Source organism: Enterobacter sp. MGH 33, from assembly GCF_000534535.1.
In the GTDB taxonomy this organism is placed as follows: Bacteria; Pseudomonadota; Gammaproteobacteria; order Enterobacterales; family Enterobacteriaceae; genus Enterobacter; species Enterobacter hormaechei_C.
The window spans coordinates 972,879-1,434,251 of the sequence record NZ_KI973212.1 but is presented as its reverse complement, the minus strand read 5'-3'; the positions used below and the strand labels follow the sequence as shown (position 1 = coordinate 1,434,251).

405 protein-coding genes, 5 tRNA genes, 3 rRNA genes, 1 other RNA gene, 8 pseudogenes, 1 riboswitch and 2 other annotated features (1 of these 425 cut by a window edge) are annotated in these 461,373 nt (G+C 55.4%); of the genes and pseudogenes, 172 read left to right on the top strand and 250 right to left on the bottom strand.

Annotated elements, in window-relative coordinates; all coding sequences use genetic code 11:
• The first annotated feature begins 57 nt into the window (after window positions 1-57).
• Window positions 58-1,074 (top strand): Mal regulon transcriptional regulator MalI, encoded by a 1,017-nt coding sequence (gene malI, locus L379_RS17215; protein ID WP_032652757.1) that lies wholly within the window; start codon window positions 58-60, stop codon window positions 1,072-1,074.
• Between the two features lie 73 nt (window positions 1,075-1,147).
• Entirely contained in the window at window positions 1,148-1,669 is a 522-nt protein-coding gene (locus L379_RS17220; RefSeq protein ID WP_032103901.1) for a metal-dependent hydrolase, read from the top strand.
• 84 nt (window positions 1,670-1,753) lie between these two features.
• On the opposite strand, the gene cysS is transcribed toward L379_RS17220, so the two are convergent.
• Window positions 1,754-3,139, bottom strand: a complete 1,386-nt coding sequence (gene cysS / locus L379_RS17225; protein ID WP_032103903.1) for a cysteine--tRNA ligase — start codon at window positions 3,137-3,139, stop codon at window positions 1,754-1,756.
• A gap of 175 nt (window positions 3,140-3,314) precedes the next feature.
• On the opposite strand from cysS, the gene ppiB reads away from it, so the two are divergent.
• The 5 genes from ppiB (at window position 3,315) to mnmH (ending at window position 7,383) form a co-directional block, all read left to right on the top strand.
• Window positions 3,315-3,809 (top strand): peptidylprolyl isomerase B, encoded by a 495-nt coding sequence (ppiB, locus tag L379_RS17230; RefSeq protein WP_000256009.1) that lies wholly within the window; start codon window positions 3,315-3,317, stop codon window positions 3,807-3,809.
• Window positions 3,810-3,812: 3 nt separating this feature from the next.
• Window positions 3,813-4,535, top strand: a complete 723-nt coding sequence (gene lpxH, locus L379_RS17235) for a UDP-2,3-diacylglucosamine diphosphatase (protein ID WP_023303214.1) — start codon at window positions 3,813-3,815, stop codon at window positions 4,533-4,535.
• A 119-nt stretch (window positions 4,536-4,654) separates the two neighbouring features.
• A complete protein-coding gene (gene purE, locus L379_RS17240) occupies window positions 4,655-5,164 on the top strand; it encodes a 5-(carboxyamino)imidazole ribonucleotide mutase (protein WP_023303213.1) in 510 nt (169 codons plus the stop codon).
• Entirely contained in the window at window positions 5,161-6,228 is a 1,068-nt protein-coding gene (gene purK, locus L379_RS17245; protein WP_023303212.1) for a 5-(carboxyamino)imidazole ribonucleotide synthase, read from the top strand. Before purE ends, purK begins: the two co-directional genes overlap by 4 nt.
• An 84-nt stretch (window positions 6,229-6,312) precedes the next feature.
• Complete coding sequence (mnmH, locus tag L379_RS17250) at window positions 6,313-7,383, top strand: tRNA 2-selenouridine(34) synthase MnmH (RefSeq protein WP_032652756.1); 1,071 nt, start codon at window positions 6,313-6,315, stop codon at window positions 7,381-7,383.
• An 87-nt stretch (window positions 7,384-7,470) separates the two neighbouring features.
• On the opposite strand, the pseudogene L379_RS0123875 reads toward mnmH, so the two are convergent.
• From L379_RS0123875 to ybbA, 3 genes and pseudogenes are all read right to left on the bottom strand, one after another.
• Window positions 7,471-8,615 (bottom strand): annotated as a pseudogene (locus L379_RS0123875) (porin).
• Between the two features lie 182 nt (window positions 8,616-8,797).
• Window positions 8,798-11,212 carry a putative ABC transporter permease subunit YbbP gene (gene ybbP, locus L379_RS17255; RefSeq protein ID WP_032652754.1) on the bottom strand — a complete coding sequence of 805 codons (2,415 nt, stop codon included), beginning with the start codon at window positions 11,210-11,212 and terminating at the stop codon, window positions 8,798-8,800.
• On the bottom strand, window positions 11,209-11,895 hold the full coding sequence (gene ybbA / locus L379_RS17260; protein ID WP_032652752.1) for a putative ABC transporter ATP-binding protein YbbA: 687 nt from the start codon (window positions 11,893-11,895) through the stop codon (window positions 11,209-11,211). Before ybbA ends, ybbP begins: the two co-directional genes overlap by 4 nt.
• On the opposite strand from ybbA, the gene tesA reads away from it, so the two are divergent.
• Genes tesA through L379_RS17275 form a run of 3 tightly spaced genes read left to right on the top strand, consistent with a single transcriptional unit; the run spans window position 11,866 to window position 14,201 of the window.
• Window positions 11,866-12,498 (top strand): multifunctional acyl-CoA thioesterase I/protease I/lysophospholipase L1, encoded by a 633-nt coding sequence (gene tesA, locus L379_RS17265; RefSeq protein ID WP_003858933.1) that lies wholly within the window; start codon window positions 11,866-11,868, stop codon window positions 12,496-12,498. The genes ybbA and tesA overlap by 30 nt on opposite strands.
• Window positions 12,479-13,288 carry an SDR family oxidoreductase gene (locus tag L379_RS17270; protein ID WP_006809829.1) on the top strand — a complete coding sequence of 270 codons (810 nt, stop codon included), beginning with the start codon at window positions 12,479-12,481 and terminating at the stop codon, window positions 13,286-13,288. Before tesA ends, L379_RS17270 begins: the two co-directional genes overlap by 20 nt.
• Window positions 13,289-13,346: 58 nt before the next feature.
• Complete coding sequence (locus tag L379_RS17275; protein WP_032652750.1) at window positions 13,347-14,201, top strand: co-chaperone YbbN; 855 nt, start codon at window positions 13,347-13,349, stop codon at window positions 14,199-14,201.
• Window positions 14,202-14,252: 51 nt separating this feature from the next.
• Here the strand turns inward: L379_RS17275 and fetB are convergent, their stop codons facing one another.
• Both fetB and fetA read right to left on the bottom strand, forming a co-directional pair.
• Window positions 14,253-15,035: an iron efflux ABC transporter permease subunit FetB gene (gene fetB, locus L379_RS17280; protein WP_017383223.1), complete on the bottom strand. Its 783-nt coding sequence runs from the start codon at window positions 15,033-15,035 to the stop codon at window positions 14,253-14,255.
• Window positions 15,028-15,699, bottom strand: a complete 672-nt coding sequence (fetA, locus tag L379_RS17285; RefSeq protein ID WP_032652747.1) for an iron efflux ABC transporter ATP-binding subunit FetA — start codon at window positions 15,697-15,699, stop codon at window positions 15,028-15,030. The genes fetB and fetA overlap by 8 nt, the downstream gene beginning before the upstream one ends.
• Before the next feature lie 142 nt (window positions 15,700-15,841).
• On the opposite strand from fetA, the gene L379_RS17290 reads away from it, so the two are divergent.
• The 3 genes from L379_RS17290 to L379_RS17300 all read left to right on the top strand — a co-directional run bounded on the left by L379_RS17290 (window position 15,842) and on the right by L379_RS17300 (window position 18,214).
• The gene (locus L379_RS17290; protein ID WP_015571236.1) at window positions 15,842-16,696 is read left to right on the top strand and encodes a hypothetical protein; all 855 of its coding nucleotides are present in this window, start codon (window positions 15,842-15,844) and stop codon (window positions 16,694-16,696) included.
• A gap of 154 nt (window positions 16,697-16,850) precedes the next feature.
• Window positions 16,851-17,765: an SPFH domain-containing protein gene (locus tag L379_RS17295; protein WP_003858941.1), complete on the top strand. Its 915-nt coding sequence runs from the start codon at window positions 16,851-16,853 to the stop codon at window positions 17,763-17,765.
• A complete protein-coding gene (locus tag L379_RS17300; protein WP_015571238.1) occupies window positions 17,762-18,214 on the top strand; it encodes an NfeD family protein in 453 nt (150 codons plus the stop codon). Before L379_RS17295 ends, L379_RS17300 begins: the two co-directional genes overlap by 4 nt.
• Here the strand turns inward: L379_RS17300 and cueR are convergent.
• Window positions 18,211-18,621 carry a Cu(I)-responsive transcriptional regulator gene (cueR, locus tag L379_RS17305; RefSeq protein ID WP_017383222.1) on the bottom strand — a complete coding sequence of 137 codons (411 nt, stop codon included), beginning with the start codon at window positions 18,619-18,621 and terminating at the stop codon, window positions 18,211-18,213. The two genes, L379_RS17300 and cueR, sit on opposite strands and share 4 nt — an antisense overlap.
• A 108-nt stretch (window positions 18,622-18,729) precedes the next feature.
• Between cueR and copA the strand changes: the two genes are divergently transcribed.
• The 3 genes from copA (at window position 18,730) to ybaK (ending at window position 22,751) form a co-directional block, all read left to right on the top strand.
• On the top strand, window positions 18,730-21,228 hold the full coding sequence (copA, locus tag L379_RS17310) for a copper-exporting P-type ATPase CopA (protein WP_003858946.1): 2,499 nt from the start codon (window positions 18,730-18,732) through the stop codon (window positions 21,226-21,228).
• Window positions 21,229-21,278: 50 nt separating this feature from the next.
• A complete protein-coding gene (locus tag L379_RS17315; protein ID WP_017383220.1) occupies window positions 21,279-22,073 on the top strand; it encodes a TraB/GumN family protein in 795 nt (264 codons plus the stop codon).
• Between the two features lie 198 nt (window positions 22,074-22,271).
• Complete coding sequence (gene ybaK / locus L379_RS17320) at window positions 22,272-22,751, top strand: Cys-tRNA(Pro)/Cys-tRNA(Cys) deacylase YbaK (RefSeq protein WP_032652744.1); 480 nt, start codon at window positions 22,272-22,274, stop codon at window positions 22,749-22,751.
• Window positions 22,752-22,846: 95 nt separating this feature from the next.
• Here ybaK and ushA read toward each other — a convergent pair whose 3' ends face one another.
• A complete protein-coding gene (ushA, locus tag L379_RS17325; protein WP_017383219.1) occupies window positions 22,847-24,499 on the bottom strand; it encodes a bifunctional UDP-sugar hydrolase/5'-nucleotidase UshA in 1,653 nt (550 codons plus the stop codon).
• Window positions 24,500-24,663: 164 nt separating this feature from the next.
• Between ushA and L379_RS17330 the strand changes: the two genes are divergently transcribed.
• Window positions 24,664-25,884, top strand: coding sequence for an MFS transporter (locus L379_RS17330; protein ID WP_015571242.1), 1,221 nt, complete (start codon window positions 24,664-24,666; stop codon window positions 25,882-25,884).
• 232 nt (window positions 25,885-26,116) lie between these two features.
• The gene (ybaL, locus tag L379_RS17335; protein ID WP_017383218.1) at window positions 26,117-27,793 is read left to right on the top strand and encodes a YbaL family putative K(+) efflux transporter; all 1,677 of its coding nucleotides are present in this window, start codon (window positions 26,117-26,119) and stop codon (window positions 27,791-27,793) included.
• 93 nt (window positions 27,794-27,886) lie between these two features.
• Here ybaL and L379_RS17340 read toward each other — a convergent pair whose 3' ends face one another.
• The 9 genes from L379_RS17340 to L379_RS17380 form a co-directional block, all read right to left on the bottom strand.
• Complete coding sequence (locus L379_RS17340; protein ID WP_023303206.1) at window positions 27,887-29,191, bottom strand: inosine/guanosine kinase; 1,305 nt, start codon at window positions 29,189-29,191, stop codon at window positions 27,887-27,889.
• A gap of 62 nt (window positions 29,192-29,253) precedes the next feature.
• Window positions 29,254-30,216, bottom strand: coding sequence for a ferrochelatase (gene hemH / locus L379_RS17345; RefSeq protein WP_017383216.1), 963 nt, complete (start codon window positions 30,214-30,216; stop codon window positions 29,254-29,256).
• A gap of 124 nt (window positions 30,217-30,340) precedes the next feature.
• Window positions 30,341-30,985 carry an adenylate kinase gene (gene adk / locus L379_RS17350; RefSeq protein ID WP_006809841.1) on the bottom strand — a complete coding sequence of 215 codons (645 nt, stop codon included), beginning with the start codon at window positions 30,983-30,985 and terminating at the stop codon, window positions 30,341-30,343.
• A 218-nt stretch (window positions 30,986-31,203) separates the two neighbouring features.
• Complete coding sequence (gene htpG, locus L379_RS17355; RefSeq protein ID WP_017383215.1) at window positions 31,204-33,078, bottom strand: molecular chaperone HtpG; 1,875 nt, start codon at window positions 33,076-33,078, stop codon at window positions 31,204-31,206.
• 110 nt (window positions 33,079-33,188) lie between these two features.
• The gene (gene recR, locus L379_RS17360; RefSeq protein WP_006809843.1) at window positions 33,189-33,794 is read right to left on the bottom strand and encodes a recombination mediator RecR; all 606 of its coding nucleotides are present in this window, start codon (window positions 33,792-33,794) and stop codon (window positions 33,189-33,191) included.
• Entirely contained in the window at window positions 33,794-34,126 is a 333-nt protein-coding gene (locus L379_RS17365; protein ID WP_003858972.1) for a YbaB/EbfC family nucleoid-associated protein, read from the bottom strand. The genes recR and L379_RS17365 overlap by 1 nt, the downstream gene beginning before the upstream one ends.
• Before the next feature lie 53 nt (window positions 34,127-34,179).
• The gene (dnaX, locus tag L379_RS17370; RefSeq protein ID WP_032652742.1) at window positions 34,180-36,108 is read right to left on the bottom strand and encodes a DNA polymerase III subunit gamma/tau; all 1,929 of its coding nucleotides are present in this window, start codon (window positions 36,106-36,108) and stop codon (window positions 34,180-34,182) included.
• Window positions 34,786-34,850: a sequence feature (DnaX frameshifting element), on the bottom strand. (Overlaps the previous gene by 65 nt.)
• An 88-nt stretch (window positions 36,109-36,196) precedes the next feature.
• Window positions 36,197-36,748 carry an adenine phosphoribosyltransferase gene (apt, locus tag L379_RS17375; RefSeq protein WP_006176947.1) on the bottom strand — a complete coding sequence of 184 codons (552 nt, stop codon included), beginning with the start codon at window positions 36,746-36,748 and terminating at the stop codon, window positions 36,197-36,199.
• A gap of 151 nt (window positions 36,749-36,899) precedes the next feature.
• Window positions 36,900-37,277, bottom strand: coding sequence for a DUF454 family protein (locus tag L379_RS17380; protein WP_015571246.1), 378 nt, complete (start codon window positions 37,275-37,277; stop codon window positions 36,900-36,902).
• Between the two features lie 50 nt (window positions 37,278-37,327).
• Here L379_RS17380 and priC point away from each other — a divergent pair, with 50 nt between their 5' ends.
• Both priC and rsmS read left to right on the top strand, forming a co-directional pair.
• Window positions 37,328-37,855, top strand: coding sequence for a primosomal replication protein N'' (gene priC / locus L379_RS17385; protein WP_017383213.1), 528 nt, complete (start codon window positions 37,328-37,330; stop codon window positions 37,853-37,855).
• Between the two features lie 12 nt (window positions 37,856-37,867).
• Window positions 37,868-38,041 (top strand): pleiotropic regulatory protein RsmS, encoded by a 174-nt coding sequence (rsmS, locus tag L379_RS17390; protein WP_032652740.1) that lies wholly within the window; start codon window positions 37,868-37,870, stop codon window positions 38,039-38,041.
• Window positions 38,042-38,045: 4 nt separating this feature from the next.
• On the opposite strand, the gene mscK is transcribed toward rsmS, so the two are convergent.
• The 4 genes and pseudogenes from mscK to L379_RS0123870 form a co-directional block, all read right to left on the bottom strand.
• Window positions 38,046-41,393 carry a mechanosensitive channel MscK gene (gene mscK, locus L379_RS17395; RefSeq protein ID WP_032652738.1) on the bottom strand — a complete coding sequence of 1,116 codons (3,348 nt, stop codon included), beginning with the start codon at window positions 41,391-41,393 and terminating at the stop codon, window positions 38,046-38,048.
• 113 nt (window positions 41,394-41,506) lie between these two features.
• A pseudogene (locus L379_RS17400) lies at window positions 41,507-41,884 on the bottom strand (DNA-binding transcriptional repressor AcrR); the annotation flags it as partial.
• A gap of 146 nt (window positions 41,885-42,030) precedes the next feature.
• Window positions 42,031-43,011: an IS5-like element IS5 family transposase gene (locus tag L379_RS17405; protein ID WP_001575870.1), complete on the bottom strand. Its 981-nt coding sequence runs from the start codon at window positions 43,009-43,011 to the stop codon at window positions 42,031-42,033.
• 69 nt (window positions 43,012-43,080) lie between these two features.
• Window positions 43,081-43,359, bottom strand: a pseudogene (locus L379_RS0123870) (TetR family transcriptional regulator); the annotation flags it as partial.
• 141 nt (window positions 43,360-43,500) lie between these two features.
• Between L379_RS0123870 and acrA the strand changes: the two are divergent.
• The 6 genes from acrA to L379_RS17435 all read left to right on the top strand — a co-directional run bounded on the left by acrA (window position 43,501) and on the right by L379_RS17435 (window position 50,338).
• Window positions 43,501-44,694: a multidrug efflux RND transporter periplasmic adaptor subunit AcrA gene (gene acrA / locus L379_RS17410; protein WP_017694395.1), complete on the top strand. Its 1,194-nt coding sequence runs from the start codon at window positions 43,501-43,503 to the stop codon at window positions 44,692-44,694.
• Window positions 44,695-44,716: 22 nt separating this feature from the next.
• Window positions 44,717-47,863, top strand: coding sequence for a multidrug efflux RND transporter permease subunit AcrB (gene acrB / locus L379_RS17415; protein WP_032652736.1), 3,147 nt, complete (start codon window positions 44,717-44,719; stop codon window positions 47,861-47,863).
• 510 nt (window positions 47,864-48,373) lie between these two features.
• The gene (gene tomB, locus L379_RS17420; RefSeq protein ID WP_006809850.1) at window positions 48,374-48,748 is read left to right on the top strand and encodes an Hha toxicity modulator TomB; all 375 of its coding nucleotides are present in this window, start codon (window positions 48,374-48,376) and stop codon (window positions 48,746-48,748) included.
• A 27-nt stretch (window positions 48,749-48,775) separates the two neighbouring features.
• Window positions 48,776-48,994 carry an HHA domain-containing protein gene (locus L379_RS17425; protein WP_015571250.1) on the top strand — a complete coding sequence of 73 codons (219 nt, stop codon included), beginning with the start codon at window positions 48,776-48,778 and terminating at the stop codon, window positions 48,992-48,994.
• 208 nt (window positions 48,995-49,202) lie between these two features.
• Window positions 49,203-49,754: a maltose O-acetyltransferase gene (gene maa, locus L379_RS17430; protein WP_015571251.1), complete on the top strand. Its 552-nt coding sequence runs from the start codon at window positions 49,203-49,205 to the stop codon at window positions 49,752-49,754.
• A gap of 116 nt (window positions 49,755-49,870) precedes the next feature.
• Window positions 49,871-50,338 (top strand): YlaC family protein, encoded by a 468-nt coding sequence (locus tag L379_RS17435; protein ID WP_023296041.1) that lies wholly within the window; start codon window positions 49,871-49,873, stop codon window positions 50,336-50,338.
• On the opposite strand, the gene L379_RS17440 is transcribed toward L379_RS17435, so the two are convergent.
• Window positions 50,310-51,770 carry a MocR-like pyridoxine biosynthesis transcription factor PdxR gene (locus L379_RS17440; RefSeq protein WP_032652734.1) on the bottom strand — a complete coding sequence of 487 codons (1,461 nt, stop codon included), beginning with the start codon at window positions 51,768-51,770 and terminating at the stop codon, window positions 50,310-50,312. The genes L379_RS17435 and L379_RS17440 overlap by 29 nt on opposite strands.
• A 101-nt stretch (window positions 51,771-51,871) precedes the next feature.
• Between L379_RS17440 and L379_RS17445 the strand changes: the two genes are divergently transcribed.
• A complete protein-coding gene (locus L379_RS17445; protein WP_032652732.1) occupies window positions 51,872-52,582 on the top strand; it encodes a GNAT family N-acetyltransferase in 711 nt (236 codons plus the stop codon).
• On the opposite strand, the gene ykgO is transcribed toward L379_RS17445, so the two are convergent.
• Together ykgO and L379_RS17455 are read right to left on the bottom strand one after the other, a co-directional pair.
• Window positions 52,579-52,719, bottom strand: coding sequence for a type B 50S ribosomal protein L36 (gene ykgO / locus L379_RS17450; protein WP_003859006.1), 141 nt, complete (start codon window positions 52,717-52,719; stop codon window positions 52,579-52,581). The two genes, L379_RS17445 and ykgO, sit on opposite strands and share 4 nt — an antisense overlap.
• A gap of 2 nt (window positions 52,720-52,721) precedes the next feature.
• Complete coding sequence (locus L379_RS17455; protein ID WP_015571255.1) at window positions 52,722-52,982, bottom strand: type B 50S ribosomal protein L31; 261 nt, start codon at window positions 52,980-52,982, stop codon at window positions 52,722-52,724.
• A gap of 217 nt (window positions 52,983-53,199) precedes the next feature.
• Between L379_RS17455 and L379_RS17460 the strand changes: the two genes are divergently transcribed.
• Window positions 53,200-54,768: an EAL domain-containing protein gene (locus L379_RS17460; RefSeq protein ID WP_032652730.1), complete on the top strand. Its 1,569-nt coding sequence runs from the start codon at window positions 53,200-53,202 to the stop codon at window positions 54,766-54,768.
• On the opposite strand, the gene L379_RS17465 is transcribed toward L379_RS17460, so the two are convergent.
• Window positions 54,761-55,033, bottom strand: a complete 273-nt coding sequence (locus tag L379_RS17465) for a metal-sensing transcriptional repressor (protein ID WP_015571258.1) — start codon at window positions 55,031-55,033, stop codon at window positions 54,761-54,763. The two genes, L379_RS17460 and L379_RS17465, sit on opposite strands and share 8 nt — an antisense overlap.
• A 134-nt stretch (window positions 55,034-55,167) precedes the next feature.
• Here L379_RS17465 and L379_RS17470 point away from each other — a divergent pair, with 134 nt between their 5' ends.
• On the top strand, window positions 55,168-55,983 hold the full coding sequence (locus L379_RS17470; protein WP_032652728.1) for a nickel/cobalt efflux protein RcnA: 816 nt from the start codon (window positions 55,168-55,170) through the stop codon (window positions 55,981-55,983).
• A gap of 35 nt (window positions 55,984-56,018) precedes the next feature.
• On the opposite strand, the gene L379_RS17475 is transcribed toward L379_RS17470, so the two are convergent.
• From L379_RS17475 to L379_RS17485, 3 genes are all read right to left on the bottom strand, one after another.
• The gene (locus tag L379_RS17475; RefSeq protein ID WP_032652727.1) at window positions 56,019-59,108 is read right to left on the bottom strand and encodes a beta-galactosidase; all 3,090 of its coding nucleotides are present in this window, start codon (window positions 59,106-59,108) and stop codon (window positions 56,019-56,021) included.
• A gap of 103 nt (window positions 59,109-59,211) precedes the next feature.
• A complete protein-coding gene (locus tag L379_RS17480; RefSeq protein WP_015571260.1) occupies window positions 59,212-60,282 on the bottom strand; it encodes a LacI family DNA-binding transcriptional regulator in 1,071 nt (356 codons plus the stop codon).
• 77 nt (window positions 60,283-60,359) lie between these two features.
• Window positions 60,360-60,971 carry a membrane protein YczE gene (locus L379_RS17485; RefSeq protein ID WP_032652725.1) on the bottom strand — a complete coding sequence of 204 codons (612 nt, stop codon included), beginning with the start codon at window positions 60,969-60,971 and terminating at the stop codon, window positions 60,360-60,362.
• 84 nt (window positions 60,972-61,055) lie between these two features.
• Here L379_RS17485 and L379_RS17490 point away from each other — a divergent pair, with 84 nt between their 5' ends.
• Window positions 61,056-62,477, top strand: a complete 1,422-nt coding sequence (locus L379_RS17490; RefSeq protein ID WP_032652723.1) for a MocR-like transcription factor YczR — start codon at window positions 61,056-61,058, stop codon at window positions 62,475-62,477.
• A 70-nt stretch (window positions 62,478-62,547) separates the two neighbouring features.
• On the opposite strand, the gene L379_RS17495 is transcribed toward L379_RS17490, so the two are convergent.
• The 3 genes from L379_RS17495 to ffs all read right to left on the bottom strand — a co-directional run bounded on the left by L379_RS17495 (window position 62,548) and on the right by ffs (window position 63,355).
• Entirely contained in the window at window positions 62,548-62,763 is a 216-nt protein-coding gene (locus L379_RS17495) for a hypothetical protein (protein WP_032652721.1), read from the bottom strand.
• The gene (locus L379_RS17500; protein WP_032652719.1) at window positions 62,760-63,011 is read right to left on the bottom strand and encodes a hypothetical protein; all 252 of its coding nucleotides are present in this window, start codon (window positions 63,009-63,011) and stop codon (window positions 62,760-62,762) included. The genes L379_RS17495 and L379_RS17500 overlap by 4 nt, the downstream gene beginning before the upstream one ends.
• Window positions 63,012-63,258: 247 nt before the next feature.
• An RNA gene (ffs, locus tag L379_RS24850) (signal recognition particle sRNA small type) lies at window positions 63,259-63,355 on the bottom strand.
• 170 nt (window positions 63,356-63,525) lie between these two features.
• Here ffs and L379_RS17505 point away from each other — a divergent pair.
• Window positions 63,526-63,837, top strand: coding sequence for an MGMT family protein (locus tag L379_RS17505; protein ID WP_003859016.1), 312 nt, complete (start codon window positions 63,526-63,528; stop codon window positions 63,835-63,837).
• A gap of 37 nt (window positions 63,838-63,874) precedes the next feature.
• Here L379_RS17505 and L379_RS17510 read toward each other — a convergent pair whose 3' ends face one another.
• The gene (locus tag L379_RS17510) at window positions 63,875-64,402 is read right to left on the bottom strand and encodes a YbaY family lipoprotein (RefSeq protein ID WP_017383199.1); all 528 of its coding nucleotides are present in this window, start codon (window positions 64,400-64,402) and stop codon (window positions 63,875-63,877) included.
• A gap of 203 nt (window positions 64,403-64,605) precedes the next feature.
• On the opposite strand from L379_RS17510, the gene tesB reads away from it, so the two are divergent.
• Complete coding sequence (gene tesB / locus L379_RS17515; RefSeq protein ID WP_032652717.1) at window positions 64,606-65,466, top strand: acyl-CoA thioesterase II; 861 nt, start codon at window positions 64,606-64,608, stop codon at window positions 65,464-65,466.
• A gap of 95 nt (window positions 65,467-65,561) precedes the next feature.
• Here tesB and amtB read toward each other — a convergent pair whose 3' ends face one another.
• From amtB to L379_RS17540, 5 genes are all read right to left on the bottom strand, one after another.
• Window positions 65,562-66,848, bottom strand: coding sequence for an ammonium transporter AmtB (gene amtB / locus L379_RS17520; protein ID WP_015571265.1), 1,287 nt, complete (start codon window positions 66,846-66,848; stop codon window positions 65,562-65,564).
• 35 nt (window positions 66,849-66,883) lie between these two features.
• The gene (gene glnK / locus L379_RS17525) at window positions 66,884-67,222 is read right to left on the bottom strand and encodes a P-II family nitrogen regulator (RefSeq protein WP_006809867.1); all 339 of its coding nucleotides are present in this window, start codon (window positions 67,220-67,222) and stop codon (window positions 66,884-66,886) included.
• Between the two features lie 211 nt (window positions 67,223-67,433).
• Window positions 67,434-69,215 (bottom strand): SmdB family multidrug efflux ABC transporter permease/ATP-binding protein, encoded by a 1,782-nt coding sequence (locus tag L379_RS17530; RefSeq protein ID WP_032652715.1) that lies wholly within the window; start codon window positions 69,213-69,215, stop codon window positions 67,434-67,436.
• Window positions 69,208-70,962 carry a SmdA family multidrug ABC transporter permease/ATP-binding protein gene (locus L379_RS17535; RefSeq protein WP_017383197.1) on the bottom strand — a complete coding sequence of 585 codons (1,755 nt, stop codon included), beginning with the start codon at window positions 70,960-70,962 and terminating at the stop codon, window positions 69,208-69,210. The genes L379_RS17530 and L379_RS17535 overlap by 8 nt, the downstream gene beginning before the upstream one ends.
• A 30-nt stretch (window positions 70,963-70,992) precedes the next feature.
• Window positions 70,993-71,451, bottom strand: a complete 459-nt coding sequence (locus tag L379_RS17540) for an Lrp/AsnC family transcriptional regulator (RefSeq protein ID WP_015571267.1) — start codon at window positions 71,449-71,451, stop codon at window positions 70,993-70,995.
• A gap of 115 nt (window positions 71,452-71,566) precedes the next feature.
• Here L379_RS17540 and L379_RS17545 point away from each other — a divergent pair, with 115 nt between their 5' ends.
• Complete coding sequence (locus tag L379_RS17545; protein WP_017383196.1) at window positions 71,567-72,613, top strand: PLP-dependent cysteine synthase family protein; 1,047 nt, start codon at window positions 71,567-71,569, stop codon at window positions 72,611-72,613.
• 41 nt (window positions 72,614-72,654) lie between these two features.
• On the opposite strand, the gene cof is transcribed toward L379_RS17545, so the two are convergent.
• On the bottom strand, window positions 72,655-73,473 hold the full coding sequence (cof, locus tag L379_RS17550) for an HMP-PP phosphatase (RefSeq protein ID WP_032652713.1): 819 nt from the start codon (window positions 73,471-73,473) through the stop codon (window positions 72,655-72,657).
• Window positions 73,474-73,574: 101 nt separating this feature from the next.
• Here cof and L379_RS17555 point away from each other — a divergent pair, with 101 nt between their 5' ends.
• Both L379_RS17555 and queC read left to right on the top strand, forming a co-directional pair.
• A complete protein-coding gene (locus tag L379_RS17555) occupies window positions 73,575-75,275 on the top strand; it encodes an SgrR family transcriptional regulator (protein ID WP_032652712.1) in 1,701 nt (566 codons plus the stop codon).
• Between the two features lie 66 nt (window positions 75,276-75,341).
• Window positions 75,342-76,037: a 7-cyano-7-deazaguanine synthase QueC gene (queC, locus tag L379_RS17560; RefSeq protein ID WP_015571271.1), complete on the top strand. Its 696-nt coding sequence runs from the start codon at window positions 75,342-75,344 to the stop codon at window positions 76,035-76,037.
• A 62-nt stretch (window positions 76,038-76,099) separates the two neighbouring features.
• On the opposite strand, the gene L379_RS17565 is transcribed toward queC, so the two are convergent.
• From L379_RS17565 to bolA, 9 genes are all read right to left on the bottom strand, one after another.
• Window positions 76,100-76,498 (bottom strand): YbgC/FadM family acyl-CoA thioesterase, encoded by a 399-nt coding sequence (locus tag L379_RS17565; protein ID WP_017694410.1) that lies wholly within the window; start codon window positions 76,496-76,498, stop codon window positions 76,100-76,102.
• 97 nt (window positions 76,499-76,595) lie between these two features.
• Window positions 76,596-76,976, bottom strand: coding sequence for a helix-hairpin-helix domain-containing protein (locus tag L379_RS17570; protein WP_023296027.1), 381 nt, complete (start codon window positions 76,974-76,976; stop codon window positions 76,596-76,598).
• Between the two features lie 148 nt (window positions 76,977-77,124).
• A complete protein-coding gene (ppiD, locus tag L379_RS17575) occupies window positions 77,125-78,996 on the bottom strand; it encodes a peptidylprolyl isomerase (protein ID WP_017383192.1) in 1,872 nt (623 codons plus the stop codon).
• Between the two features lie 212 nt (window positions 78,997-79,208).
• Window positions 79,209-79,481 (bottom strand): nucleoid-associated protein HU-beta, encoded by a 273-nt coding sequence (hupB, locus tag L379_RS17580; RefSeq protein ID WP_002444653.1) that lies wholly within the window; start codon window positions 79,479-79,481, stop codon window positions 79,209-79,211.
• 210 nt (window positions 79,482-79,691) lie between these two features.
• A complete protein-coding gene (lon, locus tag L379_RS17585; protein ID WP_014882775.1) occupies window positions 79,692-82,046 on the bottom strand; it encodes an endopeptidase La in 2,355 nt (784 codons plus the stop codon).
• A 184-nt stretch (window positions 82,047-82,230) separates the two neighbouring features.
• Window positions 82,231-83,505 carry an ATP-dependent protease ATP-binding subunit ClpX gene (gene clpX / locus L379_RS17590; protein WP_015571275.1) on the bottom strand — a complete coding sequence of 425 codons (1,275 nt, stop codon included), beginning with the start codon at window positions 83,503-83,505 and terminating at the stop codon, window positions 82,231-82,233.
• A gap of 127 nt (window positions 83,506-83,632) precedes the next feature.
• Complete coding sequence (gene clpP, locus L379_RS17595; protein ID WP_006809880.1) at window positions 83,633-84,256, bottom strand: ATP-dependent Clp endopeptidase proteolytic subunit ClpP; 624 nt, start codon at window positions 84,254-84,256, stop codon at window positions 83,633-83,635.
• 260 nt (window positions 84,257-84,516) lie between these two features.
• Complete coding sequence (tig, locus tag L379_RS17600; RefSeq protein ID WP_032652710.1) at window positions 84,517-85,815, bottom strand: trigger factor; 1,299 nt, start codon at window positions 85,813-85,815, stop codon at window positions 84,517-84,519.
• Between the two features lie 331 nt (window positions 85,816-86,146).
• Complete coding sequence (gene bolA / locus L379_RS17605; protein ID WP_003859051.1) at window positions 86,147-86,464, bottom strand: transcriptional regulator BolA; 318 nt, start codon at window positions 86,462-86,464, stop codon at window positions 86,147-86,149.
• Window positions 86,465-86,767: 303 nt separating this feature from the next.
• Between bolA and L379_RS17610 the strand changes: the two genes are divergently transcribed.
• The 7 genes from L379_RS17610 (at window position 86,768) to cyoE (ending at window position 94,130) form a co-directional block, all read left to right on the top strand.
• Window positions 86,768-87,346 (top strand): lipoprotein, encoded by a 579-nt coding sequence (locus L379_RS17610; RefSeq protein ID WP_003859052.1) that lies wholly within the window; start codon window positions 86,768-86,770, stop codon window positions 87,344-87,346.
• A gap of 45 nt (window positions 87,347-87,391) precedes the next feature.
• Window positions 87,392-88,867, top strand: coding sequence for a muropeptide MFS transporter AmpG (gene ampG / locus L379_RS17615; RefSeq protein WP_017383190.1), 1,476 nt, complete (start codon window positions 87,392-87,394; stop codon window positions 88,865-88,867).
• A 478-nt stretch (window positions 88,868-89,345) separates the two neighbouring features.
• On the top strand, window positions 89,346-90,293 hold the full coding sequence (cyoA, locus tag L379_RS17620) for a cytochrome o ubiquinol oxidase subunit II (protein WP_006809886.1): 948 nt from the start codon (window positions 89,346-89,348) through the stop codon (window positions 90,291-90,293).
• A 16-nt stretch (window positions 90,294-90,309) separates the two neighbouring features.
• Window positions 90,310-92,301: a cytochrome o ubiquinol oxidase subunit I gene (cyoB, locus tag L379_RS17625; protein WP_017383189.1), complete on the top strand. Its 1,992-nt coding sequence runs from the start codon at window positions 90,310-90,312 to the stop codon at window positions 92,299-92,301.
• Window positions 92,291-92,905 (top strand): cytochrome o ubiquinol oxidase subunit III, encoded by a 615-nt coding sequence (locus L379_RS17630; protein WP_003859057.1) that lies wholly within the window; start codon window positions 92,291-92,293, stop codon window positions 92,903-92,905. The genes cyoB and L379_RS17630 overlap by 11 nt, the downstream gene beginning before the upstream one ends.
• Window positions 92,905-93,231: a cytochrome o ubiquinol oxidase subunit IV gene (locus L379_RS17635; protein WP_032652708.1), complete on the top strand. Its 327-nt coding sequence runs from the start codon at window positions 92,905-92,907 to the stop codon at window positions 93,229-93,231. The genes L379_RS17630 and L379_RS17635 overlap by 1 nt, the downstream gene beginning before the upstream one ends.
• Window positions 93,232-93,242: 11 nt before the next feature.
• Window positions 93,243-94,130, top strand: a complete 888-nt coding sequence (gene cyoE, locus L379_RS17640) for a heme o synthase (RefSeq protein ID WP_017383188.1) — start codon at window positions 93,243-93,245, stop codon at window positions 94,128-94,130.
• A gap of 40 nt (window positions 94,131-94,170) precedes the next feature.
• Here the strand turns inward: cyoE and fucU are convergent, their stop codons facing one another.
• From fucU to fucI, 3 genes are read right to left on the bottom strand one after another with little or no spacing between them, the layout of a single operon-like run.
• Window positions 94,171-94,599, bottom strand: a complete 429-nt coding sequence (gene fucU, locus L379_RS17645) for an L-fucose mutarotase (RefSeq protein WP_022647241.1) — start codon at window positions 94,597-94,599, stop codon at window positions 94,171-94,173.
• Window positions 94,592-95,995, bottom strand: a complete 1,404-nt coding sequence (gene fucK / locus L379_RS17650; protein ID WP_032620378.1) for an L-fuculokinase — start codon at window positions 95,993-95,995, stop codon at window positions 94,592-94,594. Before fucK ends, fucU begins: the two co-directional genes overlap by 8 nt.
• A gap of 49 nt (window positions 95,996-96,044) precedes the next feature.
• Window positions 96,045-97,823 (bottom strand): L-fucose isomerase, encoded by a 1,779-nt coding sequence (fucI, locus tag L379_RS17655; protein WP_017383185.1) that lies wholly within the window; start codon window positions 97,821-97,823, stop codon window positions 96,045-96,047.
• Between the two features lie 407 nt (window positions 97,824-98,230).
• Between fucI and L379_RS17660 the strand changes: the two genes are divergently transcribed.
• From L379_RS17660 to L379_RS17690, 7 genes are all read left to right on the top strand, one after another.
• Complete coding sequence (locus tag L379_RS17660; protein ID WP_032652706.1) at window positions 98,231-99,730, top strand: sugar ABC transporter ATP-binding protein; 1,500 nt, start codon at window positions 98,231-98,233, stop codon at window positions 99,728-99,730.
• 2 nt (window positions 99,731-99,732) lie between these two features.
• Window positions 99,733-100,716 (top strand): ABC transporter permease, encoded by a 984-nt coding sequence (locus L379_RS17665; protein ID WP_017383183.1) that lies wholly within the window; start codon window positions 99,733-99,735, stop codon window positions 100,714-100,716.
• A gap of 46 nt (window positions 100,717-100,762) precedes the next feature.
• Entirely contained in the window at window positions 100,763-101,713 is a 951-nt protein-coding gene (locus L379_RS17670; RefSeq protein WP_000858088.1) for an ABC transporter substrate-binding protein, read from the top strand.
• Window positions 101,714-101,724: 11 nt separating this feature from the next.
• Window positions 101,725-103,314 carry an FGGY-family carbohydrate kinase gene (locus tag L379_RS17675; protein WP_032652705.1) on the top strand — a complete coding sequence of 530 codons (1,590 nt, stop codon included), beginning with the start codon at window positions 101,725-101,727 and terminating at the stop codon, window positions 103,312-103,314.
• Between the two features lie 61 nt (window positions 103,315-103,375).
• Window positions 103,376-104,371, top strand: a complete 996-nt coding sequence (locus L379_RS17680; RefSeq protein ID WP_032652703.1) for a LacI family DNA-binding transcriptional regulator — start codon at window positions 103,376-103,378, stop codon at window positions 104,369-104,371.
• A 28-nt stretch (window positions 104,372-104,399) separates the two neighbouring features.
• The gene (gene fucA, locus L379_RS17685; protein ID WP_032652701.1) at window positions 104,400-105,047 is read left to right on the top strand and encodes an L-fuculose-phosphate aldolase; all 648 of its coding nucleotides are present in this window, start codon (window positions 104,400-104,402) and stop codon (window positions 105,045-105,047) included.
• A gap of 114 nt (window positions 105,048-105,161) precedes the next feature.
• Window positions 105,162-106,523 (top strand): MFS transporter, encoded by a 1,362-nt coding sequence (locus L379_RS17690; RefSeq protein ID WP_017694418.1) that lies wholly within the window; start codon window positions 105,162-105,164, stop codon window positions 106,521-106,523.
• A 32-nt stretch (window positions 106,524-106,555) separates the two neighbouring features.
• Here L379_RS17690 and L379_RS17695 read toward each other — a convergent pair whose 3' ends face one another.
• Window positions 106,556-107,047, bottom strand: coding sequence for a YajQ family cyclic di-GMP-binding protein (locus tag L379_RS17695; protein WP_017383179.1), 492 nt, complete (start codon window positions 107,045-107,047; stop codon window positions 106,556-106,558).
• Window positions 107,048-107,172: 125 nt separating this feature from the next.
• Between L379_RS17695 and panE the strand changes: the two genes are divergently transcribed.
• The 5 genes from panE (at window position 107,173) to L379_RS17720 (ending at window position 112,266) form a co-directional block, all read left to right on the top strand.
• A complete protein-coding gene (gene panE / locus L379_RS17700; RefSeq protein ID WP_017383178.1) occupies window positions 107,173-108,084 on the top strand; it encodes a 2-dehydropantoate 2-reductase in 912 nt (303 codons plus the stop codon).
• Window positions 108,047-108,640 carry a protein deglycase YajL gene (gene yajL, locus L379_RS17705; protein WP_015571288.1) on the top strand — a complete coding sequence of 198 codons (594 nt, stop codon included), beginning with the start codon at window positions 108,047-108,049 and terminating at the stop codon, window positions 108,638-108,640. The genes panE and yajL overlap by 38 nt, the downstream gene beginning before the upstream one ends.
• Window positions 108,641-108,940: 300 nt before the next feature.
• Entirely contained in the window at window positions 108,941-110,209 is a 1,269-nt protein-coding gene (locus L379_RS17710) for a PTS sugar transporter subunit IIC (RefSeq protein WP_017694419.1), read from the top strand.
• 12 nt (window positions 110,210-110,221) lie between these two features.
• Complete coding sequence (locus L379_RS17715; RefSeq protein WP_015571289.1) at window positions 110,222-111,547, top strand: 6-phospho-beta-glucosidase; 1,326 nt, start codon at window positions 110,222-110,224, stop codon at window positions 111,545-111,547.
• A complete protein-coding gene (locus L379_RS17720) occupies window positions 111,544-112,266 on the top strand; it encodes a glucosamine-6-phosphate deaminase (protein ID WP_032652699.1) in 723 nt (240 codons plus the stop codon). Before L379_RS17715 ends, L379_RS17720 begins: the two co-directional genes overlap by 4 nt.
• Before the next feature lie 26 nt (window positions 112,267-112,292).
• On the opposite strand, the gene L379_RS17725 is transcribed toward L379_RS17720, so the two are convergent.
• Both L379_RS17725 and thiI read right to left on the bottom strand, forming a co-directional pair.
• Complete coding sequence (locus tag L379_RS17725) at window positions 112,293-113,027, bottom strand: GntR family transcriptional regulator (protein ID WP_023296016.1); 735 nt, start codon at window positions 113,025-113,027, stop codon at window positions 112,293-112,295.
• Between the two features lie 69 nt (window positions 113,028-113,096).
• A complete protein-coding gene (gene thiI, locus L379_RS17730; protein ID WP_006809903.1) occupies window positions 113,097-114,545 on the bottom strand; it encodes a tRNA uracil 4-sulfurtransferase ThiI in 1,449 nt (482 codons plus the stop codon).
• Between the two features lie 178 nt (window positions 114,546-114,723).
• On the opposite strand from thiI, the gene xseB reads away from it, so the two are divergent.
• The 4 genes from xseB (at window position 114,724) to L379_RS17750 (ending at window position 118,790) form a co-directional block, all read left to right on the top strand.
• A complete protein-coding gene (gene xseB / locus L379_RS17735) occupies window positions 114,724-114,966 on the top strand; it encodes an exodeoxyribonuclease VII small subunit (RefSeq protein ID WP_003859094.1) in 243 nt (80 codons plus the stop codon).
• Window positions 114,967-115,866 carry a (2E,6E)-farnesyl diphosphate synthase gene (gene ispA / locus L379_RS17740; protein ID WP_015571293.1) on the top strand — a complete coding sequence of 300 codons (900 nt, stop codon included), beginning with the start codon at window positions 114,967-114,969 and terminating at the stop codon, window positions 115,864-115,866. It abuts the gene before it with no gap.
• A 24-nt stretch (window positions 115,867-115,890) separates the two neighbouring features.
• The gene (gene dxs, locus L379_RS17745; protein WP_015571294.1) at window positions 115,891-117,753 is read left to right on the top strand and encodes a 1-deoxy-D-xylulose-5-phosphate synthase; all 1,863 of its coding nucleotides are present in this window, start codon (window positions 115,891-115,893) and stop codon (window positions 117,751-117,753) included.
• 62 nt (window positions 117,754-117,815) lie between these two features.
• Window positions 117,816-118,790 carry an aldo/keto reductase gene (locus L379_RS17750; protein WP_017383171.1) on the top strand — a complete coding sequence of 325 codons (975 nt, stop codon included), beginning with the start codon at window positions 117,816-117,818 and terminating at the stop codon, window positions 118,788-118,790.
• A 90-nt stretch (window positions 118,791-118,880) separates the two neighbouring features.
• Here the strand turns inward: L379_RS17750 and thiL are convergent, their stop codons facing one another.
• The 5 genes from thiL to nrdR form a co-directional block, all read right to left on the bottom strand.
• Window positions 118,881-119,852, bottom strand: a complete 972-nt coding sequence (thiL, locus tag L379_RS17755; protein WP_017383170.1) for a thiamine-phosphate kinase — start codon at window positions 119,850-119,852, stop codon at window positions 118,881-118,883.
• Between the two features lie 78 nt (window positions 119,853-119,930).
• Complete coding sequence (gene nusB, locus L379_RS17760; protein ID WP_006809908.1) at window positions 119,931-120,350, bottom strand: transcription antitermination factor NusB; 420 nt, start codon at window positions 120,348-120,350, stop codon at window positions 119,931-119,933.
• A gap of 21 nt (window positions 120,351-120,371) precedes the next feature.
• On the bottom strand, window positions 120,372-120,842 hold the full coding sequence (gene ribE, locus L379_RS17765) for a 6,7-dimethyl-8-ribityllumazine synthase (RefSeq protein ID WP_003859098.1): 471 nt from the start codon (window positions 120,840-120,842) through the stop codon (window positions 120,372-120,374).
• 87 nt (window positions 120,843-120,929) lie between these two features.
• Complete coding sequence (ribD, locus tag L379_RS17770; protein WP_032652697.1) at window positions 120,930-122,033, bottom strand: bifunctional diaminohydroxyphosphoribosylaminopyrimidine deaminase/5-amino-6-(5-phosphoribosylamino)uracil reductase RibD; 1,104 nt, start codon at window positions 122,031-122,033, stop codon at window positions 120,930-120,932.
• A gap of 4 nt (window positions 122,034-122,037) precedes the next feature.
• Complete coding sequence (gene nrdR / locus L379_RS17775; protein ID WP_003859099.1) at window positions 122,038-122,487, bottom strand: transcriptional regulator NrdR; 450 nt, start codon at window positions 122,485-122,487, stop codon at window positions 122,038-122,040.
• 152 nt (window positions 122,488-122,639) lie between these two features.
• Between nrdR and L379_RS17780 the strand changes: the two genes are divergently transcribed.
• Together L379_RS17780 and L379_RS17785 are read left to right on the top strand one after the other, a co-directional pair.
• Complete coding sequence (locus L379_RS17780; RefSeq protein WP_032649957.1) at window positions 122,640-123,179, top strand: SadB/YajI family lipoprotein; 540 nt, start codon at window positions 122,640-122,642, stop codon at window positions 123,177-123,179.
• Between the two features lie 268 nt (window positions 123,180-123,447).
• Complete coding sequence (locus L379_RS17785) at window positions 123,448-124,332, top strand: nucleoside-specific channel-forming protein Tsx (RefSeq protein ID WP_026080602.1); 885 nt, start codon at window positions 123,448-123,450, stop codon at window positions 124,330-124,332.
• Window positions 124,333-124,420: 88 nt separating this feature from the next.
• On the opposite strand, the gene L379_RS17790 is transcribed toward L379_RS17785, so the two are convergent.
• The 7 genes from L379_RS17790 to queA all read right to left on the bottom strand — a co-directional run bounded on the left by L379_RS17790 (window position 124,421) and on the right by queA (window position 131,079).
• Window positions 124,421-125,101: a helix-turn-helix transcriptional regulator gene (locus tag L379_RS17790; protein ID WP_017383166.1), complete on the bottom strand. Its 681-nt coding sequence runs from the start codon at window positions 125,099-125,101 to the stop codon at window positions 124,421-124,423.
• Between the two features lie 10 nt (window positions 125,102-125,111).
• A complete protein-coding gene (locus tag L379_RS17795) occupies window positions 125,112-125,477 on the bottom strand; it encodes a VOC family protein (RefSeq protein ID WP_032652695.1) in 366 nt (121 codons plus the stop codon).
• 138 nt (window positions 125,478-125,615) lie between these two features.
• Window positions 125,616-126,587 carry a protein translocase subunit SecF gene (gene secF, locus L379_RS17800; protein WP_003859105.1) on the bottom strand — a complete coding sequence of 324 codons (972 nt, stop codon included), beginning with the start codon at window positions 126,585-126,587 and terminating at the stop codon, window positions 125,616-125,618.
• 10 nt (window positions 126,588-126,597) lie between these two features.
• Window positions 126,598-128,445 carry a protein translocase subunit SecD gene (gene secD, locus L379_RS17805; RefSeq protein ID WP_017383164.1) on the bottom strand — a complete coding sequence of 616 codons (1,848 nt, stop codon included), beginning with the start codon at window positions 128,443-128,445 and terminating at the stop codon, window positions 126,598-126,600.
• Between the two features lie 27 nt (window positions 128,446-128,472).
• Complete coding sequence (gene yajC / locus L379_RS17810; RefSeq protein ID WP_003859109.1) at window positions 128,473-128,805, bottom strand: preprotein translocase subunit YajC; 333 nt, start codon at window positions 128,803-128,805, stop codon at window positions 128,473-128,475.
• Window positions 128,806-128,827: 22 nt separating this feature from the next.
• Window positions 128,828-129,955: a tRNA guanosine(34) transglycosylase Tgt gene (gene tgt / locus L379_RS17815; protein WP_015571303.1), complete on the bottom strand. Its 1,128-nt coding sequence runs from the start codon at window positions 129,953-129,955 to the stop codon at window positions 128,828-128,830.
• A 53-nt stretch (window positions 129,956-130,008) separates the two neighbouring features.
• Entirely contained in the window at window positions 130,009-131,079 is a 1,071-nt protein-coding gene (queA, locus tag L379_RS17820) for a tRNA preQ1(34) S-adenosylmethionine ribosyltransferase-isomerase QueA (protein ID WP_015571304.1), read from the bottom strand.
• 92 nt (window positions 131,080-131,171) lie between these two features.
• On the opposite strand from queA, the gene acpH reads away from it, so the two are divergent.
• Window positions 131,172-131,753 carry an ACP phosphodiesterase gene (gene acpH / locus L379_RS17825; protein ID WP_015571305.1) on the top strand — a complete coding sequence of 194 codons (582 nt, stop codon included), beginning with the start codon at window positions 131,172-131,174 and terminating at the stop codon, window positions 131,751-131,753.
• 127 nt (window positions 131,754-131,880) lie between these two features.
• Window positions 131,881-132,483: a peroxiredoxin C gene (locus tag L379_RS17830; RefSeq protein ID WP_003859113.1), complete on the top strand. Its 603-nt coding sequence runs from the start codon at window positions 131,881-131,883 to the stop codon at window positions 132,481-132,483.
• A gap of 48 nt (window positions 132,484-132,531) precedes the next feature.
• Here L379_RS17830 and L379_RS17835 read toward each other — a convergent pair whose 3' ends face one another.
• The 7 genes from L379_RS17835 to phoB form a co-directional block, all read right to left on the bottom strand.
• Entirely contained in the window at window positions 132,532-133,911 is a 1,380-nt protein-coding gene (locus tag L379_RS17835) for a DUF3999 domain-containing protein (protein WP_032652693.1), read from the bottom strand.
• Window positions 133,908-136,499, bottom strand: a complete 2,592-nt coding sequence (locus L379_RS17840) for a DUF2339 domain-containing protein (RefSeq protein WP_032652691.1) — start codon at window positions 136,497-136,499, stop codon at window positions 133,908-133,910. The genes L379_RS17835 and L379_RS17840 overlap by 4 nt, the downstream gene beginning before the upstream one ends.
• A 91-nt stretch (window positions 136,500-136,590) precedes the next feature.
• Window positions 136,591-138,408 carry a maltodextrin glucosidase gene (gene malZ, locus L379_RS17845; protein ID WP_032652690.1) on the bottom strand — a complete coding sequence of 606 codons (1,818 nt, stop codon included), beginning with the start codon at window positions 138,406-138,408 and terminating at the stop codon, window positions 136,591-136,593.
• Window positions 138,409-138,571: 163 nt separating this feature from the next.
• A complete protein-coding gene (gene proY / locus L379_RS17850) occupies window positions 138,572-139,945 on the bottom strand; it encodes a proline-specific permease ProY (RefSeq protein WP_017383160.1) in 1,374 nt (457 codons plus the stop codon).
• Window positions 139,946-140,026: 81 nt separating this feature from the next.
• Complete coding sequence (gene brnQ / locus L379_RS17855) at window positions 140,027-141,346, bottom strand: branched-chain amino acid transporter carrier protein BrnQ (protein ID WP_003859118.1); 1,320 nt, start codon at window positions 141,344-141,346, stop codon at window positions 140,027-140,029.
• Window positions 141,347-141,755: 409 nt separating this feature from the next.
• Entirely contained in the window at window positions 141,756-143,051 is a 1,296-nt protein-coding gene (gene phoR / locus L379_RS17860; protein WP_023303180.1) for a phosphate regulon sensor histidine kinase PhoR, read from the bottom strand.
• 21 nt (window positions 143,052-143,072) lie between these two features.
• Window positions 143,073-143,762: a phosphate response regulator transcription factor PhoB gene (gene phoB, locus L379_RS17865; RefSeq protein ID WP_003859122.1), complete on the bottom strand. Its 690-nt coding sequence runs from the start codon at window positions 143,760-143,762 to the stop codon at window positions 143,073-143,075.
• Between the two features lie 187 nt (window positions 143,763-143,949).
• Here phoB and sbcD point away from each other — a divergent pair, with 187 nt between their 5' ends.
• Both sbcD and sbcC read left to right on the top strand, forming a co-directional pair.
• The gene (gene sbcD / locus L379_RS17870; RefSeq protein WP_017694432.1) at window positions 143,950-145,155 is read left to right on the top strand and encodes an exonuclease subunit SbcD; all 1,206 of its coding nucleotides are present in this window, start codon (window positions 143,950-143,952) and stop codon (window positions 145,153-145,155) included.
• Window positions 145,152-148,283: an exonuclease subunit SbcC gene (sbcC, locus tag L379_RS17875; RefSeq protein WP_032652687.1), complete on the top strand. Its 3,132-nt coding sequence runs from the start codon at window positions 145,152-145,154 to the stop codon at window positions 148,281-148,283. The genes sbcD and sbcC overlap by 4 nt, the downstream gene beginning before the upstream one ends.
• 83 nt (window positions 148,284-148,366) lie before the next feature.
• Here sbcC and mak read toward each other — a convergent pair whose 3' ends face one another.
• On the bottom strand, window positions 148,367-149,272 hold the full coding sequence (gene mak / locus L379_RS17880; RefSeq protein WP_017694434.1) for a fructokinase: 906 nt from the start codon (window positions 149,270-149,272) through the stop codon (window positions 148,367-148,369).
• Window positions 149,273-149,395: 123 nt separating this feature from the next.
• On the opposite strand from mak, the gene rdgC reads away from it, so the two are divergent.
• Window positions 149,396-150,310, top strand: a complete 915-nt coding sequence (gene rdgC, locus L379_RS17885; protein WP_006809928.1) for a recombination-associated protein RdgC — start codon at window positions 149,396-149,398, stop codon at window positions 150,308-150,310.
• A gap of 47 nt (window positions 150,311-150,357) precedes the next feature.
• Here rdgC and ppnP read toward each other — a convergent pair whose 3' ends face one another.
• The 5 genes from ppnP to L379_RS17910 all read right to left on the bottom strand — a co-directional run bounded on the left by ppnP (window position 150,358) and on the right by L379_RS17910 (window position 152,994).
• The gene (gene ppnP / locus L379_RS17890) at window positions 150,358-150,645 is read right to left on the bottom strand and encodes a pyrimidine/purine nucleoside phosphorylase (RefSeq protein ID WP_003859131.1); all 288 of its coding nucleotides are present in this window, start codon (window positions 150,643-150,645) and stop codon (window positions 150,358-150,360) included.
• Between the two features lie 71 nt (window positions 150,646-150,716).
• A complete protein-coding gene (locus L379_RS17895; protein WP_003859133.1) occupies window positions 150,717-151,394 on the bottom strand; it encodes an AroM family protein in 678 nt (225 codons plus the stop codon).
• A 236-nt stretch (window positions 151,395-151,630) separates the two neighbouring features.
• Window positions 151,631-151,822 carry a protein YaiA gene (gene yaiA, locus L379_RS17900; protein WP_003859135.1) on the bottom strand — a complete coding sequence of 64 codons (192 nt, stop codon included), beginning with the start codon at window positions 151,820-151,822 and terminating at the stop codon, window positions 151,631-151,633.
• Between the two features lie 44 nt (window positions 151,823-151,866).
• The gene (aroL, locus tag L379_RS17905; protein ID WP_017383154.1) at window positions 151,867-152,391 is read right to left on the bottom strand and encodes a shikimate kinase AroL; all 525 of its coding nucleotides are present in this window, start codon (window positions 152,389-152,391) and stop codon (window positions 151,867-151,869) included.
• A gap of 144 nt (window positions 152,392-152,535) precedes the next feature.
• Window positions 152,536-152,994 carry a YaiI/YqxD family protein gene (locus L379_RS17910; RefSeq protein WP_003859141.1) on the bottom strand — a complete coding sequence of 153 codons (459 nt, stop codon included), beginning with the start codon at window positions 152,992-152,994 and terminating at the stop codon, window positions 152,536-152,538.
• Window positions 152,995-153,091: 97 nt separating this feature from the next.
• Between L379_RS17910 and proC the strand changes: the two genes are divergently transcribed.
• Window positions 153,092-153,901 carry a pyrroline-5-carboxylate reductase gene (proC, locus tag L379_RS17915; protein WP_032652685.1) on the top strand — a complete coding sequence of 270 codons (810 nt, stop codon included), beginning with the start codon at window positions 153,092-153,094 and terminating at the stop codon, window positions 153,899-153,901.
• Window positions 153,902-153,917: 16 nt separating this feature from the next.
• Here proC and adrA read toward each other — a convergent pair whose 3' ends face one another.
• The 5 genes from adrA to L379_RS17940 form a co-directional block, all read right to left on the bottom strand.
• Window positions 153,918-155,021: a diguanylate cyclase AdrA gene (adrA, locus tag L379_RS17920; protein WP_015571315.1), complete on the bottom strand. Its 1,104-nt coding sequence runs from the start codon at window positions 155,019-155,021 to the stop codon at window positions 153,918-153,920.
• A gap of 102 nt (window positions 155,022-155,123) precedes the next feature.
• The gene (gene psiF, locus L379_RS17925) at window positions 155,124-155,444 is read right to left on the bottom strand and encodes a phosphate starvation-inducible protein PsiF (RefSeq protein ID WP_015571316.1); all 321 of its coding nucleotides are present in this window, start codon (window positions 155,442-155,444) and stop codon (window positions 155,124-155,126) included.
• Window positions 155,445-155,738: 294 nt separating this feature from the next.
• Window positions 155,739-155,999 (bottom strand): anti-adapter protein IraP, encoded by a 261-nt coding sequence (gene iraP, locus L379_RS17930; RefSeq protein WP_003859148.1) that lies wholly within the window; start codon window positions 155,997-155,999, stop codon window positions 155,739-155,741.
• Window positions 156,000-156,207: 208 nt separating this feature from the next.
• A complete protein-coding gene (locus L379_RS17935) occupies window positions 156,208-157,422 on the bottom strand; it encodes a multidrug efflux MFS transporter (protein WP_015571317.1) in 1,215 nt (404 codons plus the stop codon).
• Window positions 157,423-157,591: 169 nt separating this feature from the next.
• Entirely contained in the window at window positions 157,592-158,275 is a 684-nt protein-coding gene (locus L379_RS17940; protein WP_032647385.1) for an extensin-like domain-containing protein, read from the bottom strand.
• Window positions 158,276-158,378: 103 nt separating this feature from the next.
• Here L379_RS17940 and ddlA point away from each other — a divergent pair, with 103 nt between their 5' ends.
• Window positions 158,379-159,476, top strand: coding sequence for a D-alanine--D-alanine ligase (gene ddlA / locus L379_RS17945; RefSeq protein WP_017383150.1), 1,098 nt, complete (start codon window positions 158,379-158,381; stop codon window positions 159,474-159,476).
• 3 nt (window positions 159,477-159,479) lie between these two features.
• Here the strand turns inward: ddlA and L379_RS17950 are convergent, their stop codons facing one another.
• On the bottom strand, window positions 159,480-159,701 hold the full coding sequence (locus L379_RS17950; protein ID WP_015571318.1) for a DUF2754 domain-containing protein: 222 nt from the start codon (window positions 159,699-159,701) through the stop codon (window positions 159,480-159,482).
• A 247-nt stretch (window positions 159,702-159,948) separates the two neighbouring features.
• On the opposite strand from L379_RS17950, the gene L379_RS17955 reads away from it, so the two are divergent.
• Complete coding sequence (locus L379_RS17955) at window positions 159,949-160,251, top strand: DUF2755 family protein (protein WP_003859159.1); 303 nt, start codon at window positions 159,949-159,951, stop codon at window positions 160,249-160,251.
• Here the strand turns inward: L379_RS17955 and L379_RS17960 are convergent, their stop codons facing one another.
• On the bottom strand, window positions 160,252-161,349 hold the full coding sequence (locus L379_RS17960) for a DUF1615 domain-containing protein (protein WP_017383149.1): 1,098 nt from the start codon (window positions 161,347-161,349) through the stop codon (window positions 160,252-160,254).
• 12 nt (window positions 161,350-161,361) lie between these two features.
• Entirely contained in the window at window positions 161,362-162,582 is a 1,221-nt protein-coding gene (gene sbmA / locus L379_RS17965) for a peptide antibiotic transporter SbmA (RefSeq protein ID WP_032652682.1), read from the bottom strand.
• 351 nt (window positions 162,583-162,933) lie between these two features.
• Here sbmA and ampH point away from each other — a divergent pair, with 351 nt between their 5' ends.
• A complete protein-coding gene (gene ampH / locus L379_RS17970) occupies window positions 162,934-164,094 on the top strand; it encodes a D-alanyl-D-alanine-carboxypeptidase/endopeptidase AmpH (RefSeq protein ID WP_032652680.1) in 1,161 nt (386 codons plus the stop codon).
• 2 nt (window positions 164,095-164,096) lie between these two features.
• On the opposite strand, the gene L379_RS17975 is transcribed toward ampH, so the two are convergent.
• On the bottom strand, window positions 164,097-164,723 hold the full coding sequence (locus L379_RS17975; protein WP_032652678.1) for a helix-turn-helix domain-containing protein: 627 nt from the start codon (window positions 164,721-164,723) through the stop codon (window positions 164,097-164,099).
• 89 nt (window positions 164,724-164,812) lie between these two features.
• Entirely contained in the window at window positions 164,813-167,587 is a 2,775-nt protein-coding gene (locus tag L379_RS17980; protein WP_032652677.1) for an autotransporter outer membrane beta-barrel domain-containing protein, read from the bottom strand.
• A 452-nt stretch (window positions 167,588-168,039) separates the two neighbouring features.
• On the opposite strand from L379_RS17980, the gene hemB reads away from it, so the two are divergent.
• Entirely contained in the window at window positions 168,040-169,014 is a 975-nt protein-coding gene (gene hemB, locus L379_RS17985; protein WP_015571323.1) for a porphobilinogen synthase, read from the top strand.
• Between the two features lie 128 nt (window positions 169,015-169,142).
• Entirely contained in the window at window positions 169,143-170,843 is a 1,701-nt protein-coding gene (locus L379_RS17990) for a bifunctional ornithine lipid synthase OlsF (RefSeq protein ID WP_032652673.1), read from the top strand.
• Between the two features lie 79 nt (window positions 170,844-170,922).
• Here the strand turns inward: L379_RS17990 and tauD are convergent, their stop codons facing one another.
• From tauD to mmuP, 6 genes are all read right to left on the bottom strand, one after another.
• The gene (tauD, locus tag L379_RS17995; protein WP_017694443.1) at window positions 170,923-171,774 is read right to left on the bottom strand and encodes a taurine dioxygenase; all 852 of its coding nucleotides are present in this window, start codon (window positions 171,772-171,774) and stop codon (window positions 170,923-170,925) included.
• Complete coding sequence (tauC, locus tag L379_RS18000; RefSeq protein ID WP_017383144.1) at window positions 171,771-172,598, bottom strand: taurine ABC transporter permease TauC; 828 nt, start codon at window positions 172,596-172,598, stop codon at window positions 171,771-171,773. The genes tauD and tauC overlap by 4 nt, the downstream gene beginning before the upstream one ends.
• A complete protein-coding gene (gene tauB / locus L379_RS18005) occupies window positions 172,595-173,362 on the bottom strand; it encodes a taurine ABC transporter ATP-binding subunit (RefSeq protein ID WP_017383143.1) in 768 nt (255 codons plus the stop codon). Before tauB ends, tauC begins: the two co-directional genes overlap by 4 nt.
• A gap of 10 nt (window positions 173,363-173,372) precedes the next feature.
• Window positions 173,373-174,335 (bottom strand): taurine ABC transporter substrate-binding protein, encoded by a 963-nt coding sequence (gene tauA, locus L379_RS18010; protein ID WP_032652671.1) that lies wholly within the window; start codon window positions 174,333-174,335, stop codon window positions 173,373-173,375.
• A gap of 172 nt (window positions 174,336-174,507) precedes the next feature.
• Entirely contained in the window at window positions 174,508-175,440 is a 933-nt protein-coding gene (mmuM, locus tag L379_RS18015) for a homocysteine S-methyltransferase (RefSeq protein WP_032652669.1), read from the bottom strand.
• Window positions 175,427-176,827, bottom strand: coding sequence for an S-methylmethionine permease (gene mmuP, locus L379_RS18020; protein WP_023303171.1), 1,401 nt, complete (start codon window positions 176,825-176,827; stop codon window positions 175,427-175,429). Before mmuP ends, mmuM begins: the two co-directional genes overlap by 14 nt.
• A gap of 157 nt (window positions 176,828-176,984) precedes the next feature.
• Here mmuP and L379_RS18025 point away from each other — a divergent pair, with 157 nt between their 5' ends.
• The 4 genes and pseudogenes from L379_RS18025 to L379_RS18040 form a co-directional block, all read left to right on the top strand.
• Window positions 176,985-178,094 (top strand): AI-2E family transporter, encoded by a 1,110-nt coding sequence (locus tag L379_RS18025; RefSeq protein WP_017383139.1) that lies wholly within the window; start codon window positions 176,985-176,987, stop codon window positions 178,092-178,094.
• A gap of 114 nt (window positions 178,095-178,208) precedes the next feature.
• The gene (locus L379_RS18030) at window positions 178,209-179,993 is read left to right on the top strand and encodes a diguanylate cyclase (RefSeq protein ID WP_032652668.1); all 1,785 of its coding nucleotides are present in this window, start codon (window positions 178,209-178,211) and stop codon (window positions 179,991-179,993) included.
• Window positions 179,994-180,376: 383 nt separating this feature from the next.
• The gene (locus L379_RS18035) at window positions 180,377-180,871 is read left to right on the top strand and encodes a putative pterin-binding protein (protein WP_032652666.1); all 495 of its coding nucleotides are present in this window, start codon (window positions 180,377-180,379) and stop codon (window positions 180,869-180,871) included.
• Window positions 180,872-180,888: 17 nt separating this feature from the next.
• Window positions 180,889-182,604: pseudogene (locus L379_RS18040) on the top strand (putative bifunctional diguanylate cyclase/phosphodiesterase); the annotation flags it as partial.
• Between the two features lie 18 nt (window positions 182,605-182,622).
• Here the strand turns inward: L379_RS18040 and L379_RS0123855 are convergent.
• Window positions 182,623-183,770, bottom strand: a protein-coding gene (locus tag L379_RS0123855; RefSeq protein ID WP_085949497.1) for an IS3 family transposase whose coding sequence is annotated in 2 segments (ribosomal slippage) — window positions 182,623-183,533 and window positions 183,533-183,770 — 1,149 coding nt in all. Because the reading frame shifts where the segments join, the coding sequence is not laid out codon by codon here.
• Between the two features lie 63 nt (window positions 183,771-183,833).
• On the opposite strand from L379_RS0123855, the pseudogene L379_RS24835 reads away from it, so the two are divergent.
• The 3 genes and pseudogenes from L379_RS24835 to L379_RS18055 all read left to right on the top strand — a co-directional run.
• Window positions 183,834-184,058 (top strand): annotated as a pseudogene (locus tag L379_RS24835) (EAL domain-containing protein); the annotation flags it as partial.
• Between the two features lie 259 nt (window positions 184,059-184,317).
• Entirely contained in the window at window positions 184,318-184,575 is a 258-nt protein-coding gene (locus L379_RS18050) for a YjhX family toxin (RefSeq protein ID WP_003863178.1), read from the top strand.
• Between the two features lie 10 nt (window positions 184,576-184,585).
• Entirely contained in the window at window positions 184,586-185,332 is a 747-nt protein-coding gene (locus L379_RS18055; RefSeq protein ID WP_032652664.1) for an SAM-dependent methyltransferase, read from the top strand.
• A gap of 143 nt (window positions 185,333-185,475) precedes the next feature.
• Here the strand turns inward: L379_RS18055 and L379_RS18060 are convergent.
• The 3 genes from L379_RS18060 to proB all read right to left on the bottom strand — a co-directional run bounded on the left by L379_RS18060 (window position 185,476) and on the right by proB (window position 188,031).
• Window positions 185,476-185,551, bottom strand: a tRNA-Thr gene (locus L379_RS18060).
• Window positions 185,552-185,662: 111 nt separating this feature from the next.
• Window positions 185,663-186,916, bottom strand: a complete 1,254-nt coding sequence (proA, locus tag L379_RS18065; protein WP_032652662.1) for a glutamate-5-semialdehyde dehydrogenase — start codon at window positions 186,914-186,916, stop codon at window positions 185,663-185,665.
• An 11-nt stretch (window positions 186,917-186,927) separates the two neighbouring features.
• The gene (gene proB, locus L379_RS18070; protein WP_032652660.1) at window positions 186,928-188,031 is read right to left on the bottom strand and encodes a glutamate 5-kinase; all 1,104 of its coding nucleotides are present in this window, start codon (window positions 188,029-188,031) and stop codon (window positions 186,928-186,930) included.
• 305 nt (window positions 188,032-188,336) lie between these two features.
• Between proB and phoE the strand changes: the two genes are divergently transcribed.
• Window positions 188,337-189,389: a phosphoporin PhoE gene (gene phoE / locus L379_RS18075; RefSeq protein WP_017383128.1), complete on the top strand. Its 1,053-nt coding sequence runs from the start codon at window positions 188,337-188,339 to the stop codon at window positions 189,387-189,389.
• Between the two features lie 132 nt (window positions 189,390-189,521).
• Here the strand turns inward: phoE and crl are convergent, their stop codons facing one another.
• The 3 genes from crl to gpt all read right to left on the bottom strand — a co-directional run bounded on the left by crl (window position 189,522) and on the right by gpt (window position 191,787).
• Window positions 189,522-189,923, bottom strand: coding sequence for a sigma factor-binding protein Crl (crl, locus tag L379_RS18080; protein WP_006809999.1), 402 nt, complete (start codon window positions 189,921-189,923; stop codon window positions 189,522-189,524).
• Between the two features lie 56 nt (window positions 189,924-189,979).
• Complete coding sequence (gene frsA, locus L379_RS18085) at window positions 189,980-191,224, bottom strand: esterase FrsA (protein WP_032652658.1); 1,245 nt, start codon at window positions 191,222-191,224, stop codon at window positions 189,980-189,982.
• A gap of 104 nt (window positions 191,225-191,328) precedes the next feature.
• A complete protein-coding gene (gpt, locus tag L379_RS18090) occupies window positions 191,329-191,787 on the bottom strand; it encodes a xanthine phosphoribosyltransferase (RefSeq protein ID WP_003863205.1) in 459 nt (152 codons plus the stop codon).
• 258 nt (window positions 191,788-192,045) lie between these two features.
• Here gpt and pepD point away from each other — a divergent pair, with 258 nt between their 5' ends.
• Window positions 192,046-193,503: a cytosol nonspecific dipeptidase gene (pepD, locus tag L379_RS18095; RefSeq protein WP_032652656.1), complete on the top strand. Its 1,458-nt coding sequence runs from the start codon at window positions 192,046-192,048 to the stop codon at window positions 193,501-193,503.
• Window positions 193,504-193,558: 55 nt separating this feature from the next.
• On the opposite strand, the gene dinB is transcribed toward pepD, so the two are convergent.
• The 8 genes from dinB to L379_RS18135 all read right to left on the bottom strand — a co-directional run bounded on the left by dinB (window position 193,559) and on the right by L379_RS18135 (window position 200,764).
• A complete protein-coding gene (dinB, locus tag L379_RS18100) occupies window positions 193,559-194,617 on the bottom strand; it encodes a DNA polymerase IV (RefSeq protein WP_032652654.1) in 1,059 nt (352 codons plus the stop codon).
• A gap of 107 nt (window positions 194,618-194,724) precedes the next feature.
• A complete protein-coding gene (nqrM, locus tag L379_RS18105) occupies window positions 194,725-194,925 on the bottom strand; it encodes a (Na+)-NQR maturation NqrM (protein ID WP_003863212.1) in 201 nt (66 codons plus the stop codon).
• A 2-nt stretch (window positions 194,926-194,927) separates the two neighbouring features.
• A complete protein-coding gene (gene nqrF / locus L379_RS18110) occupies window positions 194,928-196,151 on the bottom strand; it encodes an NADH:ubiquinone reductase (Na(+)-transporting) subunit F (protein ID WP_015571374.1) in 1,224 nt (407 codons plus the stop codon).
• A 10-nt stretch (window positions 196,152-196,161) separates the two neighbouring features.
• Window positions 196,162-196,758 carry an NADH:ubiquinone reductase (Na(+)-transporting) subunit E gene (nqrE, locus tag L379_RS18115; protein WP_003863217.1) on the bottom strand — a complete coding sequence of 199 codons (597 nt, stop codon included), beginning with the start codon at window positions 196,756-196,758 and terminating at the stop codon, window positions 196,162-196,164.
• A 6-nt stretch (window positions 196,759-196,764) separates the two neighbouring features.
• Window positions 196,765-197,403 carry an NADH:ubiquinone reductase (Na(+)-transporting) subunit D gene (locus tag L379_RS18120; protein ID WP_003863219.1) on the bottom strand — a complete coding sequence of 213 codons (639 nt, stop codon included), beginning with the start codon at window positions 197,401-197,403 and terminating at the stop codon, window positions 196,765-196,767.
• A complete protein-coding gene (locus L379_RS18125; RefSeq protein WP_017383124.1) occupies window positions 197,396-198,190 on the bottom strand; it encodes a Na(+)-translocating NADH-quinone reductase subunit C in 795 nt (264 codons plus the stop codon). The genes L379_RS18120 and L379_RS18125 overlap by 8 nt, the downstream gene beginning before the upstream one ends.
• Window positions 198,183-199,418: an NADH:ubiquinone reductase (Na(+)-transporting) subunit B gene (locus L379_RS18130; protein ID WP_015571375.1), complete on the bottom strand. Its 1,236-nt coding sequence runs from the start codon at window positions 199,416-199,418 to the stop codon at window positions 198,183-198,185. The genes L379_RS18125 and L379_RS18130 overlap by 8 nt, the downstream gene beginning before the upstream one ends.
• 2 nt (window positions 199,419-199,420) lie before the next feature.
• On the bottom strand, window positions 199,421-200,764 hold the full coding sequence (locus L379_RS18135) for a Na(+)-translocating NADH-quinone reductase subunit A (RefSeq protein WP_032652651.1): 1,344 nt from the start codon (window positions 200,762-200,764) through the stop codon (window positions 199,421-199,423).
• A 300-nt stretch (window positions 200,765-201,064) separates the two neighbouring features.
• Between L379_RS18135 and dpaA the strand changes: the two genes are divergently transcribed.
• On the top strand, window positions 201,065-201,805 hold the full coding sequence (gene dpaA, locus L379_RS18140) for a peptidoglycan meso-diaminopimelic acid protein amidase (protein ID WP_006810008.1): 741 nt from the start codon (window positions 201,065-201,067) through the stop codon (window positions 201,803-201,805).
• Here dpaA and L379_RS18145 read toward each other — a convergent pair.
• Window positions 201,776-202,543, bottom strand: a complete 768-nt coding sequence (locus tag L379_RS18145; protein ID WP_017383120.1) for a class II glutamine amidotransferase — start codon at window positions 202,541-202,543, stop codon at window positions 201,776-201,778. The two genes, dpaA and L379_RS18145, sit on opposite strands and share 30 nt — an antisense overlap.
• A gap of 48 nt (window positions 202,544-202,591) precedes the next feature.
• On the bottom strand, window positions 202,592-203,170 hold the full coding sequence (gene lpcA / locus L379_RS18150) for a D-sedoheptulose 7-phosphate isomerase (RefSeq protein ID WP_003863232.1): 579 nt from the start codon (window positions 203,168-203,170) through the stop codon (window positions 202,592-202,594).
• 239 nt (window positions 203,171-203,409) lie between these two features.
• On the opposite strand from lpcA, the gene fadE reads away from it, so the two are divergent.
• Both fadE and L379_RS18160 read left to right on the top strand, forming a co-directional pair.
• Window positions 203,410-205,854, top strand: a complete 2,445-nt coding sequence (gene fadE / locus L379_RS18155) for an acyl-CoA dehydrogenase FadE (RefSeq protein ID WP_032647334.1) — start codon at window positions 203,410-203,412, stop codon at window positions 205,852-205,854.
• Between the two features lie 107 nt (window positions 205,855-205,961).
• Window positions 205,962-206,732 (top strand): amidohydrolase, encoded by a 771-nt coding sequence (locus L379_RS18160; protein WP_032652649.1) that lies wholly within the window; start codon window positions 205,962-205,964, stop codon window positions 206,730-206,732.
• Window positions 206,733-206,817: 85 nt separating this feature from the next.
• Here L379_RS18160 and L379_RS18165 read toward each other — a convergent pair whose 3' ends face one another.
• The 9 genes from L379_RS18165 to dnaQ form a co-directional block, all read right to left on the bottom strand.
• Window positions 206,818-208,419 (bottom strand): gamma-glutamyltransferase family protein, encoded by a 1,602-nt coding sequence (locus tag L379_RS18165; RefSeq protein ID WP_023303117.1) that lies wholly within the window; start codon window positions 208,417-208,419, stop codon window positions 206,818-206,820.
• A gap of 9 nt (window positions 208,420-208,428) precedes the next feature.
• On the bottom strand, window positions 208,429-209,304 hold the full coding sequence (locus L379_RS18170) for an ABC transporter permease (RefSeq protein ID WP_015571381.1): 876 nt from the start codon (window positions 209,302-209,304) through the stop codon (window positions 208,429-208,431).
• 2 nt (window positions 209,305-209,306) lie between these two features.
• A complete protein-coding gene (locus L379_RS18175; RefSeq protein WP_015571382.1) occupies window positions 209,307-210,248 on the bottom strand; it encodes an ABC transporter permease in 942 nt (313 codons plus the stop codon).
• Window positions 210,249-210,266: 18 nt separating this feature from the next.
• Window positions 210,267-211,781, bottom strand: a complete 1,515-nt coding sequence (locus L379_RS18180; RefSeq protein ID WP_170949735.1) for an ABC transporter substrate-binding protein — start codon at window positions 211,779-211,781, stop codon at window positions 210,267-210,269.
• A gap of 2 nt (window positions 211,782-211,783) precedes the next feature.
• The gene (locus tag L379_RS18185) at window positions 211,784-212,866 is read right to left on the bottom strand and encodes an ABC transporter ATP-binding protein (protein ID WP_032652644.1); all 1,083 of its coding nucleotides are present in this window, start codon (window positions 212,864-212,866) and stop codon (window positions 211,784-211,786) included.
• Window positions 212,863-213,876: an ABC transporter ATP-binding protein gene (locus L379_RS18190; RefSeq protein ID WP_032652642.1), complete on the bottom strand. Its 1,014-nt coding sequence runs from the start codon at window positions 213,874-213,876 to the stop codon at window positions 212,863-212,865. Before L379_RS18190 ends, L379_RS18185 begins: the two co-directional genes overlap by 4 nt.
• Entirely contained in the window at window positions 213,873-214,592 is a 720-nt protein-coding gene (locus tag L379_RS18195) for a FadR/GntR family transcriptional regulator (protein ID WP_015571386.1), read from the bottom strand. The genes L379_RS18190 and L379_RS18195 overlap by 4 nt, the downstream gene beginning before the upstream one ends.
• A 387-nt stretch (window positions 214,593-214,979) precedes the next feature.
• Window positions 214,980-215,056: transfer RNA gene (locus L379_RS18200), tRNA-Asp, on the bottom strand.
• A 132-nt stretch (window positions 215,057-215,188) separates the two neighbouring features.
• Window positions 215,189-215,920 (bottom strand): DNA polymerase III subunit epsilon, encoded by a 732-nt coding sequence (dnaQ, locus tag L379_RS18205; RefSeq protein ID WP_072208197.1) that lies wholly within the window; start codon window positions 215,918-215,920, stop codon window positions 215,189-215,191.
• Here dnaQ and rnhA point away from each other — a divergent pair.
• Window positions 215,874-216,452 (top strand): ribonuclease HI, encoded by a 579-nt coding sequence (gene rnhA, locus L379_RS18210; protein WP_160840538.1) that lies wholly within the window; start codon window positions 215,874-215,876, stop codon window positions 216,450-216,452. The two genes, dnaQ and rnhA, sit on opposite strands and share 47 nt — an antisense overlap.
• Here the strand turns inward: rnhA and L379_RS18215 are convergent, their stop codons facing one another.
• Window positions 216,453-217,169, bottom strand: a complete 717-nt coding sequence (locus L379_RS18215; RefSeq protein WP_017383714.1) for a class I SAM-dependent methyltransferase — start codon at window positions 217,167-217,169, stop codon at window positions 216,453-216,455.
• Between the two features lie 32 nt (window positions 217,170-217,201).
• On the opposite strand from L379_RS18215, the gene gloB reads away from it, so the two are divergent.
• Both gloB and mltD read left to right on the top strand, forming a co-directional pair.
• Window positions 217,202-217,960 (top strand): hydroxyacylglutathione hydrolase, encoded by a 759-nt coding sequence (gene gloB, locus L379_RS18220; protein ID WP_032652637.1) that lies wholly within the window; start codon window positions 217,202-217,204, stop codon window positions 217,958-217,960.
• 68 nt (window positions 217,961-218,028) lie between these two features.
• Window positions 218,029-219,393 (top strand): murein transglycosylase D, encoded by a 1,365-nt coding sequence (gene mltD, locus L379_RS18225; protein ID WP_032652635.1) that lies wholly within the window; start codon window positions 218,029-218,031, stop codon window positions 219,391-219,393.
• 52 nt (window positions 219,394-219,445) lie between these two features.
• Here the strand turns inward: mltD and L379_RS18230 are convergent, their stop codons facing one another.
• From L379_RS18230 to L379_RS18240, 3 genes are all read right to left on the bottom strand, one after another.
• A complete protein-coding gene (locus L379_RS18230) occupies window positions 219,446-220,219 on the bottom strand; it encodes a class I SAM-dependent methyltransferase (RefSeq protein WP_015571390.1) in 774 nt (257 codons plus the stop codon).
• A gap of 77 nt (window positions 220,220-220,296) precedes the next feature.
• Window positions 220,297-221,097, bottom strand: a complete 801-nt coding sequence (locus L379_RS18235; RefSeq protein WP_026080641.1) for an endonuclease/exonuclease/phosphatase family protein — start codon at window positions 221,095-221,097, stop codon at window positions 220,297-220,299.
• Between the two features lie 137 nt (window positions 221,098-221,234).
• The gene (locus L379_RS18240; protein WP_015571392.1) at window positions 221,235-222,410 is read right to left on the bottom strand and encodes an MFS transporter; all 1,176 of its coding nucleotides are present in this window, start codon (window positions 222,408-222,410) and stop codon (window positions 221,235-221,237) included.
• Window positions 222,411-222,513: 103 nt separating this feature from the next.
• Between L379_RS18240 and yafC the strand changes: the two genes are divergently transcribed.
• Window positions 222,514-223,419 carry a DNA-binding transcriptional regulator YafC gene (gene yafC / locus L379_RS18245; RefSeq protein WP_015571393.1) on the top strand — a complete coding sequence of 302 codons (906 nt, stop codon included), beginning with the start codon at window positions 222,514-222,516 and terminating at the stop codon, window positions 223,417-223,419.
• A 30-nt stretch (window positions 223,420-223,449) separates the two neighbouring features.
• Here the strand turns inward: yafC and dkgB are convergent, their stop codons facing one another.
• From dkgB to gmhB, 8 genes are all read right to left on the bottom strand, one after another.
• Window positions 223,450-224,253: a 2,5-didehydrogluconate reductase DkgB gene (dkgB, locus tag L379_RS18250; RefSeq protein ID WP_032652633.1), complete on the bottom strand. Its 804-nt coding sequence runs from the start codon at window positions 224,251-224,253 to the stop codon at window positions 223,450-223,452.
• A 160-nt stretch (window positions 224,254-224,413) separates the two neighbouring features.
• Window positions 224,414-224,490: transfer RNA gene (locus L379_RS18255), tRNA-Asp, on the bottom strand.
• Window positions 224,491-224,545: 55 nt separating this feature from the next.
• Window positions 224,546-224,661 (bottom strand): 5S ribosomal RNA (rrf, locus tag L379_RS18260).
• Between the two features lie 69 nt (window positions 224,662-224,730).
• Window positions 224,731-227,636, bottom strand: a 23S ribosomal RNA gene (locus L379_RS18265).
• A gap of 180 nt (window positions 227,637-227,816) precedes the next feature.
• Window positions 227,817-227,892, bottom strand: a tRNA-Ala gene (locus L379_RS18270).
• 105 nt (window positions 227,893-227,997) lie between these two features.
• Window positions 227,998-228,074 (bottom strand) — tRNA-Ile (locus L379_RS18275).
• Window positions 228,075-228,144: 70 nt separating this feature from the next.
• Window positions 228,145-229,686 (bottom strand): 16S ribosomal RNA (locus L379_RS18280).
• Together the 16S, 23S and 5S rRNA genes with 3 tRNA genes alongside form the textbook arrangement of a ribosomal RNA operon.
• 388 nt (window positions 229,687-230,074) lie before the next feature.
• Entirely contained in the window at window positions 230,075-230,641 is a 567-nt protein-coding gene (gmhB, locus tag L379_RS18285) for a D-glycero-beta-D-manno-heptose 1,7-bisphosphate 7-phosphatase (RefSeq protein ID WP_032652632.1), read from the bottom strand.
• A 188-nt stretch (window positions 230,642-230,829) separates the two neighbouring features.
• Between gmhB and metN the strand changes: the two genes are divergently transcribed.
• From metN to proS, 6 genes are all read left to right on the top strand, one after another.
• Window positions 230,830-231,861 carry a methionine ABC transporter ATP-binding protein MetN gene (gene metN / locus L379_RS18290; protein WP_032652631.1) on the top strand — a complete coding sequence of 344 codons (1,032 nt, stop codon included), beginning with the start codon at window positions 230,830-230,832 and terminating at the stop codon, window positions 231,859-231,861.
• On the top strand, window positions 231,854-232,507 hold the full coding sequence (locus L379_RS18295) for a methionine ABC transporter permease MetI (protein ID WP_003856130.1): 654 nt from the start codon (window positions 231,854-231,856) through the stop codon (window positions 232,505-232,507). Before metN ends, L379_RS18295 begins: the two co-directional genes overlap by 8 nt.
• 40 nt (window positions 232,508-232,547) lie before the next feature.
• Window positions 232,548-233,363, top strand: coding sequence for a methionine ABC transporter substrate-binding lipoprotein MetQ (gene metQ, locus L379_RS18300; protein WP_003856132.1), 816 nt, complete (start codon window positions 232,548-232,550; stop codon window positions 233,361-233,363).
• A gap of 106 nt (window positions 233,364-233,469) precedes the next feature.
• On the top strand, window positions 233,470-233,874 hold the full coding sequence (gene rcsF / locus L379_RS18305) for an Rcs stress response system protein RcsF (RefSeq protein WP_015572735.1): 405 nt from the start codon (window positions 233,470-233,472) through the stop codon (window positions 233,872-233,874).
• On the top strand, window positions 233,871-234,578 hold the full coding sequence (tsaA, locus tag L379_RS18310; protein ID WP_015572734.1) for a tRNA (N6-threonylcarbamoyladenosine(37)-N6)-methyltransferase TrmO: 708 nt from the start codon (window positions 233,871-233,873) through the stop codon (window positions 234,576-234,578). Before rcsF ends, tsaA begins: the two co-directional genes overlap by 4 nt.
• Window positions 234,579-234,690: 112 nt before the next feature.
• A complete protein-coding gene (proS, locus tag L379_RS18315; protein ID WP_032652630.1) occupies window positions 234,691-236,409 on the top strand; it encodes a proline--tRNA ligase in 1,719 nt (572 codons plus the stop codon).
• 45 nt (window positions 236,410-236,454) lie between these two features.
• Here the strand turns inward: proS and nlpE are convergent, their stop codons facing one another.
• From nlpE to L379_RS18325, 3 genes and pseudogenes are all read right to left on the bottom strand, one after another.
• Window positions 236,455-237,153 (bottom strand): envelope stress response activation lipoprotein NlpE, encoded by a 699-nt coding sequence (gene nlpE, locus L379_RS18320; protein ID WP_017383734.1) that lies wholly within the window; start codon window positions 237,151-237,153, stop codon window positions 236,455-236,457.
• A gap of 39 nt (window positions 237,154-237,192) precedes the next feature.
• Window positions 237,193-237,609, bottom strand: a pseudogene (arfB, locus tag L379_RS0123850) (alternative ribosome rescue aminoacyl-tRNA hydrolase ArfB).
• Entirely contained in the window at window positions 237,606-238,151 is a 546-nt protein-coding gene (locus L379_RS18325) for a YaeQ family protein (RefSeq protein WP_003856144.1), read from the bottom strand. Before L379_RS18325 ends, arfB begins: the two are co-directional and overlap by 4 nt.
• A 195-nt stretch (window positions 238,152-238,346) precedes the next feature.
• On the opposite strand from L379_RS18325, the gene L379_RS18330 reads away from it, so the two are divergent.
• A complete protein-coding gene (locus L379_RS18330) occupies window positions 238,347-238,547 on the top strand; it encodes a YaeP family protein (protein WP_003856146.1) in 201 nt (66 codons plus the stop codon).
• A complete protein-coding gene (gene rof, locus L379_RS18335) occupies window positions 238,534-238,794 on the top strand; it encodes a Rho-binding antiterminator (protein WP_003856148.1) in 261 nt (86 codons plus the stop codon). Before L379_RS18330 ends, rof begins: the two co-directional genes overlap by 14 nt.
• Before the next feature lie 26 nt (window positions 238,795-238,820).
• On the opposite strand, the gene tilS is transcribed toward rof, so the two are convergent.
• The 20 genes from tilS to rpsB all read right to left on the bottom strand — a co-directional run bounded on the left by tilS (window position 238,821) and on the right by rpsB (window position 262,301).
• On the bottom strand, window positions 238,821-240,107 hold the full coding sequence (tilS, locus tag L379_RS18340; protein WP_032652629.1) for a tRNA lysidine(34) synthetase TilS: 1,287 nt from the start codon (window positions 240,105-240,107) through the stop codon (window positions 238,821-238,823).
• A gap of 58 nt (window positions 240,108-240,165) precedes the next feature.
• Window positions 240,166-240,555 (bottom strand): VOC family protein, encoded by a 390-nt coding sequence (locus L379_RS18345; protein ID WP_003856151.1) that lies wholly within the window; start codon window positions 240,553-240,555, stop codon window positions 240,166-240,168.
• A gap of 66 nt (window positions 240,556-240,621) precedes the next feature.
• Complete coding sequence (locus L379_RS18350; protein ID WP_015572729.1) at window positions 240,622-242,754, bottom strand: lysine decarboxylase LdcC; 2,133 nt, start codon at window positions 242,752-242,754, stop codon at window positions 240,622-240,624.
• 100 nt (window positions 242,755-242,854) lie between these two features.
• Window positions 242,855-243,814: an acetyl-CoA carboxylase carboxyl transferase subunit alpha gene (gene accA / locus L379_RS18355; RefSeq protein WP_003856154.1), complete on the bottom strand. Its 960-nt coding sequence runs from the start codon at window positions 243,812-243,814 to the stop codon at window positions 242,855-242,857.
• 12 nt (window positions 243,815-243,826) lie between these two features.
• A complete protein-coding gene (gene dnaE, locus L379_RS18360) occupies window positions 243,827-247,309 on the bottom strand; it encodes a DNA polymerase III subunit alpha (protein ID WP_017694479.1) in 3,483 nt (1,160 codons plus the stop codon).
• A gap of 38 nt (window positions 247,310-247,347) precedes the next feature.
• Window positions 247,348-247,944: a ribonuclease HII gene (gene rnhB, locus L379_RS18365; RefSeq protein ID WP_015572727.1), complete on the bottom strand. Its 597-nt coding sequence runs from the start codon at window positions 247,942-247,944 to the stop codon at window positions 247,348-247,350.
• Complete coding sequence (lpxB, locus tag L379_RS18370) at window positions 247,941-249,089, bottom strand: lipid-A-disaccharide synthase (RefSeq protein ID WP_003856161.1); 1,149 nt, start codon at window positions 249,087-249,089, stop codon at window positions 247,941-247,943. The genes rnhB and lpxB overlap by 4 nt, the downstream gene beginning before the upstream one ends.
• Window positions 249,089-249,877, bottom strand: coding sequence for an acyl-ACP--UDP-N-acetylglucosamine O-acyltransferase (gene lpxA / locus L379_RS18375; RefSeq protein ID WP_003856164.1), 789 nt, complete (start codon window positions 249,875-249,877; stop codon window positions 249,089-249,091). The genes lpxB and lpxA overlap by 1 nt, the downstream gene beginning before the upstream one ends.
• Window positions 249,878-249,880: 3 nt before the next feature.
• Window positions 249,881-250,336: a 3-hydroxyacyl-ACP dehydratase FabZ gene (gene fabZ / locus L379_RS18380; protein WP_003856165.1), complete on the bottom strand. Its 456-nt coding sequence runs from the start codon at window positions 250,334-250,336 to the stop codon at window positions 249,881-249,883.
• Window positions 250,337-250,440: 104 nt separating this feature from the next.
• On the bottom strand, window positions 250,441-251,466 hold the full coding sequence (gene lpxD, locus L379_RS18385) for a UDP-3-O-(3-hydroxymyristoyl)glucosamine N-acyltransferase (protein WP_003856168.1): 1,026 nt from the start codon (window positions 251,464-251,466) through the stop codon (window positions 250,441-250,443).
• Between the two features lie 3 nt (window positions 251,467-251,469).
• Window positions 251,470-251,964 (bottom strand): molecular chaperone Skp, encoded by a 495-nt coding sequence (gene skp / locus L379_RS18390; protein WP_006810039.1) that lies wholly within the window; start codon window positions 251,962-251,964, stop codon window positions 251,470-251,472.
• 123 nt (window positions 251,965-252,087) lie between these two features.
• A complete protein-coding gene (gene bamA, locus L379_RS18395; RefSeq protein WP_003856172.1) occupies window positions 252,088-254,505 on the bottom strand; it encodes an outer membrane protein assembly factor BamA in 2,418 nt (805 codons plus the stop codon).
• 31 nt (window positions 254,506-254,536) lie between these two features.
• Entirely contained in the window at window positions 254,537-255,889 is a 1,353-nt protein-coding gene (gene rseP, locus L379_RS18400; protein ID WP_003856174.1) for a sigma E protease regulator RseP, read from the bottom strand.
• A gap of 11 nt (window positions 255,890-255,900) precedes the next feature.
• Entirely contained in the window at window positions 255,901-256,758 is an 858-nt protein-coding gene (gene cdsA, locus L379_RS18405) for a phosphatidate cytidylyltransferase (RefSeq protein WP_003856175.1), read from the bottom strand.
• Between the two features lie 12 nt (window positions 256,759-256,770).
• The gene (ispU, locus tag L379_RS18410; protein ID WP_003856176.1) at window positions 256,771-257,529 is read right to left on the bottom strand and encodes a (2E,6E)-farnesyl-diphosphate-specific ditrans,polycis-undecaprenyl-diphosphate synthase; all 759 of its coding nucleotides are present in this window, start codon (window positions 257,527-257,529) and stop codon (window positions 256,771-256,773) included.
• A gap of 185 nt (window positions 257,530-257,714) precedes the next feature.
• Window positions 257,715-258,914, bottom strand: a complete 1,200-nt coding sequence (ispC, locus tag L379_RS18415; protein ID WP_023303107.1) for a 1-deoxy-D-xylulose-5-phosphate reductoisomerase — start codon at window positions 258,912-258,914, stop codon at window positions 257,715-257,717.
• Between the two features lie 92 nt (window positions 258,915-259,006).
• Window positions 259,007-259,564, bottom strand: coding sequence for a ribosome recycling factor (frr, locus tag L379_RS18420; RefSeq protein ID WP_017383739.1), 558 nt, complete (start codon window positions 259,562-259,564; stop codon window positions 259,007-259,009).
• Window positions 259,565-259,731: 167 nt separating this feature from the next.
• The gene (gene pyrH, locus L379_RS18425) at window positions 259,732-260,457 is read right to left on the bottom strand and encodes a UMP kinase (protein ID WP_002889306.1); all 726 of its coding nucleotides are present in this window, start codon (window positions 260,455-260,457) and stop codon (window positions 259,732-259,734) included.
• Window positions 260,458-260,606: 149 nt separating this feature from the next.
• Window positions 260,607-261,458 carry a translation elongation factor Ts gene (gene tsf / locus L379_RS18430; protein ID WP_015572722.1) on the bottom strand — a complete coding sequence of 284 codons (852 nt, stop codon included), beginning with the start codon at window positions 261,456-261,458 and terminating at the stop codon, window positions 260,607-260,609.
• Between the two features lie 117 nt (window positions 261,459-261,575).
• Window positions 261,576-262,301 (bottom strand): 30S ribosomal protein S2, encoded by a 726-nt coding sequence (rpsB, locus tag L379_RS18435; protein WP_003856207.1) that lies wholly within the window; start codon window positions 262,299-262,301, stop codon window positions 261,576-261,578.
• A 321-nt stretch (window positions 262,302-262,622) separates the two neighbouring features.
• On the opposite strand from rpsB, the gene map reads away from it, so the two are divergent.
• The 4 genes from map to L379_RS18455 all read left to right on the top strand — a co-directional run bounded on the left by map (window position 262,623) and on the right by L379_RS18455 (window position 267,513).
• A complete protein-coding gene (gene map, locus L379_RS18440; RefSeq protein ID WP_032652626.1) occupies window positions 262,623-263,417 on the top strand; it encodes a type I methionyl aminopeptidase in 795 nt (264 codons plus the stop codon).
• Between the two features lie 62 nt (window positions 263,418-263,479).
• Window positions 263,480-266,155, top strand: coding sequence for a bifunctional uridylyltransferase/uridylyl-removing protein GlnD (glnD, locus tag L379_RS18445; protein WP_032655534.1), 2,676 nt, complete (start codon window positions 263,480-263,482; stop codon window positions 266,153-266,155).
• Between the two features lie 32 nt (window positions 266,156-266,187).
• A complete protein-coding gene (gene dapD / locus L379_RS18450) occupies window positions 266,188-267,012 on the top strand; it encodes a 2,3,4,5-tetrahydropyridine-2,6-dicarboxylate N-succinyltransferase (RefSeq protein WP_003856214.1) in 825 nt (274 codons plus the stop codon).
• Window positions 267,013-267,123: 111 nt separating this feature from the next.
• Window positions 267,124-267,513 (top strand): DUF3461 family protein, encoded by a 390-nt coding sequence (locus tag L379_RS18455; protein WP_015572719.1) that lies wholly within the window; start codon window positions 267,124-267,126, stop codon window positions 267,511-267,513.
• An 89-nt stretch (window positions 267,514-267,602) separates the two neighbouring features.
• Here L379_RS18455 and L379_RS18460 read toward each other — a convergent pair whose 3' ends face one another.
• From L379_RS18460 to dgt, 3 genes are all read right to left on the bottom strand, one after another.
• On the bottom strand, window positions 267,603-268,760 hold the full coding sequence (locus L379_RS18460; RefSeq protein ID WP_003856217.1) for a CdaR family transcriptional regulator: 1,158 nt from the start codon (window positions 268,758-268,760) through the stop codon (window positions 267,603-267,605).
• Window positions 268,761-268,906: 146 nt separating this feature from the next.
• On the bottom strand, window positions 268,907-270,340 hold the full coding sequence (gene degP / locus L379_RS18465; protein ID WP_015572718.1) for a serine endoprotease DegP: 1,434 nt from the start codon (window positions 270,338-270,340) through the stop codon (window positions 268,907-268,909).
• Window positions 270,341-270,472: 132 nt separating this feature from the next.
• The gene (gene dgt / locus L379_RS18470) at window positions 270,473-271,987 is read right to left on the bottom strand and encodes a dGTPase (RefSeq protein WP_015572717.1); all 1,515 of its coding nucleotides are present in this window, start codon (window positions 271,985-271,987) and stop codon (window positions 270,473-270,475) included.
• An 82-nt stretch (window positions 271,988-272,069) separates the two neighbouring features.
• On the opposite strand from dgt, the gene mtnN reads away from it, so the two are divergent.
• Genes mtnN through L379_RS18485 form a run of 3 tightly spaced genes read left to right on the top strand, consistent with a single transcriptional unit; the run spans window position 272,070 to window position 274,217 of the window.
• Window positions 272,070-272,768 (top strand): 5'-methylthioadenosine/S-adenosylhomocysteine nucleosidase, encoded by a 699-nt coding sequence (gene mtnN / locus L379_RS18475; protein WP_003856223.1) that lies wholly within the window; start codon window positions 272,070-272,072, stop codon window positions 272,766-272,768.
• The gene (btuF, locus tag L379_RS18480; protein ID WP_032652624.1) at window positions 272,761-273,570 is read left to right on the top strand and encodes a vitamin B12 ABC transporter substrate-binding protein BtuF; all 810 of its coding nucleotides are present in this window, start codon (window positions 272,761-272,763) and stop codon (window positions 273,568-273,570) included. Before mtnN ends, btuF begins: the two co-directional genes overlap by 8 nt.
• Before the next feature lie 23 nt (window positions 273,571-273,593).
• A complete protein-coding gene (locus L379_RS18485; RefSeq protein ID WP_003856227.1) occupies window positions 273,594-274,217 on the top strand; it encodes a TRIC cation channel family protein in 624 nt (207 codons plus the stop codon).
• Between the two features lie 58 nt (window positions 274,218-274,275).
• On the opposite strand, the gene erpA is transcribed toward L379_RS18485, so the two are convergent.
• The gene (gene erpA, locus L379_RS18490; protein ID WP_003856230.1) at window positions 274,276-274,620 is read right to left on the bottom strand and encodes an iron-sulfur cluster insertion protein ErpA; all 345 of its coding nucleotides are present in this window, start codon (window positions 274,618-274,620) and stop codon (window positions 274,276-274,278) included.
• Window positions 274,621-274,705: 85 nt separating this feature from the next.
• On the bottom strand, window positions 274,706-276,106 hold the full coding sequence (gene clcA, locus L379_RS18495; RefSeq protein WP_017383743.1) for a H(+)/Cl(-) exchange transporter ClcA: 1,401 nt from the start codon (window positions 276,104-276,106) through the stop codon (window positions 274,706-274,708).
• 177 nt (window positions 276,107-276,283) lie between these two features.
• Here clcA and hemL point away from each other — a divergent pair, with 177 nt between their 5' ends.
• Window positions 276,284-277,564, top strand: coding sequence for a glutamate-1-semialdehyde 2,1-aminomutase (hemL, locus tag L379_RS18500; protein WP_032652622.1), 1,281 nt, complete (start codon window positions 276,284-276,286; stop codon window positions 277,562-277,564).
• Between the two features lie 527 nt (window positions 277,565-278,091).
• On the opposite strand, the gene fhuB is transcribed toward hemL, so the two are convergent.
• The 10 genes from fhuB to hrpB form a co-directional block, all read right to left on the bottom strand.
• Window positions 278,092-280,074 (bottom strand): Fe(3+)-hydroxamate ABC transporter permease FhuB, encoded by a 1,983-nt coding sequence (gene fhuB, locus L379_RS18505; protein ID WP_017383744.1) that lies wholly within the window; start codon window positions 280,072-280,074, stop codon window positions 278,092-278,094.
• A complete protein-coding gene (fhuD, locus tag L379_RS18510; RefSeq protein ID WP_003856240.1) occupies window positions 280,071-280,961 on the bottom strand; it encodes a Fe(3+)-hydroxamate ABC transporter substrate-binding protein FhuD in 891 nt (296 codons plus the stop codon). Before fhuD ends, fhuB begins: the two co-directional genes overlap by 4 nt.
• Window positions 280,961-281,758: a Fe3+-hydroxamate ABC transporter ATP-binding protein FhuC gene (gene fhuC / locus L379_RS18515; protein ID WP_032652619.1), complete on the bottom strand. Its 798-nt coding sequence runs from the start codon at window positions 281,756-281,758 to the stop codon at window positions 280,961-280,963. The genes fhuD and fhuC overlap by 1 nt, the downstream gene beginning before the upstream one ends.
• Window positions 281,759-281,808: 50 nt before the next feature.
• Window positions 281,809-284,019, bottom strand: coding sequence for a ferrichrome porin FhuA (gene fhuA, locus L379_RS18520; protein ID WP_015572711.1), 2,211 nt, complete (start codon window positions 284,017-284,019; stop codon window positions 281,809-281,811).
• A gap of 204 nt (window positions 284,020-284,223) precedes the next feature.
• Entirely contained in the window at window positions 284,224-285,171 is a 948-nt protein-coding gene (locus tag L379_RS18525; RefSeq protein WP_228100618.1) for a fimbrial protein, read from the bottom strand.
• 44 nt (window positions 285,172-285,215) lie between these two features.
• Complete coding sequence (locus L379_RS18530) at window positions 285,216-287,693, bottom strand: fimbria/pilus outer membrane usher protein (protein ID WP_032652617.1); 2,478 nt, start codon at window positions 287,691-287,693, stop codon at window positions 285,216-285,218.
• A 20-nt stretch (window positions 287,694-287,713) separates the two neighbouring features.
• A complete protein-coding gene (locus L379_RS18535) occupies window positions 287,714-288,427 on the bottom strand; it encodes a fimbrial biogenesis chaperone (RefSeq protein ID WP_032103211.1) in 714 nt (237 codons plus the stop codon).
• A 43-nt stretch (window positions 288,428-288,470) separates the two neighbouring features.
• Window positions 288,471-289,079, bottom strand: coding sequence for a fimbrial protein (locus tag L379_RS18540; protein WP_015572710.1), 609 nt, complete (start codon window positions 289,077-289,079; stop codon window positions 288,471-288,473).
• Between the two features lie 272 nt (window positions 289,080-289,351).
• Window positions 289,352-291,877 carry a bifunctional glycosyl transferase/transpeptidase gene (mrcB, locus tag L379_RS18545; RefSeq protein ID WP_015572709.1) on the bottom strand — a complete coding sequence of 842 codons (2,526 nt, stop codon included), beginning with the start codon at window positions 291,875-291,877 and terminating at the stop codon, window positions 289,352-289,354.
• 152 nt (window positions 291,878-292,029) lie between these two features.
• The gene (gene hrpB, locus L379_RS18550) at window positions 292,030-294,459 is read right to left on the bottom strand and encodes an ATP-dependent helicase HrpB (protein WP_032652615.1); all 2,430 of its coding nucleotides are present in this window, start codon (window positions 294,457-294,459) and stop codon (window positions 292,030-292,032) included.
• A 73-nt stretch (window positions 294,460-294,532) separates the two neighbouring features.
• Between hrpB and thpR the strand changes: the two genes are divergently transcribed.
• The 16 genes from thpR (at window position 294,533) to L379_RS18630 (ending at window position 308,759) form a co-directional block, all read left to right on the top strand.
• Entirely contained in the window at window positions 294,533-295,087 is a 555-nt protein-coding gene (thpR, locus tag L379_RS18555) for an RNA 2',3'-cyclic phosphodiesterase (RefSeq protein ID WP_032652612.1), read from the top strand.
• Window positions 295,077-295,781: a DNA/RNA nuclease SfsA gene (sfsA, locus tag L379_RS18560; RefSeq protein WP_017694492.1), complete on the top strand. Its 705-nt coding sequence runs from the start codon at window positions 295,077-295,079 to the stop codon at window positions 295,779-295,781. Before thpR ends, sfsA begins: the two co-directional genes overlap by 11 nt.
• Before the next feature lie 176 nt (window positions 295,782-295,957).
• Window positions 295,958-296,413 (top strand): RNA polymerase-binding protein DksA, encoded by a 456-nt coding sequence (dksA, locus tag L379_RS18565; RefSeq protein ID WP_001155232.1) that lies wholly within the window; start codon window positions 295,958-295,960, stop codon window positions 296,411-296,413.
• Between the two features lie 59 nt (window positions 296,414-296,472).
• Window positions 296,473-297,363 (top strand): tRNA glutamyl-Q(34) synthetase GluQRS, encoded by an 891-nt coding sequence (gene gluQRS / locus L379_RS18570; RefSeq protein WP_032652609.1) that lies wholly within the window; start codon window positions 296,473-296,475, stop codon window positions 297,361-297,363.
• Between the two features lie 42 nt (window positions 297,364-297,405).
• On the top strand, window positions 297,406-298,803 hold the full coding sequence (gene pcnB, locus L379_RS18575) for a polynucleotide adenylyltransferase PcnB (protein ID WP_026080645.1): 1,398 nt from the start codon (window positions 297,406-297,408) through the stop codon (window positions 298,801-298,803).
• A complete protein-coding gene (gene folK / locus L379_RS18580; protein ID WP_015572706.1) occupies window positions 298,800-299,279 on the top strand; it encodes a 2-amino-4-hydroxy-6-hydroxymethyldihydropteridine diphosphokinase in 480 nt (159 codons plus the stop codon). Before pcnB ends, folK begins: the two co-directional genes overlap by 4 nt.
• Before the next feature lie 123 nt (window positions 299,280-299,402).
• A complete protein-coding gene (gene panB / locus L379_RS18585) occupies window positions 299,403-300,194 on the top strand; it encodes a 3-methyl-2-oxobutanoate hydroxymethyltransferase (RefSeq protein ID WP_015572705.1) in 792 nt (263 codons plus the stop codon).
• An 11-nt stretch (window positions 300,195-300,205) separates the two neighbouring features.
• Window positions 300,206-301,057, top strand: coding sequence for a pantoate--beta-alanine ligase (gene panC, locus L379_RS18590; RefSeq protein WP_017694494.1), 852 nt, complete (start codon window positions 300,206-300,208; stop codon window positions 301,055-301,057).
• Between the two features lie 32 nt (window positions 301,058-301,089).
• Window positions 301,090-301,470: an aspartate 1-decarboxylase gene (panD, locus tag L379_RS18595; protein WP_003856284.1), complete on the top strand. Its 381-nt coding sequence runs from the start codon at window positions 301,090-301,092 to the stop codon at window positions 301,468-301,470.
• 277 nt (window positions 301,471-301,747) lie between these two features.
• On the top strand, window positions 301,748-302,356 hold the full coding sequence (locus L379_RS18600; protein WP_032647291.1) for a fimbrial protein: 609 nt from the start codon (window positions 301,748-301,750) through the stop codon (window positions 302,354-302,356).
• 81 nt (window positions 302,357-302,437) lie between these two features.
• Entirely contained in the window at window positions 302,438-303,181 is a 744-nt protein-coding gene (locus L379_RS18605; protein ID WP_015572704.1) for a fimbrial chaperone, read from the top strand.
• An 81-nt stretch (window positions 303,182-303,262) separates the two neighbouring features.
• A complete protein-coding gene (locus L379_RS18610; RefSeq protein WP_032652605.1) occupies window positions 303,263-305,854 on the top strand; it encodes an outer membrane usher protein in 2,592 nt (863 codons plus the stop codon).
• A gap of 28 nt (window positions 305,855-305,882) precedes the next feature.
• A complete protein-coding gene (locus L379_RS18615; protein ID WP_032652603.1) occupies window positions 305,883-306,458 on the top strand; it encodes a fimbrial protein in 576 nt (191 codons plus the stop codon).
• A 26-nt stretch (window positions 306,459-306,484) separates the two neighbouring features.
• Window positions 306,485-307,048, top strand: coding sequence for a fimbrial protein (locus L379_RS18620; protein ID WP_032652600.1), 564 nt, complete (start codon window positions 306,485-306,487; stop codon window positions 307,046-307,048).
• Window positions 307,049-307,062: 14 nt separating this feature from the next.
• Window positions 307,063-307,671 carry a fimbrial-like protein gene (locus L379_RS18625; RefSeq protein WP_032652598.1) on the top strand — a complete coding sequence of 203 codons (609 nt, stop codon included), beginning with the start codon at window positions 307,063-307,065 and terminating at the stop codon, window positions 307,669-307,671.
• A gap of 11 nt (window positions 307,672-307,682) precedes the next feature.
• Window positions 307,683-308,759 (top strand): fimbrial protein StkG, encoded by a 1,077-nt coding sequence (locus tag L379_RS18630; protein WP_032652596.1) that lies wholly within the window; start codon window positions 307,683-307,685, stop codon window positions 308,757-308,759.
• Window position 308,760: 1 nt separating this feature from the next.
• Here L379_RS18630 and L379_RS18635 read toward each other — a convergent pair whose 3' ends face one another.
• The 4 genes from L379_RS18635 to L379_RS18650 all read right to left on the bottom strand — a co-directional run bounded on the left by L379_RS18635 (window position 308,761) and on the right by L379_RS18650 (window position 312,311).
• The gene (locus L379_RS18635; protein WP_032652593.1) at window positions 308,761-310,008 is read right to left on the bottom strand and encodes a polysaccharide deacetylase family protein; all 1,248 of its coding nucleotides are present in this window, start codon (window positions 310,006-310,008) and stop codon (window positions 308,761-308,763) included.
• A 63-nt stretch (window positions 310,009-310,071) separates the two neighbouring features.
• Window positions 310,072-310,512 (bottom strand): PTS sugar transporter subunit IIA, encoded by a 441-nt coding sequence (locus L379_RS18640; protein WP_032652592.1) that lies wholly within the window; start codon window positions 310,510-310,512, stop codon window positions 310,072-310,074.
• Window positions 310,513-310,617: 105 nt separating this feature from the next.
• Window positions 310,618-311,388 carry an ABC transporter permease gene (locus tag L379_RS18645; protein ID WP_032652590.1) on the bottom strand — a complete coding sequence of 257 codons (771 nt, stop codon included), beginning with the start codon at window positions 311,386-311,388 and terminating at the stop codon, window positions 310,618-310,620.
• Window positions 311,385-312,311, bottom strand: a complete 927-nt coding sequence (locus L379_RS18650; protein ID WP_017383763.1) for an ABC transporter ATP-binding protein — start codon at window positions 312,309-312,311, stop codon at window positions 311,385-311,387. The genes L379_RS18645 and L379_RS18650 overlap by 4 nt, the downstream gene beginning before the upstream one ends.
• Before the next feature lie 107 nt (window positions 312,312-312,418).
• On the opposite strand from L379_RS18650, the gene can reads away from it, so the two are divergent.
• On the top strand, window positions 312,419-313,081 hold the full coding sequence (can, locus tag L379_RS18655; RefSeq protein ID WP_003856301.1) for a carbonate dehydratase: 663 nt from the start codon (window positions 312,419-312,421) through the stop codon (window positions 313,079-313,081).
• 64 nt (window positions 313,082-313,145) lie between these two features.
• Here the strand turns inward: can and hpt are convergent, their stop codons facing one another.
• On the bottom strand, window positions 313,146-313,682 hold the full coding sequence (gene hpt, locus L379_RS18660) for a hypoxanthine phosphoribosyltransferase (protein ID WP_003856303.1): 537 nt from the start codon (window positions 313,680-313,682) through the stop codon (window positions 313,146-313,148).
• Between the two features lie 206 nt (window positions 313,683-313,888).
• Here hpt and L379_RS18665 point away from each other — a divergent pair, with 206 nt between their 5' ends.
• Window positions 313,889-316,279: a glucose/quinate/shikimate family membrane-bound PQQ-dependent dehydrogenase gene (locus L379_RS18665; protein ID WP_003856304.1), complete on the top strand. Its 2,391-nt coding sequence runs from the start codon at window positions 313,889-313,891 to the stop codon at window positions 316,277-316,279.
• A gap of 87 nt (window positions 316,280-316,366) precedes the next feature.
• Here L379_RS18665 and cueO read toward each other — a convergent pair whose 3' ends face one another.
• Window positions 316,367-317,926, bottom strand: a complete 1,560-nt coding sequence (gene cueO / locus L379_RS18670) for a multicopper oxidase CueO (protein WP_032652587.1) — start codon at window positions 317,924-317,926, stop codon at window positions 316,367-316,369.
• Window positions 317,927-318,071: 145 nt separating this feature from the next.
• Between cueO and L379_RS18675 the strand changes: the two genes are divergently transcribed.
• The 3 genes from L379_RS18675 to speD all read left to right on the top strand — a co-directional run bounded on the left by L379_RS18675 (window position 318,072) and on the right by speD (window position 320,185).
• Complete coding sequence (locus tag L379_RS18675) at window positions 318,072-318,419, top strand: YacC family pilotin-like protein (protein ID WP_003856306.1); 348 nt, start codon at window positions 318,072-318,074, stop codon at window positions 318,417-318,419.
• Between the two features lie 101 nt (window positions 318,420-318,520).
• Window positions 318,521-319,390, top strand: a complete 870-nt coding sequence (gene speE / locus L379_RS18680; protein WP_032652585.1) for a polyamine aminopropyltransferase — start codon at window positions 318,521-318,523, stop codon at window positions 319,388-319,390.
• Entirely contained in the window at window positions 319,391-320,185 is a 795-nt protein-coding gene (speD, locus tag L379_RS18685; protein WP_017694500.1) for an adenosylmethionine decarboxylase, read from the top strand.
• Between the two features lie 31 nt (window positions 320,186-320,216).
• Here the strand turns inward: speD and yacL are convergent, their stop codons facing one another.
• Window positions 320,217-320,579 (bottom strand): protein YacL, encoded by a 363-nt coding sequence (gene yacL / locus L379_RS18690; RefSeq protein WP_017694501.1) that lies wholly within the window; start codon window positions 320,577-320,579, stop codon window positions 320,217-320,219.
• Between the two features lie 211 nt (window positions 320,580-320,790).
• Entirely contained in the window at window positions 320,791-323,388 is a 2,598-nt protein-coding gene (acnB, locus tag L379_RS18695) for a bifunctional aconitate hydratase 2/2-methylisocitrate dehydratase (protein WP_032103189.1), read from the bottom strand.
• 445 nt (window positions 323,389-323,833) lie between these two features.
• Between acnB and L379_RS18700 the strand changes: the two genes are divergently transcribed.
• Together L379_RS18700 and L379_RS18705 are read left to right on the top strand one after the other, a co-directional pair.
• Window positions 323,834-325,303 (top strand): DUF3300 domain-containing protein, encoded by a 1,470-nt coding sequence (locus L379_RS18700; protein ID WP_032652583.1) that lies wholly within the window; start codon window positions 323,834-323,836, stop codon window positions 325,301-325,303.
• Window positions 325,304-325,313: 10 nt separating this feature from the next.
• Window positions 325,314-326,105 carry a DUF2950 family protein gene (locus L379_RS18705; protein WP_032652581.1) on the top strand — a complete coding sequence of 264 codons (792 nt, stop codon included), beginning with the start codon at window positions 325,314-325,316 and terminating at the stop codon, window positions 326,103-326,105.
• Between the two features lie 52 nt (window positions 326,106-326,157).
• Here L379_RS18705 and lpdA read toward each other — a convergent pair whose 3' ends face one another.
• The 4 genes from lpdA to pdhR form a co-directional block, all read right to left on the bottom strand.
• Window positions 326,158-327,582: a dihydrolipoyl dehydrogenase gene (lpdA, locus tag L379_RS18710; RefSeq protein WP_003856313.1), complete on the bottom strand. Its 1,425-nt coding sequence runs from the start codon at window positions 327,580-327,582 to the stop codon at window positions 326,158-326,160.
• Window positions 327,583-327,757: 175 nt separating this feature from the next.
• Window positions 327,758-329,641 (bottom strand): pyruvate dehydrogenase complex dihydrolipoyllysine-residue acetyltransferase, encoded by a 1,884-nt coding sequence (aceF, locus tag L379_RS18715; protein ID WP_032652580.1) that lies wholly within the window; start codon window positions 329,639-329,641, stop codon window positions 327,758-327,760.
• Window positions 329,642-329,655: 14 nt separating this feature from the next.
• On the bottom strand, window positions 329,656-332,319 hold the full coding sequence (gene aceE / locus L379_RS18720) for a pyruvate dehydrogenase (acetyl-transferring), homodimeric type (RefSeq protein WP_003856315.1): 2,664 nt from the start codon (window positions 332,317-332,319) through the stop codon (window positions 329,656-329,658).
• A 123-nt stretch (window positions 332,320-332,442) separates the two neighbouring features.
• Window positions 332,443-333,207, bottom strand: a complete 765-nt coding sequence (gene pdhR, locus L379_RS18725) for a pyruvate dehydrogenase complex transcriptional repressor PdhR (RefSeq protein WP_015572686.1) — start codon at window positions 333,205-333,207, stop codon at window positions 332,443-332,445.
• Between the two features lie 537 nt (window positions 333,208-333,744).
• Here pdhR and aroP point away from each other — a divergent pair.
• From aroP to L379_RS18740, 3 genes are all read left to right on the top strand, one after another.
• On the top strand, window positions 333,745-335,115 hold the full coding sequence (gene aroP, locus L379_RS18730; protein ID WP_015572685.1) for an aromatic amino acid transporter AroP: 1,371 nt from the start codon (window positions 333,745-333,747) through the stop codon (window positions 335,113-335,115).
• A 164-nt stretch (window positions 335,116-335,279) separates the two neighbouring features.
• Entirely contained in the window at window positions 335,280-336,677 is a 1,398-nt protein-coding gene (locus L379_RS18735; RefSeq protein ID WP_023303083.1) for a glycoside-pentoside-hexuronide (GPH):cation symporter, read from the top strand.
• A 10-nt stretch (window positions 336,678-336,687) separates the two neighbouring features.
• The gene (locus L379_RS18740) at window positions 336,688-337,638 is read left to right on the top strand and encodes a glycoside hydrolase family 43 protein (RefSeq protein WP_017694506.1); all 951 of its coding nucleotides are present in this window, start codon (window positions 336,688-336,690) and stop codon (window positions 337,636-337,638) included.
• 18 nt (window positions 337,639-337,656) lie between these two features.
• On the opposite strand, the gene ampE is transcribed toward L379_RS18740, so the two are convergent.
• Window positions 337,657-338,511 (bottom strand): beta-lactamase regulator AmpE, encoded by an 855-nt coding sequence (gene ampE, locus L379_RS18745; protein WP_003856320.1) that lies wholly within the window; start codon window positions 338,509-338,511, stop codon window positions 337,657-337,659.
• Window positions 338,508-339,071 (bottom strand): 1,6-anhydro-N-acetylmuramyl-L-alanine amidase AmpD, encoded by a 564-nt coding sequence (ampD, locus tag L379_RS18750; protein WP_032652578.1) that lies wholly within the window; start codon window positions 339,069-339,071, stop codon window positions 338,508-338,510. The genes ampE and ampD overlap by 4 nt, the downstream gene beginning before the upstream one ends.
• An 87-nt stretch (window positions 339,072-339,158) precedes the next feature.
• Between ampD and nadC the strand changes: the two genes are divergently transcribed.
• The 4 genes from nadC (at window position 339,159) to hofC (ending at window position 343,230) form a co-directional block, all read left to right on the top strand.
• Window positions 339,159-340,052 carry a carboxylating nicotinate-nucleotide diphosphorylase gene (gene nadC / locus L379_RS18755; RefSeq protein WP_015572681.1) on the top strand — a complete coding sequence of 298 codons (894 nt, stop codon included), beginning with the start codon at window positions 339,159-339,161 and terminating at the stop codon, window positions 340,050-340,052.
• 174 nt (window positions 340,053-340,226) lie between these two features.
• Window positions 340,227-340,664 (top strand): prepilin peptidase-dependent pilin, encoded by a 438-nt coding sequence (gene ppdD / locus L379_RS18760; RefSeq protein WP_032652577.1) that lies wholly within the window; start codon window positions 340,227-340,229, stop codon window positions 340,662-340,664.
• 12 nt (window positions 340,665-340,676) lie between these two features.
• Window positions 340,677-342,056, top strand: a complete 1,380-nt coding sequence (gene gspE, locus L379_RS18765) for a type II secretion system protein GspE (protein ID WP_032652575.1) — start codon at window positions 340,677-340,679, stop codon at window positions 342,054-342,056.
• A complete protein-coding gene (gene hofC / locus L379_RS18770; RefSeq protein ID WP_017694511.1) occupies window positions 342,046-343,230 on the top strand; it encodes a protein transport protein HofC in 1,185 nt (394 codons plus the stop codon). The genes gspE and hofC overlap by 11 nt, the downstream gene beginning before the upstream one ends.
• 33 nt (window positions 343,231-343,263) lie before the next feature.
• Here hofC and L379_RS18775 read toward each other — a convergent pair whose 3' ends face one another.
• Window positions 343,264-344,307 (bottom strand): GMP reductase, encoded by a 1,044-nt coding sequence (locus L379_RS18775; protein WP_017383777.1) that lies wholly within the window; start codon window positions 344,305-344,307, stop codon window positions 343,264-343,266.
• Window positions 344,308-344,535: 228 nt separating this feature from the next.
• Here L379_RS18775 and coaE point away from each other — a divergent pair, with 228 nt between their 5' ends.
• The 3 genes from coaE to yacG are packed head-to-tail and all read left to right on the top strand — an operon-like array spanning window position 344,536 to window position 346,103.
• Window positions 344,536-345,156, top strand: a complete 621-nt coding sequence (gene coaE / locus L379_RS18780) for a dephospho-CoA kinase (protein ID WP_015572677.1) — start codon at window positions 344,536-344,538, stop codon at window positions 345,154-345,156.
• Window positions 345,156-345,899 (top strand): cell division protein ZapD, encoded by a 744-nt coding sequence (gene zapD, locus L379_RS18785; protein ID WP_015572676.1) that lies wholly within the window; start codon window positions 345,156-345,158, stop codon window positions 345,897-345,899. Before coaE ends, zapD begins: the two co-directional genes overlap by 1 nt.
• Before the next feature lie 9 nt (window positions 345,900-345,908).
• The gene (gene yacG, locus L379_RS18790) at window positions 345,909-346,103 is read left to right on the top strand and encodes a DNA gyrase inhibitor YacG (protein ID WP_015572675.1); all 195 of its coding nucleotides are present in this window, start codon (window positions 345,909-345,911) and stop codon (window positions 346,101-346,103) included.
• A gap of 34 nt (window positions 346,104-346,137) precedes the next feature.
• Here the strand turns inward: yacG and mutT are convergent, their stop codons facing one another.
• The 23 genes from mutT to leuO form a co-directional block, all read right to left on the bottom strand.
• Complete coding sequence (mutT, locus tag L379_RS18795) at window positions 346,138-346,530, bottom strand: 8-oxo-dGTP diphosphatase MutT (RefSeq protein WP_026080649.1); 393 nt, start codon at window positions 346,528-346,530, stop codon at window positions 346,138-346,140.
• A gap of 57 nt (window positions 346,531-346,587) precedes the next feature.
• Window positions 346,588-349,293 (bottom strand): preprotein translocase subunit SecA, encoded by a 2,706-nt coding sequence (gene secA / locus L379_RS18800; protein WP_015572673.1) that lies wholly within the window; start codon window positions 349,291-349,293, stop codon window positions 346,588-346,590.
• Window positions 349,294-349,351: 58 nt separating this feature from the next.
• Window positions 349,352-349,855, bottom strand: a complete 504-nt coding sequence (gene secM, locus L379_RS18805; RefSeq protein ID WP_032103219.1) for a secA translation cis-regulator SecM — start codon at window positions 349,853-349,855, stop codon at window positions 349,352-349,354.
• A gap of 280 nt (window positions 349,856-350,135) precedes the next feature.
• Complete coding sequence (gene lpxC, locus L379_RS18810; protein ID WP_003856337.1) at window positions 350,136-351,053, bottom strand: UDP-3-O-acyl-N-acetylglucosamine deacetylase; 918 nt, start codon at window positions 351,051-351,053, stop codon at window positions 350,136-350,138.
• A gap of 101 nt (window positions 351,054-351,154) precedes the next feature.
• Entirely contained in the window at window positions 351,155-352,306 is a 1,152-nt protein-coding gene (gene ftsZ, locus L379_RS18815) for a cell division protein FtsZ (protein WP_003856338.1), read from the bottom strand.
• Window positions 352,307-352,369: 63 nt separating this feature from the next.
• Window positions 352,370-353,626 carry a cell division protein FtsA gene (gene ftsA, locus L379_RS18820; protein WP_003856340.1) on the bottom strand — a complete coding sequence of 419 codons (1,257 nt, stop codon included), beginning with the start codon at window positions 353,624-353,626 and terminating at the stop codon, window positions 352,370-352,372.
• Window positions 353,623-354,465 carry a cell division protein FtsQ gene (gene ftsQ / locus L379_RS18825; RefSeq protein ID WP_003856342.1) on the bottom strand — a complete coding sequence of 281 codons (843 nt, stop codon included), beginning with the start codon at window positions 354,463-354,465 and terminating at the stop codon, window positions 353,623-353,625. The genes ftsA and ftsQ overlap by 4 nt, the downstream gene beginning before the upstream one ends.
• Window position 354,466: 1 nt before the next feature.
• Window positions 354,467-355,387, bottom strand: coding sequence for a D-alanine--D-alanine ligase (locus L379_RS18830; protein WP_032652572.1), 921 nt, complete (start codon window positions 355,385-355,387; stop codon window positions 354,467-354,469).
• Window positions 355,380-356,855, bottom strand: coding sequence for a UDP-N-acetylmuramate--L-alanine ligase (gene murC, locus L379_RS18835; protein WP_003856345.1), 1,476 nt, complete (start codon window positions 356,853-356,855; stop codon window positions 355,380-355,382). The genes L379_RS18830 and murC overlap by 8 nt, the downstream gene beginning before the upstream one ends.
• A 59-nt stretch (window positions 356,856-356,914) precedes the next feature.
• Window positions 356,915-357,979 (bottom strand): undecaprenyldiphospho-muramoylpentapeptide beta-N-acetylglucosaminyltransferase, encoded by a 1,065-nt coding sequence (gene murG / locus L379_RS18840; protein ID WP_017383783.1) that lies wholly within the window; start codon window positions 357,977-357,979, stop codon window positions 356,915-356,917.
• The gene (gene ftsW, locus L379_RS18845; protein WP_006810115.1) at window positions 357,976-359,220 is read right to left on the bottom strand and encodes a cell division protein FtsW; all 1,245 of its coding nucleotides are present in this window, start codon (window positions 359,218-359,220) and stop codon (window positions 357,976-357,978) included. Before ftsW ends, murG begins: the two co-directional genes overlap by 4 nt.
• Window positions 359,220-360,536, bottom strand: a complete 1,317-nt coding sequence (gene murD, locus L379_RS18850; protein WP_032647246.1) for a UDP-N-acetylmuramoyl-L-alanine--D-glutamate ligase — start codon at window positions 360,534-360,536, stop codon at window positions 359,220-359,222. Before murD ends, ftsW begins: the two co-directional genes overlap by 1 nt.
• A 2-nt stretch (window positions 360,537-360,538) precedes the next feature.
• Complete coding sequence (mraY, locus tag L379_RS18855) at window positions 360,539-361,621, bottom strand: phospho-N-acetylmuramoyl-pentapeptide-transferase (protein WP_003856353.1); 1,083 nt, start codon at window positions 361,619-361,621, stop codon at window positions 360,539-360,541.
• Window positions 361,615-362,973: a UDP-N-acetylmuramoyl-tripeptide--D-alanyl-D-alanine ligase gene (murF, locus tag L379_RS18860; RefSeq protein ID WP_017383785.1), complete on the bottom strand. Its 1,359-nt coding sequence runs from the start codon at window positions 362,971-362,973 to the stop codon at window positions 361,615-361,617. The genes mraY and murF overlap by 7 nt, the downstream gene beginning before the upstream one ends.
• On the bottom strand, window positions 362,970-364,463 hold the full coding sequence (gene murE, locus L379_RS18865) for a UDP-N-acetylmuramoyl-L-alanyl-D-glutamate--2,6-diaminopimelate ligase (RefSeq protein WP_032652570.1): 1,494 nt from the start codon (window positions 364,461-364,463) through the stop codon (window positions 362,970-362,972). The genes murF and murE overlap by 4 nt, the downstream gene beginning before the upstream one ends.
• The gene (locus tag L379_RS18870) at window positions 364,450-366,216 is read right to left on the bottom strand and encodes a peptidoglycan glycosyltransferase FtsI (RefSeq protein WP_032652568.1); all 1,767 of its coding nucleotides are present in this window, start codon (window positions 366,214-366,216) and stop codon (window positions 364,450-364,452) included. Before L379_RS18870 ends, murE begins: the two co-directional genes overlap by 14 nt.
• A gap of 15 nt (window positions 366,217-366,231) precedes the next feature.
• Window positions 366,232-366,597 carry a cell division protein FtsL gene (gene ftsL, locus L379_RS18875; protein WP_003856363.1) on the bottom strand — a complete coding sequence of 122 codons (366 nt, stop codon included), beginning with the start codon at window positions 366,595-366,597 and terminating at the stop codon, window positions 366,232-366,234.
• A complete protein-coding gene (rsmH, locus tag L379_RS18880; RefSeq protein ID WP_003856366.1) occupies window positions 366,594-367,535 on the bottom strand; it encodes a 16S rRNA (cytosine(1402)-N(4))-methyltransferase RsmH in 942 nt (313 codons plus the stop codon). Before rsmH ends, ftsL begins: the two co-directional genes overlap by 4 nt.
• A gap of 2 nt (window positions 367,536-367,537) precedes the next feature.
• On the bottom strand, window positions 367,538-367,996 hold the full coding sequence (gene mraZ, locus L379_RS18885) for a division/cell wall cluster transcriptional repressor MraZ (RefSeq protein WP_006810119.1): 459 nt from the start codon (window positions 367,994-367,996) through the stop codon (window positions 367,538-367,540).
• A gap of 591 nt (window positions 367,997-368,587) precedes the next feature.
• On the bottom strand, window positions 368,588-369,592 hold the full coding sequence (cra, locus tag L379_RS18890) for a catabolite repressor/activator (RefSeq protein ID WP_032652565.1): 1,005 nt from the start codon (window positions 369,590-369,592) through the stop codon (window positions 368,588-368,590).
• 179 nt (window positions 369,593-369,771) lie between these two features.
• Window positions 369,772-370,263 carry an acetolactate synthase small subunit gene (ilvN, locus tag L379_RS18895; RefSeq protein ID WP_003856371.1) on the bottom strand — a complete coding sequence of 164 codons (492 nt, stop codon included), beginning with the start codon at window positions 370,261-370,263 and terminating at the stop codon, window positions 369,772-369,774.
• 1 nt (window position 370,264) lies between these two features.
• Entirely contained in the window at window positions 370,265-371,989 is a 1,725-nt protein-coding gene (ilvI, locus tag L379_RS18900) for an acetolactate synthase 3 large subunit (protein WP_015572665.1), read from the bottom strand.
• A 376-nt stretch (window positions 371,990-372,365) separates the two neighbouring features.
• Window positions 372,366-373,310, bottom strand: a complete 945-nt coding sequence (leuO, locus tag L379_RS18905; protein WP_017383788.1) for a transcriptional regulator LeuO — start codon at window positions 373,308-373,310, stop codon at window positions 372,366-372,368.
• A 628-nt stretch (window positions 373,311-373,938) separates the two neighbouring features.
• On the opposite strand from leuO, the gene leuL reads away from it, so the two are divergent.
• From leuL to leuD, 5 genes are all read left to right on the top strand, one after another.
• Complete coding sequence (gene leuL, locus L379_RS26415) at window positions 373,939-374,025, top strand: leu operon leader peptide (protein ID WP_057979999.1); 87 nt, start codon at window positions 373,939-373,941, stop codon at window positions 374,023-374,025.
• Window positions 374,026-374,116: 91 nt separating this feature from the next.
• The gene (gene leuA, locus L379_RS18910) at window positions 374,117-375,688 is read left to right on the top strand and encodes a 2-isopropylmalate synthase (protein ID WP_017383789.1); all 1,572 of its coding nucleotides are present in this window, start codon (window positions 374,117-374,119) and stop codon (window positions 375,686-375,688) included.
• On the top strand, window positions 375,688-376,779 hold the full coding sequence (gene leuB / locus L379_RS18915) for a 3-isopropylmalate dehydrogenase (protein ID WP_032652563.1): 1,092 nt from the start codon (window positions 375,688-375,690) through the stop codon (window positions 376,777-376,779). The genes leuA and leuB overlap by 1 nt, the downstream gene beginning before the upstream one ends.
• Window positions 376,780-376,781: 2 nt before the next feature.
• Window positions 376,782-378,182: a 3-isopropylmalate dehydratase large subunit gene (leuC, locus tag L379_RS18920; RefSeq protein WP_003856382.1), complete on the top strand. Its 1,401-nt coding sequence runs from the start codon at window positions 376,782-376,784 to the stop codon at window positions 378,180-378,182.
• 10 nt (window positions 378,183-378,192) lie between these two features.
• Window positions 378,193-378,798, top strand: a complete 606-nt coding sequence (gene leuD, locus L379_RS18925; protein WP_032652561.1) for a 3-isopropylmalate dehydratase small subunit — start codon at window positions 378,193-378,195, stop codon at window positions 378,796-378,798.
• 90 nt (window positions 378,799-378,888) lie between these two features.
• Here leuD and L379_RS18930 read toward each other — a convergent pair whose 3' ends face one another.
• The 3 genes from L379_RS18930 to sgrT all read right to left on the bottom strand — a co-directional run bounded on the left by L379_RS18930 (window position 378,889) and on the right by sgrT (window position 380,710).
• Window positions 378,889-379,041 (bottom strand): Hok/Gef family protein, encoded by a 153-nt coding sequence (locus L379_RS18930; RefSeq protein WP_010427008.1) that lies wholly within the window; start codon window positions 379,039-379,041, stop codon window positions 378,889-378,891.
• A 216-nt stretch (window positions 379,042-379,257) separates the two neighbouring features.
• On the bottom strand, window positions 379,258-380,436 hold the full coding sequence (locus L379_RS18935) for a sugar efflux transporter (protein ID WP_015572661.1): 1,179 nt from the start codon (window positions 380,434-380,436) through the stop codon (window positions 379,258-379,260).
• A 121-nt stretch (window positions 380,437-380,557) separates the two neighbouring features.
• Entirely contained in the window at window positions 380,558-380,710 is a 153-nt protein-coding gene (gene sgrT / locus L379_RS18940; RefSeq protein WP_003856388.1) for a glucose uptake inhibitor SgrT, read from the bottom strand.
• 88 nt (window positions 380,711-380,798) lie between these two features.
• On the opposite strand from sgrT, the gene sgrR reads away from it, so the two are divergent.
• From sgrR to thiQ, 4 genes are all read left to right on the top strand, one after another.
• Window positions 380,799-382,454 (top strand): HTH-type transcriptional regulator SgrR, encoded by a 1,656-nt coding sequence (gene sgrR, locus L379_RS18945; protein WP_032652559.1) that lies wholly within the window; start codon window positions 380,799-380,801, stop codon window positions 382,452-382,454.
• Between the two features lie 36 nt (window positions 382,455-382,490).
• A riboswitch (TPP riboswitch) is annotated at window positions 382,491-382,591 on the top strand.
• 31 nt (window positions 382,592-382,622) lie between these two features.
• Window positions 382,623-383,606, top strand: a complete 984-nt coding sequence (thiB, locus tag L379_RS18950; protein WP_032647227.1) for a thiamine ABC transporter substrate binding subunit — start codon at window positions 382,623-382,625, stop codon at window positions 383,604-383,606.
• The gene (thiP, locus tag L379_RS18955) at window positions 383,582-385,192 is read left to right on the top strand and encodes a thiamine/thiamine pyrophosphate ABC transporter permease ThiP (protein ID WP_032652557.1); all 1,611 of its coding nucleotides are present in this window, start codon (window positions 383,582-383,584) and stop codon (window positions 385,190-385,192) included. The genes thiB and thiP overlap by 25 nt, the downstream gene beginning before the upstream one ends.
• The gene (gene thiQ / locus L379_RS18960) at window positions 385,176-385,874 is read left to right on the top strand and encodes a thiamine ABC transporter ATP-binding protein ThiQ (protein ID WP_032652554.1); all 699 of its coding nucleotides are present in this window, start codon (window positions 385,176-385,178) and stop codon (window positions 385,872-385,874) included. Before thiP ends, thiQ begins: the two co-directional genes overlap by 17 nt.
• 28 nt (window positions 385,875-385,902) lie before the next feature.
• On the opposite strand, the gene L379_RS18965 is transcribed toward thiQ, so the two are convergent.
• Both L379_RS18965 and araC read right to left on the bottom strand, forming a co-directional pair.
• Window positions 385,903-386,670, bottom strand: coding sequence for a DedA family protein (locus tag L379_RS18965; RefSeq protein ID WP_017383796.1), 768 nt, complete (start codon window positions 386,668-386,670; stop codon window positions 385,903-385,905).
• 118 nt (window positions 386,671-386,788) lie between these two features.
• Window positions 386,789-387,634, bottom strand: a complete 846-nt coding sequence (gene araC / locus L379_RS18970; RefSeq protein ID WP_003856402.1) for an arabinose operon transcriptional regulator AraC — start codon at window positions 387,632-387,634, stop codon at window positions 386,789-386,791.
• Window positions 387,635-387,971: 337 nt separating this feature from the next.
• On the opposite strand from araC, the gene araB reads away from it, so the two are divergent.
• From araB to rluA, 6 genes are all read left to right on the top strand, one after another.
• Window positions 387,972-389,681: a ribulokinase gene (araB, locus tag L379_RS18975; protein WP_032652552.1), complete on the top strand. Its 1,710-nt coding sequence runs from the start codon at window positions 387,972-387,974 to the stop codon at window positions 389,679-389,681.
• 10 nt (window positions 389,682-389,691) lie between these two features.
• Window positions 389,692-391,194, top strand: a complete 1,503-nt coding sequence (araA, locus tag L379_RS18980) for an L-arabinose isomerase (protein WP_032652551.1) — start codon at window positions 389,692-389,694, stop codon at window positions 391,192-391,194.
• 86 nt (window positions 391,195-391,280) lie between these two features.
• Window positions 391,281-391,976: an L-ribulose-5-phosphate 4-epimerase gene (araD, locus tag L379_RS18985; protein WP_015572655.1), complete on the top strand. Its 696-nt coding sequence runs from the start codon at window positions 391,281-391,283 to the stop codon at window positions 391,974-391,976.
• 156 nt (window positions 391,977-392,132) lie between these two features.
• A complete protein-coding gene (polB, locus tag L379_RS18990; RefSeq protein ID WP_032652549.1) occupies window positions 392,133-394,490 on the top strand; it encodes a DNA polymerase II in 2,358 nt (785 codons plus the stop codon).
• 127 nt (window positions 394,491-394,617) lie between these two features.
• Window positions 394,618-397,524 (top strand): RNA polymerase-associated protein RapA, encoded by a 2,907-nt coding sequence (gene rapA, locus L379_RS18995; RefSeq protein WP_032652548.1) that lies wholly within the window; start codon window positions 394,618-394,620, stop codon window positions 397,522-397,524.
• Between the two features lie 12 nt (window positions 397,525-397,536).
• Window positions 397,537-398,196, top strand: coding sequence for a bifunctional tRNA pseudouridine(32) synthase/23S rRNA pseudouridine(746) synthase RluA (gene rluA / locus L379_RS19000; protein ID WP_003856412.1), 660 nt, complete (start codon window positions 397,537-397,539; stop codon window positions 398,194-398,196).
• A gap of 31 nt (window positions 398,197-398,227) precedes the next feature.
• Here the strand turns inward: rluA and djlA are convergent, their stop codons facing one another.
• Window positions 398,228-399,043 (bottom strand): co-chaperone DjlA, encoded by an 816-nt coding sequence (djlA, locus tag L379_RS19005; RefSeq protein ID WP_015572652.1) that lies wholly within the window; start codon window positions 399,041-399,043, stop codon window positions 398,228-398,230.
• A gap of 239 nt (window positions 399,044-399,282) precedes the next feature.
• On the opposite strand from djlA, the gene lptD reads away from it, so the two are divergent.
• From lptD to apaH, 6 genes are read left to right on the top strand one after another with little or no spacing between them, the layout of a single operon-like run.
• Window positions 399,283-401,634 (top strand): LPS assembly protein LptD, encoded by a 2,352-nt coding sequence (gene lptD, locus L379_RS19010; RefSeq protein ID WP_017383802.1) that lies wholly within the window; start codon window positions 399,283-399,285, stop codon window positions 401,632-401,634.
• A 53-nt stretch (window positions 401,635-401,687) separates the two neighbouring features.
• Window positions 401,688-402,974: a peptidylprolyl isomerase SurA gene (surA, locus tag L379_RS19015; RefSeq protein ID WP_017383803.1), complete on the top strand. Its 1,287-nt coding sequence runs from the start codon at window positions 401,688-401,690 to the stop codon at window positions 402,972-402,974.
• Entirely contained in the window at window positions 402,974-403,960 is a 987-nt protein-coding gene (gene pdxA, locus L379_RS19020) for a 4-hydroxythreonine-4-phosphate dehydrogenase PdxA (RefSeq protein WP_017694531.1), read from the top strand. The genes surA and pdxA overlap by 1 nt, the downstream gene beginning before the upstream one ends.
• A complete protein-coding gene (rsmA, locus tag L379_RS19025) occupies window positions 403,957-404,778 on the top strand; it encodes a 16S rRNA (adenine(1518)-N(6)/adenine(1519)-N(6))-dimethyltransferase RsmA (protein WP_003856423.1) in 822 nt (273 codons plus the stop codon). The genes pdxA and rsmA overlap by 4 nt, the downstream gene beginning before the upstream one ends.
• A gap of 3 nt (window positions 404,779-404,781) precedes the next feature.
• Complete coding sequence (gene apaG, locus L379_RS19030) at window positions 404,782-405,159, top strand: Co2+/Mg2+ efflux protein ApaG (RefSeq protein WP_003856425.1); 378 nt, start codon at window positions 404,782-404,784, stop codon at window positions 405,157-405,159.
• Window positions 405,160-405,163: 4 nt separating this feature from the next.
• Window positions 405,164-406,012, top strand: coding sequence for a bis(5'-nucleosyl)-tetraphosphatase (symmetrical) ApaH (gene apaH, locus L379_RS19035; RefSeq protein WP_015572649.1), 849 nt, complete (start codon window positions 405,164-405,166; stop codon window positions 406,010-406,012).
• A gap of 39 nt (window positions 406,013-406,051) precedes the next feature.
• Here apaH and folA read toward each other — a convergent pair whose 3' ends face one another.
• The 3 genes from folA to kefF form a co-directional block, all read right to left on the bottom strand.
• Window positions 406,052-406,531, bottom strand: a complete 480-nt coding sequence (gene folA, locus L379_RS19040) for a type 3 dihydrofolate reductase (protein ID WP_003856431.1) — start codon at window positions 406,529-406,531, stop codon at window positions 406,052-406,054.
• 114 nt (window positions 406,532-406,645) lie between these two features.
• On the bottom strand, window positions 406,646-408,511 hold the full coding sequence (kefC, locus tag L379_RS19045; protein ID WP_023295908.1) for a glutathione-regulated potassium-efflux system protein KefC: 1,866 nt from the start codon (window positions 408,509-408,511) through the stop codon (window positions 406,646-406,648).
• Entirely contained in the window at window positions 408,504-409,034 is a 531-nt protein-coding gene (gene kefF, locus L379_RS19050) for a glutathione-regulated potassium-efflux system oxidoreductase KefF (protein ID WP_032652546.1), read from the bottom strand. The genes kefC and kefF overlap by 8 nt, the downstream gene beginning before the upstream one ends.
• A gap of 371 nt (window positions 409,035-409,405) precedes the next feature.
• On the opposite strand from kefF, the gene L379_RS19055 reads away from it, so the two are divergent.
• Window positions 409,406-412,381 (top strand): autotransporter family protein, encoded by a 2,976-nt coding sequence (locus tag L379_RS19055; protein WP_032652544.1) that lies wholly within the window; start codon window positions 409,406-409,408, stop codon window positions 412,379-412,381.
• Between the two features lie 48 nt (window positions 412,382-412,429).
• Here L379_RS19055 and L379_RS19060 read toward each other — a convergent pair whose 3' ends face one another.
• From L379_RS19060 to L379_RS19080, 5 genes are all read right to left on the bottom strand, one after another.
• The gene (locus L379_RS19060) at window positions 412,430-412,663 is read right to left on the bottom strand and encodes a YgdI/YgdR family lipoprotein (RefSeq protein ID WP_003856439.1); all 234 of its coding nucleotides are present in this window, start codon (window positions 412,661-412,663) and stop codon (window positions 412,430-412,432) included.
• Between the two features lie 140 nt (window positions 412,664-412,803).
• Complete coding sequence (gene carB / locus L379_RS19065; protein WP_023295906.1) at window positions 412,804-416,028, bottom strand: carbamoyl-phosphate synthase large subunit; 3,225 nt, start codon at window positions 416,026-416,028, stop codon at window positions 412,804-412,806.
• 18 nt (window positions 416,029-416,046) lie between these two features.
• On the bottom strand, window positions 416,047-417,195 hold the full coding sequence (carA, locus tag L379_RS19070) for a glutamine-hydrolyzing carbamoyl-phosphate synthase small subunit (RefSeq protein ID WP_032652541.1): 1,149 nt from the start codon (window positions 417,193-417,195) through the stop codon (window positions 416,047-416,049).
• A gap of 454 nt (window positions 417,196-417,649) precedes the next feature.
• Window positions 417,650-418,471, bottom strand: a complete 822-nt coding sequence (dapB, locus tag L379_RS19075; RefSeq protein WP_015572643.1) for a 4-hydroxy-tetrahydrodipicolinate reductase — start codon at window positions 418,469-418,471, stop codon at window positions 417,650-417,652.
• Window positions 418,472-418,603: 132 nt separating this feature from the next.
• Window positions 418,604-419,611: a LacI family DNA-binding transcriptional regulator gene (locus L379_RS19080; protein WP_017694536.1), complete on the bottom strand. Its 1,008-nt coding sequence runs from the start codon at window positions 419,609-419,611 to the stop codon at window positions 418,604-418,606.
• Between the two features lie 187 nt (window positions 419,612-419,798).
• Between L379_RS19080 and L379_RS0123840 the strand changes: the two are divergent.
• The 5 genes and pseudogenes from L379_RS0123840 to L379_RS19100 all read left to right on the top strand — a co-directional run bounded on the left by L379_RS0123840 (window position 419,799) and on the right by L379_RS19100 (window position 424,090).
• Window positions 419,799-421,528: pseudogene (locus L379_RS0123840) on the top strand (class I mannose-6-phosphate isomerase).
• Window positions 421,529-421,530: 2 nt separating this feature from the next.
• Complete coding sequence (locus tag L379_RS19085; protein WP_032652539.1) at window positions 421,531-421,959, top strand: PTS sugar transporter subunit IIA; 429 nt, start codon at window positions 421,531-421,533, stop codon at window positions 421,957-421,959.
• 10 nt (window positions 421,960-421,969) lie between these two features.
• Window positions 421,970-422,464 carry a PTS sugar transporter subunit IIB gene (locus L379_RS19090; RefSeq protein ID WP_015572639.1) on the top strand — a complete coding sequence of 165 codons (495 nt, stop codon included), beginning with the start codon at window positions 421,970-421,972 and terminating at the stop codon, window positions 422,462-422,464.
• Between the two features lie 10 nt (window positions 422,465-422,474).
• The gene (locus tag L379_RS19095) at window positions 422,475-423,272 is read left to right on the top strand and encodes a PTS mannose/fructose/sorbose/N-acetylgalactosamine transporter subunit IIC (protein ID WP_032652537.1); all 798 of its coding nucleotides are present in this window, start codon (window positions 422,475-422,477) and stop codon (window positions 423,270-423,272) included.
• On the top strand, window positions 423,272-424,090 hold the full coding sequence (locus tag L379_RS19100; RefSeq protein ID WP_032647200.1) for a PTS system mannose/fructose/sorbose family transporter subunit IID: 819 nt from the start codon (window positions 423,272-423,274) through the stop codon (window positions 424,088-424,090). Before L379_RS19095 ends, L379_RS19100 begins: the two co-directional genes overlap by 1 nt.
• Window positions 424,091-424,117: 27 nt before the next feature.
• On the opposite strand, the gene L379_RS19105 is transcribed toward L379_RS19100, so the two are convergent.
• The 8 genes and pseudogenes from L379_RS19105 to L379_RS26240 all read right to left on the bottom strand — a co-directional run.
• Window positions 424,118-424,888 carry a glucose-6-phosphate isomerase family protein gene (locus L379_RS19105; protein WP_015572636.1) on the bottom strand — a complete coding sequence of 257 codons (771 nt, stop codon included), beginning with the start codon at window positions 424,886-424,888 and terminating at the stop codon, window positions 424,118-424,120.
• Complete coding sequence (locus L379_RS19110) at window positions 424,881-425,435, bottom strand: glucose-6-phosphate isomerase family protein (RefSeq protein ID WP_032652534.1); 555 nt, start codon at window positions 425,433-425,435, stop codon at window positions 424,881-424,883. The genes L379_RS19105 and L379_RS19110 overlap by 8 nt, the downstream gene beginning before the upstream one ends.
• A gap of 156 nt (window positions 425,436-425,591) precedes the next feature.
• The gene (gene ispH / locus L379_RS19115; protein WP_017383814.1) at window positions 425,592-426,542 is read right to left on the bottom strand and encodes a 4-hydroxy-3-methylbut-2-enyl diphosphate reductase; all 951 of its coding nucleotides are present in this window, start codon (window positions 426,540-426,542) and stop codon (window positions 425,592-425,594) included.
• 1 nt (window position 426,543) lies between these two features.
• The gene (fkpB, locus tag L379_RS19120) at window positions 426,544-426,993 is read right to left on the bottom strand and encodes an FKBP-type peptidyl-prolyl cis-trans isomerase (RefSeq protein ID WP_015572634.1); all 450 of its coding nucleotides are present in this window, start codon (window positions 426,991-426,993) and stop codon (window positions 426,544-426,546) included.
• Window positions 426,994-427,109: 116 nt separating this feature from the next.
• Entirely contained in the window at window positions 427,110-427,610 is a 501-nt protein-coding gene (gene lspA / locus L379_RS19125) for a signal peptidase II (protein ID WP_003856452.1), read from the bottom strand.
• Window positions 427,610-430,426, bottom strand: a complete 2,817-nt coding sequence (gene ileS, locus L379_RS19130) for an isoleucine--tRNA ligase (RefSeq protein ID WP_032652531.1) — start codon at window positions 430,424-430,426, stop codon at window positions 427,610-427,612. The genes lspA and ileS overlap by 1 nt, the downstream gene beginning before the upstream one ends.
• A 45-nt stretch (window positions 430,427-430,471) precedes the next feature.
• A complete protein-coding gene (gene ribF, locus L379_RS19135) occupies window positions 430,472-431,398 on the bottom strand; it encodes a bifunctional riboflavin kinase/FAD synthetase (protein WP_003856456.1) in 927 nt (308 codons plus the stop codon).
• Between the two features lie 7 nt (window positions 431,399-431,405).
• Window positions 431,406-431,611 (bottom strand): annotated as a pseudogene (locus tag L379_RS26240) (DUF2575 domain-containing protein); the annotation flags it as partial.
• 115 nt (window positions 431,612-431,726) lie between these two features.
• On the opposite strand from L379_RS26240, the gene rpsT reads away from it, so the two are divergent.
• Window positions 431,727-431,990: a 30S ribosomal protein S20 gene (gene rpsT / locus L379_RS19140; RefSeq protein ID WP_003856458.1), complete on the top strand. Its 264-nt coding sequence runs from the start codon at window positions 431,727-431,729 to the stop codon at window positions 431,988-431,990.
• A gap of 58 nt (window positions 431,991-432,048) precedes the next feature.
• Here the strand turns inward: rpsT and nhaR are convergent, their stop codons facing one another.
• The 4 genes from nhaR to dnaK all read right to left on the bottom strand — a co-directional run bounded on the left by nhaR (window position 432,049) and on the right by dnaK (window position 437,502).
• Window positions 432,049-432,948, bottom strand: a complete 900-nt coding sequence (gene nhaR, locus L379_RS19145; RefSeq protein WP_017694543.1) for a transcriptional activator NhaR — start codon at window positions 432,946-432,948, stop codon at window positions 432,049-432,051.
• Between the two features lie 59 nt (window positions 432,949-433,007).
• On the bottom strand, window positions 433,008-434,183 hold the full coding sequence (nhaA, locus tag L379_RS19150) for a Na+/H+ antiporter NhaA (RefSeq protein WP_017383817.1): 1,176 nt from the start codon (window positions 434,181-434,183) through the stop codon (window positions 433,008-433,010).
• Window positions 434,184-434,355: 172 nt separating this feature from the next.
• A complete protein-coding gene (gene dnaJ / locus L379_RS19155) occupies window positions 434,356-435,501 on the bottom strand; it encodes a molecular chaperone DnaJ (RefSeq protein WP_014830600.1) in 1,146 nt (381 codons plus the stop codon).
• An 87-nt stretch (window positions 435,502-435,588) separates the two neighbouring features.
• The gene (dnaK, locus tag L379_RS19160; protein WP_006810169.1) at window positions 435,589-437,502 is read right to left on the bottom strand and encodes a molecular chaperone DnaK; all 1,914 of its coding nucleotides are present in this window, start codon (window positions 437,500-437,502) and stop codon (window positions 435,589-435,591) included.
• Window positions 437,503-437,798: 296 nt separating this feature from the next.
• On the opposite strand from dnaK, the gene satP reads away from it, so the two are divergent.
• On the top strand, window positions 437,799-438,365 hold the full coding sequence (gene satP, locus L379_RS19165) for an acetate uptake transporter (protein ID WP_032652525.1): 567 nt from the start codon (window positions 437,799-437,801) through the stop codon (window positions 438,363-438,365).
• Here the strand turns inward: satP and L379_RS19170 are convergent.
• From L379_RS19170 to tal, 3 genes are all read right to left on the bottom strand, one after another.
• The gene (locus L379_RS19170; protein WP_032652522.1) at window positions 438,342-439,664 is read right to left on the bottom strand and encodes an MFS transporter; all 1,323 of its coding nucleotides are present in this window, start codon (window positions 439,662-439,664) and stop codon (window positions 438,342-438,344) included. The two genes, satP and L379_RS19170, sit on opposite strands and share 24 nt — an antisense overlap.
• A 122-nt stretch (window positions 439,665-439,786) precedes the next feature.
• Window positions 439,787-440,374, bottom strand: a complete 588-nt coding sequence (gene mog / locus L379_RS19175; protein ID WP_003856479.1) for a molybdopterin adenylyltransferase — start codon at window positions 440,372-440,374, stop codon at window positions 439,787-439,789.
• 110 nt (window positions 440,375-440,484) lie between these two features.
• Window positions 440,485-441,438 (bottom strand): transaldolase, encoded by a 954-nt coding sequence (gene tal / locus L379_RS19180; protein ID WP_003856481.1) that lies wholly within the window; start codon window positions 441,436-441,438, stop codon window positions 440,485-440,487.
• Between the two features lie 262 nt (window positions 441,439-441,700).
• Here tal and L379_RS19185 point away from each other — a divergent pair, with 262 nt between their 5' ends.
• Window positions 441,701-443,134, top strand: a complete 1,434-nt coding sequence (locus L379_RS19185) for an alanine/glycine:cation symporter family protein (RefSeq protein ID WP_032652520.1) — start codon at window positions 441,701-441,703, stop codon at window positions 443,132-443,134.
• Between the two features lie 66 nt (window positions 443,135-443,200).
• Window positions 443,201-443,974, top strand: coding sequence for a peroxide stress protein YaaA (gene yaaA / locus L379_RS19190; protein ID WP_015572628.1), 774 nt, complete (start codon window positions 443,201-443,203; stop codon window positions 443,972-443,974).
• Window positions 443,975-444,006: 32 nt separating this feature from the next.
• On the opposite strand, the gene L379_RS19195 is transcribed toward yaaA, so the two are convergent.
• From L379_RS19195 to yjjY, 7 genes are all read right to left on the bottom strand, one after another.
• Window positions 444,007-444,294 carry a DUF2502 domain-containing protein gene (locus L379_RS19195; protein WP_015572627.1) on the bottom strand — a complete coding sequence of 96 codons (288 nt, stop codon included), beginning with the start codon at window positions 444,292-444,294 and terminating at the stop codon, window positions 444,007-444,009.
• A gap of 248 nt (window positions 444,295-444,542) precedes the next feature.
• Window positions 444,543-445,829: a threonine synthase gene (gene thrC, locus L379_RS19200; RefSeq protein WP_032652518.1), complete on the bottom strand. Its 1,287-nt coding sequence runs from the start codon at window positions 445,827-445,829 to the stop codon at window positions 444,543-444,545.
• Window positions 445,830-445,832: 3 nt separating this feature from the next.
• Window positions 445,833-446,762, bottom strand: a complete 930-nt coding sequence (gene thrB, locus L379_RS19205) for a homoserine kinase (protein WP_022650380.1) — start codon at window positions 446,760-446,762, stop codon at window positions 445,833-445,835.
• Window position 446,763: 1 nt separating this feature from the next.
• A complete protein-coding gene (gene thrA, locus L379_RS19210) occupies window positions 446,764-449,226 on the bottom strand; it encodes a bifunctional aspartate kinase/homoserine dehydrogenase I (protein ID WP_023295899.1) in 2,463 nt (820 codons plus the stop codon).
• Window positions 449,227-449,250: 24 nt separating this feature from the next.
• Window positions 449,251-449,368 (bottom strand) — a sequence feature (Thr leader region).
• Entirely contained in the window at window positions 449,307-449,375 is a 69-nt protein-coding gene (thrL, locus tag L379_RS24805; protein ID WP_015572623.1) for a thr operon leader peptide, read from the bottom strand. (Overlaps the previous feature by 62 nt.)
• A 211-nt stretch (window positions 449,376-449,586) precedes the next feature.
• Window positions 449,587-450,273 (bottom strand): tRNA/rRNA methyltransferase, encoded by a 687-nt coding sequence (locus L379_RS19215; RefSeq protein WP_023295898.1) that lies wholly within the window; start codon window positions 450,271-450,273, stop codon window positions 449,587-449,589.
• A 399-nt stretch (window positions 450,274-450,672) separates the two neighbouring features.
• A complete protein-coding gene (yjjY, locus tag L379_RS25770; RefSeq protein WP_001541509.1) occupies window positions 450,673-450,813 on the bottom strand; it encodes a YjjY family protein in 141 nt (46 codons plus the stop codon).
• Between the two features lie 95 nt (window positions 450,814-450,908).
• Between yjjY and arcA the strand changes: the two genes are divergently transcribed.
• Window positions 450,909-451,625 (top strand): two-component system response regulator ArcA, encoded by a 717-nt coding sequence (gene arcA, locus L379_RS19220; RefSeq protein ID WP_003856501.1) that lies wholly within the window; start codon window positions 450,909-450,911, stop codon window positions 451,623-451,625.
• A gap of 48 nt (window positions 451,626-451,673) precedes the next feature.
• Here arcA and creA read toward each other — a convergent pair whose 3' ends face one another.
• Window positions 451,674-452,144: a protein CreA gene (creA, locus tag L379_RS19225; RefSeq protein WP_017383825.1), complete on the bottom strand. Its 471-nt coding sequence runs from the start codon at window positions 452,142-452,144 to the stop codon at window positions 451,674-451,676.
• A 214-nt stretch (window positions 452,145-452,358) separates the two neighbouring features.
• Here creA and robA point away from each other — a divergent pair, with 214 nt between their 5' ends.
• The gene (gene robA / locus L379_RS19230; RefSeq protein WP_015572620.1) at window positions 452,359-453,228 is read left to right on the top strand and encodes an MDR efflux pump AcrAB transcriptional activator RobA; all 870 of its coding nucleotides are present in this window, start codon (window positions 452,359-452,361) and stop codon (window positions 453,226-453,228) included.
• Here robA and gpmB read toward each other — a convergent pair.
• Window positions 453,225-453,872, bottom strand: a complete 648-nt coding sequence (gene gpmB, locus L379_RS19235) for a 2,3-diphosphoglycerate-dependent phosphoglycerate mutase GpmB (protein ID WP_006810187.1) — start codon at window positions 453,870-453,872, stop codon at window positions 453,225-453,227. The genes robA and gpmB overlap by 4 nt on opposite strands.
• Window positions 453,873-453,920: 48 nt before the next feature.
• On the opposite strand from gpmB, the gene yjjX reads away from it, so the two are divergent.
• On the top strand, window positions 453,921-454,436 hold the full coding sequence (yjjX, locus tag L379_RS19240; RefSeq protein ID WP_015572619.1) for an inosine/xanthosine triphosphatase: 516 nt from the start codon (window positions 453,921-453,923) through the stop codon (window positions 454,434-454,436).
• 27 nt (window positions 454,437-454,463) lie between these two features.
• On the opposite strand, the gene trpR is transcribed toward yjjX, so the two are convergent.
• The gene (gene trpR / locus L379_RS19245) at window positions 454,464-454,793 is read right to left on the bottom strand and encodes a trp operon repressor (RefSeq protein WP_003856511.1); all 330 of its coding nucleotides are present in this window, start codon (window positions 454,791-454,793) and stop codon (window positions 454,464-454,466) included.
• A gap of 55 nt (window positions 454,794-454,848) precedes the next feature.
• The gene (gene sltY, locus L379_RS19250) at window positions 454,849-456,786 is read right to left on the bottom strand and encodes a murein transglycosylase (RefSeq protein WP_032652516.1); all 1,938 of its coding nucleotides are present in this window, start codon (window positions 456,784-456,786) and stop codon (window positions 454,849-454,851) included.
• A 226-nt stretch (window positions 456,787-457,012) separates the two neighbouring features.
• Here sltY and ettA point away from each other — a divergent pair, with 226 nt between their 5' ends.
• Window positions 457,013-458,680: an energy-dependent translational throttle protein EttA gene (ettA, locus tag L379_RS19255; protein WP_006810191.1), complete on the top strand. Its 1,668-nt coding sequence runs from the start codon at window positions 457,013-457,015 to the stop codon at window positions 458,678-458,680.
• Between the two features lie 128 nt (window positions 458,681-458,808).
• Here the strand turns inward: ettA and L379_RS19260 are convergent, their stop codons facing one another.
• Window positions 458,809-459,708, bottom strand: a complete 900-nt coding sequence (locus L379_RS19260) for a LysR family transcriptional regulator (protein WP_032652514.1) — start codon at window positions 459,706-459,708, stop codon at window positions 458,809-458,811.
• A 108-nt stretch (window positions 459,709-459,816) separates the two neighbouring features.
• Between L379_RS19260 and L379_RS19265 the strand changes: the two genes are divergently transcribed.
• On the top strand, window positions 459,817-460,818 hold the full coding sequence (locus tag L379_RS19265) for a zinc-binding alcohol dehydrogenase family protein (protein WP_032652513.1): 1,002 nt from the start codon (window positions 459,817-459,819) through the stop codon (window positions 460,816-460,818).
• 85 nt (window positions 460,819-460,903) lie between these two features.
• On the opposite strand, the gene nadR is transcribed toward L379_RS19265, so the two are convergent.
• A protein-coding gene (gene nadR / locus L379_RS19270) for a multifunctional transcriptional regulator/nicotinamide-nucleotide adenylyltransferase/ribosylnicotinamide kinase NadR (RefSeq protein WP_015572616.1) crosses the window boundary here: on the bottom strand, window positions 460,904-461,373 show its 3' portion. 763 nt of this gene lie beyond the right edge of the window; 470 of the gene's 1,233 nt are visible here — the last part of the coding sequence; the start codon falls outside the window, past its right edge; the stop codon is at window positions 460,904-460,906.

Here is a 461,373-nt window from a genome sequence, read left to right as displayed (position 1 = left end):
GTACGCTGGGGAACGCCTCTTATCTGGCTGATAATCGGGAAATTTCAGGGAGCGGTTTTGAAGAAAGTCAGCATTATTGATGTCGCAAAGCATGCGGGCGTGTCGGTTTCTACCGTTTCGCTGGTGCTGCGCCAGAAAGGGAAGATCTCAGAGGCGACGATCGGGAAGGTCAATGCCGCCATCACAATGCTGGGCTATGTTCATAACGTCGCCGCTGCCAACCTTCGCGCCAACACCTCCAACCTAATCGGCCTGATCCTGCGCGACTTCAGCGACAGCTTTTCCATCAAGGTGATGGCGAGCATCGTTCAGGAGCTGGAGAAGCAGGGTTATATGGTTTTTCTCGGTCAGCCGCTGAACGACGGCGAACATCTTGAACGGACCCTGCTCTCGTTTAAGCAGCAGGGCGTGGCGGGCGTCATCTACCTGGCGTCGGACACCCGCGCCGCCTCTCTTCCGGAGCACATTCGTCACTGCCCGCTGCCGCTTGTGGCGGTTTCGCAGTCGTTGCTGGAAGAGAAATGCAACCTGGTAATGCGCGATAACCGCCAGGCGGCGAACCTGGCCGCGCGTTATCTTATCGAGCGCGGGCACCGCAACATCGCCTACATCGGCGGGCGCGACGGGTGCCGTATCCGCGAGCAGCGCCTGCTCGGTTTTCGCAGCGCGATGACGCAGAACGGCCTGGTCTGGCGTGAGGAATATTCACCCGCCTGCACCGATGACACGCAGGCGGCGGCCATGGCGACTCGTCAGCTGCTGGAGAAGAACAACACGATTACCGCCCTGCTCTGCCATTCACCGGACGCGATGATCGGTTCGATCTCCGGTATTCACCAGGTGGGGCGCACGGTGGGTAAAGACGTGTTTTTAACCCAGCAGGTGGCGCTGATCGGTTTTGAAGATATGCTCCACGTTAATCTCACGTCGCCGTCGCTGACTTACGTTTCGTCTGCCAGCGAAGAGACCGGCCGCCAGGCGGCAGGGCTGATGATCCGCAGGCTGAAAGAGCCGGATCTGCAAACGCAGCGCATTACCCTCTCCGGGCAGCTTATCGCGCGGGAATCGGCGTAAAATCAGAATTTAGCACAGGTTTGCTGCGGCGGATCTGCTGCTATATTCCCATGATTTGCCATGGATAAATGCAATGCCTACCGTTATCACCCACGCTGCCGTACCTCTGTGTCTGGGCTTAGGGCTCGGAACTAAAGTCGTCCCACCCCGCCTGCTGTTTGCCGGGATCGTCCTCGCCATGCTGCCCGATGCCGACGTACTGGCGTTTAAATTCGGTGTCGCCTACGGGAATATTTTCGGCCATCGCGGTTTCACTCATTCGCTACTGTTTGCCCTGGTGGTGCCGATACTCTGCGTGCTGGCAGGCCGACGATGGTTCAGGGCCAGCGTGATGCGCTGCTGGCTGTTTTTAACCGTGTCATTGCTGTCGCACAGCCTGCTGGATTCGATCACCACCGGCGGGAAAGGCGTCGGCTGGCTGTGGCCGTGGTCAGATGAGCGCTTCTTTGCGCCGTGGCAGGTGATTAAGGTCGCGCCGTTTGCGCTGTCGCGCTATACCACGCCGTACGGGCATCAGGTAATCATTTCAGAACTGCTGTGGGTGTGGCTGCCGGGGATGGTGCTGATGGGGTTGCTGTGGTGGCGACGGAGGTAAAAAAGCCGGGTGGCGGCTGCGCCTGACCCGGCCTACTTTCATCTGTAGGCCCGGTAAGCGTTAGCGCCACCGGGCGTTACGGACTTACTTACGACGCCAGGTGGTTCCCTGCGGGCCATCTTCCAGAATAATGCCCATCTCGGTCAGACGGTTACGCGCCGCATCCGCCGCCGCCCAGTCTTTCGCCTGACGCGCTTCGAAACGTGCTTTAATCAGTGCTTCAATTTCCGCCACTTCACCGTCGTCAGCCTGCGCGCCGCTTTGCAGGAACAGGTCCGGCTCCTGCTCCAGCAGGCCGAGCACGGAAGAGAGCTTACGCAGGTGAGATGCCAGCGCATTGGCCGCCGCCATATCTTCTGACTTCAGGCGGTTCACCTCACGCGCCATGTCGAACAGCACGGAGTAGGCTTCCGGGGTGTTGAAGTCGTCGTTCATCACCTCAACAAAGCGGGCTTCGAACGCATCGCCGCCTGCGGCCGGAACAGACTTGTCGGTGCCGCGCAGTGCGGTATACAGACGCTCCAGCGCAGCGCGCGCCTGCTTCAGGTTCTCTTCGCTGTAGTTCAGCTGGCTGCGATAGTGGCCAGACATCAGGAAGTAGCGCACGGTTTCCGCGTCGTAATACTTCAGCACGTCGCGCACGGTAAAGAAGTTGCCCAGCGATTTCGACATCTTCTCGCGGTCAACCATCACCATCCCGGAGTGCATCCAGTAGTTCACGTACTCGCCGCCGTGAGCACAGGTGGACTGCGCGATTTCGTTTTCGTGGTGCGGGAACATCAGATCCGAACCGCCGCCGTGGATGTCGAAATGGTTGCCCAGCTGTTTGCAGTTCATCGCGGAACATTCAATGTGCCAGCCCGGACGCCCTTCGCCCCACGGGGATGGCCAGCTCGGTTCGCCCGCTTTGGACATCTTCCACAGCACGAAGTCCATCGGATTACGCTTCACGTCAACCACGTCCACGCGCGCACCGGCCTGGAGCTGGTCCAGATCCTGGCGGGAAAGCGCACCGTAGGTTGGGTCCGTCGGCACCGAGAACATCACGTCGCCGTTGTCCGCCACATAGGCGTGACCACGCTCGATCAGCTTTTGGGTGATATCAATGATTTCATGGATATGGTGGGTCGCACGCGGCTCACTGTCCGGGCGCAGAATATTTAAGGCATCAAAATCCTTGTGCATTTCGGCGATCATGCGATCCACCAGCGCGACAAAGCTTTCGCCATTTTCATTAGCACGTTTAATGATTTTGTCGTCGATGTCGGTGATATTGCGCACGTACTTCAGGTTATAGCCCAGGAAGCGCAGGTAGCGTGACACCACGTCGAACGCGACAAAGGTACGGCCATGGCCGATATGACAGAGATCGTAAACCGTAATACCACACACGTACATGCCGACTTCCCCGGCATGGATAGGTTTAAATTCCTCTTTTTGGCGCGTCATTGTATTAAAGATTTTTAACATCGAAGATTCCATGTAAACACGTGTGTGGATTGTTTGTTCCTTATAATACCCATAATTCGGAGTACGGTCAGCACACAATGCAAGGTGATCGTGTCCTGTGGTTATGCTATAACAAGCCCCTATATGTGACCCGAGCACGGGTCGACGCACCACAATAACGGAACAGGATGCAAAAATGGTTACTTTCCACACTAATCATGGCGATATCGTAATCAAAACCTTTGATGACAAAGCGCCTGAAACAGTTAAAAACTTCCTGGACTACTGCCGCGAAGGTTTCTACAACAACACTATTTTCCACCGTGTGATCAACGGCTTTATGATCCAGGGCGGCGGTTTCGAGCCTGGCATGCGCCAGAAAGAGACGAAAGAAGCGATCAAAAACGAAGCGAACAACGGCCTGAAAAACACCCGTGGTACGCTGGCAATGGCCCGTACTCAGGCGCCACACTCTGCGACCGCACAGTTCTTCATCAACGTAGCGGACAACGACTTCCTGAACTTCTCTGGCGAAAGTCTGCAAGGCTGGGGCTACTGCGTATTCGCAGAAGTGGTTGAAGGGATGGACGTGGTCGACAAGATCAAAGCCGTTTCTACTGGCCGCAGCGGTATGCACCAGGACGTTCCTAAAGAAGACGTTGTGATCACAAGCGTGACCGTCAGCGAGTAATTCGTGGCGACACTCTTTATTGCGGATCTGCATCTGCAAACAGAAGAACCGGCGATAACCGCCGGTTTTCTGCGTTTTTTACGCGGTGAAGCGAAAAGCGCCGACGCGCTGTACATTCTGGGCGACCTGTTTGAGGCCTGGATTGGCGACGACGATCCGAACCCGCTGCACCGTGAGATGGCGGCGGCCATTAAAGCACTGGTGGATTCCGGCGTCCCCTGCTATTTCATTCACGGCAACCGTGATTTCCTGATCGGCCAGCGCTACGCCCGCGAGAGCGGTATGACGCTGCTGCCGGAAGAGCAGGTGCTCAACCTCTATGGCCGCAATATTCTGATCATGCACGGCGACACGCTCTGCACTGACGATACCGGCTACCTGGCGTTTCGCGCCAAAGTTCACACCCCGTGGATCCAGAAAGTGTTCCTCGCCCTGCCGCTGTTTATCCGCAACCGCATCGCCGCCAGAATGCGCGCGGGCAGCAAGGCCGCCAACAGCAGCAAATCGATGACCATCATGGACGTCAATCCGCAGGCGGTGGTGAAGGTGATGGAGAAGCATCGCGTTCAGTGGCTGATCCACGGCCATACCCATCGTCCCGATGTACATTCCCTTATCGCCAACGGCGAGCCCGCCCATCGCGTGGTTTTAGGCGCCTGGCACAGCGAAGGATCGATGGTCAAAGTCACGCCGGAAGGTGTTGAACTGATCGCCTTCCCGTTTTAACGCCTCCCCGTCTTTTCGCTCATTTCCCGACCACGCAACCGTTTTCCTTGCCGGTATTACATGCTATTCTCTGTGCCCTCGAAAGCAGTGTGTTCCGCACCACAGGAGTTTTAAGACGCATGTCTTCCCGCAATAATCCGGCGCGTGTCGCCATCGTGATGGGGTCCAAAAGCGACTGGGCTACCATGCAATTCGCCGCCGAAATCTTTGAAATCCTGAATGTTCCGCACCACGTCGAAGTGGTTTCCGCGCACCGTACGCCGGATAAACTGTTCAGCTTCGCCGAAAGCGCCGAAGAGAACGGTTACGAGGTGATCATTGCCGGTGCGGGCGGCGCAGCACATCTGCCGGGCATGATTGCCGCCAAAACGCTGGTGCCGGTACTGGGTGTTCCCGTGCAAAGCGCCGCGTTAAGCGGGGTGGATAGCCTTTACTCTATCGTCCAGATGCCGCGCGGTATTCCCGTCGGTACGCTGGCGATTGGTAAAGCGGGTGCGGCAAATGCCGCCCTGCTGGCCGCGCAGATCCTGGCGACGCATGATAAAGAGTTACATCAGCGTCTGGCGGAGTGGCGTAAAACCCAGACCGATGAGGTGCTGGATAACCCGGATCCGCGGGGTGCAGCATGAAGCAGGTTTGCGTTCTTGGTAATGGTCAGCTTGGCCGGATGCTGCGTCAGGCCGGTGAGCCGCTGGGTATTGCCGTCTGGCCCGTCGGGCTGGATGCCGAGCCGGAAGCCGTGCCGTTCCATCAGAGCGTGATCACCGCCGAAATTGAACGCTGGCCGGAAACCGCCCTGACCCGCGAGCTGGCGCGCCATAACGCCTTTGTGAACCGCGACGTCTTTCCGATCATTGCCGACCGTCTCACGCAAAAACAGCTTTTCGACAAGCTCGGCCTCGCGACCGCGCCGTGGCAGCTGCTTTCCGATAAGCGCGAGTGGGATGACGTCTTTGCGATGCTGGGAGACCTGGCGATTGTGAAGCGTCGCGTCGGCGGCTACGACGGCCGCGGGCAGTGGCGCCTGCGCGCGAACGACACCGCCGAGCTGCCGGACGACTGCTACGGCGAGTGCATTGTTGAGCAGGGCATTAACTTCAGCGGTGAAGTGTCGCTGGTTGGCGCGCGCGGGCATGACGGGCACACCGTTTTTTACCCGCTAACGCATAACCTGCATCAGGACGGCATTCTGCGCACCAGCGTCGCCTTCCCGCACGCCAATGCTGACCAGCAGACGCAGGCGGAAGAGATGCTGTCTGCCATTATGCATGAGCTGGGCTATGTGGGCGTGATGGCGATGGAGTGTTTCGTCACGCCGTCGGGTCTGCTGATCAACGAACTTGCGCCGCGCGTGCACAACAGCGGCCACTGGACGCAAAACGGCGCCTCCATCAGCCAGTTCGAGCTGCACCTGCGCGCCATCACCGATCTGCCGCTGCCGCAGCCGGTGGTGACCAGCCCCTCGGTGATGATCAACCTGATCGGCACCGATCTGAACTACAACTGGCTGAAGCTACCGCTGGTGCACCTGCACTGGTACGACAAAGAGGTGCGTCCGGGACGTAAGGTCGGCCACCTGAACCTGAACGATACCGACACGGACCGACTGAGCGCCACGCTGGAAGCGATTGTTCCCCTGCTGCCGCCAGAATATGCGAGCGGTATTGTCTGGGCGCAGTCAAAACTGAAGTAAGTATCCCTCGCCGGGGAGTTGACCTTCCCCTTCCCCGGCGTACAATCCCCGCCCATTGCTGCTCAGTTTTCTTCTGGAACCACCATGAACGATGGAACGGACTATCGCGCGATCCTCGCGTCCGATACCCCTTTAATCGACGTTCGCGCGCCGATCGAATTTGCCCAGGGTGCGATGCCCGCCGCACTCAACCGGCCATTAATGAACGACGATGAGCGTGCCGCCGTCGGCACCTGCTATAAACGCCAGGGTCCGGACGCCGCGCTGGCGCTCGGCCATAGCCTGGTCAACGGCGAGACGCGCGAGGCGCGCATCAGCGCCTGGCGGGAAGCCAGCCTTGCCCATCCTGAGGGCTACCTTTGCTGCGCGCGCGGTGGCCAGCGCTCACACATCTCCCAGGCCTGGCTGAAAGAGGCGGGCGTCGACTATCCGTTGATACGCGGCGGCTATAAGGCCCTGCGTCAGACGGCGATTCAGGTGACCATTGAGCAGTCACAAAAGCCGATGGTGCTTATCGGCGGCTGTACCGGTAACGGTAAAACGCTGCTGGTGAAGCAGCATGCACAGGGCATCGATCTGGAAGGGCTGGCGCACCATCGCGGCTCGTCGTTTGGTCGCACGCTCACCCCGCAGCTTTCTCAGGCGAGCTTCGAGAATCACCTTGCGGTTGAGCTATTGAAAAAAGACGCCACGCGCTGGGTGCTTGAAGACGAGGGCCGGATGATTGGCTCTAACCACCTGCCGGAGTGCCTGCGCGACCGCATGGCTGAAGCGCCTGTCGTAGTGGTCGAGGATCCGTTTGAGATCCGTCTTGAGCGCCTGCGCGAAGAGTATTTCGTCCACATGTGGGCCGACTTTTCTGCCGCCTACGGTGAAGAGGCGGGCTGGAAAGCGTACAGCGAATATCTGCATCACGGCCTGTACGCCATTCGTCGCCGTCTGGGGCTGCAACGCTTTGCGGAATTTACCGCCCTGCTGGATGCCGCGCTTGTCGAGCAACAGCGTACTGGCAGCACTGACGCGCACTTCAGCTGGCTTGTGCCGCTGCTGAAGGACTATTACGAACCGATGTACGGCTATCAGCTGGAGAAAAAGGCGGAGAAGATTGTGTATCGCGGGACGTACGAAGAAATTGCTGAGTGGCTCGATCGCTGAAAAAAGCCGGGTGGCGGCTACGCCTTACCCGGCCTACGCGTGCTTTTGTAGCCCCGGTAAGCGCAGCGCCACCGGGGAACAAACCACTTAGAAGTCGTAACGCAGACGCACCAGGTTCATATCGCCCAGGTTGTCGGTGCTGGAGGTGAACACGTGTTCGTAATCCACGCGGAAACCGTAATCCAGCTGGAAGCTGATACCCACACCGTTGTCGATGCGCTGGTAGTTACGGCCATTCACGTACTCAATACGGTCGCCCATGAAGTACGGCTGGATGGATTTCACCGCATACTGACCAACCGGGAACTTGTAACCCGCAAAGTATTCAATACCCCATGCATCACCGGCGAAGTAGTCGTTAACGGACACTTTTTTGGTGGTCAGGAAGTTCTGATACCAGCCGCCGCCTGCGGAGAAGGTCCAGTTATCCGGCGTCCAGCTCAGGGCGGTACCAAGGATGTTCTGGTCGTAGGATTTGCTGTCGCCGTTGTCCGGGTTACGCATGTCCGCGCGGGTGTAGTTCCACGCTGCGCCCCAGGTCAGATCGGTAGTCAGGTGATAATCGATACCCAGTGAACCGCCGCCTTTACGTTTGTAACGCAGGCCGTTGCCCGGCAGGTATTCGCTGTCTTCAAACAGGTAAGAGGCGTAGATGTCAGCATCGCCCACGGTTTTCTTGTACTTCAGCATCTGGCGTGAACGGTAAGAGCCGTCATAGTCGCCGTTGATCCCGTTACCTGGCGCCTGACCAATCATGTCGTAGTCCCAGATATCGGTTTTTGCGCCCACTACGTCATAGTACACGCTGTTCTGCTGGCCGAAGGTCAGCGTACCCCAGGTGTCGCTCTTCAGACCGGTGTAGAGCATACGACGAGAGGTGTCGTGCGCGCCGTCGGCGTAGTGATGATCCCAGTTGAACTGCGCCGGAATGTTCACACCCAGCTCGTAGTAGCTGATCCAGCTGATGTCATCGAACAGGTAGTAATCCGCAGCGAAACGGAAGCGGGTGCCGCCGTCAAAGCCGTTGCGCTTGTAGCTGTTTTGCCGTCATCACCGGTCATATTCTGGAACTGAGGACGAATACTGCCGCCAACGGTGAAGTTCAGGCGGCTCAGCGGGTTACCCGCCTGCGGATCCTGTTTCAGAAGGGTGATTTCCGCCTGAGATGCGAAAGAAGCCAATGCCACTGCTGCGCCGATCGTTGTCGCCAGCGCTGTTTTTCTTATAGTCATTCTTTTTCCTTGATAGACACGCTGCTAAATATTTAGCTGGTGAATATTAACCGGAAAAATTCGGGCTGTGTGGGCGGGTTTTTAATGTTTTGTGCTACTAAATGCAGGGGCATTAACGATTTGTGCCGTTAAGCGATGACGCACCAGCAGAAATGCCGGTGCGTCATCATCACGTCAGTAAACTAGCTGACAAACTGGCGGAATAGCGCTTTACCTTTCAACAGCCGGGTTCCGAGCCAGCCGCCGCACAGGGACAGCAGCACGGCGCCGCAGACGGGCAGCGTGAGCCACAGCCGCCAGTCGGGCTCCCACGGGAAGTCGAAGACTTTGCTCTGGAGTACCGCCAGCGCGGTTTCCGCCCCGATGGCCGCCACCAGGCCCGCCACCAGACCGAGCAGGGCAAATTCGCTCCACAGCGTGGCGCGCAGCAGCCGTTTACTGGCTCCCAGCGTGCGGTAGACCACCAGCTCCTGATGACGCTGACGCATGCCCACCTGCACCTGCGCCAGCAGCAACAGCACGCCGCAGACGGTCACCAGCACTACCATCACCTCCAGCGCGCGGCTCACCTGCTCCAGCACCTGCCCGACCTGTTTGAGGATCGCGCCGATATCCAGCAGGCTCACCGTCGGAAATTCCCGGTTAAGCTGCGTCAGCATGCCGTTGCCGTTTTCCCAGCGGAAGCTGGTGAGCCAGCTCTGGGGCTGTCCGTCCAGCGCACCCGGCGGGAAGATGAAGAAGAAGTTTGGTCGCAGGCTTTCCCAGTCCACTTTACGCAGGCTGGTAACTTTGGCGGTGAAATCCTGGGTATCACCGGTGAAGGTCACGCTGTCGCCGAGGTTCACGTTCAGGCGTGTCGCCAGCCCCTCCTCCATCGACACTTCCCCCGCTTTCGGCGGCCAGGTGCCGGCAACGATCGGGTTATGGTCCGGACGTTTCGCCTGCCAGGTCAGGTTGAGTTCACGATTGAGCGATTCATCCTTATTTCCCTCCGTGGATTGGCCGTTGATCTGCGTCAGGCGGGCGCGCACGATCGGATAGAACGATTCCGGAATAATGTGATGCTCAGACAGGAAACCCTTCAGCGGCGTCACCTGTTCAGGAGCAATGTTGATCAGAAAATAGTTCGGGCTTTCCGGCGGAAGCTGTTGCTGCCAGCGATCCAGCAGATCTCCGCGCAGCACCAGCAGAAGCGCCAGCAGCATAAACGACAGCGAAAATGCCGAGAGCTGGCTGAGGGTAGACCACGGCTGGTGCAGCAGTCGGTTAACCGCTAACCGTATGGGGAGTGATTTAACTGTCAGCTTTCTCAGGACATTAAGCAGTATCCAGCCCACTACGCCGCACAGCAGCGCCAGCACCACCGCGCCCGCCAGCACCGCCCACAGCAGCGTACTGCCGCCCATCAGCCAGGCCAACAGCCCGACCGCCACCGCAATAATCACCGGCAGATAGAACTTCAGCGGCCAGACGCTGGCCACCACATCGCGGCGCAGCACGCGCAGCGGCTGGGTGGCGAGCAGCAGCCGGTACGGGCGTAACCCCACCAGCAGGGAGATCGTCGTCATCGCGCCGATGGCCCACAGCCACGGCCAGAGGCTGGCAGGCGGTAATGCGGCGGGCAATACCGGTTTGAGCAGCACCATCAGCAGCTTTTCAAACAGCAGCCCTATCGCCCCGCCGGTCAGAGCCGACAGCGCCAGCACCATCAGCCACTGGCCGACAATCAGCTTGCGCAGCTGCGCGCGGCCCGCGCCGAGGGTTTTGAGGATCGCCACCAGATCGTAACGGCTGCGGCAGTAGTGCCCCATCGCCACGGCAACCGCCGCAATGGCAAGCAGCAGAGTTAACAGCGCCGACAGCAGCAGGAACTGCTGGGAACGTTCGAGGGATTTGCCGAGCGCCCCGTCATCCTGCTCCAGCCCGTACCAGCGGTGTTCCGGCTTGAGCTGCGGCAGGAGCCATTTTTCGTACGTCTCCAGCTGCGCAGGCGTCCCGCCAAACTTATACCGCCAGGTGACACGGCTTCCCGGCTGGACGGCGTTGGTTTTCGCCACATCAGCGGTGTTCATCAGCAGGCGCGGCGCAAGCTGGAACGGATTAAATCCAGAGTCGGGCTCCTGCATTACTTCCCCGGCAATTTTGAGTGTCGCGTCGCCGACGTCGATACTGTCGCCGGGTTTCAGGTTCAGCAGCGCCATCAGTCGCGATGCCAGCAGGACCGTACCGGCCGTCGGTTTTAGCCCCGGCGGGCTGGTTTGTAAGTCACCGTACATCGGGTAGATGTCATCCACGGCTTTTACGCTTGCAAGCTGCGGCGTGTCGCCCGCAAAGGTCATAGTCTGAAAGGTGATCTGCTCCCCTACCTTCAGCCCCTCTTTGCGCGCTTCCTCAATCCAGCCCGGCGGCACGGGGCGAGAACTTTGCAGAGCCCGGTCCCCGGCCATAAATTCCCGACTCTGCTGGCTAAGCCCTTTCTCCATACGATCGCTGACGCTACCGAGCGCCAGCACGCAGGCCACCGCCAGGCTCAACGCCAGCCAGACAATCAGCAGCGAGGGCGAGCGCCACTCGCGCCAGAACCAGCGGGCAATCATGCTTCCTCCTGAAGAATACCGTTCACCAGCCGCAGGCGGCGGTCGCAGCGGGCGGCCAGCTGCGGATCGTGGGTAACCAGAATCAGCGTGGTACCGTGCTCGCGGTTGAGGGAAAACAGCAGATCGGCAATCTTGTCTCCGGTTTTACGGTCAAGGTTACCAGTGGGTTCATCGGCAAACAGCACTTCAGGGCGCCCGTTAAACGCGCGCGCCAGCGCCACGCGCTGCTGCTCACCGCCGGAAAGCTGTGCCGGAAGATGGTCGAGACGTTTGCCTAGCCCCAGCTGTTCCAGCAACGCCTTGGCGTGATCGCGGCTTTCACGGGTATTGTCACCGCGCAGCAGGCCGGGCAGCTCAACGTTTTCCATCGCGTTCAGCGTCGGGATCAGCATGAATGACTGAAAGACAAACCCGATATGCCGGGCACGCAGCGCGGCGCGGGCCTCTTCATCAAGCGCGTGGAGGGGCTGGCCGACCAGGTTCACTTCACCACTACTGCCATCGTCCAGACCAGCGAGAATGGCCAGCAGTGTGGACTTACCGGAACCGGATTCACCAATCAGGGCGATGGTTTCGGCACGTTTGACAACGAGTTCAACTCCGGTGAGGATGGAAAGCTCGTGTTCTCCCTGACCGACGGACTTCTTAAGACGATGAACTTCAACAATGTTTTCCGCTGGCATTTGCCCTTCCTGTTTTTGATGCTGATGACCTTCCGCGCGGCGGCTGCGGACACGTTATTGATTCTGGGCGACAGCCTGAGCGCGGGCTATCGTATGGCCGCCAGTGCGGCCTGGCCCGCCCTGCTCAATGATAAATGGCAGTCCCGGGCGTCTGTCGTGAACGGCAGCATCAGCGGCGATACGTCGCAGCAAGGCTTATCGCGCCTGCCTGCCCTGCTTAAGCAGCATCAACCGCGTTGGGTGCTGGTTGAACTGGGCGGTAATGATGGTTTGCGCGGCTTCCAGCCTCAGCAAACGGAGCAAACGCTGCGGACCATTTTGCAGACCATTAAGGCTGCCAATGCCCAGCCGCTGCTGATGCAAATTCGCCTGCCCGCCAACTACGGCCGTCGGTATAATGAGGCGTTTAGCGCGATCTATCCTAAGCTTGCCAAAGAGTTTGATATTCCGCTGCTGCCATTTTTCATGGAAGAGGTCTATCTGAAACCCCAGTGGATGCAGGATGATGGCATTCACCCCAATCGCGATGCCCAGCCGTTCATTGCCGACTGGATGGCAACCCGGCTGGCTCCTTTAGTAAAACATGACTCGTCAAACAGCTGAGAACCTGACAGGTAAAGTTATGCAAAAATCGGTCTTAATAACAGGATGTTCCAGCGGAATTGGCCTTGAAAGCGCCCTTGAACTGAAACGTCAGGGGTTTTGGGTACTGGCAGCCTGCCGCAAACCCGAGGATGTCGAACGCATGCGAGGGCTGGGATTTACCGGCATTCTGCTGGATCTCGATTCGCCAGAGAGCGTAGAGCAGGCCGCCGATGAGGTTATCGCCCTGACCAACAACCGTCTTTACGGTCTGTTCAACAATGCGGGCTACGGCGTGTACGGCCCGCTACAGACTCTCTCACGGGAACAGCTGGAGCAGCAGTTCTCCGCAAACTTTTTCGGGGCGCATCAGCTTACCATGCGCCTTCTCCCCGCCATGCTGCCGCACGGCGAAGGGCGCATCGTGATGACCTCCTCGGTCATGGGCCTGATCTCCACGCCGGGCCGCGGGGCTTACGCCGCCAGCAAATATGCGCTTGAAGCCTGGTCCGATGCGTTGCGCATGGAGCTGCGCCACAGCGGTATTAAGGTCAGCCTGATTGAACCGGGCCCGATCCGCACCCGCTTTACGGAAAACGTTAACCAGACGCAGGCGGACAAACCGGTCGAAAACCCCGGCATCGCGGCGCGTTTTACGCTTGGGCCAGAAGCCGTCGTTGCCAAAGTGCGCCACGCGTTTGAGAGCGATACCCCTAAAATGCGCTATCCGGTCACGCTGGTAACCCATGCCGTCGGCTGGTTGAAACGCCTGCTGCCGGGGCGGATGATGGACAAAATTTTGCAGGGTTGAGTTGAAGCGACGACGCTTACCCCCATGTAAAGAGTAAACCGATAAAAGAGAATGCCGCATGTCCGTACAGAATATCGTCAACATAACTGAAGCTAACCTGCAACAGACGCTCGAACAGTCAATGACTAAACCGGTGCTGTTCTACTTCTGGTCTGAACGCAGCCAACACTGCCTGCAACTGACGCCGGTCCTAGAGAGCCTTGCCGCGCAGTACAACGGTCAGTTCATTCTGGCGAAGCTGGATTGTGACGCCGAACCAATGGTGGCTTCCCAGTTTGGCCTGCGCGCGATCCCAACCGTCTATCTGTTCCAGAACGGTCAGCCGGTGGATGGCTTCCAGGGGCCGCAGCCGGAAGAGGCGATCCGCGCCCTGCTGGATAAAGTTCTGCCGCGCGAAGAAGAGCTGAAAGCGCAGGAAGCCATGGCGCTGATGCAGGAAGGCAAGTACGACGAGGCGCTGCCGCTGTTAAAAGACGCGTGGCAGCTGTCGAACCAGAACAGCCAGATTGGTCTGCTGCTGGCAGAGACCCATATTGCGCTGCACCGCCCTGAAGACGCGGAAGCCGTGCTGAAAACGGTGCCGATGCAGGATCAGGATACCCGTTATCAGGGTCTGGTGGCGCAGATTGACCTGCTGAAACAGGCGGCCGATACCCCTGAAATTCAACAGCTTCAGCAGCAGGTTGCGGACAACCCGCAGGATGCCGCGCTGGCAAGCCAGCTGGCGCTTCAGCTTCATCAGGTGGGGCGTAACGAAGAGGCGCTGGAGCTGCTGTTTAGCCATCTTCAGAAGGACCTGGGCGCCGCAGACGGACAGGCGCGGAAGATGTTCCAGGAGATCCTGGCCGCGCTGGGTACCGGTGACGCGCTGGCGTCGAAATATCGTCGTCAGCTGTACGCGTTGCTCTACTAGTAAAAAAATGCCCGGTGGCGCTAACGCTTACCGGGCCTACAAAAGCCGATATTACCCCGTCTTTTTCAACTGCGTCACCACCAGCTGGTGGCGCGCGTTGTAAAACTTCCGATAGGTCAGGTAGCAGGCAATGATGGTGGACAGGCTCGCCGTAGAGAGCAGCATAAACGTCACCATAATCTGGTACTTAATCGCTTTTACCGGATCGATACCGGCAAAAATCAGCCCCGACATCATGCCCGGCAGGCTCACCAGACCCACCGTTTTGGCGGAATCCACCGTTGGGATCAGCGAAGAGCGAATGCTGTCGCGGATCAACCGCGCCGAGGCCACCTTCGGCGTCGCGCCCAGGCTTAGCTTCTCCTGAAGCTGCTGCTGTTCACTGCTGAACCGTTGCCCCAGATTGTTGTAGCACAACCCGACCGCCACCATCGCATTGCCCGCAATCATCCCGGAAATGGGGATCACCTGCATCGGCGTAAATTCTATCGAGCCGGAGAGTACCAGTACCGCCAGCGTTAACGCGGTCCCGGTAGTGATGGCGATCAACGACGAAATGAACGCTTTATCGATGTATTTACTGCGTTTCTGCGCGTTCCATGCCGCGTTAAAGCAGATAAACAGCACCATCAACAGGGTCAGCACGGCATGATTGACGTTGAAGATGTATTTCAGCACATAGCCGACGATGATGAGCTGAATGACCGCGCGGGCGATACTCCAAAGAATATCTTTTTCCAGCCCCAGCTTTTCCCGGTAGCTGACCACAATCGCCACCAGCACCAGGACCATCGACAGCGCCAGCGATTCGTTGGTTATGTTATGTTCACCCACGATGAGCCTCCTCCATTTTCCCGCCCTGCGGCCTGAGCGTGATGACATCATCCGCATGGGTAATTTCATTTGAATCATGCGTCACCCACAGCACGGCAATATTCTGCTCCCGGGCGTAGCGATGGATAATGTCATTGACGTTGCGCTTGTTAGCGTCATCCAGCGCGCTGGTGATTTCGTCCAGCAACAGCGCCTTCGGCAAGAATTGCAGGTTACGGATCAGCGAGACGCGCTGCTTTTCCCCTCCCGACAGTTCGGCGATCGATTTGCTCAGCGTCTCCGGCGAAAGCCCGAACCGAGTCAGATCGTCGGTAAACTTTTTTGGATCAGGCGTTTGGTTGCGGATGTGCCAGGGGAAAACCAGATTGTCGTACACCGTGTCGCCAAACAGGGACGGCGTTTGCACGCAGTATGACACCTGCTGGCGATAGCTTTCCGGTGAAAGCGTGGCGATATCTTTTCCTGCAAACAGGATGGTTCCCTCCGTTGGGCTCAGTAGCGAAGCCACGATTTTCAGGAGGGTGCTTTTGCCGCAGCCGGAGGGGCCAGTTATCAGTTTAAATTCGCCCGGAGAGAGACAAAAATCAACGTGCTGAAGGATGGTGTTATCACCCACACGAAAGCCAACATCCCTGATATCCAGAAGATTTTTTTTATTATTCATTCCGATTCCATTAACCGCTGTAATAAGAACAGCCTTTAGCATAATCCTTTCCGCTACGCAGCGCGAATAGCCTTAACCTATAGCAAGTGTTAAACTTTTTGCTCGCTAATTGTCACCTCTATAACTACAGGAAGTCAGCAACATGACACATATCTTTTATGAGTTCTCTTCCCTGAAGCCTGGTGTTCCTGATGTGGAAACATTAATGGAAGTCATCAATTCTTCTGAACTCACGCGTTTTGTCATGGGTGCAGAGGTGGTCGATTTTGTTAAGAAGGCGCTCATCGTTAACACCACAATCGGTAGCTTTAAAAACTGCTATTTTGCTTTCGATGATGGAGCGTACTTTCTCGAGTTTGACGGCAAGGGTAAATCCAGACGCTTTACTGAGGTGCCGGACTGGTTCGTTTCCCCCGCGGAATTTGCCCGCTCGCAATGGCTGATTAACCATGATCTGGCCGATGTGAAGGCGACGGCGTTTATTGACGTGCTGATGTCCTACCCGCTTAAAGAGCGCCGGGCGCACTGCAATCTGCTGTTTGGTCTGGATCTGCATAAGGTCAATGTGGTTCCGGCGCCTACAGCCCCTGCCGGAAAAATGGGCAATAAAAACGGAAAAACCACCAAGCCTCGCGTCACAGATCTCGGCTCTTTTGAGCTTTTTACCGCGTTCTTTGCGCGTATGAAAACCGCCGTCAATGCTAATGAATTCCCTACCCTACAGGTGCTGACCGGCCAGGAGGATCTTACAAAAGCGCCGCACAGCTTAAAGCAAGGGATCAGAACCTGGTTTAAGGCGATTACCGGCGATCTGCCACCGAACAACAAACGTGTCGGGGCGGGCAATGCGGTATTGTTCTGCGCTCCCGTTCGCGAGCAGATCCAGCAGATAGAGGCCATCGGCCTGGAAAAATACTATCAGGGCTTATCAAAAGCTATCGCTGACGCCGGGGATGGGTTTATCACCGACTTCAGCTATACCTGGTCTGAAAAGTAACGTTTTGCGCCCCGCATCCCGAACGGGGCGTTTTATTTCTGCCAGTCCGGTTCCCACCTCTTTACAGGGGCGAAATCCTGTTCGTTAGCCGATATACTTACGTTCAACAAATACGCAGTTTTTCTCGTTACGGCATGCAAAACAGGAGGTTTTTATGCTCATCGTTGTTCCTGTCCTTATATTCGTTGCGCTGGTTATCGTGGGCGCAGGCGTCAAAATTGTCCCGCAGGGTTACCAGTGGACCGTCGAACGCTTCGGTCGCTACACCAATACTCTTCAGCCGGGTTTAAGCCTGATCGTCCCGTTCATGGACAGAATTGGGCGTAAGATCAATATGATGGAGCAGGTGCTGGATATCCCTTCCCAGGAAGTCATCTCCAAGGATAATGCCAACGTCACCATCGATGCGGTGTGCTTTATTCAGGTGATTGATGCGCCGAAAGCGGCCTATGAGGTGAGCAACCTGGAGCTGGCGATCGTCAACCTGACCATGACCAACATCCGTACCGTGCTTGGCTCAATGGAGCTGGACGAAATGCTCTCCCAGCGCGACAGCATAAATACCCGCCTGCTGCACATTGTGGATGAAGCCACCAATCCGTGGGGGATCAAAGTGACACGCATTGAGATCCGCGACGTGCGCCCACCGGCAGAGCTGATTGCTTCCATGAACGCGCAGATGAAGGCCGAGCGTACCAAGCGTGCCTATATTCTTGAAGCCGAAGGGGTGCGTCAGGCTGAAATCCTGAAAGCGGAAGGGGAAAAACAGTCGCAGATCCTGAAAGCCGAGGGCGACCGTCAGTCTGCCTTCCTCCAGGCGGAAGCGCGTGAACGTTCGGCAGAAGCGGAAGCCCGCGCGACGCAAATGGTCTCCGAGGCGATTGCCGCCGGGGATATCCAGGCCGTGAACTACTTCGTCGCGCAAAAATATACCGATGCGCTGAAGGAGATCGGCTCCGCGAACAACAGCAAGGTGGTAATGATGCCGCTGGATGCCAGCAGTCTGATGGGATCTATCGCCGGAATTGCCGAGTTGATCAAAGACGGCGGAAACGAGCGTAAAAAATGATTGAGCTCATCGTTGCACATCCTCATGCGTTCTGGCTAAGCCTTGGCGGTTTACTGCTGGCCGCCGAGATGCTTGGCGGCAACGGTTATCTGCTGTGGAGCGGGGTTGCCGCGGTGATTACCGGGCTGGTCGTCTGGCTGCTGCCTGTCGGCTGGGAGTGGCAGGGCGCGCTGTTTGCCGTGCTGACGCTGCTGGCCGCCTGGCTGTGGTGGCGCTGGCTGAACAAACGGGTGAAGGCGCAGAAGCCGGTCGACGCGCACCTCAACCAGCGTGGGCAGCAGATCGTGGGTAGACGCTTTACGCTTGATAACGCGCTGATCAACGGACGCGGTCATATGCGCGTGGGGGACAGTTCGTGGCCGGTGGTGGCCGACGATGACCTCAGCGCCGGCACGCGGGTTGAGGTCATTGCGGTGGAAGGCATTACCCTGCGGGTTAAAGCCTGTTAGGCGTGGGTTTTACGGTGGCAGCAGCCGGAAAGATTGTCGATAATCGGGCACTCGGCGCTGTCATCTCCCGGGCAGGATTCTGCCAGCTGTAACAGTTGCTCACGCATCGCCTGTAATTCGATGATATGGCGTTCGATCTCCGCCACTTTTTCCAGCGTACGTTTTTTCACGTCGGCACTGTGGCGTTTCGGATCGTTAAACAGGTTAACCAGCTCGCCGCACTCTTCAAGGTTAAATCCTACCTGTCTTGCCTGGCGCAGTAACGTCAGTTCATCAAGATGCAGCTGCGTATAGCTGCGGTAGCCGTTTTCACTGCGCAACGGTGGCGTCACCAGCCCTTTTTCCTCATAAAAGCGAATCGCTTTGCTGGTTAAGCCGGTTTTTTTCGCAACATCGCTGATATTCACATTTCCCCCTTGACCTTCCCCTTGATGGAAGGTTTAACCTTCATAACAGTTAGCGAAAAGCAGAGTGAAGGTCAACAATTGACCAGAACATTATACGGGAGTTTTGTTATGTCTCACACTATTGACCTGACACTGGACGGCCTCTCCTGCGGCCACTGTGTCAAACGCGTTAAAGAAAGCCTGGAGCAGCGTCCTGACGTGGAAAGCGCTGAGGTGACTATCGATCATGCCGCCGTGACCGGCAGCGCCAGCGCCGACGCGCTGATTGATACCATTAAACAGGCCGGTTACGGGGCGGAGTTAAGCCACCCAAAGGCTAAACCGCTGGCAGAGTCATCATCCCCGTCGGAAGCACTGACAGCGGCCACTCCTGAGCTTCCGGTAGCTGATGATATTGATGACAGCCAACAGCTGCTGATCAACGGCATGAGCTGCGCCAGCTGCGTCTCCCGGGTACAAAACGCCTTACAGGCGGTACCGGGCGTCGCACAGGCACGGGTAAACCTGGCGGAGCGTACTGCGCTGGTGATGGGCAGCGCCTCCGCCGCAGAGTTAGTGCAGGCCGTGGAGAAAGCGGGCTACGGGGCGGAGGCCATCGAAGATGATGCCGAGCGCCGCGAGCGCCAGCAGGAAACGGCTGTCGCCACTATGAAGCGTTTCCGCTGGCAGGCGATTGTCGCCCTGCTGGTCGGTATTCCGGTGATGGTGTGGGGCATGATGGGTGACAACATGATGGTCACCGCTGACAACCGCACCCTTTGGCTGGTGATTGGTCTGATTACCCTTGCGGTGATGGTGTTTGCTGGCGGACATTTCTATACCAGCGCCTGGAAGAGCCTGAAAAACCGCACCGCGACGATGGACACGCTGGTCGCGCTCGGTACCGGCGCGGCGTGGCTGTATTCGATGAGCGTGAACGTCTGGCCGCAGTGGTTCCCGATGGAGGCGCGCCATCTCTATTATGAAGCGAGTGCGATGATTATCGGTCTGATTAACTTAGGCCATATGCTCGAAGCCCGAGCGCGTCAGCGCTCGTCGAAAGCGCTGGAAAGATTACTCGATTTAACCCCGCCGACGGCCCGCGTGGTCACGGACGACGGGGAAAAAAGCGTTCCGCTCTCAGAGGTACAGCCGGGAATGACGCTGCGCCTGACCACCGGCGACCGCGTGCCCGTCGACGGTGAAATCACCCAGGGCGATGCCTGGCTGGATGAAGCGATGCTGACCGGCGAGCCGATACCCCAGCAGAAGTCTCAGGGCGATGCGGTGCATGCGGGTACGGTGGTACAGGACGGCAGCGTGCTGTTCCGCGCCAGCGCGGTCGGAAGCCATACCACGCTGTCACGCATCATTCGCATGGTCCGCCAGGCGCAGAGCAGTAAGCCGGAGATTGGTCAGCTTGCCGATAAAATCTCCGCCATTTTTGTGCCGGTGGTCGTCGGTATTGCCCTGCTGAGCGCGGCGATATGGTATTTCTTCGGCCCGGCGCCGCAGATTGTCTACACCCTGGTGATCGCCACCACGGTGCTGATCATCGCCTGCCCTTGTGCTCTTGGTCTGGCCACGCCGATGTCGATTATCTCTGGCGTCGGACGCGCCGCCGAATTTGGCGTACTGGTCCGTGATGCTGACGCCCTGCAACGGGCAAGCACGCTGGACACCCTTGTCTTTGATAAAACCGGCACGCTCACCGAGGGCAAACCGCAGGTGGTGGCCGTCAGTACCGTTGGCTGTACGGAGACGGACGCCCTGCGCCTTGCCGCCGCGCTGGAACAAGGTTCGAGCCACCCGCTGGCGCGCGCCATCCTGGAGAAAGCCGGTGATGCCCGTCTGCCGCAGGTCAGTAACTTCCGCACCCTGCGCGGTTTAGGGGTCAGCGGTGAAGCTGAAGGTCATACGCTGCTGCTGGGTAACCAGGCACTGCTGACTGAACACGGCGTTGATACGTCCGCGCTGGACGCAGAGCTGAACGCGCAGGCTTCTCAGGGCGCGACGCCGGTTCTGCTGGCGAGGGATGGTCAGGTGGCGGCGCTGCTGGCCGTGCGCGATCCGTTACGCCAGGACAGCGTAGATGCCTTACAGCGCCTGCACCGCGCGGGCTATCGTCTGGTGATGCTGACCGGGGACAACCCGACCACCGCCAACGCCATTGCGAAAGAAGCCGGTATTGATGAGGTGATCGCGGGCGTGCTGCCGGACGGCAAAGCGGACGCCATCAAGAACCTGCAAAGTCAGGGTCGCCAGGTGGCGATGGTGGGCGACGGCATCAACGACGCCCCGGCGCTGGCGCAGGCTGACGTAGGCATTGCGATGGGCGGCGGGAGCGATGTCGCCATTGAAACCGCGGCGATCACCCTGATGCGCCACAGCCTGATGGGGGTGGCGGATGCGCTGGCGATTTCGAAAGCCACGTTGCGCAACATGAAGCAGAACCTGCTGGGGGCCTTCGTCTATAACTCGCTCGGCATTCCGATTGCCGCCGGGATTTTGTGGCCGCTGACCGGTACCCTGCTGAACCCGGTTGTTGCGGGTGCGGCGATGGCGCTCTCGTCAATTACCGTGGTGAGCAACGCTAACCGTCTGCTGCGGTTTAAACCGAAGGATTGAACCTTGTACCCGTACGCGCTAGCATGAACCTTTCCGATCATGGAGCGCGTATGGGTCTGTTTAATCGTCTAAAAACATCGTTTCGCGCCCTTTTTCCCCGCCGTTATGCCTGGCCCGGTATGGATATTTCGCTTCCGGGCGGGCAGCATCTGCACCTGGTGGGAAGCATTCATATGGGCACGCAGGACATGTCCCCCCTGCCCTCCGGCCTGATTAAACTGCTGAAGCGCGCCGACGCGCTGATCGTCGAAGCCGACATCTCCGGCCATGAATCGCCGTTTGCCGGGCTGGAAAGCGATCGCCCCCTGGCGGAACGTCTTAACGGGACGCAGCTGGCTGAGCTTACCCGTCTTGCGGATGAGACCGGCGTCTCGCTCTCAATGCTCGACACTCTCCCCCTGTGGCAAATTGCCATGGTGCTACAGGCCACCCAGGCGCAGCGCCTGGGGCTGCGCGGCGATTACGGTATCGATTATCAACTGCTGAATGCGGCAAGGGCGCGCAACCTGTCCGTCATTGAACTGGAAGGCACGGACAGCCAGATTGCGCTTCTTCGCCAGCTTCCCGATGACGGCCTGATGCTGCTGGATGATACCCTGACCCACTGGCACACCAACGCGCGTCTGCTGCAAACGATGATTGGCTGGTGGCTGGATGCGCCGCCCGCAGACGGTAAGCTGGCGTTACCGTCGACGTTCAGTGAATCGTTGTATGATGTGCTGATGAACGCGCGCAACCAGGCGTGGCGGGAGACACTATATGCCCTGCCTGCCGGTCGTTATGTTGTCGCGGTTGGCGCGTTGCATTTGTACGGAGAAGGGAATTTGCCGTCGCTGCTGAAATAAAAAAATGGCCAATATCTCTATTGGCCCGTCAAAGAGGAATTTCATCGTTTTTATTATACCGAAGTGACCTTCGGCTACGCCGATTGTCGCTCAAAGTAACCATCACTGCCAATACTATTGCGCAAGATGGTGCTATTTTTTAGACAAACGTCAGGCGTATGCTGCTGGTATGAATCGTCTGTCGTAAGAAGGATAGCCATGACTCCCGCCGTTAAATTACTCGAAAAAAACAAAATTTCTTTCCGGATCCACACCTACGATCACGATCCGAACGAAACCAACTTTGGTGATGAAGTGGTGCGCAAGCTGGGGCTGAACGCGGACCAGGTCTACAAAACGCTGCTGGTCGCGGTGAACGGCGATATGAAGCACCTCGCCGTGGCAGTGACGCCCGTCGCCGGACAGCTTGATCTGAAGAAAGTGGCCAAAGCGCTGGGAGCGAAAAAGGTCGATATGGCTGACCCGATGGTTGCGCAACGCACAACGGGTTATCTGGTCGGCGGGATCAGCCCGCTCGGCCAGAAAAAGCGTCTGCCGACGCTGATCGATGCGCCTTCGCAGGAATTTGAGACGATCTTTATTTCTGGCGGCAAACGCGGGCTGGATATCGAACTGGCCGCAGGCGATCTGGCGAAAATGCTGGACGCGAAATTTGCGGATATTGCGCGCCGGGAGTAGACGAAAAAGCCGGGTGGCGGCTACGCCTTACCCGGCCTACATGTTGCTCCCGTAGGCCCGGTAAGCGCAGCGCCACCGGGCAACCAAACCCCGCACTACTGCCAGCTCACCTCGCCCTTCGGCTCATACATGTTCACGTCAATCGGTGAATTTTGCTGGATAAACTGCTTCAACACTTCCGCATCAATAAACCCGGTATTTACATAGCCCGGTTTGTTATCGATATGCGGATAGCCGTCGCCGCCGGTGGCGTTAAAGCTTAACGTTGCCAGGCGGTAGGTTTTCGCCGGATCAACCGGTTCGCCTTTGATTTTGAGATCGTTAAGCTTGCCGTCCTTCGCGACGAAGCTGACGTTAGCAAACTGCGGATACGCCCCGGAATCCGGCTTCATCTGCGCCACGGCGGTCAGGTAGTCAATCACCTCCTTCCCGCTCATGTCCGCATAGACCACCACGTTGCCAAACGGCTGCACTTTGAGCACGTCTTTATAGGTGATGTCTCCGCCTTCAATGGAATCACGAATACCGCCGCCGCTCATCACGCCGAAATCCGCATTCGTGCGCGCCATCTGCGCGGCCAGCACCAGACGCCCCATGTTGGTCTGTACAAAGCGGACTTTGCTGCGGTCCCCTTCCAGTCGTCCGTTAAGCGTGCCAATCTTCACGTCCAGCTGCGCTTTCCCTTTGCTCTGGAACGGCGTCAGCAGAGAGAGCATCTGCTGGTTTTCAGCGATCTCTGGCGTGTAGAGTACGCGCTCGCTTTTGCCATCCGGGTAGGTCACTTTCTTCTTCAGGTTGACCGGGATGAGCTGATAGTGCACCAGCTTCATTTCGCCGTTACGGAATTCGAAATCCGCGCGGCCAACGTATTTACCCCACTCGTGGGCCTGTACAATCCAGATCCCGTTCTGACGATCAGGCGCGCACGGCGTGCCGGGCACATAATCTGCCTGCTTTTTATTCTCAGAAGCCATGCAGACCGGATCCTGTGAGTGACCGCCCACAATCATCGCCAGCGAGCCCGCAGGAAGGCTGCGCGCCATCTCCACGTCGCCCGGCGCGTTAGAGCCGTGCTGACCGTTATCGTAATGCCCCATGTGGGTGGTCGCGATAATCACATCCGGTTTTTCATTCTGCTGCAACTCCTGGATCACCAGCTTCGCTTCGTCCGCCGGTTTACGGAATTCGATGTCGGTGAAAAATTCAGGATTACCAATTTTGGCCGTATCGTCGGTGGTTAAGCCGATGACCGCGATCTTCAGATCCTGACGCTTAAACAGCGCCCACGGTTTAAACAGGCGCTCGCCGGTGCTTTTCTGATAAATATTGGCGGAAAGGAACGGGAATTTGGACCACTTCTCCTGCTGGCGCAACACGCTCAGCGGATTATCAAACTCGTGGTTTCCAACCGCCATCGCGTCGTAACCGATTAAATTCATGCCGCGGAAATCAGGCTCGGCATCCTGCAAATCAGATTCCGGTACCCCGGTATTAATATCCCCGCCCGACAGCAGCAGCACGCTGCCGCCCTGGGCCGCGACCTCTTTACGAATGCCGTCCACCAGCGTTTTTTGCGCCGCCAGGCCATATTCACCGTATTCGCTGCGCCAGAAATGGCCGTGATGATCGTTAGTATGCAGAATGGTAATTTTATAGGTTTTATCTTTTTCATACGCCTGCGCGGGCAGGCTTGTCAGCCCCCATGCGGCGATGAGCGCCAGCGCGACGCCACGCTTCATTAACTTCATCTTCTCTCTCCCTGACCCATAGACAAACGCAAAAATTACAGTGACTCACAAGAATAGACAAATAAGTTTTCAGAATTGCGACTTTCTTCAAATGTCACGGACGGGTATGTTAGTCGGATAATAATTACTCCCTGCATCTCTAATAACAAATCGACGTGGTATTTATGGCAATCAGTGAATCAACCCAGCCCGTCCAGGGCGCTCCGGCGTCGCCGCCGAAATCGCGCACTTCCTTTAAAGTATTAGGCGCAATCAGTCTCTCTCATCTGCTCAACGACATGATCCAGTCGCTGATTCTGGCGATCTACCCGCTGTTGCAATCTGAGTTCTCATTAACCTTCGTGCAGATCGGGATGATCACCCTGACCTTCCAGCTGGCCTCTTCGCTGCTACAGCCGGTAGTGGGCTACTGGACGGACAAATACCCGATGCCATGGTCGCTGCCCATTGGCATGTGCTTCACCCTGAGCGGGCTGGTGCTGCTGGCCATGGCGGGCAGCTTTGAGGCGGTACTGGTTGCCGCGGCGCTGGTGGGAACCGGTTCATCGGTGTTCCATCCGGAATCGTCCCGCGTGGCACGTATGGCCTCAGGCGGACGTCACGGGCTGGCGCAGTCTCTGTTCCAGGTGGGGGGTAACTTTGGTAGCTCCCTCGGTCCTCTGCTGGCGGCGGTAATTATCGCGCCTTACGGCAAAGGCAACGTGGCGTGGTTTGTGCTGGCCGCGCTGCTGGCGATTGTCGTCCTGGCGCAAATCAGCCGCTGGTATGCCGCGCAGCATCGCGTAAATAAGGGAAAACCTGCCGCGAAGATAACCAATCCCCTTCCGCGCAATAAGGTGATCCTTGCCGTCAGCGTGCTGCTGGTACTGATTTTCTCGAAATATTTCTATATGGCGAGCATTAGCAGCTATTACACCTTCTATCTGATGCAAAAATTCGGATTATCAGTACAAAACGCCCAGTTCCACCTCTTTGCCTTCCTGTTTGCGGTGGCGGCAGGCACGGTGATAGGCGGCCCTGTGGGGGATAAAATTGGACGTAAATATGTGATTTGGGGCTCTATCCTCGGCGTCGCGCCGTTTACGCTTGTTTTACCGTACGCAACGCTGGAATGGACCGGAATATTGACGGTGATTATTGGTTTTATTCTCGCATCGGCATTTTCAGCCATCCTGGTCTATGCGCAGGAGCTGCTGCCGGGACGTATCGGTATGGTTTCCGGCCTCTTTTTCGGTTTTGCCTTTGGCATGGGCGGCCTTGGCGCAGCCGTGTTAGGGATGGTTGCAGACCACACCAGCATCTTCCTGGTCTATAAAATCTGCGCTTTCCTGCCACTTCTGGGGATGTTGACCATATTCCTGCCTGACAATCGTCATAAAGCGTGACTTCACGGCTGCCAAAGTTAAACTTTGGCAGCCGGATAACCTGATGCCATAAGGCTTTCCTCTCCCTCCCCTCAGCAAATTTATCAAAATCTGCCTTTTTTCATGCTTATTGCCTTTTTATTGTGATTTCAACAATTATTCATAAACATAAGCGTAAAAATTGTCATAAACTATTAATCGGCTTTTTGGTATTTGCACCAAAAATGGATCACCCATCGCGAAAGGAGACGGAATGCACCACGCCACACCGCTTATCACCACCATTGTTGGTGGACTTGTGCTCGCTTTTATTCTCGGCATGATTGCCAATAAATTGCGTATTTCGCCCCTGGTAGGCTATTTACTGGCGGGCGTGCTGGCAGGGCCCTTTACGCCGGGTTTTGTCGCTGATACCAAACTGGCGCCTGAGCTGGCGGAATTGGGCGTGATCCTGCTGATGTTTGGCGTCGGACTGCATTTTTCCCTGAAGGATCTGATGGCGGTAAAGTCGATCGCCATACCGGGAGCGATCGCCCAGATAGGGGTGGCGACGCTGCTGGGCATGGCGCTTTCGGCGGTGCTGGGCTGGTCAATCATGACCGGTATCGTATTTGGGCTGTGTCTTTCAACCGCCAGTACCGTGGTGCTGCTGCGCGCGCTTGAAGAGAGACAGCTGATAGACAGCCAGCGCGGACAAATCGCGATAGGCTGGCTGATTGTTGAAGATCTGGTAATGGTGTTGACGCTGGTTCTGCTGCCTGCCGTTGCCGGGATGATGGAAAAAGAGAATATCGGCTTCGCCTCGCTGGCGCTGGATATGAGCATTACCATCGGTAAAGTCGTGGCGTTTATCGCCATCATGATGCTGGTGGGCCGCCGTCTGGTGCCGTGGATCATGTCCCGCAGCGCCGCCACGGGCTCGCGTGAACTGTTCACGCTTTCGGTCCTTGCGCTGGCGCTGGGCATTGCCTTTGGCGCCGTCGAGCTGTTTGACGTCTCCTTTGCGCTGGGCGCGTTCTTCGCCGGGATGGTGCTGAACGAGTCCGAGCTGAGCCACCGTGCCGCGCACGATACCCTGCCGCTACGTGATGCATTCGCGGTGCTGTTCTTTGTCTCCGTCGGGATGCTGTTCGACCCGCTGATCCTCATTCAGCAGCCGCTGGCCGTGCTGGGTACGCTGGCAATCATCATCTTTGGTAAGTCCGTTGCCGCCTTCTTCCTGGTACGGATGTTCGGTCACTCGCCGCGCACGGCGCTGACCATCGCCGCCAGCCTGGCGCAGATTGGCGAGTTCGCCTTTATTCTTGCTGGTCTGGGGATGGCCCTGAACCTGCTGCCACAGGCGGGGCAAAATCTGGTGCTGGCGGGGGCGATCCTCTCCATCATGCTAAACCCGGTATTGTTTGCCCTGCTGGAGAAATATCTCGAGAAGACCGAAACCCTCGAAGAGCAAACCCTGGAAGAAGCGATTGAGGAGGAGAAACAGATCCCCGTAGATATCTGCAACCACGCGCTGCTGGTCGGTTTTGGCCGCGTCGGCAGCCTGCTCGGTGAGAAGCTGATGGCCCAGGGGATCCCCCTGGTAGTGATTGAAACCTCCCGTACTCGCGTCGACGAGCTTCGCGAGCGCGGCATCCGTGCGGTGCTGGGCAACGCGGCTAACGAAGAGATTATGAATCTGGCGCATCTGGACTGCGCCCGCTGGCTGTTACTCACTATCCCGAACGGTTACGAGGCTGGCGAGATTGTCGCCACAGCCCGTGAAAAATGCCCACATATCGAAATCATTGCCCGCGCCCATTATGATGACGAAGTGGAGTACATCACCGAGCGCGGCGCGAATCAGGTGGTGATGGGTGAGCGTGAGATTGCGAATACAATGCTGACAATGCTGACAAAACCGCCAGTTGAAGAGGCGGTGACGGGTTAAGTTTTGTGCGGCCTGATGCCCTCACCCTGGCCCTCTCCCACAGGGTGAGGGAACAAACACTAAAAACGGCAACCACAGGTTGCCGTTTTGCTTTTACCTGTCCCAATACGCCTCTTCGAGGCTGTCTTCCCGTTCCGGCAGCCCCCGCGTTAAGCGCGGTGAATGCTGGTTCAGCACCTGATAACTCACGCGGTTCGCGTACTTGCACACCTGCGCCAGCGAGGAGTAGGTCAGCCAGTTGAAGGTGTGCTTGCTGGAATTCGGCACATTGGTTTTGTGGTAGGCGTTGGCGGTGATGTCGTGCAGCAGCGCGGCCAGCGCACCGTCGCCCGCGCCGTTGGTGTTCATGATCTTCTCGGGGCCACCCATATACGGTGCGATGTGGGAGAAGATACGCAGCGGGTTGATGCAGTCTTTATGACGCATGGCGCGGCTGAACTCGTACTGGTTAAATTCGGCGATTGCGCCCGGCAGCAGCGGGTGCTGGGTTTTCCGCTTGCTCTCTTCTTCCGTGAAGCCCGCCATATACAGCCCGACCGGCCCGGCGGTGCAGAGCACCAGATCTACCCAGTCCAGCGCCTTATCAGACGCCAGCAGCGGATCGCTTTCGCCGGTCAGCGCTTCGGCTTCTTCTTCATTCATCGCCAGAATCGAGACGTGTTCTTTCAGGAAGGCCTGCCACCACTCCGGGTTGTCGGCAATGACGAATTTGGTGCCCAGCGTCAGAACCACAGGCACGTTGTATTTCTTCGCGTACTCAATTGCCTTCATGGTTGCGTCCGGCATTGGTTCGCCCGGCTTGCAGCGCACCAGATAGGAGGTCAGTACCAGCGCAGACGCGCCCGCGATCACCTCTTCCGGGATACTTTCAGCGCGCAGCTTGTTCATATGGCCGGGGCTGATGGCAAAGGTACGCTCGCCGGAATCGCTTATCAGCGTAAAGCAGCGGCCAATCGGCCCGTCAACGCCCTGCAAATAGTTCAGATCGGTGCGGCTGGAGGTATTGCACAGGTAGCGGTAGGCATAGCCACCGATTTCGATATTGCTGCACATCACGCCAAGCAGCACCGAGCGGTCGTCTGCCAGTACGGAGTAGTTGTGCATGGTGTTGCCGATGGTACCGCCGGCAAACTGGTGGGTGATAAGATTTTCGCGCACCAGCTCCTGATACAGCACTTCAGCAACGTCATCCTCAATCACCAGCGAGTGCCCGGCGCTCAGACCGTAACGTGCGACAAACGCATCATCCACTTTGGCTTCAATGTCCACCAGCGTCTGATCGATACCGACCACCCAGGCAGCGCTGGTTTCGCTTTCCTGCTGAATTTGCTGTAACAGCGGATCGCGGGCATCGACGGGGAAATAGTGTTTGGACTTACGTTTACCGGGAAATTTCATGGTCTGAACTGTGCAAAGAATACGGGCCGGGAATGGTAGCACAAACCCGGCCCGTAACGCGATCAGCGGCGGGTGGTGACCAGTGACACCATCATGTCGATGTGTTCAGGGGAGTCGTTAAGCGCAGGAATGTATTCGTATTTCGTTCCGCCCGCCTCCATAAAGAACTCTTTGTTCTGGACAGCAATCTCTTCCAGCGTTTCCAGACAGTCCGCCGAGAAGCCCGGCGACATCACCTGAATGTGCTTCACGCCCTTCTCGCCCAGCATCTTAAGCGTTTCATCAGTATACGGGGTGAGCCACGGTTCACGGCCGAAGCGCGACTGGAAGGTCATCATCACCTTCTCAGGCGGCAGGCCGAGGGCGGAGACCAGCTCGCGGGTGGTATCGCGGCAACGCTGGGGGTAATCATCCCCTTCGTTCGCGAAACGCTGCGGAATACCGTGATAGGAGAGCAGCAGCAGATCCGGCTCGCCGTGTTTTTCAAACGACGCGCGCGCGCTGCTGGCAAGCGCCTGAATGTACAGCTCGTTATCGGCGTAGTCGCGGATAAAGGTGATACCCGGTATACGGCGGCGGGTCGCCAGAATGCGCGCCAGTTCGTCCCAGACGGCAGCTACCGTGGAGCACGAATACTGCGGATAAAGGGCCAGCACCACAATGTGTTCAACGCCCTGCGCCAGCAGAGAGTCGACGGCGCTTTCCAGGGACGGCTTACCGTAGCTCATGCCGAGCGCAACGGGCATGTCCGGCAGGCGGGCGGCCAGCGCCTTCTCCTGACGACGGCTGTACACCATCAGCGGCGAGCCCTCTTCCATCCACACGGACTGATAGAGCTTTGCCACACGCGGGGAACGAATCGGCAGAATGACGCCACGCAGCAGTGGCCACCACAGCAGTCTTGGGGTATCCACGACGCGCGTGTCGCTTAAAAATTGTCGCAGGTAGCGTTTGACCGCCGCTGGAGTAGGTGCTTCTGGGGTGCCCAGATTGGCAAGCAGGATGCCGGTTTTCGCCTGACTCATTCACGCCTCTTAACCATTTGATAGGCTGTCAATTGTAGCGGAAATGCGTTTAAACGAAACCCATTGCTGTAATAGGTAAGATGAGAATTTTTCTCACCCGGGGCTCCGGGTGAGAGAGGTGCGCTTAGCCGAGGATTTTTTCCAGCTCTGCACGTACGTCAGCCACGGCTTTGGTGCCGTCCACTTTCGCGTATTTGGTGTTACCCGCCTGCGCTTCTTTGGTGTAGTAGCCGATCAGCGGTGCGGTCATCTGATGGTATTCCACCAGGCGTTTACGCACGGTTTCTTCCTGATCGTCTTTACGGGTGGTCAGCTCTTCGCCGGTCACGTCGTCTTTGCCTTCAACCTTAGGTGGGTTGAATTTGATGTGGTAAACGCGGCCAGAAGCAGCGTGTACGCGACGGCCAACGATACGGTCAACGATCAGCTCGTCTGGTACGTCGAACTCCAGCACGTAATCCACGTTGATGCCCGCTTCTTTCATGGCGTCAGCCTGAGGAATGGTGCGCGGGAAGCCGTCCAGCAGGAAACCGTTACGGCAGTCTTCCTGAGCAATGCGCTCTTTAACCAGCGCGATAACCAGTTCGTCGGTCACCAGTTTGCCTGCGTCCATGATGTCTTTCGCTTGTTTACCCAGCTCGGAGCCAGATTTAACAGCGGCGCGCAGCATGTCACCGGTGGAGATTTGCGGAATACCGTATTTCTCCATGATGAACTGAGCCTGAGTTCCTTTACCCGCGCCCGGAGCGCCAAGCAGAATAATACGCATTGCGAAAATCCCCTCAAAAGTCGATTCAATTTTTCAAAAAGCGCTAAACAATACCACCAGAACGGGTATGGCTCAAGGAAGGCGGGAAGGCTGAAACGGTTAACGGGGGGAGATAATTTGGCTTCGTGCGGTCTGGTGCCCTCACCCTAACCCTCTCCCACAGGGAGAGGGAACTCTTTCACCCTCTCCCTGTGGGAGAGGGCCGGGGTGAGGGAAGATTACGCCAGCAGCAGCGCATTCACACGTTTAATGAACAGGTTAGGATCTTCCAGCGTACCGCGCTCGGCCAGCAGGGACTGATCCAGCAGCAGTTCAACCCACTCCGCAAAGCGGGCGTCGTCCTGGGTATCCGCCGCACGTTTCACCAGCGGGTGATCCGGATTAAGCTCAAAGATATATTTCACTTCCGGCACGGCCTGGCCCGCCGCAGCGAACAGTTTCGCCATCTGGGTGCTCATTTCGTCCGCATCGGTGGTGACAATGGCTGGCGTATCGGTCAGGCGGTGCGTGAAGCGCACCTCTTTCACGCGGTCGCCCAGCAGCGTTTTAACGCGCTCAACGAACGGCTCCAGCGCCTTCTCGGCTTCTTTCGCGCTTTCGTCCACCTCATCCGCCAGCTTATCGATAGACTCGTCGGCTTTGGCAACGGACTGGAAGGATTTACCGTCGAACTCGGTCAGGTAGTTCATCATCCACTCGTCGATGCGGTCAGACAGCAGCAGCACTTCGATGCCTTTCTTACGCAGCAGTTCCAGATGCGGGCTGCTCTTCGCTGCCGCATAGCTGTCGGCGGTGATGTAGTAGATCTTCTCCTGCCCTTCTTTCATGCGGGAGACGTACTCTTCCAGCGACACGGTCTGGGCGGAGGAGTCGTTGTGCGTAGAGGCGAAGCGCAGCAGTTTAGCGATAGCTTCCACGTTCGCAGTATCTTCCGCCGGACCTTCTTTCAGCACCAGGCCAAACTGTTTCCAGAAGGTCTGGTATTTTTCCGCATCGTCCTTCGCCAGTTTTTCCAGCATCTGCAACGCACGTTTGGTCAGGGCGTTGCGCAGGTTACGGGTGACGGTGCTGTCCTGAAGAATTTCACGGGAGACGTTCAGCGGCAGATCGTTGGAGTCTATCAGGCCACGCACAAAGCGCAGGTAGTTCGGCATGAACTGCTCGGCGTCGTCCATGATGAAGACGCGCTGCACGTACAGCTTCAGGCCGTGCTTGTGATCGCGGTTCCACATGTCCCACGGCGCCTGCGCCGGAATGTACAGCAGGCTGGTGTACTCCTGTTTCCCTTCCACACGGTTGTGGCTCCAGGTCAGCGGATCGGTGAAGTCGTGGGCGATGTGCTTGTAAAACTCGTTGTACTCGTCGTCTTTAATTTCAGCTTTATTACGCGTCCACAGCGCCTGCGCCTTGTTGATTTTCTCCCAGGAAACCACGGTTTCGCCGTCTTTCTCTTCCTGTTTTTCAATCTCTACCGGCAGCGCGATATGGTCGGAATATTTGCTGATGATGGAGCGTACGCGCCAGTCGTTCAGGAAATCGTCTTCGCCTTCACGCAGGTGCAGGGTGATTTCGGTGCCGCGATCCGCTTTGGTGATGTCATCAACGGTGTACTCGCCTTCACCTTTAGACTCCCACAGCACGCCGTTCTCGGCGCTGTCGCCCGCGGCGCGGGTGCGCACGGTGACTTTGTCCGCCACGATGAACGCCGAGTAGAAGCCTACGCCGAACTGACCGATCAGCTGGCTGTCTTTCGCCTGGTCAGAGCCCATGGACTCAAGGAACGCTTTGGTGCCGGATTTGGCGATGGTTCCGAGGTGGTCAATCACCTCGTCGCGGTTCATCCCGATGCCGTTATCGGCGATGGTCAGGGTGCGGTTCTCTTTATTAAACGAGACGCGCACGCGCAGCTCGCCGTCGCCTTCATACAGATCCGGGTTAGACAGCGCGCGGAAGCGCAGCTTGTCCGCCGCATCAGAGGCGTTGGAAATCAGCTCACGCAGGAAGATTTCTTTGTTGGAATACAGGGAATGGATCATCAGGTGCAGAAGCTGTTTTACTTCTGACTGGAAACCACGGGTTTCTTGTCCTTTCATCTAAGTCGACCTCAACAATGCCATTTAATGGGGTTGTAAAACGTTGAGTGAGAGATGGGGATAAGGGGAGGAATTTTCAAGCGGAGGCCGCGCGCGCAGCCTCCGTTTGGTCAGAAAATAATCTTGTGACGTCCGGCCAGCGAGTGTGACAGCGTGGTGCCGTCGACCATCTCCAGCTCACCGCCGACCGGCACGCCGTGGGCGATGCGGCTGGCGTCAACGCCGTACTGCGCGCACAGTTCGGCGATGTAGTTGGCGGTTGCCTCCCCTTCCACCGTCGGGTTGGTGGCGAGGATCACCTCTTTGATGGTTTCCGACTCCAGGCGCTGCTCCAGGCGATCGAGACCGATATCGTCCGGGCCGATGCCATCCAGCGGGGAGAGATGCCCCATCAGCACGAAATAGCGGCCGGAAAACTGCCCGGTTTGTTCGATGGCGTAGATGTCCGCCGGACTCTCCACCACGCAAATCTGACCGTTTTCCTGACGACGCGGGTTCGTGCAGATGTTACATACGTCCTGCTCGGTAAAGGTCCGGCAATCCGCACAGTGGCCAATTTCTGACATGGCGCGGGTCAGAGCCTGCGCCAGGCGCATCCCGCCGCTGCGGTCGCGCTGCAATAGCGTAAACGCCATACGCTGCGCCGACTTCGGGCCAACGCCCGGCAGGCAGCGCAGTGCTTCCATTAACTGCGTGAGCAGCGGACTGGTTTGCATCAGAATGGCATCTTAAAGCCCGGCGGCAGTTGCATACCGCTGGAAACAGAGGCCATTTTCTCTTTCTGGGTTTCGTCGATACGGCGAGCGGCATCGTTAAACGCGGCTGCAACCAGATCTTCCAGCATCTCTTTGTCGTCTTCGAGCAGGCTCGGGTCGATTTCAACGCGACGGCAGTTATGCGCACCGTTGATGGTCACCTTGACCAGACCGGCACCGGATTCACCCGTGACTTCCAGCTGAGCGATCTCTTCCTGCATCTTCTGCATTTTTTCCTGCATCTGCTGAGCCTGCTTCATCAGGCCACCCAGACCGCCTTTTCCACCAAACATAGGCTTCTCTCTTCTTTCACGTTAAGGATTACAACCGTAAGTCAGACTCACGATCAAATGGGGCGAATACTCTCTTCATCCAGATCGGCGTCGAAGAACCGACGCAGGGTCTGGATGTTGTTATCCGCAATTATCGCCTCGCGCGCCTGCGCGAGCTTCTCTTCATAAATGGCCTGACGCCACTCGAGCGGCGTTTTCACCGCCGGATTATCATCTTCAATGATAGTCAATTCAACCGGTACACCCTGTAATGCGGTAAGCGCCTCGGCCAGCGCCTTTTGCGCGCCAGGGGAGTTGAGGTGCCGCTGGCCAGGGCGCAGGTGCAGACGCACCTGATTACCGTCCTGCTCTTTCCAGGCGTTCAGCGCGACCTGCTCCACCAGCTTCGGCAGTTGCAGTTTGCTGACCTCGGAGGCCCAGGCATCGCGCTCAATGGATTCTTCCGCGAGCTTCGCGGATAGCTCCGGCGTTTTTTCATGCTCCAGCGCCTTTTTCAGCGCTTTTGGCGTGGCGACCACTTCCTTGACCGTTTCAACAACGGTGGTCGCCTTCCAGCGGTATGCCTCTTCTTTCGCCGGGGCTTTTTGCTCGAGCGCGGACGGTGCCGGACGCGACTGCACGCGCTCCGTTACCGAGGCCAGTCGTTCAAGCGCGGCGTTGTTCACCGGCCGCGCTCTTGCAGGCGCTGCCGGTTCACTCTTTTTTGGTTTGGTTGCTCCCTGCGCACGTTGCAACTGGCTTCGTGCGGCAAGCACCGAACTGGTGGCATCCGACAGCGGCACGTTTTGCGGCGGCGGCGATGCCGGTTGCGGTGGCACCTGCTGCGGTGACATTACCGCGGTCGGCGCAATCGGCGCAAAGGACTGCCGGGGCGTTTCCGGCTCCGGCAATGGCTTGCGCGGATGGAAGGCCAGCGCGCGCAGCAGCGTCATTTCAACGCCCATCCGGCGATCCGGTGCAAACGGCAGCTCTTTGCGGCCAATCAGCAGCGTCTGATAATAAAGCTGAACGTCAGCCGGCGGCACGGTGCGCGCAAGTTCACGCATCCGCTGTTCAATGGTCGCCATGTCCGCGCCAATGGCCGACGGAGACAGTTGCAGCATCGCCACGCGGTGCAGCAGGCTGAGCATCTCGACAAGCAGCGCTTCCCACTCAATGCCACGGGCAGCGGCGTCGTTGACGAGCGCCATCACTCGCTCACCGTTGGCGGCAATCATCGCTTCAATAAGCGACAGCGCCTGATCGTCATCCAGCGTGCCGAGCATGGTACTGACCGCGTCGGTGGAGAGTTTACCGTCACCGCTGGCAATCGCCTGGTCGGTCAGGCTCAACGCATCGCGCAGGCTGCCGTCCGCGGCACGGGCCAGCAGTTGCAGCGCACGCGGCTCGTGGACAATGTTCTCTTCATCGAGGATATGCTCAAGCTGAGCGCGGATCTGCTCAACGTCGAGCGCCTTCAGATGGAATTGCAGGCAGCGCGAGAGGATCGTGACCGGCAGCTTTTGCGGATCGGTGGTCGCCAGCAGGAATTTGACATGCGCAGGCGGCTCTTCCAGCGTTTTCAGCAGGGCGTTGAAGCTGTGGCGCGACAGCATGTGCACTTCATCGATCAGATAGACCTTGAAGCGGCCGCGCGCCGGGGCGTACTGCACGTTGTCGAGCAGATCGCGGGTGTCTTCCACTTTGGTGCGCGAGGCGGCGTCGATCTCAATCAGATCGACAAAACGCCCCTGCTCGATCTCACGACAGTTGTCGCACACGCCGCACGGGGTGGCGGTGATCCCGGTTTCGCAGTTCAGACCTTTTGCCAGCAGACGGGCAATAGAGGTTTTACCGACGCCGCGGGTGCCGGAGAAAAGATAGGCGTGATGGATGCGACCTAGCGACAAGCCGTTCGCCAGGGCCGTCAGCACATGTTCCTGACCGACAACGTCAGCAAAGGTTTGTGGTCGCCATTTACGGGCTAACACCTGATAACTCATGGGCAGGCTCTGCAACGCTGGAAGGTGAATTAATGGAGGGGAATGCTATCACAACCTCACCCATTGAGCGAGGTTGTGAGATACGGGATTAATGTCCCGGGAATGGCACCAGGCAGTAGCTGGTAATACCCTGTTTTTCCAGGCGCTGCTCGCCGCCGAGATCGAACAGGTTGATGATGAATGCCGCGTCGGTCACTTCCCCGCCCAGACGACGGATCAGCTTCACGGTCGCTTCGATGGTGCCGCCGGTTGCCAGCAGATCGTCCACCACCAGCACTTTGTCGCCTGGCTTGATGGCATCAACGTGAATTTCCAGCTGATCGGTGCCGTATTCCAGCTCATAGCTCTCAGCAATGGTTTCACGCGGCAGTTTGCGCGGCTTACGCACCGGCACAAAACCCACGCCCATCGCCAGCGCAACCGGTGCGCCAAACAGGAAGCCACGGGCTTCAGTACCTACTACTTTGGTGATCCCGGCGTTTTTATAACGCTCAACCAGCAGTTCAATGCTGAGGGCGTACGCTTTCGGGTCTTCCAGCAAGCTGGTGACATCGCGGAAAAGAATGCCAGGTTTTGGATAGTCCTGGATACTTTTGATGCTATTTTTCAGATATTCAAGCTGCTGTGCAGTTGCGGTCATCGGTTTGTGCCTAAATGAAACAGTGTTACTCACGGCGCGCGACGAGTCGGTCAAAGTAACAGTTGTTTAACCTTTGACCAGGCGCACCTGTGCTCGAAAACGGTCGAATTTACTGGCTGAGCGCCATAATTGCAACCGCCATGATGAGGCTTCAGTGCTTTTGTTGCTTTTCATCAACCACGGGGATCCGCCACATAAAGATCAGCAGGCAGACCAGGATCGCCAGCAGCAGAATGCGCACCCACATCATTTTCACCAGCCATAACGAGACGGCGAAGGTGATCAGGATGAAGGCAATGGCGCGCGGCTTAGCCCCGGGCGGCATGGCCCGGTGTTTTTGCCAGTGCCGCAGGTAGCCGCCAAACCACGAGCGGTACAGAAGCCAGTGGTGAAAACGCGGCGACGAGCGGGCGAAGCACCAGGCGGCTAACAGGATAAACGGGGTGGTCGGCAGCAAGGGTAAAACCACACCCAGCGTACCCAGCACTACCGCGAGCCAGCCAATGATGATTAAAATAGTACGCTGCATAATGCGAATCGTTATCAAACTGAACGGCTACTTTACCACTGGAGAGCGCCTTGAAAACAGCACTGCTTCTTGAGAGGCTGCAAAATCAGCTGATCGCGCTGCGGGCGCAGGCCACGCCGTTGATGGGCCACGCCACGCTGAAACCGCGCTTTGACCGGCAGCTCTTCCGCACCCGCAGCACCGTCATTGAGGATTATCTTGCTGAAGCGCAGACCAATCTCGACGAGCTTCGTCACGCGGTTGAGAGTGAACAGCAGGAACAGGTCGCGTGGCTTGCGGAGCATCTTACCGAGCAGATCACCGCCCTGCACCGGGAAATCGCCGCCTGGCCGCTACGGGCGTGGGACAGCGCTTCGCCGGGACTCGGTAAATGGCAGCGCAAGCGGCTGGAGAACCAGGAGTTTGAGCGCCGTCTGTTTGAGATGAAGCGCGAGCGCGAAGCCCGCCTGAACACCAGCGAAACGCTGGAAGAGCAGCAGTTATTAATGCGTGAAATCAGCGCGCTGGAAGGCCGTATCGTCCGCTGCCGTCAGGCGCTGGATGAGATTGAACGCGTTATTGAACGCCTGACCCGTTAACAGGAGCCACTGATGTCACTGGAAAATGCCCCCGACGAGGTCAAACTGGCCGTCGATTTAATTATGCTGCTGGAGAATCACGCGATCCCGGCGGAGACGGTGCTGAAAGCGCTGGAGATTGTGCGGCGGGATTTTGAGGGGAAAATTTCCCCTCACCCTGCCCTCTCCCCGGAGGGGAGAGGATAATAGTTTAAGCGGGAGTAGGGTCGTCCCCCTTAATCTCGCGCTTCACTTCCGTATGCTCGTCACCTTTCTCGTTACGCAGGTGAACTTCAAGCTGGTTGAAGGCGATGTTAATGTTGTTTTCACGACACAGACGGTCAATGGTGCGGTTCAGCTCATCGACGGTGTAGCTGCGATCGCGCAGTTCGCGTACGTACAGGCGCAGCTCATGATCCAGCGTGCTTGGCCCGAAGGTGGTGAAGAACACGTCAGGCGCAGGATCGTGCATCACTTTAGGATGTGATTTCGCGGCTTCCAGCAGAACCTCTTTCACTTTATCCAGATCTGAACCGTAGGCCACTCCGAGTCGGATCACCACGCGGGTGGTGGTATCCGAGAGCGACCAGTTGATCAGACGCTCGGTGACAAACGCTTTGTTCGGGATGATCACCTCTTTACGATCGAAGTCGGTAATGGTGGTCGCACGAATGCGGATCTTGCTGACGGTCCCGGAGAAGGTGCCGATGGTGACGGTATCGCCGATACGCACCGGACGTTCGAACAGGATAATCAGGCCAGAAACAAAGTTACCGAAGATCTCCTGCAAGCCGAAGCCCAGACCCACCGACAACGCCGCCGCCAGCCACTGGAGTTTATCCCACGAGACGCCCAGCGAGCCGAATACCGTCATCGCCCCGACAATAATAATGACGTAGTTCAGGATGGTAGTAATGGCATACGACGCCCCCTGACGCAGGTTCAGCCTTGAGAGCACCAGCACTTCCAGCAGACCCGGCAGGTTGCGGATCAACGCCCAGGCAACCACTGACGACACCAGCGCAAAGAGCAGGCTGCCCATGGTGACGCTTTTCATTACCGCAGCGCCCGCTTCGGTACCGTTGTATTGCCAGAGGGTGATACTGTCGAGGTAGGCAAAGACGGTAATTAAATCAGACCAGATGGCCCAGAACATCACCGCAAACAGGGCGATCATCACCAGCATGGTAATACGCATCGTTTGCTGGTTAACCTGCTCCAGAGCAATGGTCGGCTCTTCCTGCGGCTCTGCCCCTTCAGCCCCCTCTTTCACCTGATGCTGCCGACGGGCAACAGCACGACGATAAGCAATGCGGCGCGCCGCCACGCTCAAACCACGCAGCACGGTCTGGAACAGCAGGTTCCATACAATCACCAGATAAACCGTTTCGATCCAGCGGCCGGACAGACGCAGCGTGGTATAGAAGTAACCCGTCGCCGTCAGCACCATCAGCGCCAGAGGAATGATCGCCAGTACCGTTACGGTAGCCAGACGAAGATTGTGGGACTCTTTATCCCGCCAGCTGTCGCGGCACATTGGCCACATCAGAACGGCAATCAGCAGCAGGTTCAGCATAATCACCAGTTGCCCCAGCACGTCATCCATCAGGTGCAGCGGGGAAAGCTCCGCCACAACTGACCAGAAGTGCAGCGGCAGCAGCGCGAGGCTGATGCGCACAATCTGGCGACGCCAGTGGCTGGTGAGTTTTTCCGGCATGTTGAAGTGGCGGACGGCGACGCCATCTTTTTCCAGCACTTTCCAGCACAGACCAAACACCAGCCAGAACAGCGCCAGCTTCTTGCTGAACGCCCACAGCAGATCGCTGATATTCAGCTGCATGGTCAGCAGGATCAGGCCCACGGCGAGTATCAACAGGCAGACCGGCAGAGCACGGATCAGATCGATCAGGATCGCTTTCGGGGTGTGCAGCTGGCTGTCGTTACGCAGTTGCCCCACTTCCGAGGCCAGCTTCGCCTGGTACTGTTTCAGCCATTTCAAACGCCAGCGTATGACGCCAGCGATGAGCAGCAAAGGCAGCCCCGTCAGGAAGGCGATCATCACCGCAGGCCAGGCTTTCTCCCAGTTCACGGTAATTTTCATGCTTTTGATCTGGGATTTCAGCGTTTCCGGGAAAGATTTAAACCAGTCCCAGTCCATGGGTTTATTGCTGTTCACCCAGAAAATCTGCTGGGTCAGGATCTCCTGGAGGCTTTTAGAAACGCTCACCAGCTGCTGCTGGTTGATTTGCAGGTTAATCGCCATCATCAGCTGGTTGCCCAGCTGCTTGTTAAGCTGATCGAGCAATTCGCGGCGCATGTCCACCACCTGCAACAGCGCGTCGTGAACTTCAGCATTCACTTCACCTGAATGGCCCTCTTCCACTTTGGCAACGAAGGTATCGCTCTGAAATAGCGCATCGCGCTGCTGGTTAACGTCAAACTGTTCAAGACGCAAATCCGCAATGCGGTTGGTCATGTCTTCCAGCTCGTCGGCGGAAGGCAGCGTCTGCTGTTGCTGGTAGAGAATGCGCGACAGCAGCAGGCTGCCCTTCAGGACGGCAATCTGCTCCTTGACGTTGCGCTCGGCCTGCAAAGCGCGATCCAGCCAGTTTTTGACCTTAATATTCTGCTGCACCAGCGCGCTGCCGCTTTCAGTCGCCTGAATCAGACGCTCGCTCAGTTGGTGGTTAATCTCCAGCTCCTGCTTCACCAGCGGGTTGGCCTGAATACGGGCCGTCTCGTCTGGCGAAACCGCTTCCTGCGCCGTTTTTTCAGTCAGCGTCAGGCGCTTGCTGTTCACCGCTTCCTGCAACAGCTGAAGCTGATGCTCAAGCCGGTTGATATTCGCGGTCACGTAGTCACGCTGTTTTTGCAGCGCATCCTGTAGCACCGTGTTGCCTTCCAGGCTCTTACGCTGCTGTTCAATCTCCGCGTTTAGCAGCGTCTGCTGGATGTTCAGCAGCGTTTGCTGGGTGGGACGAAGCGCCCCTTCCCCCACGGTGATGCCATTCAGACGGTTACGTATCTGCTGTAGCTGTTGCGACGCCGAGTACATGGCGTTCTGCACGCGCTCAGGCTGGGTTTGCAGCGAAACCAGCTGGCTGTTGTAGGTTGAGAGATCGGATTGCGCCGTTTGCAGATCGTCCAGCAGCTGCGCCACGCGCGACTCAAGCTGGCGCAACGACAGCGTGGCAAGCGTTTTTCGGGTTTCATCGTCGTTATCGACGTCGCTGAGCGCACTCAGCGCCTCCGTTGCCTTACGCATGTTCTCCGGCGCCTGAGCGACCTTCTGCCGTAGCTGGGCCGTTTCGGCTTTGATGCGATCGATCTTGTCCAGCGTTTCCAGGGTTTCCGTCAGATCCTGCTGAACGAGTTTTTCCTGGGCGGAGAGATCTTTTTGCTTATTCAGGGTGTCGAGTTGCGACTGAACATCAGCACGCGTGGGAATGTCACTGCCGTTGTCTGCACGGGCCCATGAAAGCGGCGCGGCTGCAAAGTAAAACAGCAGGATCAAAAACAGGGCCAGAACAGGATGTTGCGAGCGATTGATGTGCAGCATAGTTGTGAATGTGATGTGAGAAATGACCGGAAATAGTCGGGCATGAAGGATATCACGCCCGGCTGAAGCAGAATAGTACGACGGAAAGGGTCTACGATTTTTCCCATGCCCGATCAGGCAGAGCGCGGGCTAAGTTTACTTTGAAGGGTCGGACAGAGCTGGCACATCTCAAGAAAAATTTCGACGTAGCTGCGCGCCTCTGATCTGAGATCGAACGACTCCGGAGCAAAAAGCCAGTTTTCCATCAGGCCGGAAATATAGCTGCGCATCAGGATCGCCGCCCGGCGGGTGAGTAATGTGGCAGGAAGCATTTTGGCCTGCATGCACTCCGTGAGGACCTGTTCGATGCGATCGTAGCTTTCCAGACACAGGTCGCGCTGCGCCTGTTGAACCACCGCCATTTCACCAACGAACTCACATTTATGGAAGATGATTTCCATCATCAGACGACGACGCTCTTCAACAACCGTCGCTTCAAGGATATATACTAGGGAAGGTGCGAATAAGCGGGGAAATTCTTCTCGGCTGACTCAGTCATTTCATTTCTTCATGTTTGAGCCGATTTTTTCTCCCGTAAATGCCTTGAATCAGCCTATTTAGACCGTTTCTTCGCCATTTAAGGCGTTATCCCCAGTTTTTAGTGAGATCTCTCCCACTGACGTATCATTTGGTCCGCCCGAAACAGGTTGGCCAGCGTGAATAACATCGCCAGTTGGTTATCGTTTTTCAGCAACCCCTTGTATCTGGCTTTCACGAAGCCGAACTGTCGCTTGATGATGCGAAATGGGTGCTCCACCTTGGCCCGGATGCTGGCTTTCATGTATTCGATGTTGATGGCCGTTTTGTTCTTGCGTGGATGCTGTTTCAAGGTTCTTACCTTGCCGGGGCGCTCGGCGATCAGCCAGTCCACATCCACCTCGGCCAGCTCCTCGCGCTGTGGCGCCCCTTGGTAGCCGGCATCGGCTGAGACAAATTGCTCCTCTCCATGCAGCAGATTACCCAGCTGATTGAGGTCATGCTCGTTGGCCGCGGTGGTGACTAGGCTGTGGGTCAGGCCACTCTTGGCATCGACACCAATGTGGGCCTTCATGCCAAAGTGCCACTGATTTCCTTTCTTGGTCTGATGCATCTCCGGATCGCGTTGCTGCTCTTTGTTCTTGGTCGAGCTGGGTGCCTCAATGATGGTGGCATCGACCAAGGTGCCTTGAGTCATCATGACGCCTGCTTCGGCCAGCCAGCGATTGATGGTCTTGAACAATTGGCGGGCCAGTTGATGCTGCTCCAGCAGGTGGCGGAAATTCATGATGGTGGTGCGGTCCGGCAAGGCGCTATCCAGGGATAACCGGGCAAACAGACGCATGGAGGCGATTTCGTACAGGGCATCTTCCATGGCACCGTCGCTCAGGTTGTACCAATGCTGCATGCAGTGAATACGCAGCATGGTCTCCAGCGGATAGGGCCGTCGGCCATTGCCCGCCTTGGGATAAAACGGCTTGATGACAGCGGTCATATTCTGCCATGGCAGAATCTGCTCCATGCGGGAGAGGAAAATCTCTTTTCGGGTCTGACGGCGCTTAGTGCTGAATTCACTATCGGCGAAGGTGAGTTGATGGCTCATGATGTCCCTCTGGGATGCGCTCCGGATGAATATGATGATCTCATATCAGGAACTTGTTCGCACCTTCCCTAGAATTTCTCTTAACACTGAGAGTGGATCGTGAGGGAATTTTGCCCGATACTCACTCTCAAGATCGCTAATGCTGGACTCTGAAAGCTCCCAGATTTCACCAAACAGATCGGACTTGTCTTTGAAATGCCAGTAAATCGCTCCCCGCGTGACGCCCGCGGCCTGAGCAATCTGTGCCAGCGAGGTTGCCGAAACACCCTGCTGTGAGAACAAACGCATTGCCACATCCAGAATGTGTTGTCGGGTTTCCAGCGCTTGTTGTTTGGTTTTTCGTGCCATACGTTGATGAATTTACAGGAGTCAGATTTACATACATTTATGAATGTATGTACCATAGCATGACGATAATATAAACGCAGCAATGGGTTTTTAGACTCAGGACCCTTGATCAATTTGAAATCGGACACTCGAGGTTTACATATGAACAAAAACAGAGGGTTAACGCCTCTGGCGGTCGTTCTGATGCTCTCAGGCAGCTTAGCGCTTACAGGATGTGACGACAAACAGGCTCAACAAGGAGCTCAGCAGGTGCCAGAAGTTGGCGTCGTGACGCTCAAATCCGAACCTCTCCAGATGACAACAGAACTACCGGGCCGCACCAGCGCCTACCGCATTGCGGAAGTGCGTCCGCAGGTGAGCGGTATCATCCTGAAACGTAACTTCACCGAAGGCGGTGATGTCAAGGCAGGCGAGTCTCTGTATCAGATTGATCCAGCAACCTATCAGGCGTCTTATGAGAGCGCTAAGGGCGATCTGGCCAAAGCCGAAGCGGCAGCCAAAATCTCGCAGCTGACGTTGAATCGTTACAAGAAACTGCTCGGCACGCAGTACATCAGCCAACAGGATTACGATTCTGCCCTGGCCGATGCACAGCAAGCCAACGCAGCCGTTGTGGCGGCGAAAGCGGCGGTAGAAACCGCGCGTATTAACCTGGCCTACACCAAAGTGACCTCCCCTATCAGCGGTCGCATTGGTAAATCAGCCGTCACCGAAGGTGCGCTGGTGCAGAACGGTCAAACCAACGCGCTGGCCACCGTGCAGCAGCTCGACCCGATCTACGTTGACGTCACCCAGTCCAGCAACGATTTCCTGCGTCTCAAACAGGAGCTGGCTAACGGCACCCTGAAACAGGAAAACGGTAAAGCCAAAGTGGAACTGGTTACCAACGACGGTATCAAGTTCTCACAGACTGGCACACTGGAATTTTCTGATGTGACCGTCGATCAGACCACCGGCTCTATCACCATCCGGGCCATTTTCCCCAATCCGGATAAAACCCTGCTGCCCGGTATGTTCGTACGCGCCCGTCTTGAGGAAGGGACTAACCCAAGCGCCATTCTGGTTCCTCAGCAAGGTGTGACCCGTACGCCACGCGGTGATGCGAGCGCACTGGTTGTGGGTGCCGATAACAAAGTCGAAACACGCAATATCACTGCAACGCAGGCGATTGGCGACAAGTGGCTGGTAACGGAAGGTCTGAAAGATGGCGATCGCGTAATTATTACTGGTTTACAAAAAGTTCGTCCTGGTGCGCAGGTCAAAGCTCAGGAAGTGAAATCTGACGACAAACAACAAGCGTCGGCCGCTGGCCAGTCAGAACAAACCAAGTCTTAACTTAAACAGGAGCCGTTAAGACATGCCTAATTTCTTTATCGATCGCCCCATATTTGCGTGGGTGATCGCCATAATCATCATGCTGGCCGGGGGACTTGCGATCCTGAAGCTGCCTGTCGCGCAATATCCAACGATTGCGCCGCCGGCAGTGACGATCTCCGCAACCTATCCGGGCGCTGATGCCAAAACGGTGCAGGATACCGTTACGCAGGTTATCGAACAGAACATGAACGGTATCGATAACCTGATGTACATGTCCTCAAACAGTGACTCAACCGGTACGGTTCAGATCACCCTGACCTTTGAATCCGGTACGGATGCGGACATTGCACAGGTTCAGGTGCAGAACAAATTGCAGCTGGCGATGCCTCTGCTGCCGCAGGAAGTACAACAGCAAGGCGTGAGCGTCGAGAAATCGTCCAGTAGCTTCCTGATGGTTGTCGGCGTGATCAACACCAACGGCACCATGACGCAGGAGGATATTTCCGACTACGTGGGCGCCAACATGAAGGACGCCATCAGCCGTACGTCTGGTGTGGGTGACGTTCAGCTGTTCGGTTCCCAGTACGCGATGCGTATCTGGATGGATCCGAATAAACTGAACAACTTCCAGCTGACGCCGGTTGACGTTATCAGCGCAATTAAAGCGCAGAACGCCCAGGTTGCCGCCGGTCAGTTGGGTGGTACACCGCCGGTGAAAGGCCAGCAGCTTAACGCGTCGATCATCGCGCAAACGCGTCTGACCTCCGCCGATGAGTTCAGCAAAATTCTGCTGAAGGTGAATCAGGACGGTTCGCAGGTTCGCCTGCGTGACGTGGCGAAGGTTGAGCTGGGCGGCGAGAACTACGACATCATTGCGAAGTTCAACGGTAAACCGGCTTCCGGTCTGGGTATCAAACTGGCGACGGGCGCGAACGCCCTGGACACCGCGACGGCTATCCGTGCAGAACTGAAGAAGATGGAACCGTTCTTCCCGTCAGGTCTGAAAATCGTTTATCCGTATGACACCACGCCATTCGTTAAAATTTCGATTCACGAAGTGGTGAAAACCCTGGTTGAGGCGATCATTCTCGTCTTCCTGGTGATGTACTTGTTCCTGCAAAACTTCCGCGCAACGCTGATCCCAACCATCGCCGTGCCGGTTGTACTGCTCGGGACCTTCGCGGTGCTGGCGATATTTGGCTACTCGATAAACACCCTGACGATGTTCGGGATGGTGCTCGCCATCGGCCTGCTGGTGGATGACGCCATCGTGGTGGTCGAAAACGTCGAGCGTGTCATGGCGGAAGAAGGCCTGCCGCCGAAGGAAGCAACCCGTAAATCAATGGGCCAGATCCAGGGCGCGCTGGTCGGTATCGCGATGGTACTGTCTGCGGTATTTATCCCGATGGCCTTCTTTGGTGGCTCTACCGGTGCGATTTACCGTCAGTTCTCCATCACCATAGTTTCGGCGATGGCGCTGTCGGTACTGGTTGCACTGATCCTGACGCCAGCCCTGTGCGCGACGATGCTGAAGCCGATTCAGAAAGGCGGTCACGGCGAGCATAAAGGCTTCTTCGGCTGGTTCAACCGCATGTTTGATAAGAGTACGCACCACTACACCGACAGCGTGGGTAACATCCTGCGCAGCACCGGTCGTTACCTGCTGCTCTATATCATCATCGTGGTGGGGATGGCTTTCCTGTTCGTTCGTCTGCCAAGCTCGTTCCTGCCAGATGAAGACCAGGGCGTGTTCCTGAGTATGGCGCAGCTTCCGGCCGGTGCGACGCAAGAGCGTACGCAAAAGGTGCTGGATGAGATGACCGACTACTTCCTGACCAAAGAGAAAGACAACGTCGAATCCGTGTTTGCGGTTAACGGCTTTGGCTTCGCGGGTCGTGGTCAGAACACCGGTATCGCCTTCGTTTCTCTGAAAGACTGGTCTGAACGTCCGGGCGCAGAGAACAAGGTAGAAGCCATTACCGGCCGCGCGATGGGCACCTTCTCACAGATTAAAGATGCGATGGTCTTCGCCTTTAACCTGCCAGCGATTGTTGAACTGGGTACGGCGACCGGCTTCGACTTCCAGCTGATTGACCAGGGCGGTCTGGGCCACGAAAAACTGACTCAGGCGCGTAACCAGCTGTTTGGCGAGGTGGCAAAACACCCTGACCTGCTGGTGGGCGTTCGCCCTAACGGTCTGGAAGATACGCCGCAGTACAAGATCGATATCGACCAGGAAAAAGCGCAGGCGCTGGGTGTTTCCATCAGCGACATTAATACCACGCTGGGTGCAGCCTGGGGTGGCAGCTACGTCAACGACTTCATCGACCGTGGTCGCGTGAAGAAAGTCTACGTGATGTCCGAAGCGCAATACCGTATGCTGCCGAACGATATCAACAACTGGTATGTTCGCGGCAGCGATGGCCAGATGGTGCCATTCTCCGCCTTCTCAACCTCGCGCTGGGAATACGGTTCACCGCGTCTGGAGCGTTATAACGGCTTGCCATCGATGGAAATCCTCGGTCAGGCAGCCCCGGGCCGAAGCACCGGTGAAGCCATGAACCTGATGGAAGAACTGGCCAGCAAACTGCCTGCGGGTGTCGGCTACGACTGGACCGGCATGTCCTATCAGGAACGTCTGTCCGGTAACCAGGCCCCTGCCCTGTACGCCATTTCACTGATTGTGGTGTTCCTGTGTCTGGCGGCATTGTATGAGAGCTGGTCGATTCCATTCTCCGTTATGCTGGTGGTTCCGCTGGGGGTTATCGGTGCGCTGCTTGCCGCAACGTTCCGTGGGCTGACCAACGACGTTTACTTCCAGGTGGGCCTGCTGACAACCATTGGCTTGTCGGCGAAGAACGCGATACTAATCGTCGAATTCGCCAAAGATCTGATGGAGAAAGAAGGAAAAGGCCTGATTGAAGCAACGCTGGAAGCCGTTCGTATGCGTTTTCGTCCAATCCTGATGACGTCCCTGGCGTTTATCCTCGGCGTTATGCCGCTGGTTATCAGCTCCGGCGCGGGCTCCGGCGCACAGAACGCAGTAGGTACCGGCGTAATGGGTGGGATGGTAACCGCGACCGTTCTTGCGATCTTCTTCGTACCGGTGTTCTTCGTGGTGGTTCGCCGCCGCTTCAGCCGTAAGAATGAAGACGTTGAGCACAATCATTCGGTAGAACATCACTGATACCGGTTTCACATGATAAAAAGGCCGCATTTGCGGCCTTTTTCTTTTTCAGAAAAAATCATAAAATAGACCTATTGCCTTTCTATTTATTTTCCTCCTTTTTAATAAGGCCTATCATAATAGGCCGATAACTTACACCAGGAACTCAGCATTCTTTTATTATCATTTCGTGACGTAAATTATTCGGACTATTCCTAAGCAATGGAAAATATCTGAAGATATCTGGTTTCGGACTTCACATGAAACTTTGCGCTAACTCAATGAATTCTAAGGAACCGATAAAAATCGTCTTTTTTATTGATTAACGCGTTCGCTGCAAAAGGTAGATTTGCGTAAAGGCTCGAACAGTAACGATTTAATTGTAATTTTTCGTAATAGCGCGGTGAAATCTTGATCAGAGTGGCTTATAGTTAGAGTTATCAGGAACACAGCTCCCGTGTGGCTAAGCAAGTTGTATCCATCCCGACATGATGTTCGGTGAGTAAAAAATCACTCAGAAGGGGATGCGCTATGGACGAGTACTCGCCAAAAAGGCATGATATCGCGCAGTTGAAATTTCTCTGCGAATCCTTGTACCATGACTGCCTTGCCAATCTTGAAGAAAGTAACCATGGCTGGGTGAACGATCCAACGTCTGCTATCAATTTACAGCTCAACGAGCTGATCGAGCATATCGCCACCTTCGCACTTAATTATAAAATTAAGTACAATGAAGATAATAAGTTGATAGAGCAAATTGATGAATACCTGGACGACACCTTTATGTTGTTCAGCAGCTACGGCATTAACGCACAGGATTTGCAGAAATGGCGTAAATCAGGAAACCGTCTATTTCGCTGCTTCACTAATGTCAGCAGAGCTAATCCGGTTAGTCTTTCCTGTTAAAATTATTACAATTACTAAGGTGAATTTATGTCTGATAAACCATTAACAAAAGTCGATTATTTGATGCGCCTGCGACGCTGCCAGTCAATTGACACCCTCGAACGTGTTATTGAGAAAAATAAATACGAGCTGTCTGATAATGAACTGGCGGTATTTTATTCAGCTGCCGACCATCGTCTTGCTGAGCTGACCATGAATAAACTGTATGACAAGATCCCCTCTTCGGTGTGGAAATTTGTTCGTTAATCGTTGAAGAGAGACTGTAAAGGCATTACGTCCGTTGTTAAGCTGAATTTACCTTTCGAATTACGCTTCAAATGCAAACGCCAGGTTCCCGTATAAAACGTATTTATGCGCAAGAATGTTGTGACTCCCGTCACAGCCACTTTTAGGGAACGTTCCCTTTCTGGTTAATCCTCTTTACGCTGCGTAAAACGATTCCAGAGAGGTTCCCATGAGTGAAGAAAAACAGAAGATGATTGCAGGTGAATATTACCGCCCTGGCGATGACACGCTGAGGGCTGACCGTTTACGCGCGCGTCATCTTGTTCACCGCTATAACCATACCGCACCCGATGAGAAGGCCGAACGTCGCGCCTTATTAGCTGACCTGCTGGGTCAAAGCGAAGGTGCCTATATAGAGCCAAGCTTCCGCTGCGACTACGGGTATAACATCTATCTGGGCAACAATTTTTACGCTAACTTCGATTGCGTCATGCTGGACGTCTGCCCTGTCCGCATTGGCGATAACTGTATGCTTGCGCCGGGAGTGCACATTTATACGGCCACGCATCCTCTGGATGCGACCGAACGTAACAGCGGGCTGGAGTACGGTAAACCGGTCACCATTGGTGATAATGTCTGGATCGGCGGACGCGCGGTGATTAATCCAGGCGTGACCATTGGCGATAATGCGGTTATCGCTTCCGGCGCGGTAGTGACCAAAGACGTGCCGGCCAATGCGGTAGTGGGCGGGAATCCGGCGAAAATCATTAAAATGATCTAAGCGCATCCTGAGTAACTGTTATGCTTTTTCCTGGCATAACTGTTACTTTCATCGCATAAACCCCTCTCATAAAATAGGCAGATCACCTGTATTTTTAACAATCATAAAGGCAAAAAATGACAGAGATACAGCGCCTGCTTACCGCCACCATCGACGATCTCAATACCCGCGAAAAGCGCGACAATCGCCCGCGTTTTAGCATCAGCTTTATTCGCAAACACCCCGGATTGTTCGTCGCCATGTACGCCGCCTGGCTGGCAACGCTTATCGTCATGCTGAAGTCTGAAACACTGGTCGATTCCGTCTGGCTACTGGTTGTGCTGTTCGTGGTGTTTAACGCATTTTTCTTTTTCGACGTCAATCCGCGTTACCGGTATGAAGATATCGACGTACTCGATTTCCGCGTGTGCTACAACGGGGAGTGGTACAACACGCGCTACGTGCCGAAGGAGCTGATCGACAATATCCTGCTCTCGCCGGCCGTCGAAGCCGGGCAAAAAGAGAAGTTGCAGAAAATGGTCATCACTAAGGGCCAGCTCTCTTTTTATGATGTCTTTACCCTTTCCCGCCCCACTGCTGTGTAATGAGCGCCTGAAGACGTCGGATACCCGGCGCAAACTGCGAAGCAGAGGTATTACCGTAACCTAAAACCAGACCGGTTTGCCCCTGCTTCGTCTCAAGGTAATACCCGCTCAGCGCAGCGGGTGCCAGCTGAAACGCTCTCGCCTGCTCCACCAGCCGCTGGTCGTCGATACCGTCAATCGCCAGCGTCAGGTGCATTCCCCCTTCCCCGGCAAGAACACGGTGCGGCGTATGAAGCTCTGCGCTCAGCACCTCCCGCAGTTGGCGGTAACGCTTACGATAAAGGCGACGCATGGCGGCAAGATGCCGTGCATAGTGGCCTTCCTCAATAAACAGCGCCAGGGTGCGCTGTTCAGCGCGATGCCCGCCGCGCAGCAGCGAGCCGATGGCCGGACGCGCCGCCTTCGCCAGCGCTGGCGGTAACACCATGAACCCCATCCGGAGCGATGGAAACAGCGTTTTGCTGAACGTCCCCAGATACACAACGGGCGCATTGTTGACCATTCCGAGCATCGCCGGGACGGGCTCACCGGTATAACGAAATTCGCTGTCGTAATCATCCTCAATGATCCACGCGCTGTGCTGCCGGGCCAGTTCCAGCAGCGCCAGACGCCGCCGCGCGCTGAGCACGCTTCCGCAAGGGAACTGATGCGATGGCGAGGTAAAAATCAGCGTGGGTGAAGGCGCAGACAGCCCTTCCCAGCACATCCCCTCGTCATCCACCGGTATGCCGGTCATCGCCAGACCGGTTTTGACGAAAGCGCTTTTGGCGCCGCTATAGCCGGGATTTTCCACCCAGGCAACATCCCCCGGCTCGCTTAACAGCATCGTGCACAGATTGACGCCCTCCAGCGCCCCTTCGGTTATCACAATCTGGCTGGCATCGCAGTCAATGCCGCGGGACAGCGCAAGATGGCGGGCAACGGCGGCCCGCAGCGTCGGCTCGCCGGCCGGGTCGCCATACCCTAACAGGGTGCTTCCCTCCTCGCGCAGAACACGATCGTACAACCGCCGCCACAGCGGTAAGGGGAAATAGTTGATGGCAGGCGTTCCCGGCGTAAACGCCATCACCGGGGTGTCGCGCAGCACAGGCGCGGGCAGCAGGGCGACACGTTTTGTCAGCCTGACGTCCGGGTCCGGTAATGTCCGGGCAATCGTCCGAGGAGCGAATTGCCCCACCCGCGTGCCCTGGCGGCTACGCAGCAAATAACCTTCGAGCGTGAGCTGGTCCAGCGCCGCGTTGACGGTATTTCGGGACACAGAGATCTGCTGCGCCAGCGTTCGTGAGCCGGGCAAATGGCTGCCGGATCGAAGCCTTCCGCACAGTATGGCCTCCCGCAAAGCAAGATAGAGCGCACGCTGGAGCGTCTCTTCCCCACGTTTTTTCAGCGCAGCATGGAGCAAGGTGTATAGCTCATCACCCGGTATATTCATCATTCCTCCTCGTGGTACCAGAAAAACATAGCCTGGTGGTTCTTTTTAAGGAACCAGCAATTCATTAATCTGGAGATCTTTTCAATGTGACGGGAATAAAGATGAATACATTCAATGAGTTTGGACAACCTGTAGGCGAAAGCCTTTTCGACTGGCAGCCTCGCCCGCACCCGTCCCGGGTGATACTTCAGGGTCGCTATTGTCGGCTTGAGCCGCTGCGCGTGGAGCATGCCCCGGCGTTGTTCTCTGCGTATTCCCTGGCCGGAGATACCCGAAGCTGGACGTGGCTGCTGCGTGAACCCGATGCCACCGCAGAGGAGTTTGCCGAATGGGTGGCGAGCGTGAGCGAATTAGCCGATCCCATCCACTATACCGTTATCGATAACCAGACCCAGTCTCCTGTCGGGACGCTGTCCCTGATGCGGATCGATCCTAAAAACGGCGTTGTGGAAGTGGGACATGTTCACTTCTCGTCACTGTTAAGTCGCACGCCCATGTCGACAGAAGCGCAGTATCTGCTGATGCGGTACGTGTTCGATACCCTGGGCTACCGGCGTTATGAATGGAAGTGCAACAGCCTGAACGAACCCTCCCGCAAAGCGGCTCTGCGTCTGGGCTTTCAGTTTGAAGGGCGTTTTCGCCAGGCGCTGGTCATTAAAGGCCGAAACCGGGACACCGACTGGTTTTCAATTCTCGACAAAGAGTGGCCAGCGCTGGCGAGCGCGTTTGAAAGCTGGCTTGCCACCGACAATTTTACCGCCGATGGCAAACAGAAAAGATCCCTGGAAAGCTGGCGAGAAACGCGCGTCTAGCGTCTTTTTTTACGTCCCTGCACCGCCTTAAAGCGCGGGTTTGATTTGCAAATCACGTATAAGCGTCCCTTGCGTTTGACTATCTGGCAATCCGGGTGACGCTGTTTTGCACTTCGCAATGAGTTCAGCACCTGCATGATTAGCCTCGCTTCGCATCAAGAAAGCCGCCAAAACGCTTGCGGAAGCGTGCCGCGCTGCCATCCGTCGAGAAGGTCTTCTGCTTCCCGGTATAAAACGGATGTGATTTAGAGGAGACATCAAGGGTAACGTAGGGATACGTTTTCCCTTCAAGCTCAATTTCACGGTCTGTCTTAATCGTTGAGCCGACTTTAAAGTATTCATTCGCCGTGGTGTCGTGAAACACAACGGTGCGATAGGTTGGATGGATATTCGGTTTCATCTCTGGCCTTCATGTATTGTTATAACATAACAAAATACTATCTGAGCTTTGCTGCAAAAACAACCCCTGTGACGCTCAGCCTGTTTTTGAAAGGTTTATTCAGGTACCTGCCTGAGACTGTTGCATGCTATAACTATATCATTTAGCGATAAAAAACTTTTTCCTCTGGCGCGCAAACTCCAGGCCCGAGGCGGGCATATGGGAAGGATAAAGCAGCATGCGAACCCGACATCTGGTCAGCCTGGTGACAGGCGTACTGATTTTCTCTGTGCTGGTCCCTGTCTGCCTCAGTATCTGGCTGGCGCATCGTCAGGCTGAGGAGAAATTTGTGGATGCGCTGGACAGCTATGCCTCGCGCGTCCTGATCCGTACCGACAGAGTCGTTGCGCAGGCAAAACAGGCGCTCACGCACCTACAGACATTCCACTCCCCGCCCTGCACTCCCCCGCATTTACGCGAAATGCGTCGGGTTGAATTCTCATGGCGCTATATTCAGGAAGTGATGTATATCGATAACCTGAAGCCGCTCTGCTCATCCCTTGAACAATCCAGTAATACGGCGATCTTACCGCCCCCGATGCGGATCACCGCAGACGGGTATAGCGCGTGGCTCACCTCGCAAAACGACCTCGGCATTCACCGCTATATGGCCGTTCTGGGGAAAGGACATTATCTGGTGATGGTTGATCCTGCCTCGCTTGTGGATGTTGTCCCGTTTGGTGAAATTTCGATGGATGCCGCCCTGGTGGGCAGTGAAACCCATCGGATATTTGCCAGAAGCAATATTGTCGACCCGTATATTCTTTCTGTCGTTAAGGAGCAGCAGGACGTTACGCGCGTACAATACAACGGCTCGATGTACGTGTTGAAACCTGTACCCGAACTGGGTTTTACGGTGATCGCGTGGGCGTCGTTAAAACCGCTGGCGGAATCGTGGCACCAGCAGCTGATCATCTGGTTACCGGCTGGCATCTTGCTAAGCCTGGCTGCTGCCCTTATTGTCCTGCGCATCCTCCGCCGTTTGTTATCCCCGCGTAACCGCCTGATCGACGCAATCAACAACCGGGAGATCGAGGTTTACTATCAGCCCATCGTAGCGCTGTGCAGTGGAAAACTGGTGGGTGCTGAAGCGCTGATGCGCTGGCCGCAGCCAGATGGCAGTCACCTGTCGCCCAATCTCTTTGTGCCGCTGGCTGAGCAGACGGGGCTTATTTCAACGCTGACGCAGCTGGTGGTGAATAAGGTGTTTGAGGATTTAGGCGCCTGGCTGCATCATCACCCGGAACTGCACATTTCTGTCAACCTTGCGCCATCCGATTTAACGTCCCCCGAGCTGCCTCGCCAGCTGAGTCAGTTGCTCAACAAATGGGGCGTCCACCCGCGCCAGATCGCCCTTGAATTGACCGAGCGCGGCTTTGCCGATCCCGCCGTCAGCGTGCCTGCCATCGCTGCGTTTCGCCGCGCCGGGCACGCTATCTACATTGATGATTTTGGTACGGGTTACTCCAGCCTGAGCTATTTGCAGGATCTGGATGTCGATACCCTGAAGATTGATAAATCCTTTGTGGATGCGCTGGAGTACAAGAACGTGACTCCACACATCATCGAAATGGCCAAATCGCTTAAACTGGCGATGGTCGCAGAAGGCATTGAAACTGAAGGGCAGATCGAATGGTTGCATCGCCACGGCGTGCAGTACGGCCAGGGCTGGTATTTCAGCAAGGCGCTGCCTAAAGAGGATTTCATTCTCTGGGCCGGGCACAATCTGGAGAAGCACATTACTTAAGGTACGATTTGATCACCTGCATCACGACCCCGAGATCGGCCTCGCGCTGCGCTTCCTCTGGCTCTTTCACCACGTGATCGGTTAAATGCCCCTCAATCACTTGCATCATCATACCGTTTACCGCGCCCCTGATCGCCGCCAGCTGCTGTAACACCTCGGCGCATTCATGATCGCTGTTAAGCATTTTTTCCAGCGCAGCGCTTTGCCCCTGAATTTTTTTCAGGCGGGTCAATAACTTCTTTTTATCACGAACTGTGTGTGACATCGCTTAGCTCCTCTTTGGTGGCGTAAAAAGCATATCACGCTCTACTCCCCCTGGGTATTTTTCTACTGGGGGGTAGTATTATACTACTGGGGGGGAGTAGTATTCTCGGCATGTTTTCCACCCCGGAATGTTCAATGAACGATTTTTCTTCTCTTCTACAGCAGGGTAACGCCTGGCTGTTTGTCCCCAGCGCCATCCTGCTTGGCGCGCTCCATGGCCTTGAGCCAGGCCATTCAAAAACAATGATGGCGGCTTTCATTGTGGCGATCCGCGGTACGCTGAAACAGGCTGTGTTGCTTGGGTTGTCCGCAACGCTGTCTCATACGGCGGTCGTCTGGATCATTGCGATGGCGGGATTATGGTTTGGTCGGGGATGGGATGCAGATACTTCTGAGCCCTGGTTTCAGTTGATTTCCGGGGTTCTGATCGTGTTGATCGCCCTGTGGATGGCGTGGCGAACCTGGCATGAGAGCCAGCCGCATCACCACCATGATAATCATCATCACCATCATGATCATCACGACCACGCGCATCATCACGACCACACTTCTCCTCTGGTTGAAGAGGAGTGGCAGGATGCCCACCAGCGCGCACACGCCCAGGACATTAACCGACGCTTCAACGGTAAAGAGGTCACCACCGGGCAAATCGCGCTATTCGGCCTGACCGGTGGGCTTATCCCCTGTCCGGCCTCCATTACGGTGCTGCTGATCTGCCTGCAACTGAAACATTTCGCGCTCGGCGCCACGCTGGTGTTCAGTTTCAGTATCGGACTGGCGCTCACTCTCGTCGCCTCTGGCGCAATTGCCGCATTAAGCATGAAACATGCGGCGAAGCGCTGGCCCGGCTTTAGCGCCTTTTCGCGCAAGGCGCCGTGGATCTCAGCGGCACTGATCGCGGTAGTCGGGATTTATATGAGCATTCACGGCGTAAGCGGGATCCTGAGATAAGCATTGCGGCCACGGCAGTGGCCGCACGTGTCGGCTCAGCCGTTCTGCTGCCAGCTAAACGTGTAGCGCAGCCGGCGGTTTTGCAGAATGAAGGCCGGGGCTACGCTCGGGCTCCATGAGTCGTCCCCCCCTACGCCCATGTGAAACGCATCAAGATTCAACCAGCAGCCAGCCTCTTCCCGCAGCAAGTGCTGATGCGTTGTCTCATGCAGCTGCCGCTGGCTATAACGGCTCAGGGAGAAATGGAACTGTCCCTGCAACTGATGGGAGCCAAACGTCAGCTCGCGGGTGTCGCAGCGCAAACCGTTCTCCGTCGGGAAAATATACGGCGTCTGCATCTCTTCCAGCGGTAACGCCCAGCGCCCCTGCTGCGCCGCCAGTTTTCTGTCCGGATAGTTCTCCAGCGGGCCTAGCCCCAGCCAGCGCACCGTTTCCGGGATATCCGCCAGCATAACGCTCAGGCCCACGCGAGCGGGCTCAGGAATGTCAGACGCCACCGTCACCTGCACATCACCGTGCAGCACCCCGTGGTCATCAATCCGCCAGAGCTTGCAGCTGATAAAAAGCGCTTTTCCCTGATGTTCCCAGACGTGCTGCGTGGTCACCACCACCTCACGGGCATGCTGCTCCGCTTCACACTGGAGGAGGCGCGAGGACATCTCATACATCCCCGCCGCTTTCCAGCGTTCCACCCACGCGTTCGGATCGATGCGGGTCGCCTCGCTGACGCCAATGTCATTGTCCAGCGGCGCGCGGGTGAAGTTATCCGTTAGCGGGGAACGGAGCGTTTCAGCGCCCTCGTTCCACCACTGGGTCAGGTTTCCGGTGAGACGGCTAAACTGCCAGCGCTGCTGCTGATGAGTAATGTCCAGCGCTTCGTCCTGCACCGTTAGCTGCGGAGGGGTTCCGCCTGCTTTCGGTGGCGCAAGGTACAGCGGAGCCGGGAGCGGCCACTGATCCCAGGCACAACGGTGGCCGGGCGGCGACCACGGCGTGGCCTGCGGCTGAACGATCTCCACGTTGAGCCAGACCTCGCCCGGCTCAGCGTCAAGCTCAGGCAGCGGGATCTCAACGCGCTGCGTCTCCTGAGGCGCAACAGAAAGGGGTGTTTCGCCGGAAGCCAATACCGCACCGTCACGCGCCACTGACCATCGCAGATGCTCGTTGTCAGTATGACGGAACAGATAATCGCTCTGGATATCGACGACCAGCGGAACGGTGCTCACCAGCGTAAAGGTAAAGAACTGCTGGGCACGCTGCGCCTCGTAAAGGGCGGGGTGCGGAGTGCGATCGGGAAACACCAGCCCGTTGAGGCAGAACTGACGGTCGTTGGGCTTATCGCCAAAATCGCCGCCGTAGGCCCAGAATGCCGTGCCGTCTTCCGCTTTTTTCGTCAGCGCCTGATCGACCCAGTCCCAGACAAATCCGCCCTGCAACCGGGGATGGCTGCGGAATGCCTGCCAGTAGCTGGCAAAGCCGCCAAAGCTGTTGCCCATCGCGTGGGCATACTCGCACAGGATCAGCGGACGGGTTTCGTCCGGCATGCCGATCCACTTTTTAATCGACCACTTTGGCACCGCCGGGAATGGCTGATCCTGATCGACGCGGGCATACATCGGGCAGACAATATCGGTAGCGGCCGTACTGGCGCCACCGCCTTCGTACTGCACCGGCCGCGTGGGATCGGCGGTTTTCAGCCAGCGGTACAGCGCATCGTGATTCGCCCCATGCCCGGACTCATTCCCCAGGGACCAGATGATGATGGACGGATGATTCCGGTCCCGCTGCACCATACGCGTTACGCGTTCGCTCATGGCAGGCAACCAGCGCGGATCGTCCGCCAGGCGGCTCATCGGCACCATGCCGTGGGTTTCAATATTCGCCTCATCGACCACGTACAGGCCGTAGCGATCGCAAAGCGTGTACCACAGAGGATGGTTCGGATAATGCGAGCAGCGCACGGCGTTGAAGTTATGCTGCTTCATCAGTTCGATGTCGCGGCGCATGGTCGCCTCATCCATCACCTGCCCCTTCTCAGGATGATGTTCGTGACGGTTCACGCCGCGGATCAGCAGCGGTTTGCCGTTAAGCTTCAGCAGGCCGTTGCTGATTTCGACGCGTCTGAAACCGACATCGCAGGCTTCAGTCTCCAGCACGTTACCCTGCGCATCCCGAAGCGACATTGTCAGCCGATAGCATTCCGGTGTTTCAGCGCTCCACAGCGCGGGAGCGTTCACGGGGATCGCCACCGTGAGCCGTTCTGCCCAACTGCCACGTTCGTCCACGATGGCCGATCCGGGCTGCTGCGTGGTTTGCGCGCAGGCTTCGCCGTTACGCCACAGGGTAAACGCCACCTCGCATTCGGCGTAGCGTGAGCCTTCCAGCGCAACGTCAACCCGGAGTATCGCCCGATCGCATTCGGCATTCAGATCGGTCACGATCTGATAATCGGCAATTCGCGTTTCCGGCTTGTGCAGCAGCGAGACGTCACGGAAAATGCCGCTCATCCGCCACATGTCCTGATCTTCCAGGTAGCTTCCGTCGCACCAGCGTAACACCATCACCGCCAGACGGTTCTGCCCCGGTCGCAGCACCGCGCTAAGATCGAACTCCGCAGGCAGACGGCTGTCCTGCGAATAGCCCACCCACTGGCCGTTACACCACAGATGAAAAGCTGAATTCACCCCGTCAAAAATAATGCGGGTTTGCCCGCTGCACAGCCAGGCGTCATTCATCTCAAATGTGAGCGAGTAACAACCAGTTGGGTTTTCAGCCGGAACATACGGCGGGTTCACATTTATCGGATAGGTGACGTTGGTATAGATGGGAGTGTCAAATCCCTCCATCTGCCAGTTCGACGGCACGGGCATCTCAACGGCGTCAGCCAGATCGTCCGTTATCCATGCCTCGGGAACCTGCTCTGGCGCCGGGAAAAAGCTGAATCGCCAGACGCCGTTAAGCAGACGCTTGCTTAGCGAAAGTTTATCCTCGCGGGCGAAGGTTTCATCGCGCCAGCTATGAAAAGGCGCGTGTGTAGCCAGACGATTCCACTGCGTCACGCCCGGGTTTTCCCAGTCACGACGCGCCAGAAGTGCGCTGAGGGTCAGCGGTAATGTAGAAGACATATCAACCTCTTCGCGAAGCGCTCACAATTTCAGCCAACATGCCCTGGTAAACGGTGGCGGTAAAGACTTTGATCGTCACCAGGCGAGCACGATCACAAAAGTGCTAGCTGCGCGCCAGTTTCTCCGCCAGCAGCGCCAGCGTTCTGAGCTGTTGCGCCAGATCTTCACGATCGGCCTGCTGTGCGGCGCGCGGCGCGGTGGAATGACGTACTATCAACGTAACGGGAAGTTGTTCCTGCCAGCATTCGTCGTGATGGTCAGGTGCCATCAGCCACTCCACGCTGCGCTCACCGGCCTCGCGGAACGCCTGCCGAACGGTGGTGAGCGGAGGTGAAAACCACGCGCTGTCAGCCGTATCATCAAACCCGACAACCGAGATCTGCCCCGGTACCGCAACGCCTTTTTCCGCACAGGCGCGTAAAACGCCAAGCGCCATCTGATCGTTAGCGACGAGGATCGCCTCCGGCAGTTGCGCGCCCGCCAGGAGCTGATGCCCTTTCTCATAGCCCGAGGCCGCGCTCCAGTCGCCCTGCGCCACCGCAAACGCCTCCACGCCGGCCCGGGCCAGCGTGGTTTTCCATCCCGCCAGACGAGCCCGGGCAGAGACAGAACTTTCCGGCCCGGCGAGCAGCGCAATTCGCTGGTGCCCCAGCGAAAGCAGATGCTCTGCCCCCAGGCCAGCGCCCTGTTCGGCATTGAAAACAAGGCTGTTAACCCGAGCTGTGGGGGAAACATCGAGAAAAAGAACCGGGGTCGGCGAGGCCATTTCCTGAAGCATTTCTGCCTGTGCATCTTCCAGCGGAACGTTCACCAGCAGCGCCTCCACGCGCTGCGCCAGTAATTCCTGCAAAGCAGCCTGACACTGCGCGGGTTGCTCCACCATGGAGATGAGTACGCTAGCCCCCTGCTCCACTGCCCGGGATTTTACAGCTGAGGCGATTTGCGACGGCGCATGCAGCGCCAGATCGCTGGTCATCAGCCCCAGCGTGCGGGTACGTTTCCCGGCCAGCTGCTGCGCGCCACGGTTAGGCACATAGTGTAGCGCCGCCATGGCCTGCCGGACCTTTTCCCGCGTACGGGCAGAAACGTGTTCTGCGTCGTTAATCACCCGGGAAACGGTCTGATAGGAAACGCCCGCCACGCGGGCAACGTCATAAAGAGTGATCGCTTTCATACATTCTGGCGTCGTAAAAAGAGAAGTCTCTATTCTGACACAGTTACGCCATCATAGCCTGTGAGCGCTTCGCAAAATTAAACAATCCGCTCCGGCCGCGCGGCTTTCTGAAGGCGCGGTCTCTGGCGAAACCACGGCAAACAGAGCTGGATCAGCGGGCCGATGGTTAATGCATACAGTACGGTTCCAACGCCAAACGCTCCCCCAAGGAGGTAGCCGACGATCAACACGGTCACCTCGATCGCGGTACGCACGCTGCGGATCGACCAGCCCAGCCGGGCATGTATGCCGGTCATCAGACCGTCCCGCGGGCCTGCGCCAAAACCCGCACCGATATACATCCCGGTGGCAAGGGCGTTAACCACAATGCCGGAAACCAGCAGGGTGATGCGCACGGGCAGCGAGGTGAGCTCAGGGATCAGCGCCATTGACGCATCTGCCGCCAGACCAATACAAATCACATTACTGATAGTGCCCAGCCCCGGCAGCTGACGCAGCGGGATCCACAGCAGCAGCACCGCGGCCCCGGTTAAAATAATCACCGTGCCGATGCTCATCCCGGTCTGGATGGCGACGCCAAGGTGAAAGACATCCCACGGGTCGACACCCAGATCCGAACGTATAAACATCGCGGTTGAAAGCCCGTACAGGCCTAAACCGACATAAAGTTGTACCAGACGACGTACCATTTTCTCTTCTCCGAAGAACCAGGTTCCATCTTCGGTGAAAATGGCACTATGATTAATGTCCAGTTTTCAAATAGTGGACTGCACATGTCATCACGTCGTTTTGGAAGCCAGTCTCTGGTACGCCTGTTAGGGCACTGGCAGCAAGCCTCTTCCCGCACCCCGCTGTGGCGCCAGCTGGCTGACGCGTTACGCCTGTTAATTCTGGATGGCAGGCTGGCGCTAAACACACGCCTGCCCGGAGAGCGGGAACTGGCCGCCGCTCTGAGCGTAAGCCGCACCACCATCAGCAGCGCGCTGGCGCATCTGCGGGAAGAGGGTTATCTGGAGAGCCGTCACGGCAGCGGTTCGCGGGCGATCCTGCCAGACCGCCGCGCCGTGCCCACGCTTTCTACTGCCAGCGCGGCGCTGGATCTCTCAACCGCCGCACTCAACGCGGGACCAGAGATCCACCAGGCCTACGCCCACGCGCTGACGGCCATCACGCCGAATCTGGCGCTGACCGGGTACGATCAGCTTGGGCTTCCGGTGCTGCGTGAAGCTATCGCCGCCCGCTACACCGCACGCGGTCTGCCCACCCGGGCAGACGAAGTGATGGTGGTGAACGGCGCCGTCAGCGGCTTCGCCCTGATCTTAAGAATGATGACCGGTCCCGGGGATCGCGTGGTGGTAGATCATCCCACCTACCCGCTGGCGATAGCCGCTATTCAGGGGGCGCTATGCCGGCCCGTGGGCGTCTCGCTGCCTGAAACGGGCTGGGATACCGACGGTTTTGCCGCAACGCTTGCCCAGACAGCCCCGCGTCTGGCCTATCTGATGCCGGATTTTCATAATCCGACCGGACGTTGCATGGATGCCGCGACGCGCCAGACCATAACCGACATCGCCGCGCAGACCCGCACCACGCTGGTGGTGGATGAAACCATGGTCGATCTCTGGTTCGATGTTCCCCCGCCGCCGCCGCTGGCCGCCTTTAACCCGGAGGCCACGGTGATGACGCTGGGTTCCGCAGGTAAAAGCTTCTGGGGTGGGCTGCGTCTCGGCTGGATCCGCGCCTCGTCACGCACTATCGCCACCCTCGCGCAAACGCGCGACACGCTGGAGCTGGGCTCGCCGGTGCTGGAACAGCTGGCCACGCTGTGGCTTATCGAAAACAGTGCAACCTTCCTGCCTGCCCGGCGGCAAATGCTGGCAGAACGGCGCGACCGCTGCGGCCAGATGCTGCGGGAACATTTCCCCGAATGGCGGTTTCAGGAAGCGGAGGGAGGGCTTTCATACTGGATTGAATTACCCGGCATGCTGGCGACACAGCTGGCGGCACGCGCCGAAACGACAGGCATCATTATGGGCACCGGCACGCGTTTTGGACTATCAGGCGCGTTTGACCGCTACCTGCGTATGCCCTTCTCACTCAGTTCACCAGAACTTGAAGAGGCATTATTGCGGATCAAACCGCTGTGGCGTGCATTAAATAAAAGTGTAGCGCCAGTAAAACGGAGCCTGGTGTAAATTATTCGCCAGAAACAATAAAAACTGCTGACTGTATCGCATGCAGTCAGCAGTTTTCATGAAGAACAACTTAATGTTGAGGTGGAATCGGGAAGCCTTTCAGCGAAATAATGAAATTATCCCCTTCTTTCTTTATTCTTGCACCGGTATCACACCAGTCAGACGCAATACGAAAGAACTCATCACTTCCTACATTCCAGCCAAGACGAACATGTTTCACGTAGCCGGAACGTAACAGATTGCAGGCCTCGTTGTAGTCACTGGCAGTCGATAGTTGTTGTTTCATTTTCTTTTCTTCAGAAGTTTACGTAGTGCTTTGATTTCTTTAGGAGTAAATGGAGTTACGCTCTCTTCTTCCGTATGCTGATTATCAACATCCTCTTCCGATACTCCCGCCTCTTCTACTGCTTCAAATGCCAGCAGCAGCAGTTTCTCTGTGGTCACGCTTAAATTCTCATTATTTTCTTCCGCATAGTGGCGAAGTCTTTCTTTTAGCGCTTCATCAATTTTAACGTTTAAAACCGCAGTAACCATGATTGTCACATCCTTTCGGAACACGTGTTTAATTTAATACACGAAGATAAGTTTGTTATCCAGATATATATTTTTTAGCTTATGACAGAATAAAGGCATCGAAAAATAAAATGACAGTCTATTATTACAGGTTTATGACATTATTATTTCAGTTAAATGAAGGTTGCATTACAAAAAATACAATAGTCACATAATTTAGAAGGTTTATTCAGGGGAACGACTGGAGAGGAGCTCAAATGGGTGGGGGCCCTGCCAGCTACATCCCGGCACCCACGTCGTCTGCCCTGGCTGCTTCCTTCCGGACCTGACCTGGTGAACAGAGTAGCGTTGCGGGAGAACCAACAGAGCCCCCATTGAGAGCGTTGATAACCAACGCGCTGGCGCATTATCCCTGTGGAGCACCTCAATTGCAAGCCGCTGGCAACCGGATGCTGGATTATTGCGCAAACTGCCCCGACAATCTTCTTTATCTTCGTATAACATTACCCTTCGCTGATTTCCCGCAGGAGAAACAATGGACGAACATGACACTTTCCCACAGCGAGTGTGGCAAATCGTAGCCTCGATCCCGGAAGGCTGTGTCACGACCTATGGGGAAGTCGCCCGGCTGGCGGGTTCTCCGCGCGCGGCGCGTCAGGTAGGCGGCGTGCTAAGGAGGCTACCAGAAGGAAGCACGTTACCGTGGCACCGGGTCGTCAATCGCCATGGCGCCATTTCCCTCACCGGGCCAGACTTGCAGCGCCAGCGTCAGGCTTTACTTTCAGAAGGGGTGCAGGTGTCCGGGGCAGGACAAATTGATATGCAGAAGTATCGCTGGGAGTACTGACGCCCTCTCCCGTCAACATGGAGAGGGCGAAAGAGAATTACAGCTGTGTTGGCGGTGTAGGCAGAGTCGGCTGATTGTTCTGCGTTGCAACAGGTACTTCAGTTTGCTGCACCGGTACCAGGGTCAGGTCGATTTTGGTGCCGCCTTTGTTGACCGCTTCCTGCACGGTATCGGTGATAAAGACCAGCTTATCGTTGATCGTTACCGCCGCGCTCAGGAGGATACGCGCATTGGGTTGCACGTCAGACGGGTTGTACGGCAGCACAAAGCTGAACGGCGCCTGTTTACCCTCTGTACGAACCGCGCGCTGCGCAAGCACTTTAGACGGCGCATCCGCCAGGGAAGCATCAGACAGCGTGACCGTTAAAACCGCATCCGGCGGCAGCGCAACCTTCTGTTTGATCCAGATCGTACCGGAAACATTTGGCTGCTGAATAGCTTGCTGTGAAAGGGTGTTAATCCCGTTTGCGCTTGCTGTTGGCACCGGTACATCGGCACTCTTACCAGCACAGGCGGACAACGCTACCGCAATTGCTACACCACTGAGCATAGGCACGAGTTTCATTGAAGTCTCCTTATCATCAATGCACCAGCGGGATCGATCCCATCTGATGTCGTTTTATTCACATAACGAATACAAGTGTGGCACAAATCACGGATTTATGCCTAATTTCGTCCGGATATTAAGATTATTCTACCCATCGGACCACTTTCATTTCTGGGTTATACTCAGCGTATCTTTCGCCACGGCGTTTATTGAGGACCACTATGAGTCAGGCACTGAACAATCTGCTGACATTACTGAACCTGGAAAAAATAGAAGAAGGGCTATTTCGCGGACAGAGCGAAGATTTAGGCTTACGCCAGGTTTTTGGCGGCCAGGTCGTGGGGCAAGCGCTGTATGCCGCCAAGGAGACCGTCCCGGCAGACCGTCTGGTGCACTCGTTTCACAGCTACTTTTTACGCCCCGGTGACAGTGCTAAACCGATTGTTTACGACGTGGAAGTTCTGCGTGACGGTCAAAGCTTCAGCGCCCGTCGCGTGGCGGCCATCCAGCATGGCAAACCCATCTTCTACATGACCGCCTCGTTCCAGGCGCCAGAGCCGGGCTATGAGCATCAAAAAAAGATGCCGTCTGCCCCGTCGCCGGACGATCTGAAATCGGAAACCGAAATTGCCCGCGCTCTCGCGCATCTGCTGCCGCCGCAGGTAAAAGAGAAGTTTCTGTGCGATAAACCGCTGGAGATCCGCCCGGTCGAATTTCATAACCCAATGAAGGGGCATACCGCTGAGCCCGCCCGCCAGGTGTGGATCCGCGCCAACGGCAGCGTACCCGCAGATTTACGCGTGCATCAGTACCTGCTGGGGTATGCGTCGGATTTCAACTTCCTGCCGGTTGCGCTACAGCCGCACGGTGTGGGCTTCCTCGAAAAAGGGATGCAGGTAGCCACAATTGACCATTCCATGTGGTTCCACCGTCCATTCGATATGAACGAATGGCTGCTTTACAGCGTGGAAAGTACCTCTGCGTCCAGCGCGCGCGGCTTTGTACGCGGGGAGTTTTACGCTCAGGATGGCGTGCTGGTGGCTTCTACCGTGCAGGAAGGTGTGATGCGTAATCGCGGGTGATGTAAAAAGCCCGGTGGCGCTGCGCTCACCGGGCCTGCGAATTGTGCTTTTTCAGGCCGGGTAAGGCGAAGCCGCCGCCCGGCAAGGCACTCAAATTATGCGTTATAGGCATTCTCGCCGTGGCTGTTGACGTCCAGGCCTTCGCGCTCCTGCTCTTCCGGCACGCGCAGCCCAACGGTCATATCCGCCAGCTTGTAACCGATAAAGGCCACAACACCGGACCAGACAACGGTGATCGCGATGCTTTCCAGCTGTACCAGCACCTGATGCATCATGGTCACGCCTTCTGCGTAACCCACACCGCCCAGAGATTGGGCAGCAAAGATACCGGTCATGATACAGCCGACGATGCCGCACACACCGTGTACGCCGAATACATCACACGGATCGTCAACGCGCAGAACACGTTTCAGTGCGGTAACGCCCCACAGCCCCGCCAGTCCTGCGACGATACCGATCAGCAGCGCACCGCCCACGCCCACGTAACCGCACGCTGGCGTAATACCTACCAGACCGGCAATCGCCCCGGAACAGGCACCCAGCAGCGATGGCTTGCCGCGAACGGCCCACTCGCCAAATACCCATGAGAGGATAGCGCCGGCGGTTGCCACAACGGTATTCACGAAGGCCAGCGCGGCGATTTCGTTAGCGGCGCTGGCTGAACCTGCGTTGAAGCCGAACCAGCCAAAATAGAGGATGGCGGTGCCGGTAAAGACCATCGGCAGATTGTGCGGCTTGAATGCTTCCTTCCCGAAGCCCACGCGCTTACCAATCAGGTATGCGCCTACCAGACCTGCTACCGCGGCGTTGATGTGCACAACGGTACCGCCCGCAAAGTCCAGCGCGCCATGGGAAGCCAACAGACCACCTCCCCAGACCATATGCGCAATCGGGATATAGGAGAGCGTCAGCCAGACCACCACGAAAATCAGTACCGCAGAGAAGCGGATACGCTCAGCCAGCGCGCCCACAATCAGCCCCACGGTGATGCAGGCGAATGAGCCCTGGAACGCGACATGAATATACTGATAAAAACTGCCCATCACCGCGGTCAGTTCGATATTTTTCAGCATCGCCCAGTTAACGTTGCCGAAGAAGGCGTTGCCCTCCCCGAAGGCCAGCGAGTAACCGTAAACCACCCACAGCACGCACACCAGCGCGAACGTGACGGCAACCTGCGTCAGCATGGAGAGTACGTTCTTGCCGCGGATCAGGCCGCCGTAAAACAGCGCGATCCCCGGAATCGTCATGAACAGCACCAGCGCGGTGCAAATCATCATAAAGGCGTTATCGGCTTTGTCTGCCACAGCAGGTGCAGCCATTGCCAGGCCCGGCAGCAGTGCCAGCGAACCCAGACCTGTTTTCATTGTTGCTTTCTTCATTTTCTCGATCCCTATCACTGTGTGCCAGGAGTTACTTACAACGCCGCTTCGTCAGATTCGCCGGTACGAATGCGAATGACGCGCTGTAGTTCGGCAACGAAAATTTTGCCGTCGCCAATTTTTCCGGTGTAGGCTGCTTTGCTGACGACATCAATCACCTCATCAAGCTGATCGTCGGCAATCGCCACATCAATCTTCACTTTTGGCAGGAAGTTAACGCTGTATTCCGCCCCGCGATAAAGCTCGGCATGACCTTTCTGACGCCCAAAGCCTTTCACTTCGGTGACAGTCAGTCCCTGAATACCCATGGAAGACAGCGCTTCACGCACGTCTTCGAGTTTGAATGGTTTGATTACCACCGTAACCAGCTTCATATATCCCCTCCAGTCAGAATTCGGTAATGGCCGCAGCTAACACGAAAGGGATATTGCAAAGGGTGTGCCAGAAGTGAAAGGTGAGGAGGAAAGCGCCGCGGCGCGGATGCGCCGGGAAGAGGCGAAAAAAAACGCACCATGGCAGTGCAGGGTGCGTTTCAGTTTTGCACCAACGGTTAAGTCTGTTAGCGCATTGCCTTGTTATGGTGCATCAGGCGCTGAGTGACTCTTCCTCGCGCGCGCTGGCGGCCAGTTCGTCGCCTGCCAGCTGCAACTGATACATCTGCCAGTAGCGTCCTTTTGCCTCAAGCAGCGCTCTGTGCGTCCCCCGTTCAACGGCCTGGCCACGGTGCAGCACCAGAATGGTATCGGCATCGACGATGGTTGAGAGGCGGTGGGCGATTACCACCAGCGTAGTGCGATCCCGCACGGCAGCCAGCGCCTGCTGGATCGCCTGCTCGGTACCGGAGTCAATGCTTGCGGTCGCTTCATCCAGAATTAACACCTGTGGCGTCTCAATCAGCACGCGCGCCAGCGCAAGAAGTTGCTTTTGCCCGACCGAGAGATTATTGCCCTGCTCACCCAGCCGGGTATGGATCCCCTCGCTTAACCCGCGCGCCAGATCCGCAAGCTGCACCGTTTCCAGCACCTCCCATACCTGCTCAGGCGTGAAAGGTCGTCCCAGCGTCACGTTGGCATAAAAGGTATCCGCCAGTACCACCGGATCCTGCTGCACCATCGCGACGCCCTTACGTAACGCGTTGTGGCTAAGCGCGGCAAGCGGCCGTCCGTCCAGACGGATCTCCCCTTGCGTCAACGGATAGTTGCCCATCAGCAAACTGGCGAGCGTGCTTTTGCCGCTGCCGGTATGCCCAACCAGGGCGACAAAACCGCGCGACGGTACCTCGAGGTTGATATCCTGCAAGACAAGCTGGTCGTCGCGGTAGGCAAACGAGACATGATCAAACGCTATGGATCCACTTTCCAGCGGGCGTTCGTCATCGCCATAGGTCTGACGCGGCCTGTCCATCAGCTCGAATACACGTTCGCCCGCGACCACTGCCTGTTGCAGCATCGATTGCTGCGTGGTGAGTTCAATCAGCGGTTCGTTAAGGCGTCCAAGGTAGCTGATAAATGCGTACAGTACCCCCACCTCGATGGTTCCGCGCGTCGTCAGGCCAAACAGCATCAACAGCCCGCACAGCACCAGCGCAGAGAAGAGGCTCAGCAGCGGGCGTAACAGGAAGCCATCCAGCCGTAACGTCTGCATCCGCGCCATATAGTGCGAGCGGCTGGCTTCTCCCATTCGCTCGCCAAAACGCGCCTGCTGGCGAAACTGCTGGATAACGCTCATGCCGTTGATCACTTCGTTGAAGCCATCATTGATATCTGCGAGGTAAGCGCGCACGCGACGAACAATCGGCGTGCTGTAGCGCTGGTAAATTACCATCACAATCAGCACCGCCGGGAAAATAGCGATCGCCACCAGCGCCATACGCCAGTCCAGGCTGAACATCGCCACCAGCATCGCGCCAATCAACGCGGCACTGCGCAGAACCGTTGCGACAACGGTTACATAGAGGTCGCGGATCACCTCGGTGTCATTGGTGACGCGCGAAATAACCTGCCCGACCGGCTGAGTATCAAACTCGCTCAGCGGCTGGCGCAGCGCGGCATCCATCACATCCGTGCGAAGCTGCTGGACCACGCCCACGGCGGCCCGGTTAAACAGCAGCGACTGCGCATAGTGCAGCCCCGCCGCCGTCAGCTGTAGGCCGACATACGCCACGCCCAGCCCCGCCACCAGCCCCAGCGGCAGATAGTTTTTCGCCACCATATTGTCGATGAAATAACTGATAAGCAGCGGACCGGTCACCTCCGCAATCGCGGCGATCCACAGCAACAGCACGGCGATGGAAAGCGGTTTGCGCCACGGTGAGCCATAGGCCAGCAGCCGTTTTAACGTCGGCCACATCTGTCCAAACTTACGCATCGGCGACCTCCTCATCCAGCGCGGCTTCAAGCTGTTGATAGCGGTACATATCCCGATACCATCCGGTCTGCCCGGCAAGCTGCTCATGCTGACCACGCTGAGCAATATGCCCGTGCTGAAGCACCAAAATTTCGCTGGCTTCGGTAAGGGCCGACAGACGGTGCGCGCTGATGATGACCGTGCGCCCCTCTCCCCACTGGCGAAGGTTATGCAGAATTTGATGTTCTGTACGCCCGTCAACCGCGGACAGCGCATCATCCAGTATCAGGATCTCAGCGTCCAGCAGCAGCGCGCGGGCAATAGAGATACGCTGTTTTTGTCCGCCGGAGAGCATAACGCCCCGCTCACCCACTTCCGTATCGTAGCCCTGCGGCAGGCGCAGAATATCCTCGTGGACGCTGGCCAGACGCGCCACGTGCTCGATCTGGTCCTGTGTCGCCGTCGGACACCCGAGCGCGATATTGTTGGCAATGGTGTCTGAAAACAAAAACGGCGTCTGGCTGACGACCGCCAGGCGGCTGCGCCAGTCATCCAGCAGCAGACGTGGCAGAGGGACGTCGTGGAAACGGATATCGCCTTCGCTCACGTCAAAATGGCGCTGAATCAGTGACAAAATGGTGCTTTTACCGGAACCCGTCGGGCCACAGATGCCCAGCATCTGACCAGGACGCAGCGTGAAACTGACGTTCTCAAGCACCGGATGTTCCGTTTGCGGGTAGATAAAGGCGCGGATATCAGCCTTGAGAATACCCGGACCTTCCGGCACCGGCTCGCTGCCATCGTTCACGACCGGCACTTCCGCCAGCATGGCGCGGATACGGCTGTAAGCGGCGCTCCCGCGTTCAACGATATTAAACATCCAGGCCAGCGCCAGCATCGGCCAGATCATCAGCCCAAGGTACATCGCAAAGCTGGTTAACTGCCCGAGGGTCATCGTGCCTTGCACCACCATCCAGCTGCCGCCGCCCACTGCCAGCAGGTTCGCCATGCCAATCGCAATATAAATTGTCGGATCGAAACGGGCATCAATACGCGCCACGCGCATGTTTTTCGCGCCGGTATCGGCGGCGTCGGCGGCAAACAGCGCGGACTGGCGGTCTTCCAGACCAAACGCTTTGATCATGCGGATGCTGGTCATGCTCTCCTGGGTGCGATCGTTCAGCGACGAGAACGCCGCCTGCGCCAGCTTAAAGCGTTCATGGAGCTGCTCGCCGTAGCGGTTAATTGCCAGCGCCATCAGCGGCATCGGCAGCAGCGCCAGCAGCGTGAGCTCCCAGCTAATTTGCGTAGACATCACAATCAGTACCGCACAGCCCATCACCAGGGAATCCACCAGCGTTAGCACCCCTTCACCGGCGGCAAACACCACGCGGTCTACATCGTTAGTGGCGCGGGCGATGAGATCCCCGGTACGGTGACGCAGATAAAACTCAGGGTGCTGGCGGCTCAGCTGGCGGTAAAAGTCCTCGCGCAGCTCAACGGCAAGCTGATAGGACGCGCCGAACAGCAGCACGCGCCAGACATAACGCAGCAGGTAAACCACCACGGCCGTCAGCACCAGCGTACCGCCCCACATCATCACCCGTGCGGCGGTGTAATGTTGTTCCGTAACGCCATCCACGACGTAACCCACCACTTTGGGCGGGATCAGTTGCAGAATGGCAATGATAATAAGCAGGGCCACCGCGCCGAGGTAGCGTTGCCACTCCCGACGAAAGTACCAGCTTAATTGGGCAAATAATCGCACGCGGTCTTTTCCTGAAGGTATTTTAAGAAGTTATTCAATGGGTAACGCTGTGGTGTATTTAATCTGTTCCATGGCGAAACTGGAGGTGACATCGGACAAGCCCGGTACGCTATTGACCAGCCGCTTGTAGAAATCATCGTAGCGCTTCATGTCTGCCACCTGAACGCGCATCAGATAGTCGTATTCCCCTGCCATGCGCCAGAAGCCGAGCACTTCGGGCATGTCGGAAACCTGGGTGACGAAGCGGCAGTACCATTCGCTACTGTGATGCTGCGTTTTTATCAGGACGAAGGCGGTCAGTCCAAGCCCCAGTTTTTCGGGATCCAGCAACGCCACGCGTCCCAGCAGAATGCCATCATCTTCCAGCTTCTTGAGGCGCTTCCAGCACGGTGTGGTGGTCAGATTAACGGCATCTGCCAGCGCCTGCAAAGAGAGGGTGCAGTCGCTTTGCAGCAAAGAAAGCAGCTTACGATCAATTTTATCTAACATAGCCACCTCGAAGAGAAAATTATTCTCCTTACATTCTATTTTAAAGGTCAGATAGCAACAATTTTTTCTGTGCTTTTCGCTATGCTGGGCACAAAATGACAAACGGATAACTACGATGAATAGCACCTGGGTTAAACATGCCATCAGCGAAATAAATGCCGACTATCAGCGCTCGGCAGACACCCACTTGATCCGCCTGCCTCTGCCTGGATTTCCCGGCATTCAGCTTTACCTGAAGGATGAAAGCACCCATCCTACCGGCAGCCTGAAGCATCGCCTGGCGCGTTCACTCTTTTTATACGGTTTATGTAACGGCTGGATCAAAGAAGGCACCACGATTATTGAATCGTCGTCCGGATCAACTGCCGTCTCCGAAGCCTACTTTGCCCGCCTGCTGGGCCTCCCGTTTATCGCCGTGATGCCCTCCTGCACGGCGAAACGTAAAGTCGAACAGATCGAATTTTACGGCGGACGCTGCCACTTTGTGGAAAGCGCCTGCGAAATCTATGCGGCCTCCGAAATGCTGGCCCGCGAACTGAATGGTCACTATATGGACCAGTTCACCTTCGCCGAGCGCGCCACCGACTGGCGCGGCAATAATAACATTGCGGACAGCATTTTCCGCCAGATGACCCACGAGCCGCATCCTGTTCCCTCTTACATTGTCATGAGCGCGGGCACGGGCGGAACCTCCGCCACCATCGGACGTTATATCCGCTGTCAGGGTTATGATACGCAGCTGATGGTGGTTGACCCGCAAAACTCGGTGTTCCTCGATTACTGGCAATCCCGCGATGCCAGCCTGCGCAGCCCCGTGGGGAGCAAGATCGAAGGGATTGGTCGCCCGCGCGTCGAACCCTCGTTCATTCCGGACGTTGTGGATGAGATGCTCCGCGTGCCGGACGCCGCCAGCGTCGCGACGGCGCACTGGCTGGAGACACAGCTTGGCCGTAAAGTCGGGGCTTCCACCGGCACCAATATGTGGGGCGCGCTACAGCTGGCCGCGAGGATGCGCGAAGAAGGCCGTACCGGCTCTGTCGTCACGCTGCTGTGTGACAGCGGGGAGCGCTACCTGGACACCTATTACAACGCAGAATGGGTGCAGGCAACTATTGGCGATGTAGAACCGTGGAAAGCGCAGATTTCGCAGCTGGTGAAATAAAAAAAAGCCAGGCTAAAGCCTGGCTTGCTGGAAGGGTCTCACTATTCGGGGGAATATGGGAGGTTATTTTTGTCCAGCCAATGCGTCAAAAAATGGGACACCGCTTCGTTACGACAGTGTCCGATAACCGGTAAATGCGGGAGCGCGGCAATAAGTTGCGGCATCGCGTTCCCCATAATCCGTCCACGACCCACGCTGCTCAGCATCTCGTGGTCGTTCATGGCGTCACCAAAGGCCATACAGTCCTGCATCGTCAGCCCCAGATGATCGCTCAGCACCGCCAGCGCAGATCCTTTGTTACAGCCCACCGGCAGCACTTCAAGGCAGTCCACCGCCGAGAAGGTCAGGTGCGCCCGGTCGCCCAGCGCCTCGTTAAGCTGAATACGCAGGCGGCAGAGATCGTCGTGATCGCCACAGAAGCAGATCTTGGTCACCTTGTGTGCCGGAATGCGGCGCAAATCGATAAGCTGATATTTAAAGCCGCTGTAAACGTGTGCGTGCAGCAAGGCCGGGATCTCACGCCCGGTAAACCAGCCTTCATCGTTGAAAACATGCACGCTGGCCTGCGTATCCCAGGTGCTGTGCAGGACAATGTCCGCCACTTCCGGGTTCAGATCCTGACGGTGCAGCACATCGCCGTCGACGGAGTGAATGCGCGTCCCGTTGCCGGTGATCAGGAACGCATCGAGAGCAAATGTTCCCAGCAGATGGCGCATCTCCAGCACATGTCGACCAGTGGCAAACGTCAGGGTAACTTCTCGCTCGCGCAGGCGCTTAAGTGTGTTCAGGGTTTTCTCCCCTAAACGGTGATCCGGCATTAACAGCGTGCCGTCCATATCAAATGCAGCGAGCCGAGCCATGATTACTCCCGAAATGTGATGCGGTTAACTTGTGCATCAGTATTACGTGGGATATACGGAAGTAATAGTGAATAGATGATAATTATTGTTCCGGGTTTTTCATGCGCCAGCTTAACCGTCTTAACCAGTATCAGCGTCTGTGGCACCCCTCCGCCGGCTCACCGCAGCAGGTGACCATCAGTGAGCTTGCCAGCCGCTGCTTTTGCAGCGAGCGACATGTTCGCACCCTGTTGCGCCAGGCGCAGGAGGCGGGCTGGCTAAGCTGGCACGCCCGCTCCGGACGAGGAAAGCGTGGGGAATTACGCTTTCACGTCACCCCGGACTCGTTGCGTAATACGATGATGGAAGAGGCCCTGAAAAGTGGACAGCAGCACAACGCGCTGGAGCTGGCCCAGCTCGCGCCTGAAGATTTGCGATCGCTGCTGCATCCGTTTATGGGCGGGCAGTGGCAGAACGATACGCCGACGCTGCGTATTCCCTACTATCGCTCGCTGGAGCCGCTTCAGCCAGGGTTTCTCCCTGGCCGGGCGGAGCAGCATCTGGCGGGACAGGTATTCTCTGGTTTGACGCGTTTTAATGGTACCAGCAGTGAACCCACGGGCGATCTGGCGCATCACTGGGAAATCTCCGCTGACGGCCTGCGCTGGCATTTCTACATTCGCTCCACCCTGCACTGGCATAACGGCGATAAAATAGAGACGGCACAGCTCCGGCAAAGCCTGACGGCGCTGTTATCGCAGCCCGGCTTGGGCACGCTTTTCCGCAGCGTCTTACGTATCGAAACCACGCATCCGCAGTGCCTGACGTTTATTCTCCATCAACCTGACTACTGGCTGGCGCACAGGCTGGCAACCTACTGTAGCCGTCTGGCGCATCCCGATTACCCCGTGGTGGGCAGCGGTCCCTTTCGACTGAGCGTTTTTGAGCCTGAACTGGTGCGTCTGGAAAGCCACGAGCAGTATCACCTTGGCCATCCGTTGCTTAAGGCTATCGAGTACTGGATCACGCCCCAGCTTTTTGACTACAGTCTGGGCACCAGCTGTCGCCACCCGGTGCAAATCGCCATTGGCGAGGCCGACGAGCTGGCCAGCCTGCGGCTGGTGAGTAACAGCACCAGTCTGGGCTTCTGCTACCTCACGCTGAAACAGAGTCCGCGTCTGAGCGAACTTCAGGCAAAGCGGCTGATTAATATCATTCACCTCTCAACGCTGCTGCACACGCTTCCTCTGAACGAAGGACTCATTACCCCTACCGAGGAACTGCTTCCCGGCTGGGCGATCCCCCAATGGCCTGATTTAACCGACGTTGCGCTGCCAGAGGCATTGATGCTCGTCTACCACCTGCCGGTTGAGCTTCACACCATGGCCAGCCAGTTAAAAGCATACCTTGCGCGGCAGGGTTGTGAACTGACCGTCATCTTTCACGACGCCAAAACGTGGGACGGGTGCCAGCAGCTTGCCGATGCAGACATCATGATGGGAGACAGACTGATTGGCGAAGCGCCAGCGTACACGCTTGAGCAGTGGCTCCGCTGCGATGCGCTCTGGCCGCATCTGCTGAGCGCACCGGCATACGCCCATTTGCAGGCCACGCTGGATGCGGTGCAGACGCAGGCCGACGAACGTGACCGACACGCAGGACTTCAGGCTATCTTCAGCCGGTTAATGGAGACAGCCGTCCTGACGCCGCTCTTTAACTACCAGTATCAAATCAGCGCGCCTCCGGGCGTCAACGGCATACGCCTTAACACTCGCGGCTGGTTTGACTTCACCGAAGCCTGGCTTCCTCCCCCAAACGCGTGAAGAAGCTGGTCGCCGCTTTAGCCAGGCGTTAACATGACGCTTTTACTGTAACTGTCGAGATGATCTATGAAACGTGCCGTCGTCGTGTTCAGCGGAGGACAAGATTCCACCACCTGCCTGATTCAGGCGCTTCACCAGTATGATGAAGTGCACTGCGTCACTTTTGATTATGGTCAGCGTCATCGCGCTGAAATCGATGTCGCTCGTGAACTGGCCCTCAAACTGGGCGCCCGCGCTCATAAAGTGCTGGACGTGACGCTGTTAAATGAACTGGCCGTCAGCAGCCTCACCCGCGACAGCATTCCGGTGCCTGATTACGAACCGGATGCCAGCGGCATTCCGAACACCTTCGTACCGGGCCGCAACATTCTCTTCCTGACCCTGACGGCGATCTATGCCTACCAGGTGAAAGCCGAAGCGGTGATCACGGGCGTGTGTGAGACCGACTTCTCTGGCTACCCGGACTGCCGGGATGAATTCGTGAAAGCACTCAATCACGCTGTCGATCTGGGAATGGCAAAAGAGACCCGCTTCGAAACGCCGCTGATGTGGCTGGATAAGGCTGAAACCTGGGCCCTGGCCGACTACTGGGGCAAGCTGGATGTTGTTCGCAACGAGACCCTGACCTGCTACAACGGCATTAAAGGGGACGGCTGCGGGCAGTGTGCCGCCTGTAACCTGCGCGCGAACGGTCTGAATCATTATTTTGCGGATAAAGCGGGCGTGATGGCCGCGATGCAGAAAAAGACCGGGCTGAAATAAGGGCTACCTGACCGTGCTGTCGAACGGTAAGTGTCGACAGCACAGTTATTCCTGAACATTTCTTACGCGATCATCAGCTCCAGCTTTTCGCGCAACTCCCCTTCCAGCGGCAACGCTTTCTGGGTTTTGAGATCGATACAGACAAAGGTGATCAGCGCATCGGCCACCACCTGCCCTTCTGGCTCCAGCGTAACGACCTGGCTCAATACACCACTTTTGCCATTCAGTTGTTGGACCTCACTGGTCACGGTGAGCACATCCCCCAGCACAGCCGGGCGGCGGTAGTTAATGTTGATATTGACGACCACAAACGCGATGTTGTGTGCGGTCAGCCACTGGAAGCTTTCGCTGTTCTCCAGGCCGTCCCAGCGCGCCTCTTCAAGAAATTCAAGGTAGCGGGCGTTATTGACGTGCTGGTAAACATCGAGGTGATAACCACGGACTTTGATTTGTGTCTGCATAGCGCAATAGCCTTTCGTTGTTATAGGTTCAGAGGTCATAACTGGTATGACCTCTTTATCCTGGCAAATATTTGCCGCAGTGCAAGTGATTACGCGATTACAGCGTCAGGTGTGCGAGATTGCGCTCAACCAGCGCGCTGCCCATACCCGGCACCTGCTTGAGATCGTCAAGGGTTTTGAAAGGGCCATACTCTTCACGATAGCTGACGATGGCCTGTGCTTTTTTTAGACCCACGCCATTCATAACGCGGGCAAGATCGTCCGCAGAGGCAGTATTGATACTGACCCGCGTACCCTCGTCCTCAATGGCTTTCGTGCTGGCCGTCGCGTTGGCTTTAACATGACCTTGTGACGTTGCATCGGCCTGGTTTTGTGCAGCCTGCGCTTTAGCCGAGGGGGACGCCGCCAGCGCGCCCGCACTCATCCCGGAAGTGGCAATAGCCAGTGTAATTAACAGTGCTTTGATTCCACATTTCATGCTGTTTTCTCCTTGTTTGTTGACAGCCACGCCACGATAACCGCACGGGAAAACAGGGACAAACAACAGATTGCAGAAATGGAAAAGGCCGCGAAAGCGGCCTTTAGTTTTTGCAGAGCGTTACTAAAATCTGCGAGCAGATACGTAATTATTGCTCCTGAGTGACCACATCACCCAGTTTGATTTTGGCTTCTTTACGCAGGTTGCTCATCATCGCTTCGAAAGCAATCTGGGCATTGTTCTGGGTAATTCCCTGAACCATGGCCTTCTTCTGCGCGTCTGGCAGCGTACCGGCTTTTACTTCATCCAGCGCCAGAAGCACCACGTTACCCTGCATATCGGTCGTGGTGCCAAAGACAGGTTTGTCTTTCGCCGGCAGGCTCAGGCCAAACGCCGCCTGGCTGACAGGATCCTGACCGGTACGGCTCAGCGTTTTTGCTTCGCCAAAGCTCAGGCCAGCCGCTTTCAGCGCATCGTTCTTACCGGCTTTCAGATCGGCCAGAATTTTCTCTGCATCCAGTTTTGCCTGCTGTGCCGCTTTGTTGTGTTTGACCAGCGCCACCACCTGATCTTTCACTTCCGCCAGGGGCTTCACTGCCTCGGCTTTGTGCTCGCTGACGCGCAGTACGAACGCACGGTCACCGTCAACGGTAATGATGTCTGAGTTGCTGCCCGGCGTACCGTTCTCACCGACCAGACCACCATTGAAAATGGCATCTGAAACTGGTTTGAAGTTCAGTTCTTCCGGCAGGTTTTCGTGGCTGAACCAGCCCGTCTCAACCGCTTTAACGCCAGCAGCCTGCTCAGCACCCGCCAGTGATTCGTTGTCGTTGCTTGCGGCATCGCTCACTTTCTGTTGCAGAGCATAGAAGGCGTCCAGCGCTTTCTCCTGCTTCACTTTCGCAGCGATATCATCACGAACGTCAGCCAGCGGCTTGGTTTTCGCCGCCACAACATCGTCCAGACGCGCCACCAGGAAACCAACGGAGGATTTGATTACACCAGACAGTTGGCCTTTCTCTTTCAGGCCTGCATTTTTCAGCTCGTCCGGGGTAGTGGACTCTTCCAGCCAGCCCATATCACCGCCGTTTTTGGCAGAAATAATGTCGGTGGATTTTGCTTTCGCTAAGGTGGCGAAATCAGCGCCTTTGTTCAGCTCGTCCAGCACGGCTTTCGCTTCTGCTTCCGTTTTGGTCTGGATCACGCTGTAACGGTTACGCTGCGGCTGAGTGAACTGATCCTGATGCTGATCGTAATAAGACTGGATCTCGGCGTCAGTCGCGTTTTCCTGCATCGCAGCTGCATCCAGCTTGATATAGCTTACGCGGAACTGTTCCGGAGAGATGAAGTTGTTCTTGTTTTGCTCGTAGTAAGCATTAACTTCAGCGTCGCTAACCTGCTGTTTCGCTGCCAGTGCGTTGACATCAATCGTCGCTTCACGCACCACGCGTTGCTGCGCCACCAGTGCCGCCAGCTCTTCAGTTTCGCCTTTCAGCATGAAATCGGTGCCCACCACCGCGTTGATCAGCTGTTGCGTGGTCAACTGGTTACGCAGCGCCTGAGCGTACTGGTCAGCCGTCATACCCATCTGGTTAACAATGCTGTTGTAACGCGCGTTGTCGAACTTCCCATTAGACTGGAAAGCCTGCGTCGAGAAGATGGCTTTTTTAACCTGCTCATCGCTGATGCCCAGACCCAGGCTTTTCGCGTACTGATCCAGCAGCGCTTCGTCGATAAGGCGGTTCAGCGTCTGCTGACGCAGGTTTTTCATATAGCCTTCGTTGGCTGCAAGTTCAGAGTATTGGTCGCCCAGTTGCTGCTGCATGCGGTTACGTTCACCAGCAAAAGCGTTCTCGAACTGCCCACGGCTAATTTCCTGGCCATTCACTTTTGCGGCGTAGTTCGCGCCACCGCCGATGAGGTAACTACTCACACCGGTCAATATGAACGACACGATAATGATACCGAAAATAATCTTGAGCACGAGACTGTTAGCAGCCGTGCGTAAGCTGTCCATCATGGTGTAACAACACTCCGCTGTAGGTGACTGGTTACCTGACGCTGACGGAAAATCCTGACCGTCGCGCGTAAAGGCGTATTGTGACAAGAAAACAGGGCAATTGTCAGCCCACAACTCGCATAAACTCGCACAAATCAGGTCTGGACAAACAAAAAAGGCACATCAAACGATGCGCCCTTGTACTTTTCAGCTTCCCTGGAGCGGGAAAGCAATCAGTTTACTGCGTCTTTCAGCGCTTTACCTGCACGGAAACCCGGCACTTTAGCGGCAGCAATAGTGATCTCTTTACCGGTTTGAGGGTTGCGGCCAGTACGGGCTGCACGCTCTTTAACCGCAAAAGTACCGAAGCCTACCAGTGCAACGTCGTCCCCAGCTTGCAGAGATTCAGTAACAGAAGCAATTAAAGCATCTAAAGCACGTCCAGCTGCAGCTTTAGAAATATCAGCACCCGCAGCAATTTTGTCAATCAGTTGAGATTTATTCACTGTTCTCTTCCTCTCTTTATAATTTATATCGCACCTGAATCCTTCACAGCGCGACCGCGCAGCAGTTATATCAGTCCTGCTATGACCTTACAACACCCGTTGTTGATGGCTAACCCAATCAGCAATCTAAATTAGCTATACAAAAAAAGGCTGGCAAGTACGAAATGACTTACCAGCCTTGTTTTTATTGGCGCTCTTTGCGCGAGGTCACTATTTTGCGGTTACAACCTGCATTCCGGACGGTTCATTTTGCAGTGCGAGAGTCAGAACTTCCTCAATGCGTTTCACCGGATGGATCTGCAAATCGGCAATAACGTTGTCCGGAATCTCTTCCAGATCGCGTTTATTTTCGTAAGGGATCAATACGGTTTTGATTCCACCGCGGTGTGCCGCCAGCAGTTTTTCTTTTAACCCGCCGATAGGCAGTACCTGACCACGCAGCGTAATTTCACCGGTCATGGCCACATCAGCACGAACCGGGTTCCCTGTCAGGCAGGAAACCAGCGCCGTACACATGGCAATACCCGCGCTTGGGCCATCTTTCGGCGTCGCCCCTTCCGGAACGTGAACGTGAATGTCGCGTTTTTCGTAGAAATCCGGGTTGATACCCAGTTTTTCCGCGCGCGCGCGCACCACGGTCAGCGCCGCCTGGATGGACTCCTGCATCACTTCACCCAGTGAACCGGTGTAGGTCAGCTTGCCTTTGCCCGGGACACACGCGGTTTCGATGGTCAGCAGATCGCCGCCCACTTCCGTCCATGCCAGACCGGTCACCTGACCAACGCGGTTTTCGTTGTCTGCGCGACCATAGTCGAAGCGCTGAACGCCAAGGTAAGCATGCAGATTGTCGCCGTTAATCACAATGTGCTTCAGGCTCTTATCCAGCAGCAATTGTTTCACCGCTTTACGACACAGTTTGGAGATTTCACGCTCAAGGCTACGCACGCCCGCTTCACGGGTGTAATAGCGAATGATGCCGATAATCGCGCTGTCCTCGACGGTCAGCTCGTTGGCTTTCAGCGCGTTACGCTCAATCTGTTTCGGCAGCAGGTGCTGCTTAGCAATGTTCAGCTTCTCATCTTCGGTATAACCGGAGAGACGGATCACTTCCATACGGTCCAGCAGCGGGGCCGGAATGTTCATGGAGTTGGAGGTCGCCACGAACATCACATCGCTCAGGTCGTAGTCCACTTCCAGGTAGTGATCGCTGAACGCCACGTTCTGTTCTGGATCAAGCACTTCCAGCAGCGCCGACGCCGGATCGCCACGCATGTCCGAAGACATTTTGTCGATCTCATCGAGCAGGAACAGCGGGTTTTTAACCCCCACTTTCGCCATCTTCTGGATCAGCTTGCCCGGCATAGAACCGATGTAGGTACGGCGGTGACCGCGGATTTCCGCTTCATCGCGTACGCCGCCCAGCGCCATACGGATATACTTACGTCCGGTCGCTTTGGCGATGGACTGGCCCAGAGAGGTTTTACCCACGCCTGGAGGCCCTACCAGGCACAGAATTGGACCTTTGATTTTGTTCACACGGCTCTGTACCGCGAGGTACTCAAGAATGCGGTCTTTCACGCGTTCCAGGCCGTAGTGGTCGGTATCGAGGATTTCCTGCGCCTGACGCAGGTCTTTTTTGACCTTGCTGCGGGCATTCCACGGAACCTGTACCATCCACTCAATATAGCCGCGCACGACGGTCGCCTCTGCCGACATCGGAGACATCATTTTCAGCTTCTGCAACTCAGCTTCGGCTTTCTCTTTCGCCTCTTTCGGCATCTTCGCCGCGTCGATCTTACGCTTCAGCGCTTCGTTTTCATCCGGCGCATCGTCCATCTCGCCGAGCTCTTTCTGAATGGCTTTCATTTGCTCGTTCAGATAGTACTCACGCTGCGATTTTTCCATCTGCTTTTTGACGCGGTTGCGAATGCGCTTCTCAACCTGGAGCAGATCGATCTCAGACTCCATCATCGCCATCAGGTATTCCAGACGTTCGTTAACGTCGGACATTTCCAGCACGGACTGTTTGTCAGCCAGCTTCAGCGGCATGTGCGCAGCGATGGTATCCGCCAGACGTGCAGGATCGTCGATGCTGTTCAGCGACGTCAGCACTTCAGGTGGGATTTTCTTATTCAGCTTGATGTAGCCTTCGAACTGGCTGATCGCGGTGCGTACCAGCACTTCCTGTTCGCGCTCATCAAGTTCAGGTGAATCAAGGTACTCTGCCTTCGCAGAGAAGTGCTCGCCATCGTCTGACAGAGTGGTAATACGCGCACGCTGTAAGCCTTCCACCAGCACCTTCACGGTGCCGTCTGGCAGCTTCAGCATCTGCAAAATAGAGGCCACGGTCCCGACGGTGAAAAGATCGTTTACACCCGGCTCATCCGTTGATGCTTCCTTCTGCGCGACCAACATGATTTTTTTATCATGATCCATGGCGGCTTCGAGGCAACGGATAGATTTTTCCCGCCCTACAAATAAGGGTATGACCATGTGCGGATAAACCACCACATCGCGCAACGGCAATACGGGGATTTCAATGCGTTCAGAACGCTCAGGATTCATAGAGCTCTCTCTTAGTTTAGTGTCCGCCAGGTAAACTGGTCATGTAACTGTGCTTCACACAACCATTAACATGTAATCCAGTATATGGGGATGTTTCCCATACATTCAACGCCATGAATACGGAAAAAGTAAAGGGGAGATAAAATCCCCCCTTTTTGATTAACTGATTGTATGAAATGGTGAATTATTCGCCAGATGCCTGCTGCGCTTCCGGTTTACCGTAAATCAGTAACGGCTTGGACTGGCCACCAATGACGGACTCGTCGATCACGACTTTTTCAACGTCTTCCATAGAAGGAAGATCGTACATCGTGTCGAGCAATGCTGCTTCTACGATAGAACGCAGGCCACGGGCACCGGTTTTACGCGCCATCGCTTTCTTGGCAATCGCGTCCAGTGCTTCGTCACGGAATTCCAGCTCAACGCCTTCCAGATTAAACAGCGCCTGATACTGCTTGGTCAGCGCGTTTTTCGGCTCTTTCAGGATCTGAATCAGCGCGTCTTCGCTCAGTTCGTTCAGGGTCGCCACAACCGGCAGACGGCCGATAAATTCCGGAATCAAACCGAATTTGATCAGATCTTCCGGTTCAACCTGCGCCAGCAGCTGGCCTTCGTTTGGTTTTTCAGACGTGGCTTTCACCGTTGCGCCAAAACCAATGCCGGAGCCGGTTTCCACACGGTGAGAGATCACTTTATCCAGGCCTGCAAACGCACCACCACAGATAAACAGGATCTTGGAGGTATCAACCTGCAAGAATTCCTGCTGCGGATGTTTACGTCCACCCTGCGGTGGAACAGCCGCAACCGTACCTTCAATCAGCTTCAGCAGCGCCTGCTGCACGCCCTCGCCCGAGACGTCACGGGTGATCGACGGGTTGTCTGATTTACGGGAGATTTTGTCGATCTCATCGATATAGACGATCCCGCGCTGGGCTTTCTGTACGTCGTAATCGCACTTCTGGAGCAGCTTCTGGATAATATTTTCAACGTCTTCACCCACATAACCGGCTTCGGTCAGGGTGGTGGCATCCGCCATGGTGAACGGAACATCCAGCAGGCGCGCCAGCGTTTCCGCCAGCAGGGTTTTACCAGAACCCGTAGGCCCGATCAGCAGAATGTTACTTTTGCCCAGCTCTACGCCATTGCTGGTATCGCCGTTACGCAGACGTTTGTAGTGGTTGTATACCGCCACCGCCAGCACTTTTTTCGCCTGCTCCTGACCAATGACATAGTCGTCCAGGTGGTGGCGAATCTCGTGTGGCGTTGGTAACGCGCTGCGCTCACGGTGCGGCGCGACTTCTTTAATCTCTTCGCGAATGATGTCGTTACATAAATCGACGCATTCGTCGCAGATATACACGGACGGCCCGGCAATCAGTTTACGCACTTCATGCTGGCTTTTGCCGCAAAAAGAGCAGTACAGCAGTTTGCCCGAACCATCTTTGCGTTTATCTGTCATGAGTCCAAACCTCTTTTTAAGTTCTATGTGCCGCACATGACGACGCAAATGCCATTCTCAGACGCAAGCTGCTTACAGGCAACGTTCCGCCCTACCTTAGTATAGCGGCACACTCGCGTCGCGGGCATCAATTACGATGGGTCAAAATGGAGTCGACTAAGCCGTACTCAACTGCCTCTGGTGCAGAGAGGAAGCGATCGCGCTCGGTATCGCGCTCGATCTGCTCGAGAGGTTGACCCGTATGCTGCGCCATAAGTTCATTCATGCGCGCTTTTACTTTCAGAATTTCTCGGGCGTGGATTTCAATATCCGTCGCCTGGCCCTGGTAACCACCCAGCGGCTGGTGAATCATCACGCGGGAGTTAGGCAGGCAGAAACGCTTACCTTTCGCCCCTGCGGTTAACAGGAAAGCACCCATGGATGCCGCCTGCCCCATACAGATGGTACTGACATCCGGCTTGATGAATTGCATGGTGTCATAAATTGACATGCCCGCCGTAATCACACCGCCTGGCGAGTTGATGTACAGGTAAATGTCTTTTTCCGGGTTTTCCGCTTCCAGGAACAGCATCTGCGCCACGATCAGGTTAGCCATATGGTCTTCCACCTGGCCGGTCAGAAAGATAACGCGTTCCTTGAGCAGACGGGAATAGATATCGAAAGAACGCTCACCGCGTGAGGTCTGTTCAATAACCATTGGCACCAGCGCCATATGGGGTGCAAAGTTATCTCGTTCGCCACTGTATGACATTTCCGTCTCCTGGTTCAAAATTGAAAACACCTGCTGTACTGATTGTAACCTTATGGACGGATTATCAGCCAGTCTCAATCATCGTGATTACATACTAATGGGGGTCGTCATGCCCTATTTCAAGCATAACAACGTTTTGTTGTAACGCTAACACTGAAAGGGCGTTTTAGCACCCTTCCAGGACTAAAGCGGTGATAAAAAAAACCCGTCGCCGGAGGGCAACGGGTTTTTTGTTCAAACTTTAAACCGTCGGGGCGAAATTACGCCTGCTGGTTCATCAGTTCGGTGAAAGAGGTCTCTTTTTCGGTCACTTTCGCTTTCGCCAGTACCGCTTCAACAGCCTGCTCTTCCAGTGCGACGTTGCGCATGTTGTCCATCAGCTCTTTGTTCTTACCGTAGAACTCGATCACTTCTGATGGGTCTTCGTATGCAGAAGCCATCTCTTCGATCAGGCCTTTCACACGCTCTTCGTCAGCTTTCAGCTCGTGGGTACGAATCACTTCGCCCAGCAGCAGGCCGACAACAACGCGACGTTTCGCTTGCTCTTCGAACAGCTCGCGTGGCAGTTCCATCGCTTGCTGCTGGTTGCCACCGAAGCGCTGTGCAGCCTGACGGCGCAGAACGTCGATTTCGCTGTCGATCAGGGCAGCAGGAACGTCGATGTCGTTCGCTTTCACCAGACCGTCAATCGCCTGAGACTTCACGCGGTTACGTACAGCGCCGTTCAGCTCGCGCTCCATGTTTTTACGCACTTCGGTACGCAGGCCCGCAACAGAACCATCTTCCACGCCGAAACGCTTGATGAATTCTTCAGTCAGTTCTGGCAGTTCGCGCTCTTCCACTTTCTTCAGGTTGATAACGAACTTCGCTGCTTTACCTTTCAGGTTTTCAGCGTGGTATTCTTCAGGGAAGGTCACGTCAATGGTGAACTCTTCGCCCGCTTTGTGGCCTTTGATACCTTCTTCGAAGCCTGGGATCATACGACCCTGGCCCATCGCCAGTACGAAGTCAGACGCTTTACCGCCTTCGAACTCTTCGCCGTCTACAGAACCGGTGAAGTCGATGGTTACACGGTCTTCCGCGTCAACAGCGCCTTCTTTCTCTTTCCAGTTCGCCTGCTGCTTACGCAGGGTATCCAGCATGCCGTCAACGTCTTCGTCAGTCACGGAAACGATCGGTTTTTCAACTTCGATAGATTCCAGACCTTTCAGCTCAACTTCCGGGTACACTTCGAACTCTACGGAGTAGGTGAAGTCTTCGCCCTGCTTGTATTCACCTGGAACGTAGTTCGGCGCGCCGGCTGGATTGATTTTTTCTTTGATGATCGCGTCGATAAAGTTGCGGCTCATCAGTTCACCCAGCACATCCTGACGCACGGAAGCGCCATAACGCTGAGCAACAACATTCATTGGTACTTTGCCCTTGCGGAAGCCGTCAATACGTACTTTTTTTGCTACGTTGACCAGCTCGCTTTTCACAGCAGTTTCGATGCTGTCAGCAGCGATAGTAATCGTTACACGGCGGCCAAGGCCTTGAGTGGTTTCAACTGAAACTTGCATCTTGTTACCTCAAAAAAATCACAGTGCTCGGTCAACTCTGAATCTGTCTGTTATACCGGGATGCTCTCTTATGTGCAGATTCACATTCCCTGTCGCCAGAATCATCCCGAAGACATTCAATAAGACGCGGCATTATAGCGGCATCACTTAGGTGAGTCGAGAACGGTTGGAGCATGTTGCTGCGGCTTTTTTCACACTTTAAGGCTATTTTTAGCCTTAAAAACGCGCCATCCGCTCAAAACTCAGACAAAACAAAACGGCCCGAAGGCCGTTTTGACGAAATCTGTAAGCAACATACTGGAAAAACTCCGGCGGTTGCAAATCCGATTTATCAGGCGATGGTGCCTGCACCCCGACAAGGCGGTGATGCGAATACCGTATCCTGTAGCCCTTCCCATTCCTTAATGGTGTAGGTATGCAGCGCCAGCGCATGTACGGTTGTGGAGAGTTCTTCCGTCAAGGTGCTGTAGATCAAGCGGTGTCGGTTCAGGAAACGTTCTCCCGTGAAGCGATCGCTGACCAGAACCACTTTAAAGTGGCTTTCAGAACCTGCCGGCACGTTATGACGATAGCTTTCGTCGACAACTTCGAGAAACACAGGGTTGAACGCTGCCCTTAATTTTTCTTCTATCTGTTCACGTATCATCATGAAATCACTCCTCCGACAACGCTAAGGTGTCACCCATCCCTTTAAATATTAGCCGCTTTTACCGGTTCCATTACACCTTGACAACAAATATTTAGCTTTCGTCTGATTTTCTCATCCAAACGAATGAAGTTCACTATGAGGTTCATACGTTTTGTCACTTACAGGCAGAGAAAAGCGGAAAGGTGGTCAGTTTTCGGACAAGGCGATGAATTTACATGCGTTGACCACTTCCCCTGGCCGTTAGCGATGTTATGATGGCGGCAATTTTTCTCTCTTTGCTTACGATTCGTTGAGAACCCGAAAATGTTAAAAAAACTCTTCTTTCCGTTGGTAGCACTCTTTATGCTCGCCGGCTGCGCGACTCCGCCGACGACCATTGACGTTTCACCAAAAATTACCCTGCCTCAGCAGGATCCAAGCCTGATGGGCGTCACAGTCAGCATTAATGGCGCCGATCAGCGTCAGGACCAGGCGCTGGCGAAAGTGACTCGCGACAACCAGCAGGTCACGCTGACCGCCTCCCGCGACCTGCGCTTCCTGTTGCAGGAAGTGCTGGAAAAACAGATGACCTCCCGTGGCTACATGATTGGCCCAAGCGGCGCGGTTGATCTGCAAATCATCGTGAACAACCTGTACGCTGACGTCTCCCAGGGTAACGTTCGCTACAACATTGCGACCAAAGCCGATATCGCCATCATTGCTACCGCGAAGAACGGCAATAAAATGAACAAAAACTACCGTGCAAGCTATTCCGTTGAAGGCGCATTCCAGGCCTCCAACAAAAATATCGCTGACGCGGTTAACAGTGTGCTGACTGACACCATTGCCGACATGGCACAGGACACCAGCATTCACGACTTCATCAAGCAGAACGCCCGTTAATCCTGCTGACTGACCCGGTGCTTCACCGGGTCAGTTCATAAGAACATGTCCAGTCACTACTTACGTATTTTCCAGCAACCGAAATCAGCTATTCTGCTGATCCTTGGTTTCGCCTCCGGTTTACCCCTTGCGCTCACCTCCGGCACGTTACAGGCGTGGATGACGGTTGAGAACATCGATCTTAAAACCATTGGTTTCTTCTCGCTCGTCGGCCAGGCTTACGTCTTTAAGTTCCTGTGGTCGCCGGTGATGGATCGCTATACCCCACCGTTCCTCGGGCGCCGTCGCGGCTGGTTAGTGATGACGCAGGTGCTGCTGTTGCTGGCCATTGCCGCAATGGGTTTCCTTGAGCCGTCAACACAGCTGCGCTGGATGGCCGCGCTTGCGGTGGTCATCGCCTTCTGCTCCGCTTCGCAGGACATTGTTTTTGACGCCTGGAAGACGGACGTCCTGCCAGCAGAAGAGCGTGGCGCCGGTGCGGCAATCAGCGTGCTTGGCTACCGCCTGGGTATGCTGGTTTCCGGCGGGCTGGCCCTCTGGCTTGCCGACCGCTATCTCGGCTGGCAGGGAATGTACTGGCTGATGGCCGCTCTGCTGATCCCCTGCATTATTGCCACGCTATTCGCGCCTGAACCGAGCGATGTGATTCCGGTCCCCCGCTCGCTGGAGCAGGCCGTCGCCGCACCGCTCCGCGATTTCTTTGGTCGCAATAATGCCTGGCTGATCCTGCTGCTGATTGTCCTTTATAAGCTTGGCGACGCTTTCGCCATGAGTCTGACCACCACCTTCCTGATCCGCGGCGTCGGGTTTGATGCGGGCGAAGTCGGCGTGGTGAACAAAACCCTGGGACTGTTTGCCACGATCGTCGGCGCGCTGTACGGCGGTGTATTAATGCAGCGCCTGACGCTGTTCCGCGCTCTGCTGATCTTCGGCATCCTTCAGGGCGCATCGAATGCCGGTTACTGGCTGCTGTCGATCACCGACAAGCATATGATCAGCATGGCGACGGCGGTATTCTTTGAAAACCTGTGTGGCGGTATGGGCACTGCGGCATTTGTCGCCCTGCTGATGACGCTGTGCAATAAGTCATTTTCCGCCACCCAGTTTGCGCTACTGTCTGCCCTTTCTGCCGTCGGGCGCGTATACGTTGGCCCCGTCGCGGGCTGGTTTGTTGAAGCTCACGGCTGGCCGACGTTTTATCTCTTCTCGGTGGTGGCGGCGGTGCCGGGGATTTTATTGCTGCTGGTCTGTCGCCAGACGCTGGAATATACCCAGCGGACGGAACACTTCATGCCGCGCACGGAATATCAGGCTGCCTATCGGTTTGCCCTGCGTCTGCTGATGGCTGGTTGTCTTGCGCTGGTAGTGTGGCTCGCGGTACTCATCTTGAATGCGACGACCACCTTGTCGCTTCCGTTTGAAACCCAGCTGCTTGATGCAGGGGTGTTACTCGCCATCGTGGGTATCCTGACCGGTGGGATGCTGGATTTCATGTCATTGCGGAAAACGCAGATGACATGAAGTAAAAAGCGAAAGGTTATTTCCCGTTGTAATAACGACACGAAATTATAACGGCGAAATAACCGCCATCGACAAAAAAAATATTTGTTGTTTTGTGCGGGATAGCATTCGGAAATTATTGGAGCTTATTTCGCTACGCTATTTTCCGTTAAACGATTCAGCATTCGAAAGATTGAATTTTCGTTTTTTAGTTGTCTTTTTATTGATAATTAATTGTTAATTATTTGTGTATTTTTCACAATGGTTATATCAATTGTCCCTTTTGCGGTATGCTGGGGCACCCTTTCGTTATAACGCCCGCTCCGTGCGGCTTCCCCCGGAAAACGCGACATAATTTGCAACACTTGTGACATGTGCGGCAGAACCCGGTAACACCTTCCTGACACAGGGCCAATGATGTTTACAGTAATGTAACCTTCCCGTAAAATGCCCCCACACTTTAAACGCCACCAGACTCCCGTGGAATTGAGGTCGTTAAATGAGACTCAGGAAATACAATAAAAGTTTGGGATGGTTGTCATTATTCGCAGGCACTGTATTACTCAGTGGCTGCGATTCTGCACTACTAGACCCCAAAGGACAGATTGGACTGGAACAACGTTCATTGATACTGACGGCTTTTGGCCTGATGTTGATTGTGGTTATTCCTGCCATCTTGATGGCTGTTGGTTTCGCCTGGAAGTATCGTGCGAGCAATAAAGATGCGAAGTATAGCCCTAACTGGTCACACTCCAATAAAGTGGAAGCTGTGGTCTGGACGGTACCTATTCTGATCATCCTGTTCCTTGCTGTACTGACCTGGAAAACCACTCACGCACTTGAGCCGAGCAAACCGCTGGTTCACGATGAAAAACCTATTACCATTGAAGTGGTCTCCATGGACTGGAAATGGTTCTTCATCTATCCAGAACAGGGCATTGCTACCGTGAATGAAATCGCCTTCCCGGCGAACACTCCGGTTCAGTTCAAAGTGACCTCCAACTCCGTAATGAACTCCTTCTTCATCCCACGTCTGGGCAGCCAGATTTACGCGATGGCCGGTATGCAGACTAACCTGCACCTGATCGCGAATGAAGCAGGCACCTACGACGGTATCTCCGCCAGCTATAGTGGCCCGGGCTTCTCGGGTATGAAGTTCAAAGCTATCGCTACGCCAGACCGCGCGACTTTCGACCAGTGGGTTGCAAAAGCGAAGCAGTCTCCAAACACCATGTCTGACATGGCGGCGTTCGAAAAAGTGGCTGCACCTAGCGAATACAACAAGGTGGAGTACTTCTCTAACGTGAAACCGAATCTGTTCAAAGATGTTATTGGCAAATTTATGGATCACGGCATGAGCATGGACATGACCCAGCCTGAAGGCGAGCACAATACGCACCAGGGTATGGAAGGCATGGACATGAGCCACGCGGAAACCGCTCACTAAGGGGCCGAGGAAGAAAATGTTCGGAAAATTGACACTGGATGCAGTGCCCTACCATGAACCGATTATTATGGTTACGGTGGCTGCAATTATCATTGGTGGCGCGGCCTTAGTTGGCCTGATCACTTACTTCGGTAAGTGGAGTTACCTGTGGAATGAGTGGCTGACTTCGGTTGACCACAAAAAACTCGGTATCATGTACTGCATCGTCGGTATCGTCATGTTAATTCGTGGCTTTGCGGATGCAATCATGATGCGTAGCCAGCAGGCGCTTGCGTCTGCGGGCGAAGCCGGCTTCCTGCCACCGCACCACTACGATCAGATCTTTACCGCCCACGGCGTTATCATGATCTTCTTCGTGGCGATGCCGCTGGTAATCGGTCTGATGAACGTGGTCGTTCCGCTGCAAATCGGCGCGCGCGACGTTGCGTTCCCGTTCCTGAACAACCTGAGCTTCTGGTTCACGGTTGTCGGCGTTATCCTGGTTAACCTGTCACTGGGTGTGGGCGAATTTGCTCAGACTGGCTGGCTGGCCTACCCGCCGCTGTCGGGAATTGAGTACAGTCCGGGCGTGGGCGTTGACTACTGGATTTGGGCGCTTCAGCTCTCCGGTGTCGGTACCACCCTGACCGGTATTAACTTCTTCGTGACCATCCTGAAGATGCGTGCACCAGGTATGACGATGTTCAAGATGCCAGTATTTACCTGGGCATCTCTGTGCGCCAACGTCCTGATTATCGCGTCGTTCCCAATTCTGACCGTCACCATCGCGCTGCTGACCCTGGATCGCTATCTGGGTACCCATTTCTTCACGAATGATATGGGTGGCAACATGATGATGTACATCAACCTGATTTGGGCCTGGGGTCACCCGGAAGTGTACATCCTGGTTCTGCCGGTGTTCGGTGTGTTCTCCGAAATCGCGGCAACCTTCTCGCGCAAACGCCTGTTTGGTTACACCTCTCTGGTGTGGGCAACCGTATGTATTACCGTCCTGTCGTTCATCGTCTGGCTGCACCACTTCTTCACCATGGGTGCGGGTGCCAACGTAAACGCCTTCTTCGGTATTACCACCATGATTATCGCGATCCCGACCGGGGTTAAGATCTTCAACTGGCTGTTCACCATGTACCAGGGTCGTATCGTGTTCCACTCAGCTATGCTGTGGACCATCGGCTTCATCGTGACCTTCTCCGTAGGTGGGATGACCGGCGTACTGCTGGCGGTACCAGGTGCTGACTTCGTTCTGCACAACAGTCTGTTCCTGATTGCGCACTTCCATAACGTTATCATCGGTGGCGTGGTCTTCGGCTGCTTCGCTGGTGTGACCTACTGGTGGCCAAAAGCGTTCGGTTTCACCCTGAACGAAAAATGGGGTAAACGCGCGTTCTGGTTCTGGATCATCGGCTTCTTCGTGGCGTTTATGCCGCTGTACGTGCTGGGCTTCATGGGGATGACCCGTCGTCTGAGCCAGCAGATCGATCCGCAGTTCCACCCAATGCTGATGGTTGCAGCGGGCGGCGCAGCGCTGATTGCCTGCGGTATTCTGTGCCAGCTGATTCAGTACTACGTGTCTATCCGTGACCGTAACCTGAACCGCGACCTGACCGGTGACCCGTGGGGTGGCCGTACGCTGGAGTGGGCGACCTCTTCTCCGCCTCCGTTCTATAACTTTGCCGTAGTGCCGCACATTCACGAGCGTGATGCATTCTGGGAAATGAAAGAAAAAGGTGAAGCGTACAAGCAACCTGAGCATTACGAAGAGATCCATATGCCGAAAAACAGCGCCGCGGGCATGGTTATTGCCGCTTTCGCAACGGTATTTGGTTTCGCAATGATCTGGCACATCTGGTGGATGGCGATTGTTGGCTTCGCTGGCATCGTAATCAGCTGGATTGTGAAGAGCTTTGACGAGGACGTGGACTACTACGTACCAGTCCGTGAAGTTGAAAAGCTGGAAAACCAGCATTTTGACGAGATTTCTAAAGCGGGGCTGAAAAATGGCAACTGATACTCTGGCGCACTCAACTGCCCACGCGCATGAACATGCGCACCATGATACAGGACCGACGAAAGTCTTCGGTTTCTGGATCTACCTGATGAGCGACTGCATCCTGTTCTGCTGTCTGTTCGCAACCTATGCCGTTCTGGTGAACGGCACAGCGGGCGGCCCGACCGGTAAGGACATCTTTGAACTGCCGTTCGTTCTGGTTGAAACCGCACTGCTGTTATTCAGCTCCATCACCTACGGCATGGCGGCTATCGCCATGTACAAAAACAACAAGAGCCAGGTTGTCTCCTGGCTGGCGTTGACCTGGCTGTTTGGTGCTGGCTTTATCGGGATGGAAATCTATGAATTCCATCACCTGATCATGGAAGGTTTCGGCCCGGATCGTAGCGGCTTCCTGTCAGCGTTCTTCGCGCTGGTAGGCACCCACGGTCTGCACGTGACCTCGGGTCTGATCTGGATGGCGGTGCTGATGTTCCAGATCTCCCGTCGCGGCCTGACCAGTACTAACCGTACCCGTATTATGTGCCTGAGCCTGTTCTGGCACTTCCTGGACGTGGTATGGATCTGTGTGTTCTCTGTTGTCTATCTGATGGGGGCGATGTAATGAGTCATTCTAACGATCATGGCGCTTCCCACGGCAGCGTAAACACCTACATGACAGGTTTCATCCTGTCGATCATTCTGACGGTGATCCCGTTCTGGATGGTGATGAACGGTTCTGCATCTAAGCCGGTTATCCTGGGCGCAATCCTGGTGACCGCGGTGATTCAGATTCTGGTGCATCTGGTTTGCTTCCTGCACATGAACACCAAGTCCGATGAAGGCTGGAACATGACGGCCTTTATCTTTACCGTGATTATCATCGCTATCCTGGTAGTCGGTTCCATCTGGATTATGTGGAACCTTAACTACAACATGATGGTTCACTAAGAGCGGCGAGTATGTTTAAGCAATACCTGCAAGTCACGAAACCAGGCATCATCTTTGGCAACCTGATCTCCGTAATCGGAGGGTTCCTGCTGGCCTCTAAAGGCAGCATTGATTACACCCTCTTTATTTACACGCTGGTCGGTGTGTCACTGGTGGTTGCGTCCGGTTGTGTATTTAACAACTACATCGACATGGATATCGACAAGAAGATGGAAAGGACCAAAAATCGGGTGCTGGTTAAAGGCCTGATTGCTCCTTCCGTCTCGCTGGTGTACGCCACCTTGCTGGGTATTGCTGGCTTTATGCTGCTGTGGTTTGGTGCTAACCCGCTGGCCTGCTGGCTGGGGGTGATGGGGTTCGTGGTGTATGTGGGCGTCTACAGCCTGTATATGAAACGTCACTCCGTCTACGGCACGCTGATTGGTTCTCTCTCCGGCGCGGCGCCGCCGGTGATTGGCTACTGCGCCGTCACGAACGAGTTCGACAGCGGTGCGCTCATCCTGCTGGCTATCTTTAGCCTGTGGCAGATGCCGCACTCCTACGCCATCGCGATTTTCCGCTTTAAGGATTATCAGGCGGCGAACATTCCGGTTCTGCCGGTCGTGAAAGGCATTTCGGTTGCCAAGAACCACATCACGCTCTACATCATCGCTTTTGCCGTGGCAACGCTGATGCTCTCTCTGGGCGGTTACGCCGGATATAAATATCTGGTGGTAGCAGCTGCGGTGAGCGTATGGTGGCTCGGCATGGCCCTGCGCGGTTACAAAGTGGAAGATGACAAGGTCTGGGCACGCAAGCTGTTTGTGTTCTCGATTGTCGCCATCACCTCCCTGTCCGTGATGATGTCCGTAGACTTCATGGTGCCAGATTCACAACACCTGCTGACTTACGTCTGGTAAGAAGACTGATGTAAAAACGCCGGGTTTAGCCCGGCGTTTTTTATTGGTACGGCGTAACCCCTTTCTTTAACAGTATATTGCCGTATTTCGCGGTCTCGCCCGTCACCACGATGGCGTACGCTTTCTGTGCCCGCGCATAAAACGCATAACGGTCAATACGCGTAATCCCCTCCCCTTCCGCCTCACCAAAGAGTGCGTTGCGATAGCGCGCTTCTACCTGTATATCGAGCGTATCCCCGTCGACAGGGGCCATCATCACCAGCGGTGGCGCATAGCTGTCCAGTTCAAACAGCGGTATCACCGCGGCCAGCAAATCGCTGATGAGCAGGCCATCTGCGCGGATCGTCTTTGGCCCCAGGCTGTGCGCGGGAAAGTGAGCATCTGCAAAAATAATCTCGTCACCATGACCCATTTCTGCCAGCGTTTTCAGCAGCTCGGGTGAAATCAGAGGGGATATCGTTTTAAGCACAAGGTTGCTCCTCAGGATAGAAATAACGGTAACGATAGTGGACCCGATCGCGAGCAGCCTCAGCGCTGGCCGTTTCTCCGACGCCCCACCATCCGTACAAAGACGCCCCCAGCACGGTCGTATCAGCCTCTTCAAGAACCTTCACCGGGATCCCAAGCGCATTGGACTTGAGCTGATTCCACAGCATATTGCGGCTACCTCCCCCCACCAGCAGGAGTTCACGCGCCTTAAATTGCGCGATCGCCTCCAGCGCCAGGCATTTTTCTTGCAGATGCACCGTGAGTCCTTCCAGGGCTGCGCGGTAAAAATGGGCTGGCGTTGTGGTGAGCGTAACGCCCTGCCAGCCGGCGAGTGGAGAATCGAGCAGTTGGGTATTCATCGTGACGCCATCCGCGCCGTTCGGAATTGCCGCCGCCTGAGCCAGAATAGTGTCCCAGTCGGTACCAGGCGACCAGAACAGCGCGCGGATCCACTCCAGTACGCCAGACGCCAGATATTGCATTCCCGGATTATAGAGCCCCGTCCGGCTATCCAGTTCGCAGGTCGCACCCGGGTATTGCCCCAGTAAAGCGGTATCAACCTGCGAGGTGCGCGCCATTAAAATCTCCCAGGTACCCGAAGAGAGAACTGGCTCATTAATTCCCGCCCCGGCGCCAAAAAGGGCAAACTGCGTGTCGTGCCCGGCGGAGATCACCGGCACTCCGCAAGGCAATCCGAGCCTGGATGCAGCGTCGGGCCGCAATTCACCAATCCTTTCTCCGGGGGAAACCAGCGGCGGGAAAAGGGAATGAGGCACGCCGATCTTGCTTAAGATCGTTTCACTGAAGCGCTGCTGATGCAGATCGAACATCTGACTGGTACCGGCCATCGTGAGATCGGTCGTCATCTTTCCGGTCAGGCGATGGTTGATTAGCGAGGAGATAAAAAGCCAGGCGTGAGCACGCTGTAACAGATCGGGATGGTTGTCCTGAAGCCAGCCTAGCTTATACAACGTGTTAAAACTAAACTGCCCAACGCCGGTGATCTGCTGTAGTTCTGCCGGGGAGCATGAACGGGCAACCGCTTCCATCACCGGCACGGTTCGCGGGCACTTCCAGCTAATGATCGGGTAAAGCAGTTCTCCCCGCTCATCTACCAGTGCGCCATCCACGCCAAAGGTCGTCACACTCATTCCGCACAGGTGATGCTCGCTCAGCGCTGCGCTGATTTTCTGACAACAGACGGCAAACCGTTGCATGATGGCGTCGAGCGACCACTGGTGCCAGGCCGGATTTTCAGCGGCGCTTTCGCTTTCGTTCGCCACCGCGGCGCGCGCCACAATATTCCCTTCGGGATCCAGCGCAATGGCGCGCACGTTCGTCGCGCCACAATCGAGAACCAGAAAACATTTTTTCATCGCGGTCCCCACAGGCTGCCAGCCCGCCGGAGCAGGCTGGCAGGCCGGATTAATGTTTGTATAACGGTCCGTAATTTTCACAGGCGCGGTAATCCTGCCCTTCCGGATCCATACCGTGAGCGCCCCAGGCCGTCGGCCGATAAATCAGCGCCTCCGGTACGTTATGCATGCATACAGGGATGCGCAGCATGGACGCCAGGGTGATGAAATCAGCGCCGACGTGCCCGACGGTTAATACCCCGTGGTTAGCGCCCCAGTTCGCCATCACTGAATAGACGTCGCTGAACGGGCCTTTACCGGTCAGGCGTGGGGCAAACCAGGTGGTGGGCCAGGTTGAATCGGTGCGCTTATTCAGAATGTCATGTACGTGTTCCGGCAGCTCAACACTCCAGCCTTCCGCTATCTGTAATACCGGACCCACACCCTTGATGAGGTTTACGCGGGTCATGGTAAATGGCACGCCACCCCGGGTGAGGAAGTTTGATGAGAAACCGCCCCCGCGGAAGTATTCATGCACCGCCGGACACCAGTGGGTTGCGGCCAGGCACGCGTTGGCTTCCTGCTCAGTAATGTCCCAGTGTGGTTTCAGGGTCGGTTTCCCCTCGGCGTCTTTCTGCTCCGCTGTACCGTCCAGCGCCGCCGAGCCGGAGTTGATCAGATGAATAATGCCGTGCTCAGCCCGTCCAGTGAGCTTCTGGCCGGTAACACGCTCAACCGACTCCGGCGACCAGTAGGTGCGTACATCAGCAAAAATCTGCGCGGTGCCGGTCATCAGATGCCCAAACAGCATCGCTACCCCGTTAAGGCTGTCATTTTCCGTCGCCACCACCAACGGCTGGCGAATACCGTTCCAGTCGAAAGAGCTGTTCAGCAGCGCCTCTGCGGTATCGCCATTTGGATACTGATCCGTCCAGTGGCGCTGCCCCTGGAAACCGGACGCAATGGCGTTATAGCCCAGCGATTCCTCCACGCGGCCCATCGCAGCGAGTTTAGGGTTGCCCTGCATCATGTCGCGGATGCACATCGCCATTAGCAGGCTCTCCCGCAGGATCGCGGCATTTTCCTGTTCATTGCGACGATACTGCTCTGCGTTTTTATCCTCGCCGAAACGGAAATGTGCCTTCGCCCAGCTCAGGGCCAGCTCAAGTTCTTGCTCGTCGTAAATCTTATGATCGATGCGGCGACGCAGTTCGGTCATATCCACCGCCTGCACCTTCATCCCCAGCCAGGATTCAAAGAAGTTGTGATCGACAATCGAGCCCGCGATCCCCATTGAGACACCGCCCACCGACAGATAACTTTTCCCCTTCATGCTGGCGACCGCCAGGCCCGCCCGGGCGAAGCGCAACAATTTTTCCTCAACGTCTGCCGGGATGGTCTCGTCGCCCGCATCCTGTACATCGTGGCCGTAAATGGAAAACGCCGGGATCCCTTTCTGGTTATGCGCTGCCAGCGCCGCTGCGAGGTATACCGCCCCCGGACGCTCGGTGCCATTAAAGCCCCAGATCGCTTTCGGGCGCAGCGGATCCATATCAATGGTTTCACTCCCGTAACACCAGCAGGGGGTGATGGTGATCGTCAGACCAACGTGGCACGTGCTGAACTTCTCTTCGCAAGCGGCGGATTCCGCCATTCCGGCAATGCAGCTGTCGGCAATTACGCACTCTACGGGCGTACCGCAGGGGTGGCGTAATTTTTCACTGAGTAGCGCCGCCGTGGCTTTCGCCATGTTCATGGTCTGCTCTTCCAGAGACTCGCGTACGCCCATTCGGCGGCCATCAATAACAGGTCGAATGCCAATCCGGGGTAACGCTTTTATCGTTTTCATAGCCCTTCCTCACGTTGGTTAACCTATCCGTCTCAGGGGCATAGCCGTGAAAAAGCGCCCGGGCAGCACCGTGAACGGAAAGCGGTGAAATTTGCTAACTCGAATTAGCTTAGGGTTCTCACTAAAAATGAGACAAGATAAATGTGCAGGATCTGTGAGCAGTTTCACGATGAGAGGTCAAAATTCGATCAGTGTCAGGTATTACGATTCAGCAAAATCGAAACATATCGTTTGAATTCAATTAAATAACAAAATACCTTTGCACGACGTCACAATTTGAATACAAATGATTTGGCTAAATTATGACCCTAAAATAGCTTTTAAGGACGAAAGCTAAGTCGAGTTAGCTTAATAACTAAATCACTGTGGCTTGTGATTCATTGCCTTTCCAACAAAGGAATTTTGCAATGTCAGAGACTCTTATTCAGATGACGCGCATCACCAAACGCTTTCCCGGCGTGCTGGCGCTGAATCAGGTTGATTTCGATTTACGCCGCGGCGAAGTTCATGCCCTGTTAGGTGAAAACGGTGCCGGCAAATCGACGCTGATGAAAATATTATCCGGTGTTTACCAACCCGATTCCGGTGAAATTCGCTTTGAAGGGCAATCCGTATCATTCAGCGATCCGCTAAGTGCTCAGCACGCAGGTATTACGATTATCCATCAGGAATTTAATCTCTTTCCCGATTTAACCGTGGAAGAGAATATCTTTATTGGCCGTGAATTCTGCAAAAATAGTCGCTGGCAGTTAGATAAACGCGCCCAGCGACAGGCGGTTGAGAAAATACTGCACACGCTGAATTTAAAAATCGCCCCGGACGCCCGCGTCAGTGAATTAACCGTAGCCCAGCAGCAGATGGTGGAAATTGCCAAAGCGATTTCGGTCAATGCCAAAGTGCTAATCATGGATGAACCCACCGCCGCGCTGACCGAAAGTGAAATCGAGAGTTTATTTGACGTCACGCGGATGCTCAAGGCTCAGGGCACGGGGATAGTCTACATCTCGCACCGTCTGGAAGAATTGGCGCTGATCGCCGATCGCGCGACCGTCATGCGCGACGGACAATACATCGCCACCGTAGATTATGAAACGGTTCAGATCGGCGAGCTTATCGCCATGATGGTTGGCCGCAATCTCGATAACATCTACCCAAAACGCCCGCCGCATCAGCGCAGAGAAAAAGTGCTGGAGGTGAATGGCCTGACGAGAAATGGTGTACTGCACGACATCAACTTTACCCTCTGGCGCGGTGAGATCCTCGGCCTCGCTGGCTTAATGGGCGCAGGCCGAACGGAACTGGGCCGGGCCCTGTTTGGCGCCGATGCGATCGACGCCGGTACCCTGACGCTGAACGGCACCCCCACACGGATTAAAGACGTGGCTGACGCCATTGAGAAAGGCATCAGCTATTTAACAGAAGACCGCAAAAAAGAGGGACTCGCCCTCGGCCTTTCCGTTGAGATGAACATTATGCTCGGCAATTACCCGGACTACGCCGGCGCCGCGGGTAATGTCGATGAAAAACGCTGCCGGAAGTCCAGCCAGAAACTGGTGGATGCGCTGCGAATAAAAACGCCGCATCTGGAACAGGCGGCACTGAATTTAAGCGGCGGTAATCAACAGAAGATCATTATTGCCCGCTGGGTCTGTAAAGATACCGATATTTTAATTTTTGATGAGCCAACCCGGGGAATTGATGTTGGCGCCAAGCTGGAAATTTATGGACTAATGAACCGCCTTGTCGCTAAAGGTAAATCGATCATCATGATTTCATCCGAACTGCCGGAAGTATTAGGAATGTGCGACCGCATACTTGTGATGCGCAGCGGCCACATTGCCGGCGAAATAGAGGCTGAGCACGCCACCCAGGAAAAAATCATGCAATACGCCACGCTGGAGGATTAATCATGTCCGTTACCGTTCCATCGCCGCAAAGCGGAAGTCATACGATGAAAATAAATAAAGCGCTCCTGATGCGTCTGGCGCCTCTTTTTAGCCTGGTATTGCTGGTTCTGTTTTTCAGCTTCAGCTCACCGTTCTTCTTTAATACTGAAAATATCATGACTATCGCCCTGCAAACGGCGGTGATTGGCATCATGGCCATTGGCGTAACCTTTGTGATTATTACCGCCGGGATCGACCTGTCGCTCGGATCGGTGGTGGCGTTCTCAGGGGTTGCGGTGGGCATCGCCGCCGGGTTTGGTATGCCGCTGCCGGTCTGTATTCTGGCAGGCGTGCTCGCCGGCGGGCTTTGCGGCTATGTGAACGCGTTTCTGGTCACCAAAATGACCATACCACCGTTTATTGCCACCCTCGGCTTAATGATGTCGGTACGCGGCATCAATATGGTGATGACCGATGGCCGCGCGATTTATTTTTCTGACTACCCGCAGTTCAAGCTGCTAGCGCAGGGTCGCCTGTTCGACGTCCTGCCTTACCCGGTGTTCTACCTGGTCATCGTGGCACTGATCGCCATGTGGATCCTGAAGAAAACGGTGATGGGCCGCTATATCTACGCTGTCGGCAGCAATGAAACGGCGGCACATCTTTCCGGGATTAAAGTCCAGCGCGTGAAAATTTTCGTTTACGCCTTATGCGGCCTGTTAACCGGCGTGGCCGGGGTGATCCTCGCCTCTCGTCTCAATTCAGGCCAGCCAACCGTAGGCGTGGGTTATGAGCTGGAAGCCATTGCGGCGGTAGTGATCGGCGGTACCAGTCTGATGGGCGGCGTGGGCACGATTGGCGGCACCATCATAGGCGCGTTCATTATGAGCGTGCTGAAAAACGGCCTCAATCTCATGGGCGTGTCCCAGTTCTGGCAGATGGTGGCGATGGGCGTGGTCGTCGTTGCCGCCGTCTACCTGGACACGTTACGTAAAAGAATGCGTTAGGTTCTCGATACAACAAGCCCTGCCAACCCTACAACGGAGCAAAATAATGAAAACCAGCCATATCCTGAGCGCCCTGTCGCTCGTTGCCATCCTGTCCAGCAGCGCGCTGGCAAAAGATTTAAACCTGCCGGTAGTCAGTAAAGGTTACCAGCACGAATTCTGGCAGACGGTCAAAATGGGGACGGAAGCTGCCGCAAAAGAGTTGGGTGACAAAACCAGCTACGTTGGCCCTGCCGATGAAACGCAAATCGCCGAGCAGATCCAGTTAGTCGAAAACACCATGGCACAAAAGCCAAACGGCCTGTTGCTGGCCGCGCTTGATGCAAACGCCCTTGCCCCGCTGGTCGAAACCGCCAACAGCCGGGGGATCAAAGTGGTGACCTTCGACTCGGGCGTGAACTCCGATATCCCGGCCAGCTTTGTCGCCACCAATAACCGTAAGGCGGGCGCACAGGCTGCGGATGCGCTGGCGGAGCAGGTAGGCCAGAAGGGGAAAGTGGGTATTATCGCCCACGTAGCCGGAACGACGTCCGCCATTGAGCGCTCTGAAGGATTCAGCGAGCGAATGAAAGAGAAGTACCCGAATATTCAGGTACTGCCGGTGCAATATAGCGATGGCGACCCGCAAAAGGCGATGGATAAAACCATTGATATGGTTCAGGCCAACCCGGATATCGCCGGTATTTATGCCACCAACGAAGGCTCAACCCTGGGCGTTGCGAACGCTATCGACAGCCAGAATCTGAAGGGCAAAGTGAAAGTCATCGGTTTTGACAGCACCGAAGCCATCATTAACTTCCTCAAAAACGGCGTGATTCAGGGCTTCGTGGTGCAGGACGCGTACCAGATTGGTTATCAGGGCATAAAGGCGCTGAACGCGGTGATTTCCGGACAGACGGTGGCTAAAGAAATTGATATTCCAGTGAAATATGTCAATGCGCAGAATATCAACACCCCTGAAATTGATAAACTGTTACATCCGTTTGGTAAAAAATAAGGAAGTTTATGATGAGTGACGGCTATTTCCTCGGGGTCGATGTGGGTTCAGCCAGCGTTCGTGCTGGGCTTTACTCTGCGCAAGGCGAGCGTTTGAGCTTCGCGACCCGTCCGATTTCGCAGTTTCACGCCAGCAACGCGCGCGTGGAACAGTCCTCCGCGGAGATCTGGCAGCAGGTTTGCGCGGTGGTGCGGGAAGCCGTCGACTCCTCTGGGATCTCACCCGACGCCATTCGTTCGATTGGCTTCGACGCCACCTGCTCGCTGGTCGCGCTGGATGCTGAGGGTAACGGCCTGAGCGTGTCCCCCGACAGTCCGGCATCGCAGGACATCATTATGTGGATGGATCATCGTGCTCACGAAGAAACTGTTCGCATCAATGCCACACGCGATCCGGCCCTGTGCTACGTGGGCGGCGAGGTGAGTATTGAAATGGAACTGCCAAAACTGCTGTGGTTGCAGCGACATCATCCTGAAACATGGAATCAGGCCTGGCGCTTTTTCGACCTTGCCGATTTTCTGGTCTGGAAAGCAACGGGCCAGGACGCCGCCAGCCTGTGCACCCTCACCTGCAAATGGAACTACCTTGCGCATGAGGCGCAGTTCAGCGAATCGCTGCTCAGGGAGGTGGGGCTGGAGACCTTACTGACAAAAATTCCCGATACTATTCTGGACGTCGCTGAATGCGTCGGGAAACTCAGCCCACAGGCAGCGCAAGCTCTGGGGTTGCCCGAAGAGGTGTTTGTGGCAAGCGGCATGATCGATGCCCACGCGGGTGGCGTGGCGCTGACGGGCTCACACCCGGAGGGCACGCTGGCGCTCATCAGCGGAACCTCGAACTGCCATATGCTTGCCAGTCAGACGGAGATCCATACGCCCGGCGTCTGGGGGCCTTACTGGAGCGCCATGCTGCCGGGCTACTGGCTGACGGAAGGCGGGCAAAGTGCTGCCGGGGCGCTGGTCGACTGGACGTTGCGCGAGCACGGAGCCAGCGCAGACCTGTTTGCAAAAGCAGAAGCGGCGCAACGCCATCCGGTGGCGCTGCTCAACGACTGGGTAGCCGCGCTTGAACAGGAAGAAAAATATCCCACCCGCAACCTGCACATTCTGGCCGATCACCACGGCAACCGCTCGCCGCGTTCGCGTCCGGATGCGCGGGGCAGCGTGGTCGGTCTGACATTAGAAACCGGTGAACGTGCGCTGGCGAGGCTCTATCTGGCCACGCTACAGGCCATAGCCTATGGCACACGACATATTATGGATACCCTGAAACATCACGGGCACACCTTGTCGCGTATTGTCATTTGTGGAGGAGCCACCCATAACCGGCTCTGGCTGCGGGAGTATGCCGATGCCACGGGCTGCGATATTCATCTCTTAGCCGAAGAAGATGCCGTCACTCTCGGCGCGGCCATTTGCGGCGCTGTGGCGAGCGGTGCATGGGCAACGCTCACCGATGCCACCCGGGAAATGGTCAAAGCCGGCGACATCATCACCCGTCGGCCGGAAACCGCGGCTTTCCACAGGCAAAAATATGAGGCGTACCTGATGCTGTGGACCCAGCAGCAGGCGCTTAATCTCCTGATGCAACAGGAAATGTAATGGCAGGATGCGTATGCTTTATCAGCAGTTTTTTACGTACGTTAAGGATTGAGGCGTAGCGATGGCCAAAACAGTTGAACAGATAGCGAAGGATCTGAATTTATCCGTCACCACCGTGCGGCTGGTACTGAGCGGGAAAGCCGAACAGTATCGGATCAGCGTGAAAACACAGTCCCGAATTAATGAACACGTCGAGCGCTTCGGCTATACCCTCAACCATTCGGCGCGCAGTCTTAAGCTAAACAAAACCGAGACGCTGGGACTCATCGTACCCAACATCTCGAACGTGTTCTTTGCAACGCTCGCCGAGAAACTCGAACTGCGCTGCCGCCGTTCGGGCTACCAGCTGATGATCAGCTGTACTTACAACGATGTGGATTACGAAAACAAGCTGGTCAAAGCCCTGATGGCGCGCAACGTGGACGGCTTGTTTATCGTTCCCTCGACGCTGGAAAACCAGCAGCATCATTTGCGGCAGATCCAAAAACCACTGGTGCTCCTCGACCGGGATTTTGGCTTTACTGACAACGCGCTGGTTGAGAGTCATAACGAGGCCGGGGGGGATGAACTGGCCCGCAACATGCTGGCAGAGAGAAAAACGCCGCTCTGGTTCCTTGTGGGCGATACCGCACTGCCCAGTATTACGGACCGTCTGAACGGCTACTTACAGGCCCTGAAAACAGCCGGTATTCACCATCGCGAGTGGGTCATCGAAGGGCCGGACAATACGCCGGAGGGCGGATATGCCCTGATGGATTCGCTTATCGACAGCCAGGGTGTTCCGCAGGCGTTTATCGCCTCATCGTTACCCGTTCTTGAAGGGGCAATTGAAGCCCTGCGGACGAGTACCGGCACCGTGCCCCAACACATCAATATCGGCACCTTCGATGAGCACCCCATGCTGGGGTTCCTGCCTAACAGCGTCTGGTCCATGCAGCAGGATGAAGATACCTGGGCGGAAAAAGCGTTTGAACTGATGCAGCGAGCCATCGACGGCGAAGCGGTCAACGAGACGGCGAAAGTCGATATGAAGCTGGTCAAACGTTCCCGCCAGTAAAAATAAAACTGTACCCGGAGAATAAAAAATGGAACGAGCCCGATTAGCCAGAGACATTATCGACACCTGCCTTGAGATGACCCGCATGGGGTTAAATCAGGGCACCGCCGGCAATATCAGCGTTCGCTATCGCGAAGGCATGCTGATTACGCCGACCGGGATTCCCTACGAGCATCTGACCGAAGAGAGTATCGTCTATGTAGATGCACAGGGGCGGCACGAAGAAGATAAACTGCCCTCCAGCGAATGGCGTTTTCATCAGGTTGTGTATCAGACCCGCCCGGATGCTAACGCCGTCGTCCATAACCATGCGGTTAACTGTACCGCCGTCTCGATACTCAACCGCCCCATTCCTGCTATTCACTATATGATTGCCGCCGCCGGGGGAAACTCCATTCCCTGCGCCCCTTACGCGACCTTCGGGACGCGCGCGCTGTCAGAGCATGTCGCGGTCGCATTACGCGATCGCAAAGCGACGCTATTACAGCACCACGGCCTGATAACCTGCGAAGAAAATCTTGAAAAGGCACTGTGGCTGGCGCAGGAGGTAGAGGTGCTGGCAAAACTCTACCTGGCCACGCTGGCGATAGTAGATCCCGTTCCGGTACTCAGTGACGATGAAATTGCCATTGTTCTTGAGAAATTCAAAAGCTACGGATTGCGCGTCGAGGCGTAATTTTTTATCCGGGGGTGCTTTTATCACACCCTCGTAATATCTCTTAAACAAACACCTATTTACCGCACTTATCACCCCGCCTAAACTATGGCCTGCTTTTTGGTAGAGGTGGTAATGAACGATTATAAAATGACGCCAGGCGAACTGCGTGCGACCTGGGGTTTAGGGACTGTTTTCTCGCTGCGGATGCTTGGCATGTTTATGGTCCTGCCCGTTCTGACCACATATGGCATGGCGTTACAGGGTGCCAGCGAAGCGCTGATTGGTCTGGCGATTGGTATCTACGGCCTGGCGCAGGCGATATTCCAGATCCCCTTTGGCCTGCTCTCCGACCGCGTGGGTCGCAAACCGCTGATTGTCGGCGGGCTGCTGGTGTTTGTACTTGGCAGCATCATCGCCGCCCTCTCCCACTCCATCTGGGGAATTATTCTTGGGCGCGCCCTGCAAGGTTCCGGGGCGATTGCCGCCGCCGTGATGGCGCTGCTGTCAGACTTAACCCGCGAGCAAAACCGCACCAAAGCCATGGCGTTTATCGGCGTCAGCTTCGGCGTCACGTTTGCCATTGCCATGGTGCTGGGGCCTGTTATCACTCATGCGCTCGGCCTGCACGCCCTGTTCTGGATGATTGCGGTGCTGGCGACCATTGGGATCGCACTCACGCTGTGGGTTGTGCCTGACAGTAAAAACCACGTCCTCAACCGTGAATCCGGGATGGTGAAAGGCTGCTTCAGCAAAGTCATCGCCGAGCCGCGCCTGCTTAAGCTGAACTTCGGCATTATGTGCCTGCACATTCTGCTGATGTCCACCTTCGTCGCCCTGCCCGGTCAACTTGCCGCAGCCGGTTTCCCGGCGGCAGAGCACTGGAAAATTTATCTGGTCACAATGCTGATCTCGTTTGTCTCCGTTGTGCCCTTCATTATTTACGCCGAAGTGAAGCGCAAAATGAAACGCGTCTTCGTGGGCTGCGTGGCGTTATTGCTGATTGCCGAGATTGTGCTGTGGGGCGCTGGCCCGCATTTCTGGGAACTGATCGCCGGCGTACAGCTGTTCTTCCTGGCGTTTAATCTGATGGAAGCCCTGCTGCCGTCGCTTATCAGCAAAGAGTCTCCGGCAGGATACAAAGGCACCGCGATGGGCATTTACTCCACCAGCCAGTTTCTCGGCGTGGCGATCGGCGGGTCGCTCGGCGGCTGGGTGGACGGTCTGTTTGACTCCCAGACCGTTTTCCTCGCCGGTGCGCTGCTGGCGATGCTCTGGCTGTTTGTTGCCAGCACCATGAAAGAGCCGCGCTATGTAAGTAGCCTGCGGGTAGAAATTCCCGATGACGTGGCAATCGGTGACGCGTTAAAACAGCGTCTGGAAGCGACAGAGGGCGTGAGCGAAGTGCTGATTGTCCCGGAAGAGCGCAGTGCGTATGTCAAAATTGACAGCAAAGTGACTAACCGCTTTGAGGTGGAGCAGGCGCTGAAGGCCTGAAAAAATGCCCGGTTTAGCCGGGCATGATTGTCTTAATCGCGGAAGTTTTTAAACTGGAATGGCTGACCGAGATCGCCGCCACGCACCAGCGCCATCACGGATTGCAGGTCATCACGGGATTTTCCGGTCACGCGGATCTCTTCCCCCTGGATCTGCGCCTGCACTTTGAGCTTACTGTCTTTGATAAGCTTAACGATTTTTTTCTGTACCGCGCTCTCAATCCCCTGCTTCAGCTTCGCTTCCACAAACCAGGTTTTGCCGCTGTGAACAAAATCTTCCGGTACATCGAGTGAGGTCCCTTCTATGCCGCGCTTGAGCAGCTTGGCGCGCAGGATATCCAGCAACTGGTTGACCTGGAAATCAGACTCGCTCAGGACTTTGATCGTCTTGTTCGCGTCGTTCAGTTCAATGGTCGCCTCAACGCCACGAAAATCGAAACGTGACTCAACCTCACGGACAGCATTTTCTACGCCGTTACGCGCTTCCTGCAAATCAACTTCAGAAACAATATCGAAAGATGGCATCTTTTCTTCTCCCTTCATTTTTGTTGCGTTGCATAATACCCGCAACGAGGCATAACGAGAAGCTTAGCTGATGGCGCTATACTTAGCGTCATAGCACCTGGCGCCGTTGCAGGTGAGGAGGAACGATGAAAGTAACAGTGCTTGGATGCGGAGCCCTTGGCCAACTCTGGCTTACAGCGCTATGCAAACAGGGACACGACGTTCAGGGCTGGCTGCGAATTCCCCAGCCCTATTGCAGTGTGAACGTAATTGGTACAGACGGTTCAATTTTTAACGAGTCTTTGACGGCAAACGATCCGGAATTTCTCGCCACCAGTGATTTGCTGCTGGTCACGCTGAAGGCCTGGCAGGTCTCCGATGCGGTGAAAAGCCTGGCCGCCCAGTTACCTGAACGCACGCCAATCCTGCTGATTCACAACGGTATGGGTACCATTGAAGAGCTAAAATCTGTCCGGCAACCGCTGCTGATGGGGACAACCACCCACGCGGCACGTCGCGACGGTAACGTCATTATCCATGTTGCCAGTGGTATCACCCATATCGGTCCTGCGCGTGAACAGCCCGGCGATTACAGCTATCTTGCGGATACCCTGCAAAGCACGCTGCCTGACGTCGCCTGGCACAATAACATTCGCGCGGAACTGTGGCGCAAACTGGCGGTCAACTGCGCGATCAATCCGCTGACCGCCCTGCTGGATTGCCCTAACGGTGAGCTGCGCAAGCATCCCGATCGGGTAGCGCTGATTTGCCGGGAAGTTGCCGCCGTCATTGAACGCGAAGGCTACCACACCTCAGAGTCCGATTTACGTTATTATGTCGACCAGGTTATTGAGAGTACGGCAGAAAATATCTCCTCAATGTTGCAGGATATCCGGGCTATGCGGCATACCGAAATTGATTACATTACCGGTTATCTGTTAAAACGCGCCCGGGCACACGGTATTACCGTTGCGGAAAACAGCCGTCTGTTTGAGTTAGTAAAACGAAAGGAGAGTGAGTATGAGCGCATCGGCACTGGTATGCCTCGCCCCTGGTAGCGAAGAGACAGAAGCGGTCACCACCATTGATTTGATGGTGCGTGGTGGTATTAAGGTTACTACCGCCAGCGTCGCCAGCGACGGAAGTCTGGCGATTACCTGCTCGCGTGGGGTGAAGATCCTGGCGGATGCACCGCTTGTACAGGTGGCGGACGGTGATTACGACATGATCGTTTTGCCGGGTGGGCTGAAGGGTGCAGAGTGTTTCCGCGACAGCCCGCTGCTGGTTGAAACCGTTCGTCAGTTTCATCTTTCCGGGCGTATCGTCGCGGCAATCTGTGCGGCCGCAGGTACGGTGCTGGTTCCGCACGACATTTTCCCCATCGGGAATATGACCGGCTTTCCTGGCCTGAAGGACACAATTCCGGAAGACCAGTGGGTGGATAAACGCGTGGTCTGGGATCCGCGCGTTAACCTGCTCACCAGCCAGGGGCCGGGCACCGCCATTGATTTTGGCCTGAAGATTATTGACCTGCTGGTCGGGCGCGAAAAAGCGTACGAAGTGGCGTCATCGCTGGTGATGGCGGCGGGGATTTATAATTTCTACGAAGCCTGATGTCCTCCCGGGCTGGCAACGCGCTGGCCCGTCTGCCCTACAGAAATAGTGCAGTCAGCGTCACAGTTCTGCGATTCATTTTCCTGCCCTGAAGCGTCTCCCCACCGTCTCACCCTTCAAAAAACCCTTTATTTTCAGACAAATAATCAAATCTGCACCGTATTGCATGCCTGTTTGACAGGCTAAAAGAACCGTGAAAAACTGCATTCAACTGGTATATACCAGTTTAAAAATCCGCCAGCAAAGCCTGATAACATCAACAGCGGCGGGAGAGCAGAAATCTCTTCTGGAGTAAGCAATGTGATTACATTTCTTGAGCACAGAGTCATTCCTGTACTGATTCGCGTAGGCGAAAATAAAATACTGGTCGCCGTGCGCAACGGTATTGCGCTGACCTTACCCTTCACCATCACCGGTAGCCTGTTTCTCATTCTCGCCAATCTACCGATACCCGGCTGGAGTGAATGGCTTGGCCCGTTTGCCGAAAAGCTCAGCGCCCCGGTGGGCGTTACCTTTGGTGCGATAGGGCTGATTTCTGCGGTGGGTATCAGCTACAACCTCGCGAAGGAGTACAACCTCAACGCTATCACCTGCTGCATAGTCACGCTGGTGGTTTTCTTACTGGCGCAACTCAACGACAGCTATCAGCTCAACGTTGACAATCTTGGTGCGGCGGGGCTGTTTTCTGCCATCATCCTGGCGATTTTGACGGTGCACATCGTGCGATTTTTTATCCGGCACAACGTCGTGATCACCCTGCCGGAGGGCGTGCCTCCTGCCGTGGCGCAATCTTTTGCGAGCCTGATCCCCGCCGCGGTAGCAATCACTCTGATCTGGCTGATTCGGGTCATCCTGAATTTTGATATCAACCACTTCTTCACCCTGCTGCTCAGCCCGCTCGTCTCCGGCCTCGGTTCGCTGCCGGGCATGCTGGTGCTTATTTTTCTGATTTCGCTGCTGTGGTGCTGCGGCATACATGGCGACAACGTGCTTTCCGGCATCACCAGTCCCATTTTCCTGAAATACATCGCTGAAAATACTCAGGCCTATCTGCATCATCAGCCCATTCCCCATATTACCGCCGACGGGTTTTATATCGTCTTTATGTGCCTGGGCGGAACGGGCGCGACCATGGGGCTGGTCATTGCCATGCTGCGTTCCCGCAGTCGGCTGTACAAATCAGTGGGCAAGCTCTCCCTGCCCTCCGCGATATTTTGTATTAACGAACCTGTCATTTTCGGTTGCCCGATAGTCTTCAACCCACTGCTGATGATCCCGTTTACCCTGACGCCGATGATCCTGTGCATCTCAACCTGGTCGCTGATGTACTTCGACATCATTGGTCGCCCCGTCTTACAGATCCCCTGGACCATGCCGCCGATTTTCGCCGCATGGTTCGTGACCGGCGGCAATATCCCTGCCGTGATCTGGTCCGTCTGCACGCTGGTTATTTCCGCCCTGGTCTGGCTGCCGTTTTTCAAACTGGCCGAGCGCAAACAACTTGAAACCGAAGCGGCCGAAGAGAATGCCCGCCGCAACGCGGACACGCTTTCCGACCCCATCTTGTAAAAAGGAACCACGATGAAAAAGCTCAAGGTTGTCACTATTGGCGGCGGCTCCAGCTACACGCCAGAATTGATCGACGGTTTTATCAAACGCTACGCAGAGCTGCCGGTCACCGATTATTATTTGCTGGATATTGAAGAGGGAAAAGAGAAGCTGGAGATTGTCGGAAAGCTGGCCCAGCGCATGGTAGCTGAAGCCGGGCTCCCAATGAATATCCACCTGACGCTCGATCGGGAAGAGGCGCTGAAAGATGCCGATTTTGTCACCACGCAGCTGCGTGTCGGCTTTCTTGATGCCCGCATCAACGATGAAAAAATCCCGCTAAAATACGGCGTTCTGGGGCAAGAGACGACAGGTCCCGGCGGGTTTATGAAAGCTCAACGCACGATCCCGGTCCTGCTGGATATCTGTAAGGACATGGAAAGATGGTGCCCGAACGGCTGGCTGATTAACTTCACCAACCCGGCCGGGATTGTCACCGAGGCAATCACCCGCCACTCGGCCATTCGGACCATAGGCATTTGCAGTGGCGCAAATAGCATGATGATGGACATCGCCAAAGCCTACGGCGTGCAGAAGTCGGACGTTTACGCACGCATTATTGGTCTGAACCATCTTATTTTTGCCGACCAAATTTTCCTCAAGGGAGAGGATTATACCGACGACTTTATTGAAAAACTGGCCGAGGGCAGCGCAAATAACTCCCTGAAAAATATACCGGACATTGGGTTTAGTGCCCGCTTTGCCAGGGCACTCCACATGTACCCTATCTCCTACCTCAAATACTATTTTTTGACCCGCGAGATGACCGACGCCGCGCTGCGCGATGCAAATACTAAGGGAACCCGCGGCGAGCAGACGCGCGAAATTGAGCAACGGCTTTTTACGCTTTATCAGGACCCCCATCTCGCGCACAAGCCGAAAGAGCTGGAGCAGCGCGGAGGCGCCTGGTACTCCGATACTGCATGCTCGATCATCAGCGCTATTTATAACGATAAAAAAGAGATCCACGTCGTAAATGTTCCTAACAGGGGCACAACACCCGATCTGCCGGATCACGTTACGCTGGAAACCAACGCCATGATCGACCGAAACGGCGCGCATCCCCTCGCCTATGGCAGGCTGCCCGTGAAGATCCGCGGCCTGATCCAGAGCGTGAAGGCCTATGAAGAGCTCACCGTTGAGGCCGCTGTCACTGGAAATTACGACACGGCGCTGCTGGCGCTGAGCGTAAATCCCCTTGTGCCTTCTGCCGCCGCGGCAGAACAGATCCTTAATGAATATCTTGAGGTCAACCACCGTTATTTACCCCAGTATGCTAAACGTAAGGACGCACAATGAACGTAGAACAGACAGACGATTATGCGGCGCTGAGTGACGCCGTGGCGAAAGCGGTCATTGAAACCGTTACGCAAAAAACCGATGCGCTGATTTGCATCGCGGGTGGAGATACGCCGCTGGGCGTTTTTGCCGCGCTGGTGCACGCCAGCAAACAGGGTAAGGTCGATTTTTCCCGTGCGGCATTTGTTGGCCTGGATGAGTGGCTGGGGCTCGGTCAGGCCGATAAAGGCAGCTGCCGGGAGATGGTATGGGGCCATTTCTTCAGCCACCTGGCCCTGCGCGACGATCAGATCTGTTTCTTTGATGGCCTGACGCAATCCCCCGAGGAAGAGTGTCAGCGTGTGGATAACTTTATTACGGCCCACGGTGGGCCTGACATCATTGTGTTGGGGATCGGTATGAACGGCCATATCGGCTTCAATGAACCGGGCGCCGCCCTCGATACCGGTTGCCACATCGTGGACCTGGATGCGGTGACGCAGGCCGTTTCGGTTAAATACTTCGGCCAGCAGCGTCATATCCGTCAGGGCATTTCGCTGGGGATGAAGACTATCCTGGCCTCACGGGCCATTATTTTGATGGCAAGCGGCGAGAAAAAAGCCGACATCATCGCAACAACCGTCAATTCCGCACCGGACCCGGCGGTTCCCGCGACGCTGCTAAAGCCGCACCCACGGTTAAGGATCATTGTCGATAAAGCGGCAGCCGCTAAGCTGTAAAAGAGAAACAGGCGCTGATGCGCCTGTTATCGTTTGATGTGCATATTCTTGACGCGGAAAATATCTGCCCGGTTGTAGCTGATGGAGAAGTTAAATGCTCTACCGTCATCGAGGCGCGTGACTTCGGTAATTTTCAACATCGGCTGGCCTGGCAGAATATTGAGATGGGCCGCCAGCTCCTCATCAAAAAGATCCGCTTCAATCAGTGAATCGGCGTCGCTGATTTTCTTACCGGTAAAGTCTTCAATATAGCCATACAGCGATCCCACTTCGAGAATAGCCTGCGGAACAGTGGCAACCACCTTGTGAGGAATATTGCTGTCTTCAATTAACACCGGCTGTCCGTCCAGTAAACGGATACGGCGAATAAACCAGACATCATCACCCTGCGCAATTTCGAGGTGCTGTGCCAGCGCCGCGTCGGCGTGAAGGGTCGTCAACGTCAGCAAGCGGCTGGTTACGTTGACCCGCCCCTGAAATTCACGGGAAAACCCGAGAATACTGTCACTCTTTTCATTATTCAGAATGTAAATATTGCTGGCAGTATTCTTTAAAACAAACATGCCCTTGCCGTGGATACGCTCGATATACCCTTCCTGTACCAGCATCGCCATGGCTTTCTGAACCGTTACGCGCGTAACGTCATAAATACCGGCAAGATCGCGCTCCGACGGAATGCTTTCGCCCTTTTTGTAGACTTCATTGAGAATATCTTTTTTGATTCTCTCTTTGATTTCCCAGTACTTATGTTTTTTTTCCATTGTCGATTACCCGGCCAAAAAGAGCATAGAATCGCAGGCCCGGTAGCGCTCGCGCCACCGGGCGAGAAACTACGGGCGATACACCTTCACGTTCGCGAAGCCCTGCTCACGCAGATACAGCGCCTGCAAACGGCTCATGACCCCACGTTCGCACCACAGCAGATACGTTTTGCTCTGGTCGAGATCGCCAAACTGGGTGCTCAGCTTGTAGAACGGCAGCGAAACCACCTCGACGCCTTCCACCTGCAACGGCTTGTCATCCTGCTCATCAACAGAACGGATATCCAGAATCGTATCGTTAGCACCGAAGCCGCTGACCGTCTCCACCTCAACCACTTCCTGCTCGGTCTGCTGAGCGATCTCACGGATATCGATGTTGGACGCTTCCGCCACCACTTTTTCCAGGATGCTGAAATCGAAGTTCTCTTCTTCCGCTTCGATCTTCGCCTTCACCGCTTTGATGGTTGGACTTTTTGAGATCACACCGCAATATTCCGGCATGGTGCGGGCAAAATCTTCAGTACCGATTTTACGCGCCAGATCGATGATGTGCTCTTTATCGTGAGAGATCAGCGGACGCAGGATCAGCGTATCAGACACGTTATCGATAAGACGCAGGTTAGTCAGCGTCTGGCTGGAGACCTGCCCCAGCGCTTCACCGGTGACCAGCGCCTGCACGCCGTAGCGCTCAGCCACTTTGGACGCCGCACGCACCATCATACGTTTCAGAACCACGCCCATCTGGCCGTCGTCCACTTTTTCGAGGATTTCGCCGACCACCGGCTCAAAGTTGATCGCCACAAAACGCACGCGGTGAGAGCTGCCGAAGCGGTTCCACAGGTAATGCGCCACCTGACGTACGCCGATTTCATGCGCCGCGCCGCCCAGGTTAAAGAAGCAGTAGTGCACGCGGCAGCCACGACGCATCAGCATATAGCTGGACACGCCGGAGTCGAACCCGCCGGAGATCAGCGACAGCACATCTTCCTGAGTGCCGATAGGGAAACCGCCAATACCTTCATAACGACCCTTGACCAGCAGCAGGCGATCGTTTTCGATCTCAAGGTTAACGGTGACGTCCGGGTTAGTCAGGCGCACGCGCGCCGTTTCAACGTGCTGGTTCAGACCACCACCGACGTAGCGCTCAACCTCAATAGAGCTAAACTCATGCTTACCCCGGCGCTTCACGCGCACGCAGAACGTTTTCCCTTCGATCTGGTCGCGGTACTGCACCAACGCCTTTTCGAAGATATCGTGCATATCGGTGAAGGGAACGTCTTCCACTTCCAGAATATGGTGAATACCCGGGATACGGGTCAGCGCGTCGCGAATATCAAGACGTTTGTTTTCGTCTTTCGCGCGGACTTCTACATGGTCCCAGTGACGCACCACGGCGAGCGTTTCGTCGTAGTGTTTTAATACGTTACGAATGTTCCCGGTGAGAATTTTAATAAAGCGCAAACGCACGGATTGGCTTTTGATGGTGATTTCAGGGAACAATTTAATGATAAACTTCATGGCGGCAATGTTTCTTAGGCAAGCTTATAAAGGCTTGTAGTGGAAAATGATACAGCAGCCCACACCCGTGGCTGCATCCAGGCGCGCAAGTATACCACCATCGCGCCACTCGCGTTATTTGATAATTGCCCCGAGTCCGTTACCATGTCAGGGCGAAAAATTTAAGAGTCAATTCACTATGCCGAAGAAAAACGACGCACCGGCCAGTTTCGAAACTGCGCTGAGTGAACTGGAGCAGATCGTTACCCGTCTTGAGAGTGGCGATCTCCCGCTGGAAGACGCGCTCAACGAATTTGAACGCGGCGTGCAGCTCGCGCGCCAGGGGCAGGTAAAACTCCAGCAGGCCGAGCAGCGTGTGCAGATCCTGCTTTCCGACAGCGAAGACGCTAAAACCACGCCATTCACACCGGACGCCGAGTAAATGGATTTTTCCAACGCGCTTCAGGCGCGCGTCATCCGCGCCAACGATGCGCTGCGCCGATTCATTGAGCCGCAGCCTTTTCAGAACACTCCACTGGTTGAAGCCATGCACTATGGCGCACTCTTGGGGGGTAAACGCCTGCGTCCGTTCCTGGTGTATGCCACGGGCAATATGTTCGGTATCAGCGATAACACGCTGGACGCCCCGGCAGCCGCCGTGGAGTGTATCCACGCCTATTCGCTGATCCACGATGATTTGCCGGCCATGGACGATGACGATCTGCGTCGCGGTCAGCCAACCTGCCATATCAAATTTGGCGAAGCGAATGCCATTCTGGCGGGGGATGCGCTGCAAACCCTGGCCTTCTCCATTCTGAGCGATGCGCCGATGGTTGAGGTGAGCGATCGCGATCGTCTGGCAATGGTGTCCGAACTGGCAATGGCCAGCGGCGTCGCCGGGATGTGCGGCGGCCAGGCGCTGGATTTAGAGGCTGAAGGGCGTCAGGTTACTCTGGAACAGCTGGAGCGCATCCACCGTCACAAAACGGGCGCACTGATTCGTGCAGCCGTTCGCCTGGGCGCGTTGAGCGCGGGTGAACGCGGGCGTAAAGCCCTGCCGATTCTGGACAGATACGCAGAAAGTATCGGTCTGGCATTCCAGGTTCAGGATGACATTCTGGATGTGGTGGGCGATACTGCAACATTGGGAAAACGTCAGGGTGCGGATCAGCAGCTTGGCAAAAGTACCTACCCCGCCCTGTTGGGCCTTGAGCATGCCCAACGTAAAGCCCGGGATCTGATAGACGATGCCCGCCGGTCGCTGAATGAGCTGGCCGCGCAATCGCTGGATACCTCGGCACTGGAAGCGCTAGCGGACTACATAATCCAGCGTGATAAATAAACTATAAATCTCGATGAGCCTTTGATGAGTTTTGATATTGCCAAATACCCGACACTGGCGTTAGTTGACTCCACTCAGGAGTTACGTCTGTTGCCGAAAGAGAGTCTGCCGAAGCTGTGTGACGAGCTGCGTCGCTACCTGCTCGACAGCGTTAGCCGCTCCAGCGGCCACTTCGCCTCCGGACTTGGCACGGTTGAGCTGACCGTGGCGTTGCATTACGTCTATAACACGCCGTTCGATCAGCTGATCTGGGATGTAGGCCACCAGGCCTATCCGCACAAAATTCTGACCGGACGTCGCGATAAAATTGGCACCATTCGCCAGAAAGGGGGCCTGCATCCGTTCCCGTGGCGCGGCGAGAGTGAATATGATGTGTTAAGCGTCGGTCACTCTTCCACCTCCATTTCTGCGGGCATTGGTATTGCCGTTGCCGCCGAAAAAGAGAATAAACAACGCCGCACCGTCTGCGTGATTGGCGACGGGGCGATCACCGCCGGGATGGCCTTTGAGGCCATGAACCACGCGGGCGATATCAAACCGGACATGCTGGTGATCCTCAACGATAACGAAATGTCGATCTCCGAGAACGTCGGCGCGCTGAATAACCATCTGGCGCAGCTGCTGTCCGGCAAGCTTTACTCCTCACTGCGTGAAGGCGGTAAAAAAGTCTTCTCCGGCGTACCGCCGATTAAAGAGCTGCTTAAGCGTACCGAAGAACACATCAAAGGCATGGTCGTGCCGGGTACGCTGTTCGAAGAGCTGGGCTTTAACTATATTGGCCCAGTGGACGGCCACGATGTGCTGGGCCTGGTGACGACGCTTAAAAACATGCGCGACCTGAAAGGCCCGCAGTTCCTGCATATCATGACCAAAAAAGGGCGTGGTTACGAACCGGCGGAAAAAGATCCGATCACCTTCCACGCGGTGCCTAAGTTCGACCATACCAGCGGCTGCCTGCCGAAAAGCAGCGGCGGGATGCCGAGCTACTCAAAAATCTTTGGCGACTGGCTGTGCGAAACGGCGGCGAAAGACAACATGCTGATGGCGGTGACGCCTGCCATGCGTGAAGGCTCCGGCATGGTGGAGTTTTCAAAAAAATACCCGGACCAGTATTTCGACGTGGCTATCGCCGAGCAGCACGCGGTAACCTTTGCTGCGGGCCTGGCGATTGGCGGCTACAAGCCGGTGGTAGCGATCTACTCTACCTTCCTGCAACGCGCCTACGATCAGGTTATCCATGACGTTGCCATTCAGAAGCTGCCGGTGCTGTTTGCTATCGATCGCGCGGGCATTGTGGGGGCTGATGGCCAGACGCACCAGGGCGCGTTTGATCTCTCCTTCCTGCGCTGCATCCCTGATATGGTGATCATGACGCCAAGCGACGAAAACGAGTGTCGTCAGATGCTGTATACCGGTTACCACTATCAGGACGGCCCCTGCGCGGTACGTTATCCGCGCGGTAATGCCCTTGGCGTTGAATTACAGCCGCTGGAAAAACTGGACATCGGTAAAGGTCTGGTGAAACGCCGCGGTGAAAAAGTGGCGATCCTGAACTTTGGTACGTTGATGCCGGAAGCGGCAAAAGTCGCTGAAAACCTGAATGCGACGCTGGTCGATATGCGCTTCGTGAAGCCGCTCGATGAATCTCTGATTCTGAGCATGGCGGAAAGCCATGACGTTCTGGTCACGCTGGAAGAGAACGCCATCATGGGTGGCGCGGGTAGCGGCGTGAACGAAGTGCTTATGGCGAACCGTAAAGCCGTTCCGGTGCTTAATCTCGGCCTCCCTGACCACTTCATCCCGCAAGGCACCCAGGATGAGGCGCGCGCCGACATTGGTCTGGACGCCGCCGGTATCGAAGCTAAAATCCGCACCTGGCTGGCCTGATCCCTCCCCTTTTCTGCTCCTGCTATGCTTAAACGTATTGTTTAAACAGCAGGAGCGGAACCATGCAATACACGACATTAGGAAAAACGGACCTTAAGGTGTCCCGGCTTTGCCTGGGATGCATGACGTTTGGCGAGCCTGACCGGGGAAATCATGCCTGGACGCTGCCGGAAGAGAGCAGCCGCCCTATCATCAAGCGCGCCATTGACGGCGGCATCAACTTCTTCGATACCGCCAACAGCTACTCAGACGGCAGCAGCGAAGAGATTGTGGGCCGCGCCCTGCGAGATTTTGCCCGTCGTGATGACGTTGTGGTCGCCACTAAGGTGTACTACCCGTCAGGCGATCTGGCGGAAGGCCTTTCTCGCGCGCAGATCCTGCGTTCCATTGATGACAGCCTCAGACGCCTGAACATGGATTACGTCGACCTGCTGCAAATCCACCGCTGGGATTACAACACTCCGATCGAAGAGACGCTTGAAGCGTTAAACGACGTTGTGAAAGCCGGTAAAGCGCGCTACATCGGTGCATCGTCCATGCATGCCTCACAGTTTGCCCAGGCGCTCGATCTCCAGGCGCAGCACGGCTGGGCGCGCTTTGTCACCATGCAGGATCACTACAACCTGATTTACCGGGAAGAAGAGCGCGAGATGCTGCCGCTCTGCTACCAGGAAGGCGTGGCGGTGATCCCGTGGAGCCCGCTGGCGCGCGGAAGGTTAACCCGTCCGTGGGGGGAAACTACCGCCCGGCTGGTATCGGATGAAGTGGGTAAAAACCTGTATGACGATACAGAAGCCAGCGATGCGTTAATTGCCGAACGCTTAGCCGGGATCGCCGACGATATCGGTGCAACGCGCGCGCAGGTGGCGCTGGCGTGGCTGCTGAGCAAGCGCGGTGTCGCCGCGCCGATTGTGGGCACGTCGCGGGAAGAACAGCTGGATGAGTTGTTGAGTGCGGTGGACTTATCGTTGACGCCGGAGCAGATTGCCGAGCTGGAGACGCCGTATCAGCAGCATCCGGTGGTAGGGTTTAAATAAACACTTGCCGGGTGGCGCTGCGCTTACCCGGCCTACAAATAAAGTGCGATCGTAGGCCGGGTAAGGCGAAGCCGCCACCCGGCAAAACACTCACCCAAAGTGATCGTACCCTTTCCAGTCAAGCGTAACCGGGGCGCCGTCGCGGACAAACAGCAACCCTTCACTTTCCGGCATCACCTGCCCGATGCAGGTAAATTTCGCCCCCAGATGCGCTAGCGCCACATCCAGCGTCCCGCGATTCAGCTCAGGCACGGTGAAGCACAGCTCATAGTCTTCTCCACCGGATAACGCCCAGCGCAGCGCCTGTTCAGGTTCGACATGGCGAAGCAGTTGCTCCGACAGCGGGAACAGATCCAGGTCAACGCGTGCGCCCACGCCGCTGGCCTTCAGGATATGGCCGAGATCGGAGATCAGCCCGTCAGACAAATCGATAGCCGAACTGGCCCGCTCGCGCAGCGCCTGACCGTGCAGAATACGCGGCGTTGGCCGCAGATGGCGCTTCACCAGATACGCCGCATCGTCAGCCTCTTCAACCGTTAAACGGTTCTGAAGGATAGCTAACCCCGCGGCGCTGTCGCCCGGCGTACCGGTCACGTAGATCCAGTCGCCTGGTTTTGCACCCGAGCGCTTCAGCGCGCGCCCGGCAGGCACATAGCCGTGGATTGCCAGGGTCATGGACAGCGGACCGGCGGTGGTATCACCGCCAATCAGCTGCATATCGTAATAATTCAGCTGTTCAAACAGGGCATCGCTGAAGGCTTCAAGCCAGGCTTCATCCACCTCCGGCAGGGTCAGAGCCAGCGTCAGCCAGGCCGGGTCGGCGCCCATTGCCGCCAGATCGCTGACGTTCACCGCCAGCGCTTTATACGCCAGATCGGCAGGATCGATATCCGGCAAGAAATGACGCCCACACACTAAGGTGTCGGTGCTGATTGCCAGCGTCTGTTTTTCGGGAATATTGAGAAGTGCGCAGTCATCGCCAATGCCGGTTTCAACATCAAGACGAGAGGTTCTGACACGGTCGAAATAACGGGCAATCAGGGAGAATTCGCCGCATGCCATACGTTATGCCTCAGCAAATTAAATAAAAAAACCGGAGCCGCACTGCCAAAAAGGCAATGCAAGACTCCGGTTTGCGGATCACTTTTTGTGGGGACGGATCGCAGGTGCGGCTTTATCCAGCACGCCGTTAACAAACTTGTGGCTGTCTTCAGCGCCGAAGGTTTTCGCCAGTTCGATCGCTTCGTTGATGGCCACTTTGTACGGCACATCATCACGTTTAGACAGCTCAAACAGCGCGATACGCAACACTGCTTTTTCGACCTGGCCCAGCTCTTCGAGCAGACGGGACAGGTATGGCTTCATCAGACCATCGAGATACGCGCTATTAGTCGCCACTCCCGACAGCAGTTCACGGAAGTACAGAACGTCAACGTCTTTCACGTCCTGTTCTGACAGGAACTGGTATTCAACATCAGCGATGTCGTTCTGGGACAACTGCCAGGAGTAAAGTGCCTGGACGGCACATTCACGGGCGCGGCGACGAGCAGCAGGTTTCACGGAATTCCCCTTACAAAAAAATCAGGCCTTGATGGCTTTCAATACATTGATCATTTCAAGCGCGGTCAGTGCAGCTTCTGCACCTTTGTTACCGGCTTTAGTGCCAGCACGTTCGATGGCTTGTTCAATACTTTCGGTGGTCAGCACGCCGAACGCGACAGGGATTTCAGCATCCTGTGCAACGTGTGCCAGACCGTTGCTTGCACCGCCCGCAACGTATTCGAAGTGCGCAGTGCCGCCACGAATAACGGTACCCAGCGCAATCACCGCGTCGTATTTACCGGTTTTCGCCAGCGCGCCCGCTGCCAGTGGCAGTTCGTAAGCACCTGGTACCCAAACGACGGTAATGTTGTCATCTTTAACCTGGCCGATACGTTTCAGGGCGTCAACCGCACCTTCCAGCAGGCTATCGTTGATGAAGTTGTTGAAACGCGCAATGGTGATGGCGACGCGAGCGTCCGGGGTAGCTACAGCAGCTTCAATAATGTTCATACTCTTCCTTTACGGGTTCATTTGGCCCCGCAGGGGGGCGGATTTTATCATAATACTTTGCGCACTGCTTCCCTATTTCAGGAGCAATTACGCTGTCGTTAAATGGAGGCAGACATCCGGGCCTACCGGACGAATCTCGCTGAATGAGAGTTGCGGCGCATCGGCCAGTTTTTCAAGGCCGGGCAGCACAAACAGGCCGCGCGCGTCATTACCTAACAGTTTAGGCGCAACGTAGACGAGAAGCTCATCCACCAGCCCCGCCTGAAGCAGTGCGCCGGCGAGCGTCGGACCGGCTTCAACCCAGATGCTGTTGACCTGCTGTTTGCCGAGCAACATCATCAGCACCACGAGATCGAGATGCCCGTTATGTTCCGGCACCATAATGCTGCGCACGCCTTCCGGCCACTCGCGCGTATATTCTTTGGTGCGGGCAATCCAGGTTTCACCCGGCTGCTGCACGATGCGGTGCTCCGGCGTCACGCGGTTCTGGCTATCAACAATAATGCGCAGCGGCTGACGCAGGTTCTCCTGCGGATAGAGCGCCTGCGTATCCGCATTCAGCTCTTCCCAGCGCACGGTCATGGCCGGATCGTCAGCCAGTACCGTTTCACTGCTGGTGAGAATAGCATGGCTTTGCGCGCGCAGACGTTGCACATCGCGCCTTGCCTGCGGCGAGGTGATCCACTGGCTCTCGCCGTTCGCCATCGCCGTGCGGCCATCCAGTGACGCGCCAAGCTTAAGCTGGATAAACGGGAAGCCGGTGCGCATACGCTTCAGGAAGCCTTTGTTGATGTTTTCGGCATCCTGCATCATCAGGCCGTGGCTGACGTCGATGCCTTCCTGTTGCAGACGATACAGCCCGCGGCCCGCCACCTGCGGATTAGGATCCTGCATGGCGGCAACAACGCGCGAGACGCCCGCCGCAATCAGCGCCTCACAGCACGGCGGCGTACGTCCGTGATGGCTGCATGGCTCCAGCGTCACATAGGCCGTCGCGCCACGCGCTTTCTCACCCGCCATGCGCAGGGCATGCACTTCAGCATGCGGCTCGCCTGCGCGGTAGTGAAAACCTTCCCCCACGATCTCGCCATCTTTAACAATGACGCACCCGACATTGGGGTTAGGGTGAGTGGTAAACCGACCGCGCTGCGCCAGCTTCATGGCGCGCGCCATGTACATCTCATCGTGCATGGGCTTAATCCTGTAAGCGGGCGATCTCTTCGCCAAACTCTTTAATGTCTTCGAAGCTGCGGTAAACGGAGGCAAAGCGGATATAGGCGACTTTATCGAGCTTCTTCAGCTGTTCCATCACCAGATTGCCGATCATTTTGCTCGGCACTTCGCGCTCGCCTAACCCCCGCAGATAAGATTTAATATGGTTTAACGCCATTTCGACGTCATCGGAGCTGACGGGCCGTTTTTCCAGCGCCTTGAGCATCCCGCTACGCAGTTTCTCTTCATTGAACGGTTCGCGCACATCGTTACTTTTTACCACGCGCGGCATTACCAGCTCTGCCACCTCAAAGGTGGTAAAACGCTCGTTGCACACCAGACACTGCCGACGACGACGCACGGAAGACCCTTCGCCTACAAGACGCGAGTCGATGACTTTGGTATCCACAGCGGAGCAAAATGGGCAATGCATACGATGTCCCTGTTATCTGGTTAACTGATTTCTATTTTACCCTGAACTGGCCCGACAACAAAGGAAGAGCTTTTTGAGACAAAGGATCTATGCCTGACGGCACTATCCTGTCTACCATTGCAGCAATCTGTGATTTCAAGGAATTAAACGCAATGACAAGACGTTACCTGAAAATAGTGCTGGTGGGGAGCCTGTTCACGCTCAGCGCCTGCGCACAGCAAAGCGAAGTCCGTGAGATGAAACAAAGCGTGAATACGCTTAACGTGGCGATGGACAAACTTAACAAAGAAACCGTGAAGATCACCCAGCAGAACGCGCTCAATGCCAAATCCAGCAATGGCGTTTATTTATTGCCAGGTGCAAACACGCCCGCGCGTCTGAACAGCCAGATTGGCACGCTAAAGATGTCTGTGGTGAATGTTGCAGCGAATGCCGATGGTACTCGCGCAACATTACGCATTCAGGGTGAGTCCAACGATCCGCTTCCCGCGTTCAGCGGCACCGTAGAGTGGGGCCAGATTCAGGGCACCACGGAGAGCTATCAGGAAGTGAACGTGAAGAATCAGCTCTTCACCGCCCCCGCCAGCACGCTGGCGCCGAGCGATGTTGATATCCCGCTCCAGCTGAGCGGACTGACCCCAGAACAGCTGGGCTTTATCCGTATTCACGACATTCAACCCGCCGCGCAATAACCCGCCCTTCTAGCGGAGTGAAATGTCACTCCGCTAACATTTACATTTCGTATGGATTGGCAACATAAATGATTGCCGCTACAATCCCGCCCGTCTAAAGTACGCAAACGTGAACGCAATCGATTACGTATGTGAGAGATATGTGAAACAACACATATTTTTGTGAGCAAGGATTCCTATAATAGGCTCCGCAGAAATACGAAATATTTAGAAACGCAATTCGCGCATTTTTCACTCCCGGAAGGGAATTTCAATCAGTGGCATGATTATGAAAAAAACATTACTCGCAGCCGGTGCAGTTCTGGCACTCTCCACCTCTTTCACTGTTAACGCAGCGGAAAACGACAAACCACAATACCTCTCCGACTGGTGGCATCAGAGCGTTAACGTTGTAGGCAGCTACCATACCCGTTTCGGACCGCAGATCCGTAACGATACCTACCTCGAGTACGAAGCATTCGCTAAAAAAGACTGGTTTGATTTCTATGGCTACATGGACGCACCGGTATTCTTCGGCGGTAACACCGACGCGAAAGGTATTTGGAACCACGGTTCCCCACTGTTCATGGAGATCGAACCCCGCTTCTCCATTGATAAACTGACCGGTACCAGTCTGGCGTTTGGTCCGTTCAAAGAGTGGTATTTCGCAAACAACTACATCTACGACATGGGTCGCAACAAGTCCGGTCGCCAGAGCACCTGGTACATGGGTCTGGGTACAGACATTGAGACTGGCCTGCCGATGAGCCTGTCCATGAACGTCTACGCAAAATACCAGTGGCAGAACTACGGCGCCGCGAACGAGAACGAGTGGGACGGCTACCGTTTCAAAGTGAAATACTTCGTGCCAATTACCCAACTGTGGGGCGGTAACCTGAGCTATATCGGCTTCACCAACTTTGACTGGGGTTCAGACCTGGGCGATAACGATTTCCGCGACCTGAACGGCAGAAAAGCGCGCACTAACGACTCCATCGCGTCCAGCCACATCCTGGCGCTGAACTACGATCACTGGCACTACTCTGTTGTTGCGCGTTACTGGCACAACGGTGGCCAGTGGAACGACGACGCCAGCCTGAACTTTGGCAACGGCGACTTCAGCGTTCGCTCTACCGGTTGGGGTGGTTACCTGGTCGTGGGTTACAACTTCTAATCAGTGCGGATTCCGCCCGGTGGCGCTACGCTTACCGGGCCTACGATCCGAATGTAGGCCGGGTAAGGCGTAGCCGCCCCCCGGCTTTTTACTGCCTCACCTTGCGCAAAAAATCTGCCAATGACCTGTCCGCACTCTCGCTAAACCGCCTCTCCGTCTGCACAATATTGAGGCATCGGTCGAGCCGGAAACAGCGGTAGTCATCGCGTCGCTCGCACCACGCAGCCAACAGCCAGTGCTCCCCCCAGAAGAACAGCCCAAGCGGCTGCACCTCACGCCAGGTTAACTGCCCGGCCTCATCACGATAATGCAGCGCCAGCACGCGCTGGGCGGAAATCGCCTGATGGATCACGTCGAAACCACTACGGGAATGGGGCTGAAGGGCAATATCCGGCGCGTAAATCCGCGTCTGCTCAGCTTTGCGGCGGCTCTCTTCTGGCAGGATCGCCAGCACTTTTTCCTGGGCCGACTCCAGCTCGCGCGACAGCGATTCCCCGCCCCAGGTTTTGAGCAGGCGAATCGCCACCATCAGCGCCTCGGACTCTTTGTTGGTCAGCATCAGCGGGGGTAAATCAAAACCCGACATCAGCCGATATCCGCTTCCCGCCTCGCCTTCCACCGGCACGCCGGAAAGCGACAGGTCGCGGATATCGCGGTACACCGTGCGCTCGGACACGCCAAGCCTTTCCGCCAGATGCGCTGCCGTTGTCAGACGCCTGCCCCGAAGGATCTGCACAATCTGGAACAAACGGTCAGCGCGTCGGGTCATCGGTTTACTCTCATACCGGTTGATGGAGGCCGACGCGATTACCTTCGCTGTCGGTAAACAGGGCTATAGTGCCAATGCCTTGCGGCAGTTCCAGCGGGCCAAACACGCACTCACCGCCCGCAGAAGCAATACGATCGAGCGTGGCCGCCAGATTGTCAGTATGCAGGTAGATAATAGCGCCCTGCGAAGACGGTGTAACGCCGTCAAATTTCGCCAGCGCGCCGCCGGTGGCCGGATCCTCGTGCGGGAAAATCGCCAGATCAGCCACGTCAATCTTCTCGCGCCGCAGCGCGACCTGCATCACCGACTCATAAAATTTGATGGCGCGATCCATATCGGCGACCGGAATTTCAAACCAGTTAATAACACTTTTCATACGTCCTCCTGCCTGTTGTTAGGGTTCAGAAGGAGTCTACGACAGGGCTCCTGACAGCATACTGTCAGGAGTGTTTGTGAGATGCAGACAAAAAAAATCCCGGCCAACAGGCCGGGATTTCGATACTACATAAGACTCTTACGGCAGAATGGACGGCTGATCCGCCCCTTCTTTCTCGACTTTCTGCTGGATCAGATGCTCGCGCTTCATGCCCAGCTTCAGCGCCAGTGCGGACGCGACGTAGATAGACGAGGCCGTACCGATAGACACACCGATCAGCATGGTCAGCGAGAAGCCTTCCAGCACTGGGCCACCGAACAGGAACAGCATCAGGATCACCATCAGGGTGGTGCCGGAGGTGATCAACGTACGGTGCAACGTCTGGGTCAACGACACGTTAAAGATTTCGTACGGCGTGCCGCGACGGATCTTACGGAAGTTTTCACGAATACGGTCAGATACCACGATACTGTCGTTCAGTGAGTAACCGATAACGGACATCAGGGATGCCACAATCGTCAGGTCAATCTCAATGTGGAACAGAGACAGTATGCCCATGGTGATCACCACGTCGTGCGCCAGGGCGATAACCACGCCTGCCGCCAGTCGCCACTCAAAGCGGAAACCGACGTAAATCAGGATCGAGATCAGCGCCACCAGCAGCGCCATCGCACCGGTCTGCGCCAGGTCAGCACCAACGCTCGGGCCGACAAACTCAATACGCTTAACCGTTGCATCCTGGCTGGTCGTTTCGTTAATAACCTGGACGACCTTGCTGCCCAGCTCCTGGCTGCCGTTGGCATCGTGTACCGGCGGCATACGCACCATGATGTCGCGGCTGCTGCCAAAGTTCTGTAGCAGCGGCTCTTCAAAGCCCGCTTTTTGCAGAGACTCACGCATCTGGTCCATATCGACCGGTTTTTCCAGGGTAATTTCAATCACCGTACCACCGGTGAAATCCAGACCCCAGTTAAAGCCTTTCACGCCCATAATGACGATGGACAAGATCAGCAGAAAACCTGAAATGCCGAAGGCCCAGTAGTCCCAGCGCATAAAGTCCCAGACTTTACGGCCGTGGTTCAATTGTTCAACAGTATATTCCTGTGCCACAACGCACTCCTCAGATAGACAGCTTTTTGACGCGCTTGCCGCCGTACAGCAGGTTCACGATGGCACGGGTGCCGACAATAGCGGTAAACATCGACGTTGCGACACCGATACCGGTAGTAATCGCAAAGCCTTTGATCGCGCCAGTACCCACTGCATACAGGATAAGAACCTTAATCAGTGTTGTTACGTTCGCATCGAAGATGGAGCTGAACGCCCCTTTGTAGCCTTCTTCGATCGCCTGCTGTACAGAACGACCGTTGCTCAGCTCTTCTTTGATACGTTCGTTTATCAGTACGTTGGCGTCGACCGCCACCGCAAGGGTTAGAACGATACCCGCAATCCCCGGCATGGTCAGCGTCGCCCCCGGCAGCAGGGACATGATACCGATGATCAGCACCAGGTTGGCAATCAGCGCGGAGGTCGCAATCAGGCCGAACTTCTTATAGAAGAAGATCATGAAGATGATGGACACCGCCAGACCGGCCAGACACGCTTCCAGACCCTGTTTGATGTTCTGCATACCCAGGGTTGGACCGATGGTACGTTCTTCAACAATCTGAATTGGCGCAATCAGCGCACCGGCACGCAGCAGCAGAGAGAGCTGACGCGCTTCGTTCGGGTTGCTGATACCGGTAATACGGAAGCTGTTACCCAGACGAGACTGGATGTTGGCGATGTTAATCACCTCTTCCTCTTTCACCAGCACGGCACGGCCATTGGCGTCTTTCTTACCGCTGTCTTTGTACTCCACGAACAGGGTCGCCATCGGCTTGCCGATGTTGTCCTTGGTGAAGTTAGACATGATGTTGCCACCTGCGCTATCCAGCGAGATGTTAACCTGCGGCTGGTTGTACTCATCCTGGCTTGAAGTGGAGTCGGTAATATGGTCACCGGTCAGGATCACGCGTTTGTACAGCACAACCGGCTGGCCTTCGCGGGTCTGTTTCACTTCAGAATCGCCCGGCACACGGCCTGAAGCCGCAGCAGCCTGGTCGACATTGGAGTTAACCAGACGGAACTCCAGGGTCGCAGTCGCGCCCAGAATCTCTTTCGCACGGGCGGTATCCTGGATACCCGGCAGTTCGACCACGATACGGTCAGCACCCTGACGCTGTACCAGTGGCTCAGCCACGCCCAGCTGGTTTACACGGTTACGCAGAATGTTAATGTTCTGCTGAACGGCGTATTCACGTGCTTCACTCAGACGCGCGTCGGTCATTACCGCACGCAGCTGGTTGCTGCCCTGAGAGGTGATCACCAGATCGCGGTGACGCTGAGACAGATACGTCACAGCCTGATCGCGTGCCGCGCTGTCGCGGAACGTGATGCTCAGGCCGTAGTTATCTTCTTTACGTACGGTGGTGTACGGAATGCCCTTATCGCGCAGATCGCTGCGCAGGCTGTCGATATTCTGTTCCTGTAGCTTGCCGAGCGCGGTATCCATATCCACTTCCATCAGGAAGTGAACGCCGCCACGCAGGTCAAGACCCAGTTTCATTGGCTCTGCGTTCAGCGCAGCCAGCCAGCGTGGGGTTGCAGGAGCAAGGTTAAGCGCCACGACATATTTATCACCCAGCACGCCCATCAGCGCTTCACGTGCGCGGAGCTGCGTGTCGGTGGTGTCGAAGCGAGCAAGAATTGCGCCCTCTTCCAGTGCCACAGACTTAGCGGTAATTTTTTCTTCTTGTAACGTTTTCTGGACCTGGATCAGCGTTTGCTCACTGGCGGCGACACCGCGCGCGCCAGTGATTTGAACGGCCGGATCCTCACCATACAGGTTGGGAAGCGCGTACAGCAGGCCGACGATAATCACGACGACCAGCATGATGTACTTCCACAAAGGATAACGGTTTAACACGGCAGTTCCCTTTGGGAAAAGTTGGGATTACAGCGCCTTCATGGTGCCTTTCGGCAGAACGGCAGCTACGAAGTCACGTTTGATAACCACTTCAGTGGTGTCGTTGAGGGCGATAGCAATGTAGCCGTTTTCCGCTACTTTGGTTACGCGACCCACCAGACCACCATTGGTCAGGACTTCATCGCCCTTAGCGATGGAGTTCATCAGGTTTTTGTGCTCTTTAGTACGCTTCTGCTGTGGACGCAGGATCATGAAGTAGAAGATCAGACCAAACACAACCAGCATCAGAATCAGAGACATCGGGCTGCCCTGCGCTGGTGCACCCGTTGCTGCTACCGCATCAGAAATAAAAAAGCTCATTCAAATTCCCTCATTATTAAAATTAATCAACGTTCAACGGTGGAACATCCCGCCCCTGACGTTGGTAGAAATCGGTCACGAAGCTCTCTAATTTACCCTCTTCGATAGCCTTACGTAAACCAGCCATTAAGCGCTGATAATAACGAAGATTATGAATGGTATTGAGACGCGCCCCCAAAATCTCGTTGCAACGATCGAGATGATGCAGATACGCGCGAGAATAATTGCGACAGGTATAGCAATCGCACTCGGAATCGAGCGGGCTGGTGTCACTCTTATGCTTCGCGTTACGGATTTTCACCACGCCATCGGTAACGAACAAATGACCGTTACGCGCGTTTCGGGTTGGCATAACGCAGTCGAACATATCAATGCCGCGACGTACGCCTTCCACCAGATCTTCTGGTTTACCCACACCCATCAGGTATCGTGGTTTATCCGCCGGGATTTGCGGGCAGACATGCTCCAGAATGCGGTGCATGTCTTCCTTCGGCTCACCCACAGCCAAACCGCCGACAGCGTAGCCATCAAAGCCTATCTCTACCAGACCTTTAACCGAGATATCGCGTAAATCTTCGTAAACGCTGCCCTGGATAATGCCGAACAGCGCATTTTTGTTTTGCAGGGCGTCAAAACGGTCGCGGCTACGCTTCGCCCAACGCAGGGACATCTCCATTGAGCGTTTGGCGTAGTCCCAGTCCGCCGGGTATGGCGTACATTCGTCGAAGATCATTACGATATCGGAGCCGAGATCGTACTGAATCTCCATGGATTTTTCCGGATCGAGGAAGATTGGATCGCCGTTGATCGGGTTACGGAAGTGTACGCCCTGCTCAGTGATCTTACGGATATCGCCCAGGCTGAAGACCTGGAAACCGCCGGAGTCGGTGAGGATCGGGCCTTTCCACTGCATGAAATCGTGCAGGTCGCCGTGGAGCTTCATAATCTCCTGGCCCGGACGCAGCCACAGGTGGAAGGTGTTGCCGAGGATAATCTGTGCGCCAGTGGCTTCAACTTCTTCCGGCGTCATTCCTTTTACGGTGCCGTACGTGCCCACAGGCATAAACGCGGGGGTTTCTACCACGCCGCGATCAAACACCAGACGACCGCGACGCGCGCGGCCATCGGTGGTATCGAGTTCAAATTTCATTTTTTCTCCGACGTCAGAAAAACAGTCCAACGTTGTAATACGGTGCCGCGGACTTATTCCCCGACACGCTCATTCAAAGCCTGCGGATTGTACGTGATAAACATCGCGTCACCGTAGCTAAAAAAGCGATATTTTTGTTCTACCGCAGACTTGTAGGCGTTCATCGTATGCTGATACCCCGCAAACGCGGAAACCAGCATAATCAACGTCGATTCAGGCAGATGGAAGTTGGTCACCAGCGCATCAATGACTTTGTACTGATAGCCCGGGTAGATAAAGATCTGCGTATCGCCAAAGAACGGCTCAATCAGCTCGCTTTTCGCGGCCTGCGCAGCGCTCTCAAGGGAACGTACCGACGTTGTACCGACGGCCACGACGCGATTACCGCGCGCTTTCGCCGCCAGCACCGCATCCACAACCTCCTGTGGCACTTCGGCATACTCAGAGTGCATGATGTGGTCTTCGATGCTGTCCACGCGCACCGGCTGGAAGGTACCCGCGCCGACGTGCAGCGTCACGAAGGCCATCTCAATGCCCTTGGCGCGCAGCTTTTCCAGCAGCGGTTCATCAAAGTGCAGGCCCGCCGTTGGCGCCGCCACCGCGCCAGGCTTCTGGCTGTAGACGGTCTGATACAGCTCGCGGTCGGCCTCTTCGTCCGGGCGCTCAATATACGGCGGCAGCGGCATGTGGCCGATGGCGTTGAGGATATCGAGCACCGTGCGCTCGTCGTTGAATTCCACTTCAAATAGCGCGTCGTGACGCGCAGTCATGGTCGCTTTGATGCTCTCGTCATCCCCCAGCAGCAGTTCAGCGCCCGGCTTCGGCGCTTTAGAGGCGCGAATATGTGCCAGAATACGTTTATCATCGAGCATACGTTCGACCAGCACCTCAATCTTACCGCCGCTGGCTTTACGGCCAAACAGACGCGCCGGGATCACGCGGGTATTGTTAAAGACCAGCAGATCGCCAGGGTTGAGCTTGTCGAGCAGATCGGTGAAAGTACCGTGCGTCAGCGCGCCCGTTGGCCCGTCCAGTGACAGCAAGCGACAGCTGCTACGCTCAGGCATGGGGTAGTGAGCAATCAGGGATTCAGGTAGTTCAAAGGAGAAATCGGCGACGCGCATGACGTATACTCGTGACTTAAAAACAGGCGGCATAGTCTAGTGCTCACACCCTTTTGCTGCAACAACTAGCCGCCACCGGACAACGAAAACGCATGAATTTTCTCGCTCACCTGCATCTCGCTCATCTCGCGGACAGCTCCCTCTCCGGCAATTTGCTGGCCGATTTTGTACGCGGCAACCCCGCGGAAGCGTACTCCCCTGAGGTTGTCGACGGGATTTTTATGCACCGCCGCATCGACGTGCTGACCGATAACCTGCCGGAAGTGACGGAAGCCAAAGCCTGGTTCCGCCCCGAAACCCGACGCGTGGCGCCGATCACGCTCGACGTCATGTGGGATCATTTCCTGTCGCGCCACTGGTCCCGGCTGTCGCCTGATATGTCGCTGCCTGAGTTTGTGCGCTACGCCCACGCGCAGGTGTCGATCATTTTGCCGGACTCCCCGCCGCGCTTTGTGAATCTGAATAACTATCTCTGGTCTGAACGCTGGCTGGAGCGATACCGCGAGATGGATTTCATTCAGAACGTCCTGAACGGCATGGCGAGCCGTCGACCGCGTCTGGACGCGCTGCGCGACTCATGGCATGACCTGGATGAACATTATGATGCGCTGGAAACCCGCTTCTGGCAGTTCTACCCGCGTATGATGACGCAGGCGAAAAATAAAGAACTGTGAAGTCGGTTCGATTGATAGGTAAAAGCTGGTGGAACGATTGTTACCACCTCTTTGTCTTATTCCCGTACTGCCTCTATACTGGCCCGCGTTGCGTTCCAAATAACCTTAGTATCTACAGGAGAATCATATGGTTCTGGTAACTCGTCCGGCTCCGGATTTTACAGCTGCCGCCGTTCTGGGCAATGGTGAAATCGTTGAAAACTTCAACTTCAAACAGCACACCAACGGTAAAGCGACCGTTCTGTTCTTCTGGCCAATGGACTTCACTTTCGTTTGCCCGTCTGAGCTGATCGCGTTCGACAAACGTTACGAAGAATTCCAGAAGCGTGGCGTGGAAGTGGTTGGCGTCTCCTTCGACTCTGAATTTGTACACAACGCATGGCGTAACACCCCTGTCGAAAACGGCGGCATCGGTGCAGTGAAATACGCGATGGTTGCGGACATCAAACGCGAAATCCAGCAGGCTTACGGTATCGAACATCCGGACGCTGGCGTTGCACTGCGTGGTTCTTTCCTGATCGACGCGAACGGCATCGTTCGTCACCAGGTTGTGAACGATCTGCCGCTGGGTCGTAACATCGACGAAATGCTGCGCATGGTTGACGCGCTCCAGTTCCACGAAGAGCACGGTGAAGTGTGCCCGGCTCAGTGGGAAAAAGGTAAAGAAGGTATGGCGGCTTCCCCAGACGGCGTAGCTAAATACCTGTCTGAGAACGTATCCAGCCTGTAATCGGCACGGTTTACGAAAAAACCCGCGAATACGCGGGTTTTTTTTGGCTTATGCTGCGCCGTCTTTTTTTACCTCGCGCCAGATGCGCCATGCCATACCCGCAAGCACCATCACCCCCGCAATCAGTACGCCCCAGACCATCAGCGTTTTCATTCTGCTTTCCTGCTCAGCCGCAGACGTCGCGGTTAAACGCGCCTCGCCACCCAGCGGGACAGGTTCCAGCGTATCCGCCATCGGCAGGGCTGCCAGATCGTAGGTTTTACGCAGTTCGGTCGGGATCAGCATATCCGTCTCCACGCTCGCCGGTTTCGCAGCCCCGTTCCCCCACGCGAGCAGGTACGGCCCCTTCCCCTGCGCGTTAAACACCAGATCGTAGCGCACGCGTTGCCCGGTCACGCCAGGCAGGTTCTCAGGCAAACGCGCATTGAGGGTCTTGATTTTTACCGCCTCGACCAGCCCGCCAGGGAGCGGAACAGGTTCAGACGTTTTGCCGCCGAGCTGGTAGATCACCTCTTTTTTCAGCGTATGCCACCGATCCTTATCCGCCTCCCGCCAGGCTATTTCTGCCGGGAGAACACCGTCGCCATTCAGCATGAAGCCGATCGCACTCAGAGGCTGCGGATGTTTCCAGCGCCACACGGCTTCGCTTTCGGATAACCGCTCCCCCTCTCCCGCCAGGCTAATGTGCTCAGATTCCGGCTGTTCAGTCGCGTTAATCGCGTTGACGCCGGTTAACGTCAGGGCAGAACGCCCCGTGTTCAGCACCAGCAGCAGATAACGATTCCCCTCAGGCGATAACACCAGATCGGTATCAATGCGGTCGAGCTTCAGGCGATCCTGTCCACTCATCACGTCCAGCAGGGGCATCTCTTCGCGCAGGGTATACCAGTTTTTCAGATCCTCGCTGTAATAGACCGATGCCGTCCCCTGCCAGGAGCCCTGCGGCGTGTCCCAGAAAAGCTGGAGCTGAGAGAGCGGAACCTCCGTCGCGTTTTCCGGCAGGGTCAGCAGATAGTGCTGTCCGGCAGCCGCCGCGTGTTGCCCTTCCAGCACAATTTCCACGCCGTTTCTGGCCCGTAGCATAATTTTATCGCCGCTGTCCTCTTCTCCGCCCGGCGAGGCGTTAAGCGCAAAGAGGCGCAGCGCCGTGGTGGTCGGTGCCGGCTGCGGACGCGTCGTGGTAACCAGGCTGAACGGTACCGGCTCGCCCGACTGATTAAACACGCGCACGTCGCGCAGATCGGGCGATGTGCTCTGCTGATAAACCGCCAGCGGCAGCATGACCCGATACCACGGCGAAGAGGCAGAGGTATCAAGGGACAGGCCATAGGCATAATCCCGCGGGGATTCCGCTGGCGCGCCCTCGCTGAATGCCGGACCGGCCACGGCCAGCAGTGCCGCACAAACAACCGCGTTCATCCATTTCATTTTTCTTCTCCTGCTTTAGGCGGTAGCGGCGAGAAATAGCCCACAATCAGGACCAGGATCGCCACGCCAATAAACGCGACGGCGCGCGCCAGGCCGCCACCGCCCGCGCTGTCCACCAGCATCAGTTTGAGCATGACCACCCCCAGTAGCGCCGCACCGCCAAGCCACTGCTGACGGGAGGCGTGACGGGTGGCGCGGATCATGACCACCAGCGCGCAGAACATCCAGAACAGGGCAAAAGTGGTCTGGATAAGCCGCGAATGCCACAACGACTCCCAATTCCAGGCCACCTCGCCGTACCACGCCAGCGCGCGCAGCAATGCGCCGTTAAGCCACCAGAAACCCAGGGCCATCAGCACAACGGCGGGCCACGGACGGGACTGCGCAAGCGATGCCGGATAGTAGCGATCCACTTCCCGATAAAACACCACCAGCCCCAGCAGCGCGAACGCCGCCCCTTCCTCAAGCGGGTTCACCAGCGGCAGCCATGTCTGTTGATAGACCACACCGTCCTGCAAATTGGTCACGACCAGCAATACCACCAGCGCCACAACCACAGGGATCGCGGCAAGGCAGGCGTAGAGCGCAGGCCATACCCGGAACGGCCACCCGCGACGCCGTACGGCCGCGGAGAGCGCCATAATCACCCCACCGCCAACAGCCATCGCAATGCCGCTTCCCCAGGCCGCCATGCCCCACGGCAGGGAGCGGGCAAACCAGTAAAGCTCGGCGGCTATGGCGAGTAAAATCATCCACACCAGCGACAGATGCAGCCCCATTGAGATGCGCGGCAGAAGTTTATCTTCGTCGCGCCGCAGCAGCATCAGGGCGGCAGGCAGCGCAATAGCCCAGGCCAGATTTGCCCAGCCGACCGCCAGGATTTGCTGTTGCCAGATCTGATACAGCACCATCAGCAGCATCACCGGCCACAGCAGCCATTTGCTGGCATCCAGCTCCCGCCACGCCAGACGAGCGGCAGCCTGCCGCCATCCCCAGGCCGACGCCGCCGTCAGCGCCATTACGCCTTCCAGAACCGATAACTCCTGCTTCAGGAACAGCTGCGACGCGCCCAGCAGCGCCACTAACCAGAACAGCAGCCCACCGGCCAGCAATGCCCAACTGCCCGGCTGTGCGATTTTCTGCCACAGCCAGGCCGCAGCCAGCCAGCAAAGACTGAGCACTGCGAAAATAAGCAGCAGGCTCAACGAGGTGACGCCGTCCATTTGCGCCCATATCGCGCTGCCGAGCGCCAGCACCAGCAGCGCCGTCCCGCTATAGCTCATGCGCCGCTGCTGCTGTTGCACGCCCAGCCAGAGAATTCCCAACCCTTCCAGCGCCCAGGCCATCGCCGTCCAGCGCGCTGAAAGCGCCAGCGGAATGGCAAGCGTGGCAAACCCGCCGCCGATCGCCAGCGCCGCCATAATCAGTGGCCGCCCGACAGACGGATAGCGTCGCAGTGCGAGAAACGCCAGTGAGAGATAAAACGCCCCATAGCCCAGCGCGCTGAGCGCCGGGCCGTACGTCCAGTGAGACGTCATGCCATACTGCATCCCAAAACCAATCAGCGGCGGAGCAAACAGCAGTGCGCCGTCAATAATCTGTTTGCCTTTTTCCTGCGCCCGCAGCGACAGCGCCACGCTAAACACGCCAAAAATAAGCGTATTGGCAATCAGGAACAGCTGACAGATAGCATAGTCTTCCGGCTGGTAGTCGCTCAGCCCCCATACCCCGCCAACGCCAAACGTGAAGAGCAGCCCGAGCAGGTTGAGCTCGCGCCAGTGCTGCCAGATGCTGATGGCGAGAATGCCGATGGAAAGCAGGAGATAGAAGGAGAACAGCGCCACAACGCTGCCGCCTCCGGTAGACAACAGCAGCGGCGCAAGGTATCCGCCGAGGCTCGCCAGCATGGCAAGGCTCAGCGCCTTTTGCAGCACGGCCAGCCCGACGCTCGCCGCGCAAATCACCACCAGCAGCGCAAACGCCAGCGTCATCGGCAGCATTTGCCACAGCCGGAATGCGCCAAAGACGGTCAGATAAAGCACGCCGGTCGCCCCGCCCTGGAGGATCAGCGCGTAGATCCGCTGCCTGTGCCGCAGCCGCCATCCAACGGCCAGCAGAACCATGGCAAACAGCGCCGTGGCGGCAAGACGCAGTTCAAGCGGAAACAGTGAATGTTCAACGGTATAGCGCAGCAGGAAAGAGAGGCCGAGGAAGAGCAGTACAATCCCCAGTTTTGCCAGCGGATTGCCCTGCATAAACCAGCGCGTCAGCGAGGACAGGATGCCGCCAAAGGCGGAAGGCCGTTTTGCCGCCGGTACAGGCGCAGGTTCCGCTTCAGTGACGGGCGGTTCGGGACGCCAGGGATCGACAGGTGCGGTAACGGCTTCTGGCACCGGCGCTGGCGTCTCCACCGGCTCCGGCGCTTTCTCAGTGACACCGCGCTGCTCAAGCGCCTCAATGCGCTGGCGAAGCCGGGCGATCTCCTGCCGCGCCGCCGTGCTTCGGTTAAAGCCTATCACCGCGAGCACAGGTGCCACGACCAGCGCAAAAACCAGGAACAAACAGCCAAGGATGTAAAGCTCGTCCATGTTTCCACCTTCACCGTAAACGATCCGCTAAGATTGACACAAATCGTTGCATTTGCGCCATCTTAAAAGGTGAAAACTATTCTGCCTGCGCTTAGCTGCCGAACCAGACCGCAGCGGAGATCGCGGGCAGCGTGAGCACGCTCTCCTGGAACGTCGCTTTACCCTCTTTGCTCTTCCACGTTTTACCGGCCAGCAGCGGTGAATCTTCCAGCACCACTTCACACGCCTCGCCCCGGTTGATCGCCACCAGTACGCGCTGCTGGTTATAGACGCGGACAAAGACCACTACGTTATCGTGGGCGTACATCACCTGGCAGCCCCCGTAGCGCAGGGCCTGACTCTGCCTGCGCAGCGTCGCCATACGCTGGTACAGGCTGAACAGATCCTGATCCTGTTTTTCACTCTCCCACGGGAAGGTTTTACGGCAGAACGGATCGTTATTCCCCTCCAGCCCCACTTCATCGCCATAGTAGATGCAGGGTACGCCCGGCCAGGTAAAGAGCCAGGTCACCGCCAGCGGCAGACGCGCCACATCTTTACCCAGCAATGATCTAAAGCGCGCGGTATCATGGCTGTCGAGCTGGTTAAACATCCGCAGCTGCTGCTGATGCGACAGGCCAGCGCGATAGTTTTCCATCCACGCCATGCAGGTTTCGGCGTCAATATGCTGCGGATCGTAAGAGATATCGGTGTTAGCGAGGAAACCCCACAGCGGGAAGGTGAAGCCGCGATAGTTCATCGCCGCGTCTTCTGCATCAGCCTGCAACCACTGACGCGCGTCGCCAAAGTGCTCCCCGAAGACGAATGCTTCCGATCGGGCCGCTTTTGCCGACCGGGTAATGGCGGCGACATGCTGAAGGTTATTCCGCGCGCCGCCCGCTTCACCGAGCATATGCACCACGTCCAGCCGCCAGCCGTCCATGTTCCACGGCGCTTTCAGCCAGTGGCGCACGATGCTGTCGTCGCCGCCGTAGATCTCATTCACCAGCGATGGCGACTGGAAATCGAGCTTCGGCAGGCTCGGGTAGCCCAGCCAGTCCAGGGCGCGGCCATTCTCATCAAAACTGTACCAGTCACGCTGAGGTGAGTCCGGATTATGGCATGCGCCGCTCATCGACTGATTATGACGGTCAAACCACGCGTGAGAATCACCGCTGTGATTGAACACGCCATCAAGGATCAGGCGCATACCCTCTTTTTGCGTGTTGTGCCGCAGCCGCAGCAGCGCCTCGTCACCGCCAAACTGCTCGTCAACGTGGCGGTAGTCCTGCGTATCGTATTTGTGCACGCTTGGCGCTTTAAACACCGGGTTCAGGTACAGCGCCGTCACGCCGAGCGTTTTCAGGTACGGCAGTTTTTCGCTGATACCGTCGAGATCTCCGCCGTAAAAGGTCGATCCCCCCGCCTGGGCGGTCAGCGGCTCGTCCCATTTTTTCAGAATGATGTCGTGACCGACCGCATGATGGTAATAAACCTTATCCTGATCGGCGGTGCGCTTTTCGCTGCGCGCAAAGCGGTCCGGGAAAATCTGGTAAAAGACCTGATCGTTAACCCACTGCGGGCCGTTATCCGGGTGATCCACGGCAAACTGCTCCAGCCGGGCCGGAGGAAAACGGCTGAAGCCCTGCGGGGTAAACCACAGCTGCCGGTTGTTCCACAGCAGCTTGAAGCCGTAGCGGCGACGCGGCTGCCCGCTGAGCAAATCGATATTTGCCCGCCACGCCGTGACGCCCGGCTGCGGCTGGCTGCGCACTTTGTGCATTTTCAGCGACGTTTCTTCGTTATCCACTTCGGCGCGCAGGGTCACACGTTCAGGCTGATTGTCCCCTGCCAGCCAGAGCGTAATCACAAGGTTGTCTTTGTTTTGCTTAACAAATGGGGCAACCGGAAGGTGCCAGGCGTTTAACATCACGAATCCCCTTTGATGAAATTGACGTCACCTTGCCACAGGGTGATTAAAGATAGCTCATCGTGTTCGGGATTATTGGGGGAGGAGAACGGAGGAGGAGATTTTTTCCAGGGCAAAAGGGAGTGTAGGCCGGGTAAGCGCAGCGCCACCCGGCATTTTTACCTTACTGTGCTTCCGCCAGCTGACGATCGCGGCGACATTTAAACATCCAGCCCACCAGCAGCAGGACGATCCACGCGAAGCCCACGTACAGAGAAATACGGGTATCCGGGTGATAACCAATCAGGCCAATGATGAAGACCAGGAAGATGAGACCGACAATGGTCGTTGGCACGCCGCCCGGCACTTTAAACTTCAGCGCTTTGGCCTCTTCTGGCGACAGGCGGCGACGGAACGCAATCTGCGACAGCAGGATCATGATCCACACCCACACCGTCGCAAAGGTCGCCAGTGACGCAATCACCAGGAAGACGTTCTCCGGCATGATGTAATTCAGGTAAACCGAGAACAGCAGCGCCACGGTCATGACCAGCACCGTTACCCACGGGGTGCCGCGACGCGACGTTTTGGCAAACACCTTCGGCGCACTGCCCTGCTCCGCCATGCCGTGCAGCATACGACCCACGCCGAACACGTCACTGTTGATGGCCGACAGCGAGGCAGTCAGCACCACAAAGTTGAGAATGCTGGCGGCAAACGCAATGCCCATATGCTGGAAAGTCAGGACAAATGGGCTGCCGTTGGTGCCCACCTGGTTCCACGGGTAGATGGACATAATCACAAACAACGTGCCCACGTAAAACACCAGGATACGCATCGGCACCGAGTTGATGGCGCGCGGAATGGACTTCTCCGGATCTTTCGCTTCCCCGGCGGTGATGCCGATAATCTCAATACCGCCATAGGCGAACATGACCATCTGAAGCGACATGACCATCCCGAGCCAGCCGTTGCTGAAGAAGCCGCCGTTGCTCCACAGGTTATGGATGCCGGTTGGCTGCCCACCGTTGCCGATACCCCAGATGATGATGCCGAAACCAGCGAGGATCATGATGATAATGGTCGCGACCTTGAAGAAGGAGAACCAGAACTCCAGCTCGCCAAACACCTTCACGCTCATCAGGTTGACGGCGCAGATGATCAGCACCACGCTCAGTACCCAGATCCAGTGCGGCACGGCGGGGAACCAGACCCCCATATAGATGCCAAACGCCGTCACATCGGCAATGGCGACAATCAGAATTTCGAAGCAGTAGGTCCAGCCGGTGATAAACCCGGCCAGCGGGCCTAAGTTTTCTTGTGCGTAGCGGGAGAAGGAACTGGCAGAGGGGTTGTGAACCGACATCTCCCCCAGCGCACGCATGATGATATAGGCCGCCACGCCGCCGATGATGTAGGCCAGCAGAACGCTTGGACCGGCCATTTTGATGGCATCTGCCGAGCCATAAAAAAGACCGGTGCCGATAGCCGAGCCCAGCGCCATAAAGCGGATGTGGCGGGTGCTCAATCCACGTTTAAGTTTGTTAGTGCTTTCCATTAAAATCTTGCCATTCAACACGAAAAAAACAAAAAACCACGGGGCCTTAAGCCCCGTGGTTAAACAATTTGTTGCCGTTGATTAATGGGCGTTGGATGTCACCTGACGCCCTGCCGCACGGTCCCAGATAATCGCCAGAACCAGCGCTACAACGGAAGGCATCAGCCAGGCCAGGCCCTGCTCGGACAGCGGCAGACGCTGTGTCCAGGCTGGCAGGATTTCTGCAAATGCTGATGCTTTGATCCCGTCAAGGATACCAAAAATCAGGCTGATAAACATGGCCGGCGCAATAATTCGCGTCGAGTTATGCCACCACGGGCGGGTGAAGCTCAGCACCACCAGCACGATACATGGCGGATAGATTGCCGTCAGCACCGGAATTGACACCTGAATCAGGTGGCTCAGACCGAGGTTTGACACCGCCATGGAGAAGATGCCGAGGATAAACACCAGCGTGCGGTAAGAGAGCGGCAGATACTGAGCGAAGAACTCCGCGCAGGCGCAGGTCAGACCCACCGCCGTCACCAGACAGGCCAGGAAAATCAGCGCCGCCAGCAGCATGCTGCCTGCACCACCAAAGGTATGCTGCACGTAAGCATGCAGGATCGCCGCGCCGTTTGCGCTCTGATCGACCAGCGTTGCGCTATCTGAACCCAGACGGAACAGCGCCAGATACAGCAGCGTCAGGCCGACACCGGCCATCAGGCCAGCCCAGATGGTGTAGCGAGTCAGCAGGCGCGCTTCGGTCACCCCGCGGGAACGCGCGGCGTTAACGATAACGATACCAAACACCATCGCACCGAGCGTATCCATTGTCAGATAGCCGTTCACGAAACCGTTTGAGAACGCCGCGTTCTGATAAGCGTCCATCGCGGAGCTGATGGGCCCCGCAGGCCAGACGATGGCCGCAACCGCCAGCACGATCAGCGCCACAATTTTCAGCGGAGCCAGGAAGTTACCCACGGTATCCAGCAGTTTGCCGGGATAGAGAGAAACCAGAATCACGATGGCGAAGTAAATGAGGCTGTAAATAAACAGCGGCATCGCGCCGTCACCGGTCAGCGGGGCGATACCCACTTCAAAGGAGACGGTCGCCGTACGCGGGGTCGCGAACAGCGGGCCAACGGCCAGATAGCAGACGGTTGCCAGCAGAACGCCAGCCACTTTGCCAATCGGGGTGCTGAGGCTGTCCACACCGCCACCGACTTTCGCCAGCGCGATAACGGTCAGTACCGGCAGGCCCACGGCAGTAAGCAGGAAGCCAAACGCAGCCGTCCAGACGTGTTCACCCGCCTGTAAGCCAACCATTGGAGGAAAAATGATGTTACCTGCGCCAACGAACAGCGCAAATGTCATAAAGCCCAGCGCGATAATGTCACGCGATTTCAAGTGATGGGTCATAAAACCTTACTGCCTGTGGATGTGGTGTTGAATACGTTGAGATTTTCGCCATCCCTCACGGGACGAAACAGCGGAAAATTTGCTCAATTTCAGCGGGATATGCTCCCGTCCTGGCGTGGCGAAGAATAGTTTTTCGATTTACCACGCAAATACAGTCGGTCTGACAGTATATGGGGGGCAATTTAAACGCTTATAACGTTTAAAGGCAAGAAGGGATCGTAAAACCAGAACAATATGCCAGCATGAAAATGCAGACCAACATAATATGCCATGTATAAGAAAAACTCATGGCTAATCATGCGAACAAAAAAGCACCAACCGTATAATATTCATCCGCGTTTCGCTTGACTGCAAAGCAAACGGGCCAGCATTCGCTGGCCCGTGGAAAGGTAGCCTGACACATCTGCCGTCAGGCGCTCTTTTTGGCAATTAATCGTTCCGGAATCACGAAGCTAAAGCGCGTGCCCTTCCCGAGGGTGCTTTCGATATTGAGCCGGCTTTCGTGGTGGCTGACGGCATGCTTCACAATTGCCAGCCCCAGTCCGCTCCCGCCGGTCTGCCGCGAGCGCGCCTTATCCACCCGGTAGAACCGTTCGGTGAGACGCGGGAGGTGTTCAGGCCCAATCCCCGGTCCGTTATCCTCGACGCTAAACTCAGCGCCCGCCGGGGTATGCTGCCAGCGCACCGCGATATGCGTTCCTTTCGGAGTATGATTCACGGCGTTATAGACCAGGTTTGAGATAGCGCTTCGCAGCTCATCTTCACTGCCGAGCACTTTCAGCGTGTTATCAACGTCAAAACTCAGGGTGTGCTGATTATGACTCAGCGTTTGGGCTTCGCGCTCCACCACCCGCAACATCATCGGCACATCAATGATGTCGTTTAGCGCCAGCGACGGGGCAGCCTCAATTTTTGAAAGCGTCAGCAGCTGTTTGACCAGCCCTTCCATGCGGAACGTCTGCTCCCGCATGGTATGCAGCGCTTTCTCACGCGGCGGCCCCTCAAGCGTTTGCTCCTGCATCATCTCCAGGTAGCCCTGAAGCACCGTCAACGGCGTACGCAGCTCGTGGCTGACGTTGGCAAAGAAGTTACGTCTCGCGCCCTCAAGCTGGTGCATCTGGGTAACGTCCCGCGCCACCATCAGCCACTGCCGATCGCTGTAGGGCATCACGCGGATTTCCAGATGGCGACCGTTATTGAGCTTCAGATTGTGCGGGCGCGAAAAATCCCGCTTTTTCAGATACAGCGTGAACTCGGGATAACGCAGAAGGTTCAGGATGTTCTGACCATTATCATCCGGCCAGCGCAGGCCCAGTAGCTGTTGCGCGAGGCCATTACACCAGAAGATTGTCCCTTCTTCTGTCGTCAGGATCACCGCGTCCGGCAGCGACTCCGCACCGCTGCGAAAGCGTTTGATCAGGCTTCCCAGCTCACGACGGCGCTTTTTGTTACGCATCTGCATCTGGTGCAGGCCGTAGAGTAGCGGTTCCCAGCTCCCGCTTCCCGGCGGGGGTGTCATACTTCTGTCGACCCACAGCCACCAGGAGAGACGCAGTAAATTCCAGAAATGCCAGACGAGCAATCCCGTCACGGCCACCAGTAAAAACCACGGCAGATAGCCAAAGATAGCCCCCAGAATGAGGGCCGGAATACAACATAAGATCAGTTCAAAGACGAGCCTTTTCCATGACAGACGTTCCAGCACGCGTCACACTCCTGTCATTGTTCAGAAACGGGTCGAGAAACGATAACCCGTGCCGCGGACCGTCTGTACCATGCGATCGTGGCCGCTCAGTTCCAGTGCTTTACGCAGGCGGCGAATATGGACGTCAACCGTTCGGTCTTCGACATAGACGTTAGTTCCCCAGACGTTATTCAGCAACTGTTCGCGGCTGTAAACGCGCTCCGGGTGGGTCATAAAGAAGTGCAGGAGTTTAAATTCGGTCGGTCCCATATCGAGGGGATTTTCACCGGTCATGACCCGGTGTGAGGTAGGATCCAGGCTCAGCCCCTGCATCTCAATCACCTCTTCCACCGCCATCGGTGAAATACGGCGCATCACGGCTTTGATACGCGCCACCAGCTCTTTCGGGGAGAACGGTTTAGTGATGTAATCGTCCGCGCCGGTTTCCAGACCGCGCACGCGATCCTCTTCCTCGCCGCGCGCCGTCAGCATTACCACCGGGATATCGCGGGTCATCGCCTCGCGTTTGATATGCTTGATAAACTGCAATCCGGAACCGCCAGGCAGCATCCAGTCCAGCAGGATCAGATCGGGCCAGGGTTCATTCAGCTGGTTCACCGCGCTGTCATAATCTTCCGCTTCAACCGGCTGGAAGCCATTTTGTTCAAGCACGAAGCACACCATTTCACGGATCGGAGCTTCATCTTCTACGACCAGAATACGTCTCGCCATACTTTGCCCTGTCTTATCGTATTTAAGTTACAAGTCTGTAATGCGGCGTCATTATGCGTCAGATTTATGACAGATTTATGAAAAACATTACCACTATAAATAGCAAACTGTTGTTTTATTACAGCGGTTATTTTCCGTTCCCCGAACGTTTATAATCCTGCTTTCTTATTATTACCACGGATCTTTTATGCGCATACTTCACACCTCAGACTGGCACCTGGGTCAAAATTTTTACAGCAAAAGCCGCGCCGCGGAACATGAAGCGTTCCTGAACTGGCTGCTGGAGACGGCTCAGGCTCACGAGGTGGACGCGATTATTGTGGCGGGCGACATTTTTGATACCGGATCGCCGCCGAGCTATGCGCGTGAGCTGTACAACCGTTTTGTGGTCAACCTCCAGCAAACCGGTTGTCACCTGGTGATTGTCGCCGGAAACCATGACTCGGTGGCGACGCTGAATGAATCCCGCGATATTCTGGCGTTCCTCAATACCACCGTGGTGGCCAGCGCCGGACACGCGCCGCAGATCCTGAAAAAACGCGACGGCACGCCGGGCGCAGTGCTGTGCCCAATTCCGTTTTTACGCCCGCGCGATATCGTGCAAAGCCAGGCAGGTCTGTCCGGCAGCGAAAAACAGCAGCATCTGTTGCAGGCCATCACCCGCTATTATCACCAGCAACATACGGAAGCCTGCGCCCTGCGCGGCGATCAGGCCATTCCGATCATTGCCACCGGGCACCTCACCACCGTCGGAGCCAGTAAGAGTGATGCGGTGCGCGAGATCTATATCGGTACGCTGGACGCGTTTCCGGCGCAAAACTTCCCCCCCGCCGACTACATTGCCCTCGGGCATATTCACCGGGCGCAGATCATCGGCGGCTGCGAGCATATCCGCTACTGCGGCTCGCCCATTTCGCTCAGTTTTGACGAAACGGGCAAGGCCAAATCCGTGCATCTGGTGAGCTTCACCGGAGGCAAACTCAGCGCCGTTGAGACGCTTGAGGTGCCGGTCACCCAGCCGCTGGCGGTGCTGAAAGGCGATCTGGCCGCCATTACCGCTCAGCTTGAGCAGTGGCGCGGCGCAGCGCTTAATCCCCCCGTCTGGCTCGATATCGAAATCACCACCGACGACTACCTGTACGATATGCAGCGTAAAATACAGACGCTGACGGAAGACCTTCCCGTGGAGGTGCTGCTGGTACGCCGCAGCCGCGAGCAGCGCGAGAAAATACTGCTCAACGCCCAGCGTGAAACGCTTAGTGAACTTCGGGTTGAAGAGGTGTTCGCGCGGCGGCTTGCGCATGAAGAGGTGGACGAGGCCAGACGCACCAGGCTTAACGAGCTGTTTGCCCAGACCCTGCATTCCCTCCATGACGAGGACGAAAACGCATGAAAATTCTGAGCCTGCGCCTGAAAAATCTGAATTCGCTAAAGGGTGAGTGGAAAATTGATTTCACCGCGGAGCCGTTCGCCAGCAACGGGCTGTTTGCCATCACCGGCGCAACCGGCGCGGGTAAAACCACGCTGCTGGATGCCATCTGCCTGGCGCTTTACCACGAAACGCCGCGTCTTAATAAGGTCTCTCAGGCGCAAAACGACCTGATGACGCGCGATACCGCCGAATGCCTGGCGGAAGTAGAATTTGAGGTCAAAGGCGTTGCTTATCGCGCTTTCTGGAGCCAGAACCGCGCCCGCAACCAGCCGGACGGGAACTTACAGGCACCGCGCGTTGAGCTGGCCCGCTGCGAAGACGGCAAAATTCTGGCCGACAAAGTCACGGATAAGCTGGAACAAACCGCCGCGCTTACCGGGCTGGACTATGGTCGCTTTACCCGTTCGATGTTGCTCTCTCAGGGGCAGTTTGCCGCCTTCCTGAATGCTAAACCGAGCGATCGCGCTGAGCTGCTGGAAGAACTGACCGGCACGGAAATTTACGGCCAGATTTCCGCCATGGTTTTCGAAAAACACAAAGCGGCACGTAACGCGCTGGAGATGTGCGAAGCGCAGGCCGCAGGGGTTGTGCTGCTGAGCGAGGAACAGCAGCAGCACTTGCAGCAAAGTTTGCAGGCACTTACTGACGAAGAAAAAGTCCTGCTGGCACAGCAGCAAAGCCAACAGAAAGATTTTCAGTGGCTTACGCGTAACGACGAACTGATACGTGAGCAGCAGCGTGCAGCTGCTTCGCAGCAGCAGGCGCAACAGGCTCTGACGGACGCCGCGCCCCAACTGGCGAAGCTCAAGCTGGCGCAGCCCGCCGCCCAGCTACGTCCGCTATGGGAGTATCAGCAGGAGCAGACCACCCGCCTGGCGCAGACAACAGAGCGAATTGTTGAAGTAAATACTCGCTTACTCGACAGAGCGGTGCAGCGCTCGCGTATTCGCAACGGTGCACTGCGCAACCGTGAACAGTTGCAGACAGAGCACAAGGTACTGACGCAGTGGCTGACCGAACACGATCGTTTCCGTCAGTGGGGGCAGGAAATTGCCGGCTGGCGGGCGCATTTTACGCAACTGGGTCGCGATAAAAATCAGCTTGTTGCCCAGTCAGCGCGCATGGCTGAGCTTCGTCAGAAGCTGGCTGAGATGCCTGAAAGTACGTTGACGCTGACGGCTGAGGATCTCGCGACGGCAATGGAGCAACAGGCACAATCGCGGGCGCTCCGCCAGCGTCTGACAGCGCTTCACGCTCGCTTTCAGCCGCTGCAAAAACGGCTGCGCCAGAATGCGGAAAGCGTGCAGAAAGCGCAGGCTGAGCAGGCTAAGCTCAATGAAACGCTGATCCTGCGGCGTCAGCAGTTCAAAGAGAAAAATCAGCACTATGCCGACCTGAAAGCGCTCTGTGAGCGTGAGGCGACAATCAAGGATCTTGAGAACTATCGTGCACAGCTCGAAGCGGGTAAGCCTTGCCCGCTCTGCGGTTCACGCGAACATCCGGCAGTTGTGCAGTATCAGGCGCTTGAACTGACTGACAATCAGCGCCGCCGCGACGCGCTGGAGAAAGAGGTTGCCGCGCTAAAAGAGGAAGGATTGCTGGTGCTCGGGCAGGTGAATGCGCTGACCCAACAGATCCAGCGCGAGACAGAGGAAGCACAGGCTCTCTCTGAGGAAGAGCAAGCACTTACTAAGGAGTGGCTGGAGGTCTGCGCCTCCCTGAACATAGCGCTGAATATTCAGGATGATATAGCCCCCTGGATGAGCGAACAGGAACAGTATGAACGCCAGCTGTATCAGCTCAGCCAGCGTCTGACGCTGCAAAACCAGCTCAATGAACAGGAAGGTCAGGCGCGCCAGTACCAGCAGCAGCTGACGGCGACGCGTCAGGCGCTGGCGGCCTCGTTACAATCGCTGTCGCTTAGCGTGCCCGATGAAGGGGCTGAAAGCGCCTGGCTGAGCGCGCGCGAAAGCGAATATACCCTGTGGCAGGAAAAACAGGCCCAGCACGGTACGATTCAGGAGGGTATTAACGCCCTGATGCCCATTCTGGAGACGCTGCCGGTTACCAATGATGCAGAAGCCGACGCGGTTATCCCTGAGAACTGGCGCGGCATCCACGACGAATGCGTGTCGCTGCAAAGTCAGCTCACCACCCTACAGCAACAGGAGACGCTTGAGCGTGAACGGCTCCAGCAATCACAGGCTCAGTTCAACGCCGCGCTGACCGCGAGCTGCTTTGCCGATCGGGAAGCATTTCTCTCCGCCCTGCTGGATGAAACGTCGATCCGCCAGCTTGAACAACAAAAGCAGACGCTGGAGAACCAGCTCCAGCAGGCCACGGCGCTTTCGGTGCAGGCAAGCATGCAGCTTCAGGCGCATCAGGCACAGCGCCCCGAGGGGCTGGAAACAGATGCCGCAACGCTTCAGGCGCAGTTACACCAGCTGGCGCAACAGCTTCGGGACAACACCACGCATCAGGGGGAGATCCGCCAGCAGCTCAAACAGGACGCCGATAACCGTCTGCACCAGCAGGCGCTTATGCAGCAGATTGAGGAGGCGGCGCGTCAGGCCGACGACTGGGGCTATCTCAACGCGCTGATAGGCTCCAGCACCGGCGATAAATTCCGTAAATTCGCCCAGGGGCTGACGCTGGATAATCTGGTGTGGCTTGCCAACCAGCAGCTCAACCGTCTGCATGGCCGCTATCTGCTTCAGCGTAAAGCCAGCGACGCGCTGGAGCTGGAAGTGGTCGATACCTGGCAGGCCGATGCGGTACGCGATACCCGTACCCTTTCCGGCGGGGAGAGTTTCCTGGTCAGTCTGGCGCTGGCTTTAGCGCTTTCCGATCTGGTCAGTCACAAAACGCGCATTGACTCGCTGTTCCTGGATGAAGGATTCGGCACGCTCGACAGCGAAACGCTGGACACCGCGCTGGACGCGCTCGACGCGCTGAACGCCACCGGGAAAACCATTGGCGTGATCAGCCACGTAGAGGCAATGAAAGAGCGCATTCCGGTGCAGATCAAAGTGAAGAAGATCAACGGGCTGGGATATAGCAGGCTGGACAGGGAGTTTGCGGTGCAGTAAATGGGGGGATGATGCGCTCTGGTGCCCTCACCCTGGCCCTCTCCCACGGGGAGAGGGCACAAACATCAAAAACGGTTTTGCGTTTATTCCGGCCAGAGCCACGCCGCGCCGCGCACTCCGCTGGAATCTCCGTGGACGGCTTTGCGGATCGGCGTTTCGCACTCGCCGCCAAATACCCACTGTTTCACCAGCGTTGGCACCGTGGCGTACAGCCGGTCGACGTTGCTCATGCCGCCGCCCAGTACAATCACGTCGGGATCAAGAATATTGATCACATGCGCCAGTGACTTAGCCAGCCGCATTTCGTAGCGGCTGAGCGCCAGTTCAGCCACCGGATCCTGCTCCTCAACCAGACGCATAATCTCGTTACCTTTCAGCGGCTGACCGCTCAGACGATGATAATCGGTGGCAAACCCCGTGCCGGAAATAAAGGTCTCAATACAGCCCTGCTTGCCACAGTAGCACGGTACTTCGGCGCGGTATTTGAGTTCATCTTCATCCATCCACGGCAACGGATTGTGTCCCCACTCGCCCGCGGTGCCGTTGCCGCCAATATGCGAGCGCCCACCGAACGCCACGCCCGCCCCGCAGCCGGTGCCGATAATGACCGCAAATACGGTCTGCGCGCCAGCCGCTGCGCCATCCACGGCCTCAGACACCGCAAGGCAGTTAGCGTCATTCGCCAGACGCACCTCCCGGTTCAGGCGTTCGCTTAAGTCTTTATCAAACGGCTGACCGTTGAGCCAGGTGGAGTTGGCGTTTTTCACCACGCCGGTATACGGCGAAATGGAGCCGGGGATCCCCATCCCGACCGTGCCCGTCTCGCCCGTTGCCTGCTCTGCCATATCGACCAGGCGGGCAATCGTCTCTATGGTCTGGTGATAATCATCGCGCGGCGTAGGCAGACGGTGGCGAAACAGTTGCTCCCCCTGCTCGCTCAGCGCAATAACTTCTGTTTTGGTGCCGCCCAAATCAATCCCAATACGCACAAGACACTCCTCATTATTTTGATTATCAACAGAGTAGAAGCCCGCTTCCCGATTAGCAATGCAAGCGATGCGACAATTCGTTATCATGCCCGCTGATTTAACGACAAGGCCGTGGAAATTATCATGCTGTGGTTCAAAAATTTGATGGTTTACCGTCTCAGCCGCGACGTTTCGCTGCGTGCAGAAGAGATGGAAAAACAGTTAGCCGCTTACTCCTTTACCCCTTGCGGTAGCCAAGATATGGCAAAAACCGGCTGGGTTCCGCCAATGGGTTCTCAAAGCGATGCGCTGACCCACGCCAGCAGCACGGGGCAAATCATCGTTTGCGCCCGTAAAGAAGAGAAGATCCTGCCGACGCCCGTGGTTAAGCAGGCGCTCGAAGCGAAGATCTTCAAGCTGGAAGCTGAACAGGGCCGTAAGCTTAAAAAAACCGAAAAAGATTCGCTGAAGGATGAAGTGCTGCACTCGCTGCTGCCGCGCGCTTTTAGCCGCTTTAGCCAGACCATGATGTGGATCGACACTGTTAACGGGCTGATCATGGTGGACTGCGCCAGCGCCAAAAAAGCGGAAGATACGCTGGCGCTGCTGCGTAAGAGCCTTGGCTCATTACCGGTGGTACCGCTGGCGCTGGAAACGCCGATTGAGCTGACCCTGACCGAGTGGGTGCGCAGCGGGACTGCCGCGCAGGGCTTCCAGATCCTTGATGAAGCAGAGCTGAAAGCGCTGCTGGAAGATGGCGGCGTGATCCGCGCGAAGAAACAGGATCTGGTGAGCGACGAAATCGCCGTGCACATTGAAGCGGGCAAAGTGGTGACCAAACTGGCACTCGACTGGCAGCAGCGCATTCAGTTTGTGATGTGTGATGACGGCTCCGTGAAGCGCCTTAAGTTCTGCGATGAACTGCGCGATCAGAACGAAGATATCGACCGCGAAGATTATGCTCAGCGCTTTGACGCAGACTTTATCCTGATGACCGGCGAGCTGGCGGCGCTGATTCAGAACCTGGTGGAAGGTCTCGGCGGCGAAGCGCAGCGCTGACAGGCAAAACGTAGGCCGGGTAAGCGAATGCGCCACCCGGCATGCTTTTATTTCAGATAGCGGCACAGATAAGAGGTTGGCTCTGCAACCTGTAAATGGAACTCGCTGTGGCCCGGCACGTTGAAGACCTGCCCGGCACTATAGACTTTCCACTCCGTTTCACCCGGCAGCAGGACGTTCAGCGCGCCGCTGACCACCGTCATCTCTTCCGCTTCTGCGGTGCCAAAGGTGTATTCCCCTTCCGCCATTACGCCGACACTGGCGCGGCCAGTGCTGCTGCTGGTAAAACCAATGGATTTCACTTTACCGGAAAAGTATTCGTTACTTTGAAGCATGAACTGGCCCTTATATTTATTGAGAAAAATCCACTATAGGGGCCATGCTCATGACCTGTCACGCAAAATCATTACACCAGTAATTCTGACGCCAGGCGCGCCATCAGGACGTTAGAGAGCAGCACCGGAACATCCAGCGCCTTTTGCAGTAAATCACGATGCCGCTGATGGAAGCCCAGGCAGTCGAGCATCAGGACATCCGCCCCTCTGTCGATCAACTCCTGCCCGGCCGCAATCAGCTTCGCTTCGCTGTCCCAGAACGGGTTTGCCAGCGCGTACAGCGGGGTGTGCTCCAGCGCGGCCCACTTCACCGTCTGGTTATCCAGCAGTTCCTCAACGGGAACGATGACCCCAACCTGATGACCATCAACAATTGAGGCCACCAGCGGGGGGATAATCCGCATCGGTTCGAGCAGAATGGCATTACGCGCGCTGAGGCCTTTAACGGGTGCCGTGCTCATCAGCAAAATAACGTCATAGTCCTGATTGTCGAGCACTTCGATCACGCCCTGTAGCGCGCGTTCGATTTTCTGGCGCGACACATGCGCCAGTTTACCGTCACTGAGTAACGTTGCCAGGGGATCTTCCCCCTCTCCGACCGCGTAGTCTTCCATGACCTCTTCCCGACTGAGCTTCCCTAACAGACTGAGATGCGTAATTTGTTGTTCAGAGACATGCTCGGTTAAGAGCGGTAATACTTCGCTTACAGGCACCACACCAATCGTGAGGATCGCCAACGTCGCCTTCATTTTGATCGCCTTCCGTTACTACCACAACTGCCACATAAGTACAGGCTCACTACGCTGCACTGTTCATTTTTTCAACAAAACAGCACCAAGGGTAGCAGGGGATCTCTACACCGTAATGTAAAGATCGACTGGCCTTTCCGAATCCACCTGTAATAACTAAATATTAACTGCTGCTTAACATCAGCGATATGTTAAAAGTGTGATTCAGGCACGGTTGTAACGAATTCGGATTCCTGTCAGGACTTCTCAGGATCCTCATAGCGCCGTTTCGCATCCAGCGCTTCCTGTTCGGTTTCATGTTCGCTGATCAGCGAATCAGGTTTAGGGTGATCGGCACGCAGCTGGTACCAGGTTACGGTCTGATCGCCGTTACCTTTTTCAACGGTAACGATGCGGGCTTCACGTGGATAGGGAGGTCTGGTTGGCATAGCTCATCCTTTTTTTATGTCTGAGCTATGAGTATAGACGGCTGTTAGCTGGCGCAAGCCAAACGCAGGGCGGTAATAATCTGAATCGCAACTTTCTCGGGTGACGCCGACGCATCCACAACGTGGTGTGCCGCCTCACGGTACAGTGCATCGCGTTCGGCGAGGACGTCGCTGACCTCTTCACTCAGCGGTTTCGCGGTCAGCGCCGGGCGCTGTCCCTCTTCCGGAAACGCCTCCAGCCGCCCCACCAGCGTAGAGACCGGGGCACAGAGGTAGATCACGACACCCTTTTCGCGCATAAACTGGCGGTTATACGGTGCCAGAATAATGCCCCCACCGGTCGCGATCACGGTTGACGGCGCGGTCACCGCTTCCAGCGTGGCCGTTTCACGCGCACGAAAGCTCTCCCAACCCTCATCTTCAACGATATCGGCGATGGTCTTACCGGCATTCTCCTGGAGCCAGTGGTCAGTATCGACAAACTGACTCTGGCACAGACGCGCCAGCTCCAGACCAACGGTGGTTTTCCCACAGCCGCGAGGGCCAACTAAAAAGATGGGTGGGTTCATAACCAGGTGTTCCCCTTGCTGCCGGATAACTGAAGGCTGTAAAGAAATGATTGCAGTAGATGTTGCGCTAACTTTACTGCAAAGCGGTACGGAATGACAAGCCTGTGGAAGCCACACTGTACCACAAAACCGCCCGGAGGTGGGCTACGCCGGGCGGCGCTTCACTTCCAGCAGCCATTTATCCAGCTCGGCGGCAAACTGCTGGCGATCGCGCTGCGACAGGCTGTCCGGCCCACCGGTTTGCACGCCGCTGGAACGAAGCGTATCCATAAAATCACGCATGGTGAGCTTCTCGCGGATCGTTGCCGGCGAATAGCGTTCTCCGCGCGGGTTCAGCGCCGCCGCCCCTTTCGCCAGTACATCGGCAGCCAGCGGGATATCCGCGGTGATCACCAGATCTCCTGCGTCACACAGGCGTACTATCTCGTTATCCGCCACGTCAAACCCGGCCGGAACGCGCAGAGAACGGATGTATCTGGAGGGCGGCACGCGGATATTCTGGTTCGCCACCAGCGTCAGCGGCATCTGCACGCGCTCGGCAGCACGAAATAAAATCTCTTTGATGACATTCGGACACGCGTCCGCATCAACCCAAATCGCCATAGTCTCTCCCCATTATGATTCTGGTGACTATTGTCGCCTGCATTTCGTTGTTAAGCTATCAATGAGAGATAACAACGCATAATAACGGAGAGACGTGATGGATAAGAAAATCGGGTTTATCGGCTGCGGAAATATGGGCAAAGCTATCCTCGGCGGACTGATTGCCAGCGGGCAGGTGCTGCCGGGGCAGATTTGGGTCTATACCCCATCCCCGGATAAAGTCGCGGCGCTGCGTGATGAGTATGGTGTCAACGCTGCCGAAAGCGCACAGGACGTGGCTCAGGTGGCGGATATTGTCTTTGGCGCCGTTAAGCCGAATATCATGATTAAAGTCCTGAGCGAGATCACCTCCAGCCTTAACAAAGAGACCCTGGTGGTATCGATTGCCGCAGGCGTGACCCTCGATCAGCTCGCCCGCGCGCTGGGCCACGACCGTAAGATTGTTCGCGCCATGCCAAACACCCCGTCGCTGGTGAATGCCGGTATGACATCCGTTACCCCGAACGCGCTGGTCACATCTGAAGACGTGGCGGATGTACTGAATATTTTCCGCTGCTTCGGCGAAGCGGAAGTGATTGCCGAACCGATGATCCACCCGGTAGTCGGCGTGAGCGGCTCTGCCCCGGCGTATGTCTTTATGTTTATCGAAGCCATGGCCGATGCCGCCGTACTGGGTGGAATGCCGCGCGCGCAGGCCTACAAATTCGCAGCGCAGGCGGTGATGGGTTCGGCCAAAATGGTGCTGGAAACGGGTAAACATCCGGGCGAACTGAAAGATATGGTGTGCTCACCGGGGGGCACAACCATTGAAGCCGTGCGCGTGCTGGAAGATCGCGGGTTCCGCTCCGCCGTGATCGGGGCGATGGAAAAATGCATGGAAAAATCAGAGAAGCTCAGTAAGTCCTGATGCGCTACGCCGGGCGTCAGGCGGCCACTTCGGTGCGGCCCCGTCCGGCATTTTTGGCTTTATAGAGGGCCACGTCCGCCGCCTTTAGCCATTCACGATAGTGGGTGAACTGCGCCCCCCAGGGGGCAACCCCAACGCTGATACACAACCTCGCCATAGGTGCTCCGTGCAGCGGCATGTTGACCAGCCGTTCGTGGACGCGCGACATCGCTGCAATCGCGCTGTCGGCAGGCGTGCCGGACATGATCACCGCGAACTCATCCCCGCCAAAACGGCCAATATAATCGCCTGAGCGCAGGGTCAGCTGAAGCTGGCGCGTGATGGCGACAATCGCTTCATCCCCCACGTCATGCCCCCAGGTGTCGTTGATCGTCTTGAAGTGATCGATATCGATGAGCAGTATCGTCGCCTGTCGATGGCTGCGACGGCAGGCCTCAAATTCGTTACGCAGCAGCGTTTCCCAGTGACGGCGATTGAACACGCCGGTCATTCCGTCGCGGGTACTCATCAGCTCAAGCCGACGCTTATGCTCTGCCAGACGGATCGCCGTGCGGTGGCTGAGCCAGGCAAACAGTATGGGATAGACCACCAGCACGGGGAGCGTCAGCCACAACGCCAGCGGTTCAGAGGTCAATACCACAGGAGTACCCATGGATTGCACGGTCAACAGGGCAGACAGGGCAAGTAGCGCGAGTCCTGTCAGAAATAACCGACATCCCCCCGATCCCATCATATTCATGCCAATCATCACGATCAGCGCCGCCGTTGGTAGCGCATTGAACCCTGTTAGCCCCATCCAGACACCGGCAATAATGGCATCGATTTTCAGATTAACAATTTCACTGCTGTGGGGTTCAGCAGAACGAAAAGCCAGCTGCCAGGCCAGATGGGGCCAGACAAAGACCCAGCCCACCAGCAATAACCACCAGACGCCGGAAAGAAACTGGCTCACCAGAACGCTGGCAAGCGGAACAAATAGCGCCGCCAGACCAACGATGCGTGCCAGCCGTATTCGCCGGGCAAATCGCAGACCGGAACGGTATGAATCATCCTGAGAAAGCTGCTGGTGCCACGCTTCCCGAATGTTCTCGTGATTGTCATAAAACTCATCATTCATCATTTTTGGGAATATTCTGAAACATTTTCCCAAATTATAGAGAGGGGGGTAGCGGGGAAAGTATGAAATTTTGGGTGAGCCACAGCCGTGACTCACCCGTTAGCACTACGCCTGTTTTTTGAGGCACGCGCTCATAAACTTGCTGCGATCGTCGCCTTTCAGCATCTGCTGTGTCGCCTGGGCGTTGCACTCACGCATTTTTTGCTGCTGTGGGGTCAGGCTTTTTTCACCGGGTTTAGCCGCACCATTTTTAAGGCAGTCGCTCATGTACGTTTTACGGGCATCCCCTTTCAGGCTTTGCGATGTCGCCTGTTGGTTACAGGTCGTCATGCGCTGCTGCTGGGGCGTTAACGTTTTCTCTTCCGCGTGTGCTGAGGCGATCAGACACAGGCCAGAGAGCAGGGTAACCAGTATTGTTGTTTTCATTGCACCATCCTTTATGTGAAGTTCCACGTTAAGTCTGGCTCGTTACGGGAAAAAAACCACCCTGCGACTCTGATTTTCGCCGGGCTCTGCGGTTATTTCAGCCCTGTATCGGCACAATATTCATTAACCGGTTTGGCCGGGTGGGAGGCGGTAATTAATAACAGAAATTATGCGGTGAAAGGTGTGCTCTGTCTCAATTTAATTTTCCCTGCATAAATGTGTAAAAATAAAAACAGAGCGACGCCAGGCATCCTGCATGACAATTCTGTGACACGTCATTTCACCTCAGGCAGGTTAGCTGCGAGGATGCCTTAAAAGCTTCTTTACGTATTGCTGAAGCAGCTCCGCATCTTCCGCAGGCACCTGGGAATCAGGACGCGCTTTTTCCAGCGCACCTTCAACGTTGTCGATCAACGCCTCCTGCTCCGGTTTTGCCATCTGTCGCAGCAGCGCCGTCACAACGATTTCCAGCGCCTCGACCTGGGCAACCAGCTCTTTCGACTCTTCTTCCTTTTGGGCAAGCTTAACCAACAACTCAGCAATGAGATTTTTCATGGTGCTATTTCCTTATGTGATTTCCCCTGAAATTAACACCCTCTCTGAATAATGAAAAGCATGGATTAGCTTTATCTTATGCAAAAGTGACATCGCTGCCAAAAAAGATATTTCAGCGCGAAAGCGAAACGTTTTCCTGAAAGAAAGGCGCCGCATTTCGTTATATAAAAATGCGGCGTTCATAAGAATAAATAATATATTATCGTGTTTACCGGGCCGACTTTGCCTCAGCGATTCGCCTGCGGCGTCGCAAGGCAAAGGCCAGTTGAATAATATTCAGCAGGACTACCACCGCCGTCGCGGCAAATACCCAGCGGAAACCCGCCATCGCCGAGACCGAGGCGCCGATAAGCGGGCCCGCTACGTTGCCTAAATACATGAACGACTGGTTGTAGCCAAAAATGCGGCCGGTTACCTGGTCACTGGAATATTTCACCAGCAGCGTCTGAACAGCGGGCAGCATGGCGCCATCTGCGAAGCCAAGCAGGAAGCGCAGGATGCCGAGCTGAAGAGGTGTGGTGACGAATGACATGGCAAAGAAAAGGATCACTGCAATGATGAGCGTTGCCATCAGAATACGTGCCGTACCGATCCTGTCGCCCAGTTTCCCCAGACGCGGAGCAGACATCAGCGCCGACACGCCCGGCACCGCGGCAATCATCCCGCTCAGAAAAGCAATGTTGCTGCTGTCCGGCGCCATCGACTTGATAAACAGCGCCAGAATCGGCCCTACCGAACCGTTACAGAGCTGGATCACCATCGTCGTCACAAAGAGGCTAATCATCAGGCCAGGATAAGGCAGCGAGGCGAAAACCGCTTTTCCGCTCAGGCGTTCGGATTTACTGACAACAGGCCGCCCGCCCTCTTTAATCAGAAAAAGGGTGACCAGAAAGCTGATCGTTAGCAGGATCGCGGTAATGATAAAGACCGCACGCAGCCCGACATGGTCCGCCAGGAAGCCGCCGAGCAGCGGGCCGCCAATGACCCCGCTGATCTGGGCCGTGGAAAGCGTGCTGAGCGCCCAGCCGCTTCGCTCACGCGGTACCTGTGAGGCCACCAGCGCCATGGCATTCGGAATGTAACCGGAGGTCAGCCCCATTATCGCCCGCAGAATAAATAGCTGCCAGACGTTGGTGGCGAAGGCCTGGAGCAAAATGGCTATCGCCATCCCCAGCGAGGCGCGGAGCAGCATCAACTTGCGCCCCTTGCGATCCGCCAGGCTGCCCCACATCGGCGACACAATGGCGGAGACCAGAAACGTCACGCTGAACGTCAGGCCGGACCACATCGAGAGCGCTTCATGGGAAGTCACTCCCAGCTGCGACACATACAGCGGCAGGAAGGGCAATATTTGGCTGATAGCCAGTCCGGTGAAGAAGCAGCCGAACCAGACTGAAATGAGATTAACTTTCCAGGATTCCATAACAGAAATAGTCTTCATTTTTAGGCGAATTCGCCGACAGATTAGCAAGTTACGCGCAATGACATAGCGCCAGAGATGCGGCCTTGCAGACTTTGGTGTTTTATCTTCCCAGTCATCATATTTGTGAAATAAGTCACAATTTATCCAATTTTTGGCGGAAGATTATGCTTCATCGACATAATCCATAGCCGCGCATCCCCAGATGGAAATGGTTGGCATGGGCGGCATTATAGTCCGGCCCCAGACCGTTACCGTAATAGCCACAGCTTGCCGAGAGCAGGGCCTGTAGCCAGGGCTGCGTCTTTTCCGCTTTCCAGCCGTTCAGGACGGTAACGCGCTGTCCATTTGCCAGCCTGAAAGCGCTGATATCCAGCGCATCCGCCGTGGCATGTTCGCTGCGCCGCGCATCCGGGCGGCTGTAGATATTGCGGCAGGCGAAGCTGCCCAGATGTTCAATACGCGTAAGCTCGCTTCCGGTCCAGGTTTTGGTGAGCGGTCGGGCCTGCTGGCTGACAAACAGCGCAGAACTTAACGCCAGCGGACAACTGGCCAGAAAGCTGCTGTTCAGGCTCACCGGGCCAAAATCGCGCACGCGCACCACGTTACTCAGCGGACACTCACCGGCGCTGTCAGCGACAGACTGGGTACGGATAAGCTGGCGTTGATTCGCCTGCGCTAACAGGCTTTCGCATGCCTGCGGTGTTAAACGTCGAAGTTTAAACTGGGTTATTTTTCCGGGCGGATCGTCAAGCGTAAGCGGCACGAAAGGATTGTAATACGGCGGCAACCAGCGGTAGCCCACCGTGGCGATCCCGGCAATAACAATAAGAATAAGCAGACCTTTTCCTTTCACGCGCCCCCCTTCAGCATCCCCAAAACATTATGGCAGAAGGCCGCGAAACCCGCCGGGCATCGTGGTATGTTATGGGCTTTTCGTCAGACTGGAAGAGAGTGAGATGGCAAAGCAGCGCGTAGGTATTGTCTTTGGGGGAAAATCGGCAGAGCACGAGGTGTCATTGCAATCGGCTAAAAATATCGTTGATGCGATTGATAAAAGCCGTTTCGACGTGGTGCTGCTGGGCATTGATAAACAGGGCCAGTGGCATGTTAACGATGCCAGCCAGTATCTGTTACACGCTGACGATCCGGCGCACATTGCCCTTAATCCTTCTGATGTCAGCGTCGCAACGGTTCCAGGCGTGGAACAGGGACAGCTTATCGATGCCGGGAACGCGCAGGCGCTGGCACAGATTGACGTAGTGTTCCCTATCGTTCACGGCACGCTGGGCGAAGACGGCTCCCTGCAAGGCATGTTGCGGATGGCGAACCTGCCATTTGTCGGTTCCGATGTGCTGGGCTCTGCCGCCTGCATGGATAAAGACGTCACAAAACGTCTCCTGCGCGACGCCGGTCTGAATATTGCGCCGTTCGTGACGCTCACTCGCGCCAACCGCGATAAACACAGCTTCGCGCAGATCCAGGCGCAACTCGGCCTGCCGCTGTTTGTGAAACCGGCGAATCAGGGCTCGTCCGTCGGCGTCAGCAAAGTCACCAGCGAAGCGCAGTTTAACGATGCCGTTCGTCTGGCCTTTGAATTTGACCATAAGGTGGTGGTTGAGCAGGGAATTAACGGTCGTGAAATTGAGTGCGCCGTACTGGGCAACGACTTCCCGCAGGCGAGTACCTGTGGTGAAGTGGTACTGAATAGTGACTTCTATTCCTACGACACCAAATATATTGACGACAAAGGTGCCCAGGTTGTGGTTCCCGCCGCGCTCGATCCTGACGTTAACGACAAGATCCGGGCGATCGCCGTTGAAGCCTATCAGGCGCTGGGATGCTGTGGGATGGCGCGCGTCGACGTGTTTCTGACGCCGGATAACGAGGTGGTGATTAACGAAATCAACACTCTGCCGGGCTTTACCAATATCAGCATGTACCCGAAGCTGTGGCAGGCCAGCGGGATAAGCTATCCGGAACTGATCACCCGCCTGATTGAACTGGCGCTGGAACGTCACGCCGCTGACAGCGCCCTGAAAAGTTCCGTTAACTAACGGTTAGTCAGCTTTCTCTGCCGTCGTCGTCTCATCGGGACGACGGCGGATAATAAATCCCGCCAGCCAGAAACTGATTACCCAGGTTACCAGCCCAACCGCATAGGTTTGCCAGCCTTTCGCTTCAAATCCCAGCAGCCCGACAACACCGTTGAGAATAAAGATCAGCCCGATCGCAAAGGCGTAGTAATGCCAGTCACGGCGTAATTTGGAAGTGAGCTTCATGACAACTCCGGCAGAAAAAAACTATCCTCTCACAGTTTGATAATGGCGTCTGTGGCGGATACGTAAATTCTGAAATGCAGCGCAGTTTCACTTATGTTATCAATTTGTGACGTGATGCAGAAATCGACAATCCAGGAGAAATCCTGAGCCGAATTTCCCACGATTCTGATATTGACAAATGCTATGACCTGTCACACTCACCCTGTACGACGCGTATTAAAACAGAGTGATATTTTCGGGAGGTCTTATGGCAGACTTTACATTGTCGAAACCGATTTTTGGCGGAAAACAACCAAAAACCTCCACGGCGGGGAATATTGCCTATGCCCTGTTTGTTCTGTTTTGTTTCTGGGCAGGAACCCAACTGCTGAATATGCTGGTGCATGCCCCTGGCGTGTATGAGCATCTGATGCAGGTGCAGGATACAGGCCGCCCGCGCGTTGAAATCGGTTTAGGCGTGAGCACCGTATTTGGACTCATTCCCTTCCTCGCGGGCAGCATGGTTCTGGGCGTGATTGCCCTTGTCCTGCGCTGGCGCAACCGCCACTGATTACAGTCCCATACAGCGTGCCCGACGATCGTCAACGCGTTTCGCGAACCAGGCGGTCGTCAGGTTACGCGTGATCTTCGGGCTTTCCAGCTGAATGCCTGGCAGAATGGCTCTGGGTAATGCCTTTCCACTTTTCTTCTCGGCCAGCGCAAAGACCTGCTTATACAGATCCGTTTTCTCAAACGCCAGGCTGTCGCCCTTCTCCAGCTGTCGGCGAATGTCGCTGTTGCTCATCTCCAGCTTCGTCGAGAGTTTTCGCACCGCACGTTCGGTGGTCCCGGCCTCACTGCTGCCGTAAGCAATGAGATCGCCGTCCAAAGCGAGCTTCACACCGCTGGCGCGGCTTACCGCATTCTGGAAGGCTGCATTTCGGCTGGCATACCAGCCCGCGTTAAAGTCGGCAAAGCGATACAGCGGTTTATCGTAGTTGGCCGGATAATTCAGCAGGTGATACGTCCCAAACCACAGCCCACCGCGCAGGGAGAAGACCTCCTGACGTACCGTACCGTCGATATCCCACGGATAGCCGTCGGTATGCTTTTCCGCAAATGCGATACTGACCTGCATCGGACCGCCGGTATGCACCGGATTCAGTGAGCCAAACAGCTTCTGTCCCATCGGCACCATATTGATGAAATCATCGAAAATGGCGCTAAGCTGTTTCTCGGTTTTCACCGTATCCAGCCGTTCACTGTAGCTTTTACCGTTTGGCGAGGTGATTTTAAGGGCGGTATGCACCAGGAAAACCGGGATATGCATCGATTCGGCCCGGCGGTCGATCTCCTTCCAGGCGATTTTGTTCAGGCCAGGCACTACAGGATCTGACTGATACATCGATTCCTGCTGCGCCACCGCGAGCACCGAGCAGATATTCTCCTCGGTAGGCGCGATCTTCTGGCTTTTGAAGGTCGCTGCCAGCGCATCAGCCCACTCACTGCGATCCTTCACGCTGGCGGGCATCTTTTGCCGCACCACGCTCGCCACATCAACGGGCTTCTCCCCTTCTTTGAGCGGGGCAGCCCCTTTTTCGGCACAGCCCGCCAGCACAAAAGCGGCGAGTAACGTCAGCGGTAATGCACGTGGTACGGCAAATGGCATAGCAATTCCTTTTTAACCTAATGTATGGGTGACTTCCTGCACGTCCTTATCGTCCAGCTCACGCTCGAAACTGCGTAAACGTTTGTAGATGGACATCAGCTCCACCAGCGTAGTCCAGGAGCTGATCAGATACTGGAACGAACCGCGAACCTGACCAAAGACGTTGGTGATTTGGGTCATCAGACCGAGCGTAATCGTACCCGCAACGATGGACGGGAACAGCAGGAACAACCCGAAAACGTTATCAACCTGAAGATAAAGAATGCGCGCGATATTGAAATACATGTAATGGAAATAGAGGCGGAAATAGTTACGACGTACGGCGCCAAACAGCTCACGCACGGTAGGCGGTGACGCACGGTTGGCATCGTCTTCGCCATACACCAGTTCTTTACGGTAGGCCGCTTCCACGCGCTGGTTTTTAAACTCCAGCCCCGGCAGCTTGATCCCCACCACCGCCAGCAGCCCCGTTCCCATCAGCGACCAGACAATCGCAGCAATCACCAGGCCGTATGGCAGATGGCCGACAATCGGCAGCTCCGGAACGTGCGACGAGAGCGTCACCAGCACCGGCAGGAAGGCGATCAGCGTCATGATGGCGTTGATAAAGCTCACGCCCATATCTTCCAGAGTAGAGGCAAAACGCATGGTGTCTTCCTGCACACGCTGTGCGGCACCTTCGATATGCCGCAGGTGCTGCCAGTGCGCCATATAGTGTTCGTTCATCGCGGTACGCCAGCGGAATACATAGTGGCTGACGAAAAAGTTATTCATCACGCCAATCACCACGGCGATAAGGGCGATGCCGAGGAAGATCCCCACCTCATGGTAGAACTGGTTAATGGTCACTTTATGCGGCGAACTCAGCGCCGTCTGGATCAGATCGTAAAACGGCGCATACCAGGCGTTGACCGCTACGCCCACCTCCACCAGGAACCAGGTGACAAAGATGATTAACGACGTGCCGAGAATCGACCAGTATTGCCAGCGGTGAGGAGAATAGACGAACCAGAACATGGCAAAAAGCCCTACGCAGAGCACGTAATAAGCGTAGAAAAGCAGATAGCTCATGGACCAGAAGCGCGCTGCGCTAATGGGAATGTCGCCCGTTGCCCCCGTAAGACGGATCAGCCACGCGCCGCCACCGGCCTGCCAGAAAATGACAGCCAGCAGTGCCCAAATAAATGCCGACAGGAAAAAGGGCCCCGGCTTTGGGAAAAAAGACTTAAACATTGTGCTTCCTTCTTGTTGTTATGGCTGTTGCTGTGTTCAACATATCGCCACACGAAACCTTGCCTGTGCCAGCCTCCCGGCTCAGGCAAAAAAGTGAGACCTGCGGGTGAATTATTAGTTCGCTTCACAGTTTTCAGGAATTGTTTCGGTGCGTTTCATTCGCAACAGCGATCGTAGCGTCTATCATACGGTCGATGTCACAAAATGGGAGCCACGCCGCAAGTAAATTGTTCAAATTTACCCACGGTTACGTTTTTCTCGCTATCGTTATGCAAATCGGGCCATTGCCCGACGCCGATTAGTAGTATAACTACCCGTAACTTTCCTTATTCACTTGATGGATGCTTTTCGTTGAAACGTTGTCTGCTCTCTATCGCCGCGCTGTGTGCGGTGAGCCTGTCCACCGCCCAGGCAGCACAGCCTCTGACGGCCCCGGTTCTGGCCTCTGACATTGCCGATCGCTACGCGAACCTTATTTATTACGGCAGCGGTGCGACGGGAATGGCGCTGGTCGTGATCGACGGTAACCAACGGGTGTTTCGCAGCTTCGGTGAAACACGGCCGGGAAATAACGTTCGTCCGCAGCTGGATTCCGTTATCCGTATCGCGTCGATAACCAAGCTGATGACCAGCGAAATGCTGGTGAAACTGCTCGATCAGGGCGTGGTGAAACTCGACGATCCGCTCAGCAAATATGCGCCGCCCGGCGCTCGCGTTCCGACATATCAGGGAACGCCGATCAGACTGGTGAATCTGGCGACCCATACCAGCGCCCTGCCGCGAGAACAGCCCGGTGGCGCTGCGCATCGCCCTGTCTTTGTCTGGCCAACCCGCGAGCAACGCTGGAACTACCTGAGCACAGCTACCCTGAAATCGGCCCCGGGCTCGCAGGCCGGCTATTCTAACCTGGCGTTTGATCTGCTGGCCGATGCTTTAGCGACGGCCTCGGGTAAGCCCTACCCTCAACTGTTTGAAGAGCAGATCACGCGTCCGCTCGGAATGAAAGATACCACTTACACCCCCTCCCCGGACCAGTGCAAGCGTCTGATGGTGGCGGAAAAAGGGGCCAGCCCGTGCAATAACACGCTGGCCGCCATTGGCAGCGGTGGAGTTTACTCTACGCCTGGCGACATGATGCGCTGGATGCAACAGTTCCTCTCATCGGATTTTTACGCGCGCAGCAATCAGGCCGACCGAATGCAGACGCTCATCTACCAGCGTGCTCAGCTACGACGCGTCATTGGCATGGATGTTCCAGGTAAAGCCGATGCCCTCGGCATGGGCTGGGTGTATATGGCGCCAAAAGATGGCCGACCGGGGATTATTCAAAAAACCGGTGGAGGTGGCGGATTCATCACCTACATGGCGATGATTCCGCAATCAAACGTAGGCGCTTTTGTGGTGGTCACCCGGTCGCCAAATACACGCTTCGTGAATATGAGTGATGGCGTAAATAATCTGGTGGCCGAGCTGAGCGCCAATAAAGCGCAGGTGCTTACGGCCTCTAACTGATCTCAATAGTCCGTGGGCAAACGGTTGATACTGATCAGTTTGCCCCGGCTCATATTGATGTAGTTCCCCTGCCGCAGCGCCGCCAGAACCTCAGCAACGACCGAACGAGAAATACGAGTGCTACGCTGAATATGATTCATAACACCAATTTTTGAACGTAGCGTGTCATCCCACTCGGCCATATTGATCAGCATCGCCCGAATTTGGCTATAGGAGTTATTTCCTACCAGCTGCATATCACGTTTTCCCAATAAATGGTTTAGCCATGACAGCCAGCAGAAAGCCTCTTGCCAAAGTTGCGCGTCCTGAATAAGCTGGTACGCGTCAGATGCCGGTAAATAAAACCCGGTACAAGGCGTTTGTGCCATCAGAGAATATTCAAGATAGTTTTCATTTATCCATGCGCTTAAACCGTGGATATACGGTGCCCGCGCAATACCCATAAGTAATTCGTCTGATTTACGGTGGACGGCCGTCAGGCCGGATTGTATGACAACGGTCAATGGTTCATCATCATTATTGCCGGTAGTTATTAATTGTTGTGGTTCGATCTTGAATGGGGTACCGGCGACTTCCAGACACTTTATGAGCCGGCTTAATTCAGAAAGTGGCTTCGCATTAACGCTCATGCATACCTCAAGTCATCTGTATCTGTCGGTTCTTTATAATTTTTAAAACACATAAAAAAGCGGGGGAAAAATCCCCCGCGCTTTTTATATTACCAGGTGTATTTCACACCCAGGTTTGCTCCCCAGTTCTGGTCAACGTCGCCGCCGCCCAGATAAGTCGCATCAGTGTAAGCACTGAAGTTTTTCGTGAAGCTGAACTGAGTGCCCAGTCCCACGCGAACCGCAGAGCCTTCCACGCCGTTATCAATGCTGTCATTGTTGATATCAGCATTGTTGTCGGCATCGTCATACACGTAAGCCAGTTTGAAGTAAGGCGTTAATGCCTGCTCGCCGCCGTAGTTGAAGGTATAACCTGCATCCACGCCGAGTTCATAACGCATACTGTCGTAAGACTGACCATCGATACGCATGTCGTTGCTTAGCTGGTAGTCATCACCGGACTGGAACAGGCCAGAGATCGCCGCGTAAGGCGTGACGTAGCCAGACAGGTTTGGTTTCCAGTCATAGCCCAGTTTCATCCCGAAACCAACGGCGTCAGTCGTGGTATTACCGTCAACATACTGACCGTTGCTCATGGTAGCAGAGAGGTCGTTGTTGAAGCGGGTATAGCTCAGGGAGCTGTCGAGGAAGATGTCGTTCATGAACTTCGCCGACGCGTAGATCATCGCAGTCTGGCTGTCCTGATCGACCTGACCAGTACGATCGCTGATATCACCCTTCGCGAAACCAGCCGCACCACCGACAATCCACTTCGCGTTATTACCGTCGATCTGAGTATCCAGACCTACCATAATGCCGCTTACGTCCTGATCGTAGCTAACGGTGCCATTATCCGCGTCAAAGTTGCCGCCGAAATAGCTCACCCATGCGCCGCCGTTATCTGCCAGGCCATGACGGCTGTTGGTCAGACGGGTACCCACGGTATCCTGTTGCAGATTCCAGATGTTGGTATTAGCAGAAGGAATGCTCAGCGCCATGTTGGCGTAGTCAGTCAGCTCTTCCTGCTGGAGAACAACGGTGTCGCCCTTCTGCTGCGCCTGATAGGTATAAGCACCTAAATCGGCTTTGTTTGCGGCAGTAAAGCTGGCTGCGGTATCCGCGTTATTGTCATAGACGCGAACGATCTCTTTGTTTTCGTAGTCAGCTACGGAGCCTGCGCCGGTCGCATCGTCGATGCGCACTTTATAGTTACCGGCAACGTCACCGTTCACCGCCAGATGGCCGTCAGAGTTCAGCGCGACAACACCATAGTCGTAGTCCGCTTTAGAGCGATCGTTGGTGATATAGCGTGCGTTGTTCAGGTCGCTGTTCAGCACATAATCACGGCTGGCAACGTTAAGCACACCGCCATCGGTCAGCACCATATTATGCGTATCAACCTGACCCAGACCCAGCGCCAGCTCTGCACCGTTGTCCACGGTAATGGTGTTGGCATACAGCTCAGCTGTCTCTTCAGTGAGTGCAGCACGGCTGTAGCTATCCAGATACAGGCTGTCGGTAGCCACACCACCGCTGTCGCCAATATTCAGGCTAGACGCATTGGTCAGGGTGATGGAATCTGCCAGCAGGCCGGAGTTTTCAACATTGACCTGAGACTGGTTGTTCACCGTCAGCGCGTCGATGTTGGAGATCTTACGGGTATCCCACTCGGAACCGTTATCCAGCGCCACGTTGAACAGGCCGCTCTGATAAACTTCTTCACCTGCAACATGACCGTTGCTGTCAAAGGTAGAATCAGGCCAGATGCTGTTTGGAGAAAGCGTGTGCCAGTCTACATCGCTGTAGCCTTCACCATACATCTGCGCCGTGCCGATGGCTTCAACGCTGGACTGCGCGGCACCCACCCATTTACTGCCGTTGGTCAGCGTGACATCCAGCTTGTCGGTATCATCCCAGCCGTTGGTAGTTGGGTTATAGACGCCGTCATCGGTGGTATCCGTTGCCGGATCGCCATTCTCGTAGAAGTTGTTATCAAAGGTGCTGGCGAAAAGGATGTCGCCGGTAATGGTAGAGTGATCGAAGGTAGCGGTGGTCTGCATAGCGTTATCAGACGCGCCAGCAACAACGATCAGCGCCGCATCATCCGCAGCCGTGGCGTTGGTTTCACCGTAGTCGCTCGGCTTCGCCGTTTGACCGTAGAAGCCACTGGTACCCAGATCGCTGTACGCACCAGAGGTCAGCACAGAATCTTTCACCACCAGCGTATCGGTAAAGATATTGCTGCTGTTAGCAACGCCTTCAACACCGTCGTATGGCGTGTTATCCAGCTCCTGATAACCCTGCGTCAGCGTGATGCCCGCGATATGGGAGTTGTTCTGAATAACGATGTCAGATTCAACGTCCAGCGTGATCGCGTTACCCAGACCATAGGTGTCCAGATAATGCGTTTCAGTGGTTTCACCATTGACGACATCGTAGGCGTAATGCTCGTAGGTATCGTTGATGGTGGAGTTATCAACAGTCAGGCTAAAACGATCATACTGGGTATGAGTGGTACCGTCAGTATCCACGCCATCTGCACACGTCGTGGTCATACACTCTGACGTGATCATGCCGTTAATGGTGCTGTTAGAAATACTCAACGCGTTCGCACGGCCATTGACACCATCATCCAGATAGTATGTCGAAATAACTCCGTTTACGGTTGATTTATTGATGACTGGATAAATGTCACCATCATGTGTGGCATCTGAATAATCCCAGTCAGCATAACCATAATACCAGGGCGTGGACGCGGTATTGTCATAGCCAAAAGTATTATATGTTGTGCCGGATATATCTTTCGCATTGGCCTGAGAAGCGATAGCCAGTGTGCAGGCTAATGCAAGTTGTGATACAACCAGTTTCTTTTTCCATGTTTGCATTGGGTCATCCCTCCTCAGGGACGTAAGCAAGTTTGTCCATCAAATCATTTAGCAACATTAAATTGCGGAAGGAATTATGCAGTTTCACTTCGAAAAGGTTCAATGAATGATTCCATTAAGTCCGTATTCAGACAAATAAGCTTGTAAACCCAAGGCAATATCAATCATTATGAATAAATATTATAAATTCAACTGATTGCAAACTACTTTAGTTGCTTCGGCACATATAATAAAAAGAAATAAATCATTTATATTTATAATCCCGAACCAATATAGAAACCTCACCAATATTAAACACCACACTGAACACCAGAATAAGTTTTATAATATAGACAAAATACATACAGCGAATATTAGTCGATTTCGAAAATTTAAAAGACAACTTTAGTAAAACACCGCTCCCTGCTTTCAGGTACACTATACCTCTTTGTTCCACAAACATCAGGCATACCATGACCGATTTAATTGCACGTCCCCGTCGCCTGCGCAAGTCTCCCGCACTGCGCGCCATGTTTGAAGAGACAACACTGACCTTAAACGATCTGGTGTTGCCGATTTTTGTTGAAGAAGAGATCGATGACTACAAAGCCATCGACGCGATGCCGGGCGTGATGCGCATTCCTGAAAAGCATCTGGCCCGCGAGATCGAACGCATTGCGAATGCGGGCATCCGCTCGGTGATGACGTTCGGTATCTCCCACCACACTGACGCGACCGGCAGCGATGCCTGGAAAGAAGACGGCCTCGTCGCCCGCATGTCGCGCATCTGCAAAGAGAGTGTGCCGGAGATGATCGTCATGTCCGATACCTGCTTCTGCGAATACACCTCTCATGGCCACTGCGGTGTGCTGTGCGATCACGGCGTGGACAACGATGCGACCCTGCTGAATCTGGGCAAGCAGGCGGTAGTTGCCGCCGCTGCGGGTGCGGATTTCATTGCGCCTTCTGCGGCAATGGATGGGCAGGTACAGGCGATCCGTCAGGCGCTGGACGCTGCGGGCTTCACCGACACCGCCATCATGTCCTATTCCACCAAATTCGCCTCCTCTTTCTACGGTCCGTTCCGTGAAGCAGCCGGCACGGCGCTGAAAGGCGATCGTAAAACCTATCAGATGAACCCGCTGAACCGCCGCGAAGCGATTCGTGAGTCTCTGCTGGATGAAGCCCAGGGCGCTGACTGCCTGATGGTGAAACCAGCTGGCGCATACCTGGATATCCTGCGCGACATTCGCGAACGCACCGAACTGCCGCTGGGCGCCTACCAGGTGAGCGGCGAGTACGCGATGATCAAATTCGCCGCGCAGGCGGGTGCCATCGACGAAGAGAAAGTGATCCTCGAAAGCCTGGGGGCGATCAAACGCGCGGGCGCGGATCTGATCTTCAGCTATTTCGCGCTGGATCTGGCTGAGAAGAAAATTCTGCGTTAATCCGCTTTAGCGCCGGGTAACGACTTCGCCTTACCCGGCCTGCTCTCTGCGCTAATCTTCACCAAACTGCAATACAAACGACATCTCCTCCTTCTACTGTCTGGGCAAGACGGCAGGAGGAGTGATCAATGTTTAGTCTCGACAGCGTTCTTGATGACCTTTGGCCTCAGGCGAGGCCCGCACCCTGGCAAAAAAGTCTGTTAAAAAGACTGCTTCACGAAGACGAATTTCAGCAGTTTGCCGCCAGCCACCGTCACCTGAAAGGGCTGGATATGGTGGAGCAGGTTCTGGAACACCTTGATATTCACTGCTCCGTTTCCGCCCGCGATCTCGAACAAATCCCCGAACACGGCCCACTTATTGTGATAGCGAACCACCCCACCGGCACCCTGGATGGGCTGGCGCTGCTGTACGCCGTTTCCCGCGTGCGCCGCGACGTCAGGGTTGTTACCAACAGGGTGCTGTCCCACCTTGAGCCCCTCAGTTCATTGTTTATTCCCGTGGATAATATGGGCGGCAGAACCGCAAAAGCCTCGCTGATACAGATGGAGCAGCACCTGCAAAACGCCGGTGTGCTGATCTTCTTTCCGGCGGGTGAAGTTTCCCGCCCAACGCGCAAAGGCATCCGCGATAAAAAATGGCATCCGGGCTTTATCAAGCTGGCCGGTAAATTACGGGTGCCGCTACTTCCGGTACATATCCAGGCGCACAACAGCCTGCTGTTTTATGCCAGCACGCTGGTCTCGCCAACGGTATCCATGCTGCTTCTGATGCAACAGATGTTTCGCCGCCGTCACAGTCAGCTGCCGATCAAAATCGGCCAGCAGATTGCCTGGAATGAGCGGTTTAGTTCTACCCTTTCATCGCGTGAGATGGCCGAGCAGTGTCGTCAGCACGTGATACGTCTTGGCAAGGGATTGCCTGGCGTCTTTAAAACCCAGTGCGCCATTGCCCGCCCGGAAGACAGGGCCACGCTGAAGCGCGAACTGGCGCAGGCCGAGTGTCTGGGAAAAACCAGCGATGGTAAGGCCATCTATCTTTGGCAGCGCAACGGGCAGGAAGAGGCGCCTCTGCTGCGCGAGCTGGGGCGGCTGCGCGAGATTGCCTTTCGTGCCGTGGAGGAAGGCAGCGGGAAGCGCCGGGATACTGACAGCTACGATGATGACTATCTGCACCTCATACTGTGGGATGACGATGACCTTGAGATTGTCGGCGCGTACCGCTTTATGCCAACGGCCATGCAGGTGGAAAAGCGCGGCGTCGAGGGGTTGTACAGCTACAGCCTGTTCCACTACGACGAAAAAATGCAGGACATACTGGAGCACGGTATTGAGCTGGGGCGCAGCTTTATACAGCCGCGCTACTGGGGGCGTCGCGGTCTGGACTATCTGTGGTCAGGTATTGGCGCCTATCTGGCACGCTATCCCCATTACCGCTACCTCTTTGGCCCGGTCTCCATCTCCGGCGGCTTACCGCCTGCCGCACGGGATCTGCTGGTGGCGTTTTATCGTCTCTGGTTTCCGGCCAGCCATCCTTTAGCCGCCTCGCGTCAGCCCTACCCGGCCTCACTTCCGGACGTGCTGGCGCAATTTGGCGGGGTGGATTACGTGGATGACCTGACAAAGCTGAAATCCCTGCTCGGCAACCTGGGTTGCGGCATCCCGCCGCTCTACAAACAGTATTCCGAGCTATGCGAGCCCGGCGGCGTGCAGTTTATCGATTTCGGCAGCGATCCGGCGTTCAATAACTGTATCGACGGGCTGGTGCTGGTGGATCTGTGTTATCTGAAGGCAAACCGCTATCAGCGGTATATAGAGGCACACCTTTAGCTCCGTTGCCCGGTGGCGCTGCGCTTACCGGCCCTACAATTAAACGTAGGCCGGGTAAGGCAACGCCGCCACCCGGCAATCAAGGCGCACGGTAAAACGGCTTATCCCCCAGGATCGTCGCCCGCTGCATAATCCTTCGCTGCGGCAGGTAATCCGCATTGGCGTAATGCTGCGTGACGCGGTTATCCCAGATCGCCAGATCGTTCTCCTGCCAGCGCCAGCGCACCTGGAACTCCGGTTTGGTGATGTGTGCGAACAGGAAGCCGAGCAGCGCCTCACTCTCTTTTTCCGCTACGTCCACGATACGCGTGGTAAACCCTTCATTCACAAACAGCGCCTGTTTGCCCGTCACCGGATGGGTACGCACCACCGGGTGCAGCAGCGGGGGATGTTTTGCGACCGCATCCAGCCAGCGCTGGTGCTCCTCTTCGCTTTTGCGGTACTTGTACTCCGGGAACGATTTTTTGAAGTCATGCTCCGCCCGCAGGCCGCTCAGCAGAGTCTGGAGCGGCGCGGAGAGCGCCTCAAACGCGGCAATCCCGCTGGCCCACAGCGTATCCCCACCCGTTTCCGGCAGCTGTTTTGCTGCCAGAATCGCCCCGGCTGGCGGTGTGTCGATAAAGGTAACGTCCGTGTGCCAGTTGTCATTATCGGGCGGGTTATCGTTATGGGTGTCCAGCACGATAATTTCCTCCACCCCTTCCGCATGCGGGTAGACCGGGTGGATATGCAGGTCGCCAAAACGCAGGGCCAGCGCGCGCTGCTGCTGTGGGGTAATGGCCTGTTCGCGCAGGAACACCACCTGATGACGCAGCACCGCGTGGTACAGCTGCTCAAACTGGTTATCGCTCAGCGGACGGGTTACGTCCAGGCCCGACACCTGCGCGCCAATATATGGCCCCAGCGGGGTAATGGTCAGTCGTTCACTCATTGTATTTCTCCATGCCAGGGCGTCAGGCGACGCTGTAGCGCGCGCAGTCCCAGTTCTAATCCAAAGGCAATCGCGGCGATCACCGCGATCCCTGCCAGTACCACGTCAGTCGCCAGGAACTCTCCCGCCGACTGCACCATAAACCCAAGGCCGCGCGTGGCGGCTATCAGCTCTGCCGCCACCAGCGTAGACCAGCCCACCCCAAGGCCGATGCGCAGCCCGGTCAGTATCTCCGGCAGCGCGCCTGGTAAAATGACGAACAGCAGTATCTGCGCGCGGCTGGCGCCGAGCGACTGCGCCGCACGTATGCGTACCTGCTGCGCACTTTTTACGCCAGCCAGGGCCGACATGGCTACCGGCGCAAATATCGCCAGGTATATCAGTAAGATCTTTGACGTCTCGCCGATGCCAAACCAGATCACCATCAGGGGCAGGTAAGCCAGCGGCGGGACGGGACGGTAAAGCTCTATCAGCGGGTCGAGAATGCCGCGTACCGTCGGGCTCAGTCCCATCGCGATCCCCACCGGAACGCCAATAATGACCGCCGCCAGCAGCGCCACCAGAATACGCATCAGACTGGCGCCTAAATGCTGCCAGAGCGTGGCATCCATAAAGCCCTGCGGCCCGGCGATGGTAATCAGTTTTTCCAGAACCTGGCCTGGCGGGGGCAGAAACAGCGGGCTGACCCACTGCTGCGCGGCAACCGCCCACCATACCGCCAGCAGCACCACCAGCGTGCTGAGGCTTAAGGTGAGCTGGCGAGAAAACGGCCAGCGTAAGGCAAGGCGCGTCCGCCGCGTTTTTTCACTGAAAACAATGCTCATGAGAACGCCTCCCGTTGCTCAAACACGCGGCTTAAGACGTATTCACGCTGTTCAATAAACAGCGGATCGGATTTGATGCTGCGTACCGGCTCTCCCGCCACATAGCGGCGGGCAAACTCAAGCGGCAGGCGCTCCAGCACGCGTCCCGGCCCCGGTGAGAGCAGCACCAGCTCCGTCGCCATAAACACGGCCTCTTCGATATCGTGGGTGATTAACAGCACCTGCTTGCCGGTTTCGTGCCACAGGCGCAGCAGCAGGGTTTGCATCTGCTCGCGGGTGAAGGCATCCAGCGCCCCGAAAGGTTCGTCCAGCAACAGCAGCTGTGGGTTAGCCGCCAGCGCACGGGCGATCCCGACGCGCTGACGCTGCCCACCTGAAAGCTGCCAGATAAAGCGTTTTTCAGCCCCCTCCAGCCCGACCTTTTTCAGCATATCGCGCGCCGTACTCAGGCGCTGTTCACGCGCTACACCGGCCAGTTGCAGACCAAACGCAACGTTTTCCTGAACGTTTCGCCACGGGAGTAATCCTTCATTCTGAAAGACCACGCCGCGCTCTGCGCCCGGCCCCGTTACCCGTTTTCCTTCCAGCTGGATCGTGCCGTGCTGATACGGTACAAACCCGGCGATCAGGTTCAGCAGCGTCGTTTTCCCGCAGCCGGACGGCCCCAGCACCACCAGCAGTTCACCGCTGTCCAGCGTCAGGTTGATCTCTTCCAGGGCGGGTTTGCCGCCGTAATCGGCAGACAGGTTTGTAATGTTCAGCATTGCAGCCCCCTTATTTCACGAAGCGATCGGTCACGAACTGGCTGTAATCCGCCGCCACCGCAGGTACTTTGCCCTGCTCTTTCAGGAACGTGGCAGTATCGACAATCGCTTTGCTCACCGGCCCGTTCAGCTGCTGGACCTGCTGCACAGGCGTCAGATAGGTGTTGCCTTTTACCAGCCCCGGCACGTCAGCTTCCGGCACGCCGCTCAGACGTGAGAGTTTCTCCAGGTTGGCGGGCTGTTTCAGCCATTCATCCGGGTTGCTGATGTATGGCTGCTGTGCGTCGATGGCGCTTTTGGCGAAGGCTTTCACCACTTCAGGGTGTTTCTCGGCAAAGTCCTTACGTACGACCCAGACGTCAAGGGTTGGCGCGCCCCACTGCCCCACTTTTTCGGAGTCGGTCAGCACGGTGCCCTCTTTTTCAAGCTCGTTGACGGCGGGCGCCCAGACGTATGCTCCGTCGATGTCGCCACGCTGCCAGGCGGCAATAATCGCCGGAGGTTGCAGGTTGATGATCTGCACCTGGCCCGGCTTAATGCCCCAGTGTTTCAGCGCTGCCAGCAGGCTGTAATGCGTGGTGGAGATAAACGGCACCGCGATGCGTTTGCCGATCAAATCTTCGGGTTTCGTGATAGTTTTCTTCACCACCAGCGCTTCGGAATTTCCGAGCTGCGACGCCAGCAGGAAGACCTCAATCGGCACCTGCTGGCTGGCGGCCACCGCCAGCGGGCTGGAGCCCAGGTTGCCAATCTGCACGTCGCCCGAGGCTAACGCCCGCACAATCGCCGCGCCGCTGTCGAACTTGCGCCAGTCGACGTTCGCCCCGCTCGCTTTGGCAAAGGTGTTGTCCGCCTGCGCGACTTTCGCCGGCTCAGCGGAAGTCTGATACGCGACGGTGACGTCCACCGCCTGCGCCTGAAATGCCCACAGCGCTAGTGCGCCGAGAAGTGTGATCCGCGATGAAATTGCCATAATGTCTGCTCCCCTTGTTGTTATGAGGGCAGTATTTCCGGCGCGAGAATTTTGATAAAGGAATAAAAAAGAATCGCTAATGACGATTCGTTTTTAGAAAAAAAGCGGGAAAGGATAGTGAATTTTGTGCGGTTGTTTCGCCGGGTAAGCGCAGCGCCACCCGGCAAAGACCTCAGCGCTGAACCGTCAGCTCCGCAATATCCTGCGGCGTGGTGCGACAGCAGCCGCCAATTAGCTTCGCACCGGCATCCAGCCACTGCGGTAAATACCCCGCCAGCGTCTCGCAGGCTTCACCGTGGTGATGCCAGGTTTTGCTCACCGCATCATAATGCTCGCCGGAATTCGGATAGACCACCAGCGGCAGCGACGTCAGGCTGTGCAGATGCGTCAGCGCCGCGGTGGTGTTTTCCAGCGCGATACAGTTGATCCCCAGCGCGACAACCTGTGGGTAGCTTTCGAGCGCAGAAACGACATCCCGCAGCGGCGTCCCGTCACTCAGGTGCTCGCTGTCACGCAGGGTAAATGAGAACCATGCCCGGGCGCGAGGATACGCCGTCAGCAACGCCGCCAGCGCCTTAATCTCCGGGAACGAAGGCAGCGTTTCACAGGCCAGCAGATCCGCGCCCGCATCCAGCAGCGCCTCCACGCGGGGACGGTGGAACGCGGTGAACTCTTCAGCGCGACGCACATAATCGCCGCGATATTCAGAGCCATCGGCAAGGTACGCGCCGTACGGCCCTACCGACCCCGCCACCAGCAGCGTGCCCGCCTGCGCATTCTCTGCCAGGTACGCTTCCCGCGCTTTGCGTGCCAGCTCTACGCTTTTGCCAATCAACGCCCGGGATTGCGCCTCGTCGAGCCCGCGTGCGGCAAAGCCCGCAGGCGTGGCCTGATAGCTGGCGGTGATCGCCACCTGTGCCCCCGCGCGGTAATAGTCGAGGTGCACGTCCCGGATCAGCTCCGGGTTTTCCATCAGCACTTTGGCCGACCAGAGGCTGTCGGCAAGGTTACAACCGCGCGCTTCCAGCTCCGTTGCCATCGCCCCATCCAGCACGACAAACGGCTGGTTTTCAAGGAGGGCGGTAAGCGGATTATTCTGCGACATGTTCAGGCTCCTGCGTGGTCAGGTTTCGGGTCAGGTAGTACGCACCATAACACAGGGCGACAAACGGAAGCCCGCAATAAAGGGCAATACGCTGGCTGGGGTCAAACCACAGGCCGACGCAGGCCACCAGACAGAGGATAAAGCCAAGCACGGGCACCAGCGGATACCATGGCGCGCGATACTGCAACGCCGAAAGTGGCTGCCCGGACTGCACGTGACGGCGACGAAACACGAAGTGTGACGCGCAGATGCTGATCCACACCGCCACCACCGCAAAACCGGAAATGGCTGACAGGGCCACAAACACCGTATCCGGCGCGACCACGCTGGAGAACAGCGCCAGCACGCCACCCAGCATGGAAACGGAGAGCGCCGTCAGCGGCACGCCGTTTTTGTTGACGCGGGCAAAGCAGCGCGGCAGCGTTTTCTCGTTAGACAGAGACCACAGCATACGGCCAGAAGCGTATAGGCCCGAGTTCGCCGCCGAGAGGATCGCCGTCAGGATCACGAAGTTAAAGATATCCGCCGCATACGGAATGCCGACCTTTTCAAACACCACCACGAACGGGCTTTTCTCCACGCCAGCCTGCTGCATCGGTATCAGCGCCGCCAGCACAAATACGGTGCCAATAAAGAAGATGATGAGCCGGGCGATGGTGGTGCGAATAGCAACCGGAATAACCTTGTGTGGGTTTTCCGTTTCTCCTGCCGCGATGCCGATAAGCTCCGTTCCGGAGAAGGCAAAGTTGACCGCCACCATGGTCATCAGGATCGGCAGACCGCCGTGCGGGAACCAGCCTTCGGCAGTAATGTTGCTTAAGCCCGGCGCCGGTGAACCGTCCTGCATCGGGATAAAACCGAAGATCGCCGCCCCGCCGAGAATAATGAAGGCGATGATGGTGATGACTTTCACCAGCGAGAACCAGAATTCCCCTTCGGCGAAGAAGCGCGTGGAAATGACGTTAAGAGCAAAAATCACCACGCAAAAGACGACGCACCACGTCCAGACAGGAACCTGCGGGAACCAGTACTGCATACAGAACCCAGCTGCGGTAAAGCTCGATCCCAGCGCCACTGTCCACGTTAGCCAGTAGAGCCACGCCACGGTATACCCTGTCGCCGGGCCGAGATAACGAGCGGCGTAGACGTGGAACGCGCCGGTTTCCGGCATCGCTACGGAAAGCTCGCCCAGACACTGCATAACCAGCCAGACCACCAGCGCACCAATAAGATACGCCAGCAGCGTGCCCGCCGCGCCGGTTGTCGAAATGATGTATCCGGTATTGAAGAATAACCCTGTGCCGATAACGCCCCCCAGCGAGAGCATAATCAGGTGACGGGTTTTCATGGTGCGCTTAAGCTGCCCGTTTTGTTGTTCTGTTTGCATATTACCTTCTAAACGTATGGACATCTAAACATCCAAAGAAGGGTGTTATACCGCGATTGTTAACAAAAAGCCACCCGGCACGACTTCGGCGCAATTATTGGTAAATCTTTAAATCAGTTCTATAGTCGACACAGTTTCTTCTTCACCTGGACTCACTATGCGATTTAACGGACTGACCAAAGGTTTCTTTATTCTCATCCTGGCCCTTGTTACCTGGGCTTTCTTTGACGTGCTGTCACCCTATTTCTCGGCGATTCTGTGGGCCGCGATCCTGACCATCATTTTCAACCCGGTGAAAAACAAATTGCGTACCGCGCTGGGCGATCGCAACGGGCTGGCTTCCCTCCTTACACTCGGCATTATCTGCCTGATCGTGTTTATTCCGTTGATGGTGATCCTTTCCTCGCTCGCGGTGGAACTGAACATGGTTTACACCAAGCTGCAACAGAACAACACGCAGTTCCCGGAAGTCATCGCCGGTATTTTCAACCGACTGCCGGACTGGGCCAGCGGCTTCCTGGCGGATCACAACCTGACCAACGCCGCGCAGATTCAGAAAAAGCTTTCCGATGTCGCGTTACAGGGTGGACAGTATCTGGCGGGAAGCGCGTTCCTGATTGGTAAAGGGACGTTCGGCTTTGCTATTAGCTTCGGCATTATGCTGTACCTGCTGTTTTTCCTGCTCAAAGACGGGCCCTATCTGGTGCGCCAGATCCTCGACTCGCTGCCGCTGTCTGACTTCGCCAAACAGCACCTGTTCGCTAAGTTTGTCGGCGTCTCACGAGCCACGGTAAAAGGTACGGCGGTCGTGGCAGTGGTTCAGGGTACGCTTGGCGGTATCGCCTTTGCCATCGTCGGTATTGACGGTAGCGTACTGTGGGGAGCGCTGATGGCGTTCCTCTCCCTGGTGCCCGCCGTCGGCTCGGCTATCGTCTGGGTTCCCGCCGCGATCTTCCTGTTTGCCACTCACCAGCTGTGGCAGGGTCTGTTCATTGTGGGCTTTTTTGTCATTATCGTCGGGCTGGTGGACAACCTTTTACGTCCGCTGCTGGTGGGCAAAGACACCAAAATGCCGGACTACCTGATACTGATCACCACGCTCGGCGGTATGGAGCTGTACGGCATTAATGGTTTTGTTATTGGGCCGCTGATTGCCGCCCTGTTTATCGCCTGCTGGAACCTCTTCTCCGGCCGCGACCACGCAGGCAACGCCGAGGAGCTGGACGCAGACTTTATCGAAGAGGGAAAAAACCCTCCGGATCTCTAACGAAACGCGTTTTGTCAGGCGGCCCTTTGCCGCCTTTTTTTTCGCGATAAATCAGGGGCTTTCTATAATCTGAAATGAACGCTCTTCCACATTTGTCGTAGAAGGATCCAACAGGTGCGAATCGCCACGATCACAAACTGGGCCTATGGTGTCACGGTGTGCCTGACCATTGCCTCCGGTATCGTCATGCTGATGGCTTCCCATGCCGACAACGTAGAGCGTCAGGCTGTTAAGCAACGACAAATTTTTGACCAGCTTACGGAAGAGATTGAAGCAGAAACCTGGATGCGCTCCGATTTAGCGCGCCTTTACGCCATCAAAAAAGAGCCCGATGTGCTGAAAGCGTACCAGGCGAAAGAAGGTGAACTGAAGAATATTGAACACAAAGTGGGACAGTTAAAAGATACGGGCGCAACGGGCGAAGAGCTGGCGCTGCTGTATGAAGGGCTGAAGATTGTTGATGGCCTACAGGATGAACAGCAGGCAGCAATTGCCAGCGTCGCCCGGGGTGAGGAACAACAGGCCATTGCGTTACTCTTCGGCAAAATCTACGAACTTGAAACGGAACGCGCCCAGAGCAAGATTGACCATTTTCGTATGCTGCTGGATAAGCGCATTATTGCCGATGTCCAGGCGGCGACCAACACGTCGAAAACGCTGCGTACCGCTTCAGAGGTGATGGTCGGTTTGACCGCCCTGCTCTTCTTATTCGTGATGGGCTTTATTCTCAAGCACCGCGTGCTGCGCCCGGTAGTGCGTCTCAGTGATGTGGTTCACCGCCTGGCCTCACAGGATTACGCCGTCGAAACGCCCAATTTCAACCAGGTCGATGAGATAGGCGATATGGCGCAGGCCATTCGCATTTTCCGCGAGAACGGGCTGGCAAGGCAGCGGCTTGAAAAAGAACGCGACGCAGACTGGGCCATCCGCGAGCTGCTCGCGCGAATGACCCAGCGCTTGCAGGGGTGCGAGAACGTCAGCGACGTGATTGAGGTGGCAGAGCTGTTTGCTCCCAACATTGCGCCGGGTATCGCCGGACGTCTGTATATCCTGGATCGAAACCCGTGGGAGATGCGCTGTGCGGCGGAATGGTTATCTCCACAGGGAGAAAAAAATGCTTTCCACCCCGATCAATGCTGGGCCATACGCCGTGGTCAGAGCCACCCACCGGTCAACGGCGAGCCGGATATCGGTTGCCAGCATCTGCCTGAATCACAAAAAGACAGTTCACTGTGCGTGCCGCTCATTGCGCAGGGGGAAGCCATTGGTTTGCTGTCGTTTCAGAACATCACGCCTGAAACGGCACCGTCCCGCGCATATCTCGAATTAATGGCGGAGGCCCTGGGTCTGGCGCTGGCCAACCAGCGTCTGCGCGATGCCCTGCTGGAAAAAGCGCTATTCGACCCGCTCACCGGCTTGCGTAACCGCCACCACCTGGAAGATACCCTGCGCACTCAGATAGCTCAGGCAATGCGCAATGATGAGCCGGTGAGCTGCATGATGATCGACATCGATCACTTTAAAAGCATTAACGATCGCTTCGGCCATGAGGCTGGCGATCATGTGATTAAGAGCGTGGCGACAATTGTTCAACGTGCCGTGCATGATGCCGGCCTGGCCTTCCGCTTTGGTGGCGAAGAGTTTCTGGTGCTGCTTACGGGTGCGGATGAGGAAGCGGCTCACGCCTGCGCAACGGAGATTTATAACGGCGTCCATACGCTGTCGCTGCGCTATGGGCTTGCTGAGATTGGCCCGGTGGATGTGTCGATCGGGATCGCCAGTTACCCACAGCACGCCCAAAGCGACGACCTGCTGCGCGCGGCAGACGTGGCGCTTTACCGGGCGAAAGAGCTGGGGCGCTCGCGGATCGTCAGTTTCAGTATGCTGGAGGCGGGTTAAGCGAAACTCCGTGCCAACGACGTCAGCGGTACGCGCACTCTCTTATTCCCTCACATTGAGGGTACGTTATCATTCTTTGTACAAATAAATTCATCTTAACGATGCCACCATTGATAAAAAATGGGGGTGCGTAAATATATCAATAAATCAAAGCGATCATTTTTTAAACTCGGGTGGCTTATTACACTGAGTTTTTATGTTTTAAAAAACGTAAGCTCCAGCCAGCGGTCTGCAATCACGAGGCAAAAAACCGCTATCGTTTTGATTTTTATGATTTTAATCAAGTAGCGTTTGCAAAAAGACGTGGCGTTCAACAAAATAGACAAACTTATAGGATAAATAACTTATAATTCTTATACTTCTGTTAAAAAGAGGAGGCTAATATGCGAATAATCCTAATGCTGTGCTGCTTTTTGGTACAAAGTTTAGGCTGGGCTGGCGAACTGCCAAAACCTGTGGGCAAACCCATTTTAACCATTACCGGTAATATAGAAAATACGAACGAAAATGGAAAAGCCGTTTTTGATATTGCCAGCCTTGAAAAACTGGGGATGGTGAGTTTCCAGACGACCTCTCCCTGGTATAATGGCCGCACGAAGTTTGAGGGTATCCCGATGCGCAAACTCATGGAGTATGTGGGTGCAAAGGGTTCTGTCCTGAATGTGGTTGCACTCAATGATTACACGACCGTCATCCCTCTCAGCGACTTCCAGAAATACAACGCCATCCTGGCTTTAAAGGTCAATGGCGAATATATGCGCATCCGCGATAAAGGTCCGTCATTCATCGTCTACCCTTATGACAGTCTTCCTGAACTCAATAATCAGATTTATTACTCGCGATCGGCCTGGCAGGTCAGCAAAATGAAGATTGAATAGTAGTTCAGGAGAACATAATGAACAGGATACTGGTTGGTATCATTTTTTCTCTTTTTATCACTACGGGATATATAGCCTTTCTTGTCTACGACCGTCAGCAGGAGTTGCAAAAATTGACTCACTACACTGAGTCCTGGTCTGTAGCCCAACTGGTATCTGAATATTACCGATTTGAATCATGGATTGGACTGTACGCAACCGAGACTGATGACGTTACGGTAGACCAGGTTCGCATGCGCCTGGAAATCATGCTGAGCCAGAATGATTTATTGAAAGAGGGCGGCCTGGGTCGTTATATAAACAGCGCGAAAGCGCATCAGGTGCTCGCCTTACGCCTGGAAAATATACTGAACTATCTGGATGGTCATCTTGAGAAAATGAGCCGTTCAGAGTTAAAGCTCTATCTGAAAAATATGCATTCACTGGATGCACCGCTAAGCCAGCTTTCATCAACGGCTTTAACAAAAGATGTTAATACAATCAATGAAACTAACCTAAAAATACAGGTTCTGTATTATATTTATTCAGCACTTTCGCTGTTACTGGTTATTTTAAGCTTCATACTGGGCTTTTTGATTATCTATCAAAATAAAAACATCCTCAAAGCACATACACAGGTTAAAACGTTGGCTGAAGAACTTCAGCTGTCCAAAGAAACCCTGCAAATCCAGAATACAAAACTGGAATACGATGTTTATCATGACTCCCTTACCGGTATGAAAAACCGTCTTTTCTTCTGGGATGATCTCAATAAACTTAATCTACAGGCTGAGGAAAAACATATTTCGGTCACGGTGATGTTATTCGATTTAGACCGGTTCAAAGAGGTGAATGATACCTACGGTCATGATGCTGGCGATTTACTGTTACGTGAGGTATCCACGCGCCTTAACGCTTTGAGCCGCTTTTCAGAGACATTTTATCGTTTGGGCGGCGACGAATTTGCGTTTCTCTCCAGTGGCTTAACCGAAGCCGCAGCCGTTTCACGCGCGCGAGAAATCAGTGATAGCATCAGCAAGCCCTATACAATTAATAATCAACTCATCAAAATAGCCACCTGTGTGGGTATTGTTTTATCGGATAACGAACGACGTTCAGATTACCTTTATAAATTTGCCGATCTGGCGCTCTATGAAGCCAAGAAAGAAGGTTCTCAGCAAATCAAAGTCTTCCGCCAGCGAATGCTACAGAAGTTGCAGGAGAGCAGAACCCTTGAAAATGATATGGCAAGAGCAATAGAGAATGATGAGTTTATTGTTTATTACCAGCCTATTGTGAATTCCGTCAGCAAGGAAATTTACGGCTATGAAGCGCTTATTCGCTGGATGCACCCCGTCAAGGGGATGCTCTCCCCGGATAGCTTTATTTTCGCCGCTGAAAAAACAGGCATGATCAACGAGATAGGTAAAACTGTACTTAAGCTGGCCTGTAGGGAAGCGGTCTCCTGGGCTGTTCCGGCCAGGATCTCCGTCAACGTCTCGCCTGTTCAATTGGGCAGCAAATCATTTATTAATACGGTGCAGTCCGTTCTGGCTGAGACCGGGCTACCGGCTAATCGTCTTGAGTTAGAGGTCACAGAGTCATCCCTCTTCAGTGACAGAAATAACCCCATTACGATCCTCAAAAAACTCCGCGCACTGGGCGTAAGAATTTCTATTGATGATTTTGGCACGGGTTATTCGTCGCTCTCCAGACTCAGCGAACTGAATTTTGATAAAATCAAGATCGATAAATGAATCGCCACGGATAATCTAGACACTTCCGAGCCGTTGATAATACTGGTTTTCATATTCTGTCGGTGACATCTGTTCGCTAGAACCATGCCGACGCTTACTGTTATAAAACATTTCGATGTAATCAAAAATATCACTGCGGGCTTCTTCCCGCGTTCCGTAGATCTTTTTCTTTATCCGTTCACGTTTCAACAACTGGAAAAAACTTTCTGCAACCGCATTATCATGGCAGTTACCGCGACGGCTCATGCTACCCTCCAGGCCGTGTGATTTCAGGAACGACTGCCACTCATGGCTTGTGTACTGACTGCCCTGATCCGAATGAACCAGCACCTGTTTTTCGGGATTACGCCGCCATACAGCCATCAGCAGTGCGTTCAGGACAATGTCCTTTGTCATCCGGGATTGCATGGACCAGCCGATAATTTTGCGTGAGAACAGATCAACAACAACGGCAAGATACAGCCAGCCTTCGTGGGTCCTGATGTAGGTTATGTCCGTTACCCAACGCTCATCAGGAGCATCCGGATTGAACTGTCGCTGGAGCCTGTTGGGTGACACGATACTGGCCTCGCCTTTACGTGCCCGCGGGCTTCGGTATCCGACCTGAGCCTTTATTCCGACACGTTTCATCAGTCTCCAGACTCTGTTTACTCCGCACTGTTGCCCGCTGTCACGCAGATCCAGATGGATTTTGCGATAACCATAGACGCATCCCGATTCCAGCCAGAACTGTTTAATCTGTCCTGTCAGTCTCAGGTCTGCCTGATGGCGTTGTGAATGCGGCTGCTGAAGCCAGGCGTAAAAACCACTGGGATGAACATCCAGCACCCGACAGAGCAGGCGAACAGGCCAGCAACAGGAGTTGTCACGGATAAAGGCGTACCTCAGTCGGACAGCTTTGCGAAGTACGCCGCGGCTTTTTTTAATATGTCCCGTTCGTCGGTAACCCGTTTCAGCTCTTTCTGGAGACGGCGGATCTCGGCCTGAGCATCTGACTGTTCTTTATTAGTGGAAGAATCCGGACCGTACTTCTTTATCCAGGCATAAAGGCTGTGGGTGGTGATATCGAGACGTGTTGCAACGCTGGCAACAGAATAACCGCGATCAACAACCTGTTTGACTGCTTCAGTTTTAAACTCTTCAGGATAACGCTTACCGCTCATGGGCACCTCTCTTTAAGTCATCTTAAATGACTCTGAGGTGTCTGTTAAACGCGTGGCGATTCACAATCTTTTGTCAATCCGATATCTACGCAGGAAGATGCGCTTAATATTGTGAAGCTGATTACCGGTATGGCTAAAAGCCTTAATATGGGCGTCATAGCTGAGGGCGTTGAGACCGAAGAGCAGCTTGAGCGGCTTCAGGCTCTGGGTTGCGAGCTTGTGCAGGGATATCTTTTCAGCAAACCACAGCCTCAGGTCGACAGCAAAATTAAGAGCGGCCAGGAATGATCCCCTCTCCTCAGCCCGATACCAACCGGGATCACATTTTTCACCCCTGGGTATTCACTGACAATAACCAGGTGTTATCATTCACCCCGTAAATACCTATCAACTCAAACCGAGGCTTTGATGCTGGAGAATGTAATCATCCGATAATCAGCTTCCCGACCTTTCCAGGCCGGACTGATTATCAATGCGCCGAAATCGTATGCGGACACCGCTGTGTGTTTGCACGTTTTGCACATGATGATTAAACAGGTTTTCCAGTATGAATTTATCCCGTCAGGAACAACGTACCTTACACGTTCTCGCCAAAGGTGGCCGTATTGTGCACGTCCGCGATACCTCTGGCCGCGTCACCGCCGTTGAATGCTATAGCCGCGAAGGGCTACTGCTGGCTGACTGCACCCTCGCCGTTTTCAAAAAGCTCAAAACCAAAAAGCTGATCAAATCCGTTAACGGTCAGCCCTACCGCATTAACACCACCGGGCTGAACAATGTTCGCGCTCAGCCTGATAATCGTTAAGGAGAGGATGATGGATATCCCACGTATTTTTACTGTTAGCGAAAGCGAACACCGCATTCATAACCCCTTTACACCAGAGAAGTACGCGACGCTGGGCCGCGTGTTACGCATGAAGCCAGGCACACGCATTCTCGATCTCGGCAGCGGCTCGGGAGAGATGCTTTGTACCTGGGCACGTGATTACGGTATTACCGGTACCGGCATCGACATGAGCCAGCTCTTCACCACGCAGGCCACGCGGCGCGCAGAGGAACTCGGCGTCAGCGAACGCGTCCATTTCATTCATAACGACGCGGCCGGCTACGTCGCGAATGAAAAATGTGACGTGGCGGCCTGCGTTGGCGCAACCTGGATTGCGGGTGGCGTAGCCGGGACAATGGATCTGCTGGCAAAAAGCCTCAAGCCTGGGGGAATAATGCTCATCGGCGAACCGTACTGGCGTCAGGTACCCGCGACGGAGGAGATAGCTCAGGCCTGCGGCATCTCGTCGATTGCAGACTTTCTCACTCTGCCCGGTCTGGTTGCGTCTTTCAATCAACAGGGCTATGACCTGGTTGAAATGGTGCTGGCTGACCAGGAAGGCTGGGACAGGTACGAAGCCGCGAAATGGATGACCATGCGGCGCTGGCTGGAGGAAAACCCAGACGATGACTTCGCGCAGGAAGTTCGGGCGGAGCTGACGATAGCGCCTGAACGTCATGTGACGTACACGCGGGAGTACTTTGGCTGGGGGGTGTTTGCGTTAATGGCGCGATAACATAACGCTGGCGGTATAGCCTGTTGGGTTATGCCGCCGTTCAACTTCTTTGAGGTACAAAACGATGACGCGAAAATGTGCAGCCAGCTGCCATGATCTGCGAATGAGATTTACTGGAATGGAGGGTAACTATGTGATTTAGATGGTGCCGATAATAGGAGTCGAACCTACGACCTTCGCATTACGAATGCGCTGCTCTACCAACTGAGCTATATCGGCCCTGAAAGGCCGGTTACGAGCGTAACCACGGGGCAAAAGAGTAGATCTAACCGGGTGATGCGTCAATGCCCTTTTGAATCAAACGGCTATTTTTGCATCACCCGCGATTATTTACCCACGAATCGTATCATCACCGTAGCCGATCCACTTGTAGGTGGTCAGTGCTTCCAGCCCCATCGGACCGCGGGCATGCAGCTTCTGTGTGCTCACAGCCACCTCCGCGCCCAGACCAAACTGGCCGCCATCGGTGAAGCGCGTCGAGGCATTCACGTAAACCGCAGACGAATCCACTTCATTCACAAACCGATCGGCATTGCGCAGGGTGCGCGTTAGGATCGCGTCAGAATGCTGGGTTCCGTGTTCACGAATGTGCGCAATAGCGTCATCGAGATCCGCAACCACCTTCACGTTCAGATCCAGCGACAAATACTCATCGTCGTACTGCTCCGCGTTAACCGGAACGACCTTCGCCGGACCGTCTTTCAGCAGGGCGAGAGCGCTCTCGTCCGCATGCAGCGTGACGTCACTTTCCGCCATCTGCTTGCTCAGCGCTGGCAGGAAGGTACTGGCGATGCCCTGATGCACCAGCAGCGTTTCCACCGTATTACAGGTGCTTGGACGCTGTGTTTTAGCGTTGACGATAATCTTCAGCGCAGGTTCTACCTCCGCGGTGTCATCCACTACGATATGGCATACGCCAATACCACCGGTGATCACCGGAATGGTAGATTGCTCACGGCACAGCTTGTGCAAGCCCGCGCCGCCGCGTGGGATCAGCATGTCGATGTATTTGTCCATGCGCAGCATCTCGTTGACCAGCGCACGGTCGGGGCTTTCAATCGCCTGCACGGCACCCGCCGGTAAACCACACTCCTCCAGCGCCTGCTGAATGACGTTTACCGTCGCGGCGTTGGTGCGCCAGGTCTCCTTCCCGCCACGCAGGATCGCGGCGTTACCGGTCTTCAGGCACAGGGAGGCGACATCCACCGTCACGTTTGGACGCGCTTCGTAAATCACCCCAATGACGCCAAGCGGCACGCGGCGACGCTCAAGGCGTAATCCGCTGTCGAGCACCCCACCGTCAATCACCTGCCCTACCGGGTCGGCGAGGTTGCACACCTGACGGACGTCGTCGGCAATACCTTTCAGACGCGCAGGGGTCAGCGCCAGACGATCGAGCATCGCTTCACTCAAGCCGTTGCGACGCGCTTCCAGCAGATCCTGCTCGTTGGCGAGCAAAATTTCCTGCGACTGAGATTCCAGATAATCAGCGATTTTTTCCAGCACGCGATTTTTCTCGCGGCTGGAAAGGAGCGCCAGTTTATAAGAGGCGGCTTTCGCGGCTGCGCCCATTTGTTCCAGCATGTTCTGGCTCCTTAACGAATAATCATGTCGTCACGATGCACGGCAACCGGGCCATATTCATAGCCCAGGATGGCGTCGATCTGCTGGGAATGGTGACCAGCAATCCGACGCAGCGCGTCGCTGTTATAACGACTTACGCCATGAGCGATGTCGCGACCTTCAATGTTACGGATTCGGATCACTTCACCACGCGAGAAGTTGCCTGTCACGCTTTTAATTCCTTTTGGAAGTAACGAGCTTCCTCTTTCCAGAATAGCGGCGGTCGCGCCTTCATCCACGGTCAATTCGCCAGCCGGTGGCGCACCAAAGATCCAGCGTTTTCGGTTTTCCAGCGGGGACGCCTGGGCGTGGAAGCGAGTGCCTACAGAGATGCCTTCCATCACATCACCGATCACACCCGGACGGCTGCCCGCGGCGATGATGGTGTCGATACCGGCCCGGCACGCCACGTCCGCGGCCTGGAGCTTGGTGCCCATGCCGCCTGTCCCCAGACCAGAAACGCTGTCACCCGCAATGGCACGCAGCGCATCGTCAATGCCGTGAACGTCTTTGATCAGTTCAGCCTGTGGATTAGAGCGCGGGTCAGCGGTAAACAGCCCCTGCTGATCGGTCAGAAGCAGCAGCTTATCGGCCCCTGCCAGGATCGCCGCCAGCGCAGAGAGGTTATCGTTGTCGCCCACTTTGATTTCAGCGGTGGCAACAGCGTCGTTTTCGTTAATGACCGGAACGATATGGTTATCCAGCAGCGCACGCAGCGTATCGCGGGCGTTCAGGAAACGTTCTCTGTCTTCCATATCCGCACGCGTCAGCAGCATCTGCCCGACGTGAATGCCGTAGATGGAGAACAGTTGTTCCCAGAGCTGTATGAGTCGGCTTTGTCCCACGGCGGCCAGCAGCTGTTTGGAAGCGATCGTCGCGGGGAGTTCGGGGTAGCCCAGGTGTTCACGCCCGGCGGCAATCGCCCCGGAAGTCACAATCACAATACGATGCCCTGCGGCATGCAACTGAGCGCACTGACGTACAAGCTCAACGATATGGGCACGATTCAGGCGGCGCGATCCGCCTGTTAACACACTGGTACCGAGTTTTACCACCAGCGTCTGGCTGTCACTCATGATTCTCTGCCGTTCAACAATAAGGGAAAATGATGTCAGTCAGACGTTTTAACAGGTGTCAGCTCCGTTGCCAACTGCCTTAGCGCATGACCCGTCACTTTGTTGCGCGGGATCAGGAAGCGTAGCGGCAGATTTTGACAATTTTATTACCGAAAAATTAAAACATACTTTTTTAGACATATTCTTACTTTGTCATAAAACTTTCACCCACGAACGATAAAACCCTTCCTGTTTTTCACGGGGTAATAAGTCGAATCTTATTACTCAGCGAATATTAGCGCGTTTTTATAAAATCAGGATTGAAAATGAAAAAGAGCACTCTGGCATTAGTGGTAATGGGCGTAGTTGCTTCCGCATCTGTTCAGGCAGCAGAAGTTTATAATAAAAACGGGAATAAACTGGACGTGTACGGCAAAGTAAAAGCAATGCACTACATCAGTGATGATGACGCTAAGGATGGTGACCAGACTTACGTTCGTTTCGGCTTTAAGGGTGAAACGCAGATTAACGATCAGCTGACGGGCTACGGACGTTGGGAAGCTGAGTTCGCAGGTAACAAAGCTGAGAGCGACTCTTCTCAAAAAACACGTCTGGCATTTGCCGGGCTGAAACTGAAAGACTTCGGCTCACTGGATTACGGCCGTAACCTGGGCGCGCTGTATGACGTCGCCGCATACACCGATATGTTCCCGGAGTTCGGCGGTGACGGCCTGGCGCAGACCGATAACTTCATGACGAAACGCGCCTCCGGTCTGGCCACATACCGTAATACCGATTTCTTTGGCCTGGTTGACGGCCTGAACATGACCCTGCAATACCAGGGCAAAAATGAAAACCGCGACGTGAAGAAGCAAAACGGTGACGGCTTCGGTACCTCCCTGAGCTATGACTTCGGCGGCAGCGATTTTTCTGTGATTGGTGCGTATGCCAGCTCCGATCGCACTAACGATCAAAACCTTCAGGCACGCGGCGAAGGTAAAAAAGCAGAAGGCTGGGCAACCGGTTTGAAATATGATGCCAACGATATTTATCTGGCCACTATCTATTCCGAAACCCGCAATATGGCCCCTATTTCCGGTGGCTTTGCAAATAAAGCGCAAAACTTCGAAGTGGTCGCACAATATCAATTTGACTTTGGTCTGCGTCCATCTCTGGGTTACGTGCAATCTAAAGGCAAAGATATCGAAGGTATCGGCGATGAAGATATCGTGAAATACATCGACGTAGGTGCTACATATTATTTCAACAAAAATATGTCTGCGTTTGTTGATTATAAGATCAACCAGATCGATGACGATAATAAACTGGGCGTAAGCAGCGATGATATCGTTGCGCTGGGCATGACCTACCAGTTCTGATGTTGTGGTAATAAAAAAACCGGCGCTGAGCCGGTTTTTTTGTGCCCGGTGACGCTGTGCTTACCGGGCGTACGGGATAGTACATTTTTCATGCCGGGTAAGGCGTAGCCGCCACCCGGCGCTGTGACATCATCAGGCTCTCAGTTTCACCGCTTCGCTGGAAAAATCGTCCGCAGGCTCCAGCTTCAGATCCAGCGTTGCCAGCAGGTCACGAGCTTTGCCGTGAAATTCTTTTAGCGTATGCTCCAGACGATCGATCACTTCCTGATCTTTGATGCTCGTCGCCTGCCAGTGCCCGTCTTTATTAAACAGGCCAAACTGATAGCTATAGGTAAAACGGTTTTCCTGTGCTTCCATTTCCATCCACCAGCCCCAGAACTCACGTTTTTCGGGTGCAGGCTTCACGTTGACGCAAACAGCCAGGCAGTCGAAAAAAAAGCGATTCTCTTCACACTGCTCTTCTCGAATATACGGGCCAAGAGCCATGAACTTCTTAATCAGTCTACTTTTCGGGTGTCCACTCGGTAACGTCATTGCGATCTCCTTTTGTGAAGCACTGTTTTACCAAACCAACGAAATTTAGCAAACTATTAACACAATCTCTGCGTGATCCAGCGTGTGATCTCTTTCAGCGCTTTGTCAAAATTCTGGTACACCGGGCTGAAGGGTACCTCCAGCAATTTACCATCAGAAGATGACGACGTGATTAAGCGTGACTCCTCTTCCGGGCTAAACGGATCGTTCTTCCAGAAACCGGACATCATCGGGGTTGGGCAGCGGCGGCCGAGTAAGCCCTGCGTTTTTAATGAATAACGATTAAGTTCAATGCGCAACGCTTCGTCTGAAGCATCATGCATGCCAAGTCGGCTCGCCAGCACGTCCAGATACATCTCAGGAACGCTACCCTGACGCGCAGGATCGCTTAACAGAGCATGCACCACCGGGCCAAGACAGGCGACGGCCTTCAGGCGTGAAGATTCAAGGTAGGCAAGCCGTACCGCGACGTTAGCGCCAAAGCGGAAGCCAAACGCGCCAACCCGGGTGTGGTCAACCCAAGGGATATTCTCCAGCGCTTTTAAAGCATGCTGGTGCAGCAGGCTGGAGTCTTGCGTAAGTTTCCATTTGGATGAAAAACCAATGGAAGGCATATCAAGCGTCAGCATGGCGATTCCGTTTGGGGCAAAGTAGCGCTCATACAGGCTGTAATAGTCAATTTGTAACGAGTCCAGTCCACCGCACATTAGAACCGTCGGGAACGGCCCTTCCCCCTCCGGCATATGCAGAAATCCGGTCACCGGGCTGCCACCGGGAATGGCGAACTCAATTTCACGCATCCGGCCAGGCAACCGCTGCGCGGCCTCTTCATAAGCCCGGTTTGCCAGCGCCTGGGCCTGCTCTGCCAGTTCGTCGCCTTTAAGATGCGGATATGCAGCGATGCTGTACAGATTTGCCGCATGCAGCCAGTGCTTTCCGCTGAAAGTGGCGTCTTCTTCCTGGCTCGCTTTTTGCTGCCAGAGCATGGCCTGCTTTGACCATTCGTAGATCCAGTTTCCACCACGGTAGCCCACCACCGTATCGTAGAGATCGCCGTCGGTACGCTCGGACTCACTCATCACGATACGCGCCTGCACGTCGAGGATTTCACGCGGATCGATGCCGCGCCAGATCCACATCAGGCGGTTAATCATTCGATACCAGTGGGGCACGTTCTTACCGTCTAACGCTGACTGAACGGCAGGCATTGTCCCCGGATTAAACCGACGCACCAGCGTCGACGTTTCAGGGTGCTTGAAACGGGGTTTGAAGAGAGTTTCGGTAAGATTCGCCTGCGTCATTGCGTTGCCTCCATGGATACGTCATATGAAGACCATTGTAACGCGTGGCAGGGTAAAAAGAACAACGCCCGGCATAACCGGGCGTGTAAAGTTACGTACTGAAATTAACGGCCAGAGATAGGCGGTACGAAGACCACGCCCATATCCCATGGCTGTTCAATCCAGGTATCCTGCGGGATATCAATGACGTAATCATCAACCAGTGGGCGACCCGCTGGTTTCGCAAAGATCGTGACGAAGTGCGCTTTTGGATACATTTCGCGGATAGCCACCGCGGTACCGCCGGTGTCCACCAAATCGTCGATAACGATAAAGCCTTCACCGTCGCCTTCCGCGCGTTTCAGCACTTTCAGTTCGCGCTGGTTGTCGTGATCGTAGCTGGAGATACATACGGTATCGACATGACGAATACCCAGCTCACGAGCCAGCAGCGCCCCCGGTACCAGACCGCCACGGCTGACGGCAATAATGCCTTTCCACTGTTCGGAAGGCATCAGACGCGCAGCCAGTTTGCGTGCGTGAATCTGCAACATGTCCCAGGTGACGACGTATTTTTCGCTCATGTGAAGTGTCCCAGCCTGTTTATATACGGCTTAAAAAAATGAGGGTGAACCAGGTTGCGCGAGATTATAGAGATCTGACGCACTAAAAACCAGTGTTACGCGCCATGAGCCTGAGTTTTTACATGCTTAATGCTACCAGCCACGGGAGAAAGTGGTATTCTCAGTTGCATCTCGCAAGCCTGACTTGTGGTAACGATTAACCTGCTAACCCTGTGACCTGCAACATTGTTTTGCAGCGCAACGACAAGGAGACCTATCGTGTCTGAACTGTCTCAATTATCTCCACAGCCACTGTGGGATATTTTTGCCAAAATCTGCTCCATTCCGCACCCTTCCTATCACGAAGAACAGCTTGCCGAACATATTATGGGTTGGGCGAAGGAAAAAGGTCTGCACGCTGAGCGCGACCAGGTTGGCAATATTCTTATCCGCAAACCTGCCACCGCAGGTATGGAAAACCGTAAGCCAGTGGTATTGCAGGCGCACCTGGATATGGTTCCGCAGAAAAACAACGACACCGTTCACGACTTCACAAAAGACCCGATCCAGCCTTACATCGACGGTGAGTGGGTGAAGGCGCGCGGCACGACTCTGGGCGCAGATAACGGCATTGGTATGGCTTCCGCGCTGGCCGTGCTGGCTGACGACAGCGTTGAACACGGTCCGCTGGAAGTGCTGCTGACCATGACTGAAGAAGCGGGCATGGATGGCGCGTTCGGTCTCCAGGCAAACTGGCTGCAAGCGGACATTCTGATCAACACCGACTCCGAAGAAGAGGGTGAGATCTACATGGGCTGCGCGGGCGGGATCGATTTTATCTCTACCCTGCCGCTGTCCCGCGAAGCGATCCCTGCCGGATTCGAGACCTTTAAGCTGACGCTGAAAGGGCTGAAAGGCGGTCACTCCGGCGGTGATATTCACCTGGGCCTGGGCAACGCCAACAAACTGCTGGCGCGTTTTCTGGCGGGCCATGCCGCTGAACTGGATCTGCGTCTGGTGGACTTCAACGGCGGTACTCTGCGTAACGCGATCCCTCGCGAAGCCTTCGCTACCGTGGCGGTGCCTGCGTCGAAAGCGGACGAGCTGAAAAAACTCTCCAGCGTGTATCTGGAGATCCTGAAAAACGAACTGTCTGCAAAAGAGAAAAACCTGACGGTGGTGCTGGAGTCCGTTACGACGGATAAAGCCGCGCTGACCGCACAGTCTCGTGACACGTTCGTCCAGTTGCTGAACGCAACGCCAAACGGCGTTATTCGCAACTCTGACGTGGCGAAAGGCGTGGTGGAAACCTCCCTGAACGTGGGCGTGGTGACCATGGGTGACGACAGCGCAGAGATCATCTGCCTGATCCGTTCCCTGATCGACAGCGGCAAAGAGTACGTTGTGAGCATGCTGGAATCTCTGGGCACCCTGGCCGGTGCGAAAACGTCTGCAAAAGGCAGCTACCCGGGCTGGCAGCCGGATGCAAGTTCTCCGGTCATGGCACTGGTGCGTGAAACTTATCAGCGACTGTTCAACAGCACCCCGAACATTCAGGTTATTCACGCGGGTCTGGAGTGTGGTCTGTTCAAGAAACCGTATCCGGATATGGACATGGTCTCCATCGGGCCAACCATCACCGGGCCACACTCCCCGGATGAGCAGGTTCACATTGAAAGCGTCGGTCACTACTGGACGCTGCTAACTGAGCTGCTGAAAGCAATTCCTGTTAAGTAATTAGCCGTTTGATGCCCGGTGGCGCTACGCTTGCCGGGCCTACGATTAGCGTAATCTACAGTCCCAACACCAGTTGACGCTCCAGCTGCGGATCCAGCAAGGTGACGTGCAGCCCCACCAGCCTCACTCCTCGTCCGCCCCGCCGTTCTTCCCACGCCTTTTTCGCCGTCGCGATAAGATCCTCTTTGTTGAGGCGTGGCCAGACGTGCTCCTGCGTCGTCTGCTGAAAATCGTTAAATTTCAGTTTGATGCCCTGTCGGGCAATAAGCAGATCCGGTTTGACCTTCAGTAAGCGTCGTTCAAGCTCAGGATAAAGCTGTTCCGTAATAATGGTTTCACACTCGGTCCAGTCATGGATGTCTTCGCTCAGCGTGCGTTCAACGCCGACCGATTTACGCAGCCGTTCGTTGTTCACATCCCGGTCATCAATGCCCTGACTGCGTTCCCACAGTACGCGGCCAAACTTGCCAAAACGCTTAAGCAGCAGCGCCAGATCGCTGCGCTGAACGTCTTCGCAGGTGCGTAGCCCCATATTTTCCAGCTTCGCGGCGGAGACTTTACCCACGCCGGGGATTTTGCTGAGCGGCAGCGTCTTTAAAAACGCCGGAACCTCTTCCGGAGTGATAACGTACTGGCCGTTGGGCTTATTCAAATCGGAGGCGATTTTGGCGAGAAATTTGACCGGCGCGACGCCTGCCGACGCCGTCAGGTTCAGCTCGTTAAAAATAGTCTGGCGGATCTCCTGCGCCATCAGGGTGGCGGAGCCGTGGCAGTGCACGCTGTGGGTGACATCCAGATAGGCTTCATCCAGCGATAACGGTTCAATCAGTGAGGTGTAGCGGGAGAAGATCTCCCGAATGTGGCTCGATGCTTCTTTATAGGCATCAAAACGTCCGGGCAAAAGAGTGAGATGCGGGCACAGTTTCAGCGCCATCGCTGTCGGCATGGCGCTGCGTACACCGTATTTGCGAGCAGGATAGTTGGCGGTGCTGATGACACCGCGCTGAACCCGGCTGCCGCCAATGGCGATCGGAATATCCCGCAGCGCCGGGTTGTCACGCATCTCCACTGCGGCAAAAAAGCAGTCCATATCGACATGGATTATTTTGCGCATAGTAAGCCCTCACTTATTACTGGATAAGTATACAGTAAACAAATGAGGGTTGAGAAGTGCGCGCAGGAATTGTCGGGTGGCGGCGTTGCCTTACCCGACCTGGAAGACTAAATAATGCGTTGCTGCTCGCGAGCCATCCGCTTTTTTCGCGCATCGCACGGTTCCGGACAATCGCACACTTTTTCCATTCCGATGGAAGAGATGCCTCCGCAACTGCCCTGAATGCTTTTACGCTTGATGATCCAGCCTAAGGACATGCCGAAGATCACCAGCACAAACACCGCAAAGGTCGCCAGAAAAGTCAGCATAATCAGCCTCCGAAATCATCAAGCATGATGTTCTCATCTTCCACGCCAAGATCTTTTAGCATCTTAATCACGGCGGCGTTCATCATTGGTGGACCACACATATAGAACTCGCAGTCTTCCGGTGCCGGGTGCTGTTTGAGGTAATTTTCATACAGCACGTTGTGGATGAAGCCCGTATAGCCTGTCCAGTTATCTTCCGGCTGCGGATCGGATAGCGCCACATGGAAGGTAAAGTTAGGGTTATCACGCGCCAGTTGTTCAAACTCATCGTCATAGAACATTTCGCGCAGTGAACGCGCCCCGTACCAGAAGCTGATCTTACGCTTGCTGCCAAGTCGTTTGAGCTGGTCAAAAATATGCGAACGCATCGGCGCCATACCCGCACCGCCGCCGATAAAGACCATCTCCGCGTCAGTATCTTTGGCAAAGAATTCGCCGAACGGGCCGGAAATCGTCACTTTGTCGCCAGGCTTGAGGGACCAGATATACGACGACATGACGCCAGGAGGGGCATCAGGCACATTCGGTGGCGGCGTGGCGATACGCACGTTGAGCATAATAATGCCCTTCTCTTCCGGATAGTTAGCCATGGAATAGGCGCGAAGCGCGGGCTCTTTTACCTCGGAAACAAAGCGGAAGAGGTTAAATTTATCCCAGTCTGCCCGGTACTCCTCAGGCACATCGAAGTCAGCATACGCGACGGTGTGTGCCGGACAATCAATCTGGATATACCCACCCGCACGGAACGGGACGCTCTCCCCTTCAGGGACACGCAGCTTGAGCTCTTTGATGAACGTGGCTTTGTTATCGTTAGAGATAACTTCGCACTCCCATTTTTTCACGCCGAAGATCTCCTCCGGCAGCTCAATCTTCATGTTCTGGCGCACAGCGACCTGGCACGCCAGACGGCATCCCTCTTTCGCTTCACGCTTCGTGATATGCGACAGTTCCGTTGGCAGAATATCACCGCCGCCCTCTTTGACCGTCACACGGCACTGGCCACAGGAGCCACCGCCGCCACAGGCAGACGAGACAAAAATCCCGTTGCCGGAGAGCGTGTTAAGCAGCTTATCCCCTGCCGGGGTACGGATCTGATTCTGCGGATCGTCATTGATATCAATGATCACATCCCCGGAATTGACCAGCTTCGCACGCGCCGCCAGGATCAGCCCTGACAGCACCAGTACTATCAGCGTGAACATCACCACGCCAAGAATAATTTCCATCTGTTAGCCCTTATAGCTGCACACCGGAGAAGGACATAAAGCCCAACGCCATCAGGCCGGTGGTGATAAAGGTGATCCCTAAGCCACGAAGCCCCGCAGGTACGTTGGCATATTTCATTTTTTCACGGATCCCCGCCATGGTGACAATCGCCAGCATCCAGCCGATACCGGAACCGAAGCCATACACAACCGATTCACTGAAGTTGTAATCGCGCTGAACCATAAACGAGACGCCACCGAAGATGGCGCAGTTCACGGCGATCAGCGGCAGGAAGATCCCCAGCGCGTTGTACAGCGACGGGAAGTATTTATCGAGGATCATCTCCAGGATCTGAACAAGCGCCGCAATCACTCCGATAAAGGTGATGAAGTTCAGGAAGCTAAGATCAACCCCCTCCACCAGCGCGCCATCGCGCAGCACGAAGTTGAATACCAGGTTGTTAATCGGAACGGAAAGCCCCAGCACAACGGTAACTGCCACGCCCAGACCAAATGCCGTCGATACCTTTTTAGAAACGGCAAGGAACGTACACATGCCCAGGAAGAAAGCGAGCGCCATGTTTTCAACAAACACCGCGCGCACAAATAAACTCAGGTAATGAGCCATTGTCGGTTACTCCTTTTCCTGCTGTTCAGGCTTCAACGTACGAATCAGCCAGATCAGCAAACCGATAATGAAAAATGCGCTTGGGGCCAGCAGGAACAGGCCGTTCGGCAGATACCAGCCGCCGTTCTGTACCGTATCCAGCACCGGAATGCCAAACAGCTTGCCGCTGCCAATAAGTTCGCGCAGGAAACCAACCGTCAACAGGATCACGCCGTAACCCAGGCCGTTGCCAATACCGTCCATAAAGCTCGCCAGCGGTGGCATTTTCATCGCATAGGCTTCAGCACGCCCCATCACGATGCAGTTGGTGATTATCAGACCGACAAACACCGAAAGCTGCTTCGAGGTTTCATAGGCGAAGGCGCGCAGGAGCTGATCGACCACGATCACCAGCGAGGCGATAATCGCCATCTGCACGATGATCCTCACGCTGTTGGGTATGTGGTGGCGGATCATTGAGATAAACATGCTGGAAAACGCTGTCACCAGCGTTACCGCCAGCGTCATGACCACCGCCGTTTCCAGCTTGGTGGTCACCGCCAGCGCCGAGCACACCCCCAGCACCTGTAACGTTATCGGGTTATTGGCTAACAGCGGGCCAATCAGCACCTTTTTAACTTCTTTCAGTTCACCCGTATCAGCCATTATTCAGCGCTCCTTCACGTACATTCTTCAGGAAGGGACCAAAGCCCAGTTCACCCATCCAGAAATCAAAGCTGTGCTGCACACCGTTAGAGGTGAGCGTGGCACCGGAAAGGCCATCAACGGCAAATTCATCGCCGGGACGCGCGCCCCCTTTCACCACCTTCAGCGCAGGCTGGCCGTTGTCGTCGAGCACTTTTTTACCAACAAACTGTGCCCGCCAGTTAGGGTTCTCAACTTCGCCTCCCAGCCCTGGTGTTTCGCCCTGATCGTAATAAGTAATGCCTTTGACCGTACGACCATCGGTTTCCAACGCCACAAAGGCGTACATCATTGACCATAAACCGTTGCCATAGATGGGCAACACGATTTCCTGGATGCGCTTTTGCTCGTCACGGACGAGGTAAATCTCCGCGACATTGCTGCGGCGCTTAATGCCTGCCGGATCCTGCGAGGCGTCAAGCGTGGTGCTCATCTGCGGATCTTTTAGCGCCAGCGCCTGGTTGTATTTCGCCGGGTCTTTATCCATTAACTCCCCGGTTTTTAAATCCACCAGCCGTGCGGTAATACGTTCGGCAAACACCGCTGCGACGTCATCCTTCGTCATGCCTTCCTGCATCAGCCCGGCCACGGCCAGGATGTTACGCTGTTTATCCAGCGCTCGTTGCTCCTGCTGTAGCGGCTTTAACCCTACGGCAGAACCGGCTACCACGATGGAACAGACCAGACACAGTACCAGCACCACCAGCAGCGTTTTGCTGATGCTGTCGTTATTTTTGATCTCAGCCACGCGCCTTCCTCCGCTTAATGTTGGCGCGCACGACCAGGTAGTCGAACAGCGGCGCAAACAGATTGGCAAACAGAATGGCCAACATCATCCCTTCCGGATAAGCCGGGTTGACCACGCGAATCAGTACACACATCACCCCAATGAGCGCGCCGTAACACCATTTACCTCTGTCGGTAAACGAAGCCGAGACCGGATCGGTGGCCATGAACATCATGCCAAACGCAAAGCCTCCCAGCACAAGGTGCCAGTACCACGGCATGGAGAACATCGGGTTTGTGTCTGAACCAATGAAGTTGAAAAGCGTGGCGGTGAGTACCATCCCGAGCATGACGCCTGCGACAATGCGCCAGGACGCCACGCGGCCAAAGAGGATGATGGCCCCGCCGATCAAAATCATCAGGGTAGACACTTCACCGATGGAGCCTGGAATATTGCCGATAAACGCATCAAACCAGGTGACAGGCTGTCCGGTTGCATTATTGACCAGCGTTTCGCCGCCGCCAGCCGCCCACTGTGAAAGTGGCGTCGCGCCGGAGAATCCGTCTGCTGCCGTCCACACCAGGTCGCCCGAGATTTGCGCCGGATAAGCAAAGAACAGGAACGCGCGCCCTGCCAGCGCCGGATTGAGGAAGTTGCGTCCGGTCCCGCCGAAGATCTCCTTGGCAATCACCACGCCAAAGCTGATCCCCATCGCCGCCTGCCAGAGCGGCAGCGTTGGCGGAACAATCAGCGCAAACAGAATAGAGGTAACAAAGAAGCCCTCGTTGATCTCATGTTTGCGAATAATAGCGAACAGCACCTCCCAGAAACCGCCCACGATAAAGACAGTCATATAGATAGGGAGGAAGAAGACAGCGCCCAGCGTCATCATGCTGACCCAGCCGGCATCTGCCGCAAAGCTCACCCCCAGCGACTGCGCCAGACGATAGTGCCAGTCAGACTGAATCACCTGCGCCAGCTGCTCTGCATCGTACATATGGTGCAGCGCCGGAATAGTTTGCAACCCAACGTTATACATCCCCCAGAACATGGCCGGGAAGACCGCAAACCAGACCAGAATCATCATTCGCTTGAGGTCGATGGCGTCGCGAACATGCGCCGCGCCTTTCGTCACCAGACCCGGCGTGTAGAAAATGGTCGTGGTCGCTTCATACAGCGGGTAATACTTTTTGAGCTTCCCTTCGGTAAAGTGCGGCTCAATTTTTTCAAAGAGGTGTTTTAAGCCCATGGTTATCCTTCCTGCTCAATGCGGGTTAACACCTCGCGCAATACGGGTCCATATTCGTATTTACCTGGACACACATAGGTACACAGCGCCAGATCTTCTTCGTCCAGCTCCAGACAGCCCAACGCCTGGGCACCGTCGGTATCGCCGGCCAGGAGATCGCGCAGCAGCACGGTGGGCAGAATATCCAGCGGCATCACGCGTTCGTAGTTGCCAATCGGAACCATGGCGCGCTCACCGCCGTTGGTGCTGGTGGAGAAGTTAAACAGCTTACGACGCAGGAAGTGGCCGAGCGTGGTGCGCGTTACCGAGTATTTTTCTGCACCAGGCAGCACCCAGCCGAACAGCTCTTTCTCGCGTCCTTCAAGCACAACGCTCACCTGAAGATGGAAACGACCCAGCCAGGCCATCGGGCCTGTCGCGTGCCTGCCGCTCAGCACCGAACCGGAAATAATACGGTTTTCCCCCTCTTTCGTTTCGCCAGCCAACAGCGCCGTCAGGTCCGCCCCAAGCAGCGTGCGAACCAGACGCGGTTGGGTTGCCTGAGGGCCGCCGATGGCAATAATGCGTTCTGCGCACAGCTCACCCGTGGTGAACAGCTTACCGATAGCGATCACGTCCTGATAATTAAGATGCCAGACCTGTTTCGTCAGGCTTACCGGCTCCAGGAAATGAATATGCGTTCCCACCAGTCCGGCCGGATGCGGGCCGGAAAATTCATTAAAGGCCACCTGCCCTTGCGGATGCCCGCCCAGCTTACCGCCGCTGGCCTGACAGACATGCACTTTACCCGGCGTCAGGCGCGTTAACACGGTGAGGCCGGCATCGAAAGCTTTGCGTTCCGCCAGGATAAGAGGCTGCGGATCTGCGCTGAGCGGGTTGGTGTCGATGGCCGTAACGAAGATAGCGGCCGGCACAGTGCCAGGCACGGGAGTTTTGCTATAGGGGCGCGTGCGAAGCGCCGTCCACAGTCCCGACTCCAGCAGTTGCGTCTGCACCGCGTCGTGGCTGAGGGTGGCAAGATCGGCGGCGTCAAAACGCGCAAATTCGCGTTTCTCATCGCCTTCAATTTGAATAACAACCGATTGCAGGACGCGACGCTCACCACGATGGATGGCGACAACGGTGCCGCTGGCTGGGGCTGTAAACATAACGCCAGGATTTTTTTTATCCTCGAAGAGCGCCTGGCCTTTTATTACGCGATCGCCTTCCTGTACCAGCATCGCGGGACGCATGCCCACGTAATCATCACCTACAATAGCGACATGATGAATACTGGCGCCGGTGGTGACGTGCTGTTCAGGCACGCCAGAGATTGGCAGATCGAGTCCTTTTCTGATTCTAAACATGTGGTTAGCAGGTATCCATGAACAACAATCCAGAGAGGCCGGAGTGTACCATTTTCGGCCCTGCCAGGGGCAGCAAATCCGCCGACTGGCGCGCCGAAATGCGAGCTATTGCGCAAAGTTCCTGGAGTCAGGACATTATGAATGGGTTATAAAGTAAAACTAATTTGTAAACGCAAAGGTTGGCTCTTGCGAAAATCTCCATCGGTGCTAATGTGAGCGCTCCTGTCCAGATTAGTCTGATTTCGGGTGTCTTTTGCCGTTCTGGCAAGTTGGTCATTGTTTTATCAAGGAACCAGTAGTATGCGTAAAATCGCATTGTTCATTGCGATGCTTCTGATACCGTGCATGTCGTTTGCCGGGCTGCTTGGCAGTAATAGTTCAACGACGCCGGTCAGCAAAGAGTATAAACAGCAGTTGATGGGATCCCCGGTTTATATTCAAATCTTCAAGGAAGAGCGCACACTCGATCTGTTTGTCAAAATGGGCGAGACGTATCAGCTGCTCGATAGCTACAAAATCTGTAACTATTCTGGCGGGCTGGGGCCGAAACAGCGCCAGGGTGACTTCAAAAGTCCGGAAGGGTTTTACAACGTTCAGCGTAACCAGCTAAAACCGGACAGCCGCTTCTATAAAGCGATTAACATCGGTTTCCCCAATGCCTTCGACCGTGCGCACGGTTACGAAGGGAAATACCTGATGATTCACGGTGCCTGCGTGTCTGTCGGTTGTTATGCGATGACGGATTCCGGCATTGATGAAATCTTCCAGTTTGTCACGGGCGCACTGGTCTTCGGCCAGCCGAACGTTCAGGTCAGCATCTATCCGTTCCGTATGACGGATGCGAACATGGCGCGCCATAAGTACTCTGTTTACACAGATTTCTGGAAGCAGCTAAAACCGGGCTATGACTACTTCGAGCAGACCCATAAGCCGCCGGTGGTGTCCATCGTCAATGGCCGTTACGTGGTGAGTAAACCGCTCAGCCATGAAGTGGTTCAGCCGCAGCTGGCGTCAAATTACGCGGTCCCCGAGACAAAATAGCGCCCACTCGCCTGGCATGATCTTTTGCCAGGTTTCGTTGCCGGTCAGCGGCTGCGTTGCAATGACAGTGACCACATCGTTCGGTGTGGTCTCCTTCTGAAAATCAATTTCCACATCCTGATCGAGCAGCGTGGCGACGCCAAACGGCGCACGTCGGGTGATCCAGAACAGATTCGTCGAGCAGAACGCCATCACGTAGCGCCCGTCAGACAGCAGCATATTAAAGACGCCCTTCTCGCGTAACTCAGACGCCAGTGACGCTATGTACTTAAAAACGGCGGTCATGTTGCCGGGCGTACGGGGGTAGCGCTCGGTCAGCTTGTGCAGCAGCCAGCAAAATGCTTTTTCGCTGTCCGTTTCACCGACAGGACGGAAATTGCCGGTTTCCAGCGACTTATAGCCCGAAAGCTGCCCGTTGTGCGCATAGGTCCAGTTACGGCCCCACAGTTCACGGGTAAACGGATGGGTATTTTCCAGCGCCACTTCGCCGCGATTTGCCTGGCGGATATGGGCGATCACCGAACAGGATTTAATAGGATAGTCCTGCACCAGTCTGGCAATGGGTGAGTTAAAGCTGGGTTGTGGATCTTTAAACGTGCGACATCCTTTGCCTTCGTAGAAGGTAATACCCCAGCCGTCTTTATGCGGCCCGGTTCCTCCACCGCGCTGAACCAGCCCGGTAAAACTAAAGCAGATATCGGTTGGCACATTGGCGCTCATCCCGAGCAGTTCGCACATAGATCACCTCCACAACAGCGGGGGGCACCGGCGCCCCCCAGCGAAGTCTTACTTAACCATCTCTTTTTCGATCAGTTGGATCAGGATGTGGATCACTTTGATGTGAATTTCCTGAACGCGATCCGCATAACCGAAGTGTGGTACACGGATTTCAATGTCCGCTGTACCGTCCATCTTACCGCCATCTTTCCCGGTCAGGGTGATCACTTTCATGCCCTTCTCACGCGCGGCGGCGATCGCTTTGATCACGTTAGCAGAGTTACCGGACGTGGAGATACCCAGCAGCACGTCGCCTTCACGGCCTACGGCTTCAACGTAGCGGGAAAAGATATGGTCGTAACCGAAGTCGTTGCCTACACAGGAGATGTGGCTCACGTCGGAAATCGCAATCGCCGGGTAGCCCGGACGGTTTTCGCGATAGCGTCCGGTCAGCTCTTCGGCGAAGTGCATGGCGTCACAGTGGGAACCGCCGTTACCGCAGGAGAGCACTTTACCGCCGGCTTTGAAGCTGTCGGCAAGCAGGACCGCCGCGCGCTGAATAGCGTGAATATTGGCATCATCTTTCAGAAAATTCGCCAGCGTTTCCGCCGCTTCGTTCAGTTCGTTACGAATAAGATCCTGGTACATGAGGATAATCCTTCAGTATTGATGAAATAACACAGTGGAGTGTACCGGATAGCAGTAAAAGCGAGAAGCTAAAGCCATGCGAATCGTCCGGCGTTTTGATTTTTTGTGCCGGCTAAAACGCGAACAATGTGAACCAGGTTGTAATTATTTTGTAAACACATTGCTAAAGGAAATGACATCAACTACAACCATATCATCACAAGTGGTCAGACCTCCTACAAGCAAGGGAGCTTTTCTTTATGATGATTTTGAGCATTCTCGCAACCGTTGTACTGCTCGGTGTGTTGTTCTATCACCGTGTCAGTTTATTCCTGAGTAGCCTGATTCTTCTGGCCTGGACGGCTGCACTTGGCGTCGCTGGCCTGTGGAATATCTGGGTCCTTGTTCCCCTGGCCATCATTTTGCTGCCGTTCAACCTGACGCCGATGCGTAAGTCGATGATCTCTGCGCCGGTGTTCAGGGGATTCCGTAAAGTGATGCCGCCGATGTCGCGTACAGAGAAAGAAGCGATTGACGCCGGTACGACCTGGTGGGAAGGCGATCTGTTCCAGGGCAACCCGGACTGGAAAAAGCTTCACAACTATCCGCAGCCGCGTCTGACCGCCGAAGAACAAGCCTTTATTGATGGTCCGGTAGAAGAAGCGTGCCGCATGGCAAACGACTTTGCCATCACTCACGAAATGGCCGACCTGCCGCCTGAGCTGTGGGCATACCTTAAAGAGCATCGCTTCTTCGCGATGATCATTAAGAAAGAGTACGGCGGTCTGGAATTCTCCGCTTACGCTCAGGCTCGTGTGCTGCAAAAACTGGCGGGTGTCTCCGGGATCCTGGCGATCACCGTTGGCGTGCCAAACTCCTTAGGCCCGGGCGAGCTGTTACAGCATTACGGTACAGAAGAGCAGAAAGATCACTACCTGCCGCGTCTGGCGCGTGGTCAGGAAATTCCGTGCTTCGCGCTGACCAGCCCCGAAGCGGGCTCCGATGCCGGCGCAATCCCTGATACCGGCGTGGTTTGCATGGGCGAATGGCAGGGCCAGCAGGTGCTGGGCATGCGCCTGACCTGGAACAAACGTTATATCACCCTCGCACCTATCGCCACGGTGCTGGGCCTGGCGTTCAAACTCTCTGACCCGGAAAAACTGCTGGGCGGTGAAGAAGAGCTGGGTATTACCTGTGCGCTGATCCCAACCTCGACTCCGGGCGTTGAAATTGGTCGCCGTCACTTCCCGCTGAACGTACCCTTCCAGAACGGTCCAACCCGCGGTCAGGATATCTTTGTTCCGATTGACTACATCATCGGTGGCCCGAAAATGGCCGGGCAGGGCTGGCGTATGCTGGTGGAATGTCTGTCTGTGGGCCGCGGCATTACCCTGCCGTCGAACTCAACAGGCGGTCTGAAATCGGTGGCGATGGGGATTGGGGCTTACGCGCATATCCGCCGTCAGTTCAAAATCTCCATCGGCAAGATGGAAGGTATCGAAGAGCCGCTGGCGCGTATTGCGGGCAATGCCTACGTGATGGACGCCGCAGCCTCGCTGATTACCTACGGCATTATGCTGGGCGAAAAACCCGCCGTGCTGTCGGCGATTGTGAAGTATCACTGTACCCACCGCGCACAGCAGTCAATTATTGATGCAATGGATATCGCAGGCGGTAAAGGTATCATGCTCGGCGAAGGCAACTTCCTGGCGCGCGGCTATCAGGGTGCGCCGATTGCCATCACCGTGGAAGGGGCAAACATCCTGACCCGCAGCATGATGATCTTCGGCCAGGGTGCGATTCGTTGCCATCCGTACGTGCTGGAAGAGATGGCTGCCGCGCAGAATAATGATGTGGATGCCTTCGACAAGCTGCTGTTCAAACATATCGGTCACGTCGGCAGCAACAAGGTGCGCAGCTTCTGGCTGGGCCTGACGCGCGGGCTGACCAGCGCGACGCCAACCGGCGATGCGACCAAACGTTACTACCAGCACCTGAACCGTCTGAGCGCCAACCTGGCTCTGCTGTCTGACGTTTCCATGGCGGTGCTGGGCGGTAGCCTGAAGCGTCGCGAACGCATCTCCGCCCGTCTGGGTGATGTGCTGAGCCAGATCTTCCTGGCCTCTGCGGTGCTGAAACGCTACGACGATGAAGGCCGTCAGGAAGCGGATCTGCCGCTGGTGCACTGGGGCGTTCAGGATGCGATGTATCAGGCCGAACAGGCGATTGACGATCTGCTGGCGAACTTCCCGAACCGCTTCGTGGCGGGTGCCCTGCGCGCGGTGATCTTCCCGACCGGTCGTCATCACCTGGCGCCGTCCGACAAGCTGGATCACAAAGTGGCAAAAATCCTCCAGGTACCAAGCGCAACCCGCTCTCGTATTGGTCGGGGTCAATATCTGGCACCTACCCCGCATAACCCGGTAGGTTTGCTGGAAGAGGCGCTGCTTGACGTGATGGCCGCCGACCCGATTCACCAGAAGATCTGCAAACAGCTGGGCAAAAACCTGCCGTTTACACGACTGGATGAGCTGGCAAAACAGGCGCTGGCGGGTGGCATCATCGACAACAGCGAAGCTGCGATTCTGGTGAAAGCCGAAGAGAGCCGTCTGCGCAGTATTAATGTGGATGATTTCGAACCTGAAGAGCTGGCGACACAGCCGGTAAAGCTGCCAGAGAAGCACCGCAAACCTGAAGCGGCATAAGGCCTTTTGCTCCCACAAACCCCGCCCTGCGCGGGGTTTTTTATTGCCACATTTTCTGGTAATGACGTGCTACAGTGTCAAAAAGTGTTTTTTAAGGAGCCTGTATCGTGCCTGGTTTAAAGATTTCTGTTTTGCAGCAACCTTTAGTGTGGATGGACGGCCCCGCCAACCTTCGCCATTTTGATCGCCAGCTGGAAGAGATTACCGGACGCGATGTGATTGTCCTGCCGGAGATGTTTACCACAGGTTTCGCGATGGAGGCAGCAAAACAGTCCATGCCGCAGGACGAGGTGGTGGCCTGGATGCACGCCAGGGCGCAGGAAACAAATGCGCTGATTGCCGGTAGCGTCGCACTCCAGACCGGGCGCGGACCGGTCAACCGCTTCCTGCTGGTCGAGCCGGAAGGAAAAGTCCATTTCTACGATAAGCGCCACCTGTTCCGCATGGCGGATGAACATCAACATTATGAAGCCGGAAGCGAACGCGTGGTATTTGAATGGCGCGGCTGGCGTATTCTGCCGCTGGTCTGCTATGACCTGCGCTTCCCGGTGTGGTCGCGCAACCGCAACGATTATGACCTGGCGTTGTACGTCGCCAACTGGCCCGCCCCACGCTCCCTGCACTGGCAGGCTTTACTGACCGCGCGCGCGATTGAAAATCAGGCTTATGTCGTTGGCTGTAACCGCGTGGGAACGGACGGCAACGGGCATCACTATCGCGGTGACAGCCGGGTGATCAGTCCGCAGGGAGAGATTATTGCCACCGCCGAGCCGCATCAGGCAACACGAATTGACGCTGAGATCTCGTTAACGACGTTAAAGGAGTATCGGGAGAAGTTTCCGGCCTGGCAGGATGCAGATCCGTTTAGCATTGGTTGAAAAAAAGCCGGGTGACGGCTGCGCCTTACCCGGCCTACAAAAAGCACAGCGTAGGCACGGTAAGCGCAGCGCCACCGGGCGTTAATTAACTCACCAGCGCCTGCCCGTCTTTGCGGCTTTCCGTCGCGGCCACGTAGTGCCCTTCCGGCATACGGTAAATCACCTGCGCACCGCCGAAGTTATAATCCTGAAGCGGATCTTCCACCACGATCTGATGCCCGCGCTCGCGCAGCGCCGCGATAGTATTGCGATCGAACGTTGATTCGACGATCACCTCCCTGCCCTGCACCACGCGCCAGCGCGGTGCATCGATTGCCGCCTGCGGGTTTTGCCCGTGCAGCATAATGCGCAGCGCCATCTGCATGTGCCCCTGCGCCTGCATCGGGCCGCCCATCACGCCGAAGGACATCAGCGGCTTGCCGTTGCCGTCCATCGCAAATCCCGGAATGATGGTGTGGAACGGGCGCTTGCTGCCCGCCAGCGCGTTCGGGTGCGCAGGATCCAGCACAAAGCCGCAGCCCCGGTTTTGCAGGCTGATCCCGGTATCCGGCACCACGATCCCTGAACCGAATCCCATATAGTTGGACTGAATAAACGAGACCATCATCCCACTCGCATCCGCGGTGCTGACGTAAACCGTCCCGCTCTGCGTCGGCGATCCGTACACAAAATCAGAGGCGCTATCGTGGTTGATAAGCGCGGCGCGCGACTTCAGGTAATGGTCACTCAGCAGCTCTTTTGCCGCGAACGCCATATGTTCTTCATCCGCAACGTAGCGGTCGAGATCCGCCAGCGCCAGCTTCATCGCCTCGATGGAGAGATGAAGAGACTGCACGGAATCCGGGTGATGCTTCTCAATGCCGCACTGCTCAAGAATGCCGAGCGCGATCAGCGTGGCGATCCCCTGACCGTTTGGCGGCAATTCCTGAACCGAGCCGCCCGCGAAGTCGCGCGACAGCAGGTCTACCCAGTCCACGCGGTGGTTTGCCAGATCCTCTGCCGTCAGATGCGCACCGTGTTCTTTGGCAAAGGCGGCAATTTTCTGCGCCAGCTCGCCGCGGTAAAACGCGTCGCCGTTGGTTTTCGCAATCAGCTCCAGCGAGTTCGCCTGCGCCGGGTTACGGAAGATTTCCCCCACGCGCGGGGCGCGGCCTTCCGGCGCGAAGCAGGCGCTGAAGCCCGGCTGATCTTTCAGCTTGCTATAGCCTCGCTGCCAGAGATGACCAATCAGCGGCGAGACGGGAAAGCCGTTGCGCGCGTAGTCAATGGCAGGCTGCGCCAGCGTGGTCAGCGGCAGCGTGCCGAAGCGCTCCGCCAGCGCGACCCAGCCGGATACCGCTCCCGGCACGGTCACCGCGTCCCAGCCAATTTCCGGCACTGCGCTTTTTCCGGCAAACAGATCCGCATGCCAGCTGGCCGGCGAGCGGCCTGATGCGTTGAGGCCGTGAAGCTTTTCACCGTCCCAGACGATGGCAAAGGCGTCGCTGCCGATCCCGTTGCCGGTCGGCTCAACCACCGTCAGCGCCATCGCGGTGGCAATGGCTGCATCGACGGCATTGCCGCCCAGTTGCAGCATCTTCATCCCCGCCTGCGCCGCCAGCGGCTGCGACGTGGCAACCGCGTTATGGCCCAGCATCGGCGGGCGGCGTGAATCGTAACCGGACGTAAAATCAAGCGCTTTGGTCATCATGACTCCTTAGTCGTGGCGCGGATCGAGCGCATCGCGCAGCCCGTCGCCGAGTAGATTAAAGCCCTGCACGGCAAGGAAAATCGCCACGCCGGGGAAAACGGACATCCACGGAGCCTGCTCCAGAAACCCTTTCGCGGTGTTGAGCATGGAGCCCCAGGACGGATTTGGCGGCTGCTGTCCCAGCCCCAAAAACGACAGGCTGGCTTCGGCGATAATCGCCGAGGCGATCGCCAGCGTGGCCTGCACGAGGATCGGCGACATCACGTTTGGCAGGACGTATTTAATGATGATCCAGCGATCCGGCAGGCCAATCGCCCGCGCGCCGTCGATATACTCTTCGTTGCGAATGGCGATCACCTGGCCGCGCGTCAGCCGGGCGAAAATCGGCATTGCCGAGAGACCAATGGCGATCATCGCATTCGTCAGGCTTGGGCCCAAAAATGCCCCCAGCGCGATCGCCATGATCAGGAACGGACAGGCCAGCAAGGCCTCAATAAAGCGCGAGATCACGCCGTCCCACATCTTCTGGAAGTAGCCCGCCACCAGCCCCAGCGGCACGCCGATGACCACGGCAATAATGACCGACATACAGCCCGCCATCAGCGAGGTGCGCGCCCCCCAAATAATGCGGGATAAGATGTCACGCCCCAGCTCGTCGGTGCCGAACCAGTACATCGCCGACGGCGCTTTGCGCACCGCCAGGAAGTTGGCTTTGACCGGGTCGAAGGGGGCGATCCACGGCGCCAGCAGCGCCACCAGGACAAAAAAGCCCACCACAAGCGCGCCAATCACCGCGCTTTTATTGCCGAGAAATTTCTTCAGCACCCGGTTCTGCGCGCGCGGCAGCGTGGGGGCAACGGTTTGCGTCGTCAGTTCCGCCATGGTTAACCTCGCATTTTCGGGTTGATAAGGACGTAGAGCACGTCGGCCAGTAGATTGAGCATCAGGAAGCCGATCGCCACGATCAGCACCACGCCCTGCACCACCGCATAGTCACGATTGAACACCGAGTCGACGATCATTTTGCCAAAGCCCGGAATGGTGAAGACCTGCTCGGTCAGCACCGCGCCGCCCAGTAGCTCGCCGAACAGCAGCGTGGTGAGGGTGATTACAGGCACCAGCGCGTTGCGAAAGGCGTGCTTCAGGATCACTGCTTTCGGCAGCAGCCCCTTAGCGCGCGCGGTGCGGATGTAATCCGCTTTCAGCACCGCAATCATCGACGCACGGGTATGGCGCATCAGCGTCGCCGCCAGTCCGGTTCCGAGCACGGACGCGGGCAGCAGCAGCGTGCGCAGGTTCTGGATCGGATCTTCACTGAATGGCACATAACCGGACGCAGGTAACCATTGCAAGTTCACCGAAAAGACCAGAATCAGCAGGATCCCCAGCCAGAAGTGCGGAATTGATATCCCCGAGATCGCCACAAAGTTCGCCCCGTGATCGACCCAGCTGTTTTTATTCACCGCCGCAAGGATCCCCATGCTGATGCCAAACACCAGCGCGATGATCATCGCCAGCAGAGAGAGCTCCAGCGTGACCGGCAGCTTGCTGGCAATCAGCTGCGTGACCGGTTCATGCGTGCGCAAGGAGACGCCCAGATCGCCCTGCAGCGCGCGCGTCAGCCAATGGAAATACTGCACGGGGATCGGCGCATCCAGATTAAGCTCAGCACGCAGTTGGGCAATGACCGCCGGATCGCGCTCCTCCCCGGCCATGGCGATCAGCGGGTCGCCGGGCAGCAGCTTTTGCAGCCCGAACACCATCATGCTCACCAGCAATAGCGTCGGGACGGCCAGCAGCAGACGTTTGCAAATCAGTTCCAGCATGGGTTCTCCTCAGGACGTTTATTTTGCCAGCGTCAAACCGGCCAGACGCACGATGCCGTCCGGGTACGGCTTAAAGCCCTGCACGTTCTTGTTCAGTCCAAAAATGCGCGGCTCGAAGTAGAGGTAGGCAATCGGCATGTCGGTCTGGAGCTGCTTCACCACCTTGTCGTACAGCGGCTGGCGTGCGGCCTGGTCGGTGCTCTGACGCGCCTGAATCAGCCATTCATCGATCTGCGCGTTGCTGTATCGGCCGTCGTTCAGGGTGCCTTTACTGTTGATAAAGCCGTAAATGCTGCCATCCGGATCCGGGCGCCCCGACCAGCCGGAGAAGCTCAACTGGTAGTCACCGCTCTGCTGGCGATCCAGCAGCGTGGCGAACTCGGTCATTTGCAGGTTCAGGTTAAAGCCCGCCTCTGCCACCATCGCCTGCAATACCTGTCCCACCTGCTGCGAGGTTGGGTTGTTCGGCACCAGCAGATTGACGCTCAGCGGCGTGGTCACACCGGCGGCTTTCAGCAGCGCTTTGGCTTTATCGACGTCGCGCGGCGGGACCGGCAGGTTAACGTGGTACGGGCTGACCGGTGAAAACGCCTGATTTGCCGGGGTGTAGAGCCCTTCAAAGACCACCTGGTTTAACGCATCGCGATCGATTGCCTGAGAAAACGCCTCGCGCACGCGGGCATCTTTGAACGGATCGTTGGCCGGCACCTTGCCGTTGTTAATATTAAAGGTGATCCCCTGATACCCCAGACCGGTGACCTTCGCCAGCGCCAGCTTGCTGTCGGCTTCGACGGTTTTGACGTCGCTGGCGGCAATGCCCTCGGTCAGGTCAAGATCGCCCGCGCGCAGGTTCGCGAGACGCACGGAGGCATCCGGGATCGGCAGATAGATGATTTTGTCGAAGTGATAGGCGTCTTTGTTCCAGTAGTTGTCGAAGCGGGTCAGAACGATGCGGTCCTGCGACACGCGGCTGTCGAATTTGTATGGACCGGAGCAGACGGGATGGGCGGCAAAGTCAGGCTTTTTCGCCGCATCGGGTGCCATCATCGCGCCCGCGCGGTCGGTGAGCTGCATTAGCAGCGCGGCATCCGGTGTTTTCAGGTGCAGCGCAATCTGCATCGGGCCGGTGACCTCGACCGATTCAACGGATGAGATCTCGCTTTTACGCAAGGAGCCTTTGAGGGTCAGGGCGCGGTCGAGGTTGTATTTTGCCGCAGCGGCATCAAATTTTTCACCGTCGTGGAAGGTCACACCTTCGCGTAGATCCATAGTCAGCGTTTTGCCATCTTCGCTCCAGGCCCAAGATTTTGCCAGACCCGGCACCACTTTCAGGTGCTCGTCGACGTCCACCAGCCTGTCGCACAGGGAGGCAAACACGAAACGGCCATAGTAGGTGCGCGCCAGATGCGGGTCGAGCATATCCGGGTCGGCCCCCAGGCCGATCCGCAGCACGCTTTCAGAATGGGCGGGCAGCGCCGCGCCAAGCAACATAACACTTCCCAGTACGGTCAAAAGAGAATTACGCATTGTCATTATCATGAGTTCCTTGAAGGAAGGGAGGAGTGAGTGGCCGCGTGTTCAAACAGCGCGCGGCGGCGCAGAAAAGCGGCGGATGGCGGTGCGATCTGGATAACGCTGCGATCGCGATTGATCTCCTGCCAGCGATGGCAAGCAACCTGACGTCCGCCGTCGAGCACCTGATTAATCGGCTCGATCTGGCGGCATTCATCTGTAACGTAGGGGCAACGAGTGTGGAAACGGCAGCCGGACGGCGGGTTAGCCGGGTTCGGTAAATCACCCTGCAACAGCGGCGTATCCCGCGCTACGCCTGGCTGCATTTGCGGCGCTGAGGCAATCAACGCCTGGGTATAAGGATGCAACGGTGCGTCGAAGATGTCGTCGACGGTGGCCAGCTCGACGATTTGCCCAAGATACATTACCGCCACGCGGTCGCTCATATGACGGATAACCGCCAGCCCGTGGGCGACGATCACCATCGTTAGCCCCAACTGGTGCTTCAGGCTTTCCAGTAAATTAACCACCTGTGCCTGAACGGAAACGTCCAGCGCAGAAACCGGCTCATCACCCAGCAGTAGCTTTGGGCCTGACGCCAGCGCGCGCGCAATGCCGATACGCTGACGCTGCCCGCCGGAAAATTCGTGTGGATAACGCCCGGCCCAGGCCGCGGGCAAGCCGACCGTCCTGAGTAGCTCGGAGACGCGGTACTGGCGATCCGTTTTTTTCATGTTCTGGTGCAGCCACAGCGGCTCACCGACAATTTGCTCCACCGTCATGCGCGGGTTCAGCGAAGCGAAGGGATCCTGAAAGATGATCTGTAGCTCACGCCGGAGCTGGTTCAGACGGGCACCCGAGGCGTGGGTGATCTCCTCACCCTGATAAAATACCCGCCCTTCGCTGGCGCCCAGCAGGCGCAGCAGCAGACGACCAAGGGTGGATTTCCCGGAACCCGACTCGCCGACAATTGCCAGCGTTTCGCCAGGCATCACCGACATCGAAACTCGGTCGACAGCGGTGACAAAGCGGGCCGGCGTAAACAGTTTTTTCGGGCCGGGGAAAAGCTTGCTCAGATCGCGGGCTTCAAGAATGGGCATAGTCATGCGGTCTCTCCCAGGGCAATGTGGTGTTCGAGCGGCACGCGGAAGCAGGCAACCTGATGGCCCGTACTGAGCGTAGTGAGCGGTGGTTTTTCAGCATGACAGCGCGTCTGCGCGAAGGGACATCGGGTGGCAAAGCGGCAGCCTTGAGGCATGGATTCCGGCAGCGGGACCGATCCGGGAATAGTTGATAGCTGGCCTTTACGCGCCCCCATAGAAGGAAGGGAACCCATAAGGCCAATGGTATAGGGGTGCTGCGGATCGGCAAACAGGGCTTCAACACTCCCCTGCTCCACTAGCTGTCCGGCATACATCACCGCCACCTGCTGCGCGACTTCAGCCACCACGCCTAAATCGTGGGTGATCATCAGCACCGCCGTGCCCGTTTCTTCTTTTAAGGTATTGAGCAGGGAGAGAATTTGCGCCTGAATGGTCACGTCCAGAGCGGTAGTGGGTTCGTCAGCAATAAGTAGTTTGGGATGGTTTATCAGCGCCATCGCAATCATCACGCGCTGGCGCATACCGCCGGAAAGCTGATGCGGGTAAGCCTTAAGGCGCATCTCTGCTGCCGGGATCTGCACCTTCTCCAGGATCTGTAGCGCAACCGTCATCGCCTCAGCCCGGGAGATCGTTTGATGGCGCATCACCGCTTCACTGAGCTGATCGCCAAGCGTGAAGGCCGGGTTGAGCGAGGTCATGGGCTCCTGGAATATCATCGCCAGCTCGCTGCCGCGCAGATCGGCATACTCCCGCGGCGAGAGCTTGCGCAGATCCTGGCGGCGGAAATTCATCTCCCCGCTGACGATCCGGGCGCTGGCAGGTAATAACCCCATCAGCGCCAGGGAAGTGATGCTTTTACCGCAGCCGGACTCGCCTACCAGCGCCAGCGTTTCTCCCGCCCTGACCGTCAGCGAGATATCGTCGAGCACGCTCACCGGCGAGCCCGCGAATTTAACGTTGAGGTTTTGCAGCCGCAGTACGGGCGTGGAGTCCTTAAAGGGTATCGTCGTCATAGCGTGGAATCGTCCTCAAGGTGGATAGCCTGAATCAGGGCGGTTTGCAGGCTGAGCAGGTGTTCGCGCATGGCGGCAGCTGCTTCGTTAGGCTGGCGATGAATAATCGCTGACATGATTTTGTGATGGTGGTCGTTGTAGCTATCGACACGTTCAGGGGTGCGGGCAAGTTCGCGTAAATGCTGCCAGCCAGGCTCCCGGCGGACGGCATCTATCGCATCAAAAAGCCCAAGCATCAGGCGGTTACCTGCTGCCTCCGCAATGGCGCGGTGGAAGGCGCTATCCCACAGTTCGTTGAGATCGCGGTCATCCGGGCTGACCTTATTAATGCGTTCCAGCATACGCTGCATGAGCGCGAGGTTTTCCCTGGTGGCACGCAGTGCCGCAAGTCGGGCTAAGCCGGGTTCGAGCTGTAGTCGAGCTTCCATGACTTCCAGCAGGTTGGTTTGCTGAACCAATCCCTGAAGCGCCAACGGCTCAACCGGGGCAGATGGACCAATGAAGGTACCCTTGCCCTGCTTGCGCCAGATACGCCCTTCCTCTTCCAGCACGTCCAGCGCGCGACGCACTTCACGTCGGCCTACGCCGAGAGTGTCCGACAGCTCACGTTCAGTGGGCAGCGGAATGCCTGGTGTTGACTCGTGCTGGTTGATAAGCCCGCGCAGCTGCTCAAGCGCGGTACTGGAATTAGCTAAAAACCGTGAAGGCTTTTCCATATTGGTTCGCTCGCTTTCATCATTGCTTTATTTTTATTAATAATAAGTTATTGATATGACGCAGAACTTAACGTGCTAGTAATTAAGCAATTAACGAACCAATAGCGTATTGGTTCGTTAATTTTCTGAAAAATGATCGGTAACCGAATGATTTCCTACCAATTATTTTACATAATCATTACATAAGAAGATGGGCGCGAAGGTGAGAATGGGCAAGAAACGCACAAAAACAGTGCAAATAACGCACTAAAATCGTGCAATTGTTAATAAAATGCACCGTATTTATTAACTTTTTGTTAATAAAAATAAAAAGAGGAATAAACAATATTCGAGGGACTATAAAACGACGAAAGCCTGAATCATTTCTGACTCAGGCTTTCTGAATAGTGGCGGAACGGACGGGACTCGAACCCGCGACCCCCTGCGTGACAGGCAGGTATTCTAACCGACTGAACTACCGCTCCACTGTTCCCGTTTGGGGAACGAGGCGAATATTACGGTTTGCCTCTGAACTCGTCAACGCTTTTTCTCAGGTTTTGAATCGTTTGCTGCAAAATTCACCCAAACGGTGATTTAACAAACGTTTCAGCACATTTTCACGTGCGCCACAGACAGCTTCCGCCCTTCTTCTGCACTAAATCGAGACGAGATTCATGGTTCATCAGTTCTTCATCACTGGCTAAAACAACCCGCAGGCGATTCGTCTGACGCACAATGCGCTGAATTCCCCCTTCATCCCGCGTCTGCTGGGATTCATTTTCTATACTGAATTTCATCGACGTTTGCCCGCCGGTCATGGTCAGGTAGACATCGGCCAGGATCTGGGCATCGAGCAACGCGCCGTGCAGCGTTCGCTTGGTGTTGTCTATCTCATAGCGAGAGCACAGGGCATCAAGGCTGTTACGCTTGCCGGGGAACATCTTCCTTGCCAGCGCCAGGCTATCCGTGACTTTACAGAACGTATTCGTCTTCGGAATATCACGGTTGAGCTTGCTGAACTCATAGTCCATAAAGCCGATATCGAACGACGCGTTATGAATGACAAGTTCCGCACCTCTGATGTAGTCGAGAAATTCATCTGCGACGTCGGCAAAAGTGGGCTTATCCAGCAAAAACTCATCGGCAATTCCGTGAACGCCGAACGCTTCCGGATCCACCAGCCGATCGGGTTTGAGGTAAACGTGGAAGTTGTTGCCCGTAAGACGACGGTTCACCACTTCAACGGCACCAATCTCAATGATTTTGTGCCCTTCGTAGTGGGCGCCAATCTGGTTCATACCGGTGGTTTCGGTATCAAGAACAATCTGGCGAGTAATTGCAGTGCTCATAGCGGTCATTTATGTCAGACTTATCGTTTTACTGAACGTTTCAAATACAGGAAGTCTACCAGAGATGCGTAAACAGGTAGAAATTTTCACCGATGGATCTTGTCTCGGTAACCCAGGGCCCGGCGGCTATGGCGCCATTATGCGCTATCGCCAGCATGAAAAAACATTTAGTGAAGGCTATTTCCTGACCACCAACAACCGCATGGAGTTGATGGCGGCCATCGTGGCGCTGGAAGCGTTAAAAGAACATTGTGATGTGGTGCTGAGTACCGACAGCCAGTATGTCCGCCAGGGCATTACCCAATGGATCCACAACTGGAAAAAGCGGGGCTGGAAAACGGCAGAGAAAAAACCCGTCAAGAATGTCGATCTCTGGAAGCGTCTTGATGCCGCCCTCGGTCAGCACGAAATCAAATGGGAGTGGGTAAAGGGGCACGCCGGTCATCCTGAAAACGAACGCTGTGACGAGCTGGCTCGCGCGGCGGCATCCAACCCGACCCATGAGGATGCAGGTTATCAACCTGAATCCTGATCACGGTTTTTTGTACTGCCGCGTGGCCCCCACGGTCTGGCGGATCCGCGTTTTTGATTTGCTTTGCTTCATCGGGTTGAGCGTAAGGGGGATCGTCCTCTTACGCGCGACAATAAATTGCATGCAGCCCAGCGCGGGTAAATGGGTGCTTAATAAGACCCCGCCTTTACGCGTCCAGGGGATGACCTGAAAACCCCCGTAGCTTAGCACTTCGAAATTTAACAGTGAAAGCCAGTCCAGCTGGCGCATCATGGTAAACATCCTGCTGTTATAAGGCGGCGTGCGACGCAGAACGGGCGTCAGTTTACGTAGCCCCATCAGACTCAGCGGATTAAAACCGCTCAGGATCAGCCAGCCGTCATCAATCAAAACGCGGTCGGCTTCCCGCAGCAGACGATGGGGATCGCTGCACCAGGGCAGCGTGTGGGCGAGCAGACAGGCATCAATGGATTTTTCCGCAAACGGCAAATGCAGCGGATCCGCTTTCACCTGAACCGGGGAGCCATTAAGCGATACGCTAACCTGATGCGAGATAGCGCAGCTTTCGGTATTGATTTCTGCGCTCAGATTGCCAATCTTAAGCAGGTGAAAACCATACATTTTCGCGAGCCAGGGTTTAAGCTGAAGTTCTAAGGCCTCGCGATAATATTCACCCCAGGGCAACTCTGCCCAACGTTCCGGTGGTGCGACAGTCTGAGGTATCCTTGCCGGTTTCATCAAAACACCCGCCACGCTATAAGAGGTAATGCATGAATCTTATCAGTATTTCCGCCTTTCAGGACAATTACATCTGGGTTTTAGTCGACGACGATCGCAGATGCATCATTGTTGATCCAGGCGAATCCGCACCGATCCTGCACGCGATAAAAGAAAACGGCTGGCAGCCGGAAGCGATCCTCCTTACCCATCACCATCACGATCATGTCGGCGGTGTTCCCGATCTCCTTGCGCGCTATCCCCATCTCCCCGTCTACGGACCAGCAGAGACACAGGATAAGGGTACAACGCAAGTTGTCGAAGAAGGCGAAAGTATCCTCATCCTCGGGTGGGAGTTTTCCGTATTTGCTACGCCAGGTCACACTTCCGGGCATATCTGTTTCTACAGCAAACCTTATCTGTTTTGTGGCGACACGCTGTTTTCTGGCGGCTGTGGAAGGCTGTTTGAAGGCACGCCAGAACAGATGTATCAATCTTTACAAAAAATTAATGCGCTGCCAGCCGACACCGTAATTTGTTGCGCACATGAGTATACATTAGGGAATATGAAGTTTGCTGCAAGCGTGCTGCCTGAGGATCGGGCGATTCAGGATTATTACCAGAAAGTGAAGGAGTTACGTGCAAAAAACCAAAAAACACTCCCCGTAATTCTGAAAAATGAGCGACAAATAAATTTATTTTTAAGAACTGATGATGTTGATTTAATTAATAAAATTAATCAAGAAACAAATTTGTTACAACCTGAAGCGCGATTTGCATGGTTAAGGTCAAAGAAAGATAACTTCAGATAATTGCGGGTTGCCTTTTCAAAATTTCGCCGTTATCATCGCTCGTCTTTTAAGCAACTATTGACACACACATGAAGGCAAAAGCGATATTACTCGCCTCTGTCCTGCTTGTAGGTTGCCAGTCACAAAACGGCAGCAACGTACAACAGCACGCACAGAGCCTTTCTGCGGCTGGTCAAGGGGAAGCAGGGAAGTTTACGAGTCAGGCGCGATGGTTGGACGATGGGACATCCTTCGCGCAGGAACAAGACTTGTGGGCCTCTATTGGCGACGAGCTAAAGATGGGAATTCCGGAAAACAGCCGGATTCGCGAACAGAAACAGAAGTATTTGAGAAATAAGAGCTATCTCCACGATGTAACATTACGGGCAGAGCCGTATATGTACTGGATAGCCGGGCAAGTTAAGAAACGTAACATGCCTATGGAACTGGTACTACTACCCATAGTGGAGAGCGCTTTTGACCCGCACGCGACGTCTGGCGCCAATGCAGCAGGCATCTGGCAGATCATTCCGAGCACAGGGCGAAATTATGGTTTAAAGCAGACCCGCAACTACGATGCGCGTCGTGATGTTGTCGCTTCAACGACAGCCGCTCTCGACATGATGCAACGTCTGAACAAGATGTTTGACGGCGACTGGTTATTGACCGTCGCGGCGTATAACAGTGGTGAAGGTCGTGTACTGAAGGCAATGAAAGCGAATAAAGCGCGTGGAAAACCCACAGACTTCTGGTCGCTCTCACTGCCACAGGAAACAAAGATTTACGTACCGAAAATGCTGGCACTGGGCGATATTCTCAAGAACAGCAAACGTTACGGTGTACAACTGCCAACACCAGACGAAAGTCGTGCACTGGCGCGTGTCCGCCTCAGCAGCCCGGTTGATATTCAACAGGTTGCAGATATGACGGGTATGTCGGTAAGTAAGCTTAAAACCTTTAATGCAGGTGTTAAAGGCTCCACGCTGGGCGCTAGTGGCCCTGGCTATGTGATGGTTCCGCAGAAACATGCGGAACAGTTACGAGAGTCTTTAGCTTCGGGTGAAATTGCAGCCGTTCAGTCCACGCTGATCGCTGATACGTCGCCTGTAAGCAGCCGCAGCTATAAGGTGCGTTCAGGTGATACGCTTTCAGGTATTGCATCACGTCTTGGCGTGAATGCGAAAGATCTCCAGCAGTGGAATAATCTGCGCGGATCTGGTCTGAAAGTGGGTCAAACGCTGTCCGTAGGTGCAGGTAGCAGCGCACAGCGTCTCGCTAAAAACAGCGATAGCATTACCTATCGCGTACGTAAAGGCGACTCGCTGTCCAGTATTGCTAAGCGTCACGGCGTAAACATCAAAGATGTGATGCGCTGGAACAACGATACTGACAACCTGCAACCTGGCGACCAGCTGACGTTGTTTGTGAAAAACAGCGCTACGCCAGATTCCTGATAGTACGATCGCTTGTTAAAAAGGCACCGATTCCCCTCGGTGCCTTTTTTATTTATCCCGCTTTTTGCGCTTCAGCCATAATGGTGTCGCTGGTAAACGAACCATCATCATGCAGTTCAAAGTACGCCTTCACGTCAGCAGAGGCGCTCTCCTGATACAATCGGATCGCCTGAGTCAATGCCTCGGGTGTGCGCATCCGTGCAATCCATGATGTGAACTCCAGCGGCAAACGGTCGGTTATCAATGAGCGTGAAATCAAGCCGGCTTCGGTGATAAACGTAAGCCACTCTCCACTGGAGTAGTTTTGCACGTGCGAGGTATCACGCAGCGCTTCAACCGTCTGGAGCCAGATATTTCGTACTGGATGTCCGGGAGACATCACGTCCATGATGATGAAGATTCCGCCCGGTTTGAGCACGCGTTTCACTTCCCGTAATGCCTGCCCCACATCATGCCAGTGGTGTGCAGAGTAACGGCTAATCACAACCTCAAACGACGCATCCTCAAAGGGTAAAGATTCAGCGTAGCCCTGGCGCGTCGTGACGTTATTCAGCCCTTTCGCTTTCGCCGCTTCAGCAACCACATCCAGCATCTGGCTCGATAAGTCATATGCCGTCACCTGAGCAACCTGCTGTGCGGCGGTAAAACTGGCGTGCCCCGCCCCGCAGCCTAAGTCCAGCACGTGCGCGTCAGGAAACGCGGCGAGCCGTTCGCCGAGACGTACCAGATCGCGGCCAGAGGCGTGCACGGCGCTGCTCAGGTAGGCACTTGCCTGAGAACCAAACTGTTTTTCGACGTTGTCATGATGGGAGTGTGTTGTTGTCATGTTGCTGTCCTTTTATGGGTTAAAAAATAAAGGGCAGCACCCGCACAGGCCTGCCCCACGGCAGACCTGACGCACCATTATTTATCAGGTTTGCCGGGACTGAATTCAACTAGTAGAGGATTATGATCGGAGGCGCGCGTCACCAGAACGGAGGCGTCGTGCACGCTTAAACCCCGATAGAAGACAAAATCGAGAGGACGACCAAACGCTTTCTTGCGCTGGTCATCGTTAAAACGAACTTCACGCAGCGACATTTCACGCGCGAAGCGGTACAACGCGTTCATACGTGGACGGCTCCAGGCATTGAAGTCCCCGGCCATAATGATCGGCCCACTGTGATGAGCAATCTGATCGCCAATGGGTAGTAACTGCTTACTGTACACATCAACACCCAGGCTGAAGTTCACCGCATGAATGTTTACCACCATCAGCAGACGGGTGTCGGGCAACGGATAGACCGTGACCAGCGCCGATTTTGCCAGACGCAGGATTGGCTCACGTTCACGCAGCGGGCAGCAATAGACCGGATGTGCGGCTGAAAGGGTCATCACCCCAGAAGGATGCTGTGGCAGAACAAAGGCAGGCACCTGATCGGCTGCAAGATAGTTTGTCGTTGCAAACCTGACCAGCTCAGGCGTGGTTTGCGCCTCCTGTAACAGAACCAGATGCGCATCTTTACCAAAATTTTTAAGTACGGATAACCACTCCGCACGCTGTTGTTTAAAGATGTTCCACACCAGTACGCGAATTTTTTCGTCACTGCTTAATGGCGTGCCCGCTGGTAATGCCTGACCCAGGCTCGCAAACGACCCCGGAGGCAAGATCCTCTCCGCGGGCATTCCGGCAACATAACGCATGGCATAGGTATTTTTTCGCACTTTTGGAAACGACCTCTGTAACATGAACCAGCCCGGAAAACGGACTGGTTCTAATGTTATAGGGATTTTAGGTCACACTTTCAACGCAATTACTGAGAAACCGCTTTCCAGTTTTGTAAGCAAGCACTTACTGATACTTATCCAAGCGCGATACGAGCGGGTTTATCAAGCCGTCCACTCAGACCAATAAGCAGGAAAGCGACAAGCACAATTACCGCACCAATCCATGGCGTTTGGGTTAATCCAACGTGTTCAACCGTCTGCCCGCCGATAACCGATCCGAGTGCGATACCGATATTGAATGCGGCGATATTCAGGCCGGATGCGACATCCACCGCATTGGGCGTATAGCGTTCGGCTTTCTGTACAACATAGACCTGCAATCCCGGTACGTTACCAAACGCGAATATTCCCATAACCAACACAGTTACCAGCGCTGCGTATTGTATCGACGCGGTGAACTGGAAAATCATCAGCAGGACAACCAGCGCGGCGAAGATAAATTTTAGCGCCGGTACCGCACCATGCTTATCCGCAAGCTTGCCGCCCCAGATATTGCCGATTGCAACGGAGATACCGTAGCCCAGTAAAATCCAGCTCACTGCGCCCGGAGAAAAACCAGCCAGCTCCTGCATCATCGGTGCAAGGAAAGTGAACGCAGTGAACACACCTCCATAACCCAGAGCCGTAACGGCATAGATCAGCAGCAGGCGCGGGTGTGTCAGAACCTTAACCTGATCGCTCAGGCTGGCGCTCGCGCGCCCCGGAATACTGGAGGGCACCAGCAGCAGGCTGGCTACCAGAGCAATCACGCCCAACAGCGATACCGCGAGGAAGGTTTCTCGCCAGCCAAAATGTTGCCCAATAAACGTTCCTAACGGTACGCCGGTGACCAGCGCGACGGTTAAGCCGCCAAACATAATCGCAATGGCTGACGCCGCTTTCTCTTTTGGCACCAGGCTGGTTGCAATCGTAGAACCGATGGAGAAGAAGACACCGTGCGCGAGGCCAGACAGCAAACGGGCAATGACCAGGGTAGTGTAGTCCGGAGCCTGCCACGCCAGAATATTGCCGGCGGTGAAGAGCACCATCAGGGCAACTAACAGTTGTTTACGTGGAAAGCGTCCAGTCAGTGCGGTCAGCACAGGCGCCCCAACAGCGACGCCTAACGCGTAAATAGATACCAGCAGCCCGGCAGAAGGCAGCGAAATGGCGAGTTGTTCAGCAATAGTGGGAACAAGTCCTACAATAACAAATTCGGTCGTGCCAATTGCGAAGGCACTGATCGTCAGGGCAAGAAGCGCCAGTGGCATAAATACTCCGTCTCTTCAGGATTAAGATGACAGGCAGTATGCGCCAGTGTTTAAATAACAAAAATGGTTACAATCTCAATAGAATTTTGCGGATGATGCAATAATGAAAGCCACATCGGAAGAACTGACTATCTTTGTTGCCGTTGTTGAAAGCGGCAGCTTCAGCCGTGCGGCCGAACAGCTCGGGCAGGCGAACTCCGCCATCAGCCGCTCGGTGAAAAAGCTGGAGATGAAGCTCGGGGTAAGTCTGCTCAACAGAACAACGCGGCAGCTCAGCCTGACGGAAGAAGGTGAACGTTATTTTCGCCGCGTGCAATCCGTTTTGCAGGAGATGGCGGCAGCTGAGACGGAAATAATGGAGTCGCGTAGCACTCCGCGTGGATTGCTACGCATTGATGCGGCGACGCCGGTCGTGCTTCATTTTCTGATGCCGTTAATCAAGCCATTCCGGGAACGTTATCCGGAGATGACTCTGTCCCTGGTCTCTTCAGAGACGTTTATTAACCTGATTGAGCGTAAAGTTGATGTGGCGATCCGCGCGGGAACCCTGACGGATTCAAGTTTACGCGCTCGCCCACTGTTCACCAGCTACCGCAAAATTATCGCGTCACCGCAATATATTGCAGAGCATGGCAAACCGGAGACCGTTGAGGAGCTGAAGCAGCACCTGTGCCTGGGCTTTACGGAACCTGTTTCGTTGAACACCTGGCCCGTGGCCTGTCATGACGGACAACTTCATGAGATCACTTGCGGACTTTCGTCTAATAGCGGAGAAACGCTGAAACAGCTTTGTCTTGAAGGAAATGGGATCGCCTGTTTATCAGACTATATGATTGATAAGGAAATAGCTGCGGGTCAGCTTGTAGAACTGATGGCTGACAAACGCTTACCTGTAGAGATGCCTTTTAGCGCAGTGTATTACAGTGACAGAGCGGTAAGTACGCGCATACGCGCTTTTATCGACTTCCTTAGCGAACATATAAAAACAGCTCCCGGAGGAGCTGTGTGAGGGTTTAAGGGTACAGAGGAAGGGCTTTTATTAATCCCAGTCTGGTGCTAACCCTTCCGGGCTGACCAGACGATCGTTGCATTCCAGTGCAGCGATCGCGTTTTTATCTTCATCATCAAGCTGGAGATCCCGCGCTAACAGGTTACTTGCCAGGTTTTCACGTTTGGTTGAAGACGGGATCACGGCATAGCCCTCACCCATCGCCCATGCCAGGATCACCTGTGCGGCTGTCGCATTGTGTTTTTCAGCGATGCGTGCAATCACTTCATCTTTCAGCGCCTTACCATATGCCAGCGTCATGTACGAGGTGATGTGAATACCATGCTGTTTCGCCCATTCCACGACTTTGTGGTTTTGCAGGTAAGGAGAGAGTTCAATCTGGTTGGTGGCAATATTTTCTTTACCCACTGCGGCAATGGCCCTTTCCATCAACGGGATGGTGAAGTTAGAGATGCCAATTTTACGCGTTAAGCCCTGCTCTTTCGCTTCCAGCAGCGCCTGCATGAACTCCTCCACAGAGACGGCATCGTCAGGTGATGGCCAGTGGATCAGCGTCAGATCAACATAGTCAGTACGCAGCTTTTTCAGACTTTCCTTCAGGCTTGGGATCAGCTTGTCTTGGCCGAGATTCTCAATCCAGATTTTAGTGGTGATGAAAAGTTCGTCGCGCGGTACGCCACTCTCTTCGATGGCCTGGCCTACGGCAGCTTCGTTATCATAAATCTGCGCCGTATCAATAGCACGATAGCCCAACTCAAGTGCGGTTTTAACAGATGCAATAACAACATCGTCTTTCAGGCGGAAAGTGCCCAGACCCAGTGCAGGGATAGTCATATGATTCCTCAATCGTTATGTTCATAAACTGAGGAGAATTATCGCTGTAGTTGTTATGACGAAAAAGATCGTGAAACGCAGAGGATTTTTGCTAATTTCGCAACAATCAAACGACAGATAAGAAAAAAGCCCTGAGCTAACGCTCAGGGCTTTTAATAAGTGGCGGAACGGACGGGACTCGAACCCGCGACCCCCTGCGTGACAGGCAGGTATTCTAACCGACTGAACTACCGCTCCACCGAATACTTCTGTAACCACCGGATTAATGCACCGGCTTACTACTTAATTTGATGCCTGGCAGTTCCCTACTCTCACATGGGGAGACCCCACACTACCATCGGCGCTACGGCGTTTCACTTCTGAGTTCGGCATGGGGTCAGGTGGGACCACCGCGCTACAGCCGCCAGGCAAATTCTGTTAATCTGTATCAGGCTGAAAATTGTGTCTGTCTCTTCGCCAAAACACCTTCGGCGTTGTAAGGTTAAGCCTCACGGTTCATTAGTATCGGTTAGCTCAACGCATCGCTGCGCTTACACACCCGACCTATCAACGTCGTCGTCTTCAACGTTCCTTCAGGAGACTTAAAGTCTCAGGGAGAACTCATCTCGGGGCAAGTTTCGTGCTTAGATGCTTTCAGCACTTATCTCTTCCGCATTTAGCTACCGGGCAGTGCCATTGGCATGACAACCCGAACACCAGTGATGCGTCCACTCCGGTCCTCTCGTACTAGGAGCAGCCCCCCTCAATTCTCCAGCGCCCACGGCAGATAGGGACCGAACTGTCTCACGACGTTCTAAACCCAGCTCGCGTACCACTTTAAATGGCGAACAGCCATACCCTTGGGACCTACTTCAGCCCCAGGATGTGATGAGCCGACATCGAGGTGCCAAACACCGCCGTCGATATGAACTCTTGGGCGGTATCAGCCTGTTATCCCCGGAGTACCTTTTATCCGTTGAGCGATGGCCCTTCCATTCAGAACCACCGGATCACTATGACCTGCTTTCGCACCTGCTCGCGCCGTCACGCTCACAGTCAAGCTGGCTTATGCCATTGCACTAACCTCCTGATGTCCGACCAGGATTAGCCAACCTTCGTGCTCCTCCGTTACTCTTTGGGAGGAGACCGCCCCAGTCAAACTACCCACCAGACACTGTCCGCAACCCGGGTAACGGGTCTACGTTAGAACACCAGCCATTAAAGGGTGGTATTTCAAGGTTGGCTCCACGCAGACTGGCGTCCACGCTTCAAAGCCTCCCACCTATCCTACACATCAAGGACCAGTGTTCAGTGTCAAGCTATAGTAAAGGTTCACGGGGTCTTTCCGTCTTGCCGCGGGTACACTGCATCTTCACAGCGAGTTCAATTTCACTGAGTCTCGGGTGGAGACAGCCTGGCCATCATTACGCCATTCGTGCAGGTCGGAACTTACCCGACAAGGAATTTCGCTACCTTAGGACCGTTATAGTTACGGCCGCCGTTTACCGGGGCTTCGATCAAGAGCTTCGCGTTGCCGCTAACCCCATCAATTAACCTTCCGGCACCGGGCAGGCGTCACACCGTATACGTCCACTTTCGTGTTTGCACAGTGCTGTGTTTTTAATAAACAGTTGCAGCCAGCTGGTATCTTCGACTGATTTCAGCTCCACCCGCAGGGGCTTCACCTACATATCAGCGTGCCTTCTCCCGAAGTTACGGCACCATTTTGCCTAGTTCCTTCACCCGAGTTCTCTCAAGCGCCTTGGTATTCTCTACCTGACCACCTGTGTCGGTTTGGGGTACGATTTCGTGTTACCTGATGCTTAGAGGCTTTTCCTGGAAGCAGGGCATTTATCACTTCAGCACCGTAGTGCCTCGTCATCACACCTCAGCGTTAATAAGGTACCGGATTTACCTGGAACCTCCGCCTACATGCTTAAACCGGGACAACCGTCGCCCGGCTGACATAGCCTTCTCCGTCCCCCCTTCGCAGTAACACCAAGTACAGGAATATTAACCTGTTTCCCATCGACTACGCCTTTCGGCCTCGCCTTAGGGGTCGACTCACCCTGCCCCGATTAACGTTGGACAGGAACCCTTGGTCTTCCGGCGAGCGGGCTTTTCACCCGCTTTATCGTTACTTATGTCAGCATTCGCACTTCTGATACCTCCAGCATGCCTCACAGCACACCTTCAACGGCTTACAGAACGCTCCCCTACCCAACAACACATAAGTGTCGCTGCCGCAGCTTCGGTGCATGGTTTAGCCCCGTTACATCTTCCGCGCAGGCCGACTCGACCAGTGAGCTATTACGCTTTCTTTAAATGATGGCTGCTTCTAAGCCAACATCCTGGCTGTCTGTGCCTTCCCACATCGTTTCCCACTTAACCATGACTTTGGGACCTTAGCTGGCGGTCTGGGTTGTTTCCCTCTTCACGACGGACGTTAGCACCCGCCGTGTGTCTCCCGTGATAACATTCTTCGGTATTCGTAGTTTGCATCGGGTTGGTAAGCCGGGATGGCCCCCTAGCCGAAACAGTGCTCTACCCCCGAAGATGAGTTCACGAGGCGCTACCTAAATAGCTTTCGGGGAGAACCAGCTATCTCCCGGTTTGATTGGCCTTTCACCCCCAGCCACAGGTCATCCGCTAATTTTTCAACATTAGTCGGTTCGGTCCTCCAGTTAGTGTTACCCAACCTTCAACCTGCCCATGGCTAGATCACCGGGTTTCGGGTCTATACCCTGCAACTTAACGCCCAGTTAAGACTCGGTTTCCCTTCGGCTCCCCTATACGGTTAACCTTGCTACAGAATATAAGTCGCTGACCCATTATACAAAAGGTACGCAGTCACCCCATAAAGAGGCTCCCACTGCTTGTACGTACACGGTTTCAGGTTCTTTTTCACTCCCCTCGCCGGGGTTCTTTTCGCCTTTCCCTCACGGTACTGGTTCACTATCGGTCAGTCAGGAGTATTTAGCCTTGGAGGATGGTCCCCCCATATTCAGACAGGATACCACGTGTCCCGCCCTACTCTTCGAGTTCACAGCATGTGCATTTTCGTGTACGGGACTATCACCCTGTACCGTCGGACTTTCCAGACCGTTCCACTAACACACAAGCTGATTCAGACTCCGGGCTGCTCCCCGTTCGCTCGCCGCTACTGGGGGAATCTCGGTTGATTTCTTTTCCTCGGGGTACTTAGATGTTTCAGTTCCCCCGGTTCGCCTCGTTAACCTATGTATTCAGTTAACGATAGTGCAACGGATTGCACTGGGTTTCCCCATTCGGACATCGCCGGGTCAAGGGTTCATATCACCTCGCCGGCGCTTTTCGCAGATTAGCACGTCCTTCATCGCCTCTGACTGCCAGGGCATCCACCGTGTACGCTTAGTCGCTTAACCTCACAACCCGAAGATGTTTCTTTCGATTCATCATCGACTTGCGAAAATTTGAGAGACTCGAACACACATGAGCTGTGTGTCGTTTCAATTTTCAGCTTGATCCAGATTTTTAAAGAGCAAAACTTCGCAGTGCACCTTTTCAGGTTCACTCTGAAGTTTTCTTGTGTTCGCAGTAAAAGATGGTGGAGCTATGCGGGATCGAACCGCAGACCTCCTGCGTGCAAGGCAGGCGCTCTCCCAGCTGAGCTATAGCCCCATCGTAGTCACCTCTGTACCGGTAATTTTTGTTGAGGCAAGCCGTGGTGACACGAAGCATACTTATGTATGTGAGTGTCGCCGCAACGCAGCATCAGCAAAAATTTGGTAGGCCTGAGTGGACTTGAACCACCGACCTCACCCTTATCAGGGGTGCGCTCTAACCACCTGAGCTACAAGCCTGTAGAGGTTTTTTACTGCTGTTTTTCATCAGACAATCTGTGTGAGCACTGCAAAGGCAGGTTCTTTAAGGTAAGGAGGTGATCCAACCGCAGGTTCCCCTACGGTTACCTTGTTACGACTTCACCCCAGTCATGAATCACAAAGTGGTAAGCGCCCTCCCGAAGGTTAAGCTACCTACTTCTTTTGCAACCCACTCCCATGGTGTGACGGGCGGTGTGTACAAGGCCCGGGAACGTATTCACCGTGGCATTCTGATCCACGATTACTAGCGATTCCGACTTCATGGAGTCGAGTTGCAGACTCCAATCCGGACTACGACGCACTTTATGAGGTCCGCTTGCTCTCGCGAGGTCGCTTCTCTTTGTATGCGCCATTGTAGCACGTGTGTAGCCCTACTCGTAAGGGCCATGATGACTTGACGTCATCCCCACCTTCCTCCAGTTTATCACTGGCAGTCTCCTTTGAGTTCCCGGCCTAACCGCTGGCAACAAAGGATAAGGGTTGCGCTCGTTGCGGGACTTAACCCAACATTTCACAACACGAGCTGACGACAGCCATGCAGCACCTGTCTCAGAGTTCCCGAAGGCACCAAAGCATCTCTGCTAAGTTCTCTGGATGTCAAGAGTAGGTAAGGTTCTTCGCGTTGCATCGAATTAAACCACATGCTCCACCGCTTGTGCGGGCCCCCGTCAATTCATTTGAGTTTTAACCTTGCGGCCGTACTCCCCAGGCGGTCGACTTAACGCGTTAGCTCCGGAAGCCACGCCTCAAGGGCACAACCTCCAAGTCGACATCGTTTACGGCGTGGACTACCAGGGTATCTAATCCTGTTTGCTCCCCACGCTTTCGCACCTGAGCGTCAGTCTTTGTCCAGGGGGCCGCCTTCGCCACCGGTATTCCTCCAGATCTCTACGCATTTCACCGCTACACCTGGAATTCTACCCCCCTCTACAAGACTCTAGCCTGCCAGTTTCGAATGCAGTTCCCAGGTTGAGCCCGGGGATTTCACATCCGACTTGACAGACCGCCTGCGTGCGCTTTACGCCCAGTAATTCCGATTAACGCTTGCACCCTCCGTATTACCGCGGCTGCTGGCACGGAGTTAGCCGGTGCTTCTTCTGCGGGTAACGTCAATCGACAAGGTTATTAACCTTGTCGCCTTCCTCCCCGCTGAAAGTACTTTACAACCCGAAGGCCTTCTTCATACACGCGGCATGGCTGCATCAGGCTTGCGCCCATTGTGCAATATTCCCCACTGCTGCCTCCCGTAGGAGTCTGGACCGTGTCTCAGTTCCAGTGTGGCTGGTCATCCTCTCAGACCAGCTAGGGATCGTCGCCTAGGTGAGCCGTTACCCCACCTACTAGCTAATCCCATCTGGGCACATCCGATGGCAAGAGGCCCGAAGGTCCCCCTCTTTGGTCTTGCGACGTTATGCGGTATTAGCTACCGTTTCCAGTAGTTATCCCTCTCCATCAGGCAGTTTCCCAGACATTACTCACCCGTCCGCCACTCGTCAGCGAAGCAGCAAGCTGCTTCCTGTTACCGTTCGACTTGCATGTGTTAGGCCTGCCGCCAGCGTTCAATCTGAGCCATGATCAAACTCTTCAATTTAAAAGTTTGATGCTCAATGTTTCTTTATTTCTAAAGAAAAGAACTTCGTAATGAATTACGTGTTCACTCGTTGAGACTTGGTATTCATTTAGTGTCCGAAGACATTAAGAATCCATGTCACTTTGAGTGCCCACACAGATTGTCTGATAAATTGTTAAAGAGCAGTTGCGACGCGCTTCAGCGCTCTGTCGCGAGGTGGCGTATATTACGCTTTCCTCTCTCAGAGTCAACCCGTTATTCCAGGATTTTTTCTCTTCAACCGACCGGGTTGTCTGTGAAGTGATTCACATCTGCCGTGTCGATGGAGGCGCATTATAGGGAGCCGCCGAGGAATGACAAGCGGAAAAATGCATTTTTATTTCAACCGCTCACCTTTTCGCCAAAACGCCTATTTTTGGTGCTTTTTAATCTCTTTTGGCAGTTCTGCCAGACTAGTTATCACCCAGTCGGCTGCATTTTCTGCTTCTGGGGTGACCGGTTTACCGGTACGCACTAATACCTTGGAACCTACACCTGCCGCCGCTGCTGCCTGCATATCTTCCAGTTTATCGCCCACCATATAAGATGCGGCCATATCAATGTGCAGGAATTCCTGTGCAGAGATAAACATGCCCGGGTGTGGCTTACGGCAATCACAGGTCTGACGATACGCCTCTACACTTCCCTGCGGGTGATGCGGACAATAATAGATGCCATCAAGATCGACGCCACGATCGGCCAGAGACCAGTCCATCCATTCCGTCAGCGTCTCGAATTGCGCTTCGGTGAATTTACCCCGGGCGATACCGGACTGGTTAGTTACCACCACCAGCGCATAGCCCATCTCTTTCAACTGGCGCATGGCATCTATTACGCCCTCGATAAATTCGAACTCATCAATCTCATGGACGTAACCGTGATCCACATTAATAGTGCCGTCACGATCGAGAAAAATTGCGGGTACAGATTTTGCCACCGGTTTGCTCCTGAAAAAGTCTTGTTCAGCTAGTATCTCATGAATCGCAGCGCAATAAAGTGCTCATCGCACAGAGGTGGATTGATTTAGACGTCTGGATGCCTTAACATCCATTTTGTTTACGGTCATTCCCCGTATCTGGCAGAAGAAAATGCCACGGCTAACTTACTTACGATAAAAATAATCTAATGATTAAACTTTCCAATATCACCAAAGTGTTCCAGCAGGGGAACCGAACCATTCAGGCGCTGAACAATGTCAGCCTGCATGTGCCTGCTGGTCAGATTTATGGCGTCATTGGCGCATCGGGTGCGGGTAAAAGTACGCTGATCCGTTGTGTTAACCTGCTTGAGCGCCCAACCCAGGGCAGCGTAGAAGTTGGCGGTCAGGAGCTTACCGCTCTCTCTGAAAAAGAACTCACCAAAGTGCGTCGCCAGATTGGCATGATTTTCCAGCACTTTAACCTGCTGGCATCCCGCACCGTGTTCGGCAATGTTGCCCTGCCGCTTGAGCTGGATAACACGCCGAAAGAAGAAGTTACGCGTCGCGTCACCGAACTGCTCGACCTTGTTGGTCTGGGCGACAAGCATGATAGCTACCCGGCAAATCTGTCCGGTGGGCAAAAACAGCGTGTGGCCATTGCCCGCGCGCTGGCAAGCAATCCTAAGGTGCTGCTGTGCGATGAAGCCACCAGCGCGTTAGACCCGGCCACCACGCGCTCTATTCTGGAACTGTTAAAAGACATTAACCGTCGCCTGGGCCTGACGATTCTCCTTATTACGCATGAAATGGATGTAGTGAAACGCATCTGCGACTGCGTGGCGGTCATCAGCAACGGTGAGCTGATTGAGCAGGACACGGTGAGTGAAGTCTTCTCACACCCGAAAACGCCGCTGGCTCAGCAGTTCATTCAGTCCACACTGCATCTGGATATTCCGGAAGATTATCTGGAACGTTTAAAAACAGACGCAACGCCTGACAGCGTCCCGATGCTGCGCATGGAGTTCACGGGCCAGTCCGTTGACGCACCGCTGCTGTCCGAAACCGCGCGTCGCTTTAACGTGAATAACAACATTATTAGCGCGCAGATGGACTACGCCGGTGGCGTGAAGTTCGGCATTATGCTGACGGAAATGCACGGCACACAGGAAGAAACCCAGGCGGCAATTGCCTGGCTGCAAGAACATCACGTAAAAGTAGAGGTACTGGGTTATGTCTGAGCCGATGATGTGGCTACTGGTTCGCGGCGTTTGGGAAACGCTGGCAATGACCTTCGTATCGGGCTTCTTTGGTTTTGTGATTGGGCTGCCGGTCGGCGTGCTGCTGTACGTTACGCGCCCGGGTCAAATTATTGAAAACGCGAAGCTGTATCGTACGCTCTCTGCGCTGGTGAACATTTTCCGGTCTATTCCGTTCATTATTCTGCTGGTGTGGATGATTCCGTTTACGCGCGTGATCGTCGGGACGTCGATTGGTTTGCAGGCAGCTATTGTCCCGCTGACCGTAGGCGCGGCACCGTTTATCGCCCGTATGGTGGAAAACGCCCTGCTGGAAATCCCAACCGGCCTGATCGAAGCTTCCCGCGCTATGGGTGCGACGCCAATGCAGATCGTTCGCAAAGTTCTGCTGCCAGAGGCGCTGCCTGGGCTGGTGAACGCAGCAACCATCACGCTTATCACCCTGGTCGGTTATTCCGCAATGGGCGGCGCCGTAGGTGCTGGCGGTTTAGGCCAGATTGGATATCAGTACGGCTATATTGGCTATAACGCTACCGTAATGAATACCGTTCTGGTATTGCTGGTTGTGCTGGTTTACTTAATTCAATTCTCTGGCGATCGTATCGTCCGGGCTGTTACGCATAAATAACGTTACAAACAACACAAACTCGACGAGTTAAGGATATAACATGGCGTTTAAATTTAAGACCTTCGCAGCAGTAGGCGCACTGATTGGCTCGCTGGCACTGGTGGGTTGCGGTCAGGACGAAAAAGATCCAAACCACATCAAAGTAGGCGTTATCGTCGGTGCAGAACAGCAGGTTGCTGAGGCCGCGCAGAAAATCGCTAAAGAGAAATATGGCCTGGACGTTGAACTGGTGACCTTCAACGATTACGTTCTGCCGAACGAAGCGCTGAGCAAAGGCGACATTGACGCTAACGCCTTTCAGCATAAACCGTACCTGGATCAGCAGATCAAAGATCGCGGCTACAAACTGGTTGCTGTCGGTAACACCTTCGTTTACCCGATTGCCGGTTACTCCAAGAAAATTAAATCTCTGGATGAACTCCAGCCGGGTTCACAGGTTGCCGTCCCTAACGACCCAACCAACCTTGGCCGTTCCCTGCTTCTGCTACAGAAAGTGGGCCTGATTAAACTGAAAGAAGGCGTTGGCTTGTTACCGACCGTTCTGGACGTAACCGAAAACCCGAAAAATCTGAAAATTGTTGAGCTGGAAGCACCACAGCTGCCACGTTCTCTGGACGATGCGCAGATCGCCCTGGCCGTGATCAACACCACTTACGCCAGCCAGATCGGCCTGACCCCAGCGAAAGATGGCATCTTCGTTGAAGATAAAGATTCCCCGTACGTCAACCTGATCGTGACTCGCGAAGACAACAAAGACGCGGAGAATGTGAAGAAATTCATACAGGCATATCAGTCTGAAGAAGTGTACCAGGAAGCCAATAAGGTGTTTAACGGCGGCGCGGTTAAAGGCTGGTAATCTCCCGGCAGTGTAATATCATCAAGACGGGCATTTGCCCGTCTTGTCATTTGTGCGGTCAACTGCTTCAATATCTGACGTTTTGATTATCCACTGAGGAATTATTATGCGTGCTTTACCGATCTGTTTTTTAGCACTGATGCTGAGCGGCTGTTCTATGCTAAGCAGATCTCCTGTTGAACCTGTTCAAAGCACTGCAACCCCGCCAAAAGCGGAGCCAGCAAAACCGAAAGCGCCTCGCGCTGCGCCGGTACGTATTATTACCAAAGCCGACGAGCTGGTCGGTAAGCCATTCCGTGAACTGGGCGAAGTGAGCGGCGAATCCTGCCAGGCAACGAATCAGGACTCCCCACCCAATATTCCGACAGCCCGCAAGCGTATGCAAATCAACGCGTCGAAAATGAAAGCCAACGCGGTGCTGCTGCACAGCTGCGAAGTCACCAGCGGCACACCAGGTTGCTATCGCCAGGCGGTATGTATCGGTTCTGCGCTTAACATTACGGCGAAATGAGTTCATTTCAGTTCGAGCAGATAGGCGTTATCCGCTCCCCTTATAAAGAAAAGTTCGCCGTTCCACGTCAGCCGGGTCTGGTCATTAACGGCGGCGGCGAGCTTCATCTTGTCGCGCCGTATAATCAGGCCGATGCAGTGCGCGGGCTTGAGGCGTTCAGCCATTTATGGGTGGTCTTTGTATTTCACCAGACCATGGAAGGCGGCTGGCGTCCTACCGTGCGTCCGCCTCGTCTGGGCGGAAATGCCAGAATGGGTGTCTTTGCCACCCGCTCAACCTTTCGTCCCAACCCCATCGGGATGTCGCTGGTCGAGCTGAAAGGCATACGTTGTCAGAAAGATCAGGTGATCCTGGAGTTAGGTAGCCTTGACCTGGTTGATGGCACGCCGGTCATAGATATTAAGCCTTACCTGCCCTTCGCCGAAGCGCTGCCGGATGCCCGAGCAAGCTATGCTCAGGACGCACCGCAGGCAGATATGCCGGTTCACTTCACGTCTGAAATAACGACGCAAATCAGCGAGCTAGAAAAGCGTTATCCTCGCCTGCGTGACTTTATCGTTGAAGTGCTGGCCCAGGACCCCCGTCCCGCCTACCGCAAAGAAGAGGAAGCCGGGAATACGTACGCCGTCTGGCTGCTGGACTTTAACGTGCGCTGGCGCGTGACTGCGGCGGGTTTTGAAGTGTTTGCCCTGGAACCCAGGTAATTTTGTTCTCCTCTCTTTTGGCATCTTTGCCACACTGGTAAACTAAACCACTTTTTTTGTGTCAGGCTGGTGTTTCAGCCTGTTCCAATCGTCGAAATGGAACCGTAACAACATGCGTACTAGCCAATATCTGCTCTCCACTCTGAAGGAGACACCTGCCGACGCCGAGGTGATCAGCCACCAGCTGATGCTGCGCGCCGGGATGATCCGCAAGCTGGCCTCCGGGTTATACACCTGGCTGCCGACCGGCGTGCGCGTCCTGAAAAAAGTCGAAAACATCGTGCGTGAAGAGATGAACAACGCCGGTGCTATCGAGGTGTTAATGCCGGTCGTTCAGCCCTCTGAACTGTGGCAGGAGAGCGGTCGCTGGGAGCAGTATGGTCCTGAACTGCTGCGTATTGCCGATCGTGGCGATCGTCCATTCGTTCTCGGCCCAACGCATGAAGAAGTGATCACCGACCTGATCCGTAACGAGCTGAGCTCTTACAAACAGCTGCCGCTGAACTTCTTCCAGATCCAGACTAAGTTCCGTGACGAAGTGCGTCCACGCTTTGGCGTCATGCGTTCTCGCGAGTTCCTGATGAAAGATGCTTACTCTTTCCATACTTCTCAGGAATCGCTGCAAGAGACCTACGACAAAATGTACACGGCCTACAGTAAAATCTTCTCCCGCATGGGGCTGGATTTCCGTGCTGTACAGGCTGATACCGGTTCAATCGGCGGTAGCGCCTCCCATGAATTCCAGGTTCTGGCGCAGAGCGGCGAAGACGATGTGATCTTCTCTGACTCCTCTGATTACGCCGCGAACATCGAATTTGCAGAAGCGCTGGCACCGAAAGAACCACGCGGCGCGGCAACGCAAGAGATGACGCTGGTTGATACGCCAAACGCGAAAACTATCGCCGAGCTGGTTGAGCAGTTTACTCTGCCGATCGAAAAAACCGTGAAAACCCTGCTGGTGAAATCGGCTGAAGGTAGCGCTTATCCACTGGTTGCCCTGCTGGTACGAGGCGATCACGAGCTGAACGAAGTGAAAGCCGAGAAGCTGCCGCAGGTTGCCAGCCCGCTGACCTTCGCAACGGAAGCAGAGATCCGCGCCGTGGTGAATGCTGGTCCTGGTTCTCTGGGTCCGGTGAACATGCCTGTTCCGGTGGTCATTGACCGCACCGTTGCGGCGATGAGCGACTTCGCTGCGGGCGCAAACATCGACGGTAAACACTTCTTCGGCATCAACTGGGATCGTGACGTGGCGACGCCGGAAGTGGCTGACATCCGTAACGTGGTCGCAGGCGATCCAAGCCCGGACGGCAAGGGTACTCTGATGATCAAACGCGGTATCGAAGTAGGCCACATCTTCCAGCTGGGCGATAAGTACTCGCGCGCAATGAACGCTGCCGTTCAGGGCGAAGATGGCCGTAACCAGGTTCTGACCATGGGCTGCTACGGCATTGGCGTAACGCGCGTTGTTGCTGCCGCTATCGAGCAGAACTATGACGAACGCGGAATCGTCTGGCCGGATAACATCGCGCCGTTCCAGGTGGCGATCCTGCCAATGAACATGCACAAGTCTTACCGCGTGCAGGAGCTGGCTGAGAAACTCTACGCTGAGCTGAGCGCGAAAGGTATCGACGTGCTGATGGATGACCGTAAAGAGCGTCCTGGCGTGATGTTTGCTGACATGGAACTGATCGGTATTCCACACACCATCGTCATTGGCGACCGTAACCTCGACAGCGACGAGATTGAATACAAATACCGTCGCAACGGCGAAAAACAGATGATCAAGACGGGAGATATTCTTGATTACCTGGTGAAAGCCATCAAAGGTTAAGAAACAAAAAACCCCGCCAGTGCGGGGTTTTTTAATGGCTATATCTTATTTGCTTTCGCAGTCTTTCCCCGCAGCAAACTTCGCATCTTTATCTGCCACCAGCGTTTTCACCAGCTCGCCGCTATCCGGGTTTGGCTCCAGCGTAAAATGCCCTTCAACCGTCAGCAACACTGGCTTACTGTCGTTGCCGCGCGCGACGGCATAGTCTCGCTCCAGCTGGGCATTGTTCGCCACGCTGACTTTCTTCCCGGTTGCACAGTCAGTGAAGATCGCCGCATCCGCCATGTAGAAATACATCCCTCGCATCGCCATTGGGGTGGCTGGCAGGGTCGCTTTCACCGGGGCCAACGTGTAGTTGAACTGGGATTCAATCGGATTGCCTTCGCGATCGAGCATCTCCATCCCCTCGCCTTTGGCGCGGAAGAAGGTTTTATCGCCCGTGGTATCCGTCAATACCAGCTTCTCAGCCGTACGCGCCCATGTTCCGTAAGATGCAAAAGAAGACGGTTCTTTCGCCCCCTGGTAACGCTGGTTCATGACCCAGGTGCCATCTTTTTGCAGGAACAGAGAGGTTTCGATGCCCTCGCAATCTGCACACGGTAATACGCCGCGCCAGCTTTGCTGCATCGGCTTTAATTCTTCATTTTGCGTTGGCTGTAGTACCTGCGTTTCTGAACGGTTATTACAGCCAAAAAGCGCGAACAGGCTTGTCACGGCCAGCGCTGATAATAATGCTTTTTTCACAATACTTTCCTTATGAAAAAGGGTATCCCTTTCGTCACATTATGGGTGACGGACTTTGCCACGCAGTGATTTTACGGTGGATTTCTGCGCCTTCGATGACAACCGACGTTCTTTCGATGCCCGCGTTGGACGTGTTGCCCGGCGACTTTTTTGTACAGCCGTCAGCTCTTTAATGACCGCGACCAGCCGGGCTATTGCCGCTTCCCGGTTTAGCTCCTGGCTGCGATACTCCTGCGCTTTAATCACCATCACACCCTCGCTGGTGATCAGGTGATGGCTGGCGGCAAGCAGGCTTTCTTTATAATACTCTGGCAGGCTGGAGGCCCGAATGTCAAAGCGCAAATGGATAGCCGTTGAGGCCTTGTTAACGTGCTGTCCCCCTGCTCCCTAGGCCCGGATGGCGGTGATCTCCAGCTCGTTATCAGGGATGCTGACGTTTCGGGACAATACAATCATGATGCGGGCTGCCAGGCCGTGAGATGAATTTCCAGATTATTCTGAGAATCGGAAAGCCAGATGGCGCCGTCCTGAATCGTCGCCTGTAGCGCCATCGTCCGGCTGGCGAACGCACTCAGCTGCGCCAGCTGTTCATCATCCAGATACCAGACGGTAAGATTTTTGAACTGCGCACATTTATTTTTATTTTGTTGCCACCAGATCTCCGCCGCTCGCTGGTTGTAGGCAAACAACGCCACTTCAGCAGACTGGGTGCAGGCCTTTTTGATCCGGCGTTCATCCGGCAGGCCAAGCTCAATCCATAAATCGATACCCAGATGATCGTTGCGCAGCCAGGCTTCCGGTTCATCTTCCGCGCTTAAACCACGGGTAAATTGCAGACGCTCGTCGGCATACTTAATCCACGCCAGCAGGCGCAGCATCATGCGCTCCTGGGTTTCAGAAGGGTGACGCGCCAGCGTCAATGACGCATCCAGAAACTGGTTACGGTCAAGATCCGCCACATTGACCACAGCTTTATAAATTGTCGCTTTCAGCGCCATGAGAGAACTCCTTTCGAATCAGGCATACATTGTAGCGAAAACCGCGGCAAAAGGCTGTTACGAGGTGGTGGCTCCCTCTTATCAAGGCGCTGATATTGCTTAAATGAGTATGGTATAGTCACCTTGCTAAACCGAGTTTAACTTCGTAGGCTTAATGATATCTCACAGTAAGTCAGTACGCTGGCAGGAGGTGATGTGAATAATTATTGTGAGTTGATTCGCAGACGGTATGCGGAGATCGCCAGCGGAGATCTGGGGTACATTCCGGATGCGTTGGGCTGTGTATTGAACGTGCTAAATGAAGTGGCCTCTGATGAGAGCCTTTCTGAATCGGTCAGGGAAAAAGCAGCGTATGCTGCGGCGAATTTACTGGTGAGCGATTATGTCGATGAATGATACCTATCAACCCATCAATTGTGATGACTATGACAACCTCGAACTCGCCTGCCAGCATCATTTAATACTGACGCTGGAGCTAAAAGATGGCGAAGTGCTAAAGGCAAAGGCCAGCGATCTGGTTTCCCGTAAAAATGTGGAATACCTGGTTGTGGAAGATGCAGGTGCAACGCGTGAGCTACGCCTCGACAAAATTGCCAGTTTCAGCCATCCGGAAATCGGCACCGTTGTGGTGAGCGAATCCTGATAACCAACGGGCAGCCAGGCTGCCCGTTACGCTTTCCATTCAAAATTAACTCCGGCTTCAGCCCACCCCTCTTCAGTGATGAACACCTCTGCCGCCGCGATGAGCGTGTCGCCGTAAAACAGAAGCGGCGTGGTATCACGTCGCCAGGGCGGAACGTTCTGTTCCTGCCAGATTTTCTTCAACTTACGCCCGCCGTTACGCCCGACGATATGCAGCATGCCGCTGGCCCTGAAGCGTATGGTGACGTTCTCGTCCGGCTCAGGTAGACGCACATTGCCCGAATGGCTTAACGCAACGACACCGGCATTCATCGGTAGCGTTAATGCATTCCTCGGCGACGGCCAGTCGAGCACAGCGTCAGCCAGCGACGGCACAGATTTCACCCACCAGAGTTGCCCTTTATAGCGCCTGACGTCATAACCATTCAGGTGTATATACGGGGCGGCATCTTCCCTCGCCTGTGCAACTTCCTCCCAGATACGGTTGAGCATCGCCCGGGACGGCATAACCGCACGCTGGGAAGCTAGCCAGCGGCGAATCAGAGCAGCCCGACGCACGGGGCTCATCACCATCAACGGCGCTATGTTCAGAGCACCGTCAGCGGTAATCAGCGTATCCAGCTCTCCGCTCAGCAACTCATCCAGCAAGCTTTCCTGTTCAGCACAAAGCATCGCGCTTCGGGCCGCCGCTTCGGAAAAATGCGCCCAGCGCTCGTTCAGAAGCGGCAGCACGCGCAGGCGCAGGAAGTTTCGGTCGTAGCTGTCGTCCTGATTGCTCTCGTCCTCAATCCAGCACAGATGATGCTGCTGCGCCCAGGCTTCCAGTGAAGCGCGCGTTTCACCCAGCAGCGGGCGGATGAGCTCTGTTTCAGCAAAATCAGCGCGTTCAGGCATGGCGGATAACCCCGCAGGCCCGCTGCCCCGCTTGAGCGCCAGTAAAAACGTCTCGCACTGGTCGTCCAGATGCTGCGCGGTGACCAACGCTTCTCCAGGCTGTAATGCGCCAGAAAACGCGGCGTAGCGGGCTTTCCGCGCCTGCGCCTCAATACCCAGCCCCTCATCCTCAAGCGTGACGCGTTCAACGATCAGCGGGATTGCCCACCCTGAGCACACCGCTTCGCAGTGCGCCACCCAGTCGTCGGCATGGGGGCTTAAGCCGTGATGGATATGCATCGCCCGCAGCTGGACGTCAGGCTCACGGTCGCGCCAGAGCTTAAGGCGGTGCAGCAAAACGGTGGAATCCAGGCCACCGCTGAACCCCACCAGCAGCTGGCGGTAGGGTGAAACGGCGTGCGCGATAGCAGGTAAGGTCATAGGAAATTACACATAAAAAATGCCCGAACTGAACGGGCATTATCACACATGACGGCGATTACTGCTGGTAAAGCTCCAGCGGCAGCCCGTCCGGATCGTTGAAAAAAGTGAAACGTTTATCGGTAAAGGGATCGACACGAATCGCTTCACAGGCCACGCCGTGGGCTTCCAGATGTTTTACCGCGCTGTCCAGGTCATCGACGCTGAAGGCCAGGTGGCGCAGGCCGCAGGCTTCCGGGCGCGAAGGACGCGCTGGCGGGAAAGGAAAAGAGAACAGTTCAATCACATATTGACCGTTTAACGCCAGATCGCCTTTCCAGGAGTCGCGCTCCTCTCGGTAGGCCTCGCTTAACAGCGTAAAGCCGAGAACGTCGCAGTAGAATGCCTTACTTTTCGCGTAATCGGTGGCAATGATCGCAATATGATGAACCGCTTTTAAACCCAGCATAGTTTCTCCTTTTTATGATGCCCTGAACGTTACAACCGACAACCCGCCCCTGGCAAGCAGACCCTTTTATTTTAGGACTCTCACCCAGTACACGCCGTTATCATCGCGTTTCGCGCCATGAATATCCGTTTCAAAGCCCGGATAGTGGCGCCCCACCGAACAGAGCATCAGCAGGAAATCGAGCACCGCCCGGCTCTCCTCGGTGATCATCTCACCCGGCATCAGCAGCGGCACGCCCGGCGGATAAGGCAGGATCATGTTCGCCGATACCCGCCCGACCAGGTTCTCCAGCTCAACGGTTTCAACCTCCCCTTTCACCTGGCGTTGCCACGCCCTGTGCGGCGTCAGCTTCATTTCAGGCAGAACATCAAATGCCTGCAACATCAGGCGCGGCAGATCGTGCTGGCGGATCAGCCTGTGGATCCCCTGGGCCAGATCCTGAATACGCATATTGCGATAGAAGTCAGGATCTTCCGCGTAGAGATCCGGCAGCATATTCTTCACCCGCAGGTTCAGATCATATGCACGCTTAAACTCCATCAGTCCGCGCAACAGCCCCATCGCGCGGGTTTTATCGATCCCGATGCTGAACAGGAACAGCAAATTATAGGGGCCGGTTTTCTCCACCACCACGCCGCGCTCATCAAGGAACTTCGCCACCAGCGCAGCCGGGATCCCTTCCTCACCCATCACACCCTGCTCATCCATGCCCGGCGTCAGGATCGTCACCTTAACCGGATCGAGGAACATGTGGTCCGCATCGGCATCCCGAAAACCGTGCCAGCTCTCCCCCGGCGCGACGGGCCAGCATTCTGCCTCATCAATCTCTTCCGGCTGCCAGATATCAAAGAACCAGCCGTCCGCTTCATCTTTAAGCCGCTGAACCTCTTTTCGGAAATGCAGCGCCCGTTCCACCGAACGATTGATCAGGCGTTTACCCGGATTACCGCGCAGCATCGCCGCCGCCGTTTCGATGGACGCCACCAGCGGGTAGCTCGGCGACGTGGTCGTGTGCATCATAAAGGCTTCGTTGAAGGTGTCCTCGTCGTACTCGCCCTTGATGTGAATGAGAGACGCCTGGGAAAACGCGGCCAGCATTTTGTGCGTCGACTGCGTTTCGAAGAACACCTTGCCCGGCACCCGCTCGCCGCTCATCCCACTTTTACCCGAGTAAATCGGGTGGAAATTGGTGTAAGGCACCCACGCGGAGTCAAAGTGGATCGACGGCACGTCCAACGTCTGCTTGATCCAGTTCGTGTTGTAAAGCAGCCCGTCATAGGTGGAGTTGGTGATCACCGCATGCACAGGCCAGCTTGCCTCGGGGATCGCCGCGATCTTATTTTCAATGGCTTCATGCGCGAATTCACGGCGAGGAATGCCGCCGAGAATACCCAGCGCATTACGCGTAGGCGACAGCCAGAGCGGCACCACGTCGCTCATCATCAGCAAATGCGCCAGTGATTTATGGCAGTTGCGGTCAATCAGCAGCGTACTGCCGGCAGGCGCGGCGTACATCCCGACGATTTTGTTCGAGGTTGAGGTACCGTTGGTCACCATGTAGCTTTGTTCGGCGCCAAAGGTCCGGGCGATGTACTCTTCGGCTTCCAGATGCGGGCCGGTATGATCCAGCAGAGAGCCTAACTCGGTGACCGAAATCGACACATCCGCCTTCAGCGTGTTACCGCCGAAGAAATCGTAGAACAGACATCCCACCGGGCTTTTTTGATAGGCTGTTCCCGCCATGTGGCCTGGCGTACAGAAGGTGTACTTCCCTTCATTCACATAGGTGAACAGCGCGCGCGTGAACGGCGGTGTGATGTTATCGAGGTATTCACCGGTGTACTGCTGAATGCGGGTCGCAATGTCCTCGGCAACGCCGAGTGAGTATTCGAAGAACCACAGCGCCATACGCATATCATGCGCGCTCACGTCCATGGTCGAGTGAGTGTTGATAAACGCGTACAGCGGAAGATATTCGTTGAGCTTATTGATATCGCTGCACAACTCCATGTCGTATTCGTCCCAGTCGAATATCACGCCACAGATGCGCGGATTGTGTTCGATAAATTTCAGCAGGTCGGCGCTGTTTTGCGGCCAGATCAGCTGGTATCCACGTGCTTTAAGGGCTTGCTCCAGCTCCTTGATGGGTTCGTCTTTATAAAAGACGCCGTGTGGCCCCATGATGGCAATGATGTTCATGGTTTACCTCCTTGAAAAACATCAGATAAGCATAGTTAAGGTAAACGGCAGGTATAAAAAAAGCCGCAACAATGTGCGGCTTTTAGGATAATTGTGAGGCTTACGCGTAACCGTAGGTCATCAGACGCTGATAACGACGGTTGAGCAGATCTTCTGTGCTCAGCACGTCCAGGTCCGCGAGATCTGCCAGCAGTTGCGCTTTAAGGGAAGCAGCCATCACTTCCGGCTTACGATGCGCGCCGCCCAGCGGTTCAGGGATAACGGTGTCGATCAGCTTCAGCTCTTTCAGACGTGGGGCAATGATGCCCATCGCTTCAGCAGCCAGCGGCGCTTTATCGGCACTTTTCCACAGAATGGAGGCACAGCCTTCCGGAGAGATAACGGAATAGGTACTGTACTGTAGCATATTCACTTTATCGCCCACGCCAATTGCCAGCGCACCGCCGGACCCACCTTCACCGATAACGGTACAGATGACCGGCACTTTCAGGCGAGACATCTCACGCAGGTTGCGTGCGATGGCTTCAGACTGACCGCGCTCTTCAGCGCCAACACCCGGGTAAGCACCCGGCGTGTCGATGAAGGTGATGATAGGCATATTGAAACGCTCAGCCATCTCCATCAGACGCAGGGCCTTACGGTAGCCTTCTGGCGCTGGCATACCGAAGTTACGACGGATTTTCTCTTTGGTTTCACGGCCTTTCTGATGACCAATAATCATCACCGGACGTCCATCCAGACGCGCGATACCGCCGACGATAGCTTTATCGTCAGCGTATGCGCGGTCGCCTGCCAGTTCGTCAAATTCGTCAAACGCCAGGCGGACATAATCCAGGGTGTACGGACGCTGTGGATGACGCGCCAGCTGGGCGATCTGCCATGCGCCGAGATCGGCAAAGATTTTGCGCGTCAGTTCTACGCTTTTTTCGCGCAGACGATGCACTTCTTCGTCGATGTTAATATCCAGTTTTTCATCCTGACGGCTCACGGCTGTCAGAGAATCGATTTTCGCTTCCAGCTCTGCAATCGGCTGTTCGAAATCAAGGAAATTCAGACTCATAGTATTCCTGTATTAGTCAAACTCCAGTTCCACCTGCTCCGAACCAATGAGGCCACGGAGATCGTTCAGTAAACGATCGCTCGGAGAGACACGCCACGTTGCACCAAAGCGCAACCGCGCACGTGCATCCGCCCTCTGATAGTAGAGATGTACTGGAATGGTCCCCGAGCGGTGGGGTTCCAGAGACTGACGGAGTCGGTTTAAAAGCTGGTCATCAATTTGCCTGTCCGTCAGCGAGATAGCAAGCCCGCGAGCATATTTTTCCCGGGCTTCGTCAATGTCCATCACTTCGCGGGCGGTCATTTTAAGCCCCCCGCTGAAGTCATCAAAGCTGACCTGTCCGCTGACGATAAGTATGCGGTCTTTTTCCAGCAATTGCTGGTATTTATCCAGCGCGTCGGTGAACAACATCACCTCCAGACGCCCGGAACGGTCATCCAGGGTACAGATGCCGATACGATTGCCGCGCTTGGTGACCATTACCCTTGCAGCAATCACGAGCCCCGCAGCCGTGGTGATTTTACCACGTTCTGTCGGATGCATGTCTTTAAGCCTGTGGCCGCCGACATAGCGCTCAATTTCTTTCAGATACTGGTTGATCGGGTGCCCCGTCAGGTACAGGCCTAACGTCTCACGCTCCCCATCCAGCACCACCTGTTCTGGCCAGGGCTGGCAGTTGGAATAAGACTGCTCAATCTGCTCTGGCTCTTCCGCCAGCACGCCGAACATATCTGCCTGGCCAATGGCTTCCGCTTTCGCGTGCTGATCGGCTGCTTTCAGCGCATCGCCGAGCGAGTTCATCAGCGCGGCGCGGTGTGGCCCCAGCCGATCAAACGCGCCGGACATGATCAGTTTTTCCAGCACCCGGCGGTTAAGTTTTTTGGTATCGGTGCGGGCGCACAGATCGAACAGCTCGCGGAAATAGCCGCCGTTGTTACGCGCTTCGATGATCGCCTCGATCGGCCCCTCACCTACGCCCTTGATAGCGCCGATCCCATAGACGATTTCCCCGTCATCGTTAACGTGGAAATGGTACAGGCCAGAGTTAATATCCGGCGGCAGGATCTTCAGCCCCATGCGCCAGCACTCGTCCACCAGGCCAACCACCTTCTCGGTGTTGTCCATATCGGCGGTCATTACCGCCGCCATAAACTCAGCGGGATAGTGAGCCTTCAGCCACAGCGTTTGATACGAAACCAAAGCATAGGCGGCGGAGTGGGATTTGTTAAATCCGTACCCGGCGAATTTCTCCACCAGGTCGAAGATTTTCATCGCCAGTTCGCCATCGACGCCGTTTTTCTTCGCCCCATCCTCAAAGATGGAACGTTGCTTGGCCATCTCTTCCGGCTTTTTCTTACCCATCGCACGACGCAGCATGTCTGCGCCGCCAAGGGTATAACCAGAAAGCACCTGGGCGATCTGCATGACCTGTTCCTGATACAGGATGATGCCATAGGTTGGCTCCAGTACCGGTTTCAGGCTTTCATGCTGCCACTGCACGTCCGGGTAGGAAATCTCTTCGCGCCCGTGTTTACGGTCGATAAAGTTATCTACCATCCCCGACTGCAACGGCCCCGGACGGAACAGGGCCACCAGCGCGATCATATCTTCGAAGCAGTCTGGTTGCAGACGCTTAATCAAATCTTTCATGCCGCGGGATTCAAGCTGGAAGACGGCTGTCGTCTCCGAGCGTTGCAGCATGTCGAAACTTTTCTTGTCATCAAGCGGGATAGCCGCGATATCCAGCGGCGGTTCGCCGTTCTTCTCGCGACGGGCGTTGATCATCTCCAGCGCCCAGTTGATGATGGTCAGCGTACGCAGGCCGAGGAAGTCAAACTTCACCAGCCCGGCGTATTCCACGTCGTTCTTGTCGAACTGGGTGACCGGATGCTGGCCCGCTTCGTCGCAGTACAGCGGCGCAAAGTCGGTGATTTTGGTCGGGGCGATAACCACCCCCCCCGCATGCTTACCGGCGTTACGCGTGACGCCTTCCAGCTTGCGCGCCATGTCGATCAGCGCTTTCACCTCTTCGTCGGCTTCGTAGATTTCCGGCAGCTGGGGTTCAGCTTCAAAGGCTTTCGCCAGGGTCATGCCCGGATCGGGCGGCACCAGCTTAGAGATTCGATCGACAAAACCGTACGGGTGGCCCAGAACGCGGCCCACGTCGCGGATAACCGCTTTCGCGGCCATCGTACCGAAGGTAATAATCTGCGAAACCGCATCACGACCGTACATATCGGCCACGTGCTCAATCACCTGGTCGCGTTTTTCCATGCAGAAGTCGACGTCAAAGTCGGGCATGGAGACACGTTCCGGGTTGAGGAAACGTTCGAACAGCAGGTCGAATTCCAGCGGATCGAGGTCAGTGATTTTCAGGGCATACGCCACCAGCGAGCCGGCACCAGAACCACGGCCCGGACCTACCGGCACGCCGTTATCCTTCGACCACTGGATGAACTCCATCACGATCAGGAAGTAGCCTGGGAACCCCATCTGGTTGATCACCTGGAGTTCAATATCCAGGCGTTCGTCATATTCAGGACGTTTCTCTTTACGGACCGCTTCATCCGGGAAGAGGAATTCCAGACGCTCTTCCAGACCCTCTTTCGATTTCATGACCAGGAAATCTTCGGTGGTCATGTCTCCCGTCGGGAACTGCGGCAGGAAGTATTCGCCGAGACGCACGGTGACGTTACAGCGCTTGGCAATCTCTACGCTGTTTTCCAGCGCTTCCGGGATGTCCGAGAAGAGCTCACACATCTCCTCTTCGCTGCGCATGTACTGCTGCGATGAGTAGTTGCGCGGACGTTTCGGATCGTCGAGGGTGAAGCCGTCGTGGATGGCGACGCGAATTTCATGCGCGTCAAAATCACCCGCCTCAAGGAAGCGCACATCGTTGGTGGCCACCACAGGCAGGCCACGCGCTTCCGCCAGGGCGACGGCCGCATGCAGGTAGCTCTCTTCATCCGCACGCCCGGTACGGATCAGCTCCAGGTAATAACGATCCGGGAAATACTCTTCGTAGAACGAGACGCACTGATCCACCAGCGCGTTATTACCGCGTAGCAGACATTTGCCGACATCTCCCATACGGCCACCGGAGATCAGCAGCAAACCTTCGTTCAGCTCCGCCAGCCAGTCGCGGTCAATCCATGGACCCAGTGCGCCGTAACCGCGTTGGTAGGCTTTTGAGATCAGCAAAGTGAGGTTCTGATAGCCCGTGTTATTCATGGCTAACACGGAAATTTGCGTCATCTCATCGCCGAGCAGGTCGCTCTGCACATGAAAATCCGCGCCGACGATGGGCTTTAATCCTGCGCCATGCGCCGTTCCGTAGAACTTCACCAGGCCACACAGGTTGGTAAAATCGGTGATCGCCAGCGCAGGCATGCCAAGCGAGGCCGCCTTTTTTACCAGCGGCCCGGTCTTTGCCAGCCCATCGATCATGGAGTAGTCGCTATGCACCCGCAGGTGTACGAAACGTGGTTCAGCCATCTTCAGATCCCGCGTTACTTAATTGCTTGCGTCTTGATTCAGGACACCAGTCCCAGCGCGCGTTTCACCGGGCCAAAGCTGCGCCGATGATGTTCAGTTGCGCCATGTTCAGCCAGCTTTTCCAGATGGAAAGCCGTTGGATATCCCTTGTGCTGGGCGAAACCATACGCGGGATAAGTGAGGTCCAGCGCGGCCATTTCGGCATCGCGCGTCACTTTGGCAATGATTGACGCCGCACTGATTTCTGCGACGCGGCTATCGCCTTTAACAACAGCCATGGAAGGCATCGGCAGCGCCGGGCAACGGTTACCGTCGATCAGCACATACTCAGGCACAATCTTCAGGCCAGCAACGGCACGCTGCATCGCCAGCATGGTGGCGTGCAGAATGTTCAGATCGTCGATCTCATCCGGCTCTGCGCGCCCGAGACTCCAGGCCAGCGCCTTTTCTTTAATTTCATCGAACAGCGCCAGGCGACGCTTTTCACTCAGTTTTTTCGAGTCGTTCAGGCCAACGATCGGGCGGGCTGGATCGAGGATCACCGCCGCGGTCACAACGGCACCCACTAACGGGCCACGACCGACTTCATCCACACCGGCAACGAGGTGGGTATGGGGATAAATAAATTCCATCATTGTGCTAACTCCAGCACCGCATCGGCCGCCTGCTCATCAGCATTACAGCGGATCAGTTGATGCAGTTCACGGAAGGTATCATGCATCTGGTGGCTGGTTTTACCGTTGGCCAGCAGCGGCAGTAATGCATCAGCCAGTGCCTGCGGCTGGCATTCATCCTGCAAGAGCTCTTTCACCAGTTCGCGACCCGCAAGCAGGTTTGGCAGGGATACGTAATCTGTTTTTACCAGACGTTTTGCCAGCCAGAAGGTAAACGGCTTCATGCGATAACCGACCACCATTGGGCATTTTGCCAGCATACACTCCAGCGCAGCCGTGCCGGAAGCCAGCAGTGCGGCATCACTCGCAAACATGGCTTGCCGCCCTTTTCCGTCCAGCAGGCGGACGTGAAGATCCGGGGCGACGTCGGCTTTGATTCGCTCAAATTGCTCGCGGCGTTTGGCATTCACCAGCGGCACGACCACTTCAAGATCGGGGTAAGTCTTGCGAAGAATTTGCGCCGTTTTCAGGAAATCGGCACTGAGCATTTCAACTTCCGCACCCCGGCTCCCTGGCAGCAGCGCCAGACAGTGCACATCATGCGGGATGCCCAGTTCGTCACGCGCCGCATTTTTATCCGGATCCAGCGGCATGGCATCCGCCATGGTATGACCGATAAAACGGCACGGGACATTAAATCTGTCGTAAAACGCTTTTTCGAAAGGCAGAAAAGCCAGCACCAGATTAGTGGATCGTCCGATTTTGAAAACGCGTTTCTGTCGCCACGCCCACACGGACGGACTGACGTAATGGATAGTTTTGATCCCCTGCTTTTTCAGGTTCCCTTCAAGGGTAATATTGAAATCAGGCGCATCAATGCCGACAAATACATCGGGCTTAAGGTCGGTAAAGCGGCGGGTAAGGTCGGCGCGAATATGCAGCAGGCGACGCAAGCGCCCCAGCACCTCGACGATGCCCATCACAGCCAGCTCTTCCATTTCATACCAGGCTTCACAGCCTTCGGCCTGCATCAGCGGCCCAGCCACGCCCACAAAGCGAGCATTGGGTACACGGGCTTTAAGCGCGCGGATAAGACCTGCACCAAGAATATCGCCGGAGGTTTCTCCGGCGACCAGGGCGATGGTAAGCGGACGACTGTCGACCATTAACGAATCAGACCACGGGTTGAACGTTCAAAGAATTCCATGAACGTTTTCACTTCAGGGTGCTTATTCGCCAGCTCGGCAATTTCCGGCTTAGCCTCTTCCAGCGTTTTACCGCTACGGTACAGCAGTTTGTACGCGTTGCGGATGGCAGTAATCGCTTCGCGACTAAAACCACGACGCTTGAGACCTTCGATGTTCACGCCAAACGGCGTGGCATGGTTGCCCTGCGCAATCACAAACGGTGGGACGTCCTGCGCCACACCGGAGCATCCGCCGACCATCACGTGTGCACCAATGATGCAGAACTGATGGACTGCGGTCATGCCGCCAATAATGGCGAAATCATCAACCGATACGTGTCCCGCCAGCGTTGCGTTGTTGGCGAGAATACAGCGGCTACCCACGGTACAGTCGTGCGCAATATGCGCATTAACCATAAACAGGTTGTCGCTGCCCACCTTCGTCAATCCACCGCCTTGCGTTGTACCACGATGAATGGTGACGCTTTCGCGAATGCGGTTACGATCGCCGATTTCCACGCGGGTCGGTTCGCCAGCATACTTGAGATCCTGGTTAACTTCGCCGATGGAGGCGAACTGATAGATCTCATTGTTGCAGCCAATGGTGGTATGACCATTCACGACAACGTGAGATTTCAGTACTGTACCCTCACCAATTTCGACATGGGGTCCAACAATACAAAACGGGCCAATGTGGACGTTGGCACCAATGATGGCACCCGTTTCCACAATGGCGGTAGGATGAATAAAGGCGGATTTATCAATCACGTATCAGGCCTCCCGGCTACGCGCACACATCATTGTCGCTTCGCAAACAACTTTGCCGTCAACCATAGCTACGCCTTTGAAGCGAGTCAGGCCGCGACGCGTTTTTTCAAAAGTGACTTCCATGATCATTTGATCACCAGGCACGACCGGACGCTTGAAGCGCGCTTCATCGATACCCGCGAAGTAATAGAGTTCACCCGGTTCCAGTTTACCTACGCTTTTAAACGCCAGAATACCGGTAGCCTGTGCCATCGCTTCCAGGATCAATACACCCGGGAAGATAGGCTTACCAGGGAAGTGCCCCTGGAAGAACGGCTCGTTAACGGAGACATTTTTCACTGCGCGCAGAAAACGACCTTCTTCAAAATCCAGCACACGGTCTACCAGTAAAAACGGATAGCGGTGCGGCAGAAGTTCTAAAATCTCTTCAATATGCAGAGTATGAGTGTCAGTAGTCAAAATACTCTTCCTGTCAAATGTACTAAGTAGCAATAATAACACGGCCTGCCGGTTTATAAACAAAGCCGACAGGCCGGGAAATTTAGCGTTAAACGGATGAACGCTTAGTCTTGTTGATCGATTTTGCGCTCAATCGCTTTGAGTCGCTTGCTCATATCATCAATATTCATCACCAGTGCAGCTGTTTTACGCCAGACCTTGTTCGGTTGCAGCGGAATACCTGAGGAATAAACGCCAGGCTCAGTGATTGGACGCATCACCATACCCATCCCCGTCACCGTGACTTTGTCGCATATTTCCATATGGCCATTGATCACGCTGGCACCGCCAATCATGCAGTAACGGCCAATTTTCAGGCTGCCTGCCATGATAACACCACCCGCAACTGCGGTATTGTCGCCAATCACAACGTTATGTGCAATCTGGCACTGGTTGTCTATGATAACACCGTTACCAATAATGGTGTCGTCAAGCGCACCGCGGTCGATAGTTGTACAAGCGCCGATCTCCACACGATCGCCGATAATCACGCGACCCAGCTGAGGGATCTTAACCCAGTTACCCCGATCGTTGGCGTAACCAAATCCGTCAGAACCAATCACCGTGCTGGACTGAACGAGACAATTCTCGCCAATCTCAACCTCATGGTAGACAGAGACATTGGCCCACAGACGAGTCCCTGCGCCAATTTTCGTATTTTTTCCAACAAAGCAGCCAGGGCCAATCACCACGTTATCACCCAAAACAACGCCGGATTCGATAACGGCGTTTGCGCCGACTGATACGTTGTTACCCAGCTGAGCCGTCGGATCAATCGCAGCACTGGCTGCAATGTTCTGTGCCGGCTGCGGCGTGGTATCAAGAATTTGGGCCATGCGCGCATAGGTCAGGTAGGGATTTTTCACTACCAGTGCAGCGCTAGTGGCAAACGGAAGATCGTCCTGCGTCAGCACAACGGCAGACGCCTGGCACTGGGCCAGGTGCTCACGGTACTTAGGGCTTACCATGAAGGTAATAGTGCCTGCTTTAGCAGATTGCATGGACGCAACAGCGGTGATGACGATATCGCCATCACCGTGTAATTCTGCATCCAACTGCTGAGCTAAATCAGCCAGTCGAATTGAAGGCATTACTTATTTAACCTGTTTCAGAACATCAGCGGTGATGTCTTTAACATCGCTGCTGTTGAATGCAACGGCGTTCGCATCAACAACCAGATCGATGCTCTGATCGGCTGCTACTGCTTTAACGGCAGACTGAATACGCGTCACCAGTTTGCCACGCTCTTCGTTAGAACGACGCTGACGATCCTGCTCGAAAGCCTGTGCTTTCTGAGAGAAGGTCTGGCGCTGAGACATGACGTCTTTTTCCAGTTTGCTGCGCTCGCTCGCTTTCATGGTAGAACCATCACGCTGAAGACGCTGCATCTTGGACTGAAGATCACCTTCCATACGTTGCAGTTCGCTCGCACGGCCTTTGAATTCGTTTTCCAGCGTTGCAGAAACACCGGTTTTCTGTGCAACCTGCTGGAACAAATTACCCATGTTGACGATTGCAATTTTATCCGCTGCCTGAGCAGAAGTTGCCATCGCTAAACCGAGACCTGCAGCTAATAACCACTTTTTCACAATTAACTCCTTACCATCCCATTGGCACCCGAGGGGTACCGTTCTTTGCGTGGCAAGGCGACCGTGTTACCGATCGCCGGTTGTCAGCGCTACACTGCCAACGCATTCCATTGCAGCGGATTATTACCAGGTTTTACCAATGTTAAACTGGAACTGCTCCGCTTTGTCTCCATCGTATTTCTTAAACGGCTGGGCGTAAGAGAAGACCAACGGCCCCAGCGGTGACATCCATTGTAATGCGATACCTGCGGACATGCGAATGTTGCTCGGATCGCTGTAGTCCGGAACCCCCGCCGCACGCATCTGGGCGGTGTTCTCCCAGTTGGTGTCCCACACCGTACCTGCATCCATAAAGAAGGAGGTACGCACGGAGTTCGCATACTTATCACTGATAAACGGCGTAGGCGTGATGAACTCGAGGCTCGCCACGGCCATAGCGTTACCACCTACTGCGTCATCAGAGCTACATACTTGCTTAGGATCACGGCTTGCGCAGTTATCTTCGTCATTACCGCCGTAATAAACCGCTTTCGGACCAATGTTATTGGACTGGAAGCCACGCACGGTGCTTGAACCACCGGCGTAGAAGTTTTCATAGAACGGCAGTTCTTTGCTTCCAATACCGTCACCATAACCCCAACGGGTACGACCCAGAACAACCCACTTGTGATCTTCATCAATTGGGAAGTAGGACGCCGTATCCAGCGTGACCTTGTAGAACTCGTTATCCGAGCCCGGGATAGTCACTTTACCGTTCAGGTTGACGCGTGAACCTTCCGTCGGGAAGTAGCCACGGTCAAGACGGTTGTAGGTCCAACCGTAGTTGAAGGTGAAGTCATCCGCGGCGAAACCGTTATCATCGCTGGACGTACTCGCCGACTGACCGATGGAGTCCAGGTAACGCCACATCGCCACCTGCGGTTGCATGTTGGACAGGTCGTTATGCACGTACCCTAAACCTGCGCGCAAGGTGTTGTATTCGTTAACCGGGAAGCCAAGCGTACCATCCAGACCGTAACTCTTGTTGGTATACGAGGAGAGGTCCGCATCGTCCGCTTTAAAGTCGTTATAGAAGATACGACCGCCCAGGCTTACACCGTCAACGGTGAAGTATGGGTTGGTAACGGAGAACTCAGAGTAGGTCTGGTAGTCGTTTTTCGTCCCGTTGATACCGACAGAGTAGCCCGTACCCAGCCAGTTATCCTGCTGAACACCGACCTGGAAGCTCACGCCACTTTCAGTACCGTAACCAATACCGAAGTTGAAGCTACCGGTATTACGTTCTTTAACTTTATAAACAACATCAACCTGATCCGGACGACCTGGTACACGCTGAGTATCGGTATCGACCGTTTCGAAGTAGCCCAGACGGTTCAGACGCTCTTTACCCTGATCTACCAGATCGCTTCCCAGCCATGCCCCTTCCATCTGGCGCATTTCACGGCGCAGAACGGAGTCTTTAGAGGTATCGTTACCTTCGAAGCGGATCTTACGCACGTAGAAGCGGTTGCCCGCATCAACGTTAACGTGCAGCTTAACGGTTTTATCCGTGTCGTTAATTTCCGGCTGCGTTTGCACACGCGGATACGCATAACCATAACGGCCGAGCAGCTTCTTAATGCTGTCTTCCATTTTGGTGACTTTAGATCCGCTGTACAGATCGCCCGGCTGAATTTTGGTCAGAGATTCAATTTCAGCTGAATGTCCTGCCAGGTTGCCGCTGACTTCAACACCCGAAAGCGTGTACTTATCGCCTTCTGTGATGTTAACGGTAATGTAGATACCTTTCTTGTCCGGAGTCAGACTCACCTGAGTTGAATCGATGTTGAAACGGGCGTAACCGCGATCCAGATAGTAGCTGCGCAGGGTTTCAAGGTCACCCGCCAGTTTCTGTTTCTGGTATTTACGATCGCCTACCACGTTCCACCACGGCACTTCGTCACGCAGCTGGAAGTTGGAGATCAGTTCGTCGGTGCTGAACGCGTGGTTACCCACGATGTTGATCTGCTGGATCTTCGCAGAAACACCTTCCTGGAAGACCAGTTTCAGGTCAACACGGTTACGTGGCAGCGGTGTAACAACCGCTTTAACGCTCGCGCTGTATTTACCGACGCTGTAGTAGAAATCTTCCAGACCTTTTTCAATGTCTGCAAGGGTTGTGCGGTCCAGAGATTCCCCCACACGAACACCCGATGCCTCAAGGTTCTGCTTGAGCATGTCGTCTTTCACCGATTTGTTACCGGAGAAAGTGATGCTGGCAATCGTTGGACGTTCTTTTACCTGAACCACCAGCGTATCACCATCGCGCAGGACGCGGACATCCTCAAAGTTGCCAGTGGCAAACAGAGCACGGATGGTGTTACTGATATCTTCATCATTAACCGTATCGCCGGGGCGCACAGGCATACTGAGGAGGGCCGCACCAACGGCGACACGCTGAAGGCCTTCGAAATGAATATCTTTCACTACGAACCCGTCAGCACCGTATACGGTCGCGCTGCTAAACAGCAGCGACGCTATGAGCAACTTTTTCATCGCCATCGTTATTATGCGTTCTTCCTAACTAACTCTCTTACAACCGAGAGAAATCATTGAAAAGTGCAAGCCCCATTAACAGCACCAGCAAAATCGAGCCAATGCGATAACTAAAGTCTTGAACTCGCTCGGATACCGGTCCGCCTTTTAGCTTTTCAATCGCTAAAAACAGCAGATGGCCCCCATCTAATACGGGAAGCGGGAACAGGTTGATTATCCCCAGGTTCACGCTAATCAGCGCAAGGAACATGAGATAGTAAATCACCCCGAACTCCGCTGACATCCCAGCCCCCTGAGCAATCGAAATTGGCCCACTGAGGTTGTTCAGTTTCACATCACCGGTTATCAATTTCCCCAACATGTTGACCGTAAGCTTCATCAGCTGCCATGTTTTATCCGTGGCCTCAACGATGGCGCTAAACGGCCCATACTGGCGTATTGTCTTGTACTCATCTGGCAGTGGGATCACTTTCGGCACAACGCCTGCAAACCCTTCCGCCTTACCGCCGCCCGATTTGGTATCCGGGGTGAGAGTCAGTGAGAGCGAACTCCCCTGCCTTTCCACTTCCAGCGCGAGCGGCTTGCCTGGATTATCGCGCACCAGAGTAACAAAGGTCATCCATTGTGTTAATGGCTGACCATCGACTTTAACGATCCTGTCACCCGCTTGTAAACCTGCTTTACTCGCTGCCGATTTGGCCTGTACTTCGGCTAATACCGGCTCGATCTGCGCGCCGCGCGGTCGAATCCCGAGTGCAGCGACAGGGTCCTCTTTGTCTGGCTCAAAGCGCCAGTGGCGTAAATCCAGCACTTTTTCCTGCCGCTGGTCGGAACCAAATGGCGATACGCTGACGGTTGTCTGCTCATCACCAATTTTGGCAACCAGTTGTAACCTCACGGCATCCCAATCAGGGGTTTCGATACCATCAATCGCTTTAAGTTCCATTCCCGGTGTAATTTGCGCCGTTGCCGCAATAGAACCCGTGGTGATTTCGCCCACAACCGGGCGCACGCCAGGCACGCCGATGATAAACACCAGCCAGTAGGCGAAGATAGCGAAGATGAAATTGGCTACCGGGCCGGCAGCGATGATGGCAGCACGTTGTCCAACAGTTTTATTGTTAAACGCGCGATGGCGAAGTTCCGGGGCGACAGGCTCAACGCGTTCGTCGAGCATTTTGACATAGCCGCCCAGGGGAATCAGAGCAATGACAAACTCGGTGCCATGCTTATCGGTGCGCTTCCAGAGCGATTTGCCAAAGCCAATCGAGAATCGCTCCACCCGCACACCACAGCGCCGGGCAACCCAGAAATGGCCAAATTCATGCACGGTAATCAGTACACCCAGTGCAACAATGAACGCCGCCAGATTCCAGAGAATGCTCAGCATAAAACCTTCCGTTATATCGTCCCAAACACCAGTAAAAGCAGGCAAGCAAATACGGGAACAGCCGCGGTAAGGCTGTCAATGCGATCCAGTATTCCGCCATGTCCTGGAATCAGGTGACCACTGTCCTTAATCCCTGCTTCACGCTTAAACATACTCTCGGTTAAATCACCCAGCACCGATGCCAGCGCCGCGAAAATCGAACATACCAGCAGCGTCGAGGGGGCAACCTCAAGATTCGCCCAGACGCCATAGCCCCAGGAGATAATCGCTGCCGTAAACAGGCCGCCGATGAAGCCTTGCCAGGTTTTGCCCGGAGAAACCTTTGGCGCCAGTTTATGTTTGCCGAACAGTTTACCAAACATATAGGCCCCGGAGTCAGCCCCCCAGACGAGAATCATCACATAAAGCAGCCATATCGCGCCGCTGTAGTGGTTTTCGTCATAGTGCCAGGCGCGCAACGCAACCATCCCCCAGAAAAACGGAACAATCGTGAGCAGACCAAAAATAAGGCGCAACACTTTAGAGTTACGCCAGATCGCCGCAGAGCCCGGATAGAAAAGCACTAAAACAAGCGCAGCAATCCACCAGGCCAGCGATATCCATAAGGATCCGGCAACCAGCGGCTGGTGAACATCATGATGATATTCAGGCAAGGTATACAGCATCAGGGCCAGTAAAAAACCACAGAGTACCGCCAGCCATACCCGCTGAGTGCGCGAGGTAAAGCCGCTAAGCTGCCCCCATTCCCACGCGGCGAGCATACACACCACCAGCGTAACAATAGCGAATCCCACCGGAGGCAGTAAAAACAGCGCTGCGATGACGACGGGTATTAATACAAAAGCGGAAATCAGGCGATACTTCAGCAAAAGCTACCCCCATCAGGCGTTATCGCCACCAGGCTCGGTGCCGCCGAAACGACGCTCTCGATTGGCAAAGGCATGCAGCGCACCTTCAAAGTCTTGTTCATCAAAATCTGGCCAAAGAACATCCGTAAAGTAAAGTTCGGCGTAGGCAATTTGCCACAGCAAAAAGTTACTTATGCGATGTTCCCCCCCTGTCCTTATAACCAAATCCACGGGTGCCAGTTCATTCATGCAGATTTGCTGACTCAGCGCCTCTTCATCAATCTGGTCGGGTCTTAACAGCCCTTCCTGAACCTGCTCAGCCAAATGCCGAACCCCCTGGATAATATCCCAGCGTCCGCCGTAATTCGCCGCGATATTGAGCGTCAGACCGGTATTATTTTCCGTCAGCGCTTCTGCTTTGCGAATCCGTTCCTGCAAACGTGAGTTAAAACGACTGGTTTCGCCAATAATACGCAAGCGGACGTTGTGGCGGTGCAGGCTTTTTACTTCACTATCGAGCGCCCACACGAACAGTTCCATCAACGCAGTCACTTCCTGCGCAGGTCGATTCCAGTTCTCACTGCTAAAAGCATAGAGCGTTAACGCATCAATGCCGTTATTGGCGGCAAAAGAGACGGCGCGGCGAACAGATTTCGCCCCAGCTTTATGCCCAAAGGCTCGTATCTTCCCTTGTCTTTTCGCCCAGCGGCCATTGCCATCCATGATGATTGCAACATGGCGACAGCCATGTGCTGGCAAGTTTTCGCTTATTGGTTGATTCGCAGACAACATAACGCGTTTTTAGTCCCTGAAAGGATTTAACGGTACACAGGAATACTGAAGCCTATACATAAAAAAGCCGTGTCAAACCACGGCTTACCTGACCACTTAAAGCCAAATACCTGCGATCAGGTGGCGCAGACTATATCACTGAAGCCCAACGCTAACAAATAGCACGACGACTAGTGCTTGCTTTATCACCAGCCTGCGAGACGTGTCACCTGTTTACGCGCAACAATGCGTGCCTGTTCATCCACGGCCAGCACCTCTTCGACGCTCTGCGGCTCACGCAAATCCATCATCTCCAGCACGGATAAATTCAACGCGGCGATGTCAGTAAAGCGGATCTGCTGATTCAGGAATGCTTCAACGGTCACTTCATTGGCTGCATTAAGCGCCGTTGTCGCCGCCTGCCCCTGATCGAAGGCCGTCATCGCCAGTTTCAGACAGGGATAACGGTCGTAATCAGGCTCGCTAAACGTCAGTGAACTCAGCTTACAAAAATCGAGAGGCTTAACGCCCGATTTTACGCGGTTTGGCCACGCCATCGTATGAGCAATAGGCGTACGCATATCCGGTTCGCCCAGCTGGGCCAGCACGCTGCCGTCCTGATAGCGCACCATCGAGTGAATCACCGACTGCGGGTGGATCAGCACTTCCATCTGTTTCGCCGACGCATTGAACAGCCAGCGAGCTTCAATGTATTCCAGACCTTTGTTCATCATGGTGGCCGAATCGACGGAGATCTTACGCCCCATTGACCAGTTCGGATGACGACACGCCTGATCCGGCGTCATTGCGCTCAATTCAGACAGTGGCGTTTCACGGAACGGGCCACCAGACCCGGTAAGCAGAATCGACACAACGCCATTCTGCTCCAGGTCAGCGTACCCCAGGTTTTGTTGAAAAGGTTGAGGTAAACTCTGAAAAATCGCGTTGTGTTCGCTATCAACCGGCAAAAGACGCGCCCCACGCTGTTTTACCGCTTCCATAAAGAGGCGTCCGCAGGTGACCAGCGACTCTTTGTTCGCAAGCAGGACATCTTTCCCCGCATCAATAGCGGCAAGCGTTGGCAGAAGACCCGCCGCCCCGACGATTGCCGCCATGACCTGATCAACTTCATCAAGCGCGGCCATATCGCAAGCCGCCTGTTGCCCGCTGAGTACCTCGGTACGGCAGCCCTTCTCCTGCAACAGCGCTTTCACCTGGCGGGCGCTCTCTTCGTCATCCATCACCGCAAATCGGGGGGTAAACTCCAGGCACTGTTCGACCATTCGCTGCACGTTTTTTCCGGCCACAAGCGCGGCCACGGTGTAGCTGTCAGGATTATGACGTACAACGTCGAGAGTGCTGCAACCGATAGAGCCAGTCGAGCCGAGGAGAGTGAGATGCTTCATGAGATGCCCAAAAGTTAGACCAGATAAAAGCAAAACGCCGCCAGCAAGACTCAATGTCCTTCTGAACGGCGTTTATCAGTGTACAGCGAAAATCAGAACTGCATCAGTTCCGCTTCTTTTTCTGCCAGCGCCGCATCAATTTTCTTGATGGCCGCGTCGGTCATTTTCTGAATGTCGTCCTGAGAACGACGATCGTCGTCTTCGCTGATCTCTTTTTCTTTCAGCAGGGCTTTCACTTTATCGTTCGCATCGCGACGCACGTTACGTACGGAAACACGACCCTGCTCAGCTTCACCACGAACTACTTTGATCAGGTCTTTACGACGCTCTTCCGTCAGCGGAGGCAGTGGAACGCGAATATCCGCGCCGGCTGAGCTTGGGTTCAGACCCAGGTCAGATGCCATGATTGCTTTTTCAACGGCCGGGCTCATTGAGCGGTCGAACACGTTGATTTTCAGGGTACGGGTATCTTCTACCGTCACGCTCGCCAGCTGACGCAGAGGCGTTGGCGTACCGTAATATTCTACGATGATGCCATCCAGCAGGCTTGGGGAAGCACGGCCAGTACGGATTTTGCTGATTTGGTTTTTGAACGCTTCTACGCATTTTTCCATGCGTACTTCAGCATCTTTTCTGATGTCGTTAATCACGTTACGGATCCTTGAAAACTTGTCTCAGGCAGACTATCCGCCAGCACAGCGCTACAGGTGTGCTAAGTATAGTCGCGTTTAATTCATGACAACGCCAAAGGCGCGCCCGGGTAAGATACCACGTCGAAATAAAGCGGAATCTTACCTGTATTTATCGCCGACGGAAATTATTCCGTGATCAAAGTGCCTTCTTTTTCGCCCATAACAACGCGACGCAGCGCGCCAGGCTTGTTCATGTTGAAGACACGGATCGGTAGTTTGTGGTCACGAGCCAGCGTAAAGGCGGCAAGATCCATCACTTTCAGCTCTTTTTCCAGCACTTCGCTGTAGGTCAGCTGATCGTACATGGTCGCGGAAGGATCTTTTGCCGGGTCGGCAGTAAACACGCCATCTACTTTGGTCGCTTTCAGCACCACATCGGCTTCGATTTCGATACCGCGCAGGCAGGCTGCGGAATCGGTGGTAAAGAACGGGTTACCCGTACCGGCGGAGAGGATCACCACGCGGTTGTTGCGCAGCAGGCTGATGGCCTCTGCCCAGCTGTAGTTATCGCATACGCCATTCAAAGGAATAGCGGACATCAGGCGAGCGTTCACATAGGCGCGATGAAGCGCATCACGCATCGCCAGGCCATTCATCACGGTTGCCAGCATACCCATGTGGTCGCCCACTACGCGGTTCATCCCCGCTTTCGCCAGACCAGCACCACGGAAAAGGTTGCCACCGCCAATGACCACGCCAACCTGAATACCCAGTTCGACCAGTTCTTTGATTTCCTGTGCCATGCGATCAAGGATGCTTGCGTCAATACCGAAGCCTTCCGATCCTTGCAGCGCTTCGCCACTCAGCTTAAGCAGAATGCGTTTGTACACGGGTTTTGCATTGGTAGCCATGTTTCTTTCCTGAGACTGTCAACGATTAAGATGGGGTTAATTCTGGCGACATGATATGTCGCAAATCAGCACAGCGATACTGGAGCCTGTCTGATTTCGTGAGACGGGTGACAAAAAGAAGCCGCCCTCAGGCGGCTCCTTTTCAATCATTAAGACTGCTTGGACATTGCAGCAACTTCTGCTGCGAAGTCAGTCTCAACTTTCTCGATGCCTTCGCCCACTTCGAAGCGGATGAAGCCAGTTACATCAGCGTTGTGCTCTTTCAGCAGCTGAGCAACAGACTTGCTTGGATCCATTACGAAAGGCTGGCCAGTCAGAGAAACTTCGCCGGTGAATTTCTTCATGCGGCCTTCAACCATTTTCTCTGCGATTTCTTTTGGCTTACCAGACTGCATCGCGATGTCCAGCTGAACCTGGTACTCTTTCTCTACCACTTCAGCAGACACGTCTTCTGGCTTAACGAATTCTGGTTTGCTTGCAGCGATGTGCATTGCCAGCTGTTTAACCAGCTCTTCGTCAGCGCCTTTAGCCGCAACCAGAACACCGATACGCGCGCCGTGCTGGTAAGAGCCCAGAACATCGCCTTCCAGGGAAGAAACGCGACGGATGTTGATGTTCTCACCGATTTTAGCAACCAGCGCTACACGCTCTTCTTCGAACTGTGCTTTCAGAACTTCAACGTCAGTGATTTTGCCTGCAACCGCTGCGTCCAGAACTTTGTTAGCAAATGCCTGGAAACCAGCATCTTTAGCAACGAAGTCAGTCTGGCAGTTAACTTCCAGAATGATGCCGTAGTTGCCGTCGATTTTGGTGATGATCACGCCGTCAGCAGCAACGTTGCCTGCTTTCTTAGCTGCTTTGATCGCACCGGATTTACGCATGTTTTCGATTGCCAGCTCGATGTCGCCGTTCGCTTCGGTCAGCGCTTTTTTGCAATCCATCATGCCTGCGCCAGTACGCTCACGCAGCTCTTTTACCAGGGATGCGGTAATTTCAGCCATTCTTAAATCCTCGGGAGATGTGAACTGCCCGGCCGGGAGCCAAACAGTATAAATTGAAAAAAGGGGCCGATAATGGGCCCCTATTCATACACGGTACTAATAAGGGGTAAAACCTTATTATTCAGCTTCTACGAAGCTTTCTTCCGCCTGAGAAGCCAGATCCTGGGAACGGCCTTCACGAACGGTAGCAGCTACAGCGCTCAGGTACAGGCTAACAGCACGGATTGCGTCGTCGTTACCCGGGATAACGAAGTCAACACCGTCCGGATCGGAGTTGGTATCAACGATAGCGAATACCGGGATACCCAGGTTGTTAGCTTCTTTGATTGCGATGTGCTCGTGGTCTGCATCGATTACGAACAGCGCGTCTGGCAGGCCGCCCATATCTTTGATACCGCCCAGGCTGTTTTCCAGCTTGTCCAGTTCACGAGTGCGCATCAGCGCTTCTTTCTTAGTCAGCTTATCGAAAGTACCGTCCTGAGACTGGGTTTCCAGATCTTTCAGGCGCTTGATGGACTGACGAACAGTTTTCCAGTTGGTCAGCATGCCGCCCAACCAGCGATGGTTCACGAAGAACTGGTCGCAGCTGTTAGCAGCATCTTTCACAGCTTCGCTTGCAGCGCGCTTAGTACCAACGAACAGAATCTTACCTTTACGGGAAGAGATCTTGTTCAGCTCAGCCAGGGCTTCGTTGAACATTGGTACAGTCTTCTCAAGGTTGATGATGTGAACTTTGTTACGTGCGCCGAAGATGAAAGGCTTCATTTTCGGGTTCCAGTAACGGGTCTGGTGACCGAAGTGAACACCAGCCTTGAGCATGTCGCGCATGGAAACAGTTGCCATGTTTAAAACCTCTATATTGAAAGTTGGGGTTATGCCTCCACGTATCCCATATTACCGACCCCGAAGGGCACCCCGGAATATGTGCCGATACGTGTGTGTTGTTACACAAAGTGAGATTTGTCGCTCCCGTCCAGCCTGTGTATCTGAGATGGATCGGAAGTCCGGCGCGCTTTATATCACAAAACACGGCCAGAAACCAATAATTGTTGGCGGAGTGTGCTGTTAATGATTCTCAATTTGGCACGGGGTGCGCCTGACTGATACCATTGACAACACTTACACTAGTATTGTCGAAAAAATCGACACCGATGGACAGATTACATGGCTATCTCTATTAAGACACCTGAAGAAATTGAAAAGATGCGCGTCGCCGGTCGTCTGGCCGCGGACGTGCTGGAAATGATCGAGCCGTTTGTGAAACCGGGCGTCAGCACTGGCGAACTGGATCGCATCTGTAACGACTATATCGTCAACGAGCAGCACGCGGTCTCCGCCTGCCTTGGCTATCACGGTTTCCCGAAATCCGTCTGCATCTCTATTAATGAAGTGGTTTGCCACGGTATTCCGGACAACGAAAAACTGCTGAAAGATGGCGACATCGTCAACATCGACGTGACCGTGATTAAAGACGAGTACCACGGCGACACTTCTAAGATGTTCATCGTTGGCAAGCCAACGATTCTGGGCGAGCGTCTGTGCAAAGTGACGCAAGAGAGCCTCTACCTGGCGCTGAAAATGGTGAAGCCGGGCATCCGCCTGCGCACCATCGGCGCCGCAATCCAGAAATTTGTGGAAGCGGAAGGTTTCTCCGTGGTGCGCGAATATTGCGGTCACGGTATTGGTCGTGTGTTCCATGAAGAACCGCAGGTTCTGCACTACGATGCAGACGACGGCGGCGTAGTGCTGCAAAAGGGCATGACCTTCACTATCGAACCAATGGTCAACGCGGGTGATTACCGCATCCGTACCATGAAAGATGGCTGGACGGTAAAAACCAAAGACAGAAGCTTGTCTGCCCAGTACGAGCATACTATTGTGGTTACAGACAACGGCTGCGAAATTATGACGTTGCGCAAGGATGACACCATCCCGGCGATACTGACGAACATTGAGTGATAAGAAGCCGGCGAATGCCGGCTTTTTTAATGGCGATAGCTTTTTCTTATGGGTGGCGCACGATGAGTAATCTCTTACCCGAACAGTATGCTAACACAGCACTTCCCACCCTCCCCGACCAGCCTGATAACCCGGGCGTCTGGCCACCGCATGAGCTGACCTGCGCGCATATCAAAGCCCACATGGAGGTTTTCCATCGCTGGCTGGGTAACGCATTTGACGCAGGCATTTCGGCCGAACAGCTCATTGAAGCGCGCACCGAATTTATCGACCAGCTCCTGCAACGTCTGTGGATCGACTACGGTTTCGGACAGGTGAGCGACGTCGCGCTGGTTGCGGTCGGCGGCTATGGCCGGGGTGAACTGCATCCACTCTCTGATATCGACCTGCTGATCTTAAGCCGTAAAAAACTGCCGGACGATCGGGCGCAGAAAATCGGTGAACTGTTGACCCTGCTTTGGGACGTAAAGCTGGAAGTGGGCCACAGCGTACGCACGCTGGAAGAGTGTCTGCTGGAAGGGTTATCTGACCTGACCGTCGCCACCAACCTGATTGAAACCCGCCTGCTGATTGGCGACGTTGCGCTGTTCCTCGAACTGCAAAAGCACATCTTTAGCGACGGCTTCTGGCCTTCGGAAAAATTCTTCGCCGCGAAAGTCGAAGAACAAAACCAGCGCCACCAGCGCTATCACGGTACCAGCTATAATCTCGAACCGGATATTAAAAGCAGCCCCGGTGGCCTGCGCGATATCCACACGCTGCAATGGGTCGCCCGTCGCCATTTTGGGGCAACATCGCTGGACGAAATGGTCGGGTTTGGTTTTCTGACCGAAGCCGAACGTAACGAACTCAATGAGTGTCTGCATCTGCTGTGGCGCATCCGTTTTGCCCTGCACCTGGAAGTCACCCGCTACGATAACCGCCTGCTGTTTGACCGACAGCTCAGCGTGGCGCAGCGCCTGAATTACCAGGGCGAGGGCAACGAGCCGGTCGAGCAAATGATGAAGGATTTCTTCCGCGTCACCCGCCGCGTCTCTGAGCTAAACCAGATGCTGTTACAGCTGTTCGATGAGGCGATCCTCGCGCTGACGGCAGACGAAAAACCGCGTCCGATTGATGACGAATTTCAGCTGCGCGGCACGCTTATCGATCTGCGCGACGAAACGTTGTTCATTCGCGAACCGGAAGCGATCCTGCGAATGTTCTACACCATGGTGCGCAACAGCACGATCACCGGGATCTACTCCACCACCCTGCGTCATCTGCGCCATGCACGACGCCATCTGAAGCAGCCGCTGTGTTACATCCCGGAGGCGCGCTCGCTGTTCCTGAGCATGCTTCGTCATCCGGGCGCCGTCAGCCGCGGTCTGCTGCCGATGCACCGTCACAGCGTATTGTGGGCCTATATGCCCCAGTGGTCGCATATTGTCGGGCAGATGCAGTTCGACCTGTTTCACGCCTATACGGTAGATGAGCACACAATCCGCGTCATGCTGAAGCTGGAAAGCTTCGCTAAAGAAGAGACGCGATCCCGCCATCCGCTGTGCGTTGATCTGTGGCCACGTCTGGCGCACCCGGAGCTGATCCTGATCGCCGCCCTGTTCCATGATATCGCCAAAGGTCGCGGCGGCGACCACTCCGTGCTCGGTGCCCAGGACGTGCTGAAATTTGCCGAGCTGCACGGCCTGAACTCGCGTGAAACGCAGCTTATCGCCTGGCTGGTTCGCCATCATCTGCTGATGTCAGTTACCGCTCAGCGTCGTGATATTCAGGATCCGGAAGTGATCAAGCAGTTCGCCGAGGAAGTGCAAACGGAGAACCGCCTGCGCTACCTGGTCTGCCTGACGGTAGCCGATATCTGCGCCACCAACGAAACCCTGTGGAACAGCTGGAAGCAGAGCCTGCTGCGCGAACTCTACTTCGCCACCGAAAAACAGCTGCGTCGCGGGATGCAGAACACCCCCGACATGCGTGAGCGTGTGCGCCACCATCAGTTGCAGGCGCTGGCTCTGCTGCGCATGGATAACATCAGCGAAGAGGCGCTGCATCAGATTTGGGCGCGCTGTCGCGCCAACTACTTTGTGCGCCACAGCCCAAACCAGCTTGCCTGGCACGCCCGGCATCTGCTGAAGCACGACCTGACAAAACCGATGATTCTGCTCAGCCCGCAGGCCACGCGCGGCGGGACGGAAATTTTCATCTGGAGCCCGGACCGGCCTTATTTGTTTGCAGCGGTCTGTGCCGAGCTGGACAGGCGTAACCTGAGCGTGCACGACGCGCAGATTTTTACCACCCGCGACGGCATGGCGATGGACACCTTTATTGTGCTGGAGCCGGACGGCAGCCCGCTGTCGTCGGACAGGCATGAGGGGATACGCTTTGGCCTCGAGCAGGCGATTACGCAGCGCAGCTGGCAACCTCCGCAGCCGCGTCGTCAGGCGGCAAAACTGCGCCACTTTACCGTCGATACCGAGGTCAATTTCCTGCCGACCCATACCGACCGTAAATCGTTCCTTGAGCTGATTGCGCTCGACCAGCCAGGGCTGCTCGCCCGCGTCGGTCAGGTTTTTGCCGATCTGGGAATTTCGCTTCACGGCGCCCGAATTACAACCATTGGCGAACGAGTAGAAGATTTATTTATAATCGCGACGGCCGACCGGCGTGCCCTTAATAATGACCTGCAACTTGAAGTGCAACAACGGTTGACAGCAGCCCTCAATCCAAACGATAAAGGGTGACGTGTTTTTTAGTGAAATGGAAAGAGTAAACAATGCAGCAGTTACAGAACGTTATTGAGTCCGCTTTTGAGCGTCGCGCCGACATCACTCCGGCAAATGTGGATACCGTGACCCGTGAAGCGGTAAACCAGGTTATTTCCCTGCTGGATTCCGGCGCGCTGCGCGTGGCAGAAAAAATCGACGGTCAGTGGGTTACTCATCAATGGCTGAAGAAAGCTGTGCTGCTCTCTTTCCGCATCAACGATAACCAGGTTATCGACGGAGCAGAAAGCCGCTACTTCGATAAAGTGCCAATGAAATTTGCGGATTACGACGAAGCGCGCTTCCAGAAAGAGGGCTTCCGCGTAGTACCACCGGCGGCCGTTCGTCAGGGTGCCTTCATCGCACGCAACACCGTGCTGATGCCATCCTACGTGAACATCGGCGCCTACGTTGACGAAGGCACCATGGTGGACACCTGGGCTACCGTCGGCTCCTGCGCGCAGATCGGTAAAAACGTTCACCTGTCCGGCGGTGTGGGCATCGGTGGCGTTCTTGAGCCACTTCAGGCTAACCCAACCATCATCGAAGACAACTGCTTCATCGGCGCACGTTCCGAAGTGGTTGAAGGCGTGATCGTCGAAGAAGGTTCTGTGATCTCCATGGGCGTTTATATTGGCCAGAGCACCCGTATTTACGATCGCGAAACCGGTGAAATTCACTACGGCCGCGTTCCAGCTGGTTCCGTTGTGGTTTCCGGCAACCTGCCGTCTAAAGATGGCAAATACAGCCTGTATTGCGCGGTCATCGTGAAAAAAGTGGACGCGAAAACGCGCGGTAAAGTGGGCATCAATGAACTGCTGCGCACCATCGATTAATCGGGTATAACAAAAAGCGGGGGCAACCCCGCTTTTTTTATATCCGAAGGTGGCGAAAATAGATTTTTTCGTTAATTATTCATAGGTTATGTTGAGATCAAGGGTACCGCTATGTACGATAATCTGAAAAGTCTGGGCATTACCAATCCTGATGAAATTGATCGTTATAGTCTCCGCCAGGAAGCCAATAACGATATTTTGAAAATCTATTTTCACAAGGACAAAGGAGAGTTCTTCGCCAAAAGCGTGAAGTTTAAATACCCTCGCCAGCGTAAGACCGTTGTCGCTGATGGTATCGGTCAGGGATATAAAGAAGTACAGGAAATCAGCCCTAACCTGCGCTACGTGATCGACGAACTCGATCAAATCTGCCAGCGCGATCGCAGCGAAGTCGATCTGAAACGTAAGATCCTTGACGACCTGCGTCACCTGGAAAGCGTAGTCACCAATAAGATCAGCGAGATTGAAGCGGATCTTGAGAAATTGACGCGTAACAAATGAGCCGTTTTATTGCCCGGTGGCGCTTCGCTTACCGGGCCTACGAACGCATGTAGGCCGGGTAAGGCGAAGCCGCCACCCGGCAAACAGCATCATCTCTGTTCATCCAGCTGCAACGCCACATACAGCAGTAGCCGGTCGTCAAAATTCCCTAAATCCAGCCCCGTCAGTTCCGAGATCCGGTTAAGCCGATACTCCAGCGTATTACGGTGAATAAACAGCGCTTTTGACGTTGCCAGCGGCTGCACGTTATGCCGGAACCACGCCTGCAACGTGCGGCGCAGCAGCCCGTTGTTGTCCATCGCTTTCAGACGCACCAGCGGACGCGCCAGCTCGTTGGCCTGCCAGCCGCCGCGCAGGCTGTCGAGCAGGACCGGCAGCATCAGATCCTGATAGAAATAACTGCGGCTCTCCGGCATGCGCTGTTTACCCACCATCATGGTGGTGCGCGCCGTTCGCCATGAACGGGCAATACTTCCCGGCCCGGTAAAGTAATTTCCCAGCGCGACGCGAAAACGGAGCTGTCCGTTCTCCTTCATGCGCTCGATGAGCAGCTCAACGCGGCGACGATGATCTTCCGCGTCCCAGCGACCAAACTGATTAAGCGCAGGCTTGAGCACCACCATTTCCGTCAAAGAGACAATCGCCACCAGGTTGTTACGCTCCGGCGTCGCCAGCATGTTTTGCAGCTGCTGTAGCTCCACCATGGCGCTGTCCACACCAAGCTGGCCGCTATCCACCTCAATAACGGCGACTACGCGCGGCTGATTCAGGTCGATACCCAGACGCTGCGCCCATTCGCTCAGGGCAGGCGTGTGCTCCTCCGCCTGAATCAAATTCATCACCAGCTCTTCACGCAGGCGGCTGTCCTGGGCGAGCAGATGCATCAGACGCGACTGCTCCAGCATCATCTCCGCCGTCATGCAGACCAGCTCACCGTATTTACGCAGCGATTCAGGATCGCCTGTCAGACCGATAACGCCAACAATCTCTCCTTCCAGACGCAGCGGCAGGTTGATCCCCTGACGGACCCCGTGCAGATGTTTCGCCACGGCGTCATCGATGTCGACCACGCGCCCCTGAGAGAGCACCAGCAACGCCCCTTCGTGCAATTCCCCAATACGCTCACGATCGCCGCTGCCGATAATGCGCCCGCGGGCATCCATTACGTTGATATTGGTATCAATGATGCGCATGGTTCGCGCCACGATATCCTGCGCCATTTTGGTATCAAGATGCCAGCCAGCCATATAACCCTCCCGTGAGCAGAGCTCAAGCATAGGGAAGTTCAGCTAAGGCTGCATTGTGCAGATGCCCAAAGGCAGAGAGAGATGTATGGAGTTGTAGGAAAGGTCACAGAAAAGAGAAAGCCCCTGCGAACAGGGGCTTAAGAAGATTACTGCATCAGGAGATAAATAGAGGTATCACCACGCTGAATATTCAGTGCCAGCACAGAAGGCTTGCTGTCGAGAATTTTGCGCAGTTCAGCGATGTTTTTCACCGGCTGCTGGTTAGCGCCCATGATCACATCACCTTTTTTCAGGCCGATACGGGCAGCAGGTGAGTTCGCTTTCACGTTGTTCACCACCACGCCTTTATCTGCCCCTTTGTTGCTCATCTCGGCACCTTCAATACCGCTGAAGATGGTACTGGAATCGACCTGATTCTGACTGCTTTGTTGCAGTTCCAGGCTCACGTTAACCGGCTTACCTTCACGCAGCAGGCCGAGGGTCACTTTACTGCCGATTGGCATAGAACCCACTTCCGCACGCAGGGCGGCAAAGCTGCTGATCGGCTTACCGTTCAAAGAGGTGATGACGTCACCCGCTTTAATGCCGGCTTTCGCCGCCGAAGAGTTCGGCATGACCTGGCTTACGAATGCGCCGCGCTGAGCGTCCACTTTCATCGCTTTCGCCAGCTCGGAGTTCAGTTCGGTACCCATGATCCCCAGCTCACCGCGTTTCACCTGTCCATATTGCACCATCTGCGCAGTCAGGTTTTTCACCATATTGCTCGGGATAGCAAAGCCGATACCGATGTTGCCACCGTCCGGTGCCAGGATAGCGGTGTTGATACCGATCAGCTCACCGTTCAGGTTAACCAGCGCACCGCCGGAGTTACCACGGTTAATGGCCGCATCCGTCTGAATGAAGTTTTCATAGTTTTCCGCATTCAGGCCGCTACGTCCCAGCGCAGAGACGATACCCGAGGTCACGGTTTCGCCCAGACCAAATGGGTTACCGATGGCGACGGTGTAGTCACCCACGCGCAGCGCGTCAGAGTCGGCAAGCTTAATCGCCGTCAGGTTCTTCGGATCCTGAATCTGAATCAGCGCGATATCAGAGCGCGGATCTTTACCGACCACTTTGGCATCGAATTTACGGCCATCGCTCATCTGCACTTTAATGGTGTTAGCATTATCTACCACGTGGTTATTGGTCACCACGTAGCCTTTCGCTGCATCAATAATGACGCCCGAGCCAAGTGCCATGAATTTCTGCTGCTGGCCGCCGCCCTGACCGTCATCCCCTGCGCCGCCGCCCTGACAGAACGGAGAACTCTGGAATGGCGAACCGTCCTGGCAGAATGGCGAATTGTCGCCGAAGAACTGCTGGAAATTACGCGGCATACGCGGCGTATTGACGGTCGTGCTGCCCTCAACGTTAATACTCACCACCGATGGCATCACTTTTTCGAGCATCGGGGCCAGGCTTGGCATCTGCTGCGCAGTCGCTGCCGAGGAAGCTGTCTCGGCCGCCATCGCCAGAGGGGACAGCGCTAAACCTAAACTCAGAGCCAGTGCACTCATTGCTAATGTGGTTTTTTTCATGTTTCTCAATCTCGATTTACCAGATAACGCAAAATTGCTGTGTAACTCAGATTCGTTTTATACCGCTTAGTTCCGGGATTAAGTTTATGGAAAAAGTAAAAATTTATTGGTCGTCTTTACAAAACTCATGGCTTATTCAACGGCCATAAGCTTGCGGTATTCATCCCAGGCATACAAATCTGTCATCCCGCTGATATAGTCCTGGATAAGACGACAGCGATAATAATATTCCATGACTGGCCATTGGGAAGAATGGCGATCTATTTTACTGACGGCTTCAATGTATGCCAGCCGGTGGCGGGTTGAAAGCTTCTGATAGAGACGAGATTCAATCGGCAGGCGGCGAACACGTTCATTATTTGCCAGCTCGCTAAACTCATCGACCGTCAGCTGGAGCAGCGGGCCATAAATCTCCAGCAACCCGCTGATAACCCGGTATCCTTGCAGCTCCAGCTGCTCGACATCCGGGTGGCTGAAAACATGGCGAACAGCCACGTTTTTATATAATTCAAGAAGCTGACTAAAACTGCTCTCATCTTCCAGCAGGGCGTGATTAAATTCCCCGCTAAATATCATCGGCAAATTATCAATGAAACGGGCGGCCGCATACGGCACCAGTTTATTCAGCGTGTTCACCCGCAAATACATAAAGAACTGATCTTCGGTACTGCGGCTCAGCGAATTTGAACGCGATTTATCCCAGGCATTCTCGACGACCTGCGCAAACAGAGAACCTTTTTCATGCTCTCCCCAGGCATCATGAAGATGCTGATACAGCTCCTCGACGCTGAATATTCTTTTTTCCACCGCGTCTTCCAGATCGGCCACGCAATAAGAAATGTCATCAGCCGCTTCCATAATCCATGTCAATGGAAAACGGCCATTAGGGGTCAGAGACAGTTCTTTACGCAACCGCGCGATGTATGCTTCTTCCGATAAGTAATAGCCCGGTTTTTTCATCAGGTAGCTATGCGTGGCGGGCGTTTCTCCGGTCCACCATGCGGGACGCGTGTATTTAAGAATACAGCCCACCTGGGCCCAGGTCAGATTCATCCGCATCAGGGAGTGCACCAGACGGATCCCCTGCGCGTTACCTTCGAAATGACACAGATCCTGGCGCACCTTACGGCGCAGATCGTTCAGGCTATCTTCGCCTTCACGCAGGCATAAATCGCGTACCACACAGCGGTCATCGCTGAGCGGCTGGCTTATGGCGTCAGAGGGAAAAAGCCGCTGTTTAAACCAGTCATTGATGGCGGCCTCGCCGAAATGACCAAAGGGAGGATTGCCGATATCGTGCATCAGGCAGGCCATCTCAACGATGCTTTCGAACGGCCCGGTCAGTTCATCCAGTCCGTAGGTTTCCAGCAGACGTTGCTCTTTAAGGCGACTGAGGATCTCTTTCGCAATGTAGCGCCCCACCTGCTGCACTTCCATGGAGTGCGTTAACCGCGTACGCACCGCGGCGTTACGCTCCAGCGGGAACACCTGGGTTTTTTGCTGTAACCGACGGATGGCGGGCGAGTTGATGATGCGTCCGCGATCGCTTTCGAAAATGCGCAGGATCTCATGTTCGCTCTTATCGCCCTGTGGCGAACGGAAACGTCGGTGCCAGTTAATTTTGGTGCGAAAATCGATTGGTGCCATGTGCTCCCCCGCGTGAGAATGCGTTTCCCCTTAACCGCATGATAGACTATGCATCTTAACAAGGCACATCGCGAGTAAATCTATGAAAATCGGCATTATTGGTGCAATGGAAGAAGAAGTTACGCTGCTGCGTGACAAAATTGAGAACCGTCAGACTCTCTCCCTCGGTGGCTGTGAGATCTACACCGGCCAGTTGAACGGTGTTGACGTGGCTCTGCTGAAATCAGGCATCGGTAAAGTTGCAGCGGCACTGGGCGCGACCCTGCTGCTTGAGCGCTGCAAGCCTGACGTTATCATTAATACGGGTTCTGCGGGCGGTCTGGCGCCGACGCTGAAAGTGGGCGATATCGTGGTTTCCGACGAAGCGCGTTATCACGATGCAGATGTCACCGCATTCGGCTACGAATATGGTCAGCTTCCGGGCTGCCCGGCCGGGTTTAAAGCGGATGATAAGCTGATTGCCGCCGCTGAAAGCTGCATTAACGAGCTGAACCTCAATGCGGTGCGTGGCCTGATCGTCAGCGGCGATGCCTTTATCAACGGCTCTGTCGGTCTGGCGAAAATCCGTCATAACTTCCCGCAGGCTGTGGCCGTTGAGATGGAAGCCACAGCCATCGCGCACGTATGCCATAACTTCAGCGTGCCGTTCGTGGTCGTTCGCGCGATCTCTGACGTGGCGGACCAGCAGTCCCACATCAGCTTCGACGAATTCCTGGCCGTTGCGGCCAAACAGTCCACCGTGATGGTGGAAACTCTGGTGCAGAAACTGGCGCGTGGGTAAGGTGTCATTCAGGGAGCTGGTCGCCCTGCTTCTGCTCGCTCCGGCCTGGCTCATCGCCGCGCCGCGGGTGATCACTCTCTCCCCTGCCAATACGGAACTGGCGTTTGCCGCCGGGATCACGCCCGTTGCGGTGAGCAGCTTTTCCGATTATCCACCGCAGGCCGCCCATATCGAACAGGTTGCCACCTGGCAGGGAATGAACCTGGAACGCATCGTGGCGCTGAAGCCCGATCTGGTCCTCGCCTGGCGCGGCGGTAATGCCGAACGGCAGGTGAACCAGCTCTCTTCGCTGGGAATAACGGTAAAATGGGTGGACGCGGTGAGCATCGAACAGGTGGCGCAAACCCTCCGTGACCTCGCGCCCTTCAGCCCTACCCCCCAACGCGCCGGGCAGGCTGCACAGCAGATGCTCAACGACTATGCCGCGCTAAAAGCCCGATACGGCACGCAACCGAAACAACGCGTTTTTCTGCAATTTGGCAGCCAGCCGCTGTTTACTACCGGTAAAGGCTCGATCCAGAACCAGGTGCTTGAAACCTGTGGAGGTGAAAATATCTTTGCCGAAAGCCGGGTTCCCTGGCCCCAGGTCAGTCGTGAGCAGGTTCTTGCGCGACAACCGCAGGCCATTGTGGTGGTCGGAAATGCGAGCGAGATTCCTAAAATAGAACAATTCTGGCATCGGCAGCTTAAAATTCCGGTTATCGCACTCAACAGCGACTGGTTTGAACGCGCCAGCCCGCGTATTATCCTCGCCGCAAAACAACTCTGCGCCGAACTGGCAGAGAGTCACTCAAACAGATAAATACCCCCTTCGAGGATTTAACGATGCTCGTGTATTGGCTGGATATTCTTGGCACAGCCGTTTTTGCTATCTCCGGCGTTTTGCTTGCCGGAAAACTACGCATGGATCCTTTTGGCGTACTGGTACTCGGCGTTGTTACGGCGGTGGGAGGCGGAACGATCCGCGATATGGCGCTGGCAAATGGCCCGGTATTTTGGGTAAAAGATCCCACGGATCTGGTGGTGGCGATGGTCACCTGCCTGTTAACCATCGTGCTGGTTCGTCAGCCTCGCAGACTGCCAAAATGGATATTGCCGGTGCTGGATGCCGTCGGTCTGGCGGTCTTTGTGGGAATAGGCGTGAATAAAGCCTTTATTGCCGGGACTGGCCCGCTGGTGGCGATCTGTATGGGCGTGCTAACCGGCGTGGGCGGAGGGATTATTCGCGACATACTGGCGCGAGAAGTCCCGATGATCCTGCGAACAGAAATCTACGCGACGGCCTGTATCATCGGGGGGATTGTTCACGCCACGGCGTATTACACCTTTGCTGTCCCGCTGGAGAATGCGGCGATGCTGGGGATGGTGGTCACGCTGGTGATCCGTTTAGCGGCGATACGCTGGCACCTGAAGCTGCCGACGTTTGCGCTGGATGAAAATTCAAGATAGGCGTCGTTTATAAGCCCGGTAGCGCTTCGCTTACCGGGCCTACAATCTGCGTTCAGGCTTAAATACTGAACGAAGAACCACACCCGCAGGTGCTGGTCGCATTCGGGTTAGTCACCACAAAGCGCGAACCTTCCAGACCTTCAGTGTAGTCCACTGAACCGCCCACCAGATATTGCAGGCTCATCGGGTCAACCACCAGCGCGACGCCCTGTTTCTCGATAGTCATATCACCATCGTTAACCTGATCGTCAAAGGTAAAACCATACTGGAAGCCACTACAGCCGCCGCCGGTAATATAAACACGCAGTTTCAGATCCGGATTGTCCTCGTCGGCAATCAGGGTTTTCACTTTTTTCGCTGCTGCTTCGGTAAATTCCAGCGGCAACGCTACGTCATCACTCATCTTATGCTCCCATGAATACTGCGACTGCTATTGGGCAAAAATCACCCAATTCTTTTTGTCATTATCTAATACCCTGGTAATTCATTCAAGTATTCTGCTTCAGGGCCTGTTCAGCTTCCTGTTTCGCCAGGGTACGGGCAAGAATGGTGGAGTATAGCGGTTTTCCACCCAGGAATTGGGCTAATAGTGTCGCGCCGAGACAGGTAATGATCATTGGCAAAATGAGCTGGTAATTGTCGGTCATTTCCAGCACCAGTACGATCCCGGTCAGCGGCGCGCGCAGGGAGGCCGCCAGCAGCGCCCCCATTCCCGCAACCGCAAACGTCCCCGCATCCAGATGGTAGGCCGGGAAACCTGCCGCCGCCGCCATCCCGAACGCCGTACCCAGCAGCGTCCCCAGTGCCAGCATCGGAGCAAAAATGCCGCCCGGGGCGCCAGAGGAGAAGCACAATACCGTGGTGATGACGCGTGAAATAAACATAAACAGCAGCAGGCCTACGCTGAAATTCCCCGCCGCGGCAATGGGAATCAGGCCGAAACCGCCGCCCGCCGCATTCGGTTCGATGAAACCGAGGATCCCGCACACGCCGCCAAGCAGGCCTCCCACCAGCACCCATTTCGTGGTATTTCCGCCATGGATGCGCTGAAACATATCCTGCGCCCGTAAAATCAGGGTGTTAAAAAGCGGGCCGACGACGCCAAAAATCATCCCAAGAACCAGATACAGCCATAAAGTATTGACCGGCGCATTGGTCAGCTTGCCAACTTCAATCACCGCTCCTTCGCCGTTAAAGACGCGAAAGACAATGCTCGACATAATCACGCCGGTAAACACCGCTTTAATGGAGATCAGGTTGTAGCGGAACTGGGCGCGCATCTCTTCAATGATAAACAGGATACCCGCCAGCGGCGCGTTAAACGCCGCAGACAGCCCCGCTGCGGCCCCCGTCGCCAGCAGTGTATGTCGTGCTTCGGCGCTGCGCATACGGAACAGATCGCCGACCATGCGCCCGACGTTACCGCCCAGCTGTACCGTTGGCCCTTCCCGACCGAGCACCATGCCCGCCCCGAGGGTTCCCATCCCGCCGATAAATTTCACAGGAAGCACCCGCCACCAGCGAACCGGGCGTAGTTCCTCCAGCGCCCCCTCAATTTCAGGGATCCCCGAGCCACCTGCTTCAGGTGCGAATTTACGCACCAGAAAATACCCCACCATGGCAAACAGCGCCGAAAGGCCAAAGGCCCACACCCAGACCAGCCATTCCCGATCGGCAAAGCTGGCGACGGTACCTATGCGCCAGTTGAGCACCGCGTTGACCGCTTTCTCGAATGCGACCCCCACCAGCCCGGCCAGCGTACCGACCACGGCGGCTGCCAGCAGAATGGCTAACGGGGTTTTGTCACGGTTGAGCAGCCGCCGGATACTGACCCGGTGCTTCGCGCGCGTAAACTGTTGTTGTTCAAAAGAAGGTGTGTTCTCGTTCATTACCTGTTCTGTTTCGTCATACAAAAGGCCGCAGGGATTCTACCAGAGACAATCCCCTCGTCCCCTGAAAAATACTTAACAATTGTTAAGCCTTCTGAGGGGCAAAAATTTTATAACCTCTTCCGAATCACTTAGAATAGTTGCCTTAACTTATTTCTACGAACCAGGAACGACGCCATGAGCAAGTCTGAAAACCTCTACAGCGCAGCCCGCGAGCTAATCCCAGGCGGCGTGAACTCACCCGTGCGCGCCTTTACCGGCGTGGGTGGCACCCCGCTGTTTATCGAACGTGCGGATGGGGCATATCTGTATGATGTGGATGGTAAAGCCTATGTCGATTACGTCGGCTCCTGGGGCCCGATGGTACTGGGGCACAACCACCCGGCGATCCGCAACGCGGTGATTGAAGCCGCTCAGCGCGGCCTGAGCTTCGGCGCGCCAACCGAGATGGAAGTCAAAATGGCGGAGCTGGTCACCGAGCTGGTGCCAACGATGGACATGGTGCGTATGGTGAACTCCGGTACCGAAGCGACCATGAGCGCTATTCGTCTGGCGCGCGGTTTTACCGGTCGTGACAAGATCATCAAGTTCGAAGGTTGTTATCACGGCCACGCCGACTGCCTGCTGGTAAAAGCCGGTTCCGGCGCGCTGACGCTCGGTCAACCGAACTCCCCGGGGGTGCCGGCTGATTTCGCGAAACACACGCTGACCTGCACCTATAACGATCTGAACACCGTTCGCGCCGCGTTCGAGCAGTATCCGCAGGAGATCGCCTGCATCATCGTTGAACCGGTGCCGGGCAACATGAACTGTATTCCACCGCAGCCGGATTTCCTGCCGGGCCTGCGCGCACTGTGCGATGAGTTCGGCGCGCTGCTGATCATCGACGAAGTGATGACCGGTTTCCGCGTCGCGCTGGCGGGAGCGCAGTCATACTACGGCGTAGAGCCAGATCTGACCTGCCTCGGCAAAATCATTGGCGGCGGCATGCCTGTCGGCGCGTTTGGCGGCCGTAAGGACGTGATGGACGCGCTGGCGCCAACCGGTCCTGTTTACCAGGCAGGTACGCTCTCCGGTAACCCGATTGCGATGGCTGCGGGCTTTGCCTGTTTGACCGAAGTGGCGCAGCCGGGTATCCACGAAACCCTGACGGACCGAACGACGCAGCTGGCAAACGGCCTGCTGGAAGCCGCAGAAGACGCGGGTATTCCGCTGGTGGTAAACCACGTCGGCGGGATGTTCGGGATTTTCTTCACCGATGCGAAAACCGTGACCTGCTATCAGGACGTGGTGAAATGCGACGTGGAACGCTTCAAACGCTTCTTCCACCTGATGCTGGAAGAAGGCGTGTATCTGGCCCCGTCAGCGTTTGAAGCGGGCTTTATGTCCGTGGCACACAGCGAAGAAGATATCAATAACACCATCGACGCAGCGCGTAAGGTGTTTGCGAAGCTGTAAAATGTGCGGCTTGATGCCCTCACCCCAACCCTCTCCCACAGGGGAGAGGGTTCCCCAGTAATTTGAAAGCAAAAGCGATAACGTTGCCTCAGAATAACTGAGGGCTTTCAGCGATGCCTCGGTCCGGCTGTAAATCGCTGAGGCGTTTCCTGTAGGTCGGGGCGAGGCGCAGGGATGCGCCGAGAGGGCGGGCTTTACAGGGACGTTTCCTCCGCCCGTACCCGATAAGCCGGAAGGAATAAGCCGAAGGTACCGCGAAGCGGCGATTTTCCGCCGGAAGCCCGGGTCGCCAGGGTGGTGGCGACTGAGCCACCCTGGCACGTTCACCGGTCATGTCGTGACAGAGTAGCAAGGAACATAACGTGAACGGAATGACCACCAGAGCCGTATGTTCCCCCTCACCCCAGCCCTCTCCCTCAAGGGAGAGGGGGCCGTCTGTGCAGGCATTATTTTGTGGGGAACCCTCAGCCCACAGGGAGAGGGAGCAAAAACGAAAACGGCAATCTAAGGATTGCCGTTTACTTTTATTACCGACTTTGCTTTCTCAACAGATATATAAAGTACGGCGCGCCGATAAAGGTCGACAGCAGGCCCGCCGGGATCTGATACGGGAACAGCACCATCCTTCCGCACCAGTCAGCAAAGACCAGGATCGCTCCGCCCGTCAGCGCAGAGATCACGATATGCGGCAAAGTCCTGCGGAAGCCCATCATACGGGCGATATGCGGCGCCATTAATCCGACAAAACTGAGCGGGCCGATAGTCATGGTGGCCGTCGCCGTCAGGCACGCGGCCAGCAGCAACAGGGCGATACGCGTTGGCGTCAGCGCCACTCCGACCGCGCGGGCGGTATCCCCACCCAGCGGCAGAATGGTCATCCAGCGACGGCACAGCGGCACAATCGCCAGCAGCACGATCATCACAATCCCGGTATGCACCACCTGACTGCCGGTGGCGTTGTACGTTGAACCGGAAATCCAGGTCAGGATCTGCGCCATGCGCGGATCGCCGCTCGCCTGCAACATCATCAGCAGCATAGTAAACGCGGTGCTGAGCGCCATCCCGGCCAGCAGCATGCGGTGAGGTGAGAACCCCCCTCGCCCGGAGGCGATCAGGATAATCATCAGCGTGACTGCCGCGCCGATACTCCCGGCAGGCATCAGCCAGCCGAACGCATTTCCCGGCACGAGGAACAACATCAACACTACGCCAAACGCGGCTCCGGAGCTGATCCCTAATACTTCCGGGCTTGCCATCGGGTTGCCGGTGAGACGCTGGATAATACAGCCCGCCACCGCCAGCATGACGCCCGCAATCAGCGCGGAGAAGATCCGCGGCCAGCGCCACTGCATGAGTTCATGCAGCAAATCCCCCGTCGCCCAGTGCCAGCCCGTGGCGTCGCGTCCCAGCGAGAGTGCAGCAAACGAGGCGATAACCAGCACCGCCAGCCCGGCAAGGCTGAACCACACCACCGACTGACGTTCGGCATGTACTTTATCGCCGGCATCCATTGCCGGGGCGCTAATGCTGCGCAGGCGCGGCAACAGCCACAGCAGCAGCGGCGCGCCGATCAGGGCCGTCACCGAGCCCGTGGAAACTTCCATCCAGACGCGCGCCAGCCAGAGAATGAGTTGATCGGAAAGCCAGAGGATCAGCGCACCAATCAGCGGAGCCAGCATCAGACGCGCCAGCAGACGGCGCGCGCCGAGCATTTTTGCCAGCAATGGCGCAAACAGGCCGATAAACCCGATGATGCCGACGGCGTTAACCAGTAACGCGCTCAGCACAATCGCCAGGGTCAGGGCCGCCAGACGCGCCAGCGACAGCGCCAGCCCCAGATTGCGCGCCACGCCGTCATCGAGGCCCATCAACGTCAGCGGACGCAGCAGCAGCAGCGTCAGCACCACGCCGCCGAACAGCTGCGGCCACAGGCGCTGGACGATACTCCAGTCGGTCTGGGTGAGCGTGCCGGTACTCCACATAAACATGCTTTGCAGCTGGTCGTGGTGAAACAGCACCAGCAGCTGGTTGATCGCCCCACAGTAGAGGCTGACGACCAGCCCCGCGAGGATCAGCGTGACCGGCGAGAGACGTTTTCCCCAGGCCACGCCAAAGACCAGCGCACCGACCACACATGCGCCTGCCAGCGCGGCAAACTGCGAGGTTAACGCTCCCGGCAGGGTCCAGAGAGTGGTGATGGTGATCCCCAGCTGAGCCCCCGTCGCCACGCCCAGCGTGGTCGGCTCTGCCAGCGGGTTACGCAGCACCTGCTGAAACAGTACGCCCACCAGTCCCAGCCCCGCTCCGACCAGCAGGGAGATAGCCAGACGCGGCAGCAGGCTGTAGTGGAACAGCATTTGCTGAATATTATCGATATCCGGTGCGGCAAACGCGGCTGCCCACTGATCGCGCGGTAACGCCGTGCTCAGGTTAAAGCCGGTTAACATCAGGGCAGCCAGAAAAATGAGCGCTAACAGCAACATTGGGAAACGGGCCATACGCGTGCTCATGCCTTGCCTCCCAGTGCATTGTCCAGCACGCGGGCAAAATGCATTGCCGACAGCGTCGCGCCGTAGAACCATACCGCTGGCGCGCGCAGGAAGCGCTGCTCGCGGACGAACGGCATTGCCTGCCAGAGCGGGGTCGCCATCAGGGTTTGCATCTCGCGCTCGTTCCCGTGATCGAAGCACAGCACGTCCACATCACGAAACGCCGCCAGACGGTCAATACCCACGGCGGTACTGCCCCAGAATGTCATCTCGCCTTCCCAGGCATTGCGAATGCCAAAGCTGTCGAGCACTTCCTGGAACAGACAGTTATTTCCAAAGACCAGCATATGGCGGGCATCCAGCAGGGTTACCATCAGCAAAGGCCGATCGCCACGATGGGCAAAGCGCGGCTTGAGGGAATCAATCAGCGCATCAAATTCATCGAGATGTTTTTTCGCCTGAGCCTCACGGTTGAGAAACTGCGCCATCTCGTGGATGGAATTTTTTGCCATGGTCAGCGGCTTTTTGCCGTCGCTAAAGGAAAAGCCCCGCCCTGGCGCAATCTTCGCCATGGTCTCTTCCGACGGGCCGTACCCCGCAGACCAGAATAAATAAGACGGTTTCATCTGGGTGAGAAGCTCAAGGTTCGGCTCCGTACGCAGGCCAATGTCGATGACGGAGTCCGGCAGTTTTGGCTCATTCACCCACAGGGTGTAGTTGGGAATATCGGCCACGCCGTAAGGCGTCACGCCAAGCGCCATCATCAGTTCGACGGGCAACCACTCCAGCGCCACGATGCGGTGCGGATCGATAGCGGCAGCGCGGGCCGGGCCCATCTTTAACAGCAGCGGTGAGAGCGCCATGGCCGTCAGCAGGCGACGGCGGCTAATGAATGTTGAATCCAGCATCAGTAGACAAAGCTCACGGGTGCAGCCCCGGCTGGGTGAGGCAGGATGCCCATAGGAATACCGTAGATATGTTCCAGCGTTTCGCTGCGCATCAGTTCGGCAGGCGTACCCTGAGCGATCATTTCACCGCCGCGCAGCGCTACCAGGTAGTCGCAATAGCGTGCCGCCATGTTGATATCATGCAGAACGGCAATCACCGTCAGGCCGCGCTGCTGACTTAAGCGATGCACCAGCGCCAGGACGTCAACCTGATGAGCAATATCCAGCGCCGAAGTGGGTTCGTCGAGCAGCAGGCAGCGGCTGTCCTGCGCCACCAGCATCGCGATCCATGCGCGCTGACGCTCGCCACCGGACAGGCTATCCACCAGACGATGCGCCAGCGGTTTTAACCCAACCAGCGCGATCGCCTCTTCCACTTTCTCTCTGTCAGCGACGCCAAAACGCCCGAGCGCACCGTGCCACGGATAACGTCCAATCGCCACCAGCTCGCGCACCGTCATCCCCTCCGCCTGCGGCAACTGCTGCGGCAGATAGGCCACCTTGCGGGCAAAGGCCTTACTGCTCCAGCTCGCCAGCGGCTGGTCATCCAGCAAAATGTCGCCCCCGGACGGCGGCTGATGACGACCCAGCATCTTCAGCAGCGTCGATTTACCGGAACCATTGTGCCCGATTAAACCGGTCACTTTACCTGCGGGAAACGTCAAAGAGAGCGGATGCAGCAAGGTGCGCCCGGGTACGCGAAAGGAGAGATTGTTAAGCGTGAAGGTGGAGTCGGATTGCGTTTTATTATCCTGCATGTCAGCCAACTTAAATAAAAAGGGCACGGCGAACCGTGCCCATAAAGAGGTTAGAAGCGGAAGGTCGCGGTGGCAACAACCTGGCGTCCTGCTCCCCAGTAGCATGCATACTCGCTGTAGCAGCTGGAGACGTATTCACGGTCAAAGATGTTGTTCACGTTGACGCCGACGGAAGATCCCGGCAGACCGAAGCGCGCCAGATCGTATTTCACGGTCGCATCCGCCAGGGCATAACCCGCGACGTTAAAGGACTCATAGGCTTTAGGCGACGCTGAGGAGTAGTACGTCACCGTGTTACCGATGTAACGCGCGCCCGCACCGACGGTCAGGCCACTCAGCGCCGTCTCGTGGAAGGTGTAATCCGCCCACAGGGATGCCATGTTGCGCGGTACTTCTGCCGGACGACGACCTTCATACCAGGTATCGTGGGTATATTCCGCATCTGTGTAGCTGTAGGCCGCCGTTACGTTCACGTTAGCCGACACCGCCGCTTTCGCTTCCAGCTCAAAGCCACGGGAGCGAATTTCACCGCCCTGCACGCTAAAGCCGCTGGTCGGGTTCGCCGGATCGGCGGTCAGGTTGTTGTTCTTGGTCAGCTGATATACCGCGGCCGTCACCACAACAGGCAGATCTTTCGGAACATACTTCACGCCCGCTTCATACTGCTTGCCGCGCGCCGGATCGAACGGTTTGCCGCCCTGGGTGGTGCCAGAGAGCGGTTCAAAGGATTCACTGTAGCTGAAGTATGGGGTAATCCCGTTGTCGAACAGGTAGTTAATCCCCCCGCGCCAGGTAAATGCCTGATCGTTAATTTCCGCGGTGGTCCCGTTATTACGGTTAAAGGCAGACGTTTTTGCAAAGTCATAGCGGCCACCCATGGTGAGTACCCACTTATCCCATTCCGCCTGATCCTGCGCATAGAGCCCGGTCTGCTCCTGGCGATTGAGCATGGCATACGGGAAGTTCACATTGACGTTCGCATTGCCGTGCTGCGGATTGTTCATGCTGATCGGATCGGCGGTACCGTAGTCAGCATCAATATCATTGCGCATACGAAGGTAATCCACCCCCGTCAGCAGCGTATGGTCAACGGCACCGGTCGCGAATTTCGACTGGAGCTGTGTATCAACCGTGAACGAGTTGAGGTCTTCATCTGAGCGCACGTACGCACGGCTGATCTGGGCCGGAGCGATATAGCCGTTACCGTAAACTGAACGGTAAAGCGTATTGATTTTGGTATAACGCAGATTCTGACGCACGGTGAAGGTGTCGTTGAATTCATGCGCGAAGCTGTAACCCACCATTTTCTGACGACGGGAGATCTTATTGTCTTCATCGCCTTCGTTGAAATCGGTCGGCAGTTTGTGCGCCTTTCCGTTAGCATCATAGTAAGGCACAACGGTACCTTCACGCGGCAGCCAGCCGTAGTAACCCGCATCCGGATCGCTCTGGAAGTTGCTCAGGAAAGTGAAATCGGTTTTATCATCAGGACGCCAGCTGAAAGACGGCGCAATCGCGTAACGAGTAGACTTCACCATCTCCTGCTGCGCATTTTCACTGCGTCCCAGGCCGGTCAGACGGTAGGACCACACGCCGTTATCATCAATCGCGTCGCTGAAGTCAAACCCAGTCTGCCACAGGTTATCCGTCCCCATTTTGAACTGAATTTCTTTTAACGGTTCCGTGGTTGGACGCTTGCTGACCATACTCACTACGCCGCCAGGGTGGCTTTTGCCATACAGTACGGACGTCGGGCCTCGCAGCAGCTCTACGCGCTCCAGGAAGTATGGGTCCATCGACGCTTCAGAGTAGTTATCCCCTTGCAGCTTCATACCGTCCAGATACTGGTTGGTGTTCACTGTACTGGAGGTCGTAAAACCACGAATAGAAACCACGTCATAGGTTGTGGAGGCGCCGCGCGTTGCGAAAACGCTCGGCGTGTAGGCCAGCGCCTGTTTAACCGTCCCCGGCTGTTTCATGTCCATCTCTTCACGTGTGACCACGGAAATGGACTGCGGGGTTTTCTCGATCGGTGTATCGGTTTTCGTCGCCGTTGCAGTGCGCTTTGCTGCAATCGTCGGTGCAGGCCCCCAGGCACTCTCCTGCGCAGCCGGTGCGGCAGTAACAGTAATGGTTTCTTCTTTTTTCGGGGTTTCGGCGGCATGAGCATAAGCAGACATGCCGGCAACCGCTGTGGCTACGACGACCGCGATTTTACGCAGCGACGTGTTAATTGGCTGAGCAGTATTGGAAAGCGCCATGATGGATCTCTGATGGAAAAGTGAATGATAACGTAAACGAGAATTATTATTATGACCGCAGAATAATATGCGAAACGTTGGCTGCATAGCAAGCAGTATGCGGCCCTACAAGATTTAAGGGTTTAAGAATTAACCAGATGAAAATAGAGGGTTAATGAAGTTAGCGAAATGATCGCTAAAGCCCGCCGAAATGGGCCGGAGGGCTTAACGATAGAAGAGTTCGAAAGTCGCGACGGCGTCGACTTTCCCGGCTTTAACCTCTCCCGTTTTGATGTAACGGGCTTTGAGTGGGATCTCAACCGGGACGTTGTCCTGGCTACGGGTTATTGCCGTGTAGCTCTGGTCGAACTGTAACACCGCATCGTTCTTGTCGAGGATTTGAATGCCTACGCCGCTTGCAGCGTTGTCTCCGGTAGCAATATTGAGGATATTGCCATCCGTTACGCCAGTCGACCCTGCACTGGTGAACTGATAATCAATTTTTGTCCCGGCGGCGCAGTCCGTAATATCAATTCTGAAACGACTGTCGGTCAGGATGTCAGAATACTGACCGTTAAAATCGTGCGCATTGACCGTTTCTAGCGGCACGTAGATGTTTTTATCCACCAGGTTACAGGTGTTTGTTGTGATATGTACACTGGTTGGTGAAAAGCGGATTTCGCCTATCACGTCGTTATCGTAAGTTTCATGTGAGGTTAACAGGGACGTATTAAGATCGCCCTCTTCGACTTCACCAATAACGATCAACTGAGCGGTAGCCCGGAAATTGTAATTCGTTGAAAAGCTTCTGATCGTGCCAAGATAAGTTTCCGGCCTGATAATGTCTTCTTCGGTATAGCTGGGGAACTGGGTTGTAGACGCTGCAACGCGAATGCCAATCCCGGCCACGTTGGTTTTATACACTCCGGGTAAAACATCTTCACGTGCATCAGCATCACTCAATGAGAGATAGCCTCTACGTACCCGAACGGAATCACCATCACATCTTTGCGCAATTTCACCTGATTCCACGCTGGCGTCATAAATAATGGTACCGACCTGAACGTCTGGCTCAAGCTGGATGACAGCGGGAATGTTGAAGGTAACAATTCCCCCGCTACTTCCGCCTCCCGTAAATGTACAAGTTGCGAATGCCGGAGCTGAAAACAGCATGATTAGGCCAGCCATTGCGCTGATGAATAGTTCTTTGCTACGCCTCATTGGCAATTTACCGTCATTTTCAAAATAGTTGCTGAGCGCCCGGGAGGGAGATCCCCCGCCCACGCACACCGTTGATCGCGCCCGTCACCCCACTGCACATTCAGGGAAACCGCTTCATGCAGACCGGTAAGCCAGACTTCTCCTTCATCACCGACGATAGCCGTTGCACTTTCCTGCGTGACAATGGCGCCGAAAGGTACCGGCTTGCCGTGGAAAAGCAGCGTGATAAGCGCACGCTTCCCCACTCGTGCATCAAAATTCGCTGAGATGGCCGCACCTTTTGTTGGGACAACATCCTGGGTAGCGGCGGCAATTTCAATATCTTCACGATCCTGGGTGTTGACCGTAATACCGTTTTTCCGGTAGGCCGTCAGGGAAGGGACAATCGCGTTACCAAAGCGATCGGTGTAGATCCCTCGCCCGTTCTGTACTTTGACGTTATCGCCATCTTTGATATGGACAATGGCAAAGGCGTCGCGGACGGATTGCCCCAGGGTTACTCCATGTTCATGCGCAACAATTGAACCCTGCGCGCTGTAGTTCCACTGTCGGTTATCGCCCCCGTAGTTATACCCCAGCCCGACATCACCGGCAGATCCCCGGTAGCGCCCGGATACACTGCCACCATAGCCAGTATCGTGACTGGCATAGGTCTGCTGGAGGTTATAACTGAGGTTATTGTTCTCAAGTGCCGTGCCGCCGATCCCTACCTGATGCGAAACGAATCCACCGCTGGCAGTGTTGGCGCTGTAAGTTGACCAGGCGTTCGCTAACCAGCGTGAAAGAGGTACGTTGACCATCAACGCCATTTGCCGATCGGTATTGGCGTCCGGCGTACGCGTCAGGCTGTAGCTTACCGACCAGGTTATACCGCGCCAGCCGGAGCTTAGCCCCGCACTGACGCTGCGCTCGTGTCCTGCCATGTTCCAGTAATCCTGCTGATAGCCATTAAGGTAAGCCGATCCCCAGTCCGAAACGCGTTGGGAAAGATTAACCTGCATGCGGCTGCGCCGATTATTGGTTCGCCGATAGGTATAAATCCCATCGTCAATCTCGCTGTCACGCTGGTCGACAGCTTCCTGAAAGGTATAAAACCCTGAGGTGGAATAACGGTAGCTGGCAAGCGTCACGGTGGTGTCTGTATCCGGAATATCCCTGGAATACTGCGCACGCCATGACATCCCGCGGGCATCATCTCGTCCATCATCAAAAGCCGTACGGGCGGCGGTCACATCCACGGATGCCGATCCGAAACGGCCAAGATCGGCCCCTGTTCCCGCCAGCATAGCCTGATACGACGATGCAACGAGCGCGCCGGCGTATGTTGTTACGCCATAAGGCAGGCCGTAAATGACCGTCCCTTGCAGAAAAGGGGGCTCGTCCTCACCTTCATTACCGCGATAACGCCCTGCCGCCAGCGAATATTTAAATGCCCCTTCCCGCTGTAGCACCGGTACCGATGCGCTGGCCTGGATGAAGCTGTGTTCGCTGCCGTCGGCCTCTTCCACCGTCACCTCCAGATCCGCGCCGGATGTGACCTGGCTTAAATCGCGGATCTCAAATGGCCCCGGAGAGACGTTGCTTTGATAAATGGTGTAGCCGTTTTGCCTGATGGTGACCTTTGCATCGCTATTTGCGATACCACGCACCACGGGGGCAAACCCCTGCTGGCTGGTGGGCAGCATGGAAGTATCCGTTTCCAGCTTCATGCCGGTCATTTGGACGCTGTCGAAAAGCTCGCCGTTAGTGTACGTCTGGCCTATCTCAAGCTGGCTTTGCAGGGTTTTGATATCACGTTGCAGCGTACTGGCGATTGCATCCCAACCGGCGTTGTCACTCCAGGTGCTGTTGTTACGCAACCGCCACGCCCCGAGGTTGATCCCCGACTCCAGACCAAGCCATGCAGATGACGTTTCACCAGAACGGTAGTGCTGCTGAGAGCCGCTAAACTGGTAGCTTGTCCAGGCGGCGGGAGCACCGTCATCCCAGAATTTCGGCTCGATAGCCCCGGCCGCAGCCTGATCGCGGTATTTTTGCGGGATCACCAGCTTGAGGGTCTGATTATCCTGGTCGTAATCGTAGCGGGCATTATCAATAAAATGGGAGATGTCATCGATTATCGCCGCATCATCCAGATCTTTCATGTCCGGGATCGTGTCGACTTTTACCCCTAATGCACGCAGATCCGCTTTGGTCAGCTCCGGTAACAGGCGCTGCTTATCGTCAGACAAGATCCAACTCACCGTGCGTTTATCCAGAACATCCCGATCCCACATAATGGTCGTCAGAAAGTTTCCCGGCAGTAAGCCATTATCATTGATGAAATTTTTTAGCGTTGAGGTGTTTTCCAGCGGAGTGTCCATCTCAAGGATCCGCAGGTTAAATTCGTCATCTGCACTCACAGGCTGGATCATCGCGAGCAGCGCTAACGCGATTCCCTTCAGAACCTGTTTGTAGAGTGGAGATGACGACATAGGGTACCAGCATTGTGTGTTTAAAGAGCCTGCTTGCGCTGGGAGGTTTGCGCGCCGAAATCGCTAATAGCAGTCCACGTCACGGGCCCGTTTGCAGATTGAGGCACAGAAAAATATTGCTCGCTGAAAGGTGCGACCATCATTGAAATCGCCCCCGGCGTGGTTTTTGTGTCAGTCACAGGGACACTTTTCCCGCCCACGGCCAGCTCGCCAAAGGAGACGTAAAACGGCGTTGGGTTTTTCGCAATGAGCCTGTTACCCTGGCGGAGGAACGTGATTTTTTCATAGGCCTGTAGGGCATCGGCTTCTTTCAAATCAGCAGGGCGCCAGAACAGTTTCAGACGCGTTTTCATCGCGAATTGCAGCGTATTCTTGTCTTTTAAGTCAGGTGATAACGCCGAGACGGATTTCACATTCGCCAGAAATAAAGATTCGCGATCTGCGGGCAGATTTTTTTTATCGCCGGTAAAAATGATGTGCAAAAGGGTCTGACGATTTTCCTGTAATTTATAGACAGGCGGCGTAATGATGAAAGGTGCTTTTGCATCGTTGGGGTAACTCACCCAGCTTTGCACCAGATATCGAGTATGAGGGTCTTTATTTTTGAGTGCTATTTGTACTTCGGATTTATTCGATGGATAAATAATTCGCGTGCCACCGAGAACCACACTTGCCTGTACTGAACAGCAAGAGATAATCAAACATCCACCTAACAATTTTAATAAATAATTCATACTACGTTCCAGAAGGCAGCCCTTTCAGGCTGCCAAAATAGATTTAGCGATAAACAACCTCGAACGTTGCAGATGAGGAGTAGTGACCTGCTGTTGGTTTGTTATCACCAACCTGAATAACTTTCGCGGTGTAATTAAAGACAGATGCTGTGGCGCCAGTGGCATCGTTCGCAACATCGGTACCGGCTTCCGGTTCTGATCCGTTGAAAACCACGTCCCCCTTAGTCCCATTTTCATTACTGACAATGATGCCAACGTTGGTCGCATTGCCAGCGCCGGAAAGATCGTTCTTCAGGCGCTTGTATTCCGCATCCGTTGTGGTGCCGCTGAACTTGAGGTTCAGTTTGGCAACCAGCGGATCACATTTTTTCACTTCAATCTTAAAGGCCTTCGACGTCCCGACCTGACCGTCAGTACCAAAATCAGAAGGATAAGTATCTGCAAATGTGACGGTGGAAGTATTGGACCCCGAGCCATCAACATCAATTTCACAGGTATCCGCCACAATTTTTCCGGCGAAATTTACCGTACCAGAATCATTCGCTGCAAATACCGGCAGAGAGAGTGCAGCCATAAGCGTGCTGGCCAACACCGTTGAAACAACATATTTACTCATAACAATATCCTTATATGTGATGATGAAGATATCCATTCTTGATATATACAAAAATGTTGGGAAGTCCTCTAAGGAATATCCTGTGAGGTCAGTAAATTTCTGGAGAGGATTTAATCAGATTATTCTTCATCACGTCTAGATCACAAAATGATAATGCCCGAATAATCGGACACAACTTTCTGTTTTAGATAAAAAAAAGCAAAAATTAATTATTCTACATTTTAAATTTAATAATTTTAAATATAAATGAATGTAAATATAAAAAAAGGCCGCTTAATCATTAAGCGGCCTTTTATTCAGGAAACTAATTAGTTTCCGCCAAACATGTCCTTGATCCAGCCGGCGACACCGTCGCTGTCTTTCTTCTCATTCTGCTGCTGCGGCTGTTGCTGCTGCGGCTGCTGGGGTTGAGAAGACTGATCGAACGGGTTACCTGTCGGTTCTTCTGGCTGACTTTGCTGACACAGCGCATCCGGGTTAGTCGTCCAGACCGGCAGCGTACGCATCCCGCCACCGCAGATGAAGTTGCCCGATGCGTCCACGCCCATATCAACGATATCTTCCGGGGCAACCAGGTTCAGCGGCACCGGAGACTGGTTGGCCAGGTAGCGCTGGTAAATCGACATCGCACCGCTCGCGCCATACAGTTTGGTCGGCTGGTTGTTATCGCGCCCCACCCAGGTGATGACCACTTCACGACCATCAATACCGGCGAACCAGGTATCGACGTTGTTGTTGGTGGTCCCGGTTTTACCCGCCAGATGCAGGCCCGGATACTTCGCTCCCAGCTGACGGCCTGTACCGCGCTGGACAACCTGCTGCATGGTCCACAGCGTCATATAGGCCGCCTGCGCCGGAACTGCACGTTCTGCCTGCGGGAAGCTCTGATACAGCACGGAGCCATCTTCGGCAATCACCGAACGCAGAGCGGAAAGCGGAGCACGGTTACCGCCGCTGGCGATGGTCTGGAACGCCTGCGCCACTTCGATTGGCGTCAGGTTAAGCGCCCCCAGAATCATCGCTGGCACCGGGTGCAGCTGATCTTTCGGTACCCCCAGCTTCTGCCAGGTGTCGGTAATGGCCGGCAGGCCCAGCGCCATTCCGAGGTTAACCGTTGGCACGTTCATCGAGCGGGTTAACGCATCCACCAGCATGACCTGGCCGCTGAACTGTCTGTCATCGTTCTGCGGTGACCAAACCTGGCCGTTAGGCTGGCGCAGGGAAATTGGCGCATCGGCAATCCAGGTATTCAGGCGATAAAGATTCGGCTGGCTCAGCGCGGTCAGATAGGTCGCCGGTTTTGCCAGTGAACCAATTGAACGACGCGCCTGCATGGCACGGTTATAGCCCGCAAACTGCGGCTCAGCACCGCCCACCATGGCACGAACTTCGCCGGTGTTACGGTCAACCACTACCATCGCGGTTTCCAGATCGCTCAGCTTACGCTGCTTTTTCAGCGCCGGAATACCTTCTACCGCCGCTTTTTCTGCGGCGTCCTGTGCCACGGAGTCAAAGGTGGTAAAGATCTTCACGCCGGAGAGATCTTTCACTTTATCCCCGAGCTTAGACTGCAACTCCTGACGCACCATCTGCATAAAGGCAGGCTGCGGAGAGATCACCCCACCACGCGGCTGAACGCCCAGCGGACGCGCGCTCAGCATGTCGTACAGCTCCTGGTCAATCACCTGCTGTTGTTGCAGCAGACGCAGCACCAGGTTACGACGCTCCAGCGCCAGTTTCGGGTTACGCCACGGGTTGTAGATCGACGCGCCTTTCACCATGCCCACCAGCAGCGCCTGCTGGTCAAGGCTCAGCTCTTCTACCGGACGACCAAAGTAGTACAGGCTCGCCAGCGGGAAGCCGCGGATCTCGTTGTCACCGCTCTGACCGAGGTACACCTCGTTCATGTACAGCTCAAGAATACGATCCTTGCTGTAGCGCGCATCCATCAGCACGGCCATGTACGCTTCGTTGGCTTTACGCCAGTAAGAGCGCTCGCTGGAGAGGAACAGGTTTTTCACCAGCTGCTGGGTCAGGGTACTCGCCCCCTGCACCGTACGCCCGGCGGTCAGGTTCGCCAGTACCGCACGACCAATGGAGTAAAGGCTAATACCGTCGTGCTCGTAGAAGTGGCGGTCTTCGGTTGCCAGCAGGGTATCTACCAGCAGATCCGGGAAGCCATTACGCGCCACGAACAGGCGCTGTTCGCCGTTTGCGGACGACAGCATGGTGATGAGACGCGGATCGAGACGGAAGAAACCGAACTGGCGATCGTTATCCATGTTCTCAATGGTTTCCAGACGATCGCCGTCAAAGGTCAGACGCGCGCGCACCTGCCCTTCTTTACTGTCCGGGAAGTCGAACGGACGGCGGATCATCTCAATGCTTTTCGCCTGGACGGTAAATTCGCCCGGACGGGTCATTTTCGTGACCTGACGATACTGCGTGGCTTGCAGCAGCTTCACCATCTCGTTCTTGCTGATGGACATGTCCGGCTCAAGGTTCACCATGCGGCCGTACACTGCCGCAGGCAATTGCCAGACTTTCCCGTCGATACGGCTGCGGATCTTCTGATCCAGATAAACGCCGTAAATCGCGATCAGGACAACAAAAACAATGAACAGCTTCAGCAGCAACCAGAACCAGCCGCGCTTACCACGAGGCTTACGCCCTTTGCCTTTCCCTTTACGTGGCATCGGTTCTTCATCCTCATAATCGTCTTCATAGTCATCGTCATACTCCTCATCTCTGAGGCGACGACGGCTTACCTTTTCTTTCGCCGGACGCGTCGGCTTTCCCTTACGTCCTATTGGCTCGCGGTCATTCCCCGCCATGCTTTTTCTCCGCAACATTCAGGCGCAAAGGCCAGATTTTCTTATCTTGCACAGGTCAGTGAAAGAAGAAATCTCTCAAAGTTTGTTTCTCCCTTTCCCCGTGGGAGAGGGCCGGGGTGAGGGCATCAGGCCGCACTCCCCTTTTCGATCCATTACGAATATTTCTTTGTGCGCCGTGTCGGCGCGGTATTCGCCGGATCGTCCGGCCAGACGTGTTTGGGATATCGCCCCTTCATCTCTTTCTGCACTTCACGATAGCTCCCCGCCCAGAACGCCCCCAGATCGCGGGTGATCTGCAAGGGACGATGCGCAGGCGAAAGCAGCTCAAGCACTAATGGCACACGCCCTTCAGCGATGGACGGCGTGGTGGCCTCACCAAACATCTCCTGCATCCGAACCGCCAGCGCCGGCGGATTATCCTCATGATAACGAATGGCAATCCGGCTTCCGGTTGGCACAGTGTAATGCCCAGGCAGTTCACTATCCAGACGTTGACGTAACGACCAGTCCAGTAAATTCTGTAACGCTGCCTTAACATCAAGCGCCTTCAGGGCGCGCAGCGAGTGTACGCCGCTCATCTGCGGCAACAGCCACTGTTCAAGCGTCGCGAGCAGCGTCTCATCATCCACCGCTGGCCACCCCTGTTCCGGCAGCCATTTCGCGGCGCAGTGCAGGCGAATGCGATACTGTTCGGCCTCCGGCGTCCAGTTCAGTACGCTCAGCCCTTTTTCCCGAATGCCGTTCAGCATCGCCTGGTGTAACTCTTCTTCCGACGGCTTCGCCAGCGGTTTCGTCCCGAGCGTCAGTTTGCCAATCTGGCTACGACGGAACGCCTTCAGCGTGCCCTGGGCATCATCCCATTCCACGATGTCAGATTGCTGAAGCAGTTGCGGGCAGGCACGCGTCAGAGCGTCAATATCCACGGCAACCGCCTGTAAAATGCGCGCGTCAGGGGAGTGGCTGCCCTGGAGTAAGAGCGGCGCAATCAGCCATTCATGGCGCGTCAGGGCGTCATCGCTGTCCAGCATCGCGCCCATCCCATTTGCCAGCTGATAGCGACCATCCAGCCCGCGACGGCGCGCAATCCTGTCCGGGAAGGCCTGGGCCAGCAGAGGGATAACTTTATCGCTGTCAGGCGATCCTCCCCGGCTCTTCAGGCGTTTACACAGCTGCTGCGCGCGTTGTTGCCAGTTTCCCTGATGGCGAGAAAAGGCCTGTCCCAGATCGCTGCTGCCACCGCGCGGCGGCTCCTCAAGAATAGCCGCCAGTTTTGCCGCCGTGGCAATTTCATCGTCGCCCTGTGCTGCCACCAGCATTGCCGCCAGACGCGGATCGTTGCCCAGCGCCGCCATTTTCTGACCGCGCGCCGTCAGTCGCTCGCCTTCCAGCGCGCCAAGCTGGGTCAGCAGGCTGCGCGCGGCGGAAAGGTTCACGACAGGCGGAGGATTAAGCCAGGTGAGCTGGTCAGGGTCCGGGCAGCCCCACTGCATCAGATCCATCACCAGCCCGGAGAGATCGCTTTGTAAAATCTCAGGCGTGCTCTGCAATGCCGCACGCTCCGCCTGCTCGGCGCTGGTTAAATGCAGGCAAATACCCGGCTCAAGACGCCCTGCCCGCCCTGCGCGCTGCACCATTGAGGCCTGGCTGATGCGCTGCGTCAGTAGCCTGGTCAGCCCGGTACGCGGATCAAAACTGGCCACCCTCTCCTGCGTACTGTCCACCACCAGGCGAATGCCTTCGATGGTCAAACTGGTTTCCGCGATATTGGTTGCCAGCACCACTTTGCGCTGCCCCGCCGGTGCGGGAAGGATCGCCTTGCGCTGGTCAGCCAACGGCAGCGCGCCGTAGAGCGGGCACAGCATAACGTCACTGTTCACCCGGGATGCCAGCTGCTCCTGTACGCGCTGGATTTCGCCTACGCCGGGTAAAAACAGCAGCAGCGAGCCGGGTTCCTGACGGAGCAATTCGGCGGTGGCGATGGCAACCGCTTCGTCAAAACGCTGATGGGCAGGCAGCGGCTGATAGCGGCGCTCGACCGGGAACGCACGCCCTTCAGAGGAGACCATCGGCGCGTCAGGGAGCGTCTGCCGGAGCCGCTCGTTATCCAGCGTCGCCGACATAATCAGCAGCCGAAGGTCGTCGCGCAGCCCCTGCTGAACGTCGAGCAGCAGCGCAAGGGCCAGATCGGCCTGGAGGCTGCGCTCGTGAAATTCATCAAGGATCACCAGCCCGACGCCGGTCAGCTCCGGATCGTTTTGCAGCATACGGGTGAGAATACCTTCGGTGACCACCTCCAGCCGCGTGGACGGTCCAACGCAGGTTTCGGCGCGCATCCGGTACCCTACCGTCTCGCCCGGTTTTTCATTCAGCAGTTCCGCCAGGCGCTGCGCCACATTGCGCGCCGCCAGCCTGCGCGGCTCCAGCAGGATAATTTTCCCGCTGATGCTCCCCTCGCGCAGAATTTGCAGGGGCAGCCAGGTGGATTTACCCGCTCCGGTGGGCGCGCTGAGCAAAACCTGTGGCGCATGTTCTAAGGCTACGAGTAGCTCAGGAAGGACGACGGCGACGGGCAAAGAGGACACTTACGGCTCCAGAGGGTTAACATTAATCGGCGTACATTGTAGCATCGGCGCATATCATTACCGAGTCTTGCGCATGTCTGAGTCAAAACGGCTATTCTTCGCCATTGAATTACCCACCACGCTTCAACGGCAGATTGTTCGCTGGCGCACTAGCCACTTCCCCGCGGAAGCGGGCCGCCCCGTCGTCGCCGCCAATATGCACCTGACGTTAGCCTTTCTTGGTGAAGTAAGCGCTGAAAAGCAGCGCGCGTTAAGCGCAATGGCCGGACGCATTTCGCAGCCGGGATTTACGCTGCATCTTGACGATGCCGGGCAATGGCTGCGCTCTCGGGTGGTCTGGCTGGGGACGCGGCAGCCCCCTCGCGGACTGCTACAGCTCGCCAACATGCTGCGGGCGCAGGCCGCGCGAAGCGGCTGTTATCAGAGCCCACAGCCGTTTCATCCCCACATTACCCTGCTGCGCGATGCGGGTCAGGCCGTTGCCATCCCGCCACCGGGCTTTCACTGGTCCTTTCAGGTGAATGAATTTGCGCTGTACGAATCTGCCTTTGTACAAGGACGCACCCGCTATACTCCGCTTCAGCGCTGGACGCTGGGCGACACGTTAAGGAATCCTGATGAAGTTTAGCCCTGCACTCCAGCCCGCCACGCTGATCCAGCGTTACAAACGCTTTCTCGCTGACGTGATCACCCCTGAGGGCGAAACGCTCACGCTGCACTGCCCTAACACCGGCGCCATGACCGGTTGCGCCACGCCGGGTGACACGGTCTGGTATTCCACATCAGAAAATACTAAACGCAAATATCCTCATACCTGGGAAATGACCGAGACGCAAAGCGGGGCATTTATTTGCGTGAATACCCTGCGCGCAAATCAGCTGGTTAAGGAAGCCCTGACAAATGGAATGCTTCCTGAACTGGTGGGTTACGGCACGCAAAAAAGCGAAGTGAAATATGGCGATGAAGGCAGCAGAATTGATTTTATGTTACAGGCGGAAGACCGCCCTGAGTGCTATATTGAAGTGAAATCAGTGACGTTAGCGGAACAGGAAAACGGCTTCTTTCCGGATGCGGTAACGCTACGTGGCCAGAAGCATCTGCGAGAGCTAATGAGTGTAGCGGCGGCGGGCAAGCGCGCCGTGTTGCTGTTTGCGGTTCTGCATTCAGCCATTGAACGGTTTTCCCCGGCCCGTCATATTGATCCTAAATACGCGCAATTGTTGAATGAGGCACAAAAGCAGGGGGTAGAGATTTTCGCTTATAAAGCGGAACTTTCTGCCGATAATATGACTCTGAGATCCTCTCTTCCCATTGTCTTATAAGGGATTAGACGATTGACTAATAAGTGTTCTGGCCGCGTGCGCAAATACGCTTTTCCTCACAGGGTTGTCAAGTGTTACGTTTAGATAATTGCCATACGGAAAAGCATCTGCTATTTATAGCGACCTGATTTTTCCCCCAACACGGGGATCGATAGTGCGTGTTAAGGAGAAGCAACATGCAAGAAGGGCAAAACCGTAAAACATCGTCCCTGAGTATTCTCGCCATCGCTGGGGTGGAGCCGTATCAAGAGAAGCCGGGCGAAGAGTATATGAACGAAGCCCAGCTGTCGCACTTCAAGCGTATTCTTGAAGCATGGCGTAATCAACTCAGGGATGAAGTCGATCGCACCGTTACACATATGCAGGATGAAGCTGCTAACTTCCCGGACCCGGTCGACCGTGCCGCTCAGGAAGAAGAGTTCAGCCTCGAACTGCGTAACCGTGACCGCGAGCGCAAACTGATCAAAAAGATCGAAAAAACGCTGAAAAAGGTCGAGGACGAAGATTTTGGCTACTGCGAATCCTGCGGTGTTGAAATCGGTATTCGTCGCCTGGAAGCGCGTCCAACAGCCGATCTGTGCATCGACTGTAAAACGCTGGCAGAAATCCGCGAAAAACAGATGGCCGGCTAACGCCTGCCCTCTCACTACTCAGCTAAGGCGGGAGTCTCTCCCGCCTTGTTACCGTTGATATGTCTGAATCTCACTATATCGGGCGCTTTGCGCCATCTCCCTCCGGTGAATTACACTTCGGCTCATTAATTGCCGCGCTCGGCAGCTACCTACAGGCTCGCGCCCGTCAGGGTCAATGGCTGGTCCGCATTGAAGATATCGATCCTCCACGTGAAGTTCCCGGTGCAGCAGAAACTATTCTGCGTCAGCTGGAACATTACGGTCTTCACTGGGATGGCGACGTACTCTGGCAGTCTCAACGCCATGATGCCTACCGTGAACGTCTGGCGTGGCTTGCTGAACAGGGCCTTTCCTATAACTGCACCTGCACGCGGGCGCGAATTCAGAGCGTGGGTGGCGTTTACGACGGCCACTGCCGTACGCGGCACAACGGTCCTGAGAATGCCGCCGTGCGGCTGATACAGCGTACTCCAGTGACGCAGTTTACCGACGTACTCTCAGGAACAATTCAGGCGGATGAACGCCTGGCGCGTGAAGATTTTATTATTCACCGTCGTGATGGTTTGTTTGCCTATAACCTGGCGGTGGTTGTCGATGACCATTTCCAGGGTGTTACGGAAATCGTGCGCGGGGCGGATCTGGTTGAGCCTACCGTGCGGCAAATATCGCTTTACCAGCAGTTTGGCTGGGCGGTGCCGGATTACATCCATCTGCCGCTGGCAGTCAATGAACAGGGAAATAAGCTATCGAAACAGAATCATGCCCCGGCGCTGCCTGACGGCGATCCGCGCCCGGTTTTGATCGACGCGCTGCGATTTCTCAACCAGAATATAACGCAGGAATGGCAGGATCTGAGTCTGGATGAATTGCTGAAAACGGCCATTGCTGACTGGGCGCTTATGGCCGTGCCAAAAATCCAGCATTCTCAAATGCGTTGCGCTGAGCTATGATTAGCCGCTTTTTTGATAACAAAACACACTACGAGGTGTACTATTTTTACCCGAGTCGCTAATTTTTGCCGTAAAGTGCTGAGCCGCGAAGAGAGCATGGCGAACGACGCTATTGCACAGCCACACATGTCGGTCATTCCGCGTGAGCAGCACAATATTTCCCGCAAAGATATCAGTGAAAATGCCCTCAAGGTGCTCTATCGTCTGAATAAAGCAGGCTACGAGGCCTATCTCGTCGGCGGCGGGGTGCGCGATTTACTGCTGGGCAAAAAACCAAAAGATTTCGACGTGACGACCAGCGCCACGCCTGAGCAGGTGCGTAAATTATTCCGCAACTGCCGTCTGGTTGGCCGCCGTTTCCGTCTGGCGCACGTGATGTTTGGACCGGAAATTATTGAAGTGGCGACCTTCCGCGGTCACCACGAAGCGGGCGTTAACGATCGCACGACTTCCCAGCGCGGCCAAAACGGCATGCTGCTGCGTGACAACATCTTCGGCTCTATTGAAGAAGATGCTCAGCGTCGCGATTTCACCATCAACAGCCTTTACTACAGCGTGGCGGATTTTACCGTGCGCGATTACGTCGGCGGTATGCAGGATCTGAAAGACGGTCTGATTCGCCTGATCGGCACGCCGGAAACACGCTATCGCGAAGATCCGGTCCGAATGCTTCGCGCCGTGCGTTTCGCCGCCAAGCTGAACATGCGTATCAGCCCGGAAACCGCAGAGCCGATCCCGCGCCTGGCGACGCTGATCAACGACGTGCCCCCTGCCCGTCTGTTTGAGGAGTCGTTAAAGCTGCTCCAGGCAGGCTACGGGTTTGAAACCTACAACCTGCTGCGTGAGTACAACCTGTTCCAGCCGCTGTTCCCGACCATTACCCGCTACTTCACCGAAAACGGTGACAGCGCAATGGAGCGGATAATTGCGCAGGTGCTGAAGAACACCGATACCCGTATTCATAACGATATGCGCGTGAATCCGGCGTTCCTGTTCGCGGCCATGTTCTGGTATCCGCTGCTGGAAACGGCGCAGCGCATTACCCAGGAGAGCGGTCTCGCCTATTATGATGCGTTCGCGCTGGCGGCAAACGACGTGCTGGACGAAGGCTGTCGCACGCTGGCGATCCCGAAACGTATTACCACGCTGGTGCGTGATATCTGGCAGCTTCAGCTGCGTATGTCCCGCCGTCAGGGTAAACGCGCCTGGAAGCTGATGGAGCATCCTAAGTTCCGCGCCGCGTTCGATCTGCTCTCTCTGCGTGCTGAAGTTGAAAGGAACCCGGAACTACAGCGCCTGGCGCAGTGGTGGGGCGAGTTTCAGGTTTCTGCGCCACCGGAGCAAAAAGATATGCTTACGGATCTGGATGATGAACCGGCACCGCGCCGTCGTCACCGTCGCCCGCGCAAACGCGCACCGCGTCGTGAAGGTACGGCATGACCCTTGCGTATATCGCCATCGGCAGCAATCTGGCCTCTCCGCTGGAGCAGGTTAACGCTGCCGTGCAGGCTCTGGGAGAGATCCCCCAAAGCCGCATCGTCGCGCTGTCCTCATTTTACCGTACGCCGCCGCTTGGCCCGCAGGATCAGCCTGATTATCTGAACGCCGCCGTGGTGCTGGAAACGACCCTTGACGCAGAAACGCTGCTGGATAATACCCAGCGTATTGAGCTACAGCAGGGTCGTGTCCGCAAAGCCGAACGCTGGGGACCGCGCACGCTCGATCTCGATATTATGCTTTTCGGTCACGAGGTGATTAACACCGAACGCCTCACCGTTCCGCATTACGACATGAAAAACCGTGGGTTTATGCTCTGGCCACTGTTTGAAGTCGCGCCCGATCTCACCTTCCCTGACGGCTCCTCGCTGCAAGCCGTTCTGCAAAATCTCAACGCGGATAAACCGGCCCGCTGGTAATCCCGCCTCCGCATCGATTAACCATTCCTTATTTGCGGTTAATCGATTGCCTAAAATCATTGTTCCCTCAAATGTTACTGTTAGAATGCGCAAAGATTCGCTTTTGGGCCATCAGGAAACAGTATGAAACCAACCACCATCTCCTTATTGCAGAAATGCAAACAGGAAAAAAAACGCTTCGCCACTATCACCGCGTATGACTACAGCTTCGCAAAACTGTTTGCCGAAGAAGGGATCAACGTCATGCTGGTCGGAGACTCGTTAGGGATGACGGTACAAGGACATGATTCCACTCTGCCGGTCACGGTCGAGGATATTGCTTACCATACCCGCGCCGTGCGCCGGGGTGCCCCCGCCTGCCTGCTGCTTTCCGATCTGCCGTTTATGGCGTATGCCACCCCGGAGCAGGCCTTCGAAAATGCGGCGACAGTGATGCGCGCCGGCGCCAATATGGTCAAAATCGAAGGCGGCGCCTGGCTGGTCGATACGGTGAAAATGCTCACCGACCGCGCCGTGCCGGTTTGTGGTCATTTGGGGCTGACGCCGCAGTCGGTCAACATCTTTGGTGGATATAAGGTGCAGGGCCGAGGCGATGCGGCGCAGACGCTGTTTGATGATGCCGTGGCGCTGGAAGCCGCGGGCGCGCAGCTGCTGGTGCTGGAGTGTGTGCCGGTTGAGCTGGCTAAGCGTATCACTGAGGCGCTGTCGATTCCGGTGATCGGCATCGGCGCGGGTAACGTCACCGATGGCCAGATTCTGGTCATGCACGACGCCTTCGGGATCACCGGCGGCCATATTCCAAAATTTGCTAAAAATTTCCTGTCAGAAGCAGGCGACATGCGTGCTGCTGTGCGGCAGTATATTGCCGAGGTTGAGTCCGGCGTTTATCCGGGCGAAGAACACAGTTTCCATTAAGGAGTCCAGGTGTGCTAATCATAGAAACCCTGCCGCTGCTGCGTCAGCATATTCGTCGGGCGCGTCATGAAGGTAAACGTATCGCCCTTGTCCCAACCATGGGCAACCTGCACGACGGCCATATGAAGCTGGTCGATGAAGCGAGAGCCCGGGCAGATATCGTGGTAGTTAGTATCTTCGTTAACCCGATGCAGTTCGATCGCGAAGACGATCTGGCGCGCTACCCACGTACCTTGCAGGAAGATTGCGAAAAGCTCAAAAAACGTCATGCGGATATCGTCTTCGCACCGGCACCCGCAGATGTGTATCCCCAGGGCACCACTGAATCGACCTACGTCGACGTGCCGGGTATTTCGACCATGCTGGAGGGCGCCAGCCGCCCGGGCCATTTCCGTGGCGTCTCCACCATCGTCAGCAAGCTGTTTAACCTGGTGCAGCCGGACATCGCCTGCTTTGGCGAGAAAGATTTCCAGCAGCTGGCGCTGATCCGCAAAATGGTTGCCGACATGGGCTACGACATCGAGATCGTCGGCGTGCCGATTGTACGCGCGAAAGATGGCCTGGCGCTCAGTTCCCGTAACGGCTATCTGACCGCCGAACAGCGTAAAATTGCGCCGGGCTTAAGCAAAGTCATGAATACCATGGCAGAGCAACTGCTGGCAAAAGAGTTAACAGCAGAAGAGATCATCGCCCTGGCTGAACAGGCGCTGAACGAGAAAGGTCTTCGTGCTGACGACGTTCAAATTCGGGATGCCGATACGCTTCTGGCACTTACAGAGACCAGCAAACGTGCGGTAATTCTGGTGGCGGCATGGCTCGGCCAGGCCCGCCTTATCGATAACAAAGTGGTTGAGCTGGCGTAGTTTTTCTACCCGGAAGATGAAAGGTAAACGTAATGATTCGCAAAATGCTGCAAGGTAAGCTTCACCGTGTGAAAGTCACTCAGGCCGACCTGCATTATGAAGGCTCCTGCGCGATCGACCAGGATTTTCTCGACGCGGCGGGTATTCTCGAAAACGAAGCCATTGATATCTGGAACGTAAATAACGGCAAACGCTTCTCTACCTACGCCATTGCCGCTGAGCGCGGGTCCAAAATCATCTCCGTCAACGGGGCGGCGGCGCACTGCGCGGACGTAGGCGATATCGTGATTATCGCCAGCTTTGTCATGATGTCTGACGAAGAAGCGCGTCGCTGGCAGCCAAAAGTAGCCTACTTTGAAGGCGACAATGAGATGAAACGTACCGCGAAGGCGATTCCGGTACAGGTTGCCTGATAATATTTATCCCACGACCCATTCCTGCGCATTTATTAAATGAATGGGTCTTTAAAAAGCATTTATAGAATTAATATTCAAACTCTCCCCGCACAACCAGACAATCCCATCACATTGATAACAAATAATTTTAAATTTACTAAACTATTCATTTAGTTTAAATCACGCACAACATCTATATTTCATTGAGATTAACAATATAATTCGCCACGAAATTTAATTTCAAATAAAAGATTTACGGGCACTTATTATTTACTCAACGAATATGGATATTGAAATGATTTCTAAAAAATATGGTTTGGCAATTGCTATGGCAAGCGTTCTGGCTGCGGGTTCAGCGGTAGCAGCAGATTCTGACACCGGGACTATTACTTTCCACGGCATGGTTTCTAACAACACTTGCCAGGTCTCCCTTGACCAGAAAATCAACCAAGACGGTAACGATTTTGACGTAACGCTGGACACCGTATTTGTGCGTGATTTCGCAAACGCACTGGGTAGCACCAGCACCCTGGGTGAAAAGAAATTCAGCCTTTCACTGACCGGTTGTGATACCGCAACTGTGAAGAAAGCATCTGCACAGTTCTCTTCCTGGGCTGGCTCCTCTTCTACCGAAGGCGGTCTGCTGGTTCCACCAAGCAATGCTCAGGGTTCAGCTAAGAACGTTAACCTGGTGCTGTCAAACGACGGTAACTCAGCTACCGATCAGATCAAAATTGACCAGACTAACAACTCCCAGAAAGCAACCATCGATGGAACTTCTGGCGCAGGAAACCTGTACTACCGCGTAGCGTACACGCAGGGTCAGGGTTGGGATGCAACAAGTAATCCAGTTTCTGCTGGTACCGTGCAGGCACAGGTTGCCTTCACCATGATTTACGAATAAGAGATTCGTAAACTTTAAATTAAGCAATCCTTCATGATGAATGAGGGATTGCTTGTGTAATTCCAAAAGGAAGTGGAAAAAATGTCTCATTCAGTCTTCATTAAAAGTTTTCAAGCCGTATTGCTCGCAACTGCCGTTTTGGCCACATCGAATGCAAGTGCGGATATTGTTATTTCCGGCACCCGTATTATCTATCCACAGTCATCGAAGGATGTTGTTGTTAATCTCGATAACCATGGAACCAAACCGCTTTTGGTTCAAACCTGGCTTGATGATGGGCGTGATGGCGTAAATCCGGAAGAGTTAAAGCTTCCTTTTATCATTACCCCTCCAGTATCCCGTATTGACCCGAAAAAAGGCCAATCCGTACGTATTACCTACACAGGTACACCTTTACCACAGGATCGTGAATCGCTTTTCTGGTTCAATGTCCTGGAGATTCCACCAAAATCAAAAGCTGCGGATAAAGAGAATCTTAACCAGCTTCAGCTGGCATTCAGAACACGTATTAAATTCTTTTACCGTCCTGACGGGTTAAAAGGCTCGGCAGGTGAAGCAGCTGAGCATTTGACATGGACGCAGAAAAAAGAAGGAAACGCGGTTAAGCTTGTTGCCCATAATAATTCACCGTATAACGTCTCCGTTTCGGCGGTAACCATTAAAGCCAGTCAAAAAACATACGACGTTGATCATAAGGCCGTTCCACCGTTCAGTGATACCACAATGACGGTTAAAGGTTTAGCTTCTGCCGTAAATGGTAAAGTAGAGTTTGATTCTATTAATGACTATGGCGGCACAGACCATCACGAAGCGGGACTAAAATAGAGCACCCTTTAATACATATAATAATTAATAGCATTAACTCTGTGGAGAGGACCCTCTCTGCACTGATTAAGTGGATGTGCCATGTTATTTAAACGTTCTCTTTTATGTCTTACGATAAGTGCAGCATTGCCTTTTTATGCCTGTGCAGAAAATATCACGCCAGCAAAAGATCTGCCTGACAATGAAGAAGAGGTCGAGTTTAACGATCAATTTCTTTTAAATGGCAGCGCTAATATTGATATTAATCGTTTTTCACATGGCAACCCGGTTTTACCGGGGACCTATCGCACTAAGATCAACCTGAACGGTAAACTGAAGTCCACCGTGGAGGTCACGTTTAAAGATAACGGAACACCTCGTGCGACCCCGTGCATAACAAAACTGCTGCTGTCACAATCGGGTGTCGACACCAGCACATTGCCTGACGGACCGGAAGACGATGAAAGCTGCGTCGATATTAAAAAATCTTTCGCTGGCGCTACGGTTAGCTATGACAGTGGCAAGCAGGTTATGGATTTTAATTTTCCCCAGATTTATGTGCTGAAACGCCCGGCGGGATATGTCGACCCATCGTTGTGGGATAACGGAATTCCTGCCGCTCTGCTCTCTTATGACATGAACGGCTGGCGTAGCGAGAACAACGGCAGTACATCAGAAAGTGCATATGTAGGGTTACGCTATGGTCTGAATATGGGGCCATGGCGCCTGCGCTCGCGTGGCAATTTTAACTGGGACAAAGATAGCGGCACAAAATACTCCAGTCAGGATGTCTATTTGCAGCGCGATATCACACCATTGAGTGCCCAGTTTGTCATCGGCGACTCTTACACGCGTGGCGAGGCATTTAACTCTATGAGCCTTCGCGGCGCACGCATGTACAGTGACGATCGCATGTTGCCAATGGGGTCCACAGGCTACGCGCCTGTCATTCGGGGTGTCGCGAACAGTAACGCGAAGGTCAGCGTCACGCAGAGCGGCAATAAGATTTATGAAACCTCGGTGCCACCAGGCGCGTTTGAAATAAACGACCTGAGTACCACAGGTTACGGAAATGATTTACTGGTAACGATTGAAGAAGCGGATGGCAGCAAACGCTCCTTTACCGTACCCTTTTCATCCGTCACGCAGATGCTCCGTCCGGGAGCCTCTCGCTGGGACGTCGGTTTAGGTGAGTTAAATGATGAGTCACTGATTGATGCGCCTAAAGTGGGTTACGGTACGCTTTACTATGGCCTGAATAATACGTTCACGGGTTATATTGGCGCGCAATATACCGACATGGATTTTTATGCCGGTATTCTCGGCGTGGCAATGAACACCCCTGTTGGTGCGTTTGCATTCGACGTTACGCAATCTTATGCAGATATTGAGGGGCTGGATAAATTAAGCGGGCAAAGTTATCGTTTAACCTACAGCAAAATGATTGAGTCGACGAATACTTCCTTTAACGTTGCGGCTTATCGTTTCTCGACGGAAGACTACCTGACGCTTAACGATGCGGCGCAACTTCAGGACAGTATTAGGCACCAGAAGTACTCAAACCGTAGCTATGACTCAAACGAAGCGCTATATGCAGACTATCAGCGCACCAAAAACCAGGTGCAAATTAGTCTTAACCAACCGCTGACCTCCGGAGAAGACAATTTTGGCTCCCTGTATGTAAGCGGCACCTGGCAGGATTACTGGAACGCGACGGGCTCTACTTCCAATTACAATATTGGGTATAACAATAGCTTCACCTACGGCAGCTACAGCTTGTCATTACAGCGAACCTATGATCAGAACGGCAAGAAAGACGACAGCGTTTATTTAAGCCTAAGCATTCCATTAAGTGTATTCTCAAAAGATAGAGGGAATGCCGGTGGATTCTCGAACATCAATATAGGATTACGTTCCGACCTTAAAGGCGGCACAAGCTTTAACACGTCCGCGGGTGGAAATACGCAAGATAATAAGGTGAGTTATTCCGTTAGCGCCTCGTCAAACAGTGGTAATTATGGTGACCTGAATCAGATAAGCGGCTACGGGTCCTATAACAGTGAATATGGCCCGCTGGGTTTATCTGCCTCTTTTGGTGATGACAACAGTAAACAATATTCTGCCTCCTATAACGGTGGCATGGTCATCCATTCAGGAGGTATTGCATTTGCGCCAGGGAGTATTGGTGACAACGATGCGCTGGCACTGGTCAAAGCGAGTGGTGCGAAAGGCGCCGGTATCGGCTTTGGTAACAGCGAAATAGGCAGTTCCGGCTATGGCATTCTGCCTTATATGTCTGCCTACCGTGAAAACCGCGTATACCTTGATATCAGCACGCTGGAAAACGACGTTGAAATTAAAAACACCAGTGAAATTACGGTTCCCCGCAGTGGTTCCGTTGTGCTGGTTGATTTTGCAACCGATGAAGGTCGTTCATTAATTTTAGAACTTAAGCGCACCGATAACGGATTTATTCCTTTAGGCGCTGATGTTTTAAATGAAAAAAATGAATCTATTGGCACCGTGGGACAGGCGGGGCAAGCCTATGTCCGCGGCGTTGAGGATGAAGGCACGCTTCATGTTGTCTGGGGAAGCGATAAAGACAGTAAATGTGACGTGCATTATAACGTCTCATCACATGCTCAAAAAGTAGGACTTACAACGGTGCTCAGCAATCAAGTGTGCCAGATGTAATTATTCGGGAAAATAGACGAGAGTTTGTATGAAAAAAAATCTTTATAGCCTGTCAGTCGTTGCCGTAACGATGCTGGCGTTATCAGGTTCGGCGCTCGCCGAGGGCACGAATCTCGATGTTAACTTTACGGCCAATATCCGTGAAACCACTTGTGATATGAAACTGGTTGGTGGTACGGGATCCGATGTACAGCAAACGCTGCTTCTTGGTAAGAATGGGCAGGTACGACTTGACGATGCTAAAGCCGGAACGGCAAATGCCAATTTCAAAATCGTGATAGTTGAATGCCCTGCGTCCCTTACCTCACTGAAAACCACAGTTAGGGGGACCCCGTCAGGCTATTTGCCTAGCGGACTTGTGAACCAAATATTAAAAACTAGCGGTGGCGCCGATTTCTCTGCTGTCGAAATTGCCAGAACTGATACACCGGATGCTCCCTTTATCATTAACTCTAAAATGGATGAAGAGCGCCTGGTCTGGACCTCGACAGAAATCCAAAATAAGGAAGTTCCTTTGGTAGCCACATTACGTGAAACACAGACCGGCAAGATGACCCTAGGTGACTTCCAGGCCGTGGCAACTTTCGAATTCAGCTACGAGTGATTGACGCAGGAAAACGGAGCAACATTATGAAATTCAAATCAACTTTAATCGCCCTGTCCGTTTCTGCCCTTCTGTTTTCTGGAATGGGTAATGCAGCAATTACAGGCACTGGTAGTGTCGAAATGACAATAAAAACGAAAGTCGTTTCAGGTACATGCACGGCAAAAGTACTCAACGGTGCAGGCACCGCATCTAGTGAAATTGCATTTGGAGATGTCTACAAATCGGATCTGGTGAATAAGACCCGTGTCGAACCACTCAAAATTCGTTTTACCAACTGTTCTGGGGTTGAGAAGGCAACGGTCACTGCCGCAAAAGGCGCTGGCGGCGAATGTAGTGGTACAACCAAAAATGGCGACTCTTTCTCCGGCGGCTTAGCAACAGGCTTTGAAATCTGGTCTGGCGTTGTCGATACAGGCTTATTGATGAGCTGTAACACGCCACCGGCAGCTCAGGAAGTCACCATTACTGACGGCGCGGGTGAATTCCCAATGAACTCCCGAATTGTAGTCGGACAAGGCCAAACTATTGCTGATGTAGGCACTGGTGCCGTTACCGCGCCGGTAACGTTTACCATCACCTATCAATAATTCCAGGAACCAACATGCAACAATCACCGTTTAATATACACCAGCCCGGTCTTGTGTTGCTTATCGGTCTGGCTGGTAGCACTCTGCCTGGCGTAAGCCAGGCAGGTTCAGGTATGGATGTTAACCTGACAGCAAACATCGTTAATAATACCTGTCGGCTAAGCGTCGAAAACGGCGGAGAGATCACTTTGCCGACCGTGTCACGAGACTGGTTTTATAACAGCGACAAGAGCGATCGTTTATCGCCAAACGATGATGAAGCTGGAACGCCTTTTACGATCCACGTAGATGACTGCTACGCGAGCGGTACAGAAGGCGCAACGATTAACAAACTAAAATTTAGTTTTGCTCCGCAAAATGGTTTCTGGAGTAATCACAACCAAGTGTTTAAAAACGATGCCACAGCCGGTGCGGCTGAAAATGTGGGTATCGTTATTTTTTCAGATACGTTCAAAACTAACGTCCTGAACAGCGACGGGACATCAAACGTTATTTACGATGTCGGTGGAAGTAGTGAGAACTATATAAAGGATTATGGCTTTTACGCACGTTATCAGAATATTGGAACGATCACCAGCGGTGTGGTTATGAGTAATGTTCTGGTTAATGTCAGCTACGAATAAAGGGATTTAGAATGAAAAAATATCTCAGCATATTAGCGTTCGCGGCGCTCGGAATGTCTGGCGCAGCAAAGGCTAATTTAGAAGAGTGCAAATTTTACGGTCATGATGACCTGCTGATTATGTCTCCGGGCGCACAACCGGTTATCACTCCTCTGCCTGTGGGCACAGTAACAACTCCCATACAGATCAGTAATACGATCATTATGGAAACAACGCCTGCTTTAAAATCCCATTGTGCAGGCGGGAAGGACGGTGAAAACACCTATCAGATTACCGACAACTCAATGCTGGCAGGCTACATAGATAACAAGGCCACCTTCCGGACGAATATTCCGGGTATTTTCTATACCCTGGCGATGTATCCCGATGGTAATGGCGTCACCGCGTGGTTCCCGCCCAACGCGGGCTCCTGGTATATGACCGCACCTAATGACGATCACGAAGAGCTGCTTGACGAAAAAACCTGGCATGTGCGCATGGAAATCTATCAAACCAACGGATTCCAGGGTGTTCCTTCGGATGTTAATTTTTTAACGGCCGGTGCAGGCCCCATTGGTCAGATCATTCTGGGTGATCCAAGCAATCCGGATACATCCGATCACCCTCGTCCCCATGTGAACATGAGCGAAATGTCATTCAGCATGCCTTTAAATCGCCCGACCTGTGTCTTACGTGCGCCCACAACGGTAAACCTTGGTGACTGGTATCCCGCAGAAGTCGAAAACGGGAATACCAGCAAAGTCGAGTTCCATGTTACGGGTACATGTGTAAATACGACCGCTGTTTACTATACGTTATCCTCTACACATACCACCGCAGATAAAAAATATTTTACCAATACCGTCGAGAATACAGGTGGTGTTACTGCGGCAGGAGGCGTCGGCGTCATGATTACGGATTCTGAAAATGATAATTACCCCGTGCCGGCAGACAGTTACCAACGAGTCATCGCTGTAGGAGAGATTATTGGGGATCCTGTTAGTATTATTGACAGATCACTTTGGGCCAGGCTGGTCAAAACCGGTAGCGATCCGGTAACCGTCGGTGTTTTCGGTACCACCGTGACCATTCAGACCACGTACGAATAACCTACCCCTGCGGCTGATTACTGATCAGCCGCGACATGGTCTCCAGCGAATCCGTTCTTAAGATATACAGCCGCTTCAGTAAGAACGGATTATCCCCCGGCTTCACCTTCCCTTTCACCGTTGTCACTGCCAGATGAAAACCGGCATCATTCGCGGCTTTAATCGCTTTATTGTCATACCCGCCAAACGGGTACGAAACATACAGCACGCGCGGGTTGAACTGCGCCAGTGCACGACGTGAGCGTTCAAAATCGAACAGGATCACGTGATAGCTGCGGCTCAATAAGATGGGGTGTTTATACCCATCAACGCGATGCAGGAAGTGGGTGTGAGACTGAATGTCGAACACATCCTGGATGGCCTTGATTTCCTGAACGCTCATAAACTGTAGCGATCGGGGATCCCACTTCTGCGGGTGACCTTTGATTCGGGATGAAATAATAAACGCCGTCGCGTTGAAGCCATACTCTTTCAGCACCGGATACGCGTAGCGGCTCACCGATTTCAGGCCATCATCAAAAGTGATCACCACCGCTTTCGCGGGGAGGTTCATCTTGTTACGCACGTACCCTTCAAGCTGGTACATTGTCAGCGTGGTATAGCCTTGATCGCGTAACCAGGCCATCTGATTATTAAACGCACGTACGCTGGTTGTCGTGGAGGTATGTCGAAAACGGGTGTTCTCTTCATCACGCAGGATATGGTGGTAGGTCAGAATCGGCAGTCCGTTATCTTCCTGTGCATCCAGGCTGCTGATCCACGCCAGACGATTGCCGATGCGGATCTGAAACCAGGTCTGGTTCAGGCGATCTTTCAGCTTATTCAGAATCGGATAGCGAAGATTGGCGCTTAAGGTGCCAAAGGGCGCGCTTCCGCTGCTGGGGGCATTATACACTGGCGTGTCTTTCCAGGTGATGAGGTTTTGATTGCTGAGCGGCTTGTTCAGATCGCCCAGACTATCCTCAACGCGTTGCTTACCCTGCACTTTTTCCAGGTGCTCTTTATCAATAAACCCCGTACCGAATCCGAAACGAAATTCATAGTAATCCGCCGCGGCCGGAAAGACGGCGAGGATCTGCCCGGCGCGGACATTGCCCACGTTCACGACGGCATTTCCCACCTGCGCCCAGATGGCCGCATCTTCGGTGGTTTGCATATATTGGGCAGGAAGGCCTTGCTGACTGGTCAGGCTGGCAGACGCACCACCGGAGACCAGTAGCAGAAGGATAAAGATAACGCGCATGAACATGGGATATAAATCGATACGGATAATCAGTCGCCATTGTAGCAAAAGCGACATCAATACCAATGTTTAATGCTTATACAGATCGTGAAGCAGAACGAAAGGCGGATTCTTCTGCTGCTGGTGCCACAGGCTGCTCACGCCCGGCGAGCCCTGCGCCACAATGGCGTGACGAAACTCAGCGCTGCTCAACGTTGCGCGCAGCGGATACATCGCTTCGAGTAAAGGCAGGCTGATACCGGAGATCACTTCACAGTTATCATGCTTATGGCTCATTAACGCCGCTGAACGGTAAGGCGCCGCGCCCGTTCTGTCGGTGAGAAAAATCACGCCATCACCGGTGTCGGTTTCATGCAGCGCGTCGCACATCATCCGGCTTAGCATATTGGTGCTCAGCCCTCGCCAGTAATTTACCGCACGACATTGCGCCAGAGGGCCAAATCGGGCCTCCAGCTTCAGGAGCATTTCCTGTGCCTCTTCATCGTGGCAGGTGATAACCCATCCCAGCATAACGTCTCTCCTTAGCAGGCGAGTAGTTTATCCAGGTGAAGGTTAGTTTACGGTGATAACTGTCAAAGAAAGTGCCCGGCAAACAGAACGTCGCCGGGCAGAAGATTAGCTACGCAGCCCACGTCCACGCTGGATCAGATACCAGCACAGCAGATAGAACGCCACGATAAATACCGCCAGCACCACAACGGTGGTGAACAGCGGGACATCGTTAATGCCGAGGAAACCAAAGCGGAAGCCGCTGATCATATAGACAATCGGGTTCAGGTGCGACAGCGCCTGCCAGAACGGCGGCAGCAGCGTCAGGGAGTAGAACACCCCGCCCAGATAGGTTAGCGGCGTCAGCACGAAGGTCGGGATCAGGCTGATGTCATCGAACGTTTTGGCGAACACGGCGTTCAGCAAGCCAGCCAGTGAGAACAGGATCGCCGTCAGCAATAGCGTGAGCGCCACGAACAGCCACGAGTGCACCTGGAACGGCACGAAGAACAGCGAAATAGCCGTCACCAGAATACCCACGCACAGCCCGCGCGCCACGCCGCCGCCCACGTAACCGGCGATAATGACGTGCGTCGGCACTGGCGCCACCAGCAGCTCTTCAATGTTGCGCTGGAACTTGGCGCTGAAGAATGAGGATGCCACGTTCGCGTAAGCGTTGGTGATCACTGCCATCATGATCAGGCCCGGCACGATAAACTGCATATAGGTAAAGCCGTGCATCTCACCAATGCGGGAGCCAATCAGGTTGCCGAAAATGATGAAGTAGAGCGTCATGGTGATCACCGGCGGCACCAGGGTTTGCACCCAGATGCGCATAAAGCGGTTAATCTCTTTCGCCCAGATGCTTTTCAGCGCGACCCAGTAAAGATGCGTCATGCCTTGTCTCCTTGTTTATCGTGCACCAGAGAGACAAACAGCTCTTCCAGTCGGTTCGCTTTGTTACGCATGCTTAATACCTGAACGCCCTGCGCGCTCAACTGGGAGAACACGCTGTTGATTCCCTGCTCGCGCAGCACTTCTACCTCCAGCGTCGAGGTATCGACCAGGCGATAGTTATACCCCTCCAGCTTCGGCAGGGCGCTTTTCGCCGCCAGATCGAGGATAAAGGTCTCTGATTTCAGCTTGGAGAGCAGGTTCTTCATCGAGGTGTTTTCCACCAGCTCGCCGTGCTGAATGATGCCGATGTTGCGGCACAGCATCTCTGCCTCTTCCAGGTAGTGCGTAGTCAGGATGATGGTGGTGCCTTTGTCGTTCAGATCCTTCAGGAAGCCCCACATGGAACGACGCAGTTCAATATCCACGCCAGCGGTCGGTTCATCAAGAATGAGCAGCTTTGGCTCGTGCATCAGCGCGCGAGCAATCATCAGGCGGCGCTTCATCCCCCCGGACAACATCCGCGCGCGCTCGTTACGCTTCTCCCACAGGTCAAGCTGTTTGAGATACTTTTCGCTGCGCTCAAGCGCCTCTTTGCGCTCAACGCCATAGTAACCCGCCTGGTTAACAACAATCTGCTGTACCGTCTCGAACGGGTTGAAGTTGAACTCCTGCGGCACCAGCCCCAGCTGGCGCTTGGCGTTGACCACGTCTTTTTGCAGGTCGTAGCCAAACACGCTAACGCGGCCAGACGTTTTATTGACCAGCGAGCTGATAATCCCGATGGTGGTCGATTTTCCCGCCCCGTTCGGCCCCAGAAGCGCGTAGAAATCTCCCGCTTCGACTTTAAGATCTATCCCGCGCAGCGCCTGGACGCCCCCCGGGTAGGTTTTTTTGAGCTGTTCAAGCTCCAGTGCAATCGCCATGAATTCAACTTACCTTAAGTTCTGACACACGTTGTGTGGTTTCATTAAAAGTCGGGTTACCCTATAGTAGCGCAACGCAATCACTTGGTTACAGGTCGCTAACCTCCATGAACGACATAGATACACTCATCAGCAACAATGCACTATGGTCAAAAATGCTGGTGGAGGAAGACCCCGGATTTTTTGGAAAACTGGCACAGGCGCAGAACCCGCGCTTTCTCTGGATTGGATGTTCCGACAGCCGCGTCCCCGCCGAACGTCTGACCGGTCTTGAACCGGGCGAACTGTTTGTTCACCGCAATGTTGCTAACCTCGTTATTCATACCGATCTCAACTGCCTTTCGGTTGTTCAGTATGCCGTTGACGTTCTGGAGGTTGAGCACATCATTATTTGTGGCCACTACGGCTGCGGCGGCGTACAGGCGGCGGTCGAAAATACAGAGCTGGGGTTAATCGATAACTGGCTGCTGCACATCCGTGATATCTGGTTCAAACATAGCTCACTGCTGGGCGAAATGCCGCAGGAGCGCCGTCTCGACACGCTGTGTGAGCTGAACGTGATGGAGCAGGTCTATAACCTGGGTCACTCGACGATTATGCAGTCTGCCTGGAAACGCGGACAGAAGGTCTCCATCCACGGCTGGGCGTACGGTATTCACGACGGCCTGCTACGCAATCTGGAAGTGACCGCCACCAACCGCGAAACGCTGGAACAGCGTTACCGCTCGGGAATTGCCAACCTCAAGCTTAAGCACGTTAACCATAAATAACAAAGCCGGGGGTTTTCACCCTCTCCCTGTGGGAGAGGGCTGGGGTGAGGGCATCAACCCGCAATTATTCGTCCAGAATCACTACTTTCCCAACATACGGCAGATGGCGATAACGCTGCGCGTAATCAATGCCGTAACCCACCACGAATTCGTCCGGGATGGAGAAACCAACGAACTCCACCGGCACCTGCACTTCACGGCGCTCAGGCTTATCCAGCAGAGTACAAATCGCCAGTGATTTTGGTTCACGCAGGCTCAGGATCTCACGCACTTTAGAGAGCGTGTTGCCGGAGTCGATGATGTCCTCAACAATCAACACATCTTTGCCACGAATATCTTCATCCAGATCTTTCAGGATTTTCACATCACGGGTTGTGGACATGCCGCTGCCGTAGCTGGAGGCGGTCATAAAATCGACCTCGTGCGGCACCTGCACTTCACGGCACAGGTCTGCCATGAACATGAAAGAGCCACGCAACAGACCGACCAGCACCATTTCGCTGCCGCTGTCCTTGTAATGTTCGGTGATTTGACGACCCAGTTCGGCGATACGCGCTTTGATCTCGGCTTCCGGGATCATCACTTCAACAGTATGTTTCATATTACTAACCAAATGATTTTAGTGAAAATCTCTCAATGCGGATGACTCTCGCTCCGGCATCGATACGCAAGCCAGCCATTATACCAGTAAATGGATAAGCCTGGCGTATGAGTTATAAAAAGCAATATTTGTGATTCCGATCACAGTTGTTAATACCTATAATTAATTGCTAGCAAATAATTAACAAAACTGACGAGTACTTTTCTATGGCTGAAACAAAAACTAAACAGCCGCGTCTACTGGTGACATTAACAGCCGCGTTTGCCGCATTCTGCGCGCTGTATTTGTTAATCGGTGGCGTATGGCTGGTCGCGATTGGCGGCTCCTGGTACTACCCGATTGCGGGTCTGGTTATGGTTGGCGTAACCGTCCTGCTTTTACGCAGAAAACAATCTGCTCTGTGGCTGTACGCAGCGTTACTGCTCGCAACCATGATCTGGGGCGTCTGGGAAGTCGGGTTCGACTTCTGGGCGTTGACGCCGCGCAGCGACATTCTGGTCTTCTTCGGTATCTGGCTGATCCTGCCGTTTGTCTGGCGTCGTCTGATCGTCCCTTCCAGTGGCGCCGTGGCCGGTCTGGTCGTTGCCCTGCTGATTAGTGGCGGCATCCTGACCTGGGCCGGTTTTAACGACCCGCAGGAGATCAACGGTACGCTGAACGCGGAATCCACGCCGGCTGCGGCTATTTCGCAGGTGGCGGACGGTGACTGGCCTGCTTATGGTCGTAATCAGGAAGGTCAACGCTACTCTCCGCTGAAGCAGATCAACGCGGACAACGTGAAAAACCTGAAGGAAGCCTGGGTATTCCGTACCGGCGACCTGAAGATGCCAAACGATCCGGGTGAGCTGACCAACGAAGTGACCCCAATTAAAGTGGGCAACATGCTCTACCTGTGTACGGCGCACCAGCGTCTGTTCGCGCTCGACGCGGCTACCGGTAAAGAGAAATGGCACTTTGATCCACAGCTGAACTCCAACCCGTCGTTCCAGCACATTACCTGCCGCGGCGTCTCTTACCACGAAGCGCGCGCCGATAATGCCAGCCCGGAAGTCATTGCCGACTGTCCTCGCCGCATTATGCTGCCGGTGAACGATGGCCGCCTGTTTGCCATTAATGCTGAGACCGGCAAGCTGTGCGAAACCTTCGCCAATAAAGGCATTCTGAATCTTCAGACCAACATGCCGGACACCACGCCGGGCCTGTATGAACCGACCTCCCCGCCAATCATCACCGATAAAACCATCGTGATTGCCGGTTCGGTAACGGATAACTTCTCCACCCGTGAAACCTCCGGCGTTATCCGTGGTTTCGACGTGAACACCGGTAAACTGCTGTGGGCCTTCGACCCGGGCGCGAAAGATCCTAACGCGATCCCATCGGATGAACACACCTTTACCTTTAACTCACCGAACTCCTGGGCACCGGCAGCGTATGACGCGAAGCTGGACCTGGTCTATCTGCCGATGGGCGTGACCACGCCGGATATCTGGGGCGGTAACCGTACGCCGGAGCAGGAACGTTACGCCAGCTCCATCGTGGCGCTGAACGCAACGACCGGTAAACTGGCATGGAGCTACCAGACCGTTCACCACGATCTGTGGGATATGGATATGCCGTCCCAGCCGACGCTGGCGGACATTACCGTTAACGGTAAAACCGTACCGGTGATTTACGCCCCGGCGAAAACCGGTAACATCTTCGTGCTTGATCGTAGCAACGGTAAGCTGGTTGTTCCTGCGCCGGAAAAACCGGTTCCGCAGGGTGCGGCCAAAGGCGACTACGTCACCAAAACGCAGCCGTTCTCTGACCTGAGCTTCCGTCCGAAGAAAGATCTCAGCGGTGCAGACATGTGGGGTGCCACCATGTTTGACCAGCTGGTATGCCGCGTGATGTTCCACCAGCTGCGCTACGAAGGGATTTTCACCCCGCCGTCAGAGCAGGGTACGCTGGTCTTCCCGGGTAACCTGGGGATGTTCGAATGGGGTGGGATCTCCGTTGACCCTAACCGTCAGGTCGCCATCGCTAACCCAATGGCGCTGCCGTTCGTTTCCCGCCTGATCCCTCGTGGTCCGGGTAACCCAATGGAGCAGCCGAAAGATGCGAAAGGCAGCGGTACCGAAGCCGGTATCCAGCCGCAGTATGGCGTTCCTTATGGTGTGACCCTGAATCCGTTCCTTTCTCCGTTCGGTCTGCCGTGTAAACAGCCTGCCTGGGGTTACATCTCCGGTCTGGATCTGAAGACCAACAAGATCGTCTGGAAGAAACGTATTGGTACGCCACAGGACAGCATGCCGTTCCCGATGCCTGTTCCAGTGCCTTTCAATATGGGTATGCCAATGCTGGGTGGCCCAATCTCCACCGCCGGTAACGTGCTGTTCATCGCGGCAACCGCAGATAACTACCTGCGCGCGTACAACATGACCAACGGTGAGAAACTGTGGCAAGGCCGTCTGCCAGCCGGTGGACAGGCAACGCCGATGACCTATGAAGTGAATGGCAAGCAGTACGTTGTCATCTCTGCGGGTGGTCACGGTTCGTTTGGCACGAAGATGGGCGACTATATTGTCGCGTATGCACTGCCTGACGACGCTAAGTAACGAAAAAGCCCGGTGGCGCTAACGCTTACCGGGCCTACGGGTGCCCTATGTAGGCCGGGTAAGGCGAAGCCGCCACCCGGCTTTTTTTTATACGGTAAAACCGAGCATCATCCCCGTATCTTCATGCTCCAGCAGATGACAGTGGGCCATATAGGCAAACTCTTTCGGCGCCTCGTGGTCGAACTTCACCAGCACCTCGCTGACGCCGCCTTCCACCCTCACCGTATCTTTCCAGCCCGCACGATGCGCCTCCGGCGCTTTACCATTTTCAGACAGAATACGGAACTGCGTGCCGTGGATATGGAACGGGTGCAGCATCATGTCGCCTTCGCCTGAAATCACCCAGCGTTCAAACTGCCCTTTCGTGGCGGCGAACATGGGCGTGTTCATATCGAACGCTTTGCCGTTGATGCGGTTGGCGTTGTGGAAATCGAAACCATGGCCGCCGTGATCCATGCCGCCCATTTTACCGTGGTCCATATTCATATGGCCCATCATCTGGCCATGATGCATTCCCGCCATGGCCTGATTGCCGTACTTCTTCATTAGCGCCTGCATGCCCATCATGTCGAGCATCGGATCCATAGAAAGCTGAAGTTTACGCTGCGTAAGCCCGTCCAGCGACGGGAGTGCTGGCAGCGTGGTGAGGGTCTCCGGCAGCGTACCGGAGGCGGTGATCTGTAGCGGCTGAATGCGCAGGACCGGATGCGGCTTATCAAACGGCGCAACGGCCATGCCCATCTGGCTGACCGGCAGGGTCACCAGGTCAAACGCTTTGCCATCGCTGATGTCCACCAGCACCTCGAAGCGCTCCCCCATCAGCATCGGCAGCTCGCTCACCTTCACCGGCTCCGGCAGCAGGCCGCCGTCGCTTGCCACCACGTAAAGCGGGCGTTTATCGCTGGTGGCGAAGTTCAGCGAGCGGGCGTTACAGCCGTTAAGCAAACGTAAGCGCAGCCAGCCTTTTGGCGCGGCATGCTGCGGGTAGATCGCGCCGTTGGTCAGGAGTGTATCGCCAAACCAGCCTACCGCCGCGCTCATTACGTCCAGCTGATAGTCAATTTGCCCGTCAGCGTTGAATTTTTTGTCCTGCACAATCACCGGGACATCGTCGATTCCCCACTGTTTTGGCAGGCGCAGCAGGCGGCTTTCATCGTCTTCAATCAGCACCAGGCCGGCCAGCCCCATCGCCACCTGATGGCCCGTTTTGCCATGCTGATGCGGGTGGAACCAGCAGGTCGCCGCGCGTTGTTCCGGAGTAAAGGTTACGCTGCGTTTACCTCCAGGCCTGATGATGCCCTGAGGCCCTCCATCCACTTCGCCCGGGACTTCCAGCCCGTGCCAGTGCAGCGTGGTCTCTTCCGCAAGCGTGTTATGAATGTCTACCGTCACCGCCTTCCCTTTGCGTAACTGCAACGCCGGGCCGAGCAGATTGCCGTTATAGCCCCACGTCGTGGCGGCGTGCTGACCGAACGTGGTTTTACCGGCCTGCACCACAAGCTGAATGCGGCTGCGGGCATCTGCGGCGAGTAATTCAGGAATGGGTAAAGCCGGTCTGTCGGCGGCAAAAACGGCGCGGCTCCAGAGAGGTAACGCGCTGGCAACCCCCAGTGCGGCAGAAAATTTTAAAAAATCACGACGTTGCATGTGCATTTCCTTATTTCCAGCAGGCGATCTTTTGAGCATAAACCCTCCCCTTACCGGAAGGTCAAGCACGGCGGCAATAATAAAGATCGTCGGCCTGGCATCAAATATGCTAACGTTAATTTTCCGTGATGCAGTGGTAAAGGCAATGAAGACGTTTTTCAGAACAATTTTGTTCGCCAGCCTGATGGCGATGTGTGCGAACAGTTACGCGCTAAGTGAAAACGAAGCGGAAGATATGGCCGATCTGACGGCAGTTTTTGTTTTTCTGAAAAACGATTGTGGTTACCAGAATTTACCCAATGGGCAAATTCGTCGCGCACTGGTCTTTTTTGCCCAGCAGAACCAATGGGACCTCAGCAACTACGACAGCTTCGACATGAAGGCGCTCGGTGAAGACAGCTACCGTGATTTAAGCGGTATTGGCATTCCCACTGCTAAAAAATGCAAAGCGCTGGCTCGCGATTCACTCAGCCTGCTCGCCTACGTGAAGTAACCTTCCCGACGCCCCTTGTTGACCCGTTAACCGCCTCACGGCGGTGTTGTGTTGCGCCCAACTGCCGGATGTAATGGATGTTAACGAAGGAGGTGCTCCCCATGACCGAAAAAACGGTATGGCAAGAAACGCTGCATGATCAGTTTGGTCAGTATTTTGCCGTGGATAACGTGCTCTATCATGAGAAAACCGATCATCAGGATTTGATAATCTTCGAAAACGCCGCCTTTGGCCGCGTGATGGCGCTGGACGGCGTGGTGCAAACCACCGAGCGCGACGAGTTTATCTATCACGAAATGATGACCCACGTCCCGCTGCTGGCCCACGGCCACGCGAAGGACGTGCTGATTATCGGCGGCGGCGACGGCGCGATGCTGCGTGAAGTCTCTCGCCATCAGAATGTCGAAACCATCACCATGGTGGAAATCGACGCCGGTGTGGTGTCGTTCTGCCGCCAGTATCTGCCCAACCATAATGCCGGCAGCTATGACGATCCGCGGTTTAATCTGGTTATCGATGATGGCGTCAATTTTGTTAACCAGACTACGCAAACGTTTGATGTCATTATCTCTGACTGTACCGACCCTATCGGTCCGGGCGCGTCGCTGTTTACCTCGTCGTTTTACGAAGGCTGCAAGCGCTGCCTGAAGCCTGGCGGAATTTTTGTGGCGCAAAACGGCGTTTGCTTCCTGCAACAGGATGAAGCGCTTGATAGCCACCGTAAGCTGAGCACCTATTTTACTGACGTCAGCTTCTACCAGGCGGCGATCCCCACTTACTACGGCGGGATCATGACCTTTGCCTGGGCGACGGATAACGACGTTCTGCGCCATCTCTCTACCGAGATCGTGCAGGCCCGCTTCCACCAGGCCGGACTCCAGTGCCGCTACTACAACCCGGCGATCCACACCGCAGCCTTTGCGTTGCCTCAATATCTGCAAGACGCGCTGTCCTCAAAGGAGGTGAACTAATTGAAAAAGCTTAAACTGCATGGCTTTAACAATCTGACCAAAAGCCTGAGTTTTTGTATTTACGATATCTGCTACGCCAAAACAGCAGAAGAGCGCGATGGTTACATCGCCTATATCGATGAACTCTACAACGCCAACCGTCTGACCGAGATCCTGACAGAGACCTGCTCGATTATCGGCGCGAACATCCTGAATATCGCGCGCCAGGATTATGAGCCTCAGGGTGCGAGCGTCACCATTCTGGTGAGTGAAGAGCCGGTTGACCCGAAGCTTATCGACAAAACCGAGCACCCCGGCCCGCTGCCGGAAGTGGTAGTCGCCCACCTGGATAAAAGCCACATCTGCGTGCACACCTACCCGGAAAGCCACCCGGAAGGCGGGCTGTGTACCTTCCGCGCGGATATTGAAGTGTCGACCTGCGGCGTGATTTCACCGCTGAATGCGTTGAATTATTTAATCCACCAGCTGGAATCCGATATCGTCACTATTGATTATCGCGTGCGTGGTTTTACCCGTGATATCAACGGCATGAAGCACTTCATTGATCATGAGATCAACTCCATTCAGAACTTCATGTCCGAAGACATGAAGTCGCTGTACGACATGATGGATGTGAACGTCTATCAGGAGAATATCTTCCATACCAAGATGATGCTTAAAGAGTTCGATCTTAAGCACTATATGTTCCATACCAGGCCGGAAGATTTAAGTGACGAAGAGCGTAAGGTCATTACCGACCTGCTCTGGAAAGAGATGCGCGAAATTTACTACGGCCGTAACATTCCGACCGTGTAAACGTGATCCGGAGCAGGGACGCTTCGGGGAATTACTTCTGTTTCATAAAATCGCGGTAGGCGTTCAACACGCTCAGGAAGTCTTCCACGCCGCAAAGCGACAGGCTCTCTTCGTCGTAGTAGCTCATCCCCTCTTCCATCTCATCACCCGAGAACTCAAGTTGGTTGGCGCGCACCATCACCTCTTCGCCATCCATCCACAGCGTGTATTCGTGCCCGGCGCGTTGCCAGGAGCGTTCACTGCCTTTCACCGTTTCCGCCGCCTGTTCGACTTCATCCAGCAGCGCGAGGTTCTCTTTCACCTCTTCGTTAAACCAGTGTCCAACGGCTTCGTGCCCCATCGACATTCGCACTTTCACCACGCCGGTGATGTCGCGCAAAAATTCGTAATCCATAGCGTTTTCCTCTGCAAAGCCATTAGGGTAATTATCGCAGCAGAGAGGAAGAAAAAAAGCGGGAGAGGTGGGAGGAATGAAAATAAAAACCCACCGACGTTGCGATGGGTTTTGTAGGCCCGGTAAGCGTAGCGCCACCGGGCAATGGGTCAGGTGCGGAGCGGTCTGGTGCCCTCACCCCCAGCCCCTCTCCCACGGGAGAGGGTAGCATTTATACTGCGGTCTGGAAGATTACCCCGTCAGCCTTCTCGGTGTACTGAGAGAGCTGGTCGAAGTTCAGATAGCGATAGGTATCCACCGCCGTCTTATCTACCTGAGCCACAAAGGTCTGGTACTCTTCCGGCGTTGGCAGTTTACCAATCAGCGCCGCAACCGCCGCCAGTTCCGCAGAGGCCAGGTAAACGTTCGCCCCGGTACCTAAACGGTTCGGGAAGTTACGGGTTGAGGTGGACACCACCGTCGCACCGTCGGCCACGCGCGCCTGGTTGCCCATGCACAGGGAACAGCCAGGGATTTCGATACGCGCCCCGCTCTTACCAAACACGCTGTAGTAGCCCTCTTCGGTCAGCTGTGCCGCGTCCATACGGGTTGGCGGCGCCACCCACAGACGGGTTGGCAGCTGGCCTTTATGGGTATCCAGCAGCTTACCGGCAGCACGGAAGTGGCCGATGTTGGTCATACAGGAGCCGATGAACACTTCGTCGATCTTATCGCCCTGTACGTCAGAGAGCAGACGCGCATCGTCCGGATCGTTAGGCGCACACAGGATTGGCTCTTTGATATCCGCCAGATCGATCTCAATCACCGCCGCGTACTCTGCGTCAGCATCGGCTTCCAGCAGCTGCGGATCCGCCAGCCATTTTTCCATGCCCTGAATACGACGCTCCAGCGTACGACGGTCGCCGTAGCCTTCCGCAATCATCCACTTCAGCAGCACGATGTTGGAGGTCAGATACTCAATAATCGGCTCTTTGTTCAGCTTGATGGTACAGCCCGCCGCAGAACGCTCGGCAGAGGCATCGGTCAGCTCGAACGCCTGCTCCACTTTCAGATCCGGCAGACCTTCAATTTCCAGAATGCGGCCAGAGAAGATGTTTTTCTTGCCTTTCTTCTCAACGGTCAGCAGACCCTGTTTAATGGCATACAGCGGGATTGCGTGCACCAGATCGCGCAAGGTAATGCCCGGCTGCATTTTACCTTTGAAGCGCACCAGCACCGATTCAGGCATGTCCAGCGGCATCACGCCGGTCGCTGCGGCAAACGCCACCAGACCGGAACCCGCCGGGAAGGAGATCCCGATTGGGAAACGGGTATGGGAGTCACCGCCGGTACCGACGGTATCCGGCAGCAGCATGCGGTTCAGCCAGGAGTGGATAACGCCGTCGCCCGGACGCAGGGAGACACCGCCACGGTTCATAATGAAATCAGGCAGCGTGTGGTGCGTGGTTACGTCAACCGGCTTCGGATACGCCGCGGTGTGGCAGAAGGACTGCATCACCAGATCGGAAGAGAAGCCCAGGCACGCCAGGTCTTTCAGTTCGTCACGGGTCATTGGGCCAGTGGTGTCCTGAGACCCCACGGAGGTCATTTTCGGTTCGCAGTACGCGCCAGGACGGATACCGGCGACGCCGCAGGCGCGACCCACCATTTTCTGTGCCAGCGAGAAGCCGCGGTTGCTTTCCGCCACGTCTTTCGCCTGACGGAATACGTCACTGTGCGGCAGACCCAGCGCTTCACGCGCTTTGGTGGTCAGGCCACGGCCGATGATCAGCGGAATACGGCCACCGGCACGCACTTCGTCGATCAGCACGTCGGTTTTCAGTTCGAAGCTGGCCAGCAGTTCGTTGGTTTCGTGGTTGCGTACTTCGCCTTTATACGGGTAAACGTCAATCACGTCGCCCATGTTCAGGTTGCTCACGTCCACTTCAATTGGCAGCGCGCCCGCATCTTCCATGGTGTTGAAGAAGATTGGCGCAATTTTGCCGCCGAGGCACAGGCCGCCGCCGCGCTTGTTCGGCACGTGCGGAATGTCGTCGCCCATGAACCACAGCACGGAGTTGGTGGCGGATTTACGGGAAGAACCGGTACCAACCACGTCACCGACGTAAGCCAGCGGGAAACCTTTTTGTTGCAGGGCTTCGATCTGTTTGATCGGGCCAACCACGCCTGGCTGATCCGGCTCAATGCCTTCACGGGCGTTTTTCAGCATCGCCAGGGCGTGCAGTGGGATATCCGGGCGAGACCATGCATCCGGCGCCGGAGAAAGGTCATCGGTGTTGGTTTCACCGGTCACTTTAAAGACGGTAACGGTAATTTTTTCAGCAAGCTGAGGGCGGTTCAGGAACCATTCGGCATCGGCCCAGGACTGCATCACCTGCTTCGCGTAAACGTTGCCTGCTTTGGCTTTTTCTTCCACATCGTAGAAGTTATCGAACATCAGCAGCGTTGAAGAGAGCGCTTTGGCAGCAATTGGCGCCAGCTTGTCGTTATCCAGCGCGTCAATCAGCGGATGAATGTTATAGCCGCCCTGCATGGTGCCGAGCAGTTCAATCGCTTTTTCAGGAGTAACCAGTGGGGAGGTGGCTTCGCCTTTGGCAACGGCGGCAAGGAATCCGGCTTTTACGTAGGCAGCTTCATCTACGCCAGGCGGTACACGGTTGATCAGCAGATCTAACAGGAATTCTTCTTCGCCCTCAGGCGGGTTCTTCAGCAGCTCGACGAGCGCGGCCATTTGGGTTGCATCTAACGGTTTGGGTACAATTCCCTCGGCGGCACGTTCTGCTACGTGCTTACGGTATTCTTCTAGCACGACGGTTCTCCTCGCTCTCATTGTCATATGCGGCGGGCGTTCTCTTCACGCTCCTGTGAGACAGCAGTTTGTAGGGTAAATGCCCGATACCGCGTCGGGCAGCATAGCAGGATTTCTGCACAGTGTTAATCTGTTTACAAAAAAGCAACATTAAAAAATTTGCTGAATCGTTAAGCATGGTGTAGCAACCCGTCACCGGGCCCGTAAGCAGTTCCGTAAGTCTGTCGTCACCCCGACAACGCGCTGCTGGTCGCTCGCGCGGCCTTCTGAATTTCCGTCGCCTGTTCAGCCATCCGATATAATTGTGTAATAAATACTCACACTCTTTATCCGGATGCTTCGGAGGTTTTCCCAACAAAAGTTAAAACTGTAAAACACGGGTGAATGATACTCGCGGCAACAGCAACGCCTCACGGCACTGCACTCGTCTCGTTGGAGTCAATCTATGAAGTTGCCTTTTAAACCACATCTTCTTGTTCTGCTTTGCAGTGCGGGGCTGTTTGCCGCCTCGGGCGTCATGTTCGTTAAAAGCCGCGTAACGGAACCCGCTCCCGCTCCTGCACCTGCGCCGGTTGCCCCGGTGGCGACTCCGGCTTATACCGCCGCGCAGATCGATCAGTGGACCGCGCCCATTGCGCTCTACCCCGACGCGCTGCTGTCGCAAATTCTGATGGCCTCAACCTATCCGGCGAGCGTGATTCAGGCCGCCCAGTGGTCCAAGGACAACCCTAAAATGCAGGGTGATGCCGCCATTCAGGCGGTCAGCGGGCAGCCATGGGATGCCAGCGTAAAATCGCTGGTCGCTTTTCCGCAGTTAATGTCGCTGATGGGGGAAAACCCGTCGTGGGTACAGAGCCTCGGCGACGCCTTTCTGGCCCAGCCAAAGGATGTGATGGATTCCGTGCAGCGTCTGCGCCTGCTGGCGCAGCAGACAGGCACGTTGCAATCCACCCCGCAGCAGACCGTCACCACCGTGAAAAAATCTGCGCCAGCCTCCACCAGTACAGCCGCGACGTCAACGTCGGCTAGTCCGACGGTGATTAAAATTGAGCCAGCCGATCCACAGGTGGTTTATGTCCCTACCTACAACCCTTCCACCGTTTACGGTACGTGGCCAAACGCCAGCTATCCGCCGGTGTATCTGCCCCCGTCTCCCGGCCAGCAGTTTACCAATAGTTTTGTCAGAGGCTTCGGCTATAGTCTCGGCGTAGCCACCACCTATGCGCTGTTCAGCAACATCGACTGGGACGATGACGACGATCACCATCACGATCATGATGACGATCACCACGGCGGTTATTCGCATAACGGCGATAACATTAATATTAATGTTAATAACTTCAATAAGATCACCGGCGAGCACCTTACCGATAATCATCAGGTCTGGCAGCATAATCCGGCCTACCGCAACGGCGTGCCCTACGCCAATAGCCAGCTTGCCAGCCGCTATCATCAGACTTCAGTGCCGGGCGGGCTGAGCGCTACCCGGCAGCAGCCGGTCAACCGCGATAGCCAGCGGCAGGCCGCGATGGCGCAGGTACAGCAGTCGACGGGCAAAACCCTCACACAGCTACAGCATGGCGACGCGCATTTCCCGCAACATTCAGCGTCCGCGCAGCAGCTGAAGCAGCTCTCTCAGCGCAGCAACTATCGCGGCTACGACAGCGCGCAGCCCCACGCACAACGGATGAATAATACTCTTGCGCAAACCAGACGCCCGACGCAGGTTCAGCATCAGCCGCTGCGGGCAAACGCCCTGAGCGGCAACGACAGCCGCTCGGCCAACTGGCAGGCCCAGCACCAGCGCGGGCTGCAAAGCCGCCAGCACGCGTCGCTGAACAGTGAACAGCGTGCCAGCTTCCGCCAGCAGCTGTCCGAACACCATACCGAACACCGTGAATTCCATCGTCGTTAAGGGAGCCGCTATGAACATGAAACCGATCGGTGGAATGCTGTTGTTGATGGTATCCACCTTCGCCTGCGCCCAGCAATCCTTCTCCACGCCTGAGCAGGCAGCCAATGCCCTGACAAAGGCCATCAGCGAGCAGAATGAGCGCGCGATGGCCGACCTGCTGGGGGATAACTGGCGCGACTATCTGCCACCTGAAGGGGTTGATCCGGAGGCGGTGGCTCGATTCCTGCGTGACTGGAAGATAAACCATCGTACCGAAATCAGCGGCGATATTGCCCATCTGTCAGTTGGCGATAACGGCTGGCAACTCCCCATACCGGTAGTGAAGAAAAAAGAGGGCTGGCAATTTGATATGCAGAAAGCGGCGGATGAGATCCTGACCCGCGAAATCGGCCGCAACGAACTCGCGGCTATCGAAGCGCTGCACGCCTACGTCGACGCACAGCAGAGCTACTACGCCATGAACCACCGCTATGCGCAGAAGATTGTCAGCACGCCAGGGCTAAAAGACGGCCTGTACTGGCCCATCTCGCCGGGCGAAGCGCCAAGCCCGCTGGGTCCCGCCTTCAGCCCGCCGGAGCCAGGTATGGGCTATCACGGTTATCGGTTCCGCATTCTGCCGGATAAAAATGGCTTTGCGATGGTTGCCTGGCCCGTGAGCTATGGTCAGACGGGGGTAATGAGCTTTGTCGTTAATCAGGATGACAAAGTTTATCAGGCAAATCTCGGCAACGATTCGGCGCAGAAAGCGCAGGCGCTCGCTGCATACCACCCGGATAAAACCTGGCAGCCTGTCACCCCCTGAACGCGGCGCATAAAAAAAGCGGCCTGAGGCCGCTTTTTTCATCTGAAGAAAATTATTTCTTCTTCGCTTTCGCGTTTGGCAGGTCCGTAATGCTACCTTCAAACACTTCTGCCGCCAGGCCCACGGACTCGTGCAGAGTCGGGTGAGCGTGGATGGTCAGCGCGATGTCTTCCGCGTCACAGCCCATTTCGATAGCCAGACCGATTTCACCCAGCAGCTCGCCGCCGTTGGTACCGACAATCGCACCACCGATAACACGGTGAGTCTCTTTGTCGAAGATCAGTTTGGTCATACCGTCTGCGCAGTCGGAAGCGATAGCACGGCCAGAAGCAGCCCACGGGAAGGTGGCGGTTTCGTAGCTGATGCCTTTCTCTTTCGCTTCTTTCTCAGTCAGACCGACCCATGCAACTTCTGGCTCGGTGTACGCGATAGATGGGATCACTTTCGGATCGAAGTAGTGCTTCATGCCGGCGATAACTTCAGCGGCAACGTGACCTTCGTGAACACCTTTGTGCGCCAGCATTGGCTGACCGACGATATCGCCGATAGCAAAGATGTGCGGCACGTTGGTGCGCAGCTGTTTGTCAACGCGGATGAAGCCACGGTCGTCCACTTCCACGCCAGCTTTGCCCGCGTCGAGGTTTTTACCGTTCGGCACACGACCGATAGCCACCAGCACGGCGTCGTAACGCTGTGGTTCGGATGGGGCTTTTTTGCCTTCCATGGAAACGTAAATACCGTCTTCTTTCGCTTCAACGGCAGTCACTTTGGTTTCCAGCATCAGGTTGAATTTCTTGCTGATGCGTTTGGTGAAGACTTTAACGATGTCTTTGTCGGCAGCCGGGATAACCTGGTCGAACATTTCAACCACGTCGATCTCTGAACCCAGCGCATGGTACACGGTACCCATTTCCAGACCGATGATACCGCCGCCCATAACCAGCAGGCGCTTAGGAACGGTTTTCAGCTCCAGCGCATCGGTGGAATCCCACACGCGTGGATCTTCATGTGGAATGAATGGCAGTTCGATTGGGCGAGAGCCTGCCGCGATGATCGCGTTGTCGAAGTTAATCACGGTTTTGCCGTTTTCGCCTTCCACTTCCAGGGTGTTCGCACCGGTGAATTTACCCAGACCGTTTACCACTTTCACCTTACGGCCTTTGGCCATACCCGCCAGACCGCCGGTCAGCTGAGTGATAACTTTCTCTTTCCAGGTACGAATTTTGTCGATGTCGGTTTTCGGCTCGCCGAAGACGATACCGTGTTCAGCCAGCGCTTTGGCTTCTTCGATAACTTTCGCTACGTGCAGCAGCGCTTTAGAAGGGATACAGCCGACGTTCAGACAAACACCGCCGAGGGTGCTGTAACGTTCTACGATGACGGTTTCCAGACCTAAATCCGCGGCGCGAAATGCTGCGGAGTAACCTGCCGGGCCTGCCCCAAGTACTACGACCTGAGTTTTGATTTCTGTGCTCATCATGACCTCTTAATGTATACCCGTCGTCCACCGGGTCGTTCTATCCGCCCGTATTTTACAAAATTGTTAACAATTTTGAAACAACAAACGGCTCACGAATTATCGCTTTCACCAATAACCTCAAAAACCCCATGAGATTATCAGAAAAAAGCCGGCCGACTGGCCGGCTTTTCGATTACATCACCAGGCGGCGAATGTCGCTCAGCATGTTGTTGATGATGGTGATGAAACGCGCACCATCAGCCCCGTCGATCACGCGGTGGTCGAAGGACAGAGAGATTGGCATCATCAGACGCGGCACGAACTCTTTGCCATTCCACACCGGCTCCATCGCGGACTTGGACACACCGAGGATAGCCACTTCCGGCGCGTTCACAATCGGCGCGAAGTGGGTGGTACCCAGGCCGCCGATGCTGGAGATAGTGAAGCAGCCGCCCTGCATTTCGCCGGCAGTCAGCTTACCATCACGCGCTTTTTTGGAGATGGTGGTCAGTTCACGGGACAGCTCAGTGACGCTCTTCTTGTTCACGTCTTTGAAGACCGGAACAACCAGACCATTTGGCGTATCAACCGCAACACCGATGTTGATGTATTTCTTCAGCGTCAGCTTCTGGCCGTCTTCGGACAGGGAGCTGTTGAAGCGAGGCATCTGCTCAAGGGCAGCGGCAACCGCTTTCATGATGAAGACCACTGGAGTGAACTTCACGTCCAGCTTACGCTTCTCAGCTTCGGCGTTCTGCTGTTTACGGAACGCTTCCAGATCGGTGATATCGGTCTTATCGAAGTGGGTAACGTGCGGGATCATTACCCAGTTACGGCTCAGGTTCGCACCCGAGATTTTCTGGATACGGCCCAGTTCCACTTCTTCGATTTCACCGAACTTGCTGAAGTCTACTTTCGGCCATGGCAGCATGCCCGGGATACCGCCACCGGCAGCAGCAGGTGCAGCTTCGGCGCGTTTCACCGCATCTTTCACGTAAGCCTGAACGTCTTCGCGCAGGATACGGCCTTTACGACCAGTGCCCTTCACTTTCGCCAGGTTCACACCGAATTCGCGCGCCAGGCGACGAATCAGCGGAGTCGCGTGGACGTAAGCGTCGTTTTCAGCGAACTCAGATTTTTCTGCTTTAGCAGCAGGGGCAGCAGCCGGTTTAGCAGCCTGAGCCGGTGCAGCAGCCGGTGCCGGAGCAGCCGCGGCAGCTGGAGCGGCGGCAGGTGCTGCGCCTTCCACTTCGAAGACCATGATCAGAGAGCCGGTAGATACTTTGTCGCCGGTGTTGATTTTGATCTCTTTAACGGTACCGGCGAACGGCGCAGGCACTTCCATAGAAGCTTTGTCGCCTTCAACGGTGATCAGTGACTGTTCAGCGGCAACTTTGTCGCCCACTTTTACCATCACTTCGGTCACTTCAACTTCGTCACCGCCGATGTCCGGTACGTTAACGTCTTTCACGCCGCCAGCAGCCGCTGGAGCCGGAGCAGCTTCCGCTTTCGCTGGAGCCGCAGCGCCTTCAGCGCCCGCCACTTCGAAAATCATGATCAGGGAACCTGTAGACACTTTGTCGCCGGTGTTGATCTTGATCTCTTTAACGGTACCCGCGAACGGTGCCGGCACTTCCATAGAGGCTTTGTCGCCTTCTACGGTGATCAGTGACTGCTCGGCCGCAACGGTATCGCCCACTTTCACCAGGATTTCAGTGACTTCAACTTCGTCACCGCCGATGTCAGGCACGTTCACTTCTTTCGCTGCCGCGGCCGCTGCTGGAGCAGCAGCAGGTGCTGCTTCTTTCTTCTCTTCCTGCGCAGGTGCAGCAGCTGCTGCACCGTCGGCGGAATCGAAAATCATGATCAGTTTACCGGTCTCGGTTTTATCGCCAACAGAGACTTTGATCTCTTTAACGATGCCAGCCTGAGGAGACGGGACTTCCATAGAAGCTTTGTCGCCTTCTACGGTGATCAGCGACTGTTCAGCTTCAACTTTGTCGCCCACTTTGACCAGGATCTCGGTGATTTCAACTTCATCAGCCCCGATGTCCGGTACATTGATTTCGATAGCCATTATTCTTTTACCTCTTACGCCAGACGCGGGTTAACTTTATCTGCATCGATGTTGAATTTGGTAATTGCGTCTGCAACCACTTTCTTATCGATTTCGCCACGTTTAGCCAGTTCGCCCAGTGCTGCTACTACCACGTAGGAAGCATCAACTTCGAAGTGGTGACGCAGGTTTTCGCGGCTGTCAGAACGACCGAAGCCGTCAGTACCCAGTACGCGATAATCATCAGCTGGAACGTAAGTACGAACCTGCTCAGCGAACAGTTTCATATAGTCAGTAGACGCCACCGCTGGCGCGTCGTTCATCACCTGAGCGATGTACGGAACGCGTGGGGTTTCCATTGGGTGCAGCATGTTCCAGCGCTCACAATCCTGGCCATCACGCGCCAGTTCAGTGAAGGAGGTAACAGAGTACACATCGGAACCCACACCGTAGTCTTTCGCCAGGATCTGCGCTGCTTCACGAACGTGACGCAGGATAGAACCGGAGCCCAGCAGCTGAACTTTACCTTTGCTACCTTCGATGGTTTCGAGTTTGTAGATACCTTTACGGATACCTTCCTCGGCACCTGCTGGCATTGCCGGCATGTGGTAGTTTTCGTTCAGGGTGGTGATGTAGTAGTAAATATTCTCTTGCGCTTCACCGTACATGCGCTGCAAGCCGTCATGCATGATGACTGCCACTTCGTACGCGTAAGACGGGTCGTAAGAGATACAGTTAGGGATAGTCAGAGACTGAATGTGGCTGTGACCATCTTCGTGCTGTAGACCTTCACCGTTCAGGGTCGTACGACCAGAAGTACCCCCGATCAGGAAGCCGCGAGCCTGCTGGTCGCCTGCCTGCCAGCACAGGTCACCGATACGCTGGAACCCGAACATGGAGTAGTAGATGTAGAACGGGATCATCGGCAGGTTGTTGGTGCTGTAAGAAGTCGCAGCAGCCAGCCAGGATGCGCCTGCACCCAGTTCGTTGATACCTTCCTGAAGGATCTGACCTTTCTCGTCTTCTTTGTAGTATGCAACCTGCTCACGGTCCTGCGGGGTGTACTGCTGACCGTTCGGGCTGTAGATACCGATTTGACGGAACAGACCTTCCATACCGAAAGTACGCGCTTCGTCGGCGATGATTGGAACCAGACGATCTTTGATCGACTTGTTCTTCAGCATCACGTTCAGGGCACGAACGAAAGCGATAGTGGTAGAGATCTCTTTGTTCTGCTCTTCCAGCAGCTGAGAGAAATCTTCCAGCGCTGGCAGTTCCAGCTTCTCGGTGAAGTTAGGCTGACGAGCAGGCAGGTAGCCTTTCAGCGCCTGACGACGTTCGTGCAGGTACTTGTGCTCTTCAGAACCTTCCGGGAAGGTGATGTAAGACAGTTTTTCTACCTGCTCATCGGTCACTGGAACGTTGAAACGATCGCGGATATAACGCACGCCGTCCATGTTCATTTTCTTAACCTGGTGAGCGATGTTTTTACCTTCTGCGGTATCACCCATGCCGTAACCTTTAATGGTGTGGGCCAGGATCACAGTCGCTTTACCTTTGGTTTCACGCGCTTTTTTCAGTGCAGCGTAAACTTTCTTCGGATCGTGACCACCGCGGTTCAGCGCCCAGATCTGCTCGTCAGTCCAGTCTGCAACCAGGGCTGCGGTTTCAGGATATTTGCCGAAGAAGTGCTCACGAACGTAGGCACCGTCTTTGGATTTGAAGGTCTGGTAGTCGCCGTCAACGGTTTCGTTCATCAGCTGGATCAGTTTACCGCTGGTGTCTTTACGCAGCAGCTCATCCCAACGACCGCCCCACATCACTTTGATCACGTTCCAGCCAGCACCTGCGAAGATGCCTTCCAGTTCGTTGATGATCTTGCCGTTACCGGTTACCGGACCATCCAGACGTTGCAGGTTACAGTTGATGATGAAGCACAGGTTGTCCAGCTTCTCACGGGTCGCGATGGTGATCGCGCCTTTAGATTCTGGCTCATCCATTTCACCGTCGCCCAGGAAGGCGTAAACGGTCTGCTCAGAGGTGTCTTTCAGACCACGGTGTTCCAGGTACTTCAGGAATTTAGCCTGATAGATCGCACCGATTGGACCCAGACCCATAGATACGGTCGGGAACTGCCAGAACTCAGGCATCAGTTTAGGGTGCGGGTAAGAAGACAGACCCTTACCGTGAACTTCCTGACGGAAGTTGTTCATCTGCTCTTCAGTCAGACGACCTTCCAGGAAAGCACGTGCATAGATGCCCGGAGAGATGTGGCCCTGGAAGTACACCAGATCGCCGCCATCTTTCTCGTTAGCTGCACGGAAGAAGTGGTTGAAGCACACTTCGTAAATGGTCGCAGAAGACTGGAAGGACGCCATGTGGCCACCCAGTTCCAGGTCCTTCTTGGATGCGCGCAGAACGGTCATGATGGCGTTCCAGCGGATAGCAGAACGGATACGGCGTTCCAGATCCAGATTGCCCGGGTATTCCGGTTCGTCTTCGACGGCAATCGTGTTTACGTAGTTGCTAGCCCCTGCACCTGAAGCCACTTTCACGCCGCCTTTGCGTGCTTCTGAAAGCAGCTGATCAATCAGATACTGAGCGCGCTCAACACCTTCTTCACGGATAACCGATTCGATCGCCTGTAGCCAGTCGCGAGTTTCGATCGGATCCACGTCATTTTGGAGACGTTCTGACATGGGGGTATTCCTTATCTATCTAATACGTTGATTTGTCTGGAACCTGTCCCATTGTATTTTCGCCAGAAAACACAATAAGACAGGTTCTGCGTTTAGTTGCCGCGCTCTAAAAGTACCTGGCGCTTAATCCTTTCGTTGCTGTATGCGGCGTAATGAACGTTCGCGACGCGATTGTTCACGGCTGCGGTCCAGCAAGATTTCCTCAATGAAAGCCAGATGGCGGTGCGACGCTTCGCGCGCCTGCTCCGGTTCCCCGGCCATTATCGCCTCGAATACTCGGGTGCGATGGTTGCTTACCAGTGGGAGCATCTCCCGACGGGCATACAACAATTCAAAATTCTGACGAACGTTCTGGGCCAGCATCGGCTCCATGCAGCGTAGCAGATGGAGGAGCACCACGTTGTGCGCCGCTTCGGTGACGGCAATTTGATACTGGACGACGGCATTGGACTCGGCGTCTAAATCGCCGGACTGCTGTGCCCGTTCAATGGCCTGATGCAGCTCGCGAATACGTACGCGGTCTTCATCAGTGCTGCGAAGGGCGGCGTAATAGGCCGCGATACCTTCCAGCGCGTGACGGGTCTCAAGCAGATCAAACTGGGATTCTGGGTGGTCAGAGAGAAGTTCTACCAGCGGGTCGCTGAAGCTCTGCCACAGGCTGTTTTGCACAAAGGTTCCGCCACCCTGGCGACGGAGCAACAGGCCCTTTGCTTCGAGACGTTGAATCGCCTCACGCAGAGAGGGGCGTGAAACGTCGAACTGTTTTGCCAGCTCGCGTTCTGGCGGGAGTTTCTCGCCCGGGCGCAGTGTCCCTTCGAGAATCAAAAACTCCAGCTGCTGCTCAATCACATCGGAAAGTTTTGGTTGGCGAATTTTGCTGTAGGCCATATTCCCTGTCTTACGCCTTTTTGCCCGGAGTCAATTGGTCTTACCAATTTCATGTTCGTATCGCTAAAGTAACAAAGTATTCACCTTCTGTCCATATTGGTTTTGATTGAAATCAGTAAACCCGGCACATTTTAACAACCTTACAGAACTAACGTTTCAGGAATGTAACTTTGCACAAATGAAATGGTTACTACCAAAGAGGCAGTTTTAACCATAATGAAACGAGGGTTTTTGCAATCTGAAGCGATTCAACAAGGCAAAAAATGAAAATTCGCCCTCTTCTGACGCATTTCTATTCTATAGGTTGGGGTATGAGGGGTTAACGTACCGATTTACAATTGGTTTCTTTTTATTCAAGTCGTCTTCATCCCTTCATAAAGCAGGTGCATTCGCTGGCGCTTACCACTATTCTTGCGCTAACGGAAGCCATCTCCGCTTTTTTCGGTATAGTTAACCGTAAAGAAATAAATACAGAATATGGACTTTCATAATTACACACGCACAGCGTGAACATAACAACCACACACGAGGTTTCAAATGGAAGCTCAACAGCATGGCGATCAGCTAAAGCGCGGCCTTAAAAACCGCCATATTCAGCTCATCGCCCTGGGCGGTGCTATTGGTACAGGCCTGTTTCTGGGCAGTGCATCGGTTATCCAGTCGGCCGGTCCGGGCATTATTCTGGGGTACGCGATTGCGGGTTTTATTGCATTTCTGATTATGCGCCAGTTAGGTGAAATGGTTGTTGAGGAGCCGGTCGCAGGCTCATTCAGCCACTTCGCCTATAAATACTGGGGCAGCTTCGCAGGTTTCGCCTCGGGGTGGAACTACTGGGTTCTGTACGTTCTGGTTGCCATGGCCGAGCTGACCGCCGTTGGGAAATACATTCAGTTCTGGTACCCGGAGATCCCCACCTGGGCGTCTGCGGCGGCCTTCTTCGTCATTATCAATGCCATTAACCTGACCAACGTAAAAGTGTTTGGTGAGATGGAGTTCTGGTTTGCCATCATCAAAGTGATTGCCGTTGTAGCGATGATCATCTTCGGCGGCTGGCTGCTGTTCAGCGGCAACGGCGGTCCACAGGCCACCGTGCGCAACCTTTGGGAGCAAGGCGGGTTCCTGCCGCACGGCATGACCGGTCTGGTGATGATGATGGCAATTATCATGTTCTCCTTCGGCGGTCTGGAGCTGGTGGGCATCACCGCCGCGGAAGCCGACAACCCGGAGCAGAGCATCCCGAAAGCCACTAACCAGGTTATCTACCGTATTCTGATCTTCTATGTGGGCTCCCTGGCGGTCCTGCTCTCCCTGCTGCCATGGACGCGCGTGACGGCGGATACCAGCCCGTTTGTGCTCATCTTCCACGAGCTGGGCGACACCTTCGTGGCGAACGCGCTCAACGTCGTGGTGCTGACCGCCGCGCTCTCCGTTTATAACAGCTGCGTTTACTGCAACAGCCGTATGCTGTTCGGCCTGGCGCAACAGGGCAACGCACCGAAAGCGCTGCTTACCGTTGATAAGCGTGGCGTACCGGTTAATACCATCATCGTGTCGGCGGTCGTGACGGCGCTGTGCGTTCTGATTAACTACCTGGCACCGGAATCTGCCTTCGGTCTGCTGATGGCGCTGGTGGTTTCCGCGCTGGTGATTAACTGGGCGATGATTAGCCTCGCGCACATCAAGTTCCGCCGCGCCAAGCACCAGCAGGGCGTAACCACGCGCTTCCCTGCCCTGCTCTATCCGCTGGGGAACTGGGTTTGCCTGCTGTTCATGGCAGCTGTGCTGGTCATCATGCTCATCACCCCAGGCATGGCGATTTCCGTCTACCTGATCCCGGTCTGGATTGCGATCCTCGGCGTGGGTTATATGGTGAAACAGAAAAATGCCAAAACGGTGAAAGCGCACTAAGTGTTTTCTCGCTGTACTCGCGGTTGCGGGTACAGCGTCTTGTTACCTTCCTCACAAATTCGCGCCTACAGCAAAATCCTCCATATCACCGCCTTTATATTGCAACGCATATATTCGTTTGCCAGCGAATAATTCTCTCCATACCGAAACCCGGAGAGCTGTCGATGAATAACAACAAACTGTCAGTAAAAGAAAAGATCGGCTATGGCATGGGTGACGCCGGATGCAACATTATCTTTGGCGCCATCATGTTATTTGTTAACTACTTTTATACGGATATTTTTGGTCTGGCTCCTGCACTGGTTGGCGTTTTACTCCTGTCCGTACGCGTCATTGATGCCATCACGGACCCAATTATGGGCGCGATTGCCGACCGTACCCGCAGCAAATATGGCCGGTTTCGTCCATGGCTGCTGTGGATTGCCTTCCCCTATGCGCTGTTCAGCATTCTGATGTTCACCACGCCGGAGTGGAGCTATAACAGCAAAGTTATCTATGCCTTTGTCACCTACTTCCTGCTGTCGCTGACCTATACGGCTATCAACATTCCCTACTGCTCGCTGGGCGGAGTGATCACCAACGACCCGAAAGAGCGCGTTGCCTGCCAGTCCTACCGTTTTGTTATGGTTGGTATCGCCACTCTGCTGCTGTCGCTAACGCTCCTGCCGATGGCCGACTGGTTCGGTGGGGATAACAAAGCCAAAGGCTACCAGATGGCGATGACCGTGCTGGCGCTGATTGGTACCTGCATGTTCCTGTTCTGCTTCGCCACGGTGCGCGAGCGCGTGCGTCCGGCGGTGCAAACCCATGACGAACTGAAAAACGACCTGAAAGACGTGTGGAAGAACGACCAGTGGGTGCGGATCCTGCTGTTAACCCTGTGCAACGTCTGCCCTGGCTTTATCCGCATGGCGGCCACCATGTATTACGTCACTTGGGTCATGGGGCAAAGCACCCATTTCGCCACGCTGTTTATCAGCCTGGGCGTGGTCGGCATGATGTTCGGCAGTATGCTGGCGAAAGTGCTGACCGACCGCTGGTGTAAGCTGAAGGTCTTCTTCTGGACCAACATCGTGCTGGCGATTTTCTCCTGCGCCTTTTACTTCTTCGACCCGAAAGCGACGACAACTATTGTCGTGCTCTACGTCCTGCTGAACATCCTGCACCAGATCCCGTCACCGCTGCACTGGTCCCTGATGGCCGACGTGGATGACTACGGCGAGTGGAAAACCGGGAAACGCATCACCGGGATCAGCTTCTCCGGCAACATCTTCTTCCTGAAGCTGGGTCTGGCGATTGCCGGGGCAATGGTCGGCTTCCTGCTCTCCTGGTACGGCTACGACGCGGGCGCAAAAGCGCAGAGCGCGGACGCCATCAACGGGATCGTGCTGCTGTTTACCGTCATTCCCGGCATTGGATACTTAATTACCGCGGGCGTAGTACGTCTGCTGAAAGTGGACCGTGAGACCATGAAGCAGATCCAGTCCGATCTGGAAAAGCGTCGCACCAACTATCGCGAGCTGAACGATTATCAGGAACTCAAAGCCGCTGAGACTAAATAAGGAAAGCCGAATGCAAACCTGGCCAAACCCGTTTATTGAACAACGCGCCGACCCGTATATCCTGCGTCACGATGGGCAATATTACTTTATCGCCTCCGTACCGGAGTACGATCGGCTGGCGATCCGCTGCGCGGACTCGCTGGAAGGTTTACGCGATGCCGAAGAGGTGGTTGTCTGGCGCAAGCCCGACACCGGCCCGATGAGCCAGCTGATCTGGGCACCGGAGCTGCATCATATCGACGGCAGGTGGTACATCTATTTTGCCGCCACGCATACCCAGGCGCTTGATCAGCTCGGGATGTTCCAGCATCGCATGTTTGCCATTGAATGCGCAGACGGCGATCCGCTCACCGGTACGTGGGTGGAAAAAGGGCAAATCAAAACCCCGTTTGACACCTTCGCGCTGGATGCCACCACCTTTGTTCATCAGGGTAAACGCTGGTATCTGTGGGCGCAAAAAGCCCCGGATATTTCCGGTAACTCCAATCTTTACCTGTGTGAAATGGAAAATCCGTGGACGCTGAAAGGCGAGCCGGTGATGCTCAGTAAACCGGAATATGACTGGGAGTGCCGTGGGTTCTGGGTCAACGAAGGCCCGGCGGTGCTGTTCCATGGCGATAAGCTGTTTATCAGCTATTCCGCCAGCGCCACCGACGAGAACTACTGCATGGGATTACTGTGGGCAGACCTGAATGCCGATCCGCAAAACCCGGCTAACTGGCATAAATCCCCGCGCCCGGTGTTTGTCACCAGCTACGAAAACCGTCAGTATGGGCCAGGCCATAACAGCTTTACGCAGACGCCGGAAGGCGAAGATGTGCTGGTCTACCACGCGCGAAACTACACTGAAATTGAAGGCGATCCGCTTTACGATCCCAATCGCCATACTCGCCTGAAACTCATCCGCTGGAACGAAAACGGGATGCCTGATTTCGGCATCCCGCCCGCAGATACGCTGTAACGGCTTCGGCGCGCTGGCTTAAACCAGCGTGCCGTAAATCGTCAGCAGCGCCACAATCACCACCACCACAAACGACGTTTTCTTTGCCATCGAGACGGCAGCCTTTGGCGTTGCGACTTTATCCGTGTGCGGCTCACGCGCCAGCGAGAACTGTGCCAGTCGGGTTAAAACCTGATACTGCGAGGTATGGCGGTCTGCAAGGGAGACAAACCACGCGGGCAGCGCCTTTTCACCGTGACCGATGAGGGCATAGACCACGCCTACCAGACGCACCGGAAGCCAGTCGAGCACGTGCAGGATGGCATCAATGCCGGACTGTAGACGTTCATGCGGCGTAAGATAGCGGGCAAGCCAGGTCTGCCAGGCGCGCAGGAACGCATAACCCATCAGCAGTACCGGCCCCCAGGGTCCGCCCACCACGAACCAGAACAGCGGCGCCAGGTAGTAACGGAAGTTGATCCACAGCAGCGCGTTTTGCAGCTCCCGCAGAAACTCGCGTTCATCGCAGTCCGGCGGTACGCCGTGGATCATCGTCAGCTCGCTCGCCATCGCGCCGCGCGCGTGGGCATCATCCCGGGAAGCGGCTTTCAGATACGCGTGATAGTGCAAACGCACCTTGCCCGCGCCAATACACAGCACGCCGAGCAGGATCCACACCACCAGCAGCGGCACGTTGAAAAAGAGGCCGTAAAGCGAGCGCAGCAACAGGAACGTAATCGCCATCACGCCTGCCGCCATCAGCAACGTGCGCAGCATGGAAAAATGCCTGATGCGGCGGAATAACACCTCCAGCCGATGATCCAGATGCCAGTGCTCGCCGAGCTTAAACAGGCGTTCAGCGATCATAACCAGCAGCATGGTAAACAACGTCATGTTATCTCCTTATCTGACGACGTGGTAAGCATGGCGTGAAACCGGGACCAGTCAAACGCCGGGCCGGGGTCGGTTTTTCTTTCGGGGGCGATGTCGCTGTGCCCTGTAATATTGTCTGCAATGGCGGGATAGCGCCCGATTAACGTTTGCGTTACAGCAACCAGTTTCTCATATTGCGCATCGGTGTAAGGCGTGGTGTCCGTTCCTTCCAGTTCAATTCCAATAGAGAAATCATTGCACCGCTCGCGCCCCTGATACATCGACACGCCAGCATGCCAGGCTCGCTTATCAAAAGGAACATACTGAACCACTTCGTCATCACGACGGATCAGACAGTGCGCCGATACGCGCAGATGCGCAATCTCAGCAAAGAAGGGGTGGGCATCGGGATCTATCGTTCCAGTGAATAACGCATCGATCCACGGACCGCCAAACTCACCCGGCGGGAGACTAATATTGTGAACCACCAGCAGTGTGGGCTTTTCATCCTCCGGGCGGCAGTCGTGGTGCGGCGACGGTACATGCCGCGCGTCCACCAGCCATCCGTTTTCTAACAACATGCTGGAACTCCTTATCTATGGTGCTGTTACTCGGTTCAGAGTAGCATGTTTCAATATTATGATTCGTTACCAATTTGGAGTTTTATCATGCCGCCTCGCCGCTATAACCCCGACCACCGACGTGACGCGCTTCTGGAACGTATTAATAGTGATATCCCGGCAAGCGTTGCCCATGCCCTGAAAGAAGATCTCGGCGGCGACGTCAGCGCCGATAACGATATTACCGCCCAATTGTTGCCAAAAGAGACACGCTCGCATGCGGTGATCATCACCCGCGAAGCGGGGGTTTTCTGCGGCAAACGCTGGGTTGAGGAGGTCTTTACCCAGCTGGCAGGCGACGAGGTGCAGGTAACATGGCACGTTGAAGACGGTGATGCGGTCACGGCGAATCAGCCACTGTTCGAGCTGGACGGCCCGTCCCGCGTCTTGCTGACCGGTGAACGCACCGCGCTCAATTTTGTGCAAACGCTCTCTGGCGTTGCCAGTGAAGTACGCCGCTACGTTGACCTGCTGGCAGGCACCCGCACGCAGCTGCTGGATACCCGTAAAACCCTGCCGGGCCTGCGGACCGCGCTGAAATACGCGGTACTCTGCGGTGGCGGCGCCAACCATCGTCTGGGGCTATCCGATGCCTTCCTGATCAAAGAGAACCACATTATTGCCTCTGGCTCGGTGCGTCAGGCCGTGGAAAAAGCCTTCTGGCTGCATCCGGATGTGCCGGTCGAAGTGGAAGTGGAAACGCTGGAGGAGCTGGACGAGGCCATTAAAGCGGGGGCTGACATCATCATGCTCGATAACTTCGACACGGAGCAGATGCGTGAAGCGGTCAAACGCACAAACGGCCAGGCGCAGCTTGAGGTGTCCGGCAACGTGACGTTCGACACCATCCGCGAATTTGCTGAAACCGGCGTCGATTACATCTCCGTTGGCGCCCTGACCAAGCACGTCCGCGCCCTCGACCTCTCGATGCGCTTCAAATAAATTATCCTCCCCTCTCCGCCCGGAGAGGGGAAATACGAAACCGCTCGCAATTACGCTGTCCTTCTCTGCAACACTGAATCATTTCCCTGAAAGCCCCTTCACGTTCACGCTTTTGTCCCTCGTTTCTGCATGCTGGCACTGCCACAGTAGCGCCACTTAACGTAAGGAGCAGACATGAACAGACAACAAGGATTTACCCTGATTGAGCTAATGGTGGTCATTGGCATTATTGCCATCCTGAGCGCCATTGGCGTCCCGGCCTATCAGAACTACCTGCAAAAAGCGGCGCTCACCGATTTGCTGCAAACGTTCATCCCCTACCGCACCGCCATTGAGCTTTGCGCCCTGGATCGTGGTGGTGTGGATAGCTGCGACGCAGGCACCAATGGCATCCCCTCCCCGACAACCACACGTTACGTTTCAGCGATGAGCGTGGCAAAGGGGGCCGTATCGTTAACAGGGCAGGAAAGCCTTAACGGACTTGAAGTGCTCATGACACCGATCTGGAGCGACGGTAACGGTATGACGGGCTGGACGCGTGACTGCAAAATTGCGTCCGACACGGCGCTCAGACAAGCTTGTGAAGATGTTTTCCGCTTCGACAACAACTGACAGGAGTGGACAATGAATACCGAACAGCTAATGACGCTCTGTCAGCGCCATCACGCACTGCTACTCGCAAGCGACGCCGATATGATCAGCATTGCGGTGGTGGGTAATCCTGCCTCTGAGCTGATGGAAGCGTTACGCTTCGCCACGCAGAAGCGTATTGATATTGAGTGCTGGACGGCAGAACGGATGGAAAAACGGCTTCAGTCCGTCTCATCATCACACCTGCCGGGCATAGCGCCAAACTCAGCCGCTGACGTGCTCAGTACAACGTTGCAGCACGCAGTAAACCAGCGGGCTTCTGACATCCATATTGAACCGACGGAGCACGGCTACCAGATCCGTTTGCGAATCGACGGTGTTCTCTACCCGCAACCGCCGATCTCTGCCGCCCTCGGGACGACGCTTGCCGCACGCCTGAAGGTGCTGGGTCAACTGGATATTGCGGAGCGCCGCCTGCCGCAGGACGGCCAGTTTACGGTGGAGCTGGCAAGCATCCCCGTCTCTTTTCGTATCGCAACCCTTCCCTGTAGCGGCGGAGAAAAAATCGTGCTTCGTCTGCTTCACCAGGTACAGCAGGCACTGGAGCTTGAACAGCTGGGGATGAGCGCAGACCAGCAGGCCCGTTTTGCCGGGGCGCTTAACAGCCCTCAGGGGTTGATTCTGGTCACCGGCCCGACCGGTAGCGGGAAAACGGTGACGCTGTACAGCGCGTTACAGGCGCGAAATACCCCTGACGTCAATATTTGCAGCGTGGAAGATCCCGTTGAAATCCCGCTTGCAGGCTTAAACCAGACACAGATTAATCCGCGCGCGGGGCTGACCTTTCAGAGCGTGCTGCGTGCCCTGCTCAGGCAGGATCCTGACATCATTATGGTGGGTGAAATTCGTGACGGCGAAACGGCAGAAATTGCCATTAAGGCGGCGCAAACCGGGCATCTGGTGCTGTCCACCCTCCATACTAATTCGACGACTGAAACGCTGGTACGGCTGCAACAGATGGGCGTCGCGCGCTGGATGATCTCTTCGGCGCTCTCGATGGTGATTGCCCAGCGACTGGTGCGCCGTTTATGTCCGTACTGCCGACAGGAAGCCAGCCGCCACACCGAATTACCCCGCACGCTGTGGCCCCGGCCGCTTCCTCGCTGGCAACCCACCGGCTGCGATCGCTGCTACCACGGTTTTTATGGTCGCGTAGCCATTTTTGAAGTGCTCGTCATCGACGACACGCTGCGGCAGGCCATCGCCAGCGGAGCAAGCACGGAGGTGATTGGGTCCAGCGCTCGTCAGGCGGGAATGACCTCTTTGTTTGAGCATGGCTGCATGGCCGTAGAACAAGGGCTGACCACGCTCGAAGAGCTGTTGCGCGTCCTGGGAATGCCCGATGGCTGCTAATTCGCTCTGGCGCTGGCGTGCCCTGAACACCGAGGGGGAGGTGCAAACCGGCACCCTCTGGGCCATCGACCGTGACGCAGCTTACACGGCTCTGGTGCTTAAACAACTGCACCCGCTGGCGCTAAAACGCTGTCAGCAGCGCCACCGATGGCAGGTGCAGCACTGCTACGATATTTTTCGCCAGCTCGCCACGCTGCTACAGGCTGGACTCACGCTATCCCAAAGCCTGCACATGCTGGCGGAACAGCATCCTTTGCAGCACTGGCAGGCGCTGCTGCACAGTCTTGCTGATGACCTGAGCGAAGGTTGCGCCCTGTCAGAGGCCATGAAGAAATGGCCAGAGGTGTTTAGCCCTCTTTATGTCTCAATGGTGAAGACGGGTGAGCTGACGGGTAAGCTCGAAGCCTGCTGCCGTCAGCTTGCGCAGCAACAAAAATCCCAGCAGCAGCTTAGTGCGAAGGTGAAGAAAGCGCTGCGCTATCCGCTGATCATCCTGACGCTGGCCGTTTTCGTGGTGCTGGCGATGGTCACGCTGGTTTTGCCTGAGTTTGCTGCAATCTACAAAACGTTCAACACCCCGCTCCCTTTGCTCACGCAGGCAGTCATGGGGCTGGCGGCCTTGGTTCAGGCGCATATCCTCACCCTTTTGACCCTGCTCGTGGCAATGGTTGTCATCGCCTGTAAGCTGCGGCGGCATCCACGCTGGCAGTATGTCTTGTTACACGTACCGGTGATGGGCACGCTGACGCGCGGGCAAAAACTGGGGCAGATTTTTACCGTGCTGTCATTAACCCAGCAGGCCGGAATTGCCTTTTTACAAGGACTGGAGAGTGTGGAGGAGACCGTTGAGAGGGGCTACTGGCAGGAGAAACTCCGTGAGATACGCAGCGATATCGAACAGGGTATGCCCGTGTGGTCCTCCTTCCAGAAGGCCTCTGTTTTTACGCCACTGTGTATTCAGCTCATTCGCACCGGAGAAGTGTCGGGTTCACTGGATGTGATGCTGATGAATCTGGCCCGCCACCATACGGAACAGACATTTCAGCAGGCAGACAATCTGGCGGCGCTTCTTGAGCCTTTGCTACTGGTCGTGACGGGTCTGATTATCGGCACGCTGGTGGTGGCAATGTATCTGCCGATTTTCCATCTGGGGGATGCAATGAGCGCGGGGTAACGCTGGCGCACGGACGCGCGCCAGCCGTAGCCGTCAGAGGCTATTAAATACGCGGTTTTCCTGCTCCTGAACGCGGATAAACGTCGTGCGTTTCGTCAGCTCTTTCAGGCGGGAAGCACCAACGTAGGTGCAGGCAGAACGCAGACCGCCGAGGATATCGCGCGCCGTGTTTTCGACCGGGCCGCGCAGTGGCAGCTTAACGGTTTTGCCTTCCGCCGCACGGTATTTCGCGACACCGCCCACGTGACGGGTCATCGCGGATTCAGAGCTCATTCCGTAGAACAGCATGAATTTCTCGCCGTTCTCTTCCACCACGGTACCGCCGCTCTCTTCGTGGCCTGCCAGCATGCCGCCGAGCATCACGAAATCCGCGCCGCCGCCGAAGGCTTTCGCGACATCGCCTGGCATGGTGCAGCCACCGTCGCTGATGATCTGGCCGCCCAGACCGTGCGCAGCGTCAGCGCATTCAATTACCGCAGACAGCTGCGGATAACCCACACCGGTTTTCACGCGCGTGGTGCAAACGGACCCCGGGCCAATGCCAACTTTCACAATGTCGGCCCCGGAGAGGATCAGCTCTTCACACATTTCACCGGTCACCACGTTGCCCGCGATGATGGTTTTGGTTGGCCAGGCCTCACGTGCCTTGCTGACGAACTGAACGAAATGCTCGGAATAACCATTTGCCACGTCAATGCAGACAAAATTCAGCGCTGGATTGGCGTTCAGGATCTGTTTGGTTTTCTCGAAATCTGCATCAGAGGTACCGGTCGAGACCATCACATGCTTCACCACGTCAGCCGAGGCGGAGGCGACAAACGCATCCCACTCTTCAGCGCTGTAGTGTTTGTGTACCGCAGTAAGGATGTCGAATTGCGCCAGTGCGGTAGCCATCTCGAAGGTTCCGACGGTGTCCATGTTGGCCGCGATAATCGGCACGCCAGACCACGTCTGACCGGAATGCTTAAAGGTGAATTGACGTTCGAGTTCAACGTCTGAGCGACTTTTCAGTGTAGAGCGTTTAGGGCGGATAAGAACGTCTTTGAAACCTAACTTCAGATCTTCTTCGATACGCATGTGCGGATTCCTGGGGTTAGAGGCAAATATATTAAAAGCACAACTCCAGTGACGCTATCATACGCACTAATACCTGCTCCGCAAGACTGCGAAATTCTCTTTTTTTACGCTACAATCCTATAAATTTACCTGGTAAAAAGCGGGTAAAGAGAGCTAAACATTGGCTGTTGTAAGTTTGAATTTTAAGCAACTGATTTTAAAACTGAATAATTCCCAGGATCTGATTTAATGGGGTATATCGTCGCATTAACCGGCGGCATCGGTAGTGGTAAAAGCACCGTTGCGCACGCGTTTGCTCGTCTCGGCATCACGATTATCGACGCCGATATCATTGCCCGTCAGGTGGTAGAACCCAATACACCCGCCTTAAACGCCATCGAAGCGCATTTTGGTCGCCCCGTGATACAGGCTGACGGCACCCTGAATCGTCGGCAGCTGCGTGAGTGCATATTTTCCGATCCAGCGGAAAAAGCCTGGCTTAATGCCCTGCTCCACCCCATTATCCACCAGGAAACTCAGCGTCAGATTGCCGCAGCCAGTTCGCCCTATGTGTTGTGGGTGGTCCCGTTACTGGTGGAAAATCAGCTTCAAAATAAAGCAGACAGAACACTGGTGATTGACGTTTCCCGCGAAACGCAAATCCAGAGAACCATGGCGCGTGACAATGTTTCTCGCGAGCATGCTGAACAAATTCTTGCCGCACAGGCCACGCGCGAAGCGCGCCTCGCCATTGCGGATGATGTTATTGATAATAACGGCGCACCAGATGCCATTGCATCGGATGTTGCTCGTCTGCACGCGCAGTATCTGACCTTCGCCGCGCAGGCCGTTGCACAGGAAAAACCATAATGTCGACTCATATCCTTTTTGAGCACCCGCTTAACGAAAAAATGCGTACCTGGCTACGCATAGAATTTCTTATTCAACAGCTTTCACAACATCTGCCTGTCAACGATCACGCCACGGCGCTGCATTTTTTCCGCAACGTGGGCGATCTGCTGGATGTGATTGAACGCGGCGACGTCCGCACTGAGCTGTTGAAAGAGCTGGAGCGCCAGCAGCGTAAATTACAGGCCTGGGCCGAAGTACCGGGCGTGGATCAAAGTCGAATTGACGCTTTACGCCAGCAGCTGAAAAACAGCAGCACGACCCTGATGGCCGCGCCGCGCGTTGGCCAGTTTTTACGAGAGGATCGTCTGATTGCGCTGGTGCGCCAGCGCCTGAGCATACCGGGCGGATGCTGTAGCTTTGACCTGCCAACGCTGCATATGTGGCTGCACATGCCGCAGGAACAGCGCGATCGCCAGGTGAACAGCTGGCTGGGCAGCCTGGAGCCGATGAATCAGACGTTATCCCTGATCCTCGATCTTGTGCGTAACTCTGCCCCGTTCCGCAAACAAACCAGTCTCAACGGTTTCTATCAGGATAACGGCGACGACGCCGATCTTCTGCGCCTGAACCTGTCTCTTGGCGAGCAGCTTTACCCGCAAATTTCCGGGCATAAAAGCCGTTTCGCGATCCGCTTTATGCCGCTGGACAGTGAACATGGCACCGTGCCGGAACGCCTCGATTTTGAACTGGCCTGTTGTTAAGGAGTGCCAATGTCTGACGTAACCACCGTAAACTGCCCAACCTGTGGGAAAACTGTCGTCTGGGGAGACGTAAGTCCATTTCGCCCATTCTGCTGTAAGCGCTGTCAGCTTATAGACCTGGGCGAATGGGCGGCGGAAGAGAAACGCATTCCGAGCGAAGGCGATCTCTCGGATAGCGATGACTGGAGCGAAAACCAGCAGTAACGTTCAAAGCCTGCTGGCGCTTCGCTTAGCAGGCCTACGGTTGTGCGGCCAGCCGGAGGATCACAGGCTCATTGGCAGGCGGGAATTTTTCCGCATCGCTGGCCTGAAGCTCAATCCAGTTACCCGGCTGCCCCTCTTTTCCCCACGGCTCACCTTCCCAGTTTTCAACCAGCCAGAACCACAGCGTGATGTGACGATCCGGAAACTGGTACTCCAGCTTATCGAACAGCGTTGCGCCAAGCGGGGTGATCCCCACCTCTTCCTGAAGCTCACGCACCAGCGCCTGCTCCGGCGTTTCACCTGATTCGATTTTTCCGCCGGGGAATTCCCATTTGTTGGCCATGTGCGCATCGGCGGCACGTTGGGTAATGAAGATCTGATTTTGCGGGTTGCGAATGATCCCGACAGCAATTTGCAGTGTTTTCATCATGTCACTTCCATAAAAAAGGCGCAGATATCTGCGCCTTTTCAGTTTGTTATGTTCTTAACTCAGACGGCCGTGGCACGCCTTGTATTTTTTGCCGGAACCGCATGGGCACGGATCGTTACGACCGACTTTACGATCGCCCGTCTGCGCTGCGATTGCCGCTGCGGCTTCGCTCTCATCGGTCTGATGGCTCAACTGCTGCATCTGTGCCAGACGCTCAGCTTCTTCACGACGCTGCTGCTCCATCGCTTCCACTTCTTCCGGCATACGCACCTGAACTTTGCTCAGGGTGCTGATGACTTCATACTTCAGCGACTCCAGCATGGCAGCAAACATGGAGAAGGATTCACGCTTGTACTCCTGCTTCGGATCTTTCTGCGCATAACCACGCAGGTGGATACCCTGACGCAGGTAATCCATTGCCGCCAGGTGCTCTTTCCACAGGGAGTCCAGGGTCTGCAACATTACGCCTTTCTCGAAGTGACGCATCATCTCTGCGCCAACCACTTCTTCCTTACGCTTGTAGACGTCCAGCGCGGTTTCGTAGATACGCTCGCGCAGGGTCTCTTCGTGCAGCTCAGGCTCTTTGTCCAGCCACTCTTTGATTGGCAGTTCGAGATCGAAGTCGTTTTTCAGACGTTCCTGCAAACCTTCGATATCCCACATCTCTTCCAGAGACTGCGGCGGAATGTGCGCGTCGATAGTGGCTTTGAACACATCTTCGCGAATGCTGTTGATGGTTTCGCTCACGTCGGACACGTCCAGCAGTTCGTTACGCTGGGTGTAGATCGCACGACGCTGGTCGTTGGCAACGTCATCATATTCCAGCAGCTGCTTACGAATATCGAAGTTGCGGCTTTCTACTTTACGCTGGGCGTTGGCAATCGCTTTGGTAACCCACGGGTGCTCGATCGCTTCGCCAGGTTTCATGCCCAGTTTACGCATCATGCCGGACACACGGTCAGAGGCGAAAATACGCATCAGCGCATCTTCCATAGACAGATAGAAGCGGGAAGAACCGGCATCACCCTGACGACCTGCACGACCGCGCAGCTGGTTATCGATACGACGAGATTCATGACGCTCGGTACCAATGATGTGCAGACCACCGGATGCCAGCACCGCGTCGTGACGCACCTGCCAGTCGGCTTTGATCTGCGCGATTTGCTCTGGGGTTGGGTTTTCCAGCTCCGCCACTTCGGCCTGCCAGCTACCGCCGAGCATAATATCGGTACCACGACCCGCCATGTTGGTGGCGATGGTTACGGCAGCCGGGTAACCGGCCTGCGCAACGATATCTGCTTCTTTAGCGTGGAACTTGGCGTTCAGAACGTTGTGTTTGATGCCTGCTTTGGTCAGCTCGTTGGATACCACTTCGGATTTCTCGATGGAGATGGTCCCCACCAGTACCGGCTGGCCCTTCGCGGTACGTTCGCGAATATCTTCAATGATCGCCTGAATTTTTTCCGCTTCAGTCATGTATACCAGGTCCGGCATATCCTTACGGATCATCGGACGGTTGGTAGGTACTACCACGGTATCCAGCTTATAGATGGAGCTGAACTCAAACGCTTCGGTATCTGCGGTACCGGTCATCCCCGCCAGCTTCTCGTACAGACGGAAGTAGTTCTGGAAGGTGATGGATGCCAGCGTCTGGTTTTCGTTTTGAATATCCACGCCTTCTTTCGCTTCCACGGCCTGGTGCAGGCCATCGGACCAGCGACGTCCCTGCATGGTACGGCCGGTGTGTTCATCGACGATGATGACTTCGCCGTCTTTAACGATGTAGTCAACGTCGCGGGTGAACAGGGCGTGCGCGCGCAGTGCAGCCGTTACGTGGTGCATCAGCATGATGTTGCTCGGGGAGTACAGAGACTCGCCCTCTTCCATAATGCCTTCAGCCACCAGCAGCTCTTCGATTTTCACCAGGCCGCGTTCGGTCAGGTTGACCTGACGCGCTTTTTCATCCACGGAGAAGTGACCTTCACCCTGGAAGGTATCGGAGTCTTCTTTCTCCTGACGCAGCAGGTGAGGAATGATTTTGTCGACTTTACGGTACATCTCGGAGCTGTCTTCGGCCGGGCCGGAGATGATCAGCGGGGTACGCGCTTCATCGATCAGAATGGAGTCAACCTCATCCACCAGCGCATAGTGCAGTTTACGCTGGACGCGCTCTTCCGGGCTGAACGCCATGTTGTCACGCAGGTAGTCGAAGCCGTATTCGTTGTTGGTGCCGTAGGTGATATCCGCGTTATACGCTTCACGCTTGGCAGGTGCCGGCAGGCCGGACATGTTAATGCCCACGGTCATGCCGAGGAATTCGAACAGTGGACGGTTGTTTTCTGCGTCGCGCTGCGCCAGATAGTCGTTGACGGTAACAACGTGAACGCCCTTACCCGTCAGCGCATTCAGGTAAGCCGGCAGCGTTGCCGTCAGGGTTTTACCTTCACCGGTACGCATTTCCGCGATGCAGCGCTCGTTGAGCACCATCCCGCCCAGCAGCTGCACGTCGAAGTGACGCATGCCGAACACGCGTTTACTGGCCTCACGTACAACGGCGAAGGCTTCCGGGATCAGGCTTTCTAAGGTTTCACCTTTCTCCAGACGCGCACGGAACTCCGCGGTTTTCGCTTTCAGCTCATCATCAGTGAGCTTCTCCATCGCCGGTTCCATACCGTTGATGACGTTCACAGCTTTGCGCATGCGGCGCAGGGTACGATCGTTACGACTACCAAAAACTTTGGTTAACAATTTGATTAGCATAATAAATTCTCAAACGCCCCAGTCGGGCAGATAAATTAAGGTATTGAAAAAGGTTAATTTAGCTGAGGCGTTGAGGCCCGGCACGGATGCCGTGAACCTGGCTAATCCATGTCGAAACAGAGAAGGATGCAGGGGAAACAAAATCCGTTTGCGCCGTCTGATTTACGGTCACTGGCGGCTGGTTGTCCTGCGTCAGAAGCGCATTAAGCGTATCGAGCAGGGCAAGATGCTGAGCCTGAACCGGCAGCGTTTCTTCCGCAACAGGCATCGTCTGCGGCGCCATCGCGAACGACAGATGGCGGATAACCGTGCGAATCGCGTGCTGCTGCCAGTAATCAACGGAGAAATTAGGACGGCGGCTGGCTTCAAGCCATGCGAGATTAGTGAAGTTAACCCGTGTGGTGAGATCGTGTTTGGTCGTCGTGGAACGTGCTGGCGTGGCCGCGTCTGCGCTGTTGCTGAGCACAGGCAAGCCGAAACTCGCCGCGACCATCCCCAATAAGAGATGCGGCCAGAAGTAACGTCTGCCAAATTGTCGCCAGCGCGTCAGTATTCCGCTCACTTGCTCCACCACGTTCGCCCGCCAGTGCAGGCTGAGTTCAGTTATTCTTTTTTAGCGCCCAGATATTACCACTAAAGCCAATACACGGCAGCAGGAATGACACCTTGCAGCAGGTAAAAACGGTCAATAATGCAGCGAACACACCGTTATTCGGCACCCGACACAGGCCAGGGGTGAGGGGGACAAATTAAAGAAGGGCAGAAATAAAAACGACTGGCTTCCCTGGTCGGAGAGAGTACCAGGTGAACCAGTCGCTTTTCTTACGAAACGGCTTTAACCGTTACGCCAGGACCATAGTCGGGGCTTTGAACGCCAGCGGCAGTTCAGCTTCGTCTTCGAAGGTCACATATTCCCAGGCTTCCTGTTTTGCCAGGACGGCCTGCAACAGTTTGTTGTTCAGTGCATGACCGGATTTAAACGCGGTAAATGCACCAATGATGTTGTGACCACACATGAAGAGGTCGCCGATCGCGTCCAGCATTTTGTGACGAACAAATTCATCTTCAAAACGCAGGCCGTCTTCGTTCAGTACGCGATAATCGTCAACAACGATGGCACAATCGAAGCTGCCGCCCAGGCACAGGCCGCGGGATTGCAGATATTCGATATCACGCATAAAGCCGAAGGTACGTGCTCGGCTGATCTGACGCATGAACGCATCCGCAGAGAAGTTCATCGCATAGCGCTGGGTGCTGGAGTCAATCGCCGGATGGTTAAAATCGATGGTGAAATCCAACGAGAAACCATTGTACGGTTTGAATTCAGCCCATTTGTCGCCATCTTCGACGCGAACGGTCTCTTTAATGCGAACAAATTTCTTCGCGCAGTTCAGTTCTTCGATGCCGGCATCCAGCAACAAATAAACGAACGGAGCAGCACTCCCGTCCATGATCGGGATTTCTGGCGCATCGACTTCAACCATAATGTTGTCGATACCCAGACCCGCCAGGGCGGCGTTCAGGTGCTCTACGGTAGAAATCCGCACGTCATGCTCGTTCACCAGACAAGTACAGAGCATAGTATCACGCACAGATTTGGCATCGGCCGGAAAATCTACCGGTGGATTCAAGTCGGTGCGACGATAGATGACCCCGGTATTGGCCGGCGCAGGGCGTAACGTCAGTGTGACTTTCTTGCCGGTATGTAAACCGACACCCGTCGCCTGAACGATACGTTTAAGTGTCCTTTGTTTGATCATCGTATAATCTCGCCAAATTAACTATCCAACCGAGAGTGTATATCACTAACGGTGGGCCAGTTTAGCACAAAGAGCGCAAATCCCCAAATTCCAGCCAATTCTTAGTCAGCTTGCTTACGCAGGAACGCCGGGATATCCAGATAATCTGGCTCTTTTGCCGTTTGTGGAGTCGGGTCGTTCACCACTTTCGCAGCGGGTTTTTGCTCCTGAGTCAGAGGCGCCATACCGTGCTGCTGGTAACGATCCATAACCGGCTGCTGAGTCTGTTTGTTGGTCACCAGGGTGATCTCAGGACGCTTGTCCATACCGATACCGGTGGCCACAACGGTCACACGCAGTTCGTCGTTCATTTCCGGATCAAGGGACGTACCGATAACGACGGTCGCGTTGTCAGAGGCGAACGCACGGATGGTGTTACCCACGGTTTCGAACTCATCCAGACGCAGGTCAAAGCCAGCGGTAATGTTGACCAGCACGCCGCGCGCACCAGACAGATCGATATCTTCCAGCAGTGGAGAAGAGATCGCCATTTCAGCGGCTTCTTCCGCACGGTCTTCGCCGCTCGCCACGCCAGAGCCCATCATCGCGTAGCCCATCTCGGACATCACGGTGCGAACGTCTGCAAAGTCAACGTTCATAAGACCTGGACGGGTAATCAGTTCAGCAATACCCTGAACCGCGCCTTTCAGCACGTCGTTTGCCGCGCCAAAGGCGTCCAGCAGAGAGATACCGCGACCCAGCACTTTCAGCAGCTTGTCGTTCGGGATGGTAATCAGAGAGTCCACGTGCTTGGACAGCTCGGTGATACCCTGCTCCGCGAAAGCCATACGCTTCTTACCTTCAAAGTTGAAAGGCTTGGTCACGACAGCAACGGTCAGAATACCTAAATCTTTAGCGACTTCCGCCACAACGGGTGCTGCACCGGTACCTGTACCGCCGCCCATACCCGCTGCGATGAAGACCATGTCTGCACCGTCCAGTGCAGCGCGCAGCGCTTCACGATCTTCTTCTGCCGCGTTGCGGCCCACTTCCGGGTTAGCCCCTGCTCCCAGACCTTTGGTGATGCCACCACCGATCTGAATCGTCTGGCCAACAGCCGTTTTACGCAGCGCCTGCGCATCGGTGTTCACCGCGAAGAATTCAACACCTTCGATGCGCTCGCGCACCATGTGCTCTACGGCATTACCGCCGCCGCCACCGACGCCGATGACTTTAATCACCGCGTCGTTGGTTAATTCCATAGGTTCAAACATAATCTCTCTCTCCGTTGTGCCTGTCGCCCGAGACCGCTAATTCTCTCCGGTCTCTTAAAAAAATTAAAACTCTTTTCGCAACCAGGTGTTAAGTCGTTTGACCCAAGACCCCACCGAGACGCGTTTTTCCACTTCTGCTTCACCACTCAAATGGGATTCTTTCCCGTAGTGCAGCAGGCCCACGGCCGTTGAGTAATACGGCTCCTGAGCGTAATCCGTTAAACCGGTAATATTCAGCGGCGCACCAATACGCACCTGCGTATGGAAAACGCGCTGAGCGCAGGCCGCAAGACCTTCAATTTGCGCTGCCCCGCCGGTTAATACAATCCCCGCCGCGAGATGATGTTTCACACCCTGCTGGCGAAGCTGTTCCTGTAACTGCAAAATCTCTTCGTTGACCAGGTTGAGCAGCTCGGTATAACGCGGCTCAATCACCTCTGCCAGCGTCTGGCGTTGCAGGCTGCGCGGCGGTCGCCCGCCTACGCTCGGCACTTCAACGCTCTCGTCTTTGCCGACGATAGAGCCCAGCGCGCAACCATGGCGCACTTTAATCGCCTCTGCATCGCTCGGTGGCGTACCAAAGGCGTAAGCGATATCGCTGGTCACCACATTCCCGGCGTACGGGATCACTTTGGTGTGGCGTAACGCACCGCCGGTATAGACGGCCATGTCCATTGTACCACCACCAATATCGACCACACAGACGCCCAGTTCACGTTCGTCTTCGGTCAGCACGGAATAGCTCGCGGCAAGACCGGCGAAAATGAGTTGGTCAACTTTCAGGCCACAACGTTCAACGGCTTTTACAATGTTCTTCGCCATATCATTGTGACATGTGATCAGGTGCACTTTTGCCTGCATACGCACGCCCGACAGACCGACCGGATTCTTGATGCCTTCCTGGTAGTCGATCGCGTATTCCTGCGGGATCACATGCAGCACACGGTGCTCGTCGCGAACACGCACGGATTTCGCCGTGTGGACAACGTTCTCAACGTCTTCCTGCGTCACCTCTTCTTCAGAAATCGGCACCATACCGATTTCATTCTGGCAGCTGATGTGCTTACCAGACAGGGCCAGATAGACAGAGGAAATCTGGCAATCTGCCATCAATTCAGCCTGGTCGATGGCGCGCTGAACGCATTTCACCACCGACTCAAGGTCGTTTACCCCACCTTTATCCATACCACGGGAGGGGCAGCTGCCCACGCCAATGATATTGACCATACCGTCGGGCAGAACTTCCCCTACCAAAGCGGCAACCTTCGCGGTGCCAATCTCCAGTCCTACTACCAATTTTCTGTCCGTCGACTTGATCATTGTTGTTCTGCCTGTACCTGTGCCTGATTTTGTTGCTGATTAGGTTCCTCGACCGGAGCCGGCTCCCAACCGACTGCTGCGCCTGAGTCATAGCGCAAATCAACGTAGCTTATCCGTTTGCCATCCGTCTGCGCCTGCTGCTGTAAAACCGGGTAAAGTTCTACAAAACGCGCCAGACGTTTCATTGTGTCGCCGCGCCCAAGATTGAGCTTAATGCCATTCGTTAGGGTCAACTGCCAGGAACGGCGCGCCGTCATCGCAGCATCTTTTAACGTAAAGCGATCCTTAGCCAGCACCTGCCCCATCTCACGAAAACCCTGCAATACTTCGTTTTCGCTGCCTTCCGGGCCATACAACATCGGTAAATTCTGCTTGTTGACACGATCGCTCGGGACGCTGAACGAATTTCCGTCTACGTCAACCATATGCTGATCATTCCAACGCGCAATCGGCACATATTCAACCAGATGAATCTTCAATTCATCAGGCCATTGTTTTCTGACACTCGCCTGTTTTATCCACGGCAGACGTTCAATCTGACTCTGGATAATGTTGACGTCCTGCGTCATAAAGGTGCCAGGCGACCCAAGCGCCAGAATCGACTGGCGAATGTCATCGTTACGCGTGTAGTGTCGCTCCCCGGTCACCACCAGCTTCGACAGCGGCAACCGCTGCGCGTCTTCCATCCAGCCCAGCACCATCCAGCCGCTGATAAACACGGTGCACAGCACCCCGAGCAGGAAGATGATCCCTGCAAGACGCGTTCCATTACTCCGGCGCGAAGAGGAGTATTCTTCTTCGTCATCGCGGTTGCGCGTGTTCAATGCAGCCTGAGACATATCAGCCCGCCTGGTCCAGAATACGTACGACTAACTGCGAGAAGCTCATTCCCGCCTGACGCGCCGCCATCGGCACAAGGCTATGGCTGGTCATACCCGGAGACGTGTTTGCTTCCAGCAGATAAAATTGCCCGTCACCGTCAAGCATCACGTCAATGCGTCCCCAGCCACGACATCCCAGCACATTCCAGGCTTTAAGCACCAGAGACTGTAATTCGGCCTCACGCTCTGCTTCAAGACCCGCTGGGCAGAAATATTGCGTCTCATCAGAGAGATACTTCGCCTCATAATCATAGAAGACTCCGGCGGGTTGGATGCGAATTGACGGTAAAATTTCTTCGCCAAGCATCGCGACGGTAAATTCCGGCCCGCTAAGCCATTTTTCAATCAGAACTTCTTCATCATGTTGAAATGCCAGTGCTAAAGCGTCAGCCAAATCTACAGCTTTATCGACTTTAGACATTCCCACGCTCGACCCTTCACGGCTCGGCTTCACAATAACCGGTAAGCCCAGTGCCGCAATGCGTGTATTAACGCTGTCCGACAGGCCCAATTCATATTCACGACGCGTCAGTGCAACCCATGGCGCAACGGGCAGGCCCGCCCCCTGCCACAGCAGTTTGCTGCGCAGTTTATCCATGGAGATGGCGGATGCCATCACGCCGCTGCCGGTGTACGGCATACCGATCAGCTCCAGCAGCCCCTGCAACGTGCCGTCTTCACCGCCGCGACCGTGCAACGCGATAAAGGCTTTATCGAAGCCCATCGCTTTCAGCTGCGTGACGTCCACCTCTTTCGGATCAACCGGATGCGCGTCCACACCACCTTCACGCAGGCCCGCCAGCACGGCAGCGCCCGAATTCAGAGAAACCTCGCGTTCGGCGGAAGTGCCGCCAAACAGGACAGCAATCTTATCAGCCATGACGCTCGTCCTCCTGAGTTTGCGGCTTCAGTTTGATTTCAGCTAAGGTACGGGCGATTTTGCCGATATTTCCCGCGCCCTGAATCAGGATCAGATCGTTACCCGTCAGGACCGGGGCAAGCATTTCAGCCACCTGCGCCGGGTCGGGAACCAGAATAGGATCCACTTTACCGCGTCCACGGATGGTACGACATAAAGAACGACTGTCCGCGCCCGGAATCGGAGTTTCACCCGCTGCATAAACATCCAGCATCAGCAGGGTATCGACCTGCGAAAGGACGTTGGCAAAATCGTCATACAGATCGCGAGTACGCGTGTAACGGTGCGGCTGGAAGATCATGACCAGATTCTTTTCCGGCCAACCCGCGCGTGCCGCTTTGATGGTTGCGTCCACTTCCGTCGGATGGTGACCGTAGTCGTCTACCAGCATCGCAGAACCTGGCTTACCGTTTACCGGCTCCAGCGGGAATTCACCGAGGAAGTCGAAGCGACGGCCCGTCCCCTGGAAGCTCTCCAGTGCGCGCAGGATCGCTTCATCGTCAATGCCTTCTTCTGTCGCAACAGCCACCGCCGCTGCCGCATTCAGGGCGTTGTGACGTCCCGGAGCGTTCAGGGTGACATGCAGCAGGTCTTTATCCTGACGCGCGAGGGTGAAATGCCCCTGCGCACCGATCTGCTTGTAATCTTCTACGCGTACATCCGCGTCTTCGCTGAAGCCGTAGGTCGTAATTTGACGCCCGACGCGCGGCAGCAGCTCGCGAATAACCGGATCGTCCACGCACATCACCGCACGGCCATAGAACGGCAGGTTGTGCAGGAAGTTAATAAAGGTCTGCTTTAAGTTCTCGAAGTCGCCCTGGTAAGTGTCCATATGGTCAGCTTCGATGTTGGTGACGATCGCCACCATCGGCTGTAGATGCAGGAACGACGCATCGCTCTCATCCGCTTCCGCAATCAGATAACGGCTGTGGCCCAGACGCGCATGCACGCCAGCGGCTTTCACCAGACCACCGTTAACGAACGTCGGGTCGAGACCCGCTTCCGCATAAATGCTGGAGACCATCGCTGTTGTGGTGGTTTTACCGTGCGTACCGGCCACCGCAATGCCGTGACGGAAACGCATCAGTTCCGCCAGCATTTCCGCGCGACGGATCACCGGGATGCGCGCCTCATGCGCCGCAACGATTTCCGGGTTATCCGCGGAGATAGCGCTGGACACCACAACCACGCTCGCATCGCTCACGTTTTCCGGGCGATGATTGAAATAGATAGTCGCCCCCAGCGACGCCAGCTGCTGCGTAACAGGGTTTGGCGCCAGGTCAGACCCGCTGATCTGATAGCCTTCGTTAGCTAACACTTCGGCAATACCGCCCATGCCAGCACCACCGATGCCGACAAAGTGAATGTGCCGGACGCGACGCATCTCGGGCACGATAGAACGCAGTTTTGCCAGTTGTTGTGTATTCATTCTCTAAACGCCATCGACTACTTCAAAAAAATCGTGCAGCGCAACACGCACTGCGAGAATTATGCCTGGGCTGCCAGGCTCACTTCTTTTGCCACCCGTTCCGTTGCATCCGGGATAGCGGTCGCGCGTGCGCGTTGCGCCATCTCCAGTAATACATCCCGGTTCCAGCCCGCCAGGGTAGTGGCGACCGCATCAGCGGTAAATTGTGGCTGCTCAAAAATCTTCGCTGCGCCCGCTTTCTCAAGCGGCAGCGCATTCCAGTACTGCTGTCGGTCTTTGTGCTGGAACGGCACAAACAGCGCCGGTAAACCGGCGGCGGCGATTTCGCTCACCGTCAGCGCGCCCGAGCGACAGACCACAACATCGGCCCAGGCATAGGCTGCGGCCATATCATCAATAAATTCAGTCACTTTATGCTGCGGCTGACCTTCCTGCACGTAGGCCTGCTCAACGGTCTGCTGAGCGCCCTTCCCGCTCTGGTGCCAGATGGTCACCGCATCACCCAGTTTTGCCGCAACCTGCGGCATCGTCTGGTTTAAAATACGTGCGCCCTGGGAACCGCCGACGACCAGCACGCGCACCGGCCCTTCGCGACCCGCCAGACGCGTATCTGGCAGCGGCAGCGCCAGCACGTCCACACGTACCGGATTCCCTACGACATCCGCTTTCGGGAATGCCCCGGGGAAGGCCTGCATAACTTTGGTGGCGATTTTTGCCAGCCATTTGTTGGTCAACCCGGCAATACCGTTCTGCTCATGCAGAACAACGGGGATGCCCAGTGACCACGCCGCCAGTCCGCCCGGACCGGAAACGTAACCGCCCATGCCCAGAACGACGTCAGGCTTAAAACGCTTCATAATGGCGCGCGCCTGACGCCAGGCATTGAAAATGCGCACCGGCGCCAGCAGCTGCGCCTTGATCCCTTTGCCACGAAGGCCAGAAATACGAATAAAGTCGATCTCGATACCGTGTTTAGGTACCAGATCGGCTTCCATGCGGTCTGCGGTTCCCAGCCAGCGTACCTGCCAGCCCTGTTCCATTAAATGGTGCGCAACCGCCAGTCCCGGGAACACGTGTCCACCGGTACCGCCTGCCATCACCATTAACCGCTTCGGTTGATTCATCGTGAACCTCGTGTAAACGCCTGAGCTTTCTCCAGACGCGTTTCATAATCTATGCGTAACAAAAACATGATGGCCGTCGACATGATCAACAGACTCGAACCACCATAACTGATCAACGGCAACGTCAGACCTTTGGTCGGCAGCATACCCGCTGCCGCCCCAACGTTTACCAGCGCCTGGAAGCTAAACCAGATACCAATTGAGCAGGCCAGGAAACCGGAGAAGCGGTGATCGATCTCCAGCGCTTTCCGGCCAATCGACATGGCGCGGAAAGCGACGAAGAATACCATTAATAGCGCCAATACCACACCGATATAACCCAGTTCTTCCCCAATAATGGAGAAGATGAAGTCGGTGTGCGCCTCCGGTAAATACTCCAGTTTTTGTACCGAGTTGCCCAGGCCTTGACCCCAGACTTCGCCGCGGCCAAACGCCATCAGCGACTGCGTCAGCTGGTAACCGCTGCCGAACGGATCTTCCCATGGGTTCCAGAACGAGGTCACACGGCGGATACGGTAGGGCTCGGCGAGGATCAGCAGCACCACCGCCGAAATCCCCATCCCGATGATGGCAATGAACTGCCACAGTTTTGCGCCCGCCAGGAACAGCATCGCCAGCGTAGTGACAAACAGTACGACTACCGTACCGAGGTCGGGCTGCGCCAGCAGCAGGATCGCGAGGACCAGAATCACGCCCATCGGTTTTAAGAAGCCACGAAGATTGTTACGAACTTCGTCAACTTTACGCACCAGGTAGTTAGCCAGGTAGCAGAACAACGACAGTTTGGTGAACTCCGCGGGCTGAATACGCAGTGGCCCAAAGGCAATCCAGCGTGATGCCCCGTTAACGGAGCTCCCGACAACCAGAACGATCAACAGCATGATGATTGAGGCGATGAGCATGGCTGTACTGTGCCGCTGCCAGAACGACATCGGCAGGCGTAAGGTGATCATTGCCAGGCAGAACGCGAGAATGATGTACAGCCCGTCACGCTTGGCAAACAGGAACGGGTCGTTTGCCAGACGCTGTCCGACAGGCATTGACGCCGAGGTGACCATAATAAAGCCGATCGCCGCCAGCCCCAGCGTGAGCCAGAACAGCGTGCGGTCGTACATGATCAGGCTGTCGGAATCTTTATCCCGGGAAGCCATCACCCAGCCTTTCAGCGCCGTAAACAGCCATACCAGGATACCAAATCCTGGCAGGCGCGGCATTTTCAGGCGAGGGAGAGATAAACGCATCAGCCTAACTCCTTCGCCAGGCGGGTAAAGACATCACCCCGCTGTTCGAAACTCTTGAATTGATCGAGGCTGGCACAGGCTGGTGAGAGCAGTACCATATCGCCGGGCTTCACGCGTGGGGCGATGAGGCGCATCGCCTGCTCCATGGTCTCGGTTTGCTCGGCGACTTCAGGACGCAACGCTGCCAGCTCGCTGCCATCGCGGCCAAAGCAATACAGGCGCACGTTATCACCGTTGAGGTACTGCTTTAGCGAGGAGAAATCAGCCGATTTACCGTCGCCGCCCAGCAGCAGGTATAGCGTGCCATCAACGTGCAAACCGTTCAGTGCCGCCTCGGTGCTACCCACGTTGGTCGCTTTGGAATCATTAATCCAGCGTACGCCGTTGTGCTCCAGCGCCAGCTGGAAGCGGTGCGCCAGGCCGGTAAAGGTGGTCAGCGCCTTCAGGCTTGAAGATCGCGGCAGGCCAACAGCATCCGCCAGCGCCAGCGCCGCCAGGGCATTAGTGTAGTTATGCTGGCCGGAGAGCATCATCTCTTTCACGTTCAGCACTTTCTCACCTTTCACACGTAGCCAGGTTTCGCCCTGCTGACGATTAAGGTGATAGTCACCCATGTTAATACCGAAGCTAATGCAGCGTTCGTCTGCGCCGCGCACCGGCATGGTGAGTGCATCATCGGCATTCACTACGCAAACTTTGGCATTTTCATAAACGCGCAGTTTGGCCGCACGGTACTGCTGCAAGCCGAACGGGTATCTGTCCATATGATCTTCGGTGACGTTTAGGATCGTCGCCGCCGCCGCATGCAGGCTTGAAGTGGTTTCCAGCTGGAAGCTGGAAAGCTCAAGGACGAACAGCTCACACCCTTTATCAAGCAGCATTAAAGCGGGCAGACCAATGTTACCGCCCACGCCGACATTTTTGCCCGCCGCCTTCGCCATTTCCCCCACCAGCGTGGTGACGGTGCTTTTACCGTTTGAACCGGTAATGGCGACGATCGGGGCCTGCGCCTCCCGGCAGAACAGTTCGATATCGCCGACAATCTCAACGCCCGCATCCGCGGCGGCGCTCAGGGAAGGATGCGCCAGCGCCATACCGGGGCTGGCAACAATCAGATCGGCGGCCAGCAGCCACTCATCATTCAGACCACCCAGGTGGCGTTCAACCTGCTCCGGCAGCTTGTCCAGACCCGGCGGAGAGACGCGCGTATCCATCACGCGCGGCGTCACGCCACGTGCAAGGAAAAAGTCCACGCAGGAGAGGCCGGTGAGGCCTAACCCGATGATAACGACTTTTTTGCCCTGGTAATCTGCCATGATTAACGTACCTTCAGCGTTGCCAGGCCAATCAGCACCAGCATCAGCGAAATAATCCAGAAGCGCACAATGACGCGCGGCTCCGGCCAGCCTTTCAGTTCATAGTGGTGGTGAATCGGTGCCATACGGAAGATGCGCTGACCGCGCAGCTTGAAGGAACCGACCTGCAAAATCACCGACAGCGTCTCAACCACAAACACACCGCCCATGATCACCAGCAGGAACTCCTGACGCAGCAGCACGGCGATAATGCCCAGCGCACCGCCCAGCGCCAGTGAACCGACGTCGCCCATAAAGACCTGCGCCGGATAGGTGTTAAACCACAGGAAGCCCAGCCCCGCCCCGACAATCGCCGTACAGACGATCACCAGCTCACCCGCATGTCGCAGGTACGGGATGTGCAGGTAGTTTGCAAAGTTCATGTTACCGGTCGCCCACGCCACCAGCGCGAAACCGCCCGCGACAAACACGGTTGGCATGATGGCCAGGCCGTCCAGACCATCGGTCAGGTTGACGGCATTGCCGGTGCCGACGATCACAAAGTAAGCCAGCAGAATGTAGAACAGCCCCAGCTGCGGCATCACGTCTTTGAAGAACGGCACCACCAGCTCGGTGGCCGGGGTGTCTTTTCCTGCCAGGTAAAGCGCGAAGGCCACGCCCAGCGCAATCACCGACATCCAGAAATACTTCCAGCGGGCGATCAACCCTTTAGTGTCTTTGCGCACGACTTTGCGGTAGTCGTCAACAAAACCGATGATCCCATAGCCAACCAGCACGGTCAGCACGCACCAGACGTAGGGGTTAGACGGATAGGCCCACAGCAGAACGGACACCACAATCGCGGTCAGGATCATGATCCCGCCCATGGTCGGCGTACCGCGCTTGCTGAAGTGCGATTCCGGACCATCGTTGCGTACAACCTGGCCGAAAGAGAGTTTTTGCAGACGGGCAATCATGCGCGGGCCCATCCACAGCGAGATGAACAGCGCAGTCAGCAGGCTGACGATGGCGCGAAACGTCAGATAGGAAAAGACGTTAAAGCCTGAGTAATATTTGACCAAATGTTCGGCCAGCCAAACTAACATGTCCCGTTCTCCTGTAATGCGTGCACAACCTCTTCCATGGCGGCACTACGTGAACCTTTAACTAAAACAGTCACAATCTGTTTTTCTGTAATCAATGCCTTCAGGCGTTCGATCAGTGCAGATTTATCGGCAAAATGTTCGCCAACTTCACTGGCATCGGAAATGGCCTTGCTCAGCGTGCCTGCGCTCAATACGCGGTCAAGCCCGGCGGCTTTCGCCGCTTCACCCACCTGAACATGGCAGGCTTCGCTTTCATCACCCAGCTCGGCCATATCGCCCACAACCATCACGCGATAGCCCGGCATCTCAGACAAGACCTGCACGGCCGCCGTCATGGAGCCGACGTTAGCGTTGTAGGAGTCATCCAGCAGAAGTTTGTTTTCAGCCAGCTGGATCGGGAAAAGACGCCCCGGCACGGCTTTTAAATTTGCCAGACCTGCTTTGATCGCCGCGTGTGAGGCACCTACCGCCATTGAGAGCGCTGTCGCAGCAAGCGCATTGGCAATGTTATGACGACCGGGCAGGGGCAGCAGCACCTCGATGTCGCCCGTTGGGGTCGTGAGGGTGAACTCGGTGCCGTGTGACGTCACATGAATGTTGGTCGCCGAAAAATCACTGTTTGCCGCATTCGGTGAGAAGCGCCAGGTTTTGCGTGAACCAATGATGCTCTGCCAGTTCAGCCAGTCGTTGTTATCGGCGTTCATAATGGCGATGCCGTCATCCGGCAGTCCGGTATAAATTTCACCTTTCGCTTTCGCCACACCGGCCAGCGAACCAAAACCTTCAAGATGTGCCGCCGCCAGGTTATTCACCAGCGCAGCTTCCGGACGCGTCAGGCTCACGGTCCAGGCGATTTCGCCCTGATGGTTAGCCCCTAACTCAATCACCGCATATTCATGCTCGTGGGTCAGGCGCAGCAGCGTCATCGGTACACCGATGTCATTATTAAGGTTGCCCGCCGTATAAAGCGTGTTACCGCACTGGCTAAGGATCGCCGCCGTCATCTCTTTAACGGAGGTTTTACCCGACGAGCCCGTCAGCGCCACGACGCGTGTTGGCACCTGCTGGCGAACCCATGCCGCCAGCTCGCCAAACGCCAGGCGCGTATCTTTCACCACAATCTGCGGCAAATCGATATCGAGCTTACGGCTGACCAGCAGCGCGCCCGCGCCGTTATCTTTAGCCTGTTGCGCAAAATCGTGGGCGTCAAAACGCTCGCCCTTCAGCGCCACAAACAGGCAGCCCGCCGTCACCTTACGGGTGTCGGTGGTCACAGCCTCAATGGTTAGATCCTGACCATGCAGCATCCCCTGCAATACCGCAGCGGCCTGGCTTAACGTAATGCTAATCATGCCACCACTCCCAGCAGACGCGCTGCCGTCACGCGGTCGGAGTAATCCAGACGACGATTGCCGACGATCTGATAATCTTCATGACCTTTACCGGCCAGCAGAACCACATCGTTCTCCTGCGCCTGCATAATGGCGTTAGTCACGGCCTCCGCACGGCCTTCGACCACGCGCGCACGACCCGCATCCAGCATGCCCGCCAGAATGTCATTGATAATGGCCCGCGGCTCTTCGGTACGCGGGTTGTCATCGGTTACCACGGGAATATCCGCGAACTGCTCAGCTATGGCGCCCATCAGCGGACGTTTGCCCTTGTCGCGATCGCCACCGCAGCCAAACACGCACCAGAGCTTGCCTGCGCAGTGCAGACGCGCCGCTTCCAGCGCTTTTTCCAGCGCATCCGGCGTGTGTGCGTAATCCACGACCACCGTCGGCTTGCCCGGCGCGCTGAACACTTCCATGCGGCCACAGACCGGTTGCAAACGCTCAGACGTTTTCAGCAGATCCGCCATCGGGTAGCCCAGCGCCAGCAGCGTCGCCAGCGCCAGCAGCAGGTTACTGACGTTAAAGGCCCCCATCAGGCGGCTTTCAATTTCACCTTCGCCCCAGGTGGAAGCGAAGCGGATCGTCGCCCCACTATCGTGGTAGTTCACCTCGACCGCCTTCAGCCAGCGGCCGCGGCCGCGGCCGTTCGGATTAATGCGATCTTCCATCGACACCGCCACCGCATCCGGCAGTTTTTCCAGCCAGCGGCGACCGACTTCGTCGTCGGCGTTAATGATCGCCTGCCCGTGGTGGTGAGTGGAATAAAGCAGCCATTTCGCCGCTTCGTAGTGCTCCATATCACCATGATAATCAAGGTGATCGCGGCTCAGGTTAGTAAAGACAGAGGCAGCAAATTTCAGGGCCGCCACGCGATGTTGTACCAGACCATGGGAAGAGACTTCCATCGCAGCGAAGGTCGCCCCCTGCTCAGCGAGGCCCGCCAGCACACGCTGCACGTCAACCGCCGAGCCTGTAGTGTTTTCCGTCGGGCTTACTTTGCCCAGAAGACCGTTCCCCACCGTGCCCATGACGGCACCGGCTTCGCCCAGCAGCTGCGCCCACTGCGCCATCAGCTGAGTGGTGGTGGTTTTTCCGTTGGTTCCTGTCACGCCAACCAGCTTTAACTGGTCGGAAGGTTCGTTGTAAAAACGTCCTGCCAGCGCGGAGAGACGCTCATTCAGCTGGCTGAGATAGATGACCGGCACGCCGTGCATTTCACGGATCTCACCGTCTGTTGCCTCATCTTTGGCCTCAGCAATAATGGCAGCAACACCTTGCGCAATCGCCTGCGGGATATAACGACGCCCGTCCGCCTGATGACCCACTACTGCCACAAAAAGATCGCCAGAAGCCGCTACGCGGCTGTCCAGTACCATCTCTCGCAGTGCTCGCGCAGGTAGCATAGGCACCCACGGAGCAAGAAGGTCGCGCAAATTACGATCTGCCACCTGTTCCCTCGCCTTGATTAATTACAAATTCACTTTTTTCGCCCGTCGCCAGCGCATCCGGTTCAATGTTCATGGTGCGCAACACGCCGCCCATAATAGCCCCGAACACAGGCGCGGAGACGGCGCCGCCGTAGTATTTACCCGCCTGCGGATCGTTGATGACGACCACCAGCGCAAAACGCGGATTGCTTGCAGGCGCTACGCCTGCGGTATAGGCAATGTATTTGTTGATATAGCGGCCGTCCGGCCCCACTTTTTTCGCTGTACCGGTTTTAATGGCGATACGATAGCCCTTAATTGCGGCCTTCACGCCGCCACCGCTAGGTAACGCGACGCTTTCCATCATATGCACGACGGTACGAACGATAGATTCCGGGAAAACACGTTCCCCCGGAACCGGTGGATCAACTTTGGTGATCGACAGCGGACGATAAATGCCATAGCTGCCAATCGTTGCGTAGACTCGCGCTAACTGTAAGGGAGTTACCATTAGCCCGTAGCCGAAAGAGAAGGTGGCCCTCTCTATGTCAGACCACCGTTGTTTTTGAGGATATAAGCCACTGCGTTCTCCGACCAACCCCAAATTGGTCGCCTTTCCCAGCCCAAAACGTGAGTAAGTATCTACTAACGCTGAGGACGGCATCGCTAACGCCAGTTTTGACACACCGACGTTACTCGACTTCTGTAAGACCCCGGTCAGGGTCAGTTCGCTGTAACGTGCCACGTCTTTGATTTCGTGACCGTTAATTCGATAAGGGATCGTATTCAGAACGGTATTTTCGTTGACGATGCCTCGCTGTAGAGCCGTCATCACCACCATAGGTTTTACGGTTGAGCCGGGTTCAAACACATCGGTGATGGAGCGGTTACGCATTGCATCTTTTGCTGTACCGGCAAAATTATTCGGGTTGTATGAGGGGCTACTGGCCATCGCCAGCACTTCACCTGTCGCCACATCCACCAGCACGGCGCTGCCCGATTCCGCCTTGTTAAACGCGACGGCGTTGTTCAGCTCACGATAGACCAGCGCCTGCAAGCGTTCATCAATACTCAGGGCCAGGTTGTGCGCGGCCTGGCTGTCTGTCGAGGAAATGTCTTCAATGACGCGACCATAGCGGTCTTTACGCACGATTCGCTCGCCAGGCTGGCCGGTAAGCCACTTGTCGAAGCTTTTTTCAACGCCCTCAATCCCCTGGCTATCCACGTTGGTAAAGCCAATCAGGTGCGCGGTGACTTCGCCCGAAGGATAGTAACGGCGGGATTCTTCCCGCAGATGAATGCCCGGCAGCTTCAGTTTCTTAATGTAGTCAGCCATGTCAGGGTTCACCTGACGGGCAAGATAGATAAAGCGCCCTTTCGGGTTGGCGTTAACGCGCGACGCCAGCTGATCCAGCGGCATTTTCAACGCGTCTGACAGCGCCTTCCAGCGGTTATCAAGGGTGATCCCGCCTGCATCGTGTAACTCTTTCGGATCGGCCCAGATCGCCTTCACCGGCACGCTCACCGCCAGCGGACGGCCGGAACGATCGGTGATCATCCCACGAGAGGTAGAAACTTCCTGCACGCGCAGAGAACGCATATCACCCTGACGTACCAGCATGTCAGGCGCGATGATTTGTAGCCACGCCACGCGTCCCAGCAGGAAACCCAGCGCCAGTAAAATGCAGCCGCAAAGCAACGCAAAACGCCAACTGACAAAGTTGGCCTGTTCTTCCTGGCGTTTTGGTTTTAGCGTTTTTGCCGCTGCTTTCATGCGTCGCGTTTTCCCTTATTTTTGTACTACGATATTTTCCTGCGAAGGATCAACATGCTGTAATTGCAGTTTTTCCGTTGCGATCCGCTCAACCCGGCTGTGATCGCCGAGCGCGTTTTCTTCAAGGATCAGATTTCGCCATTCAATATCCAGCGCATCGCGTTCCAGTACCATCTGTTCGCGCTGCGCAGTCAATAAACGGGTATGGTGAGCGGTGGTGACCACCATGACTGCCGTCACAATGATGCAAATGAACAAGCAGAGTGGCAGCTTCCCAAACCGCAAAAGATCGTCGCCGATCACGCCAGGCAAAGCATGGCGCTCGTTGCTTCCTAACGATCCCTTAACTTTGCTTAGGGTTTCTGTCACTCTGCTGATCATGCGTTCGTCCTCTCTGCAATACGCAGCACTGAACTACGGGCACGTGGATTCTCTGCCACCTCTTCTTCGCCCGGCATCAACTTGCCTAATGCTCGCAACTGACGGCCTCCCAGCTTTCTGAGTTGTTCTTCCGTCATCGGCAGCCCAGCTGGAACCTGCGGACCGCGGCTCTGTTCACGCATAAAGCGTTTTACGATGCGATCTTCCAGCGAATGGAAGCTGATGATGGATAACCGCCCACCCGGGGCCAGCACGTCGAGCGAGCTTTTTAGCGCCAGCTCTATTTCCTCCAGTTCACTGTTTACCCAGATACGAACCGCCTGGAAGGTACGGGTCGCAGGATGTTTGTGCTTGTCCTTCACCGGCGTTGCCGCCGCGATGACTTCTGCCAGCTCTTTGGTACGGGTCATTGGCTCAACGCGGTTGCGCTCCACGATGGCGCGCGCAATACGTTTGCCAAAGCGTTCTTCACCGAAGGTTTTGATTACCCAGGCAATATCCGCTTCGTCAGCAGTTTGTAACCATTCAGCGGCAGACTGGCCACGAGTGGGGTCCATACGCATATCCAGCGGCCCATCACGCATAAAGGAGAAGCCGCGTTCTGCATCATCAAGCTGTGGTGAAGAGACGCCAAGATCGAGGAGAATCCCGTCGATCTTGCCGGTCAGGCCGCGCTCAGCGACATAATCCGCAAGCGCAGAGAAAGGTCCATGCACGATGGAAAAGCGAGGATCATCGATGGTTTGCGCAACGGCAATCGCCTGCGGATCGCGGTCAATTGCCAGCAGGCGTCCTTCCGCTCCAAGCTGGGAGAGGATCAAACGCGAGTGACCACCGCGACCAAAAGTGCCATCAATATAGATGCCGTCTGGACGAATATTCAGGCCGTTAACGGCCTCATCCAGCAGCACCGTTGTATGTTTATAATTTTCCATCATATTTATAGAGACAAGTCCCGCAGCCGTTCCGATAATGTTGCGGAATCAGACTGCTCAGCGTCGATATCTTCCTTGACCTGTTGATACCAGGTCGTTTCGTCCCACAGTTCAAACTTGTTGAACTGCCCGACCAGCATCACTTCTTTAGTCAGACCGGCATGTTGTCGCAACACAGGCGCAATCAATAATCGCCCGGCGCTATCCATCTGACATTCACTGGCATGTCCCAATAACAACCGCTGCACGCGGCGTTCTTGCGGGTTCATGCTCGACAGTCGCGACAGCTTTTGCTCAATGATTTCCCATTCAGGCAAAGGGTAAAGCAGCAGGCAGGGGGAGTTGATGTCAATGGTGCAAACCAGTTGACCCGAAGCGTTCTCAATCAGCTGGTCGCGGTATCGGGTTGGTACCGATAAACGACCTTTGCTGTCGAGATTGACTAACGTTGCTCCACGGAACATGCCAGCCTCACCCCTCCTCACCACTTTAACCCACAAATTCCCACCTGAAGGAGTTTACGGAGCGAGGGAAAAGCTTGTCAAGCCAGGACTCTCTCTATACCGGCGCGAAAGCACCGTATTTACAGAGCAAGAGTGACCTGGCTAATAACTACACAACTGGCGAGGCAAAATTAACGTTATGAATATTTGTAAGAAAAAAACCGAATATGCACACGAGCGTTAAGACTCACTCAATATCATCGCAGGGAAATATAAAGTGTCAGTTTGCGACGCGGGCAGCATTTTAAGGCATATCGCCGGGGGATAACAGCACCAGATTAAGCGCAAGGCAATATGGATTCGTTCGTGTACATTGAGGGCTAAAGGGGAGAGTAAAAAATGGCTGAATATTCATCGGCTGGCGGCTGTTTGTAACAAAACAATACAAAAGAATGCCCGTTAAAAAATATAATTGCGCTTTTTAACGCCAAAACGGATTCAGAAAAATAGCCGGCTACGAATCTTAGAGATAAATCCTAATTTTTATCCGGGAATTATTTCCCGCAATAAATGCGCCGCAAAAGGGGCAGTTTTACCGCCCCTGTGGAAATATTAATGGCGGCACAAAATCCCGCGCCGATAGAGATTACGTTTGATACGCGTAAGCCCGGGTTTCGGTTTGCGAGGTTCATCCAGGCTTGCCAGAACAATCTCAAGCACGCGCTCGGCGACGTCGCGGTGACGCTGAGCCACGGCCAGCACCGGACATTGCAGGAAGTCGAGCAGTTCGTTATCGCCGAAGGTCGCAATCGCCAGATCGGATGGCAGCTTGCCATCGCGACGTAACGTCACGTCCATCACCCCCTGCAACAGGGCAAACGAGGTGGTAAACAACGCCTGCGGCATCGGGTGCGTTTCCAGCCATTTCTCGAACAGCTGAGCAGCCGCTTCGCGCTCATAGCTGTTGGCATACAGATAATGAACGTCACGCGGATCGTCTTTCCACGCCGTACGGAACCCTTGTTCACGCAGGAAGCTCACGGATAGTTCAGGCAAAGCGCCAAGATAGAGCACCGTTTCCGCCGGGAAGGTACGCAGCTCGGCAGCCAGCATTTCTGCATCGTCCTGATCGGCACCTACGACGCTGGTGAAATGTTCACGATCCAAAGCACGATCCAGCGCCACAATCGGGAATGGATCGTTCGCCCAGCGCTGATAGAAAGGATGCTCGGGTGGTAAAGAGGTCGACACGATGATGGCGTCAACCTGACGTTGCAGCAGATGCTCAATGCAGCGCATCTCGTTGTCGGGCTGATCCTCGGAGCAGGCAATCAACAGCTGATAGCCCCGCTGACGAGCCTGACGTTCAAGATAGTTGGCGATGCGGGTATAGCTGGTGTTTTCCAGATCCGGGATCACCAGGCCAATCGAGCGGGTGCGTCCGGCACGTAAACCTGCGGCGACAGCATTCGGATGGTAATTATGCTCACGAACGACTGCCATCACTTTCTCAACGGTCTTATCGCTGACACGATACTGCTTTGCTTTACCGTTAATCACATAGCTGGCCGTGGTTCTCGACACGCCGGCGAGCCGGGCGATTTCATCCAGTTTCACAATTGCCCCTCAAAAAAAGAAAAAAGTCCATGGCCCTGTCAAGGTTATGGTTAAATATTTTAACATCTAAACGCAGAATAGCTTTCACGGCAACCGCTTTTGTCCGCGTTGTCGGCGGATTACGCAAAAAAAAGCCCGGCTTTGGCTACCGGGCTGAAAGAGGCGAACCTTTTGCGCAACTAACGCATGATTTTATCGCCGCGCGAGAGGCCAACAACGCCAGAGCGCGCAACTTCAACAATTTTTGCCACATCCCTGACGGAGGCCAGGAACGCATCCAGCTTATCGCTCGTTCCGGCAAGCTGCACAGTATATATAGAAGGCGTGACGTCAATGATCTGCCCACGGAAAATATCCGTGTTACGCTTGACCTCTTCACGGCCATAACCGCTGGCCTGAATTTTCACCAGCATCACTTCACGTTCGACGTAAGCCCCCTGCCCCAGCTCGCTGACGCGCAACACGTCCACCAGCTTGTGCAATTGCTTTTCGATCTGCTCAAGCACTTTCGCATCGCCGACAGTCTGGATCGTCATGCGGGAGAGCGTTGGATCATCGGTCGGCGCAACGGTCAGGCTTTCAATGTTGTATCCGCGCTGCGCAAAAAGCCCAATGACGCGTGACAGTGCGCCCGACTCATTTTCCAGTAATACAGATAATATCCGGCGCATATCAGGTTCTCTCCGTTTTGCTTAACCACATTTCATCCATACCACCGCCACGGATATGCATCGGATAAACGTGCTCTGTGCCGTCGACGATGACGTCCATGAAGACGAGGCGATTGTTTTTAACGTGCTCAAGCGCTTCGCCGAGCTTCGCTTCCAGCTCTGACGGATCGGTTACCCGCATGCCAATATGACCATAGGCTTCAGCCAGACGGACAAAGTCCGGAAGTGACTTCATATAAGACTGAGAGTGACGGCCGGAATAAATCATATCCTGCCACTGCTTCACCATACCGAGGTAACCGTTATTCAGGTTAAGCACCAGCACTGGCAACTCATATTGCAGCGCAGTAGAAAGCTCCTGAATATTCATCTGTATACTGCCATCACCCGTTACGCAGATAACCGTTTCGTTCGGCAACGCCAGCTTCACCCCCAGCGCGGCGGGCAGACCAAAGCCCATCGTGCCAAGCCCGCCTGAGTTGATCCAGCGACGCGGTTTATCAAACGGGTAATACAACGCAGCGAACATCTGATGCTGGCCTACGTCAGAAGTGACATACGCCTCGCCTTTGGTCAGATGCCAGATCGTCTCGATCACCGCCTGCGGCTTGATGTTTTCACTCTGCGTGTCGTATTTAAGGCACTGACGGCCGCGCCATTGTTCGATTTGCTGCCACCAGTCACGGATCTCATCCAGCGGTTGAGAGGCGGTCTCCTGCGCCAGCAGTTCCAACATTTGATCCAGCACCTGTCGTGCGTCCCCCACGATGGGCACATCCGCCGGCACCGTTTTAGAGATAGAAGTAGGATCGATATCAATGTGTAGCACCGTCGCATTCGGACAGTATTTCGCCAGGTTATTGGTGGTGCGATCGTCAAAACGTACGCCGACGGCAAAAATCACATCAGAATGGTGCATCGTCATATTGGCTTCATAGGTGCCATGCATACCCAGCATGCCCAGCGCCTGACGGTGGGTAGCCGGGAATGCCCCCAGCCCCATCAGCGATGACGCGACAGGAAGATTCAGCTTCTCAATCAGTTCGCGTAGTTGCGTTTCACAGGCTGCATTGACGGCGCCGCCCCCCACATAGACTACGGGCTTTTTCGCAGCCAGCAGCGTTTGCAGCGCACGCTTAATCTGGCCTTTGTGCCCTTGCGTCGTCGGATTATACGAACGCATGCTCACCGACTCAGGCCACAGGTAAGGCAGTTTATTCGCGGGATTGAGAATATCTTTTGGCAGATCGACAACCACTGGCCCAGGACGACCGCTGGCGGCCAGCCAGAAGGCTTTTTTCAGCACGCCCGGGATATCTTCCGTTTGCTTAACCAGAAAGCTGTGCTTCACCACGGGGCGTGAGATCCCCACCATGTCGCATTCCTGAAACGCATCATAGCCAATCAGTGACGTCGCCACCTGTCCGGAGAGAATGACCAGTGGAATAGAGTCCATATACGCAGTCGCAATGCCGGTGATGGCATTGGTCGCTCCCGGCCCCGAAGTGACCAGCACTACACCCACTTCTCCCGTGGCGCGGGCCAGGCCGTCAGCCATATGCACAGCAGCCTGTTCATGACGAACCAGAACATGATCAATACCGCCTACCGTGTGCAGCGCGTCATAAATATCGAGAACCGCGCCTCCGGGATAGCCAAACACTTGTTTCACGCCCTGATCGATAAGCGATCGGACGACCATTTCCGCGCCAGACAACATCTCCATGCTTTGCCTCCAGGCTTTTGTTATAGACGGTCAACAGAATTCATTTCCGCGCCGTCTTCTGACAGGGTAAACCCATCTTATAATGTGCAGAGTGAGGGATACCTTAACCGCTCGTTATGAGGCAGGCAATTAGCAAACGGAATGCGGGAATGGGCAATAAAAGCAGAAAAAATAGCTGTCAGACACGAATATGGTGAATTCGTCTGGTATGAGGGGAGACGCTAATAATTCATCTCTTAAAAAGAGGATGGATCAGGAAATCATCTATTTTTAAGCCGCCCTGAGCGTCTGAAAAAATGCGCACAGAACAAAATATTGCCTGCATAAAAAATCACAGAATAAACCGCATGTCACCATGCGGTTTATTCACCCTGACTTATCGACGACAAATATTGATCAGCAACTCTTCCATCCACTGGTGCCCTTTATCCCGCCCCGCCGCTTCATGCCAGGAAAGATAACAGGTACGGCTATTCAGCTTGAGCGGCAGAGGTAAAATTTGCAGGCTCAGCGAATCGGAGAACTCTTCAGCAAGCCAGCGCGGTGCAATAGCGACTAGCTGCGTCTGAGAAACGACATTTAAAACGCTGACCATCGCCATCCCCTGATAGGCCACGCTGGCTTGTTTATCGGCAGTGTCATACCACGGCTGACTGAACGAAGCATATCTGTCCAGAGCAACAACGGCATGCTGCTCGCTGTAAACATCGCTTTCACGCAGCGGCGAATTCATGCGTGGATGTTTTTTGCTGGCGACTAACACCATTTCATCTTTAAACAACGGAACACAGGCAAACTCTGGACGGCGAAACTCTTCGTAGCCCAGAACGAACTCCGTTTCCTGATAACGAAGCTGGTGCTCAGTGTTTTGATTTAAAGATGATTTAAAAACGAGATGAATATTAGGAGCAATCTGTTCAACTTTATTATATATAACAGACGTCAAATAATTGTCTAACGGACTGCAAACACAGAGATGGAAAACCCGCTCACTGCTTAAAGGTTCAAACCCTGAGCCAGGAAGCTCATTTTGAACCAGCTGTAGCGCCTGACGAATCGAACCGAATAGCTGGAATGCACGCGCCGTGGGCTGGATACCTCTTCCATACCGGACGAATAACTCGTCGTTAAACATCACCTTAAGTCTGGCTACGGCATTACTCACGGCAGGTTGAGACATTCCCAGAGATTGCGCTGCTCGCGTAATATTCTGCTCCTGCATAACTGCATCAAATACAGTTAACAGGTTGAGATCCACTGTGCGTAACTGAGGCTTAACCCCATCATAAGGCTGTGGTTGGTTAATATTATTTTCTGGCATTTCTGACTCCACTGTCACGCTAAATTCCCTTTGCCAAAGTACAGTAATAACTTCGAAAAATATGATTTACCATGCATATACAACAAGCGAAAGGAAATTATTTAAAATTCAGAATATATAAAGAACCCTCATTCAAGAGATGCCATTAAGCATCCCCTGAATGAAGAGCTAAAAATCGTTCAAATGATATCTAAAACTTTAATGCAGGCATGAAACCATAAAGCTGGCAAATACACAATCACCGCCTTAGTTAATAATAACTTAAGTATTATTAAACTATGAAGGGCATACACCACGATTTCATTAACAAAATGATATCAATATTGATAACTTTCCCGCCCATGATTCATTCATAGAACTTATAACTCAATGAAATAAAACGCATTCCATTTCACAGCACATCGGTAAAAATACTGTGTTCAATTGCTACCAATTATATTCAAATTATTCCAGAGATGAATCTCAAGTCCAATAATAGACAATTAAATCGGTTAACAGCGTAAAAACCAGCACAATTAGCTAATGTGTTTATCCTGCGCTGAGTGGCCGTTTTGCCTGAGAGGGGTTGACATGAGTCAGCGTATCCAGTACCACTAAAAGCATATCGCATTCATCTGGAGCACGATTCATGATTCGCACCCTTCGTTTCACCGGTCTACTACTACTAAACGCATCCACTGTGCGCGGTAGACTGGCGGGCGAAATTCAGCGTTGAATCGTCTTCAGTAAAACTAAAAACCCGCGCCACTGCGCGGGTTTTTTTATGCTCGTAGCAAGGCGCCCTAAGACTGACAAGGACCTAACCCATGAGCCAGCAAGTCGTTATTTTCGATACTACTTTACGTGACGGTGAACAGGCATTACAGGCGAGCCTGAGTGTTAAAGAAAAACTGCAAATTGCGCTGGCCCTCGAACGCATGGGTGTAGACGTAATGGAAGTCGGCTTTCCCGTCTCCTCGCCGGGTGATTTCGAGTCAGTACAGACCATCGCCCGCACCATCAAAAACAGCCGCGTGTGCGGTCTGGCTCGCTGCGTTGAGAAAGATATTGATGTGGCCGCGGAATCCCTGAAAGTTGCAGAAGCCTTCCGTATCCATACATTCATTGCCACCTCCCCCATGCACATTGCAACCAAGTTGCGCAGCACGCTGGATGAAGTGATCGAACGTGCGGTGTATATGGTTAAACGCGCGCGTAACTACACTGATGACGTCGAATTCTCCTGTGAAGATGCAGGCCGCACGCCGATTGACGATTTGGCCCGTGTAGTGGAAGCCGCGATTAATGCCGGAGCCAGAACCATCAACATCCCGGATACCGTCGGCTACACCATGCCGTTTGAGTTCTCTAACATCATCACCGGCCTGTACGACCGCGTACCTAATATTGATAAAGCCATCATCTCTGTTCACACCCACGATGATTTGGGTCTGGCTGTGGGCAATGCCATCGCTGCCGTCCACGCCGGCGCGCGTCAGGTAGAAGGGGCAATGAACGGCATTGGTGAACGCGCCGGCAACTGCTCGCTGGAAGAAGTGATCATGGCGATCAAGGTGCGCAAAGACATTATGAACGTACACACTCGCATCAATCACAACGAAATCTGGCGCACCAGCCAGACCGTGAGCCAGATTTGCAATATGCCGATCCCGGCGAACAAGGCGATTGTTGGTACTGGCGCGTTCGCTCACTCCTCCGGTATTCACCAGGATGGCGTGCTGAAGAACCGTGAAAACTACGAAATCATGACTCCGGAATCCATCGGTCTGAACCAGGTTCAGCTGAACCTGACCTCGCGCTCTGGCCGCGCGGCGGTGAAACACCGTATGGAAGAGATGGGGTATCAGGACAGCGATTACAACATGGATCAGCTGTACGACGCATTCCTGAAACTGGCTGACAAGAAAGGCCAGGTCTTCGATTACGACCTGGAAGCGCTGGCATTCATCAACAAACAGCAGGAAGAGCCAGAACACTTCCGTCTGGACTACTTCACCGTTCAGTCAGGCTCAAGTGATATCGCTACCGCCTCCGTCAAGCTGGCCTGCGGCGATGAAATTAAAGCGGAAGCCGCCAACGGTAACGGCCCTGTGGATGCCATTTACCAGGCGATTAACCGCGTCACTGAGTACGACGTAGAGCTGGTGAAATACGACCTGACGGCAAAAGGGCACGGTAAAGACGCCCTGGGCCAGGTTGATATCGTCGTCAACTATAACGGTCGCCGCTTCCACGGTGTGGGTCTGGCGACAGATATCGTTGAATCCTCCGCGAAAGCGATGGTGCATGTCCTGAACAACATCTGGCGCGCCGCCGAAGTCGAAAAAGAGTTGCAACGCAAAGCTCAGAATAAAGAGAACAACAAGGAAACCGTGTGATGTCGAAGAATTACCATATTGCTGTGTTGCCGGGTGACGGTATTGGCCCGGAAGTGATGACACAGGCGCTGAAAGTACTGGAAGCCGTACGTTCGCGTTTTGCGATGAAAATTACCACCAGCCACTACGACGTGGGCGGTATTGCCATTGATAACCACGGTACTCCCCTGCCGAAAGGGACTGTAGAAGGCTGCGAGAATGCCGATGCCGTTCTGTTTGGCTCCGTGGGTGGCCCTAAGTGGGAACATTTGCCTCCAGCAGAGCAGCCAGAGCGCGGCGCGCTGCTGCCGCTGCGTAAACACTTCAAACTGTTCAGCAACCTGCGTCCGGCGAAGCTGTACCCGGGGCTGGAAGAGTTTTGCCCGCTGCGCGCCGATATCGCCGCCAACGGTTTCGACATCCTGTGCGTGCGTGAGCTGACCGGCGGGATCTACTTCGGTCAGCCAAAAGGCCGCGAAGGCAGCGGTCAGCATGAGAAAGCGTTTGATACCGAGGTGTATCACCGTTTTGAAATTGAACGTATCGCTCATATCGCGTTTGAGTCAGCGCGCAAACGCCGCCGTAAAGTGACCTCTATTGATAAAGCGAACGTGCTCCAGTCGTCTATTTTGTGGCGCGAAATCGTCAGTGAAGTTGCTAAGCAGTACCCGGACGTTGCGCTGTCGCATATGTATATCGACAACGCAACGATGCAGCTGATTAAAGATCCGTCCCAGTTTGACGTGCTGCTGTGCTCCAACCTGTTCGGCGATATTCTCTCGGATGAATGCGCGATGATCACCGGCTCCATGGGCATGCTGCCCTCGGCCAGCCTGAACGAAGAAGGCTTTGGCCTGTACGAACCGGCGGGCGGCTCCGCGCCGGATATCGCAGGTAAAAACATCGCCAACCCGATTGCGCAGATCCTCTCCCTGGCTCTGCTGCTGCGCTACAGCCTGGATGCAGGCGATGCAGCAACCGCAATTGAAAACGCCATTAACCGGGCGTTAGAAGAAGGCGTCCGTACCGGTGATTTAGCACGCGGCACGGCAGCAGTCAGTACCGATGAAATGGGCGACATCATTGCCCGCTATGTCGCTGAAGGGGTGTAATCATGGCTAAGACGTTATATGAGAAGTTGTTTGATGCGCACGTTGTCTACGAGGCGCCAAACGAAACCCCGCTGCTGTACATTGACCGCCACCTGGTGCACGAAGTGACCTCACCTCAGGCATTTGACGGCCTGCGCGCGCACAAGCGCCCGGTACGTCAGCCGGGTAAAACCTTCGCGACGATGGATCACAACGTGTCCACCCAAACCAAAGACATTAATGCCTCGGGTGAGATGGCCCGCATTCAGATGCAGGAGCTGATTAAGAACTGCAACGAGTTTGGCGTTGAGCTGTACGATCTGAACCACCCCTATCAGGGGATCGTCCACGTAATGGGGCCTGAGCAGGGGATTACTCTGCCGGGCATGACCATCGTCTGCGGCGACTCCCACACCGCGACGCACGGCGCATTTGGCGCCCTGGCGTTCGGGATTGGGACCTCTGAAGTTGAACACGTTCTGGCGACGCAGACCCTGAAGCAGGGCCGCGCCAAAACCATGAAGATTGAAGTGAAGGGTAAAGCCGCGCCGGGTATCACCGCGAAAGATATCGTGCTGGCGATTATCGGCAAAACCGGCAGCGCAGGCGGCACCGGTCACGTCGTTGAGTTCTGCGGCGACGCTATCCAGGCGCTGAGCATGGAAGGTCGTATGACCCTGTGCAACATGGCCATTGAGATGGGCGCCAAAGCAGGCCTGGTGGCCCCAGACGAAACCACCTTCAATTATGTGAAGGGGCGTCTGCATGCCCCGAAAGGTCAGAATTTTGACGACGCGGTAGCGTACTGGAAAACCCTGAAAACGGACGAGGGGGCAATTTTTGATACCGTTGTGACGTTACAGGCGGAAGAGATCGCCCCGCAGGTCACCTGGGGCACCAACCCGGGCCAGGTGATTTCCGTCAACGACAGCATTCCTGACCCGGCCTCCTTTGCCGATCCGGTCGAACGTGCCAGTGCGGAAAAAGCGCTGGCTTACATGGGGCTGAAACCCGGCGTACCGCTGACCGACGTGAGCATTGATAAAGTATTCATCGGCTCCTGTACCAACTCCCGTATTGAAGATTTACGCGCAGCGGCAGAAATTGCTAAAGGCCGCAAAGTGGCGCCGGGCGTGCAGGCGCTGGTTGTGCCGGGCTCCGGGCCGGTGAAAGCCCAGGCGGAAGCGGAGGGTCTGGATAAGATCTTTATCGAAGCAGGCTTCGAGTGGCGCCTGCCCGGCTGCTCCATGTGTCTGGCCATGAACAACGACCGCCTGAATCCGGGCGAGCGCTGTGCCTCCACCAGCAACCGTAACTTTGAAGGCCGTCAGGGCCGCGGTGGGCGCACCCACCTGGTCAGCCCGGCAATGGCCGCCGCTGCGGCAGTCACCGGTCATTTCGCCGATATTCGCAGCCTGAAATAAGGAGACAATCATGGCAGAGAAATTTACCCAACATACGGGCCGGGTTGTCCCTCTGGACGCCGCTAACGTCGATACCGACGCGATCATTCCTAAGCAGTTTTTGCAGAAAGTGACGCGCACGGGTTTTGGTGCGCATCTGTTCAACGACTGGCGTTTCCTCGACAATAAAGGCGAAGTGCCCAACCCGGAGTTCGTCCTGAACTTTCCGGAATACAAAGGGGCTTCCATTCTGCTGGCGCGGGAAAACTTTGGCTGCGGATCGTCGCGTGAACATGCGCCCTGGGCATTAACCGACTACGGCTTTAAGGTGGTTATCGCCCCGAGCTTCGCGGATATCTTCTACGGCAACAGCTTCAACAACCAGCTGCTGCCGGTGACGCTGAGTGACGAACAGGTCGATGAACTGTTTGCGCTGGTGCAGGCGAATCCCGGGATTTCGTTTGAGGTGGATCTGGAAGCGGAAGTGGTCAAAGCCGGGGATAAGACCTACAGCTTCAGCATTGATGCGTTCCGCCGCCACTGCATGCTGAACGGTCTGGATAGCATTGGCCTGACGCTGCAACACGAAGAGGCTATCTCCGCTTACGAGAAAAAACAGCCTGCGTTTATGGGTTAAAGGCAATGGCCCGCAGGGCGCGGGCCATTGATAAGGGTGCGTTGAGGCTCAACCACTCTGGAGAGGCGGGGCCCCCCCCCGCCAATACCGCTAACGTTTCGCTTCGTAAGCCAACACTGCCGCCAGCTCTGTTTTCTCCTGTCTGAAGTGCAGCTCACACAGCGAGTCGCGCACCATCCAGGTGAAGATCAACAGCGTCGTACAGATCAGAAACAAACCTAACAGCAGAGTACGTTTTGGCATTCCAGCCTCCTTATTGCTTTTCGGCAATGAAGAGACTAACCTCGCAATGTTGGTTGTGAAGTTGGTCTCCCCATCAGTTTTTTGATGTGGGACTCTCCACTGTTTGCCTCTTGCGAAAGCCTGAGGCAAACAGCCTCAAGCACCCGTCACGCACTCTATGCGCCTTCTCTGTGCCTGTCAGAAAGTCGTTTCATTTCGTGAAGCCGCCTTCCAGAATCAAACGTCTTTTACCCGGCACGTCAGCATCAGCGTGACGAGCGAAATCGCTGCGATCACCCAGTACACGGATGCATGCCCATAGCTTTGCGACAGCGCCCCCTGAATCACCCCTGCCAGAATCACGCCGGTAGAGATACTGTTGGTAAACAGCGTGGTCGCGGAGCCTGCGCGCCCCGGCATTAAATCCTGGAACCAGAGCATGCCTATCCCGGCAACGATTCCGATAAACACCGCGTTAAACAGCTGTAACGCCAGCAAGGCTTCACGCGAATGGAACAGGATCAGCCCCGCGTAGAACAGTACCCCGGCCGCCACGGCGACGACCATCATCCGACGCTTTCCGAAACGTTTGACGTAGTAACCCGCCAGAATCATCGCCGGGATCTCCAGCCCGGCAGCGGTGCCCATCAGAATACCCGCGAGCTTGTCGGGCAGTCCCAGATCGCTGCTGATCCACAGCGGCATATCAATAATGTACATGGTGTTGCAGGTCCACATCAGCGTGGAGGCGATAAACAACATGCGGACGTTTTTATCCTGCCAGCCGCTCACCTGCGTGATAGGCTTGTCCGTCACCTGCTCTACGCGCGCCACCGATGGCAGCGCAAAGGCTATCAGCGCCAGGCTGATGACAAAAATCCCCGCCGCGATGGAAAACATGGTGGTGAAGCCGTAGTTCAGCGCCAGCATAAACGCCAGCGGCGGACCGATGACCCACGCGAGAGAGAGCTGCGCACGCATCACCGAGCTGAACATCACCACTTCCCTCGCCGAGCTGTCGGCGTACTCCCGGGCCAGGGCGAACAGTTGCGGCATCGCGGTGTTCGCCAGAGAGGCCAGCAGCACGCCGCAGGTAATGAGCGTCAGGTAATGGCGGTTGAAGGCAAACAGCAGCGCGTTGCCCACGGCCATGGCGCAACAAAAGAGGATCAGCTTACGGCGATCGCCCTGGCTGTCGGATCGTTTCGCCAGCCACAGGCTGACGAGGATCCCGGCAATGGCGTTGACGGTGTAGAACAGACCCACCCAAAACGGCTGCGCCCCCACCTCGCGGCTGAGAAACAGGCTCAACGTCGGCGCCTGTAGCGCGCCGGCCACGCCCATCATGAAGGCCACCAGCATAAAAGCGGCGTACACGCCATTCAGGCGTCGCCCCATCGTCATCAACCAGAGCATGCGCAAGTCCTTATGAAAGCGAATCGAAATTGGGTGAAATAGTAAACGAAAAAAGCCAGCAAAAAACATTTTGCTGGCGGGTGATTAGCACCAATACTCAGTCACACATGATCGAGGCGAGTTAGCGAGAAGAGGTCGGTTTCGTAACGTCCCACTGCATCAGATCTTCCAGTATTCTCAGCCGCTGCTCTGCGCACTGGCGGGCCAGCCAGGACACTCCCTTTGTCGCTGAAAAATAGTGCTGATAAAACTGACGTGCGGTAGACCTCTTCATAATTTACCTCCTCGCTTCATCGAAAAGGATTATTGGCTTAATATAGGGATTAATAAATTGCTGATTTTTTGTCAGGAGTTCCCCTTTTATGCCTTCCGGTCGTCTGCAACAACAATTTATCCGCCTCTGGCAGTGCTGCGAGGGGCAATCGCAGGAGACCACGCTGAACGAGCTGGCCGAGCTCCTCAACTGCTCCCGGCGTCATATGCGCACGCTCCTTAATACCATGCAGCAGCAGGGCTGGCTAAACTGGGAGGCCGAAGCCGGACGCGGCAAGCGTTCGCGCCTGACTTTCCTTTATACCGGCCTGGCGTTACAGCAACAGCGAGCGGAGGATCTGCTGGAGCAGGACCGCATCGATCAGCTGGTCCAGCTGGTGGGCGACAAAGCCGCCGTGCGCCAGATGCTGGTCTCGCATCTGGGACGCAGCTTTCGTCAGGGACGCCACATTCTGCGGGTACTTTACTACCGCCCAATGAAAAATCTGTTGCCCGGTACGGCGTTACGTCGCTCTGAAACCCACATGGCCCGGCAGATTTTCAGCGGCCTGACGCGGATAAATGAGGAAAACGGGGAACTGGAAGCGGATATTGCCCATCACTGGCAACAGGTGTCTCCGCTGCACTGGCGCTTCTTTCTACGCCCCGGCATTCATTTCCACCATGGACGCGAGCTGGAGATGCGCGACGTTATCGCCTCTTTAGAGCGCGCCCGCACGCTGCCGCTCTATTCGCATATCACGCGGATCCACTCCCCAACGGCCTGGACGCTTGATATTGAGCTTTCGCAGCCGGACAAATGGCTTCCGTGGCTTCTGGGCTACGTGCCATCAATGATCCTGCCTGCCGAGTGGCGATCCCTGAACAATTTTTCCAGCCAGCCGATTGGTACGGGCCCCTACTCCGTTACACGAAATAACAGTAATCAGCTGAAGATCCGCGCCTTTGATGATTACTTTGGCTATAGGGCGTTGATCGACGAAGTGAACGTCTGGGTGTTACCGGATCTCAACGAAGAGCTGAGCGCAGGCCTGACCCTGGAAGGGCCAACAGCCGGTGAAAAGGCGTTCGAAAGCCGCCTGGAGGAGGGCTGCTACTACCTGCTCTTTGATAGCCGCAGCCATCGCGGGGCAAACCACGACGTCCGCAGGTGGATAAGCCATATTCTGGCGCCCGCTAACCTGATTTATCACGCAGAGGAGCAATACCAGACCTGGTGGTTCCCGGCCTATGGCCTGCTCCCACGCTGGCACCATGCGCAGCCCGTCCGCAGTGAAAAGCCTGCCGGACTGGAGACCATCACCCTCAGCTACTATCGCGATCACATTGAGCACCGTTTTCTGGCGAGGATCATGAGCACGCTGCTGGCAGCCGAAGGCGTGACGCTGGCGATTCAGGAAGTCGATTATGATGAATGGCATCGCGGAGACGTCATCAGCGATATCTGGCTCAACAGCGCAAACTTTACGCTGCCGCTTGATTTCTCGCTCTTTTCTCACCTGTACGAGGTGCCCCTGATTCAGCACTGTATCAACCGGGACTGGCAGCAGGACGCCGCGCGGTGGCGGGCGGGAGAAATGGATCTGGCCGCCTGGTGTCAGGAATTACTGACCGGGCAGACGATCGTACCGCTGATTCACCACTGGCTGCTGATCCAGGGGCAGCGCAGCATGCGCGGCCTGCGGATGAATACCCTCGGCTGGTTTGATTTTAAATCCGCCTGGTTTGCGCCGCCGGAGCCATAACGCTTTCGTAATATTCACCAAATCATTACAATAGCGCCGTTCTCAACGGGGTGCTGCATCACTGATGTGCGCTGAGATAATACCCGTCGAACCTGATCCGGATAACGCCGGCGAAGGGATTTGAGGCTGTCTCTCAAAATCCTTTGCCACTCAACCCTGAGGTGCAAAGTGTTAAAAAACGTTCTTCCTCTGCTGGCGCTGTTTGCGCTGCCTGTTTTTGCTAAGCCCGTTCTGACGGTCTATACCTACGACTCCTTCTCCGCCGACTGGGGCCCCGGCCCGGTGGTAAAAAAAGCCTTTGAAGCCGACTGCAACTGCGAGCTGAAATTCGTGGCGCTGGAAGATGGCGTCTCGCTGCTCAACCGTCTGCGCATGGAAGGCAAAAACAGCAAAGCCGACGTGGTGCTCGGGCTGGATAACAACCTGCTGGAAGCCGCCACCCAAACCAGACTGTTCGCCAAAAGCGGTGTGGCGTCAGATGCCGTCAACGTACCGGGCGGCTGGAAAAACGACACCTTCGTTCCCTTTGATTACGGCTACTTTGCGTTTGTCTACGATAAAAACAAGCTGAAGAATCCGCCCAAAAGCCTGAAAGAGCTGGTCGAAAGTGACCAGAAATGGCGCGTAATTTATGAAGATCCGCGTACCAGCACGCCGGGTCTGGGGCTGCTATTGTGGATGCAGAAAGTCTACGGGGATAAAACGCCGGAAGCGTGGCAGAAGCTGGCCGCGAAAACCGTTACCGTCACCAAAGGCTGGAGCGAAGCCTACGGCCTGTTCCTGAAAGGCGAAAGCGATCTGGTGCTGAGCTACACTACCTCTCCGGCCTACCACATTATCGCCGAGAAGAAGGATAACTACGCCGCCGCGAACTTTGCTGAAGGGCATTATTTGCAGGTGGAAGTGGCCGCCCGCACCGCCGCGAGCAAACAGCCGGAGCTTGCCGAAAAATTCCTGAAATTTATGGTCTCCCCGGCATTCCAGAATGCTATTCCGACAGGAAACTGGATGTACCCGGTCACTGACGTTGCGCTGCCGGCAGGCTTTGAGCAGCTAAACAAGCCGCAAACCTCACTGGAATTTACGCCGCAGCAGGTTGCCGCCCAGCGCGCCGCATGGATTAGTGAATGGCAACGCGCCGTCAGCCGCTGATCCCCGGCTGGTTAGTTCCCGGGCTGCTCGCCGCCATACTGATGGTGGTCGTCAGCCTGGGTGCATTCCTTGCGCTGTGGTTTAACGCGCCAGAGAGCGATCTGCTCGCCCTCTGGCACGACAGCTATCTCTGGCACGTCATCCGTTTCTCCTTCTGGCAGGCGTTTCTCTCCGCGCTGCTGTCGACGATCCCGGCCATTTTCCTTGCACGCGCCCTCTATCGCAGACGTTTCCCCGGCAGGCTTGCCCTGCTGCGGCTGTGCGCGATGACGCTGATCCTGCCCGTGCTGGTGGCGGTGTTCGGTATTCTGAGCGTCTACGGTCGGCAGGGCTGGCTGGCATCCCTCTTCAACCTGCTTGGTCTGGAATGGACCTTCTCCCCTTACGGCCTGAAAGGCATTCTGCTGGCGCATATTTTTTTCAATATGCCGATGGCGACGCGCCTCTTTTTACAGGCGCTGGAAAACATTCCCGTGGAGCAGCGTCAGATTGCCGCCCAGCTTGGCATGCGCGGCTGGTCGTTCTTCCGCTTTGTCGAATGGCCGTGGCTGCGACGCCAGATTGCCCCGGTGGCCGCGCTAATCTTTATGCTCTGCTTCGCCAGCTTCGCGACCGTGCTTTCTCTCGGCGGCGGGCCGCAGGCCACCACCATTGAGCTGGCGATCTATCAGGCCTTAAGTTACGACTACGATCCGGGCCGCGCCGCGCTGCTGGCGATGGTGCAGATGGTCTGCTGCCTGGCGCTGGTGTTACTCAGCCAGCGGCTGAGTAAAGCGATCCCCACAGGCAGCAATCACTTGACAGGCTGGCGCGATCCGCAGGACAGCCTGCACAGCCGCGTCGCGGATTTTATGCTGATCGCGCTGGCCCTCCTGCTTCTGCTGCCCCCGCTGCTGGCCGTTATCGTTGATGGCCTGAATCGCAATGTGTTGTCGGTACTGCAACAGCCTGTCCTGTGGCAGGCGACGTGGACCTCATTGCGCATCGCGCTGGCAGCCGGGCTGCTGTGCGTGATCCTGACCATGATGCTGCTCTGGAGCAGCCGCGAGCTGTACGTGCGTCATGCCCGTAAAGCCGGACACGCGCTGGAACTGACGGGTATGCTGATCCTGGCGATGCCGGGCATTGTGCTGGCGACCGGATTCTTTTTACTGTTCAACAGCACCATCGGCCTGCCGGAAAGCGCCGACGGCATCGTCATTTTTACCAACGCACTGATGGCCATCCCTTACGCGCTCAAGGTGCTGGAAAACCCGATGCGCGACGTCAACAGCCGCTACAGTTTGCTGTGTCAGTCGCTGGGCATGCAGGGCTGGCAGCGTCTGAAGGTGGTCGAACTGCGCGCGCTAAAGCGTCCGCTGGCCCAGGCGCTGGCGTTTGCCTGCGTGCTGTCGATTGGCGATTTTGGCGTTGTGGCCCTCTTCGGCAACGAGGATTTCCGCACGCTGCCGTTCTGGCTTTATCAGCAAATTGGCTCCTATCGTAGCCAGGACGGTGCCGTCACGGCGCTGCTCCTGTTACTGCTGTGCTTTGCGTTATTTACCGTTATCGAAAAACTTCCGGGGCGTGATGTTAAAACTGACTGATGTAACCTGGCTTTATGAGCACCTGCCAATGCGTTTTACCCTCTCCGTTCGTCAGGGAGAGCGAATCGCAGTACTTGGCCCCAGCGGGGCCGGAAAAAGTACCCTGCTCAATCTGATTGCCGGTTTTTTGCAGCCTGCCAGCGGGTCGATCGTCATTGATAATGGCGAGTATACCTACGCTCCGCCGGCTAAGCGCCCGGTGTCGATGCTGTTCCAGGAAAACAATCTGTTCAATCATCTTACGGTGTGGCAGAACATCGCGCTGGGTATGGATCCGGGGTTAAAACTCAGTGTTGCGCAGCGTCAGACGCTGGAGTCGATCGCCGAACAAATGGGCCTGGCTGCGTTTATCAACAGACTACCGGGTGAGCTTTCCGGCGGCCAGCGCCAGCGCGTGGCGCTGGCACGCTGTCTGGTGCGCAAGCAGCCGCTGCTGCTGCTCGACGAACCCTTTTCGGCGCTCGACCCGGCCCTGCGTCAGGAGATGCTCTCGCTGGTTGAGGAGGTTTGCGAGCGCGAGCAACTGACGATGCTGATGGTTTCGCATAGCATCGAAGATGCCGCACGCATCGCGCCGCGATCGGTAGTGATCGCGGAGGGACGTATTTTGTGGGATGGAACAACCGACGCCTTAATGAGCGGGAAAGAAAGCGCGTCAGTATTACTGGGTATAAGACCGTAGGCCGGGCAAACGCAGTGCCGCCCGGCGTTTAACGGCTCACCACCTTCAACAGGATCTCACCGTACACCGGCATCAGCGGGTGGCGAATCAGCGCCACCAGCGCCACGACAGCCACTCCCAGCGTCAGCGGGGCCAGCCAGAGCAGGCGCGTGCGCGGAAGATAGCGCGTCAGGCGATCAACACTGGCTTTCGCGCTGCGCCACAGGCGCCAGCAGAGCCAGACCGCCAGCCACAGCAGGACCGCCGTTCCCAGCAGCAGCCACTTGAACTCGCCGCTTTGCATACCGTCAGGAATATCGATGGCCGCGCCCGCCAGGATCCCCGGCAGGAAGTAGAACGGCGGCCAGAAGACGCAGCCGATGATGTTCGGCACCACAAACTTCGCGACGGGCAGATCCAGCATCCCGGCCACCATCGGCACCAGCGGGCGCGTTGGGCCAACGAAGCGCCCCACGAGGATGGTGAACATGCTGTGCTGGTGCAGCGCGTGCTCGGTTTTATCCAGCAGCGCTTTGTTTTTTTTCATGAACGACCAGCGGTGCAGCGGCTTCTTAAAGCGCCAGCCCAGCCAGAAGGAGATCCAGTCCCCCAGCAAACAACCGATGATACCGGCCATCCACGCCTGCCAGAAATTGACCTCGCCGCTGCCGATAAGCGCCCCAAGCCCCGCCATCATCACGGTGCCGGGCAGGATCAGCCCGACCAGCGCCAGCGACTCCAGAAACGCCACCAGCGCCACGGCGATGAGCGAATACATAACGGACTGGGTAATAAAATGTTCCAGCAATGCCTGCATAACTATTCCGGTCAGAAAACGAATCAGCGATTCTGCTTAGCGCCCTGCACCGCGTCAAGGCATCAATTGTCTGAATAGTTTACAAGATGCGCCTGAAGTTCACCTGAATGTTTACCGATTATTCACATCCCGCACGGAATTCGCTCGGGCTGGCACCGGTGCACTTCTTAAACACGCGAGAGAAATAGAGCTGATCTTCAAAGCCGACGTTACGCCCGACGGTGGCGATAGGCATTCGGGTGGTGCTGAGCAGCAGTTTCGCCTGGCTGATGCGCTGATCCTCACGCCAGCTGAGTACACTCACGCCAAGCTGCTGGCGGAACAGATGAGAGAGCCGTGACGGCGACAGACACACATGCTGGGCGACGCTGGCAATATCAAACTGGCTGTCGGCAAGGTGGTCGCTGATGTACTGGCAGGCGTCGCGGACGCGGTTGTCCAGCGGCGGATTAAGCGACTCGTTGATGGCCTCCATGCGGCGCAGCAGCACCTGTTCAAGCAGGTTGATGGCCAGCAGTTCGGCGTAGCGCCCGCCCGCCTGCCCTGCCTCAATAATCTGTGCGAACAGCTCACGGAACTGCGCCAGATGCGCCTCATCCGGGCGATATAAACCGGTATGGGCGAAAATGGCCGGCCACGAGAGCCACTCCTGCCAGTAGGCGCGCGGACGGAAATAGACCCACTGGTGATACCACTCTTTGGCATCCGGATGGCGCCCGTAGTGGTGGATCTCCCCCGGCGGGAACAGCAGCATATCACCGGGGCGGCAGATAAACTGCTGATCCCCGTTTTTGACGACCCCTTCTCCGCGTACGGTCAGGTTCAGGATATATCCCTTCATGCCAAGAGGGCGATCGACGTAAAAATCGAGATATCCCTCGGCCTCAATTGGCGTCAGCCCCGCCACCAGATGGGCGTTAAATGAGTAGCCCGGCAGTAAGGGATCGTTTTGCGGTTCGGCCATAGATTCAGTTCTCCCAAGGGTCCTGAAGGAAACCAATTGTCCATATCGATAAAAGCAGTATAAAAATGGCCCGCGAAAAGATCCAAAAAGCATCACGCCTCTTTTACGTCCGCCATGTTTCAGCCTTTCCCCCTGATTTGTCCGCCAGTACGGGCAGATAAGCAGTAACAAAAGTGTCTATAAGTGCGGCAGAAATGTCCACATAGAATATTTGCACGGCATCACACTTTGCGTGGCTACAGCAATTTAGTCCATAAGATTAGCGGATCCTGCCTGACGATTTTTGTCCCCAGTCTCTAATGTTCTTCCATACCTGTTTTTTGGATGGAGCAACACCATGGCAATTGCAATTGGCCTCGATTTTGGCAGCGACTCAGTTCGCGCGCTGGCAGTGGACTGTACGACTGGCCTGGAGATAGCAACCAGCGTTGAGTGGTATCTGCGCTGGCAAGAGGGGCGCTACTGCGATGCGCCGAACAACCAGTTCCGCCACCACCCGCGTGATTACATTGAATCAATGGAAGCGGCGATCAAAACCGTGCTGGCGGAGTTGACGGACGCCCAGCGGGCCGATGTCGTGGGGATTGGCGTCGACAGCACCGGCTCAACGCCTGCCCCTGTCGATGCCGAAGGCCGCGTACTGGCGCTGCGACCGGAGTTTGCCGACAACCCGAACGCCATGTTTGTGCTGTGGAAAGACCATACCGCCGTGGAAGAGGCGGAAGCCATCACCCGCTTATGCCATCAGCCGGGCAAAACTGACTACTCCCGCTACATCGGCGGGATTTACTCCAGCGAGTGGTTCTGGGCCAAGATCCTGCACGTTACCCGCGCGGACGCGTCGGTCGCACAGGCAGCGGCATCATGGATTGAGCTATGCGACTGGGTTCCCGCCCTGCTCTCCGGCACCACTCGCCCGCAGGATATCCACCGCGGCCGTTGCAGCGCCGGGCATAAATCGCTGTGGCATGAAAGCTGGGGGGGGCTGCCTCCGGCAACGTTCTTCGATGAACTCGATCCGATCATCAACAAAAACCTGACATACCCGCTGTTTACCGACACCTTCACCGCCGATATTCCGGTCGGCACGCTCTGCGAAGAGTGGGCGAAACGCCTCGGTCTGCCGCAAAACGTGACCATTTCCGGCGGCGCGTTCGACTGCCATATGGGTGCCGTGGGCGCGGGTGCGCAGCCCAACACGCTGGTGAAAGTTATCGGCACCTCCACCTGTGACATTCTGACGGCAGATAAAGCCAGCGTCGGCGACCGCGCGGTGAAAGGCATCTGCGGTCAGGTTGACGGCAGCGTGGTACCCGATTTTATCGGCCTCGAAGCGGGTCAGTCCGCCTTCGGCGATATCTACGCCTGGTTTGGCCGTGTGCTCGGCTGGCCGCTGGATCAGCTGGCAGCCGCGCATCCTGAACTGAAAACACAGATTACCGCGAGCAAAAAACAGCTCCTGCCGCAGCTCACCGAAGCCTGGGCAAAAAATCCGTCTCTCGACCACCTGCCGGTGGTGCTGGACTGGTTCAACGGGCGTCGTACGCCGTTTGCCAACCAGCGTCTGAAAGGGGTGATTACCGATCTCAACCTCGCGACCGACGCGCCCGCGCTGTTTGGCGGCCTGATCGCCGCCACCGCATTCGGCGCGCGCGCCATTATGGAGTGCTTCACCGGGCAGGGCATTGACGTGAACAACGTGATGGCGCTGGGCGGCATCGCCCGTAAAAACCCGGTGATTATGCAGGCCTGCTGCGACGTGCTGAACCGGCCGCTGCAAATTGTGGCCTCCGATCAGTGCTGTGCGCTGGGCGCGGCGATTTTCGCTGCCGTGGCCGCAGGCGTACATGCGGATATCCCGACCGCGCAACAGCATATGGCGAGCGCCGTCGAAAGTACGCTCCAGCCGCAGACTCAGCAGGCACAACGCTTTGAACAGCTTTATCAGCGCTACCAGCAATGGGCAAAAAGCGCCGAACTTCACTATCTCCCTGTCGCCGCCCCGGCCAAAAGCACCGCGGATACTACGGCAACCCTGACACATTAAGGACACGATAATGACCATTTTTAATAATTATGAAGTGTGGTTTGTGATTGGCAGCCAGCATTTGTACGGACCGGAAGCGTTGCAGCAGGTGACGAAACACGCGGAGCACGTTGTGAATGCGCTGAACGCGGAAGCCAAACTGCCGTGCAAACTGGTGCTGAAGCCGCTGGGTACCACCCCGGACGAAATCACCAACATTTGCCGCGATGCCAATTACGATGACAAATGCGCTGGCCTGGTGGTGTGGCTGCACACCTTTTCGCCAGCCAAAATGTGGATCAACGGCCTGGCTATCCTCAACAAACCGCTGCTGCAATTCCACACGCAGTTCAACGCCTCCCTGCCGTGGGACAGCATCGACATGGACTTCATGAACCTGAACCAGACCGCGCACGGCGGCCGCGAGTTCGGCTTCATCGGCGCGCGCATGCGTCAACAGCATGCCGTGGTGACCGGGCACTGGCAGGACGGTCAGGCACAAAAACGCATTGGCTCCTGGATGCGTCAGGCGGTATCTAAGCAGGATACCCGCCACCTGAAAGTGGTGCGTTTCGGCGACAACATGCGCGAAGTGGCGGTCACCGACGGTGATAAAGTGGCCGCGCAGATTAAATTTGGCTTCTCCGTCAACACCTGGGCGGTGGGCGACCTGGTGCAGGTGGTGAATGACATCAGCGATGGCGACGTTAACGCGCTGGTGGACGAGTACGAAAGCAGCTATCGCCTGACGCCTGCGGCACAGGTCAACGGTGACAAGCGCCAGAACGTGCTGGATGCCGCACGTATTGAGCTGGGCATGAAGCGTTTTCTGGAACAGGGCGGCTTCCATGCCTTCACCACCACCTTTGAAGATCTCCACGGCCTGAAACAGCTCCCGGGTCTGGCGGTACAACGTCTGATGCAGCAGGGCTACGGCTTTGCGGGCGAAGGCGACTGGAAAACTGCCGCTCTGCTTCGCATCATGAAGGTGATGTCGACCGGTCTACAGGGCGGCTCCTCTTTTATGGAGGACTACACCTACCACTTCGAGAACGGCAACGATCTGGTGCTCGGCTCGCACATGCTGGAAGTGTGTCCATCCATCGCGGTTGAAGAGAAACCGATCCTCGACGTGCAGTACCTCGGCATTGGCGGCAAAGCGGATCCGGCCCGTCTGATCTTCAACACCCGTACCGGCCCGGCCATTAACGCCAGCCTGATTGACCTCGGCGATCGTTTCCGCCTGCTGGTGAACTGCGTCGATGCGGTTGAAACCCCGCATTCTCTGCCGAAGCTGCCGGTCGCCAACGCTTTGTGGAAAGCGCAGCCTGACCTGCCAACCGCCTCGGAAGCCTGGATCCTGGCCGGCGGCGCGCACCACACCGTATTCAGCCACGCGCTTGACCTGAACGATATGCGTCAGTTTGCCGAGCTGCACGACATCGAACTGACCGTGATTGATAACGACACCCGTCTGCCAGCCTTTAAAGACGCGCTGCGCTGGAACGAAGTCTATTACGGTTCAAAACGCTAAGTACGGAGTGCCCGGTGGCACTTCGTTTACCGGGCCTACGGTTCTGTAGGCCGGATAAGCGCAGCGCCATCCGGCAGGAGACGACAATGTTAGAAGATCTCAAACGTCAGGTACTCGAAGCCAACCTGGCGCTGCCAAAACATAACCTCGTAACCCTGACATGGGGCAACGTCAGCGCCGTTGACCGGGAAAAAGGGGTGTTCGTGATCAAGCCTTCCGGCGTGGATTACACGGTAATGACCGCAGAAGACATGGTGGTGGTCAGCATCGAAACGGGTGAAGTGGTTGAAGGCAATAAAAAGCCCTCCTCCGATACGCCCACTCATCGCCTGCTGTATCAGGCCTTCCCGACCATCGGCGGGATTGTGCATACCCATTCGCGTCACGCGACCATCTGGGCGCAGGCGGGCCAGCCTATTCCGGCCACCGGCACCACCCACGCGGACTACTTCTACGGCACCATTCCCTGCACGCGTCTGATGACCGATGCGGAGATCAACGGTGAGTACGAATGGGAAACGGGGAACGTGATTGTCGAAACCTTCGAAAAACAGGGAATCGACGCGGCGCAAATGCCCGGCGTGCTGGTGCACTCCCACGGCCCGTTTGCCTGGGGTAAAAACGCGGAGGACGCGGTGCACAACGCGATCGTGCTGGAGGAAGTCGCCTATATGGGGATCTTCTGCCGCCAGCTGGCACCGCAGCTGCCGGATATGCAGCAAACCCTGCTGGATAAGCATTACCTGCGTAAGCACGGTGCGAAAGCCTACTACGGGCAGTAAACCCTTGCCCGGTGACGCTGCGCTTACCGGGCCTGCGGAACCTGTAGGCCGGATAAGCGCAGCGCCATCCGGCGGAACGGGCACTGTATAAAACCCCAGCAAACACCCCTCAACCAGGCTATAATCAGGCCTGGTTTTGTTTTATGGGATATCGGCGTGACGCAGGCGCAAGAAGGCTTTTTACTGACCAGACACTGGCGGGATACCCCTCAGGGTACTGAGGTTGAATTCTGGCTGGCAACGGACAACGGCCCACTAAACGTTACGCTCCCGCCGCAGGAGTCCGTGGCCTTTATTCCTGAAGCTCACGTCGAGAAAGTGAAACAACTGCTACGCGGCGAAAACAACTGGCGCCTTACGCCGCTCCAACTGAAAGATTTCCACCGCCAGCCGGTTTACGGCCTCTACTGCCGCGCCCATCGCCAGTTGATGCGCTATGAAAAGCTGCTTCGTGAAGCAGGCGTGACGCTTTACGAGGCCGACATTCGCCCGCCTGAACGCTTTCTGATGGAGCGGTTTATCACCGCCCCCGTCTGGGTAGATGGCACCGCGCAAAACGGCAGGATCGTTAACGCGCGCCTGAAGCCTAATCCGCACTATCGCCCGCCGCTAAAGTGGGTGTCGCTGGATATTGAAACCACCCGCCACGGCGAACTGTACTGCATTGGTCTGGAAGGCTGTGGGCAGCGGGTTGTCTATATGCTCGGGCCGCCGAACGGCGATGCGTCCGCGCTGGATTTTAATCTGGAGTACGTCAACAGCCGCCCGCAACTGCTGGAGAAGCTTAACCAGTGGTTTGCCGAGCACGATCCGGATGTTCTGATCGGCTGGAACGTAGTGCAGTTTGACCTGCGCGTGCTGCAAAAACATGCCGAGCGTTACCGTATCCCGCTGATTCTGGGGCGCGGCAACAGCGAGCTGGAGTGGCGTGAGCACGGTTTTAAGAACGGTGTTTTCTTCGCGCAGGCTAACGGTCGCCTGATTATCGACGGCATCGAGGCGCTGAAATCCGCCTTCTGGAACTTCTCTTCCTTCTCGCTGGAAGCGGTCGCCCAGGAACTGCTCGGCGAAGGTAAATCCATCGACAATCCCTGGGACCGAATGGACGAGATCGACCGGCGCTTTAACGAGGATAAACCGGCGCTCGCTACCTATAACCTGAAAGATTGCGAGCTGGTGACGCAGATCTTCCACAAAATCGAGATCATGCCGTTCCTGCTGGAGCGGGCGACGGTGAACGGTCTCGCGGTCGACAGGCACGGCGGCTCGGTAGCGGCCTTCAGCCACCTCTATTTCCCGCGGATGCACCGGGCAGGCTATGTCGCCCCTAACCTCGGCGACGTGCCGCCGCAGGCCAGCCCCGGCGGTTACGTGATGGATTCACGGCCCGGACTGTATGACTCGGTGCTGGTGCTGGATTATAAAAGCCTGTACCCGTCAATTATCCGCACGTTTCTGATTGATCCGGTGGGGCTGGTGGAGGGGATGGCCCAGCCAGACGATGCGCACAGCACCGAAGGGTTTCTTGGAGCTCGCTTCTCGCGGAAAAAACACTGCCTGCCCGAAATTGTGGGAAACATCTGGCACGGCCGCGACGAGGCGAAACGCCACGGCAACAAGCCGCTCTCACAGGCGCTGAAAATCATTATGAACGCCTTTTACGGCGTGCTGGGTACCAGCGCCTGCCGCTTCTTTGATCCCCGGCTGGCGTCTTCCATCACCATGCGCGGGCACGACATTATGCGCCAGACCAAAGCGCTGATTGAATCCCGGGGCTATGACGTTATTTATGGCGATACCGACTCCACCTTTGTCTGGCTGAAAGCGGCCCATTCAGAAGACGACGCCGCGCGAATCGGCAAAGAACTGGTCGCCTACGTGAACGACTGGTGGCGCGAAAATTTGCAAAAAGAGCGGTTAACTAGCGCGTTAGAGCTGGAGTTTGAAACCCATTTTGCCCGCTTTTTAATGCCGACCATTCGCGGAACCGACCAGGGCAGCAAGAAGCGCTACGCCGGGCTGATTCAGGAAGGTGACACGCAGCGGATGGTCTTTAAAGGGCTGGAGACGGTGCGCACCGACTGGACGCCACTGGCGCAGCAGTTCCAGCAGACGCTCTACCTGCGGGTGTTTCGCAACGAGCCGTATCAGGACTACGTGCGCGACACCATCGCCAGCCTGATGGCGGGTGAACTGGATGACCAGCTGGTGTATCGCAAGCGCCTGCGCCGCCCGCTGGCCGAATATCAACGTAACGTTCCTCCCCACGTACGCGCCGCGCGGCTGGCGGATGAAGAGAATGTTCGCCGGGGCCGTGCGCCGCAGTATCAGAACCGGGGTACGATCAAATACGTCTGGACAACTAACGGCCCGGAACCCGTTGATTACCAGCAGTCTCCGCTCGATTACGATCACTACCTGACCCGCCAGCTTCAGCCGGTTGCGGAGGGAATTTTACCGTTCATCAATGACGACTTTGCTACACTAGTGACAGGACAACTTGGGCTATTTTGACGCGTGACGAAACCGTTGCCATCCAGTACCATAGCGCCCTTTCCATTCCCGGACCCATTTTTCGATGACCGTCTTTTTTGACGGGGTCGAACTATTGCCTGCAATTAAAGATTAGAGCCGAACAACTATGCCTTTTACACTTGGTCAACGCTGGATCAGCGATACAGAAAGCGAACTTGGATTAGGAACCGTCGTTGCCGTCGATGCGCGCATGGTTACCCTCCTTTTCCCTGCTACCGGTGAAAACCGCCTGTACGCTCGCAATGACTCCCCTGTTACCCGCGTAATGTTCAATCCGGGCGACACCGTGACCAGCCACGAAGGCTGGCAGCTGAAGGTTGAAGACGTAAAAGAAGAGAATGGACTGCTCGCCTACATTGGAACGCGTCTTGATACCGACGAGACGAATGTTATCCTGCGTGAAGTGCTGCTCGACAGCAAACTGGTTTTCAGCAAGCCGCAGGACCGTCTGTTTGCCGGGCAAATCGACCGAATGGATCGCTTCTCCCTGCGCTACCGCGCGCGTAAGTTCCAGAGTGAACAGTACCGCATGCCGTGGAGCGGCCTGCGCGGCCAGCGTACCAGCCTTATTCCCCATCAGCTGAATATCGCCCATGACGTGGGCCGTCGCCATGCGCCTCGCGTGCTGCTGGCTGACGAAGTGGGCCTGGGTAAAACCATCGAAGCAGGCATGATCCTGCACCAGCAGCTGCTCTCTGGCGCTGCCGAGCGCGTGCTGATTGTGGTGCCGGAAACGCTGCAACACCAGTGGCTGGTCGAGATGCTGCGCCGCTTTAACCTGCGCTTCTCCCTGTTCGACGACGAGCGCTATGCCGAAGCCCAGCACGACGCGGACAACCCGTTTGAAACCGAACAGCTGGTCATTTGTTCCCTGGACTTCGTGCGCCGCAGCAAGCAGCGCCTGGAGCACCTGTGCGACGCAGAATGGGATCTGCTGGTCGTCGACGAAGCACACCACCTGGTCTGGAGCGAAGATGCGCCAAGCCGTGAATACATGGCGATTGAGCAGCTTGCCGAGCGCGTACCGGGCGTTCTGCTTCTGACCGCCACCCCGGAGCAGCTGGGTCTTGAGAGCCACTTCGCCCGTCTGCGCCTGCTTGATCCGAATCGTTTCCACGATTTTGAGCAGTTTGTTGAAGAGCAGAAAAACTACCGTCCGGTGGCGGACGCCGTCGCGCTGCTGCTGGCCGGTAATCGTCTCTCTAATGATGAGCTTAACACTCTCAGCGATCTGATCGGCGAGCAGGATATTGAGCCGCTGCTTCAGGCCGCGAACAGCGACAGCGATAATGCGGGATCCGCGCGTAAAGAGCTGATCGACATGCTGATGGACCGCCACGGCACCAGCCGCGTGCTGTTCCGTAACACCCGTAACGGCGTGAAAGGCTTCCCGAAACGCGAGTTGCACACCATCAAACTGCCGCTGCCGACCCAGTACCAGACGGCGATTAAAGTCTCCGGCATTATGGGCACCCGTAAATCCGCGGAAGATCGCGCGCGCGACATGCTCTACCCTGAGCAGATTTATCAGGAATTTGAAGGCGACACCGGCACCTGGTGGAACTTCGATCCGCGCGTGGAGTGGTTGATGGGTTATCTGACCGCGCACCGTTCCCGGAAGGTGCTGGTGATCTGCGCCAAGGCAGCCACCGCCCTGCAACTTGAACAAGTGCTGCGCGAGCGCGAAGGTATTCGCGCCGCCGTGTTCCATGAAGGCATGTCTATTATCGAGCGCGACCGCGCTGCGGCGTGGTTTAGTGAAGAGGACAGCGGCGCGCAGGTTCTGCTGTGCTCCGAAATCGGTTCTGAAGGCCGTAACTTCCAGTTCGCCAGCAATCTGGTGATGTTCGATCTGCCGTTTAACCCGGATCTGCTGGAGCAGCGAATCGGCCGTCTGGATCGTATCGGTCAGGCGCACGATATTCAGATCCACGTTCCGTATCTGGAGAAAACCGCCCAGTCCGTTCTGGTTCGCTGGTACCACGAAGGCCTGGATGCGTTTGAACATACCTGCCCGACCGGCCGCACCATTTACGATCAGGTGCATGCAGACCTGATCGGTTACCTCGCGGCTCCGGAAAACACCGAGGGCTTTGATGAGCTGATCAAATCCTGTCGAGAGAAGCACGATGCGCTGAAAGCTCAGCTGGAGCAGGGTCGCGATCGCCTGCTGGAGATCCACTCCAACGGCGGTGAAAAAGCGCAGCAGCTGGCCGAAAGTATCGAAGAACAGGACGATGACACCAGCCTGATCAGCTTCTCCATGAACCTGTTCGACATCGTCGGCATTAACCAGGACGATCGCGGCGAGAACATGATCGTGCTGACCCCGTCCGATCATATGCTGGTGCCGGATTTCCCGGGCCTGCCGGAAGACGGCTGCACCATCACCTTTGAGCGTGATGTGGCGCTTTCCCGCGAAGATGCACAGTTCATCACCTGGGAGCATCCGCTGATCCGCAACGGTCTGGATCTGATCCTCTCCGGCGATACCGGCAGCAGCACCATCTCCCTGTTGAAGAACAAAGCCTTGCCTGTGGGCACGCTGCTGGTGGAGCTGATCTACGTTGTGGAAGCGCAGGCGCCGAAACAGCTTCAGCTTAACCGCTTCCTGCCGCCAACTCCGGTGCGTCTGCTGCTGGATAAAAACGGTACGAACCTGGCCGGCCAGGTGGAGTTTGAAAGCTTCAACCGTCAGCTGAGCGCGGTGAACCGCCATACCGGCAGTAAGCTGGTGAATGCGGTGCAGCAGGACGTGCATGCCATTCTGCAACTGGGTGAAGCCCAGGCCGAAAAAGCGGCCAGAGTGCTGATCGATGCGGCGCGTAGCGAAGCCGATGAGAAGCTTTCTGCCGAGCTGTCGCGTCTGGAAGCGTTGAAAGCAGTGAACCCTAACATTCGTGACGATGAGCTGGCCGCCATTGAGAGCAACCGCCAGCAGGTGCTGGAAAGCCTGAATCAGGCGGGATGGCGTCTCGACGCCCTGCGTCTTATCGTTGTGACGCATCAGTAAGCGGAGCGCAAGATGGTAATGGAGCCCTACAATCCCCCGATGGATCCGTGGCTGGTCATTCTGTATCAGGACGAGCACATTATGGTGGTTAACAAGCCGAGCGGCTTGTTATCCGTGCCGGGGCGTCTGGAAGAGCATAAAGACAGCGTGATGACGCGTATCCAGCGTGATTATCCCCAGGCCGAGTCTGTCCATCGTCTGGATATGGCGACCAGCGGCGTGATTGTGGTGGCTCTGAATAAAGCGGCAGAACGCGAGCTGAAGCGTCAGTTCCGCGAGCGCGAGCCGAAGAAACAGTATGTCGCGCGCGTCTGGGGCCATCCGGCGCAGGCGGAAGGGCTGGTGGATTTACCGCTGATTTGCGACTGGCCGAACCGGCCAAAGCAGAAGGTGTGTTACGAAACCGGCAAGGCCGCGCAAACCGAGTATGAAGTGCTGGAGTACGCGCCGGATAACACCGCGCGCGTCCTGCTGAAGCCGATTACCGGGCGCTCCCACCAGCTGCGTGTGCATATGCTTGCGATGGGTCACCCCATTCTGGGGGACAGATTCTATGCGCCGCCGGAAGCACTGGCGTTAGCGCCGCGCCTGCAACTGCATGCGCAGACGCTCACCATCACCCACCCTGCTTTCGGCAACGCCATGACGTTCAAAGCCCCGGTGGACTTCTGAAAAAATGGCCCGACACTGTCGGGCCATTTTTTTATTTAAAACCTTTCTGCTCTTTAATTAGCTCGTAGGCTTTCTGGATTTCCTGCGCTTTCTGTTTCGCCATCTCCATCATCTCTGGCGGCAGGCCTTTCGCCACCAGCTTATCCGGATGGTGCTCGCTCATCAGCTTACGATAGGCGCGTTTGATGGTCGTAACATCGTCAGACGGCTTCACGCCGAGGACGTTACAGGCATCTTCAAGCGTAGGGCCACGCTGCGCCTGCTGCCAGCCGCCGCCGGACGATTGCTGCTGATAACCGCCGCCAAAGTGCGCGCCGCCCTGCATCATGCGCAGGAACTGATCGAACTGCATGCGGGAAATGCCCAACTCTTCAGCAATCACATACAGGACGTCCCGTTCATTCGGATGCAGAGAGCCATCCGCGAAGGCGGCCTGGATTTGAATTTCCAGAAACATCCGAATTAAATCAAAACGCCCGAAACAGATGCTACGGAACTGCCGCATTTTTTCACGCAGCGGGTAGTGATCTGATTTACCAATCCGGAACGCATTCTGCGCCGCGATGCGGGATTCGCCGTGCAGATTCATGCGATCCATAAAGACGCTGGCCACCTGAATATCGGCTTCCGTTACGCGTCCTTTTGATTTGGTTAAGTGCCCCATCACCTCGAAGGTGGTGGAGAAAAAGAGTGACTGGCGCTCGCGCTGGTTGGCAAACCAGGCCATTTTGCGGCTGCGTGCTTTATCAAACATATGGCCGATAATGAGGCCAAGAACGACACCCCAGAATCCGGCACCCATAATAATTGCGAACGCAACGCCGATTATTTTACCCCAATACTGCATATACTCCCCGAATGGTCATGTTCCTGGCCGACGCAACGCCATCATTACAGTGGTCGCGCCACGGTCAATTGAGGGACATCGCCTATAATTTGCATTATCATACTCGTCATTCGATAGCGAGCCTAACACTCTGGCGCGCAAACGGGCAGGATTAACGCTGGTACTGCGCTGATGAGTAAGATAGTCTCTGAGCGTTTGTAAGCCGTAGCCACTGATGACGGAACAATAAAATACAACGTATGAAAAAACGTATCCCCACCCTTCTGGCCACAATGATTGGCACCGCCCTGTATAGCCAACAGGGGCTCGCAGCCGATCTCGCCTCGCAGTGTATGCTTGGCGTCCCAAGTTACAATCGCCCACTGGTGAAAGGCGATACGAATGACTTACCCGTCACCATTAATGCCGACAGCGCAAAAGGTAATTATCCTGACAATGCGACCTTTACGGGCAATGTCGATATTAACCAGGGAAACAGTCGCCTGCTTGCTGACGAAGTGCAATTGCACCAGAAGCAACCGGAAGGTGCTCAGGCGCCTGTCCGTACGGTGGATGCGCTGGGTAATGTGCACTATGACGACAATCAGGTCATCCTGAAAGGTCCGAAAGCCTGGTCGAATCTGAATACCAAAGACACCAACGTCTGGGAAGGTGATTACCAGATGGTCGGTCGTCAGGGGCGCGGTACCGCGGACCTGATGAAGCAGCGCGGCGAAAACCGCTACACCATTCTCGAAAACGGCACGTTTACCTCCTGTTTGCCAGGGTCAAATACCTGGAGCGTTGTGGGCAGTGAAGTGATCCACGACCGTGAAGAACAGGTTGCAGAGATCTGGAACGCCCGTTTTAAACTCGGCCCGGTGCCCATTTTCTATAGCCCTTACCTGCAACTGCCTGTGGGTGACAAACGTCGTTCAGGTTTCCTGATCCCGAACGCCAAGTACAGCACGTCGAACTACTTTGAGTTCTACCTGCCGTACTACTGGAACATTGCGCCCAACATGGACGCCACGATCACGCCGCACTATATCCATAAGCGCGGTAACATCATGTGGGAGAACGAATTCCGCTATCTGACCAAGGCGGGCGCGGGTCTGATGGAATTTGATTATCTGCCATCAGATAAGGTGTTCCAGGACGAGCATCCGAGCGAAGGTGATAAGCACCGCTGGATGTACTACTGGAAGCACGCCGGGGTATTGGATCAGGTGTGGCGTTTCAACATCGACTACACCAAAGTCAGCGATCCGTATTACTTCAACGACTTTGATTCTAAATACGGCTCCAGTACCGACGGTTACGCCACGCAGAAATTCAGCGTGGGCTACGCCATTGAGAACTTTGACGCGACGGTGTCGACCAAACAGTTCCAGGTATTTGATACACAATCGCGTAGTACCTATGGTGCCGAGCCGCAGCTGGACGTGAACTGGTATCAGAACGATGTGGGTCCTTTCGACACGCGCGTTTATGCTCAGGCGGTCCATTTCGTCAACACCAACTCGGATATGCCGGAATCAACGCGTCTGCATATCGAGCCGACGATCAATCTGCCGTGGTCAAACGACTGGGCGAGCCTGAATACCGAAGCTAAGCTGATGGCCACCCACTACCAGCAGAAAAATCTGGACTGGTATAACAAACGCTATGGCACCGATCTTGAAGAGTCGGTAAACCGTACGCTTCCGCAATTCAAAATGGACGGGAAGCTGATCTTCGAACGTGATATGGGCCTTCTCGCCGATGGATACACCCAGACGCTTGAGCCGCGTATGCAGTATCTGTACGTGCCTTATCGCGATCAGAGCAAAATTCAAAACTACGACTCTTCCTTCCTGCAATCAGACTACAGCGGCCTGTTCCGTGACCGTACCTACGGCGGGCTTGACCGTATTGCGTCTGCTAACCAGTTAACGACTGGCGTCACAACGCGCGTATATGATGATGCTGCCGTTGAACGTTTTAACGTTTCTGTTGGTCAAATCTACTATTTCACCGAGTCTCGTACCGGTGATGACGACATTAACTGGGAGAAAGACAACAAAACGGGCTCACTGGTATGGGCGGGCGACACCTACTGGCGCATGACGGATCGTTGGGGTCTGCGCGGTGGTGTTCAGTACGATACACGACTGGACAATATCGCGACGGGCAGCGCAGCCATCGAATACCGTCGTGATGAAGACCGCATGTTGCAGTTGACGTACCGTTACGCCAGCCCGGAGTATATCCAGGCGACGCTGCCAAACTATGCGAATACAGACCAATACAAAGACGGTATTTCACAGGTGGGTACCGCCGCGAGCTGGCCGATCGCCGATCGTTGGTCAGTCGTCGGGGCCTACTACTATGACACGAATGCCCAAAAACCTGCTGACCAGATGCTGGGTCTGCAATACAACTCCTGCTGTTACGCAATACGTGTCGGTTACGAACGCAAACTTAACGGCTGGGATACGCAAAACAGTCAGGGCAAATATGATAACGTGATCGGCTTTAATATCGAGTTGCGCGGCCTGAGTTCTAACTACGGTCTGGGCACGCAGCAGATGCTGCGCTCGAACATTCTGCCGTATCGTAGTTCATTGTAATGTGCTTGATTTACAACGTAATCCGCTTTGCGGTTAATTGAAATGGAAAAAGTATGAAGAACTGGAAAACGCTGCTACTCGGTGTCGCTATGGTTGCGAATACCAGCTTCGCGGCCCCACAGGTTGTCGATAAAGTCGCGGCTGTGGTTAACAACGGCGTCGTACTTGAAAGTGACGTTGACGGTTTGATGAAATCTGTAAAGCTCAACTCGGGCGAAGCAGGTCAACAGCTTCCGGATGACGCTACGCTGCGCCACCAGATCCTGGAGCGTCTGATCATGGATCAGATTGTTCTTCAGATGGGCCAGAAAATGGGCGTGACGATCTCTGACGAGCAGCTCGATCAGGCGATCGCCAACATTGCAAAGCAGAACAACATTACCCCGGATCAGATGCGTAGCCGCCTGGCCTACGACGGCATCAGCTATGCCACCTACCGTAATCAGATCCGTAAAGAGATGCTGATTTCAGAAGTGCGTAACAATGAAGTCCGTCGCCGCGTCACCATCCTGCCTCAGGAAGTGGATGCCCTGGCAAAACAGGTAGGGAATCAGAATGATGCCAGCACTGAGCTTAACCTGAGCCACATCCTGATCCCACTGCCGGAAAACCCAACCTCCGATCAGGCGGCTGAGGCGGAAAGCCAGGCGCGCGCTATCGTTGAGCAGGCGCGTAATGGCGATGACTTCGGCAAGCTGGCGATCACCTATTCCGCTGACCAGCAGGCGCTGAAAGGCGGCCAGATGGGCTGGGGCCGTATTCAGGAGCTGCCATCCCTGTTTGCCCAGGCGCTGAGCACGGCGAAGAAAGGCGACATCGTCGGTCCAATCCGTTCCGGTGTGGGCTTCCACATTCTGAAAGTGAACGACCTGCGCGGCCAGAGCCAGAACATTTCGGTTACCGAAGTGCATGCGCGTCATATCCTGCTTAAGCCGTCTCCGATCATGACTGACGATCAGGCTCGTGCGAAGCTGGAACAGATCGCGGCAGACATCAAGAGCGGTAAAACCACCTTCGATAAAGCGGCAAAAGAGTTCTCTCAGGATCCTGGCTCTGCAAACCAGGGCGGTGACCTGGGTTGGGCGGCAGCGGATATTTACGATCCGGCTTTCCGCGATGCGTTAATGAAGCTGAATAAAGGCCAGATGAGCGCGCCGGTACACTCCTCCTTCGGCTGGCATCTGATCCAGCTGATGGACACGCGCAACGTGGATAAAACCGACGCGGCGCAGAAAGACCGTGCGTATCGCATGCTGTTTAACCGTAAGTTCTCTGAAGAAGCCGCAACCTGGATGCAGGAACAACGCGCCAGCGCTTACGTGAAAGTGTTGAGCAACTGATGATACCGCATCGTGTTGTGATCACCCCCGGCGAACCCGCCGGGATTGGGCCTGACCTTGTGGTTCAGCTCGCCCAGCGCAGCTGGCCGGTAGAGTTGGTTGTCTGCGCAGATGCAACACTGTTACAAGACCGGGCAGCCTTGCTCGGTCTGCCTTTAACGCTCCTCCCTTACGTTGAAGGCCAACAGCCCGCACCGCAGCAGGCGGGGACTCTCACCCTGCTTTCTGTTCCGCTCCGTGCGCCTGTTGTCCCCGGTGAGTTACACACCGAAAACGGCCACTACGTTGTCGAGACGCTGGCGCGCGCCTGTGACGGTTGCCTTCAGGGCGAATTTGCCGCCCTGATCACCGGTCCGGTGCATAAAGGCGTGATCAATGACGCGGGCATTCCGTTTACCGGGCATACCGAATTTTTCGAAGAGCGTTCGCACAGCCCGAAAGTGGTGATGATGCTGGCAACCGAAGCAATGCGCGTTGCGCTGGTAACAACGCACCTGCCGATCAAAGCCATTCCGGATGCCATTACGCCTGAACTCCTGCGTGAGATCATTGGCATTTTGCATCACGATCTGCAAACCAAATTCGGCATTCCGCAGCCGCATGTGCTGGTTTGCGGCCTGAATCCGCACGCGGGTGAGGGCGGACATATGGGCACCGAAGAGATCGACACCATCATTCCGGTGCTTGAGGAGATGCGGGCGAAGGGGATGAACCTCAGCGGGCCTCTGCCTGCCGACACCCTTTTCCAGCCCAAATACCTGGATAATGCCGACGCCGTACTCGCGATGTACCACGATCAGGGTCTGCCCGTGCTAAAATACCAGGGCTTTGGCCGCGGGGTGAATATCACCCTCGGTTTACCCTTTATTCGAACGTCCGTTGACCACGGTACTGCGCTGGATCTGGCAGGCCAGGGAAAAGCGGATGTCGGCAGTTTTATTACGGCGCTTAATCTCGCCATCAAAATGATTGTTAATACTCAATGACTAATCGAGTCCATCAGGGCCACTTAGCCCGTAAACGCTTCGGGCAAAACTTCCTCAACGATCAGTTTGTGATCGACAGTATCGTTTCTGCCATTAATCCGCAGAAAGGTCAGGCCATGGTCGAAATCGGCCCGGGTCTTGCCGCGCTGACCGAGCCGGTAGGCGAACGCCTCGACGAACTGACCGTTATCGAACTCGACCGCGATCTGGCCGCGCGTCTGCAAACGCACCCGTTCCTCGGGCCGAAGCTGACGATTTATCAGCAGGATGCGATGACCATGAACTTTGGCGAACTGTCAGAAAAAATGGGACAGCCGCTGCGCGTGTTCGGTAACCTGCCGTACAACATCTCCACCCCGCTGATGTTCCATCTGTTTAGCTATACTGATGCCATTGCCGACATGCACTTCATGTTGCAAAAAGAGGTCGTTAACCGTCTGGTTGCAGGGCCGAACAGTAAAGCGTATGGTCGTTTAAGCGTGATGGCGCAATATTACTGCAACGTGATCCCGGTATTAGAAGTACCGCCTTCCGCATTCACGCCACCGCCAAAGGTAGATTCTGCGGTTGTGCGCCTGGTGCCACATAAAACGATGCCGTACCCGGTCAAAGACCTGCGCGTGCTGAGCCGTATCACGACAGAAGCCTTTAACCAGCGCCGTAAAACGATTCGTAACAGCCTTGGCAATCTGTTTACCGTTGACGTATTAGCTGAGCTGGGCATCGACCCGGCAATGCGTGCGGAAAATATTTCCGTAGAGCAGTACTGCAAGCTGGCTAATTACATCAGCGACAATGCGCCGCCGAAGGAGAGCTAAGCCATGATTGATTCGCCCCGCGTCTGTGTTCAGGTTCAAAGCGTCTACATTGAGTCCCAATCCACACCGGATGAAGAACGTTTTGTCTTTGCTTATACCGTAACCATTCGCAATCTGGGGCGGATGCCTGTGCAACTGCTCGGGCGCTACTGGCTTATCACCAACGGCAATGGCCGTGAAATTGAAGTCCAGGGCGAAGGCGTGGTCGGTGAACAACCCCATATCGCCCCTGGCGAAGAGTATCAGTACACCAGCGGCGCGGTCATTGAAACGCCGCTGGGTACCATGCAGGGCCATTATGAAATGGTCGATGCCGACGGCAATGCTTTCCGCATTGCTATTCCCGTATTCCGTCTCGCCGTACCTACACTTATTCATTAATCTAATGTCTACATATCTGATTGGCGACGTTCACGGTTGCTACGATGAACTGATCGCATTATTAAAACAGGTCGACTTCACCCCCGGGCAGGACACGCTCTGGCTGACGGGCGACTTAGTGGCGCGCGGTCCCGGTTCCCTGGACGTCCTCCGCTATGTCAAATCGCTGGGTGACAGTGTGCGCATGGTGCTGGGCAACCACGATCTGCATCTGCTGGCCGTATACGCCGGGATCAGCCGTAATAAGCCGAAAGATCGCATTACCCCCCTGCTGGAAGCACCGGATGCCGATGAGTTGCTCAACTGGCTGCGTCGCCAGCCGCTGCTACAGATTGACGAAGAGAAAAAACTGGTGATGGCGCATGCCGGCATCACGCCTCAGTGGGATCTTGAGACGGCAAAAACCTGCGCGCGCGACGCCGAAGCGGTGCTGGCGAGCGACTCCTACCCGTTCTTCCTTGATGCGATGTACGGCGACATGCCAAATAACTGGAGTGATGACCTCAGCGGCCTGGCACGACTGCGTTTTATCACCAATGCTTTTACGCGGATGCGCTACTGCTTCCCGAACGGGCAACTGGATATGTATTGCAAAGATACGCCTGAAAATGCCCCTGCGCCGCTTAAGCCATGGTTTGCGATTCCGGGCCCCGTGACAAACGAATACAGTGTGGTATTTGGCCACTGGGCATCGCTGGAAGGAAAAGGCACCCCGGAAAATATCTATGCGCTGGATACCGGATGCTGCTGGGGCGGGGATTTAACCTGCTTACGCTGGGAAGATAAAACTTACTTTGTGCAGCCATCCAACCGACAGCTGGACTTAGGCGAGGGTGAGGCAGTCGCCTCCTGAAGATGTTTATCCTCTCCCTTCGGGGAGAGGATAAAACCGTTAACGACGTTCCAGAATTTCGAAGCAGTAGCTGTGTGAGTTCTGCGCATCCGCATCGTGAAACTCACTGAATACGGACTCCCACTCGTCCGGATCGTAATCCGGGAAATGGGTATCCCCTTCCACTTCCGCATCAATGTGCGTCAGATACAGTTTCTGCGCTTTAGGCAGGAACTGCTCATACACACGCCCCCCGCCGATCACCATGATCTCTTCGGCATCGCCGCAGGCGGCAATGGCTTCATCAACGGACTTAACCCACTGAACGCGATCGTCAGTGCCCGGCTGGCTACTGATCACAATATTCTTACGACCCGGCAGTGGACGACCAATCGACTCCCAGGTCAGGCGGCCCATCACTACCGGCTTGTTTAACGTAGTACGTTTAAACCATGCGAGATCGGCAGGCAGGTTCCACGGCATGGCGTTTTCCATGCCGATAACGCGGTCTACCGCCAGCGCTGCAATCAGACTGATCATTGAAAATTTCCCGGATGCAAAAAATTGCCGCCACTATACGGAAAGCTTAATCTTTCGTCGACTGGCGGCAGGGTAAAGAATTAGAAATTTTTTAATATTGCTGGCAACTCCACTTCACGCAGAGGGTTTACTCTCCGGTTCATCCGCAGGATCACCAGTATGCTTGCCCTCTTCCGTTCCTTGCCAGCCGTGGCGCTGAACCAGCGACAGATGATTACGATCCTCGTTGATGATCTCCGTCAGCATGGTGCTGGTGCGTTTAAACACCGCAGCGCGTTCGGTTGCCGTACTGCTCGCCATCGCCACCATCTCTTCCACCATCTCATGATTAAAACGGCGGAACAGATCGGCACGCTCACGCGCTTCATACGCACCAAGCCCCAGGCTTTCCAGCGCCATGCGGCCAGATTTAAGCGCCCCTTCGAAGGTTTCGCGTTCAGGGGCTGCCACACCCGCCTGACGCAGCTGGATGTAGTGATCCACATCGCGCGCACGGGAGATAATGGTCAGATGCGGAAAATGCTCTTTAACCAGCTCAACCATCTGCATACTGGTCTCTGGATCGTCAATGGCATTAATCAACACCTCGGCTTTCGCCGCCCCGGCGGATTCCAGCAGATCAACTCGGGTCGCATCACCGTAAAACACTTTCATATCGAATTTACGCAGCGTATCGACATGGTCAGGATCGTGATCGAGGATAACCATTTTGACTCCGCTGGAGAGCAGTAAACGGCCAGTAATCTGCCCGAAGCGGCCAAATCCGGCGATGATCACCCGCGGCTGCTCCTCGTCGATCTCATCGGCTTCTCGCTCCTGTTCGCTTCCCGTTTTCTCCAGACGCGTCAGCAGCACCAGCAGGATCGGCGTTGCGGCCATCGACAGCGCAACCGCCAGCGTCAGCGCTTTTGCCCATTCCGGATCAAGTACATTTGCCATCTGCGCTGCGCCAAAGACAACGAAAGCAAACTCACTCCCCTGCCCCAGCAGCACGGCAAACCAGCGGCGTTGCGGTTTTGGCACATTTAACGGGCGGGCAATCAGCCACAGCATCGCCATTTTAATGACCAGGAAACCCACCAGCAGAATGATGATGCGCAGCGGATGGGTTACCAGCGTCCCGAAGTCGATAGACATCCCGACGCCGATGAAAAACAGCCCCAGCAGCAATCCTTTAAACGGCTCGATATCGCTTTCCAGCGCGTGACGGTATTCGGAGCTTGCCAGTAAGACTCCCGCGAGGAAGGCGCCCATTGCCATCGACAGCCCGGCCTCTTCCAGCAGCAATCCAAAACCAAACACCAGGAATAACGCAACGGCGCTGAATACTTCTCGCAGGCCAGAGCGAGCAACAAAGCGCAGCAGCGGACGCGTTACGTAGCGACCAAGCAGAACAACCAGCGCCAGCGCACCGGCAACCTTCAGCGCTGATAAGGCAAATGCTCCCAGCGTCGTTGATGCGCCGCTGGCTGCCAGCAGCGGGATCATCGCCACCAGCGGGATGGCGGCAATATCCTGGAACAACAGTACGGAGAAGGTGCTGCGCCCCATTTGCGACACCGTCAGATTACGCTCGTTCATTGCCTGCATGGCAATCGCCGTCGAGGAGAGCGCCAGCGTCATGCCGATCAGCTCTGCGACTTTCCACTCCATCCCCAGCAGAATGCAGAACCCGCCCAACAGCAGACCGCAGGCCAGCATTTGCAGGGCGCCTCCGCCAAACACCGAGGCGCGCAGTTTCCACAGCCGCTGCGGATCCAGCTCCAGACCAATCACAAACAGCATCAGCACCACGCCGATCTCCGCAAAATGCAGGATCGACTCGGCATCCGTCACCAGCCGAAAGCCCCAGGGGCCAATCACACACCCGGCAATCAGATAGCCGAGCACCGAGCCCAGCCCCAGACGAACCGCCACGGGCACAATTAATGCCGCCGCGCCGAGGTAAATCAGCGCCTGTATCAGCGTATGGCTATCCATTGTGCGTCTCCTGCCACTCAAGTAAACGTTGCTTGTAGTGACGAGCCTGCGCCTGCAAGGTTTCATCGTCGCAGACAAAGGTACAGTGCATCGCAAAAGGCGGAAGCCAGTACAGACCGCAGTAAAGGGCAGTAGCCTGGAGCGGCTGCGCCAGCACGTCAAATCCGGGGAAGGCGCCAATCTCAAAGTGGCTTTCCCCCCCGCCGGTGGTAACAGCCCACATCAGGCTTTTGCCCTGAAGCGCGTTGCCGTTGTGCCCATATGCCCAACCGTGGGAGAAAACTTTGTCGATCCACAATTTCAGCAGCGGAGGCGTGCTGTACCACTGCATCGGATGCTGCCAGACGATCAGATCGGCACGGGAGAGCGCCTCCTGTTCGGCGGCGACATCGATATTAAAATCAGGGTAGAGTTGATAGAGGGAACGTATCTCTACGTTTTCGAGCGTCCTTGCCTGCTCAAGCATCCGCTTATTCGCATGCGAGTGCTGCGGATAGGGGTGCGCATAAATTATCAGAATCATGTATATGCCCGTCTTTTACTTTTCTTGTAGCAATGAGTGTAGACAGTTACCACCCCGACTTAAAGGGGTCATCTTACGCTTCAAAGTAAATCGCAAGTATTGGCAATCATCACCACCTTAACAGCGATTACGGCGCTAAAGAAAGAAAACGACGCGTACGACAAATTCATGCCGCAAAATAATAGTAACAACTCATATTGCCAACAGATATTTTTAGAGGACCTTAAGTCATTCTTTAATAAAACAGTCTGTACATAACCCATTGAAAAAATAATAATTTTACGCTCTTTGTTTTGAGCTCATTATTTAGGCGGTCGATATACGTTTCACACACGTGTCGAATATTCCTTCTCACTCAAATGGATGTGTACATGAGCAACAAACCCTCCCAATTAAATAATACAACCAAAACTCTGGGAAAGATATTTCCTGCCTTGTTGATATGCACCCCTGCGGTTGCGTTTTCTGCAACGATTGACCAATCAACTTCTGTTCCTCAAGATTTCTCAGCCGATGCTGAATATGTTATTAATAAAGACGTGACGATATCTTCCGCAGATAGTGAAGCGGCGGTATCTGTCACTGGGTTTACTATCAATAATGTCACTAACGAAGGGAATATTTCGGGTAGGGAAACTGGCCTGGATATAAATACTGGTGCGCAACGTGTTGTTATTAATAACGACATCGGTGCAACCATTTCTTCCACCACCGCGAATGCTGTGAATATTCAGTCATTACTCGGTGATTTCAAGAATAGTGGAAATATCATAGGTGCGGAAAATGGCATTTTTGTCAGTGAAAACTCCTCAGCAGTGAATATTACTAACTCCAGCACTGGAATGATAAAAGGAAAAATAGGTCTGAACTCTCAGACTGGCATTGGTATTAATAACAGTGGTGCAATTATCGGTACAAGCGGTGACGCTATCACACTGGGTACTGGCAATACAAAAATATTTAACAGTGGTACCGTGCAGGGAACCCAGAATGGCATTAATGTAAAAGATACGGCAAAAGTAGATATCACGAATAGCGGAACGATTAGTGGTGATACAGCCGCTGTTATGTTTGCCAGCAATAAAAATAACACCCTGGTGCTTGATACGGGTTCCACTCTTATCGGTGACGTTATTTCCACCAATTCCACGGGAAACACTCTCACCCTGATCGGCACCGGTACGGAAGACAGTAACTTTGTGGGTCTGAACGAAGGCGACGGTTTTGCCAGTATAAAAATGATGGGCGAAAATTGGGCGCTGTCGGGCGATCTCGATATTATTGGCTCTGGCGATTCCTTGCTGATAGACACGGGCGCGTTAACCCTGTCAGGCGCGGTATCGAATACCGGTAATACTCGGGTGGCCAAAGATGCTTCGTTGCAACTGGGCGATGGCGAAAAAACCGCGACCCTCAGCGGTGGGCTCACCAACAACGGTACCGTCATTTTTAACCAGGGAAGCGATTTCACTTTCGCCACCGACATGACCGGTAGCGGTAACGTCGAAAAAGTTGATTCCAACACCCTGACCCTGACGGGCAAAAATAGCTATACAGGGGATACGGTTCTGCACGGCGGCACCACGCTGGTCTCCACTGACGCAACGCTCGGCGTCAAGGGCAGTAACGCCACCGTTACCGTTGAAAATGGCGCGACCTTTGCCACCGCAGGCGAAGTGAACAACAACATCGCGGTTCTTAGCGGCGGTACGCTGGCGGCATGGAATGCAGTCCAGGGTAACTCCACGCTCAGCGCTTCCGGCGTCGATACCATCAACGGCAACGTGACTAATGGCGGCACGCTGTTACTCAGTGCGGCTAATAATAGCGTTGGCAATAATTTTACGATTAATGGCGACTACACCGGCTCTGACGGTAGCCAGATCGTGATGAACAGCACCCTGGGTGAAGATAATTCACCAACTGATCACCTCACTATTACGGGTAGCAGCTTTGGTCAGTCTGGCATCAGCATCACCAACATTGGCGGCGCAGGCGCGCAAACCATTAACGGTATGGAAATTGTCAGCATCGGCGGCAGTTCCGAAGCCCAACTGACGCTGGCAAAACCGGTCGTCGCAGGCGCCTGGGAATATAACCTCTACCAGCACAGTGACGGCAACTGGTATCTGGAATCAAAGGCGACGCCTTCTGATGAGCCTTCCGACGACACCGATGACGGTGGCAATACTGATGATGGCGATAACACCGACAACGGCGGCAACACCGACAACGGCGGCAACACCGATAACGGCGGCAACACCGACAACGGCGGCAACACCGACAACGGCGGCAGCACCGACAACGGCGGTAACACCGATAACGGCGGCAACACCGATAACGGCGGCAACACCGATAACGGCGGCGGCACCGATAACGGCGGCAACACTGACAACGGCGGTAACAATGCTCCGGAAGTCATGGCACCTGAAGTGGGTGCTTACTTAGGTAACTACCTTGCCGCACAGAGCATGTTCCTGCATAAGCGTGACGATCGCGACCAGATCACCTTCCGCAATGAAGACGACCTGAACACCTGGATGTACGTTAAGGGTCGCTATCACGAGAACGATGCGGGTGGCGATAAAGTCAGCTACGACACCACCACCACCGTACTGCAAGTCGGCAGCGATTTCATGAGCAAGCCAATGGATAACGGCATCCTGCGTGCTGGCGGGATGTTCGGTGCAGGCCAGGCGAAGACCCACTCTGATGCGAAGCACAACGTACGTGACGCACAGGGTAAGGTTGATGGCTTCAATGTTGGGCTGTACGCCACCTGGCAGGAAGATCAGAAATTACGTCTGGGCAGCTACGTTGATACCTGGGCCGCTTACAGCTGGTACAACAACAACGTCACCAGCAATCGCAACGATGAAGACTACGATAGTGAAGGTTTCGCCGCGTCTGTTGAAGTCGGCCACGCGTGGATAATCCAGTCTGAAAATGAACGCACCTGGAAGATCGAGCCGCAGGCGCAGGTGATCTACAGCTATCTCGATCAGGAAAATCATACCGATCGCGACGGCGTACGCGTCACTACCCTGGACAATGACAGCGTCTTTGATCGTCTCGGCGTTAAAGCAAGCTACTTCCAGCAGAAGGACGTCAAGGCCTGGCAGCCGTACGTTGCGGTTAACTGGTTGAAAGGTGCTGGTCAAAACGATCTGGCATTCAACGACGAGACCGTCAGCAACGATACGCCGGAAGATCGTGGTCAGTTAGAGTTGGGCTTAACCGGCAACCTGAACGAAACCACGACGATCTCCCTGCGTGCCAGCGGCGAGTGGGGTGAAAACAGCTATGCCGCCTACGGCGGTCATATTTTGTTAAACCATCGCTGGTAATCGATCATCCTGAAACAAAAAAGCAGTGGCATGTGCCACTGCTTTTTTTTAGTTATCCAGCTCGCCCATTGATTTAACCTGGTCACGGTTAATCTGTTCAGTTTGACCGGTTTCGGCGTTTTTGTACGATACCAGACCGGTATCGTCATCCACCTGCGGTTTCCCGTCAGTAACAATCGTTTTGCCATCGGTGGTTTTTACGGCCTGATTGGACGAACAGCCCGCCACGGTGAACATTGCGGTGGCAGCCAGAACGGAAGCGATCAGTAGTTTATTTTGCATGGTGTATTCCCCTGCTCTCAGTTGAATTTTCGTTATCGACCTAACTATTTTAGGCTAACTGACTGAAAGCGGATGAAAAACCAGAAGGTTCTTAAGATGGGAAAATTGCCCGGTAACCGGATGGCACCGGGCAATGTGTGTTACTTGCTAATCTGAGCGTGCATTTCCTGCACCGAAATCACCTTCTCGGTGGCATCCGCATTCAGCGCCATGGCCGTCGCGAAACCGCCGTTCAGGGTGGTGTCGTAATGCACTTTGTACTGGAGCGCGCTGCGGCGAATCAGTTTGGAGTCTTCAATCGCCTGGCGACCTGCGGTGGTGTTAATGATGTAGGTGTACTCGCCATTCTTAATGCGGTCCTGAATGTGCGGACGACCTTCATGCACTTTGTTCACCAGACGCGGGTTGATACCCGCTTCACCCAACACAATCGCCGTACCGTGAGTGGCGTCCAGTTCGAAGCCCTGTTTCAGCAGCTTGGCGGCCAGGTCAACCACGCGCTCTTTATCGCCTTCGCGAACGGAGAGCAGCGCACGGCCAGATTTTCTCATGGTGGAGCTACTGCCCAGCTGCGCTTTCGCAAACGCTTCTGCGAAGGTACGGCCAACGCCCATCACTTCCCCGGTAGAGCGCATCTCTGGCCCTAACAGCGGGTCAACGCCCGGGAATTTGTTGAACGGCAGTACCACCTCTTTCACCGAGTAGTAAGGCGGGATAATTTCTTTCGTGACGCCCTGCTGAGCCAGCGTCTGGCCAGCCATCACGCGCGCCGCCACTTTCGCCAGCGGAATACCGGTCGCTTTGGAGACGAACGGTACGGTACGCGCCGCACGCGGGTTGACTTCAATCAGATAGACTTCGTTGTCTTTTACCGCGAACTGAACGTTCATCAGGCCGCGAACCTGGAGCTCGAAGGCTAGCTTCTGCACCTGCTGGCGCATCACGTCCTGAATCTCCTGGCTCAGGGTGTACGCTGGCAGAGAACAGGCGGAGTCACCGGAGTGCACGCCCGCCTGCTCGATGTGCTCCATGATGCCGCCAATCAGCACCCTTTCGCCGTCGCAGATGGCATCCACGTCGACTTCAACCGCGTCGTCGAGGAAGCGGTCGAGCAGCACAGGCGCATCGTTGGAAACGCTCACCGCCGTCTGGAAGTAGCGACGCAGGTCCGCTTCGTCGTAGACGATTTCCATCGCGCGGCCGCCCAGTACGTAGGATGGACGCACCACCAGCGGGTAGCCGATCTCTTTCGCTTTCTCAACGGCCATTTCAATTGCGGTCACGGTGGCGTTCGCCGGCTGTTTCAGTTTGAGACGGTCAACCGCCTGCTGGAAACGCTCGCGGTCTTCCGCACGGTCAATCGCATCCGGGCTGGTGCCGATAACCGGCACACCTGCTGCTTCCAGCGCGCGCGCCAGCTTCAGCGGAGTCTGGCCGCCATACTGCACGATCACGCCTTTTGGCTTCTCGATGCGCACGATTTCCAGCACGTCTTCCAGGGTGACCGGCTCGAAGTAGAGGCGGTCGGAAGTGTCGTAGTCGGTCGAGACGGTTTCCGGGTTACAGTTGACCATAATGGTCTCGTAACCGTCTTCGCGCAGCGCCAGTGAGGCGTGTACGCAGCAGTAGTCAAACTCGATGCCCTGGCCGATACGGTTTGGACCGCCGCCCAGCACCATAATCTTGTCGCGGTCGACGGACGGGTTCGCTTCGCACTCCTCTTCATAGGTGGAGTACATATATGCGGTATCGGTCGAGAATTCAGCCGCACAGGTGTCCACGCGCTTGTAGACCGGGTGCAGGTCGTACTGGTCGCGCAGCTTGCGGATTTCCGCTTCACGCACGCCCGCCAGCTTAGCCAGACGCGCATCGGCGAAGCCTTTACGCTTCAGCATGCGCAGGAAGTCTGCGTCCAGGCCGTTGATGCCCAGCTCCGCCACTTTCTCTTCCAGACGCACCAGCTCTTCAATCTGCACCAGGAACCAGCGGTCAATGTTAGTCAGGTTAAATACGCCGTCGACGGACAGGCCCGCGCGGAAGGCATCGGCAATGTACCAGATACGCTCTGCGCCCGCGTCTTTCAGCTCGCGGCGGATTTTGGTCAGTGCTTCCGGGTCGTCCAGGCTGACTTTCGGGTCAAAGCCGGTCGCGCCCACTTCCAGGCCGCGCAGCGCTTTTTGCAGGGATTCCTGCTGCGTGCGGCCAATCGCCATGACTTCACCAACGGATTTCATCTGGGTAGTCAGACGGTCGTTGGCACCGACGAATTTCTCGAAGTTAAAACGTGGAATTTTGGTCACAACGTAGTCGATGGACGGTTCGAAGGACGCTGGCGTGCGGCCACCGGTGATATCGTTCATCAGCTCGTCAAGGGTGTAACCCACCGCCAGTTTCGCCGCCACTTTCGCAATCGGGAAGCCGGTGGCTTTGGAGGCCAGCGCGGAGGAACGGGACACGCGCGGGTTCATTTCGATAACAATCAGACGGCCGGTTTTCGGGTTCACCGAGAACTGCACGTTAGAGCCGCCGGTTTCCACGCCGATTTCACGCAGTACCGCCATCGAGGCGTTACGCATGATTTGGTACTCTTTGTCGGTCAGCGTCTGAGCTGGCGCAACGGTGATGGAGTCACCGGTGTGGATCCCCATCGCGTCGAAGTTTTCGATGGAGCAGACGATGATGCAGTTGTCGTTTTTATCACGCACCACTTCCATCTCGTACTCTTTCCAGCCAATCAGCGATTCATCAATCAGCAACTCTTTGGTTGGGGAGAGATCCAGGCCGCGCTCGCAAATTTCTTCAAACTCTTCGCGGTTGTAGGCAATACCGCCGCCGGTGCCACCCATGGTGAAGGAAGGGCGGATGATGCACGGATAACCCACTTCAGCCGCAACGGCCAGCGCTTCTTCCATATTGTGCGCGATACCGGAACGTGCGGTATCAAGGCCAATTTTTTTCATTGCCACGTCGAAGCGGCGACGGTCTTCTGCTTTATCAATCGCGTCGGCGGTCGCACCGATCATGGTCACGCCGAACTCTTCTAGCACGCCCTGACGCTCCAGCTCCAGCGCACAGTTCAGCGCCGTCTGGCCGCCCATGGTCGGCAGCACCGCGTCCGGACGCTCTTTCTCGATAATTTTGCGTACCACTTCCCAGTGAATCGGCTCGATGTAGGTCGCATCCGCCATTTCCGGGTCGGTCATGATGGTGGCCGGGTTAGAGTTTACCAGGATGACACGGTAACCCTCTTCACGCAGGGCTTTACACGCCTGCGCGCCGGAGTAGTCGAATTCGCAGGCCTGGCCGATGACAATCGGGCCAGCGCCAAGGATCAGGATGCTTTTTATGTCTGTACGTTTTGGCATGGTCTTCTCAGCTCCTGATTATTTAGCGGTCTTACGGTATTGCTCGATAAGTTCGATGAAGTGATCGAACAGCGGCGCGGCATCGTGTGGGCCCGGGCTGGCTTCAGGGTGGCCCTGGAAGCTGAACGCAGGCTTATCGGTGCGATGGATACCCTGCAAGGTACCATCGAACAGTGACTTATGCGTCACGCGCAGGTTAGCCGGCATCGTCGCTTCATCCACAGCGAAGCCGTGGTTCTGAGCGGTGATCATCACCGTGTTGTTGTCGATATCTTTCACCGGGTGGTTACCACCGTGGTGGCCAAACTTCATCTTGACGGTGTTCGCTCCGCTCGCCAGCGCCAGCAGCTGATGGCCGAGACAGATGCCGAATACCGGGATGTCGGTTTCAAGGAAGGACTTGATGGCGTCGATAGCGTAGTCGCACGGCGCCGGGTCGCCAGGACCGTTAGAGAGGAAGATGCCGTCCGGGTTCATCTTCAGAACATCTTCCGCAGACGTTTGTGCCGGGACGACCGTCAGGCGGCAGCCACGGTCAACCAGCATACGCAGGATGTTGCGCTTGGCGCCAAAATCATAGGCCACCACGTGGAACGGCAGCTCGCTTTCCGGTTTCGCTTCCGGCAGGTCGCCTTCCAGCGTCCAGCTTCCCTGCGTCCAGCTGTAGGCTTCAGCGGTGGTCACTTCTTTCGCCAGGTCCATACCGTTCAGTCCCGGGAAGGCTTTCGCTTTTTCCAGCGCCAGCGTCGCATCGAGGTTATCCCCTGCGATGATACAACCGTTTTGTGCACCCTTCTCGCGCAGCAGACGCGTCAGCTTACGGGTATCGATATCGGCAATCGCCACAATGTTGTGGAGCTTCAGGTAAGAAGAGAGGTCTTCGGTGTTGCGGAAGTTGCTGGCAATCAGCGGCAGGTCGCGAATGACCAGGCCTTGCACATGTACCTGAGAGGATTCTTCGTCAGCCGCATTGGTGCCGACATTGCCGATATGAGGATAAGTAAGAGTAACGATTTGGCGAGAATAGGAAGGATCAGTGAGGATTTCTTGATAACCGGTCATTGAAGTATTGAAAACGACTTCCCCAACCGCCGAACCCGTTGCCCCTATGGCCCGACCGATAAACTGGGTTCCGTCTTCCAGAACCAATAGCGCTGACTTAATCAAAACACCCTCCAGAGAATATTCACTCACTTTATTTGCATATTAATTCATAACCATGTCATGGATCAATGCAAATGTGTTGCCAGCGGATTTTTGGCAAACGGCGGCATTCTGGGGATTTGCCATGTAAAAGTCAACTTAAAACGGGAGTTTTGTATATTCTTTTGCAAGCCTGGAGGTCTGAACTCAGATTAAGCGGCAAAAAGATCAACTAAATCACTGTGGAAACCGCTTGCGTATGCAGTTTAATAGAAAGAAACGTCTTGCAGGAATAAAAAGTGGACCAAATGGTCAAAATTTACAGTTCAACAACAGAAATTATCGAGAAAACACTTACTTTAAATCAGTTAGACACAATAAACACCCCAAACAGACAAAATAAAAGGGCAATAAAATATTGCCCTATGCAATCAATTAATTACGACTGCAATAACCACATCACGAAGGGTAATAATGCTTACAAATTGTTGAGTTCGAGGACATCTCGCATATCAAAAAGACCATTACGCTTACCTTTCAGCCACAATGCCGAACGTACCGCCCCGTTTGCAAATGTCATGCGGCTGGATGCTTTATGAGTGATTTCGATCCTTTCGCCAATATCGGCGAACATAGCGGTATGTTCACCGACGATATCACCCGCGCGAACGGTGGCAAACCCAATGGTGCCAGGCACGCGCTCGCCAGTGTGGCCTTCGCGAGAATAGACCGCGATGTCTTTCAAATCTTTATCCATTGCACACGCAATCGCTTCGCCCATTGCCAGCGCCGTGCCTGACGGAGCATCGACTTTGTGGCGATGGTGCGCTTCGACGATTTCAATGTCGGTGTATTCGCCCATCACCTTCGCCGCCTTCTCCAGCAGTTTCAGCATGACGTTTACCCCCACGCTAAAGTTTGCCGCAAAGACAATCGCAATCTCAGTGGACGCATCCTGAATGGCTTGCTTACCGACCTCGTCAAAACCGGTGGTGCCAATCACCATCCCTTTACCGTGCTGACGGCAAAACGCCAGGTGAGCCAACGTGCCTTCAGGGCGGGTAAAATCGATAAACACGTCAAAGTCTTCTTTCACCGCCTCAAGGCTGCTCTGCACGGTAACGCCCGTCTGACCTGCGCCTGCCAGCTCGCCTGCATCGGCTCCCAAAAGCGATGAACCTTCACGCTCCAGCGCCGCGCCAAGCGCCACGCCATCCATCTGTAGTGCCGCCTGAATCAGCTGACGGCCCATACGTCCGCCCGCGCCCGCAATGGCGACGCGGATCTGTGCATCATGCATAGTTATTCTCTTACGTTAAAATGATGTAAATCGTTTTCAGATTAACCAGCCTTTGCACAGGCTGCCACAGAAAACGCCGATAATTAGAATTTAATGATAAACAGGGTGAGATATCAGTGAAAGACATGATCGTCAGCGAAAACCACATGATTCCCGCACCACCAGCGCAGGCGGCAGAATGATTCGTTTGGCGGGTTCGTCGTTGCCCTGTATGCGGCTGTAAAGTAACTCCCCTGCCTTACGACCAATCTCTTTCGCCGCCACCGATACGGTGGTCAATGCGGGCTGCACCAGAGCCGCTTCGGTAATATCATCGAAACCGACCAGCGCAAAATCACATCCCGGCTCACGGCCCATCTTGCGTAAGCTTTGCATCACCCCCAGCGCCACAACATCCTGATAGCAAATTGCCGCACTGATGTGTGGATGCTCGAGAAGTAACGCCTCTGCCACGCGCGCGCCGTCGCTTTGGCTGGCGTGAGAGGTTCTGATCCAGGCAGGATTCGGCGTCACGCCGTATTCCAGCAGCTTGCTGGTAAAGCCCCCGATACGCTGCGCCCGAGAGCCCGAATTCTGACTCCCTCCAATGAACGCAATGTGCCGATGGCCCATTCTGAGCAGATGCTCCGTCGCCATCTGCGTGCCTAAGAAGTTATCCGTTCCGACAAAATCAAAATCCGGATCGTTCAGCGGGCGCACAACCATGATAGCCGGAATATTGCGCCGCTTCAGACCCTCAAAAAAGGCCTGGGGCGTTTCCCGAGCCGCACACAGCACCATACCGCCGACGTTATTACGCATCAGTGAATCAACAAATTTTTGCTGTCGCTCTGCCGATTCCTCGCTATTCGCCAGAAAAAGCATCAGCTCGTGGCGCTCCATTTCATGACTTAGCCCTGCCGTCATCTCGCTATAAAAAGGGTTGGTGATATCGTGCAAGAGCAGCCCGACCTGGTTACTGCTGCGGTTACGTAAATTGGCTGCCGTCTGGTTATAGACATAGCCGGATTCATCCAGCGCCTTAAGCACACGTTCGCGCGTGCTTTGCGAAATGCGGCCTTTGTTGCAGAGCACCATCGAGACCGTCGCCGTTGACACGCCGGCGCGTTTCGCGACATCGGCCAGTGTAATTCCCGTCATGTTGTCTCCTTCATCATCACTACAGGTTAATCGAATAACCTGTTTTTTGCATTTTTCCCTGTGAGACTCTTCACATTACCGCTGTTGTTCTGGATTCGATTCGCATTTATGGCGGGTTAATCGCGTTAACCACTCTTCTCAAATACGGTTAATCGAATAACCTTAAATAACGATTACGGAGGATTCAATGACAACCTACGACAAATTCCCCACGGTGGCGATACAGGGTTTTGATGACAGCGCCTGGCAAGGCTGGGAAGCAATAACCCGCGTTCTTGAGTCAAAAACCCAACAGCGCAGCCGCACGGTGCTGGTGATTGACTGCTATCCGGGCGTGCGCATGACCGAGCTTGAAGAGAACGTGCTGCCGCGTCTACGCCCGACGCTGGCGATCAATGCTGAACAGGTGCGACGGGATGAGTGTGCCATTCATGAGATGCTGGCACGCAACCTCACAGACGATCGCGTCTTTGGCGTTCTCTCCTGCCACCAGCTTGGAGAGTTTTTCGATCCCGCGCGTCTGGAGGCGTTGCAGGTTCGGGTGAGCCAGTGTTCCGGGGGGCTGATTGTGATCTACGGTCCCGGTGCGACGCTTGTCCATCCGGGTGATGTGCTGGTGTATGCCGATCTGCCGCGCTGGGAGATCCAGCAGCGTATGCGCCGGGGTGAGACTGGGAACTGGGGCGCAGATAATCAGCAGGAAGATATGCTTCGTCGCTACAAGCGCGCCTTTTTTGTCTCGATCGCCACAAAACGCCGCTGCTCAGGCGCACCGATTTTTTACTGGATACAACCCAGACGAACCAGCCCGCGATGGTCAGCGGCGAGGCCCTGCGAGCCGGGCTGAAGCAAACTACCACCCAGCCTTTCCGCGTGGCGCCCTTTTTCGATCCTGGCGTCTGGGGCGGCCAGTGGATGAAACAGCAATTCGATCTCGATCCCTCTGCACCCAATTACGCGTGGTGTTTTGACTGCGTGCCCGAGGAGAACAGCCTGTTACTGCGTTTTGGCGCAGTGCGGATCGAGATCCCCTCTCAGGATCTGGTTTTGCTTGAGCCCCGTGCTCTGCTGGGCGAGAAAGTTCACGCACGTTTCGGCGCGGAATTCCCGATCCGTTTTGACTTCCTCGACACCATGGGTGGCCAGAATCTGAGCTTCCAGGTCCACCCCATTACCGAGTACATCCAGCAGCAGTTTGGGATGCACTATACCCAGGATGAGAGTTATTACATTCTGGAAGCGGAGCCGGGTGCCGTCGTCTATCTGGGGACCAAAACCGGCACAGACCCTGAGGCCATGATGGACGATCTCAGGCGCGCGGGTCGCGGTGAAAAACCGTTTGATGACGACCGCTTCGTTAATCAGATCCCGGCAAAAAAGCACGATCATTTCCTGATCCCGGCTGGGACGGTGCACTGCTCCGGCGCGGGAACCATGGTGCTGGAGATCAGCGCTACGCCGTATATTTTCACCTTCAAACTGTGGGACTGGGGCCGCCTGGGCCTGGACGGGCTGCCGCGCCCGGTACACCTGGAGCACGGTGAAAAGGTGATCGACTGGCAGCGCGACGCGCAGTGGGTTCATCAGCATCTGGTGAATCAGTTCGAACCTGTCGCGGAAGGAAACGGCTGGCGTGAAGAGCGTACTGGCCTGCACGAGCGTGAATTTATCGAAACCCGCCGCCACTGGTTTAGCGAACCCGTTTTGCACCACACCGGCGGCGGCGTGAACGTGCTGAATCTGGTAGAGGGCGACGAAGCAATTGTCGACAGCCCAACCGGTGCATTTGAGCCGTTTACCGTCCATTACGCCGAAACCTTCATCATTCCGGCAAGCGTAGGTGACTATCGCATTTCACCTTCAGCCCGTGCTTCCGGACACCCCCTCGCGACTATCAAAGCCTGGGTAAGGAGCTAACGATGATTCATTTTATTGTCGCCACTCATGGGCCGTTAGCCGCCGCGCTGCTGGAGAGCGGCCGGATGGTATACGGCGAGCTCCCCGGCATACACGCCATTTGTCTGACCGAACAGGCGGGAATAGAGGGCTTCCGGCAGGATTTCATCTCCACACTGGAAGCGGCAAGCGTCAACGCTGACGGCGTGCTGGTGCTGTGCGACATGCAAAGCGGCACGCCGTGGAACGTGGCCTGTGAGGCCGCGTTTAACCCACATACGCAGCCGCCGGTCGCCGTGGTGGCTGGAGTCAACTTCCCGATGCTGCTGCAAACCGATGAGGTGATGATGGCTCGCGATGTTCATCAGGCTGCCGGGCAGCTTATCGAACTTACTCTGCCGACGCTGGTACAGGCGAAACCGGCAGATACTGCACAGACAGACGATTTTTAAGGAGCCGCATATGAGTATTTCTTTTGTACGCATTGACGATCGCGTGATCCACGGGCAGCTCATTACACGCTGGGCCAGGGAGCTGCCCTGCGACGGCATCGTTGCCATTGACGATGCCGTTGCGGCCGATCCGCTGTTATCGTCGGTCATGAAAGGAGCCGTATCAGATACTAAAGTGTGGCTGTTCGATACGGCAACCGCGATCGAAAAACTGCCAAAAGTGATTGCCAGCGAAAAGCGCTATTTCGTGATTGGCAAATCTCCACTCACGCTACAGCGCATTGAGCAGGCGGGCATTAGCCTGAAAAACAGCAACGGAAAAATTAACGTGGGCCCGATGAGCGCCCGGGCTAACACGATCACCATCGGCCCGAATCAATCGGTAACCCAGGATGAAGCGGCGGCGTTCGAGTGGCTGACCGGGCAGGGACACGCGATTGAATTCCGCCTGGTTCCTGATGCCAGTTTTTATACCTGGCAGGATGCCAGACAAAAGCTGAAATAAGGAGCAGATCATGATTATCGAAGCGGCTTTAATTGGCCTGCTGTGTTATCTGGGCGCACTCAGTAGTCCGTGGCTTTTAGGGCTGACGGGCGGCTGGTATCTCATCTCCCGACCGCTCATTTCCGGGATGCTGGTTGGCCTGATCCTGGGCGATATCAAAACCGGGATTATGATTGGCGTAGCGGTGCAGGCGGTTTATATCGCAATGGTGACACCCGGCGGCTCGATGCCAGCAGATTTAAACTTTGTGGCTTATCCGGCCATTGCACTGGGAATACTTTCCGGCAAAGGACCTGAGGTTGCCGTCGCGCTGGCGGCGACTATTGGGATCGCCGGAACCATTCTCTTCAATGCGATGATGGTGCTGAACTCCTTCTGGAACCATCGTGCGGATGTGGCGCTGGAGAACGGCGACGAGCGCGGGATCTACCTCAACAGCGCCATCTGGCCGCAGGCGATGAATTTTGTGCTGCGCTTTGTGCCTACCTTTATCGCCGTCTTTTTTGGCGCACAGTACATTAGCGGGTTTATGGACAGCCTGCCGCACATCGTCCTCTCCACCATGAATGTGCTGGGCGGCATCTTGCCCGCCGTCGGTATTGCCATCCTGCTTAAGCAGATCATCAAAAGCTATACCATGCTCATCTACTTTCTGGTGGGCTTCGTTTGCATCGTTTTCCTGAAACTCAATATGGTCGCGCTGGTGATCGTGGGCGCCCTGCTGGCACTGATTCATTACAACTATAAACCCGAGGCACCGCAGGCCGTGGCTTCAGCACCTGTCCCTGACAACGAGGATGAATTCTGATGGAAGAACGTAAACTCAGCCGCAAGGATCTGCGCCGCTGCTGGCGAGCGTGGATGATGCACAACCTCTCCTCAATGAGCTTTGAACGCCTTGAATCCTTCGGCTTTTGCCTGAGCATGCTGCCGGTCGCAAAAAAGCTCTATCCCGACCCGGTACAACGTACCGAGATGCTGCGCCGTCACGCGTCGTTCTACAACACGGAGCCACAGATTGGCGCGATCGTTAACGGTATGGCGCTGGGGCTGGAGGAGAAAAAAGCCAACGGCGAGCCGATTGACGGTGAAACCATAAATACCCTGAAGGTAGGCCTGATGGGGCCAATTGCCGGGATCGGCGATTCGATGATCCCCGGCATGCTGATCCCGATCCTGCTTAGCATTGGGATGGCGCTGGCGGCAGGCGGAAATATCCTCGGTCCACTGTTTTATACCGTTGCCTGGCTGGCCATCATTATCCCTGGCTCCTGGTTCCTGTTTCTCAAAGGCTACCAGATGGGATCAGGCTCCGTGGAGATGCTGGTCAGCAGCAAATCTACCCGGCTACGGGAAGCGCTCTCGCTACTGGGCGTATTTGTCATGGGCGGCGTGGCGGCCAGCTACGTGAAGCTCGGCACCGGGCTGGAGTTCATCACCCGGGACGGGGTTAACATTCACGTTCAGCAGATGCTGGACGGTATTTTCCCGCAGCTGCTTCCGCTGGCGGTGGTGCTGGGGACCTGGTATCTGATGGCAAAACGCGGCGTGTCGCCGGTAAAAGCCATGATATTGCTGCTTATACTGGCAGCGCTTGGCGTGGCGTCCGGTTTGTTTGCAGGATAAGAAAACCGGGGCAATGCCCCGGCTTCTTTATGGATGGAAGTTATTCCACAGTTCTGCGACTTTATCCGGACGCGAAATAAACTGGAACCGTGCGGGGTCATCAATAAACTGCTGATAAACAGGCGCATCAGTAATGCCAAATTCCGGATAACTTCTCGGCGTAATCATCTGCAAGCGCCCTGGTCTGTAGTGACTGTTATGCTGCCAGACAATATGATTACCCTGAACTAAGGGATACCAGGCCAGACCTTTTCGTGCACGAACGGCCTCATACTCAAAGCCATATTCCCGATCGCACCACGCACCAAACGTCAGCGGCTCATTGGGCGAGGCCGAAATCGTCGCATGGCCCCATCCGGGAGGGACCAGTACCTTTTCACCCGGCCCCGCGAGTACCGCAAAACATCGTCCCGGATCGTCGTCCACATACTCCTGCATGTAGATAATCGCTTTACCCTGCCAGATTTCGTACAGCTCAGGGGGCGACCATCCGCTGTGCTGGCTAATACGGTGAACATGTCCCTGGCTGCGGACCGGCTCATCGCCAAGCGTGCCTGCCGCGTAGGTGACCACACCAAAAAGCAGCATGCGTTTTTCGAGCTCCGGCCTGTCCGCCAGACGCGCCACGTCCATCGCGATGGCATATACCTGTTCAGGCCCTTCGCAGTCCGGATTGCGCAGCGACGGGCGGATCTGATCCAGCGTTCTGATCTCCGGCATCGGCCCGGTAACATCCTCTCCGTAGCAAAAACCGAGCGGCTGACGGGTGATGGTCATATCAAGGCCATAGTTAGCCATGGCGCACCTCGTAACCTTCCCCGGAGGCAAAGATCCGCAGGGTGAAGCCCTCTGCCAGCGCCGCATAGTCGTGTCCCGCAATGCTCGGCCAGACGGCAAGGGAGGATAGCGTCTCGTTGCCAGTGTTAATCAAACGATGCGCTGTAAAAGGAGGAATAATATGCACGGAGCCAGCCGTCACCTGCTCAAGCCGCGCGTCGCCCGCCTCCGTTTGCAGCAGCAACAAGCCACATCCGCGCAGGCCAAAATAGACCTCCCCCTGTTCGCGGCGCTGATGAAAATGACCGCGAGTCATAAAGAACTCATCGCCCACGTTACCCGCACGCAGGTGAGTTACCCCAACGAAGAGTGCCCCTTCCCCTACGGGCGAGCCCAGTACGTCTACGTCATACACACTTTTTTGAGGATTGCCGCACTTCCACGCCTCGCCGTCTGCGAAGATCCCAGGAAGATCCGCAAGACGAGTCGTTTTGCGGATAAGCGGCCCGCCGGCTAGCGCGCCGGTAGCCCACGTCAACTGAGGTGGCATAAAGATGTCTGAATTCATATCGCTCTCCGGCCCGAGGAGAACAGCAATATCATGATGGCAGATTAAACGATTAACCTAGTGATAAAAGCGTCAATATTGATGGTGAATCACAGTTAACCAGAAACAAAAATGCCGGAGGCTTTCGCCACCGGCATTTTGAAGATTGAGAGGACATTATTCCACTTCGCGGGCGTCGATTCGCAGCTCTTTCGGCACTTCGAAGACAATGTTCTCTTCACGGCCTTCCAGCGGCACCGCTTCGCCACCGCCCAGCTCTTGCAGGCGGGCAATGACGTTTTGCACCAGGATATCCGGCGCTGAAGCGCCTGCGGTAACACCGACGCAGGCCGCGTTTTTCACCCACGCTTCCTGAATGTCCGTTGCGTCGTCGATCAGAAAAGCTGCTTTCCCCATACGCTGCGCCAGTTCGGCCAGTCGGTTGGAGTTAGAGGAGTTTTTCGAGCCGACCACCAGCACCACATCCGCCTGTTCAGCCAGGGCGCGTACGGCTTCCTGACGGTTGGTGGTTGCATAGCAGATATCATCTTTGCGCGGCCCGACGATTTTCGGGAAGCGCTGGCGCAGGGCGTCAATCACGTCTGAGGTGTCGTCTACGGAAAGCGTCGTCTGGGTCATAAACGACAGACGGGCTTCGTTTTTCACGTCCAGCGTAAAGACATCTTCCGGTGACTCAACCAGATACATGCCCCCTTCCGGGTTGCTGTACTGGCCCATGGTGCCTTCAACTTCCGGGTGACCGGCGTGACCAATCAGAATTGACTCTTCACCACGACGGCTGGCGCGCGCCACTTCCATATGCACTTTTGTCACTAACGGACAGGTGGCATCGAATACGGTCAGATCGCGGCTTTTCGCCTCGTTGCGTACCGCCTGAGAGACGCCGTGCGCGGAGAAGATGAGGATTGCGCCGTCCGGCACTTCGCTGATCTGCTCGATAAAAATCGCACCGCGCTCGCGCAGGCTGTCGACCACGTAACGGTTGTGCACCACTTCGTGACGCACGTAAATCGGCGCGCCGTAAATCTCCAGCGCGTTTTCAACAATGCTGATAGCGCGGTCTACACCGGCGCAGAAGCCGCGCGGGTTAGCCAACAGGATCTGCATTTTACTCCTCCAGTGCCGGATCGATCTCCAGCACTTCGACATCAAAATGAACGGTACGCCCGGCAAGCGGATGGTTGAAATCGACGGTGATAGAATCGCCGTTGATTTCTCGGATCACGCCAGGCATTTCGCTGCCGTCCATAGCGGTAAAGAGCATAATCGCCCCGATTTCTGGTTCACCCGCATCCATAAACTCACGACGCGAGAAATACTGGATCAGGTCCGGGCTTGGCACGCCAAATGCCGCATCCGGCTCCAGCGAAAACGCTTTTTTCTCGCCCTCTTTCAGACCCAGAAGCTGCTGCTCAAGGCCTTCAGACAGGGAGGTGTCACCCAGACGAAACAGCGCCGGTTTGCCATTGTTGCGGGTGGATTCGGCCGTGGAGCCGTCATCCAGCTTCAGCGTGAAATGAACGAGAACCGCGCTGTTGCTCTGTACGGATTTAGACATGCAAATTGCTCGCTTGTTTTGGGTCACCTGTTGCCCGGTGGCGCTACGCTTACCGGGCCTACGGGGGCCACAAATTCTGTAGGCCGGGATCGCTACGCGTCACCCGGCTGGTTTTGTTACGCCTGCTCTTTCGCGGCCGGTTTAGGCAAGAAGCCTTCCAGCACGATTAACGCCGCACCAACGCATATTGCGCTATCGGCGAGGTTAAAGGTCGCGAAGTGCCAGTCGCCGACGTAGAAATCGATCATATCGACCACAAAGCCGTGCCACAGGCGGTCAAACAGGTTACCCAGCGCGCCGCCAATGATCAGCGCGTAGGCGATGTTATTCAGCTTTTGCGTGGCCTTTGAGCGGTACATCAGCACCGCCAGCACGACGCAGATACCGATAGCGATACCCGCGAAGAACCAGCGCTGCCAGCCACCGCTGTCGGCAAGGAAACTAAACGCCGCACCATAGTTGCGGGCATAGTGCAGGTTAAGCGACGGAAACAGCGGGACCGTATCCCCCAGAGCGAAATTCTGGAGGATCAGGAACTTGCTGCCCAAATCAATAATCAGCACCACCACCACCAGCCACAGCCAGCGCAGTCCTGTTGAACAGAGAGTTTTACTCATCAGGCAAACTTACGTTTTTCGCCGTCACCGGCGACGTTGCTTACACAGCGTCCGCAGATGTCTGCGTGTTCCGCCACCTGGCCAACATCGGTGGTGTAATGCCAGCAACGCGGGCATTTCTCACCGTCGGCTTTGCTCAGTGCGACCTTCAGGCCTTTGAGCAGCTCGCTCTGCTGAGCATCAGCAATAGCTTCGGCATAATCCGCAACTTTCGCACCGGAGGTCAACAGGACAAATCGTAATTCATCGCCCAGCGCGGTCAGTTTGGCCGCCAGCTCCGGTTCGGCGTACAGGGTCACCGTCGCTTCCAGAGAGCCACCGACTTTCTTGTCCGCACGCGCCTGCTCGATAACCTTGTTCACTTCGCCGCGCACTTTCAGCAGCTCGTCCCAGAAGGCATCGTTCATTGCTTCAGTGCTGGAGAGGTCGAACAGACCTTCGTACCACTCGCCGGTGAAGACATACTTCTCACGGTCGCCCGGCAGGTAGCCCCAGATTTCATCCGCGGTGAAGGACATGATCGGTGCCATCCAGCGCACCAGCGCTTCTGCGATGTGGAACAGCGCGGTCTGGCAGCTACGACGCGCCACGCTGTCCGCTTTCGCGGTGTACTGGCGGTCTTTGATGATGTCGAGGTAGAACGAGCCCATCTCGATGGAGCAGAAGCGCATCAGGCGCTGCACCACTTCGTGGAAGTCGTAAGACTCATAGGCTTTAAGAATATCTTCCTGCGCCGCTTTCGCGCAGCCTACCGCCCAGCGATCGAGCACAACCATCTCTTCCGGCTTCACCATGTCTTTTACCGGATCGAACCCGTTCAGGTTCGCCAGCAGGAAGCGCGCGGTGTTACGAATACGACGATAGCTGTCAGCAGCACGTTTCAGGATCTCATCAGAGACCGCCATTTCGCCGGTGTAGTCGGTAGAGGCCACCCACAGACGCAGAATGTCCGCGCCCAGTTTGTTCATCACGTCCTGCGGAGAAACGGTGTTACCGATAGATTTGGACATCTTACGGCCCTGACCATCCACGGTGAAGCCGTGGGTCAATACCTGGCGGTAAGGTGCTTTACCCTTCATGGCGGTGGAGATCATCAGCGATGACATGAACCAGCCGCGGTGTTGGTCAGACCCTTCCAGATACATATCGGCAGCGTGACCAGCAAACTCCGGACGCACATCAACCACGGAGGAGTGGGTAGACCCGGAATCGAACCACACGTCCAGGGTATCCGGCACTTTCTCGTAGCTGTCTGCGTCAGCGCCCAGGATGTCGCGGGCGTCGAGATCCCACCACGCCTGAATGCCGTCAACTTCGACGCGCTTCGCCACTTCTTCCATCAGTTCCAGAGTGTTCGGGTGCAGCTCCTGCGTCTCTTTATGTACGAACAGAGACATCGGCACGCCCCAGGTGCGCTGACGGGAGATACACCAGTCAGGACGGTTAGCCACCATGGATTCGATACGCGCCTGGCCCCAGTCAGGGATCCACTGCACGCCTTTGATCTCTTTCAGAGACTGGGCGCGCAGGCCTTTCTGATCCATGCTGATGAACCACTGCGGGGTCGCACGGAAGATGATCGGGGTCTTGTGACGCCAGCAGCACGGATAGCTGTGCTGCATTTTCTCAACGTGCAGCAGCGCGCCGCTGGTGCGCAGCATGTCAACGATGATGTCGTTAGCTTTAAAGACGTTGATGCCGTCCAGCGCCGGGTACGTGCCTGGCAGGTAAGAGCCGTCCGGACCAACCGGGTTAGCGATTTCCAGACCATATTTCAGGCTGATGTTGTAGTCGTCAGGACCGTGGCCACCGGCGGTATGCACCGCACCGGTACCCGCGTCCAGCGTGACGTGGTCGCCCAGGATCGCCGGAACGTCGAAGTCCAGGAACGGGTGTTTGAAGCGCATCAGTTCCAGCGCGTCACCTTTTACGGTGCCCAGCACGGTGTAATCGGTGATGTTCGCGCGTTTCAGCACGCTTTCGACCAGGTCTTTCGCCAGGATAACCGCACGGCCATCAATCTGCACCAGCGCATACTCAAACTCGCCAGAGAGGGAGATCGCGCGGTTAGCAGGCAGCGTCCACGGGGTGGTGGTCCAGATCACCAGAGAGATCGGGCCGCTTACACCAGGCAGACCAAATTTAGCTTTGATCGCATCCTGATCGACCGCTTCGAAGGCCACGTCGATAGAAGGCGAGGTTTTGTCGTAATACTCCACTTCCGCTTCTGCCAGCGCAGAGCGGCAGTCGACGCACCAGTGCACCGGCTTCGCGCCTTTGTGCAGGTGACCGTTGCCGATGATTTTACCCAGCGCTCGGATGATGTTGGCTTCGGTTTTGAAGTCCATGGTCAGGTACGGATGCGACCAGTCACCCAGCACGCCCAGACGGATGAAGTCAGCGCGCTGACCGTCAACCTGGGTGGCAGCGTATTCGCGGCATTTCGCGCGGAATTCTGCGGCGGTGAACTTCTCACCCGGCTTACCGTACTCTTGCTCAACTTTCAGCTCGATTGGCAGACCATGGCAGTCCCAGCCCGGAACGTAAGGCGAGTCATATCCCGCGAGTCCTTTGGACTTCACGATAATGTCTTTCAGAATCTTGTTTACAGAGTGACCAATATGAATGCTGCCATTCGCATATGGAGGGCCATCATGCAGAATGAAGGTTTTTTTGCCTTTTTTGGCTGCACGAATGATGCCGTACAGGTCATCATCGGTCCAACGCGCCAGCATTCCCGGTTCACGCTTGGCGAGATCGCCGCGCATCGGGAACCCTGTTTCCGGCAAATTCAGGGTTGATTTATAGTCACTCATCAGATTCTCGGTTCCGTATTTATCACGTAGGCAGTTAAGCCGGTTCTAAAGCCCAAAAAACTCGCGGGCCGTTAATTCATCTCGCGCGATTTGCGCTTTAAGTTCATCCAGCGAAGCGAATCGCTGTTCATTGCGTATTTTTTTACGCAGTATCACATCTATATGGCGACCATACAGGTCCATTACAACGTCCAGCAGGTGTACTTCTAACTGTTGACGCACACCGGCAACCGTTGGACGTGTGCCAATGTTGGCGACGCCGTAGAAAGGCTTCTCGCCCAGTCCTGCCACTTCCACCGCATAGACCCCTTTAACCGGGGAGACCTGACGACGCAGCGGTATATTCGCCGTCGGGAAACCTATCGTGCGGCCCAGCGCATCGCCATGGACCACGCGACCTGAAATTGTGAACGGGTGACCCAGCAGCGTTTCTGCCGTGTCCAGTTCATCGTTCGCCAGCGCCTGACGTACCGCCGTGCTGCTGACGCGCACGCCGCCCTCACAGAAGGTCATCGTGCTGGTGACGTCAAACCCGTACTCCAGGCCAGCCTTCTGTAATAACAAGAAATCGCCCTGACGACCAGCGCCAAAGCGGAAATCATCGCCCACGGCGAGAAACTGCACGCCAAGCTGCCTGACCAACAGGTCGCTGACAAAATTTTGTGCGGTCAGCGCGGCAAAACGACGGTCGAACCGTACGCACAGGACGTAGTCCACCCCTGACTCCGCCAGGTAGCGTAACTTCTCACGCAGACGCGTCAGCCGCGCGGGGGATTTCTCGCCTGCAAACAGCTCCAGCGGCTGAGGCTCGAAAATCATCACCACGACGGGCAGGCCTCGCGCCTCGCCTTCTTTACGCAATCCCTGCAACAGCGCCTGATGCCCACGATGCACGCCGTCGAAATTACCAATGGTCAGCACGCACCCGTGCGGGGCTTGACTGAGATTATGTATGCCGCGTATCAGCTTCATGACTGGCTCAAAACAGTGAAAATCGCCAAAGTATACCTTGTACAGCGGTTAAGGTTAACCGGCGATTGTTCACGCTAAACAGAAAGCCGTATGATTTCATCACGCTGACCTTTCGCAGCAAAAAAATCTGTCCGCGAACTGCGATTTTTACGCCGAAAAGCTGTATTCACGAACGACAAGCTGGTAGAATCCTGCGCCATCACTACGTAACGTAGCGTCGCCACATTAACGGCGCTTATTTGCACAAATCCATTGACAAAAGAAGGTATAGAGGGCATATTCCTCGGCCTTTGAATTGTCCACATAGATCATATTTGGGAGTTGGACCTTGGCTAATATCAAATCAGCTAAGAAACGTGCCGTTCAGTCTGAAAAGGCTCGTAAGCACAATGCAAGCCGTCGCTCTATGATGCGTACTTTCATCAAGAAAGTATACGCAGCTATCGAAGCTGGCGACAAAGCTGCAGCGCAGAACGCATTTAACGAAATGCAACCAATCGTGGATCGTCAGGCTGCTAAAGGTCTGATCCACAAAAACAAAGCAGCGCGTCATAAAGCAAACCTGACCGCGCAGATCAACAAACTGGCTTAATCGCCACTTGTTGTTGCTTGTTTGAAAGAACCCGCTTAACGCGGGTTTTTTTATGTCTTCAGATTACCGGCGGCGTAAACAGCGCCGAATAGTCGCGATTGCAGATTCGCTGCACCGCCGGGTGCTGAATCATCCTTTCGGCGAATATGGCGTGATACTCTTCCATCACGTTATCCACCCTGCCGATCTCGGTTATTTTGTCGTCTGAATAGAGATCGTGCGCGTACAGCGTCGGAGCAACGAAGATAGCGTTATGCGCTTCGCCAAAGGCTTTCATCAGCGCCGCATCGTCGAACTCACCGAGAATTTCTACGTTCAGCCCCTGCGAGTTAAACCAGTTCAGCAGCTTCCGTCCGAGCATGGACCTCCGACCCGGCACCAGCAAGCGGCGCTCTTCCAGGCAGGCAGGAAACGGTTTTTCCGGTGGCGGATTGATGCACCAGAAACTGACGCCGCATTCGCCAATTTTCACCGAGAACAAGCCTTCCTGCTGCGTGGAATCGATAGGGCAATCCGAAATAATCATATCCAGCTTATGCTGGCTCAGCTGTTCCAGCAGCATCTCGTGAGTGGACTCAAAGCAGCGTAAATGGATCTGTTCATCTTCCACCACCGCCGCATCCAGCACGCCACTCACCAGCCGTTTGGACAGCGCATCCGCCACCCCCACGTCAAAAAGCAGGTTAGACTCTTTGCGGTAGTTGACGATATCCAGCATCTCCTGGCTCAGGGTGAACATTTTATCCGCATAGCGGAACACCAGCTCGCCCAACTCACTGGGCTCAATCCCACGGCCCTTGCGCTTGAACAACTTGCCCTGTAACCGCTCTTCCAGGGCTTTGATTTGCCCGGTAATGGTTTGTGGCGTCAGGTAAAGCGCTTCTGCCGCCCCCACGACCGAGCCCTGTTTATAAACGTGCCAGAAGTAATAAAGATGGTTGTAATTCAAATGAGACATCGCGTGTTCTCTCCCTGAGTGTGTATCGGGAGAAGGAGCCCCCTCCTCCCGGTTTTCCGTTATGCCTGGACAGCCTGTCCGGACAATTTCACCTTCAACAAGGTATAACCAATGACTGCGGCCAGTAATGACCCGATGAGAATGCCGAGTTTTGCCCAGACGATAAGCTCAGGCGCGTTTGCGCCAAACGCCAGCGTCGAGATAAAGATCGACATGGTGAATCCAATACCGCACAGCACGCCGACGGCCATAATCTGGCTAAAGGTGGTCCCGTTTGGCAATGACGCCAGCTTCAGCTTCAGCGCCAGCCAGCAGAACAGGCTGATACCCAGCGGCTTACCGATAAACAGACCGGCGATGATACCCAGCGGCAGCACGGAGGTGAGTCCGTCCAGAGTAACCCCGGCCAGGGAAACTCCCGCGTTGGCAAACGCAAACAGCGGCAGGATCATAAAGCCCACCCACGGATGAAGCACATGCTCCAGCTGTCTGGCTGGCGATTTGCCGTCCTGCTCCTTCAGCGGAATAAAGAAGCCAACGATGACGCCCGCCAGCGTGGCATGCACGCCAGACTTCAGCACCGCCGTCCACAGCACCATGCCCACCAGAATATAAATACCCGTACGTCGGACGTTGAAGACGTTCAGCAAGGCCAGCACCACAATAGCCACGGCCGCCACGCTCAGCGACAGAACCGACAGATCGCTGGTGTAGAACAGCGCGATAATCACGATAGCGCCCAGGTCATCGATAATCGCCAGCGCCATCAGGAAAATTTTCAGTGCTACCGGGACGCGGCTACCGAGCAAGGCTAAGACCCCGAGCGCAAACGCGATATCCGTTGCAGCCGGGATCGCCCAGCCGTCACGCGCAACCGGATCCTGCCACGCAAACGCGAGAAAGAGCAACGCCGGAACGATCATCCCGCCAATCGCCGCGATCACCGGAAACGCCGCGCGCTGACGGCTGGCAAGCGAACCGATCACCAGCTCACGTTTAACCTCCAGACCCACCAGCAGGAAGAACACCGCCATCAGCGCATCGTTGATCCACAGCAGCATGTTCTTGTTAATTTCCAGCGCCCCGACTTTCAGCTCGACGGGCGTTTCCAGAAATGCGTGATAGAGATCGCGCGTCATGCCCATATTGGCGAGCAGCATGGCGGCCGCAGCAGCAATAATCAGGATGACGCCGCCGGATGCCTCACTGCTAAAGAAACGGTGTAGTAATTTCACGTTTAAACTCTCTTTTACAACAATACATCGGTAAAACCATAATATCAGCGCAAACAGATCGGTAAAAACAGATTAATATTGGGTATATATTCAGTTTAACCGAGGAATAACGCTATAAACAAAAAGCCCGGAATCGCTTCCGGGCTTTAAAGGATAGTAACCAGCTGGCGGGTTAGCGGGTTAAATCGTCGAAGAATTTTTTGACGCCATCGAAGAAGCTTTTGGAGCGCGGGCTGTTTTTCTCACCCGTCGGGCCGCCAAAGCTTTCCTGAAGCTCTTTCAGCAGCTGTTTCTGCTTATCGTTCAGGCCGACCGGCGTTTCCACGACCACGCGGCATAAAAGGTCACCCTGCGCGCCACCGCGAACGGATTTAACGCCTTTGCCGCGCATGCGGAACAGCTTCCCGGTCTGGGTTTCGCCAGGGATTTTCAGGTTAACGCGACCGTCCAGCGTCGGCACTTCGATTTCGCCACCCAGCGCCGCCATCGCAAAGTTGATCGGCACTTCACAGTACAGGTTGTTACCTTCACGCTCGAAGATGGCGTGCTGCTTCACCTGAACCTGAACGTACAGATCGCCTGCCGGTGCGCCGTGCTCGCCGGCTTCACCCTCACCTGCCAGACGGATGCGGTCGCCCGTATCCACGCCTGCCGGGATCTTAACGGACAGCGTTTTGGTTTTCTCCACGCGACCGTGACCGTGGCATTTGGTGCACGGATCTTTAATCAGCGTACCGCGACCATGACAGTGCGGACAGGCCTGCTGCACCGCGAAGAAGCCCTGGCGCATCTGCACCTGACCGGAACCGTGACAGGTTGGGCAGGTCTGTGGCTGAGTCCCCGCTTTCGCGCCGCTGCCGTGGCAAACGTCACACTCTTCCAGCGTCGGAATACGGATCTCTTTGGTGACGCCGCGAACCGCTTCTTCAAGCGTCAGCTCCATGTTGTAGCGCAGGTCTGCGCCGCGCGCCGCGCGCTGACGACCACGTCCGCCGCCGAAGATATCGCCAAATACATCACCAAAGATATCGCTGAAATCAGCGCCGCCGCCGAAGCCGCCGCCACCAAATCCACCGCCGCCCATGCCGCCTTGTTCAAAGGCCGCGTGACCGTACTGATCATAGGCCGCACGTTTTTGTGCATCGGTCAGGACTTCGTAGGCTTCTTTAATCTCTTTAAATTTGGCTTCAGCCTCTTTGTCACCCTGATTACGGTCAGGGTGGAATTTCATGGCCAGGCGCTTATACGCCTTTTTGATTTCACGCTCTTCCGCAGTTTTCGGAACGCCTAAAATCTCGTAATAGTCTTGCTTTGCCATTGGTTTTTTTAAGCCCCTTAACATGCGAGCACGGGCGTGGAGAATTCTCCTACGCCCGTGCCGATTACTTACCCTGCATCAGGGCGATTATTTTTTGTCTTTCACTTCTTCGAACTCAGCGTCGACAACATCGTCGTCTTTCGCGTTGTTCTGGGAAGCATCAGCGCCCGCCTGCTGCTGTGCGTGCTGCTGCTGAGCGATTTCCATCAGCTTCTGAGAAACCTGTGCCAGCTCCTGCATCTTCGCTTCGATGTCCGCTTTGTCTTCGCCTTTCAGAGACGTTTCCAGCGCGCTCAGTGCAGTTTCGATCGCAGTTTTGTCTTCCGCTGGCAGTTTATCGCCCGCTTCTTCAACCTGCTTACGGGTGCTGTGCAGCAGATGGTCACCCTGGTTACGGGTCTGAACCAGCTCTTCGAACTTACGGTCGGATTCCGCGTTAGCTTCGGCATCACGAACCATTTTTTCGATTTCCGCTTCGTTCAGGCCAGAAGATGCCTTGATGGTAATCTTCTGCTCTTTACCGCTATTTTTGTCTTTCGCAGACACATGCAGGATACCGTCAGCATCGATGTCGAAGGTGACTTCGATCTGTGGCATGCCGCGTGGTGCCGGGTTAATACCGTCCAGGTTGAACTGACCCAGAGATTTGTTATCCGCCGCGCGCTTACGCTCACCCTGAATCACATGGATGGTTACCGCAGACTGGTTGTCTTCAGCGGTAGAGAACACCTGGCTGTGTTTCGTCGGGATAGTGGTGTTTTTGTTGATGAGCGGAGTCATCACGCCACCCATGGTTTCGATACCCAGAGACAGCGGGGTAACGTCCAGCAGCAGTACGTCTTTTACTTCACCCGTCAGAACACCACCCTGAACCGCAGCACCGATAGCAACCGCTTCGTCCGGGTTCACGTCTTTACGTGGCTCTTTACCAAAGAACTCAGCCACTTTCTTCTGAACCATTGGCATACGAGTCTGACCACCTACCAGGATAACGTCCTGAATGTCAGACACGGACAGGCCAGCGTCCTGCAATGCAACTTTCAGTGGCTCGATAGAACGGTTCACCAGGTCTTCTACCAGGCTTTCCAGTTTCGCACGGGTCACTTTGATGTTCATGTGTTTTGGACCGGTCGCGTCTGCGGTGATATACGGCAGGTTCACGTCGGTCTGCTGAGCGGAAGACAGCTCGATCTTCGCTTTCTCAGCGGCTTCTTTCAGTCGCTGCATGGCCAGCGGGTCGTTACGCAGGTCAATGCCCTGATCTTTCTTGAACTCGTCAACGAGGTAGTTGATCAGACGGGTATCGAAGTCTTCACCACCCAGGTGGGTATCACCATTGGTTGCCAGAACTTCGAAGGTTTTTTCGCCGTCAACGTCGTCGATTTCGATAATAGAGATATCGAAGGTACCACCACCCAGGTCGTAAACCGCGATAGTACGGTTGCCAACTTCTTTATCCAGACCGTAAGCCAGTGCTGCTGCGGTTGGTTCGTTGATGATACGTTTTACTTCCAGACCTGCGATACGGCCAGCATCTTTGGTTGCCTGACGCTGAGCATCGTTGAAGTAAGCAGGTACGGTGATAACAGCTTCAGTTACCGGTTCACCCAGGTAATCTTCCGCGGTTTTCTTCATTTTCTTCAGCACTTCAGCAGAGATCTGCGGAGGTGCCGTTTTGGTGCCTTTCACATCAAGCCATGCATCGCCGTTATCGGCTGCGATGATTTTGTAAGGCATGATGGAAACGTCACGCTGAACTTCTTCGTCCTGGAAGCGGCGGCCAATCAGGCGTTTGATCGCAAACAGGGTGTTTTGCGGGTTTGTCACGGCCTGACGTTTAGCCGGCTGACCAACCAGAGTTTCACCATCCTGGGTATAAGCAATGATAGAAGGCGTGGTGCGATCGCCCTCGGCGTTCTCCAGCACACGTGCAGTAGTGCCATCCATAATCGCTACACAAGAGTTGGTAGTACCCAGGTCGATACCAATAATTTTACCCATCTAAACGTCTCCACTAAAAATTCAGTCAACATGTGGTTGTGTACCTGTAATAAGGGCAGAACGTGCTTTTTCAACTGCCCAGATTTGATTTTTTTCAGGTCCACACACTGCGGTTGCTTACAAGATGGGGTCACAACGGCATCCATCAAGGGGGAAGGATAAAAAATTTTTTAATTTCACCCCGGTGAGATCATAGACGGCGTCGATGCCGCCCATTATGATGCCGCGCCCCGTCAGGTAGAACTGGCGCGGGTTTAACCATTTCACCATATTAATGATGATTTTTTTGAGGACTTATGGGCAACACTAAGTTGGCTAATCCGGCTCCGCTGGGCCTGATGGGTTTTGGCATGACCACTATTCTGCTGAACCTGCACAATATCGGGATGTTCCCGATGGACGGCATTATCCTGGCGATGGGCATTTTTTACGGCGGTATCGCACAGATCTTTGCGGGCCTGCTGGAATATAAGAAAGGCAACACCTTCGGCTTAACCGCCTTTACCTCTTACGGTTCCTTCTGGCTGACTCTGGTCGCAATTCTGCTGATGCCTAAAATGGGCCTGGCAGAGGCGGCAAACGCCCATTTCCTGGGCGTGTACCTGGGACTGTGGGGCGTGTTCACCCTGTTCATGTTCTTCGGTACCCTTAAGGCGAACCGCGCACTGCAATTCGTCTTCCTGAGCCTGACCGTACTGTTCGCTCTGCTGACCATCGGTCACCTGGCGGATAACGAAGGCATCGTTCACGTTGCCGGCTGGGTAGGTCTGGTTTGCGGCGCAAGCGCAATCTACCTGGCCATGGGTGAAGTGCTGAACGAGCAGTTCGACCGCACCATTCTACCGATTGGTGAAAAACACTGATCCCTCTGTCGTGCCCGCGTCGCGGGCACGACGTCCCTCTGACTGGCGAAGCCACACCCCCAAAACCAGCCCCATCAGCGATAACGCCAGCACGTACCACGCAGGTGCAAGGGGTGACACCCCCATCAACACCGTCACCACAATCGGGGTCAGCCCGCCGAAAATGGCATACGAGACATTATAAGAGAAAGAGATCCCAGTGAAGCGTACCTCCGGCGGGAAGGCGCGGACCATTACGTACGGTACGGCGCCAACGACGCCCACGCACAGCCCGACGACACCGTATAGCAGGAACAGCTGTTCAGGATGGGTGCCCGCAAGATGATAAAATGCCCAGCTCGACGCGGCCAGAAGCAGACTGCCGACAATAAAGGTCGCGCTTGCGCCGAAACGATCCGCCGCCAGCCCGGCGGCCAGACAACCAAAGCAGAGCATAATTGTCGCGATACTGTTCGCCTGTAACGTCACGGCAGGCGCAAAACCGTACTGTTTTTGCAGCCAGACCGGTGACATCAAAATGACCACCACGATCCCCGCAGACAGCAGCCAGGTCAGAAGCATCGACACCACTACCGCTTTTTTATGCCGCACTACTACGGTTTTCACCGGCAGTTCTTGCGCCAGCGCCTTCCGCTGCTGCATTTCCAGAAATATTGGCGTCTCCTGCAACCAGCGTCGCAGGTACATTGCCACCAGCCCAAACGCCCCGCCCAGCAGGAACGGTATACGCCAGCCCCAGTCGTGAACGGCCTGTTGCGTCATGCTGGTATTGATGATGGTTGCAACCACGGAGCCAAGCAGGATCCCGATCGTCAGCCCTGCGGTCAGCGTTCCGCACGCAATGCCGATGCGGCGCACCGGGACGTGCTCAGCGACAAACACCCAGGCGCCCGGCACTTCCCCGCCGATGGCCGCGCCCTGGAGAATACGCATCAGCAGCAGCAATAACGGGGCGATAATGTCCATCGACTCATAGGTAGGCAAAAGCCCAATCGCCAGCGTCGGCACGGCCATAAGCAGGATGCTGAGGGTAAACATCTTCTTGCGCCCGACCAGATCGCCAAAGTGCGCCATGACAATGCCGCCCAGCGGACGCGCCAGATAGCCGGCAGCGAAAATGCCGAAGGTTTGTACCTGACGCAGCCATTCCGGAATATCCGCCGGGAAAAACAGCGCCCCCACAACGGCGGCGAAGAAGACAAAGATGATGAAGTCGTAAAACTCCAGCGCGCCGCCCAGGGCAGCGAGCGTGAGGGTTTTGTAGTCCTGTCGATTCAGAGGTCGGGTGTTATGTGACATAGCGAACCATTGTGCATGTGTTGTGGATTATTTTTTACAGCAATCGTAAAGAAAAAATTACTATATCGTAAATCCATTTACACGCTACCGCGGCTGGCGCTAATGTCACATTTTAAAGAATTTCAGGAGATTGTTTCGCGGCGAGCGCTTTTAGGGCGAAATGCTGCTACCACATTGCCGTCAGTTTCCACATACGGACCGTCAAGCAGTTGTATACAATACGGTACACTTGCAAAGATACCGTGGACGATAACGCTGCCGTCCTCGGCTTTTACCCCTTCCAACGTCTCTTTTATCGACTTCGGCTGCCCCGGCAGGTTCAGGATCAGCGCCTGTTTGCGGATCACCCCGACCTGACGGGAAAGAATGGCCGTCGGGACAAAGTGTAGACTGATCTGGCGCATCTGCTCACCGAAGCCCGGCATTTCACGATCGGCGATAGCCAGCGTCGCGTCCGGCGTTACATCGCGGCGCGCGGGGCCGGTTCCGCCCGTCGTCAGCACCAGGTGGCAGCTCATCTCATCCACCAGTTCACACAGGGTTTGCTCGATGATCGGCTGCTCGTCCGGGATCAGGCGAGTCTGGATCTCAAACGGGGTAGTGAGCGCGCTGCCCAGCCACGCTTCCAGAGCAGGGATGCCTTTATCCTGATAAACACCGCTGGAGGCGCGGTCAGAAATCGACACTAAGCCGATGCGTAAGGTATTCATATCCATTCCATTCAAAAAGTACTGATTAAAGGGAATGATACACGCAGAGAGAAAATTCAGACAGAGGCGGGGGAAAGACGCGTGACCGGGAACCCGGTCACGCAGAATGATTACAGCAGGTCGCCGATCATTTTTTCCAGTTTTTCCTGGTCGATAGCAAACTTACGGATACCGTCCGCCAGTTTATCTACGGCCATTGGATCCTGGTTGTGCTGCCACAGGAACTCGGACTCGGTGATGCGCTCAGGGCGTGCTTTCACTTCGCCGGTGTAGGACAGTTTACGCTCGATAGCACCTTCGCTTTCTGCCAGCTCTTTCAGCAGCGCAGGAGCGATGGTCAGGCGGTCACAGCCAGCCAGCTCGATGATTTCGCCGACGTTACGGAAGCTTGCGCCCATAACAACGGTCTCATAGCCGTGCTGTTTGTAGTATTCGTAGATTTCAGTCACTGAAATCACGCCTGGGTCTTCAGACGCCGCGTACTCTTTCTTGTCGGTGTTGGCTTTGTACCAGTCCAGAATACGGCCCACGAACGGAGAAATCAGGTATACGCCAGCTTCGGCACATGCACGCGCCTGCGCGAAGGAGAACAGCAGAGTCAGGTTACAGTTGATGCCTTCTTTTTCCAGCTGCTCAGCGGCGCGGATGCCCTGCCAGGTAGAGGCCAGTTTGATCAGGATACGGTCGTTGCTGATGCCCGCATCGTTGTACAGTTTGATCAGGCGTTTTGCTTTGGCGATAGACGCTTCGGTGTCGTAGGACAGGCGAGCATCAACTTCGGTAGAGATACGGCCAGGAACGAGCTTCAGGATTTCCAGACCGATGTTCACTGCCAGTTTGTCAGTAGCATCCACAACCTGCTGCGCGCGGTCATTGCTCTGTGCTTTTGCCCAGGTCACCGCCTCGTCGATCAGTTTGCGATACTCAGGGATCTGCGCGGCGTTAAGGATCAGAGAAGGGTTGGTTGTGGCATCCTGCGGCTGGTACAGCTTCATTGCCGCGATATCTCCGGTGTCAGCGACGACAGTGGTGAACTGACGAAGGGAGGTCAATTTATCCGTCATGATAGTGTTTCTCTTTTAACGTGCCCTGGATAATTCACACTACCGACAGCTTGCCAGCAGCGGAAAAATGACAGGTTTACTTGTTAGGGGGATGTAACCGGTCTGCCCTGATGATAACACGAGTGAGAGGCAGCGCAACCGCAGACAGTGCGCTTAGGCAGAGTATGATAAACTCAGAATATTAACAGGCTGCTAAGTAACAGCATGCACAATCAGTGGTAGCGCTTACATATTCACTTTGGCATCAACAAGAGGGACGTTAGTGCCTGATTTCTTTTTCTTTATCAACGAAGTCCTCTGGGGTTCGATCATGATATACCTGCTTTCAGGAGCAGGTATCTGGTTTACGTGGCGCAGCGGTCTGATTCAGTTTCGCTATATCCGCAAATTTGGCAGAAGTCTGAAAAACAGCGTCACCCCACAGCCGGGCGGCCTGACCTCGTTTCAGGCGCTCTGTACCAGCCTGGCCGCGCGCGTCGGCAGCGGTAACCTGGCCGGTGTCGCGCTGGCGATCGGCGCGGGCGGTCCGGGCGCGGTATTCTGGATGTGGGTGACGGCGATTATCGGTATGGCCACCTCCTTTGCTGAATGCTCGCTTGCGCAACTCTACAAAGAAAAAGACGGCAAAGGTCAGTTTCGCGGCGGTCCCGCCTGGTATATGGCTCGCGGGCTGGGAATGCGCTGGATGGGCGTTCTGTTCTCGATCTTTTTGCTGATTGCCTATGGCCTTATTTTCAATACCGTTCAGGCAAATTCCGTCGCCCACGCGCTGCGCTTTGCCTTCAATTGTCCGGAGTGGCTGACGGGCGGCGCGCTTGCCCTTCTCACCCTGCTGACCATTGTGACCGGGCTCAAAGGGGTTGCCCGCCTGATGCAGTGGCTGGTTCCGCTGATGGCGCTGCTGTGGGTGTCCACCAGCCTGATGGTATGCGCGATACATATCGATGAGGTGCCGAACGTCATCGTCACCATTTTCCAAAGCGCGTTCGGCTGGCGCGAAGCGGCTTCCGGCGCGCTGGGTTACACCCTTAGCCAGGCACTCACTGCGGGTTTTCAGCGGGGTATGTTCTCCAACGAAGCGGGAATGGGCTCCACGCCGAATGCCGCCGCAGCGGCCGCATCCTGGCCCCCACATCCCGCCGCGCAGGGCATTGTACAGATGATTGGCGTCTTCACAGACACCATTGTTATCTGCTCCGCCAGCGCGATGATAATGCTGCTGGCCGGTGCCGCTGAACAACCGTCCGGTAGTACGGCAGGCATTCATTGGGTACAACAGGCGCTGGTCTCCCTCGTCGGCGACTGGGGCGCGGGCCTTGTCGCACTTGTCGTGGGACTTTTTGCCTTTAGTTCCATTGCGGTGAACTATATCTATGCCGAAAACAACCTTATCTTCCTGAAAGTTGACTCGCGTCTGGCCCGCAACATCCTTCGCGCGGGCGTGCTGGCGATGGTGTTTGTAGGTTGCCTGCTCAGCATGCCGATGATCTGGCAAATAGCGGACGTCATTATGGCGCTGATGGCCATCACGAACCTGACGGCCATTTTGCTGCTTTCACCGGTTGTGGCGCTGATCGCGCGCGATTATCTGCGTCAGCGCAAGCTCGGCGTACAGCCCGTCTTTGACGCCTCACGCTATCCCGAAATCGAGTCACAAATTGCCCCTGGCACCTGGGATGATTTGCCGCGGCAATAACAGCTATCGATCAATTCAGGGCGATTTTTTGCTAAAGTCGCTCTAAATTTCCTGCAAGGACTGGATATGCTGATTCTGATTTCACCTGCCAAAACGCTCGACTACCAGAGCCCGCTCGCCACTGAGCGTTATACCCAGCCGGAATTGCTGGACTACTCGCAACAGCTGATCCACGAGGCGCGTAAGCTTTCGGCTCCGCAAATCGCTTCGCTGATGAGCATCAGCGATAAACTCGCCGACCTGAATGCCACCCGTTTTCATGAGTGGCAGCCTGACTTCACGCCCGCCAACGCCCGCCAGGCGCTGTTGGCCTTCAAAGGTGACGTCTACACTGGCCTGCAAGCAGAAACGTTTAGCGAAGCCGATTTCGATTTTGCCCAGCTGCATCTGCGCATGTTATCCGGCCTGTACGGGGTGCTGCGACCGCTGGATCTGATGCAACCGTATCGTCTGGAGATGGGTATCCGCCTGGAAAACGCTAAAGGTAAAGATCTGTACCAGTTCTGGGGCGATGTCATTACCGACAAGCTTAACGCGGCGCTGCAAGCCCAGGGGGACAACGTGGTGATCAACCTGGCCTCCGATGAGTACTTCAAATCGGTGAAGCCGAAGAAGCTGGATGCGGACATTATCAAGCCGGTATTCCTCGACGAGAAAAACGGCAAATTTAAAGTGATCAGCTTCTACGCCAAAAAAGCGCGCGGTCTGATGAGCCGCTTCATCATTCAAAACCGTCTGACGAAGCCAGAGCAGCTCACTGGCTTTAACAGTGAAGGGTATTTTTTCGACGAGGCATCGTCAGGAAAAAACGAGCTGGTGTTTAAGCGTCACGAGCAATAAAAAGACAACCCCGCCAGCTGGCGGGGTTTGTGTTAATGGTGCTTCCGGTCCGGGCCCGGGCGACGATCGTCATGACGGTGGTGATCGTCACGATCGCGATGTTCATCGTGCGGACGCCAGTGGTTATCGCGCCAGTCATAGTGCGCTTTCCACCAGTCATGGTCGCGCCAGCGGCCGCCATCCCAGTAGTGCCCGTTATTATCCCGATCGCCAATTTGCAGTTTTACCGCTGGCACGAGGGTGATCTCAGCTGCCTGCACCGCCATGGGAGCGACCAGCATCAGTGAAAGCGCGATAAGTGCAGGTTTCAGTGTAGACATAGGTGACTCCTTATTCTTCTTGCCCAACGTGGGCCGATGTAAGGAGAGTACGTGATGGGGACGGGGGATGTTATTCTCTGCAATCCTAAACGCTAAGTGACCGCATTTATTGGGAATTTCTGCTTTTTTCCTGCTGTTTTTCTCCTTAATTTCTTCACAAAAAAGCCGGGTGGCGCTGCGCTTACCCGGCCTACGATGAGTTCGCCGTTGTAGGCCCGGTAAGGCGAAGCCGCCACCGGGCAGCACAATCACGCTCGGGTCATCATCAGCTTACGCAGCGCGGCAAAGTCTGCGGGCAGCTCATGAGACAGCAGCGGCAGGTCGGCGCGATCGGCCAGCTCTTTTGGCAGCGGCAGCGTTTCCCCCAGGATCGCTTCCACGCTCTCTTTGAACTTGGCCGGATGGGCGGTGCCGAGGAACAGGCCATACTCACCCGGTTGAAGCTGATCGCGCAGGGCACGATAGGCAATCGCCGCGTGCGGCTCAGAGGTATAGCCCACCGCTTTCAGCTCGCGCATGGTGGCTTTAGTGGTTTCGTCCGTCACCGCTGCGTAACCCAGATCGCCCAGACGCCAGACCTTACGGCGGAACAGCTCTTCCACACGCGGCCAGTTGTTAGGCTGTGACACATCCATCGCATTGGAGAGCGTGGCCTGAGTCGCGTTCGGCGCCCATTTTCCGTCCTTCAGGAAACGCGGCACGGTGTCGTTGGCGTTGGTGGCGGCGATAAAGCGCTTCACCGGCAGGCCGAGTGATTTCGCCAGCAGGCCTGCCGTCAGGTCGCCGAAGTTCCCACTTGGCACGGAAACCACCAGCTGATTGCGCGCGTCCTGCGCCAGCTGCGCCACCGCTTCGAAGTAGTAGCAGATCTGCGCCAGCAGACGGCTGATGTTGATGGAGTTGGCAGAGTTCAGCCCCAGCGCCGCCTTCAGCTCTTCGTCATCGAAGGCCTGCTTCACTAGCGCCTGACAGGCATCGAAATCGCCGTCGATCGCCACGGTTTCAATGTTGCCCCCAAGGGTGCAGAACAGTTTTTCCTGAAGCGGGCTGATTTTGCCTTTCGGATAGAGGATCACCACGCGGACGTTTTTCAGGCCGTAGAACGCATGGGCCACCGCCGCTCCGGTATCGCCTGAAGTCGCGGTAAGAATGGTCACCGGTTTGTCGCCGCTAATGTGGGTCAGCATCTGCGCCATAAAGCGACCGCCGAAATCTTTGAACGCCAGCGTCGGGCCGTGGAACAGCTCCAGACAACCAACGTCAGGCTCCACCTGCTTCACCGGCGCCGGGAAAGCAAACGCCGCACGCACGCGTTCTTCGAGCAGTTCCTGCGGGATTTCGTCGCCGATAAAGGCAGACAGAATTTTGGTGCTGCGGGTGACAAAGTCCTGCTTCAGCAGTTCATCAATTTCGGTCAGCTGAAATTCCGGCAGGTCGTGGGGGAAGAAAAGCCCCTGATTTTTGCCAAGCCCCTGCGTTACCGCCTGCGCGAAGCTGACCTGCTCGTTATGATCTTTAAGGTTGTAGAGTTTCATTCGTTATCCCAGTACTCGTGCGCCAGCCGTGTCCAGACGGCAAATATGAACAAAGCCTTCCTGATTTTGCAGGTAGTGTTTAGAGAGCCAGTCCGCCACGCGCTGCGCGGTGTCTGGCTTGTCGCATAAGGCGAACAGCGTCGGGCCGGAGCCGGAGATGCCGCACGCCTGTGCGCCGATATCCATGGATGCCTGTCGCGCTTCGTTAAAGCCCGGCAGCAGCTTCGTGCGATAAGGCTCGGCAATGACGTCTTTCATCAGTTTCGCCGCCAGCTGCGGCTGACGGGTGTAGCAGGCGTGAATAAAGCCCGCCAGATGACGCCCGTGGGCGATACAGTCCTGACGACGATACTGCGCCGGCAGGATCGCACGCGCTTCGGCGGTAGACACTTTAATGCCCGGATAGGCCAGCACCCACAGCCACTCATCAAACCCTGGCACCTGCTGGCTGATGATGCCATTTTCTTCAATCATCAGCTGCATGCCGCCAAGGAAGCACGGCGCCACGTTATCATAATGAATGCTGCCGGAGATGCGCCCTTCCAGCTCGCCCATCAGCGCCAGCAGACGGCTGTTGTTCAGCGGCTTGCCGCAATGCTCATTCATCGCCACCAGCGCGGCGACCACCGAGCAGGCGCTCGAGCCCAGCCCCGAACCAATCGGCATGCTCTTTTCCAGCGTCATGGCGACCGGCACGTTTTTGCCGATCTCCTGACAGAAGCGTTCCCAGCACTGATAAACGATATTCTCGCGCGGTTCAGACGGCAGCTTACTGGCGAAGCGGCCGATGTTATTCAGACTGAAGCGCTCTGCCGCCTCAACCGTAACCGTATCGCCCAGCAGCGAACCGTCCACCGGCGTGACCGCCGCGCCCAGCACGTCAAATCCGACGCTCATATTGGCGCTGGAAGCCGGGGCATATACTTTAACCATCTTAAACTCCTAACTTCCATGACAGGGTACGCAGCAGATCGGCAAACACGCCTGCCGCCGTCACATCATTCCCTGCGCCATAGCCGCGAAGCACCAGCGGCAGTGGCTGATAATAATGGCTGTAGAACGCCAGGGCGTTCTCGCCGTTTTTCACCTTGTACAGCGGATCGTTGCCATCCACTTCGGCAATCTTCACCCGGCAGACGCCGTCTTCTTCAATGTTGCCAACATAGCGCAATACCTTACCTTCATCACGGGCTTTCGCAACGCGTGCGGCAAAGGCGTCGTCAAGCTGCGGCAACCTGGCCATAAAGGCGCTGACGTCACCGCTGTCATCAAATTCTGCTGGCAGCACCGGCTCAATCACGATATCCGAAAGCTCCAGCTCGCGGCCAGTTTCGCGCGCCAGGATCAGCAGCTTACGCGCCACGTCCATGCCGGAGAGGTCGTCGCGCGGATCCGGCTCGGTGTAGCCCAGCTCGCGCGCGGCGCGGGTGGCTTCCGACAAGCTCATCCCTTCGTCCAGCTTGCCGAAGATAAACGACAGGGAGCCGGAGAGGATGCCGGAGAAACGCTGTAGTTCGTCGCCCGCGTTCAGCAGGTTTTGCAGGTTCTCGATGACCGGCAGGCCCGCGCCCACGTTGGTGTCATACAGAAACTTACGGCGCGACTTACTCGCCGCCAGCCGCAGCTGATGATAGTAATCCATCGACGAGGTGTTGGCCTTTTTGTTTGGCGTCACCACGTGGAACCCTTCGCGCAGGAAGTCGGCGTACTGATCGGCCACCGCCTGGCTGGAGGTACAGTCAACAATCACCGGGTTAAGCAGGTGATATTCTTTCACCAGGCGGATCAGGCGGCCCAGGTTAAATGGCTCTTTCGCCTCTTCCAGCTCCGCCTGCCAGTTTTCCAGATTCAGACCGTGGACGTTAGTCAGCAACGCTTTCGAGTTCGCAATGCCGCAAACGCGCAAATCGATATGTTTCTTCTTAAGCCACTCCTGCTGGCGCTTCACCTGCTCCAGCAGCGCGCCACCGACACCACCGACGCCCACCAGGAACAGCTCAATCACCTGGTCGGTGTTGAACAGCATCTGATGCACCACGCGCACGCCGGTAGTGGCGTCATCGTTATCCACGACAACGGAAATGGAACGCTCTGATGAGCCCTGGGCAATCGCCACGATATTGATATTAGCCCGCGCCAGCGCGGCAAAGAATTTGGCGGAGATACCGCGCAGGGTGCGCATGCCGTCGCCGACCACAGAGATAATCGCCAGACGCTCCTGAATCGAGAGCGGCTCCAGCAGCTCTTCTTTCAGCTCCAGATAGAACTCTTCTTCCAGCGCGCGACGGGCACGCAGGCAATCACCCTGCGGAACGCAGAAGCTGATGCTGTATTCGGAAGAAGACTGCGTGATCAGCACCACGGAGATCCCGTTGCGGGACATAGCGGCAAAGACGCGTGCCGCCATGCCGACCATGCCCTTCATCCCCGGGCCGGAGACGCTGAACATCGCCATGTTATTGAGGTTAGAAATGCCTTTCACCGGCAGGTCATCTTCATCCGCGCTGGCGCCAATCAGCGTGCCCGGCGCCTGAGGGTTACCGGTATTCTTAATCAGGCAAGGGATTTGGAACTGGGCAATCGGGGAGATGGTACGCGGGTGAAGAACTTTAGCGCCGAAGTAGGAAAGCTCCATCGCTTCCTGGTACGACATCGACTTCAGCAGCCTGGCGTCCGGTACCTGGCGCGGATCGCAGGTATAAACGCCGTCGACGTCAGTCCAGATCTCACAACAGTCTGCGCGTAAACAGGCCGCCAGCACGGCAGCGGAGTAGTCAGAGCCGTTACGCCCCAGCACCACCAGTTCGCCCTTCTCGTTACCGGCGGTAAAGCCTGCCATCAGGATCATATGGTCAGACGGGATTTTGCTCGCCGCAATACGGCGTGTCGACTCGGCAATGTCGACGGTGGATTCAAGGTAGTGGCCCACAGCCAGCAGTTTTTCAACCGGATCGATGACCGTCACGTGGTGACCGCGCGCTTCCAGCACGCCTGCCATGATGGCGATAGAGAGTTTTTCACCCCGGCAAATCAGCGCCGCGTTGATGCTGTCCGGACACTGACCAAGCAGGCTGATACCGTGAAGAACGTGTTTAATCTGGGCAAATTCAAGTTCAACGGTGCTTTTCAGCTGCGCCAGCGGGAAACCAGGCTGGGCGTCGGCCAGCCCCTGAAGCAGATCGGCAAAGATACGCTCGGCGTCGCTGATGTTCGGTAGTGCATCCTGACCACCGATGGTTTTTTCAATCATCGCCACCAGGTGGTTCGTGATTTTGGCCGGGGCAGAGAGCACGGTGGCAACCTGCCCCTGCCTGGCGTTGCTTTCCAGGATATCGGCAACACGCAGAAAACGTTCTGCATTTGCCACTGACGTACCGCCGAACTTCAACACTCGCATGGTTCTACCTCATTTCCTTTAGCCGAAAAAAAAGCCCGCACTGTTCAGGTGCGGGCTTTTTTCTGTTTTTCCTGTACGCGTCAGCCCGCATCGTTACCTGTGGTAATGATGATGGTTGTAGTAATGGTGGTGATGCTGATGCGTTTCATGGATGTTGTGTACTCTGTCATTATTATCTGTCTGTGCTCTATTCTTTTAGGGTTAAAGGATCGAGCCCCTTAAGTCAATGAATTTTTAATTCGATCACAATTCGGGACATTCTCACGTCCCGCTGCGGGCAGATTTATTTTCATCGGAATAACCCAGATGCAACCCCAGACATCAGCAGGATCGGCCATAATAAAAACCTATGACACTATTTTACTCGGCTAATTTTTTTTCAATATCATGAAGCAATCGGTGCAGCATTGCCGTATCGCGCTGCTCAAGACGCCCCAGGCGCTGCTGTAACCAGTCCACCATTTTCTGATCGTCAGCGACGCCCAACTGCTCAAGAAGGTTATTTGCACGAACACGCAGTGCCGCCAGCTGGTTTTCATCCGAAACTGTCACCGGTGGCTGAGAAATTTGTATTAAGGATGCTAATTGATAGCAATAGACCATCACCGCCTGCCCCAGATTGAGTGACGGATAATCCGCCACCATCGGCGCGCCCGTCAGCACGTCAGCCAGCTCCAGCTCTTCGTTAGTCAGCCCGGAATCTTCTCGCCCAAACACCAGCGCGGCTTTCTCCAGCCACTGGCTTTTCTCTTCCAGCATCGGCACCAGTTCAGCAGGCGTGGCGTAATAGTGAAACTTCGCCCGGCTGCGCGCGGTCGTCGCGACGGTAAACGAAATATCGTGGAGTGCGTCGGCGAGCGTAGCGTAAGTGGTTATATTATCGAGAATATCACCCGAACCGTGCGCCACCCAGCGCGCAGCAGGCTCCAGATGCGCCGTGCTGTCCACAATACGCAAATCGGTAAACCCCATAGTCTTCATGGCACGCGCCGCAGCGCCAATATTTTCAGCTCTTGCTGGTGCCACCAGCACAATCGACAGATGCATTTACGCTCTCTTTTTAATCAGTTAGCAGGTAAAAATGTGATTCAGTTCAACATATTACGCAGCACGAATTTACAATTTTGCAACACAAATCACCGAAATAGCGTTTCATAACAATTAAAAAAAGCTAAACTATTTTGTGGCTGAACAATCAGTTAGAATGTTAACAGAAGTCCATTATCCTTATGTTTTGTAATGATAATGACCATATGAATACTCTTTTCTGATTGGATTCGTACCGTTTATCAATCAATGTCCGCAACTAGTTGGTTTATTGAAAAATTGTGACAAAGGCTAGCATTCAGCTACGATGATTTCATCAAACTGTTAACGTGCTACAATTGAACTTGATATATGTCAACGAAGCGTAGTTTTATTGGGTGTCCGGTGTCACTTAGCCTGTTATGTTGCTGTTAAAATGGTTAGGATGACAGCCGTTTTTGACACTGTCGGGTCCAAAGGGAAAGTACCCACGACCAAGCTAATGATGTTGTTGACGTTGATGGAAAGTGCATCAAGAACGCAATTACGTACTTTAGTCACGTTAAGCCGATCATGTTAATTTGCGACATGCATCAGGCAGGTCAGGGACTTTTGTACTTCCTGTTTCGATTTAGTTGGCAATTTAGGTAGCAAACATGCAGACCCCGCACATTCTTATCGTTGAAGACGAGTTGGTAACACGCAACACGTTAAAGAGCATTTTCGAAGCAGAAGGCTACGATGTCTTTGAAGCGACCGATGGCGCAGAGATGCATCAGATCCTTTCTGAAAATGATATCAACCTGGTGATTATGGATATCAACCTGCCGGGCAAAAACGGGCTTCTTCTGGCGCGCGAACTGCGTGAACAGGCGAACGTCGCGTTGATGTTCCTGACGGGCCGTGACAACGAGGTTGATAAAATTCTTGGTCTGGAAATCGGCGCGGATGACTACATCACCAAGCCGTTCAACCCTCGCGAGTTAACCATTCGTGCACGCAACCTGCTGTCCCGCACCATGAATCTGGGTACGGTAAGTGAAGAGCGTCGTAGCGTCGACAGCTACAAATTCAACGGCTGGGAACTTGATATCAATAGCCGTTCGCTGATTAGCCCGAACGGTGAGCAGTACAAACTGCCGCGCAGTGAATTCCGCGCGATGCTGCACTTCTGCGAGAACCCGGGCAAGATCCAGTCCCGTGCAGAACTGCTGAAGAAAATGACCGGTCGTGAGTTGAAGCCACACGATCGTACCGTTGACGTAACCATCCGTCGTATTCGTAAGCACTTCGAATCTACGCCGGATACGCCGGAAATCATCGCCACGATCCATGGTGAAGGCTATCGTTTCTGCGGTGACCTCCAGGAGTAATTCTCCCGTCACGCAGTAAAAAACGGCGCATTTGCGCCGTTTTTTTTATCAATGCCACGGCATAATCGGTACCGCGCTTATTGCGTTTTTCGGTGAGCCGTCCACGACTTTGTCGGAATAAGCCAGATAAGCCAGGGTGTTACGCTTCGCGTCATAAAAACGGACCACCTGTAGCTTTTTGAACACCAGCGAGGTCCGTTTCTGGAATACGACGTCGCCCTGCGCTTTGCCGTTTTTGATTTTGTCACTCAATTCCACCGGGCCAACCTGCTGGCAGGAGATGGCCGCGTCAGACGTGTCTTCAGCCAGCCCCAGGCCGCCTTTAATCCCGCCGGTCTTTGCCCGGCTGACATAGCAGGTGACGTTTTTAACGTCCGGATCGTCAAAGGCTTCCACCACAATTTTGTGGTCCGGCCCAAACATTTTAAACACAGTATCCACGGAGCCAATTTGCTCCGCCTGTGCCACGCGCCCTGCCATCAGCGCCAGTGCTGCAAAGACTAAAACCTTGTATTTCATATTGTTACCATTCATAAAAATTACGCTGAGCGATTATTCAACAGGTTAGATAAAAATGTAGCAAGATCACAGGATTAGAATATATCCGCACATAAATCACTACAAAAAGCATTTATGCGCAAAAAAAACACTGAATGCTAAAACGTCAAAAAATGCTATTATCCGCTAACCTGTAAACAGGCACCTGCGGCAGTTTTAAGGATGAGGATAGTATATGGATCAGGCTGGAATTATTCGCGACCTGCTCACCTGGCTGGAAGGTCATCTCGACCAGCCTTTGTCACTGGATAATGTGGCGGCAAAAGCAGGCTATTCCAAGTGGCATCTGCAAAGGATGTTCAAGGATGTCACCGGTCATGCTATCGGTGCCTATATTCGCGCACGTCGTTTATCAAAGTCTGCTGTCGCGTTGCGCCTGACCGCGCGACCAATCCTGGATATTGCCCTGCAATATCGCTTCGATTCACAGCAAACCTTCACCCGCGCCTTTAAAAAACAGTTCTCGTTAACGCCAGCGCTTTATCGCCGCTCGCCGGACTGGAGCTCCTTTGGTATGCGTCCGCCGCTGCGTCTGGGCGAGTTTGCGATGCCAAAATATGAAATCATCACCCTGCCGGAAACGCACCTGGTCGGCACCACGCAGAGCTACTCCTGTTCCCTGGAGCAGATCTCCGAGTTCCGCCATCAGATGCGCGTTCAGTTCTGGCGCGAATTTTTAAGCCATGCTCCGGCGCTCCCGCCGATTCTGTATGGCCTGAACGAAACGCATCCCAGCCAGGAAAAAGACGACGAGCAGGAGGTGTTCTATACCACGGCGCTGACGCCTGACATGGCGAACGGTTACATTCATGGCTCGAAGCCTGTCGTGCTGGAAGGCGGCGAGTATGTGATGTTCTCATACGAAGGTTTAGGAACGGGCGTTCAGGAGTTCATCCTGACCGTTTACGGGACCTGCATGCCGATGCTGAATCTGAATCGCCGTAAAGGTCAGGACATTGAGCGCTACTATCCGGCGCAAGATGCTAAACCGGAAGAAGGCCCTATCAATCTGCGTATGGAATTCCTGATTCCGGTACGTCGTTAACGCTGCAATTCGTCCAGAGCAGGGGCATCAAGATGCGAAATGTCCCCTGCCATCTCAACTACCCACCCCGATGCCAGCCAGGCACTTTCCTGATAGTCGATACGGGAAATGGAACAGTTGCGCAGCCGCAAACGGCGTTCGGCGTAAGCCGGCAGTCCCAGAATGGTGCTCACCAGGCAACCCAGCGCGATACCGTGGCTCACCAGCAGCGGTCGGCTACCTGCCGGGAGTTTCAGGCACTCGGCCAGCGCGGCATGCATGCGCACGCTCAGCTCCTGCATGGATTCCCCTTCAGGGATGCGACCATCTTCAGTGCCGTTCACCAGCGTGCGGCGCCAGCCTTCTTCGGTTTCCGTCAGCGTATCGATAGGACGTTTTTCCAGCACGCCCATATCCAGCTCGCGCAGACGCGGTTCGAGGGTCACGTCGCAGCCACAGGCATCGGCGATGATGCGTGCCGTCTGCTGCGTGCGGCCTAAATCACTGGAGATGACGTGAGTGATACCCAGCGTTCTGGCGCGCTCCGCCACCTGCCACGCTTGCTGCACACCTTTGTCGGTGAGAGGACTGTCTGACTGGCCTTGAATACGTCGCTCGGCGTTCCACTGCGTTTCACCGTGGCGAACAAGGTATACCTGTAACATGCTTTTTTTCCGTTATACTGCGATGAATTTTTTAAATCGAGCTTAATTATGCACCATGTTGTCTCTGCTACCACCAATCCTGCCAAAATTCAGGCAATTCTAAGGGCATTTGAAGAGATCTTCGGCGAAGGATCCTGCCATATTGACGCCGTCGGCGTCGAGAGCGGTGTGCCGGAACAGCCGTTTGGCAGCGAGGAAACACGCGCTGGCGCACGAAATCGCGTGGCGAATGCAAAAGCCGCCGCGCCAGACGCTGACTTCTGGGTCGCGATTGAAGCAGGCATCGACGAAGGGGCGACCTTCAGCTGGGTTGTCATCGAAAGCCGTGAGCAGCGCGGCGAAGCGCGTTCTGCCACGCTGCCGCTGCCGGAAGTCATACTGGAGAAAGTCCGCGCGGGTGAGGCGCTGGGGCCGGTAATGTCGCACTACACCGGCATTGATGAAATTGGTCGTAAAGAGGGGGCGATTGGCGTCTTTACGGGTGGCAAGCTTACGCGTTCAGGCGTTTACCACCAGGCCGTTATTCTGGCGTTAAGTCCGTTCCATAACGCGATTTATCGTTAAATTTGCAGGCCGGATAAGGCGAAGCCGTCATCCGGCGTTTTTCAGCAATACCGCTTCCAGCCACTGACGCAGTTCAACCGGCGCCGACTTCAGGCTGTTTGAACCACGGGTGATGGTCGCAATACCCGCGCCCAGCTCGTTTTTCAGCTCGCGCTGGCTCATTTCGCCGCGCAGCAGTTCCTCAATAATGCGTACCCGCGTGCCCAGCGCTTCGCGTTCATCGGGCGTCAGCATCAGCTGTAGCAACGGTAAATGCAGATCTTTGTCGTAAGACTGGCGGAGCAACTCCACAAAACGAAGCCACTCCTGATGACGCTGTTCGGCCATGGCCGAGGAATACGGGGAATGCTGGGTCATGTTATGCTGCCTCTTGTACTCATTAGCGAGTACAGCATAACACAACCCGCGCCGATCAGTAACGTCTCTGCCACTCGGCATCGCTCATCAGGGTATCTTTCTGCCCCATGAAGTAGCGATAGTAGGCGTCATAAGCCAGCACATTCTTCACATAGCCGCGCGTTTCCGAGAACGGAATGCTCTCGACAAACGCCACGGCGTCGATGCGCCCTGCGCTGTTGCCAAGCCATGTCCGCACGCGGCCAGGCCCGGCGTTGTACGCCGCTGACGCGAAGATACGGTTATTACCGAACTGCTGATAGACGTACTGCAAGTAGCTGGTACCGATGTTGATGTTAGTCTCCGGATCCAGCAGCTGGGACGGGCTGCTGTAGCCTGGAATATTAAACATCTTCACCGTGTGCGTCGCGGTACCCGGCATAATCTGCATCAGGCCGCTGGCACCCACCGGAGAACGCACTTTCGGGTTCCAGGCGCTCTCCTGACGGGCAATGGCCATCGCGTAGCTTTGCGGAATATCTTTGCCGCTGGTGTAGCGATCGAACAGATCCTTATAAGCCAGCGGGAAACGCTCTTCGAGATGATCCCACAGTTTGCCGGCGATCGTCGCCTGCACGCTCAGATCCCACCAGCGATTATCAAATGCATAGCGGGCAAGCTGCGCTTTCTCATCGGTGGTACGGCTGGTGACCAGATTCGCCCACTCGCTGCGCGCGGTATTATCCAGATTCCAGTACATCAGCTCGCGCACGCGCGCCATCTCCGGCCCCTGCGTCAGCGCCGGGTTCGCGTTGGCGGGCGCTTTGTCGATCTTAAGCGTGTACTCCTCGCCCAGCCGCTGCGCCGCCGCCATCGGGTAGAATCCGCGCTGTTGCATCAGGGAGTGGAGGATCTCTTTGGCTTCATCTTCACGACCACGTTCCAGCAGCATGTCCGCCTGCCAGTAACGCCATTCATCTTTCTCTTTGGCATCCATCGGCAGACGCGCCAGCCAGGTATTGAGGCCACGACGATCGCCCGTTCCCAGCGCCATGCGCACGCGACGCTCCACCAGCGAGACAGAGTTTGAACGCATCACCGCATCATCACGCCAGCGCGCCTGTTCGTCGGTGACATCTGTCCCCATCAGTCGCCATGCCACGATATCGCGCAGCTCCTGAGTTTGATCGTCATTAAGCTGCTGGGCCTGCACCAGCTGCGGGATCATCAGCCGGGCGTTTTCCACATCATCACGCGCCACGCTGGCAAAGGCCACCGCCGCCATCTGGCGGGTAAAATCGGTCGCGCCGGTAGTACGCGCAAACGTCAGCACGGTATTGGGATCGTTTGCAAGACTGATAACGGCAGACGCAATGGTCTGATAATCTGCGGGCATCTGGCCCGCCAGCACGGTGACCAGCCGGGTGTTTCCGGCCTTCATCGCCAGGCGAATACGTTCCAGGTAAGAGAGCGGATCCTGCTTGCCCGAGGCGCGCCAGGCGCTGAACAGCGGGTCACAGGCGTTTGGCTGGCTTTTGCCCGTCAGCCACAGCTCTTTCGCGCCGGTCCAGGCTTCCTCCTGCTGACCGGTCGCCCATTTCGCATAATAGTAATTACACTGCGCTTCCGTCGCGCCCGGTTTATCCGGGCTGAAAGCCAGCAGGCCGCGCCAGTCTTCGCGACGGGCCAGCTCGTTCACAAACCGGGACTTCAGGGTGCGCGCAGGCGGCAGGGTCGGGTTCGCCTGAATGAAGTTATTCACGGTGACGGTCGGTTGATTCATGAGATCGTCCGTGATCTGACGATACTCAAGATACGGATACAGCGGATAATCCTTCAGCATCGGCATCAGCGCCTGCACGGTATCCATCTGCTTGTTGTCCCATGCCTGTTTAATCTGGGCATAGCGGTTACGTTGTTCATCCAGTGAATCGGCATGCACCGCCTGGCTTACCGCCATTACGCATACGCTGGCAGCCAGCAGACGCCAGACCACCCGTTTGGCTTTTTCCACAAGCTCTTCCTCATTGTTTTTCGTCAGTTGCAGCGTCTTGCCACGTCAAAGTTACATCAACTTATGCTAACCAGGCATCCCACAACGCGCCACGTCATGGACACTTTTTTACCTTTCTTGCGCGTTTTAACACTCCCGACGTTCCTGGCTGGGATTAGGGCGTGAAAAAGGCTACACTTCGAGGCTGAAATTCATTCTCATCACGATAAAAGAGGCGAAGTCCAACGTGGCTCAATTCGTTTATACCATGCATCGTGTCGGCAAAGTTGTCCCGCCGAAACGTCATATTCTTAAAAATATCTCGCTGAGCTTCTTCCCGGGCGCAAAAATCGGTGTTCTGGGTCTCAACGGTGCCGGTAAGTCCACCCTGCTGCGCATCATGGCCGGCATCGATACAGACATCGAAGGTGAAGCCCGTCCGCAGCCTGGCATTAAGATCGGCTACCTGCCGCAGGAACCCCAGCTGAACCCGGAACACACCGTGCGTGAATCCGTTGAAGAAGCGGTATCCGAGGTGGTTAACGCGCTGAAAGGTCTGGATGAAGTGTATGCCAAATACGCCGAACCGGATGCGGACTTCGACAAACTTGCTGCACAACAGGGCAAGTATGAAGAGATTATCCAGGCGCACGACGGTCACAACCTGAACGTGCAGCTGGAGCGCGCGGCCGATGCCCTGCGTCTGCCGGACTGGGATGCGAAAATCGCTAACCTGTCCGGTGGTGAACGCCGCCGCGTGGCGCTGTGCCGCCTGCTGCTGGAAAAACCAGACATGCTGCTGCTCGACGAACCGACTAACCACCTGGATGCGGAATCCGTGGCGTGGCTGGAGCGCTTCCTGCACGACTTCGAAGGCACCGTTGTGGCGATTACCCACGACCGTTACTTCCTCGACAACGTCGCAGGCTGGATCCTGGAGCTGGACCGCGGCGAAGGTATTCCTTGGGAAGGCAACTACTCCTCCTGGCTGGAGCAGAAAGATCAGCGTCTGGCGCAGGAAGCTTCTCAGGAAGCGGCTCGTCGTAAGTCTATTGAGAAAGAGCTGGAGTGGGTGCGTCAGGGCGCGAAAGGCCGTCAGTCTAAGGGCAAAGCCCGTCTGGCACGCTTCGAAGAGCTGAACAACACTGAATACCAGAAACGTAACGAAACCAACGAACTGTTTATTCCACCTGGCGCACGTCTGGGGGATAAAGTGGTTGAAGTGACCAACCTGCGTAAGTCCTACGGCGACCGTCTGCTGATCGACGACCTGACCTTCTCCGTGCCGAAAGGCGCTATCGTTGGCATCATCGGTCCGAACGGCGCAGGTAAATCGACCCTGTTCCGCATGATGTCCGGTCAGGAACAGCCTGACAGCGGCTCTATCACCCTGGGTGAAACCGTGAAGCTGGCTTCCGTGGACCAGTTCCGCGACGCAATGGATAACAGCAAAACCGTGTGGGAAGAGGTTTCCGGCGGTCTGGATATCATGCGTATCGGCAACACCGAGATGCCAAGCCGCGCTTACGTTGGCCGCTTTAACTTTAAGGGCACTGACCAGGGCAAACGCGTGGGCGAGCTGTCCGGCGGTGAGCGCGGTCGTCTGCACCTGGCGAAGCTGCTCCAGGTTGGCGGCAACGTTCTGCTGCTTGATGAACCTACCAACGACCTGGACATCGAAACCCTGCGCGCGCTGGAAAACGCCCTGCTGGAGTTCCCGGGCTGCGCGATGGTTATCTCGCACGACCGCTGGTTCCTGGACCGTATCGCAACCCACATCCTGGACTACCAGGACGAAGGTAAAGTGGAGTTCTTCGAAGGTAACTTCACCGAATACGAAGAGTACAAGAAACGCACGCTGGGCGCAGACGCGCTGGAGCCGAAGCGTATTAAGTACAAGCGTATTGCGAAATAAAAGCAAAACGGCAACTTCGGTTGCCGTTTTTTATGTTTGTACCCTCTCCCCGTGGGAGAGGGCCAGGGTGAGGGCATCAGGCCGCACAGTGTGTAGGCCGGGTAAGGCGAAGCCGCCACCCGGCTTTTTTATTTGCCCACGTAATACCGCTTCACCTCATCAAACTGCATCGCAAAGTCGATATAGCTCATCAGCGCAGGCGAATTGAGCTTACGGCTCGGGTAGGCCAGCCACAGATCGTTTCCCTCAACGCTCCACGCCGACAGCACCTTCACCAGCGCGCCCTTTTCGATCTTATCTTCCAGCAGGAATGCGGGTAACAGCGTGATCCCCGCCCCGGCAATGGCGCATTCCCGGGCGTACACCAGGTTATCCGTCATGTGGGCGTTATCCGGCAGGTAGCGGTAATCCTCATTCTCGCTTCGCAAAAGCCACTCCGACCATGCCCGGTGCGTAATGCAGCGGTGCTCCACCAGCTGTCGGGGATGGATTAACGGCGCCCGACGCGCCAGGTAGTGGGGCGAGGCCAGCATGTAGCGCGGACAGTGCCCAATCATGCGGCCAATCAGGGAAGAATCCTGCGGTTTGCCGGTGCGCAGCGCCACGTCAAAGCCAGACTCGACCAGATCCACCACGTCGTCTGAGATCGACACATCCAGCGACACGTCCGGATAGCGAAGCTGGAACTCGGCATTCATATGCGCCAGCAGCGTCGCGCCAATTCCCGCCGGACAGGTGATCCGCAGCCGCCCGCTGGGGTTTTCGCGCAGCCGCTGAATGGCATACTCCGCGCGCTCGCTGGCCGCCAGCATCTCGCGACAGTGCACCAGATAGTGCTCGCCTGCAAACGTCAGGCTGATCCTGCGCGTGGTGCGATTCAACAGACGGATCCCCACCTGCTGCTCCAGCTGGCTAATCCGCTGGCTGACGCTGGATTTCGGCAGTTCCGCCTTCTGCGCCGCCGCGGTAAAGCTGCCCATCTCGGCCACCAGCGCAAACAGCGCCATATCCTGAAGCTGTTTAAACATGATTGTTCACCCTGTACGAACGCTGAGTTCTGGATTGTCCATCTTATCATGCAGCTGACCACTTAATAGACTAGCCTCAACAAAACGCATGCCATTGAGGAGCACACCATGTCAGTGAAAGCCATTGCCGTTAACCCGGAAAATCCGTCCACCTTCGTTGAAATCACTCCGCCGATGCCGCAGCCCGGTGAACACGATCTGCTGGTGGAGGTAAAAGCCGTCTCCGTAAACCCGGTGGACACCAAGGTACATGCAGGCATTGCCAAAAGCGGACTGAAGGAGCCGCGCATTCTCGGGTGGGATGCCAGCGGTATCGTACAAGCCGTTGGGGCTGGCGTCACCGGATTCAAACCGGGTGACGAAGTGTGGTACGCGGGGGATATCACCCGTCCGGGCAGTAATACCACGCACCAGCTGATCGATGCGCGCATTGTCGGGCACAAGCCTGCAAGCCTTGACTGGGCCGCCGCGGCTGCATTGCCGCTGACGGCGCTCACCGCGTGGGAAGGCCTGTTTGAACGGCTGAAGATTCAGGATGCCGACGCAGATAAAACGCTGCTGATAATTGGCGGCGCGGGTGGAGTCGGATCGCTGGCGATCCCGTTTGCGAAGCACAACAGCAAGGTGAAGATCGTCGCAACCGCTTCACGAGAAGATTCCGCCCGGTGGTGTCGCGATCGCGGGGCTGACATTGTTGTAAATTACCACGACCTGAAGGGAGAACTGGCGAAACAGGGGCTCACCTTTGTGGATTACATTTTTATCCTCAACGATACCGACGGGCACTGGGATGCGGTCAGCGATCTGATTGCCCCTCAGGGAGACATTTGTTCCATCGTTGAAAACGCGCATCCGCTGAACCAGGACAAGCTGAAGTCCAAATCTGCCGCCCTGCACTGGGAATTTATGTACACCCGTAGCATGTACCAGACCACGGATATGGCGCGTCAGGGTGAGATTTTAGATGAGGTGGCGAAGCTGGTGGATAACGGCGTGGTGGAAAGCTCGCTCAGCGAAACGCTGCACGGGCTAAGCGTGGAAAGCATTACCGAAGCGCACCGCAGGGTGCTGGAGGGGCATATGCGTGGGAAGGTGGTGGTTGAGTATTGAGTGTGGACTGGTTCCCTCACCCCGGCCCTCTCCCAAAGGGAGAGGGCGATTAAAGCCCCCTCTCCTGGTGGGAGAGGGGAAGTTATTAACCCTGCTCCCCCATCATCTCCTTCACCAGCTCGACGCAGCGCAGGAAGCGGGAATCGTAGTCCGACTCTTCCACATGCACAAACTCAACGTTGTTCTCGTTAAGCATCTCCACCAGCATGGTCTGGAACTCCCGCCTGTCCACCGAGCTGCCCAGGCTGCGCATGCCGTCGGCCACCCACGGGGTGTTGTTTTCCAGCAGGATCACCAGGTCAAAGCGGTATTCGTCAATCAGCGCCTGCACAAACGGGTGCTCGCGCCCTTCGTACTTTTTGCAGAACGCCTGCGTGGTGACGAAATCGGTATCAATAAAGGCGACTTTATTGGCGTATTTCACCGCAAAATCAATGTACTGGGCATGACCGAGCGCGATTTTATCGTAGTCGGAATACTGCAACGCCATCTCGTCGCCGCCAAGGTGTGAGAAGACGTAATCGCGGCCATACTCCCACGCACTGGTGGTATTGA

Excerpts from the sequence above, each read along its gene's own strand:
- mraZ (WP_006810119.1), bottom strand. The coding sequence starts at position 367,996 with ATGTTCCGTGGAGCAACGTTAGTCAATCTCGACAGCAAAGGTCGTTTA.
- mrcB (WP_015572709.1), bottom strand. The coding sequence starts at position 291,877 with ATGGCGGGGAATGACCGCGAGCCAATAGGACGTAAGGGAAAGCCGACG.
- L379_RS18630 (WP_032652596.1), top strand. The coding sequence starts at position 307,683 with ATGAAAAAATATCTCAGCATATTAGCGTTCGCGGCGCTCGGAATGTCT.
- nqrM (WP_003863212.1), bottom strand. The coding sequence starts at position 194,925 with ATGCTGACTTTTCTGGCGACCTTTGCGGTGTTTGTGCTGGTGATCTTC.
- leuB (WP_032652563.1), top strand. The coding sequence starts at position 375,688 with ATGTCGAAGAATTACCATATTGCTGTGTTGCCGGGTGACGGTATTGGC.
- ampG (WP_017383190.1), top strand. The coding sequence starts at position 87,392 with ATGTCCAGTCACTACTTACGTATTTTCCAGCAACCGAAATCAGCTATT.
- araD (WP_015572655.1), top strand. The coding sequence starts at position 391,281 with ATGTTAGAAGATCTCAAACGTCAGGTACTCGAAGCCAACCTGGCGCTG.
- ribD (WP_032652697.1), bottom strand. The coding sequence starts at position 122,033 with ATGCACGATGAGATGTACATGGCGCGCGCCATGAAGCTGGCGCAGCGC.
- L379_RS18165 (WP_023303117.1), bottom strand. The coding sequence starts at position 208,419 with ATGACCAAAGCGCTTGATTTTACGTCCGGTTACGATTCACGCCGCCCG.
- nhaR (WP_017694543.1), bottom strand. The coding sequence starts at position 432,948 with ATGTCTCATTTGAATTACAACCATCTTTATTACTTCTGGCACGTTTAT.
- ispH (WP_017383814.1), bottom strand. The coding sequence starts at position 426,542 with ATGCAGATCCTGTTGGCTAACCCGCGCGGCTTCTGCGCCGGTGTAGAC.
- mog (WP_003856479.1), bottom strand. The coding sequence starts at position 440,374 with ATGAATACCTTACGCATCGGCTTAGTGTCGATTTCTGACCGCGCCTCC.
- L379_RS17795 (WP_032652695.1), bottom strand. The coding sequence starts at position 125,477 with ATGAAAAGTGTTATTAACTGGTTTGAAATTCCGGTCGCCGATATGGAT.
- L379_RS17455 (WP_015571255.1), bottom strand. The coding sequence starts at position 52,982 with ATGAAACCGAATATCCATCCAACCTATCGCACCGTTGTGTTTCACGAC.
- L379_RS19080 (WP_017694536.1), bottom strand. The coding sequence starts at position 419,611 with ATGACGGGAATTACACTGGCCGATGTCGCGAAACGCGCCGGCGTGTCA.
- fhuB (WP_017383744.1), bottom strand. The coding sequence starts at position 280,074 with ATGAGCACGCGTATGGCCCGTTTCCCAATGTTGCTGTTAGCGCTCATT.
- phoB (WP_003859122.1), bottom strand. The coding sequence starts at position 143,762 with ATGGCGAGACGTATTCTGGTCGTAGAAGATGAAGCTCCGATCCGTGAA.
- L379_RS19110 (WP_032652534.1), bottom strand. The coding sequence starts at position 425,435 with ATGAATTCAGACATCTTTATGCCACCTCAGTTGACGTGGGCTACCGGC.
- L379_RS17660 (WP_032652706.1), top strand. The coding sequence starts at position 98,231 with ATGTCAGAGACTCTTATTCAGATGACGCGCATCACCAAACGCTTTCCC.
- L379_RS18185 (WP_032652644.1), bottom strand. The coding sequence starts at position 212,866 with ATGACTATGCCCATTCTTGAAGCCCGCGATCTGAGCAAGCTTTTCCCC.
- L379_RS17465 (WP_015571258.1), bottom strand. The coding sequence starts at position 55,033 with ATGTCACACACAGTTCGTGATAAAAAGAAGTTATTGACCCGCCTGAAA.
- aroP (WP_015572685.1), top strand. The coding sequence starts at position 333,745 with ATGGAAGCTCAACAGCATGGCGATCAGCTAAAGCGCGGCCTTAAAAAC.
- mutT (WP_026080649.1), bottom strand. The coding sequence starts at position 346,530 with ATGAAAACACTGCAAATTGCTGTCGGGATCATTCGCAACCCGCAAAAT.
- gspE (WP_032652575.1), top strand. The coding sequence starts at position 340,677 with ATGAATACCGAACAGCTAATGACGCTCTGTCAGCGCCATCACGCACTG.
- rapA (WP_032652548.1), top strand. The coding sequence starts at position 394,618 with ATGCCTTTTACACTTGGTCAACGCTGGATCAGCGATACAGAAAGCGAA.
- coaE (WP_015572677.1), top strand. The coding sequence starts at position 344,536 with ATGGGGTATATCGTCGCATTAACCGGCGGCATCGGTAGTGGTAAAAGC.
- yajL (WP_015571288.1), top strand. The coding sequence starts at position 108,047 with ATGAGCGCATCGGCACTGGTATGCCTCGCCCCTGGTAGCGAAGAGACA.
- ribF (WP_003856456.1), bottom strand. The coding sequence starts at position 431,398 with ATGAAGCTGATACGCGGCATACATAATCTCAGTCAAGCCCCGCACGGG.
- tauD (WP_017694443.1), bottom strand. The coding sequence starts at position 171,774 with ATGAGTGAACGACTGACCATTACCCCGCTGGGGCCATATATTGGCGCG.
- L379_RS18705 (WP_032652581.1), top strand. The coding sequence starts at position 325,314 with ATGAACATGAAACCGATCGGTGGAATGCTGTTGTTGATGGTATCCACC.
- tsf (WP_015572722.1), bottom strand. The coding sequence starts at position 261,458 with ATGGCTGAAATTACCGCATCCCTGGTAAAAGAGCTGCGTGAGCGTACT.
- panE (WP_017383178.1), top strand. The coding sequence starts at position 107,173 with ATGAAAGTAACAGTGCTTGGATGCGGAGCCCTTGGCCAACTCTGGCTT.
- ftsL (WP_003856363.1), bottom strand. The coding sequence starts at position 366,597 with ATGATCAGCAGAGTGACAGAAACCCTAAGCAAAGTTAAGGGATCGTTA.
- gpt (WP_003863205.1), bottom strand. The coding sequence starts at position 191,787 with ATGAGCGAAAAATACGTCGTCACCTGGGACATGTTGCAGATTCACGCA.
- amtB (WP_015571265.1), bottom strand. The coding sequence starts at position 66,848 with ATGAAGAAAGCAACAATGAAAACAGGTCTGGGTTCGCTGGCACTGCTG.
- ftsQ (WP_003856342.1), bottom strand. The coding sequence starts at position 354,465 with ATGTCTCAGGCTGCATTGAACACGCGCAACCGCGATGACGAAGAAGAA.
- L379_RS19095 (WP_032652537.1), top strand. The coding sequence starts at position 422,475 with ATGATTATCGAAGCGGCTTTAATTGGCCTGCTGTGTTATCTGGGCGCA.
- L379_RS18035 (WP_032652666.1), top strand. The coding sequence starts at position 180,377 with ATGCGAATAATCCTAATGCTGTGCTGCTTTTTGGTACAAAGTTTAGGC.
- gloB (WP_032652637.1), top strand. The coding sequence starts at position 217,202 with ATGAATCTTATCAGTATTTCCGCCTTTCAGGACAATTACATCTGGGTT.
- L379_RS17380 (WP_015571246.1), bottom strand. The coding sequence starts at position 37,277 with ATGCAGCGTACTATTTTAATCATCATTGGCTGGCTCGCGGTAGTGCTG.
- L379_RS17270 (WP_006809829.1), top strand. The coding sequence starts at position 12,479 with ATGACTCGTCAAACAGCTGAGAACCTGACAGGTAAAGTTATGCAAAAA.
- ilvN (WP_003856371.1), bottom strand. The coding sequence starts at position 370,263 with ATGCGCCGGATATTATCTGTATTACTGGAAAATGAGTCGGGCGCACTG.
- thrC (WP_032652518.1), bottom strand. The coding sequence starts at position 445,829 with ATGAAACTCTACAACCTTAAAGATCATAACGAGCAGGTCAGCTTCGCG.
- cyoA (WP_006809886.1), top strand. The coding sequence starts at position 89,346 with ATGAGACTCAGGAAATACAATAAAAGTTTGGGATGGTTGTCATTATTC.
- L379_RS17715 (WP_015571289.1), top strand. The coding sequence starts at position 110,222 with ATGAAAAAGCTCAAGGTTGTCACTATTGGCGGCGGCTCCAGCTACACG.
- nqrF (WP_015571374.1), bottom strand. The coding sequence starts at position 196,151 with ATGGAAATTATTCTTGGCGTGGTGATGTTCACGCTGATAGTACTGGTG.
- ppiB (WP_000256009.1), top strand. The coding sequence starts at position 3,315 with ATGGTTACTTTCCACACTAATCATGGCGATATCGTAATCAAAACCTTT.
- ykgO (WP_003859006.1), bottom strand. The coding sequence starts at position 52,719 with ATGCAGGTGCTGAACTCATTGCGAAGTGCAAAACAGCGTCACCCGGAT.
- htpG (WP_017383215.1), bottom strand. The coding sequence starts at position 33,078 with ATGAAAGGACAAGAAACCCGTGGTTTCCAGTCAGAAGTAAAACAGCTT.
- gpmB (WP_006810187.1), bottom strand. The coding sequence starts at position 453,872 with ATGTTACAGGTATACCTTGTTCGCCACGGTGAAACGCAGTGGAACGCC.
- L379_RS17425 (WP_015571250.1), top strand. The coding sequence starts at position 48,776 with ATGTCTGATAAACCATTAACAAAAGTCGATTATTTGATGCGCCTGCGA.
- L379_RS17675 (WP_032652705.1), top strand. The coding sequence starts at position 101,725 with ATGAGTGACGGCTATTTCCTCGGGGTCGATGTGGGTTCAGCCAGCGTT.
- L379_RS18190 (WP_032652642.1), bottom strand. The coding sequence starts at position 213,876 with ATGACGACGATACCCTTTAAGGACTCCACGCCCGTACTGCGGCTGCAA.
- mtnN (WP_003856223.1), top strand. The coding sequence starts at position 272,070 with ATGAAAATCGGCATTATTGGTGCAATGGAAGAAGAAGTTACGCTGCTG.
- rpsB (WP_003856207.1), bottom strand. The coding sequence starts at position 262,301 with ATGGCAACTGTTTCCATGCGCGACATGCTCAAGGCTGGTGTTCACTTC.
- L379_RS17440 (WP_032652734.1), bottom strand. The coding sequence starts at position 51,770 with ATGAATATACCGGGTGATGAGCTATACACCTTGCTCCATGCTGCGCTG.
- L379_RS18345 (WP_003856151.1), bottom strand. The coding sequence starts at position 240,555 with ATGCTGGGTTTAAAAGCGGTTCATCATATTGCGATCATTGCCACCGAT.
- kefF (WP_032652546.1), bottom strand. The coding sequence starts at position 409,034 with ATGATTCTGATAATTTATGCGCACCCCTATCCGCAGCACTCGCATGCG.
- pdhR (WP_015572686.1), bottom strand. The coding sequence starts at position 333,207 with ATGGCCTACAGCAAAATTCGCCAACCAAAACTTTCCGATGTGATTGAG.
- mscK (WP_032652738.1), bottom strand. The coding sequence starts at position 41,393 with ATGCTGCACATCAATCGCTCGCAACATCCTGTTCTGGCCCTGTTTTTG.
- L379_RS19260 (WP_032652514.1), bottom strand. The coding sequence starts at position 459,708 with ATGTTTAAACAGCTTCAGGATATGGCGCTGTTTGCGCTGGTGGCCGAG.
- hpt (WP_003856303.1), bottom strand. The coding sequence starts at position 313,682 with ATGAAACATACTGTTGAAGTGATGATCCCGGAAGCCGAGATCAAAGCG.
- L379_RS18130 (WP_015571375.1), bottom strand. The coding sequence starts at position 199,418 with ATGGGCTTAAAACACCTCTTTGAAAAAATTGAGCCGCACTTTACCGAA.
- tomB (WP_006809850.1), top strand. The coding sequence starts at position 48,374 with ATGGACGAGTACTCGCCAAAAAGGCATGATATCGCGCAGTTGAAATTT.
- L379_RS19085 (WP_032652539.1), top strand. The coding sequence starts at position 421,531 with ATGATTCATTTTATTGTCGCCACTCATGGGCCGTTAGCCGCCGCGCTG.
- cysS (WP_032103903.1), bottom strand. The coding sequence starts at position 3,139 with ATGTTAAAAATCTTTAATACAATGACGCGCCAAAAAGAGGAATTTAAA.
- rseP (WP_003856174.1), bottom strand. The coding sequence starts at position 255,889 with ATGCTGAGCATTCTCTGGAATCTGGCGGCGTTCATTGTTGCACTGGGT.
- carB (WP_023295906.1), bottom strand. The coding sequence starts at position 416,028 with ATGCCAAAACGTACAGACATAAAAAGCATCCTGATCCTTGGCGCTGGC.
- cof (WP_032652713.1), bottom strand. The coding sequence starts at position 73,473 with ATGGCTCGGCTCGCTGCATTTGATATGGACGGCACGCTGTTAATGCCG.
- ybaK (WP_032652744.1), top strand. The coding sequence starts at position 22,272 with ATGACTCCCGCCGTTAAATTACTCGAAAAAAACAAAATTTCTTTCCGG.
- thiQ (WP_032652554.1), top strand. The coding sequence starts at position 385,176 with ATGTTAAAACTGACTGATGTAACCTGGCTTTATGAGCACCTGCCAATG.
- lptD (WP_017383802.1), top strand. The coding sequence starts at position 399,283 with ATGAAAAAACGTATCCCCACCCTTCTGGCCACAATGATTGGCACCGCC.
- ppdD (WP_032652577.1), top strand. The coding sequence starts at position 340,227 with ATGAACAGACAACAAGGATTTACCCTGATTGAGCTAATGGTGGTCATT.
- purE (WP_023303213.1), top strand. The coding sequence starts at position 4,655 with ATGTCTTCCCGCAATAATCCGGCGCGTGTCGCCATCGTGATGGGGTCC.
- dinB (WP_032652654.1), bottom strand. The coding sequence starts at position 194,617 with ATGCGCAAAATAATCCATGTCGATATGGACTGCTTTTTTGCCGCAGTG.
- tilS (WP_032652629.1), bottom strand. The coding sequence starts at position 240,107 with ATGACCTTACCTGCTATCGCGCACGCCGTTTCACCCTACCGCCAGCTG.
- accA (WP_003856154.1), bottom strand. The coding sequence starts at position 243,814 with ATGAGTCTGAATTTCCTTGATTTCGAACAGCCGATTGCAGAGCTGGAA.
- dpaA (WP_006810008.1), top strand. The coding sequence starts at position 201,065 with ATGCGTAAAATCGCATTGTTCATTGCGATGCTTCTGATACCGTGCATG.
- L379_RS17405 (WP_001575870.1), bottom strand. The coding sequence starts at position 43,011 with ATGAGCCATCAACTCACCTTCGCCGATAGTGAATTCAGCACTAAGCGC.
- sbmA (WP_032652682.1), bottom strand. The coding sequence starts at position 162,582 with ATGTTTAAGTCTTTTTTCCCAAAGCCGGGGCCCTTTTTCCTGTCGGCA.
- leuC (WP_003856382.1), top strand. The coding sequence starts at position 376,782 with ATGGCTAAGACGTTATATGAGAAGTTGTTTGATGCGCACGTTGTCTAC.
- lon (WP_014882775.1), bottom strand. The coding sequence starts at position 82,046 with ATGAATCCTGAGCGTTCTGAACGCATTGAAATCCCCGTATTGCCGTTG.
- L379_RS18180 (WP_170949735.1), bottom strand. The coding sequence starts at position 211,781 with ATGACAATGCGTAATTCTCTTTTGACCGTACTGGGAAGTGTTATGTTG.
- gluQRS (WP_032652609.1), top strand. The coding sequence starts at position 296,473 with ATGTCTGAATCTCACTATATCGGGCGCTTTGCGCCATCTCCCTCCGGT.
- lpdA (WP_003856313.1), bottom strand. The coding sequence starts at position 327,582 with ATGAGCACAGAAATCAAAACTCAGGTCGTAGTACTTGGGGCAGGCCCG.
- fadE (WP_032647334.1), top strand. The coding sequence starts at position 203,410 with ATGATGATTTTGAGCATTCTCGCAACCGTTGTACTGCTCGGTGTGTTG.
- yacG (WP_015572675.1), top strand. The coding sequence starts at position 345,909 with ATGTCTGACGTAACCACCGTAAACTGCCCAACCTGTGGGAAAACTGTC.
- L379_RS17435 (WP_023296041.1), top strand. The coding sequence starts at position 49,871 with ATGACAGAGATACAGCGCCTGCTTACCGCCACCATCGACGATCTCAAT.
- ybbA (WP_032652752.1), bottom strand. The coding sequence starts at position 11,895 with ATGCCAGCGGAAAACATTGTTGAAGTTCATCGTCTTAAGAAGTCCGTC.
- L379_RS18735 (WP_023303083.1), top strand. The coding sequence starts at position 335,280 with ATGAATAACAACAAACTGTCAGTAAAAGAAAAGATCGGCTATGGCATG.
- lpxD (WP_003856168.1), bottom strand. The coding sequence starts at position 251,466 with ATGCCTTCAATTCGACTGGCTGATTTAGCTCAGCAGTTGGATGCAGAA.
- thiL (WP_017383170.1), bottom strand. The coding sequence starts at position 119,852 with ATGGCATGCGGCGAATTCTCCCTGATTGCCCGTTATTTCGACCGTGTC.
- L379_RS18635 (WP_032652593.1), bottom strand. The coding sequence starts at position 310,008 with ATGTTCATGCGCGTTATCTTTATCCTTCTGCTACTGGTCTCCGGTGGT.
- glnD (WP_032655534.1), top strand. The coding sequence starts at position 263,480 with ATGAGTAATCTCTTACCCGAACAGTATGCTAACACAGCACTTCCCACC.
- L379_RS18295 (WP_003856130.1), top strand. The coding sequence starts at position 231,854 with ATGTCTGAGCCGATGATGTGGCTACTGGTTCGCGGCGTTTGGGAAACG.
- L379_RS18830 (WP_032652572.1), bottom strand. The coding sequence starts at position 355,387 with ATGGCTGATAAGATTGCTGTCCTGTTTGGCGGCACTTCCGCCGAACGC.
- L379_RS17670 (WP_000858088.1), top strand. The coding sequence starts at position 100,763 with ATGAAAACCAGCCATATCCTGAGCGCCCTGTCGCTCGTTGCCATCCTG.
- L379_RS17910 (WP_003859141.1), bottom strand. The coding sequence starts at position 152,994 with ATGGCGATTTGGGTTGATGCGGACGCGTGTCCGAATGTCATCAAAGAG.
- yaaA (WP_015572628.1), top strand. The coding sequence starts at position 443,201 with ATGCTGATTCTGATTTCACCTGCCAAAACGCTCGACTACCAGAGCCCG.
- acrA (WP_017694395.1), top strand. The coding sequence starts at position 43,501 with ATGAACAAAAACAGAGGGTTAACGCCTCTGGCGGTCGTTCTGATGCTC.
- L379_RS17470 (WP_032652728.1), top strand. The coding sequence starts at position 55,168 with ATGAACGATTTTTCTTCTCTTCTACAGCAGGGTAACGCCTGGCTGTTT.
- L379_RS17275 (WP_032652750.1), top strand. The coding sequence starts at position 13,347 with ATGTCCGTACAGAATATCGTCAACATAACTGAAGCTAACCTGCAACAG.
- fhuA (WP_015572711.1), bottom strand. The coding sequence starts at position 284,019 with ATGGCGCTTTCCAATACTGCTCAGCCAATTAACACGTCGCTGCGTAAA.
- ilvI (WP_015572665.1), bottom strand. The coding sequence starts at position 371,989 with ATGGAGATGTTGTCTGGCGCGGAAATGGTCGTCCGATCGCTTATCGAT.
- yafC (WP_015571393.1), top strand. The coding sequence starts at position 222,514 with ATGAAAGCCACATCGGAAGAACTGACTATCTTTGTTGCCGTTGTTGAA.
- sbcD (WP_017694432.1), top strand. The coding sequence starts at position 143,950 with ATGCGCATACTTCACACCTCAGACTGGCACCTGGGTCAAAATTTTTAC.
- L379_RS18230 (WP_015571390.1), bottom strand. The coding sequence starts at position 220,219 with ATGACAACAACACACTCCCATCATGACAACGTCGAAAAACAGTTTGGT.
- pyrH (WP_002889306.1), bottom strand. The coding sequence starts at position 260,457 with ATGGCTACCAATGCAAAACCCGTGTACAAACGCATTCTGCTTAAGCTG.
- L379_RS17330 (WP_015571242.1), top strand. The coding sequence starts at position 24,664 with ATGGCAATCAGTGAATCAACCCAGCCCGTCCAGGGCGCTCCGGCGTCG.
- L379_RS18460 (WP_003856217.1), bottom strand. The coding sequence starts at position 268,760 with ATGGCTGGCTGGCATCTTGATACCAAAATGGCGCAGGATATCGTGGCG.
- lpxC (WP_003856337.1), bottom strand. The coding sequence starts at position 351,053 with ATGATCAAACAAAGGACACTTAAACGTATCGTTCAGGCGACGGGTGTC.
- nqrE (WP_003863217.1), bottom strand. The coding sequence starts at position 196,758 with ATGGCTCATTACCTGAGTTTATTTGTGCGCGCGGTGTTTGTTGAAAAC.
- L379_RS17610 (WP_003859052.1), top strand. The coding sequence starts at position 86,768 with ATGTTAAAAAAACTCTTCTTTCCGTTGGTAGCACTCTTTATGCTCGCC.
- mmuM (WP_032652669.1), bottom strand. The coding sequence starts at position 175,440 with ATGTCGCAGAATAATCCGCTTACCGCCCTCCTTGAAAACCAGCCGTTT.
- L379_RS17570 (WP_023296027.1), bottom strand. The coding sequence starts at position 76,976 with ATGAAATGTGGAATCAAAGCACTGTTAATTACACTGGCTATTGCCACT.
- mltD (WP_032652635.1), top strand. The coding sequence starts at position 218,029 with ATGAAGGCAAAAGCGATATTACTCGCCTCTGTCCTGCTTGTAGGTTGC.
- L379_RS18145 (WP_017383120.1), bottom strand. The coding sequence starts at position 202,543 with ATGTGCGAACTGCTCGGGATGAGCGCCAATGTGCCAACCGATATCTGC.
- fhuC (WP_032652619.1), bottom strand. The coding sequence starts at position 281,758 with ATGCAGGATAATAAAACGCAATCCGACTCCACCTTCACGCTTAACAAT.
- murC (WP_003856345.1), bottom strand. The coding sequence starts at position 356,855 with ATGAATACACAACAACTGGCAAAACTGCGTTCTATCGTGCCCGAGATG.
- L379_RS17835 (WP_032652693.1), bottom strand. The coding sequence starts at position 133,911 with ATGAAATGGATGAACGCGGTTGTTTGTGCGGCACTGCTGGCCGTGGCC.
- L379_RS17475 (WP_032652727.1), bottom strand. The coding sequence starts at position 59,108 with ATGTCTTCTACATTACCGCTGACCCTCAGCGCACTTCTGGCGCGTCGT.
- aroL (WP_017383154.1), bottom strand. The coding sequence starts at position 152,391 with ATGAACCCACCCATCTTTTTAGTTGGCCCTCGCGGCTGTGGGAAAACC.
- L379_RS18170 (WP_015571381.1), bottom strand. The coding sequence starts at position 209,304 with ATGGCGGAACTGACGACGCAAACCGTTGCCCCCACGCTGCCGCGCGCG.
- fucI (WP_017383185.1), bottom strand. The coding sequence starts at position 97,823 with ATGAAAACGATAAAAGCGTTACCCCGGATTGGCATTCGACCTGTTATT.
- ftsW (WP_006810115.1), bottom strand. The coding sequence starts at position 359,220 with ATGCGTTTATCTCTCCCTCGCCTGAAAATGCCGCGCCTGCCAGGATTT.
- L379_RS18025 (WP_017383139.1), top strand. The coding sequence starts at position 176,985 with ATGCGATTTAACGGACTGACCAAAGGTTTCTTTATTCTCATCCTGGCC.
- dnaJ (WP_014830600.1), bottom strand. The coding sequence starts at position 435,501 with ATGGCAAAGCAAGACTATTACGAGATTTTAGGCGTTCCGAAAACTGCG.
- phoE (WP_017383128.1), top strand. The coding sequence starts at position 188,337 with ATGAAAAAGAGCACTCTGGCATTAGTGGTAATGGGCGTAGTTGCTTCC.
- L379_RS18605 (WP_015572704.1), top strand. The coding sequence starts at position 302,438 with ATGTCTCATTCAGTCTTCATTAAAAGTTTTCAAGCCGTATTGCTCGCA.
- murF (WP_017383785.1), bottom strand. The coding sequence starts at position 362,973 with ATGATTAGCATTACGTTAAGCCAGGCCGCTGCGGTATTGCAGGGGATG.
- L379_RS17665 (WP_017383183.1), top strand. The coding sequence starts at position 99,733 with ATGTCCGTTACCGTTCCATCGCCGCAAAGCGGAAGTCATACGATGAAA.
- ispA (WP_015571293.1), top strand. The coding sequence starts at position 114,967 with ATGGATTTTTCCAACGCGCTTCAGGCGCGCGTCATCCGCGCCAACGAT.
- robA (WP_015572620.1), top strand. The coding sequence starts at position 452,359 with ATGGATCAGGCTGGAATTATTCGCGACCTGCTCACCTGGCTGGAAGGT.
- L379_RS17895 (WP_003859133.1), bottom strand. The coding sequence starts at position 151,394 with ATGAAGGCGACGTTGGCGATCCTCACGATTGGTGTGGTGCCTGTAAGC.
- L379_RS17785 (WP_026080602.1), top strand. The coding sequence starts at position 123,448 with ATGAAAAAAACATTACTCGCAGCCGGTGCAGTTCTGGCACTCTCCACC.
- L379_RS17750 (WP_017383171.1), top strand. The coding sequence starts at position 117,816 with ATGCAATACACGACATTAGGAAAAACGGACCTTAAGGTGTCCCGGCTT.
- L379_RS17935 (WP_015571317.1), bottom strand. The coding sequence starts at position 157,422 with ATGGAATCCTGGAAAGTTAATCTCATTTCAGTCTGGTTCGGCTGCTTC.
- crl (WP_006809999.1), bottom strand. The coding sequence starts at position 189,923 with ATGACGTTACCGAGTGGACACCCGAAAAGTAGACTGATTAAGAAGTTC.
- rcsF (WP_015572735.1), top strand. The coding sequence starts at position 233,470 with ATGCGTGCTTTACCGATCTGTTTTTTAGCACTGATGCTGAGCGGCTGT.
- L379_RS17530 (WP_032652715.1), bottom strand. The coding sequence starts at position 69,215 with ATGCGTAAGTTTGGACAGATGTGGCCGACGTTAAAACGGCTGCTGGCC.
- fetA (WP_032652747.1), bottom strand. The coding sequence starts at position 15,699 with ATGAATAATAAAAAAAATCTTCTGGATATCAGGGATGTTGGCTTTCGT.
- L379_RS17780 (WP_032649957.1), top strand. The coding sequence starts at position 122,640 with ATGACAAGACGTTACCTGAAAATAGTGCTGGTGGGGAGCCTGTTCACG.
- folA (WP_003856431.1), bottom strand. The coding sequence starts at position 406,531 with ATGATCAGTCTGATTGCAGCGCTGGCGGTAGACCGCGTTATCGGCATG.
- L379_RS17365 (WP_003858972.1), bottom strand. The coding sequence starts at position 34,126 with ATGTTTGGTGGAAAAGGCGGTCTGGGTGGCCTGATGAAGCAGGCTCAG.
- tauC (WP_017383144.1), bottom strand. The coding sequence starts at position 172,598 with ATGAGCATTGTTTTCAGTGAAAAAACGCGGCGGACGCGCCTTGCCTTA.
- L379_RS18215 (WP_017383714.1), bottom strand. The coding sequence starts at position 217,169 with ATGAAACCGGCAAGGATACCTCAGACTGTCGCACCACCGGAACGTTGG.
- degP (WP_015572718.1), bottom strand. The coding sequence starts at position 270,340 with ATGAAAAAAACCACATTAGCAATGAGTGCACTGGCTCTGAGTTTAGGT.
- acpH (WP_015571305.1), top strand. The coding sequence starts at position 131,172 with ATGAATTTTCTCGCTCACCTGCATCTCGCTCATCTCGCGGACAGCTCC.
- queC (WP_015571271.1), top strand. The coding sequence starts at position 75,342 with ATGAAACGTGCCGTCGTCGTGTTCAGCGGAGGACAAGATTCCACCACC.
- yajC (WP_003859109.1), bottom strand. The coding sequence starts at position 128,805 with ATGAGCTTTTTTATTTCTGATGCGGTAGCAGCAACGGGTGCACCAGCG.
- dkgB (WP_032652633.1), bottom strand. The coding sequence starts at position 224,253 with ATGACTATCCCTGCACTGGGTCTGGGCACTTTCCGCCTGAAAGACGAT.
- rsmH (WP_003856366.1), bottom strand. The coding sequence starts at position 367,535 with ATGATGGAAAATTATAAACATACAACGGTGCTGCTGGATGAGGCCGTT.
- L379_RS17630 (WP_003859057.1), top strand. The coding sequence starts at position 92,291 with ATGGCAACTGATACTCTGGCGCACTCAACTGCCCACGCGCATGAACAT.
- arcA (WP_003856501.1), top strand. The coding sequence starts at position 450,909 with ATGCAGACCCCGCACATTCTTATCGTTGAAGACGAGTTGGTAACACGC.
- lpcA (WP_003863232.1), bottom strand. The coding sequence starts at position 203,170 with ATGTACCAGGATCTTATTCGTAACGAACTGAACGAAGCGGCGGAAACG.
- recR (WP_006809843.1), bottom strand. The coding sequence starts at position 33,794 with ATGCAAACCAGTCCGCTGCTCACGCAGTTAATGGAAGCACTGCGCTGC.
- L379_RS19105 (WP_015572636.1), bottom strand. The coding sequence starts at position 424,888 with ATGGCTAACTATGGCCTTGATATGACCATCACCCGTCAGCCGCTCGGT.
- tauB (WP_017383143.1), bottom strand. The coding sequence starts at position 173,362 with ATGCTGAACATTACAAACCTGTCTGCCGATTACGGCGGCAAACCCGCC.
- mnmH (WP_032652756.1), top strand. The coding sequence starts at position 6,313 with ATGAACGATGGAACGGACTATCGCGCGATCCTCGCGTCCGATACCCCT.
- thiI (WP_006809903.1), bottom strand. The coding sequence starts at position 114,545 with ATGAAGTTTATCATTAAATTGTTCCCTGAAATCACCATCAAAAGCCAA.
- L379_RS18600 (WP_032647291.1), top strand. The coding sequence starts at position 301,748 with ATGATTTCTAAAAAATATGGTTTGGCAATTGCTATGGCAAGCGTTCTG.
- L379_RS18645 (WP_032652590.1), bottom strand. The coding sequence starts at position 311,388 with ATGACGCATCTTTACTGGGTCGCGCTGAAAAGCATCTGGGCGAAAGAG.
- dgt (WP_015572717.1), bottom strand. The coding sequence starts at position 271,987 with ATGGCACCAATCGATTTTCGCACCAAAATTAACTGGCACCGACGTTTC.
- L379_RS17975 (WP_032652678.1), bottom strand. The coding sequence starts at position 164,723 with ATGAGCGTTAATGCGAAGCCACTTTCTGAATTAAGCCGGCTCATAAAG.
- ispC (WP_023303107.1), bottom strand. The coding sequence starts at position 258,914 with ATGAAGCATCTCACTCTCCTCGGCTCGACTGGCTCTATCGGTTGCAGC.
- L379_RS18665 (WP_003856304.1), top strand. The coding sequence starts at position 313,889 with ATGGCTGAAACAAAAACTAAACAGCCGCGTCTACTGGTGACATTAACA.
- dnaK (WP_006810169.1), bottom strand. The coding sequence starts at position 437,502 with ATGGGTAAAATTATTGGTATCGACCTGGGTACTACCAACTCTTGTGTA.
- hofC (WP_017694511.1), top strand. The coding sequence starts at position 342,046 with ATGGCTGCTAATTCGCTCTGGCGCTGGCGTGCCCTGAACACCGAGGGG.
- malZ (WP_032652690.1), bottom strand. The coding sequence starts at position 138,408 with ATGTTAAACGCCTGGCACCTTCCGGTTGCCCCATTTGTTAAGCAAAAC.
- L379_RS17500 (WP_032652719.1), bottom strand. The coding sequence starts at position 63,011 with ATGGTTACTGCGGTTTTAAACGTTAAAATTGATGAAGCGCTAAAAGAA.
- L379_RS17990 (WP_032652673.1), top strand. The coding sequence starts at position 169,143 with ATGTTTAGTCTCGACAGCGTTCTTGATGACCTTTGGCCTCAGGCGAGG.
- leuO (WP_017383788.1), bottom strand. The coding sequence starts at position 373,310 with ATGCCAGAAAATAATATTAACCAACCACAGCCTTATGATGGGGTTAAG.
- L379_RS18325 (WP_003856144.1), bottom strand. The coding sequence starts at position 238,151 with ATGGCGCTGAAAGCGACAATTTATAAAGCTGTGGTCAATGTGGCGGAT.
- L379_RS17290 (WP_015571236.1), top strand. The coding sequence starts at position 15,842 with ATGACACATATCTTTTATGAGTTCTCTTCCCTGAAGCCTGGTGTTCCT.
- L379_RS18055 (WP_032652664.1), top strand. The coding sequence starts at position 184,586 with ATGGATATCCCACGTATTTTTACTGTTAGCGAAAGCGAACACCGCATT.
- L379_RS18195 (WP_015571386.1), bottom strand. The coding sequence starts at position 214,592 with ATGGAAAAGCCTTCACGGTTTTTAGCTAATTCCAGTACCGCGCTTGAG.
- psiF (WP_015571316.1), bottom strand. The coding sequence starts at position 155,444 with ATGAAAACAACAATACTGGTTACCCTGCTCTCTGGCCTGTGTCTGATC.
- adrA (WP_015571315.1), bottom strand. The coding sequence starts at position 155,021 with ATGATGAATGATGAGTTTTATGACAATCACGAGAACATTCGGGAAGCG.
- sgrR (WP_032652559.1), top strand. The coding sequence starts at position 380,799 with ATGCCTTCCGGTCGTCTGCAACAACAATTTATCCGCCTCTGGCAGTGC.
- murD (WP_032647246.1), bottom strand. The coding sequence starts at position 360,536 with ATGGCAGATTACCAGGGCAAAAAAGTCGTTATCATCGGGTTAGGCCTC.
- L379_RS17495 (WP_032652721.1), bottom strand. The coding sequence starts at position 62,763 with ATGAAACAACAACTATCGACTGCCAGTGACTACAACGAGGCCTGCAAT.
- L379_RS17695 (WP_017383179.1), bottom strand. The coding sequence starts at position 107,047 with ATGCCATCTTTCGATATTGTTTCTGAAGTTGATTTGCAGGAAGCGCGT.
- ftsA (WP_003856340.1), bottom strand. The coding sequence starts at position 353,626 with ATGATCAAGTCGACGGACAGAAAATTGGTAGTAGGACTGGAGATTGGC.
- L379_RS17690 (WP_017694418.1), top strand. The coding sequence starts at position 105,162 with ATGAACGATTATAAAATGACGCCAGGCGAACTGCGTGCGACCTGGGGT.
- leuA (WP_017383789.1), top strand. The coding sequence starts at position 374,117 with ATGAGCCAGCAAGTCGTTATTTTCGATACTACTTTACGTGACGGTGAA.
- araA (WP_032652551.1), top strand. The coding sequence starts at position 389,692 with ATGACCATTTTTAATAATTATGAAGTGTGGTTTGTGATTGGCAGCCAG.
- proA (WP_032652662.1), bottom strand. The coding sequence starts at position 186,916 with ATGCTGGAACAAATGGGCGCAGCCGCGAAAGCCGCCTCTTATAAACTG.
- L379_RS19055 (WP_032652544.1), top strand. The coding sequence starts at position 409,406 with ATGAGCAACAAACCCTCCCAATTAAATAATACAACCAAAACTCTGGGA.
- tesA (WP_003858933.1), top strand. The coding sequence starts at position 11,866 with ATGAACTTCAACAATGTTTTCCGCTGGCATTTGCCCTTCCTGTTTTTG.
- L379_RS18965 (WP_017383796.1), bottom strand. The coding sequence starts at position 386,670 with ATGCAGGCATTGCTGGAACATTTTATTACCCAGTCCGTTATGTATTCG.
- glnK (WP_006809867.1), bottom strand. The coding sequence starts at position 67,222 with ATGAAGCTGGTTACGGTGGTAATCAAACCATTCAAACTCGAAGACGTG.
- frsA (WP_032652658.1), bottom strand. The coding sequence starts at position 191,224 with ATGACGCAGGCGAATCTTACCGAAACTCTCTTCAAACCCCGTTTCAAG.
- ddlA (WP_017383150.1), top strand. The coding sequence starts at position 158,379 with ATGGCAAAGCAGCGCGTAGGTATTGTCTTTGGGGGAAAATCGGCAGAG.
- hemH (WP_017383216.1), bottom strand. The coding sequence starts at position 30,216 with ATGAGTCAGGCGAAAACCGGCATCCTGCTTGCCAATCTGGGCACCCCA.
- L379_RS19215 (WP_023295898.1), bottom strand. The coding sequence starts at position 450,273 with ATGCATCTGTCGATTGTGCTGGTGGCACCAGCAAGAGCTGAAAATATT.
- L379_RS18455 (WP_015572719.1), top strand. The coding sequence starts at position 267,124 with ATGTACGATAATCTGAAAAGTCTGGGCATTACCAATCCTGATGAAATT.
- dksA (WP_001155232.1), top strand. The coding sequence starts at position 295,958 with ATGCAAGAAGGGCAAAACCGTAAAACATCGTCCCTGAGTATTCTCGCC.
- L379_RS17510 (WP_017383199.1), bottom strand. The coding sequence starts at position 64,402 with ATGAAACTCGTGCCTATGCTCAGTGGTGTAGCAATTGCGGTAGCGTTG.
- metN (WP_032652631.1), top strand. The coding sequence starts at position 230,830 with ATGATTAAACTTTCCAATATCACCAAAGTGTTCCAGCAGGGGAACCGA.
- hemB (WP_015571323.1), top strand. The coding sequence starts at position 168,040 with ATGACCGATTTAATTGCACGTCCCCGTCGCCTGCGCAAGTCTCCCGCA.
- L379_RS18175 (WP_015571382.1), bottom strand. The coding sequence starts at position 210,248 with ATGCTGGAACTGATTTGCAAACGTCTGCTGCTGGCCGTCCCGACGCTA.
- yjjX (WP_015572619.1), top strand. The coding sequence starts at position 453,921 with ATGCACCATGTTGTCTCTGCTACCACCAATCCTGCCAAAATTCAGGCA.
- L379_RS19170 (WP_032652522.1), bottom strand. The coding sequence starts at position 439,664 with ATGTCACATAACACCCGACCTCTGAATCGACAGGACTACAAAACCCTC.
- L379_RS17955 (WP_003859159.1), top strand. The coding sequence starts at position 159,949 with ATGGCAGACTTTACATTGTCGAAACCGATTTTTGGCGGAAAACAACCA.
- iraP (WP_003859148.1), bottom strand. The coding sequence starts at position 155,999 with ATGAAAAATCTCATTGCTGAGTTGTTGGTTAAGCTTGCCCAAAAGGAA.
- cyoE (WP_017383188.1), top strand. The coding sequence starts at position 93,243 with ATGTTTAAGCAATACCTGCAAGTCACGAAACCAGGCATCATCTTTGGC.
- L379_RS18775 (WP_017383777.1), bottom strand. The coding sequence starts at position 344,307 with ATGCGTATCGAAGAAGATCTGAAGTTAGGTTTCAAAGACGTTCTTATC.
- ppnP (WP_003859131.1), bottom strand. The coding sequence starts at position 150,645 with ATGCTTCAAAGTAACGAATACTTTTCCGGTAAAGTGAAATCCATTGGT.
- L379_RS17840 (WP_032652691.1), bottom strand. The coding sequence starts at position 136,499 with ATGGACGAGCTTTACATCCTTGGCTGTTTGTTCCTGGTTTTTGCGCTG.
- rluA (WP_003856412.1), top strand. The coding sequence starts at position 397,537 with ATGGTAATGGAGCCCTACAATCCCCCGATGGATCCGTGGCTGGTCATT.
- mmuP (WP_023303171.1), bottom strand. The coding sequence starts at position 176,827 with ATGCAAACAGAACAACAAAACGGGCAGCTTAAGCGCACCATGAAAACC.
- L379_RS17830 (WP_003859113.1), top strand. The coding sequence starts at position 131,881 with ATGGTTCTGGTAACTCGTCCGGCTCCGGATTTTACAGCTGCCGCCGTT.
- nrdR (WP_003859099.1), bottom strand. The coding sequence starts at position 122,487 with ATGCATTGCCCATTTTGCTCCGCTGTGGATACCAAAGTCATCGACTCG.
- proC (WP_032652685.1), top strand. The coding sequence starts at position 153,092 with ATGGATAAGAAAATCGGGTTTATCGGCTGCGGAAATATGGGCAAAGCT.
- L379_RS19265 (WP_032652513.1), top strand. The coding sequence starts at position 459,817 with ATGTCAGTGAAAGCCATTGCCGTTAACCCGGAAAATCCGTCCACCTTC.
- L379_RS17790 (WP_017383166.1), bottom strand. The coding sequence starts at position 125,101 with ATGACCCGACGCGCTGACCGTTTGTTCCAGATTGTGCAGATCCTTCGG.
- thpR (WP_032652612.1), top strand. The coding sequence starts at position 294,533 with ATGTCTGAGTCAAAACGGCTATTCTTCGCCATTGAATTACCCACCACG.
- L379_RS18135 (WP_032652651.1), bottom strand. The coding sequence starts at position 200,764 with ATGTTTAGAATCAGAAAAGGACTCGATCTGCCAATCTCTGGCGTGCCT.
- apaG (WP_003856425.1), top strand. The coding sequence starts at position 404,782 with ATGATTGATTCGCCCCGCGTCTGTGTTCAGGTTCAAAGCGTCTACATT.
- folK (WP_015572706.1), top strand. The coding sequence starts at position 298,800 with ATGACCCTTGCGTATATCGCCATCGGCAGCAATCTGGCCTCTCCGCTG.
- hemL (WP_032652622.1), top strand. The coding sequence starts at position 276,284 with ATGAGCAAGTCTGAAAACCTCTACAGCGCAGCCCGCGAGCTAATCCCA.
- L379_RS17445 (WP_032652732.1), top strand. The coding sequence starts at position 51,872 with ATGAATACATTCAATGAGTTTGGACAACCTGTAGGCGAAAGCCTTTTC.
- L379_RS17725 (WP_023296016.1), bottom strand. The coding sequence starts at position 113,027 with ATGGAAAAAAAACATAAGTACTGGGAAATCAAAGAGAGAATCAAAAAA.
- kefC (WP_023295908.1), bottom strand. The coding sequence starts at position 408,511 with ATGGATAGCCATACGCTGATACAGGCGCTGATTTACCTCGGCGCGGCG.
- dnaX (WP_032652742.1), bottom strand. The coding sequence starts at position 36,108 with ATGAGTTATCAGGTGTTAGCCCGTAAATGGCGACCACAAACCTTTGCT.
- ampE (WP_003856320.1), bottom strand. The coding sequence starts at position 338,511 with ATGACGTTGTTTACCATGCTGCTGGTTATGATCGCTGAACGCCTGTTT.
- L379_RS17480 (WP_015571260.1), bottom strand. The coding sequence starts at position 60,282 with ATGAAAGCGATCACTCTTTATGACGTTGCCCGCGTGGCGGGCGTTTCC.
- L379_RS19195 (WP_015572627.1), bottom strand. The coding sequence starts at position 444,294 with ATGTCTACACTGAAACCTGCACTTATCGCGCTTTCACTGATGCTGGTC.
- L379_RS17680 (WP_032652703.1), top strand. The coding sequence starts at position 103,376 with ATGGCCAAAACAGTTGAACAGATAGCGAAGGATCTGAATTTATCCGTC.
- sgrT (WP_003856388.1), bottom strand. The coding sequence starts at position 380,710 with ATGAAGAGGTCTACCGCACGTCAGTTTTATCAGCACTATTTTTCAGCG.
- L379_RS18675 (WP_003856306.1), top strand. The coding sequence starts at position 318,072 with ATGAAGACGTTTTTCAGAACAATTTTGTTCGCCAGCCTGATGGCGATG.
- aceF (WP_032652580.1), bottom strand. The coding sequence starts at position 329,641 with ATGGCTATCGAAATCAATGTACCGGACATCGGGGCTGATGAAGTTGAA.
- xseB (WP_003859094.1), top strand. The coding sequence starts at position 114,724 with ATGCCGAAGAAAAACGACGCACCGGCCAGTTTCGAAACTGCGCTGAGT.
- bolA (WP_003859051.1), bottom strand. The coding sequence starts at position 86,464 with ATGATGATACGTGAACAGATAGAAGAAAAATTAAGGGCAGCGTTCAAC.
- surA (WP_017383803.1), top strand. The coding sequence starts at position 401,688 with ATGAAGAACTGGAAAACGCTGCTACTCGGTGTCGCTATGGTTGCGAAT.
- L379_RS18870 (WP_032652568.1), bottom strand. The coding sequence starts at position 366,216 with ATGAAAGCAGCGGCAAAAACGCTAAAACCAAAACGCCAGGAAGAACAG.
- L379_RS17220 (WP_032103901.1), top strand. The coding sequence starts at position 1,148 with ATGCCTACCGTTATCACCCACGCTGCCGTACCTCTGTGTCTGGGCTTA.
- ppiD (WP_017383192.1), bottom strand. The coding sequence starts at position 78,996 with ATGATGGACAGCTTACGCACGGCTGCTAACAGTCTCGTGCTCAAGATT.
- bamA (WP_003856172.1), bottom strand. The coding sequence starts at position 254,505 with ATGGCGATGAAAAAGTTGCTCATAGCGTCGCTGCTGTTTAGCAGCGCG.
- map (WP_032652626.1), top strand. The coding sequence starts at position 262,623 with ATGGCTATCTCTATTAAGACACCTGAAGAAATTGAAAAGATGCGCGTC.
- clcA (WP_017383743.1), bottom strand. The coding sequence starts at position 276,106 with ATGAACGAGAACACACCTTCTTTTGAACAACAACAGTTTACGCGCGCG.
- L379_RS18700 (WP_032652583.1), top strand. The coding sequence starts at position 323,834 with ATGAAGTTGCCTTTTAAACCACATCTTCTTGTTCTGCTTTGCAGTGCG.
- pdxA (WP_017694531.1), top strand. The coding sequence starts at position 402,974 with ATGATACCGCATCGTGTTGTGATCACCCCCGGCGAACCCGCCGGGATT.
- leuL (WP_057979999.1), top strand. The coding sequence starts at position 373,939 with ATGATTCGCACCCTTCGTTTCACCGGTCTACTACTACTAAACGCATCC.
- leuD (WP_032652561.1), top strand. The coding sequence starts at position 378,193 with ATGGCAGAGAAATTTACCCAACATACGGGCCGGGTTGTCCCTCTGGAC.
- L379_RS18930 (WP_010427008.1), bottom strand. The coding sequence starts at position 379,041 with ATGCCAAAACGTACTCTGCTGTTAGGTTTGTTTCTGATCTGTACGACG.
- L379_RS19060 (WP_003856439.1), bottom strand. The coding sequence starts at position 412,663 with ATGCAAAATAAACTACTGATCGCTTCCGTTCTGGCTGCCACCGCAATG.
- proY (WP_017383160.1), bottom strand. The coding sequence starts at position 139,945 with ATGGAAAGCACTAACAAACTTAAACGTGGATTGAGCACCCGCCACATC.
- queA (WP_015571304.1), bottom strand. The coding sequence starts at position 131,079 with ATGCGCGTCGCCGATTTCTCCTTTGAACTACCTGAATCCCTGATTGCT.
- L379_RS18535 (WP_032103211.1), bottom strand. The coding sequence starts at position 288,427 with ATGAATTATTTATTAAAATTGTTAGGTGGATGTTTGATTATCTCTTGC.
- ispU (WP_003856176.1), bottom strand. The coding sequence starts at position 257,529 with ATGTTGTCTGCGAATCAACCAATAAGCGAAAACTTGCCAGCACATGGC.
- L379_RS17565 (WP_017694410.1), bottom strand. The coding sequence starts at position 76,498 with ATGCAGACACAAATCAAAGTCCGTGGTTATCACCTCGATGTTTACCAG.
- apaH (WP_015572649.1), top strand. The coding sequence starts at position 405,164 with ATGTCTACATATCTGATTGGCGACGTTCACGGTTGCTACGATGAACTG.
- aceE (WP_003856315.1), bottom strand. The coding sequence starts at position 332,319 with ATGTCAGAACGTCTCCAAAATGACGTGGATCCGATCGAAACTCGCGAC.
- ybbP (WP_032652754.1), bottom strand. The coding sequence starts at position 11,212 with ATGATTGCCCGCTGGTTCTGGCGCGAGTGGCGCTCGCCCTCGCTGCTG.
- L379_RS18530 (WP_032652617.1), bottom strand. The coding sequence starts at position 287,693 with ATGTCGTCATCTCCACTCTACAAACAGGTTCTGAAGGGAATCGCGTTA.
- panD (WP_003856284.1), top strand. The coding sequence starts at position 301,090 with ATGATTCGCAAAATGCTGCAAGGTAAGCTTCACCGTGTGAAAGTCACT.
- L379_RS17300 (WP_015571238.1), top strand. The coding sequence starts at position 17,762 with ATGATTGAGCTCATCGTTGCACATCCTCATGCGTTCTGGCTAAGCCTT.
- rsmA (WP_003856423.1), top strand. The coding sequence starts at position 403,957 with ATGACTAATCGAGTCCATCAGGGCCACTTAGCCCGTAAACGCTTCGGG.
- L379_RS18620 (WP_032652600.1), top strand. The coding sequence starts at position 306,485 with ATGAAATTCAAATCAACTTTAATCGCCCTGTCCGTTTCTGCCCTTCTG.
- murG (WP_017383783.1), bottom strand. The coding sequence starts at position 357,979 with ATGAATCAACCGAAGCGGTTAATGGTGATGGCAGGCGGTACCGGTGGA.
- dapB (WP_015572643.1), bottom strand. The coding sequence starts at position 418,471 with ATGCATGATGCACAGATCCGCGTCGCCATTGCGGGCGCGGGCGGACGT.
- L379_RS18540 (WP_015572710.1), bottom strand. The coding sequence starts at position 289,079 with ATGGATATCTTCATCATCACATATAAGGATATTGTTATGAGTAAATAT.
- sfsA (WP_017694492.1), top strand. The coding sequence starts at position 295,077 with ATGAAGTTTAGCCCTGCACTCCAGCCCGCCACGCTGATCCAGCGTTAC.
- L379_RS18525 (WP_228100618.1), bottom strand. The coding sequence starts at position 285,171 with ATGCTGTTTTCAGCTCCGGCATTCGCAACTTGTACATTTACGGGAGGC.
- L379_RS17485 (WP_032652725.1), bottom strand. The coding sequence starts at position 60,971 with ATGGTACGTCGTCTGGTACAACTTTATGTCGGTTTAGGCCTGTACGGG.
- fucK (WP_032620378.1), bottom strand. The coding sequence starts at position 95,995 with ATGAAAAAATGTTTTCTGGTTCTCGATTGTGGCGCGACGAACGTGCGC.
- yacL (WP_017694501.1), bottom strand. The coding sequence starts at position 320,579 with ATGGATTACGAATTTTTGCGCGACATCACCGGCGTGGTGAAAGTGCGA.
- metQ (WP_003856132.1), top strand. The coding sequence starts at position 232,548 with ATGGCGTTTAAATTTAAGACCTTCGCAGCAGTAGGCGCACTGATTGGC.
- ribE (WP_003859098.1), bottom strand. The coding sequence starts at position 120,842 with ATGAACATTATTGAAGCTGCTGTAGCTACCCCGGACGCTCGCGTCGCC.
- nadC (WP_015572681.1), top strand. The coding sequence starts at position 339,159 with ATGCCGCCTCGCCGCTATAACCCCGACCACCGACGTGACGCGCTTCTG.
- L379_RS17315 (WP_017383220.1), top strand. The coding sequence starts at position 21,279 with ATGGGTCTGTTTAATCGTCTAAAAACATCGTTTCGCGCCCTTTTTCCC.
- thiP (WP_032652557.1), top strand. The coding sequence starts at position 383,582 with ATGGCAACGCGCCGTCAGCCGCTGATCCCCGGCTGGTTAGTTCCCGGG.
- fucA (WP_032652701.1), top strand. The coding sequence starts at position 104,400 with ATGGAACGAGCCCGATTAGCCAGAGACATTATCGACACCTGCCTTGAG.
- L379_RS18350 (WP_015572729.1), bottom strand. The coding sequence starts at position 242,754 with ATGAACATCATTGCCATCATGGGGCCACACGGCGTCTTTTATAAAGAC.
- fhuD (WP_003856240.1), bottom strand. The coding sequence starts at position 280,961 with ATGCTGGATTCAACATTCATTAGCCGCCGTCGCCTGCTGACGGCCATG.
- L379_RS18740 (WP_017694506.1), top strand. The coding sequence starts at position 336,688 with ATGCAAACCTGGCCAAACCCGTTTATTGAACAACGCGCCGACCCGTAT.
- L379_RS17505 (WP_003859016.1), top strand. The coding sequence starts at position 63,526 with ATGGACGAACATGACACTTTCCCACAGCGAGTGTGGCAAATCGTAGCC.
- L379_RS18625 (WP_032652598.1), top strand. The coding sequence starts at position 307,063 with ATGCAACAATCACCGTTTAATATACACCAGCCCGGTCTTGTGTTGCTT.
- tig (WP_032652710.1), bottom strand. The coding sequence starts at position 85,815 with ATGCAAGTTTCAGTTGAAACCACTCAAGGCCTTGGCCGCCGTGTAACG.
- maa (WP_015571251.1), top strand. The coding sequence starts at position 49,203 with ATGAGTGAAGAAAAACAGAAGATGATTGCAGGTGAATATTACCGCCCT.
- brnQ (WP_003859118.1), bottom strand. The coding sequence starts at position 141,346 with ATGACCCATCACTTGAAATCGCGTGACATTATCGCGCTGGGCTTTATG.
- purK (WP_023303212.1), top strand. The coding sequence starts at position 5,161 with ATGAAGCAGGTTTGCGTTCTTGGTAATGGTCAGCTTGGCCGGATGCTG.
- cyoB (WP_017383189.1), top strand. The coding sequence starts at position 90,310 with ATGTTCGGAAAATTGACACTGGATGCAGTGCCCTACCATGAACCGATT.
- L379_RS17950 (WP_015571318.1), bottom strand. The coding sequence starts at position 159,701 with ATGAAGCTCACTTCCAAATTACGCCGTGACTGGCATTACTACGCCTTT.
- L379_RS18485 (WP_003856227.1), top strand. The coding sequence starts at position 273,594 with ATGCTCGTGTATTGGCTGGATATTCTTGGCACAGCCGTTTTTGCTATC.
- L379_RS17545 (WP_017383196.1), top strand. The coding sequence starts at position 71,567 with ATGAATAGCACCTGGGTTAAACATGCCATCAGCGAAATAAATGCCGAC.
- satP (WP_032652525.1), top strand. The coding sequence starts at position 437,799 with ATGGGCAACACTAAGTTGGCTAATCCGGCTCCGCTGGGCCTGATGGGT.
- L379_RS17340 (WP_023303206.1), bottom strand. The coding sequence starts at position 29,191 with ATGAAATTTCCCGGTAAACGTAAGTCCAAACACTATTTCCCCGTCGAT.
- proS (WP_032652630.1), top strand. The coding sequence starts at position 234,691 with ATGCGTACTAGCCAATATCTGCTCTCCACTCTGAAGGAGACACCTGCC.
- araB (WP_032652552.1), top strand. The coding sequence starts at position 387,972 with ATGGCAATTGCAATTGGCCTCGATTTTGGCAGCGACTCAGTTCGCGCG.
- adk (WP_006809841.1), bottom strand. The coding sequence starts at position 30,985 with ATGCGTATTATTCTGCTTGGCGCTCCGGGCGCGGGTAAAGGAACTCAG.
- ampD (WP_032652578.1), bottom strand. The coding sequence starts at position 339,071 with ATGTTGTTAGAAAACGGATGGCTGGTGGACGCGCGGCATGTACCGTCG.
- djlA (WP_015572652.1), bottom strand. The coding sequence starts at position 399,043 with ATGCAGTATTGGGGTAAAATAATCGGCGTTGCGTTCGCAATTATTATG.
- L379_RS18935 (WP_015572661.1), bottom strand. The coding sequence starts at position 380,436 with ATGCTCTGGTTGATGACGATGGGGCGACGCCTGAATGGCGTGTACGCC.
- ybaL (WP_017383218.1), top strand. The coding sequence starts at position 26,117 with ATGCACCACGCCACACCGCTTATCACCACCATTGTTGGTGGACTTGTG.
- L379_RS17295 (WP_003858941.1), top strand. The coding sequence starts at position 16,851 with ATGCTCATCGTTGTTCCTGTCCTTATATTCGTTGCGCTGGTTATCGTG.
- acrB (WP_032652736.1), top strand. The coding sequence starts at position 44,717 with ATGCCTAATTTCTTTATCGATCGCCCCATATTTGCGTGGGTGATCGCC.
- tal (WP_003856481.1), bottom strand. The coding sequence starts at position 441,438 with ATGACGGATAAATTGACCTCCCTTCGTCAGTTCACCACTGTCGTCGCT.
- L379_RS19090 (WP_015572639.1), top strand. The coding sequence starts at position 421,970 with ATGAGTATTTCTTTTGTACGCATTGACGATCGCGTGATCCACGGGCAG.
- L379_RS18610 (WP_032652605.1), top strand. The coding sequence starts at position 303,263 with ATGTTATTTAAACGTTCTCTTTTATGTCTTACGATAAGTGCAGCATTG.
- erpA (WP_003856230.1), bottom strand. The coding sequence starts at position 274,620 with ATGAGTGATGACGTAGCGTTGCCGCTGGAATTTACCGAAGCAGCAGCG.
- L379_RS17490 (WP_032652723.1), top strand. The coding sequence starts at position 61,056 with ATGTCATCACGTCGTTTTGGAAGCCAGTCTCTGGTACGCCTGTTAGGG.
- L379_RS17460 (WP_032652730.1), top strand. The coding sequence starts at position 53,200 with ATGCGAACCCGACATCTGGTCAGCCTGGTGACAGGCGTACTGATTTTC.
- lspA (WP_003856452.1), bottom strand. The coding sequence starts at position 427,610 with ATGAGTAAAACTCTCTGTTCAACAGGACTGCGCTGGCTGTGGCTGGTG.
- clpP (WP_006809880.1), bottom strand. The coding sequence starts at position 84,256 with ATGTCATACAGTGGCGAACGAGATAACTTTGCACCCCATATGGCGCTG.
- L379_RS17540 (WP_015571267.1), bottom strand. The coding sequence starts at position 71,451 with ATGTTAGATAAAATTGATCGTAAGCTGCTTTCTTTGCTGCAAAGCGAC.
- L379_RS17720 (WP_032652699.1), top strand. The coding sequence starts at position 111,544 with ATGAACGTAGAACAGACAGACGATTATGCGGCGCTGAGTGACGCCGTG.
- L379_RS18640 (WP_032652592.1), bottom strand. The coding sequence starts at position 310,512 with ATGCTGGGATGGGTTATCACCTGCCACGATGAAGAGGCACAGGAAATG.
- can (WP_003856301.1), top strand. The coding sequence starts at position 312,419 with ATGAACGACATAGATACACTCATCAGCAACAATGCACTATGGTCAAAA.
- tsaA (WP_015572734.1), top strand. The coding sequence starts at position 233,871 with ATGAGTTCATTTCAGTTCGAGCAGATAGGCGTTATCCGCTCCCCTTAT.
- dxs (WP_015571294.1), top strand. The coding sequence starts at position 115,891 with ATGAGTTTTGATATTGCCAAATACCCGACACTGGCGTTAGTTGACTCC.
- trpR (WP_003856511.1), bottom strand. The coding sequence starts at position 454,793 with ATGACCCAGCATTCCCCGTATTCCTCGGCCATGGCCGAACAGCGTCAT.
- L379_RS18050 (WP_003863178.1), top strand. The coding sequence starts at position 184,318 with ATGAATTTATCCCGTCAGGAACAACGTACCTTACACGTTCTCGCCAAA.
- araC (WP_003856402.1), bottom strand. The coding sequence starts at position 387,634 with ATGGCCGAACCGCAAAACGATCCCTTACTGCCGGGCTACTCATTTAAC.
- dnaQ (WP_072208197.1), bottom strand. The coding sequence starts at position 215,920 with ATGAGCACTGCAATTACTCGCCAGATTGTTCTTGATACCGAAACCACC.
- rnhB (WP_015572727.1), bottom strand. The coding sequence starts at position 247,944 with ATGATGGAATTTATTTATCCCCATACCCACCTCGTTGCCGGTGTGGAT.
- L379_RS18240 (WP_015571392.1), bottom strand. The coding sequence starts at position 222,410 with ATGCCACTGGCGCTTCTTGCCCTGACGATCAGTGCCTTCGCAATTGGC.
- ushA (WP_017383219.1), bottom strand. The coding sequence starts at position 24,499 with ATGAAGTTAATGAAGCGTGGCGTCGCGCTGGCGCTCATCGCCGCATGG.
- lpxB (WP_003856161.1), bottom strand. The coding sequence starts at position 249,089 with ATGGTCGACAGTCGTCCGCTTACCATCGCCCTGGTCGCCGGAGAAACC.
- apt (WP_006176947.1), bottom strand. The coding sequence starts at position 36,748 with ATGACCGCAACTGCACAGCAGCTTGAATATCTGAAAAATAGCATCAAA.
- tgt (WP_015571303.1), bottom strand. The coding sequence starts at position 129,955 with ATGAAATTTGAACTCGATACCACCGATGGCCGCGCGCGTCGCGGTCGT.
- L379_RS17555 (WP_032652712.1), top strand. The coding sequence starts at position 73,575 with ATGCGCCAGCTTAACCGTCTTAACCAGTATCAGCGTCTGTGGCACCCC.
- ileS (WP_032652531.1), bottom strand. The coding sequence starts at position 430,426 with ATGAGTGACTATAAATCAACCCTGAATTTGCCGGAAACAGGGTTCCCG.
- sbcC (WP_032652687.1), top strand. The coding sequence starts at position 145,152 with ATGAAAATTCTGAGCCTGCGCCTGAAAAATCTGAATTCGCTAAAGGGT.
- tesB (WP_032652717.1), top strand. The coding sequence starts at position 64,606 with ATGAGTCAGGCACTGAACAATCTGCTGACATTACTGAACCTGGAAAAA.
- rsmS (WP_032652740.1), top strand. The coding sequence starts at position 37,868 with ATGTCACTGGAAAATGCCCCCGACGAGGTCAAACTGGCCGTCGATTTA.
- thrB (WP_022650380.1), bottom strand. The coding sequence starts at position 446,762 with ATGGTTAAAGTATATGCCCCGGCTTCCAGCGCCAATATGAGCGTCGGA.
- L379_RS17980 (WP_032652677.1), bottom strand. The coding sequence starts at position 167,587 with ATGCAAACATGGAAAAAGAAACTGGTTGTATCACAACTTGCATTAGCC.
- thrA (WP_023295899.1), bottom strand. The coding sequence starts at position 449,226 with ATGCGAGTGTTGAAGTTCGGCGGTACGTCAGTGGCAAATGCAGAACGT.
- copA (WP_003858946.1), top strand. The coding sequence starts at position 18,730 with ATGTCTCACACTATTGACCTGACACTGGACGGCCTCTCCTGCGGCCAC.
- panB (WP_015572705.1), top strand. The coding sequence starts at position 299,403 with ATGAAACCAACCACCATCTCCTTATTGCAGAAATGCAAACAGGAAAAA.
- speE (WP_032652585.1), top strand. The coding sequence starts at position 318,521 with ATGACCGAAAAAACGGTATGGCAAGAAACGCTGCATGATCAGTTTGGT.
- fkpB (WP_015572634.1), bottom strand. The coding sequence starts at position 426,993 with ATGTCTAAATCCGTACAGAGCAACAGCGCGGTTCTCGTTCATTTCACG.
- L379_RS17635 (WP_032652708.1), top strand. The coding sequence starts at position 92,905 with ATGAGTCATTCTAACGATCATGGCGCTTCCCACGGCAGCGTAAACACC.
- mraY (WP_003856353.1), bottom strand. The coding sequence starts at position 361,621 with ATGTTAGTTTGGCTGGCCGAACATTTGGTCAAATATTACTCAGGCTTT.
- rdgC (WP_006809928.1), top strand. The coding sequence starts at position 149,396 with ATGCTGTGGTTCAAAAATTTGATGGTTTACCGTCTCAGCCGCGACGTT.
- ftsZ (WP_003856338.1), bottom strand. The coding sequence starts at position 352,306 with ATGTTTGAACCTATGGAATTAACCAACGACGCGGTGATTAAAGTCATC.
- yaiA (WP_003859135.1), bottom strand. The coding sequence starts at position 151,822 with ATGCCAACCAGACCTCCCTATCCACGTGAAGCCCGCATCGTTACCGTT.
- tauA (WP_032652671.1), bottom strand. The coding sequence starts at position 174,335 with ATGGCAATTTCATCGCGGATCACACTTCTCGGCGCACTAGCGCTGTGG.
- L379_RS18120 (WP_003863219.1), bottom strand. The coding sequence starts at position 197,403 with ATGGCTGATACGGGTGAACTGAAAGAAGTTAAAAAGGTGCTGATTGGC.
- dnaE (WP_017694479.1), bottom strand. The coding sequence starts at position 247,309 with ATGGCTGAACCACGTTTCGTACACCTGCGGGTGCATAGCGACTACTCC.
- L379_RS19100 (WP_032647200.1), top strand. The coding sequence starts at position 423,272 with ATGGAAGAACGTAAACTCAGCCGCAAGGATCTGCGCCGCTGCTGGCGA.
- proB (WP_032652660.1), bottom strand. The coding sequence starts at position 188,031 with ATGAGTGACAGCCAGACGCTGGTGGTAAAACTCGGTACCAGTGTGTTA.
- L379_RS18615 (WP_032652603.1), top strand. The coding sequence starts at position 305,883 with ATGAAAAAAAATCTTTATAGCCTGTCAGTCGTTGCCGTAACGATGCTG.
- creA (WP_017383825.1), bottom strand. The coding sequence starts at position 452,144 with ATGAAATACAAGGTTTTAGTCTTTGCAGCACTGGCGCTGATGGCAGGG.
- clpX (WP_015571275.1), bottom strand. The coding sequence starts at position 83,505 with ATGACAGATAAACGCAAAGATGGTTCGGGCAAACTGCTGTACTGCTCT.
- L379_RS18650 (WP_017383763.1), bottom strand. The coding sequence starts at position 312,311 with ATGGCGATTGCACTGGAGCTTGAACAGCTCAAAAAAACCTACCCGGGG.
- L379_RS17960 (WP_017383149.1), bottom strand. The coding sequence starts at position 161,349 with ATGCCATTTGCCGTACCACGTGCATTACCGCTGACGTTACTCGCCGCT.
- rof (WP_003856148.1), top strand. The coding sequence starts at position 238,534 with ATGTCGATGAATGATACCTATCAACCCATCAATTGTGATGACTATGAC.
- zapD (WP_015572676.1), top strand. The coding sequence starts at position 345,156 with ATGTCGACTCATATCCTTTTTGAGCACCCGCTTAACGAAAAAATGCGT.
- cueO (WP_032652587.1), bottom strand. The coding sequence starts at position 317,926 with ATGCAACGTCGTGATTTTTTAAAATTTTCTGCCGCACTGGGGGTTGCC.
- secA (WP_015572673.1), bottom strand. The coding sequence starts at position 349,293 with ATGCTAATCAAATTGTTAACCAAAGTTTTTGGTAGTCGTAACGATCGT.
- dapD (WP_003856214.1), top strand. The coding sequence starts at position 266,188 with ATGCAGCAGTTACAGAACGTTATTGAGTCCGCTTTTGAGCGTCGCGCC.